Here is a 461,373-nt window from a genome sequence, read left to right as displayed (position 1 = left end):
GATCATCCGCAACTGAAAAAGCAGCCTCTGAAGGCAAAAACCAAAAAAGGGGTGAATCCGGAACAATTTGCAGAAGGTGACTGGGTTGTCGCGCATCTGATCCGCCACCCGCTGAAAGGTGATAACGGCTTTTTCGTTGAAATCAGTGAAAAGATTACTGATGCCAACGATAAAATCGCGCCATGGTGGGTCACGCTGGCCGAAAACGATTTACCAAATCATGAACCTGACGGGATTGAAAACTGGGAACAGAAAGACGACGCGGATCTGCAACGGACCGACCTGACTGCAACGCCATTTGTCACTATCGACGGTGAATCCACCAAAGATATGGATGATGCGCTGTTTGCTCAGCGTAAAGACAATGGTGATTTTGAACTGACTATCGCCATTGCTGACCCAACCGCTTACATCACTCCGGACGATTCCATGGATAAAGTTGCCCGCGAACGGGGCTTTACCATCTATCTGCCGGGACGCAACATTCCTATGCTCCCGCGTGAGCTGGCCGATAACCTCTGCTCTCTGATTGAAGGTGAAATCCGTCCGGCGCTGTGCTGTCAGGTCACCATCTCGCAGGATGGTACGATTGGCGATGATATCCGTTTCTTCGCTGCCAATATCAAATCACACGCCCGGCTGGTTTATGAACATGTTTCAGACTGGCTGGAAAATGGCACTTCAGACGCGTGGACCCCGGACGAAACGATCGCACAGGTCGTTCGTGATCTGTATGACATGTCGAAAGCCCGTGCCGGCTGGCGCGAAACTCACGCTGTTGTTTTCCCGGATCGCCCGGATTACCGTTTTGAGCTGAGTGAAGATAACGACGTCATCGCCATTCATGCTGATTCCCGCCGCAGCGCGAACCGCCTGGTTGAAGAAGCGATGGTCACCGCAAACGTCTGTGCCGGGAAAGTCTTAAAAGAAAGCTTCGGTACCGGTGTATTTAATACCCATGCCGGCTTTAAGCCAGAGAAAGTTCAGGATGTCGTCGATCTGGTCGCAGAGCACGGACTGGAAGGACAAACAGCAGAAGTTCTGGCGACACTGGACGGTTTCTCCGCTTTACGCCGCTGGCTGGCCGCACAGGACACAATGTATCTTGATAACCGGGTGCGTAAATTCCAGAGTTACAGTGAAATCGGTAATCAGCCGGCACAGCATTTTGCTATGGGTCTGGATGTTTATGCGACATGGACCTCCCCGATCCGTAAGTACGGCGATATGATCAACCACCGCCTGCTGAAGGCTCATATGATGGGGAAAGCCCCGATTCAGACACCTGATGAACAGGTCGGCGAAGAACTGTCACTGCATCGTAAACATCACAAAATTGCCGAGAGAAGTGTGAGCGACTGGCTGTACGCCAGAACTCTGGCAGAAGAGCCGCAAAAACAAACGCAGTTTCAGGCGGAAATCTTTGATATTAACCGGGCCGGACTCCGGGCTCGATTGTTAGAAAATGGCGCGACTATCTTCGTTCCGGGCGCATTGATTCTTGATAATAAAGAAAGAATTACCTGTAACGGCGACAGTGGTCAGATCATCATTGATAATCATGTGGTTTTCAGACTGGGTGATGTACTGCCGGTTATTCTGACCGAAGTGAATCAGGAAAACCGGAATATCGTCGCGAAGCCGGTGGAAACTTTCGGTGAAACCAATCCGGAAAAAACCGCTGAGTAAACGATTGAATCGACATCAGTTTATACATGTCTTTGACCCGGTGTGAATCCGGGTCTTTTTTTGCCGGCTGTTTACTAGAGCACGCTCTAGATGAGACCAAACAGAATGAACATATCATACCATTCTAAGTCATTTTCTGATCTGGATATATCTGGTTCCGCAAACCGCTCAAGCCATCCCTTTTTGTTGATAAGAAAGGCGCTTAAACAAGGGCATCCATGCCCTTGCATGTTTGCTCCACCAGACACATCCAGATCATCAGTTTATTTTCCAGATTGGTATCATCTGATTCCACACGTGGCTCAAAATGTTTCTTTGCGGAAAAACAAAGTCACTGTCGCGACTTCGATACCCAGTTTCCGGATACTGGTCAGATTAAACACATGATGTGCGTCCTGCCGGTAAAGCCAGTCATCAAATGAAACCGTCATTTCACTGCCTTCCCCGTATTTCAGCAGAAAATCATATTGCCAGCGCAGCGCGTTCCCTTTTTCCTGCCCAAGAGCGACACCAATAATGTAATCCGCTTTTCCCCGGTAACGACCATCAGGCAAACGCTCAATGGTCCACACCCGGGTATCCTTTTCACCATCATCGTAAACAAACTGTTCGTCAAGCACCAGGGTATCGCCTTTGACAGTCCCTGTCAGAGAGACATAAAACCGCCGGGTTTGCTTGTTGGTATAATCCTGCACCATCCCCCAGGCGCGGGTTTCACCTTCAAAATACCCAAACAAATCGAAAGCAGGAGACTGTGACTGATACTCATCCAGTTCGGCTGAACACCCGGAAAGTACTGACGCCAGAAAAACCATCCCTGTCCAGCGGATGACCTTGCCCCACTGTTGTGTCAGCCCTTGTTTTGTCGACCATTGTTCTGCCAGCCATTGCAATGTCATCTTGTACAGGTGATGCCATTTACCCCATATCATGTTCATGTAAACCCCCGATTAATTGCTGCCGGAGCTGCGGATATTCAGTCGCCGGTGAAAGCCAAATGGAAAGAAATGCATCACTGAATGATGGCTCATGAATCGCTCCCAGAAGTTGCCAGTCAGCCTGTGACGACTTCCGGTAATAAAACGTGCCCTGCTGATTTTCAATCACAAAGCTCAGCTCGTCTCCTTCGCTGACAGAAGGAAAAATGTCAGACAGAACCTGACTCCAGAGCCCGATATCTGCTTTGTTGTACCCAAGGTGCAGCCATTGTTCCTGCGTCGCTGCTAACAAATCTTTCGCATCAATATCGCGGTGATAAGTGATCTGCAGGGCCAGATTTTGCACCACGGGTTGTTTGTTCTCGTAAAAGCGGCCGTTTTCACTTCGCAGCTCTGAAGTATAGACATGAAATATAAACCAGCGCAGGTTTGCTTTCCCTACCGCCGGCCAGTGCTGCCAGCCTGTCACTGCAGCACTGTCATTGACAGCGACCTGACTCTGACGGATATCACCGGCAAAAGAATTGCCTGCAAAACCAAGGGTAATCCCGGTGAAAACAGGGGTAATTCCGGTGAAAACAAAGGTAATCCGGAGAAAAACAAACCACAATCTAGTCAGCAGACCGGTGGCTCTCTGCATGCAGGCTGTCATCTTGTTCCGCATGGATTTTAAGTACCGCATAAATAATCACTCCCCATTCCAGCCAGAGAATACTTAACGTGACCGGCAGTGAGTAACTCAACCCGACTGCACCAAGCCGCATTCCGGCGTAGTAACTTGCCATACCGGAACTGGCACCAAACAAAATCACAAATGGCAGTGGCCACTTTTGTAAAACAGGCACCAGATAACCACAGTAGCAGGCAAAGGCTACCCAAAGCGCGGCGAGCCAGCCGGGGAAACCGGAAACAGAAAACACCAGAATACCAAAGACAATGTTCAATCCGTCGATCATCAATCCCATGGCCAACACCCGCCGGCCAGTCAGCAACACCGATTTACGATACCGCCACAGCCATAACACCGCGATCATCAAAACTGCCCATAACTCAGTTTGCCATCGCGACTGACCGAGCACCGCAATCAGCCAGATCCCCTGAAAAATCAGTGAGACTAATACCAGTTCAGATGCTTTGACCGGCTTCATTGTTGCTTCTCAAACGTCATTTGCACGGTACTGATCCCCCGCGATAAAAATCCTCCTTCGCAGTAGCACAGGTAATATCGCCACATCCGGATAAACGACTCGTCATAACCCAGTGCCCTGACCTCCTCCAGACGCGATTCAAACCGCTCCCGCCAGTGATTGAGTGTGGTCGCATAATCCAGGCCAATATCTTTAATATCCCGGACCACCATGCGGCTGTGCCGGGTCATTTGTGTCAGTAAGGCAGTCACCGAGGGCAGAAAACCACCGGGAAAGACATACTTTTGAATAAAATCCACATTGCGTGCATAGTAATCCAGCCGCTGGTCCGCAATCGTGATCATCTGTAACGCCATCAGTCCACCCGGTTTAATCAGTGAATGACATTGCTGAATAAACACCGGCAGATAAGCTTTACCGACCGCTTCAATCATTTCAATCGACACCAGCTTATCAAACTGTCCTTCAAGACAGCGGTAATCCTGCTTCAGCAAAGTGACCTGTTCTTCCACTCCCGCGGCTTTCACAGCGGATTTGGCGTAATCATACTGGGCATCAGAAATTGTTGTGGTGGTCACCCGGCAACCATAGTGTTTCGCCATATAGACCGCCATCGCTCCCCATCCGGTGCCTATTTCCAGCACATGGTCAGATGCTTTCAGCTGAAGCTGTTCACATAAACGCCCCATCTTATGTTCCTGTGCTTCTTCAAGAGACGTGTTGTCATGCCGGAAAATCCCGCTCGAATAAAGCATCTTTTCATCCAGAAATAACCGGTACATTTCATTACCCAGATCATAATGCGCATGAATATTTTTTCTCGCCCGGTGAACCGAATTATTCTTCAGCCAGTGGGCCAGCTTATACAGCCGGGTGACCCACCATGACGATTGATCTTCAAACGCATCAAGCGCGTTCAGGTTCTGAGCCATCAGATGCATTACTTTGGTTAAATCATCCGCTTCCCACCAGCCATCAATATAAGCTTCAGCAGCTGCAATGCTGCCACCTTTCAGAATGCGTTTATATAAACCGGGATGATCGACACAGATATGCGCTTGCAGAGGCTGATTGTGCGCATCCCCGAAAACATATTGATGAGTGTGACCCGCTGGCGCGAAGCTTTCTTCAATGATCAGCGCACCGGTCTGAATCTGTTCAAGACAACGAAAAAGAATTGCTTTTGCGCCGGAGTCCATCCCGGACACTGCCTTTGCCTTACCCGGTAATAGCGTCTCTGTCATATCATTCTCTCCATGTTCTGTTGGGGTCTAGGGATGGTCATATACTGGTGCACCTTTTCTCCACAAACGAAATGCATGCCAGTAAATTCCCCACAAAATTTTCAGTGAAACAATGGGTGTTTTTGCCAGCAGTTTCAGAAATTGTTTATCTGAAAACGTAGTGCTTTTCATATTCAGGGTGGCATCAAACTCGGTTTCATCCCGGATACATTCAAGGTGAACCGTGAGTGTCCGGCCCGGACGTTTCAGCCGCCAGCGATATGTCTGATTCACCGGATTAAAAGGAGACACATGAAATGCTTTGGGGTGACAAATGTTCTCCGTACGTTGTGAGTCAGTCGTCAGCACGTAATAATGCCGTTCATTCCAGGGCGTGTTGCTGACTTCAGCCAGCATATACAGCCAGTTCCCCTGACGATCAAAAACATAGTAGAAATTTACCGGGCTGAAATAAATGCCCAGATAACGCAGGTGAATCAGTGCCATCACGCGGGTTTCATCAGGCACCAGGGCTGCACCAGTCTGTTGGTTTACACAATCAATCACAGCGGATTTCAACGGGCCGGTTCCCAGATAATCTTCCCGCCGGAACCGGGCCCAATGCCACCAGCGAAAACCAAATAACCTTAGTTTTTTACTGAGGACAGGCAATTCGTCCAGATCAATCCATGGCATAAATAAAGGATAATCCAGAGAGTGCGCTACGGGTGCATGACGCCGGTGCCGGACCCGGCCAATCATCAGCTGGCTGTTCAATCCTTCCATTATGCTGCCCCCTGTGAATGCATTGCAGCCAGTTCATTCAGGCCTCTGACCACATCCAGCGCACTTTTCACCCCGTCTTCATGAAATCCGTTGTACCAGTACGCACCACAATACCAGCTCCGGTTCACACCGCTGATCTCAGCTTTTCTCTGCTGAGCAGATATCGCCGCCGCATTAAAGACCGGGTGATGATAGGTCATACGCTGCAAAACTTTATCCGGATCAATCAGGGCGTCACTATTAAGGCTGACACAAAATGTCACAGGCGCATCAATATGCTGAAGAATATTCATGTTGTAAGTCAGCACCGGGCGTTCTGCTTCATCCGGTGAGCCTTGTCCGGACAACGGATCCGCACCAAGCAGGTAATTCCATGAGGCCCACGCTTCAGGGGTTCTCGGCAGCAACGATGTGTCGGTATGCAATGTCACCTGATTCGCCTGATAAGCCATGGCCGGTAAAACTTCCTGCTCTGCCGGGCTGGCATCATCCAGCATGCGGCAGGCCTGATCACTGTGACAGGCAAAAACCACCTCATCATATCTTTCACGGGTCTCTGCGGTTATCACTTCCACATGGGTTGCAAAGCGTTTCACCGATATCACCGGGCTGTTGAGCCGGATCTGGTCTCTGAAATGTTTCACCATGGGCTCAATGTACGTCCGCGACCCGCCCCGAATCACATACCACTGCGGGCGGTCGGTCACATCCAGCAAACCGTGATTCAAAAAGAAACGCAAAAAAAAGGCCAGCGGCAACGCGCGCATGTCGGCAATGGTTGAAGACCAGATTGCGGCCCCCATAGGTAATATGTAGTGCTCTCCAAAGTACGCTGAGAAATGATTTTGCCGGAGAAACTCTCCCAGCGTCTGCGATTCGGCTTCCTTCAGCCGGGTCCGGTAAAACCGTTTCGCCAGACGGTTAAAGCGCAGAATCTCATAGATAAAGGCATAAAATCCCGGACGGAACAGATTACGCTTCTGCGCAAACAACGTGCGCAGGGTATGCCCGTTATATTCCAGACCTGACTTCTGGTTACTGACGCTGAAGCTCATCTGGGTCGGCACTCTTTCCACCGCCAGTTCATCCATCAGCTGCATAAAATTGGGATATGTTTTGTCATTACAGACAATGAATCCGGTATCGACGGCATAATTCTGACCATCCACTTCCACATCAACGGTTGCCGTGTGCCCCCCAATATAATCATTGGCTTCATAAACCGTCACCTGATGATCACGGCTGAGGTGATAACCGCAGGTCAGTCCTGAAATACCTGAGCCGATAATTGCAATTTTCATTTTTATTGTCCTTATGTGCGGGTTAAGCGACGCACAATCCATTGCTGAGTGTCATGCGGCAGCAGCCCGATAAACCGCAACATACCGGTAAACAGACGCGGAAAAAAAATCCGCGACTTTCTCTTCGCCAAAGCGACCTGAATCGCTTTTGATGCCGCCTGAACGGAAATACACATCGGCATGGCAAAGGTATTTTTCTGTGTGAGCGGTGTGTCGACAAAACCCGGTGAGATCAAAGAAAGATCAATATGCTTCTCATGCCAGTCGAGCCGTAGTGCAGAGAGAAAGTAGTCAAGTGCTGCTTTTGATGCCCCGTAAGCCTCAGAGCGGGGCAATGGCACCACGCTGGCAACAGAACTGATCACCGCAACATGATTTCCGCTTTTCAGATAATCCTGTGCAGCCTGCAGGCAGTGGACGACACCAAAGAAATTGACAGCCATGACTCTTTGGCATAGTTCACTGTCTATCCGTCCGTTATCAATGTATTCACAGTCACCGGCGCTGAAAATCCACAGATCAGGCACATTTGACAATGTGGCAAAAGCGGCTGCCACGGCTTCATATTGCGTGACATCAAAACACAGCGTACTGATCCCCGGATGAGAAGCTTTCAGTGCTTCAAGGCGGGACGCATTTCTGCCACACGCGACAACCAGCCAGCCTTCTTTTGCATAATCGGTCGCCAGCTGTTGCCCTATCCCTGATGTTGCACCTGTAATTAACACAGTTCTCATTGGCTCAGCCTCTGTTTTAATTGCCTGACGGCCCAGCCAACCAGTGGTACATGCTCATAGAGCATGCTGCCCAAATCGAAATAATCACGATGATACTTAACCAGTCCATCTGAAAACTGAATCTGACTCACCCCATGCACTTCTACTGGTTGCCCCTTATTGAGCTTTGTATGAATAAAGACCATTTTCCAGGTCACAAAACCAATATCCTGCTGCTGAAACTGTTCTTTGATGTAAAAATGGCACCCGGTCACATTCTCGAACAGATGCTGAAAATATTGCTCAAGAGAATCGAGACCCTGCACACGATGCGCCGGGTCCTCGAATACGACTTCCGGATGATAAATCTCTGCCAACAGCGCCAGCGTAGACGCATTCAGTTTCTGATATGTTTCAGCAAAAAATTGCACGTCCATAAGCGCCCCAGGGTTATACAAAATAACTATTTGTATAATTTAGTATACCTTTCATAGTTATACAAATTTGAATTTGTATAAGTTTGCTAAGATGGCAGGAAACAGACGAAGAGATAGTGATGCTTCAAAATCTGTTCCGGCCAACCTGTTCCTGTATACGACATGAGACATTGAAAAGATCAACAAACAGAACGACTTTGTTCACAAAGCCATCTCTTTGTCCATGACAATCTGCAATAACCCCAGCATTAAAAGTATAAAAAATATACAGTTTTTTGATCCATCCCTGACTCCCTGCCCGTTCATTCCGATACCATTTCCTTCAACATCACCTTAAGAAACATATCACCTTAATTAACAGCACTACCTTAAGAAACAGCGACCACCGGAAGAAGCTATATCATCGTAAAAAACCACATCATCGTAAGAAACAGCACGAACACGAGGGAAACATGAATCATATTATATGCAATAAAATCGGTATTCGTTATCCAATCATTCAGGGGCCGATGGCATGGGCCTCTGATAGTCGTCTGGCAGCCAGTGTTTCAAACGCGGGTGGACTGGGGATCATGGGACTGGGCTTTTGTCCGCCAGAAGTGGTTGAAACTGAAATCCAATCAGCTAAGTCACTCACCAGCGCTCCTTTTGGCCTCAATATCATTACCTGTCTGCCGGACGCCAAAAAATTACTTGAGATCACCCTGAAAGAAAATATCCGGGTAGTCGAGCTGGAAACATTCCCAGATTTTTACCATACGCTGAAAGAATATACTCAGGCATTGCATGCCAATGGCGTCACTGTGATTGGTAAAGTTGCTTCTGTTGAAGAAGCCAGCGTTTATGAAGCCGCCGGCGTTGATTTTGTCGCCGTTAAAGGCTGCGATGGTGGTGGCCATATTTTCGGCTTCACCGGTACTTTCACCCTGATTCCGCAAGTCGTTGATGCTGTCTCCATTCCGGTCATTAACTCCAGTGGCGTTGCAGACGGACGCGGCGTCGCGGCGTCGCTGATGCTCGGTGCTGCAGGCGTTGAAGTCGGCAGTCGTTTCCTTCTGGCACAAGAGTGCCCGATTCATGACAATTACAAAAATGCGATCATTGCCGCTCAGGAAGGCGATACCGTTCTGACGGGCGTGATGGCTTGTGATGGTGTCAGGGGAATCAGTAATCCGCTGACAGACGAAATGCTGCGGGTTGAGCGGGAACTTCCGCCCGAAGAAGCCGCAGAAAAGATCCGCGAAATGGGGCGTGGGGTACTGCGTCAGGCGGCGGTTGAAGGAGACGTGACCCATGGCAGCCTGGTCGTCGGGCAGAATCTGGGCCTGTTAAATCAAATTGAACCGGCCAGCGTCATTATGGAAGACCTGATCGGAGGTTATCTGCGGGTTGCTGCTGCCACTCAGCATTAAAGCTAACCGCAGAATACGGCCGGATTATGCGTTGCTCGGTCAATCATTCACTGGTATTTGAATCAATATATAACACCGGTACTTTAATATTCTCCGTGACCGGATTACCTTCAAACTTGTCGTACATTGCGTACACCGCCCGGTAGCCGATATCAAATGGTAACTGGGCGATATAACCCTCAATCTTCCCTTTCTTCAGCGCTTCTGTGATTATGGTGTCCTGATCGAAACCAATATGCACAACATCACGTTTGTAATCAATCGCTTCACGGGCCTGCAGCACAGCAATTGTTGTCGTATCATTCGGAGTGAAAATACCATCGACCGGCCCAAGTTCTGACAAAGTTTTTGCCGCAATGGCGGTTGCATCCCCGACCCGGGTTCCCAGATACCCGGAAGAGATCACTTTCAATCCGGCACTTTGTGCGCCTTTCAAAAAACCGGCTTCACGCGCATCTGTAGAAACAACCCCTTTTTCTAACCGGAACAACACGACTTTCCCCTGTCCTTTCAGGGCTGCCGACATTTTTTTGGCCGCCAGCACACCTGCGGCTTCATTATCCGTTTTCACTGACAGAAGCCGATCGCCACCGGTATCCCGGTCCACATAAATCACCGGTATCTGTTGCGCTTTGAGCCGGGCGACATCAGCATTGCGCGCTTGATCAGAAGGTGCAATCAGCACGCCCCGACAGTGGTGCTTATCAAGCAGGCTGTCCAGAATAAACTTTTGCCCGGATGTATCTTTATCATTGACCGTCCCTCTGGCGTAAACATTCATACCCAGCTCTTTCCCGGCCAGCCGGGCACCATTAATCATCTTTGCCCAGAATTGCCGGCTGTCGCTGCCGGAGATCACCATCGCAATGCAGTTATCTGTTTTCGGTGCGGCGCCCAATACCGTTGCGGGTAAGCATGAACCGAGAAACGTTATCAGCAAAAATACATATTTCATCACTATGATTCCGTTTGTTGATCTCAATGAGAGTATAGACAACCCCATGAACCAGAGCCTGTTGACCTGAATCAGTGCTTCTGATTGTCGTTTACTCAGGCAGATATTCAGGAGAGGAAACATCAGAGGACTCAGGATCTAAAATCCCACAATTAACACCTTCCCCTGTGCCAGATGCCAGAGTTCGCAGGAAAAGTCGATCCGCTTATCGGCTGGACGATCATAGAGTGCTTCTAATTTTGCAAATGCTTCATTGATAAAACTGACTTGTTTCAGACGCAGGCTTTTATGCGACACAGAATCGAGAAAAGTCACAGAGGCATCCGCCAGAATACGCTCGCAGGTATCAAACATTTCTTTCCCGACGACCCGTTCGCGCACAGCCTGTTGCAATGTGGTCACCGGAATATTCTGATTCGCGGCAGCAAAGACACAAACAGCATATAAATCGAGCACCATCGCGGCCCGCGGACGCTGATTTTCCTCATCCTGATAAACCGCCAGCATGCCGGGTAATTTGCTTTCATCAAACGATTGCGTCCGGATTCGGTGTAGTACTAACTCGTTATGAATTTGCCGCTTTAACAGTTTTTCCATCCACTCCAGTTTTGGCAGTGCCAGCTCTTTCTGGACTTCAACCACATCATCCAGCGCTTTCTCACTCTCTTCAGCGCCCTGCACCAAAGGCAATAAATACCGGTGCAGCTCGGAGTCATCAAACGGCTTGGTCAGAACAAAGCTGGCACCGGCATCCAGCGCCTGCTGAATCCGGGCTGGTTCGTCCACGGTCGTAATCATGGCGACCTTTACAGGAAACTGACGGGCTGTGATTTCCTGTATCAGTTCCAGTCCATTTTTTCCCGGCATATGCCAGTCTGTCAGCACAATTTCCGGATGCCAGTTTTCAATCATCTCCAGTGCCTGTTCCGCACTGGCCGTTTTTTCAATCGATAAATGGCGATAACCAAAACAAGCCAGCGAGCGCCGGACAATTTCCAGTGTTGCCAGACTGTCGTCAACAATCAGAATTTTCACGCATAGCCCATATTTATTCATATGTTGAATGGATTATAGGCATATTTTTAACCGACGACTAAACTTAACCGGACGAGCTGACGATCCAATCAGCAGCTTTGAGAAGGTGATCATCCTGACCGGGGACTGTTGATGTTTTGACGACCAATGTTGCTCAACCTGAAAACATGCCGGGCAAGGCATGAAAAGAGAAAAAATAACGAGAGGAATCAATGATGGATATAAATTTCTCCGGATTATCAACCGAGTTTTTGCTCGCTCTGGCGGTCGATCTGGGATTGTTCTTTTTCCTTCTGTTATTTGTCATTCTGGTTTTCATCATCCGTGAATTTCGCCGCTTCTCACAAACGTTTCATCAGGAAAACTCGCGGCAGGAAGAAACCGTGGCGATGTGTCGTCAGTCCATCGAAAGAGCCCTGAACTTTGTTGACCAACACGGTGAAACCCTCCATGAACTGATTCAGACCCAAAAAGTACTGGAAGAGCAAATCACAGCCCTGCACGGTAAAAATATGACGGCCGCTGAACAAGCGTCTGTTGATGATCTGAATGAGCAGCTTTCTCACTCCCGTGAACTGATCGGACAGCTGAAAAATAATCTGGACAGAACGGTCCAGGGGCTGCGTCGCGCCAAAGATAAACTCAGCAAAAACAAAGAAACCATGGACAGCCTGCGGCAGGAAAAAGAAATGCTTGAACAAAACTTTGACCAGCTGGAGAAGGAATACGTCAAACTCAGCAGTAACACAGAAAAAAATACCGCCGGACAGTTTCAGCGCGAAAAAGAAACCCTGCTGACCCATCTGGAAAAGCTCAAAGAACGAGTCACGGAACTGGAGCAGCAGGGAGAAGATCAATCGTCACTGCTGGAGCAAACAAAACAGCAGCTGCACCATACACAAAAAGAGAAAGACTTTATCGAGAAAAAATATCTTGAGCTGGTCAGTGAAAAAAATCAGTCAGAGTGAGGCCATCATTCAAAGCCCGACACTTTGGCAGGCCACCTGATGAAACTCATTGATCACCAGATCGCTTTGCTCCGTTTTTCCCCAATGCCAGACATCCTCACTTTCAACCCCCGCATAACCCATCTGCCAGTCCGGAAAAATCCGGGTTTCCCGGTAACCGGAAAACAGCATTTCAACATCAGAATGCCGTTCATCGGCTGAAATATTCCGGTAAAGCTGATCAATGGCAGCTTCGTCGCCTTCGATATATTGATAAAAACCATTAAAATGAGAAATTAAATATCCCGTAATACCAAATTTTTTATTTTCTCTGCGGGATACTTCAAGAATTTCATGAATATTGACTTCGGTGATTTTCGCTTTGCTGGAATAGAACAGGTATTTATATGTCATTTGTTTTTTTTCCTTTCATACATTTCAGAGTCAGCCTGATGCATTGTTTTCAACAAACTCGACGTCTCATTTACATGCCGGCCAACACTAAAAGATAAATTGTATTTTTGAATGCACGCCTGATTCCGGACCCTCAATATCACATCATCGATATCAATATCATCCCGCAGAATAATGACAATAAATTCATCACCACCGTAGCGGAATAACAGATCAGTCAGCCGGAACGATTGCTTCAGCGCTTTGGCAAAACTGACGATCATGTCATTGCCATATTCATGGCCGAATGTATCATTCGCCTGTTTCATGTTATCGATATCAAAAAAATACAAGGTAAAATCTTTCTTATTCAGCTCATGCTCTAAGGTTTTCAGATAATTAAAATTAAACAAGCCTGTCAGATGATCGGTATAACAGCCATGATGCTCGAGTTGAACTAACACGGATAACAATTCCAGATACCTTTCTATCAGTAACTGAAACTGTTCTTTTTCAGGGATATCCGGGAACATAAGACTATTCAGAACATCGGTCACAATATTGAATTTTGCCAGAAGACTCTCGTTAAAAAGCTCAGGAACATGATCCAGATAAGACGCTTTTCTTCCGGAAACAAAAAACTCTTTTACTTCATAGCAAAATATTTTCTTCTTTATGGCAAGATCATGAGTCATTGGCCGCCAACCCGGCTGAATTGTTACAAGCTTACAACAACAAATGGTTTATCTGTAACCAGAATATAGTCAATACACGCTGACTATGGAAGGAGCCACTGACCTTTTGTGTTCATTTTTACTGCAATTTGTTCGTGATTTATACGACTTGTCATGAACACGGAGCTGAATTGAGACGATCCGTCATGAAAGCAATGCCACGAAAATAATTTCACGAAAGCAATGCCACAGAAACAAAAATACGGGCGGTGAAATCACCGCCCGTTGTGATCACGAACTTCAATGCCTCAGAGTCAACACGAAGCACATTCAGAAACAGTGATTCAGCGTTTAGCACAGAAACCGACCGAAGAAACACTGGCTCCTGCTTTTAAGGTCTTGTTCCAGTCGACCCCACTCAGGGTCAGTGTTGCGCCATCCTGCGTCCATTCAGCGTTATAAACGTTACTGACTGTTCCTTCAATATCGAGCGCCACTTGCCATGCCACACTGCTTTGTCCCTGATTCGTGACATTGACATCCGCGCAATAACCGGTTTTCCAGTCATCTTTAATCGTCAGAGAAGCACTGAGCTCTCCGCCACCGGTTGTGGAACCAGAGCCTGTCGAACCCGTCCCACCGGCGGGATAATCACCGGCTTCAAGCATTTTGGCGGCGTATCGTTTCCCCATTTCAATCACAGAAAAGGTACTCCAGTGTAAATGATCACTCCGATCCCCCAGCACAGTACCGTCAGGCATCGGACCGGATGAAACCCAGTCAGCATTTTCAATAGCGTCCGGTAAACGATGCACCAGAGGATTATGCGCGGTAGCACAACATCCGGTTCTTGGCAGTTCACCGGCAATAAAAGGCACTTCTGCCGGATCAAGGTTCAAATCTTTTCTCAGGTGAGTGACAAACTGCCGGACATACTCAACCCAGGTTTCCTGCCCGGCGTTGGTTTCTCCCTGATGGAAGATAATGCCTTTAATCACCCCGACTTTCTGGGCTTTTTTCGCCAGATCTAAAATCCACGGATACATCGGCGTCGTGCCGTTCACCACCGGCGCGCCGGTAATATCCCCATAAGGCGGTTTACACAGATTGAAATCAGCACAGTTTGGCAGCATTGCCCGGATATCCGCGCCTCCGTATGAAGCACCAACAATGCCAATCGTCACATTCTCCCCTTCAGCCTCAGCCATTGTCACTGCAAAAGTATCGACCGGGCTCAGGCCTATCGGCCCATAGGTTCCATCCGGCTTCTGGCGATTCCCTTCTTTGCAGCGGGTCACCGGCTGAAAATGACCACGCCACGTCCCGTAAGCGTATGCAGAATCACTGCAATTCTGACTTTGCAGCACCCGCACACGCGGATGTGAAATGGGGGTTTCAGGCAAATGGGCAGCCCCCTGCATATTCGACTGGCCCAGCGCCAGATAAATGTGAAAATCAGGGTCGGGAGCAGCCTGAGTGCATACCGGCAACAGTGCCATGCTCAACACACCGGCCAGCAAGGGTAATTTATTCATATCATCGGTCCTGTTTATTGGTTTTAATATTATTCAACTACATATTCACATAGATGCATATGTAGTTGAACTAAAATAGGGATGAACGATATCGAATGCAAATCATAACGGGATAATTTAAGAGCTACTTCTCAAACTCAGACGCAAAATTACCCCATCACGATGACTACGCGGCCATTGCCCGTGATTTTCTGTCACTTCCGTGTGGTCGTTGCATCTATCACAAACCGCGATAATGCCTGCAGCAATATAGAAAAACGTTGCGCTTCAATGTTTCCTTCAGACGGTGTTAACCAGGTCGCATTGACTTCAAGCTGAATTGCCGGGACACCCGCTTTTGCCGCAAATTTGGTGATCGTTTGATGAGAGGAAGCCGCAAACCGGTTGAGTGATAAGCTGTTAATGCCATCAGTCTTCAGTCGATAGATGAGCTGGCGGAGTAATTCAGGATGGCCGGACAGAGAGGCACCGTTCATGGTTCCCAAATCAATATCATAAGACCGGTAAGGATGACTGCCATGAATATCCAGCAGCAATACAGGCTTAACCGACTGAATCAAATCCGATAAGGCGGTTTTAAAGGCATTGTCATCATAATAATTGGGATCAGACGGCCCTTCATAAGTGGTATAAACCACCGAGGCACCCGTTTGCTCCCCCAGCGCTAATGCCAGCGCAGCCGTTCCGCCACCATCGGAAAAACGGCGTTTTCCTTCACGAAGTGGCCGGGTTGCATGAGGGGCGGTAATAATCACCGGCACCGTCCCGTGAACCACCTCAAACCAGTTTTTACCTTGCGGCAACGCCACATTTTCCCGGCTGTTTAATAATTTCTCGGTCTGAATCGCCTGTGTCACCTGTGCCGGAGCGATCAAGGCCCGCTCAGGAAGTCCCTCGGGCCCCCGTCTTGCCAGCACCGAAGGCGCCAGAAAAACGGATGCGGTGAAACAAAGTAGTGTGATGTGACGGTTGTATTTTCTGAAATGCATAAGATCACCTGTTGGATTGAAAGTTTTACCATACGAACTTATATGCACCTGAGCCAATACTCAAATCATTCATGTGAGAACTGAGTGAAAAACATGTTCATAAAAACATGTTCATAAATACAGCCAAATGAAACATAAATTTCATTTTAATCCGGTTTCGTTCCATAAAACGAAATGAAAACCGGTCATTCAGGCCAAACCAGGATTTGAAGAGATATTTTTTAGAATAAAATTTTCGTTTCGATCACAAAATGGAAAAAACAAAACACAACCATTAACATTAATTTAACTTTCGTCACAGTTAGAAAACATTCAAATCGTTAGTTTTATAAACAGGGAACGCCACATGCTCAACACAATAAAACAGTTCCCGGCGCTGAGCCTTCGTCCGGACATCATGATGGTGATGGCAGACAAAAGCCGGCACAACATCCAATAACAACTCTCCGAGGCATCGGTAAAGTCTCTTCAACCAGGGGAATGAGAATATGAAAGGATTTTTGAGAATTTTCACTTACGCGATTGCAGCTTTCGCTTTTCTTACAGGTGCACAAGCGGTTGCAAAAGAGCCCACGATTATCGTCGTCACTCACGGACAGGCATCGGATCCATTCTGGTCCATTGTCAAAAATGGCGCGATGCAGGCCGGTAAAGACATGCATGTCCGGGTCCAATACCGGGCACCGGAAACTTTCGATATGGTGCAAATGGGAAACCTGATCGAAGCCGCCGTGAACCAGAATCCGGCCGGGATTGTGGTTTCCAATCCGGATCCGGAAGCTTTAGGTCCGGCAATTCGTAAAGCAGTCAACGCAGGCATTCCGGTCATTTCCATTAACTCAGGCATGGATGCGGCCAAAAAACTCGGTATCTTACTCCATGTCGGTCAGGATGAATTTGTCGCCGGAAAAGCCGTCGGTGAAGAACTGAAAAAACTCGGCAGAAAGCATGTTATCTGTGTCAACCAGGAAGTCGGTAACGTCTCCCTTGATCAGCGTTGTCGTGGTGTGAGCGCCGGTTTTGGCTCGGAAGTGAAAGTCTTGCCGACAACCACAGATCCGGCTGAAACCCAGTCCAAAATCCGCGCAGCTCTGTCAAGTAATCAAGCCATTGATACCATTGTTAGCCTGAGTGCACCTCTTGTTGGTGAACCAGCAGTTGCAGCGGTCGAAAGTATCGGTCAGCAAGATCGGGTGAAAGTCGTCAGTTTCGACCTCTCTTCCGGCTTCCTGAAAGATGTCGCTGAAGGCAAAGCACTGTTTGCTGTTGACCAGCAACCCTTCCTGCAAGGTTATCTGCCTGTCTCCTTCCTGGCATTAAATGCAAGCTACAAAACCATGCCTGCCGGCAATGTACCATCGGGTCCCGGTTTTGTGACCCAAAAAGATGCAGCCAAGGTGATCGAATTATCCGCAAGAGGTATCCGGTAATCATCACCAGCCACGTCGTGGCCGCGGGATAACTCAGCGGTCACGTCCGGGGGATTTCGTTCGCAATTGAGCCGGTTGACGACCATCAATCACTGGCTATGGAGCAGGAGCACGCATTATGAATTCAGTTTTATCAACATCGACCAAGGCTGACACGCCCGCAGAAACGGTGCCACAGCCCTCACCTTCTTCAGAAACACCATCAGGTGATGAACGGGTGAAAAAAGTATCACTACTGACCGCACTGATTCGCCGTCCCGAACTCGGTGCCATGACCGGATTGATTCTGGTCACCATTTTCTTCCTTATTTTTGCTGATTCGGCCATGTTTACCCTGTCAGGGCTGATGAACTTTATGGTTCCGGCATCTCAGCTGGGTATTCTGGCGATTGGCGCCGCACTGCTGATGATCGGCGGTGAGTTTGATCTCTCTCTGGGTTCCATGGTGGCATTTGCCGGGCTTATTTTCGGGACAGCGCTGGTGGTGCTGAACTTACCGCTCGGGCTGGCGCTGATTGTCACTTTTGCCTGTGCCATTGCTTTTGGCACCCTGAATGCGCAGATTGTTCTCAGAACCGGGCTGCCCTCTTTTATTGTCACCCTGGCTTTTTTGTTTATTTTGCGCGGCCTGACACTGGTTGGCTTAAAAATGGCCAGTGGTGGTTCCACACAGTTGCGGGGCTTTCGCGAAGCGGCCGGTGACAGCTTTTTGGTTCACCTGTTTTCAGGCGATGCATTTACCGGCTTGTTCCGCTGGGCGGCAGATCAGGGCTGGATTGATACCTTCCCGAATGGCACGCCGATGGTGACCGGCGTACCGGTCGAAATTCTCTGGTTTTTTGGTCTGACCATTCTGGCAACCTGGATCCTGCTCAGAACCCGTTTCGGCAACTGGATTTTCGCTGCCGGTGGCGATCCGAAGGCCGCACGTAACTCAGGTGTTCCGGTCAACCGGGTGAAAACCATATTATTCATTTTTGTCGCCGTATGTGCCACGTTAGTTGCCGTATTAACCGTGATGGATGTCGGCTCAACCGATGCCCGGCGTGGTTTCCAGAAAGAATTTGAAGCCATCATTGCTGCGGTTATCGGCGGCTGTCTGCTGACGGGTGGTTATGGCTCGGCAATCGGGGCTTTCTTCGGTTCGATTATTTTCGGCATGGTGATGATCGGGCTCAGTTACACCAGTATCGATCAGGACTGGTATCTGGTTTTCCTTGGCGGCATGTTACTGCTGGCCGTGATCTTCAACAATATTGTCCGTAAACGTGTCACAGGAGAGCGATAAGATGAATGCAGCAATTTTTACTCCCCCGAAAACGCCACTGGTTGAAACACGTGGTCTGGTCAAACACTTCGGCCATATCATCGCACTCAATGGCATTGACATGAAGGTTCATGCAGGTGAAGTGCTCTGTCTGCTCGGAGACAACGGAGCCGGTAAATCAACCCTGATTAAAACCCTTTCCGGTGTCCATGCCCCGACCAAAGGCGAGCTGCGGGTCCGGGGAGAGCCGGTCCGTTTTAACAGTCCGAGAGATGCACTGGATGCAGGCATCGCCACGGTTTATCAGGATCTGGCGATGATTCCGCTGATGTCGATTACCCGTAACTTTTTTATGGGCCGGGAACCCCTCAAACATAAGTTTGGCCTGAAGTACATTGACATGAAACTGGCCAATGAAGTCACGCATGAGGAGATGCAGAAAATCGGCATTGATATCCGTGACCCGGAACAGGCAGTCGGCACCTTATCCGGTGGTGAAAGACAGTGTGTCGCCATTGCGCGGGCAGTTTATTTCGGCGCTCAGGTGCTGATTCTGGATGAACCGACCTCAGCACTGGGTGTTGCACAAACCTCAATGGTCCTGAAATATATCAATCAGGTCCGCGGTAAGGGGCTGGGCGTCATTTTTATCACCCACAACGTACGCCATGCGTATGCAGTCGGCGATAACTTCACCATCCTCAACCGGGGACAGACACTCGGCACTTATAAAAAATCTGAAATTACCACGGATGAGCTGCAAAATCTGATGGCGGGCGGAAAAGAGCTGCAAACGCTGTCCGAAGAGCTGGGCGGTACGATCTAATCAGGCTGTTCTTCCGTGTCAGATATGCTCCCGGAGTCACCCTGCTCCTTCCCCCCGATGTGACAAACTGCTCCGGTTTCTCCGGAGCGCTCCGGGAGCATCCTTTCATGTCACAGCAGAAACACCCGCAAGATCAATCCGCTTCGATCATGTCAAAATACAGCAAGTCAAATCTCAGCTTTCCTGCTTTGCCTGACGCATCTGATTAACACACTGTGCTGGTTTGTAAAACATCACCACATTGCCAAAAAGAATCAGTATCAGCCCCACAACCGCAGATTCCGTCCAGATATAACCTTCATAAACGGTGGAAACCCCCAGTGCAACCAGCGGAAACAACACCGTCGCATAAGCGGCTGCGCCGGTACCAATTCGCCCGACCAGCGCAAAATAACTGCCAAAACCTACCACGCTGCCAAAAACTGCCAGATAAAGTAACGCCCCCACATAACTGACAGAGGCTTCAAAGCGAAACGGAGTTTGAGTCAACAGAATCACGGCCAGCATGGTACAGGTGCCATACAACATGGCCCAGGCATTGGTTGAAAGCACATCCAAACCTTTTTTCTGATGGCGTGCTGTGATGATATTACCGATAGAAAAGCCATACGTTCCCAGCAGACACAAGCCAATGCCATAGAAAGTTTCAGCACTTAAATCCTGTGCCATCAAACTTTCCCAAAACAGGCTGATAATTCCTGAAATGCCAAAGCTGCCGGCAATCAATAACTTCCGGGTCAGACGCTGGCCAAGAAATATCACACCGTTGACCGCATTAAACAGTATCGCCATCGAGAACAAGACCGATTCCAGCCCGCTGTTGATATAGTAATTTGCCGAATAAAAACACAGAAAATTAAAACAGAACACACACATGCCCTGTAGCAGACAGAACAGGTGGTCTTGCCGCTTGATCCGGTGTAAACGTCCCATGATTTTCAACCCGCCAAGCAGCAGGACAGCAGCCAAAGCAAAACGATAAAAAATCGAGACCATCACCGGCACATCCCCCACCTGCAAGGCAATCGCATACCAGGTTGTCCCCCAGATGAGTACCGTGCTGCCATACAAAAGCCCGTTTATTGCCACACCATTCGACATGTATTTATCCTTAAAAAGCTGATTTTCAGCTGCATTGTGACAGAGAGAAGCGTGGGAAGATTGCAGGTATTTGCCGGAGGATTGCATATTCTTGCGGTTTTTTTGCGGGCGATAAAATTCAGGCAGACGTTCACCCCGGTGCGCCGCGCCGGAATCTACACCCAATCACCGGCTAAAGTGTTTATACCCATCTATGGGTATATATTTCCTTATGAGCTGTTCGATGGCGGAAATAATTATTTCTGAATCATTCTATCTCATAATAACTAATTCTATACACTGATGGTTTTTTATCGTATTTTATCAGCGATTAAATATAGACCGTTGTATTTAAAGAATGTTTTTGTAATTTATTTCATGAAAAAATACGGACAGTCTTATGTTTTTTCGAATACACCCATATATGGGTATATAAAAAACCAGATTCAAAACTCTGCAAATAATTATAAATTTAATGAATTTAAAGTTTACTGAACAACGTATTTTATGATAAATGCGCGAGAAATGTATTAAAAGGAATTGATGATGAATAAGGTGTCCATCCGTCACAAATTAATCATTATGTCGGTCGTTCCATTAATAGGATTATTAATGATCGTGACGATCGCAATGATAAAACTGGAAACCGCCAGCGAAGGCGTCAACCGGATTTACAACGACAGAATTATCCCGCTGGAACAGTTGAAAGATATCGCTGACAGCTATGCTGTCTCTGTCATAGATAACATTAATAAAGCAAACAGCGGGCTGATTGATGGTGCCACTGCCCTGAAAGATATTCAGCGTGCCAGAGAGAAAATTGCGACCCGCTGGCGCACTTACACCAGCACGGAATTAACGCCACAGGAAACAGTGCTGGTCAGAGAGTCAGAGCGGTTGTTTAAACAGGCAAATCAGGCCCTGGATCGGGTCGGTCAGGTGCTGAGCCGGCCAGATATGCAGGGAAATGTTAAAAACAGGCTCAACGATTTCGATGGTGCTCTGTATGAAGATATTGATCCGATCAGTGAAGCCATTACCCGGCTGGTCACGCTGCAACTCCGGGTATCCGCTCAGGAAAGGGACAAAATTAATCAGAATTATCAAAGCAGCCGCTTCATTTTTATTGTGCTTTCAGTGGTGACGTTACTACTGATTTCACTGATTGGTATCACGACTTTCCTGAGTATCAAAGGACCGCTCGCGAAACTGGCCCACTCCATTGACCTCATCACCAAAGAGTCCGACCTGTCTCAGGAAATCAGACTGGAAGGTAAAAATGAGCTGGTTGATATTGCCACCGGATTCAATGTGATGGTCAGGCAATTACGTGAACTGGTGTCTAACATTAATCAGTCGGCCCAGTCGCTTGCCTCTTCGTCTGAAGAACTGAATTCCGTCAGTCTTCAGTCCAGAGATACCGTGAAAAAGCAGCATGATGAAATTCAGATGGTGGCAACAGCCGTGACTGAAATGCTTTCAACGGCCAATGAAATTGCCGGCAGTGCAGAAACAGCCAATCATGAAACCAGCCAGACATCACAACAGGTTTCGCAGGGAAATATCACCGTGCAGCAAGGGACACAGGCCGTCGGGGATCTGGTCAATGAAATTCAGGAAATTTCATCACAGATTAAACAAGTGGATACGTTCAGTGAAAATATCACTTCCGTGGTGACGGTGATTCAGGGAATTGCTGAACAGACGAATCTGCTGGCACTGAATGCTGCCATTGAAGCGGCCAGAGCCGGAGAACAAGGCCGCGGGTTTGCTGTTGTTGCCGATGAAGTCAGGCAACTGGCTCAGCAAAGCCAGTCCTCGACAGTTGAAATCAAAGAGGCCATCGAAAGTCTGCAGGTCGCGACTAAAACCGCAGTCACCATGATGGATAAAAATAACCAGCGGGCGCTGACGACAGGAGAAAATGCCGCAGAAGCCGGACAGATTCTGGATGAAATTTCACAGGCCGTGCTGATTATCCGTGATATGAATACCCAGATAGCGACAGCTTCTGAACAACAAAGCTCCGTTTGTCATGAGATCGATCGTTCTGTCACGTCCATTAATGAGGCAGCCGTAGAATCTTCCAGTGGCGCCGATCAGATTGCTGATGCAAGCCGGGAAGTGACTCAGATTGCTCAGGATTTGCTGGGACAGGTCAGGCAATTCAGAATTTAGTCCCGAAAGTCAGACCGGCCAGGCTGCAAGAATTCACGCGATGAGAAAGAGTGAGTCTCATCAACAGCACTCACTTTTCAGGAAAAGGGCCGGTCTCTGCCAGCGCCTGAATAAGCGTCTCAATTTTGTCGATAGCGGTATTTCCGTAGCCAAGCACAACCCCGCGCCAAGACCGGGACGGCGAAGCAGTCATTTCATAATCTCCCAAAGGCCGGATAATGAGGCCGGCCTTTCGGGCCCGGCTGCACCAGCACTTTTCCTCCAGACCCGCGTGCCATTTCAGCGTAATATGAAGCCCTGCCGGCTGGCTGATAATCTCAATCCGGGAGCCAAAATGATGACGGACAGCAAGGCAGATAGTTTTATATTTCTCCTGATAAAGCCGCCTCATCTTGCGGATATGGCGTAGCAGATGTCCCTCCTGAATCATCGCGGCAACTGCCGCCTGAGTGTGACCCGGCGAATCGCCGGTTAAAGCATTCTTCAGCATCAGACACCGCTCAACCCACGCTTCCGGCACAACGAGATACCCCAGCCGCAACCCGTTAAACAGAATTTTACTGAACGACCCGATATAACAGACACAACCCGCCTTATCCATTTGAGCCGCCAGCCCTTGCAGACTGGTATAAGGCCGGTGTGCAAACTGAAATTCACTATCATAATCATCTTCAATAATCAGTCGCTGCCGGGAAGAAGCCCACTCAATCAGGCGGATGCGTTGCTCCGTGTTTAGTGTTGTCCCCATCGGGTACTGATGGCTGGGTGTGAGATAGACCATTTTAGCCGCACTGTTGAGTACATGATCGACATCCACGCCGGTTTTCTCATAAACGGGCAAAGGCTCAATCGTGTGACCAAGCACCTGAATCACTTTACTCATCTGTACATAGCCGGGTTGCTCCATTAAAACCGTCTCCGGATGTGGCAAAGTTGCCATGACAGCAATCGATAATGCCTGCTGTGCGCCAGACGTAATAATGATTTGCGTCTCCCGGCACCGGACGGCGCGGCTGGTTGCCAGATAGTGCACTAAAGCGTGCCGGAGTTCCGCATCTCCCTGTACATCCTGATTGCCCATTAGATGTCTGCGCTCCAGCTGTCTTTGCAGCATCAGCCGCCACTGATGGTACGGAAAGGCACTTAAATCCGGCACACCGGGCGCAAAAGACTGATTTTCATCAAAAGCCGGTTCAGCAAGGACACGGGCAACCGGCAGTGCCGGCGCAACACGCAATTGTTCCGGTAACTGAACAGCGACATAGAAGCCAGAGCGGTGACGACTCTCCAGATAACCTTCTGCAGTCAGCTGTTCATAAGCCGCTGAGACCGTGTTCCGGCTGAGTGTCAGACTCTGTGCCAGCTTGCGGGTAGAAGGCAGTTTCCCGCCTATGGGCCATAGCCCTGAGATAATTTTGTTGCGGATAGCATGAAAAAGCTGCGCCTGACGGGTGTTCCACGTTTGGTCCAATTGCAAATCACCAATATCTATCAGCATCATTCTGGCTCCTTCATTATTATAAAACTGGCGCTTAATACCATACCAGTTTAATTCTAAAGTCACATCAATCATCACGTTCAACATCAATCAGGGAGCCATGATGTTATCAACAACCTCGAGAACTCAAATTCACAAAGGTCCGCATAAAGCCGTTCAGTCACCAGAATCACTGTACCAGATTATTGATGAATCGAAGGTAGCACATATAGGATTGATTCAGGAGCACGGGCCAGTCGTCATCCCGATGCTGGCCTGGCGGGTGGATAACCATGTTTATATTCATGGTGCTAATAACAGCCGTTTAATGCGCCATTTCAAACAGGGAAATCCGGCCTGTCTGACTTTTACCTTATTCGACGGTTGGGTGCTGGCACGTTCAGCATTTCATCACGGCGCACATTATCGTTCTGCTGTGGTTTATGGCCAATTCATCCCTGTTGACTCTGCTGAAGAGAAAGATCGACTGTTGAACCATTTTATTGAGCAGATTGCACCGGGACGCACAAAAGACATTCGCCTGAGTCATGATCGGGAGCTTGCAGCCACCATGCTGCTGGCCATGCCGCTGGATGAAGCGTCAGTAAAAATCAGCAGAAACGGCGTGAATGATGACGAATCGGATCTCGGACATCCGGTCTGGGCTGGCGTCGTGCCTTACCGCACCATCGTCGGGCCATTGCAACCAGCGCCGGATTTATCCCCCGGCATCGAAACGCCGGACTATAGTGCCGCCTATGCAGAACACTGGGAAGACAGTTGCAGGGATGTATGAGATTGACGGAGCGAAGCCAGACGATTTTCCTGTGGTATCAAAGTCACCGATTCGTTTCGCTGGTACAGGCAGCTTTTGGCGCAAGCGCCCCAGACGGTTTTTGAAAGACCAAAAACCGCCGAAAAAGTCTTTTTTATATTTGGCTTGGGTGCGCGCGGGACAGGACCAATTTTTATCGCCCTCCCTGGCGAGAAAAATTTTGAACAGACGTCGTGTCTGTTCATCCTTTGAACTTTCTTTTATTTGAGATCCGCTCGTTCCCATGCTGTGCGTGGGAATGCATACCGGGACTTGAAGAAAGCAGCTCATTTCCCTTATTGCCGACTGATGCAAATTCACTACAATGGAAGAAACCAGCCACCAAAAACGCGGTCAAATCGCATGTTAAAGCTTCCAGCTTCTGTGTCATCTATGGTGCGCTAATTCGTTTCGCTGACCCAAGCGGCTTTTGGCGCAAGCGCCCCAGACGGTTTTTGAAAGACCAAAAACCGCCGAAAAAGTCTTTTTTATATTTGGCTTGAGTGCGCGCGTGACAGGACCAATTTTTATCGCCCTCCCTGGCGAGAAAAATTTTGAACAGACGTCGTGTCTGTTCATCCTTTGGACTTTCTTTTATTTGAGACTGTTTCCGCTCGTTCCCATGCTGCGCGTGGGAATGCATACCGGGACTTGAAGAAAGCAGCTCATTTTTTCCCTTATTTCTGCCTGATGCAAATTCACTGCAATGGAAGAAACCAGCTACCACAAGCGCGGCCAAATCGCATGTTAAAGCTTCCAGCTTCAGTGCCATCTATGGTGCGCCAGTTCGTTTCGCTGACCCAAGCAGCTTTTGGCGCAAGCGCCCCAGACGGTTTTTGAAAGACCAAAAACCGCCGAAAAAGTCTTTTTGCAACTCGTTCCCATGCTCCGCGTGGGAATGCATACCGGGACTTGAAGAAGACAGCTCACTCCCCTTCTTGCCGCCTGATGCAAATTCACGACACTAAGGGTGTTGAAATTCAGGGACGAATTTCAAGGTTTGCTGAGCAGGATGCGAATCGAACCGTACCCCGGCTCACATGTGATGAACTAAAAATGCATCAGGAAAACGGCAATTCGGGGCGATTTTTTCTGCTTCGTCTTTTTCATCGGGGAAAAAGATGAAGTGGTGCGCGTTCACCAGTGCCACTTGGATCAACGCGACAAATAAGCGTACCAAACCAGCCACCACGGCCAAAAGCTTCCACCATCCCTCAGACCCTTTTTTTCAACCCCTCTGTAACTTATTGATTTTAAATCCCCAAATCAGACGCTCAAAAAAAGGGGGTTTTGCGAAGTTTTCAGCCACATCCCTGTTGCTTTCTGGCCTGAGCGGCTATACTGCAACGGTTTACTGCCGTATAGGCAGCTTAGAAAAGTCAGGCCAATGCATCGGCGACTTCAGCCCAGTTTACTGCCGTATAGGCAGCTTAGAAATTGAGTCAGTCAACATTACCGTCAACACTGAAGTTTACTGCCGTATAGGCAGCTTAGAAAAGGCGACCACAGCTACGGCTCAGGCAGAGTTAGTTTACTGCCGTATAGGCAGCTTAGAAATGAGCAATTTGATCGACACTTGAACGCTCTCCGTTTACTGCCGTATAGGCAGCTTCAGAATGGTTCAAACCGGGAAGAGAGCCGTTACCAGCTCTTCTTCGGTGATCTCATAATGCACCGAAAGACGGGCATCAATACAGCGTAACAATAACGTTCTTACTCAAAACTAAGTTAATCCAGAGCTGCTTTCATGCGGCTCTTTTTGCCTGAGAGATCACTGAGATTTATCTTATTTAAATGCTGTGTTTTGTTGCCTTTGGTTCCATATCGATTATTCCAGATAAATAAGAGCTTATTTCCCCGGTTTGAAGCAATAGAATTTCAAAATAAACCATTCAACATAATCATTAACGCTGGCTCAGGTGAACATCATGAAAATAAATTATATCAGTATCACCAATGGGGGCTGTTATGCCTAAAGCTGCCCGTTTAGGTGACTCGTCTTCAGGACATAGTTGCTTTCCTGCTACACCGATTGTTGCAGGCAGCCCGGATGTGTCGATTAATGGCAAACCAGCCGCCAGAAAGGGAGACACCGTAATTCCGCATGGATGCCCCTGCCCATATACACCTCATGGCTTTCATGGCCGGAGCATTTCTGCTGGTTCTTCGAATGTTTCAATTAATGGTAAACCTGCTGCCAGAGTCGGAGACGCGATTGATTGTGGCGGCTCAGTTGCTGCCGGGTCAGGTAATGTATTTATCGGTGACACTCCTTATCAGGCTGAAACTTTTGACTGCGGTAAGGATGCCGTTGCTGAAAAACAAGCTTTCCTTAAAATTACACCAATCTCTGATGCTGTGAGCGCACATTGGACAAGTCCGGTTTTTTATCCGGAACAGATGACTAAGTTAGTAAAGAATGAAGCGCAAGCTATTGATCTTCCAGAGCCAACAATAAAACAAATGTTAGCTCACCCAGAGCTGGATGGTATTAATCCGGTTAACCTTGATCCTGCTTCTATGTTGGCAGAAGACGTCGAATCGTTTATCGAGGCCGGGAAAGACTTTATCAAAGAGCCATCATGGCAAAGTGCTGCTGTTATGGCTGCAATTGCAATTCCCGGCAAATTTGCTGACGAAGCGGTAGAAAAAATAGTAAAAACCAAATTTGTTGGTAAGTATAAAGGGAAAGATATCACGCTTGACGATGTTGAAGTCAAGCCAGTTTTGTATGAAAAGCGGGATCGGGAAACGTACCGGGCATTAAGACGTGAGTTCGATAATTCAGTGCGTAAAGACTTTTTGAAGACATTGGCAACTGATCCCACAGCTTTAAAACAGTTGAAAAAGCATGGTGTTAAAGAGAGTGAAATAGCTAAGCTGGCAAAAGGGAAAGTACCGAAAGGTTATCAGGTGCATCATAAATTACCGCTGGATGATGGGGGGACAAACGATTTTGATAATCTGGTTTTAATCCGTAACTCACCAGAGCATTCAGTGTTTACAACCTACCAAAAACAGACAACAGGCTCATTAGAAGCTGGCTCAGGAACTGAGTTACAATGGCCGGTGCCAAATGGAACAGTATTTCCCAAAAAATGAGATGCGTAACCAATGAACATAAATGACATTTTAAACCGCTTAAAAATTGAAGATCAGAAAGAAGCTGATGAGTTCGAAGAAGGTTTTTTACTGGATGCTGCTCAGGCCGATGATATTGAGCAATTAAAGCGTACTGTAGATGAGAAGTTTGGTATCGAAATTTCTCCGGAATATCTCGAACTACTCAGGCTTTCCAATGGTTTTTCAGTGAATGGGCTGAACCTCTACGCAACTCAACCCTACGATGAGGATTACTTCATTGATGGTATTATTGATATCAATGAAGAATTTCACACGGAAGCCTCCCTAAAAACATATTTTGCTTATGGTGAAGAATCATCAACCCGATTGGTTTATAACCTGAAAACAACCCGATACGAGGCAGTGGATTCGGTCACATGGGAAAAGTTACAGGATTTTGATGCCTTCAGTCAGTTACTGGATTATGTGATTGAGGAAAGCTGTATTTTTGACTAATCATGTATTACCAGAGCTGGATGCGAATCGAACCGTACCCCGGCTCACATGTGATGAACTGAAAATACATCAGGAAAACGGCAATTCGGGGCGATTTTTTCTGCTTCATCTTTTTCATCGGGGAAAAAGATGAAGTGGTGCGCGTTCACCAATGCCACTTGGATCAGCGCAACAAATAAGCGTACCAAACCAGCCACAACAGTCAAAAGCTTCCACCAGTCCGCAGACCCTTTTTTTCGTCTCTCTGTAACCTATTGATTTTAAATCCCCAAATCGGACGCTCAAAAAAAGGGGGTTTTGCGAAGTTTTCAGCCACATCCCTGTTGCTTTCTGGCCTGAGCGGCTATACTGCAACGGTTTACTGCCGTATAGGCAGCTTAGAAAGGGCATAGGAATCAACCAGTTCCTGACGTTGAGTTTACTGCCGTATAGGCAGCTTAGAAAATATAGACAAATAAATTTAAGCACTTGATAAAGTTTACTGCCGTATAGGCAGCTTAGAAATCCAAACCTCTGTATATGCATGCCCCTTGTATGTTCACTGCCGCACAGGCAGCTTCAGAATGCTTCAGGCCGGGCAGAGAACCGTAGCCAGCTCAAAATCACGCCTCTGCAAGCCGCGCCCGGCAAACCTGTTCTGTTAAAATTTTCAGCTTTTCTGCCTCTTCAGCCAGATAAACCAGCTCTTCTTCGGTGATCTCATAATGCATCGAATAACGGGCATCAATATACGCCCGTTGCAGGCGGCGGAAGCTGCGGCGGTGAAATTTGTCGTCCATCGGGAAAAGACCGGCAAAAGCGATTTCCTGATCGGCACAGTATTTTTTCAGCTTCTCAATATTGTGAGTTTTGGGCAGATAATTGGTCAGTGTCAGTAAGGTACAGGCGAAGAATCGTTCTGTCGATTGGTGTAATTCAAACGCCGCTTTACTTAACCACTGACGTTCCAAATCGTCATGATATGATGTGAAGAATTGCTGCGCACTGACAAACCAGTGATCAAAATGCCCCTGCGCAATCGCCCGGCGCTCTTGGGCAGTTAAGTCTCCCGGCTGGGCCAGTTCCCGCTTATTGGCATCAAACAGTAAAATCCCTTCCTGACGGATGTCCTTAAAAAAGTAGTGACCATTTTGCAGCTGTTCATTCACCTCAGACAGTGTATGTACAATTAACCCCAGTGGCGCACTTTTCACCTGACGCTCAATCTGCTCTTCGGCCTTATGCCAGACAATATCTTCCTCTGCCAGTGCCGGTGTGTTCACTATCACCAGAATATCGTAATCAGAAACATATCCATTGGGGATATCACTCACCCAGCCGCCTTTGGCGTGGCTGCCAAACAGAATGATTTTGTGAATCTTGAACGCGCGCTTTCCCTCAGACTTCCCGACCAGATAATCATCCAGCGTGTTACGCAAAATTGAGGAAATTTGTGCCAGCTCATGCTGCTTATATTCAGGCAGGTGATCGAGTGATGTTTTCATAGAAGATTGAAAATAGCGGCGAATCAACAATGCACATAGTTTGGCGGCGGGAAGAGAAAATGTCTATGGTTTTTGTTGGGTTAACCCGGTTTCTGTAGTCAGCGCAGCAACCGGGTCAGCAGACTATGGATTGCGGTTAAGCATATCAGAAACCCTGAAAGGCTGAGAAACCTGCTGCTTCAACTGCCGTAATTCTTTTGTATCCAGCCTTTTGCTGATGTTCTCAATGTAAAAGTCATGTTCCGGAACCAACTGAAAAATCAAATCCTGAACATCTTTGGATTGATGCCTGACCTGTTGATCGAAATGCTGCTTTGCACGCCGGACGCATTGGTTAAAAGCACTGACAGACAAATAAGCCAGGACTTCTTGTTTATCTTGTTGAGGAAGCTGTTTCAACCACTCAGATTGCGGAAATACCTGGCTCCCCGATCCGGCCTGCTGAACACAGAGTGTTCTTTGCAACTGATAAGCCTGATAACTCTCCGTCAAGCCAGCCCGCTCCTGATGGATTCCGGAACATGCAGAAAGTAATAGTACACCACCAAAACTACAAAGATGCCTGAAAAACACAGCGCCAGAATTTTTGTTCTTTTCCACTTGTGAATCACTCCTGTTCCTGAGCAATGGCTCTGACTTGATCTCTTAGAATTAAAGGGATAGATGTCATCATAATCTGAATTTTCGACATCATATGAACTCAATCGCGAAATATCAATCGGGACAGGCGTTTAATTCCCTGATCAAATCGCATGTTGAAGCTTCCGGCTTCAGTGGCATCTGTGGTGCGCCAATTCATTTCGCTGATCCAAGCGGCTTTTGGCGCAAGCGCCCCAGACGGTTTCCGCTCGTTCCCATGCTGTGCGTGGGAATGCATACCGGGACTTGAAGAAAGCAGCTCATTTCCCTTATTGCCGCCTGATGCAAATTCACTGCAATGGAAGAAACCAGCCACCACAAGCGCGGCCAAATCGCATGTTGAAGCTTCCAGCTTCAGTGTCATCTATGGTGCGCCAATTCGTTTCGCTGACCCAAGCAGCTTTTGGCGCAAGCGCCCCAGACGGTTTTTGAAAGACCAAAAACCGCCGAAAAAGTCTTTTTTATATTTGGCTTGGGTGCGCGCGGGACAGGACCAATTTTTATCGCCCTCCCTGGCGAGAAAAATTTTGAACAGACGTCGTGTCTGTTCATCCTTTGAACTTCTTTTATTTGAGCTCCACTAGTTCCCATGCTGCGCGTGGGAATGCATACCGGGACTTGAAGAAAGCAGCCCATTTCCCTTATTGCCGCCTGATGCCAATCCACGACACTGAGGGCGTTGAAATTCAGGGACGAATTTCAAGGTTCGCTGAGCAGGATGCGAATCGAACCGTACCCCGGCTCACATGTGATGAACTAAAAATGCATCAGGAAGACGGCAATTCGGGGCGATTTTTTCTGCTTCGTCTTTTTCATCGGGGAAAAAGATGAAGTGGTGCGCGTTCACCAATGCCACTTGGATCAGCGTAACAAATGAGCGTACCAAACCAGCCACAACAGTCAAAAACTTCCACCAATCCGCAGACCCTTTTTTTCAACCCCTCTGTAAGTTATTGATTTTAAATCCTCAAATCTGGTGTTTAAAAAAAGGGGTTTTGCGAAATTTTCAGCCGCATCCCTGTTGCTTTCTGGCCTGAACGGCTATACTGCAACGGTTCACTGCCGTATAGGCAGCTTAGAAAAACTGTTTTAACCATTCATGATATTCCATAGCGTTCACTGCCGTATAGGCAGCTTAGAAATGTAGTTTGGATTCATCCCCGAACATTTGAGAGTTTACTGCCGTATAGGCAGCTTAGAAAATGACGGACTCATCGACGGCGTAATCAAACACGTTCACTGCCGTATAAACGTCCGACGCTCAACTCAGCGGATGCTGAGTGACATCCATCCGCTCATGCAAGACCCGGATAATATCAATATGGGTTGCTGTGATCTGGTAAAGCACAATGTGATGCCTGAAATGATAGACCCGCAGGCCGGAAAAAATATAATCGGCTGCCCGGCCAAGTTCGGGCATACCCGCCAACACAGACAATTTTTCAGCCAGCTCTCTCAGGTAACGATCTGCCTGACGACGCCCCCACTTATCACAAGTATATTGCCAGATGTCGAGCATATCCTGACGGGCCAATGGCCTGATAAAAGGAGTGACACTCATACGCCGGCGCGTTTTCTGGCTTCACAAAGCAGATCTTCTACGTCAAACGGCGCTGGTTCACCGCTTTCAAGTCCGGCATTGGCTGCGCTGCGAAGCGCAATTAATTTCGCCTGATAGACTTCGTCCTGCTGCATTTTTAACCGTAATGCTTCACGAATCACTTCACTGGCGTTGTTATACATACCGGTATCCAGTTGCTGCCGGATATAGTCTTCAAAGACAGCACTTAAATTGACATTCATCAGTCGTTCCTCCCGGGTTCATCCTATCTTTATGTCTGATATTGTCAATATTAGACATATATTTAACCCAAGGCGATTTTCGGCCTTAGTGGAATGATACTTCAGACCCTTTTGCAGCTCGTTCCCATGCTCCGCGTGGGAATGCATACCGGGCTTGAAGATGGAAGAAACCAGCCACCACAAACGCGGCCAAATCGCATGTTGAAGCTTCCAGCTTCAGTGTCATCTATGGTGCGCTAATTCGTTTCGCTGATCCAAGCGGCTTTTGGCGCAAGCGCCCCAGACGGTTTTTGAAAGACCAAAAACCGCCGAAAAAGTCTTTTTTATATTTAGCTTCAGTGTGCGCGGGACAGGACCAATTTTTATCGCCCTCCCTGGCGAGAAAAATTTTGAACAGACGTCGTGTCTGTTCATCCTTTGAACTTTCTTTTATTTGAGATGGTTTGTCTGACGATTCAGTTCGCTCCCCTTATTGCCGCCTGATGCAAATCCACGACACTGAGGGCGTTGAAATTCAGGGATGAATTTCAAGGTTCGCTGAGCAGGATGCGAATCGAACCGTACCCCGGCTCACATGTGATGAACTAAAAATGCATCAGGAAAACGGCAATTCGGGGCGATTTTTTCTGCTTCGTCTTTTTCATCGGGGAAAAAGATGAAGTGGTGCGCGTTCACCAGTGCCACTTGGATCAACGCGACAAATAAGCGTACCAAACCAGTCACCACAGCCAAAAGCTTCCGCCATCCCGCAGACCCTTTTTTCAGCGCCTTTGTAACTTATTGATTTTAAATCCCCAAATCAGACGCTCAAAAAAAGGGTTTTTGCGAAGTTTTCAGCCGTAGCCCTGTTGCTTTCTGGCCTGAGCGGCTATACTGCAACGGTTCACTGCCGTATAGGCAGCTTAGAAAATATTGTGCAGCGAGACGGGTTAACAGGTTCAGTTCACTGCCGTATAGGCAGCTTAGAAAAGCTAATGCAGCACAGCGAAGGTAAGCGATGTGTTCACTGCCGTATAGGCAGCTTAGAAAACTGGGTCGACGGTTTACAATGCATCTGACGAGTTTACTGCCGCACAGGCAGCTCAACCACGCCAACTTAACAAAACATAATAATTATTCTTGATTGAATAACACCGGGTTGCTTAACATAAGTGCCCGGTTTTACAACAAGGACAGCACCGTGGTACAGGAATTCTCCCCCAGCGAACTCAAAACCATTCTCCATTCCAAACGTGCAAATCTGTACTACCTGCAACACTGCCGGGTTTTATTCAACGCCGGGCGGGTGGAATATCTCACCGATCAGGGAAAAGAAAGCCTGTACTGGAATATTCCGATTGCCAATACCACCGTGATTATGCTTGGCACCGGCACATCTATCACACAACCAGCCATGCGGGAACTGGCTAAAGCCGGCGTCTTGGTCGGGTTTTGTGGCGGTGGCGGAGCGCCTTTATATGCTGCCAATGAAGTTCAGGTCGATGTTTCGTGGCTGACGCCACAGTCCGAGTATCGCCCGACAGAATACCTGCAACAGTGGTGCAGCTTCTGGTTTGATGATAAAAAACGCCTTGAAGCAGCAAAAATGCTCCAGCGGGAACGGTTGAAACAGATCCGTACCCACTGGCCGTCTCTGCAAGATCCTGAAACCTTTGCAATTCACACCAACCGGCTGGAAACCGCCCTGAAGCGGTTTGAAGACAATCTGGACAGCTGCCATACCACGCAAGATCTGCTCTCTCTGGAAGCCACAACAACAAAAGCACTCTATAAACTGGCCTGTGATGGCGTGCAATATGGCGAATTTACCCGCTCAGAACGAGGCAACAGCACCGACATTGCTAACCGCTTTCTCGACCACGGCAACTACCTCGCCTATGGCTTAGCTGCGACGGCCTGCTGGGTGATCGGCCTGCCTCACGGGCTGGCAGTGCTGCACGGAAAAACCCGTCGCGGCGGACTGGTGTTTGATGTCGCCGACATCATCAAAGATGCACTGGTACTGCCACAGGCATTTATCGCCGCTATGGCCGGGGATGATGAACAGGAATTTCGTCAGCGATGCCTGAATCAATTCCGCAAAGGTCAAGCACTGGATGTCATGATTGACACATTACAATCGGCAGCCACACAACTGGCGGAGTGCTGAACATGAATGTGTTCATTGTTTCTGAATGCAGTAAACAAGCGCTCACCCAAACCCGACAAATCCTCGATCAGTTTGCAGAACGTAAAGGCCGCCGCACATGGCAAACGCCAATCACGGCCGAAGGGCTGAAAACCCTGCGGATGCTGCTGCGTAAAAAAGCCCGGCGCAATACCGCCGTTGCCTGTTACTGGATTCGGGGTAAAAATCATACAGAATTGATGTGGATTGTCGGCAACCGGCGCAAGTTTAATGCAGACGGCACCGTGCCAACCAATCTCACCCAGCGGAATATTCTGCGCAGCGGCGATGAAAACCCAATGAACAGCATTCAGGCCGCCGCCCTGATGGCAGGAATTGCCGGGCTGTTTCATGATTTTGGTAAGGCAAATCCGCTGTTTCAGGCCAAATTAGAACGCGGCAGCGGATCAGAACCTTACCGCCATGAATGGCTCTCCTGCCAATGGTTCATTCTGTTTGTCGGCCAGAGAAGTGATCAACAGTGGCTGGAGCACCTGACCCGAATCACCGGCTCAGAAGATATCAGCTTCCCTGCAAGTTTTGATGCCGAAAACCTGACGGGTTTTCATTCCCTGCCAACCATTGCAAAAGCGGTGGCTTGGCTGATTCTGACGCATCACCGGTTGCTTTACGATCACAGCGAACAACAACACGCCTTTGATCAGGTGGACAGCTGGCTTGAAAACACACCAGACGTCAAATGGAATGCCCTCAACCATGAAAAATTTACCGACGCGGAGAAGAAACAGTGCCTGACTTTCCCTGCCGGAACCCCTATCCAAAGCCGGATCTGGCGACGCAAAGCAGCAGCGCTGGCAAAACGGGCACTCAATACGCCAAAACTCTCACACTATGCCACGATTGATCAGCCCTTTCCGCTGCATATTGCCCGGCTGACACTCATGCTGGCCGACCACTGCTATTCGGCCGGACCTGCAACATTGCACTGGCAAGACAGCCGTTATCCCGTCATTGCCAATACAGATCGTAAAACACGGCAAGCCAAACAACAGCTGGATGAACATTGTGTCGGCGTCGCCCATCATGCTTACCTGCTGACGCGCATTCTGCCCCGGTTACGCTCAACGCTGCCTGCCCTGCCACCGATGAAAAAGATGAGACAACCCGGCACTTTGCCTCAGTTTCGCTGGCAGTATCACGCTTACCGGGAAGCTGAAGGACTGGCAGAGTTATCACGGCAGGCAGGATTTTTTGGTGTCAATATGGCCTCCACCGGCAAGGGAAAAACCTTCGCCAATGCCAGAATTATGGCCGCGTTATCAGACCCGCAACAAGGCTGTCGTTTCAGTGTCGCACTGGGGCTGCGCACGCTGACGCTGCAAACCGGTGACGCATTACGTCAAAAGCTGAATCTTGACCAAGAAACCATTGCGGTCCAGATTGGCTCTCAGGCCGTGCGCGATCTCTATGATCACCAAAAGCAACCGGAGATGCAGGCCGGAAATCACGGCAGTGAATCATCCGGCGCCTTTGATGAACTCCCTGAAGTGATTTATGACGGAGAAATCGACAACCATTATCTCAGTGACTGGCTGAAAGCCAGAGGCAACGCGCACAAACTGGTGAGTGCACCGGTTCTGGTCAGCACGGTTGATCATCTGATCACCGCTTCAGAAGGCATTCGCGGCGGGCAGCAAATCGCACCATTACTGCGCCTGCTAACCAGTGACTTAGTTTTGGATGAACCGGATGATTTCTCGCTGGAAGATGATCCGGCGCTGGGGCGTCTGGTCTGGTTTGCCGGGCTGATGGGCTCACGCGTATTACTTTCATCTGCCACGCTAACCCCGGCACTGGTGACGCATCTGTTTGCCTGCTATCAACAAGGGCGGCAGGCATTCAACCGGGTCACCGGGGAGCAGACCACACCCGCGATTCCCTGCGCATGGTTTGATGAATTCAGCACCCGTTCAACGCAATGTGGTGATGAACAAGCATTCAAAACAGCGCATCAGAGTTATGTTGATCACCGGATTGAGCAGCTTCAGCAACACGCACTACCGCTCCATTTACCCCGGTGGCTGCCACTCAAATCAGTCAGTGACAAAGAAGTCTCTCCCGCAGCACACATAGCACATACCATTTATCAGGGCATCTGTGCGCTTTCTGCGGCGCACAAAACACGCCATCCAACACAAACGCAGACGGTTTCCTGCGGCATGGTCAGAATCGCGAATATCGAACCGCTGGTTGCCATTGCCCGACAGCTTTCTGAATTGCCTGCGCCTGATGATTGCCGGATTCATTACTGTGTTTATCACAGCCAGCTGCCACTGGCACAGCGGGCTTATCTGGAACACCGCCTTGATCGCCTGCTTCAGCGCAATGCTGATGCGCCGGAAGCCCTGTTTGAGAATGAAGACGTGAAACAGGCATTGCTTGAGCATCCGGAGCAACATCATATTTTTGTTGTTCTCGCCTCTCCGGTGATAGAAGTCGGACGGGATCTGGATTTCGACTGGGCGATTCTTGAGCCCAGCTCACTTCGATCATGGATTCAGGCCGCAGGACGGGTACAACGCCATCGCCGGATGGTGCCGCAACAGGCCAATATTTATCTGCTCAACCGTAATTATCGTGCATTCACACGGCAAAGTCTGGCGTATACCAAACCGGGATACGAAACAGACCAGCCATTTCAGATCACCGGCAATGGCAATGCTGTGAACTGTCTCAGACTGGCTGAACATGATCTGGCCGCTCAGGTGGATCTGACCACACTCACACCACTGACCGCGATTCCCCGCTTAACGGCAGCGCCACTGAAAGCACTCCTTGATGCGCCCGATTATCATCTGCCGTGGCGGCCAAAAAGCTGGCTGACCCTCGAACATGCCGCTACCATGCTCTCGCTCAACAGTGATTTACGGCCCTGGTGGCAACATCAGCATGCGCATCTGTTTGGTCAATTTCAGCGGCAAACCCGCTTCCGGAAAAGCCGGCCAACCGTCGATTATCTGATGATTCCTGATGAAGAGAGCGGCGATCTAACGCTACAGGAGTTTGACCCACAAGATCAGCAATGGAAAGAGACCGTTCAGCTGAAACTCTGGCAACAAACAGGAACGACACCGGACAATTCTGCCCGGGGCATCAGCTTTTGGGGAGCCGCACCACTGACGGACATCATCGACACGCTTGCTGATCAATTTGAGCTGAGCACGTTGGAGGCGTATCAACGCTTTTCCCGCATCACACTTGATAAGCCCGGTAACAAAACAGCAGGCAAGTCATGGTTTGTCGACCCGGTGTTTGGGGTATTTCGTGGCAGGGAAATGTAAAAACCCGCCGAAGCGGGTTTCCGGAGCTGCCTGTTCGGCAGTGAATCAAATATTTTCAGGAGCAAATATCTTGTCTGTTTAAGAGAATAACATGAATACCAGACCGATTATCCAGCACCAAAAACCCAGTGAATTCAGCCACATAAACACTTTAAATTTTACAGAACCTGTTGTTGCCCGGTCGCGAATGAACGGATAGAGGATACAATATTTGTGATAACGATTGGCTATGGTTGTAAATAACGGATTTCGCATTTGTCCATTCGAATCGTATAGCTTATCCAGATCCTTTGCCAATTGTTTATCCAAAAAAATGATATGCTGATAACTCCCCATCGAAATCACAATACTGATTATTACACCCGGAATTGTCCAAAGAAGTGCATATATTGATATGATACCCATCGTAACGGTACTTACATCATCAAAAATATCAATCAAAACAGTTCCTCAATTTTTTCTTCTCCCCACTGCTTTATATCAACCGCTTTTTCGTAAAAAATATCACCAATAGCCTTACCGACCGAGGAACCAACAATACCCCCAACGATCCCGCCACCCACGAAGGCACTGACTGAAACAATTGCAAAAACTGGCGCGGAAGCCGTACTCAAAACGATGAATACGCCCCCTAAAGCAATATCAGCAAAGATACCTCCAGCTACCCAGCCACCGAGAAAACCAGTGACTTCACGGGTTGCGGTTTGACCACAATTCCCGCTTCCATCCACAGAGCAGGCATCATAAACATTCTTTGCACCACTCGCCACGGCTAATCCCAACCCCAGATAACCAACCCCTTTTGCAGCCCAGAGGCCATGTGAAATATTGGCTATCCGTTTTCCAAGGTTAGGTACAACGCCTTTCGCAATAATTTCATCTGCATGATAGAAAACGGATTTTGTTGAAAGCTTCAATGTTCTTCTGATCTGCCGGAGTATCGGTATTTTAACGGTTCTTGAGGAAAAGCGTGCAAATGGTATATCCAGTTTTTGAAGCAGTTCTGCCCGCTGTGCCACAAATGTGCCGTAATTCATTCCCCCTGTACGGCTGGCCATTGCAACCTGCTCAACATACAGGTCATTAATTTCCATCAGGATATTGTTGATATGTTTTAAATTTGTTTCCACTCCGGAAGCAACGGCGCCAACTCCCACAGAAGCATAGGCATAATCATCACTGGGAAGGCCATTTTCCTGAATATATTTCAAACCATTGGAAGCATAGTAATCCAGTAATTCAAAATGACGGTAAACTGTTGCGGCCTGTGCTTCGTCCAGCTTGCCGAGTCCTTCACTCCCTGCCTGAGCTTCTTCTTTTAAGGCGTCCAGTTGTTGTTGCTCTTGCTCTGTTTCCGGCTCTCTGGTCAACACAATCACTAATTCACCTTGCATGACGGGTTCATTTAAATGAGCATTGTGTTTTTTAATCAGAGCCTTGTGCTTGTCTTCGGTTTCCGGGGCAAAAATACTGTCCCACAGCTCCCCCTGAGACATTGGTAATTCAGTTTGCATCCAGCCAAGGGAGAAGGCTTCTTCCGGCTTTTCTTTTAATTCTGCGTTTTTTTGTTGCGCCTGTTTCTGTTGTACTTTTTGAGCTTGTTTGTCTGCTTTTTCTTTCGCTTCCACGGCTGCAAATGCTTTATCCGATTCAAGCAGGTTCTGTTGACGCTGTTTCGCTAACCGCTCTCTCACTGTGAGTTTCTTCGGCTCCGGGGCCGGTGGCGGGGTTGGCTCTGGTAATGATTTCTGCTCAGGTGCTTGTGAGAGGAACGAACCGCCGCCACCGGAACCACTGCTTTTAGCTGATTGATCTGTTTCGGTATTTTTGAAAATAGCAGGTTTCATCCGTTTGAAGTAAGCTTCAGCAGCATAACGGAGTAATGAGCTTTCCCGTGCGTGGGGCAGATGAGACCAGCGAAACATATCCGCCCCCGAAATACCCGTTTGACCTTTTTCCTGTGTCGTTTGTTCGATGTAACGGTTGATGTGGAGAGAATCCAGCGAGCTGCCGCCCCGGTGTTGCTGCATCATCGCTGCGACAGCACGAATACCAGATCGGGCGATAAAGTCGCCTTGTTGCCGGAGCTTCCAGCCCAGATTTTTAAGCTGACTGAGTGCCTGTGGTTTCTCTATATTGCCATGTTCATAAATACGGACAATCTGTCCGGCTTTGCTGGCAATTTCCCGGGTAAAAGCCCCCCGGGCCATACCCGGCAGAATATATTGATGACTGAGACGAAAGGCGACAGAGGTTAAATCAGAGACAGCCGCGTTAATCTCCGGATCGCGGCCAGAACCGGAATGATAATAAGACATAAGACGTTGTTGCTTACACCAAAAAAGACAAATTTGAGATTTATTATAATCTCATTTAAGTTAAATCATAAGGAATAATCCTCAAATGGATCAAATATTCGCGGACTCTTTGTGAAAAAAATCACCAGATTTTGCCGGTGCAAAGGCAAGCCATGGTTCGTCGACCCGGTGTTTGGGGTATTTCGTGGCAGGGAAATGTAAAAACCCGCCGAAGCGGGTTTTTGGAGCTGCCTGTTCGGCAGTGAATCAAATATTTATTTCAAGAAATAAGTATTTCTAAACTGCTCACAACAGTAATCTGAGCAATATTACTGCTCCGTCAATAATAAATCCAATACTAAACAACATTGCTTTATCCTACTTATTTCTAAAAATATTTTTCAAAATATGCTTTACAGAATTAATCCATACCCTTAATATGCAATCAAATTAAGTTCTCAAGAATTCATATTAAAAATTTCAATATATCCAGTAGTTTATTGACTTTGCCGCAATTCAGACGACTTATTTTAACCTTAATTTAAGGAGAATTAATGCAGCTTTCTGATCAAATCCGCGCCTATATTCAGTCCCGTTTTGAGACCAAGCGGGACACGGAAGACAAGGCATTTGATAAAAAGCGGTCGGCTGCCACCTCGCCCGCCGACCTCGATGCCGTTGAAGCGGCCTACACTGAAAAAATTGCCCAGCTTACCCATGATTACACACCAGTCGTCTGGCTGGACAGCGCTGCCAAACGCGCCAAACAGATCAGCATGGCCACCCATGTGATCAAGCTGGTAAACAGCAGTGCCAAAGGCACCAGCCTGATTACAAGTGAAAGCCGCTATGACCCGCATTATCTGGATACCAGCGCATTAGAAAATCCGGTCAAAGATGTCTCGGGCAATGCGGCAAGCCTTGATGTGGCCGGGCTGCTGCAACTGACAGAAGACTCAGGCAAGTCTCTGCTGAATTACCTGCAAGCCAATGATTTTTCTCCCCTCGCGCCATTTGCCGTTGATGAAACGCAGTTGCAAACCTGGGGGCAAGGTCTGAAACAGGCATTAGAGGATCAGTCACCCGCCAGCCATACACTGGGCAAACAGGTTTATTTCCCTCTCGCTGACGGAACCTATCACCTGCTGGCCGTTCTGCCCTCCTCCACCCTGATACAAACAATTGATGAAACCATTCAGCATTGCCGCTTCAGTCAGGCGATGAAAGAAGCCAGAGATGCGAAAAAAACCAACCAGCTTTATCCGGATCCGGTAGTTGCGTATCCCAATCTGGCTTTAATGACTGCCGGAGGTTCCAAACCTCAGAATATTTCCCAGCTCAACTCACAACGTCGCGGAAGATGTTACCTGCTGCCAGCCACACCGCCCGAATTACGGGAAAAACTGCTGCCGCCACTGCATGTGGAGAGCCTGTTTCATCATGGTTCGGTCTTAACTGCAACCCGTCCAATCATTAAGGAAATGTTGACTCATCTGAAAGAGATGCACCAAAACAACGTTGACAGCACGCTGCCGCACCGGGACAAAATACGCGATTATATCGACCAAATCATTGATGCCATTTCCGGTATCGTCGGCCAGTGGCAGCGCCTGCCAGCAGGCTGGAGTGATGAGGCTGAAACTCTCTGGCCGGAACACAAACGCTGGGCAGACCCAAACCATCCTGAATGGGATATTCATGATAAAAGCTGGCACAAAGCGCTGCCAAAACAATTTGCTCAATGGCTGAATGATGTTTTGAATGGCTATAGCGCCAAATCATTTCTCTTTACCGGAGGCGATCAAAGCTACTGGAAAAAGTTTTTCAAACAGTGGCGGGATCAATTCCGGTTCGATAGTTTCACTGGCCTGAGCATAACTTCAAACGCTGAGCAGGACGAAGCAGAACAGCAACAGAGTCAAACAGCACCCAAACAAACCAGCAACGCTTACGCCAACAGTTCGAACGCCAACAACACGCAGGGAAATACGGGTGAAACCTATCTGGTGCTGAAGCGTATTCAGGTCACGCAGGCCAATGCCGTCGGCGGGCTGACTTACGGCTTCCCGGCCATCACCCATTTTCTCGGTTATGTCCATGCCTTGTCCCGCAAACTGTCTGCCGCACACGGCATCACGCTGTCAGCTACCAGTGTGGTCTGCCATCATCATCAGATTCATGCTTACAGAGCTGCCGGTTACGAGCCTTACATTTTTGCCCAAACCCGCAACCCGTTAACTCATGAGGGAAAAACCGCTCCCATCAATGAAGAAGGCAAAATGAATATGACGGTTTCTCTGGTGATCCGGGCGCAGGGGCTGAACCTGATCAATGATGAGCAACGCCGTGATCAGTGTAAAGCCATCCAACAACTGGCAGAAAGACACCGTTTAGCCGGTGGCAAAATTACGTCTATCGACGGCTGTTACGTCACCACACACCATGAGCCGGTAAAAGTCTTCCGGCCGCTAATGCCGGGCGCGATTCTGGTGGACCGGGCCACATTACTGGCAACAGAAGCCCCCGATCCGACGCAAACCCTCAAGCGATGGCTGAAAGTCTCCTCTCTGACCTATGTTTCAACACAGGTGCCGGTGAAAGAAAACAGCGAAGAAACCCAAATTGACTGGCAACAAATTGATAAAAACAAAGGTTGGCTGGTGCCCTTTATGGTCGGCTATAAGCAAATCAGCCCCCTTTATCCGGCCGGTGAAGTGGCAAACATGCGCGACCTCAATACGCCGGTCAGCTTTGTTGAACCGATTCACAGTATCGCTGAATGGATCAGAAGACCCAGCCGGATAGAAACACTCAGCAGTGTCATGTGGCGCTACCATGATGACGCACCTTTTTATGCCTGCCGCAGCGAGCAAGCGCAAACCCTCTCCTCCGACGACCTGATTGATATTATTTAACAAGGATTTTTCCATGAGCAAATTACAAACGCCTTCTGTCCTCGCATTTGAATCTAAATTAGCCTGCTCCGATGCCAAATTTGAAGCCGGTTTATGGTCAGATAAAGACACCAATACCGAATGGAAGACCGAATGGAAGCCGGTTGCTGTGACCGAAAAATCGGTTCGCGGCACCATTTCAAACCGTTTGAAAGGTGCCAAAGCCAGTAAGCTGGATGCAGAAATCGAAAATGCCAACCTGCAAACGGTCGATACCGCCGCGCTGCCCTTCGATACCGACACCCTGAAAGTGACCTTTACCTTGCGGGTTTTGGGTGATTTATCCACGCCATCCACCTGTAACGGTCCTGAATACCAATCCGCACTGGCCGGTAAAATCCACCAATATGTCACTGAGTACGGTTTTCAGACACTGAGTCTCCGCTATGCCGCGAACCTTGCCAATGGTCGTTTTTTGTGGCGCAACCGGGTAGGTGCCGAGGCGATTGAAGTTCGTATCCATCATCAGGATCAAACATGGACGTTTAACGCCTATGATTTCAATCTGAAATCGTTCGATCAGCCCACAGAAGCGGTTCAAACCATTGCCGGAGTTATTGAACAGGGATTACTGGGAGAGCAGGCAACGCTGCTGACCATCGAAGCGTTTGTTCAGTTTGGTGCCGGGCAGACGGTCTATCCGTCTCAGGAGCTGGTTTTAAATGCCGGAAGTACCAATAAGAAAAGTAAAGAACTCTATTCACTGAGTGAAAGCATTGATCGTCAGGCCGCCATGCATTCACAGAAAATCGGCAATGCCCTGCGCACGATCGACACCTGGTATCCATTAGCGGAAGAATCCGGACCGATTGCCATCGAACCTTATGGCAGTGTCACCAACCGGGGAATTGCTTACCGCAAACCCAAAGAGAAAACGGATTTCTACACCCTGCTGGATCAGTGGATGCTGAAAGATAAAACGCCCACAGAAGCAGAACAACACTACATCATGGCCATGCTGATTCGTGGTGGCGTATTCGGAGCGTAAACATGGACTATTATCTTGATATACGGGTCGAGCCGGATCTGGAAGTGACCGCGCCGGCACTGCTCAATAATCTGTTTGCCAAGTTCCACCGGTTTATGGCGCAGTCTGTTCCCGGTGAAATCGCGGTCAGTTTTCCGGAATATGGTCTCCGTGAGCAAAGCCGGATCAAACCCGGAAAACCGACAGCACCAACCGCAGGCCGGGTATTGCGTTTGCATGGCTCGCAGACCGCGTTGGATCATCTGATGACTTTGCCGTGGCTTAAAGGGTTACGTGATTATACGCAGGTCAGTGACTTACTGCCGGTGCCGGAAAATATTGAAGGCTACCGGACAGTTTACCGGATACAAAAGAAAAGCCCGCATAATCTGCGCAAACGAGCGGTGGCTAAAGGCAGAATGACGGAAGCCGAAGCATGGCAAAAGATCCCGGACGAGAATCAGCAAGTGCTGAAACTACCTTATCTGCAGTTACAAAGTCTCTCCAATCATCAGGTGATGCGGATTTTTATTGCACTGGGGGAATTGCAACGCGAACCGGTTGACGGGACATTTTCCAGCTATGGGTTAAGCCGGGAGGCAACCGTGCCGTGGTTTTAGATTGAAAGTATCCGTGTGAATTCACTGCCGCACAGGCAGTCAAATTTAATCACCACAAATACGTTCAAATCCCATGTTGAAGCTTCCAGCTTCAGTGGCATCTATGGTGCGCCAATTCGTTTCGCTGATCCAAGCAGCTTTTGGCGCAAGCGCCCCAGACGGTTTTTGAAAGACCAAAAACCGCCGAAAAAGTCTTTTTTATATTTGGCTTGGGTGCGCGCGGGACAGGACCAATTTTTATCGCCCTCCCTGGCGAGAAAAATTTTGAACAGACATCGTGTCTGTTCATCCTTTGAACTTTCTTTTATTTGAGATGGTTTGTCTGGAGATTCAAGAGGTGAGCCCAAGCACGGCCAAATCTCATGTTGAAGCTTCCAGCTTCTGTGGCATCTATGGTGCGCTAATTCGTTTCGCTGACCCAAGCGGCTTTTGGCGCAAGCGCCCCAGACGGTTTTTGAAAGACCAAAAACCGCCGAAAAAGTCTTTTTTATATTTGGCTTCAGTGCACTCGGGACAGGACCAATTTTTATCGCCCTCCCTGGCGAGAAAAATTTTGAACAGACGTCGTGTCTGTTCATCCTTTGGACTTCTTTTATTTGAGATGGTTTGTCTGGCGATTCAATTCGCTCCCCTTATTGCCGCCTGATGCAAATCCACGACACTGAGGGTGTTGAAATTCAGGGATGAATTTCAAGGTTCGCTGAGCAGGATGCGAATCGAACCGTACCCCGGCTCACATGTGATGAACTGAAAATGCATCAGGAAAACGGCAATTCGGGGCGATTTTTTCTGCTTCGTCTTTTTCATCGGGGAAAAAGATGAAGTGGTGCGCGTTCACCAGTGCCACTTGGATCAGCGCAACAAATGAGCGTACCAAACCAGCCACCACGGCCAAAAGCTTCCACCATCCCACAGACCCTTTTTTTCAACCCCTCTGTAACTCATTGATTTTAAACCCCCAAATCAGGCGCTCAAAAAAAGGGGTTTTACGAAGTTTTCAGCCATAGCCCTGTTGCTTTCTGGCCTGAGCCGCTATACTGCAACGGTTCACTGCCGTATAGGCAGCTTAGAAAACATTGCCGGAAAGCAGATGGCTGGCCATGTCGTTCACTGCCGTATAGGCAGCTTAGAAATGCATGAAAATATTGGTGGTACCGCTCAACCCGTTCACTGCCGTATAGGCAGCTTAGAAACATTTGATTTCAATATCGTCATCATCGGGCGGGTTCACTGCCATATAGGCAGCTTAGAAAATTGCACAACGGGCCAGAGACGGGGATGAAAAGTTCACTGCCGTGTAGGCAGCTTAGAAAAGGAAGAGTTGAAATAAACTCCGGAGTAAATCGTTCACTGCCGTACAGGCAGCTTAGAAAATGTCGAAGAGTGAAATCCGTCATGCCGTGGCGTTCACTGCCGCACAGGCAGCTTAGAAATGGGACAATTACAGTTATCGGAAGAAGCAAAAGTTCACTGCCGTATAGGCAGCTTAGATCCCTCTGCCGATATCACTGCAACCTCATCCGCATGCGCTAAATGGCTAAGTTGTACTCTGCCGTGTCTCCAGCACCAGAATCCATCGGTGTAAAACCAAGCTTTTTCAGCACAGAAGCACTTCGGGTATTCCAGGTATGAACCCCAGCCCACACATTTCCCCGATAACCTTCACGTTGAATGTGAGAGAGCAAAGATTCACACATTTGGGTGGCTAACCCTTGCCCCCAGAGTTCAGGGTTAACCCAATACGCCAGGGCCAGACGATTTTCCTGTGGAAACAGAGTCACCTGCCCAATAATGACCGAATCAGATGAACGATGGCATGTCCAAACAAAGCACTTGCCTGCATCCCAATCTAAAGCCCGTTCTGAGCACCAGCTTTCGGCTTGCTTCAGCGTTTCAATTTTTGCTAATGGCAGAGACGAAGGAAATTTTTCAGAACGAACCGCATCAAACAAAACCATCGCATCATCGATACAGACCGGGCTGAAGACAAGCTTCGGGCACTTAAATTTTCTTGCGAACTTCAAAGTTTCCTTTCCTCCTTGTGTGCGAACGCCAGGCGTTGTATGCGTCCGCTGCAATTGCTTATTATGAGTGACCACTTATACGAAAGCATCTTTAATACCATAACCTGATATTACTTGATATCAATGAGGTCATAATGGCTAAAAATATAGATTTAACAGCGGATTTAACAGGGACAGACGTACTTTGAACTGTCTTTTATTTGAGATGGTTTGTCTGACGATTCAGTTCGCTCCCCTTATTGCCGCCTGATGCAAATCCACGACACTGAGGGCGTTGAAATTCAGGGACGAATTTCAAGGTTCGCTGAACAGGATGCGAATCGAACCGTACCCCGGCTCACATGTGATGAACTAAAAATGCATCAGGAAAACGGCAATTCGGGGCGATTTTTTCTGCTTCGTCTTTTTCATCGGGGAAAAAGATGAAGTGGTGCGCGTTCACCAGTGCCACTTGGATCAGCGCAACAAATAAGCGTACCAAACCAGTCACCACGGCTAAAAGCCGCCACTACACCGCAGACCCTTTTTTCAGCGCCTTTGTAACTCATTGATTTTAAATCCCCAAATCGGGCGCTCAAAAAAAGGGGTTTTGCGAAGTTTTCAGCCGCATCCCTGTTGCTTGCTGGCCTGAGCGGCTATACTGCAACGGTTCACTGCCGTGTAGGCAGCTTAGAAATTGTTCTATTGCCGATTTTCGGCAACGTCACAGTTCACTGCCGTGTAGGCAGCTTAGAAATCGCGGGCCGTTGTTCAAGAGTGGATCAACTAGTTCACTGCCGTGTAGGCAGCTTAGAAAGTTCTGGACAGGTGAAACATGGAGAAAAGGAAGTTCACTGCCGTGTAGGCAGCTTAGAAAAAAGAATCGATCAGGCGGTTAGGCCGGGAGCTGTTCACTGCCGTGTAGGCAGCTTAGAAAATTCTGAAAGACATCATGAAAGCCACAGATGGGTTCACTGCCGCACAGGCAGCAAAATTTAACCACCACAAATACGTTCAAATCCCATGTTGAAGCTTCCAGCTTCGGTGTCATCGATGGTGCGCCAATTCGTTTCGCTGACCCAAGCAGCCCCAAAATTGCATATTCTTGCGGTTTTTATTGAGCGCTTCATCAATCCGGCTGGTCTCATCTCAGGATTTTGCGTAAACTGAAGCACGTAAAGTCAGGGAGTGAGATCACCACGGAATGTCTGAATCTGTTTACCAAATGCACCAGAATCTGATTGATACCAACGCACACTTGCGTGATTCTGTACGTCTGGATAACGGTACTGAGCTGGCCTCATGGTTTAATCAGCAAGACCGGATTCAGGTACAAAATCCGGACCATCATACGCTGAGTTTGTATGTCGATGGTGGTTATGAGTCTTTTCTGAAAACACCTGAAGGCTGGAAGAACGGTGGTGGGCCGGACCGCATGTGTCTGATGCCGAGAAACCATGCTTCAGAATGGGATATCCGCGGGCCACTGGCCTTTGTCCATTTTTATTTTACCGATCAACATCTGACCGAAGTGGCAGAGAAAGTCTGGGATAAAAGCCCGGCCGGGCTGACTGTCGATGAACATATCTTTGATAATGACCCGCAAATCACCGCTATTTACCGGCAATTCTTCCTGAATTATCAGTGGGGAGAAAATGTTGACCGGATGGCCATCAGTTCAGCCGTATCCCTGCTGTTTACCCATTTAGTCAAACACTATACGCAATTCCGCTGGACACAGGTTCAGGTCAAAGGGGGGCTGGCACCGTTTCAGCTTGCCCGGATAAAAGAATTTGTCGCGGCCAGTCTCAGCAAACCACTTCAGCTGTCTGATTTATCTGAGCTTGTCAGTTTAAGTGAATATCACTTTGCCCGGATGTTCAAACAAAGCACGGGAATTACTCCGCATCAGTATGTGATGCAGCAACGGTTAAATCAGGCCAGGATTTTACTGCAACATTCCGGCGCCTCACTGACAGAAATCGCCCTGCAATGTGGTTTCAGCTCTTCAAGCCATTTTTCGAATCGTTTCAAACTAACCCATGGCGAAACACCGCTTATGTATCGCCGTAAAAATTCATCTGTCACAGGAAACGGCCACGGCACATGATGTGGGACAAAGATATGGCAAACCCGTCATTCTGACCATTCAGGCCGGTTTAATGCACCAGCAGGGTTGCCGGTTTTACCGCTCTGCGAACGGGGTGTGGTTAACGGATCAGGTTTTGCCGGAATTTATTCTGGCCGACGCTTAAAATTCCTGATTCATTTTTTCAAAGCAGCTCAGCAGCACCTGCTCATGTTCCGGCTCAATATTTCTCGTCAGATCCCGGACTAAATCCAGATGCAGCTGATTATGCTGATGAAAAATATCCTGCCCTGCCTCAGTTAAGGTCACAACGATTGCCCGGCGATCATCGGGATGCGGGCAACGGATAATTAAATCAGCCTGAACCAGTTTTTCAATCTGAACCGTCAGCGTCCCCGTGGTAATCCCGAGTTTCTGAGCCAGCTCTTTCATTCTCAAAGCGCCGCAGGTACCCAGCACTTCGATGGTATGGATTTGTGCCAGAGAATAGCCGGTTTCTTTCACAACAGATTGTTCCCAGGAAGACATTTTGTCGTAAAACTCAGTCAGCATCCGGTTCAGTTTTTTCAAATCATTCATCATGTTACATTATGTAATTCAAGCGTGAGGTGGTGAATTCTATCAAATTTGCCCAGCATTTGTTTATATTCAGCCACAGATTTATCATCGCCGGATTCAATGGTGATCGCTGCCGAGTAATGGTGGCCGCTGATTTTCCAGATATGCATATCTTTCACGGTAGCAAACGGTGCCAGTGTTTCCGTAATGGCCTGTCTGTATCCCGCGTCAATACTTTCATCGAGCAGAATCGGGCTGGTTTGTTTCAGCAAACCCAGAGTCCATTTACTAATGACAACCGCACCCACAACACCCATCAGCGCGTCGGACCAGTACCAGCCATAATATTTTCCCAGACATAATGCAGCAATGGCTAAGACTGAAGTGAAGGCATCAGCCAGCACATGCATGTAAGCAGCCCGCAGGTTATGATCATGGTGATGGTGCTCGCCGTGGTCATGGTCATGGTCATGGTCATGATGAGGATGATCATGAGAGTGCGCTTGGTGTGCATGACTATGGTCATGTCCATGATGATGGTGGTGGTGGTCTTGCAGCAGCAACATACTGACAACATTCACAACTAATCCGATCACGGCCACCATAATCGCCTCATTGAACTGAATAGTTTGAGGATGAAACAGCCGGTTCACCGATTCAATCAACATCATCAGGGCAACAATGCCAAGGGCTATCGCACTGGTATAGCCGCCCAGCACACTGACTTTGCCGGTCCCAAAGGAAAACCGGTCACTCTGTGCATGCTTGTTTGCATAACGGTAAGCAAACAGAGTAATCGAAAACGCAGCAGCGTGTGTTCCCATATGCCAGCCATCAGCCAGCAGAGCCATAGAGCCAAATACCGTGCCCGATGTAATTTCTACCACCATGGTGATGAGTGTCAGCAGCAACACATAAAAAGTGCGGGTCTCTCCCTGATGATTATGTGCCGTAAAATCATGGCTGTGTTCCGTTGTATATTGCAAAATATCGCTCACTTAGTTTGATTATCAAATTATTTGAGTTTAATTTAGTTTGATCATCAAACAATGTCAATACAATACATTTATCCATATATGGGTATACCGGATATAAAATCACACAGGCGATGGCTGTCTCAATCTGTCACCCGTGTGAAAAGGAGGTTAGAGCGTGTTTATAGCTGAAAAAATTCAAGGACAACCCGATCGGGAAAGCGCTTTGCCTGACAGGAGAAGACGTGCCGGGTCAGCCAGCGATATCGCTCACTATAGACCTCGAAAGCGGGCGTGGTTCTGAAATAATACAATTCGGGATCGATAAATGCGCCGTTTTTCACCTGATCAACATAGGCATCAGGCACGGTACGAATACCGTTATTTTCAATATACAGCCCTTCGCCGTCATCCAGCCGGATGGCGTACCGGGCCGATAATTCACAGACACCATCCGGGCGAATGACCTGACTGTCAACGCCACCGGGTAAGACCGTGCCGTTGATGTTTTCTCCGGATAACTGACCAGAAAGAATCGGAATCAACTGCCTTCGCCCGGACACTTCATCCTGCCCGACTAAAACCGGTTGACCGACCTGAACACTGATTTCAAATACTTTTTTCATCATACTGACTTCTGAAAGGGAAAAATAAAAGGACAGACATTATATGCAACAAACACAACCAAACAACCTGAAGAAAACAGATTCAGGTTGTTTGCATGCTGATAAAAAGGTATTTATACGATTTTCAGCAGGGATTCCTGCAGTTGCGAAGCTGTCACAGTCACAGCAACCGATTTTGACGTCGGTGTATCACTGCCATCACCTTTACTTTCCAGTGGAATCAATACATTGGCTTCCGGAAAATAAGCGGCAATATTGCCCTGGGGAATCGTGTACGGAATCACTTTAAATCCGGTGATCCTGCGCTCAGTCTGATCCGGCCAGAGCGATTCGATATCCACTTTGTCCCCCACAGACAGCCCCATCGCGGCGATATCCTTCTCATTCATGAACACCACTTCCCGTTCACCGAAAATTCCCCGGTAGCGATCATCGTAGCCGTACACCGTCGTGTTGTACTGGTCATGCGAGCGCATGGTCTGTAACACAAACAGGTTTTGCCCGGCTGATGTACAGGCCTGTGCATCGAACGGAAACAGACTCTGTGGCAAGGCATTGGCTTTGATTTGCGCTTTCCCGGACGGCGTCTGCCAGTTCAGTGCTCTGGCACTGTTTCCCAGATAAAAGCCACCGGACGCTTTGATCCGCTCTCCAAACTGCTCAAACCCCGGAATTGTTTTTTCAATCAACCGGCGGATTTCAGAGTAATCATCTGCCAGTGACTGCCAGTGAACCGGGTTATCTTCTCCCAGTGTCGCTTTGGCAATACCGGTCAGAATCGCCACTTCAGAACGCATCTGCTCACTTCCCGGAGTGATTTGCCCGGAAGAGGCATGTACCATCGAGAAAGAATCTTCCACCGTCACCTGTTGCTCACCGGTTGCTTGTGTGTCAATGTCAGTCCGGCCAAAGCAAGGCAGAATCAACGATGCTTTACCGGGATTCACATGCGTCCGGTTCAGTTTGGTCGCAATGTGTACTGTCAGTTCACACTGTGCCATAGCCGCCGCGACTTCTGGCGTATCCGGAGCTGCAGCAACCAGATTGCCGCCCAGTCCGATAAAGACTTTACTTTCTCCCCGCCGCATCGCCTGAAGTGCCTGATTCACATTGTGCCCGTGAGAAGCTGAGGGCTGAAAGCCGAAAACCCGTTCAATATTATCCAGCAAAGCCTGGGGTGGTTTTTCATTAATACCAACAGTACGGTCACCCTGCACGTTGGAATGCCCACGCACCGGACACAACCCTGCCCCCGGCTTGCCAACCTGACCAAACAGCAGTTGTAAATTCACCAGTTCCTGAATCGTCGCAACGGAGTGTTTGTGCTGCGTCACCCCCATCGCCCAGGTGACGATCCGCCGGTCTGCATGCTGATAAATATCGGCAGCGCGGGTAATTTCATCCTGCGTTAAACCGGATTGGTCGAGAATGTCAGACCATGGCGTCGCTTCCACCAGGCTTAAATACGCTTCCAGTCCCTGTGTGTGTTCAGAAATAAATTCAAGGTCAAAAATGGCGCCCCCGTGATTCATCGCTTCCTGATGGCGTGCCAAAAGTATCTTAACCATACCGCGAACCGCGGCCATATCACCGCCCAGTTTCGGCATAAAGTAATCACTGGTTGTGGGCGTGGAACCATTACTGAGCATTTCAAGCGGACGCTGAGGATTGGTGAAACGCTCCAGCCCCCGCTCTTTCAGGTTATTAAACGCAACCACCCGCGCGCCGCGGCGATAAGCCGAACTGAGTGTTTCCAGCATTCGCGGGTGATTGGTGCCTGGGTTCTGACCGAACAGAAATATCGCATCTGCTTCTTCAAAATCATCAATCGTGACTGTCCCTTTACCGATACCGATCGTATGAGACAAAGCGTGGCTGGTCGCCTCATGACACATGTTAGAACAATCCGGGAAATTATTGGTACCAAAACGCCGGGCCAGCAACTGATAAACAAACGCGGCTTCATTGCTGGCACGTCCGGAGGTATAAAACTCAGCCTGATTCGGATCAGACAGCGCATTCAGGTGTTTAGCAATCAGTGAAAATGCATCATCCCAGTGAATCGGCTCATAATGATCAGTTTGCGGATTGTAACAAACCGGCTCTGCCAGACGTCCCTGATATTCGAGGAAATAATCGCTTTGCTTATTCAGCCAGCTGACGGTGTACTCAGCAAAAAAGTCACGCTCAACCAGGCGGGAAGTCGCTTCCCAGTTCACGGCTTTCGCCCCGTTTTCACAGAAACGAAAACGGCCGGATACATGCTTTTCACCCCATGCGCAACCGGGACAGTCAAAGCCATCATTCTGGTTCGTTCTGAGCAGGTTACTGATATTTTTTGCCACATTCTGGCTTTTAAACAAATGCTGAGTGGTTGCTTTTAAGGCGCCCCAGCCACCGGCGGAACCGGAATACTGTTTATAACTCATCGTTTGTTCTCTCCCATATGATAAGACTGAAAATCAACGGGGGATAAATTGAGTCTGTCCGCAAAGAACCGCAGGAAAACTTACAGACAATGTCAGATGAGTCACCGGACAAATTTTATGAAGCTTTATCGTGATCCGGGTCTGAGCAACCCGTTGGTCCGGTATACACATCTGGTGCCATCCAGTCAAAGTACAGAAAAAACCAGATTCGAACCGGAATAAGACAGTTATCCCTCGTGAATATAAGGTCAAATTACACAAGACATTGATTAACGTCAATGAAACCACTCTATACAAAACAATAAGTAATTGATGTTAATTTTATGAAGTTAGGCGCATTTATAAGTGGATATCGACATTTTTATTACTTTTACCGGCCAGAAATAAGAACAACAGCATTATGAAATCATATTTCTCATATATGGAATAAGGACTAAAATAAGAACAGAAACGCCAAAAGAGGCCGGATACTTCCGGCCCCATGAGCATTTTGAAATCGTATGCTTTGGTCATTTATTGTCAATTTTCCGGAAGATTATCCCGGACTTTCTGTCTTTGGCGGATGATCCGCAGTCTGAACACCCGTTTTCATTGCCTGAAACCACGCGGAAGATTCCCGGTGAAACAATAAAGCAGCCGCCGCAATCTGACCGACCGTCTGCAAAACACCCAGTATGCCGGAAAAAGGGTTTGCCGATAACGAGTGAATCAAAGGCATAATGGCAAGCGGCAACCCAGGAATAAACAGGATCAGGAACACAATTCTTGCCCAGTGTTTCCCCCGGCTAATCATATAAACAATCATGCCGACAATCGCAATTGAAAATGCCTGAATCGTCAGGACTGCGCCGAGAGGCATTTGACCATGCAGCCATTCCGGTTCGAGAATGAGCCTGATAACGCCAAGTAATATCGTAAAATAGAGCAGCCTGACTGCCGTTGAAACCTGAGAAGGTTGCGCACATTGATTCATTGTTGACATCACTGATTTTCCTTTTGAGTTCAGGACGATAATCTATCAGGCTGTGCGTGCACTTTCATCCGGAGGGCAGAAATATGTGATGTCAGGAAGTAAAGATTAACCGGCCACTGATCAGGTCCGGTTTGCAGAAAGGGGCGACAATGCTGTTATTCAGTTTTATCTTTCCTGCTTTTTTTATTATTCCTGCTTATATAGCGTATGAAGGCTTTGCTGTTTTCACAATAAAAACTTAAAAAAATGCAACTCAACACTTATTCATTTTAATATATAAAATATATTATAAATAAATAAAATCAATAAGTTAAATATGATGAATCACTTTACAATGCATAGAATCGATGTAAGATCACCTCCTCTTTTCTCTTTGTGTGGTTGTAATCATATGTTTGCATTTTACGAATCGTACAAAGCGGGACTCCTTCATCCTTCCCACTGGCTAAAAAATATCAGCGCTGGAATCATTGTGGGCGTGGTCGCTTTACCACTTGCCATGGCTTTTGCTATAGCCTCCGGAGTGAAACCTGAACAGGGGCTTTATACCGCGATTACTGCCGGTATCATTGTTTCCCTTTTTGGTGGCTCCCGAATCCAAATCGCCGGTCCGACCGGGGCCTTTATCGTCTTACTCTCAGGTATTGTGCATCAGCACGGCATTCTGGGGTTACAAATCGCTACCATGATGGCAGGCGTGATTCTGTTTTTATTTGGTCTGTTGAAGCTGGGCAGCGTCATCCGGTTTATCCCGGCGCCGGTGATCATCGGATTTACCAGCGGCATTGGCGTCATTATCTGGGTTGGACAATGGCGTGAATTCTTTGGCCTGCCCTCAGTCAGCGGTGAACATTTTCATCAAAAATTAATTGCTCTGTTGCATGTATTCCCGCAACTCAACTGGCAAACCACCGGTCTGGCATTATTCTCTTTAGCGATTGTCATTTTCCTGCCGAAGATTCCCAAAGTCAGCAGAATTCCCGGTCCTTTGATGGCTTTAGTTGCAGCAACATCGCTGCATTACTTTGCCGGACTGAATGAAGTGCGGACTATCGGGACCGCGTTTGGTGGTATTCCGGACGGATTACCGGGTTTTGCACTGCCTCATCTCAGTTTTTCAGCCATGATTGAACTGATTGGGCCAGCGTTCGCAATCGCCATGCTGGGCGCAATTGAATCCTTGCTCTCTGCGGTCGTCGCCGATGGAATGGCAGGCACCCGGCACAACTCGAATCAGGAACTGATGGGTCAGGGACTCGCCAATCTGATCTCTCCCATGTTTGGCGGAATCGCAGCCACCGGTGCAATTGCCCGGACAGCAACCAATATCCGCAATGGGGGGAACAGTCCGTTATCCGGGATTGTTCACGCACTGACGCTCATCGCCATTCTGTTACTGCTCGCACCGCTGGCGACACATATTCCGCTGGCGACCCTGAGCGCCATCTTGTTCGTGGTTGCCTGGAACATGAGCGAGGTCAAACACTTTATCAAACTCATCAAGCGGGCACCGCTGGCTGATGTTTGTATCTTACTGGTGACATTCACCCTGACAGTATTCACAGATCTGGTTGTGGCAGTTAATATCGGGGTGATTATTTCCGTGATTCACTTTGTAAAACGCATGGCATCCAGTGTGGAAGTGAAAGCCAGCACCACTGACGATTTAAGCGATCCGCTCCGGGAATACGGGCAGAATCAGCTACCTAAAGAAATTGCGGTTTACGCACTGGAAGGGCCATTTTTCTTTGCCGCCGCAGATTCCTTTGACAAGGTGATGAGCAGCATTCAGGATTTACCGACGCTGCTGATTATCCGGTTAAAATGGGTTCCCTTTATGGACATTACCGGACTGCAGGCGCTGGAAGATATGATTCAGAGTTTCCGGCAAAAAGGCGTCACAATTATCATTTCCGGAGCCAATGCCCGGGTGGACTATAAACTGCGCCGGGCTGGTATCATCAGCTTAATTGGTCAGGAACACTACTTCCGGGAATTTAATCCGGCACTTCAGTATGCGCTGAATCAGTATTCAAATGCAGATCATGACATAACCACTCAACCATACCCGGCGACCTGAAAACCATACGCAGCGACCTGAAAAAGTGAACCGGGCCGGTAAAGGCCCGGTTTTCGTATGAAAATTCCGGATCTCGCTCCTGCATGATCCCGTTTAGCCTGCTCATCGTACAAAAAACCTGATCGTCGCGCAGTATCAGTTTGGTATCACTTATCAGGCGGTTGATATGGTTGTCACGCGGTATTATTGTCACACGGTATTGTTGTCACGAGGTATTGCTGTCACGCAGACGAACCGGCCACAGAAATCAGCAGACCGGCTCTAAGATAAACTGACATGTCCGGCATTCCGGCATCATCATATCTCTGACGTAGAGTTCATTCACACCGTCGTTCCATATTCCCATATATTCTTCGGTTGGCAGGCTTCTCAATGAATATGACCCACCGCCATGCCGGTTTAATTTCCATACGGCTTCTTCTCTAAAAATCTTAACGGCACCGGTCGCCGGGCGGTAATTCAGAAAGGTCTGTTCACCAGCGACTTTCAGAATCACCAGATCATGAGCGATTTCAATTTTCTCAAACCGAAGCGCATCTGACCGGGATGCATTGGCATAACACCATTGATGATCAGAATCACAGCGGATATAACGATCATTCTCCCGACATCTGATTTTTACGGTTACCATGATAGACCTGCCTTATATGTATCTGTTGATAAGCATTATTTCTTACTGATGCGAACTATTTCTTACTGATAAAAACCATTTCTTACTGATAAGAACTGTTTCTCAGCCGGGCACAACAGCAAATCGATTGCTGTCCGGCCGTTTTATTATGAACAAAAAACGAGCAACTTTCGGGGTCATTCTGGTATCAATGCGCGTTCAATCATAAAAAAACAGGGGAGAATTCATTCTCCCCTGTTCGATGTGTCACTCATATTTACGCTTCTATCGTTTTTTCACCGCACTTTTCACAAATCACATGCCGGGAAAATTCATCCATGGATGCGCAAAAAGCACCCGCGACGCTGCCTTTAAGAAAACCGGAAAGAAACTCTTTCCTGTTGCGGTTTGCATCGCCTTCATATGGGCTTTGATTTCTGACCAGTACAACAATATGCGTTGTTTCTTCACCACATTTTTTGCAGAATTTATTTTCAGTCGTTGTAACAGACATGGGCTTACCTTTTTATTAAACACAATCAGACGATAAAATGTTGTCCTGCTGTACTGACTCAACTCACAGGTATCTATCGCCGCACAAAGCAAAAAGTTGTCACAAAAGGTAATAAATTGCTTTCTGATATTTAACTAATTAGCACAACTCACCACAGATACCAAGGCCTGTGGCCGCAAGATTGTGCATTTGATGGGGTAAAGTTATGTTGCATATTTGGCAGAGGAATACGGACAACTCAGGATTAGTCATCCAGATTTAGCCGCATTTCCAGTACATGCGGGGTAAAGCCAGCTTTTTCGTAGGCCCGGATGGCATGCGCTTTATCCGTATAAACTTCCAGATACAGATGGTGAATGCCTTTGTTTTGGCTCCAGTCTTTCAAAATAGTCATCATATCCTGATTCAGTCCCTGCCCCCGGTATTGCTCTGCGACATACATAAATCCAAGATAGGTATGATAATCATGCGCGTACCACGGCTCGGACTGGCAGATTTTTGCATAACCTGTTGCAATAATTTCATCATTTTCTTCAGCAACCATAACAACTGAGTCGGTATGAGTGATCAGTGCTTCCAGATCGTAATAACGGGCTCCTTCAGATTTAAGCAAAGGGTCAAGCGGACGTTCGGTCTCAATAATATATTGTTCCAAAGCGAGTAATACTGGCAGGTCATTCAGGCAGGCTTCACGATAATGCAAAAAAATATCCTCTTCTTTTTATATTCCCTGAACAACCGATTATATACCCAAACGACCTCAGCTTGCAGGGGATATAAAAAAATGGTTATAAAACCGTCCATTACTAATAAAAATATACATTTAACGTTCTCATTTATGTAATCACTGCTTCAAATTTTGTCACCATAATGACCATACCCTTTTCATGGGAAAGATTGTTTATAAAAATAATTAGCTTTTTATCAAATGGATGACAAAAATGATAATTCACAAAAGAAGTGTTTTGGCACTGGCAATGATTGCAGCACTGGCAGGATGTGATGATGACTCATCAGGTAATAACGTCTCAGATAGTCTTTACACATCCAGTGTAACAAGCGGAAGAACACTCACAAATACGGCAGATGTGGTTCACATCGGCACGGCAACAACCGATAATTCGGTGACCCTGACCATTGGGGCAACGTCTGATTTACACGGTCGGCTGTTTGGCTATGATTATGCGCTGCTCTCTGATGATGCAGACGCAGGCTTAACCCGGATTGGGACGATCGTCAATCAGGTCCGGGCCAATGATGCTGATGCGCTTTTGATTGATATCGGTGATACCGTGCAGGGCAACTCGGCTTCGTTATTCAACGACCTGCCAACTCACCCGATGGTCAGCGCACTCAACTCACTTGATTTTAACGTCTGGGTTCCGGGTAACCACGAATTTAACTTTGATCGCTCATTTGTTGACCGTAATCTGGAGAACTTCGGCGGCGCAGTCATTTCCAGTAATATCAAATGGGAAAACACGGATATTAATTATCTCAAGCCTTATCAGATCTTTAATATCAAAGGTGTCACGGTTGCTGTTGTTGCTGTCACACCATCCTACGTGCCGAACTGGGAAGCCTCTGCACCTGAGCATTTCGCAGAACTGTCTTTTGAAGATGAACTGGCATCCGTCACGGCAGCAGTCGACGACGCCATCGCAAATTACAGCCCGGATGTGGTGATCGGGGCATTCCATTTAGGCCGGAATGATTATGGAACCGGGGTCTATCCGATTGCTTCGGCACTGGCCGATAAGTTTGATGTCATCTTTGCCGGACACGAACATGCTGAGTACATCGAAGAAATACAAAAGGATGCTTATAACAGCAGCTACAGCGGGGAAGATATTGCCACCAGCGGTAGTGATCATGGCACTGAAGATAAGTCAGTCTCAGGCACTTACGATGAAACAGCCCGGTCAACCCATGTAAAAATCATTGAACCAGGCAAATGGGGCTGGGCGCTGGCAACCGCGACAATTCAGTTGCAAAAAAACAGCAGTGGCCAATGGGAAATGGTCGACACAACCCTGGCGAACCTGCATACCTATTCAGAGTCTGACCATGAATCTGTTGCGGATCAGCAAGCTTTATCTGATGAGTACAGCTGGGTACATCAACAATCGCTGGCAGACGCCAGTGCAGAACTGGGGACAGTCACCGGCAACTTCACGCCATCTGCGACAGGTCATGAAGACGAAGCAACCGGCGAGACATATGACTCAGATGCGGGTCGTCTCTACTCGACCATTCATTATGCAAAGGTTCATGACACACCACTGATGGATTTCATTAATCAGGTTCAGCTTGATAAAACCGGGGCTGATGTATCCGCTGCATCTCTGTTCTCTGACCACAGCAACCTGATCAACGGTGAAACGTATACCAAAGCTAAATCATCTGAGCTGTATAAATACGACAACACGCTGATGGGCATCAATATGACAGGTGCAAACCTGAAAAAATTCATGGAATGGTCATACAGCTACTTTAACCCATATACCGAGGGTGATCTCACCGTTTCTTTCCGCAAAGGTGCGAAATCTTATAACTATGATCAGTTCGACGGCACCATTCAGTATACGGTCGATTTAACCGGAGATGCTTACAGCCAGACCAAGAACAGCGATGGGTCTTACACCGTGACTAATCCGGGCTCCCGCATTCAGATTTCTGAAATTGCCGGTAAAGCATTCGATGAAACTGCAACTTACAAAGTGGCAGTCAACAATTATCGCTTTGGTACACAGCTGCAAACTTACGGCTGGGCCACCAGTGATGATGTGTATTATGAATCCACGAATGATGCCGTCTATGCGATACGTGACATGCTGACTGACTATGTGCAAACGAATAAGGGAATCAATGTCGATAGTTTTGATGACAATATGAACTGGTCCTTTGTTCAGGATGCGGCGATTGAAGCAGCCCGCACCGATGGCGGCGCCGGGCAGGCACTGTGGGAAAAACTGCAAAATAAACAAGTCTGTGTTCAGATTGACTGGGATAACGCGAAATACCCAGGCATTGCGGTGTCACTGAATCCTGATAATACGGAGAGTTACTTTGCGAATGCAGATTACGTGTCATCCGGCACGGGCACAGCAGAAGCCTGTAACACGAACCCGAATGATTAAGGTTTTTCAGGTAATTAAGATTTTTCGGATCATGAAGATTTTTCGGATAATCAAGCCCTGCTGGCTTTTTCATCCCTGACCGGAATAATACCATTCTAAGTCATTTTCTGATCTGGATATATCGGGTTCCGCAAACCGCTCAAGCCCTCCATGGGCGCTTCAACAAGGGCATCCATGCCCTTGTGTGTTTGCTCCACCAGACACATCCAGATGATCAGTTTATTTTACAGATTGGTATAACAATAATCTTGCACGGCACATCCTGGTGATGTGCCGTGGTTTATTTTTTATCGCCAGATGACGCGATCAACCCCAGTGGATAAATTCTACATATTTGAAGCAGCCGTTATGATAAAGAAATACAGTTTTCCGATGATGATTGCACTGATTTCCACCGCAATTTTCTGTTTTTCCCCCGGCCTGAGCGAAAGCGCCCGGCCAAAGTCGCCTTTAATCCAGCATTTCGTCGAAGCCAAAGTCACCCGGATGGAATCTCAGGAAGTCGCTCCCGATCCACATGTCCCTTCAATGATGACGGGCCGGCAAATCTTTTTGGCAGAAATACTGGAAGGCGCAGAAAAAGGCAAAGAAGTCCGTATTTCGAACCCGCTCAGCCGACAGCACAATGTCTACGTTCAGGAAGGCGATCACTTTATTATGATGGTCCGGGTAAAGAAAAACGGGCAATCTTATTATTGGGCATTTAACCATAAACGCTCTCCGGCCATTTACACCATGCTGGCCGTCTTTCTGTTATTGCTGCTGAGTTTTGGTAAAAAAGAAGGACTCAATTCTGTCATTTCTCTCTACTTCACCGCGGCACTGGTTGTTGGGGTTTTGATCCCGGCGATTTTCGCCGGATGGAACCCCATGTTGCTGACCATTATCCTGATGGGTATCAAAATTGTCGTTAATTATATTCTTGTCTGCGGCTATAACCATAAAAGCGTTTGTGCCATGATTGGCACCCTGCTCGGCGTGATTGCCGCCGGTGCATTTTCTCAGGTTTTCGGCGAGATGGCACATCTGTCCGGTATTTATCTCGATAAAGGTGAAGACATAGTTTATCTCACCACAGCTCACCCGATTCAGATCCGCTGGTTAATGTTTACAGCCATTATGATTTCGGCACTGGGAGCCGTGATGGATGTCGCGATCTCGATCTCCTCTTCTTACCACGAACTGAGTCAGGCCGATCCAAATCTGACGCCGGCACAACTGCGCAAAGCCAGTATGAATATCGGACGCGACATCATGGGCACGATGACCAATACGCTGATTCTCGCGATTGCCGGAAGTTCACTGACCACAATGATGATGGTATGGGGATTTGACATGCCGGTGATTCAGTTTCTCAATACACCATTAGTCACCATGGCCGTTGTCCATGCACTGGCCGGCAGTATCGGGATTGTTTTGACCATTCCCCTGACCGCATGGGCTTGCTCGGTATTCTTTCCGGTCAAAGTCCGGGCAGAAGAAAGTTGTTGAGAGAAGAGCTAAGCTGTTGAGAGAAGAACTGCGTTGTTGAAAACTGATTTGTTGAAAACTGAGACGCTGAAAGCCGGGTTGTCGAAAACCGAACACGACACCTGAAAAGTGTTTAACCCGGTTTGACGGCATGGACCGTGATATGGTTGAATTTTTCACGCTCATAAAGCCTGGTTTTTATTACCCTGAATCCCGCTTGCTTTAACTCGGCCTGCAGGTTTTCAGCCGAGGCAACATGCCGGTACGGCAAGCCATCCCGGTCTGTTTGATAGTTGTTGTTATCTTTTGAACACAGACTGCTGACAAAAAAGATGCCGCGGGTTTCCAGTGCATGAAACACTTGCATTAAAAAGACTGCACGGTCGGCACCGATGATGCAATGCAGACAATTCCCGTCAATAACGATGTTGTATCTTTCCGGCAGTTTTAAACATGGGTTAGTTAAATCAGCCACCAGAAATTGCCCGTGACATCCCGTCTCTGCCGCTTTTTCATTCGCCCATGCAATCGCCGTCGGTGAAATATCAACCCCGGACACTTCATAACCATGCTGTGCAAACAACCGGCAATGATGTCCTTCACCACATCCCAGTTCAAGCAGCTTCCCTTGTTGCGGAATACCGGATAAACCGAAAAAACGATCCACCAATGCTGCATTCGCCATCCTTTGATGACCGCCCCATCCTTCCCATCCGGCTTCTCTGGCCTGTTTATACAAATCATCATGAACAAAATAATCTGGTTTTATATCCGTCATTTATTACCACCACAGCTGTTGTTCGCAAAACCACAATCAGATAGCAATCCCGTTACTCCGTCGCTTCATGAATCGCTTCCTTCGTTCCCTGCACAGCATCACTGGTAACTTCTTTGGTCTTATTCCAGATATCAGACGAATCACTTTTTACACCTTCCCATGTGCCGGAACATCCGCTGAGAACAAATGCCAGAGTGACCGCCATCAGTATACATTTCATGAAAAAACTCCTTATTTACACCACTTATTTACAACATAGTGAGCATCAGTATATAACCCACAGTTTAGCGTCAAGCCAATACTGCGTAAATTTATTCACATCATCGAGGCTTTGAAGTAAAGACTTTGCCACAAAGACAGACCCAGGCCACCTGAAGATGTGGTTTTCAGATGGTTTCAGTATATAGAAAACGCAGGCGCTTTTATTTTTTCAATTCATATCCTACTTTTATATTTCAGGAAATGAATACAGACATGGAAATATATGATGAGAAAAGGTGTGGCTCTTTTTTTTATCTGCTCGTTCTTCAGTGCAAATATTTATGCAGCGAACCATCGTTATATCGGTAACGGAAAAACAGCCTGGTATAGCTATGATGCCCCCTTTGACGGTATGAGACTCGGCGGCAAAGATCTGAGCGTGGAAGAAGTCAGCGTCGATACCCATGCCTTTGTAAAAGGGGCTTTCAGCAAAGAAGCGCAAAAAACGATGCAGGGACATAAAAGTAATGATTACACCTGCCCAAATGGTTATATCGTCACCTCTTTGTATTATGTTGCGGACGATCGAAAAGGAACAGAGAATAATCAACGCAGCATTGAACAATTTAAATGCCGTGAATTAAGAAAATCATTTGTATTTAAAAAACTGATTAAATTTGAACTGATCGATGCCAATATTAATCACCGGACAAGAACGCCACTGAATAAAGGTGAGTTTGCTGACTGTACTGACGGCCAATATATTGTTGGCTTCAATTATGTCGATGAAGGGGACAAACATATCAAAGAGATCATTTGCCAGCCCTTTGCCTATGATTTTTCTTCGAATCTGCCTTGTTTTTCACGGTAGGCTTTCACGAAAACTTGCCTGATCGCTGCATCATCAGGCAAACAACGTGTTTACTCCAGCACAGAAAGCACGCGATCAACTAATCCACGCAAAACATCCGGCTCGGAAGACAGGTGCGAGTAACTTCTCAAACCGAAAATACTCATCACCAGATATTGACTAAGCATCTTTGCTGTTTGATCTGAAGAAATTTCCCCGCATTGCTGCCCGGAAATGATTTTTTCCGTGATCAGTGCCTGCCAGTCTGACAATAACTGACAAATGTGGCTTTCCATTTCATTATCCTGCCGGTGCATGTCACTGAGTGCTTTTTGCATCAAACAATCTGACTGATGCTCACACGACAACAAAAGCAACTCAAAATAACATCTGAAGCCTTCTCTGATAGTTGGCTGAGCATCAAAGCAATTTTCAAATTTTTGTCTTGATTCCTGAGCGTAATGTTCCAGTGCTGCCAGCAACAGTCCCCGTTTATTCCCGAACGCACAGTAGATAGATCCCGGATGCAGCCCGGTTGCCTGCTTCAGATCCTGCATACTGGTTTTATTATAACCCTTATCAACAAAAGCATTCATCGCTGCACAAAGCACTTTTTCGCGATCAAACTCAGCCACACGCATGATTCTTCCTCTCTTCTTTATCACCGCTACTTTACTGTTTCCTGCGCCATCAGACAAACATTCTTGAACATTCATTCAAAAATATATTGAATGATCATTCAAGAATAGATTAGGATAGACAAACCAACGATGATCACTCTCAGAAAAGGAAACCGGATCATGACAGATGTTTTATTCCAGCCTTATCCACTCAATGACACACTGACGCTCAAAAACCGGATTATTATGGCGCCACTGACACGCTGTATGGCCAGTGATGATCTGGTTCCCACAGACGCTATGGCGGCCTACTATGCCCGCCGGGCAGAAACCGGGCTGATCATTTCCGAAGCAACCATTATCCGGCCGGATGGACAGGGTTATCCGAACACGCCGGGTATTTTCACTGCGGCACAAATTGCCGGATGGAAAAAAGTCACCGATGCCGTTCATGCGAATGACGGTAAAATTTTCCTCCAGCTTTGGCACACCGGGCGGGTGGCGCATCCTCATTTCCACGGCGGCGACGCACTGGCTCCTTCCGCCGTAGCTGCAGAAGGTTCGGTCCCACGGATGCGAGAGCTTGTTTACACAGTCCCTAAATCAGTCACCCCCGAAGACATCAACCAACTGGTGGCGGATTTTGGGCAAGCAGCTGAAAATGCCATTGAAGCCGGGTTTGACGGCGTGGAAATTCACGGTGCGAACGGTTACCTGATTGACCAGTTCCTTCATTTCGATACCAACCACCGGAACGATCAATATGGAAGCAGCCCTGAAAATATGTCCCGCTTTGCACTGGAAGTCGTTGATGAAGTGATTCAACGTATCGGCGCCGACCGGACAGGACTGCGTTTGTCTCCGGGCGCTTATTTCGGCGTCCAGCCAGATGCGCGCGACCGTGCAGTATTCGACTTTCTGCTACCGGCTTTGGAAAAGCGAAATCTGGCTTATCTGCATGCCGGCATTTTCGATGACAGTATGACATTTGAGGTGCTGGGCGGCGCCACAACTTCACAATATCTGCGCGAAAATTATTCGAAGACGCTGATTGGTGTCGGCAGCTACTCTGCTGAAACCGGCACGCAGGCGATTCAGGAAAACAAATTTGACCTGTTGGCTATCGGCCGTCCGCTGATTGCGAACCCGGACTACGTCAGCAAAGTTCGTTCTGCCGCACCTTTAAACGATTACTCAGAAGAGATGCTGGCAGAACTGGTTTAATGATTTCTGTTCATATTCCTGTAAATTTTTGATTGTCTCTCAATCCGGCCTGCACTTTTTTCCACTGCCTTTTCGGTGCAGGTCATTTTTTCTCCCGCTGATTCACTGCGGCTCTTCTTCTGAAAGCTGCGTAAGAAATGTTTGACTGTCCTGCCTGATTGCCCGGTGTTTTTCCTCATTCATCCGGTCATAAGTTTTATACATCATTGCAACACGCGGATTCAACGACAGTTTTTCCCGGTTCCGGATCAGAAAATCCCAGTAAAGATAATTAAAGGGACAGGCATCAGCGCCATTTTTTTGAGTGACTTTATAGCGGCACTTTCGACAATAGTCCGACATTTTATGAATATAGCTTCCTCCGGCTGCATAAGGTTTGCTGGCAAGGTAGCCGCCATCGGCAAATAAAACCATGCCGGTCACATTAGGTAACTCGACCCACTCATACGCATCTGCATAGACACTTAAAAACCACTGATTCAACGCATCAGGATTCACCCCGGTCAATAGCGCAAAATTACCAAGGACCATCAAACGCTGAATATGGTGCGCATAAGCATGTTTCCGGGTTTCAAGAACACATTGACGTAAACAGTTCATCTCTGTCTCACCGCTCCAGTAAAATGCCGGTAACTTCCCCTTGACGCCAAAATAATTCCGGGATGCATAATCCGGCATATTCAGCCAGTAAATTCCCCGGACAAATTCGCGCCATCCGATCAGCTGACGAATAAAGCCTTCCACAGCATTTAACGGGGCTTTTCCTTCGCGCCAGGCTGCTTCCGCCGCCCTGACACATTCCAGCGGCAGCAATAAGCCACAGTTAAGATAAAAACTCAGATGAGAATGAAACATCCAGGGTTCGCCCTCGAGCATCGCATCCTGATAATCGCCAAAATAACGCAGCCGGTTATCAATAAATGATGTCAGAGCCACCAGCGCCTGTTGGCGGGTGACGGCAAAATAAAATGGTTCGATGTCGCCAAAATGATCAGAAAACCGGGCCGAGACCAGCGCAATGACCTGCCGGGTGATCTCATCGGGTGCTGAACTGAAATGAGGCGGTATATCAAGTGACGTTGTCACTGGCTTTCGGTTCTCTGTATCATAGTTCCATTTCCCGCCCACAGGCTTCTCATCATCTTCCAGTAAGATGCGATACCGCCGTCGCATATCACGATAGAAATATTCCATCCGCAGCTGCTGACGACCTTTTGCCCACTGTCTGAAGTCTTCAACCGGGCATAAGAACCGGTTATCTTCCCGGACATCAACCGGCAGATTCAATTGTTCAGGCCAGGAGCGAACCATCTCAGCAACCCGGTATTCACCCGGCTGAGTGAGGATAACCGCGTCGCACGCATGTTGCTGCAAACAACGGACAACTTCCCCGGTAAAACTGCCGCTGTTTTGCGGATCATTCAGCCGGGTATACCAAACCTCATATCCCTGCGCCTTCAGTGATTGGGCAAAATGCCGCATGGCCGAAAAAATAAAAGCGATCTTCTTTTGATGATGTCTGACATAGGTCGCTTCTTCCTGAACTTCACACATAAGAATCACATCCTGCGTCTTATCTGTTCCCTGCAGGCTGGAAATCTGCTCATTGAGCTGATCGCCCAAAATTACTCTTAATTTCCCCACAAGCCATCTTCTCCTGTGTTGTTTTTCTTTGATTCAAAAGTCTTTGTTTCATTTAAAGCTTTTTGTTTCATTAAGAATGATAGGCCAGCCAGTCGTACCGTGATTTGAATTTTCCGGTTAAAAACCGTTTAATAGCCAACATCAGAACAAACAGACGAGACAATCAATGGCTGTCATTCCCCTGGTATATCATCCGGTGTATTCTGCCCTTGAGTTACCCGAAGGCCACCGCTATCCGATGAATAAATACCGGCTGTTGTATGAGGCGATACAGTCTGGTTACAACTCAGAACCATTCATCTGGGTGACACCAGAAAAACTACCACAAGATATCATTGCTCAGGTTCATGCACCGGATTATATTACAGCGCTGTTCAGCGGACAGTTACCGGCAGCGAAAATGCGCCGGATTGGTTTTCCGTGGAGTGAGAGGCTGATCGAGCGTACCTGTTATTCAGCCGGCGGAACCGTCATGACCGCAGCGCTGGCTCAACAGCATGGGCTCGCAATTCATCTCAGCGGCGGCTATCACCACGCGCATCATGATTTTGGCAGCGGGTTTTGTTTAATCAATGATTTGGTATTGGCAGCTCATCAATCGTTAAAGCATCCCGATATCGATACAGTGATGATTATCGACAGCGATGTTCACCATGGTGACGGCACCGCGAGCTTATGCCGGGATAACCGTCATATCATTACCGTCTCTTTCCACTGCGAGAAAAACTTCCCTTCCCGCAAACCACCATCAGATTATGACGTACCATTCGAAAAATTTGCCACAGATGAGATTTTCCTGACAACATTCCGTGAAGTTGTCTCCATGGCTCTGTCTCATCATCAGCCAGACCTGATTATTTACGATGCTGGTGTAGATATTCATCAAGACGATGAACTGGGACATCTGAATATATCATCGGACGCCATTGCAACCCGTGACCGGTGGATGATCACTCGGGCTCACCGGCTGCAAATTCCGATGGCCTGTGTCGTTGGCGGCGGTTACAGGGCAAACCATGGCGACCTGATACCGCATCACATGCATTTAATTGATGCCGCATACCAGCATGCCTGTGCTCAGCAATGACGGTCAGTCATCACCGTTATCGCTCCCAGTATGACTCTTCCAGGCAATCTTCCCGCTCAGGCAATCCTCTGGACAAACGGGGAGAATGCTGCACCAGCACTTCATAGCTGACACGGTTCGCATATTTGCAGACCTGGGAGAAAGAAGAGTAAGTCAGGCAACGGTAGTCATGTTTTACCGAATTTGGCACATTCGCCTGATGGAATTCATTTGCAGCCATATCATGCAAAACCGCAGCAAGCGCTGCATCACCGGCGCCATTGGTATTTTTGATTTTCTCCGGTCCGCCCATATACGGGGAAATATGAGAATAAACTCTGACCGGCCGGGTACAGTCGCTTTTTCTCATCGGCCGGCTGAATTCATACTGGTTAAATTCAGCAATTGCCCCCGGTAACAGAGGCCGTCTGGTCTCTCTTTTCGCGGCATCATCCGTGTAACCTGCCATAAACAAACCCACAGGCCCGGCGGTACACAGCACCATATCAGCCCAGTCCAGTGTCTTATCTGCCGCCAGTAAAGGGTCAGCAATCCCCGTCAGGGCCTGCGCTTCTTCTTCGTTCATCGCGACCACTGTAATATGGTTTTTGATAAATGACTGCCAGAAATCAACATCTTGTTCAATCATATATTTGGTGCCCAACGTTAACACAATCGGCACCTGATATTTTTTCGCATACTCAATGGACTGCATCGCGGCATCAGAGATCGGCTCATGAGCTTTACAACGCAGCAAATACGAGCTCAATACCAGTGCAGATGCGGTCTTGAATATCTCTTGCGGGATACTTTCCGGGCGCAGAAAGTTCATCTTACCGGCATTAATCGCAAATGTTCTTTCACCATTCTCAGAAATCAGGGTAAAGCACCGCCCGATAGGGCCATCCACACCCTGGAGATAATTCAGGTCAACCCTGCTGGATGTATTTGATAAATACTGATAACCGTAGCTGCCAATCCGGATATTCTCACTCATGACACCCAGCAGCGTGGATCTCGCATCCGCCAGCACAGAATAATTATGTAAGGTGTTGCCAATTGTTCCACCGGCAAACTGATCTGTAATCAGCTGGCTCTCTGACAGCTCCTGATATAACGCTTCAGCTTTCGCATCATCAATCACCAGCGACTGACCAATCACCAGCTCATACTTTTCAATCAGTGCATCAGGCACTTTCGCTTCAATATCAACAATCACCTGCGCCATGCCAATCACATGATTCAGCGTGAGTGTATGATTTGCCGTATTTGGCATGATGAGCGTATCGCGCTCAGAGACTGGAAAATAGTGCCTGGATTTGCGTTGACCGGGAAACTTCATACTGCGCCTGTTGGTTGGGGTAACAATTGGTTGAAATAACAAAAGGCGCAATTTTATCTGCTCCGTGACAGCGGTGCAATTCTTCTGACAGAGAAAACCAGCGCAATCTTATTCTGAATACCAGAGAAACCAGATCACAATGGATGCGACAATAAACAGAAGAGATCGCTTTCTCTCTTTACTGTTGGTCGACATCGCAATCAGTCCAAGCTGCGAAATAATCATCACACCCAATACCATCAGCATAAACAGAATACTGTGAATCGTGATCACATCGTCATAAATAACAGATACCGATGGCTTCATCCCGGGTGTCCATTCATATTGGTGACGGGGGAAAAGCACTAATAAACTCAAGCCAATAAAAAAAACCAAATGTGCAATAAACCTGATCAAAGGTCTCATTCTCAGATCTCCAATACGTTTTTTCAGCCACTGGTGAGAACCGGGAAAAAACAGCGGTTCCCCGGAAAAACAGTCAGTGAGAGTATAGAAATAAAAACCACTGAAGAATAAGTTTGTGCCTGTGTGTGAATGAATGTCACAGATTGGACCATCAAGTGCGAAAAAATCACCCAACGCAGCTGAATTTACTCCCGCCAGTGTTGTGGTTCACTCAGTGCTTTCGAACAATGTACCGTTCCTTTGATCTGGCCCAGATAATTATGATTCAGTTCCTGAACCATCCATGCCCCGGCATGTTCTTCCGGGATCGGATAAGGGGCACATAATCCCAAAGAGCCTGCCGGCCTGAATCCACAACGCGGATAGTAATCGGCATGCCCCAGCACAAACACAAAATCCACACCCGATTTTTTCAGTTGTTCTAAACCTTCATTGATCAACCGGAGCCCGACACCGGCTTTCTGACTGTCAGGTAATATAGCCAGCGGTGCCAGTATTTGTGCAGATAAAGGGACCTCCGCACCGTCAACCTCCGCTTTGGTAAACAGCACATGCCCCACAAGACGCTTCCCTTCAACCGCCACCAAAGAAAGCACCGGCACAGCTGTCATATCATGCATTAAATCATCAACAAGTGTTGCAATCACCCCGCCTTTCTCATTCCCGAAAGCATGCTGGTGAATTTCAAGAATGCTGCTGCGATCTGACTCAGTTGATTGTCTGATTTCCATTGTCATTTCCTCCATGTCATTCGACAAAATGAAACTAAATTCATAATAATTATACCAATTATTTTTCAGAACATTGGGAGGAATTTATAACTATGCCTGTATTTTCGGCAGAAAAGCATCCTGACAAAGCAGCAACATAAACAGCAACTCATACACAAAAAGATATTAACCTACTGATTTAATGTAACTAATTCGCTGAAATCATGACGATATATGCGCCCGCCTTTCGATCTTGAGATCACTTGGATATACGGTTCAAAGATATCACTGTATCAGACAAAGGATCAGTCAGACGGTCCTGCTTACACTCAGGTTGTTATCTGACGTATATCTTAAGAGACGGAAAATGAAATGATGAAAAGAAATCAAACCAGAACGACTCGCCGCTGGTATATCTTGCCAGCCATATTGTTACCGCTCACATCCGGCGCTTCGGTTAAAAGGTTACCTGCTATCAATGCTGACATAAATAAAACATCGGTGTCCGGCTTATCATCCGGAGCATTTATGGCCACTCAGTTTTTTATTGCACATTCAACCATCATGAAAGGTGTCGGCATTATTGCCGGTGGTCCTTATTTATGTGCACAATCCTGGCCAGCGCGTACATATATGGAAAATACGATCAATACATGCATGAACCCACGCACAGCAAGCCTTTCACCAAACACGCCCCGACTGGTTAAAAAAACCAGATTACTGGCAAAAAACGGGAAAATTGACTCAGTCGAAAATCTGTACAAGAAACGTGTCTATTTGTTCAGTGGCACCAATGACAGAACCGTTAACACTCGGGTGATGGATCAAACCTTAGTTTTTTATCAGGCTTTGGGCGTCAAGAGCGATGCCATCTTTTACAACAAGACCACCAACGCCGGCCATGGCATTATCACAGACAATGATTCAGACAATCCGTGCAGTACATCCCAGCCACCTTACATCAACAACTGTGATATTCCCCAGGCAAAAAAAATCCTGGGCTGGATTTATCCGGGTCTGGAGACCAGTCAACCGGAACCAAAAGCCAAAGCCATCCCTTTTAATCAGGCTGAATTCATACATAATCCTTACACCAGTTTGGATGACACCGGTTATGTCTATATCCCAAAACAGTGTCATAACCAAATCCGTTGTTCGATTCACATCGTTTTTCACGGCTGTGAACAAGGCGCAGCAATTATTGGCGACAGATATTACAACCATACAGGCTACAACACTTACGCCGATGCCAACAACCTCATCATTCTGTACCCGCAGATTCGCCCATCGACCAGCAACCCGTATAATCCCAAAGGCTGCTGGGACTTCTGGGGATATACGTCACCAAATAATCCGGGGCCTGATTATTTTTCGAAAAACGCGCCTCAAATCAGCACCGTATATCGAATGGTGACCCGCCTGAGCAGCCACCCATAATTATCAAAATAACAAACTATATTGATACGCTTTTCGCAGAATTTTATTCTTACTGTTTTTAAACGTCACTCACGAAAAAGCTACGCAACTGCGTAGCTTTTTGTGTATATCCGGACAATTGACGGCTTCAATCCTGTCCGGATTTTTCATTTTGCATACGAAATACACTGGGTGAACAGTGGAATTTTTTTTGAACGCAGTGGAAAAGTTGTTCGCATCAATATAACCCACACGGTAAGCAACCTGCTGGACATCAAGATGCGTTCGACTCAGGTATTCTGCCGCTTTTTCCATCCTGCGATGGTACAACCACTGAAAAATAGTACAGCCAAACGCCTGCTTAAATGCTTCCGATAGCGAATTACGATTTGAGTTCACCCGTTGTGCCAGCTGGGCAAGCGTCATATGTGAAGCCAGATTTTTCTCAAGATAGTCAGCGGTTTGACTGGCCAGATAATTATATTTTGATCGGTCTGCACCACCATAATACAGTGGTGCTGAAACCCGCTCAGGGGCAATACCTTGCTGACAGGCAGCCACAATCAACAGGGTGTATTCTACCCTCATGATGACTTCCCGTGGATTAAACGGATAATTGACACAATCAATCGCACCATCGTTCAGCACCTCTCCGCGCTGTCCGCTATTCCCTTCAATGATCGACAATACGGGGGGCAAAGCGATATGACGGCCGTTCATCTGCTTTTGCAGTAATAAACACGTTTCCCGGATATGATGGATTTTTCCCAGAGTTGAGTCCACAAAGATCATATCCGGCGCAATCCGGACAATCTGTTCAATCAGATCTTCTGAAGTCGTCAGAGTCAGTTGCACCGATTCTTGATGCAAGCAGGCCGATAGTTGAGAAAAAACACTGTTATTGTTAGAAAACACAATGATTTCATATGGGATTTTTTTTTCATAACCAGATCCTTATAGTTAAAAATAAAATCTGACGCAGGCACAGCAGATACCTGAACATCACCCTGCATTCAGTCGGGATTCATCGAATTAAATGGAAACAGAAATTTTTATCTGGCTCTGACACCAGACACTGACAGTACTTCATCATTGCCGGTTCAGGATTCCTCCTGAGGCACATGAGATGATTCAGATTGTTTTGAAGTTGCACGAGTATGTCTCTGAAAAAGCTGCAAAATATCATCACGGGTATATTGAGTAATGTAATAATTCAGAGGTACGCCGCAAGCTTTTTTTGTATTTCGCGCTGATTCAGTAAAATTATCAAAAATGGTCATTAAGGTATCTAAATTCAGCACATTCTGTTCTGTCATTGCGGTCTGACTGAACGCTTCCACGACACTTTTCATCGAATGAGAAAGCATGTTTTTATAGTTGCTTCTCTCTTCTTCCGCCTGTTTCAGAGTCTCCTCAGTTTCAAACTCATCTTCCCTGTCAGAATTCAGAAAACTCATTGCCTGGACTTGTGATCTGGTATCTCCGGCAATATCACTGACCACTGTTCTGGCCGTTGAAGAACCGGTCTCCGGTATAATTCCCATACTGACAAAACTACATTGAATCTGCAGATTAGACTGAGTCAGATAACCCGATGACCGAGCCTTTTCGCCGGCAGAAGTGAGCGTATCATCCTGAATGAAATGCACCATACCTACAAAACTTGAGCCAAAAGTAGCACCAGACAACACATCTAAAGTCTGCATCTGTGAACGCCCTGATGACGTTGTTTTTTTAACTTTGTCCACTGATTGAGCTGCTATCGCCTGGCCCGGATAACAGGCATTCCAGGCCCTGACTGCTTTTTCCGGGTCAAGCACCAAGGGCGAAAAAACACTTGCAGTTCTGTGCGTACAATTAGCTGAAATGACCAGAGTGCCCTGAATATTGTGCTGCGAAGCATGATGCATCACTTTTTTCTGCACCTGGTCGGCCAGCTGATGGCCGGACTGATGGGCAACATGCCGGGCAATTTGTGCAGCAAACGCTGTCGGGTCTGTCGTATGACTGTCGAGATGGAAGAACTGCATATCCAATTCTATGGAATCACTGGCAAGAGGCTTTGCCATCATCTCACTTTTCATAAAATCAACCGGACTTTCAGATTGTGAACTCACAGAGGCAAGAGAAGTGCTCCCTTCAAGCGAAGCCAGTTGCTTTTCTGTATTGATAACCGCTTTGCTGTAATTCACAGCGGCTTTTAACATTTTCTTGCGGACACGCTGAATCTCATTATCAATCTCTGACAAGTCTGTTTCGTCAACCCCCATACTGACCAGTTCTTCACGAATCATGTCGAGCTTATTTTTCTGCTGAGTCAGTGCGTTATGTTGTTTACGACATTTCTCTGTCTGTCCTTGTATCTGAGAATGTTGCTGAATATAGCTGAGATAACTGCTTTCAAGAATATTCCCGAGTACCAGCCCAGGATGATAGGGCACAGATACGGCCATAATATTTCTCCGGTTTTTTTATCAATAGGTTGCTTATGGTGTTATTTACTCTGGCAAAGTAAAAAAAACGCCGCCTTTGATAAATACAGAGCCGGCTTTGAAAAATACAGATCGCCTTTGGGACATGACTCTGAGAAATAGAATGTCCTGAAATGGTGCAGACAAAGTGTTGAATGGATTGAACAAAGCTGCGGGGATGACCTGACGAATATGTTTACAGAGGTTCCGGTAATTCCGCCGGAAACTCAAATAACATTAGGGGATAAATTATGCCATCAAGCATTCCTTACGATCCGTCACTCGTCCTCGGGAATATCGTGACCAAGAAAAAACTGGAGAACATTGTACAAATCTCCAAGCTCCAGGCTCCGGCAGATGCGGCCGAATATGAAATGAATGCGCTGAATTCACTCAAGCGCAGTATTGATATGACCGTTGAAGAAATGATCGATATGAAAGTCGATCCCGGCGATTTAGTTAAAGAGTCGCAGGATGTGGGAAAACAGCTGCAAGAGGCCGCAGTCAAATACGGCAAAGCAAAGATTCAGGCAGAAAAAGCGATCTTGCCGCTGCGTTCAAAGATCAATATGGTCAATGAACAGATTGAAAGTCCGATTGATTACAACAAAAGCAGCCTGAAAACTTTACCGTTGGCTGTCGATTCCATTCAGATGAATTGCCAGTATTTCTCCTTCGATCAAAACTCTCAGTCATCACACAGCCACGCTTCAACCGTTGCCAGTTTTATTGGAGGGTCAGTCAGTTATCTGGGAGACAAAGCTTCATCAGAAGCAAAATCGACCGCGCAGGCGCAAATGAACAGCCAGCACTCTAAACACAGCATTGCGGGGACGCTGGTTATCAGTATTAACTGTACCCATAAAAAAGCGCAGGTCTACGCTCCTTACCGGTTGGATGTCGACAAAGCGGTCAAAACTTGGAACCAGCTGTTTCCCGACGATTTGCTGAAAACCAATTCACCCGCCTCAATTGGCAGAGCCAGCGCACAAATGGGCACAAAAGATGAAAAAGCATTTTATCTGCTTTCAGGTGCCAGTTATGGTTCCTCTTTTGTCGCCATGGTTCATGTTCTGAACACGACTGAATCCAGCTCCAGTCAGTCGATGTATTCAGTCGCAGAATCATTACAGGCATCGTTTGAAGTCGGTTGCTGGTTTGCCGAAGCTTCAGGTAAGTTCGGCGTCAATGAATCCTTCTCCAACAGCGCTAAAAACCTGCTCAGCACACAAAATATCAGTTCTCACTGTTCTTTGATCGTCATGGGCGTCATCCCATCAATTAAATCTAATGAAGTCAAAATGACCGTGCAGCAGTTTGCTGACTTCAGCCCTGATAAAGCCATGGCAAGCCTGGCTGCGATTCAAAACGCTAATGCGGATGATATGGCAACCATCGGCAGCGCTGCCGGTAATGCGAAAGCCGGCCAGCAAATGGAATCGATGCAGACATCAAAAATTCAGGCTGCCCTGAGCGGTGTTGCTGAAATTGATGATGGTGCCAACAAAATTATTGACATCAACTCTGTGATGAATGCGATGGAAGACTACATTGAAAAATGTATCTCCAGTGATGACAGCACCATTGGTGTGCCCCTGAACTATTACCTCAAACCAATCACCAAAGCTGAAATTGCCCGTAGCTGGATGAATAAATACTATCCAAATCGCTACAATGCCGCCGGCAGTGCTGATGACAGTACGCCGAAAGGCGGTGCAGCAAGCAGCGATAGTTCTGACGCTGATAGTAGTTCTGACGAATAAGTTTTCCGGGCTGAGCGCCTCTTTTTCTCCCGGAGAGGTGCTCTTTTTTCACTGAATCTGTTGAGGGGAAATCATGCGAACATTTAATGAAAACGAACAATATATCATTGATGCACTGAATCAATATCCGGCAAAAGCAGTGGTGAATTTGCCAGAGTTTTTTTCACAGCAATTTTTTACAGAAAAAAACAAACGTGCACTCATTATACAACCGGAAATAAAATATGCTGTTTATTATTTACCAGTCGAACGGTTCAATAATGAATATGATAAAAAAATTGCCATTGACCAGTTTCAGGAATTAAAAAAACTGATGAATTACCTGACTGACAATGGATATTTAATCATCAACAAATCTTCTAAAGATAAGTCCGTGATCAGTTATTTTTGTCAGCTATTCCACTCACCACATATAAAAGAAAGAAAAAGACTGATATTGAATCATGAAGGGTTATATAGTGAACATCCCAGGTATATAAAAGATAAAGATGACAACATTATATTGAAAGGAATCGACTATCAGGACAGACAGTACGAAGAAATATTTGATACATTTGTTGGTGAGGTATTCATTTCCGAATCCTTACAAAAAATTGCCAGTAAAAAGAAAAAAAATCATCAACATATTTATATGTGGATAGCTTTCATTTTTTCTGCTGTTGCATTGTTCGGTATCTTTTGGGCTGCCTATCATTCTCTGATATCTGAATATTCATTGCCATTTATACCCAAATGACCTCAAGATGCGCCCCTGAAGAGCAAGGTTGATTGGGTATACAGGTAGATCGTCCATTTCTGCGCCCCATTTTCAGCCTCACATCCTTCAGCTGATTTTCCGCCCTCCGTAAACTTTGCCCATTCATTTACGGAGGTTTTTTTATTCTGTTACTACATTTATTTCCATTCCATAAAGTGATTACCACGAATTAAAAGACGCTTGTGTATTTATAAAAGAGAACATATTCAAAAAACAGCTAATTTAAAAAAGCACCTGCAAAGATAAATTTAAAATAAGGAAGTCATAATGAAAACAAATATTTTAGACAAACTAAAATCATATCTGCACATAGCGGTTATTTATGCTGGCGATCCCAGTGAACCTAATGTTGTTCAATATAAAACTCATAATCCCCGCTACTGGAAAAGCTATATCGATGTAGCAACAGATATTAAAATATCACTGGAAAATTCAGGTTTCTCTCACGTACACCTCATCAGAGAAGATAAAAATCTGATGCAGAAGTTGCAGTATAAAAAAATCAACTTTGCCTGGCTCAATACAGCCGGGGTCCAGGGGATCGACTCCTCAGCTCATGCTGCCTGTGTACTTGAAAGCCTCGGAATTCCCTATGTTGGACATACACCGGCAAATACGATGCTGATGGATAATAAACATCTGTTTAAACTCTATTTAAAGTCGAGCGGGATAAAAACAGCACCTCATTTTCTCTGGCATCATGTCCGGGAAGAAGATACTTATCAGTCACGGCAACTGGCTTTATTTTGCAAGCAGTTTGAAAAGCCTGAGTATCACGCCCGCTTTCAGGAAAAAACCCGCTTTATTGTGAAGCCGGTCTGCGGACGCGCATCGCAACATGTGTATATAGCAAACACACCCGCAGAGGTAGAACCTTTATGCTGGCGGGTATCCAGACATACCAATCATTATGTCATGGTCGAGCTGTTTTTATCAGGAGCAGAATATTGTGTTGCCGCGATGAAGCCCCCCCCCGGATGCACACTGATTTTTCACCACCTTATGAAGAAGACGTATGTTGCTTTGCACACTTTGAGCGCCGGTTGAATGGTTCTGATCGTATCTTTACTTCAATGGATACAAGCCCTATTACCTCAGACTCTATCCGGCCACTGGATGAACATACAGAGCTGTATTTACATCATTTACTGAGCCATATTGCAACTAAACTCTATACCTCTCTGGATCTGTATGGTCTGATTCGCCTAGACCTGAGAATGGACCATGCCGGACACCTTCATGTTCTGGAAGCCAACCCCAAGCCAGATATTAAATCACCCACAGAAGAAAAAACCAGCCTGGTTGCCATGGGACTCGAACAGCTGCACATCACCTATGACGAGCTGATTCTGAATCAACTGGTCAATACAATCGACCATTTTCAGATGTGGCGCCCGCCGCTGCTGACTCACTTTCCTGTTTAAACGTTATCCACTTCAATTCTCACAGGAGGATCTCCAGTGACAAAAATTCTGAGACTGTGTGTATCTTTTAGTGTCATGCTGGTATCTGTCGGGTTACTCATATTCATCGGCGTAGGGGAATCATACCGGGTGATTCCGTCATTGACGCTCAACCAGATATGTAAGCAGGTACAGATGGTCAGTAAAGACATCGAATATAATCTCAAACTCGGCTTGCCAATGGAATATCCGGGATTTTCCGTCAGGTTATATCAATTTGCACTCAACCATCCACAAATTGAGCAGGCAACTTTGTCTAAAATCAATCCCTTAAACAATGAAAAGCACCAAGGTGCGGATTTGTACTCACATGATCTACGCTGCAGCATGCCGGAAAAGCAGTTACTGGAGCATATTCATTTTAATCTGAGCGGATTACTTAAAGAAATTAATCATATAAATCAATATCATCTGGTGTACCCGGTCGGGAATACACCAGAAGCTCTGATAGACATAACGCTCACTGCCGGGCTTTTTTCCCGGCCTATTCTGCTCCAGTTTCGTCCGGTTACCCGGCTGGTTGCCATTTTCATGCTGATTTGTCCTGTTCTTCTTCTCATGCAGGAAAAGTTGAGCATGGCAAAGCGGGTACGTTTTAAAAAATGGCTTCATCACTGTATGTTCTTACTGGTGACAACCATTGTTACATTCCAGTACATCTCTCTTTATCAGGATCAGTTGAAATCCAGTTCAGTCACACTGGCCGATGCAATAGAATCCCGCTTATCTTCTCCACTGAAAATGGGATTTGATCTCACTTCAAATTTCAGTGGTCTGAACCAGCTTCTTAATGACTATGCAGCAAATAATCCTGATATCAGCTACCTGTACATCAGCAAACAAGGCAAAATCGTTTTCAGCCCGAAACAAGCGAGCCAGCCGGAAGTCATCTTAAGTAGCTGCGCACCTGCACCGCACAAATCCTCTGTCAGAGTATGCCGGAGACTTGCGGACAGTGATTATGTTCTGATCATAGAAACGCCATGGTCCGTCATTTATCAAAAGGTCATCCGTGTCGCCAGAAATATTCTGGTCCTTTTTCTGGCATCACTGTTACTGGCAAACCTGTTTATCGGTGGTATGTTGCCTTCCGAATCAATATCCAGGCGGTATATCCGGTATCTCAGTTCACCTTCCGGAGCGACTCAAATTCAGGTAGAACAATCTGTATATCATTTGCTGCCACTATTCGTTTTGGGTGTCCTGACAGAGTCAATCAGTCTATCTTTTATTTCATCATATCTGGCTCAAACATTAGCGGGGAGTCCCTATACAGCCAGTATGGCTTTTTGTGTCTATTACATCTGTTTTGCTGCAATGTTGATTCCGGCAGGACGTTGGGCAGAAAAGCACAGCCTGCGGCACATGCTGATACTGTCACTATTTATAGCAACACTGACTCAATCCGGACTGGCAACGACAACCAATCCACATATTCTCATACTATGCCGGGCACTTTCGGGCGCAACCCAAAGTGTATTTTTCATTGCGGTACAAAGTTATCTGCTCACCGCCTCTTCCCATCTTCCTCAGCTCAAAAGCGGAGAGAAAATACTCTCGGGTTTCAATATCAGCACAATATCCGGAATGACAATCGGCGCACTGCTCGCCTATACGTTAGGTGAAAAGCACGTCTTCATGTTTGGTGGATTTCTTGGCATGATCGCCTTTGTCAGTTGTGTCATTTGTATCCGTGATATTCAACCCGGACAGCCAGCACATCTGTCAGTTGCAGAAAAAGCCTCAAACCTCGCCTTGCAGGAACACAAATCACCGAAAACTTTCCTGACACTATTGAAAGATATCGACATCTATAAAAGTGTCATGCTGGTTGGCTTTCCAGCCAAAGCCCTCTATGTTGGTATCATCGTTTTTTTGCTGCCTATTCTGTTGGCAAGCCAGCAATTTCAACCTGACTTAATCGGACAGATACTGGTTTGTTACTATCTTGGTTCAATGGCGGCAACAGTGTTACAGCGACGCTATCCGCAATTGACAGAATCACACCACAGGATCATCTGGCTGGGTTGTCTCGGCAGTGGCGTTGCGTTAGTCATCATTGGTCTGGGTTCACTGAATGATCCATTTCTTACCCATTTCAATGGATATCTCAGCCGGGAATCCTGCAACGCACTGAGATTTTCCTGCGGCGTTTTTCTGTTGGGGCTTTCGCAGGGGCTGATTCAAAGCGCTGTCATTCCTCAGGTTCTGAATACAAAATCGGCCCGGCTTTTAGGCAAGAACACACTTTCAGCTGCATACCGTTTTCTCGAACGGCTGGGCCATATCTCAGGTCCATCCCTGGCTGCATTTTTTCTGATTTCTAACGGCGGGATTGAGCCACCACGCATCATGTTACTCGGTGTTTATATCGCCTTTTCCGGTAGCATTTTCTTTATTCTGTCGCATCAGGCTAAAGGAGCACAACCCTCATGAACAATGACCACATCAAGCTCATTTCACTTCTTTTGCTGTGCCTTGTCAGTGGGTTTACGCCTGCAAAAGCCACGGAAGATATTGCAAACATTCTTTCAGACATCAGGTCCGATGCGAAAAGACAACATCAGCAGAAAACACCTCATTTCTGCCGGTATCTAAAACAAGTGATGCGCTCAGACCCGGAGGTATTTGAACCTTACTCATGCTCGGGCTCCTCGTTTCTTCCGGGACAGCACAACAAAGTCGTCCGGGTAAAAACGACGCCCAAATCTGATATTAAGCTATTGGTTTTACAATCAAAATCATCATCAGCTTACGATATTTCTGCACAAACGATTATCGATGAGTATGCCCGGAATGGTATTCGGGCCGAATTTATTATCCTTAATTATCAAGGATCGGAGACCACAGCGCTTGCGGCCATAAAACTCGCCGAAACAAAGCAGTTCAATCAAATCTTTGCGATGGGTTCAGCAGCGACAAGACTCTTAACGAAGAACTACCAATACGGTTCGATACCAGTCATTACGGTGTGTAGTAAAAACCCGGTTGCGATGGGGCTCATTCCCTCTGCCCGGAAAGTTTCCGGCAACCACATTGCCTATACATCACTTAATATTGATATCAGCACTCAAATTGAATACCTGAAGCAGAAATTCCTGCCCAGGCTACGACGGATTGCGGTGATTTATCACGGAAAAAACAGCAGCTCAATTCAAACACAGGTTTTACCCCTGCAGCACTACCTTGCAGTAACAGACACAGGAATCAGCCTCGAGCTTATCGAAGTGAATCTCCATCACTTGGCTTACTCACTGTATCAACCCATGCTTGAATTCTCAGCACAAAGTGCTCACACAGATGACAGTATTTTTCTTCTGACCGGAAGTACCGAATTATTTATGATGATCGACCAGATTAATGCACATGCAGGCGACATACCGGTTTTGAGTGTGACCCCAAGCCATGTCGTTGCCGGACCAGACAGTGTATTTATGTCTATTGGCGTCAGTTTTAAAAATAACGCTTTGCTCGCAAGCCAATACAGTCTTCACTTGATACAGGGTCTTGTTCAACCAGATGAATTACCAGTCGGCATTGTAAAAACGCCAGATATTGCCATTAACTTTATGCGTAAACCTCAGACAGGGCTCAAAGTCCCTTTTCATTTTTTCGAAGATGCCATCAAGATCTACGACTATCAGGGCCACCCGGTATTTAAGGAGGGATCTCATGAGTTCAATAAAAAGTGAAAATTCTGAGAACATGATTTCTCAGCCAGAACAAAATACAAAGCAAAAACCAGATGGCCCAACCTGTCATGACCATATTATCCGTCAGGCACGCCATGATTATAAATCAGAGCTGAGTTATGCCATTGAAGAAGTCGACTTAATTCTGAGCTACTTATGCCGGAAAGGCATGAAAATCGCACCGGATATCATTCAGGATATTTTAAATACAAAACTGGCTTTCAAGACAAATGGTCAGGTATCTGTACTGGAGGAGTCCCGTTTCTGGCAGTGTTATGGCGTTTTATCTGAACAAATCAAACCAGCAACACTGGCCAGTATTAAGGAAACCAGCCCCTCCGGTTTCTGGCAACACCAACATCAGGGGCGATATAAACGAATTAAACGCATCCCGATGTACTACGGCATTGCAATTTGTCTCTTGCTCTCTGTGACTGTGATCTTGCAGTCTTACTATATGATCGGACTTGATGTATTACAGAAAACGGATGAATTGTTTATCAAAAGAAATGACATTCAGGAACAAATACGTTCACTCAATGCCCGGCCACCACAACAATTAAATGCCGGTGAACAGGATAGACTCAGTCAGTTACAACGTCAGGAGAATCTGCTTGATCAACAATTTGATTCTAACCGGATCCTTTTATATCAGTGGAACACTGTCTGGCGGTTCGGAAGAAGTCCTCAGGTAATTTTTTCCGGATATGACAATTTTATCTACCATAAAAAGTTACAAGAAGCTCAGCAACAGATTGAACGCCTGAAAAACATGTCTTCAACCCGCAAGAACAACAAAAAAATCAGCCGTTATCAGCAGACAATTGATCAGCTGAAAGCAACCCGTCAGTTACATACGTCCCGGTATTTATTCTTCAGTGCCCGGATTTCTGCCGGTCATATTATCGACCTGCTGGAAAGCTATATCTTGCCTCTGTTGCTGGGATGTACAGGTGCTTTCACACTGGTACTGCGGTCCATCTATCAATCATTCAGGGAAGAAACATTTACAGTAAAAAGTTGTCTGGATTATAACCTCAGAATTTTGCTGGGCGGTGTAATGGGCATTTCCAGTGGTATGCTATTCAGTGATGGGCAGTCTGTGATTGAAGCGGAATATTCACCCATGTTGATCGCTTTTTTAATCGGCTATAACGTCGAAATATTATTTTCTCTGATGGATAATCTGGCACGGCGGCTTTCTCATACTGAACAGAAAGAAAGGACTTAACTGGTACAGGCAGCAGAACCAAACCGGCGAATCACAATGTTCGCCTGTTTGGTGGTGATGGAAGTTCAGCAACTTAAACCAACCCTGCATCCGTCAGCTGCTGATGCTCTTCGTCACTTAAACGGACAGACATCGCTTTGGCAAAACTTTCAATATGGGCTGTTTTTGTGGCACTGGCAATCGGCGCGGTGACTGCTTTTTCACCAATCAGCCAGGCCAGCGCAATTTCTGCGGGTTGAGCCTGGTGATGCTCACTGATTTCATCAAGCAATTTCAGGATACCAAGACCTTTTTCATCCAGATATTTACCGATACCATCGCCGCGGGCGCTCTTGGACAAATCCTGCGTTGAACGATATTTTCCGGACAGAAAGCCGGAAGCCAGACTGTAATAAGTCACAACCCCGATGTTTTCCCGCAGACACAGGCCCTGCAAATCGGCATTAAATCCGTTCCGGTCATACAGATTATATTCCGGCTGAAGCACCTGATAAGCAGGCAGCGTATGTTGTTTTGCCACAGCCAAAGACTGACTGAGTTGTTCCACATCCAGATTGGAAGCACCAACCGAGCGAACCTTACCTGATTTCAGCAGTTTTTCATAAGCGCCCAGCGTCTCCTCGTAAGGTGTACTGTCATCCGGCCAGTGAGAAAAATACAGGTCAATATAATCGGTCTGCAAACGGCGGAGCGAATCTTCAACAGCCTGAGTAATCCATTTTTCTGACAGCCCTTTATGACCGGGAATTTTCAGATCATCACCGACTTTGGTAAACAATTTAATTTTATCCCGCATTGCAGGCTTCGCTTTCAGCCAGTGGCCGATAATTGTTTCCGACTCCCCGCCCTGATTTCCGGGTGCCCATGTTGAATAAACATCTGCCGTATCTATAGCGTCAAAACCATGATCGACAAAGGCATCTAAAATAGAAAAGCTGATTTTTTCATCAATTGTCCAGCCAAATACGTTCCCGCCAAAAACCAATGGCACAATATCAAAACCAGTCGTTCCCAATGCCGTTTTTTGCATCTTTTCTGTCTCCTTTGTTTTATAACCGTTACTATTTTCATAACGATTGATGTTTTCGTAACGATTGATGTTTTCGTGACGATTCATGTTTTCATAACGATTGCTGCTTTTATACCGGTTCCCGGCAATGAACCGATCAAATCACAGAAAATCACGCCATAACCGGGCAAGTATAATGTTGAGAGTGTCTGTTGGTCTTAAACAGAACAGCGGCCAGAATAACATATACACCCAATAGCATAAACACTTATACCATGCTAAGTCATTTTCTGATCTGGATATTTTCCAGATTGGTACTGCTTGAAAAAAATAAAGCCACCTGCAAATGCAGGTGGCTTCGCTATTCTCCGGTACCCGAAAGTTCCGGTGGATCATTCAATCATCACGCATGCTTATTTTTATAATCCTCGCCATTGACCCACTCATGATCAGCTTCCCAGGTAAACAGCCACTTCCGTGATGGTCCCGCCATGACATTCAGATAATAGTTATCATAACCGGCAATCGTAGCGACCGGGTGATACCCTTTGGGCACTTTCACCACATCTTTGTCATACACCGCCATGGACTCATCAAGAGAGCGATCATCGGTGTAAACCCGCTGCATACAGAATCCCCGTGATGGATTAAGCCGGTGGTAGTATGTTTCTTCCAGATAAGTTTCCTGTGGTTCATTGGCAGTATCATGTTTATGACTCGGATATGAACTGGTGCAACCCTCGTCGGTATAGACTTCCACAACCAGTAAACTATCCGCCTGCGCATAATCCGGCAGAATATTATGAACAAAACGCTGATTATTCCCCTGCCCCCGCGCTTCAGCATCAATATCATCCGGAGCAATCAGGCGGGTTTCAAAAGTTCCGTTCCCCGGTGCTTTGCACACCGCAAGCTCCAGTTTGGTTAACGCTTCAACTTCACAGTGATCATCCGGAGCAAGATAAACCGCATACGGCTTCTTGCGTTCAAACGGGCTCATCCTGTCTCCGATTTCACCGAAGCTGACGGTCTCCGTTTTTACTGTTGCCTTCCCGGCAACAAGCACCAGACAAACTTCCAGTCCGGCATCATGAATCGCCAGTGTCTGTCCCGGCTCTAATTCATACACTTCGAAGCCGACATGCTCCCAGCCGGCATTGGCCGGTGTTATTTTCTGTGTGCATCCATCCTGCGCTGGATCACTATATTTTGAAAGCAGTTTTGACATAAGACGTTCCTCACCTAATCTTTAAGTTTTTCCGCCAGGTACATTGGCCTGATGCATTTCAGTTCAACTTATACTATGAAACATTCATTTCATTTTCAATCTCTATTTATCATGATGATGCGATCATTTTCACAAATGAAATGATCGTATCCAACAATTTTACCGGGATCACAAAAGTATTTTTCATTTCACAAAAACATTGAAATGAAATTTATATTCCATATAGTAACGCTATCACGTAATGAAATGCAGTGTCACACGGCAGGTAAAGAGACCGGTTCTCCGGCTCCTCTGATTACATTAATTTGGAGAAAGTGGTTATGAGCACGATAAGAATGACGACCGCGCAAGCGCTGGTGAAATTTATGAACCAACAATATGTTGAGTTCGATGGCGGTCAGCATCAGTTTATCCATGGTGTATTTACGATTTTTGGTCACGGTAATGTGCTCGGCCTTGGTCAGGCACTGGAAGAAAATGCCGGAGAACTTGTTGTGCACCAGGGCTGTAACGAACAGGGTATGGCCCATGCAGCGATGGGGTTTGCCAAGCAAAACAAGCGTAAAAAAATCTATGCCGTTACCTCTTCCGTCGGACCTGGAGCTGCCAATATGGTCACTGCCGCTGCGACAGCGACAGCCAACCGAATCCCGGTGTTATTCTTACCGGGAGATACATTCGCCACCCGTCAACCCGACCCGGTTTTGCAGCAGGTCGAGCAATATCATGATGCTTCGATCAGCACGAACGACTGCTTTAAACCCGTTTCCCGTTACTGGGACCGGATTAACCGCCCGGAACAGCTGATGTCAGCGATGATCAATGCGATGCGTGTGCTGACAGACCCTGCTGACACAGGTGCGGTAACCATTTGTCTGCCTCAGGATGTCCAGGGAGAAGCCTATGACTTCCCTGAATATTTCTTCCAAAAACGCGTTCACCGTATTGAACGTCGTCCTGCGACAGAGGCGATGATTCAGGATGCCGTCAGTCTGATCAAGCACAAGAAGAAACCCCTGCTGGTTTGCGGCGGCGGTGTACGTTACTCAGAAGCACATGAAGCATTCCGTCAGTTCGCCGAAACATTCAACATCCCGTTTGGGGAAACTCAGGCCGGCAAAAGCGCCATTGTGTCTGATCATGAGCTGAATCTGGGTGGTGTCGGCACCACCGGTTGTCTGGCTGCAAACTTAATCGCTAAAGAAGCGGATCTGGTCATTGGCGTCGGAACCCGTTTCACCGATTTCACCACCGCGTCAAAATCACTGTTTCAGAATCCCGACGTTGATTTTCTGACCATTAATGTATCAGAATTTGATGCCGTCAAACTGGATGCTGTACCGGTCATCGCCGATGCCAAAGCAGCACTGGATGCACTCACACCGGCCTTGCAGGCAGCCGGATATAAAAACAGCTATGCCGGTGAAATTCAGTCAGCCAGACAAGCATGGCAGGCAGAGCTTCAAAGGCTGTTCACCCTGAAAGCGGCCGATGGGTTTGTTCCGGAAATCGACGGCCACTTCGACAACCAGCTTGAAGAATACAAAAACGCGCTGAATACCCGCCTGACGCAAACCCGCGTGCTGGGCATTTTAGATCAACATCTTGAGGACAATGCCATTGTTGTCGGTGCAGCCGGTTCACTTCCGGGCGATCTGCAACGCCTCTGGCAACCGAAACAGCCCGACACGTATCATATGGAATACGGCTATTCCTGTATGGGCTATGAAGTCGGGGCTGCGGTCGGGGCGAAAATCGCCCGGCCGGATCAACCGGTGTATACCATGCTCGGTGACGGCTCCTATATGATGCTGCATTCAGAGCTTCAAACCTCGGTTCAGGAAGGCGTGAAGATTAATGTTGTTCTGTTCGACAATGCATCATTCGGTTGTATTAATAACCTGCAAATGAGCCAGGGGATGGGCAGCTACGGGACCGAGAACCGCTTCCGTGACCCGGAAACCGGACAGATGACCGGCCCGCTGGTCCCGGTAGATTTCGCAAAGAATGCAGAAAGTTATGGCTGTAAAGCCTATCGTGTCCATACCGAAGAAGAACTTGTCGCTGCCATTGCAGATGCGAAACAACAAACCGTATCCACACTGATTGATATCAAAGTTCTGCCCAAAACGATGACGCATGGCTATGAGGCCTGGTGGCATTGCGGCACGGCACAGGTGGCAGAAAAACCTGAAATTGTCGAGGCAGCCAAAGATATCAGGCGTGTTCTGGCTAAAGCACGTCAGTATTGATTTCCTTCGTTTACAAAGGTCTGTTGACCCTAAAAACAACCGTTTAGCTTACTTGCTACACTTCCACCATGGGGCATGTCACTCATGGTGGCTTTTTATATGTATATCTAGAGCGGGTATACGCCACCTCAGCATACCGGTTCTGTATCAGAATCCGTGGTCATTCCCAGATTAAAATTTTCATTCATCACACAGTTGAAATTAAAATTCCAGATAGATCACACAATGAAATAAATGACGCTTCATCTATTGAAAATGAAACATATATTTCGTATAAATTAGTTATTGAAATAATCAATGCAACGCATCTGCTGTAACAACTGCACTTGTCTGAATGGTCAGGTGATAAGTGGCAAGGTTATAAGTAACAAGTTTATAAGTAACAAAGTTATAAGTAACAAAGTGATAAATGGCGAGGGTGATTCACCCGAACCAGTGGTCAGAAAAAGCAGATAAAGAATTCAGGTTGTGGACCGGATCTCGTGAGGAGCAAATTGTGAATAGTGAGAAAAAGTTTGACGTCATTTGTATGGGGCGCATCGCAGTAGATCTTTATGGTCAACAGATAGGTGCCCGTCTGGAAGACATGGGTTCATTCAATAAGTATTTGGGTGGCTCTTCTGGCAACGTCGCATACGGAACCGCAGTTCAGGGGCTCAAATCATCGATGCTGGCCCGTGTTGGTGATGAACATATGGGCCGCTTCCTGCGCGAAGAACTGACACGTGTCGGATGTGATACAAGCCACTTGATTACCGATAAAGAACGGCTGACTGCGCTGGTGATTCTTGGAATCAAAGATGAAGATACTTTTCCGCTGATTTTCTATCGTGATAACTGTGCGGACATGGCGATCTCTAAAGATGACTTCACAGAAGACTATATTGCTTCAGCCCGCTGCCTTGCCATTACCGGCACCCATCTTTCCCATCCTCAAACCCGTGAAGCGGTGCTGACAGCGCTGAAATATGCCCGCCGTCATGGTGTAAAAACCGCACTTGATATTGATTATCGTCCGGTTCTGTGGGGGCTGACTTCTTTAGGTGATGGTGAAACCCGCTTTATCGAATCAGACAAAGTCACTGAACAACTGCAGGAAGTCCTTGGCTTGTTTGATGTGATTGTCGGTACTGAGGAAGAATTCCATATCTGTGGCGGCTCAACCGATACCGTTGAAGCCCTGAAAGCCGTTCGTCAGGTTTCAGACGCGGAACTGGTGTGTAAACGTGGTGCGCTGGGTTGTTCTGTCTTCTCCGGCGACATTCCGGCACAACTGGATGACGGCATCACCGTTTACGGCGTTCGCGTTGATGTCCTGAATGTGCTGGGTGCCGGGGATGCCTTTATGTCCGGGCTGCTGCGTGGCTACCTCAACAATGAAGGCTGGGAAAAAGCCTGTGCGTATGCAAATGCCTGTGGCGCACTGGTGGTTTCACGCCATGGCTGTGCACCGGCGATGCCAACCAAAGTTGAACTCGATAACTATCTGGCGCGGGCTCAGGAAGTGTCCCGTCCGGACCTGGATGACGAACTGAATCACCTGCACCGGGTGACAACCCGTAAATCACCGGCCTGGGATGAACTCTGTGTGATGGCATTTGATCACCGCATCCAGTTTGTTGAAATGGCCCGCGAAGCTGGCGCAGAGACTCACCGGATTAAACCGCTGAAAAAATTGATCATTGAAGCCAGCCGACAGGTTGCCAAAGAAGCCGGTCTGCAAGGCAAAGCCGGACTCCTGTGTGACAGCACTTTTGGTCAGGATGTTCTGAATGACGTCACCGGTGAGGGCTGGTGGATTGGCCGCCCGATCGAATTACCCGGCTCACGTCCGCTGGAAATGGAACATGGCAACATTGGTTCACAGCTGGTCAGCTGGCCTTTAGAGCATATTGTTAAATGTCTGGTGTTCTTTAACCCTGAAGATGATCACCCACTCCGCCTTGAACAGGAACATCAGGTCAAAGAAGTCTATCAGGCGTGTTGCCAGTCCGGCCATGAATTACTGATTGAAGTCATTCTGCCACCGGGCACAGAGAAAGATGATGACCTGTATCTGCGCGCGATCAAACGCTTTTATAATCTGGGTGTCAAACCGGACTGGTGGAAGCTGCCACCGATGGCCGCCAGCAGCTGGGATGCGCTGTCCGGGCTGATTGATGAACGTGACCCCTATTGCCGTGGTGTCGTGATTCTCGGACTGGACGCACCAGCAGAACAATTAAAACAAGGCTTTGCTGAAACAGCAGGCAAAAATATTGTCAAAGGGTTTGCAGTCGGACGTACCCTGTTTGGTGAACCATCTCGTCAATGGCTGGCGAATCAGATTGATGACCAAACCCTGATTGATCAGATTAAATCCAATTACCACAACTTAATCACGCTTTGGCGACAACGCGGTCAATAGCCCCGGAAGTCATTCCCGGTCAGGGAATGACTTCAAAATCCATCACCGCGAAAGCAATGAACGTGAAACAATAGGAGACGACGCAATGAGTGTTCAACTAGGTATTAACCCGCTGACCTGGACCAACGATGACATGCCAACTCTGGGTGCAGAGACACCTCTGGAAACCTGCCTGTCAGAAGGCAGACAGGCTGGGTTCGCAGGATTTGAACTGGGGAATAAGTTTCCGCGCAAAGCCAGCATTCTCGGCCCGATTCTGGCAGAACATGATCTGAAACTGGTGTCGGGCTGGTACTCTCTGGAACTGCTGAGCCGTAGCGTAGAAGAAGAAATTGAAGCCGTGCAGGAACACCTGACCCTGTTACGTGAACTGGGCGCAACCGTCATGGTTGCCTGTGAAGTGACCAATTGTATTCACGGTGCTCAGGATACACCGGTTCACCTGCGTCCCCTGTTCCCTGCTGAACGTTGGGAAGAGTACGGTCAAAAGCTGACTGAATTTGCAAAATATACACAGAGTCAGGGTGTGCAGATCGCCTACCACCATCATATGGGAACCGTGATTGAAACAGCTGAAGACGTTGATAATCTGATGAAATATACCGGCCCTGAAGTGGGTTTGTTGCTGGATACCGGCCATTTGACCTACGCTGGCGCCGATCCTGTCGCAGTCGCAAAGCGTTGGGCAGATCGGATCAACCACGTTCACTGTAAAGACATTCGTGCTGACGTTCTGGCAGATGTGAAGAACCGTAAGTTAAGTTTCCTTGATTCGGTGCTGGAAGGTGTATACACCGTGCCGGGCGATGGCTGTATCGACTATCCTGCTGTTTTCAGTGTTCTGAAAGAAGTCAGCTACAGCGGCTGGCTGGTTGTTGAGGCAGAACAGGATCCGGCGATTGCGCATCCGCTGACTTACGCAACAATGGGCTATAAGAATCTGGAAAATCTGGCAAAACAGGCCGGTCTTCTGTAACGAACCCCCGAAAAATAGAGTTCACCCCCGAAAAACACTTCACACTTGATCGCAGTGAAGCAAAAAAAGACATCTCCTGTCTTGAGCGTCCTCCGGGGCGCTCTCCCCCATCAATCCGTTCCCGCTGCACATGCCTCTGAAGGTCACCCGGATCTGAAGATACAAAGTTTGGTGAGACTTGTTTTTGTTGGGGTTCTTTTCCGGATGACATCACCCGGTCTGGTGATTCAGTTGTCTTTCTGTTCAACATTCAAAGACCATTCATTGAACAATTATATTGAAATATATATTTCATCACTTCACTGATGATTCAAATCAATTCACCCCGCAATTGAAACAAAATATCTCATCTGGCATAAAATAAATAAATTCATTCTATTTCAATTAGTTATAAGGCATATACCTTTTGTGATCAAGCTATCAGTTTTTCATTTACAATCGGCATATTTGGTAAAAGTGTTATCTGATAAACAAAAACGTATATTCCACGATTATTTAAAATGAAATATTCATTTCCACATGCTAGATTATATACATCAGAACGATTTATGAATTGTACATAGATTATATGGCTGGAAACAAACAGGAGTTCACATGTATAACATCGCCCTTTTCGGGGCCGGCAGAATTGGCCAGGTCCACTCAGTCAACATTGCAGCTCATCCGGATACGACATTGTATTCTGTCATTGACCCGTTTGCTGAGAACGCAGATAAATTAGCAACCAAGTATGGCGCAAAAATACAAACAACAGAAGAAGCATTCGCAGATAAAAATGTTCATGCAGTTCTGATCGCATCGGCAACAGATACACACGCAGAATTGATCGAGCTGGCGGCAAAAGCCGGTAAAGCTATCTTTTGTGAAAAACCGGTTCACCTGGATATCGAACGGGTACGTCAATGCCTGAAAACCGTGGAAGAAAACCACGTTCCGCTCTTTGTTGCCTTTAACCGTCGTTATGACCCTCAGTTCCGTCGTGTCCGCGAACTGCTGAGTGCCGGTAACATCGGTAAAGCAGAATCACTCCTGATTACTTCCCGCGATCCATCTCCGCCACCGGCAGAATATGTCAAAGTCTCTGGTGGGATGTTCCGTGATATGACGATTCATGATTTTGATATGGCCAGATTCATCATGGGTGAAGATCCGGTGTCTGTCTTTGCACAGGGCAGCAATCTGGTTGATCCGGCGATTGGTGCTGCTGGCGATATCGATACGGCATTTATCGTGATGAAGTTCCCTTCCGGTGCACTGGCAACGATCTCAAATACCCGTCGTTCCGGTTACGGCTATGATCAGCGGATTGAACTGCATGGTGAAAAAGGCCTTCTGACCGCAAATAACATCAAAGAAAATGCCGTTGAGCAATGGAATGAAACCGGCTGTACCGCGGCGAAACCAGAGCACTTCTTCCTGCAACGTTATGATGCGGCTTACAAAGCGGAATGGGCACATTTCGTCGATGTTCTGGCTGGCAAAGCGACGCCGGAATGCTCAGGTTATGACGGTGAGTTTGCCTTGCTCATGGCTGATAAAGCACTCGAGTCACTTCAGACCGGTAAAGAAGTCAAATTCTGAACTACCCGATAATAATAAATTTAAATTAATCCAATAACTTCCTCAGTACCATCTGCTCCCTCTCTGCGATGGTACCGGGGAAAACGTGTAAGCAAATTTTGGAGGCTACATGTTAAGTCTGTTGTCATTCATTGCCTTTACCCTGTTTGTTGCCGGGTTCGCCTACTATAAAACCCGGGCAGCACACTTAGAGGAATCATCCGAAGGATATTTTCTGGGCGGGCGCTCTCTGACAGGTGTCTATATTGGTGGCTCAATGCTGCTGATGAATATGTCGACAGAACATCTTGTCGGCCTGAATGGTCTGTCTTTTCGTACCGGCTTTATTGTGATGGCCTGGGAAGTCATGGCTGCAATTACCATTGTATTGTTTGCGATGTATTTCCTGCCACGATATCTGAAACTGGGTATTTCGACCATTCCGGAATATCTTGAAAAACGATTTGATAAACAAACACTGACCATCACTTCCATTCTGTTTTTGAGCATGTATGTGATCTCACTGCTGCCCATTGTTCTTTATACAGGCGCGATTGCTTTAGAAAGCCTGTTTGATGTGTCGAACGTGTTCGCTATCGAAAAATCAAGCGCAATGTGGCTGATGGTTTGGGGCGTTGGTGGCCTTGGAACCATTTACGCGGTTTTCGGTGGTATCAAAGCTATCGCCGCTGCTGATACTGTCAATGGGATTGGTCTGATTACCGGTGGTTTAACTGTCACAGGTTTTGCACTGGCTTATGTCGGCGACGGCAACGTGTGGAACGGCCTGGTTGAAGTTTACCAAAGCCATCCGGATAAATTTAACTCGATCGGTGATAATGATTCACTGGTTCCCTTCTCTACCCTGTTCACCGGTCTTATCATCTCGAACATGTTCTTCTGGTGTACCAATCAGTCGATTGTACAAAAAGCGCTGGGCGCCAAAAACCTTGCAGAAGGTCAAAAAGGTGTTCTGCTGTGTGCATTCTTCAAGCTGCTGATCCCAACCATTATCATTCTGCCGGGCATCATTGCATTTCATGTATTTAATGGTCAGATTGATAATCCGGATAATGCCTACCCGAATCTGGTTCAGCTGGTTCTGCCGGAAGTCCTGGTTGGCTTCTTTGCCGCCGTTGTGGTTGGTGCCGTATTCTCGACATTCAGTGGCGGACTCAGTTCTTCGGTCACACTGTTTACCGTGAACATCTATAAAAAGAGTCTTCGTCCGGACGCCACAGAATTACAAACCGTTCGTGTCGGGAAACTTCTGGGGGCAGGGCTGGCCATCACATCGATGTTGGTTGCCCCGCTGGTTGCCAACGCACCGGACGGATTGTTCTATTTGATTCAGCAATTACAGGGTATTTTTAATTCACCCATTCTCAGTGTTGTGCTGGTTGGCCTGTTAACCAAACGGGTTCCGGCGATTGCCGCCAAACTGGGGCTGGTATTTGGGATGTCCGCCTATATCCTGTTTAACTTCGTGATCAAAGTGGATATTCACTTCTTCCACCTTGTGGGACTGCTGTTTGTCGGCAATGTTATCTTTATGCTGATCATTGGCTACTTTTATCCGCAGGAAGCTTATCAGGATGAATATACAGAGCAGGTGGATATTGCGCCATGGGCATTTGGGAAAGCAGCGGCTTCTCTGATTTGTCTGGCTTCTGTATCGATGTATATCTTCCTCGCACATGATGTACCAGGCTGGCTGATGACTGCCTATTACATTAGTGCAAGTGCCGTACTGGCATTTATATTCTGGTCCATTGCCAGAGAGCTGATCAGAGCTTCTCAGCACAAAGCAGCCGCACAGACAGCGGAATATATGGATTAACAGAGTCTCTGACGGGGTATGAAAACCCGCAAGAGCACCGGAAATCCTCCCCGTTCAGGCGGAGGATTTTCTGCATCTCAGGAAATGAAATCTATGGAAGCATCACTACTGCCAAATATCTTCAGTTTTTTATCTCAGATCAGTCCTTTTGATCGCCTATCCGATGAGGAAACCAACCGGCTGGCAGCCCGGATTGACATTTTGTATCTCATCAAAGGCAAGGCGCTGGCTGAGGAAGAACTGGTGGGAAAAGGCCTGTACATCGTCCGTTCAGGCGCAGTCGAACAAAATAACACCGATCAAACTTTAAGAGCCCGGCTCAGTGATGGCGATTTATTTGGTTTCAGCCAGTTGTATCAGAAAAAACACAGCGCCTATAGTGTCCGGGCGATTGAAAATACGCTGCTTTACCGGATACCGGTTGATGTCCTCAGCGAACTGATTGAGTCATCTCCGGCGCTGCAGGGACACTTTTCAGCGCAGGAATCCGTCAGACTGGCAAAATCAACATCAGTGATTACCACCGACGAATCAATTTACCTGCGTTCTGTCGATTCAATTATGAATACTGAAGTCGCAGAAGTCGCCGGGAATACACCGATTTGTGAAGCAGCCAGAACCATGGTAAACAACCACCGTTCCAGCGCGCTGGTCATGGATGGTGAAAACCTGCTCGGGATTGTCACCGATCGGGACATGACCAAACGCGTGGTAGCAGAGCAGATCGATACCAACCGGCCGGTCAGTGACATCATGACCCGCCAGCCACAAACCATTCCGGCTGGTGCTTCAATGCTTGAAGCCATTGAATTAATGATGCAGCATAATGTCAGAAGTTTGCCGGTCATCCACCACAATAAAATCATGGGCGTCGTGACCGCCACCAGTCTGGTAGAGCGCAGTCAAGCACAAGCCGTCTTTTTAATCAGCCGGATTTACCGCAAAGAGTCCCTGTCAGAGCTGTGTTCTTTAACGGCACAGCGCAGCAATGTATTTAAAACGCTGATTGAAACCAGAACACATCCACGCACAGTTCAGCACATGATGACCCTGATAGCAGACGCCTATAATAAACGGCTGTTACAACTGGCAGAAAAAGAGCTCGGCCCGCCACCCATCCGCTACGTCTGGTTTGTCGCCGGTTCCCAGGCCCGGTACGAAATACATAATTTATCGGATCAGGACAATGGCATTATTTTGCAAAGGCCCCCTTCTGCACAGGAACGCGCTTACTTTCAGCAACTTGCTGATTTTGTGTGTCAAGGCCTCGACCAGTGCGGTTACACACTCTGCTCCGGTAACATGATGGCCAGCAACCCGCAATGGCTGACCGATCTTGAAAGCTGGCAACACCAGTTCGGCCAGTGGATTAAATATCCGGAAACAGAAGCGCTGCTCAATGCCTGTGTCTTCTTCGATATCAGGCCCCTGTTTGGTGACCCGACACTGACCACGGCTCTAAAACAAAAAATCAGCAGCTTTTTACATGGCAACAGCCGTTTTCTTTCGATTATGCTGGCGAACTCTTTGCGGACTTCACCCCCTTTAGGCGTGTTCCGGCAATTTGTCTTTGAAAAAAACGGGACAAACCGCAAAGAATTCAATATCAAAAAGCATGCGGTCAATTTGCTGGTTGAACTGGTACGGATCTATGCTCTCGCCGCCAAAAGTAAAGAAACCACACTGGAAAAGCGCATCAAGGCTGCCATTCATGCCCGGCTGCTCAGTGAGGAAGGTGGCAGAGAAATTATGGAGGCTTTTGATTTTATCAATCAGGTCCGGTTTACGCACCAGTACAACGCCTCAGAGCATCTGGAAGCGATGAGTAACAATATTGCCCCGGAATTACTCACACAATTTGAAAAAAACCACTTAAAAGATGCATTCCGGATTATTTCAAGGTATCAGGAATTTGCAGAAAGCCAGTTCAAATCATTTGGGATTTTGTCATGATAAAAAAGCTGCTCCGGACATTAAATCCACTGCATAAGCTGGAAAAACAGCGACGGGCGTTTATAAAACGCGGTGATGTTCCGTTGTCTGTCAGACGTTATTTTGAAACCCCGCTGCCCAACAGCAATACACCGCTGAGCGAGCTGAATTTTGTGGTACTCGACTTTGAGACCACCGGACTGGATCCGGCAGAAGACACCATACTATCCTGCGGGATGATTGAAATAAACAATCATGTCCTGTCACTTTCGACAGCCAGTCATTGCTACCTGCTGACTCATCAGGGGGTAAAACCGGAAACCGCAGTCATTAATCATATTCTTCCGGAAAACTTAACCGGCGGATTAGATCAGGCGCAGTTTACTGAAAAGCTGTTAATCACCCTGCGCAATAAGGTTGTGGTCGTTCATGGTGCCACCATTGAAAAGCGTTTTCTGGAAACATTACTGGGTTTGCCCGAAGGTGTTCACCTGCCGGTAATTTGGATTGATACCCTGGTGCTGGAAAGCTCACTGTATGTAAACAAGCACAATTTTAATGTGGATTATCGTCTGTTCAAAATCCGCGAACGTAAATTACTTCCCCCCTATCTGGCTCACAATGCCCTGGCTGATGTTGTGGCAACAGGAGAACTGTTGCTGGTGCTCATGCAGGAAATTTTTCCACAGGGAGATGCCACCCTGAATCAACTGTATACCCGATCGACGCCAGGAGGATAACACCTGCCACAAAATAAAAATGATGATGGCGCACACCGGTGTTTCTCTGTTGTCTTGAAATAACGGGTCTTGAAATATCGGGAATTGAAATAACTGGTATTGAAATAACCGGTACTAAGATCTTAGATGGCCAGTTCGCCGGAATGAGTCTGCAACAGCAAACACATTCCGATCACACATCAAAATCAGGACAACGCCCCTTCTTCCCAGATCTGACGATAAAGTGCCACCATTTCACCAGCTGTCGGTACTTTCGGGTTATTAGACGGAGAGCCCGAATCCAGCGCCTGCTGTGCCATCACCGGTAACAAACGAAAATAGGTTTCTTTATCCACGCCATAATCTAAGAGCGAAGGCACAGACAAATCACGATTCAGCGCCCGAAGCTCATCGACCAGTTTCTGGCAGGCAACCCGGTGATTATCAGCAAGGCTGGCAACGCCAATCGCCCGCGCGCACTCCGCATAGCGGGCTTTCGCCTCCGGCACTGAAAAAGCAGTGATAGCCGGAAGTAACATCGCATTGGATAACCCGTGCGGCACATGGAAAAAGGCACCCACAGGCCGGCTCATCCCATGAACCAAAGCAACCGAAGCATTCGAAAAAGCAATCCCGGCAAGTGTCGCACCAAGCATCATCGCCTCGCGGGCACTTTCATTATCCGGCTGGCGATATGCCTGACGAATATTCTGTGCAATCATTCTCATCGCACTCAAAGCCTGCGCATCAGAAAAAGCACTGGCTTTGCGGCTGACATAAGCTTCGATAGCATGCGTCAGTGCATCAAGTCCGCAATCTGCAGTCACCCGCTCCGGCAACGATAAGGTGAGTTCATAATCGACCAATGCCGCAACCGGCATAAACCCCAGTCCGGCACATAACATTTTCTCATCTTTCAGGTCATCAGTAATAACGGTAAAGCGGGTGACTTCTGAACCCGTGCCGGCTGTGGTTGGTATAGCAATCACCGGTAATCCGGTTTGTGAAACATCCCGTGGAAATTTGTAATCACTGACTTTTCCACCCAATTTACCCACGACAGAAATCGCTTTGGCGCTATCAATCGGGCTACCGCCGCCAAGCGCGATAATTGAGTCAAATCCGCCCTCCCGGACCATGGTCACACCCGCTTCAATCGAGCTGACCGTAGGCTCCGGAATCGTCTCTGAAAAAACAGAGGCTTCAATACCTGTTTTCATTAATTGTTGCTGGATCTGATTTGAATACCCCAGCTCAACCATCACTTGATCGGTGATAATCAGCGGGCGACAAACACCCAGTGTAACCATCGTATCCGCAATCTGACGGGAAGCACCTTTCCCGACATGCATTATTCTGGGTAACACAATTCGCGCACTCATCCTCTGCTCCTTCATGATACTTAAATTGAAAATAATATTTCAAATACTTATATCACCGAAACAAATATTCACCAATTTATTTCATTGATCAACTTAATGAAATTTTCATTTCAAAAATAGAAAGTTAAGTTTAATAATTGAAAAACAGTTATAATCAATTGAATTTTAAATAGTTAAAGTAATAATTTTATCTATATCCATTCTCAAAAACTAAAAATAATCATTGATGTGAATGTTTTAAACTTTAACCATAAAAAAATAAATGTTTCAATTAATAGATAACATGAAATAAAGGTTTAACCCGGAGACCGGAAAAACCATCACTATCAATCAATTGGAGTGTCCCGTGGATCTTGGAATATTTGGCATATTAATCTCGTTAGTCATGCTGATGTACTTTGCCTACAGAGGTATGTCGGTTATCTGGCTGGCGCCCATTCTGGCTTTAATCGCTGCTTTGTTCTCAGCCGGAACACACATGATGGCCAGCTACACTGAAGTGTTTATGTCCAGTGCCGCTGGTTACGTCAAACTGTATTTTCCGGCTTTTCTGCTCGGGGCTGTATTTGGCAAAATCATGGATGTGTCCGGCGCAGCAAAGGCGATTGCCAGAGTGATTACCGGAAAAGTCGGCAATCAAAATGCGATTCTGGCGGTCGTTCTTGCCGTATCGGTGCTGACTTATGGCGGCGTTTCTATGTTTGTGGTGGTATTCGCGGTTTACCCGATTGCCGCTGAAATTTTCCGTGACAGCAATGTTCCCAAACGTCTGATTCCCGGCACAATTGCGTTGGGGTCCTTTACTTTTACCATGACAGCTCTGCCCGGCTCACCACAGATACAGAACACAATTGCCATGCCATTTTTCGGCACCACGGCCTATGCCGCCCCCATACTTGGCATGATTGGCGCTGCAACCATGTTCGGTCTGGGGCTCTTGTGGCTGAAACGTCGCGAAGCAAGTGCCAGAGCAGCGGGTGAAGGCTATGGCGATCATGCCGATGCATTACCGGAAAGTCATGAGGATGAAAACCCGACACCTTCGGCATTTTTATCTTTCATTCCGATTATCATCGTCCTGCTCCTTAACTTTCTGATTGTCACGTTTTACTATCCAAACGTGAACACCGGCTATTTGTCTGACTACGGGACATCACTCCAGAAAGTCAAAGGTATGTGGAGTCTGATTATCGCGCTGACAGTGGCAATAGTGGTCGCATTGATGATTTTCCGCCGTCATATTCCCAGCCTGAGAGAAGCCGTCAATCAGGGCGGAGAAAGTTCAATCATGCCCATCATGAATACGGCTGCTGCCGTAGGTTTTGGCAATGTCATCAAATCTTTAAGTGCATTTGAGCTGATCAAAGAGATGATTCTTTCCGTTCCCGGTACACCTTTATTGTCTTTTGCCATGTCAACCAGCCTTCTGGCCGGCATTACCGGCTCAGCATCTGGTGGTTTAAGTATTGCACTGGATGCATTAGGTGAGATTTATATTCATCAGGCTGAGACACTGGGTATCAGTCTGGAAACCCTCCACCGAATTGCATCCATCGCCTGTGGCGGACTCGACTCGCTGCCGCATAATGGCGCAGTCATTACCCTGTTGGGAATTTGTGGCATGACCCATAAAGACGCTTATAAAGATATCTTCGTGTGTACGCTGGCAATCCCGATGATTGCAACAGGTGTGACCCTGATTTTTGCTTCTTCAGGCGTGGTCTGAAGTCATACCAATGCCACCTGTTTTCCGGATCAGGTATTGATTGCGATTCGTATCACAGCGTTTTCAGATGCCCCCCAGGCGTGTCGTTTTATCCGGGATCTGATGATCCTGACGATGCGCCTTTCACTTTCATTTCAGATAACTTTTTATTTCAGATGACTTTTTATTTCAGGGGACTTTTTATTTCAGAGGAGTGTTTTACTTCACGGGACTGCTCGCTTCAGAAGAAAAGTCATCTCAAACTCCCGAAAAGCGAAACGAAAATTTATATTTCAAAAAAAATGAAACACACATTTTCATCCATACTATAGCTGGTGGTGCTTCACCAGATCAGGTATTGAAAAAAATATTTCACTATTAAGAATAAATTAAATAGAATAGTGACGTCATCAGATATGGAGCAGATATGGCAACAGCAACTACACTTTCAGAATTACAGGATGAAATTCGATTTCGCTATGGTGAGCTAAGCAAGCGGTTACAGCAAGTCGCTGCTTATATACTGGATAACAAAAACAGTGTTGCGTTTGAAACTGTCTCAGTGATTGCCGAGCAGGCAGAAGTCCCGCCCTCTACACTCATCCGCTTTGCCAGTGCATTTGGATTCAGTGGTTTTAATGAAATGAAGCAACTGTTTCGCAGTAATCTTCTTGAAGAAACATCCAGCTACACAGACCGGGTGAAATTACTCAAAGAGCTGGATGGCGATCCGGAGCCACCAGAGAAACCCATCGATATTCTGCAGGAATTTACCAGAGCTAACGGTCATGCCATGCAACAGCTGGCTTCACAGACTTCACCGGAAAAACTTGAAGAAGCGGTGCAACTCTTATCATCCGCAAACAATATTTATGTGGTTGGCCTTGGCCGTTCTTTTAGTGTCTCTTCGTATCTGACTTATGCATTCCGCCATTTAAATAAACGCGCCTTCCTGATTGACGGGCTGGGCGGTATGTTCAAGGAACAACTGAGCATGGTGGAAACGGATGATGTTGTCATTGCCATCAGCTTTTCCCCATACGCCAGAGAAACGACTGAGATCAGCGATGCACTGGCTAAACTGGGCACAAAACAAATCATCATCACCGACAGCCAAATCAGTCCGCTGGCTTCTTTCAGCGATGTCTGTTTTGTCGTCAAAGAAGCAAAAGTCGATGCTTTCCGCTCTCAGGCCGCTTCGCTGTGTCTGGCGCAGACCCTTGCGGTGTCGCTGGCATATTACAACGAAAACAAAACAAACCGGCAATAAGCACAGCCGGCATGAACCTGCGTTCTGAGCAATTATCCGGCCAGCCGGCCGGAGCGCTGGCGTTTCCGGTCACGGAGTTTATACACCACCAGAGAAGTCAGAATCAGCAGGCAGCCGGTCACTTTATGAAAACTCATCTGCTCACCGTAAACTGTCATACTCAGCATCACCGTCCATAGTGGCTCTAAGATCATAATAATTGCCGCATTAGAAGCCGAAGTATGCTTTTGTCCGGCAATCTGAGCCAGAAAACGCAGGCAGGTCGCAGGAAGAATACTGGCACACACCCAATACCACACCGAAGTATCGACGCTTTGTGGCCAGCTTTCTGCCAGCAAAGAAACCAGAACGGCCAACAACCCGGTTGATAAAAACTGGAGACATGTCAGCGGTAAAACCGGAATCGATTTAACGTACAGGCCATTGAGATTAAACTGCAAAGCCAGCGTCAGGGCCGCAATCAGAAAGGTGATCTGACTGGCAGAGGTATGCCATTCCCCGCCCCCGGATAACATATAAAGTCCCAGAACAGCCACCGGCAGTGCCTGCCAGAAACACTTGCCCGGCTTTTGCTTCATCAGTGGCCAGGCCATCAGCGGCGCAAATAACATGGAAAGGCTCATAATAAATGCGCCTTCACCCAGAGCATCGGTCACAGAGACGGAGTAAATCCACAACAATAAAACCACGCCCTGCAGCAGTCCGGCAAAAGCTGCTTTCATCACATCCCGCATCGCTAATTGTGTCAATGCGGACAGGCACAAAGGCATTAATATCAATGATGCCGTCACAAAACGAATACCGATAAAAGCGAAAGGCGGAATGCCTTCAATACTTTGTTTTGAAAATATCCAGCCACATCCGGCCATCATCGTAGCGAATACCAGCAACAATTCAGCCTTGCTGCCAGACTTCAGGCCACTGTTTTTTATCATATCAATTATCCCGGTGTTAAACGCTCGCGACTCCCCTGAGTAACAAGCCGTGACAACCTGAAAATACAAGCTTCAGGCCGCCAGAGACTATAGAGCAAAAAGCGACAGAATGAAATGAAATTTTCATTTGAAATAAATTATGGAATATCAAAAATCAGGTCTGATGACTGGCTCTGCAACATCACCGGGCTGGCGGCAGAGCCAGGGGCAGTTAACGCGACATATGTGCAATCAAATCGAGTACTTTATTTGAATATCCGGTTTCATTGTCATACCAGGCGACCAGCTTGACGAAATGGTCTGTCAGTGCCATCCCCGCTTTGGCATCAAACACGGATGTCCGGGTTTCACCAATAAAATCCTGAGAGACGACATCATCCCCGGTATAACCAAGAATCCCAGCCATTTCGCCTTCAGCAGCCGCTTTCATCGCCGCACAAATCTCAGGATAAGTCGCTGCATTTTTCAGGTTTACGGTTAAATCGACGACGGACACATCGGCCACCGGTACCCGGAAAGAAGTTCCGGTGAGTTTGCCGTTCAGTTCAGGTAACACCTTTCCCACGGCTTTGGCTGCACCGGTAGAGTAAGGAATCACATTCTGCGCCGCACCACGGCCGATCCGCCAGTCTTTTCCTGCCGGGCCATCAACGGTGTTTTGTGTCGCTGTGATTGCATGAATGGTTGTCATCAGGCCAGATTCAATCCCCCAGTTTTCATGCAAGACTTTCGCGACAGGCGCAAGACAGTTTGTGGTACAGGAAGCATTCGAAACAATCGTCTGCCCGGCATAATCCTGATGATTCACGCCCATGACAAACATCGGTGTATCATCTTTGGATGGCCCGGTCAGCACCACTTTCTTTGCTCCGGCCGCTAAGTGAGGACAGGCACTCTCTCTGGTCAGAAACAGCCCCGTAGCTTCAGCAACCACGTCAACGCCCGCCTCATCCCATTTCAGGTCAGCCGGATTTTTCTCTGCACTGACCCGGATAGCTTTCCCATTAACTATCAATTGTCCGTTTTCTACAGAGACACTACCTTCAAACCGGCCATGCGTTGAATCATATTTCAGCATATATGCCATATATTCAACGTCAATGAGATCATTAATCGCCACGACTTCGATATCATGGCGTGCCAGTGACGCCCTGAAAACAAAACGCCCGATCCGGCCAAACCCGTTAATCCCGACTTTAATCATAATCGACTCCTGTGTACTGGTTACATTCCTCAAAAAGATCTGAGTATTAAAACATTATCTTGCTGAATGTTTTCAATGTAGCCGTACAGGGTTTTGTCGTAAATGACATATATCGATCAATTTAAGACAAAACTTCAAGGCGCCGGATTCAGGCTGTGAAACCGTTCACGATACTCAGTTGGTGTGACTTGTAAGTGGCGTTCAAATACACGGCGCAGATTAATACTGCTGCCCAGCCCGGTTTCTGCTGCAATCTGTTCGATGCTTGTGCGGGTTTGTTCCAATCGCTCTCTCGCCGCATTCAAACGAACCATTTCTACATATTTAGCGGGGGTCGTCCCGGTTTCACGGGTAAAAACACGGGTGAAATTGCGCGGGCTCATCGCGACCTTGCCGGCCAGACTCTCTACCGATAAATCCTGACGGGGGTTTTCCATCACCCACTGCTGAAGATCGCGGATCGGGCCCGGTGTTTTTGCCTGCTCCGGAAGATAATGGCTAAACTGAGCCTGTCCACCCGGCCGGCGCAGATACATCACCAGCTCCTTTGCAACATCACGGGCCAGCGTAAAACCATAGTCAGCTTCAACCATCGCCAGCGTCAGATCAAAGCCGGAACTTACCCCGGCTGACGTCCAGACCGGGCCATCCTGTACATAAACCGGCCCCCGCAGAACCTGAATATCGGGGTACTCTTTTTCCATCCGGTCCAACAGCCGCCAATGCGTTGTTGCCCGCCTGTGGTTCAACAACCCGGCCTGAGCCAGAATCAACGCACCACCACACACCGAAGCCACCCGACGGACATGAGGAGCCGCCAGTCTCAGCCAGTCAGCAATCTCAGCACGTTCAGCGTCCTGATGACCTTTTCCGGTGATGATCACCGTATCATATGGCTGGCCTGGATCCAGTTCATTCAGGCTGGCATCAGCCAACAAGTTCAGCCCCGATTGCCCATGAACAACATGATACGGCTGACTGGTTGCAATCGTGACCTGATAAAGTGGTGTTGACGCTGGGGAGAGAAAATTCGCATGCTGCAAAATATCTGCGATACCGGTCGCTTCAAACAACATACCGCCATCCGGGACAATAATCAGAAATGAATACATCACATTCGCTCACAATAAATACACCTTGGCTTTAAATGTAATTTTCATACAAAAAATGTCAACTCACTTATCAAGTATCAAACCTTCATACCCTATTAACAATTGCTTAATAAACAACCTATATGCTCAACCTGTAAACAATATTGATAACAATAACAGCAATGGAGCAATGACAATGGCGTCATCCAACAAGGATTTAAAAGAAACTGAGTTTAGTGCCATGATTGAGGCAAACCTCTCCCGCCGTGGCTTTCTGAAAGGCAGTGCAGCAACCGGTGTGGGTTCTTTTCTTGCGCTGAACCCGGTCATGTCAGCAATCGCTGCTGAACCTACATCAAAACTGCTCAACTTTAAGCCGATCCCTGCATCAACAGCGGATCAGGTCATCGTTCCTGCCGGTTACCGGGCCACTCCCCTGATTTCCTGGGGAGATCCGATTTTCACCCATGCACCGGCATTCGATCACAGTGGCAAGCAACATGCTGACGCTCAGGAAAAACAGTTCGGTGATAATACGGATGGCATGAGTTTATTCCCGATCAGTGAAAACCGGGCGGTACTGGCAATCAACAATGAATATACCAACTATGAGTATCTGTTTGACCATCAGGGAAAATCGATGACAGCCGCAGACGTGCGTAAAGCGCAGGCGGCTGTCGGTGTGACCGTGGTCGAAATTGTCCGGCAAGGGAAAAACTGGCAGATTGATCGCGCCGGACAGCGCAACCGGCGGATCACTGCAAATACGGCGATGCAGCTGACCGGACCGGCTGCCGGTCATGCGCTGCTGAAAACCCAAAATGACCCGACCGGCACCAGAGTGTCCGGCACGTTTAACAATTGTGCAAACGGACAAACCCCCTGGGGCACTTACCTGACGTGTGAAGAAAACTTTGATGATTTCTTCGGCAGTAAGACATCCCGGAATCTGACAGCTGATGAAAAACGCTATGGTATGGCAGCGAAGAAAAGCCGCTATCAATGGGAACAGTTTGATGATCGCTTTGATATCTCACAACATCCGAATGAACCGAACCGTTTCGGCTGGGTGGTGGAAATTGACCCGAACGATCCGGAATCAACGCCATTAAAACGGACCGCGCTGGGCCGGTTTAAGCATGAAAATGCCGCATTCGTTCTGGATAAAAGCGGTCATGCGATTGTTTATATGGGTGATGATGAACGGGGCGAGTTTTTATACAAATTTGTTTCGAAAAAGCGTTACCAGCCTGGTAACGATGCGGCGAACCGGGAATTGCTGGAAGATGGCACCCTGTATGCTGCAAAATTTAATATGGACACCAAATCACTCAAAGGCGGCGGTCAGTGGCTGGAACTGACCTACGGGAAAAATGGACTGACCGCTGAAAATGGGTTTGCCAGTCAGGCAGAGGTGTTAATTTTTGCCCGCCGCGCCGCCTCGGTTGTCGGTGCCACAACCATGGATCGCCCGGAATGGGTTGCAGTCCATCCCGGTCATCAGTATGTATTCTGTACCCTGACCAATAATAAATATCGTGGTGTCAAAGACGGCCAGCCCGTCGGCGGCCCGAATCCACGGGCAAAAAACCAATATGGGCAGATTCTTCGCTGGTTACCGATTGATGGCGATCATACACATGATCATTTCGCCTGGGATTTGTATCTGGTGGCTGGCAACCCGGAACTCCATTCAGATCTGTATGGTGGCAGCGATAACATCACCAAAGACAATATGTTTAACAGTCCTGACGGGCTTGGTTTTGATCAAGATGGCCGTTTATGGATTCTGACGGACGGGAATTATTCCAATCAGGGTGACTTTGCCGGGCAGGGTAACAATCAGATGTTATGCGGCGACCCGCTGACCGGAGAAATCAAGCGTTTCTTAACCGGCCCGGTTGCCTGCGAAATCACCGGCCTGACATTTTCACCGGATCAGAAAACCATGTTTGTCGGGGTTCAGCATCCGGGGGAAAAAATGGCACCATCGCACTTTCCTGAAGGCGGGAAAAGCAAACCGCGCTCAACAGTAATGATGATTACCCGTGAAGACGGCGGTGTGATTGGCGCTTAACGAAAGAGAATCAGGCAGCCGGGCTTGACTCCGGCTACCTGATATCAATGAACAAAGGCTGGTGATTACTCAGGTAAAACCGGTAATTGTTCTTCAGTCATTGCACTGAAACGGGCAAAGTTTTGTGCATATTTGGCGGTCACATGGCTGAGATCCCACCCACTCAGGTCCTGATCAAAGGCCGAAGCATGCTCGAACATTGAAATAACCCGCTCCAGCGATGAGGTGTCCCAGCCAGTAATATCCTGATTAAAGCTGGTTGCTTCCTGGAACATTGAATTGGCTCTTTTCAGTCCGGAAATATCCCAGCCACTGATGTCTTGATTAAACCGGGTTGCATAAGCAAACATGCCGCTCGCATACTGAAGGTTCTGAGTATCCCACCAGCCGATAAAGCGATTAAAACGGGTCGCGCCCCAGAACATACCCGTTGCGCTGACCAGCGCCGACGTATCCCAGCAACCAATATACTGATTAAATGAAGTCGCTCCCCGGAACATGAAACTGGTATTTGTCAGGTTTCCGGTATACCAGCCAAGCAGTGGCTTATCGAAACGACGGGCATCACGGAACATATTAGCAGCCGCCGTCAGGCTGGATGTATCCCAGAAACCAATCATCCGGTTAAAATGTTTTGCCCCGTTGAACATATCGGACATATCAACCACACGGGAAACATCCCACCAGCCTATTCTGCCATTAAAGCGTTGTGCTCCGGCAAACATACCGCGCATATCCGTAATCCGGGAAGTAAACCAGCCACCCAGATCCTGATCAAAGCGAATGGCATTGCGGAACATATCTTTCACATCCACCAGACTGAAAGTATTCCAGAAACCGATATCCTGATTAAATGCATGAGCATCCATAAACATCCCTGCCATCGTGGTCACCCGTGGCGTATTCCAGCGGCTGATATCACCATTGAAATGCACAGCCCCGGCGAAAGTCATTTTCATCGAGGTCACACCGGACGTGTTCCAGTTTCTCAGGTTCTGATTGAAACGGGTGGCCTGATAAAATGTTTTCTCCAGTGAAGTCACTTTCGAGATGTTCCAGTGGCTGATATTCCGGTTGAACGCAGATGCATCTTCAAACATCGATGACATATCGGTCACATTCGCCGTATTCCAGTGACTGACGTCCCCGTTAAATTGATGTGCTCCCATAAACATACTGTGCATGTCTTTAACCAGCGCCGTGTTCCAGTCACTCAGGTCCTGATTAAATTCAGCCGCCCCTGCAAACATCGATGACATATCCGTCACCTGAGCTGTATCCCAGTCACTGATATCCTGATTAAAATCGTCGCCGGCAAATAATGACGACATATTGGCAACCTGAGATGTACAAAAACGAATCTTACCTTGCTTTAAAGCATCCAAATTCTCAGCATCCCGGATCAAAGCATCATCAACAACCAAATATGACGCTCCGTTTGTCTCAAACACTGAACCGGCTTCCCTGTCTCCGCATGTCACGGGCTGACCGGCAAAAGCAGACATTGTGCAGGTCATCCCCAATAACGCCAGCCCGGCATAAATACCTTCTCGTTGATAGGTTGATTTCATTTTTTTATTCCTCCTGATTTTTGAACAAGAGAATACATCCAGGCAGCCTGAAAAATTCAGTCTCAGGGTTGTCTGATTCTCACATAAAATCTTAATCTTTTTTCAGGTTAACAATTCTCATTAATATTAAGAATGTAAAACAAAAGAATAAGAAATATCTTCACCAAAATAAATTTACGTTTGTTAATTAGTCACACAAAACACAACAAGTAATTACATTGCTATCAAATAAACCGGTTTCATTATTACGGAATGAATATAATAAAGATAATGGCCCATTCAAAATAAATACATTCGAAACTAAGACGCAGAAACTAATACATCAGAAATCAATGTATTTCAAACCAATGATTACCATTTTTTCATATAAAAAATATTAACACATAATAAATATTGTCAATTTGTGAAATGACGTTGTTTAATTGACATACTGCATCCAGCCCTCTTCACTGATAAAGCGAACAAGCGCCGAGACGTTATTAATTAAAGTATTCCCTCACCGGAGAGCCACCTCACCACAGCACCATTAAAAGTAAAGCATCAGCAAAAGTAAAACACCAGTAAAAGTAAAACACCAGTAAAAGTACAGCACTAGTATAAATCATGTTCACTTGTCCGGAAAAACAATTAAACATAATATATAAACAAAGAATAAATATTAATAAATCATGTGGCTTGATTTTATTTCGGGCCATTCTACATCAAAACAATAAAAATAAAAGTGTTTCCTGGCAGATTAAAAATAAAAACCATACTTTCATCTGAAAATAAAAAAACCGAAATATTTTAATAATCATATAGCATCATTAAGAATTGGTATCATATATCAGAAGCAGGATATTGAAAGAATATGTTAAATAAACCGGTTACGAATATAAAAAAAGCGAACCGATTGAGGCTCGCTTTTTTATTCTGTCAACCACTTGTCATATGACTATACCCAAGTGTTTTCAACACACATCATTCAGTTTGTCTGGGTATAATTCCCCAGTAACGCATTATAAAATGCCTGATCATCCAATACGCCGATAAACTGCCCTTCATCCGCTAACAGTACCGGATGCTGGCTGCGCATTTTCAGCTCAATCGCATCACGCATCTCAATATCGGGATGTGCGACCACCACAGAAGAATCATTCACCGCTGCAAAATCTGTCGACTCTGCATTCCAGTAATACAGGCTTAAATCATCATTTGTCAGAGAAATCTGCCCCTGTGCCTGCTCAACCCATAACTGTCTGGTTTCGCAGATCTGCCAGCGGTTCGGCTCTGAAATCAGGCTGTCTGCCGGTTGCATCAATGAACGGCCTCTGAGGACATTCAATGGATTGGTGTGAGCCACAAAGTCTTTTACATAATCATTTTTGGGATTCAGGACGATATCTTCAGGTTTGCCATGCTGGATCAGCTCTCCGGACTCCATAATCGCGATGTTATTGCCAATTTTCAGGGCTTCATCCAGATCATGACTGACAAACAAAATCGTTTTATTTAATTTACTCTGCAACAAAATCAACTCATCCTGCAACTGTGCCCGAATTAAAGGATCAAGCGCAGAAAATGGTTCGTCCATCAACAAAATATCGGTATCCATCGCAAAAGCCCGCGCCAGACCAACCCGTTGCTGCATCCCCCCGGAAAGTTCATGAGGGTACTGGCTTTCCCATTCAGCCAAACCTACCATTTCCAGCTGGTCACGCGCTCTTTTACGACGCTCAGCTTTCGGCACACCCTGCAGCTCAAGACCAAAAGCGACATTGTCTAACACGGTCAGCCATGGCATCAATGCAAACTTCTGAAAGACCATCGAGACCCGGTGCGTGCGCAGATGACGTAATGTCTTCTTGTCGCATTGTGCTAAATCGACGTATTCATCGCCGTCTTTGACTTCCAGTGCTCCCCGGCTGATTTTATTCAGACCATTCACCGCACGCAGCAAGCTGGATTTACCCGAGCCGGACAGCCCCATCAGGACACAGATTTCACCCTCCTGCACAGTCAGGCTGACACGATTCACCCCAACAACAAGGCCGGTTTCATCAATAATTTCCTGTCGGCTTTTCCCGGCATCAAGCAAAGGTAATGCTTTTTGTGGCTTGTCACCAAACACCACATCCAGATTTTTAATCGTAATAGCACTCATGATTACATCTCCTTCTGGCTTGGGGTTTTACAGAGGCGGTCAAGAATAATTGCAACCAATACAATAGCGAGTCCCGCTTCAAAGCCTTGTGAGATGTTCACTGTGTTTAGCGCCCTGACGACCGGTTTCCCGAGCCCATCTGCACCAACCAGTGCCGAAATAACCACCATAGAAAGAGACAGCATAATACACTGTGTCACACCGGTCATAATGCTGGGCATCGCCGCAGGCAGCTCAACTTTAAACAGCAGCTTACGGCGACTTGCACCGAACGCACGCCCGGCTTCAATCAGGTCTTCCGGCACACGTGTAATCCCGAGGTAGGTCAGACGAATTGGCGCTGCGATAGCAAAAATGATCGTCGAAATCAGTCCCGGAACAATACCCAGACCAAACAGAACCAGTGTCGGAATCAGATAGACAAACGTCGGAACGGTCTGCATCAGGTCCAACACCGGTCTCATCAGTGTATAAAGCCATGGACGGTGCCCGGCCATAATTCCCAGGGGTACGCCAATCAATACGGAAATCGTTGTCGCTGCAAAAACCAGAACAAAGGTTTCCAGCATTTCCTGCCAGTAGCCCATATTTAAAATCAGCAAAAATGCTGCCACAATAAAAACCACCAGTGAGACTTTCCGGTGCAAATACCAGGCGAGCCCGGCTGTCATCAAAATCGGCACGGCAGGAGGCATCCATTTGAACAGATCCACCAACGAAAGAATCACTGTTTCCAGGAAAAAAGAAATTGCATCAAAAAAGCCTGAAGCGTTCATTGTCAGCCAATCAACACCACTTTCCATCCACTGACCCAGCGGAATTTTGTACTCTGTAATAAAGTTCACAATAGGACCTTTGTTTTTAAGGTGGCAACATGCCACCTTACTGTTTTTCTGTATTTGGTAACTTATTTCTGTTTCAGGTAAGCATTCACAGCCTGAAGTGCGGGTTTGCCATCAATCGTCTTGACGTTTTCCAGCCACTTATCGACCTGCTGCATGTTGGCTTTCATCCAGTTTTGCGCAGCTTTCTGTGGTTGCATCTTGTCATTCAAAATGTTGCCCATCAGTTCATTCTCCATCGGCAGGGTAAACTGCAGATTTTTCAACAACTGACCAACATTCGGACAGGTCTTCAGGTAATCACGGCGAACATTGGTATAAACATTAGCGCCACCATAATTTGGTCCGAAGAAGTCATCCCCGCCTGACAGATATTTCATTTGAATATTGTTGTTCATCGGATGAGGCGCCCAGCCCAAGAAAGCAATCCACTGCTTACGGCGGACAGCGCGATAGACCTGAGACACCATCCCGGCTTCACTCGATTCGACCAGATTGAAATCTTTCAGCCCAAATGCATTGGAGTCAATCATTGACTGGATGATCCGGTTGCCATCATTCCCCGGCTCGATGCCATAGATGCGATCCCTGAATTTGTCCGCGAATTTTGCCAGATCAGCAAAACTATGCACGCCGGCATCGTAGACATATGCAGGTACCGCAAGGGTATATTTGGCACCTTCCAGATTCGCCCGAACGGTTTCGACGGTTCCGGCATCTCTGTATTTGGCAATATCGCCTTCCATGGTTGGCATCCAGTTGCCGAGGAAAACGTCAATATCCCCGTTCGCCATAGAAGAATAAGTGACCGGCACAGACAACAAATCCGTTTTGGTCTGATAGCCCATGCCTTTGAGCAGTTCACTGGTTACTGCAGTTGTTGATGTGATGTCGGTCCAGCCGACATCAGCAAAACGAACCGTTTCACACTGGCTCGCGTATACGCTCACAGACAGCGTACTTAATCCTAAAGTGAATAGTGTCTTCATTTTAGACATCATCATTTCCTTATTTCAGTTGCTGGCTTTTGGTTAGTTATCCGTTGGTACAGATCGTTTGGAGGCCTGAAGTCGCTGCGTGTTCTCCCAGTCCGGAGCAATCCAGACATCCACACCGGCAGGCGCAAGTAAGTCATGGCCCAGAATCAGATCAGCGGCACGCTCAGCGACCATAATCGTTGGTGCATTGAGATTACCGTTTGTAATGGTCGGGAAGATGGATGAATCCACAACCCGCAGATTATTGATGCCACGGACACAGCACTGTTCATCCAGTACTGCCATCGGGTCATCATCATCCCCCATCTTGCAGCTGCACGACGGGTGATAAGCACTCTCAACATTCTCTTTCACCCAGGCATCGATTGCTTCATCGGAGGTGACCGCTGCACCGGGCTGAATTTCATCGCCACGATAGGCATCCAGCGCAGGCTGAGCGAGAATCTCACGGGTCAGACGAATACAGTCGCGCCAATCCTGACGGTCCTGATCGGTCGAGATATAGTTGAAAACAATCTCTGGCTTGTCGTGTGGATCGGCTGATTTTATTGCCACATAACCACGACTTTCCGGCTTATTCGGCCCAACGTGAACCTGAAAACCGTGACCGTCGAATGCCGCCTGTCCGTCATAACGCATCGCCGCAGGCAGGAAGTGGTATTGAATATTTGGCCACTTCAATCCTTTCCGGGAACGGATAAAAGCACACGATTCAAAATGGTTCGTCGCACCCAGCCCTTTACGGGTCAGAATCCATTCAGTACCAATCAGCCCTTTACTAATTAAGCCAAGCTTGCTGTTCAGTGTGATGGGCTGAGTACAGTGATACTGAAAATAAACTTCAAGGTGATCCTGTAAATTCTCGCCCACGCCCGGTAAGTCATGCACAACAGGGACACCGGCTTTTTCCAGAACCGCCTCAGGGCCAATCCCGGACAATTGCAGCAATTGGGGCGAACCAATTGACCCGGCACAGGAGATCACTTCTTGCTGTGCATGTACCTGTTTGATTTGACCCGACTGTTCATACTCAATCCCGGTCGCGGTTTTGTCATCCAACAGAATCTTTCTGACCACAACCTTTTTCACCAGTGTCAGATTTGGCCGTTTCAAAGCGCGACGCAGATAAGCATTTGAAGTGGAAGCACGCACACCTTTATCAACAGTCATATGCATCGGGCCGAAACCTTCCTGCTGATAACCGTTATAATCCTGCGTCACCGGGTAACCGGCATCCCGGCCGGCATCGATGAATGCCTGATACAGTGGATTCAGCTTCATCTCGTTACCGATACAGGTGCCAAGCGGCCCCTGACCACCACGATACGCATCTTCCCCTTTCACCCAGGTTTCTGCACGGCGGAAATAAGGCAGACAGGCTTTATAATTCCAGCCTTTCGCCCCCTGAGCTTCCCACTCGTCGAAATCACAGGCATGACCACGCACATAGACCATTCCGTTGATCGAGGAACCACCACCCAGCACTTTACCGCGGGGACAATGCAGCTTGCGCCCATCCAGTCCGGGTTCGGACTGAGACTCAAACTGCCAGGCATACTTTTCTGTATTCATCGGATAAGAGAGCGCAGTCGGCATCTGAATAAAAATGCTTTTATCTGTACCGCCAGCTTCCAGTAACAGCACCTGATGCTCACCAGAAGCAGACAACCTGTCTGCCAGCACACAACCGGCAGAGCCGGCACCCACAATGATATAGTCAAAATTCTTTTGCATGATCTGACTCCCGCTTACGCGTATGGCCCTTCAAAATCATTCATTTCAATCAGAACACTTTTGGTTTGCGTGTAATGAAGCAGCGTTTCCGGTCCGTTTTCACGGCCAACGCCAGAATGCTTGTAGCCACCGACCGGCATTTCAGCCGGAGAATCACCCCAGGTATTCACCCAGCAAATCCCGGCTTCAATCTGATGAATGACCCGGTGCGCGCGCGCCAGGTTCTGAGTAAACACTGAAGCTGCCAGCCCGTAATCGGTGTCATTCGCGCGACGAATCACTTCATCTTCATCACTGAATTTCAGCACGGACATCACCGGACCGAAGATTTCCTGCTGCACATGTGGCATGTCATCAGTACAGTCCGTAAAGACCGTCGGAATGACAAAATTCCCTTTGTCCAGACCATTGTCTTTCACCTGATAACCACCGGTCAGCAAAGTAGCACCACTGCTTTTTGCCTGCTCAATCATGTTCATGACTTTGCCCAGATGCTCTGTAGAAATCAGAGCACCAACCTGAGTGTTGATATCCATCGGATCACCAATACTCATTTTCTCAGTCCGGCGCTTCACCTGTTCGACAAACGCATCGTAGATATTTTCGTGGACGAACACCCGCGTACAACAGGTACAAACTTCGCCCTGTGTATAGAAGTTCGCAGTCATCGCCGCAGATACTGCTTGATCCAGTTTGGCATCATCAAAAATGATCATGGGTGACTTCCCGCCAAGTTCCATAGTGACTGATTTCAGTGTTTTCGCACTGTCAGTCATCACGGCTTTCCCCGTGCCGGTTTCACCGGTAAAGGAAACTTTGGCAATATCCGGATGTGCCGTCAGCATCTGACCAACACGATAGTCGCCCTGCAACACATTAAAGACCCCGTCCGGCATTCCGGCTTCGGTAAATATTTCTGCCAGTTTCAGGGCGCCTGTCGGCGTTTCTTCGGAAGGTTTGAAAATCATCGCGTTCCCAGCCGCCAGTGCCGGAGCTGATTTCCACATCGCGATCTGAATCGGATAATTCCATGCACCAATACCGGCACAAATGCCCAGAGGTTCGCGGCGGGTATAGAAAAACTGACTCTGTCCCAGCGGCTGCTGTTCGCCCTGCATCGCAGGTGCCAGTCCGGCAAAATATTCAATCACGTCCGCACCGGTCACGACATCGACATCAATGGCTTCCTGCAGCGCTTTTCCGGTATCCAGTACTTCAACACGGGCCAGTTCATCATTGCGCTCACGAAGAATTGCAACGGCTTTGAGCAGAATCCGGCTTCGCTCTGTCGGCGACATGGCCGACCAGAGTGCAAAACCACGTTTTGCTGATTCGATCGCTTTTTCCATATCCTGTTGAGAAGCCTGTCCCAGCTCAGCAATCACTTCTCCGGTGGCCGGATTGTAGTTTGAGAACGTCTCACCAGACGTTGCCATGACGGCTTTGCCATCAATATATAAAGATTTAATTTCCATTTTATCTGACTTAATTCGTTATGTTTTAGCGTAAATTTGAAGTTGCAGGTTCAGGTAATCATTGATGATATCCCGGGCTTTTGCCACATCGATCCCCTGCGGATTCAGCGCCCCGCGTAACCAGAGCCCGTCAATCAGTGACGCAACACCCTGAGCCACCGGAATCACCCGCTCAGAAGGCAAAAGCGCTTTCAATTCAATTTTCAAATGCGAGATTAACCGCTTTTCATTCACTCTTTGCAGGCGGCTGAGTTGTATGTCATGCATGGCATAAGACCAAAAAGCCAGCCATACCTTCACGACCTTACTTTCCGCCTGATAGCCTTCAAAATTGCCGCTGATAATCGCATTAATCCGGCTTTGATGATCTTCCGGCGGGATATATTTCAGCAGGTTCTGGATTGTACGGCCATGCTGACGCAGGATTTCCCGCATCGTTTCTTCAAGCAACCCATGCTTACCGCCAAAATAGTGATTGATGATCCCGGCAGACAATCCTGCTTCTTTGCTGATTAAAGCAATACTGGCAGCGTGTAACCCGACCCGATCAATCACAGACATCGTGGCATTCACGAGCTGTGGTTTCCTGATATCTGGCATTCCTGTCTTCGGCATAAAGTGAGGTGATTATTTTTTATTGAATGATTAGTTAAATATAAAATGCCAGAAATATAGTTAGAGTTCAAATTAATTTTTACTGATAAAACCATCACAGAATAACATGCGATCAATTTTAATGATTTAAAATCAGATAGTTATATATTTAAATGTTATACAAAGAGGTAGCATATTTATTTGAGGTCTTGCATTTATCCACAAACCGTCTACGGGTAACAGGGCAACTGAGTCTGATGACCGCCTGACCCCAGTCACGACCGGTGGTTCGCTATTCGCAATCCATCAGCAAATCAAGTACATTAATAAAAATGTCATAATAAAGATCAACCGGGCGGGTAAAGCAAAATAACGTGATGAATCAGAAAATGATGGACACAAACAATCTGGCAATGAATCTCCGCTTACTTTGCAGTTACAGTGACAGCATCTCCGGTTGTTGCCGGAAAATGGGCATGAACCGCCAGCAATTTTCCAAATACCTCAATGGCAGCAGTATGCCAACGCTCCAGAGCCTGCGGAAAATCTGTGATTTTTTTGGCGTGGAAAGCGAGGAAATGACACTACCTACCGATCAGTTCAGGGCATTAATTTCTGCGCGGGAACGCAACCGTAAACCACAGAGCATTCTGGATGACAGCCCGGCCGGACAGCGCCACACCCGGCTGTTGGAAAATATGATGCAGCACAGCGCCGGAGAAATAGAACGCTATCTCGGAGATTATTATTACTATTACTTAACACCGTCTTACGAAGGCCATATCAGCAAGAGTTTTGCGCGTTTATCGGTCAAAAACGGCATTTGCTACTCCCACTTTTATGAAAAGGCAGAACCCGGTCAGGCCATGCTGAACGGCTATGAAATCGGAAAATTTGTCGGCGTGGTCTTTTTACTCGGAGAGCGGCTTCAGATTATCGATTACGGGGTCCATTGTCAGCGGGCAATATCCCAGACCATTCTGTATGGCGCCACGAAAGGGAGTTTTAGTCTGCTGTCCGGTATTACCCTGGGCATTCAGGGGCGAAATTCCCGGATTCCTTTTGCTTCAAGAATCGTATTCGAACGGATCAGCCCGGATATCCCGTTGCGCCGGAAACTCAGTGAAATCGGTTTATTTGCAATTGATAATGAAATCATTTCTCCTGCAATCCGCGCCAGACTTGAAACGCCGGGCAATCTGAATTCACCGCATATTTTCAGCGCATCGGAAAATTAATCCGGCCGGACAGAAAAACGGAAATCGGTTTCCTTTTAAAAAACATCATATTTACAATAACTTAATTATATAACCAGCCCAAATCAGCCATCAAAAATGAAAATAACACTTCTGTCATCAATAAGTATCTATTCTCAGCTGAAGGTATCATATCAACGATAATTCTTCGTATTCGCCTTTCTGATATCGCGTTATTTCTATACTATTCACCACAAAAATATTCAGGGCTTTCAAGCGCATAGAATGCAGCCACGGCCTGTCCTGTAAAAACAGTCCTGTAAAAACACAATTCTGATTTACAAAACTGGTTTACAACACAAAAAAGCAACGTCAATTCGCTGGGAAACAATCAAGCAATCGTTTCCTTGATTCAATCTCCTGATAAGGACAAAGAAAATGATGCAACTCAAAGCCAAGAACATTCTTCCCGGGCTCATCGCCTGCCTGACACCTTTCTGTTTTGCACATGCGGCAAATGAAACGGTACTGACCAATGCTGTACCGGCAACCGCTTTAAGTGGCTCAACCAACAGCCAGCAATATTTTACGATTCAGGTCCCTGCCAATGCGACGAATCTGGTCATTAAAACCAGTGGTGGCAGCGGCGACGTGGATCTTTATGTGAAAGCAGGACAGACGCCGACATTGTATAGTTATGATTGCAGGCCTTATCAAACCGGCAACAATGAAAGCTGTGGCAACCTGACACAAACAGACACCACATATTACATTATGCTTCATGGCTATTATGATTATTCAGGCGTTTCACTGCTTGCCAGTTATACGGCAGGCAGCCAGGGAGATAGCGGGAATGATGATGGAAACGGTGACAGCGGACAAACCACTGGTGATTGTGAAATGACAGCCGCTCAAAGTGAATTGCTGGCCGCTCACAATGCCGCACGCAGTGAAGGCAGAACCTGTGGCAGTACATACTATCCGGCAGCACCTGCGCTGACCTGGAACTGTAAACTGGCCAGTGCCGCCGCACGACACAATGCGGATATGGCTGACAATAACATCTTCTCTCACACCGGCTCCGATGGTTCTTCGATACAGGACCGGATCTCTGACACCGGTTATAACGCTTCCTGGTGGGGAGAAAACATTGCCGCCGGATACAGCAGCGTTGATCAGGTGATGGACGGATGGCTCAAGAGCAGCGGCCATTGCAGCAATATCATGAATGAGAATTTCACAGAAATCGGGGCTGACAAAAAGACAGCTTCCGGTTCAGCCTATTCTGTTTACTGGACCGCAGATTTTGGCCGCCAGTAATACCATTCTAAGTCATTTTCTGATCTGGATATATCTGGTTCCGCAAACCGCTCAAGCCATCCATGGGCGCTTAAACAAGGGCATCCATGCCCTTGTATGTTTGCTCCACCAGACACATCAAGATGATCAGTTTATTTTCCAGATTGGTATAATTCTGGATTGACCCAATCGGCATATGCTCAAACAATGAAGCCCGGCAGCAATGACGGGCTTCATTGTTTCTGGTGATCAGCAATTTTTAATGTGATACGTAATAATGTGATACGTAATAATGTGATACGCAATATTTCAGGTGATGCGTCGTATTTCAGGTAACACTCTGGTTTCCGGTAACACTCAGGGAGCCAGCAGATATCCGCTGCGCACCGGAATTTCCCCGGCCACATGTGCGACCAGCATACCGGCGGTTGCCGTTCTGCGCATTGTCCGGGAGAAAAGTAACCCCGGATGCGTTGCCCTGATCTGCGCGACTTCATCCGTCACCGGATCAATCACTTCAGCAATCAGCTGGCCTGCGGTGACCTGCTCACCCACTTCAGCACAAAGTACTACAACACCGCCAAATGGGCTTTTCAGCGGTTCAACTGCCGTTAAATCACTCACATACAAAGTCTGTGGATCATACTCATCCGCAGCACGGTCAATCAGCACTTCAAGATGACGTAAATAATTGAGTAGCGCTTCTGCATCCTGATTGCTTTTGTTGTGTGACACATCGGCCTGTCCGCACAACTCCAGCGTCACCGACTGACATCCTTTGGGAATGATGTCACCAAAGCGGGCATGCAAACGCTGCCAGACCATATCAAAAGCTGAGTCGAAAGGATTGCCGCCGGTTTCATCAGCCAGCATATTCGCCTTCGAATCCAGCCAGCAGGCAAGCGGAATCATACTTTCCCATGAATAATACGTACTGTATACATGTTGTACGGCTTCAAAATCACAGTGCATATCAATGATAACATCGGCATCACAACAAAGTGACTGCAACGTTTTTTGCATCGAATGCATTTCAGTTTCAACCTGCCATGACTGAATCGCCTGACGCAATGCCAGCCGGATAATTTTCTTATTTTCCTGCGGATCATCTGAAAGCTGATTTTCAACCAGATCCGCCACCTGCGCATAAGTGTCGTAATAGCCCCGGTTGAAATTCTGACCGGTTTCCGTTTCATAACGCCCCAGATGTACATCCATCAGGTGCTGGTTCTGCCCCACAGGATTGGCAACCGGAACCACGATGATCTCTCCCTGAATACATCCCTGAGCTTCCAGTTCATGCAGCTGCTGCTTTAGTTTCCATGCAGCCAGCATTCCGGGGAGTTCGTCCGCATGCAGAGAGGCCTGAATATAGATTTTCCTGCCGCAGCCCGGCGTACCGAAATGAAAGCTGTCAATCACACGCCGGGTACCCAAAACCGGAGAAATAAGCGGATGTTGTTGGTGTTTCATGATGTTGTCACTTTTTCAGACTGATAAAGAAGGAAACAGATTTGCCCCGGCCAGTCCGTGACTCACCGGGGTTATCGTGATTATTTATTATATAAATCAAGATCACCAAAAAACTGGCGCTGAATTTTTCCATAGGTGCCGTCGGCATGGATGGCGTGAATACCGCGGTTGATCAAATCCATCGTCCGGGTATCCCCTTTACGGATGGCAATGGCGCTATCAGCCGGCAACAATTCATCCACGACTTTCTGATTAGCGAACTCAGGATGACCCGCTTTTTCGATAAAACCGGTTTGCGCCTGAGTCATATCCTGCATCGATGCATCAATACGCCCGTTCAGCAAATCAGCATAGACCTGCTCCTGCGTTTGGTATGCCTGCACACTGACACCCTGTGGCATCAGTTTTTGTCTGGCAAAATCTTCCTGAATCGACCCTTGCTGCACGCCCAGAATTTTGCCTTTCAAAGATTCTGCCGTCGGCTGAAGCTTCAAACGTTTCAGACTCAGCATTGAGGTAAAGCCCGTCCATGTACGGTCAGAAAAGTCGACAACTTTCTTCCGTTTTTCAGAAATACCTAACGATGAAAATACCGCATCAATTTTCTTCACTTTGAGTGCCGGAATCAGTCCGTCAAAGCTCATCGGTACCCAGATACACTCCGCCTGGACTTTTTCACACATTGCATTTCCCAGATCGATTTCGAATCCAGCCAGTGTGCCATCGGGTTTGGTGTACTCGAATGGCGGATATGTCGCATCAACGCCAATGCGGATCGTCTCTTTAGCAAAGGCACTGGCTTGTGCCATCAGGCCTGTCAGTGCCAGTAATAAACATGCAACTTTTCTTTTCATCGCGATTCCTTCCTGTATTAATTTTACTTCCGGTCTTCTGTCATGATGCATTCCCGGCATCACTGGTGATTCTGTGAATACTTCTTTACTGAGACAAACGTTCTGTATACATCGCAGGGCAAGGTTGCGATAAATCAGATTGAAAGGCCAAAAGACTGGAATAGTTATATTTATGATATCGCCCGGCCCCTCAGAAACGGCGCAGGCTGATGATGTTTCGCTCTTACTCTACATGAAGAGGGAAAATGAAGTCCAGAGCAACACGTAGCGCCCTCCGACGCCAGAGAGCGTCAAGTCGCGTCATACTCATAATCATGAATATATTCGCATTCAATTGCACCCAATGGTCCTACCAAAAATAATTATTAACTCGATCTAACACCAAAAATACGTATAATAAGCCTCAATGGTCGTACCAAAAATATAAAAATAACCATTTGAGGAAGTAAAAAGTTGTCCGAAGAAATGATGTTTCACCAGGCGCAGGCCGGCAGAGCCAGCGAAGATATTGCGCTGCAGATTGAATCAGCGATTCTGAATCAGAAGCTACAGCCGGGAGATTGTTTGCCCAGTGAGCGGGAGTTGCAAACTCAGTTCGGGACCGGGCGGGGCGTCATCAGGGAAGCGATTCGTGCATTGAAGCAAAAAGGGTTGATTGAAATTCGCAAGGGCCAGAAAGGTGGCGCATTTATCAAACAGGTTGATGTCGCGAATATCAGTGAATCTCTGGCGCTGTTTCTGAAGCAGAAGAATATTGGCCCGTATCAAGTGGCTGAATTCCGGGAAACGATTGATCAAACCGTCGCTCAGTTAGCGATGGTCCGGGCAAACGAAGCACAGCACACAGCCATACTGGAAGCCGTCAGTAAACTGGAAAAATTTGCAGATGATCCACAGCAACATGCCCATGAACTGGGAGAAACGGATCGTCAGCTCAATCTGTTACTGGCTTCGATGACCGGAAACCCGATTTTTGAATGGGTGATGCAGGCGCTGCAACAGGGGTTCAGCTCCCATGACAACAATCTGTATCAGGATCCGGAATTCTGCCGTGAGACGGTTAAAAACTGGCGGGAAACCGCGACTCATCTGATCAACCGGGAACCGGTGCGTTTACAAGCCACAATCAGCCAGCATTACCGGCTGCTGCTGCAATGTCTTGATCGCAACGGCCAAGCGACGGAATAAAGTCTTCAATGTGCTCAACAACATCACGATTCAACCGAATCGGAACAGACTTAACTTTTCACTTAATTACGTAAGGGAACACATGAAAGACCAATCATACGATTATATTATTGTCGGCGGCGGTTCTGCCGGTTGTGTACTGGCCAACCGGCTCAGTGCGAACCCGGAGAACAAGGTTCTGGTACTTGAGGCCGGACGCCCCGATCACCGGCTCGACTTCCGGATTCATATGCCGGCAGCATTAACTTACCTGCTGACTGACGGGACTTATAACTGGTTGTATGAATCTGAGCCTGAACCCTGCATGAACAATCGTAAAATTGCCCAGCCCCGCGGAAAAGTTTTAGGCGGCAGTAGTTGTATCAACGGCATGATTTATATCCGCGGAAATGCAATGGATTATGAAAAATGGGGCCAACACGAAGGGCTGGAAAACTGGGATTATCAACATTGTTTACCTTACTTCCGCAAATTCGAAACCCGTCTGAAAGGCGCAGATACCTATCACGGTGACAATGGCCCGCTGGCGATTTCAACAGCAGCCTGTGATAATCCGCTGTTTGATGCATTCTTTAAAGCAGCACAGGAAGCCGGTTACCCACTGACAGACGATGTGAACGGCTATCAGCAGGAAGGTTTTGGTGCATTTGACCAGAATATCTATCGTGGCCGTCGCCTGAGTGCAGCACGCGCTTATCTGCATCCGGTGAAAAACCGCAAGAACCTGACTGTTCTGACCGGTGCAACGGCCAGCCGGGTTGTTTTCGATGGTAAAACGGCCATCGGTGTGGAATTCAAGCGCCGCAAAAAAAATCATACCGTTTACGGGGGTGAAATTATCTCTTGTGGCGGCGCAATCAACTCGCCTAAATTATTGCAACTCTCTGGTGTCGGTAACGAAGAAGAGCTGCGTGCATTAGGGATTAATCCGGTTCATCACCTGCCGGGTGTCGGCGAGAACCTTCAGGATCACCTGGAACTGTATGTTCAGTACACCTGTAAGGAGCCGGTCAGTATGTATCCTGCCCTCAAATGGTACAACCAGCCTAAAATTGGCTTTGACTGGTTATTCCGCCGTAAAGGTAAAGCAGCGACCAACCACTTTGAAGCCGGTGGCTTTATCCGCGGGAACGATGAAGTCGCTTATCCGAACCTGCAATACCACTTCCTGCCGCTGGCCATCCGCTATGATGGCAGTGCGCCGCGTGATGGTCACGGCTTCCAGCTACACGTGGGCCCGATGAATACGGATGTGCGCGGGCATGTAAAAATCAAATCAAATGATCCGGATCAGAAACCTGAAATTCTGTTTAATTACCTGTCAACGGAGCAAGAACGTAAAGAATGGGTTCAGGCAATTCGTTGTACCCGGAATATCATTGAACAACCGGCCTTTGATCACCTGCGTGGTGAAGAGCTGGCACCGGGTCCATCTGTCCAGACTGATGAAGAAATTCTCGACTTCGTTGCCCGTGATGGTGAAAGTGCCTATCACCCAAGCTGTACCTGTAAAATGGGTTACGATGACATGGCCGTGGTCGATGCAGAACTGAAAGTCCATGGCGTGAAAAACCTGCGCGTGGTTGATGCGTCTGTCTTCCCGGCGATTACCAATGGGAACCTGTATGCACCGACAATGATGGTGGCAGAAAAAGCAGCCGATATTATTCTGGGCAACTACATTGAACCCGCCATCGATGCTGAGTTCTATCAGCATGTCCCGGAGAAAAAAACTGCTGTTGCTGAAACACAGCCAACGAAAGAAGTGGAAACGGCTGAAGCATAAGCCTTTCTTCAATACGCTCCGCTCTCAAACAGGCATCACATGGTGCCTGTTTTTTATCACAATGCATTCTGCAAAATGAACCTCAACAGACTGTCTCAAGTCTGGCTATACTTTGATCAGCGTGACAGCATTCGCGGGGGTCACTATGTCAGTGCCGGCTCATCAACACCAAAAAGAACACGCCCAAATTATCAGTAACATCAATAGCTTTGCCACCTTTGCCGATCAGAGTGCCTTTGCTTATCTGGGACGTTTGTTTTCAGAAGAAGTCGTTGTTGACTACACCTCGGTGTTTGGCGGTGAACCCGCCACGGTTCACCGCGGCGCGTTGATACGCCAGTGGGCGGGCTTACAGCCCGGATTTGATAATACATTGCATCATCTGTCCGGCATTGATGTTGAACTGTCCGGGACACATGCCACAGTCACAGCAGACGTGACAGCCAGCCACTTCATTGATGACGATGGATTCTGGCAAATTTCCGGTCAATACCAGTTCGAAATGGAAAAAACCACCTCAGACTGGACCATCCATGCGCTCACCCTGCGTGCTTCTGCTGAACAAGGTAACCGGGAAATACTCTACCGGGCGATGGAAAAAGCACAGCAAAATCTGGCAGCAAAAGAAAGCCGGAAACTGATACTGTGAGTCAATCCGGCGGAATATACCCAAACAACCTGAAGATGGAATTAACTTCACATAAATGAACACGAAGCTGAATATCCTCTTTTTTATCAGTAACTAACTCAATAAAATCCCGCCGCTTCCGGGCCTGTTCATATATCACAGCCCTTTTTTTGCCCGTTATCCGGAGTTCTCATTCATCATGAAACCTTCATCAATTTTCAAACTTGCTTTTATGGCATTCGGATTCATTTTCCTTGCACTGGCAGCTTTCCTGTTTAACCAGCAGCAAAGTTTTCTCAGTCATGCAGTCCGGACTGATGGCATTGTGACCTCATTTGTCAGCGATGGCACTTATTATCCGATTGTTTCATTTCAAACCGCTGAAGGTGAAATGATTGAATTTAAGTCCTCAACCGGCAGCAATCCGCCTTCTTTTTCCCGCGGAGAAACAGTCGAAGTGGTTTATCAGCCTGATCTTCCTGAACATGCAGAGATCTACAGCTTTTTACACCTGTGGCTTGGGCCACTTATTTTCGGGATTTTTGGCAGTCTGTTCTCTTTAATTGGTGTTCTTTTTTTCCTTTATGGTCTGTCCGGAAAGCGGAAAAAGGCTTACCTGAAACAGCATGGAACGACGATCACAGCCAGCGTGCAGCACATTGAATTGAATCGTGCTTTTGAACTGAACGGACGTCATCCTTATGTCGTTACGGCCCAATGGCAGGATCCTCAAACCAATCGGTTACATTCGTTTCAAAGTGAAAATCTATGGGTTCAGCCAGATGATTTGAATACAGATGAAGTCACAGTATTTATTGAGCCCGGCAATCCGGGAAAATATTATATGGATTTACCGAAATAATAAATCCCATCAACCGGGCTTGCCGCGCTTTTTCTGACCCGGCAAAGCCCGGCGATTAATATAAACATCCGGGAACCAGACGTATAAAAATTTAACTCAGCGGATCAGCTTATAACCATAAATCGTCACCAAACAGCAGAAAATAAAATCCGCTCTCTAAAAAATCAGATGAAAGCGGTACCAAAAAACATCATCACGTTAAATTTTATTCTGACGCCATTATTTTATTCTGAATCAATTAAATAAAAATACAGCCATAAATTATAATGTCACACTCGGATGACCACTCAGACTCAATCCCCCGGACTCTGAATTTCAATTATTTCATATAAAAATCATTGTTTTATTTATTAACACTTCCCGGAAAATGGTCCATCGCACCAAAAAACCACACTGGTTGCATATGAAATTGACGAAATTTGATGCTTGGTCATGCGTCATAAAGCAGACAGATTGACATTATTTTTGTCAAAACAAAGACTATATTATTTAAAAAATAACTTACAGCCGATTTTTATAAACGGGCTGCTTTACTTCAATAAAAATAAAGTAGAATTTTTAAAACGCCCTGATATAGTGAATATAAACATAAGATATATTTTACAGGGAGAAAACTCGTTTAACATTATTAATTGCACCAATACCTGAAAATCCTGAATATACCCAAGTAACCTGAAGATGCATGATTCAGGTTGTTTGGATATATAACTCAACGACCGGTACGGTTGCCTGAGTATGTACAGGTATAATAAATAACAAGGAATAAAATTATGTTTCAAAAAACAACGATCAGTCTGGCACTCTCGGTTTTAATTGGCGGCAGCATCTCTGCTGTATCGGCCCATTCATTTTACACTCATGTTGACACACCGGCTGTCAAAGCCAGTCAGCTGGCTGAACAGCAGGTTCCCCGGCAACTGGTCAGCGAAAGTCAATTTGTTTTCAGGCCGGTCAAACGTCCTTTTGATATTCAGAGCTTTTTTGAACAGCATGCACCTCAGTGGGCATTCTTATCTGAATCTCTGACACACTGGGCAGGCATTACCAGTGTCGATCCCCGTATCATTATTACGACACTGGCTGTCACTGAAAACTGGCCGGATACTGAAGCACCAGGTCTGGCAAAAAAAGCGCTCTTTAAAGAAAAAGTCTCCCACCTGACTAATCACCTGTCACAATATTTCTACAGCTACCGGAGCGGTGACTATGAACTTTCATCTTATAGTCCATCGACGCTGGCTCTGATGAACGAATTAGCCAGTTACAGCGACTGGAAAAAATGGCAGAAACAGTATCAGGACTGGTTTGGTACAGTCGATCCATCATCATTGCTGTCCACACAAAGCCTCCGCGCATCTTCGAAGCTGCCGGAATCCGGTTTTCTGCAAATGCCGTGGCGACGCGGCTATAACTGGGTGCCCAATGGTCCTCACTCCTATACAGGTTCCGGTTATCCGCTCTCATCGTTTGATGTCTCCTACGACTGGCCTCAGTGGGGGGCAACAACCTATGATGTCGCAGCTGCGAATGCCGGTACAGTCAGTGTTTTATCGAGCTGTGAAGTCCGGGTAACCAATGAAAACGGCTGGGCGACCAATTATTATCATATGGATGGCATTCAGGTGACCAATGGCCAGTACGTGAAACAAAATACAGTACTGGGATATTATGCGGGTAATAAGTCACAGGCATTATGTTCAGGCGGTAGTTCAACCGGTCCACACCTGCATTTCTCTGTCTTATACAATGGTGTGTATAACTCAATTGACGGGATAAGTTTTGGTCCTTATCAGGTTCATGTCGGTCGGTACAGCTACGATGATAACTGCAGCTACGCATACATGACCGACACCCGAAGCAACAAGAAAGTCTGTTTCTGGAACCGGATCGACAACCCGGTCAACTATTAATTTAGTCTGGTCTGCGAATTCAGTCTGCAACGGCCTGTGCCAGTCAAGGCCGAACGTTTGGGCTGAGGACATTTTTTACTGAGAACACATATCCATGCCGGAAACGGCATGGATATTTTTATGCCTGAATCAGGCATATGCCGCAGCACTTATTGCGTTTAATACATTTTGAGATAGAACCAATCCGTCCCGGTGAATGACCGGAAAAATATCAGATTTCCCCGGCAAAGCAGCAGATAATATAAGCAGATCGGACAATAAACCAGCGATACAGAACGTTATTCCGGGAAAAAGTAGCAATCTGCCAAGTATGATATAAAATGCATACTCTTTTTGTCATCACACCAAGGAGATATTTATGCCTTCCAATCACACCATTCCTCTTTCTCCCCTCAGTATAAAAATTTTCAATGGCGGAGATAGCCATGATGGCTTCAGCGTCAACTCAACCATTGTATATGGCAAAAAAGATGCGATTGTTATCGATACTCAGTTTACACTGGCCAATGCTCACCGGCTGGTTGGCGAGATTCTTGAAACCGGATGCCGGTTACAGACCATCTATATTACGCACTTCCATCCGGATCATTTTCTGGGCACATCAGTGATACATCATGCCTTCCCTGATGCGCAAATCATCTCTTTAAGGGGTTGTGGCGAGTTCGTCAATGATGCTTATGACTTTAAGATCCGCTATTGGGGCAATGAAGTATTGGGAATCAATGGCCCCAAAGAAAAAGTACCAGTCACTCTGATTGATGAGCCAGTCATGATGCTCGAAGATCAGCGGCTGGAAATTCTCGGCCCGCTTCGCGGTGATTCTGACGGACAATCCGCAGTGTGGATTCCCTGTATTAAAACACTTGTCGCAGCAGATACCGTCTTCAATGAAGCGCATGTGTGGATTGCCGATGATAAAACGCCTGAACTGCGGCAGGAATGGCTGGACGTTCTGGATAAACTGGAAGCACTGAATCCGGTTATAGTCGTTCCCGGACACGCCCCAACCGCTGACAGAGTCTCCCCTGATGCGATTGAATTTACCCGCCAATATATTCAGACGTTTGTCTCGGTGGCAAAGACAGCCAAAAATGGCGATGAAGTGTTCAATGCCATGCAGCAGCGGTATCCTAATCTGGCGACGGATATCTGCCTGCATTACAGCGCAAAAATATTAAAAGATAACTACGACTGGCCGGGTGAGTGGCCTCAGGCACTCAGAGAGCTGGAAACCGTTTTTTAACTTTGCTCACCGACAGGCTGAGATAATACCAGTCTGAAATGAAAAACTGCCTGTTTTATCCGGACTTAGAGCGTGCTCCAGGGTAAACTGTCCGGCATAAAACGGGCAAAAACTGAACTGAGTTCATATTATCGCTCCGGTATGACAATTTTTTCGTGCCTTTCTTTAAGCATCCGATTTAGTATCAAGTCAGTCAGTTATCAATTATCAGTGAGAAATCATGCAATCTTCTGCACCTAATAAAATTCTGAGCAACCTTGTTGCGTTACACTTCGGCTTTTTATATGCGGCGACAGCCGTCATTCACAATGGTAACACGGCCGCAATTTATCTGACCATCTCTCTTTGGATTGCCGTCTCTTTTTTCGGAACTTACCGTCTGCATAAAGCGATGGTTGCACGCAAGGCATTAAAAGTGAAATCAAAATTTCCGGCATATATCGGTTATGCGTTTGCATTGCTGCCCATTTCACTGGCTGGATTTCTTTCTATTCTGTCCCTGATGCTCAATCCCTGATCCCAACCGTTCAGATTCCGGCATGGAATCTGTCTGTTCATCGTGCATCAATCCGGAGAACAGCTGAATTGATCCAGTGTCATTTCTTCCAGCATCATTCCGGCGCGCAAACCATTACGAACTCCGGCATTAGGAAATATCAGCCATTCAAATTCATGTTCCACCCGATATTCCACCTCTCCATCCTGTGCAATCAGCATCCCCTGCTGAAAGCGGGAAAAATTTTTCACATCATCGTCAATCTCCGGGAAATAAAACTGCCCGGAATACTTTTTCAATTCCTGACAGACCCGGAAAATTTTGACTGCCGGACGGACAGCAGAAACGTCATTCCGGCCATGGATCAAATTCGCCAGCCCACGGTCAGCCGCCTGAAACTGTGACAAGTCATTGGTTCCGAAAGGCCGGGCTTTACCCAGCTCCAGTGTACAGCTCTGCGCACCATGTACATCTGCGGTGTAATAACTGAATGTTCCGCCAGGGACCGGATTAACAACCAGTGCTTCCAGACCCATCGCCAGTAACTGATCAAAAAAGCCGGACCGGACTGTATTCTCATTCAGGACAGGCAACACACCAAACCTGACATAGTGAGACTCACGAATGGCTGTATGTAAATCCAGATGAAACCGTGCTGAAGCCGGCGTACCGGCAAAAAAGTCGGTTGTATACTGTTCCAGCAGTGCAGCGCGTCGGGTATCTTCTCCCGCCTCATAGCTGCGATGCTGCCCGCTGAATAAGCGGTTCAGATCAACATCAATAAACCGTTGATCGGTCTTCATTGCTGCCAGATTTCCCAAAATCACCAACAGGCGAACCTGTAATGTCATTTCTCCGGCCAGTAGTGCATCGACATGGCGACATAAAATTTCGACCGGCGCGGTTTCATTACCGTGGACACCCGCAGACAAAATGACGTGCTTTACCGGCGGGTGATGCGGTTCGAACAGCAATACTCCGTCGGCCAGAAACGTCCAGCGCAAGTGCTGATTCTCCCCGGTCAAAGCCGCTGGCGGTTGATTGTCTAATATTGCCGATAAATAAGGGCTCATCATCTTATCTCCGGATTATGATTTAACGCTGGAACGGATACACAGATCCTAAATTCATGATTTGTGTCAGTTCATCCAATGCGGTTCTGCACTCTTCCAGCAACTGAGGATCAGCCAAATCAGCTTCAGCCAGCCGATCCCGGTAATGCTTTTCTACCCAGTGTGTCAGCTCGTGATAAAGTGAATCGGTTAAAATTACATTCGGGTTAGTCGCATTCAGCTCAGCCTGACTCAGGACGACACGCAGCCGTAAACAGGCCGGACCACCACCGTTTCGCATACTTTCACGTAAATCAAATACTTTGACTTCATCAATCACCCTGCCCTGATCGATGAGCGAGGACAGATACCCCCAGACTCCGGGATGTTCACGGGCTTCCTGCGGCACCACCAGCAGCATTTTTCCATTGTCTTTCATCAGCAACTGGCTGTTAAACAGATAGGTTTGCACCGCATCTTCCACAGAAACAAGACTGACCGGCACTTCAACCGGCTGGAACCGGCAGCCGGTCTCAGCCAGTTTGGATGCGATCTCATCTAACGCCCCTTGCGGATTCAAAAATGCGTCCTGATGATAAAACAAAACCGGACCATTGCTGACTGCAATAACGTCATTATGGAAAACACCCTGATCGATCACTGAGGGGTTTTGCTGAACAAATACCGTTCTGTCCGGGCTAAGCTGATGCAATCGCATCACTGATTCACTGGCTTCGAATGTCTGACGGGCCGGATAACGTACCGGTCCCGGTTGCCCGGCCCCGGCACCATAAACAAACACTTCCACACCCGGTTGCCCGTATCCGTCACAGAGCCGGTTATGATTCGCGGCACCTTCATCTCCCAGCGACGCATGTTGTGGCAATGGCGCATGATGAACAAAATGCCGGGAATCAGAAAAAATCTGTTGCAGAATCCGCCCGGTTGTTTCAGCTTCAATCGCCCGGTGCAGTTTGTTATTCAGATTAGCCGGTGTGAAATGCACCCGGCCATCCAGCGTGTCGGCTGAGGGTGAAACCGTCGCTGCATTGGCCACCCACATGGCAGACGCAGAGCTGGCCATCGCCAGCAGCCTTGGCGCTTCTTTAGCAGCTTTTGTAATAACTTCGGCATCACTGCCGCTAAAACCAAGCTGTCTGAGTGTTGTCGTGCACGGGCGTTCGTGAGGAGGAAGCACCCCTTGCCGGAATCCCATGTCCGACAGTGTTTTCATCTTGGTCAGACCCTGCAATGCAGCAAGCCTGGGATTCGCGGTTTCATTCTGATGGGATTGTGATGCGACATTACCAAAGGATAGCCCGGCATAATTGTGAGTTAAGCCGACCAGACCATCAAAATTGACTTCAAATGCTGACATTGTTCTCTCCTTGTCTGTGACTCACAGACCGCTTAAAACTGTAAACCGGGAGACATGGTTTCCGGCATGGTCAGCAGCTCCGTCTCCAGCGAAGCCATCGGCCATGAGCAGTAATCTGCGGCATAATAAGCACTCGGACGATGATTTCCGGATGCGCCGATGCCACCAAATGGTGCCTGGCTGGATGCACCGGTCAGTGGTTTATTCCAGTTCACAATCCCGGAGCGGGCACTGGCCAGAAGTTGTTCATAGTCTGCCCGTTCTGTGGATATCAGTCCCGTTGCCAAACCAAAGCGGGTTTGATTTGCCAGCGCTATCGCTTCTTCCAGCGTCTCGTAATGCATCACACTCAACAGAGGACCAAAGTACTCCTCATCCGGCAGCATGTGAACACCAGACACATCCAGAATACCAGGCGTTAAAAATGCAGCCTGCTCCACCGGGCGGGTCATCGGCAGAAGCCCTTTCGCACCAGCCGCCAGTAATGAATTTTGTGCATATAACAGATGATCAGCCGCATCGTTAGAAATGACCGGCCCCATAAATGGTGCGGGTTCTTCATCCCAGCGACCGACACGAATCTCTCCGGCAACGTCAACCAGTCGCTGTAACAACTGTTCACCCGCCATACCGTTTTTCACCAGTAAACGCCGGGCACAGGTACAACGCTGTCCCGCCGAGATAAAGGCAGACTGGATAATCAGATTCACCGCCGCATCCACATCGCTGAACGATTCAACAATCAGTGCATTATTACCGCCCATTTCCAGTGCCAGAATCTTTTCCGGCTGCCCGGCCAGCTGCCGATGAAGCTGATACCCCGTATTGGCACTTCCGGTAAACAGAAGTCCGTCAATGCTGGCATGTGCAGACAGTGCAATCCCGGTTGATTTCCCCCCCTGAACCAGATTAATCACACCTGCGGGTAAGCCGGATTTTTGCCAGATTTCCATGGTCATCTGTGCCGTCCAGGGTGTCAGTTCACTTGGCTTAAATACAATGCAGTTTCCCGCCAGTAATGCCGGAATAATATGACCATTCGGTAAATGGCCGGGGAAATTGTATGGCCCGAAAACCGCCAGCACACCATGTGGGCGGTGGCGTAATACCGCCTGCCCATCGCCGGTTAAAGTGACTTTATGCCCGGTCCGATCGTGATAAGCATCGATCGAAATTTTAACTTTATTGATCATCGCCTGGACTTCGGTCAGTGATTCCCAGCGCGGTTTGCCGGTTTCTGTTGCAATCACTTCCGCCAGCGCTTCTTTGGATTCTGTCAGATTTTCAGCAAAACAATTCACCAGCTCCAGCCGGCTGTCCAGATCCGTGCCCGACCAGCAGCGAAATGCCTGACGTGCCGCCTGAATGGCTTCAGACACATCTTCACTCCCCGCTTCTTCAGCAGCCCAGATCACTTCATCAGTCGACGGATCCCGCTTTTCAAAAATACTGCCACGGCCATTGCGCCATTCACCATTAATATATAAACCGGACTGAATCATGAGACTGTCTCCTGTGCAAAAAGTGTGACCGCCCGAACCGTATCACCAGCACCAACATTTAACCGGTCAGCCTGATCACGGGTTAAGCGGATATGAGTTTCCGAGAACTCTGGCGTACCGGAAATCACCCGGTAATCGCAAAAACTTTCATTTCCTACTAAATAAAAAGTATTGGCTGAACCTGATGAATTCTCAACGATTTCCACCGGCCAGCTTCTGATTTCGCGAACTATACGCAAATCATGAATATAAGCTTCGACTGTCGGACCACCATCAAAGATATCCACATATCCTTCATAGCGCATCCCTTCCGCTTCCAGAATCTTCCGGGCCGGTATGGTATCGGGGTGAACCTGACCAATCACAGCCTGCGCTTCTTCACTGAGAAAGTCGACATAAAGCGGATGTTTAGGCATCAGCTCAGCAATAAATGATTTTTGACCGATACCGGTCAGATAATCGGCCTGAGCGAAATCCATTGAGAAAAAATGACGCCCCAGGCTTTCCCAAAGCGGCGAGCACCCCTGCTCGTCGGACACACCACGCATTTCTGCAATCAGTTTGCTGCCAAAACGGTCCGGAAAAGTTGCAAGGAATAAGAAACGGCTTTTTGAAAGAAGCTGCCCGTTTTTATGATGCCGGTAAGCCGGATCAAGAAATAACGTACACAGTTCACTATGGCCGGTATGATCATTGCTGAGAAATAATGTCGGCATCTGACTATAAATATCCAGAGCTTTTGATGCATGAACCAAGGTGCCGACGCGGTAGTTATACCAGGCTTCATTCAGCCCGATTGCAGCTTCGATCCCACAGATACCGACGGCTTTCTCAGTATCAGTATCTTCCAGAACAAACAGATAACCCTGTTCAGACAAGGGCAGTTTTCCCTGCCATGTCCCAATCATGCGTTCAACACGCGCACGAAGTTGCGCTTCATCATCCTGTAAAGAAGTAAACCCTACACCGGTTTTAGCTGCCAGCTCCCTGAGCGCAGCCAGGTCATCCTGAATGACCGGACGAATTACCATCATGTTCACTAATCCTTGATTAAATCTGGTGACTTACAGATGCAGTCTGTCCAGTGGCAAACACCAGACGGATTGATCGACCTCTAATCCGGGGGTATTTGCGCACGTTGCATCACTGACGAATAACGTATTCCCGTCCTGCCAGGCCTCAATAATCCCTGCCTGAAATTCATGTTCTTTTGTTGTCATCCCCATTAAATACTGACAGGAATGAGCCATTTTTTTGACTGTTTTAATTTGACACTGATGGATATTCTGCCAAAGGTTTAGCGTATTCTTTCTCGCTGTCAGAATGGGCCCCGCATCGAAAATTTCCACATATTTATCTGCTTCAAACCCCTGATCAAACAACAACCGGTACTGCAGCTCGCTGTCCGGATGTATCTGCCCCATGACGGCCTGAGCTTCTTCATTGATTAAGGGGACATATAATGGATGATGCGGCATCAGCTCGGCAATAAAGGTGCGATCCAGAGTGCTGTTATAATGTTCGACTTCGTGGTAAGACATCCGGAAAAATTTTCGGCCGACATGATCCCAGAAAGGTGCTCTGCCCGATGCATCCGCGATACCGGGAAGAACCGCCATCCAGTCTTCAGCAAATCGTTCTTTGTGCACAGCCATATACATCAGCCGTCCGAGCGTGACCAGCGCCGGATAAAGTGAATCTCTCAGAGCCGGTACAACATAAAAGGAACAGAGCTGGGAGTGATCACTCAGATCATGTGTCAGTGTCAGTGCGTGAATCCGGCTGTGTATTTTCAATGCTCTGGAGGAGTGAATCAGAATGTCATTGCGGAACGCATAAAAAGGCTCCAGAAAACCAGCCAGCGCCACAATTCCCCCAGTGCCGAGAATTTGCCCGGTGACGGTTTCTTCCAGTACGAACAAATAATTCTCTTCTCCGGGCGCTAATACTTCCTGCCGGAATGAATCCATCGAATGGCTGACCCGCTCCACCAGATAAGCACGCTGGGCAGGTAAAGTACTCACCTGAGTACCACTGTCATGAGCCAGTTGCTCAATCTGCTGAATATCACCCTGCCGGGCCGGACGTAAAATAATCATGATTGATATCCATTGTCGATGATTGTCTTTTCTTCATACCAGAAGTCCATGACTGATCTTGTCTCTCCTGACAAAACCACAGATGCCTTATTTTGAGGCAGCTCAGACTTACAGGTTATAAAAAATAAGACGACAAAAATTACATAAATCCGACGGATATTTATAACTTTTCACCTTCTGAGCCAAAATCTGATGGCAAAGTATTCAGGGTGAAACGTCAAATTATCCGGTTCAGCATGATTAAACCTGATCAGAATGAAACTTTTTTGAACGTTCTTCCCGTGGGGTGATCTGGTAGAAGGATTTGTAGGCAGTAGAAAAATGCGCCCCGCTGGAGAAGCCACAATGCAAACCGATTTGTACGATAGAGGTATTGGTTGTTAATAATAACTGACGGGCTTTTTTCAGACGCAACTGTAAATAGTAGCGTGCCGGCATCGTGTCGAGATAGCGCCTGAACAGCCGTTCAAGCTGCCTGCGTGAAATATTGACTAAGCTGGCTATTTCTCCGGTTGATAATGGCTCTTCGATATTATTTTCCATCAGCTCAATTGCCATGGTCAGCCGGGGCTGAGTCTCGCCGGCATGTTTCGCCGGCAGGCGCTGACGTTCTTCCGCTGAACGAATCCGATCCATACAAAGCAGATCGGAAACATCATAAGCCAGTTCATGACCCTCCCGGCTCTCAATCAACTGTATGATGCAATCAAGCAGAGCAGCCTGTCCGGCACAGGTTGTGAGCCTGTCTTTCGTGGTATACAAGAAATCGGACAGCGTTAAAGCCGGGTACTGCTGATGAAAATCATCCATGAGAGACCAGTGTACGGCCACGGACTGAGTGTTCAGCAACCCACATTCTGCCAGCCAGAAAGGTCCGGCATGCGAGGCAATCACCTGAACCTGTTGCTGCTGTATCAGATGCTGCAGCCAGATTTTTTCTTCGCCCGGGAGTGGCAGTTCGGGAGCAGAATGAGAGAGAATAATCAGTAAATCACATGTCACATCATCCGGAGTGCTTTGTACAGATTGCGGCCCGTGAAGCGGTTCACACGGTGGCAGTTCTGAACCAGACAGCCAGGTCAACTGGTACTTGTCTTCATTCAGTAACTGGTTAGCCGCTAAAAAAGGCGCTTCAGCAGCGCCGGCAGAAAACAGGGAGGATGAACCCGGCAAATACACGACAACACGGTAGCCAGGTTCAGATGAGGTGGATGCAGAGTGCTGCGCTTTCATGCCCGAACACGCCGGTTATTTCAGTGCACCGGACAAAAATTGCTGTAAGCGCTCGCTTTTAGGATGATTAAAGACTTCCTCCGGATTGCCTTCTTCCTCAATTTTTCCCTGATGAAGAAAGATGACATGGTTTGAGACATGACGGGCGAATTCCATCTCGTGAGTGACCACAATCATCGTCTTGCCTTCTTCTGCCAGCTTCTGCATAATTTTCAGCACTTCACCAACCAGTTCAGGATCAAGCGCTGAAGTCGGTTCATCAAACAGCAGTACTTCCGGCTCCATTGCCAGAGCGCGGGCAATGGAAACCCGCTGTTGCTGACCACCGGATAAATGAGCCGGGAAACGCTGTTGCGCCTGTTCATCAATCCCGACTTTATCCAGATATGTCAGTGCACGCTGTCTGGCTTCTGCTTCACTGATCCCCAGAACTTTCATCGGTGCGATCATGACATTTTCCAGCACCGTCATATGACTCCACAAATTGAAATGCTGGAAAACCATCGTCAGTTTGGTTCTCAGCAATTGCAGCTGTTTGTCATCAGATACTTTAAACTGTCCGTCACTGTTGCGGACCATATGGATTTCCTGACCATTCACATAAATGGCCCCGTCACACGGTTTTTCCAGAAAATTCAGACAGCGTAAAAAAGTACTTTTCCCGGAACCGGATGAGCCGATAATACTAATCACATCACCAGCATTGGCCTGAAGCGATATACCTTTTAACACTTCATGAGATCCGTACTTCTTATGAAGATCTTTGACGGCAAGTTTTGAGTTATGCATAAGATTCCTTACTTCTGAGCTGAAATCGGCCGGAGATGTCTTAACCACCGTTTCTCGGCTCTTCTGAACAACGCTACCAGCAAAAATGAAATGATAAGATATAAAACCGCAGCAATACCAAACGCATGAAATGACTTATATGTTGCAGCATTGACGTCCCGGGCAACTTTCAGAATATCCGGAACCGTTGCCGTAAATGCCAGCGACGTTGAGTGTAGCATCATGATCACTTCATTACTGTAAGCCGGCAATGCCCGGCGTAGTGCAGACGGGATAATAATGTGGCGATACATTTTCCAGCGGGAAAAGCCGTAAGCTTTTGCTGCTTCAACCTCACCCCGGTTGGTTTCTTTAATCGCACCAGCAAAAATCTCTATGGTATAAGCACAAGTGTTTAAGTACAGCGCAATCAGCGTACAGTTATATCCACTGCGGAAAAACCAGTTCAAAAACTCGGTGGAACGCACGAAGCCCAGAGTGTAAACCCCGGTGTAGAACACTAACAGCTGAACATACAGCGGCGTTCCCCTGAACACATAAGAAAACAGCCAGACCGGAAAAGAGACGAAGCGGTTTTCAGAAACCCGTGCGACAGCCAGCGGTACCGAAGTGATAAACCCCAGTAACACCGAGATAACCAGTAACCAGAGTGTGACAGCCACACCAGAGAAATGATAACCATCAGACCAGAGAAAAGCCTTCCCATATTGTTGCAGAATTTCAATCATGACGTCATCTTCCTCTGGTCAAAAGCATAACGGCGATTGAGCCAGTAAAACACTAAATTCGAGATGGTGGTGAACAGCAGATAAACCGCGGCAGCAACAATCGTGAAAAAGAAGAACTGATAAGTGCCTTTACCCGCCATCTGAGTGGCCTTCACGACATCAGCAAGACCAATAATTGAAACTAATGCGGTCGACTTCAGAATAACCAGCCAGTTATTTGATAATCCGGGAAGTGCATGACGCATCATTTGCGGGAACAGAATCAACCGGAAAATCTGCCAGGGGGTAAAACCGTATGCGGTTCCTGATTCCAGCTGACCATCAGGCACAGCCAGAAATGCGCCGCGAAACGTTTCAGCCAGATACGCGCCATAAATAAAACCAATCGTCAAAACACCGGCGGTGAAAGGGTCAATATCGATCTGTTCAAATCCGCTGAACTCGGTAATTTGGTTCAGAATCAGCTGAAGTCCGTAAAAGATCAGCATCATCAGCACCAGATCCGGCACCCCACGAACAATTGTGGTATAAATATTCGCAAGGAAAACAACAGGCCGGTTACCAAATAATTTACCACATGCGCCGAGTAGTCCGAGGACAATTGCAACAAAAACGGATAACACCGCAAGCTCAATTGTCATTACAGCACCATCAAAGATAACACTGCCATAACCTTGTAACATATTAATTTACCTGAAGAAAACAGCCCGTCATATCAACATAACCAAACATTGTTATGTGCACAAGGGGCTGCTTGAAAGATGATTTATTTACCGTAGATATCAAACTGAAAATATTGCTTCGCTATTTTCTGGTAGGTTCCATCAGCTAACATATCGGCAAGAACTTTGTTGATACTGTTTTTTAACTGCTGGTCTTCTTTACGGATACCAATACCGGCACCCACACCGAAATATTTTTCATCGTTCACTTCCGGGCCGCTAAATGCGAATCCTTTTCCGACTGAACGCTTCAAAAATCCGTCATCGGCAGCCACAGCATCCTGAAAAGAGGCATCAAGACGTCCGTTGACTAAATCAGCATACACGAGGTCCTGATTCTGATAAGAAACGACATCAACCCCATGCCCTGCCCATTGGTCTTTTGCATAAGTTTCCGCTGTCGTCCCCTGGAATACACCAACACGTTTGCCGGCAAGAGATTGTGCCGTTGGCTGAAGTGTCATCCCTTTTGGGGCGACCAGACGGGCTGGCGTGCCATAGAGCTTATCAGTAAAATCAATTTCTTCCAGACGTTGCGGTGTAATCGACATTGAAGACAGAATTGCATCAATTTTCTTGGCTTTAAGCGCCGGAATCAGTCCGTCAAAATCACTTTCAACCCATTCACAACGAGCTTTCAGACGTTGACAGATTTCTTTCCCCAAATCGATATCAAATCCGGCAAGAGAACCATCAGGCTTTTTGATCTCAAAGGGCGCATAACCGGGTTCGACGCCCAGACGAATTAAACTGCCTTCCGCGGCCTGAGCAAAAGATGTCATCAAACCAAACAACAATACGGTCAGAAACTTCATTCTTTTCATTATCACCTTCTATCTAAATCACTTCAAAATGTGGAAACTGACGACCTGTCAGTACAAAATGTCTGTCAGCACTCAAACAGCACAAAGTGTGCCACCAGCATTTTTCCGGTATGATCGAAACTAAAAAAACATATTTAAACATTAAATATGAATAATTAGCTAATCAAAAGGCAATCATATCATGAAATATTACATATAAATATAGATCGTTTTTAAAAATACGCGTTTAAAGATTTTTATGTTGACGCACAAAATTGGTGCACGATCGCACTAAAAACAACACAACAACAACATTTAAAAAACCTAAAAGATATACATTTTACAAACTAACCAACAAAATTATTAGCAATTCATTAACAATATTTTTGTTAATTGCGCAACAGGGCGATAATCAACTCACGATTGATACAACAATGAACCATATAATTAACATTTCAGAACCGCATAAAAAACCATCAGGCCGAAAAATAAAAACCGGTCATGAACTTTCTGATTCATGACCGGGGACAGAACTTAAAACGTTTTCAGAGCCGTTTGGCTGTATCAGGCTTCAATTTTAAACTGGCTGACAATATCAGACAGCTGCTGATTCGTTTGAATTAAACGCTGTGCTGTCTCTGTCGTGTTATCTCCATTTTCGTTAATGCGCTGCACCATCTCTCTGATATTTACCATACTGCGGTTAATATCCTCCGTCACACTGCTTTGTTCTTCTGCTGAGGTTGCAATCTGAACAGATAAGTCATTAATTTCGGTGACAGACCGGGTCATTTTATCCAGCGAAGACATAACAACACCGGTTGTCTCTGCGGTATGACGACAGCTGGACTTGGTCGATTCCATACCGGCAACCACAGTTGAAGTCCCGGATTTCAAACGCTCCAGCATACCAACAATGTCTTCGGTACTTTTGTGTGTCCGGGAAGCCAGTGCACGGACTTCATCGGCAACGACGGCAAATCCGCGTCCCTGCTCTCCCGCACGGGCCGCTTCAATCGCAGCATTCAGGGCCAGAAGGTTGGTTTGTTCAGCTATCCCACCGATTTCGCCCAGCAAATGGCCAATTTCATCCGTATGTTCATTCATCTCAGAAACAAAACGGGCCGTTTCTTCCACTTCATCTATCAATGAGCTGACATTATCGACCGCCTGCCGGACCACCTCACGTGACTGAGAGGCTTCCGCATTTGTCATCTCGGTCTGATTCGCTGTGTTGGCAGCATTTTCAGCCACAACGGATGCCGTGGAGCTCATTTCATTAATTGCAGTCACCGTTGAATCAAGCTCCATACTGTGCTGATGAAGCAGATGCCCGTTCGAATCCGTTTGTTCTTCAAGTTTCCTGATTTCCTGACTGATAGACTCCGTAGACTGCTTCACCTGTTTCATCATCGTCTGCAGATTCGAAATAAACTGGTTAATGCCTTGTGCAATCATACCCAGCTCATCACGGGTATCGACCTGTAACCGGTGCGTCAAATCACCGTTACCATTGGCCAGATCTGCAATGAGATTTTTCAATAACAAAATCGGCTTCATCACCCAGTTGATTAATAAAAATGCAATTGGAATAAGAATGATCCCAGCAATAATCAGCGCAATCGTAATACGGTTATTTAAGCTATCGGTATCATTCTGAATATAATCATTGTCAATAAATCCGGTCAGCGTCCAGGTTTTTCCGGCGACATCAAATGTCTGACTGATTGGGGTTATATTTCCATCAATTTTATTCGAAAATACCAGGCTGTTTTTTGCATCCATTAATTCAAGGTAGCTGCCGTCAACAGACATCGATTTCAGCAATAATCCCAGTGGCGTCAGATCAACGACGAATAAATTCCCTTTTTCTTCCCCTTCAGGAACAATGATCGTAATTAATGGCTTCTTGTTCTGAAAATAAACATCCGTCACCATCACTTTTCCGTTAGCCTGTGCAAGTAAATTCAGATATTTCTGAGTCAGGGCCTCGTCCGAAATTTTCCCTTCTTTGCTGATCGCCATACCAAAAGCAACTTTTACTGCATCATGAAAACCTGTTCTTTCAGCAGCTTGTTTCACTTCAGAGAAACTGAATTTTGTTGATTTTGCCAATACAATATTGCTTTCAATTTTATCAGCAATCACATTTCTGACGGTTTCAATCTGAGAACTGATAAATGATGTATCCGCTTTATGAATATAACGACTAATATAAACATTGGCGCTTAAATAAGAAGTCATAATCGTTACAAAAATAATAGATATAACAATTGCAACAAGTTTTGCTTTAAATGATATTGTTTTCATACTATATCGCCTCAGTCCATCTTATTGATATAAAGCCCCAACGCTTACTCTGAATCCCACGCAACGTGTCACCGGCATATGCCAGAAACGATCTATGAATATATCAAGTCCGGGATTAAAGTGCATAAAAAATGTTAATATATGTTTTCATTCTTTAACCTTGAGCAAACTTTGCTGTGTTGTGAATATTAATTGCCACCGGGTTGTGTTTTATTTTTCCGGTCAAATAAAATCCCGGCTTTTTATATTTCCGGGATATTCTCCTTTTTGGTAAACAAAGAACCCGACACTCCGGCATCAGAAAACCGGAGTGCCGGACTGATGAGGCTACTTTCCGCCCTGGCCCGGCGCGTAAGGAAAACTTAACTGTTCATAATACGCCAGTGTATGATGAGGTTTTTCAAGTCCATCAGGTAACGGCTGACCGGAGAATTGCTGAAAGTACAAAACACAGGCATCCCGCCACCATTCGGCTTCCTGTTGCTGAATCACAAAAGCCATTCTGACCTGCTCAAACTGCAATGGATCCAGCTTATCCTGAAGGTGATCCCATTGCGCCGCCATCGCTTTCACATCGGCAGCGCCCTGATAATAACGGTGAACTAATTCATTCCACAATGTACGGCCTGACGAGGGAATTTTGTAATCCCAGGGCAAATGATGAAACCAGAGCAGAAATTTTTCCGGCGTGGTTTGCGGGTCGGATAATTGCTCCCGGAGCGGTGAGAAATACTGCTCAACTGCGTTCACACCCCGCGGAGATCGGTCAAAGCCGATACCGGCTTGATCCGCTTTATGATAATAAACCGGATTCCAGTCATCCCGCGGTAAAGAATCAACCCAGGGACCGGGCCCATAATGGTGGCCAGTGCCCATGATGTGATGTAATCCCAGTGGCGTCATATAATTCACGGTCACTTCACGTGAAGCCATCATCATCTTTTCAATCGCTGCAACCGCCTGTTCGTCATGCGTTAATGTCATCTTGATCCAATCACCGGCAATGCCGGCGGCTGACTGAGTGTGATCCCATGCCAGCCGGCCAAACACATACCAGTTTGCCTGCAGTAATATATGTCCGGTCCAGTTACGATCACTGCCGATATCAGACACACCGGCGATACCACTGAGCCGGTGACCAAACAACGAACCATCAATCACTTTTGCGACGGTCGAACCCTGACCTTTGGCATACGTATCTGTTTCAAGGACTTCTTTGTATAACGGGCCAAGATAAACGGCATGGGTGCTGAATCCCAGATATTCCATCGTAATCTGGAATTCCATCATCAGTGATGTGTTGGGTGTTGCACCAAATAACGGACTGACCGGCTCTCTGGGCTGGAAATCAACCGGACCGTTTTTCACCTGAAGCAACACATTGTCACGAAACTGGCCATCCAGTGGTTTAAACTCGCTGTAAGCCTGCTTTGAGCGTTCTTCATGCTTCTCATTGGCATAGACAAAAGCACGCCACATCACAATCCCCCCATAAGGCGCTAAAGCATCCGCCAGCATATTTGCACCTTCGGCATGCGTCCGGCCAAAATCGCCGGGGCCCGGCTGTCCTTCTGAGTTAGCCTTGACCAAAAATCCACCAAAATCAGGAATCTTTTGATAAATGTCGCGGGCCTTATTTTTCCACCATTGTCTGACGGCCGGATCGAGTGGATCAGAGGTTTTCAGCCCACCGGTTAACTGTGGCGCACTGAATTTGACCGACAGATATACCCGAATACCATATGGACGGAATACATCCGCCAAAGCGGTGACTTTATCGAGATATCGTGGTGTCAGGATTAATGGGTCCGCATTGACATTATTCAGAACGGTGCCATTAATGCCGACAGAAGCATTGGCCCGGGCGTAATCATAATAGCGCTGATAAATATATTCCGGTAATTTGTGCCAGTCCCAGATAGATTGTCCGGCATATCCGCGCTCAACATGCCGGTTCAGGTTATCCCAGTGATCCAGTACCCTGATTTTGAGCTTTGGTTCCGAGGCAATATGCATTGTGTCAACAGACTGCAGTGTTTGCAGCTGCCTGAGTAAACGAAAAGTACCGTACAATGCCCCAATATCTGTTTTTGCCGTAATAACATTGACGGTCTTTCCCCGGTAACGTATTGTTTTTATGAGATAACCTTCTTTTGACGCGGGCACACTTTGCTCCACCTCAATGCGCAGCGGTGCCGGCAGGTTTGCCAGCCTTCCGATAATCAGAGACGCCTCTGAACTCCGGGCAACAGGGAGACTTTTCCCCAGCAGTCCGCGAAAGGCGTAATCCAGTTCCTGCCGGACAACCTGTAGCGTCTGGCTCTCTCCCAATACCTGCCAGTGAGAAAACTGATGTCTGTATTTGTCTGACAGCACCGGTGAGCTGATGGGATCATATTTGAGCCAGAGCCGGTAACCGTCTTCCCCGGTGAGTATCGACCTGGCCAGCAAGGGAAAACTGAGCAATACCAATAACAAATAGCCGGTGAACCGTCGGCCTGTACGATAGTTCTTTTTCATTTTTTCAGCCTCATATGGATATCAGAGCCAGCAAATCACATAAGATATTGATTGCATATATTTATAAACGCCCTGAATATAGCAATCAAACGCATATAAGACATATAAAATGTTTGCATTGTTGTACTATTCTTTTACCCCGGACAGATTTCTGCCCGGCATCTGGATAAAACCCCGATAATAAAAAAGGGCTCACCCGAAATTTCAGCCCTGAATCTGTCGGAGAAAAGTGATTTATGCCTGCTGTTTTGTCAGCGTTGCAGAGGCTGGCTGAACCACTTTATTTTCACGCAGCTGCAATCCCAGATTGCCTGTCAGCAGGACCAACCCACCCACAATCTGATAGAAGGACAAAGTTTGCCCGAGAAACATCCAGTTCACTGTTGCGGCAAAGACAGGAAATGTCAGCTCAACCAGAGTTGCCCGGCGTGCAGGTATGTAACGCAATCCCTGATAATAGAACCACATCCCCGCCAGTCCGCTCAGGCATGCCATCATCACAACAGACTCCCAGTCACCTGTTGCCATAGGCTGGATGCTTGCAGGCTGAAAACAGATTAAAACAGCTAACACAGTGAAACCGGAAAAGAAGCGTCCGAACAAAATTGCGTTTGCCGGACATTGTTGTAGTGACAGGTATTTTCCGCAAACCGTTGCGCCCCCCCCAGGCAACAACAGCCCCCAAGGCATAAAGATATCCCTGAATAATGTCGCTTCCCTGACGGGTCGTATGTAGATCATGGCGTGATAAAGTCAGGATGTCAGGCCACATCATCACCAGACTTCCAAGAATTAAAATACCAGCCCACAATACAAAAGAAGACTGAATCCGCTCTTTCAGTACGAAGCAGGCCAGTAAAATTGCCACCACCGGCTGTAATTTCTGCAATAAAATCACCAGTGTTGGATTCAGGTAGTGAAATGCTTCGGTGAAAGCCAGCGTTCCCAAAGCCGAGCCGACACCGCCAATAAACAGCATGCACAAAACCATTCGCCAGTTCAGTTGCTTAAAAAAATGACGATACCGCCAGCCAAAAGGCGAGATCAGCACTGTCAAAATCAAATGCTCGGTAAAAACGACCTGAAGTGTACTGTATCCGGCCCCCAGAAGCGGGTATCGGATGAGAGTATCAATCGCCCATGTTAAACATGCGACCATGATGAATAATATTCCTGCCACCTTATGAATTCTCCATAATGTAAGATGCACAGGGGTGATGATTGAAATACCGGACGATCACGAATCATCAATATCACGGATTCATGGGTCTGGTCGATCTTCTTTCATCCGGACTATCACCGTCGGCTCCGGTATCTCACCGGATCTGCTGTCCCTGCGGCCATCAATGGTCTCAGGCGCTCGCGGGCTGTTTGCTGAGTTGCCACCGCAATCTGCAACAAAATCACCGCCGGTGGGGAATTTCACCCCGCCCCGAAGTTCGATTAATAAAAAGTTCGATAAATAACAAGAGACCTGAGTGATCTCAGGCATATGAGCAACCTGAATGCATCAAGTTGCCCGCCAGCGTATTGTAATACGAATCAGCCGTTGTGCAAGAACCTATCCGTTCAGTTCTGCAGCCAACGGACAGCGGCATCATAATCTTCAAAATAGCGAACATCGCCGGTTGTAAACCAATCCGTCACTTTCGCCATCAGAGCCTGCCACTCTCTTTCACCATAAAGTGCAACCTTATTAAAGTCCGAACCATGACTTAAACCCAGCTTGAAGTCATCCCAGGCAGCCCGCAGCTCCCAGCCTTCAAATTGTGTTATATCAACTAATACATTCACCTGGGGCGTATTGACTTTCGCAATCGCAGCATCCAGTAATGGCGTAATGATTTCATAATCCTGATGAGTGAGTGTTCCGGTTGCCTTGATATAAACAAAAAATTCATGGTCAACACGTTCCAGCCCGATCGATAAGCTATGTCTGTGATATGTCATTGCACACCTCCACACCATCTATACCCGGTTCAGCCGATTTGAAAACATCCGGACATAGTTATTTAAATCACATGTTTCTGATAAAGGTTCAACACTGAATATGCTTCAACCAGCGGCTCAGATGACAGACTTACAAAACTCATGGTTGTTATGATTCAATGATTGATGATATTTTTCCCGGATACCCATACAACCTGATACTGCATCTAAAGGTAGATTAGGTATATTCTTTTATTATAACAAGAGCTGCATATCATGACTTTTAAAACACGCTGCCCATCCTGTCAGGCGATGAACCGCTTACCTGCCACGCAGGTTTCAGATGTTCCGCTATGTGGAAAGTGTCGTCAGCATTTACTTGACGGCCACCCGGTTGAAGGCACTTCAGAAAACTTTCAGGCGCTGATGCAAAGCGATATTCCGGTTGTCATCGACTTCTGGGCACCATGGTGTAATCCATGCGTGGGCTTTGCGCCGGTTTTTGAAGAAAGTGCAAAAAACCGTCACAGAAAAGTCAGGTTTATTAAAATCAATACCGAAGCGGAACAGGAACTGGCGGCACAATTTCAAATCCGGAGTATTCCGACCATCATGGTTTACAAACAGGGGCAGCGCTTGAATATCATCAATGGTGCACTGCCGCAATCTCAGTTTGATCAATGGCTGGATGAAACCATTCGCCAGTCAGAATAAGGATGTGCAAAGCACTTTCAGCCAGAGGAAAACTGGTCTGATGCGGTTACGGCTAATCCGGGTTAATGGTTAATCCGGGTTAATGGTTAATGGTTAATGGTTAATCCGGATGCTGTTCGCGGATTTCAATGAAGTCATCCCAGTTGTCGAGGAATAAATCGACCAGTTTCGGATCAAAATGTTTACCGCGCTGCGCAAGTAATTCATCCCGAATCTCCGAATCGCCCCATGCTTCTTTATAACAGCGCTTGGCACCCAACGCATCAAATACATCTGCCAGAGCCGCAATACGCCCACTCACCGGAATATCGTCGCCACTACGCTGACATGGATAACCGCTGCCGTCCCATTTCTCATGATGATTTTCAGCAATCTCCCGCGCAACCACCATCAGGCTGCGTTTAGACTGACTTAAAATCTCAACACCATAGTCGACATGTTTTTTCATGATTTTCCACTCTTCGGCATCCAGTTTACCTGGTTTGTGCAAAATGCTGTCCGGGACTGCCACTTTACCCACATCATGCAGTGGGGAAGCATGTTTAATCAGCTGAACATTCTTATCCGGCAGCCCATATAACTGCGCCAGTCTTTCACAATACAGAGCCACACGCTGGACATGTGCCCCCGTTTCTTTGCTCCTTGCTTCCACCGCATTGGACAGGTGATAGACAAGCTCTTGCGATGTCTCCTGCAAATCAACCATCAAATTAATGTTGTCAAATGTCAGGCTGATATTCTGCATATAGATTTTCAGTAATTGTTTATCCAGATCGGATAATTCGCCGACTAAATTCACATACAGCAGGTTATCAATACCGCGATCATCACTCATATGAAACACATAAGCATCAGAAAAATCATAAGAGTGTTTATTTTTCAGAGCGATCTTACAGCGTTCTGCAACAATATCCGGTAACACATTGAAACTGCATTCCTGATAGAAAGAAACGTAATTGCCAGTCGCAGCAATCGTCATTGCACGTCCCATTTCGCCATCCAGATGCGGCTGAACAATACAGTAAAATGCTGACGCTTCAAGACCGATCAAAGACGTGAGTTGCTGAAGCACGGAGGTCGCATAGTTTTTGAGGGTCTTGGTATTCTGTACATTTGCTGAGGCCTGAATGACTTTACTCAAGCCCTCTTTTTGCTGTTCAATCAGACACAGGTCGCGATACGAACGTAACATAGAATAAAGCAGTGTTCTGAGCTTCTGAGTCGTTAATTCCGTTTTTTCTTTGTAATCATCAATCTCATATTCCTGAATCGCTTTATCTTCAGGAGTCTGCCCTGCCTGCCCGGTCCTGAGCACTAACCGGACCAAACGGTCCTGATAGTCATCCCGGATAAACCGGACCAGATCGAGCCCGGCATGTTCTGTTTCCATGACCACATCAATCAATGCCAGAGCAATATTTTTCTCACGCTGAAAGATCTCTTTGGCTTCTTCCCCTGAATAGGCAGAGATCAACTGAAGCGGACGCTTTTGAAAAGAGAAATTACCCAGCGCAAGTTGTGTAATCTGATGCATCTGAGGATCATCATCGACCAGTAACACTTTCCAGGGCTCTTTGATCTTCACCGACTTGGTATGATCAATTTCTGGTTTATGATCCGGCTCCTGACGCATATCCGCAAACAATTCCATACTTATCCCTTCTGCAACACTCTGACGACATAATGCCCTAATATAAGTTTTAGCACATACATCACATATTCTCGCTTTTTCTTTCTTTAGTGAGCTGAATATCAAAAAATATACTTTGCCACCGGGAAGATTTCAGGGAGGTCGCAAAGTCATGCAGATGCTTATGACAGAAGCAGGCTTTATATTTAAACAGGTATATACCCATATATGGGTATATTATGATTTATCTGAGTGATAAAGAGACAAGTCCTGAATCATGCTTACAACAGATGGTGTCGTCAGGTGTGAGACCGCTTTTCCCTGCTGAATTTGCTCCCGGATCGCGGTACTGCGGATCTGGACTTTTTCCGGACAGGCCAATAGCGAAAATTGCCGTAGGATCTCCTCCGCTTTATAGAAACGATCAAATTTCAGCAGATTGTCCGGACCAATCACAAAAGTCAGCTCATCCTCAGCATAACAAGCCTGTAAAGCTTTCAGCACCGCATAGGTCGTGACATGCTGTTCAGGCTGATAAAGCTGCGCTTCGATATCTGACCGGATAATTGCCGGATGACCAATGTCCGCAATAAATGCGTCAACCAGCTGACACCGGACCGGATATGGCAACATCGACTTTCCCCAGGCATGCGCGATACTGGGGACTAATAAAATCCGGTCAAAATGGCTCAGTGATTCAATCACACTTTTGTGTCCAAGCGTCGGCGGATTAAAAGCGCTGCCAAAAACGGCAATTTTCAACATATTCGTCCTTTTTGATTTCATTCTCCGGTTTTCTAATTCACCGAAATCAGTATGATATTGGAAAGATATATATTGCTTGCACGAAAAGGAATGTCAAATGGAACAATTGATCCGTAAAGAAATGCATGTACTGCCAACGATAGACCCTGAATACGAAATTCAGCGACGGATTGATTTTATCAAGCGCAAACTGAGTGAATCTGGTTGTAAAGCGCTTGTGCTGGGTATCAGTGGGGGGATTGATTCCACAACCTGTGGCCGTCTGGCACAGATGGCGGTGAATCAGTTGAATGAAGAAACATCATCAGAGACTTATCGGTTTATTGCTGTCAGATTACCTTATGGTGAACAGAAAGATGAAGATGAAGCGCAAATGTCGCTCTCGTTTATCAAACCAACGCACTCTGTCAGCGTGAATATCAAGGCTGGCGTTGACGGGCTACACGCGGCAACTCATGTCGCTCTGGAACAGACAGACTTGTTACCTGAATCTCCTGAAAAAATTGATTTTGTCAAAGGGAACGTGAAAGCACGGGCCAGAATGACAGCGCAATATGAAATTGCAGGTTATGTCGGTGGGTTAGTGTTAGGGACCGATCATTCAGCAGAGAATATCACCGGCTTTTATACCAAGTTTGGCGATGGCGCATGTGATTTAGCACCGTTGTTTGGGTTGAGTAAACGCCAGGTCCGCCAGTTAGCCGCGACATTAGGTGCGCCAGAGTTACTGGTGAACAAGACACCGACAGCAGACCTTGAAGAGTTATCGCCGCAAAAAGCGGATGAAGACGCACTCAGCCTGACCTATGATCAGATTGATGATTTCCTTGAAGGCAAACCTGTGCCTCAATCAGTCACCGATAAACTCATCAGTATTTATCAAGCCACCGAGCATAAGCGGCAGCCAATTCCAACGATTTACGATTAATCATTTGGATGTGTCTGGTGAAGCAAATAGACAAGGGCATGAATGTCCTTGTTTAAGCCTTTTTTATAAACGAAAAGGGGGACGGCTTGAGCAGTTTGCGGAACCAGATATATCCAGATCAGAAAATGACTTAGAATGGTATGATGAAGTTATATTTTATTAAAAATCAATTTTATCAATAAAATTTACATTTCATTCATATAAAAACTCTTGTTTTGATACATCTGGTTCTCATCCAGATTACCTTTAGATGATGTAACGTGAGTTATCTCTGATAGTCTGATAAATATCGGAAAAGAAGCATTTAATGTGACCAGCCATCTATCATTTTATTATTAGTTTGATGAATATATATCCAGATGAAATAGAAAAGGAGTCCATCCTATGCTGTATCTGGAATTTTTGTTCCTTCTGCTCATGCTGTATATTGGCTCCCGTTACGGTGGTATCGGATTAGGTGTCGTCTCCGGAATCGGGCTGGTCATCGAAGTATTCATCTTCAAGATGCCTCCCACTTCTCCTCCCATAACGGTCATGCTCATCATTCTTGCTGTTGTTACCTGTGCATCCATTCTTGAGGCCGCCGGCGGATTAAAATATATGCTTCAGGTCGCCGAGAGATTGCTGAGGAAAAATCCAAAACGTGTCACACTGATTGCTCCTTTTGTTACTTATTCAATTACATTTCTGCTGGGAACCGGGCATGCGGTTTACTCCATCATGCCAATCATCGGTGACGTCGCGCTGAAAAATGGTATCCGGCCCGAACGTCCGATGGCAGCAGCATCGGTTGCTTCGCAAATCGCGATCACTGCCTCTCCTATCTCTGCAGCGGTTGTCTATTATCTGGCTCAGCTGGCTAACCTTCAAAGCAATATCACGCTGCTATCGATTCTGATGGTGACTGTCCCTGCAACCTTATGTGGTACGTTACTCATGGCACTTTACAGCCTGAAACGGGGGAAAGAACTTGAAGATGATCCTGAGTATCAGCAACGCTTGAAAGATCCGGTTCTGAGTGAAGAAATCCGTAATACCACCGCAACCACACTCAACGAAGTTCTGCCAGCCAAAGCCCGTCATTCTGTGATGCTGTTTATCGCGGCGATCCTGTGCATTGTTTTTATCGCGATGGTCCCGGAAGTCCGCACACTGGCTGACGGCGGAAAGCCGATCAAAATGTCCGTTGTCATTCAGATGATGATGCTCTGCTTTGGCGGGATTATCCTGCTGGCAACCAAAACCAATCCCCGTAATGTCCCGGATGGCGTGGTGTTCAAATCCGGTATGGTTGCAGCCATTGCTATCTTTGGGATTGCCTGGATGTCAGATACCTATTTCAAATATGCCATGCCGCAGTTCAAATCCGGCATTGTTGAAATGGTCGAGCTGTATCCATGGACCTTTGCACTGGCATTATTCATCGTTTCAGTGGTCGTGAACTCGCAGGCAGCGACAGCCCGGATGATGTTGCCGGTCGGTCTGGCGCTGGGGCTGGAACCTGCCCTGTTGATTGGATTGATGCCCGCAGTATACGGCTATTTCTTCATTCCGAATTATCCTTCAGATATCGCCACGGTGAACTTTGATATCACCGGTACCACGAAAATCGGAAAATGGTACTTCAACCATTCCTTTATGGCGGTGGGTTTGATTGGTGTGATTACCGCAACCTGTGCGGGTTATCTGCTGGCTCAGATTGTCATTGGCTGATGTCATTGACTGATGTCACTGGCTGATATTGTCACATCCTGACAGAAAAGCCTCTGAAACTGACCGTTTCAGAGGCTCTGTTTCTTACTGATTTTCAACGTAGAATGACTATGTTTGCCCTCTTTTCTTATAAAGAAGGCGTGCCTTGGTCAAAAGCCAATCAACTCTCGCTGAACATGCATCTTGAGGTCACTTGGGTATAAAGCTTATTACACACCGGCGGACAGGCTGTCCAGCCCTTACAATTCAATCAAAGCGATGGCGTATAAGTATACTGAATGACGACCTGGTTTCCCTCAACCTGAACCGCATCAATCTGGCCGTCAACAGTCACCCGGCTCACCAGACGAATTGTTTGTTTCTCTTCTTCACGCATCCGGATCAGAGTCGGCAGAAACGTATACGGGTCTTCGTTCAGACTGGCACAAAAGGATTCGACAAATGGCATCTCCAACGCAGCCGGGCCGCGAAGCACCGCCGAAAAAGCAGTCTGAGTCAGACCAAGTTGCTTCGCCATTTCCATTTGAGTCAGATGCAGGCGGGCTTTGCGGGTCATCCAGACAGCATACAAAGCCTGACGGTCTTCCTCGGTCAGGGTCATGATTTTCATCTCCGTTATTGAATTTTAACGGTACAAAAACATGACAAAAGCACCTTTCCCTGATGTCAGGACTCCGTCATAATTAAGAAATAAAACAACAGGTTAATCAGAAGTCGTTTGTTGCAACATACTGTCAAACTGTTCATTTCCATGCAGCAGTTCGAAGTCTGGTTCTTCTGCAATATGTTCCCGCAGTGACGGACTCAGCTGTACTGAATGGGTTAAGTCTTCAATCGCCTGCTCTTCGGCGCCCAGCCTCGCCAGGGCACATGCCCGCTGATAAAGTGCAGGCCCATTGGCTTCATCCAAATCCAGCACCCGGTTACACAAACTCATCGCCCAGTGACATTCCTTCATTTCCATCACCGCATCCGCTTTATAAGTCAGTGCTTCCAAATCACCGGGACGAATTTTAAGAATTTCATCATAGACTTCCACCCGTTGTTCCGGAGTCTGCATGCTTTGCGCTCTTAACCATAAATTATGAATTTCATTGATGATTTCAATCTCCCGGTTGTTCTCTGAAATAATCCGGGTTTTGCGTTTTAAATCACGTTCAAGCGCCAGAAATTTCTTCTCGTAATCCTGCGCTATCTTATTTAATCGTTTATTGGCCAGTTCATTGGTTGTATGTTTCACTTCTTTTAAAGAATGCCAGCCAAACAATGCGATTAACGACGCTGCAGCGGCAATAATATAAAAAAAGTAAGTCACTGTGACATTGGCATAATTCATCGACTTATCCGCAACATCCAGCTCTCTGTCGGTGATTTGAATGGTCAGACGGCGTTCCAGATCCTGCTGGTCCTGACGGAGAGATTTCAGTTCATCAAGGATATACCGCTCGACTAAAGGTCTGTCCAGTATATCGGTCTCAGAATATTTCTTCTCAGAATCAGCATGCGCGACGCCGTAAAATAAAGACATAATCAATCCACACCACAATATCACTTTCACCACAGCTATCTTCCCTTCATCAAACGACTGTTTCATTGTACTTCTTTTATTGTCTTATGAATTCCCTGCTGAGACAACGCTCGATTTTCCCATCTGTTTTGTACACAAAACATTTTACAAGGAGGTAAAAATAAAAATAAAAAAAATTAACTAAATAAAATCAACAAGTTAATTTAAATATCACACCCAAACAGGCCATACCCATTTGAATTTAATCAAAATAATGTTTAGAGTACATTACATATTACTTGTTAATTTAATATTAATAACCACACTTAAGGATAGATTCCGTGGAAACTATTTTAGAAGTAAAAGAACTTTATAAGGTGTTTGGTGAAACACCTGACGAGGCTTTTCCATTACTTGAAAAAGGGTTGGATAAAGATCAGATTTTTGAAAAAACCGGACTAACCGTCGGCGTCAAAAATGTCTCTCTGAGCATTAATGAAGGTGAAATTTTCGTCATCATGGGACTATCCGGCTCGGGAAAGTCCACGCTCGTCAGATTACTGAACCGGCTGATTGAACCAACCCGTGGCAGTGTTTTCATGCGGGGAAAAGATATCGCCCGAATTTCAGACAAGGCACTGCGCGAAGTCCGCAGAAAAAATATTTCAATGGTCTTCCAGAATTTTGCTCTCATGCCGCATATGACAGTACTCGAGAATACCGCTTTTGGCCTTGAGCTTGCCGGAATTGATATACCAACCCGGACAGAAACAGCAAAGGCAGCGCTCGCACGGGTCGGTCTTGAGGCCTATTGTGATTCTTATCCGGATGAATTATCTGGTGGTATGAAGCAGCGGGTCGGACTGGCCAGAGCCCTGACAAACGACCCGGATATTCTTTTAATGGACGAGGCATTTTCGGCATTAGATCCGCTGATTCGTACCGAAATGCAGGATGAACTGATTCGTCTGCAAAACGATGACAAACGAACCATTGTATTTATTTCCCATGATTTGGATGAAGCCATGCGTATCGGTGATCGCATCGCGATTATGCAGGATGGTGTTGTGGTTCAGGTAGGGACACCCGATGAAATTCTGCACCAGCCCGCCAATGACTACGTTCGTTCATTTTTCCGGGGCGTAAATGTGGCCAATATTTTTACAGCCAAGGACATCGCGCGTAAAAGGACCGCCACTGTATTTAAAAAGCATGACAACGACGGTCCGGGCGCAGCCTTACAGATTCTGACCGATTCGGATAATGAATACGGTATTGTGGTCGATCGCCGGGGCTGCTACAACGGTCTGGTTTCTATCGACTCGCTCAGACATGCAGCAAAAGATAAAACTTCGCTGAACAATGCCCTGCTTGCAGATACTGCCACCATCCATCCGGATACTTCGATCAGTGATGTAATCGGACAGGTTGCCGATGCACCTTATGCTGTTCCCGTCGTCGATGAGCAGCATCATTACTATGGCGTTATCACTAAATCCCGCTTACTTCAGGCTTTAGACAGAGAATAATATTATGACAATGGAAACTACAACTCAAAATTCCGATCCCTGGGCATCAGCAGCTTCACAAGGTGCAGCTGCGGATCCATGGTCTTCAGCAACACAGGCGACCGCGGGTGGCGACTGGCTGAATGCTGCCGCGACGCCTGAACCATTTAACTGGATGCATCCGTTCAAAGATGCAGTCGTCCCTTTTGATCACTGGGTTGAAACCGCATTGAACTGGCTGGTAGGCCACGGACGACCGTTGTTTCAGGCAATCCGGGTGCCGGTTGATCTGATTCTTTCTTCGATTCAGACCGTTTTAGTCTCAACACCAGCCCCCGTGATGCTGATCATCCTGTTTCTGCTCGCCTGGCAGTTTGCTGGCTTCAGAATGGGGGTGACAACACTGATTTCGCTGATTGTTGTCGGACTGATCGGTGCCTGGGATGATGCCATGATTACCCTTGCGCTGGTCATGACTTCCGTCTTTTTCTGCCTTTTCATCGGGATGCCGCTCGGGATTTGGCTGGCCCGCAGTGAAACCGCAGCCAAAATTATCAGGCCCATTCTGGATGCCATGCAAACCACACCTGCATTCGTGTATCTGGTTCCAATCGTGATGTTGTTCGGTATCGGGAATGTGCCTGGAGTGGTCGTAACGATTATTTTCGCGTTACCGCCGATTGTGCGTTTGACAATCTTAGGTATCCAGCAGGTGCCGGAAGAACTGATTGAGGCCGGACATGCATTTGGTGCCAGTCCGAAACAGATGCTGTACCGGATTCAGCTGCCACTGGCAATGCCTTCTATTATGGCCGGCGTCAACCAAACACTGATGCTTTCGCTGTCGATGGTTGTGATTGCTTCCATGATTGCCGTTGGCGGACTCGGACAAATGGTTTTACGCGGTATTGGTCGTCTTGATATGGGCATGGCCGCTGTCGGAGGCTTGGGCATTGTGATTCTCGCCATCCTTCTTGATCGCATTACCCAAACGGTAGGTGCCGAGTCACGGGACAATAAAACCCGCTGGTATCATAAAGGGCCCGTCTCCTATGTATACCGGTTAAAACCGAAAGCGACACCATCTTCATCCCAACAACAACACTAATTATTCCGGAGATAAATATGAACAACAGATGTAAGACCTTACTGACGATGACAGGATTTATCCTGACTGCATCCTGGACAGCAACAGCATGGGCAGCAAAGCTGCCCGGAGAAGGCATTTCAGTTCAGCCGGTTCAGTCAACGATTGCCGAAGAAACATTTCAGACCCTGCTGGTCAATAAAGCACTTCAGGCTCTGGGTTATGACGTGCAACCAACCAAAGAAGTTGATTATAACGTTGCGTATACATCGATTGCCAAGGGCGATGCAACCTATCTGACTGTCGGTTGGTTCCCACTCCATGAAAATAAATACCAGAAGGCTGGTGGTGACGATAAATTTTCGGTCAGCGGTACCTACATTTCCGGTGCCGCTCAGGGATATCTGATCGATAAGAAAACCGCACAAAAATATGGTATTACCAATATTGGACAGCTGAAAGATCCTCAAATCGCAAAATTGTTTGATGCCGACGGTGACGGTAAAGCAGATCTCAGCGGATGTAATCCGGGCTGGGGCTGTGAAGGTGTCATAGAGCATCAGCTTGATGCATTCGGTCTCCGTAACACCGTCACTCATAATCAGGGAAATTATTCTGCAATTATGGCCGATACCATTGCCCGGTATAAAAAAGGGGAATCGATTCTTTACTATACATGGACGCCGTACTGGATCAGTGGTGTGTTAGTACCGGGTAAAGACGTGGTTTGGCTGCAGGTTCCTTTCTCTTCGCTGCCAAACAGCAATCAGGATACTGCGCTGCCAAATGGTAAAAACTATGGCTTCCCGATGAACAGCATGAAAATCGTCGCGAATAAAAAGTTTACACAGGAAAACCCGGCAGCCGCCAAACTATTCTCGGTGATGAAAGTAAACATCAACGATGTCAGTGCTGAAAACATGATGATGAGCAAAGGACATAACACACCAGCAGATATTGAAGCGCATGCCAATGGCTGGATAAAAGCTCACCAGAAATTGTTTAATTCCTGGATTGCACAAGCCAAAGCAGCCGCGAAATAAACCTGTCCGGAGCGCAATCCGGATATTGCGCTCTGGTATATACCCAAGTGACCTCAAGATGCAGGATTCAGAGCTTCATCAACAGGTTCAGTTCAAGGAAAATAACCGAAGGAATGATGACGCCTTTCGAGGTTGTTTGACGCAGAAATGAACCTGTTGATGAGCTCCCGAAGGGCGAGATTGATTGGCTCCTGTCCTGCGTTACTGATTTTCAACGTAGAATGACTATGTTTACAAATCAGTGCCTTGCTCAGAAACCAATCAATGCTCGCTGAATATGCATCTTGAGGTCACTTGGGTATATACTTTTTATATCTAAATTTATTCCCCGACCGCTCAGGAGACAATAATGCAATATACATGGAAGAAGGCTTTGATTACCGGAACGCTGGTATCTCTGTCATGGAGTTCTCTGGTACAGGCAGAAAAATTACCCGGTACAGGCATTACCGTCCAGCCGCTCCAGTCAACCGTCGCTGAAGAGACATTTCAGACGCTGATTGTAAATAAGGCAATGGAAGCACTTGGCTATAAGGTGCTGCCCACCAAAGAAGTCGATTACAATGTGGGGTATACCTCTATCGCCAACGGTGATGCCACCTATCTGGCGGTCGGCTGGTTTCCGCTGCATGAAGCAAAATACAAACAGGCAGGCGGCGATAATAAATTTTTTGTTGGCGGACAATATATTTCTAACGCAGCGCAAGGCTATTTGATCGACAAAAAAACCGCTCAGCAATATAACATCACCAATATCGGGCAGTTAAAAGATCCCAAACTGGCAAAATTATTTGATGCCAATGGAGACGGAAAAGCCGATTTAACCGGTTGTAATCCCGGATGGGGCTGTGAAGGTGTGATTGAACATCAGCTGGATGCCTTTGGGTTGCGCAATACGGTGACCCACAATCAGGGTAACTATGCAGCCATTATTGCCGACACCATTAGCCGCTATAAGAACGGAGACCCAATCTTATACTACACTTGGACACCTTACTGGGTGAGCGGTGTATTAGTTCCCGGTAAAGATGTGATCTGGCTGCAAGTGCCTTTTTCGGCATTGCCCGGTGCACGTCAAAATGTAGATACAACCCTGCCAAACGGGAAAAATTATGGTTTCCAGATGAATTCGATGAAAATCGTTGCCAACAAAAAGTTCGCTCAGGAGAACCCGGCAGCCACCAAACTCTTTGAGATCATGAAACTCAATATCAATGATGTCAGCAGCGAAAATATGATGATGAGTCAGGGTAAAAACAGCCCGGCTGACATTGAAAATCATGCTAACAGCTGGATTAAAGCCCATCAGATGTTGTTTGATTCCTGGATCAAACAAGCAAAAGAAGCAGCGGAATAACCCTCAAATCCGGAAGTCACTGTCATGCTGGCGGTGACTTCCGGGCAAATCTCATCCGGAGGTACAGATACATTGGAAAAACATGAAGAACTCCTGGTCGCACTCAGGCAGATTATCCGTATCTTTGATCTGTACTCAAGACAACTGACTAAAGAATATGGACTCACCAGTCCTCAGTTAATATTGATGCAATCGATTCGTCTTTCTGAAAATCAAACCATCCGTGAACTGTCTCACCAGACGAATATGAGTCAGGCAACAGCAACCAGTATTCTGGACCGGCTGGAAAACCGCGGGTTTGTTGTCCGGATGCGGGATCAGAACGATAAGAGAAAAGTGCATGCTGTATTGACCGACAGCGGTCTGGCTGTACTGAATAAGGCACCTCAGTTAATGCCTCAGGATTTTATCAATCATTTCCAGTCTCTGGAGTCATGGGAACAAAACCTGATTCTCTCATCGCTCAAACGCGTGGCAGCGATGACACAACAAACTGAATCAGCGGATACACCAGAATCAACCAACAGATCAGAATAAGCAACTTTGCCGAAAAAAAGCCCCCTGCAGAATCCAGACGCTGATGGCAGCAGATGGTATACAATCCGATCAAACCACTTTCTTCAACAATCATGATAAACAGTACCCATGATCCGGGTAAAACACCGCAACATACTGTCGGACAAAGGCCATCAATGCATCATCCCGGCAGACCCTGAAAGGGGGGAGATAAACGTCAGTTGGACATGAAAGCAAACGACTCGCTTGCTCCGGTATATTTTATACCTCATCTTTGCGGTCAATCACCCGGACAAACAGATGAAATTTTAGCGGAATTTAACTGAATTCATCGGCAAGCACACCATAAATTCCGGAGTTCATAAAAACGCCGTCTTTCTTAATATGCTGCCGTAATTCCCCCTCATAACGCATCCCAAGACGCTGTAACACTTTCTCTGAATTGAGATTATGAGTGAGGAAAAACGCATAAATACGGTGTAAAGCGAGCCGGGAAAATCCATAATTGACTGCCAGTCTGGTGGCCTGAGTCGCATAACCGTTTCCACGGAATGGCTTACCAAGCCAGTAAGCTAACTCTGCATTTTCAAAGCGGTAGTTAATGTCCAGCAAAGAAACCACGCCCATCACCTGGTGGTCATGACGACGCTGAATCGTAAACGTGATACCGTGACCTGACTGACGATCCTGATCAAGATGCTCAATCCACTCTTTGGCCCAGCCTGCGGGTAACGGATACTGAATGCTCAGACTGGTCGATGCAATCAAAGGATCGTTCGCTAATTTCTGAATCACCGGCGCATCACTCCGGCGAACCGGAACCAGTGCAAGTACCTCATTCATCAGCAGAGAAGACTCTGTGAGTTCAAAATCAATCATTCAATCACTCCGGTCAGGCATCAGGACAGATAATATATCCGCCAGGACAATATATCCGTCAAGACAATATATACGGATAGCGGATCCGGATATTGCGCGCGATATCATAGAATCCGGAAGCATCCGTTTTTTTATTTTTTATCATTCAGTCTGATATTTTGTCCCAGAGCATCCATATCAATGCCCTTCTCTGCCAGCACCTTTTCAATTGCCGGGAATAAAGCGCCCAGACTTTCATGCAAGGTATCACGCACCGTATCAACGACGACCTGAGTGCCCCGTTCAATTTCAACATTCACCAGATCACCAGCCTGTTTTGCTTCAAACGTCGTCATCCGGCGGGTTTCAGGAATCAGCCAGACCTCAAACCAGCCAGCCTGCTTATCAACAGCAGAGATCGTCAGGCTGGCGCCATTGAGTGCAATATAACCTTTCGGGAAGACATAACGCTTCCATTCATCCGTGATACCAAACCGGATACAGTAATTATCTTCTTCCTGCACGACATCCAATACCGGTGTTTTAAAATCAACATGCCCCGATAATGGATGCCCGCCAATCTCAGCACCATCTTTTGCTGCCCGTTCCACATTCACCCGGCAGCCCGGCGGATAATCACTCAAAGTCGTAATACGCAGGCTTTGCAGCATGACATCAAACTTAACCTGCACCGGTGAGAGGATTTCAGTGACTGTCAGGCAAACGCCATCGACTGCAACACTGGCACCCGTTTCCAGCCCGTCACAAAAACCCGGTTCGAATGTGATAACAAATGTTCTGATACCCCGTGAATCAGTGACTTCAGCTAACGTGGCAACAGACTGAATAATACCGGTAAACATAGATCTTTCCTTACTGCTTTGCTTTGAGATGCTTCATATGTACTACGATTACCGCACTACGTCCAGTGATTGAATGATGACGCCTTTTCACTGCAAAGTATGTTCACTGTAAGGTATGAAACAGACCGGGTGAAACAGGGAAGCGGTCACTTCCCTGTTTGTGGCTCATGACTTTTGTCCACTAATGACAGTTTCAGCTCATGGCTTTTGTCCACTAATGAAAGACATGTCTGCTGAAATGAAGGCACCGGCTGTTCGGTCCCATCAGTTTGATGAAAGAATCTCTGCTCAGTTTAATCAATGTTTCATGGTCACCAGCTTCAAGATAAATAAAATCAAGTTCTGCTAACGCTTTATCATAGACAACCGGAAGATGGTACACGTGACCCACCGGGGGTACTGCGCCATTTTCACAATCTTCAAACATCTCATAAACATCATGCTCTTTGACTAAATGAAAAGAAGCAAACAGTGATTGATTCAGCTGAGGCATATTAACATTTGCATTTGCGGGAAGTACTGCCATCAGATGCCGGCCATCATGATCTTCCAGAATGATTCCTTTCGCGAGGCTCACAGGCTGAATATTGGCCGCGACAGCACTGTGAAGCGAGCTGTAACTATGGTTGTGTTTCACTGTCTCGTAATCAATATGATTATCCGACAAATAACAATCAAGTCGGGTTGCTATGGTCATAATAACCTCCGCATTCTCTGTTCCCTCTTTGAGTATATACCCTGACAGCCAGTTTGAGTCGCTGACCGGATAATTTCCCGGTTTGTCAGAGAGTTTACGTTTGAATGAAAAGTATTTAATATGCACCTGATTTAACAATAATTTATCAGCCACTCAACAGGAAACCTATGACTCATTTACTCGCAGACTATACCCGTCACAAGGATAATAATTTTAATCTCATCCGTTTTATTGCTGCTTCACTGGTGCTGTTCAGCCACGGTTTTGCATTGACAGGACATGCAGAACCTTTAAGCACCTCACTCCATATGACCTGGGGGTCAATCGCGGTCGACATTTTTTTTATTACCAGTGGCTTTTTAATCACCGGCAGCTATCTGAACCGGAATCACCTCCTGCACTTTACAGCCGCAAGATTTTTAAGGATTTATCCTGCGCTGCTGGCCGCGATCGGCTTTTGTATTGTGACCGGTGCGATGCTGACACCACTCAGCCTGCCGGATTACTTAGCAAACGGGCAGACTCATGAATTTATACTCAAAAACATGACGCTGTTTTCCGGTGCCGGATTTCTGTTGCCCGGCGTTTTCACCGATCTTCCGTTCCCTTACGTGGTCAATGCCTCTCTCTGGACACTTCCTTATGAGGTCTGGATGTATGCAATACTGGCATTACTCATGATCATGACCACCATGCTCAACCGATATATCTCCTTTCTCTCAATGAAACGGGTTTTTCTGGTGGTGGCCTCTGTCGCAATCATGACGCATATCGTGCATCACTTTCTTCCGGCAGCCCCGGCAGCCCCTGCTTCATCTTCAGCACCACCGGTGATTGAGAATTTTATCCGGATGTTTTCGATGTTCTTTGCAGGTGCTGCACTTTATATCTGGCGGGATAAAATATATCTGTCTGCCACATGGTTATACGGTGGTTTATGTGTATTGCTACTGTGCGCTTTCTGGCAGCAAGATGTGTTCTTTGTCATCTACTGTCTGATACTGCCATTGTTGTTATTGATGCTGGCTTACCTGCCAAATGGCAGGATTCGCAGCTTCAACCGGTTTGGGGATTACTCCTATGGCATCTATATTTATGCTTTTCCGGTACAGCAATTAATCGCCACATGGCTTCCCGGTGTTTCAGTACCGGTGATGGCTGGCTTGTCTTTTGTGCTCACTCTGATGCTTGCCATGATTTCGTGGCACTTGATTGAGAAAAAAGCACTACGAATGAAAATGAATGCTCAGCCAGCCCGGCCCCTACAAAACACCTGATAAAATTCAGATTGCCGGCCGATTTTTCCGATTGTTTTTCGCCCTTCGGCAGACAGGCCTGGCCGCAGTGGCAGCAAGCGATGAAAACAATCAGGACAGACCGGTCGGTCTGTCCTGAAACAGGTATGTCCTCAAACAATATGCCCTGATGAAAGATGTCCTGATATGATAACAGGCACCTGAGATTCAGAGCTGGAATCGTGCCAGTGCCTGATCGAGATGGCGTGACATATCCGCCAGTTTTTCACTCTCCTTAGCCAGCAAACTGGCCGTACCGGACACTTCAGATGCAGCATCGTTGGCACCGGAAAGGTTCCTGTTCATCTCTTCGGCAACAGCACTCTGTTCTTCAGAGGCCGATGCAATCTGCACTGTTTTATCACTGATATGCTGGATATGTTCAACAATCGTTGTGATATCTGAGCCACAGCGCTCAGAGCATGTGACACTGTCACCTGCTAGTGCCTGACTTTTTTCCATCATTTCCGCGGTTCCTTGCGCGACTTTTTGCAGTCGGTCAACGGTTTTCTGAATGTCTTCGGTCGATGTATTGGTCCGGCTGGCAAGATTACGGACTTCATCAGCAACCACTGCAAATCCCCGGCCCTGCTCTCCGGCACGCGCCGCCTCAATGGCGGCATTGAGCGCCAGCAGATTGGTTTGCTCAGAAATGCCGCTAATGACTGAGGTGACATCACTGATTTCCATCACACCTTCATTGAGCTGCGCCACATGCTGCACCGCATGTTCAAGTGCTTCAGACAAAGACTTAATACTGCCGATGCTTTGGGTCACATCATTTTGTCCCAGTTGCGCTTCGTCGATCGCACTGACGGTATCTTTGGCTGTGGCTTCAGCATGGCTGGCAACCTCTCCGACCGTCGCGCTCATTTCATTCATAGCCGTCGCCAGCTGGTTCAGCTGATCCCGCTGATCGGTCACCAACTGGCTGGTTTCTTCAGCCGAGCCCGAAATACGCATTGCTGCTTCAGACACAATCCGGGCGGATTCGACCGACTCTCTTAATGCCTCACGTATCGAGTTGATCCCATAGTTCGTCCGTTCTGCAAGCCAGCCAAATTCATCTTTCCCCAATACAGGAATATTGGCCTGAATATTTCCGGCCGCAACGTTCTCCATCGTTGCCACCACAGATTTCAGCGGACGGGTGACGGAGCGGGTAATCACAAAACCGAGAAAACTGATCACCAGCACACCTCCCAATGCACTCATGCCCATCGTCCACAGCTGTGTGTTAATTTCCCGGTTCACATCGTCCAGCGGCATGCCAGTTCCCAGCACCCATCCCCAGGGGGAAAAATGGTGCATAAATGACATTTTCTCGGTTTTGGTGCCGTCTTTTTTCTCCCATGGATAACGGTAAACACCGCCCTCCGGCTTGAGCCCTTCTGTAATCAAAGTCTGCCAGTGCGGAGCGACATTTTTTTGTCCGATATACTGTTTCAAACGGGTATTAATGAGCATGGTTGTGTCTTCAGCCATCACAAAAACATAATGATCGCCATTGAAGAAAATTGATTCGATTAACCCTTTTGCCCGGACTTTTGCCTCCTTTTCCGGATAAGTCTGGTTCAGATAATTCAGTTGACTAATCGTCGTTTCTAACACGGCTTTCAGTCGCTGCTTCTTTTCCTCAATTAAGTTCTTCCTCAACTCGTACTGGGAAATATAAAGCAGGATACAAAAACCAATAACGGAAGCCACAACTAAAAATGCCAGCTTCCAGCTGACTTTAATATTGCTGAAGTTAAATATCACGGGATCCACCTTAGCCAAGAAATTATGTATCCCCAAGCCAGCAGATGATGTGGTGTTCAGCGAAATTTGTCCGGGCTTGAAACAAGGTACTGAATCATGCATCGTCAGGTTTTTTGGGGATATTATGGTAATACTCACTAAGTTTAGGCATGGAATGATAATACTGGCTAATTTTCAGACAAAAAAATATCACTCAAACTGATTTCACATTGAAATCCCATCAAAACGGTCTGAGCTGATATCCAGTGTCATCAGACAACGCCCGACAATCAGCGCTCTTTCCACCAGCGTGGTTAAATCACAGTACTCCCGATCCGTATGCGCATGACCACCTACCGGTCCGGTGCCGCACAATGTCGGAATCCCCATCGAAGCCGTCCATCCGGCATCCGAACAGCCACCGGTAAATTCACCATCGACTTCAACACCAATCTGCTGCGCCTGAGTCCGGTAAAGGCGGAGCAACGACTCACTCATCCGGGCTTCAAAAGGCAGAAATCCAGCCACTTTGGTCAATGCGCCAAGCACACCCGGCACGCCATGCTGCACAACGCACTGCTCCAGCTTCTGTGCCAGCGCTTCTCCCAGCTCTGCGGTTTTAAACCGGACATCAACCATTGCTGATGCCTGTTGAGCTACGGTATTCGGCGTTGTCCCCCCGGAAATCAGCCCGACATTAGTGGTGATCCCTGCCTGATAATCAGTCAGCTGATGGACAGACTGAATCATTCTGGCCAACGCTTCAATAGCACTGGCACCATCGGCATGGTTGACACCCGCGTGGGCAGCCCTGCCCGTGACATCAATCCGGTAACTGCCGCCCCCTTTACGGGCACTGACCACATTGCCGGAAACGCGTCCCGGTTCAGCATTAAATACCGCATCCGCCCCCTGCAAATATTCACGGATCAGATGCTGACCATTCGGCGAGCCGATCTCTTCGTCACCGGTTGCCATCATCTTCAGGGTAAACGGCAAAGGATGCTGCTGATGTAAACGGTGAAACACCATCATCAGAAAGGTATTCATCACCAGTCCGGCTTTCATATCAGCCACGCCGGGGCCATACGCCATACCGTCTTCTTCCCGGTAAGGGCGCTCAGCCACGGTGCCTTTTGTGAACACCGTATCCATATGGCCGGTCAGAAAATAACAACGGGCGGAATTTTCACCCACTTCTGCCAGCAGCGCACAAGTGTTCTGCTCATCCAGCCGCCGCACCTGAATGCCTGCCTGCTCCAGCACGCCGGCCAGACAATCGCGGACCTGACTCACACCATCCGGGTCATGGCTGAACGAATCAATATTCACCAGCGTTTCCAGCAGATGTTTCATTGCCGGCTCATGATCACGCAGCCAGCCTGACACCGACTCAATCATTGCTTGTTTATTCATTTCTCAACTCCCTGACTGACACACCACTTTCCCCTAAATCCCAGAATACACCGGTCATTAATTGCAGGCTTTCCAGCATCACAGAGCCTAACACATGTTCATCCGGACCATGTTGTAAACAGGCAGGGTAAGAGTGCGGTACCCACAACGTCGGCAGGCCCAGCGTGTTGGCAAAGCAGTCATTCGGAATTGAACCACCCAGATTTGGCAGCAGCGTGGTTTTTTTCCCTGTGGTTGCCGAGACCGAATACAGAATCCAGTTCACCCACGGATCATCCGGATCAAGACGGGTGGCCGGCATCAGATGCATTTTACCGCTCACGACTTCAACATCTTCAAACCCCTGCTGGTCAAGGTGATGACGAATCGTCTGAAGAAAATTGTCACTGTCACTGCCAACCACAAAGCGGATTTGGGCATGTAAGGTTGCCTGTCCCGGTATCGCATTCAGGGGCGCAGCGGGATTACCGACATTCATGGCTAAAATCTCCAGCGTATTCCAGCCAAAGAGCTGTTCCGCCGGAGAAAGTCCGGGTTCTCCCCAATCGGGAGTGATTTCCGGATCACCCTCGCCCTGCCCGACCGGAATCTCTTTTACTGCTTCTTTGACGGCGTCCGGCAGATGGTCCGGCAGCAGCCCCGGCAGCAAAATTTTACCCTGAGCATCCACCATCGTTGCCCAGGCACTGGTCAGGCGCGTTGCCGGATTGACCAGCACGCCACCCCAGTTGCCGGAATGATGGCTGCCCTGGCGCAAATTCAGTTTCAAGTCAAAATTCATCGCTCCGCGGGATCCCAGAAAAACCGTCGGCAGCTCAGCACCAACCCGCGGGCCATCGGAGGCAATAAACAGGTCGGCCTTTAATCGTTCCTGATATTGTGCACAAAATTCAGCCAGCCCCGGAGAACCGGCCTCCTCTCCCATTTCCAGTAAGATTTTGACATTAAATCCGAGCTGACCGCGCTGTTGTAATACCGTCTGCAAGGCCGCCAGATTGACCGAATGCTGCCCTTTATTATCCGCGGTGCCGCGGCCATACCAGTAATCACCTTCAGTCACCAGCTGCCATGGGGACAAACCATCCCGCCACTGTTCATCGTAACCGAGTACCACATCCCCGTGACCATAGGTCAGCAGTGTCACCAAATCAGGATCTTCAATCCGTTCAGCCAGCAGAAACGGCCAGGCACCGGGTTCATCAGCAACCGGATTCGGCAGAATTTCACACTGGAATCCCATCTCAGTCAGGGCAGGAATCATCGCGGTGGTGAGGTAGTTGTTTAATGCAGCCGTCCCTTCAGGGATCTGACTCTGGCTGGGAATCGCCACTCTTTCCTTCAGCGTTTGCAAAAAAGCGCCGGATTCAAAATACCGGGTCACCTGTTCGATGGCTTGTTCACGACTCATATAAACTCCTTTGGAACCTGTGACTCAGGCTGGCAGCGAATACCACTGCCACTGCCGGATTCATTTCAGGTTGATGTGGGTTCAGCCGGCTGTCTGCCAGCTGAACTGTTCGATATCCGGCAAACCCAAATCCGGGTCCGGCGTCAGAATGGAAGCAAGTAAGGTTTGTGTATAAGGATGTTGTGGCTGATGAAAAATCTGCTGACAGGGGCCATGTTCCACGATTTCCCCCTGATACATCACCATCACCCGGTCGGCCAGATGTTCGACCACCGCCAGATTATGGCTGATAAACAGATAAGTCAGGCCGAGTTCATTTTTCAGTTCAAGTAACAGGTTCAGAATCTGGGCCTGTACGGAGACATCCAGCGCCGAAGTGGGTTCATCACAAATCAGAATCCGGGGATTCAGGATCAGTGCCCTTGCAATCGCCACCCGCTGACGTTGCCCGCCGGAAAGTTGTCCGGGATATTGCTCCAGCAAACGCTCCGGCAAGCCGACTTTGGCCGCGATGTCCTGCACCGCCTGCATCTGTTCTTTCGCCGTGCCAATCCGGTGCAGCTTTAAAGGCAGACGGATAATTTCCGCAATTTTTTTACGCGGGTTGAGTGATGAATACGGGTCCTGAAAAACCGGCTGAATCAGCCTTGCCAGCGCCAGACGGTCACTGAGGTCGATTTCTTTATCTGCAATCAACACATTACCTGAACTGGGTGCCAACAGGCCGAGAATCATTTTCGCCAGGGTACTTTTCCCGCAGCCAGATTCTCCCACCAGCCCGACCACTTCTCCGGGTTGAATCCGCATCGACACCTGATTCACCGCCGTCAGCCGGGTTTTCTCTTTCCACATCCCCTGTTTCAGTTCGAAATGCCGGGTTAAATCACACAACTCAAGCGCATATTCCATCATTCACCTCCCCGGTATGGTTGATTTCCGTGGTGCTGATTTCCACGGAATTGATTTGCCCGGAATGGATGCCCACGGGACAGCGCACCTGATGCCCGTTTCCGCGATCCTGTCCGTTTCCGAGATCCTCTAAGCGGGGCGATGTATTGCGGCAGGCCGGGACAACATCCGGGCAGCGGTTGGCAAACGCACATCCGGTCACTTCACCAATGAGCCCCGGCACAACGCCATGAATCGTATGCAGCATTTCTCCCGGACGGGTTTTTCCAGGCACCGGAATACATTGAATCAGTCCGCGGGTATAAGGATGGGTCGGCGCGGTAAAAATCTGTTTGGTGGTGCCCGTTTCCACAATTTGTCCGGCATACATCACCGCAACCCGGTCAGCAATCCGGGCGACGACACCTAAATCATGGGTAATAAAAATCACCGCGGTACCGAACTCCTGCTGCAATTCGCGGATCAGTTTAAGAATCTGTGCCTGTATCGTGACATCCAGCGCCGTAGTGGGTTCATCGGCAATAATTAAATCCGGTTCACACATCAGCGCCATGGCAATCATCACCCGCTGGCGCAACCCGCCGGACAACTGATGCGGATATTGCTCCAGCCGGGCTTCAGGGAATGGCACTCCAGCTCTTTCCAGCAGATACACTGCTCTTTCCCGTGCCTGTGCTCTGGTGACTTTTTTATGCAACATTAAACCTTCACACAACTGGTCCCCGAGTTTAAAAGCCGGATTAAGGCTGGTCATCGGTTCCTGAAATATCATCGACATTCTCAATCCCCGCAGTCCGTTTCTGGCTTTGCGTTTCATGGTGAGCAGGTCGAGACCATCAAAATCCATCTGTTTTGCCCGGCACTGAGCCTGTTTCGGCAGCAATCCCATCAATGCCATGGAAGTCATCGATTTTCCACAGCCGGACTCGCCGACCAGACACAGCATTTCACCGCGCCGGACATGAAGATCAATCCCCCGCACCGCATTCAGCAACCCATTGGCGGTCGGCAGGCTGACTTCCAGTTCACGTACATTCAGTATATTTTCCATCTCTTCTCCCTGCGGCCTGAGTCAGCATTTCTGACCCTGTTGCGGGCATCAGGCGGATATCGATAAGCAGACCCTCCGCGCCAGGGATGGCGCGGTGGAGCCCCATGGATGGGTTTATGCGTGTCTGCGTTCGATCTCTGCCTGATGACTCTCCATCCCTTAAGGTTTGTGACCTAATTCCGGTGTTGCGGTGCGTTCATATCCCGTAAGCCATCCCCGACCAGATTAATTGCCAGTACCAAAATCATCAGGGCAATGCCCGGTATCGCAATCACCCACGGCTGGAAAAACATATAACCTTTCCCTTCAGCCACCATCAGCCCCCACGACGGCAGTGGCGGCTGCACACCCAAACCTAAAAATGACAGCGTCGCTTCCAGCAAGATCGCATGCGCCATTTCCAGTGTCGCCACCACAATCAGCGGGCTGAGAATATTCGGTAACAACTCACGCAGCAGAATATAGGGCGTCGATGCCCCGAGTACTCTGGCTGAAGCAATAAACTCCGCCTCCCGCAGCTGCTGCGTAGTTGCTCTGGCCACCACAGCAAACCGATCCCATAATAAACAGCCAAGCAGCACAATCACCACTTCCAGCGAACCACCAACCAGTGAGGCCAGCGCCAGCGCGACCAGAATCACCGGCATCGCCAGCCGGGTGGTAATCAGATAGCTAATCACGGCATCAGTTTTGCCACCAAAATAACCCGCCAGAATCCCCAGCGTGGTGCCAATCACACCCGACAAAAATGCCGCAGCGAGACCAATCATCAGAGAAATACGTGCGCCATAAAGCAGGCGGCTGAAATAATCCCGCCCGAGCTTATCGGTGCCAAGCCAGTGTGCCCAGCTGCCTTTGTCATGCCACACCGGCGGAATCATTCGTTGCGTCACATCCTGTGCATACGGATCATGCGGGGCCAGCCAGGGCGCCAGAATCGCAGCAACGGCAATCGCCAGTAAAACAATGGCGCCCAGTGTCAGGCTGTGATGCCCTAATACTTGACTCAGTGCTTTACGCCACGGCGGGATTTCCGGCACGGTGTCCATCAAAGACTGAGAAATACTTGCGGTTGTCATCCTTTTCTCCTTTATCAGGTGATTCTGAGCTTCGGATCCAGCACAGCATTGAGCAGGTCCGCAAAGAAAGTCAGCACGATATAGAACAGCGCAATTAACAATACAATCGCCTGAACCACAGGATAGTCATTCCGGGCAATCGAATCCCAGGCCAGTTGCCCGAGTCCTTTCAGAGAAAAAACCGATTCGATCACAATGGAACCACCCAGCATAAAACCGAGTTCAACAGCCAGTAGCGCGACGACCGGAATCACCGCATTCCTCAACGCGTGTTTCATGACCACACGGGTTTCACTGAGTCCTTTCGCTCTGGCGGTACGAATATAATCTGAGCCCATCACCTCCAGCATCCCGGTCCGGGTCAGGCGCATAATCGAAGGTGTCGCATAATAGCCCAGCGCTATCGCCGGCAGAATATAGCTTTTCCAGCCGGTATTGCCGCCCGCGGGCAGCCAGTGCAGGTTCACCGCAAACACAATAATCAGCACCAGACCGAAGAAAAAGCTTGGCATTGCCTGACCAATAACCGCGATCATTAACGCCGCCCTGTCAATCCAGGTATCCTGCCGGATCGCCGCCACAATCCCCAGTGGAATCGCCACCAGCGTTGCCACACTCAGTGCAATAAGGCCCAGCGTTAACGTCACCGGCAGTCGCTCATGAATCAAAGACATCACTGACTCGGTAAAATAATAAGACTGACCGAAGTCCAGATGCAGCGCCTGCCATAGCCAGCTGAAATACTGCACATAAAGCGGCTGATCCAGCCCGAACTGTACCCGGATTTGCTCCACCTGTTCTGCGGTTGCTTCCGGCCCGGCAATTGCGGTTGCCAAATCGCCGGACAAATGCAGCAACATAAAGCAAACAACGGAGACGGTCAGCGCTACACTCAGCGCCATAAAGAAACGTCGCAAACAGTAACCTGCCATGATTTCTCTCCCTGATGATTCCGTTCATCCGGGACATCCTGACGGTGTCCCGGACATTGATTGCCGTGTCTCTTACTTCCAGCTTGATTCCCAGAAGCGGGGCAGTTCATCCGGATAAGCAGAAAAATTCAAATCTGAGGTGAACGCATAATTACTGGTATAGGAGAACATCGGTGCCCAGTATGCCTGCTCTGAGGTGCGCTGAATCGCTTTGCGGTAATATTTCAGCCGGGTGGCCGGATCAACCGATGTATCGGCTTTCTCCAGCCATGAAATCAGTTCCGGATCCTTATCTTCATCATCCGCGCCTCCCTTGAAGTAAACGCCGGTAATCGCCGAGGCATCATTGATAGAGAAAGAGCCCCACGTCTGGAACGCCATTGGCACTTTACCAGCCCGTTGCAGGCTTCTTAATGCGGCATAATTCATAAAGTGCAGTTTGGCTTTAATGCCAACATTCATCAGATTACCGATAATCGCTTCAGCATAATCCCGGTCACGGTAGGCATAGATATCGGTACTGAAGCCATCCGGATACCCTGCTTCTGCCAGTAGTTTTTTCGCTTTGGCCGGATCATAGGGATAAACCTTCGCGGCTGAAGTATCACAGCCAAACTGAGACGGGAAACACGGCGTATATAAAGGGCGACTGCCACCCCGTACCAGTTCATGCGCCAGTCCGTCCCGGTTAATGGCATAGTTCACCGCTTCCCGCACCCGCAGGTCTTTAAACGGTGAGTTTTCCTGTTCCGTCCCACGGCTGTTCAGCGTCAGGAAGCCAACCCGCATCGTCTCGCTACTCAGGACCGAAATATTTGGCATCATTTTCAGCTGTTCAGCCTGATCAGACGGCACCCGCCAGATCCAGTCAACTTGTCCGGTCATCAGCTGCGCAATCCGGGTTTCCGGGTCCGGGATTAGCACAAATTTCAGTTTACCGATTTTCGCTTGCCCTATCGGACTGTCTTTGAAGTAGTCCGGGTTTTTCACCAGCAGCACTTCCTGACCACTGACCACTTTGGTGATTTTGTAAGGTCCGGTCCCGACCGGTGCTTTGTTAAACCCAGCCAGACCGACTTTTTTAAAATAAGCTTCAGGATAGATAGGTAAAGGCCCGGCCAGATATTCCAGTGCCGCCGGGAATGGCTTTTTCAGTTCAAATTCAACTTTATACGGCCCAAGCTTATTCACGTGCTTAATCCAGCTGATATTTTGCAGGGTGACGACTTTAGACACCGGGTCAAGGCCATAATTGAAGGTAAATGCCACATCACTGGCACTCAGTTCATCGCCATTGTGAAACTTCACGCCCTGACGAATATCCATCACCAGGTGAGTTGAGTCTTTCCATTGCCAGCCAGTTGCCAGCATCGGCAGATACTTCCCGGTTTTCGGATCCCGATAGACCAGTGTGTCCCAGGCCAGATGGCCGAGAATCACCCCTTCCCGCAGATTATTGTGATAAGGGCTGACATTTTCCGGCCAGCTGTTCGATGCATATACCAGCGTATCATCCGCTTTATTGGCAAGCGCCTGCGTTGTTCCCAGCACACAAAGCAAACCAGCCAGAGGTAAAAGAGGTCTCTTGAACCGTAACATAAGCACATCCTTATACTTCGTATTATTCACGCTACACCTTGTCCGGAAAATCCGTGTCACCGATACAGATTCATCAGATCAGTGCAGACCACAAAACAGTCAAAAAGGTTGACTTTTATCCGATACTAGAGGATTTATGATGTTGCCACAATTAGAGAAAAAGCAATTATTCATTGCCATAAAAGCAATGATAGATCACCATAACAGGGCACCAAATTAGCGCAACTCAACCGACAGAGAATCATCAAATTTTCCAGGAGGAACAATGGCAGCACTGCATTCCCTGACTTCACCAGCACTCAGATACTTTCTGGAAGTCGCCCGTTGCGGCTCGATTAGTGAAGCATCACTGCACCTGAATATTGCAAGCAGTGCAATCAGCCGGCAAATATCCGCGCTGGAAGACCAAATCGGCACGCCATTATTTGAACGCCGTTCCAGAGGTATGATTTTAAGTGCTTCCGGAGAATTGCTGGCTGCCTATGCACGCAAAGTTCAGCTGGAAACAGATCGGGTGATTGGTGAGATTGATGCGCTGGAAGGTCTGCAAAAAGGACGGGTAACCATTGCGACCACGGAAGGATTCGCCATGGAGTTCATTCCGTTCATCATTGGGCAGTACCAGAAAATATTTAGTGGTATTCAGTTTAAGCTGGATATTTATTCACCCAGAGAAGTCGCCAATATCATTCGTAAAGGGGATGCTGATATTGGACTGGCGTTCAGCCTGACACCCAGTGAAGATATCCGGGTTCTCTTTTCGCAACCGTCTCCGGTGCTGGCCATCATGCACCCGGAACATCCGCTGGCCGGGCGGAAAAAAGTCAGTCTGTCACAACTGACGGCTTACCCGCTGGCTCTGCCCTATCCGGATACCACAGTCAGGCAGTTATTCGATATTTGTACCAGCCAGCAGCAACTGAATTATCAGATGGCTTTTGTCAGTAACTATCTCGCGGCATTAAATCAATTTGCCGTGAATAATAACGGGCTGTCACTGTCCGGAGAAATATCCGTCCGGCGACTGGTACAAACCGGCCGGGTCCGGGCCATTCCAATCACCGATAAAGGCATGGGAATCCGTAATATTGAAGTTCAGGTGCTGACAGGCCGGACACTCCCTAAAGCTGTTCAGTCTTTTGCGGATTTTCTGATTGGGCACCTGCCGCCGGATGATGTTGTGAAGTGATCCGTTGAATTGTCCGGTCATCTTTCCGATCATGCCGTAGCAGGCATAGTAAAAAGTATTACACTTAAACAGACAAGTTCCTGACCGGGCAAGCCCTGCATACATGTGGGGCTGTATCCAGATTACAGCCATTGAACGAGGAAAAAGAGGTTATCTATGATTGAAATCATCCCGAACTGGCATCCGGTTTTTGTACATTTTACCATCACTCTGATTACGTTTTCAGGACTGATGCAGTGCTTTATCTGGCTGAAACGCCCTGACACAAATCATCCGGTCAGGTTTACCCATAAATTTATCAATATTACGGGTCTGATTGCGATTATCGTTACCATACTCTCTGGCTATCATGCATACAGCACTGTTGGGCATGATGCAGTATCGCACCTGGCAATGACAGCACACAGAAACTGGGCCATGCTGACCTTGCTCATCTTTGCTGCTGGTGCCATCATGAGTCTGATCTGCCGGAAGAAGCTGATGGTGCCAATCAGTGGTATTTTTCTGGTTTTAGCCTGCTTACTGGTAACAGTCACCGCTTACAAAGGCGGAGAGCTGGTTTACAGATACGGATTAGGCGTACTCAGCCTGCCGGATACACAATCATCCGAGCACCATCATGATAATGGGCATACACCGGACAACCCGCATCACACAGGAAACCTTGACGCATCCAATCACCATGACGATGGACACCATCATTAATTGTATCCTTCAGAAATTTTATCCCCTCAAAGTAACCGCATCAGCGTGTGGTGAGGGGATTTTCAATCAACAATATCGGACACTGAGACCCGATAGACGTTGATTTCACTCATCAAACATTCTTCGTCTGAATACACTACCTTTGGATGATCAGATCATATTTTTCCCATGCTTATCAAAGATTGAATTTGACGATAGTTCAGATGTTTATGCGTTTATCTCCGCTTTCGGTGCTCATGTCAGGCTGACATCTCAATACGGTCAGAAACACAACCGCATGCAGCTCATCCAAACAGGTTCAGATCAGCATAGATGCGACAAAAGCCAAAAACCTCCAACGTAAAAATTCAACAATCCCGATTCCGGGATCCCATTTCCGGGACAGACCTCCCACCAACGGGACACCTCATCTACAAAATCAAATAAAACTCTTTAAATTCATTGACATAAAATCTGGCACAGCTTGTGCTCTGTTCTCCGGGTCAGCTTTTTTAAAGATTATATAAAGGAATCATCCGATGGATAAACCCAGGGTCAGGAAACAGCCCATACTACGCCAGCGCAATCTTATCATCGCTATAGTCATCTTAGTGACCGGAGTGCTCGGTACCTCTGCTGTGACCTTCCGGCCATCTGAATACACATTATCCCGCGAGCGGATTCAGATAGCTCAGGTTCGCCGCGGCAACATGACGGTTGAAGTCCGCGGTAACGGGATCTTCGCCCCGAAATCCATTCGCTGGATCTCGGCCTATGCCGACGGGCGGGTGGAAAATGTCGCCGTGAAAGCTGGCACCCGCGTTAAAGCCGGTGATGTGATTGCCAGATTAAGCAATCCGGACCTCGAACAGCACGCTCAGGAAACAAGCTGGGCATTACAGGCAGCAAAGGCAGCACATCAGGCACTGAAGATGAAACAGCAAAGTCAGTTACTGGATGCCAAAGCCCGGATGTTACAAACCCGCCATCAACTGGAAAAAATCAGCCTGAAATATCGTGCTCAAAACCAGCTTCTGCGGCAAAACAACGGCGCGGTATCGCGCATCGATTATGACCAAACCCGCCTTGACCGGGCACAGTTTCAGGAACAGCTCACCATTGAGCAACAACGGGTAGAAAAACTTAAGCTGACACAGCAGGCAGAGCTGAGTGCCGATAAGGCCAGCGTGAATCAGTTACAAAATGCCCTGGAGCGGGCACAAACGCGGTTCAATGCGCTCACCATCACCGCTCAGCAAGATGGCATCATTCAGGCCGTGAACATTGAAGCCGGCCAACAGATACCCCGCGGGTTTAACGTCGCCAGACTGGCACAGCCAAAAGACCTGATTGCCGAGCTTAAAATTCCGGAACGCCAGATCCGTCAGGTGATGACCGGACAAACCGCCACCATCAACACCCATGAACACCAGATTCAGGGCACCGTGATTCGCATCGACCCTTCGGTTTCTCAGGGCACCGTGCAGGTTGATGTCGCGCTCACCGACACCTTACCGCCGGAAGCCCGTCCCGATCTGAGCATCGAGGGCACGATTCTGGTTTCAGCACTGCAAAACATCCGGTATGTAACGCGTCCGGCTTTGGCACAGAGCCATTCTCCGGGTACAGTATTCAGACTGTCGGCTGACGGCAAAACCGCAGTCCGGGTACCAGTGGTGTATGGCAAAGGTTCCGCTGACAACATTGAGATAAAAAAAGGCCTGAAAGTCAATGATCGCATCATTACCTCGAATCAACAGGCCTGGGCACATACGGACACCGTTCGTCTGATTGATGAACACTGAACAGACCGTCCATATTTATACGCTGATTAACCGATTTACGGAGAAAGCATGATGTTATCCGACAACAACGACAACCCGGTTGTTGCATTAAGCAATATTAAAAAAGTCTTTCAAACAGAAGATATAGAAACCCACGCGCTGAACGATGTCAGTTTTCAGATTCACCGGGGTGAATATGTTGCTATCACCGGCCCGTCCGGGTGCGGTAAATCGACGCTGCTGTCGCTGCTGGGGCTGCTCGATCGCCCCAACGATGGCCGCTACCTTCTGGGTGGCACCGATACACAAACGCTGAATCACAGGCAACAGGCCGCTCACCGTAATCAAATGATTGGCTTTGTCTTTCAGTCATTTAACCTGATTAGTGATCTGACCGTTGAAGAAAATGTCATGCTGCCCCTCACTTACCGGACCGGGCTGTCGTCACCAGCAATCAAAGAAGCCACGCGTCATGCACTGGAACAGGTCAGCCTGCAACACCGCCAGCGCCATTTCCCGGCACAACTTTCCGGCGGCCAACAGCAGCGTGTTGCCATTGCACGGGCGATTGTCGGCCAGCCAGCCCTGTTGCTGGCGGATGAACCCACCGGAAATCTCGATTCGAAAAATGCAGAATCGGTGATGACGCTGTTCGATCAGCTCAATGCCAATGGGGGTACCATCTGCATGGTGACACACGATCCCCGTTCGGCCGAACGGGCAACCCGGCGAATCGAAATGTTTGACGGCATGATGATTGATGATCGGTCATCGTTTTCCTCAACGCAGAACGGGAGAGCGTAATGTCTCATCTTCTTGATCTGAAATATACCTTCCGGGTGATGCTCAGGCAGCCGGGGTTTACGCTGTTCACTACCCTGATGATGGCCGCCGGACTGGGGATTTGCATTTATATGTATGCGCTGATTGATACGCTGATATTCAGGCCGCTGCCTTTTCCACAAGGCCAGCGAATGGTGCTGATCGCCCCGGAGCTCAATGGCGTCAGGCAAGGTGATCTCCCCCTTAGCTATGCGGATTTCAAAGCGATTCAGGCTAAAAGCCGGCACCTGACGGAAACCGGCTACTACTATGCCAAACCGGTCAACCTGAATCTCGATGGTAAAGCCGCCCGTTATCAGGCGAACTATAACCAGTCCGATCTGTTTCACTTTACCCGCACGCAACCGGTTAAAGGGCGGTTATTTAATTCACAGGATAACGAACCCGGAGCGCCACCGGTGGTGATTATCGGCGACACGCTATGGCAGAATTATTTTGCCGGACGGCAGGATATTATCGGCCAGCGTATCCTGATCGATGGCATCAGCACCCGGATTATCGGCGTGATGCCCCCAGGTTATGAGTTCCCGCTCAATGTACAGGTCTGGCTGCCATCCCAACTGGATGAGAGCAAATTTACCCCGGAAACCGCACCGAAAATCTACGCATTTGCCAAAACAGCTCCCGGCAGCAGCCGGGCGGCGGCTGACGCAGAACTACAAGCCATCATGGCCGCCAGAGCGGAACAGTATCCGGAAATCAATCAGGGCCATTCCGCCTTTACCATCACTTTTCAGGAAAGCTTTGAAGGGGAAGATTCAAAAGTTTTCTACTATATGATGCTGGCGGGTGTCGGATTTGTGCTGATTCTCGCCTGTTGTAATGTCAGTAACCTGCTGCTCGCCAGAGCCGGTGAACGCACCAAAGAGAGCGCCATCCGGCTGGCTCACGGCGCTTCCCCACTCCGGCTGATGAGCCAGATGATGTATGAAAGTACGCTGATCTGTCTGTGTGGCGGACTGCTGGCGATTTTGCTCGCTGGCTGGGCGCTGACCCTGACCAATGCCCTGCTGCCCGGTTTTGTTCCGGATAAACCACCTTACTGGTGGCAGCTGACCCTCAATGGCGATGTGCTGATGAAATCTTTCGGCCTGATTGTGCTGGTCAGCCTGCTTACCGGCGGGTTTCCCGCATGGAAAATGAGCCGCAGCCATATCAGCGATGTCCTGCGGGACGGCACACGCGGCGCTCAAAGCCGCAGCAGTGGCCGGTTGAGCCGGATTCTGGTCACAGTTGAGATCATGCTGTCTGCCAGTGTAGTCTGCCTTGGGTTATTGTTGACTCTGATTGTCTGGCAAGCCAGACAAATTGATTACGGTATTAAGCCACAAAACGTCTATACCGCCAAAGTGACCCTGCCATCGGCGCAATATCAGACACCGGACAAAAAGACGACCTTTTATACCCGTCTGGTTAATCACCTGCGCGGTGAGCAGGGTGTTCTTCAGGCCGGTTTAATCAGCTTTCTCCCCGGCCAGTTCACCTGGCTGGGACAAATTGAGCTGCAGGGACAAAGTGTTCTGAAGTCAGAACAATCAGGCCTGCCCCAGAGCCATAACGTGGTCGTCTATCCCGGCACGCTCAGTGCGCTGGGCGTGAAACCGGAAGCGGGCCGTCTGCTGACCATGGCAGATCATGCCGGCTCACAACGGGTTGCCGTCGTCACCCGCTCTTTTGTCCGGCGTTTCTGGCCGGGAGAATCTCATGTTATCGGCAAACGCTTCCGCTGGGCCAACAGTAAATATGATCATCACTGGTACACCGTTGTCGGTATTGTGCCGCATATCATCCAAAGCCGTCCGTTTGGTTTCCGTCAGCATTTACCCACGGTGTACCGCTCTGCCCTGCAAGCCCCGGTAGCCAGTTTTTCACTGGTCGCAAAGGGTGTTACCGGATCCGGTTTGACGCAAACTTTACGCCGGGCTGTCAGCGACACCGATGTGTCGGTTTCTGCCTGGCAAATCAAACCCATGGCAGCACTGTTACAGCGCAATACCGCAGGATTGACCTTTATGGCAATTTTGTTCAATGTATTCGGACTGATCGCTTTACTGCTGGCGGGCAGCGGGATTTATGGCGTCATGACCCGAACGATTCATCAGCGCAGGCAGGAACTGGCTATCCGTCAGGCAATGGGCGCCACCCATCACAACGTGATCCGGATGTTGATGAAGCGCAGCCTGATTCAGCTTGGCAGCGGCATTGTGCTGGCATTGCCAGTCGCCTTGACCGCCGGGCCACTGTTAATCAGGCTCATGGGTCATAGTCCGGTTCCGGTCTGGCTGTTGTTTGTTCTGACCAGTGTGGGGCTCAGTGCTGTTGTCATGACGGCAACCTATCTTCCCGCGCGCCGGGCTCTGCGGCTGGCCCCGATGGATGCGTTAAGATCATAATCATGGCATCATCCCGGACAACCTGAAGCCAGGTCGTCCGGCTGACATAAAAAGACACTGAGAGACAGTCAATGAACAATCCCCGGATTCTGATTGCAGATGACGATGAACATATCCTGACAACGCTGAGGCTGATGCTGAAAGTCAACGGCTTTGACATCATCACGGCCAGCACCCCACAGCAGACACTCGCCAGTGCCATCTCTGCCGAGCCCGACGTCGCCCTGATTGATCTGAATTACCAGCTCGATACCACTTCCGGTCAGGAAGGCTTCAGTCTCATCAGCCAGTTACAACAGCAGGTGCCGGATCTGCCTGTCATCGTCATGACCGGCTGGGGAACCATCGATATTGCGGTTCAGGCGATGAAATCCGGCGCGGCAGACTTTATTGAAAAACCGTGGGACAACCAGCAACTGCTGCATGTTCTTCACACCCAGCTCCGGCTCAGACAAAGCCTGACCGGACAGGCCCGGCTCAAGCGTCAGAATCAACTGCTGCAACAACAGCTGACACCGGATACTGACGACGATCTGATTGCGGTGTCACCGGCGATGGTCGCGCTGCTTGATACCCTGAATGCGATTGCCGACAGTGATGCCAGCCTGTTGCTGACCGGTGAAAACGGCACCGGGAAAAGCCAGCTGGCCCATTATATTCACCGCCACTCAACCCGGCAGGAACAGGCTTTTGTTGCCGTCGATATGAGCACCATTCCTGAATCGCTGTTTGAGAGTGAAATGTTTGGCCATGTTAAAGGCGCCTTTACCGATGCAAAACAGCAGCGCCCCGGCCGTTTTGAGCTGGCGGATCAGGGCACACTGTTTCTGGATGAGATTGGCAATACGCCGGTCAGCCAGCAATCGAAACTCCTCCGGGTACTGGAATCCCGTCAGTTTGAAAAAGTCGGCTCCAGTAAAACGCAGCAGGTGGATGTCCGGGTTATCGCGGCAACGAATGCGGATCTGCAACAGATGATCGGCCAGCAAACCTTTCGTCAGGATCTGTTCTATCGCCTGAACACCTTTGAACTCCGCATCCCGGCACTGCGGGAACGCACCGAAGATATCCTTCCCCTTGCCCGTCACTTTATCCGGCGCTTTGCCCGCAAATATCAGCGGGACATCATGCCGGACTCGTTGTCAGCCACGCTGGTGCGCCAGTTACAACAATATCCGTGGCCGGGCAACATCCGCGAACTCAGCCATGTGATTGAACGGATGGTGTTACTGTGCCGGAATGACCAGCCCGACAGCGGGCTGCTACAGCAGGTATTGCCGGTGCACCAGTCATCTGTTCAAAGCGCCTCTTCTTTTCAGCACACGCCTTTGCAGCAGAATGTCACGGCTGCGACCGGCACCTCCCCGAACGATGCACTGTTACAAACCGGGACACTGGAAGATATCGAGCAGCAGATTCTCCGCCAGCGACTGGACGACTATCATGGACAGGCGAATCAGGCGGCTGCCTCTCTCGGACTTAGCCGGAGTGCTTTTTACCGGCGGCTGGCCAGATCAAAATAAAACGGAGACCACTCCATGGCTGAATTTCCCGGACGCCGGACCCACTCATTACAGCAAAAGCAGACCCGTTTACTGCTGATGGCGGCTTTACCGCCAACGCTGATTCTGCTCATCACATTGTGGTTTGTTGGGGCTTCCGGCTATCTGATTGCGTTGACTGCACTGACACTGATGCTGTTCACCGGTTATTGCGCCCTGACGGCAAGGCACCAGCTTGATTATCATCTCACAACCATTCTGAATCTGGTGGAATCGCTGAATCAGCAGGAGTTCAGTTTGCGGGGCAAACTCTCTGGTCAGAACGATACCATGGATACACTGCTGGCTCAGATCAACCAGCTGTCTGAAACCATGCAGCATCAGTCGCTGGCGCTGAATCAGCATCAATATCTGATCAATACCATTTTGCGGAATGTCGATGTGGCCGTTCTGGCAGTGAACGCCAGCCAACAGATTGCGTTTGCCAATGACGGTGCCGCCGCACTGTATCAGATGACCCCCGATCAGTTACAACATCAAAGTGCTGCTGCGCTGAACCTGCTGCCACTCATCAATGGACAAAACCGCCAGGTGACTGAATGGCACTTTCCGGCCGGGCAACATCGTTACCAGATCATTTATGATCATTATTTTGAACTGGGCCAGCAACATACTCTGTTATTTATTACTGATGTCAGTGACATGCTGCGGGGAGAAACCCACAAAGCCTGGAAAAACCTGCTGCGGGTTTTAAGCCATGAAATTAATAATACGCTGACACCAGTGGCTTCACTGAGTCAGACTTTGCGCCAGTTGCTGCCGGAAACAAAAGACGATGCACTGCGGGAAGTGGATCACGGACTAGCCATGATTGAAGAACGGGCCGGAAACCTCAAGCAGTTTATCAACAGCTACCGGCAGCTGACCCAGTTGCCGGAGCCAAAACTGACACAGACCCGCATCGACTCACTCATCCGTTCGGTACTGCCCCTTTTCACCGATCGCCCCATCACACTGCTCACAGAAACACCCATTGAGATTCAGGTTGATCCGGCACAACTGCAACAACTGCTGATCAACACACTGAAAAATGCCGATGAAGCGATGGCAGACAAACAGCAGCCGATTGAGATCAACTGGCAACAACAGCCCGGTTCAACAACGCTGATCATCACTGACAGAGGCACCGGCATCACCAACCCGGACAACTTGTTTGTCCCCTTTTACAGTACCAAATCCGGCGGCAGCGGCATCGGCCTGATGCTGTGCCGGCAGATTGCGCAAAATCACGGCGGGGATTATACCCTTCGCGACCGTCGTGATAGTCCGGGCTGTATGGCAACACTGACACTGCCACAATAATAAATATGAGCCCATCCATCTTCAGGTGAATTGCGGCCACATCGCTCAGGATGCATGTGCAGGGCTTTGATGCGAAAAATTCAATACCGCATAAGTGAGCTACAATCAGGCTCCTTGATTATTTAGGGGCAGCGGCTGAATCATCATCTTCAAAAGCAATGAATTAGCTGCTACTGTGTGTACTTTTCCAATCAACAGACAAACCAACATGAAAATATTCAGTAATTTTGAAAGTGGCAATATCCGGGTTGAAAAAGCACAATCTCCGGAGGATATTCAGCTCTCGATCCCTGCCGACCATCAGTCTGAGTTTTATCAGTGGTTCCATTTCCGTCTGGAAACCACTGCACATCAATCCCATCAGATTAAACTGGTGAATCTGGCAAAATCTGCCTATCCGGAAGGCTGGAAAGATTATGATGTCGTTGCTTCTTATGATCGGGAGGAATGGTTCCGCATTCCGGCAGAGTTTGATGGTGACACCCTGAGTTTCCGGGTCATTCCTGAATATGGTTCCATTTATTTCGCTTACTTTGCGCCTTACAGCTATGACCGCCATCAGGATTTGCTGCATCAGGCTCAAATGCATTCTGCCTGTGAACTGACCACGCTCGGACACACACTCGATGGCAACGATATCAGCCTGCTGACGATCGGCGAGCCGGCTGAACACAAAAAACGAATTTGGATTACAGCGCGCCAGCACCCTGGTGAAACCATGGCAGAATGGTTTGTTGAAGGCTTACTGCAACGTCTGCTGGATGAAACAGATACTGTTGGTAAAGCCCTGCTGGATCAAGCCGTATTTTATGTTGTCCCGAACATGAACCCGGACGGCAGTATTCGTGGTCACCTGCGCACCAATGCGGTTGGTGTCAACCTCAACCGGGAATGGCAGTCACCTTCTGTCGAAAAAAGCCCGGAGGTTTATTATGTCCGGGAGCAGATGTTGAAACACGGCGTTGATATGTTCCTTGATATTCACGGTGATGAAGCCATTCCGTACAACTTCGTTGCAGGTTCTGAAGGTATTCCTTCTTATGATCAGGCGCTCGCCGACAAAGAAAACGCTTTTAAACAGGCACTGCTGACGATTACCCCTGAATTTCAGGACGACATCGGCTATGAGAAAGATAAACCGGGTCAGGCCAATCTGACTGTCGGTTCAAATTGGGTTGCTGAGCAATTCAAATGTCTTTCTTACACGGTTGAAATGCCATTTAAAGATCATAACCAACATCCGGACGAGTTTTATGGCTGGTCTCCGGAGCGCAGCGTCGCGTTTGGTCAGGATGTATTAGCCGCTGTCAACAGCGTGGTCAGCAAACTTTGATGAGCGATTCATCTCTCAAAGACACCCCTCATTTTCATTCATAACACAAGGGCAGCGCGCCCTTGTCTGCCTGTCGTAAAAAACAGATTCCGCTGCACCGTGCCATCATGCGCACAATATCAACTTTTTGCTCATTAAAATAAAAAAATAACAACCAAAAACTCAAAATTGAACATTTGTGAGGAACTTTCATCTCTGTTGACACTCATGTGTAATGATTCATATCAAAATATGATATGAATCAGACAAAAATGAGAACGGTACATATGAGTGCCTTCAAATCACGAGGAAATTATGAAAAAGAATAAACTCATTTATGCAATCGGACTGCTAACGTCAGTTTACGCAGTGGGCTGCAGCTGGGAAGATGGCTCCCATGCCAAACATAAATCACCAGCCGTTGGCGTCCGTCTGGAAAATTCATCCTGCCAGTTTCTGGAAGATTTTTCATATGCCAACACCCAAATTACTTCGATTCAGCTCGCAGCATCAGGCGATCTTAAAGTTGCAGGTCAGCCGATTGGTGCTCACTGCGTTGTCGAAGGGAAAATGTTCGAACGGGTCAGCCCGGTCGATGGGCAAACTTATGCGATTGGTTTTGAGATGCGTCTGCCGCTCGACTGGAACGGTCGTTTCTTCTATCAGGCCAATGGCGGGCTGGACGGCAGAATTGTCACCGCTGAGGGCAGTATCAGTGGTGGTGGTCCCGTCACCAATGCACTCTATCAGGGATTTGCCGTCATCAGCTCTGACGCAGGCCACTCATCTGCTCAGAACGGTACCTTCGGGCTCGATCCTCAAGCCAGGCTTGATTACGGCTATCAGGCAGTGCAAAAACTAACGCCGATGGCAAAAGCACTGGTGGAAGAAACATATGGTAAGCAACCTGATTATTCCTACATCGGCGGTGCATCGAATGGTGGCCGTCATACCATGGTTGCGGCTGCGCGGATTCCGGCTGAATATGATGGTTATCTCGCACATAACCCCGGCTTCCACCTGCCCAATACCGCCATTGCCCAGTTATACAGTGCACAACAACTGGCGTCTGTCGCCACAGATACGGATGACCTGAGCACGGCATTTACCACGGCGGAACGCAGTCTGGTTTCTCAGGCGATTCTATCCAAATGTGATACGCTGGATGGCCTGGCTGACGGTATGGTGTTTGACACCGATGGTTGTCAGCAGGCATTTGATCTGCACCGCGATGTCCCGTCTTGTGAAGGAGAGCGTGACGGCACCTGCCTGACCGACAAACAGAAAGATGCGATTGCGGCGATTTTCTCCGGCGCAAAAAACAGCAATGGTGATGCGCTTTATGCGCCGTTTGTCTACGATCCCGGTATTGCCGGACGGTCATGGGCTGGCTGGAAATTTAATGCATCTGTAGGTAATCGTGATCCTTTGTCTGTGGCTTATGTGTTTATGACCCCGCCACTTACCGATACCACGCTGAATACCACACCAGCATTACAACGTGAGTTTGCCCTGAGTTTCGACATGGACTCTGACGCCCCTAAGATTTACGCGACCACAGATGTTTATACAACAAGTGCGGTTGACTTTATGTATCCGCCTCATGTGACGAACCTGTCGCGGATGCACCATCTGGGCGATAAGATGATCGTGATGCTGGGGACGGCAGATCCGGTTTATTCTACCGTCGATACAGAAAACTGGTACAACGCACTGACGGCTGAAAATCACGGTGACGCGACGGATTTTGTGCGGTATTTCCGGGTGCCGGGGATGAACCACTCCCGTGGCGGTATCGCAGCAGATCAGTATGATGCGATAGGCGCGCTGGTTGACTGGGTTGAGTACGGTGAAGCACCCGACCGGATTATTGCAACAGCACGGGGAACCGGCAATGCGGGCGGTGTCAACCGTGAGCTCCCCTCAGACTGGTCCGCAGACCGGACCCGTCCACTGTGTCCTTATCCGAAGATTGCCGTCTACAAAGGCAGCGGTGACTCTGAAAAGGCAGAGAATTTTGTCTGCCGGATTGTGAGTCATTAATGCATTGGCTCATTTATTCTCACAACAAGCATTGATTGCCACAACAAACGGGGCTTAACAGCCCCGTTTGTTTGCTTTCGGATAGCGCCCGGAGCCAACAGCCGCTGGCTGTATCAGACAGGGCGCTTGAAAACCGCTTTCGCCTGTTCGACTTTTTCCCGGCACACACATCCTTCTTCATGATCGTTGATCATGCCCATCGCCTGTAAGAAAGAATATACCGTTGTCGGGCCGACAAATTTCCACCCCATCTTTTTTAACTGTTTTGAAATGTCCGCAGAGAGAGGTGACTGAGACACCGTTTGCGGCGGTGGTAAAGTGGCCGGGTCAGGTTCATGCCGCCAGAAATAAGCAGCCAGTGAGCCTTCCTGCTCAATCAGCTTTAATGCACAACGGGCATTATTCATCACCGCTTCAATTTTTCCCCGGTGACGAATAATCCCTTCATTTTGCAATAGTCGTTCAACATCTTCTGCCGTAAATTCAGCGACACGCTGAATATCGAACTGATGAAAAGCCTGACGAAAATTTTCCCGTTTTGCCAAAATTGTTCGCCAGCTTAAGCCGGACTGAAAACTTTCCAGGCATAACTTCTCAAACAATCGTTGATCATCTGCAACAGGAAAACCCCATTCCTTATCATGATAATCAAGAAACGCTTCCGTCGCGCCACACCACCGGCAGCGGGATGCGCCATCGGGACCGGTATATAATATTGAATCCATGATCTTTTCTCCTGTATCAGCCGACCTTTGTCATCCGGACACGTCGAAGCCCGGACATTTTTTCGTCTCAGATTAGCACAGGTTATTTATTCCACACAACAAAATGACTGTATAAAAACACAGTATCTATTAATAAAATACGTATTAATGAAAAACATATTGATTCAGGCTGCCTTAAGTATTTCTTAAGAATCAAAACATACCCTGACTGCCGCCACGCTGATGATTTGATGAAGGAAGTTGTATGAAAAAATCACCGGGACCCCTGTTTTCTGTGCTGACAGCCGGTTTCTCCGCCTTAATAATGCTGACATTGTTCCGGACCGGACTGGCTCTTTGGCAGTTTGACCGTGTCAGTGCCCATGATGCCTGGTCGCAGTTGCTGCTCAATGGATTGCGGGTTGATATCGCCACCGTTTGCTGGCTGTTGATTGTACCGGCATTTTTGTCCTGCTGGCTGTCCGGTATCCGCAGGCTTGAACCTTTCTGGTCACTGATTTTACGGCTCTGGATCACTGGTGGCCTGATGTTTTTAATCTTTATGGAAGTGGCCACACCAACTTTTATTGCAGAGTACGACCTCAGACCAAACCGGTTGTTTATTGAATATCTCGCTTATCCGAAAGAAGTCTTCACCATGCTGTGGCATGGCTATAAGTTACCGCTGATTGCCGGAACAATTTTCACAACAGTGGCTGTTATTTTTATCTGGCGCAGCACCAAAAGCTGGACGACCAATGTCCGTTCAATCCGCTGGTACTGGCGTCCGGTACTGGCGATACTTGTGCTGGCTTTCGGTATTGCCGGAGCACGCTCAACACTCGGACACCGTCCCCTGAATCCGGCCATGGTTGCTTTTTCCACCGACCCGCTCCTGAATGACTTAACACTGAATTCCTCCTATTCGGTTTTGTTTGCTATCAGACAAATCTCTGATGAAGCCAGTGCATTTCAGTTTTATCCCAAAATGGCCAAAGCCGATATTATCCGGGAAATCCGCCAGTCAATGAATGTTGCACCCAATGATTTTATCTCAGCCAAACAACCAACACTGGCGAACCACATCAGTCATCATCAGGGACAGAAGAAAAATATTGTCGTCCTGCTGCTGGAGAGCCACGGCGCGCAGTTTATCAAAAGTCTGGGCGGTATCGATGCCTCTCCTCACCTTGATCAACTCATCCACCAGGGCTGGGCTTTTAAGCAAATGTACGCAACAGGCACCCGCTCTGTGCGCGGCATTGAAGCAGTCGTCAGCGGATTTCCGCCGACCCCTTCCCGTTCAGTCGTTAAGCTGGGTAAAAGCCAGCACAATTTCTTCTCGGTCGCTGACCTGCTGAAATCACAAGGCTACACCACACAGTTTATTTATGGCGGTGAAAGCCATTTCGACAACATGAAGAGCTTTTTCCTTGGCAACGGGTTTACCAATATTCAGGATTTCCCGACCTTCAGCCAGCCAGCTTTTGTCGGCTCATGGGGGGCTTCCGATGAAGACCTTTACCGCAAGGCAGACGAGCAGTTTTCCCGTTTCAGTGCTGAGAATAAGCCATTTTTCAGTTTAGTTTTTTCCAGCTCGAACCACAGCCCGTTTGAATATCCGGCGGGCAGAATTAAGCCTTACAATACACCGGCTGATACGGTCCAGAATGCGGTGAAATACGCCGATTACGCCATCGGAAAGTTTTTTGAAAAAGCCCGGCAGTCAAATTACTGGCATAACACTATCTTTGTCATTGTGGCTGATCACGATGCCCGCACCTATGGGGCAACCCCGCTACCTGTGGCTCATTTCCATATTCCGGCCATCATCATCGGAGATGGGGTTGCACCCCGGCAGGATGACCGCCTCGTCAGCCAGCTCGATCTGGCGCCAACCATGCTGTCTCTGGCCGGAATCAGCAGCAAAAATCCAATGATTGGCTTTGATCTGACCCAACCGTTAGCGAAAGAAAAGCAACGGGCATTGATGCAGCGGGATAAAAACTTCGGCTGGATGACGGCCGACCATCAGGTCGTGCTGTTTGAACCGGGTAAACCGGCCAGCACTTACACATTTGACCCAAAGACAGAAAAGCTAACCCCGGCACCCGTGGCAAAAAGTATCATCAAACGTGCCCATGCAAACGCGATGTGGGGCAGCCTGGCTTATCAGGATGATTTATACACCGCTGAAAAAGATTACCGGGTGAACACGGCACAGCCCGGTGAACCCCGGCATCTCACTGGTCCGGTCAGCAACGCTGCCGGGCAGGGACAGCCGGGCAACTGATTGCTTTCTATTGGCGCAATTGGCTATTGACCCACAACTCGCCGCTCGGGGTGTTGTGGGTCATCCGGCCTTAATCACTGACCTCAGAAGTATTGTTTTTAATCAGAGACTGATACCAGTAAAAACTGGCTTTTTTCGATCTTTTCAATGATTTGACATCAAACTCTTCCCGATCCACGTGGATAAATCCATATCGTTTTGAGCATCCCTGATGCGTACTGACCAAATCAATTGCTGACCAGGGACAATATCCGAAAACATCGACACCATCTGTTATCGCTGCCTGAATTTGATCAATATGCTGCTGAAGAAAATCGATCCGGTAACCATCATAAACAGACCCGTCTTCTTCTACCTTGTCGAATGCACCCAAACCATTTTCTGTCACAATCAGGGGAAGCGCATAGCGCTCATAAATTTCACGCATTGTTGTCCTGAAGCCAACCGGATCAATTTCCCAGCCAAATTCATTTTTGACCAGATATGGATTATCACACCCTTTATACACGCCGGCTTCGCCAATCGTAACCTGTTGATCTCCGGTTTTGCCGGCCAGATTGAAATCAACCGGACTCTCAGCGATGACATGCGTGTTGTAATAATTGAATGCGATAAAATCAGGCTTCGCCCGGGCCATGATTGCCATATCTCCCGGCAAAATTTCAGGCAACGCATCCTGCGCTCTTAAGTAGCTGATTGCTGTCGCGTTATAGCGGCCGTATACCGCCATATCCAGATACAGCCAGTTTCTGATCGCTGAAAAAGAATTCGCAGCCAGAACATCTTCTGGTTTGGGTGAAGCCGGATAAATCGCAGAAATATTCGGAGCCGGACCAATCTTCGCATCCGGCAGAATTTCATGACACAAGATCATCGCTTTGGCCTGAGCCAGCAACATATGATGATTTTGCTGATACAAATCTTTCACCGGGTTTAATTCATCCACTTTTTTCGTGCCGATAAGATCACCGTGTAAAATCATCATGTTTTGTTCGTTGATCGTTAACCAGTATTTGACCCGGTCACCATACAACTTAAATAATGTCTCACAATAAAAAGCAAATGCATCTGCCGTCTCACGGTTTGACCAGCCGCCACGTTGCTGCAAGCTGTATGGCAGGTCAAAGTGATAAATCGTCAGAATGGGCTCAATACCATACTGAATCAGCTCATTAATCAGGTTGTTGTAAAACGCCACGCCTTTGTGATTTATTTCTCCGTCACCCTTGGGAAAAATACGGGTCCATGCCACTGAAAAACGGTAAGCTTTCAGGCCAAGTTCTGCCATAAGTGCGACGTCTTCTTTATAGTGATGATAGTGGTCACTGGCGACTTTAAAATCAGTGACACCTTCCGGCACCTGGCTCATATCGATCACTGAAGGGCCTTTTCCATCTTCATTCCATGCCCCCTCAACCTGATAGGCCGAAGTAGAAGCTCCCCAGAGAAATGAACGGGGAAATTGACTTAACGTTGATTGATTCATAATTTACCTTATTGATGTTTTTGTTGAACCGGCAAAGCCAGATGATCAGAGTTTTTTGTGAACTTCTATCAGCTCTCTGATCAGCTCTCTGGCAAGCATGGCTGTCATAATATGGTCCTGGGCATGCACCATGATCAGATTGACAGGAACCTTTCCTTCGCCTTCATCCAGACCAATCAATTCCGTTTGTACCTGATGAGCCCGGTTTGCAGCTTCCGCTGATTGCTCCAGTAATACATCCGCTTCGGCCCACTGTTTATTTTTAGCCTGATGTAATGCCTGCATTGCCAGGCTCTTTGATTCACCTGCGTTGATGATTAATTCCATCACGGTCGATTCGAGTTCCATCCGGATTACCTTTTTTGTCAGGCAGAGCGTATTTTAAAGCCCGCTCTGCGAATATGGATTAAACGGGTATTTTTAAGCGTAATGAGTCTCGTCCACCGGTTCACCGTGGGCACTTTTGGCTTCATTGACTTCTTCTGTCACCAGTTGCTTTTCATAAATTTTAAAGAAGGGATAATAAATAATGAAACTGATACCAAAGAGGACAAACACCAGCAACACATTGTTGAGTTGCCATCCGGCGGCCCATGAAGCACCTATCGGTGCAGGCGCTGTTCCCGGAACCAGAGACACAATTTTTCCGACCCAGTCCATACTTGATGCAAAGTAAGCAATCGTCGCATTAATCAGTGGTGCGCCGACAAAAGGGATGAACATAATGGGATTCATGACAATGGGAGAACCAAAAATAACCGGTTCATTGATGTTAAAAACCGCAGGAACAAGGCTAATTTTCCCTATCATATTCAAATGCGCAGAACGGCTTCTGATATACATTAATACCAGTGCAAATGTTGCCCCCGAGCCTCCCAGCAGGACAAAAAATGATAAAAATGGTTCCATGAAAATATGCGGCAACGCTGTACCAGCCGCCAGCGCTTCCTGATTCAGGCCCAGATTATAAAGCCAGAATGGTGACATAATCCCACCGACAATCGCAGCACCGTGAATTCCGGCAAACCAAAGAACATGCATCACCAGTACTGCAATCAAAAGAGCAGGCAGAGTGTCAGATGCAGAGATCAAAGGCTGAAACAATGCCATAATCGCGCCCGGCAACAACATATTAAAATGATGGTATACATAAAGATTCAGCGGATAAATCGTCAATATGACAATCATGGCAGGGATCAGCAAATTAAACGACTGACGTATTTTTTCCGGCACCTGCTCCGGTAATGTGAATCCAATGTTTCGTTCTTTCAGAAACCGGGTCAGTTCAGTGACAAAAATGGCAACAATAATAGCCGTAAAAATGCCGGTTCCCCCCAGATGACTGGCGGGCAGATGCCCGTCTTTCATCGGAGCTGCGACCAACAAAAATGTCATCAGAGACAGCATAGCTGTCGGCATCACATCCAGCTTATAACTTTGAGCCAGATTATACGCGATACATGCGGAGATATAGCACGACATAATGCCCATACTCATACTGAATGGTGTGATAATTTCATCGGCATAAGCTTTTGATGCATTCAGCCACCACTGCCCCAAAGCAAAAGATGTATCTGCCGAAAAAGGCGGATAAGCAAATACCAGCAAAAATGATCCGACAATCATGAATGGCATTGCACCAATAAATCCATCGCGGATAGCACTGACATGTTTCTGTGTGGCCAGCTTGCCCGCAACAGGTGTCAATGTGTTTTCCAGAAAATCAAATAAAACTTTAAACATGTGAGACTCCGGTTATTGATTCAGCATTGCAAGCGCATCATTCAGAATTTTATCTCCCTTTATCATGCCGTAGTCCATTTGGTTTATCACCGAAATGGGTTTATTCACTGCATCTGCTTTTTCTTTAAAATCATTGAGTTTGTATTTGATTTGCGGACCCAGTAAAAAACAATCATATTCTGAAACATTGGCGTCGAACTGCTCCATTCCGACAGCCTCAATCTGAGCATTAATACCACGTTCAGAGGCAGATTTTTTCATTTTGCTGACGACCATACCTGTCGACATCCCGGCACAACAACACAATAGAATCTTAACCATCATTTTTTCCTTTTCTTGATTTTTATGAGGTTGGCTAATATTCAACCAACTTATCGGGTACATTGAGAATATAATTTGTTTCAGAAACCGATTACAGAAACAAATTATTTTTGTGTGAGTATGATCATAAAACATCCACAGCTGAGTCAAAAAATTTTAAAGTGTTCACAAAACTATTTGTAATCTTATTAAAAAAACAACGACAACTTGATTTTCAATTCACCTAAAAATATTTTTAAATCAACATAAGATACTGAATATAATACATTTATTTATTTTTGGCACGGAAATCATATCAAAATGACACCAAAGAAGAGGCAAGACAAACTCAACAACCGGACAAGAATAATATTGTATGTCCGCAACGATATCGTTAATATTTTCAGGAGATTTTTTCTGAAGAAAAAAGTTTCCGCTACCGGTTACAGAAAACAGACAAATACGATGAAGTAAATGATAAGGTCAAGAAAAAACCGGAGAAAAAGTTTAAAAAGTTCACAGATTCACGAATCACTGATACTGAAAAGCACCTATCTGTGGTCTATTGTAGGATCCTGTATCGCTGTTGATACGCAAACAGCCAGCGTGCAGAGCGCTGCGGGTCAGATCATGGCCATCCGGCTGGTAAAGACCAATATGCATCATCAACAGCACAGTGACTTTGAATAAATAAGGTAAAGAATGAGTACAATTGTAGACGTAAGCAGATTAGCCGGAGTTTCCAAAGCAACGGTATCACGGGTCATTAATGGCACAGGTCAGGTGAAACCATCGACCAGAGAGAGTGTTTTTGCTGCGATGAAACAACTCAGCTATCAGCCTGACAAAGTGGCTCAGGCCCTTGCCGCAAGTAAAAACCATACGATTGCCTTAGTGCTGTCAAACTACGATAGCCTGCTGTGGAGCGCTCTGATGGAGCAGATTATGCTGTATGCTCAGTCAGAGCATAAAAAGCTGATGATCGTTGACAGTCATGATGATCCCGACAATGAATGTAAAATAATTCGTAAAATTGAAGGACAGTGCGATGCAATCGTCCTCTTCAGTCATTCTTTATCTGATACACAGATTCAGGCATTACACGACCAGTTATCCGTACCGCTTATTCTCCTCAACAGAAATTCTGCAAGTGACAGTTGCCACTCGGTCTGTCTTGATCAGGAGCAGTTGGTCTCAACCGCAATGGACCATTTAGTGATCAGTGGTCACCGCAACATCGCCTGTATTACCGGGCCGGTCGACACCAGTGCAGGACAGGAAAGGCTCAGAGGTTACAAGCGGGCACTGAAGAAATATAAGCTGCCACAAAGTTCGTCTCTGATTCAGACGGGTGATTATCACATCAGAAGCGGCTATGAAGCATGTCACAACCTGTTAAAACTGGGAGCGCCATTTTCCGCACTGATTGCTTTCAATGATGATATGGCGCTGGGTGCAATCAGAGCACTGACTGAAGCAGGTATCAAGGTGCCGGAGCAGGTATCGGTCATCGGAATAGGCAATGATCCACATGGGGAATTTTCCACGCCAGAGCTGACAACCGTCGAACTACCAACCGCGCAGATAGCAAAACAAACCGTCGATATGGCCATGACACTGTGTGAAAAAAACCCGGATGACAAACCCCGCGAATGTCGTCCGGTTAAAGTCACCGGCAAACTCATCAGCCGGAATTCAGTCGTCCCCTATCATGCGCAGAAGTGCTGGTTGTAATTCGGCCAGCACCAAACCTCACCCGTCACAACAGCGCCTTCTCAAAAGAAGGCGCTGATTATCATGAAGTTAAAACGGAAAAATACGACAATTAAAGACAGTGCTGATGCTCAGAAATCAGCATCGTCATTTGTTCATCCGCACGGCGTTGCGCGTCACCGAACGATTCATCGTCATGCATCGTCGTTGCCAGCTCATAGTAGCATTTCAGTTTGGGCTCGGTTCCGGATGGACGGACAATGACCCGGCCCTGATCTTCCAAATGCCCTCCTTCCAAATGCCCTCCTTCCAAATGATAGACCAGAACATCACTCACCGGTAAATCAATCGCTTCTGTCCGGCCATCAGCAAACCGACGTACTGCCGTTTTGTAATCTTCCGTCATCAGCACTTTGCGCCCGGCGATCATTGCGGGTGGGTTCGTTCGCAAAACATCTCCGACCGGCGGCATATCCGGTGACAATGCCAGACTCTTTTGCGCAGTCACATACAGTCCGTGCTGACGATAAATCTGCTCCAGCCGGTCCCAAACGGTTTGACCCGATTGTTTCAGTGCTGCTGCCATCTGTGCAAACACAACCAATGCAGAAAGGCCATCTTTATCCCGGACCTGATTACCAATGGTGTAACCTAACGCTTCTTCGTAAGCAAACAAAAAGGGTTTCTGTTCACTTTCTTTCTCCATGGCCACGTTGGTCAGCCATTTAAAACCGGTCAGCGTTTTGAAATATGTCACGCCAGCCTGCCCGGCAATTTTCTCCAGTAATCCGGAAGACACAATCGTGTTGCCGATCAGGGCATCACGCGAAGCGCCCGGCTGCGCCTGATGTTTCTGTAACACATAATCCGCCAGCAGCACCCCGACCTGATCGCCGGACAGCATCTGATACTCTCCCGGCTTTGTCCGGGCCGCAACAGCAAAACGGTCTGCATCCGGATCATTCGCACAAGCCAGATCAGCCTGCTTATCCAGTGCCAGTTTGACCACCAGATCCATCGCACCGGGTTCTTCCGGATTTGGAAAATTCACCGTTGGAAAGTGACCATCCGGTTCCCGCTGTTCTGCAACACTATAGACTTGGGTAAAACCAGCCGATTGAAGCATGGCTTCAGCAAACGGTGCTCCGACGCCATGCATCGCCGTATAAGTCATCACCAGGTTTTCAGCGGCAACATCTGCCTGTAATAAAGGCTGCTGTGCAATCGCATTTTGATAATCACGGTAATAGTCATCACTCAGCCAGACCAGTAATTGCTGTGCCTCTGCCTGTGCCAGAGGTAAAACGGAAAGAGGTTCAACAGCCGCGCGCTCTATTGCAGCCGCAATGCCCTGATCATGTGGCGGAATAATCTGAGCACCATTTTCCCAGTAAACTTTAAAACCGTTATATTCAGGCGGGTTATGACTTGCGGTCACCACAATCCCTGCGGCAGCATTGAACTGATGAATACCGAAAGCAACCACCGGTGTCGGCGTCACTTTATCAGTCAGATAAACTTTCATTCCCAGCGCAGTCAGAACAGATGCGGTATCACACGCGAATGTTTTTGAGTCCAGGCGGCCATCATAGCCAATCACCACACCCCGTTCTTTCGCCCGTTCAACATTCGCGATCAAATAGTGCCCAAGCCCGGTCGCCGTTTCCTGAATCACCAGACGATTCATCCGGTTTGGCCCACACCCGACTTTCCCCCGCAACCCTGCAGTCCCGAATTCCAGTCTGCTTTTGAACCGATCCGCCAGCTCTTCCTGCTGATTTTCGCTAATGAGTTGATTCAACTCTTCTTTCGTTCCCGGATCGGGATCTCTTTCTAACCATTGATTTAATTGTTCAATCATGAGCAGACTACCTTTTCACTGAATTCTTCAAACATTGAATATGTAAATTTTATGATAAATCTCACAACAATTGTGCGTACGCAATCGATAAATGATAGACAAATATAGGGCCAGTTGACCTTTCGGGTATATTTTTTCCGCAACAGACCCCGGTGTTTACATATCAAATGAGATCTTCCCTGCACTTTCCCCGATTCCAGTCTGCAATAGCCAAAGTGGGTGTACAAAAATATTTACAAAATACAACTGGTGTAAAAAAGGACTAAATATTGCAATTTATAAAAAAAAATGATTGCAACATGAATCTGAACCCGATAACTTACAGACATTCCATCGGACACAGCGAGTCATACAAAGGTTTGTCAGAGCCTGTTGTCCAATGCACCGACTAAGATGAAAAAGGATACAGAACGGAATGTTTCAGACTGATGACGTAAAAATTAAACGAATTAAAGAATTACTGCCGCCAGTTGCGATTTTAGAAAAATTTCCGGCAACCGATGTTGCCGCATCAACAACTTTTAATGCCCGTAAAGCGATTCATAATATTCTGAATGACAAGGATGATCGCCTGCTGGTCATCATCGGCCCATGTTCAATTCATGATCCGGAAGCTGCGGTTGAATATGGCAAACGCCTGAAAAAAATGCGTGATGAGCTTGGCGACAAGCTGGAAATCGTGATGCGTGTTTATTTTGAAAAACCAAGAACCACTGTTGGCTGGAAAGGTTTGATCAACGACCCGTACATGAACAACACCTACAAAATTAACGAAGGTCTGAAAATTGGCCGTAAGTTATTGCTGGATCTGACCGATATGGGCATGCCGACTGCCAGTGAATTCCTGGACATGATTTCTCCGCAATACCTTGCTGATTTAATCAGCTGGGGTGCAATCGGCGCACGAACCACAGAATCACAGGTTCACCGCGAACTGGCTTCCGGCCTTTCCAGCCCGGTCGGTTTTAAGAACGGTACTGATGGAAACATAAAGATTGCAGCCGATGCGATTCGTTCTGCCAGCGCTTCTCACCATTTCCTTTCTGTGACCAAATTTGGTCACTCTGCCATTGTGGAAACAGACGGCAACCCTGACTGCCATATCATTTTACGCGGCGGTAAAGAGCCAAACTACAGTGAAGCGCACGTTCAGGAAGTCAAGCAGAAACTGGGGGCAGCCGGATTGCCGCAAAAAGTGATGATCGACTTCAGCCATGCAAACAGCAGCAAAAAGTATGAACGTCAAATGGTCGTTGCTGAAGATGTTTCAGCACAAATTGCCGGCGGTGAAAATACAATTTTTGGTGTGATGATTGAATCTCATCTGGTTGAAGGTCGTCAGGATCTGGTGGATGGCCGTGCGGCCACTTATGGCCAGTCAATCACCGATGCCTGTATCGGCTGGGATGATACGGAAGCGGTACTGCGCCAGCTGGCTGCGGCAGTTGAAAAACGTCGTCAGGCTTAGCTCCGCTTTCTCAGTTCACCTTTCAGTGGTGATTTCAATGACTCAGGGCTGATCAAACGATCAGCCCTGATTGTTTTGTTTCTCTGTCTGATGAATCATCCGGCGATACATCACCCATGCACCCGCTCCGGCGAGACAGTTTCCCACCAGAGCACCCATATAAATTCCTTTCAGCTGCAACAACTGCGCACCTATCCATAAACAGGGCAGAAAGAACACAAATAAGCGCAGCGCTGAAATCGTCAACGCAGTATAAGAACGCCCGAGCGCATTCGCCACCGACACAACCAACATACACACACCCAAAGGTGCCAGACTCACCGGCACATAAGTCAGGTGCCAGCGCAGTAACTGACGCACCGCCGGGTCATCAGACATCCAGTTCACTGCAAAAAATGATAAACCAAAGCTGATGATCGCCAGCCCGGCCTGAAAACTCAAAATAAAGCACACCGCAATACGCATCAGCTGACGGATCTCGGCAACCTTCTTCCCACCAAGAAAACGTGCCACCATTGGCGGCATTGCCATGGTTAAAGCAAGTACCACCACCAGAGAGAAAAATTCAAACCGTGAGCCAATTGCCCAGGCAGCCACCGGCGCAGAACCGTAAGCCGCAATAATTTTTGTGGCCGTCATTGCAGACAGTGGTGGTAACAACTGACTGACCGTTGCCGGTCCCATCACCTGAAGAATCATCCGGATACTGACCGGAATATCCATACCCTGCCAGATAAAAGACAATAAACGCTTCGGCCAGATGCGGATCGTCACAATCAAACCGCCCAGTGCAAATGAAGCAAGTGTCGCCAGTGCTGCCCCCGGCAATCCCAGATCCATACTGAAAATAAACAGCGGATCAAATACCAGATTCAGCAGACTGGTCACCACCATCATTGAGCCGGGAAGGATTGTATTACCGTTCGCACGGCAGATACTGTAGAGAAAATAGAGTGTCGCACCAGACCATGCGCTCACCAGCCAATAAGGCCAGTACAAATCAATGATCGGAAAAATATCCTCAGAAGCACCAAGAAAATGCAGTAACGGATCCCGGATCAGAAAAATCATCACCGCCAGCACAGCAACACTGACACTACCGATCACCAGAATCAGTCCGCCCAACTGTTTTGCATACTGCGCATTCCCCTGCCCTGACACACGGCCAATCACGGCGGTGGTCGCGATTCCCAGCCCCACCTGAAGGCCGATGACTATCATCTGCACCGGCAGGGTAAATCCTTGTGCCGCCAAAGGTAACACGCCCAGCTGAGAGATAAAAATACTGTCAATCAACTGGAAGCTCATCATGGACAAAACACCAAAAACCATGGGCCAGGTCATCGAAAATAGCTGTCTGGCCAGTCCTGAGCCAGTCTGTTCTGTTCGTGTGGTCTGTTTTAACATCGTCTGTTTCTATCCAGCGGGGCATCTCAGTATACGCCCGGAAAATACATATGAGGCCGCCAGTCTACTGAGTCGCGAATCATTAGAAAAGCATTCTTTTTATGAAGCTGAGGACTCCGTCGGCACCATATTGGTGATAATTTGTTCACTCAGAACTGAATTAGCAGTAAGTCACTAAAAATGAACAAAATAGCATTTACACTGTTACATTCAGTCTGTCTGAATATATGCTTATACCCACATCCTGATAATTCAGGTGACAGGTATTCAGGTGACAGGTATATCCGGGCAAATCATACGCCTGACAACAACGGGCATGGATGCAAACGTATCACGTGTGTTTAAAGCGAGGGGATAATGGCAATCGACCGATTAAAAACAGAACAGTTATATCATGTTGCCAGGCTGGACAAACTCACCAGCAAATCAACAAAAAGTTTAAGCCCAATCGATGAAATCATCGGACAGGAACGGGCACAAAAAGCCGTTGAGTTTGCCATGTCAATACAGGAGAAAGGGTACAATATCTATGCGATCGGGCGGAATGGTCTGGGGAAACGGACCATGATACTGCGCTACCTCAACCGCCATCAACATGAAAATGGCGGGTTATACGACTGGTGCTATGTGGCAAATTTTAATGAAATCCGCACACCTAAAGTCATGAAATTGCCGCAGGGTATCGGTGGTAAGTTACGGCATGATATTGAAAAGCTGATCGAAAAACTCCTGGTTGCAATTCCGCTGGCTTTCGATAATGAACTTTATATCAGCCGGGCCGAACAGCTTAAAAACCAGCTGGCAACCAAGCAACAAACCGAACTGGAACAGATCAGCAAAGAGGCTAAAGCACGTCATATCAATCTGACCATTACCCCACAAGGGGACTATCAGTTTGTTGCGCTGAACGGAGAAGAGCTGCATACCGAAGAAACCTTTGAAGCGTTAAGTCAGAAAGAACAGGAACGCTTCAGTCAGGCGATTGATGATCTGGAAGTCAAGCTCCGGACCATGGTCAGACAACTCTCAGAATGGGAAGAAACCTATACTGAGAAGATCAAAAAACTCAATGATGAGGTGACGGGGGAAGTCCTGACGCACTTCATCAAAAAACTGAAAAAAGATTATAGTGAATACGCCCCCGTCAAAGAGTATCTGACTGAATTAAAGAAGGATATCATTGAAAACGTTGAAATTTTTCTTGATGAAAGCAATGAGCAGGGTGACATGGCGACGGCATCACTGGATAAAAAGCTGCCCCGCCGCTACAAAGTCAATGTACTGGTCAGCCATACCGATGAACATTTCCCGATTGTTGTCGAAGAAAACCCCAATTATCACTCTTTATTCGGCTACATTGAAACCGCGACCTACAAAGGCACAGTCTTCACCGATTTCTCACTGATCCGTCCCGGTAGTCTGCACCGCGCCAATGGTGGTGTGCTGCTGATGGACGCGATTAAAGTACTGGAGCGTCCTTATGTCTGGGATGGCCTGAAGCGGGCACTGCGTTCGCGCCAGCTCAGCCTGACGTCACTGGAAAAAGAAGTGACTTTAACCGGCGCAGTTTCTCTTGACCCGGAACCTATTCCACTGAATGTAAAAATCATTCTGTTCGGAGATTACCGGACCTACCAGTTGCTGGCACATTATGATCCTGAGTTCAGCGAACTGTTCCGTGTCACCGCTGATTTCGAAGATGAAATGCCAAGGACATCAGATTCTGAACTTCAGTATGCCCGGTTTATCTCCAGTTTTGTGCACGATAATAATATGCTCCACTGTGACCGCAAAGCCATTGCCAGAATCATAGAACAAAGCTCAAGAGTGGCAGGCGATCAGAATAAACTGTCCCTGCATTCGGCCCATATTGCCAATTTGCTGCGCGAATCTAATTTCGTCGCCAGACAAGCCAACTCCAATATGATCCGGGTTGGTCACGTGAATGAAGCACTGCATAATCAGGAATTGCGGGTCAACCGGATTCAGCACAATATTATGGAAGGTTTTGTAAACGGCACCATGCTGATTCAGACTGAAGGCATGGCAGTCGGGCAGGTCAATGCGTTATCGGTGTTAAGTACCAGCGATCATGCTTTCGGCATGCCCAACCGGATTACGGCAACCACTTGTTACGGCGATGGTGACATCATCGATATTGAGCGAAACGTCGACTTAGGCGGCAGCCTGCACTCCAAAGGCGTGATGATTCTGTCGGCTTATTTGCACTCCGTGCTGGGAAAAAATGCCAAAGTTCCGCTGACGACCACAATTACTTTTGAACAGTCTTACGGCGGAGTTGATGGCGACAGTGCCAGCATGGCAGAGTTTTGCGCGATTGTGTCAGCATTCTCGAAACAGCCTAACTATCAGAATATTGCCATTACCGGCTCGATGAATCAGTTTGGTGAAGCCCAGCCCATTGGCGGACTGAACGAAAAAATCGAAGGCTTTTTTGATGTATGTAAAATTAAAGGCCGCCATCCGGATCAAGGTGTGATTATCCCCAGATCAAACGTTCATAACCTGATGCTGCGGGAAGATATTGTCACCGCGGTCGATAAGGGGGAATTTCATATCTGGGCAATTGACCATGTGACAGAGGCGATTGAGATATTCACGGGTAAACCGGCGGGGATAGCGACCGAAGACAGCAGCTATCCGGTCAATTCGATTTTCGGGATTGCCCAGGCAAAGCTGAATTCAATGAGAAAATAGTCCGGTTGAAGCGTGTCATCACAATCATGTCATGCTTGTCTGTCTTCTTTATCCGGAGCACACAACGTGCTCCGGTTTTTTTGTCTGTTTTAACACTCATCCTTGTGGATGAAATACGTGCCCTTCACTGCTGCCTGAACTCTCAGGCTCCAGCTTGAGAATTTGAGTTGGATAAGCAATATCAGCGTCATGCTGGTGAATAATCGTCATCACCCGTAACAAAATATCTTGTTTGACCTCATGATATTTAATCCAGTTCACCGTTTTCGTGAAGGTATAGATAAAGAAGTCTAATGAGGAAGGTCCAAAGGCGTTGAAGTTCACGATCAGCGTCTGGCTGGCATCAATATCCGGATGCGTTTCCAGCATTGTTTTCACATCCTGAATAATCCGAGAAACTTTTTCTGCATCATCGTAGCGCAGCCCGATTGTTTCATAGATTCTCCGGTTCAGCATCCGCGAAGGGTTCTCAACCACAATATGGCTGAAAACAGCATTCGGCACATACAAAGGACGCTTATCAAAGGTCCGGATAATCGTCATCCGCCAGCCAATCCGCTCAACGGTCCCTTCTATATTCCGATCCGGAGAACGAATCCAGTCTCCGACTTTAAACGGACGGTCAAAATAAATCATCAACCCGCCGAAAAAGTTCGACAGTAAATCTTTGGCCGCAAAACCAACGACCAGCCCGCCAACACCACCAAATGTCAACAGCCCGGACAAACTCAGGCCAAAGGTTTGCATTAAAGATAATAACCCCGTCAGAATAAAAGCAAGACGAGCAATTTTGGCTATGGCCTGAACGGTGGTCTCATCACGTTTTTTTGTCGATAGAACATGCTGTTCGATATTATGTATCAGCCGCAGAAAAACCCAGATAAAGCAGAGAATAAACAACATTTGCTTGAGGGTCAGCAACCAGTTCAGTTCACTCTCAACCATATCGTCCAGTAACAAGCCAACAGAAATACTGGCCGGCCAGCACCAAATCAGTACAGTGACCGGCGTCTGCAAGGCGTGCAGCAACAGGTTATCCCAATCGACCCGGGTCTTCTCGGTCAGTATATACAGACGACTGTATAACAATCGCCAGCTAATCCAGAGTACCAGACTCGCGAATGTAATCAGGACAATACTATTGTCCCAGTTTTTCCACACAGGTAATGCCTGGATTTCAGTGAGCCATTTATCCATAAAAACGCAAAAAAGTTAAAATAAAACGCAAAGTTAACAAAAAAGAATCATGATCACCAGTAAGGTAAGACGTGAGGGCGGCGGGCAAAACCTGATGAGTCAGGTCGAATAAGGAACCGGTAGCGCTGTCCGGCCTTACTCTCCTGACTTATCATCATTGTCGCCGGAGCCAAACGGCGTCCGGCGGGGTACCATTCTGAGCGCACTGGGCTTGTTCAGCGTGTGTTCATATCCCTCCTTAATCAGGGTTTGAATTGGCTGAGCAGGCTCCACCCTTTTTAATTGCGGTGAATTCTCCGTACCACTCAGTTCATAAATAGTTTCTGAACCTCCGGTTTTAAAACGGATGGTTTTTCCATCATACTCAAACTTCGTTGTAATCAGGTGATGATTACGGTAAACCCCCCGTTTATCAAACCTGATGACGTCCCGGCGATCACCCAGTACTTTAATTTCCAGCCAGTTTCCATAAACCTGTTTAGGGTTCGTATATTCTTCATAACCTTTGTAGATTAAGAAACCACTTAAAACCAACAGTAATACACCGAGCAGGGCTAACAAAGACTTCAACGGTATTCTCCCTAGCTATTGAGTAACAACAATCGAATCAACCGATTATTTCAGACATACCAATCAGTAAAATATCATTGGAACAGATAATCAACAGAGACTCAACTCAGAGTCAGGCTGCGATGATATTCGTCCCAAAAAAATCAATACAACTGAACAAACCGGTCCCCCTTCCCTGCCAACTGTTTAATCCGGCTTCCTGCTCACTGAAAATGCAAAAACCTATGCATGGCAGTATCAGGTATATGCGGATATTCAAAAACTCTATGAATTATAGTCATGAAACTGAAGGTAAGGGCTGAATGCAGAGAATTACCCATGCACATGAGAAACATATCACTAGCATTTTGTATTACATTTTCATTTTGCAATTGCAAATCGCAAAAAACATGACAATTCCATGACCAAAACATCACAGAAAATCATAGAAATCAGGCTTTTTTAAAGTTGGCCCGATGCTTGCTTTATAGAGTGTGGTTTAGCCCTTTTTAAGCCGGGGGCTACCTAGCCAACTGACGTTGTTAGTGAATATGAATTGTTCACACAAATTTTTAGCCAATCATCTCTTGATTGGCTTTTTTTTGCCCGAATGATTTGGGTATATCCAGGTGATAGCAATCTGGAAAATAAACTGATCATCTGGATGTGTCTGGTGGAGCAAACCGCTCACGACATTCCTTTTCATTTATCCTTTTTTCATCAACAAAAAGGATAAACAAAAAAAGGGGGCTGTAAATCACAGCCCCAAAATATATTTGTAATTTTTTATTGTATTTCAGCCTGCGTTGTTAGATCACCGCATCTGGGTACAAACCTGTCGAGTGAATCAGACACCACCTCCGGGCCAAATTCGATCCGGAAAATTTGCGACTTTCATCGTAAAGCACATATTTTCATATCCCTGTGACGCCCGAATAACAATCTGTCTATTTAATGTGAAAAAGTGAGCAAAAAACGTGCAGATCATCGCATTTTAAAATAAATTTTCACCAAACCATTTACGGAACGCCCTAAATAACCTGAAGAGAATAGGTTCAAACCAGGTTTAAACATGCGCCCCAACCGGGTCATTTTTTCAGATAACTCATAATCTTAGCGTGTTGCTTCTGAATTGAACCTGCCACAACACCGGGCAAAATCTGATTAACCCGGACAAACAATTTCTCCGGCCAGCCAATCCAGCGAACAGCCCGCTCCTGTTCCAATGAGTCAACAACCATTTTCGCAACCAGCTGCGGGGAATCGCTCTGGTTCTTCAAATCCTGATTCATCGCTTGCACTTCCGGTGAGTTCAGGCTGGTTTCTGTTGCACGCGGGGCAATATACAGCGCCCGGACTCCGGAACCATACAATTCACGATCCAGCGCTTCACTAAAACGGTAAACTCCGGACTTCGCCGCACAGTAAACCGAATACCCCGGATAACCAATCCCGCCGAAGGTCGAACCAATATTCAATATAATGCCGGGACGATTGAGCCAGCCGCAGGCTAACTTGCTCACCAGTACCGGCGCTGTCAGATTCAGGTTCAGCTCGTCACGAACAGACTGCATCGAGCGGTCCGTCAGACAAGCGAACTGATTGGCGCCGGCATTATTAATCACAATATCGAAACCCTGCCCTTCCTTCTGATATTGCAAGCCCGCCTGATTCAGACGTTCCAGATCATCATCCTGAGTCAGATCAACCGCCAGGCAGAAGTGCCGGGAAGCATGAGGCAGCGAGTCTTTTAACGCCATCAGCTTTTGCTCATTTCGTCCGGCCAGACAAATCCTGGCCCCTGCCGCGTCAAGTGCGGCCGCCAGTTCACGACCGATGCCACCGGATGCTCCGGTCAGTAATATTTTTTTATTATTAAGCTTCATTTAAAATTCTCCTTATTAATCAGGCACAACTATCCTACCAGCTTTTCGCCGGAGCGTATGACCATATGGCTTTGACTTATATAAAACTGATATATAAAAAATACGTTTGATATAGACAGGCAACCTGAAGGCACCCAAACAAACTGAAAATTCATGTTTCAGGTGAGCCGGGCCAGAATGACCCGGAGGATTAAGAGATTGCCGGAGCAACATCCGGCTTTTTCGCCAGTGACACGACAAAAGTATTCAGTTCATTCGCTCTGGGCAGCAGCACGACACTCCCCTGATGAAGACGGACAATATCTCTGGTAATCGATAGCCCCAGTCCTGCGCCATCACCTTTTTCCCGGTTCGAACGATAAAAACTGTCAAATAGCTTTTCTCTGGCTTCGGGTGAAACGTCTTGACCGGTATCCGCAATAAATATCCGTACCTGCTCAGGATCATCTTCAATCCTGGCCATAATCTGACTGCCCTGCCCCGAATAACGAATCGCATTATCCACCAGATTACTTAACAAAATGCCGAGCAAGGATTCATCACCACGAATGATGCAGTCATCTCCCCTGAACGACATTTCCTGCTGGTTCTTCAGGGCCAGCGGGGCCAGCTCCCCCATCACACGCTGCATCAGCTTTTTCAGATCAACATCTTTTAACGCAATTTCATGCAGATTTTCGACCCGCGCTAACGTCAGCAGTTGTTGAATCAAACGATCTGACCGCTCGATGCCTTGTAAAATGTTTTTCAGATCTGATTTCAGGTCTTCTTCTTTATCACAAATCAGTGCATTCTCGGCATTGAGCCGTAATATCGCCAGCGGCGTTTTCAGCTCATGTGCAGCCATTCGGGTAAAACGTTTCTCTCGTTTCCAGGCCCGCTCAAGTTCGGATAGCAGCCGGTTCAGTGCATTCACCAACGCAGACAGTTCGTCTGTCGGGCGGCTGACTACGATCTTATCCAGTTTACTGACACTGCGTTTACCAATCGCTTTTTTCAGCTCCGTGACCGGGGCAAAATTCCGCTCAATCAAAAAGAACATCAGAAAAGCAAGACAGGGAATCAATGCCAGCTGCGGAATCAGGGTAGACAACGCCAGCTCGTTCATCATTTCGTCCCGGACAGACTGTCGCTCAGCCACAATGATGTATTCATTTTTCTGATGTTCACTCATCGGCAGTTCAAAATAACGCCACTCCTCACCAGCAATATCAACGTAACCAAAGCCGGAGAAAGAGGGATCATGTTCAATTTCATGAAAGTCAGGATGTGAACTCCAAAGCAACCGGCCATGATGGTAAAACTGAATCACCAGATTTTGCTCATAAGGATGACCATAGGCTGTTTCATCACTTTCGCTGTGACTGGAAATCTGGATATCCCTCATCCACTTTTCCAAACGTTTTTTACTCTCGATATCGCTCATGTGCTGCTCTGGCGCAGGCATTCTGAGTAAAAATAATTTGGCGGTCTGCCCCAAACGGGCATCATACACTTCTAATATTTCATGATGCGAAGTCTGATAACTGAAAAGTAAAGAGATCAGAATGAACAAAGATGACATGACAATCACAGAGAATGTCACCCGTTTTTTAATCGAATAACTTTTCAGTTGCTTATTTTTCAATGATATACCCTACACCACGAATATTTTTAATCACATTGCCCGGTACTTTCTTTCTCAGATTGTGAATGTGCACTTCAATCGCATTATCACTACTGCCCTCTTCCCAGCCATGCAGGGATTGCTGTAACTGATCTTTACTCATCACCCTGCCCGCGCTGTTCATTAAAGAAGCCAGAATCTTAAATTCATTGTTGGTTAATTTAAGCTCCTGTCCCTGACAGGAAACCAGCTGCCGGTCCAGCGATAACACTAAATCACCAACTTCAACCTGACTGTCTGTTGCACCGGACAGGCGACGAATCATCACCCGCAAACGTGCCAGCAGTTCTTCCAGCGCAAACGGCTTCACCAGATAATCATCAGCTCCGCCATCCAGTCCGCGCACCCGGTCCTGAATTTCATCACGGGCCGTTAAAATCATAATCGGCACCGCATATCCGGCACGCCGGATAGATTTCAGGACTTCAAACCCGCCAATATCAGGTAACATCAAGTCCAGAATGACGGCTGTAAACTGCTCGGTCTTCAGCGCGGTCACCACCCCGCTGCCACGTTCCAGCCAGTCAACGGTATAACCCTGACGGCTCAGCGCCGTCACCATTGATTGACCGAGTAGTACATCATCTTCGACTAACAATATTCTCATTACACACCTAAATCTTTCAGACGTTTGGCGATTTCAGCCTGGCGCCCTTTGTCAGCCAGCTCACGACCGGGTCGTGGTGCGGCTTTCGCTGCCCGCTGCAGGTAGTCAATGGCCTGTTTTTTTCGACCATCTTCAGCCAGAAAATCACCATAAAAATAGTTCGGATCAATACCGTCAGGATTCATTTCGAGCGCTTTTTTCAGCATTTTTTCTGCTTTCTTATCGCTGCCAAATCCAATCGGCCAACCCGGTACTTTATAATACAACGACCCCAGACTGGTATAAGCAGAACCATCCAGTGTTTCCGGTGCCTGTTCAATCACTTCTTCAAGTAACACTTTAGCTGATTTCACCAGAGAAAGTGCACTCACGCCACCATCTGCCCCCGCCAGGGAACTTTTACTAATCGCCAGCCAGACTTTCAAATCCGGACGGTCCGGCTGCTGACTCAGTGCTTTCTCACTCATTTTCACCAGATTTTCCAGACAGTAAACCTGATTATCTTCATCTTTTGACTGATACTGGCATTCCGCCCATTTTTTCTGGATGCTGCTCAGCAGATGATCGGATGCTGCCTGTGCAGGCAGCGTGCAGACAAACGATGCCAGCGCCACTGAAATCATTCCTGTATATCGGTTAAATAAACGCATGTTGAAGAACTCCCTGATTCGTTCAGACCGAAGCCGTTAATGAGTGCAGCATTTGACCATAAAGGTGGAAAACCATATTCGCTGCATCGATAATCGCCGCTTGTTCCTGCGGGTTTTCAACTTTATCCATTAATTCAGCAAAGAAACGGATGTGATCCTGGTCCAGCTCGCTGTGAGAAGTCAGATATGTCAATGACTCATCATCCAGGTTTAAGGTATTTTTCACCTGTTTTGCCACCTGAGCACCAATGCCGACACTGGTTCCCTCAAGCACCCAAACCATGCCAAACAGAGCCATCGGATGACCGCGATCAATGTTGTGATACAGATAAGCCAGCATCAGTTCGATCGGCATACCCATCGCACCTTCGCCCTGATTATTGCGAACCGCTTCAGCATCGCCACCACACGCCTGAATATCATTCAGAATCCACTCGTGATGACCAATTTCTTCTTCGATATACTCTGCAATCGCGGCTCTTACCCACTCATGAGATTCGCCTAAACGTGAACCACACGCCATTAACAGTGGAACCGTGTGCTTCACATGGTGATAGGCCTGAGACAAAAAGCGGTGATATTGTGTCAGCGAAATGTCACCCCGTTCACAAGCTGCGACTATCGGCGCGCTCAGCATCGCTTCTCTCGCCGGACGGGTTGCTTCCTGTAAAGTAGTAAAAAAATGACTCATAGTGATACCTCTAAAGTTTCAATAGTTAAATTCAGTGTGATGATGGCGATGGTGTCCCGGTATAATCCCGGATTATTCAGCCATGCCTGTGTCTGTTGTTCGATCACCGCTCTTCTCGGGCGTTGGTTCGCCGTCAGAAAAGAACGATAAGTTTCTGAATCTTTGATAAAAATCAGCTGACAAACCTGCGCGTAATCAGGCAGGGTTTCATTCAGTGCCTGCACGGCTTCAATAGCGCCCTGCACATCGTTGCTGACCAGCACAGCAGACAACCGATCCTGTGATTCCCCAGTCACAAAGAAATGTCTCAATGCTTCCCAGTGCTGCGCCTCGGCTTCAATCCATTCCGGGGAAATGTTCCGGCCAAAGCTGGTAATAATCTGATTCTTTTTCCGGCCACGGACATACAGATATCCCTGCCCATCCAGTGTCCCCAAATCGCCGGTTGCCAGCCAGGTCTGCGCAAATGGCTGACCAAGGTATCCCAGGGCAATGCCATCTTTGACCCAGATTTCACCATCATCGGCGATCCGGACCTGAACATGCGGCAGCACTTTCCCGCTGCTTCCGGGCCGGTCCTGCTGTGGCGTATTCAGCGCGACCACAGAGCTACACTCGGACAAGCCATAGCCTTCATATGCCGGAATACCTGCCCGGCGAGCCTGCTCAAGCACGGCTTTGGGGACATGCGCGCCTCCGACAGCGACAAACTTCAGTGAAGACACCACTTCAGCATGATGCTGACTCAAGGTCACCAACGCATGTAACAATGCGGGTGTAAGTACCATCGTATCCGGCCGGGATTCGAGTAATGTCTGCATCCACTGCAATGCATCAAACTGGCTGGAACCACTTAATCCTACAGAGCGTCCATCCGGGACAACCGAGGTCACACCTAGATACAAAGGCACATACCCACCGGTAATATTTTCAAGCAGCGTCGATAAAGGCAGCATCACCAGGTGTTTCTCTAATCCTTCACATGAGCGGATACCTTCAGCCAGACTCAGGGTCACCTCGTCCAGATTCTTCTGGCTCAGGCACACCCCTTCCGGGTGCCCGGTCGAACCAGACGTAAACGTAATTTTGACTGTCCCCGGCAGAATATTCTCAGATAATATCGCTGACTCTGCCGATGAAGCTGCCGCCAAATCACGGTGTCCGATGGCAAGTTCTCCACATATTTTTTCGCCTTCGGCTTCGCTAAAACCATCCAGAAGCTGATCATGAATCAATAAATCCGCCTGTGTTTGCGATAAAACATGGTCAATTTGTTGTTGACTGAAAAATTTCGGTACAGGAATGCAGGGAATGCCTGCATACATTGCGGCTAAATCCGCCACCAGCCACGCCGGGCTGTTTTCCGCATAGATGGCAACACAGTGCGCAGAATGCTGCTGAAAATATGCCGCATATTTTTGAACCTGTTCCAGCAACTGACGATACGTCAGTACACAGGCAGACCCGTCATGATTTCTGCCAATAAAAGCGGCTTTATCACCCTGATGTTGCGCATGCTCAGATAACGCAGAGATAATTTTGCTGTTCATACACTCATATTCCTGTTTGGTGAACGCTCTGCCCGCAAAGCCATATACTGTTGCAGGTATTGCAGACCCTGCCGGATATTACCGGCAACAATCCGGGGCTGAGACTGATAATAACGTCCCCACAAATGTGCATTTTCAACCCGTGCCGGATCGGCTTGTGCTATCACAACCGGGTTCAGTCCCATTCGCTTCATCAGGGCAAATAACGGATCAGTGACAGTACAAATACACCATTGATAATCCAGAGCTGCCAGATGCTGGGTAATCAGATAAAAATGCAAAGGAGAAAAGCCTTTTGAGAACGCTGCCAGCTGCCCGAATTCAATCAGAGAGTCGCGACTGACCGGCTGTGAGAAATGTTCAGAAATCAGCTGATCCGCCGGTGCATCGAGATACTGCTCCAGAAACAGTGTTTCTTCAGACGCAGCACGGTAGCCGCAGACTGACTGAATCTCGCCCTGTTGTTGTAACGCCAGAAAAACCGGCATAAATTCTTCGATTTGCGCATCAAATGCTGACGCGTACCGATCGACAACATACTGCTCGGCACACTGGCGTAATGCGTGATGCTGTTCAATCACGGTTAAACAGACTGACGCATGATCGATTGCTAATGACATAATGAATTCCTCGCCCTGAACTTTGATTCAAAGATTAAGCGGGAATACTTAAGGGAAGCTTAAGGCAGGATTTTTTTGTGTTTGAGTCCTGATTTACGGGTTCAGAAGCAGCGACGTCACCTGCTGAATTATCTCTGATCCTGATGCTGTAAACGACCAGAAAAACACGATGATATTCACCAGTATCGTCAACCATAAAATGGTTTTAAACGGTTGTTTTCTGGATTTGTGCCGCAACTGCTGCTGAGCCAGCAAAGCACCGGGCCAGCCACCAGCCAGTGATAAGAAATGGAGTGAGTTTTCTGCGGTCCGCCACTGGCCTTTTTCCGCAGCTTCTTTATCCCAGGCATACATCAGCCAGGTGAACAGACTTAAGACCAGATAAAGCGGAATAAAAAACAGGTGGCGATGAAGTACCAGCGGAGACACGCAGGCGAACACTAAAAATGAACCACCAAACAGAACGGTCAGAGGAAAGGACTTCATGCTGATCATCGATGCATTCACCGCCCGCAGCCGTTTGCGCTCATCTTCACAAATGTCAAAGCTCACCCTATCGTTAGGGGCGGGTCGCAGATGCTTGTGTTTCAGTTCAGAAACATGGAGAAATATCCGTCGTTCCTGATTTGCCACGGCAATAAAGCCGTAGCCTTTTTCATCATACCACTCGACAATTTTTCCTTTCACGCGGCGTCCTTCGTTCATCAGTCACGGGGTTTTTCATTCTCAGCCCAATAAATATAGCGCAATAAAACTCTTTGAAACATTTGAAATGGCAGTCAGGTTATTTTCCGGGGATTTTCCTTTTCAAGTAAGCGTACCTTCCTCTCTTCTCCCCAGCGATAGCCACCACGCTGACCATCGCCGCGCAGAACCCGGTGACAGGGGATAAGCACCGCAATATGGTTCGCCCCACAGGCATTTGCCACTGCCCGGTATGATTTGGGCGAACCAATCCCTTCCGCCACTTGCTTGTAGCTCATTGTCTGGCCTTCTTTGATGCTCATCAGAAATTTCCAGACACTCACCTGAAAAGCCGTTCCCCGCAGGTGAAGTGGCAAATCAGGTCTTGGCCCCCGGCTGGCGAGATACAGCTCCAGCGCTTCAATCCACAAATCAAGTTCCGCTGACACCGCGTCCGGCGTGGGATCCAGCAACGCATTCGGAAATTCAGTATGCAGTGCCTGAATCAGTGACGCGATACTTTCTCCAAAATGCACAAAACACACGCCCCGTTCTGTTGCCGCCATAATCAGCAGGCCAAATACCGTTTCCCGCACCGCAAATGCAATGTGCATATCCTGCCCTCCGGAACGATAGTCCGATGGCGTCATCCCGATTTTCTGATTCACCTGTTCGTAAACCCGGCTGCCAGAGCCAAAGCCGACCGCATAAATGGCTCCGGAGACCGTATCTCCCTGTCTGAGTAACTGTTTCATCCTCTGAATACGAATCGCATTTTGATACTCGCGTGGGGAGATACCAAACATCTCCCGGAACTTACGTTGCAGATAATAGGGGCTGACTGCCGCCTGTTTCGCCAACTGTTCCAGACTTAATGTCTCATCAGCATTTGCTTCAATGGTATGTGCTATCTGTAGCAGCCGCGCCTGAATCTCTGCCATATTTCCTGCTCTTGTCAGCTTATCCTGCGGTTATCCTGACATGAAGCAGACAAGCGCACCATCCGGATCTTGCGTTTTTCATTATCTTACTCAATTGCGCAAGATCCGGATCGTCTCCGGCCCATGGTTTGTTTAGATTGGTGCCGGTCAAATCAACTATTGTAGGAGTGCACCATGATAACCATCACCCCTGTTCGCCCGGATTTTTTAGCCAAGGCAAGACAGGCAGGTCTTGATGACCAAAACCAGCCAGTGGAACACCTGATTGCCGAAGGTGGAGAACCGTGCCGGGATACGCTTCGCCGGGCACAACCCGGAGAAAAACTTATTCTGGGCAGCTATTGTCCTTTCTCCCGTCCGGGACCTTATAAAGAGTATGGGCCGATATTTATTCAGGCGGAGCCTGCAGACACGCCACCGGATCTGACCCGGTTACCCACCCGTGCCAGCACAGGCCCCGCTTATTTGAGTCACATGTTTGTGCTGAGGGCTTACAGGGAAAATGAAACCATCGCCACCGCCGGATTGGTCAGCACCGATAACGCACAAGCCGTGCTGGAGCAGTTTTTTACCGATCCGGAAGTACATTTTGTACTGGCACGGTTTGCAGCTTATGGCTGCTACGCGCTCAGATTGGATCGGGAAATAACCGGGAAATAACACTGAGGTTTTCGATGGTGCTCATTTGAACAGATTCAATCGAAATCTGCGTTGTACAGAAATAGCTGCTCTGATTGCTTTCACCTCTTGGCTATCCGTAAGATAAATGACCCGTAAGATAAATGGCGGGTCATATTGATGAAATCTCAAAATTCAGCAAAATAAAAAGTGAATGGAATGACGCCCCAGAGAAAGGGTGGTCACTCATTCACTTTATTTGATGCATTATTCCGTTTTGCTGTCCGTCGCAGAGTCTTCAGTCATGACTTCCGACTCTGTTGTTTCATTTTCGATTGTGGTGTCATTGCTCACTGGTACCTCTGGTGCTGCAGTTTCCGGCGCCACTGTTCCTGATGACACACTCTCTGTCGCTGCACCTTCTGATACATGACTTTCTGATGGCGTACTTTCTGACATACTGCTTTCTGAAACACTACTTTCTTTCGCTGTATCGTCGTTACATGCTGTTAAGCCAAAACTAATGGCAGTGGTCAGCAACATCATCGCAACCGGATTTGATAATTTAGACATACTTCTTCTCCTGATTTTATAAACTACATCGAGGTGCGCTCACCCGTTCAACTGAATTGCACCCATTGTAATGAAAGCCTGTTGAGTCATTTCAAGGCTCAGGTCAGGAGTTAGTACCGATTGTGTTAGAAATGTTTTCCTGTCCCTTGAATTAAAGGTGCCCGTCTTACCATGTTCGATCTAAATCTTTGGCGTACAGAGAAATAGCCCGTTGATAGGCCTGAATCTCCTGACTGTCTGTTGTTGAAACCAAAAGTTCCAATAGCAGAGAGACAGCTTCTTTGTAGCGGCCGGAATTATATAAACACATGGCAAAGAAAGGCTTGACCTCCGGAGAATCAGGATATTCTTCTATTGTTTGCCCAAAGTAGTGGAGTGCTTTTGCATAGTCACCCACACAACGAAGGGTGCATGCCAGACCAAACAAAGCATCAAAACGCTCCGTTGATGACAGGTTTCCAGATAAAGATGACCGATAGTGGGCGATTGCTTCCCGCTCTCTGCCTTCATTATCGTATGACCATGCAATATGCAAATGAGCCTTCCCGGAGTAGCCATTATCATTCAACAGCTGAGTCAGCAAATCTCTTGACGCCTGATGTTTACCATTCTTTCTTAGTTCAATCGCCTGTGTTATTACGGCTTCCATGATTTATCTTCCGGTTGATTGATGAATAAGGGTGAGTCACCACAAAGTTTTTACATTTTGAACATGATAATTCAAGATATAATCACCGCCTGATGTTGAAAAAATTGATAGATTTTTCACATTAAATCAGCAATCAATAATTAGGGCCTGTTCATACAAACGGGATATTATCGGACCGGACTTTGGCGACAGGATTAACAGTTAAACCAGCGCCTTTGACTTGAGGTGCACACTAAATACGGGGAATCATTATATGGAATTAACGTGCCATTGTGGAAACGTTCGCTTAGAGTTGAAGATATTCCCGAAAGAAGTCGGTATATGTAATTGCTCCATTTGTCGCCGCTATGCCGCAGCCTGGGCATATTTTTCTCCTGACCAGGTGCAAATTCACTCGAAAGAGAAAACGGTGTTCTATTGCTGGGGAGACAAAGAAGCCGAATTTCATCGTTGTGATCTGTGCGGTTGTGTAACACATTATGTAACCACAGAAAAATGCTCTGAAGCTATCCTGGCGGTTAATATGAGAATGGCTGAAAATGCGGTGCTTTCAAGCATTCCTGTCCGAAAAATAAATGGCGAGTCATATTAATGGAATAGGCTGATAATCTTGTTTTCGTTCCGAAGCGCGTTGGCATGCATACCGGACTAAACCCAATCGGGACAGACACAACTGATTCTGCACCTTCCGGAAAAACACGACTCAGATCTCACTCTCTCATACTAAAACCATACTTTTCTGCCTTGAATAAAGCAGTCAGCCCAATTAACCTACCTCCGCACTGCATAAAATAGTGTCGGGTTTAGTCCCCCGTTACAATCGCAAGGCACATAAATGCCGGCTTGTCCGTCGGTCATTTATGTGTTATTTCAGTACGCCTGAATTATGGTGAGCTGGATGAGGCAGCTTTATGCTGGCCGTCTCTTGCGAACGGTAGGACTAACCTTGTTCAGCTCATCACCCATTGATTAGTCCCTCTGAGTGGTGATTGATATTTAATCGCAAGACGGAGGCTTCAATGCCCACATCAAACTATTTCCATCAAACCAAACTTACCCCGGAACAGGAAAATCGGCTCTTCAATGTCAAGCGTTCAGAAACTGAAGGCACCGACTTGAATATCCATCTCAAAGCCCGTGAATATCTGATGTTAATGCAGGCGATTCTTTCGGGTCATCCTCAGATCGAATACCGGGATTTATGGCAGATTCAGGTATTTATTCATAACCTGATCACCGAATTAGAGCGGGAATATCTGGACGGGTAGTTCAGCACCCCGGATATTAATCGCTTATATAAACTGGATAAAGGAAGAATCACAGTCGAATGAGAAAACCTCATGATAGATCGGGAGAAATGATGAGCATCAACATCAGACAAGCCTTAACAAATGAGGATATCCAGTATTAACCATTAATCAGGACAGCAACACCATTCCCTGTGTTGCTGTCCCAATGACCGAAGGGAAGGTGTTTAGCACTTTGTTAGCTGCCCAACTGTGTAATATGTAACAGCTCACCTGCCGGCCCCCATAAATAAAATACCTTACCCCAAGACTCTTGTTGTATTGGCGTAATTTTGGTTTTGTGTGCCGACTCAGAACATAACTCATGTGCATCGTAGATGTCTGAAACGCAAATTTGCAACATGAAATTCTTGGCCAAATCTTCATTGTAGAAGCGCTGTAAAAAGAAAAGACAATCTCCGTTTTCAAACAGCGTGAGTTCGTCGCATACATATTCTGATTTGAATCCAATTTCCGAGTAAAAAGACTTTGAGATTTCATAATCCTTACTTGGAACAAATGTTTTTATGTCTATTACATCCATGATTCTTTCCAAAAGCAGCTAACGCCCAATTAAGGTGATTAACGCTACCACTCAACTCAACCATACCACCGTAAACATTGTATTAAAATTTAGCACCCACCCTTCAAGCGTTAGGAATCACGCTTAAATTGTTGGTTATAACAACGAGTTCTTCGATGCTGAAACTTACACTGTCCCCTGCTCGAAAGCTAAAATATTCTCGAATGCTATTTTGAAATACAGTTCATAACTATTTTTCTCTACATAACCCAGATGAGGTGTAGCCGTAACATTGGGCAATGAAAGTAACGTTTCGCTATCGGGTGATGCAGGTTCAACATCAAAGACATCCAGAGCAGCACGCTTAGTTGGAACAGAAACAAGTTCATTGTAGAGAGCTGATGGTTCAACAAGCTCTGAACGGCTAATGTTTACAAACAGAGAGTCTGCTTTCATCAACCTTAAATCTGAGGCTTTTACACACGCTCGGGTCACATCATTTAAGCGCAGGTGAAGTGAAACGATATCAGAACCAGTAAAAAACGCGTCCTTGGAAGTAGCAGCTTCAAAGCCATGTTCAAGCGCTAGTTTCCTTGACGACTCACTCCCCCAAACAACAACCGACATTTCAAATGCTTTAGCATATTGAGCAATTCGTTGCCCTATTTTTCCGTAACCCCAAATACCAAGATTTAAGCCTTTTAGAGTTCGACCTAAACCCAGCCCACCTGAGTCTTGCCATTTATCATTTTTAAGGTTCGCAGAATAACCAGGAATGTAACGACTAGCAGCCATAATTAAAGCCCAACCTAACTCAGAAGGTGCTATCGGAGACCCGCGCCCTTCCAGTACCCGAACCCCGTACTTTTCACATAAATTCACGTCAATATGGTTGCTGACTTTGCCAGTTTGACTAATGACTTTGAGATTAGGCAATTGTGATAGCAAGGATTCTGTTATTACTGTCCGCTCTCGAATCAGAACAAGAACATCTGATGCCTGAAGTTGAGCGACCAACTCCGATTCAGGGAGTGTCTCATTCAAAACTGACACATCATGGTGTGATAGTAAATCGAAACAGTCTAAGGTTTTGACCACATCTTGATAGTCATCTAACACTGTTATTTTCACTGAACTCTCCTTGTTGTTATGACATTTTATTCGTGCGCATGCGCGTTTACCTCGTTGGACCAGTAAAAACACGCACGGTTAACTATCAGTATCCAAAGAACTTATCAGTATTCTGTTAAATATACTATCAGAGAAAACGCGTATGCGAGGTTGCAGTATAGGCACGAAAAAGGGTTCTGCTCCGATAACACAACGGGACAAAACTAATTCAAAACATTCATGACCATCCAACAAACCACCGATAGATGGGGCTAAATTAGGGCTTTTTTTGGGGCTAAATACCGCCCTATCTTCCATTTTACTGATCATGCATACATAACCAGCAAAACAAAAAAGCGCCCCATCCGAAGCGCTCAGAAAATCAGTCCCAGTTCAGTATCACTTTCCCGGAAGCCCCGCTACGCATGACGTCGAAGCCTTTTTGAAAATCATCAATAGGGAAATGATGAGTGATGATTGGGGTTAAATCTAAGCCCGATTGGATCAGGCTCGCCATCTTATACCAGGTTTCGAACATCTCCCGGCCATAAATGCCCTTGATTACCAGCCCTTTAAAAATGACTTCATTCCAGTTGATCGCCATTTGTGAAGGTGGAATTCCCAGCAGTGCCATTCGGCCGCCGTGAGTCATCGCTTTCAGCATCGAATTGAATGCGACCGGAACACCGGACATTTCCAGCCCGACATCAAAGCCTTCCGTCATTTTCAGCTCAGACATCACATCTTCCAGCTTCTGTTCTGCAACGTTCACAGCGCGGGTCACCCCCATTTGCTCTGCAAGCTGCAGCCGGTAAGGGTTCACATCCGTGATCACTACATGACGGGCACCGACATGGCGGGCAACCGCTGCAGCCATGATGCCAATTGGCCCGGCCCCGGTGATCAGCACATCTTCCCCCACCAGATCAAACGACAACGCGGTGTGCACCGCATTGCCAAACGGGTCGAATATCGACGCCAGATCATCGGAAATTTCGTCCGGAATCTTAAAGGCGTTAAAAGCAGGAATCACCAGATACTCCGCAAATGCGCCGGTCCGGTTCACGCCAACCCCGATGGTATTCCGGCAAAGGTGCGTTCTGCCTCCCCTACAGTTCCGGCAATGCCCGCAGGTGATGTGCCCTTCCCCGGAAACCCGGTCACCAATCGTAAAACCACGAACCTCCTGACCCATCCCGACGACTTCGCCCACATATTCATGACCGACAACCATCGGCACCGGGATCGTATTCTGTGACCACTCATCCCAGTTATAAATGTGTACATCGGTTCCGCAGATCGCCGTCTTGCGGATTTTAATCAGCAAATCGTTGTGGCCGGGCTCCGGCATCTCAACGGATGTCATCCAGATACCCGGCTCTGGTTTCATTTTCGATAGTGCTTTGATTTTCATAAAGAATACCTCATCTCACACTGGCTCACCGCTCAGGTGATAATGCCCATGTCACGTCCGGTCTGAATAAACACATCAATTGCCCGATCCAACTGCTCTATCGTATGCGCGGCTGACATTTGTGTCCGGATCCGCGCCTGTCCTTGCGGCACCACCGGATAAGAGAAGCCCACCACATAAATGCCCTGTGTCAGCGCTCTTTCTGCAAACTCTGCCGCCACTTTCGCATCTCCCAACATAATCGGGATAATGGCGTGATCAGCGCCTGCCAGCTTAAATCCGGCTTCCGTCATTCTTGTGCGGAAGTGCGCAGCGTTCTGCCATAACTGACTTCGAAGGTCGCTGCTTTCAGCCAGTAAATCGAGCACCCGAATCGATGCAGCCACAATGGCCGGAGCCACCGAGTTTGAGAACAGATAAGGCCGGGAACGCTGTCGTAACCAGTCGATCACTTCTTTCTTCCCTGAAGTATAGCCGCCAGATGCACCACCCATGGCTTTACCCAACGTCCCGGTAATGATATCAACCCGGTCCATGACCTGATGGTATTCATGTGTACCGCGGCCGTTTTCTCCCATAAAGCCGACGGCATGAGAGTCATCAACCACCACAAGTGCATCATATTTTTCGGCCAAATCACAAATGCCCGGTAAATTCGCAACCACGCCATCCATAGAGAACACGCCATCGGTCACGATCATTTTATGCCGTGCACCTGCTTCTGTCGCAGCAATCAGCTGTTGTTCCAGTTCAGCCATATTATTGTTGGCGTAGCGGAAACGCTTTGCTTTACATAAGCGCACACCATCAATAATCGAAGCGTGATTTAAGGCGTCAGAAATAATGGCATCGTTTTGATCCAACAGCGTTTCAAACAAACCAGCATTGGCATCAAAACAAGATGTATAGAGGATGGTGTCTTCCTGACCAAGAAATGCAGATAACTTCTGTTCCAGTTGTTTATGAATATCCTGAGTACCGCAGATAAACCGGACCGAAGCCATGCCGAAACCGTGGGTTTCCATACCGGCTTTCGCAGCTTCAATCAACGCCGGGTGATTCGCCAGCCCCAGATAATTATTGGCACAAAAGTTCAGTACTTCATTCGCGCCAGCCACTTCAACCGCTGCTTTCTGCGGAGAAGTAATCACCCGCTCAGATTTGTACAGACCTTCTTCTTTCACAATCTCCAGCTGTTGCTGAATATGTTGGTAAAACCCAGATGACATACTCTGTTTCCTTTTATTATCAGTATCATACGTCATAAACAGCATTCGGATACGAAACCTGTTTACACTGTAAAAATCAGGATATTTTTCTGACCTTGTCATAAGTGTAATCCATCACTGCCAAAGTCATTATCCCTCTTGGAGGAAAATCATTATTGAATTGAATTCATCAATCTGTAAAATTAAGTCTTCATGTGCAAAGGTAAATCACAATGCAACAGACACAACTCATCAGCCTGCTCCCCGATCTGGCAACATTTATTCTGATTGTCAATGAAGGGAGTTTTACTGCTGCTGCCGCGAAAATTGATGTCACACCATCGGCACTCAGTAAGCTGATTACCCGGCTTGAGCAAGCCTTATCGGTGAAGTTACTGGAAAGAACCACCCGGAAACTGGTGATTACCCAAACAGGGCAACAGATTTATGATCAATGCCTGCTGATGCTGAATGCGGCACAGCGTGCCGTGGAGCTTTCAGCAACCGATCATCAGCGCCCTTCAGGAGCATTGACGGTGGCAGCGCCCGAAGCGTTTTTGAACTCAGTGTTACAACCCTTCGTAGTACCGTTTTTGAAACAATACCCGGATATTCAGTTAAAACTCCGCTCGGTGGATGGTCCGGTCGATCTGTTCCGGAATCACATTGATATTGCCTTTCGTCTGACAGATCAACCGGATGAAACTCTGGTCATGAAAGAATTAGGACAAACCAATCTGGTCCTGTGTGCCAGCCCCGCATACCTCAAAACTTATGGCAGGCCACAACATCCGACAGAACTGATTCATCATGATTGCCTGTATCTGGCAGAACACAATAAAGATCACATCTGGACCTTTGTGCATGAGGGAGAATCTCACACTGTCGAGGTTACAGGGAGATATGCTGTCAATCATTCTCAGCTGCGGCTCAACGGTGTCAGACATGGATTAGGCATTGGGATTTTTCATGACTTTGTGGTTCAGGAAGCTTTGGCTGCAGGAGAAGTCGAGCAATTGATGACCCGCTGGACGATCAAAAGCAGTTACCACGGTGCTGTTGTGATGCAATATGCCCAGACGCAGTATATGCCGGCCCGGTTGCGGGTCTTTATTGATTATATGTCCGAGCACTTACCCTGCCTGCTCACCCTGAACTCAGATTAAAAATCACCGTCGCATCATGCCGGGCGGCCCGGTCTGACAAGACGGTGATAACTGTGGTTTCATCCCCGGAGAGTGAACAATGCCGCTCTGCGGAAAGACAAATACTTATTTCAGCAAATCAATGGCATCGACACTGATTGCCGGTGAAAGATACCCGGACGATGTTGTACCACTCACAACATTGATCACCAGACTGTTCCAGTCTGAATCACTGTTTTTCCATGCACTGGCCGGAATACTGTATTCAAACGTAGTGTTATTCCCCCGATAGCTGCCGGTTGTCAGACTTCTTGTTTTAGGTTGAGAAGAAGCGGATGGTATTTTGGAAGTCCAGTCATTGACCTTGATCTGTGGCCGGCCGCCAGCCATCGCATCAGTGATACCAAACCGCAATGTATGCGCTTTTGCCCGTTGTGAGGCATTTAAGCGGAAATAAATCACGTGGTTGTTATTCACATCCTTCCAGATATAAGCCGGGAAGCTATTTGTGCTGCTGCTCCCCACAATGAAATTTGAGCCATCCCATTTGCTCATCCGGACATCCGAAGGGTGCATCGTTGTCAGCTTGCTGCCATTCATGAACTCCTGCGGTGAGCCGTCCCATTTCCCAATCCGCCAGATCACACCATCATTCCCCGGATCATCCTGAATACTAATCGTGTGGAGAACGGTTGTATTACCAGCAGTGACGGTGACCTGTTGTTTCTGTACCGCCAACTCATTTTTATAGATTGTCATGTCATAGGTACCAGGCAACATATACGGCGTACTGAAGTAGCCACTGGCAATGTTAGCATCAGCCCAGTACTGTGCTTTGCTGTTGGCAAAACCAACCGTATAGTCATAATCTGTATTGCGGTTGTTAATACCGACACCAGAAACCCGGCCTCTTTTGCTGTCAGCAACATAGCCGGTTAATCCCATTTTACTGAACCAGCTGGTGTCAATATCGGTTGAAGGTGCCTGTCCCTTATTTACCACCAGCGTATAATGGTTCAGAATGCCGGGTCTGAAACTTTCAGTCTGCGCCTGACCATAGTTAATAATGTAGGTAATTTCCTGATCACCGGCAGTGCCCTGATTGAGTAAGCTTCGGTAGAAAGGCCCGCCTGAACTGCCTTCCATGCCATCTCTGACAACCCAAACTCCCACATTATTACCCGTCGCACCAATATACTTCCAGTCTTTCAGGCGCTGATTTGAATAATGCTTGGAGCGGGTTTCACCATTACTTAAAGCAAAAATATCACTTGCTTCAACGGTTGAGGTCGTTTTTGAAATATCAGAAGGTTCCGGCCCATAAGGAAGCTGGCTACGTTTCATTCTCAGAATATAACGAACGTGGTTGTGAACATCCGGCTCACCGGTAAAATAGGTGGCCATATAAATATTCGGATAGCCCTTACGCGCCATATAATAGTGGGTCAGCTTTCCTGCTTTGACCGTGACTTTGATATAATCAGAGCCAATTTTTGTGGCACTTACTTTTACATCAGAGGTATTTTTATACAGCCAGTCAAACCCGGCATTAATCTGAGAGCCACGAGACTGATTCTGAAACTCTTTGCCATTAATTTTTAATGAGGCAATATCACCAGCAGATTGTGTACTGACATTGTTATCTGTCCGGCGAACACTAAACACGACACCAGCATTGGTATCAACCGTATAGAAATTACTGTCTGATTTTAGAGAAAAGCTCGCATTTGCACCGGTTGCAAACGCAAGTCCCAAGCCACAAATCAGACCCTGAGTTGTCAATAAATACTTCATATCTGTCCTTCACTTTGTTTTTATCAGGGGGGCTGGCAAAATAACAGATAAATATGACAATCTAGTCACACCAATAAGTTTCACTGCCAGACAAAGATGAAGATAACAGAACCGACCGTTCAAAAAAGACCAACATGATCATTATGTGAACAGAGTCTGATCAATGTTTAATCCAAATGATAAGTACAATGATATGAATATTTTTCTGCGATTGACTCAACAAATACCCGTAAATTGACCCGAAAAATAATAAGCCACCTGAAAAAAAGCAAAAAAAAACCAATCACAAAACTTGTGATTGGCTATTAATATGAACAAATAGGTTCACTAACAACGTCAGTTGGCTAGGTGACCCTCGGCTTAAAAGGGTCAGCGTATATAAAGCACTTTACGTGCCAACTTTTACAAAAACAATTAAGTTATTGATTTTTAATCAATTTTTTTGGTTTCTCGTTTCTCATCAAGCCATATTATTGCAGATAAACTCATATATTATTTGCAAAACGCAAATTCATTCGCATTTTGCATTATTCAAATCACCATTTCACGATAAAAACCTCATCCGCGCAGAATTTGACCTCAAAATAGTGACAAAGCTATCATTAATCGAATTCAGCCGGTATGATCGGCACCGTTTTATTCCCCATAAAGAAAAGGATTACACGCCGATATGCAATCTGTTCTGCATTTTATACTGACGTTATTTGTCATCACATTACTTGCGCTGCTTGTCAGCTATGACCGCCGAAACATCCGGATCAGATACATTCTGCAACTCCTGGTGATCGAAGTCTCGGTCGCATGGTTTATGCTTCACTCTGAAGCCGGACTATACGCTGTAACATCAGTGTCAGGTTTTTTTGATCAACTGATGAAATTTGCCGCTCAGGGCAGCAACTTTGTATTTGGCAATATGAGTCAGCAAGGCATGGCCTTTGTCTTTTTAAACGTTTTATGCCCGATTATTTTTATTTCTGCCCTGATTGGTATTCTCCAGCACTTTAAAGTATTACCACTGATTATTCGTCTGATTGGCACACTGCTGTCAAAAGTGAATGGTATGGGAAAACTGGAATCTTTTAATGCTGTCAGTTCGCTGCTGCTCGGCCAGTCAGAGAACTTTATCGCATACAAAGGTATTCTCAGTGAACAGTCATCCCGGCGGATGTACACCATGGCAGCAACAGCCATGTCGACAGTATCCATGTCGATTGTCGGTGCGTATATGTCCATGCTTGAACCCCGGTACGTTGTCGTTGCAATTATCCTGAATATGTTCAGTACCTTTGTGGTTTTATCACTGATCAATCCTTACCATCCGGATGATGAACCCGAGCCTCAGTTAAGCCACCTGCACGCAAATCAAAGCTTTTTTGAAATGCTGGGCGACTATATTCTTGCCGGATTCAGGGTTGCGATGATTGTTGCAGCGATGCTGATTGGCTTCATCGCCCTGATCACGGCAATGAATGCAATGTTCTCAGCTATTTTCGGCCTCAGTTTTCAGGAACTGATGGGCTATGTTTTCTATCCTTTGGCATGGATCATTGGTATTCCGGAACAGGATGCACTCCATGCCGGTAGTATTATGGCAACCAAATTAGTGTCTAATGAGTTCGTTGCCATGCTGGAACTTCAGAAAACTGCCGCGCAGTTCACTGAACGTGGCATGGGTATTTTATCGGTCTTTTTAGTCTCATTTGCTAATTTTGCCTCGATCGGGATTGTAGCCGGGGCAATTAAGGGGGTTGACGAATCTCAGGGAAATGTTGTTTCCCGCTTTGGCTTCCGTCTGGTCTATGGGGCAACACTGGTGAGTCTGCTTTCTGCGGCGGTTGCCGGCCTTGTGCTATAAAGGCTTGCGCTTTAAAAGATCGATTCTCTGCCCTCACAAGGTGATGAATCACCCGCCCTATACAAGACGCCACTTTTGGGGATGAGACAGATATCGATAAACAGACATGCCGCGTCAGAAATGGCGCAGCATGTCTTTTCTGTCTGGTATCCCTCTGAGTGACCTTTAATCACCTATCCTTTAATCTGAAGCCAATCTTTCGCTTCAGAATCCTGCATCTTGAGATCACTTAGGTATATTTTTAAAATTGAACAGCATATTTTTATTTTACAGAACACATCGACAATATACAGATCTCTTAAATATCAATAATAAGTTTCAATCATATTACTAAAATCAGATAAAAATACCGAACTACTTAGTATTTTAGCGATATAAATATGATCTCCCCCCTTAATCTCTAAAAAATTAATCTCACTTTTCAGGAATTCGTGGTAAATTAAAATCAAATAGAAATGGCGTTTCAAATTTAATAATACTTCATTTTGTTTTATTGAATTAATGAATGATATTTATATTCGCCAAAAAATATTTTGATGTTAAATCATCATAAATTCAAGAAGGAGCTTACATAATAAATAATTGCTAACACATATTGGCTACAGAAAACATTAATTAACCTAATGAATAACCGTTTCAATAAATAAAATTAAAAAATATTCAATAATTTGTATCTAAGGAATAAATGTAATGAACAATAAACGTATTTTATCTGTTGTTGTTGCTGCAGCACTTGGTTTGGCTTCCGGTTCAGTACTCGCAGCTGATGGGTATGCAACGCTGAATGGCGGAACAACAGGTGGTCAGGGCGGTAAAGTTGTTCACGCAACAACAGGAACAGAAATCAACACTGCATTGTGTGAGCGTGCTTCTGCTGATACACCAATCATCATCGAAGTAGAAGGTACAATTAATCACGGCAACACTGAACAGGTGAAAAGTTCAAACAAAAGCTGTAATACACGTGCTGATGCAATTGACCTGAAAAAAGTCAGCAACGTCACCATTCTGGGTGTCGGCAAAGGTGCGCTGTTTGACCAGCTTGGTATTCACTTGCGTGAAGCTTCAAACGTTATCATCCGTAACGTTCATATTAAGAACGTGAAAAAATCAGGTTCTCCAATCTCTAACGGTGGTGATGCCATCGGTATGGAAAAAAATGTCAGCAACGTTTGGGTTGACCACGTAACACTTGAAGCAAGCGGTGGTGAAAAAGACGGCTATGATGCAATGTTTGATGTGAAAAACAACTCAAAATACATCACTTTATCATATAGTATTCTGATGAATTCAGATCGTGGCGGCCTGGTTGGTCACAGTAACAGCGATACAGATAATGGCCCTGTCACTTTCCACCACAACTACTACAAAAACCTGAAATCCCGTACACCATTACTACGTGGCGCAACAGCTCACTCATATAACAACTTCTTTGAAGGTCAGCGCGCTTCAGGAATGAACCCACGCATCGGTGGTAAAATCAAAGCTGAAAATAACTACTTTAAAGATTCTAAAAACCCAATTGGTACATTCTATACCAATGACATGGGTTACTGGGATGTCAGCGGTAATATCTACGATAATGTGACCTGGTCAGAAGATGCAAGCAAAATGCACCCTGCTGGTCCAAACCCAACTTCTACAACATCTGTCAGCATTCCTTACAGCTACAGCCTGGATGACGCAAAATGTATTCCTTCTATCGTGAAGAAAGCAGCAGGTGCAAACACAGGTATGCTTGTTTCAGATGGTAACTGCGGCGTAAAATAAACATGTGAATGACCTAATCACTTATTTTGGTCCGTTATTATATTCAAAGCCCTTTATTCAAGGGCTTTTTTATTTTCATGATATATTAATCACACTCAATATAAACAGCCGGATATATTTTTTATTCGCTCATTATGTGGCTCAATTTTATTTTCCACTACCTATCTCTGTTACATTTTTTTGTGACATTGAACCAGCTTCTTTGATTTCCTTTTCTCAGACACCACATTATTAAATAAAAGCAACAGATTAAGTTTCCTCATTCTTTGTCAACCTCCCGACCTTCGACAATACTTATCTTGACGCAGTTAGCAGGATAGGTTTATGAAAGTACGTGGTTATTCTCTGAGTTTACATATTGGCAGTTTATTTCTCATCATCACTTCACTGGTTGGTATTGTGCTGATTTATATCAGTTATCAGCATGCTCAGGAATTACTCGATGAGACAGCAAAACAGCTGAGTTATGAAAACAGCCGCAAAATTGAGACCAGGTATCAACAAAATATTGGTCCGGTTTTAACCACGCTCGATTTTCTGGCCTATACGACCATCACTGATGAACCTGACTTTCTGATAAAAGACAAGCGTCTGCTTGCATCAACCTTTTCGGTCTTTGAGAGAAATCCACATCTGGTTGCACTCTATTTTGCCGATCAGGCAGGCAACTTTTCTATCATTCGTCCGCTCATCGAAGAGAAAGACAAAAAGCGATTCCATGCACCGGATAACGCAATTCTTTATATGAATAAAACCCGGACAGACGGGAAAAATGAATTCTACTATCTGGACGAAAACTTCCGGCAGACAGATTACCGGGAAGACAACAGCAATCAGTTCGACCCACGTCAAAGGCCGTGGTACATTCTGGCCGGTGACGACGGAAAAATTCGTTTAACAGAGCCTTATTTCTTTTATTTCCTGAAAACCCACGGGATCACCCTTTCCAGAAAAACACCGGATGGCCGACATGTCATCGGCGCTGATTTTACGCTTGCTTCATTGTCTGAACAGATTAAACATATCGGGTTCTCCAACCAAACCCAGCTCATTCTGTTCGATCAGCAATATAATGTACTGGGCCAGCATAACTCACCGGTTTCAACTCAGGCGCCAGCTCCCCGGAACCAGGCAAAACTGCAGCAATCTGTCTTTGCGCCGGTGATGAACAGAATGAGTACACAGGTCATTTATGAAACAGTTTCAGACAATCAGGCAACCTGGTCTGTGACGCTGACCCCGGTGGTACTGACACCACATGTTACTCTTTTACTGGCAGAAGCCACACCCAAAAACGATCTGCTGGCACCGTTACTGTCACTTCGTGACAAGCAGCTGACGGTGACGATCATCTTACTCGCCAGTGGCTTTATTCTCGCATTTTTAATCGCCAGACATCTGACGAAACCACTGACGGCTTTGGTGTCTCTAACCGGTAATATCACTCAGTTCAAGTTCAGGAAATCAATCTATCCCCGCTCAGCGATTAAAGAAATCTCTGACCTGTCGAGATCATTGCAGCTGATGGAAAATACACTCAGTGACATTCTGAAACTCCTGAAAGAAACAGCCGGCAACCATGATGCTGAAACGCTGGCAAAAACCATCACGCATCAAAGCTATCTTGTCACACGGGCTGAGACAGTCATTTTCTACGCATTGACGGCTGAGAGTCAGACATTTTCAAAACTGGCAAGTCATACCATCATTCCGTTCAAAATTGATATCAATGTGTTATTGAAAGATATCCCCTGGATCAAATCTCAGCTTCAGCGTGGCGAAACCGTTCATATCAGACGCGCTGATAATATCGTCAAAAAATATGCCGAAAACCTGTATAATTCTGATATCTACCTGTTTCCGCTGATGGATCATCACCATCAGCTGACCGGAATTCTGAACCTGGGATACGAACGTGAACTCACCAGAGAACAGACGGACAAACATGCTTTCTTAGGCGAACTGTTAAGTTTTGCTCAGGTTGCCAAAGAAAATATTGATCATATCCAGCAACAAAAGAGCATGTTCCACTCACTGGTTGAATCTGTGGCGACCGCTATTGATACAAAATCACCTTACAGCAATGGCAACTGCCAAAGAATTCCGTCTCTGGTCAAATGGCTGACAGAAGCGGTCGATCAGGATGAACGTTATTATCCTTACTTCAAGATGGATGAGTTACAGTGGGAAGCGCTGCATCTGGCCGCCTGGCTGCATGACTGCATGACTGCGGAAAAATCACCACACCGGAATATTTAATCAATAAAGCGACAAAACTCGAAACAGTTTATGACAGGATTCATGAAATCCGAATGCGTTTTGAACTGCTGAAAGCTCAGGCTGTATCTGATTTCTGGCAAAAGATTGCAGAAGGGAAAGACCGGCAGGCATGTGAAACAGAACTGAAGCACATCCATCAAACGCTGGATGAGGAATTTACTTTTGTTGCACGATGTAATATTGGTTCACATTCGCTTGGAGAAGCCGACCAACAAAAACTCAGGCAAATCTCACAACGCACCTGGACACGCACACTGGACGATCAGGCTGGCATTTCATGGCTGGATAAAAAACGTGCCACTGAAGCGCCGGAACTGCCTGTTACAGAAAAGTTGTTAGATGATAAACCTTCACATCTGATCACCTGGAATGAGGATATTCAGTCATCTGAGACCGGTCACACCGAAACGCTGCTTTATAACCGGGGGGAGCTGCATAACTTATCGATTGCATCCGGCACACTGACCGATGAAGAGCGGGCGATCATCAATAACTATATTCATAAAACCCGGAATATGCTCAAAGAGCTTTCTTACCCTGAACATATGAAGCACGTTCCGGATATTGCAGGCAATCACCGGGAAAGAATTGACGGGCAAGGTTTTCCCAGAGCGCTCAAGGCCGAAGAATTATCGATTCAGGACCGGGTGATGGCCATTGCCGACATTTTTGAAGCCCTGACTTCCGGAGACAAACCATACAAAAAAGCGAAAAACCTTGCAGAGTCAATCCAGATTATGACCAACATGGCCGTCACCGGACATCTTGATCCCCGGCTTTACCTGCTTTTTCTGGAAAAAGATATATTCCAGCTTTATGCCGATGTATTTCTGGATATTCGTCAGTGCACCCCGATTGATAAAGAAACACATATCAAACAGGTGAAACAATATTTAAAAACATTAATTTAGCCGGGGGCTGTTTATCGCGGGTCACTGTTTTATACCCATATATGGGTATATACTGAAACAGCCGTTCCTGAATATGCGCCCCTATTGCACCGGCCCGAATCATCACCCGGATAAATAAACGAATTCTGCATAATAACTATCATCTTTGAATCGGTATTCTCTGACAAAATGTGGAAAAATAACTTTCCACAAAACAGATCAACGAAGTCAAAATAAAAACAGCGCCGCCATTGATGCAAATCAAAATATCATAGACAATAGCAGACAACCAAACGACTTGTTGCTACAGATTTCAGGTCGTTTGGCTGAGACTAATTTTGCTCTGACTATATGAATCGATATTGATTTTATCTATCAGTTTTATAGGAAGAGCCTGTTTTTTATTTGCGTAAGCTACTGCTACCTTACGGTTCTCATTCAGTACTTCGTTTCAAAGGGAAATATGATGGTCATACCTGAAAATAGTTGCATCGTGATTTTTGGTGCGTCTGGTGATCTCACCTATCGTAAACTCATCCCTGCTCTTTATCATTTATATGAAAATGAACAACTTCCGGAATCATTTGCCATCTTGGGTGCAAGCCGGACTTCATACAGCGATGAATCATACCGGGATAAACTCAAACTGTCGCTTCAGGAACTGGAGAAAACCACACCGGAAACACTGGATGCTTTCTGCCGGCACATTCATTATCAGTCTGTAGATACAGCAGATGTCGATGACTACCACAAGCTGAAAAATAAATTAGACGAGCTTGCCGGACAATATCAGTTTGAACAGCGAAATACCCTCTTCTATCTGGCCACACCGCCAAGCCTGTATGGTGTCATACCCCAATGCCTCGCAGCACATGGTCTCCATGATGAAACAGACGGATGGAAGCGGCTGGTGATAGAAAAACCATTCGGTTATGACTTCGCCTCAGCACAACAGCTGGATATCGACATTCATCAACACTTTAAAGAACATCAAATCTACCGGATCGACCACTATCTGGGTAAAGAAACGGTGCAAAACCTGCTTGTATTCAGATTCGCCAACGGCATGTTTGAGCCCCTCTGGAACCGTAACTTCATCGACTACGTTGAAATCACCGGCGCTGAGTTTCTGGGGGTTGAAGAACGTGGCGGATATTACGATGGCTCCGGCGCCGTCAGGGATATGTTCCAGAATCACCTGCTTCAGGTTTTGGCGATGGTCAGCATGGAGCCACCAAGTGCCATCAATGCTGATTCAATCCGTAACGAAGTGAATAAAGTCCTGCAAAGTCTGCAACCACTCACGGAAGACGACCTGAAAAATAATCTGGTGCTCGGACAATATACCGGCTCAGAGGTTCGCGGACAGTTTCTTCCCGGCTATCGCGAAGAACCCGGCGTTGCCGGAGATTCCAGAACAGAAACCTACGTCGGGTTAAAAATGTTTATCAACAACTGGCGCTGGAACAATGTGCCTTTCTATGTCCGTACAGGAAAACGCCTGCCGACACGGGTGACAGAAGTTGTGATTCATTTCAAACAAACACCGCACCCGGTCTTTGGCCAGAATGCACCAGAAAACAAACTGGTCATTCGTATTCAGCCTGATGAAGGCATCCTGATGAGTTTTGGACTGAAACAACCCGGTGCAGGATTTAAAGCCAAAGAAGCTTCGATGGAGTTCCACTATGCCTCTCTGGAAGAAACTCAGATGCTGACCGCATATGAAAGACTTCTGCTCGATGCGCTAAACGGGGACGCGACACTCTTTGCAAGAACAGATGCGGTAGAAGCCTGCTGGAAATTCGTTCAGCCTATTCTTGACTATAAACAAGATCCAACGTCCCTGTACGGATATGCCTGTGGTACCTGGGGACCAAAAGAATCGGATGATCTGTTAACAAACGATGGCCGCACCTGGCGCTTCCCATGTAAAAACCTGACCAACACGGATTACTGCGAATTATGATCAACCATAAAATTTTTCAGACTGCTGATGAAGTTGTCCATTCACTGGCAGAGGATTTAAAAGTATTCAGCGAGCAGGGCCGCCCTGTTCATATCTCTTTATCCGGTGGCAGCACCCCAAAAATGTTGTTTCAGCAACTGGCTCAGGCACCTTATGCCACTTCAGTACAATGGCAGAATTTACATTTTTGGTGGGGCGATGAACGTTGCGTAGCGCCGGACGATGCTGAAAGTAACTTTGGTGAAGCAAATGCACTGCTTTTCAGTCACATCGACATTCCGGCAGAAAATATTCATCGCATTATCGGAGAAAATGACCCGGAAGAAGAAGCACAGCGATTTGCTGATGAGATGGCAAACACAATTTCTCAGACAAACGGTATTCCTGTCTTTGACTGGATTCTTTTAGGTGTAGGGGCTGACGGTCATACCGCCTCACTGTTCCCCGGAGCAACCGATTATTCAGAAGAGCGCCTGGCGGTGGTCGCATCTCATCCGGAATCCGGACAAAAGCGGGTTTCCAAGTCAGCACGGGTTCTGCAAGCCGCCAAGCGAATCAGCTATCTTGTACTGGGTGCAGGTAAAGCCGATATCGTTCACGAAATCAGCACAATTCCAGCAGATAAATTACTCTACCCGGCCGCAAAAATTCAGTCATATCAGGGTAAGACCGAGTGGTATTTAGATTCAGACGCAGCAACAAAAATTGCGTAAAGGAGAAATTCAAATGAAAGGCGATATTGGTGTAATTGGTCTTGCTGTTATGGGGCAAAACCTGATTCTTAACATGAACGACCACGGTTTTAAGGTCGTTGCACATAACCGGACAACCGCAAAAGTAGATGAATTTCTCGCAGGGCCGGCCAAAGGAACAAATATTATCGGCGCTTACTCGCTTGAAGATCTGGTCAGCAAACTGGAAACACCAAGAAAAGTCATGCTGATGGTTCGTGCCGGTGCTGTGGTCGATGCTTTCATCGAACAGCTGGTCCCATTACTCGATCAGGGAGATATTATCATCGATGGCGGGAATACAAATTATCCGGATACCAACCGCCGGGTCGCAGCCCTGAAAGAAAAAGGCATTCACTTTATTGGCACCGGCGTTTCCGGCGGTGAAGAAGGTGCACGCTTCGGACCATCAATTATGCCGGGTGGCTCTCCGGAAGCATGGCAGGCGGTGAAACCCATTTTTCAGGCGATTTCCGCAAAAACAGAAACCAATGAACCTTGCTGTGACTGGGTCGGTAAAGATGGTGCCGGTCACTTTGTAAAAATGGTACATAATGGTATCGAATATGGAGACATGCAGCTGATCTCTGAAGCCTACCAGTTTATGAAAGACGGACTGGGCATGACAGCGGATGAAATGCAACAAGTCTTCTCTGACTGGAATAAAACAGAGCTGGACAGCTACCTTGTTGAAATCACAGCCGATATTCTTGGTTACAAAGACGAAGATGGCGCACCACTCGTTGATAAAATACTCGATACTGCCGGACAAAAAGGTACCGGCAAATGGACGGGTATTAATGCACTGGATCTCGGTATCCCGCTGACACTCATCTCTGAATCTGTCTTCTCCCGTTGTCTGTCTGCATTGAAAGATCAACGGGTTGAAGCAGAAAAAAGTTTTGCTAAAACCATCGCACCAGTTGCAGGCGATAAACAAGAGTGGATTGAATCATTGCGTCAGGCCTTACTGGCATCCAAAATTATCTCTTATGCGCAAGGGTTTATGCTGATGCGTGAAGCCTCAGAAGAGAATCACTGGGATCTGAATTACGGCAATGTGGCACTGATGTGGCGTGGCGGTTGTATCATCCGTTCAGCATTCCTGAGTAATATCCGTGATGCTTTTGAGAACAATCCTCAGCTGGCTTTTCTTGGCTCAGATGATTACTTCAAAAACATTCTGGATAATTGTCTGGCTGCATGGCGAAAAGTTGCCGCTAAATCTCTGGAAACAGGAATTCCGATGCCATGTACCACATCAGCACTGACTTTCCTTGACGGTTATACGACAGCACGCCTGCCAGCGAACCTGCTTCAGGCCCAGCGCGATTACTTTGGTGCTCATACTTATGAGCGAATTGATCGTCCCCGTGGTGAATTCTTCCATACCAACTGGACAGGGACCGGCGGTGATACTGCATCGACGACCTACGATGTTTAGACCGGTATAACAGATCGTCACTTAGCCTGTATAATAAGTGGTCGACTTTTATACAATCTATGGGTATAATTCTCCCCAACACGAATGCCGCTGACTCAGCGGCATTTATTTTGTTGGTATTAATATTGCAGAATTTGTCGGTATTAATATGACTAATACCATTCTAAGTCATTTTCTGATCTGGACATATCTGGTTCCGCAAACCGCTCAAGCCATCCATGGGCGCTTACACAAGGGCATCCATGCCCTTGTAAGTTTGCTCCACCAGACACATCCAGATGATCAGTTTATTTTCCAGATTGGTATAAACAGTACTGATAAAACCTGAAAATGGAGGCACTTTGATGTTCAATCAATTTTATAACTTAGTTCCTTCGGCGTTTGAAAATAGCTTCAATCCTCAGGACAAGGACAATGAGGCAGAAAGACAACGTCTGGTGCAGGAAGCGCAGAAAGCCGCAATGGATGAGACTCAGACAGAAAACGTTGAAATGAGAAAATGCGCATAAGCCCTGCCACACTGCCTTCACACGTGATGGACTTCGTGTAAGGCATCGGCAGCATGCGCTTCAGCAACATCACCGGTCAACGTATATTGCCACAGGCTCACCGTAATCAGGCGGTTAAACTTAAATCCGATCTCTTTCATTTCCCCGATTTTGCGAAAACCCAGCGTTTCATGTAATCCGACACTCCGCTCGTTAGGCAAGGCCACCACACCCATAATATGACGGACCGGCGTTTTTTCCAGCCGTTCTATTAATGCAAGGTATAAATGCTTGCCGGTTCCTTTGCCTCTCACATCGCGTGAAACATAAACAGAGGATTCAACCGTAAAACGGTATGCACTCCGGTCATGCCAGGGAGAAACATAAGCATAGCCAATAACCACACCATCAGACTCAGCAACCAGCCATGGCAATCCAGCCTTCGCTACTTTTGCGATCCGCTGCCGCATGGTGTCTGCTGAAATGCATGCTTCTTCAAAACTAATTGTGGTATTTTCTACATAATAATTGTAAATACTGACAAATTCCCCGGCATCCTCCGGGCGGGCTTCTCTAATCTTCATCATTATCCTTAACACTTAACAATTCATGAGCTCCGGATGAGTAATATACCCTCAGGCTCAGTTCAGCTCAATTCCCCCCCTGATTCGATCGCTGTCGGATATTCACATCAGCACACAGAATAATGCTGAATGTGATTCATCAATCATAAAACCAGTGTTATCCGCTTCAGGATTCGAAACAAGTCACATCTTCACCGATTTGCATTTGATTCAGCTACATTGCTGAGTATTTTATTAGCTGAATCGATTCAGTTTATAAAATTAAAATAACAGATGAAGGATTAAACGAATGAAATTGAAAACGCTTGTCTCTGCCCTGCTGATTGCCGCTCCGTATTTTGTCAATGCGGCACAATTTACCCTGACTGATGCAGCAACCAATACAGATGTCGGAAACTGGAAAATTACCAATTCAAACTTAGGAATTAATGCGCCATTTTCTGTTGAGAAAATTCAGCTACATGGTGGTAAACAAACTGGTGTCGATACACTGGTGATTAATAATGGTGAACTGGAAATCACCCTGATCCCAACCCGTGGCATGGGTATTTTCAATGTCAAAAGACATGGAAAAAGAATTTTAGGCTGGGATTCCCCGGTCAAAGAAATCGTCAATCCGGCGTTTATTGATCTTGAAAGCCGTAACGGACTTGGCTGGCTGGATGGCTTTAATGAAATGATGGTCCGCTGTGGTTACGAGTGGACTGGTCATCCGGGTGTGGATGAGAATGGTCAGTTACTCAGCCTGCATGGCCGGGCGCAAAATACACCCGCTTCAACCGTTGTCGTCACCATCGATGAGCAACCCCCTTATACGATCACAGTTGAAGGAGAAATTTCAGAGAGAACCTTCAAAAAAGCTGAGCTGGTGACGCATACCTCTTTTTCCGTGACACCGGGCAGTAATCAGTTTGCAATCCATGACACGCTGACAAACAAAGCCGATTACGATGACGAATATCAAATTATTTATCACTCCAATTTTGGTCATCCGATTCTGGAAAAAGGTGCAAAAGTCACTGCGGCAGCAAAAGAGATTTCACCGTTTAATAACTATGCGAAAAAAGGCCTGAAGACATGGCAAACTTACCTTGGTCCAACCAAAGGTTATGATGAGATGGTCTTCAACCTGAAACCAATCGGCGATAAAGATGGCAATACGCTGGCGGTATTACATAACAAAGCATCAGATACCGGCGTTGCGGTCGGCTATAACATCAAACAATTGCCCGTGTTAACCCTGTGGAAAAATACAGACACCCGTCAGCAGGGGTATGTCACCGGAATTGAACCGGGAACAAGCTATGCTTATAACACAAAATATCAGCGTCCCCTCGGACTGGTTCCAACCATCAAAGCAGGTGAATCCAAGCACTTTGATGTGACTTATACGGTGCTGAGAACATCGAAAGAAGTCAAAAAAGCACTTCATCAGGTGGCCGAAATTCAGGGTCATAAAAAAGTGAAGCAAGTCAGCAAGCCACTGGTTGATCTGACGAAAGTTCACTAATCACCAGCGCACTCAGATTCAGGGAGGTGATGCCTCCCTGATTTTATTATTCTGACGGGACACAGCATGTCCCGCAACCCAGCAGAACAAGAATCCGACAGTTGTTCACTTTACCGGTTGCATCCACCCAAGAATTGAATTACCTTCTCATTTAGACGTCTAAACCGCCAGACACTGACTGAACAATCTGTATTCACACCGATGATATACAGACCCTGGTAACAAATCCGGACGTTAAATTCAGACTTAACTCCTGCTCACTGTAAATATATGAGGTCTTTACACATGTCAGCACATCCCATTACGATACTTGACGGCGGAATGAGCCGGGAATTAGAACGGTTAGGCGCGCCTTTCCGCCAGCCTGAATGGTCGGCACTCGCCCTGATCGAAACACCGGAAATTGTACAACAGGCACATGAACAGTTTATTCTGAGTGGTTCCCGGGTGATTACAACCAACAGCTACGCTGTTGTCCCTTTCCATATTGGTGAAGAACGTTTTCAGCAACAGGGATTGGGTCTTGCCAGATGTGCAGGAAAAATGGCACGTCAGGCAGTGACTCAATCCGGCACGAATACACAGGTTGCGGGTTCAATTCCTCCGCTGTTCGGCTCTTACAGACCCGACTTGTACCAACCTGAACAGGTTGATGAGATTGCTGAACCATTAATCCGCGGCATGGCACCTTACGTTGATTTCTGGTTACTGGAAACCCAAAGCCTCATCGCAGAGTCTGTTGCCGTGATTTCTGCTATTCAGCGATTCAGTCCGCAGCCAAAACCTGTTTGGGTCGCCTTCACTCTGGAAGACTCAGAACCGACTGAATACCCGGTATTGCGCTCAGGAGAAAGTGTCACTGCGGCAACAGAAGCCATGATTGAACAGAATGTCAGCGCCATTTTATTCAATTGCTGTCAGCCTGAAGTGATTGAAGAAGCTCTGGCGGTCACCCATCAGACATTAGCCAAACACGATGCGACACATATTCAGACCGGTGCTTACGCCAATGCTTTCGCCCCACAGACGAAAGATGCCACAGCGAACGATGGACTGGACGAAGTCAGAGCCGATTTAACCCCAGTCACCTATCTGGAATGGGCAGAAAAGTGGTGTCAGCAGGGAGCCACCCTGATTGGGGGGTGTTGTGGTATCGGCACACAGCATATTGCGGAACTCCATAAAAAATTAAAATAGTTAAAAAATAAGAACACCACTTCATGAATAACAATCATAAAATCGGACTAACGGCGCTCACGGCGTTAGTCTTCAGTTCTATGGTAGGCGCGGGTATTTTCAGCCTGCCACAGAACATGGCTGAAGTTGCAGGTGTCGATGCAATTATCCTTGGCTGGGTAATTACCGGAACAGGCATTTTACTGCTGGCCGGATGTTTTTTGCATTTGTCCCGGTTGGTGCCTGAACTGGATGGCGGCATTTATACCTATGCCAGAGCAGGCTTTGGTGACACACCCGGATTTCTGTCAGCCTGGGGATACTGGCTGTGTGCCACAATTGGCGTCGTCAGTTATCTTGTCGTGGCCTTTGCTGCGATCGGGTCTCTGACAGATACGCAGAACTTTGTCCTGTTTGGCGACGGGAACACTTTGCCGGCATTTGCCGGAGAATCCATGATCTTATGGATCGTTCATTTTCTGATTTTACGTGGCGTAAAACAGGCTGCATTGATTAATTTACTGGCAACACTGGCAAAGAGTCTGCCATTAATCATATTTATTGGCTGTGCCTGGTGGTATTTCGATCCGGCAAAATTTACATTCGATCAGACCGGACAAGCCCTGAATACGCCATTTATTGATCAGGTGAAAAATACCATGCTGATTACACTCTGGGTATTTACCGGCGTTGAAGGGGCAATCATTCTGTCTGAAAGGGCAAAAAACCGGCATGACATCGGTAAAGCCACATGCCTGGGTGTGATATTTGCCTTAATTTTGTATATTGCCATCAGTCTGCTGTCTTTAGGGGTGATGAACCGGGCTGAAGTGGCTTCACTACCCAATCCCTCCATGTCAGGCATCATGGCGTTCATGACCGGCGTGGGCGGAAAAATTCTTATCAGTATCGGACTGATTATCTCGGTACTGGCTTCTTACCTGAGCTGGATTATCTACTCGGCTGAAGTTCCCTGTACCGCAGCCGAATACGGTGCATTCCCCAAACGCTTCAGTAAAAAAAATGAAAATGGTACATCACCGGCAGCATTAATGATGACAAGCTTAACCGTTCAGATTTGCTTATTCATGGTCATGTTCACCGGCAAGGGATATAACACTCTGGTTCTGATTTCAACATCAATGATACTGGTCCCTTATTTTTTGGTTGCTGCTTTTCTAGTCAAGCTATCATTCCGGATAAAAACCAGCCTTTCGGTGAAGAGCATCGGTACCGGGGCCTGCCTGTATGGCTTATGGTTGATCTATGCTGCCGGTCTGGATACGTTACTCCTGTCCGCTATCTTGTATGTTCCTGGCCTGATTTTGTTTTTTTACACCCAAAAGAGCCAGCATCCTGAAACGGTAAAGACCTGAATACAACGCCAAAGCCAACGACATGCTTTCCCTGTGCTATTCTGATGATGTATACGTCCGGAACGCTGCAAGCTGGCGACAAAATTCACCTGCGGGTATTGAGTATCAGTTATGAATTTCATCAACCCTATTTTATTACTCATATCGATTCTGTCCGCCAGCATGACTGTGTTTGCCAGAGATCCTCCCCAAATCACCCTCGATATTGCCTGCAGCATGTATTATCCGTATGTATATCAGCAGGATGAACAGATAAAAGGCAAGTTTTACGAGATTGCTGAATTAGTTGCAAATCAGGCCAATATCCCTTTCAGATACAGGCTATTACCCTGGGCAAGAGTATTTAATTATGGGCTGACTAAAGAGAACTTCTTAGTCGGCTGTCTGGGAAGAACACTAAAACGGGAACAACTTTTCTATTGGATTGGCCCGCTGACATCCAGAGTCGACGTCCATTTTTATCAACATGCCTCAAGTGACGCCAAAATCCGGATTCTGAGTGATTTAAAGGCTTATAAAATTGCGGTGCAGAGACAATCATTTTATGAAGACTTTCTGATCGCTATGAACTTTCCGCCGGAAAGCATCCAGGCCGTCACCAGTCAGGAACAGCTCTTTCTTTTGTTGGTTGAAAAACGGGTCGATTTCTTTTTGATCGATGATATTACCTTTGCCAACATGCCTGCCCGACTTCATATTTCACCTGATTTATTTAAGAAGTCTCTGTTTGCCTTTTCTATGCAAGAGTATCTGGCATTAAGTAAGAAAACATCAAAAACGATCTATGAACGACTGTCGGCAGCCTACAAAGAGCTTGAAAGTAATGGACAGCTCAGACACCTGATCAGCCATCCTGAATAGCAATACATTGATAAAATAACACTGCATTGAATATCTCTGACCATGAAAAATGAAATCCAAAACAATCTGAACTGAGACCTGTGCGGCAAAAGCAGGTCTCTGACAGGATGATTCAGAGATGCAAAACCGAAAATCCTTGAATTGTTTTGACATGGTTACTTATCCGACTACTATACTCAAAAGGATTGGAGTTGCAGCAAGCTCCATGCAATGAAACGTATTCATGTCATAGCATACGGCCATCATATGGACCGCAATGCCGGAAACGATACCAGAGTATTTGCAAAGTCACGCAATCGCACGACAAATAAACTGCGATGCTTAATCACTCCAAGGAGTAGAAATATGTCAGGAAGTCAGGAGCTGCAGGCGACGTTCCAGTCTCATATGGAAAATCCGCTGATTTGGCCCATTCTTGAAATCTTGAAGCATGAGCCATCAGGATGGAAAGTCCATGTCCTTTCAGCCCGGCTCAATGAGCTTGGGTATATTTCGGAATTAGACCCTTCGCCGGAAAAAGATGTGTTCAAAAGAAATTTTCTGATCATGAACGCGCTCTATCAGTTACAGGAAATGCTCTACCCTGAAAAATGGCTGCAGGTTGAAGCAATGAATATAGAATTAAGCCATGTTCAGAGCCATGTTGCCCACTTCATCGATCAATCCGATCCCCTTCGCAGTTACTATACTCAGTGGTCGAACTATGAAGCGAGTGAAGGAGAAGTGAAACGACTGTTAAATGACTTCTGGACACATTACAAGAAGCATATGGGCTTCGACAACGTCGCAAATATGGACAGAGCCAGAGCACTGAAATTATTCAAATTGCCTATCGATGCATCGGACTCTGATATCAGAAAAACCTGGCGCAGGCTCGCATTGCGCTGGCACCCTGACAGGCAGGGTGGAGATGCCGATAAATTCCGGATTCTCTGTGAAGCCTGGCATACTTTACGTTAATTTCCATAGCATACGTTAATTTGCATAGCGTACATTAATTTGCATAGCGTACATTAATTTGCATAGCGTACTTTAATTGTCATATGACACGCTAACTGGCATACATCACGTTCATTCAATCATGCCCTTCAATTCGTACTCCCCAGCCTGAGAGAATCCGGCCGGGGTTTTCATTTCTTTCTCTTTATCATCACATCAACCGGGCCACCGGCTAATTCGGACTATGACAGCCGGACAGCACCTGTTTTTGTTTTATCAGCTTCTTCTCAAATTCATGAGATGGCATCGGCCGTCCATAAAGGAAGCCCTGACAAAAAGAACAGCCTTCACTGATTGCAAACTGTTCCTGCGCTGGCGTTTCAATCCCTTCTGCAATCACCTGCAAATCCAGTTTCCCTGCAATCTGAATAATCGATCTGACGATTTCCCGGTCTTTGTCGTTATGCTCAATGGAATGAATAAAACTTTTATCTATTTTAATACAGTCAAACGGATACTTTTTCAGATAGCTGAAGGAAGCATAGCCGGTTCCAAAATCATCCAGAGAAAGGGTAATCCCTAAAGCGTGTAAACGCTCTAAAACCTCACGGGCCATCACTTCATCAGTAATGAGGGCACTTTCGGTCACTTCAATTTCGAGGAACCTTGCCGGAAGGTGGAACTCTTTTAAGTATTTTTTTACCTGCTCAACTAACCGGATATCACAAAGCTGCTTTGCAGAAATGTTCACCGCGATCTTAAACACGGGTGCATCATGCCGCCACTGACTCGCCTTCCGGATTGCTGCATGTAATACGAAGCTGCCGATTTCAAAAATTAATCCATTTTTTTCTGCCAGATGAATCAGTGTTTCATTGGAAATATCACCCAGCACAGGATGCTGCCAGCGCAATAACGCCTCTGCACCTTGCCATTGATAAGTATCCGGACAAACTTTGGGCTGAAAATACAGCAACATGTTTTCGTTTTTAACCGCGTTATAAAGAAAGTTTTCCAGCTGATGGATGCGCAATGGTGACTTCGCCAGTAGCTCTGATGAATAAGTCCAGTGGTCACCCGACTCTTTACAGGACAGCATCGCCGAAAAAGCGTCTTCAACTAATGCCACAGACGTTTGCCCTTCCGAAGCGGTTGAAACGCCGGCAAAGCTCCTCAGTGGAAAAGAATGTTTCTGCACCTGTATCTCCGTCTGGCTTTGTTCAGCAAGTGCATGACATATTGTTTCTAAATCAGATATCAGCTGGTCAGATTCAACAATCAATACCAGATCGGTTGAATTTGGCCGGCCCGTGGTGATCCGGAACTGGCTGTCGATCAACGCAATTTGCTTTCTGTACTGCTTGAGCACCTCATCCCATGCCTGATATCCGAACTGGCTTTGTAATAAATATGCATTTTTGAATCCGATATAAATCACGCCGAATTCTTGTTGATTCACCGATAAAAGGTTCCTCAGTTTCATATCCAGTGAGAAGCGGTTTAAAAAACCGGTTCCGGAATCATAATGTTTATGATAGCGAAGCTGCTGCTCGACAACTTTACGGCGATCGATTTCTTTACATAAAAAGTCTGTCAGGTTCTTAAAGTCCAGATTCTGGTACTGTTCTACGTGCTGATTCAAATGATGGATTTCGGCCTGTTGGTAGATACTGGCCAGATGAGATTCTATCGTATGGTGGTAATTGTTCAGTAGTAAGGACTCATTTTCTGTCAGTGTTTTATGCTGATCGTCCACAACCACGAGTACGCCAAATAACTGTCTTGTCGGCCAGAACAAAGGAAACGCCCCGGCCATGCTCACGGTTGAAACCGGTTCACTGACTAAATGCGTTGTGCCTTCATTATCATTGCCTTCATCCGACTTCTGGCCGCCAGAATCCGGAAACCACAGTGACTGATGCGATTTCATGACAATGTGTACAAAAGGAATCACAGATTCAGAAGTCATCTGAGCGCATCTGTCCTGACTGACATACCGGCACAGTTCTTCTGCTTGATCATTATTTCTGCAAACATAAATGGCAGCAGAACTTAATTGAAGGAAATCTGTTGTTAAATGCACAATGTTGCGCCAGCTATCCAGAAAAGTTTCCGGCACAACCAGTCCATCAACGTTAATACTCAGCATCTTGTGAATATCCAAACTATGCCGTTTTTAATTTTTACGAATACCATTGAAGACAACCGGAATCAATATTCATCACCATCATCACACTAATTTAACAAAAATAAGGCTAAATACATATATGAGACAATAGAAATATTAATATCATTCACTCCGTAAATCCTGCATAAGATACTCAACTTGTACAGTAATGCTAACGTCTGTTTTTTGACTGAATCATCATAAAATTAAATGAATAAAAAGACTGTTTTCACAGCCTTTTTATGACTCACTGTCCCATGACGATTAACGACTTTCCAATTAACCACTCCAGCTCTTTTTCCGCATCTTCTCCCAGGTTGTCTTTAATTTGGGAATAAACGCAATCCAAACCTTTCCTGGAAAATTCAGCCGAGCCTTCGGTAGAAATAATATGATGAAAAATAAGCCGTAATACTGCAATAAACTGAGGTTGTTTTAAGGCTTTGATCCAGCTTTCACGAAACGACTGAATACCACTGTCCAAATCAAGATAAGAGATTAAAAGCTGATATATTTTACTATCTAATGCAGCCACAAAGTCAATCTTGCGGGGAAAATGGTGACTAATTCCTGTGCGTGAAATACCTGTCTGTTCACTTAACGTTGTATATGACATTTTGTCGTATCCCAAATTTAAAATCTGGTCGACAACTACATCCAAAATAGTCTGGATAGTAATTTCTGTCTCTTCTTTGCTACGCTTTGGCATAGTTCTGCTCTCTCGAAAAAAATATAAGGCTATCTCCATCAAACCCTGAGAAGATATTTCTGCCGTGTAAAAATAATATTGCCCCAGAGAACCCGGTATCAAAAACACACTATTCCGGAAATTCCCTGAATTTCAGTTCATCGGTATACTTTCGGTGACCACCGCAATTCATTACAGATAAACGAAATACTTGTCTTTATTTTTACCTCATGTTCTCAAATCCCGGAGGGTGTACAATTAACTCGTACCAAATCTGCTACATTCCTATCAATGCAACTGATGATTTCGTGAACAAAATCACATTCAGTTATTTTATATATAACCCGAAAGAGTCATCTGTTTTTTATATATGCTCAATTAGCCTCAAGAAATTTCGCAGCAAATTTAACAACAAGCAGACAGTTCTGAGACACATTTGATATTTTTCCGGGTTGCGGGGAATAAAATAAATCCAAATCATTCTCTTCAGTTTCAAGTATAATGAGCCTGAAATAGTCGTTATTTTAGAGGATATCTTATGAGCACAAATGACCCGGTTGAAAATGATGTTTGCGAAGCATGCGGAACCTTCGGAGAAATCGGTTATATCATCAAGGAAGGGGACAATGTTGCCGATGTAAAAATCATGGGTGGCACCAATGAAGCGTTACAGTCTGAACTGGATAAATATATCGAACTTGCGAAACAGGTTTGTGCCAATGTTAAGTATGAAGCTGATCCCATCAATGAAGAGACGCAGGAACTTACGGCCCGGTTTGAATTTGAAGTCAGCGCTGAAAAAATAATTTTTGAACTGAAGTCCCGCTCCCTGATAAAAGAGTAATGACTTTTCCGTGGCCTGACGATACGTCAATGCACGTACTGACGGGCCACGGAGTGATCTGTGCAACACGTTGCCTCTTTATCTTTCCTTCCATTGATATTGAAAGCCAGAATCGCTTCCGCCATACTAAAACTCACACATTTTCAGTATAAGAATACAAGCGTGCGTAAAATTATCACCTTTCTTTTCGGATGTCTCTTGTTGATACATTTACCGCTATCAGCAGCTTTGCTTGACCATTATCACCTGCTGAATTATCTGGATAACTACGGCAACCTCGATTTAACCGATAAACCATATACCCAGTTACCGGAAGGCCTGACGGTAAAACGGGATCTCAATATCTCGCGGACAGACATTAAATCATTGCCGCGGGGACTCGACGTACAAGGAAGCCTTGTCGCCACAAATTGTGCTCTGGAAAATGTTCCCAGAGGGACAAAAATTAAGGGTTCGGCTAATTTTCTGGGCGCCCGGATAAAAAACTGGCCAGCTGGTATCCGGGTTGGCGGCTATCTTAATTTCACCGATACATCTCTGAATAAATTACCGGCAAGACTTCGGGTAAAAGGTGATTTAAGTGTGGTCAGAACACCGTTAAAAGAGCTTCCGGACGGGCTGATTGTTGATGGGGATTTGCACATTGGTGGTTCTGGTATCAGAGCTTTTCCAGATAAGCTCACCGTCAAAGGCAACATTTTTCTTGGCGGGAATGTCATCAAAAAATGGCCGGAAAAACTCACTCTGGGCGGTGTTGTTGTCAGGTAGTCAAGCTTACCCGACAACTGATGGCGATCATGTGATGATCATCTTGTCCAAGCAACAAGTGATGCGCGTAGCTCTGTTATTCAGGCACGTTCTTTACCGGATTGGCATAGCTTGACAATAAATACTCATGTGCACCTTCCGGTAACATGGACAGCTTCTGTCTGAGCGTCTGGCGGGTATCATCAGTGATTTCGGCACTTTCTTCCTTTCCCGCCGCCAGAAGATTCACAGGAAACAGCTTATAGTTACGGTGAATTTGCCGGTCAATTTCATTTGCAAGGGCTTCAGGCGATTCAAACTCCTGCTCAATCACATCGCCAAAGGCAACATGTATATGCCCTTTATCACCGACAATCCCCTGAATAATGCTTTCAATGTCTTCAAACTCGCCCTTTTCATATGCGCCCTGAGTCGCTTTTTCATACAACTCTTTTGCTTTAGCAATATCACATGGGTCATTTTCATATGAAATTGACACAGGGACCAATCTGAGTGACTGAATATAAGTCGCAAAATCCGTTTTTTGCCGCCGTCCTTCGACATGAAACATTTTTAAAAGTGCTGGATCGGTTAAGTCATTCCCGTCTTTCGCCCGACCTTCCCGCTGAGCAATCCAGACTGAATTTCCGGTATCCAGAGAATCTTTGATATAGGCAGATAATGTACCCAGTGCCTTCATCATTTCTCTGGGGCCTTTTGCAGACCTTTTTACAATAAAGCTTTTGTTTAACTTCATCAGCTCAGTAGCACATGGCTTACGTAACAAATTATCGCCAATTGCAATGCGCACCGTCTGGTGACCGTGCGTATACAGGCCATAATTGACCAGCGCCGGATCCATCGCAATATCACGATGATTGGAGACAAACAAATAGGACTGATTTTTATCAAGTTTATCCAGTCCGGAATAGGTCACGCCCCGGGAAGTGCTTTTCAGGGTTTGCTCGAGATATTTCTTCACCTCAAGCTGGATCGCTTCGACAGAATTCAGTTTTGCCCATTTCACTCTCAGATAAATTTTAACCAGAGGAGAAAATAAAGCTTTTACCCATCCACTATGCCGGTCGAACCGATGCTCTACAATAGCGTGGATAAATTCATCATCCTGAATTAATCGATCAATCGCTGCCGGTATTTCGGCATCAGTATACGGGCGAATTTCCGCATACGGGTCTGTTTCAGATGTCATAACTTCATTTCTTTGAAAAAAAACTGGCCCATTCTACGCGGAGTTCAGTTTATCCGCAGCTTTTCTTCAGTATGTCATAATCTGGTCAGACCAGATGCATAACATAGCCAGAGGCTGTTTGGCTTTTTCACTGAAAGACGTTAACCTTACGCGCTTCTGCAACAGAGAGATTCAATATGCATTACGCTATACAAAGTGAGTGTTTTCAGGAAGATTTCCTCATCTTCACCGCCAGAAAAAAATCGTTGAAACACCAGTTTTTTCTCATCGAAGAAGGAATGATGTTACTCAGGCTCGGGAAGTCTGAGTATATCGTCGCAGCCGGTCAGGCAATCTGGATTCCCTTTCGTTGTCTGAATGCGTTGACATTCCTGCCGGGAACCCGTGGTGTTCATGTTGAATTTTCAGCCCGTCTGGCAGACATATTCCCGTCACAGGCAGGCTATGTTTCACCTTCTGGTTTGTGTTTATCTTTGCTTCAGCGCCTGAAAAACGCTACACGGAAGGAAGCAGTCTTTGTACATTTGACTGCCGTTCTGAAAGATGAAATGCAACAATTCAGCCCGTCCCTGCCAGCTGCTCAGACAAAGCAGGTGCTGCACTGGCAAGCGCAGAAGAGCGCGGGAGAAAATAGGCTGTCAGCAGAAGTGCACACAGCCCTGCTCGTCAGAGAAGCACAGAAGATGAAGCTATCCGGCAGCAATTCTGTCCAAATTGCAGACACACTGTTTCAGGGACAACTGACACAATATCAACAGATGCGTCAGTTGATTCTTGGGGAAAACAGCCAGTCCGGACACGAATAGCCGCGAGACAAAGATAGCTGTCAGAAACTGATATCCACATCTGTTTCCGGAGTACAGCAGCAGGCCAGGACGATACCCTGCGCCACCGCATCTTCATCAAGCGCCGGAGAGCTTTCCTGTCTGACTTTGCCTTGGGTCACTTTCACCCGGCAGGCACCACACAAACCGGCACGGCAGCTGTATGGTATCGAAATATCCTGATTTTCAGCCTGTTCCAGAAGCGTTTGCTGGTTGTTACCCGTGATTTGATGATCATTCATACGAATGATTAAATCCTGATATGGCGCGTCAACTGTCACAGAAGCGGCTGTAAATAATTCCTGATGACAGGCATCTTCAGGAACGCCCGCTTCGGCGAGAAGTCCTCTGGCCTGATCAATAAATCCTTCAGGACCACAAATATAAACTTCTCTGGCATCCAGTGCCGGAACCTGCTTCATATGTGCCGAAGACAGCCGTCCTTTCAACCCAAACCAGTCCACCGGCGGTTGCGTCAGCGAGAAAATTACACGTAATCCGGAATGCGCCTGCCGCAATGACTGCAATTCATCGCGACAGGGAATATCTTCCACACTGCGGCACTGGTGATAGAACACCACATCATCAAGTTGATTGTGATCAGCCAGCCAGCGAACCATAGATAACATCGGTGTCACACCACTTCCGGCTGACAACAAGAGCAAAGGCTTGTCAGATAATTCAGGGAGATGAAAAACACCGTCCGGCTGTTTTGCCAGTAAAACATGTTCGGGATGAAAATGATCAATCAGCCAGTTTGATACCGTACCGCCCTGTACCCGCTTTACTGAAAGTGCAACCGAATCAGGTCTGGATGGCGAAGAAGAGAGGGTATAACAACGCGATACCGGCCCGCCATCGATTTGAAGTTCAACGGACATGTACTGTCCGGGCAAATAACCGGCAACAGCGCCCTGTTTTGCCGACAGCCAGAAAGTCACAAAATCACGGGCAATCTCTTCCCGCGCAACACACTCGAGCACCACCTGTTCCTGCAGTTCGGGATAAACGGCCTTCTCCTGATATTCCAGAACTTCGATCGGATCGTCAGTCCGAATCATCCCTTCATTTTTGGCCACCAGATTCTGACCAAAACAAACTTCGCCTGATTCATTAGCCCTGAATTGTGATAACGTCCGCAGTGGCTCTTTGGTTGGCCTCGGTTTACCGGTCACGGGATCAACCGTCGTCATAATACAACGTTCACAAGGCTTCATGACTTCAAATTCAACGTCACCTATCCGGATGCGTTTCCAGCCATCTTCCGCAAATGGTTCTGTCCCGGATACCACCAGATTCGTCCGGAACTGAGACATCTGATGATGCTCCGTGCTTCGCTCATTCAACGCATCCAGCGATGCTTCACTAATCAACAACACCGGGTAACCATCGGCAAAACTGACTTCATGCCCAAGCTTCTCCCGGTAACGATGAGAAATATCACCGGTAAATAACACTTCGATGTGTTTACCGATAATACGACTGAACCAGTCATTCGCTTCATCGGTGGTTGTGTAGGCAGTAAACGTATCTTTCCAGACAGTACTATCAACTGCCTGCATTTTGAAATCCTGATATCTGAGGTGTAAAGCGGGCATTCCTTCTGCACTGAAACGCAATCCATCAGCCACAATGACACTGGATATCTGCAATATCTGTGGAAACGATCTCGCTGTGATCATTTGCCCGTCAGGCAATGCCAGCATCAACCTTCGGTCAAAAGCAAGCCCCTGTTTTTCGACCCAGCTCTGAGATATTGAGATACCTCCGGTTGACTTCACCGGATAAACATTGATTTGACTGACTTTCGCTGACGACATTTTCTTTCCTTTTTTGGGTTGTTACTTTCTCATCATTACATTCCGGTGATCCGGATAAAATTATACCTGAACAGCCAAAGGAGGCATGATTCCGGCTATTGGCCGGTACGGGTAACCATACCGGCAATTAATGGGTGAAATCCATTACTTTTTCTTCTATTATCCTGTCGCCCGGCCTGTGGAACTTTCAACAAAAGTACGCAGTTTATTTCTTACAACTTATACATGGTGGAATCTTCTATGACAGCTTTAACAATTACCCGGCCTGACGACTGGCACGTGCATCTCCGCGATGGCGGGGTTTTAAAAGATACAGTCCGGGATATCAGCCGTTATAACGGACGCGCGCTGATCATGCCGAATACGATTCCGCCCATTACCACGACCCAACTGGCAGCCGAATACCATCAGCGCATCATGAGTGCCGGACCAGCAGCATCATTTAAACCTCTGATGTCTCTCTATCTGACGGATAATACAACACCGGATGAAATCAGAGCGGCCAAAGCATCTGGCCTGATTGTCGCGGCAAAACTCTATCCAGCCGGGGCCACAACAAACTCTGACTCCGGTGTCACTTCTGTCAAAAACATCTATCCGGTCTTAGAAACCATGCAGGAAACTGGCATGCTACTGCTTGTCCATGGGGAAGTCACAACAAATGAGATTGATATCTTTGACCGGGAAAAGACGTTTTTAAAAGAGGTTCTGGCGCCTGTCGTGCAGGATTTTCCGGGCCTGAAAATTGTTCTGGAGCATATTACGACCACCGAGGCAGCGGCATTTGTCCATCAGGCAGGTAGCCATGTTGCCGCCACCATTACAGCGCATCACCTGTTATATAACCGGAACCACATGCTGGTTGGCGGGATTAAGCCGCACTTTTATTGTCTGCCGATCCTCAAGCGTAATTCACACCAGCAAGCTCTGATTCAGGCTGCAACCTCCGGCAGTCCGAAGTTCTTCCTCGGAACAGACTCAGCGCCACATGCAAAGCATAAGAAAGAAACGGCCTGTGGCTGTGCTGGCTCTTATACAGCACATGCGGCGGTTGAATTATATGCAGAAGTCTTTGAACAGGCCGGACACCTTGATCGTCTGGAAGGATTTGCAAGCCACTTCGGGCCGGATTTCTACGGACTTCCGAGAAATACAGAGACCATTACATTAGTGAAAGAAAGCTGGATAGTTCCGGAAGCCATGCCGTTTGGTGATGAAACTGTGGTACCTATCCGCGGTGGCGAGCCTGTTCTCTGGAAAGTGAAGTCATACCATTCTGAGTAATTTTCTGATCTGGATATATCTGGCTCCGCAAACCGCTCAAGCCCTCCATGGGCGCTTAAACAGGTGCCAGACCACAACCAGTACCATGCCGAGTACCAGCCCGGTAATACTGTGAACAATCAGTCCGGCTATTGTCTGGAGGCTTCCGCTTTCAGGCAGCCAGCCCGTCATATGATCAAGGAGATGATGTGCAAAAGACCACTGATGAATCACTAAATTCCCTCCCACTAAAAACATCGCGGCCGTCCCGACAACAGTCAGTAGTTTCATCAATTTTGGCGCGGTGTGGACTAATACTTTTCCGGTATTTTTGAGTAACCGGCTGCGCCCTGCATGACGTTCCAGATAAAAACCCAGATCATCAAGCTTTACAATTGCAGCCACAATACCGTAAACACCGGCTGTCATCAGAATTGCAACAAAACTCATCACCAGTATCTGATTGAGCGCACTCTGCTCCTGAACCGTCCCCAGTGCTATCACAATGATTTCAGCAGAAAGAATAAAATCTGTCCTGATCGCACCGGCAACCTTTCGCTGTTCATACTCTTCAACAGAAAGTCCAGCGACCTCACGACTCGCTTCATCCTCATCCGGATCTGATGCATGCAACCACTTCTCAGCCAGCTTCTCTGCGCCTTCAAAGCACAAATATAAGCCGCCGATCAAAAGTAAAGGCATCATCATCCACGGCGCAAAAAGACTCAACAACCAGGCCAGTGGTACCAGAATCATTTTATTTCTCAGCGAACCTTTTGCCACAGCCCAAACGACCGGGATTTCACGTTCTGCTGCAACACCAGATACCTGCTGTGCATTTACAGCCAGATCGTCACCCAAAACGCCGGCTGTTTTTCTGGCAGCCACTTTAGACATCACGGCAATATCATCTAAAGTTGTGGCTATATCATCCAGTAATGTCAGTAAACTCAGACCCGCCATCTTTCACCCTTTGCTGTATCCGGACCCTGAATTTACCACGATTATTCTCCCGTGAGAACATGACATAAGACTGGTTTACATACAGTTTTTCGCAAAAATGATCCGAAGAGATATTCTGGACACGGATATACAGACTGATAAATCATTCAATAACAAGTCATTATAAATCAACAGGATATGATTACAATTTGCGAACAGGCTATTCAGCTATTACGCTTATATGTAGGTGTGATGAATGATATTAATCGCCTGTTTAGCAAACCGGCATGGTCCATCTCCATGGCGCCTGTTATTTGCTGCAAAAATGTACTCAAAAGGTCAACAGACCCTATAAATTCTGATAATAAAACAAGTGGTGATTGTATCCACCAGATGACGGGTTCTTCCGGATGGTCTGAGTGGACGAACACACGTATTTTCCAATCTGATAACGTCAAAAACGTTCAAAGGACTAACATGATTTCACCTTATCACTTAATGCAGGTGCCCGGTCACAGGCCAGAGAAAACCACAGAAGGGACAAGACATGATGAAACCGGGGAAACGAACTACCAAACTGATGTCGTTAAACGTATCATGCATCTGGAAAATAATTTCATCATCTCCAGATATGGTGTTCTGTCCTGCGATCCGGAACGCTATCCGTTGTACTATCTGAAAAATAAGAACTGGCATGATAAACATCCGGTGATTTTACTCACTGGTGGTGTTCACGGACAGGATTGCAGCAGCATTTCAGGGCTCCTCCGGTTTCTGGAAACTGAAGCCTCATCATATACAAAATACTTCAACTTATTATGTGTGCCCTGTGTCAGCCCCAGAAGCTATGAAAGCTCAAATATTCAGGATCCACACACATACGACCCAGACTGTCATTTTTATTCAGCCAGCCCTTGTGAAGAGTCATCTCATCTGATTCGGCTGATTGCCGCCTATTCATCGAAAGTCATTGCTCACTTCGACCTTCAGGAAACCACACCTGAGCCAGATGATTCTGCACAGCAGACACATCATATCCGGTCAACCCGCAGAGCATTCAGCCTGGTGACCGATACAGAAAACCCTCAATATCCATTTCAGAAGGCGATCATGTCGGCCGCTGAGCAGGTTTTAAAAACTGAGTTTGGGGAAGATGGTGATATGAAAGGCGGCGTCAGTCATATCGCAATGAAAGCACTCAGACGATGTAACGGATTAACAAACTGCTACTTCCGGACGACGACCAGAGTCTGTCCGGATGAACTGACCCGTGAGCAATGCGATGATGTGCAGGTGGCCGCCATTACCGGAGGTTTAACTTTCATCCTGAATCACAGGCAGTAATCTGTATTTATACTGTTCAGGCGTGATCCCTGCATATTTTTTAAACATGCTGATAAAAGGGCTCGCCTGACGGTATCCCAGCGTCAGCGCAACCTGTTTAACCGAACGACCATTTCTGAGTAATTCCATAGAGTAAAGATACCGAACGCGCAAACGCCACTCCGTAAAGCTCATTCCCAACTCAGTCTGACAATATCGGGCCAGTGTTCTTTCCGTTGTATGTACCCGCTGAGCCCACTCTTTCAGGCTGGTATTATCCGCCGGATATACCTCGACATACGCAAGTACCGGCGCCAGATATTTATGCTGGGAAACGGGGATAAAATGCTGCTCTACTTCCTGTGCGGATAGTTGATCCAGCAGCACCTGTATCAGGCGCTGATCTTTTTCTGTCTCAGGAATACCAATCTGACGCAGCCGGAAGTCTTCAATAATAGCCGTAATGATTGGCGTCACACTGATCAGGCTGGTCTTTGCCGGAAAAGCCTCTGTTAAAGACATATCAATGTTCAGGGAACAGTATTCTATCGGCCTGCGATTGTAACTACGGTGTGTCGTCCCTGCTGGCACCCAGATAGCCAGGTGAGGCGGCGCCAGAAAACGGGTGCCTTCTGCCTCCATTTCCAGAATTCCGCCAGAGATAAGCTGTACCTGTCCCCACGGATGGCTGTGAACTCTTGTTTCTGTGTTTGAAACAAACGCTTCAAAATTCATAAAGACATCAGAAGGCGCTTGCTGAATATCCAGCCGGGGATGTAAATGCCATGTGGTCTTTTTCGGACGTTGATGACGGTTATTCGTCGACATCGATAATTTGCCAGGTATGCGTCATTTCAACCCAGTGACCCAGCATCAAACAGACTGAGCAATACTTTTGTAACGAGTCAGAAGTCACCTGAGCAACGACGGTAGGATCAAGAGCAATCCCTTTGACTTCAAAATGAATATTAATTTGTGTAAAAACCCGTGGCGCAGTTTCACGACGTTCAGTTGTCAGTTTTGCACGACACCCCAAAACCTGCTGATCAGCACTTTTTAAGCCATCGACAACATCAACCGAGCTACAACCACCCGCAGCCATCAATACGACCTCCATCGGACTCGGTGCAGACTCTCCCTGATTACCATCCATAACCACACTATGGCCGGAACCGGATTGGCCCAGAAACTTCAACCCTTCAATCCATGTGACTTCAGCTTGCATACATTCGAACTCTTCATTATCCGGAAAAATGAGCTCATCCTACAGGGTAGCGGTCCATTTAACAATATTAACGCCCATAAAGAAAACCCCACCAAACTTACGTCTGGCGGGGTTCCTGACCTTGTGCGCAGCAATCCGGCTACTAACAATGCTCCCTGCATCTATTCCATGACAATCCGCTAAATCCTTTAGCACATTCCATTTCATCGCCTTCCTGGCGGTGTCCGTTATCCTGTCTTCCTGACAGAAAAAACTATCCATGTTTCTCAAAAGCCTTCCTGGCTGACTACTCGTCCTGAATAGTCTTGTCTTCTTCCTGAAGCGCATCAATCCCTGAGTGCTTGTTCAACATCCTGCTGACAACTTAAGATTAAGATAATATGTCCGCCCGGAAAACCCGGAAGATCATTTAACAACTTCACCGTGATATTGCCTAATTATTTATTTTTATTTAATTTCAATAATTTAATCAAAAACAATAGCGAAAAGTCATATCGAAAAGCAGCCATGTCCTACAATGGCTGTGAGATATCTCTTACAGGAAACGTCGACATTTTACGATACGCTCATCCCCTGCAACCACGACAGACAGAAATATACCCCCGTAAATAAATATGGTCAGAAGGGTTCATCTGAACGTCAAACTACAATAGTATTTATTTATGTATAAGTAATTGACTCAAGTGACTTCAAGAAGCAGGATTCACAGAAACAAGATATGGCTGAAATGACGGACAAGAAAAGGAAAACCTGAATGATATCAAAATGGGCACATCGATTTTATCAAATGGCAGAATTAGTCGCTTCCTGGAGTAAAGACCCGTCGACACAAGTGGGTGCTGTCATTACTAAACAGAACCGTATCGTCTCCGTTGGCTTCAACGGTTACCCACATGGTATCTCCGACAGTGTCGATATTGATGATCGTGAAATGAAATATCTGAAAACATTGCATGCCGAAGAAAATGCAATTTTATTTGCAAAACGGGATCTCGACGGATGTGATATCTATGTCACTCACTTTCCCTGCCCGAACTGTGCCGCAAAAATTATTCAGACAGGCATCTCTGCTGTCTTCTGCCCGGAGCAGACAGAAGATTTCCTATCTCGTTGGGGAGATAAAATTCAGGTCAGCCAGGATATGTTTCTGCAGGCAGGTATCAAAGTTCACTGGCTCCCACTGCTGGAATTACAACATCAAAAACTTCGGGATGATTAACACGGATTATATTTCCCCACCCGATGAGTAAACCTGTAATTCATTAAATACCTTGAGTAGTTGCTCAGACTTATAAGGTTTGGGCAGATAAGCATCCATGCCGGCTTCGTAGCATTTCTCAATATCTTCGTCTAAAACACTTGCCGTCAATGCAATGATGGGAATACGTGCCAGCTGATTATCAATTTCCCAGCTGCGAATTTTTTTCGTCGCTGTTAATCCATCCATGACCGGCATCATGCAATCCATCAAAATAGCGCTGTACTGACCTCCCTGAGTAATGACATCCAACGCTTCCTGACCATTATTCACAACCGTATATTCGTACTCTGCTTTATCCAGGAAAAAGCTGGCAATCTTCTGATTCATTAAATTATCTTCAACAACCAGAATCCGGATTCCGGCCCGCGATGACTGACCATGTAACGCATGATTATCATTCAAATCAGACATCACCACTAATGCATCCCGGATCGCCGCTTCAAAACGCATACCAAGGAACGGCAGCGTAATATTCATATCCGCCAGATTAATCAGTTCCCGGCTCATAAACAGATGATGCTGACAGGTCATAATTCTGGATTCAGGGAAAATCAGTCTCAGCTCGGTAATCTCACGATTTGCGCTCCGGGTTAAGCAGGGGCAGTACAAAACAAAATCTGGTTTTCGAAGTACCTGTTTATCAACATCCTGTATCGATTCCACAGTGACTAAACGAATCCCCATTCTGGAACTATCCTGCTGAATATTCTGGGTATAAATTGATTTATTCGAAATCAGCAAAGCATCAATATCAAAATTGATCTCGTTAGCAGACGACTGACGCGGTAATTCAACCGGTAAAGAAAAAGCAAAACAGCTTCCTTTCCCCTTGATCGATTCGACATCCAGAGAGCCATTCATCAAGTCAAGTAATTGTTTACAGATAGGCAGCCCAAGTCCCGTGCCTCCGTATCGCCGGGTAATGCTGTCATCTTCCTGCCGGAACAGTTCAAAAATCGTTGGCAATTTTTGTGCATCGATACCAATCCCGGTATCCTCCACCCGGAAGACCAGCCGGGAACACGCCTCATCAAATGATACATAGGTGGTAATGTAACCTTCCTGTGTAAACTTAGTCGCATTGGACAGCAGATTGGTCAGAATCTGTTTGAGTCTGAATTCATCCGTCATGACATAATCCGGCAGGTGACTGTCGAGTTTAATTTGCAATTCATTAAACTGTGCCACTGCATTAGATTTCATCAGGTTGACCGTATCATATACCAGCTCTTTTAAATTAAATGTATGGCTGGAAATGGTTAAACGCCCGGACTCGATTTTTGATAAATCAAGAATATCATTAATCAAAATTAACAGCGTCTGAGAAGATGTTTCAATGTCTGCGATAATATCCCGCTGACCCGGCTTAAGGCCGTTCATCGTCAGGATTTCAGTCAGTCCGACAATTCCATTCAACGGCGTGCGGATTTCATGCGACATATTCGCCAGAAAAACACTTTTAGCACGATTGGCTGCAATTGCTTCTTCTTTTGCCTGAATCAAACAAGCTTCATGCTCAGAAAGTTGCTGGATGATTTCATTTAAATTTAGGATAAAGCGGGAAAACTCATCGTTTCCGTCAACAGCAATCGGCTCAATATTTTTGCTCTTCTTATCATTTAAACGATTCATCGTTTGCAGAATCAGATTCAGTTTGGAAGAAATCCGGTAGGAGGTGCTGACACTAATCCAAATGAGGCCACACAAAATAAAAAATATTGAGATAAACGTCATCAGGATAGAACGTTTATCTTCTTTCACATATTGATTAATCGATTTAGATAATGTGGCAGAAAAACCGGCAAACAGCTGATAAATTGCGTTCTGCTGACTTTCAAGATCATTGATATACTGCTCAAGAAATTCAGGTTCAATCTGACCCCGCATGATTTTATCCCGCAACATACCCGAACGTTGAAATTCTTTTTTCGACAACAGTTTCGTAATTTGTTCCAGCTGCATCCCCGTTGCACCAAAATTCACAAAGTTATCCAGATAACTTTGCTGCCGGGCAATCGCTTCAAAATATTCCTGTCGCAGTGAGACATCAATTTTCCGGTGCTGACGAATGTCCTGCATCAACCATGCTTCACGCTCAACCCAGTATAAAAACCAGCTCAGGTAATCAAATACAGCTGAAAGCTGGTAAGTTTTCGGGGAAACCTGAGAATCCAGCTGTTTTTGTAACGCAGCCAGAATTTCATACATTAAATCAAATCCCCACATGGATTGCGCACTCAGATCCTCACCATGCACCTGATTCAGTTGCTGGATCAGATGAGCCAGTTCATTGAGGTTGGCAATAACGACATGTTTATCGACCGAAGAAAATAAATCTCCCTGATAAGGTTGCAATTCATGAATCAGATTTCGGGTTAAAACCGTGAAATTATCCTGTTGCTCCTCAGTAATTAATTCCGACTGATTCCGCAAAGTAAACAGCCGGTAAAATTCAGTTGAAAGCGCAGAAACCTGTTCCAACGCAGACACTTTTAAAGTAATGTCAGCGTAACCATTTAAACGGGCCCGGGTTTGCTCTGCCCAGTAATATGCACCCCAGCAAATAATAACGGTTGGTATAATGCACAGAATAATAAGTCGAAATTTTATAGACAAATTTTTGAACATCGACATTATCAATAACTTTCCTACTTGATACTTTTTCATGATATCCTACTGTTAAAACTATAGTCGATATTGCATATGATCACTGATTAATACATTATTATGTTCGTATGGAGGTTTACGTGTGCGATTGATGAGCTTTTGGTTCGGAGTCATTTTCTCAGTCCTGAGTTTCTCCAGTGTTGCGGATCAATTCGCGATTATTACATATACTTCTGCGTTCCCTTCTCTGACCTCTAGTCAGGTTAAGATGTTATACAGGGGACGTCTGAATCATATTGAAGGACAAAATGTGTTACTTGTCGATCTTCCAATGAACTCTAATGTCAGAAAACACTTTTATCTCATGTTATTAGGGAAAACGCCAACACAAATGCAAGCAATTCGTGCCAGACAAAGTTTTTCCGGTAAACAAGTCCCTCCTTATGAGCTAAGTCAGGAAAATATCGAATCAGTTGAGTACTGGTTAACCGAGCATCCTAATGGTATTGCTTATGTTCCTCTGCAATGGGTCTCAGACAAAGTACATATCCTGTACCAATTCGGAGATGAGGAAGCATTATGAAAAAGTCAATGATTTTTCTTCTGTTTTTTGTGTGCTTCAATGCATTTGCCCAATATAATTTAAGTGAATCCGTCCGGTTAAGCGGATTTGGTACATTGAGTATCAGCCGCTCCGATACTGCTGTGCCTGTATTAACCTATCGTGATATAAAAAATGAAACTTGCTACGACTGTGATACAACATTAGGCCTGCAGGGTGACTGGCTCATCAGTGATACACTCCGTAGTTCGGTACAAGTCGTCAAAAGGCCTCAGGATCATTTCTCAGATCCTGAGCTGGAATGGGCATATCTTGCCTATACGAAAGGTGATTTAACCACAAAAGTTGGCCGTCAGAGATTACCTTTCTTCCTTTCCTCAGAATATTATTATGTCTCAGCCGCTTATCCATGGGCTCGCGCCCCACATAATGTATATGACAATGTCCAGGGGATGACCCACTACGATGGCGTCGCTCTCGAACAGCAGTTCTGGCTATCCGACCAGACTCAGGTCAAAATTTCCCCCTATCTGGCAACAGAAGATAAAAATGATTTTGAACTCTATGGTCAGGAATTCGGATTTGAAACCACAACAGGTAAAGGTTTAACGATTGACCTTTACAAAGACGAAAACCAGCTTCACTTCAGTTATTTCTCTGCAACGGCCGATAATACGAGAAACGGACACTTACTGGTCCGCCGCAAACTAAATTTGGTCTCTCTTGGGTTTAAAACCATCTATGATAACTTTAGTTTGTCAGTAGAAGGCCTTTATCAGAAAAACTTACTGTCGAACTGGTATATCGGACTGGCACAGGAACAAGAAGAGTTTTCACCTTATATCCAATATGGTGAAGGCCATGAAAATTATAAGAACAGATCGTACCTTGCTGGTGTCCGGTACAATGTTTCGCCTAAAGTAAAACTGAACCTGGAATGGGAGTATATCCGCGCACCGAAGACACCCGCGAACGGCTTTTTCTCGGATGTTCAGCTCGGTGGAGCAATTGACGGCGACAGTAATATTGTTTCTCTGTCACTCTCTTTCCTGTTTTAACCTTTTCTGTTTTAACCTTTTCTGTTTTAACGAAGATACAGAATAAAACAGATTGTCACATCCGGCCTTTATCCGGATGAGCGGTCCGCTCAATCTGACTGAGTTTGATACGGCAATGGCTACTTTTGTTCCACCTGAGTATGATTAAAAAACTCATTAATCACAGTATGAGTCACGAGTTGTCTCAAGTGCGGATACTGGTGAATCATATCTATAATTTCTTTTAATCTGCGCATACCGGGTACCTGAACATAAAGCATTAAATCAGTTTCTCCGCTAATACCATGGCACCACCGGATACCATCAATCTGACTCAAAGACTTCGCATATGTCGTACAATCGTGTGTATTTGACGACGAAGTATCAAATTTCAACGCCAGATATGCACATATTTCCGCTGATGTATCTCTGGATGATATCTGAGCATGATAGCCGGTAATAATCCGCTCCTCTTCCAGCCTTTTAATTCTGGCCGTTACAGCCGAACGGGATAAACTCACCTGCTTGGCTATCTCACTGACAGAACAACGCGCATCAGCGCTGAGAATCTGAATAATATGTTGATCAAACTTATCCATATATGTGTACCTAAACGACCTCAACATGCAGAATTCAGCATAAAGACGGTGATTATGCAGATAAACCAGCAAAATAACACGTTTTTACGTCACTTTGACTGTGAAATATATCACTTTGACTCGTGCATAGCAGCAGGACTCACGCTATGCTGAGCGCCTGATTTCAACTGAAGAATCACCATGTCCCAACAACTAAAAAAAGAAATTACGCTGCTTTCAGGCATCGGTCAATTATCCACAACACTGATGGGAACAGGCCTGTTTATGATCCCGGCCATCAGTGCGGGGATTGCCGGAGAAATGACATCCTGGGCATGGCTGTTTTTATTTATCGCTGTATGTCCTGTCGCACTGACTTTCGCAGCGTTAGGTAAACACTATCCGAATGCTGGCGGAACGGCCCATTTTGTCAGAATCGCATTGAACAAACCCCATCTGGGTAATGCGGTCACATGGCTGTTTCTCAGTGTCATTCCGGTCGGCGTACCCGCAGCCATTTTACTGGCTGGCGGCTTTCTGCAACAACTCTTACCCGGCCCGTTCAACACCAGTTTGAGCGCACAGATACTGACACTTTGTCTGCTGGTATTTGTCAATCTTTCCGGCGCGAAAGCAAGCGGACATCTGCAAACACTGATTGCTGCCAGCATTTTTGCGTTGGTCGTTGCTCTGCTCTGGTGCAGTCATATCACGACAAACGACCTTGCCATGCCACCATTAGATATCACATCAGTCAAACCTGTCGCAGCAGCATTAAGTGTGATGTTTTGGTGCTTTGTCGGCATTGAAGCCTTTGCACATATGGGAGAAGAGTTCAAAAATCCTGAACGGGATTTCCCACTGTCCATCTTAGCCGGCTGCCTGATTGCCGGACTGACCTACTGGGCATGCTCAATTGTGGTCATCAAATGGGGGGGCTTATGGTTCACCTGAACTGGAAAACACCGCGATACCCTGGCTGAGTCAAAAACTGTTCGGTGACCAGACAACTTCTGTTATCAATCTGGTCGGTTTTTTTGCCTGTTTTGCCAGCATCAATCTCTACTTACAGAGCTTGTCCCGAATGCTCTGGGCACACGCGAGACATAGTCATCCACAGCATCACCTGGCAAAGTTGTCTTCACGAGGTATTCCGGTCAATGCTACTCTGCTTATTGCGGGTATTATTTGCATCTCTATTCTGCTGGAAGAGTTCACCCATCTCGACCTTGCTTCATTTGTCAAACTGGCGAACGGGGTTTTTATTCTGATTTATCTGCTGGCGATGCTCTCCGCGTGGAAACTACTATCCGGCATTTATAAAATACTGGCAGGCCTCTCACTGATGCTTTGCGCACTGGTGTTTGTCTGCCTTGGCTGGTCAGCCAGCTATGCGCTGATCATTTTTCTTGCTGCTGCCATTCCCGGAAAGAAAAAGAATCCGGCTTCACAGCCACCAGTCGCTTAGAGCGTGTTTATCTTCATGCCCCGTTTATCCGGAGAAAACGGGGCAGCGGGAAGACAAAAATCAAAGTGTCTGACGAATTGACGACAGCGCTTCATTTGTTTTGGTCGGAATAAACTCAATCACATCATAGTCAGCCAACTGATGTTGTTTAAAAGGATCTTCCGCTAAAACAGCTTCCAATGCTTCTTTCGATGGCATATCTGCCAGAATGACACCGCCGGTACGCGGTACTTTTCTTCCGGACGCTAAAAAATGTCCCAAAGTATATTGCTGTTCAAGATACTCAATATGTGCCGCTAAATGAGCTTCAATCTCAGAAAGTTCACACCGGTAGGTTAAAGAAACAATAAACATATTAATCCCTTCACTTATTAAAAAGTACAACAAAAAACGTCCGGCATCATCCGTCCGGTCAGCTCAATATATGCACATTTCATAAAATGTAAAACAGCTTTATATTTTTATAACATCACATCAGCGTGCTGCTCAACCGGGCCTCAAGACATTTTTCCCGATCCACTTCAACACCGGCCAAACGTTCGCCATTTAAGTCAAAATAGGTGTGACTTAATACCGCTCCCTGTTCCATCAACACCAGAATGTTTTTATTCAGACAATCTTCCCGGATAATCCGTGGAATCATGACAGAAGAAAATTTATCAACATCCATATGTTTTTTTTCATACTCAATCAACGAATAACGATATTCCAGCGTTAAATTATTGGCTTGTACCGAGTCAAAACGAATCTCATCATCCAGCATCCCGGGCGCCACCCGGTTAATTTCTACGGCAATATCTGACAGGGTATGTTTTAAAGCGGTGACTTGTGCAGCTTCTTCATTGTTGATTCCGTAAAAATAACCACTAAAGCCTGAAGATAAGACGATAAATATACTACTGATCCAAAAAACCATATGACTTCTGCCACATGGCTGTGTAAATGTCTGTTTTACCCTTTTTGATCGGGTTAAATACAATCCCCAGATCACACACGATCCCACGGAGCCATACAGCCAGTTCAACCCGGCATCAATCCTTAAGAAGCGTTCAATAAACAGAACTTCCCCAAGGTTTAACACAACCATACTGATCAAAATGACAATATACAAAGACGGGAAAACTGCTTTTTTGTGTAAAAACAGATAAATCGCGTAAAACCCGGCCGCAATTCTGAAACAGCTGAGTCCCAGCAACATCACAATTGACAGCGCAAAACCTTCGGTATAATACTCAGAATCTGCATGCGTCAGCAGCGTCCAATAGCCTTCGGTAAAAAAATCAGAGAAAAAGGAAAGTATATAAACAACGAACCAGCAAGGTGCCAGAATCACATCCAGGGCGACAAAGATCAGCCAGCCGGAAATTCCCTTTAAATTTTTTCTGTGCTGTTCCTGCATTCATCAAACCATCCAGTTGAACCAGCTGTACCCACATCTGAATTTCATCATAATCAGCCACCGGTTCAGGGTGAAGTTAATTTTAAGAAATCTATGCAAGCAGTCTCAAAATTACCCCTATCTCAGATATTTGTGAGTTAGAGCGTGTTTATCTTTCATCTTAATTCTGCCATTCAACGCTCTGGGTTTGTAACAACTTGGGGTTCTGTATCAACTTGGGTTCTGTAACAAATCGTCACAAAAACTCCTTTTGTCCGGAACAGAAACATGACTAGGATCAAAGAAAGTCAATCATCATCACAAAGGTAAATTATCATGGAAGCTGTATCTTCCTCTTCTTCCTGGTTAAATGTGTTAAAACAAACCGAGCGAAGTGCCTGGTTTCAGGGCTTTATTGTGACCATTATCATCGTTGCTGCGCTGACTGTCGGGGCGAAAACTTATAATCTGCCAGCACCGGTTGAACTGACGATTAATTATCTCGACAAACTGATCACAATCTTCTTTTTAGTGGAACTTACGCTCCGTTTTATTTCCTGCGACAACAAACGTCGTTTTTTCCATGATGCATGGAATATCTTTGATACTGTCATTGTCGTTGGCAGTCTGTTGCCGATTTCCGAAAGTGACATGATCCTGCTCGCCCGTCTGCTCAGGGTATTCAGGGTATTGCGGCTTGTCTCACTGATCCCGGACCTACGGGTTCTGATTAACGCACTGCTGAAAGCCATTCCTAAAATGGGCTACATTGCGCTGTTGATGTTTATCATTTTCTATCTGTTCGCGGCCGTCGGATCTATCTTTTTTGAATCCGTCAATGAAGTCCTGTGGGGAGATATAGCCATTTCAATGCTGACACTGTTCCGGGTCGCAACATTTGAAGACTGGACTGATGTGATGTATGAGACGATGGCTGTCTACCCTCTCAGCTGGATCTATTACGTGGTGTTTATTTTCTTAACGGCATTTGTATTCCTGAACATGATGGTCGGTGTTGTTCTGGATGTCATGACTCAGGAAACATCCAGTCAGGACGAGCAATCAAAACAAGACCAGCATCAGGACCTGATGGATGAAATCAAAACACTTCAGCAACAAATGCAAATCCTGAGCGAACAGATTGCACAACAGAACCGTCAGAAGGAATAAAGTCAGGTGTGGGCTGGCCGGTGATACCCTCTTTTCCGGCCTCACCCATTTTGCGGGGCAGTTCGCAATTTGCACGAAAGAGATTTCCCCAAAAAACCTCAGCCTTTCTGCTGCATAAATGTTTCATACTCCAGATCATTGAACTGCTTATTGAGCCATAGCAAACCAGCGACCGTCGTCACCAGACAGGCAAGCACAAATCCGTAGCCATAAAAATAAGGGCCCAGATAAATTGTCAACAAAGTAAACAGTGTATTGGCGACCAGAAACAAACCATTCAAAACCAGTACACTTTGACGCTTATCCAGATAATACATGATGTTAAACAGAGACAGCATCACAACCTGTAAAGCGACACCGACCAAATCGATATTCAACAGCGACCGGTAATTCACATCGATACCGAAATAACGAAGTAATTCTCCACCCCACAGCAACAGGAAGACCAAAGTGATTCCCTGAACTTTGAAAATTTCATAAATACCCGCCTGAGCGGTCCTTACCATGTTATCTTTCAGCTGATAAATCTCATCCAGCGGCGAATCAGTCCTCACCGCGTGATAAAAATGATCATAATGTTCAACAAAGTCGGTTTCCATCCGCACCAGAAAGACCGCCATACCGGGGATCACAGATAAATAAGCCAGAAAGATCGGCAAATCATAAATCGGACTGGCACGCATCGGACCAAGAATTTCTACTGATGTGAACGGCATAAACCAGAAAATAATTTTATCTGCCCAAACACCCGCGTTGTAAAAAAGCCCACAAAAAAACAGCCCGTAAAACACCTGATCCGGGCGAAGGAAGTCAAACCGGATCAGCCGGTCTCCCGGATAACGGCGGACAATCATCAGCAGAAAACTGAACATCAGCATCGCTTCACCCACGAAAAAGGAACAATATAAACCGTTAAGTCCCCAGAACCGCAAAACCGAAGCGAGCAAAATCATCGTGGCGTATCCGCCGATCATCACCAGTACAATCGCCCGGTATTCTTTCATTCCGGACAGAAAAATCACCCCAAGCCACTGATTACACAGGCAGACAAATCCGGAAATAAGCAATAATTTGCTTAAAGAAGGCAGAGGAATGAAAGGCCAGACCAGCAAAGAAATCACCAGTGCTGCAATGGTTGTCAACAACAGGGAACCCAGCAGGTTCGGTAACACCTGCTGATCCTGACGGCGAAAAAACAAGTCGGCCGCAAAACGGGTCAGCATCAGCTGTAATCCACCTGTCAAAATCAGCGAGGCCGCCATCATGTAAGTGACACTAACCAGAAACTGGATAATCAGGCTTTGCGGCAGGACGATTCCCACACTTAAAATCCCGATCACCATCAGTGCCAGAATCGATAGCAGCCAGGGTCCGGAGCCGATAATCCCGGCATAACCGTAAGCCTGAAATATCGACAGCAGCGAATTTTTCTTCAGAATCTTACGGATTTCAAAGCCTATTCCTGCCACAACATCGTCTCCTCGTAAATCCCCTGATAACGGGCAAACATCAACTGCTCATCATAGAAAGTCCTGACGCGCTGCAACCCGACTGCCTGATGTTGCTGCCAGTGTTCTTTATCCGTCAGCAGACTGACCATGGCGCGGGCGGATTCCCCCGGTGAAGCGATCGGTACCAGATATCCGGCCTCTCCTGCCAGACGATCCGCTTCACTGTGACCCTGGATAATTTCCCGGCAGGATCCGACATCCGTTGCCAGCACGGGTACACCGGCTGCCATAGCTTCCAGCAACACCAGCGGCTGGGCTTCAGAAATAGAAGTCAGTGCCACCACTTTGAGCTGTGGCAGTATTTCTGCAACATTCTGCATGCCAAGAAAATGAATCTGTTGCTTCAAATCCAGACTCTCAACCAACAGCTCACACTCGAGCACATAATCCGGGTCTTCTTCCATCGGGCCAACAATCCAGCCCTGAATATCCGGTACCTGATAGTGTGCTTCTTTAATGGCACGGATAAAGGTTTTGATATCTTTAATCGGCACAACGCGGCCAATCAATCCAACGATGGGTTTCACATCATCCTGACGGGCAGACAGTGCCGGACCGAACCGGGACAGATTGATCCCGTTAGGAATGATCCGCGTTTTCTCTGCCGGGGCACCATCGCGTAATTGCCGGACACGGTTCCCTTCATAAAGCGAAGTGATGATCTTCGCCTGCTGGTAACTGGTCCGGCCAATCTGTTCGAAAAAACGAATCCACAAGCGGCGGATAAACCCCATATCCGCATGCAGATCAATGCCAATATCCTGTTTTTCTTCACTGATCCAATCCGCCTGAATTAAATCAATTTTCCGCTCTTTGGTGTAAATACCATGTTCAGAAATAATGTACGGCACATTTTGCATTGCACTGATACCGGCCCCAAGCAAGCCCGCGTATCCGGTCGAAACAGAGTGAACCAGACGTGCTTTGCCAACTTTTCTGGCAACCTGAGCTATCACAAATAAGGGCTTGAATAGGTTACGGTATGTCCAGAAAAAGTCCGGAAATGACACATCATCACAATGCTGCTGATAGAAGTCCGTCAAAATCCGCCAGGATGCTTTGGTATAACGAAAGTCATCAAGGGAGAATCCATCATCTCTGCCCACATGTTCAAACAAGAATGTGACCAGTGCTTCGGGTAGTGACTCCGTGGTGCCACTGAAATAGCTCAGTAACTGACGCCATTGTTCAAACAGAGGGGCTTTTTGGCTGTCAGTCTCGTAACGGGAAATATCGAAATCCTCATTCTCATCTTCCGGCTCCATCAGATAATGTACCTGTAATCCGGTGACATTCTTGGGTAACTCATACTGAACCGGCCCGTACTGGCTGGATGCGCCCCCCCAGAAACACCAGTTCAAATGTGACGGATGGTAAGCCATGAATTAACTGGTGTACCCAGCTTGACACGCCGCCCCGCACATAAGGATAAGTGCCTTCCAGAACCAGTATTACATCCGCTTTACAAGGCGTCGTCATGCCAGTAATTCCTTATTTTGTCGAGATTAAGCGAAAGCTTCTGCCCGTCAAGATGAGCCAGATAAGCCTGACATTTCTGGTATTGCCCGGTTTTAAAGGCGATTTCAGCCAGATACGGATACGTCTGCTGGAGCGGTACACCAGAACGGGCAATTTTTTCAAACAGAGTCTGCGACTGTTCATAACGTGACATCATCAGCCAGATTTTTGCCAGCAAAATTTCAGTTGTAACCGCATGTTCATACATCAGGCTTTGTTCGGCATGAAAGGCCGCTTTTTCCAGTACATATTGTCTCAGCGCCCCCTGTGACAAGCCCAGATAACTCAGTTCCCAGTATTTCCGGGCAATCTGATGATGGCAGGTTGCCGTTCCGGTTAACGACGTAATAAACTGCCCGGCCAGCTGTTTTTTCAACGCGTGAATATCATCATTAATTGCGGTTTCTTTTTTATCCAGCGATGAATATGCCAGTAAACGAATGTCATCATCTGTATCTTTCAGAGCCTGACGCAGAATCGGAATCGCTTCCCTGTCATCCATGTTGCGGGTCGTCACCACAGCAAACAGACGTTTATCCACATCTTTGGCATATTTTAAAATTGCAGCGACTCCGCCCCGTGAATAGCGGGGTGTCAACGAGATCTGGTCAGGCTCAAACGGCAATGCAGGCACCAGATGTTCTTCCAGTACATCCTGTTTTTTCACCAGCGGATAGTGAACACCGGCAACAATGGCGACCAGACACCCAATCATCCCCAGTACCGGCAGGCTCACGGCAAATAAAAATAAGAACAGAAATGCGAATGCCGGAAACCGGCGATAACGTACAGGAAGCAGGGCAAGGCAGCTGACACCAAAAACCATTGCGGCAAGAACGTAAAGAAACAGCCAGGCAACAGCCACACCACTGAGAATAAACTCAGCCGCAGCCAGCAACTGGAGTACCAGTGCGGTCAGGGTTCCGGATAAAGCAAATCGATTACTCAGCATGAATGACTTTTTCCAGTTGTTTGGCAAATTGTTTGGCTGAAACCGGCAGCGCAAGATGGTTCAGCTCATGAATACCTAACTCTGACAGGTTTTTTCCCTGAGCGTTTTTCGCCCACGCATCGACACGTTCTTTAAATCCGGAATAATCCCGTTTATCGGCCAGCGGCATCAATATTTGCAACAGATTGTTCTGTTCATCATGAAAATACACATCCAGACCACGACGGGTTGCATGCAGGTAATCCAGAACCGGCTGATGCAGCGCTGCATCCATACGCCAGCTCACCAGCTGAGCCGGGATTTTGTAGCGCTTCGCATCATAATTTGCCCGCTCGGCCTGCAAGGAAAAACTCTCACGTTCATCACCATTCATGATCGGGTTGGCAATCGCATTACGGAGTAAATCTGCGATATAACCAGCGGTAACCGCCAGTAACGTCAGTGTCTCTTTATTCAGGGCAAAAAACTGAATCTGCTCGACCAGTACGACGGCATAAATCCGCTCCCGGACATCCATCAAAGGAATCACAACCTGATAAAGGCTTTGTTCCATGGCTTCTCCGGACAAATGTTTCAGCGACACCAGTTGCCCGGTTTCAAACATTTTCTGCACCATCATATCGTCAGAGTCAACTTGCCTGACCGGCCCGACGCTGGCGAGTACAGACGCCAGATGACGTCCCTCTTCCACTTTGCATAACGTGGCACATTGCAGTGAACCATACTCGACAAACAGTGACATGATTGGCTGGGCTACCCGTTCTATATCCCGGTCAGGCAACTGACCTATCTGCATTTTGACCGCCTGCAAAGATTCACGCAGACTTAAACTGTGACCTGCCAGCATTTGTTCTAACTTATCGTGAGACAGCCGTAACAGATGGTAATGGCGGGTAAAGGTTTCTAGCCGGTCATTCACATATGCCAGTTCGCGTTTCTGCTTCTCACTGGATTTTTCACGCCAGTCACAGAACTCACCACACAACATCACCAGCAAGGCATAGCCGGCGATAGTCTGAAAGGGCAGGTGAATATCCGGCGGCACCATCCCCGTGCGGATCAGGACCGACTGAAGAAACAGCAGGACAAGGACAGAAGCCAGCCCTTTGGTAAAACCATAGCGCAACGCAACCAGCACCGGCCCCAGCATTGGCCAGACAAACTCAGCACCGTAGGAAAAGGGATCCTTTGGGTTGAGCGCCAGAGGGATCACCAGTGCCAGCAGGGTGAAAAAACCGCTCTCTGCCCAGATTCGGTATGATATCCAGGCGGAACGCTGTTTAAGCTTTTTGATCACTCTTCAACCTCAATGTTATCGAGTAAATCGTCCAGAACATCCAGCCCGGTACCGGATAGATTATCTCTGCCCCAGCCTGTTTTTGACACAGTACCACTCCAGACAGGTGCCTGATTGCCGGTTTGATACAAAGTCAGTGTCACAGACACAACCGGATCGCCATCGAGACCTGACTTATAACGCCATTCGGAAATACTGCCCTGCAAGGTGTAATCCGCTGTCTGTTCATCAGCCCAGGCTTGTGCAGCGGCCATGCTTTTATCATCCCCGGAGAAAGACAGGTCACCCTGTGCCTGATCCGGGTACATTAACAAAGCTGGCAATCCTTTCTGATACCAGAGGCTTGCCAGCATATTGGCTGCACTGGCACCCGCCAGTGGCGTTTGCGAACGATTGACGACCGGCAGCAACGCCACTTTGGCGCCGGGCTGCAAATAGACCGTATCGCTGACCTGACTCGTTGAACATCCGCCAAGTAACAGCACCATACCTATCAATAAACTTCTGAACATAACTTCCTCTCAGATCAAAAATGGATGTAATAACCAACTTGTAAACGGGTATTTTCTTGTCCCTGAATATCGCGGGTTTGATAACCCATCCCCACATTCAGGCTGTCGTCTCCGATAATTTCCCAACCCACCTGCATAGAAATAGTGAAATCGGCATGTTTTGAATCCGGCTGATAGCCCGTACTCATATCGACCAGCCAATGTGATGAACTACCGGTATAAGGAGGCGTAAAACCATTCCCGGACGCGAGCACGGTGCCCAGAGCAATCCGGCGAAAATTATCAACATCAACAGCCGGAGTCGCGGCAGAGACAACCGGACCAGCGCCATTTCCGGGATCGGGAACCTGATTGTTGCCCGTATTCGTTGCGGCATCCCTTGCTCCCAGGTTTTGCCACATTGCGCTGCCGTAGAATTGCCAGTCCGGATAACTTTGATTGAGCCGGTATTGATAACGGGCATCATAAACTTCACCATCAGCTATCTTCTGACCATTCCTTTCTGTCAAATCAATATGTCTGACCGACAAATTAATATTCTGGCGCGGATCAAGCTGATATAAGGCATTCACGCCATAGCCTGACTGCTGCCCCTGTGCAAACAGAAACTCGTTCTGCGAACTTTGCTGGTCATGTTTGAAATCGAGTCCCAGCTGAAGGCGATCTGTCAGCTGATAACTGATATCCAGGCCAAACCCTGTCCGGCTCTCATTTTCTCCCTGATGGTGATTCAGCCCCAGTCCAATGCGCCAGCGCTGCCAGGTGATATCATCCCGGACCGTCAGCAGCGTGCCGTTATTGGTGTCATTTTCCTGCTGGCCCAGCCCCACCTGCCATTCACCTTTTGCAAACGGGAAATAGATGTGCATCCAGCGTTCACGTGAGTCAAATGCCGCTTTTGGCATCACATCCAGCGATAGTGCACGAAAATAGTAAGGACGCAGATTGCGGGCCAGCTCATACCGGGGCTGTTCAGACAACAAGTGTTCCTGCTGGTGCCAATGCTCCATTGCCTGATAAGGCTGGCGGATGTAAGTCAGGCTGTTGATCTCATCCAGAGGTGACAACTGATGGTTTTTGATCAGATCTTCGATGACACCAAACTCTCCCCCAGCCATCGCCAGCTGCAGTTTTTCCCACGACTGAAGATGGGTTGCAGCATGTCGTTTCAGCCACCACACCGACTGGGGCAGCTCCGGGAATTGTGACGCCATGGCTTTCGCCGGGCGTGTCTCTTTCAACAGGCTGAAAGTCCGGGCTGAACCGGCCCAGCGGCTGATCAGATTCAGGTAATCGTTCTGATCTTGTGGCAGGCGACGTAATAACTGCCGGCGCAGATGCTGTGCTTCATCGACCCGGCCAACATGTTCGAGAACCGTTGCATAATTCACCTGAAGCGACAGGGCATCAGGATTCTGTCCGATCAGCCAGTGCAAATGGTGATAAGCGATCCGCCAGTTTTCTGTATAGACAGCAAGACTCGCCATCAACCGGGACCAGAAAGGTCCGGGCGGGTAACGGGCAGCGTGGCGGAGAAAGTCCTGCACCACAGGTAAGTCCTGGCTGGCCAGTGCCAGCCAGCCCTGCTCTTTTTCAATCACAGGAGAATCAGGTGCATTCACCTGAGCATGCGCCAGCGCCTGTTTTGCTTGTGCAAAATCACCCTGTTGCTGATAGATATAAGACAAATAAACCCATGCAGAAGCGAGTGGCCATGAAGGCGGACGCCCGGCCAGCGCTTTCACTACCCGTTGCCGGGCGGCCTGATCTCCCAGTTTCCAGCTGAAATAAGCAAGCCGTTCCAGCGCAGAATCAGAAGCAATGTGCTGCCACAAAAATGCCATCTCTTTTTGATTCGGTTTAGCCGCATCAGAGAATTTCAGTTCAAGATAACGGGCCAGCTGAATTCCCTGCAGCAAATCAGTTTGATTCAGTTGTTCGTAAGCATAAGCTTCATCCTGCTTGTCACCGGCAAGGTTGGCGAGATTCACCCGGGTGGTCCAGTATTGCGCGTCCGCATCGGCTGGTACGTACTGATAAACGGCTAAAGCCTGGCTGAACTCATGGCTGAGCCAAAAGCTCCGTGCAAACCACCACAGCACTTCCTGCGTCTTTTCCCCCCGGAATACCGGCCAGAATTGCTTCAGTTGGTCTAAATCACCAGACTGATACAACGTCCGGGCTTTCCAGTACTGGCTGTGTTTATCCGGCCCGTATTGCTTTTCATAAAAGGCAATATCATCCAGTTCCGCCTGGCCATGTCCGCTATATTCGTAAGCCTGCATCCAGTCAGACAACTGCTTTGGGGTGATCATCTTTTTGCGGGTCAGATAGCGATATATCTGCAGTTCCTGATCATAAAGAAACAGCTGCTTTGCATGTTCAGCCCCTGTTTTTATCATCGCTGGTGTAGCCAGATCGCGCTGCATCAGCCAGATCAACTCGCTGACCGCCTGCTCCGGACGGTTCAGCCACGTTGCCAGTTGCCATCCTTGTTGATGGAGTGAAGGGTCGCCGGGATATTTTCTCTCCAGTTTTGACAAAAGCTGCGCCGCCGATGCCAGTTGTCCGTATGCAATGCGGGTTTTGAGTACCTGGCGCTGATATTCACTATTATCCGGATACTGCTGCAGCAATTGCTCTGTAGCACGCCGCACGGCCTCTCTGTCTCCTGCCAAACGGGCCAGCTTCAGCGTTTTATGCACATTACCGTCGCCGAACTGCTGCCACCACTTTAACGCGGTTTCAGCATGATTACTGTTCAGTGCCGCCGTGATTGCCGGTTGCAGGTTCTTTGCGGAAACATGTCCCTGATACGCCTTCATTGCGTTCTGCGGCTGACCCGCCATCATCCAGGCCTCAGCCGCCAGATCGGGTTGATTTTTACCTGCATAATACTGTGCCAGCTGCGCATGCATGCCCAGCGCCTGTGCATGGCGATAATCAGCAGACGTCCAGTCTGAAGGTGAGTTCAGCATTCTTCTGAGCGCCACGAAATCATCATCATGTTTTGCGCCATTGGCCGTCCAGCGGGCAAACAACATTTTTTGTTTCACCGCCCGCCGGTGAGCCGGTGACTTAATCCGGCCGATATAGCGGACCGCATCCTGCATTTCACCGAGCTGCACATCGACTTCTGCCAGCTTCTCAATCACCGCCTGATTATCCGGGTCTGCAGCCAGTGTCGCTTCCAGATAAGAACGGGCCAGCTGCGGATCATCCAGTGCATGTTCCGTCTCAAAGAAAAACAGTTTCGGGAACAAAATATACAAAGCCATCATGGCTGCAACAATCACAGCCATGATCACTTTGACAGAAATAAATACCGGACGAGACTGATTCATATCAACGACTGATTCTCACCAACTACTAATTCATCATCACTGATGATGACAGACTAAACGACCCGAAAAGTTGCCACGGGGCATGGAAAAACGGCGGTAATTTCCCTGTTTGACGCCCTGATGTCTGTGTCCGTCAGACGATATAAAATGACATTGGTCAGCATTTGCCAGTACCAGCTGAGCCTTCAGCCAGCTATGAAAAGCCACCCGTTTTTCTGACCACTCAGTCAGCACCACATTGCCGGAAACCAGATAAGGTTTATGGCTCTTCACGCCTGATTTCACCGACGTTTTAAAAACAGCCTGGCCTTCCGGCAGGTGAATATATCTCCCGTTTTCTGTCATGCCGGCAATCAAGCGGCTGTGCTGCAGGTCAACCTGTCCCAGTGCACCGGGAATACGCAGCGTCGGAATCCAACGGCTGCTGAACACCCATTCCCCTTTGTCATTCCGGGCGAGGCCGGAGAAGTAAAAATCCAGCGCACCACGGGCATAACGGGCGAGCTGAACCGGCGTATTGGGACGGGATAAGGCATAATCGAGCACAATTTTCAGTGCCCGGATCCCTGCAGGGTTTGTCCCGGAATAGAAATGGTAGTAAATGGTAAAAGGTTTCAACCGGTAAGGTTTGTCGGTATGTCTGAACGTTTCCGTCAGACGTTTGAATCCGTCGTACGGGCCATGCCAGACATTGGTGTACAACTCTTCATTCATCAATGGCGCATAAATCTGATACAGCAGTTCCCCTTCCGGGCGTCCCAGCGGCGAGATTTCACTGAGCGTCGGATTATCATCCGTCACAAAGGAGTCTCCGCCATTGACATTCACAACACCGGCTTCAAGCGTATGCCGGATCGGATCCGGCCCCGGCAGCGCATCACCGCTCCACAGCACAGCGGTCACTTTCTTTCCTTTCGGTGCCAGCCGCTGATTGATGTAATCAATCGAACCTTCAATTTCCCGCCGGATATCAATCTTATCGTAATTGGGTACAGCCAGATGGCTGCCATAAGGCCGGTAAGCATTTTTCAGCACCTTCTGCCGGCCGGCCAGTTCATTCCAGAAAAATGGATGGCTGAAAGTATGGGTCGCCATATCTACGTATGGCAGAGCAAAAATCTGTCTGGCAATTTTCTCGTAATACGGGCTTTTTTCCGGATACATCCCTTTGGGCCCGACTTCCCCTTCCACGATAGAAACCGTGACCGGTATTTTGTATGGTTTGAGGATTTCATCTTTGATCACTTTGGCCGCAATGGGTTGCCCCGGTAAACGGGCAAGGCTGGAGAAAGCATCTCCGTCGATATAGCTGATTAAACGCCGGCGGCCTGATTCAGTGGTAACATCCGGTGCCGGAATCGGGGGTAACTGAAATGCACGGGATAACAGCTGATAAGGTTCAACCATCCAGCGGCTGTCGTCCACGGAAAGATTTTCAATCAGCCAGGGGGCAGCAATTAATACATCCCGGCCAGAACGGATCCCCTGAATCAGACGCCTGCCATCCGCTGAAGTAATCGTAATCAACGGCTCGCTATCCTGCTGTTTCACCTGCTGAAGCGGAAAAACACCAGCATTTGGCCGGAGCGCGTCATATTCTCCTTTCAGCCAGGGTTTTATCATCTGGATCTTGTACGGTCCGGGCGGTGTTGCAGACAGCATTTTCACCCCGAATGCATTGAGCAGTTTATCCGACAGAGGCAGCTGTCCCAGCAACATCAGCGGCAGAGTGCCTTTGGCTCTGAGCAACCAGCTGACATAATCAGGAGAATACATTCTGGTTTCCAGCGTCCATGAAATCACACCGGCATACAGTGCCGGATCAATCGTCGGTAAAGGCTGCCGGCTCATATCCAGATAAGCCGGAATATAACCGAGATATTCAATAAAAGCTGCCAGCCGGTTATGCACATCGGAATGCGTCAGATACTGTAACTTACTGTTGTACGGAATCAGGATCTTACGGGGAACAGGCTGAAGTTCAGAGGTTCCCCAGGTGCGTAAATGTCCGTCCGTCACCCAAGGCAGAAAACCAGCACGGATAATTTTCTGTGCCAGCGAAAAACGTGCTTCAGGTTTGGCATAATCAATCACCTGAACCTGAAAGCCCTGCTTCTGTGCCTGCTGTAACTGATTGATTAACCACTGCTGGTCAGATTTAGATGTGACACCGTAACTATCATTCTTCACCTGATAATGAGAATACAAGCCTTCAGCAACCAGAAACTTTGCCTGTCCATGTAACTGAGGTAATACTTCAAATCCCCGGTTTAAGATCAACTGGTGGGAAAAAAGTGCTGAAAGCTGTTTAATTAATGTCACCAGAGCCCTGCGCTGCGGCCCCTGCTGCTGCTTTTGAAGCATCTGATAGCTATCCAGCGTATCAAGGAACAAACCATCGTAACCCTGCGCTTTGAGCTGCTTTGCCTGTTCAATCAAAGAAGACTGCCACTGCTCTGATGTCAGATCCATCACCTGACTGTTCCAGCTTTGATTCAGCATCAGCCCTTTCTGGTCGGGTTGTTTTGATTCTCCGACACTCAAATAGCCATATATTTGAATATTTCTTTGCTTCAGCCAGTGAATTTCACCGGCATTGACCCGATCCGGCTGAACCACAACCCGTGAATAAAGTGTCATTTCAGCCAAAGGCAAATGAGAATTGTAATAAAAAGCAATACTATGACTGGAAACCTGTGCTGTCGCACTGAAACTAAGCGTAATCAATAATAAGCAGAGAAGACGACCGAATTGAGCCATAAATACCAAACCTTTTACAACACAAATGAACTCGCGCTTGCAAACGCAACCTGTTTATTTTTATCGGGGGTCTGTTAACCCTAGTGTTAATTTTATCATCAATACAGGTTCAGGGGCGGCAATTATTGACAAAGTTCTCGGTGATATCAACTAATATTCGCACTATTTCAGCACAATTAGTCGCCATGTATCATTTTTGAGATTTACTGGTTTCATAATCCACTTTTTACGCCAGCCTGACACAAAGCCATACCAACGCAATGAAAACGCAACGCAATCGTTTGCTTTTGAATGGTATTTTTGTCATAATCAAACATATGTTTGCCAACCAAACAAAAGTTTATGACTGAACGAGAACGCCAAATACTGGATCTGATCAGGCAGGATCCAATGATTGCCCAAAGTACGCTGGCTGAAAAACTGGGCCTGAGCCGTAGTGCCGTCGCAGGTCATATCATGAATCTGACCCGCAAAGGTTATATTCAGGGAAAAGGCTATGTCATCGCACCTGAACAATATGCTGCGGTCATTGGCGGAGCCAACATGGACTTATGCGGCCGCTCTGCTGCTGCACTGGTCATGGGAGATTCCAATCCCGGTGAACTGATATCCGGTCCGGGTGGCGTCGCCAGAAATATTGCTGACAATCTGGGACGACTGGGCAGTTCTGTCCAGTTTATCGGAGCGGTTGGCAATGACTTATGGGGGGAGCAGTTACTGTCTGCCTGCCGGCAGGCGGGCGTTGGCGTCGATCACTGTCTGGTTATTCCCGGCAGAACCAGCAGCACTTATCTGTCAATTCACGATCCGGATGGAGAACTGCATCTGGCTCTCAATGACATGGCGCTGCTTGAAACACTCGATGCCACCGAACTGGCCCGGCGCAACGGCGTGTTTGAAAGAGCAAACGCGATTGTACTCGATGCAAACCTGAGTGAATCAGCACTTGGCTACCTGTTTCACACCCATAGCGATAAAGCGATTTTTGTCGATCCGGTCTCTGCCGTCAAAGCCGGGAAAATCGCCCCTTATCTGGCACAGATTCATACCCTGAAACCCAACCGGACAGAAGCGGAACTGTTGTCCGGCTGCCGGATTGAGCGTCCGGAACAGTTACCTGAAGTCGCCGCAATATTGCATGACCAAGGCGTCAAACGTCTGCTGATCAGCCTTGGTGCCCAGGGCGCTTATGCCAGTGATGAAGGCACAGGCCAGTTCATCAGCGCAGAAAAAACCCAGGTGAATAACGTCACCGGTGCCGGCGATGCCCTGATGGCCGGTCTGGTGCATGGTTATCTGCATCACCACAGCTGGACCGATACATTAGAGTTTGCGCTTGCCGCTGCAAGGCTGGCTCTGCAATCTGAGACCACCATTCATTCAAAGATGTCAGAAAAGGCGGTCCGCCGCCTGATTGAGGAATCAACATGTTAGAAAAATATCTCGATATTCAGCCGGAAGTTGCCAAAGCACTGGCAGACAACCAACCTGTCGTCGCACTGGAGTCGACTATTATCTCGCACGGTATGCCTTATCCACGTAATGTCGAAACTGCCCTGCAGGTGGAAAAAGCCATTCGTGAATCGGGTGCAATCCCGGCCACCATTGCCATCATCAAAGGCCGCCTTAAAGTGGGGTTGAGTGAAGCTGATATTGAATATCTGGGCAAAGCAGGGACAGATGTCACGAAAGTCAGCCGCCGTGATATTCCGTTTATGGTTGCCGGCCAGCATGATGGTGCAACCACAGTGGCTGCCACCATGATTCTGGCAGAACTGGCTGGTATCCGCGTCTTTGCAACCGGCGGAATTGGTGGTGTTCACCGTGGTGCACAGGAAACATTCGATATTTCTGCGGACCTGCAAGAGCTGGCCTCTACCAGCGTGGCTGTCGTGTGCGCCGGTGCAAAATCGATTCTGGATCTGGGGCTGACCCGTGAGTATCTGGAAACTCATGGCGTGCCTGTCATTGGCTATCAAACCGATCAACTCCCGGCGTTTTATACCCGGGAAAGTGATCAAACCATTGATTATCGCCTTGATAGTGCCGAAGCGATTGCAACCGCATTAAAAGCGAAATGGGAACTGGGTCTGAAAGGTGGTGCCGTGATTGCAAATCCGATTCCGCAACAATATGCCATGCCGGTTGAAACGATCAATACGGCGATTGAACAGGCGCTGACAGAAGCTGATGAGCAGGGAATATCCGGTAAAGAATCGACCCCGTTTCTGCTGGCACGGGTCTGTGAGTTAACCGGCGGTAACAGCCTTGATTCAAATATTCAGCTGGTATTGAATAATGCCCGTCTTGGCGCTGCGATTGCCATAGCGCTTTCTGATTTATAAACATTCTCATTGAGAAACACAGCCGGGAAGAGGCCCGCTACGGGCTTCTCCGGTATTTCACCCTGATGAAGCAGAACCAGACGCAAAATAGATATCCCCGTAAAAGATATCGATCAGTTCATGTTCTAATCATAAGCAGTTTTAAAAATAAGCGGTTTCAAAAAATAAGCGTATACAAGTGGTCGGCATATAACTTTCCGCCAATCATATAAGCATCCGGCTCAACTTCTGTCAGTTCAAAACCACACTTTTCTAAGACCCGTTCTGACGCAATATTTCCTTCCGTCACGACTGCCTGAAAAGCGGTAATCTCACAGGTTTCCACCGTCCACTGAATCAACGCTTTCAGCGATTCAGTCCCAAACTGGCGGCCATGATGCGCGGCACTGAGCAAAAAGCCGACTTCTGCAATACCATCCTGCAAAAAAAAGCCAGTGATCCCAACCGGCTCACCGGAGTTTTTCTGACTAATCAGTAAACATAACCAATGCTCTGAGTCAGAGTTCCACGGGTAAAGACGTGACTGAAACTTTTGTTCAATTTCATCCGGCTCAGGCTGATCAAAACAAAACTGAGTCACCCGGGGATCGGTATAAAGTGACTCAAAAAATTCCCGGTCTGACAGGCTCAGCGGTCTCATTTTTAACCGCTCAGAAATAATTTCCATCATTGCTTTCCTTCTGAATATGAGGCGACTCCGCTCTGGCGACTTTCTGAAGCTGCCAGTGCTTCGCTTTTTTTTATATGAATGATTTTTTATCAATAATTTTTTATATCAATAAGTTTTTTATATAAGTAACTATTTATATAAATGGCGACTTATAGGAATGACCCTATTTATGAATGACTATACTGACAAATCAGTGCCTTTCTGAACAATCAATCTGTTCCCGCTTTATACGCAGCCTGAGATCATCCGGGCATCATAAAGCGTTCGATTGTTTGTGCGACCGCAACCGGGTTATCCCACATCATCGAGTGGCCCGCCTGTGGAATGATTGAAACATCAACCCCCGACTGTGGCAATCTTTCCGTATCCGGGTCCGGCAACGAATATTCACCAAAGAGGACCAACCGGGGTTTTGACAACTGAAACAGTAATGTGCGCCATGTGGGGACTGAGCCGGCAACCAGTGAACACGCCAACCGGTGTACCGCTATTGGGTGAGCAACCTGCATGGTTCCTGCCCAGATGTCGTTTCCGCTGGCGGCCGAGTCCTGAATTTTCTGCTGATGTCCCTGCCTCAGATATTCAGACAATGATTGCTCTGCAATTGAACAGCTGAAAAAACCACCGCCCGGATCCAGATTCGGCTCAGCCAGAATCAGCTTTTCCACCTTATCGACACACAAGGAGGCAAAGACCGTTGCCACAGCACCACCGGCACTGTGACCAAAAATCACAAACCCGGACAAGTGAATTGCATCAACCAACTCAGCCAAAACCTGTGCATGGGCTTCCACGCTATAGCTGAAACCGGCCGGGTGATCGCTGAACCCGGCACCCAATAAGTCGACCAGAATACAGCGGTGTCCCTGAGAGACCAGTTGTGCGGCGACAGCAGGATAATCACTGGATGAGGCACAGCCAATCCCATGAATGAAGACGATAGGCACTTTATCGCCGGGAATATCGTGATAACGCAGAAAGGATTGACAGGATTCGATAAAAAGACTTTTCATAGCCACATTGTGATTGCTTAAACCAGACGATCAATATACCAATATGAATCATGATGTGAACCGGAAAGAAAGAAAAAACAGGGAGACAGCAAGCTGCCCCCCTGAACAGAAGTCGTGAAATCTGCCAGCACCTTAACAAAGATGCCTGTTGCTGGTTCAGGCCTTATCTGTCAGCCGTTCAAATTCCGGTATATATCTCGCGCCTGTCACCGTCATCTGATTCAGGCATACCAAATCATCCTGACTCAGCATGACGGATCCAGCCCCCATATTATCTTCCAGATGCCGGATACTTTTACTGCCCGGAATGGGAACAATATCCTCTCCCTGTGCCAGTAACCATGCCAGTGCGACTCTGGCTGGTGTGGTTTCATAGCGTGTGGCAATCTCCTTCACAACCTGAGCCATCTGCATATTGGCCTGATAGTTGTCGCCCTGCAAACGCGGATCGCCCCATGAGCGAAAATCATCCTTCGGATAGGATTCCGCGGGCTTTGCACTCCCGGTCAGAAAACCACGTCCGAGCGGACTAAAAGGCACTAAACCGATATTTAGTTCACGCAGCGCCGGGATCACGTCTTCTTCCAGCTGGCGTTCCCACAAAGAGTATTCACTTTGCAACACAGACACGGGCTGGACCTGATTTGCCCGGCGAATGGTCTTGACACTGGCTTCAGACAAACCAAAATACTTCACTTTACCCGCCTGAATCAGCTCACCCACCGTTCCGGCCACCTCTTCAATCGGCACCTCCGGGTCGACCCGGTGCTGATATAAAACATCAATATAATCCGTTTGCAGCCGTTTCAGGGATGCATCCACAACCTGTCGAATGTGCTCCGGACGGCTGTCCAGCCCGGAAGCACGGGTTTGGCTGATATCAAAGCCAAATTTAGTCGCAATAACAATCTTTTCCCGCTGCCCCTGCAAACCAGCGATCCACCGGCCCAGCAATTCTTCATTTTTATAAGGCCCGTAAAATTCAGCGGTATCAAAAAACTGAACGCCCAGTGCCAGTGCCCGATCAAGGGTTGCCAGAGATTCCTTCTCATCGGCGGGTCCGTAGGCATGGCTCATTCCCATACATCCCAGGCCAAATTCCGACACGGTTAACCCCTGCTGCCCTAAAAGCCGTGATTTCAACATAACTTGCTCCTTCATCTGCATACAACCCGATGTTGTTTCAGTGTTATTGATTGCGTGGAGTCATTATGCAGTGATTGATCTGATTATTTAATCTAACATAATATAAATAGATTATTTATATTAAGAGACACAGTATTTAAGAGACATAGTAATTAAGAGACATAGCAATTAAGAGGCATAGAAATGCAAAATGGTGAATATACAGAACTCAAAGCATTTTGCGCCGTCGCCGAAGCCGGTCGTTTCTCCACCGCTGCAAAACGGCTCCAGATTTCAGCATCAGCCCTCAGCCAGATTATCCGGCGTCTGGAAGACCGGCTGGATGTCCGGCTGTTTAACCGGACCACCCGCAGCGTTGCATTAACCGAAGACGGTGAAAGATTTTTTCAGCAGATTCGTCCGGCTCTTGGCTCATTAGAAGCCGCTTTTCATGAGTTGAAAGCACAGTCCGGAACATTGAGCGGTATAGTCCGGATTCATGCCACTCATATGGCCGCAGACACGATACTCACACCGTTTATTGGCCAGTTTCATCAACACTATCCGGACATTGTGCTGGATGTTGTCGCAGAAGATTCGATTATTGATATCACAGCTGCCGGATTTGATTGCGGTATTGCGCTGGGAGAGTTTGTTCAGCAGGATATGATTGCCTATCCGTTAGGCCCGGAGCTGAGAATGACCGCAGCAGCCAGCCCTGATTATCTTGCCAAGCACGGCACGCCACAAACGCCTGCGGATTTACAACACCACCAGTGTTTGAACTGGCGTCATATGGCAGAAAAAAGTATTTACCGCTGGGAGTTTTTTCAGGATGATCACTGGATTTCGGTTGCTGTCAATGGCCCGCTGATCACAACCCGCAGAGAGCTGGCATTAACCGCAGCCCTGCAACACATCGGCATCGTATTCTGGACCGAAGACAAATTACAGCCCTGGCTGGACAGCGGAGAACTGGTCCCTCTGTTGCAGGATTTTTGTCCGCCATTTTTAGGCTGGCATCTTTACTATCCGAGACATCGTCATTCTTCCAGCGCATTGCGGGCACTGATTGAGGCCCTCCGGCAGTTTTACCCGCGACCATCATCTTTATCCGAATCCAGATGACTAGAGCGTGTTTCATACAACTGCCCGTTTCCGTCACCTAAATACCTGTTCCTAAATATGCTCCACTTTTGGTAACGAGGCAGATATCGATAAGCAGACCTTCCGCGCCAGGGAAGGCGCGGCAGAGCCCCAAGGATGGGTTTATGCGTGTCTGTGTTCGATATCTGCCTGAGTGACCTACAATTAGGAACTGGTATTTAGGTGTATACCCATATATGGGTATACAATAACGCGGATATACTCACGTAATTAATGCTCAACAATCAGGCGGATACGCCTGAATAATAAGGAACGCGAATGATGAGTGATTCTCAAAATCAACGTATTGTACTTGCCTCCCGCCCTCATGGCGCACCCACTCATGAGAACTTTCGTCTTGAAACTTCAGCAATCCCCACCCCCGGAAAAGGTGAAATCTTGCTGAAAACAATTTATTTATCCCTTGATCCTTACATGCGCGGGCGCATGAGTGATGCAAAGTCATATGCCGAACCGGTAGCGGTGAATGATGTGATGGTCGGTGGCACAGTGTGTCAAATTGTGGCATCCAAACATCCTGATTATCAAACCGGAGAATGGGTACTGGCTTATACCGGGTGGCAGCAGTACGCTCTGTCTGCCGGAGAAGGATTACTGAAACTGGGTAACAATCCACAAAATCCGTCTTATGCACTGGGAATTCTGGGGATGCCGGGATTCACTGCTTATATGGGCCTGCTGGATATTGGCCAGCCACAATCCGGGGAAACCGTTGTGGTTGCCGCAGCAACCGGACCGGTTGGTGCAACGGTCGGACAGATTGCCAAACTCAAAGGCTGCCGGGTGGTTGGCATCGCTGGCGGCGCAGAAAAGTGCCGGTATGCCACTGAGACACTGGGCTTTGATGCCTGTATTGACCACCATTCTGAGCAGATGGCTCCATTACTGGCAGATGCCTGCCCCGGAGGCATCGATGTTTATTTTGAAAATGTTGGCGGAAAAGTATTTGATGCCGTCATGCCGCTTTTGAATACCAAAGCCCGGATTCCGCTATGTGGTCTGGTATCGCAGTATAATGCGACTGAACTACCTCAGGGCCCCGATCGGCTGTCTCAGTTGATGGGCATGCTGCTGGTCAAACGGATCAAAGTTCAGGGATTCATTATTTTTGATGACTATGGTCACCGCTACCCTGAGTTTGCTCAGACGATGAGCGAGTGGGTGTCTCAGGGGAAAATACATTACCGGGAACAGGTTGTTGCAGGGCTGGATCATGCGCCAGAAGCCTTTATCGGGCTACTTGAAGGCAAAAACTTTGGTAAATTAGTGGTTCAGGTCGCTCAGCCTGAGTAACCCGCAGCGATGACTCAAGGATGACAACACCGTAATCGTGTTGTCATTCTCAGCTTTCGGGTGCAAATTTTGCTCAATCTAACAGCATTTTGAGCAAGGCATGAAGAGAAACAAAGTGATTAACTTTGCCAGTCGGCGATCTGTAATCCATAAATCGCATGATCAAGCAGACGGTCGCCAATCTGCTCTTCCTGAGTCAGAATACCTTCCAGTTTGAATCCCAGGCGTTCACAGACATTCCGGCTCGGCTGATTACCAATCGCCGCAGAAATCTGCACTTTGGTCATACCCATCTCAGTAAATGCTATGTCCGTTAATTTAGCCACAGCACGGCTGACAATCCCTTTGCCCTGATGTTTCTGACTGAGCCAATAACCGATTTCAACTTTTTTCAGATCATGGTTGATTGAATTGAAGCTGATATTTCCGACCACTTGCCCTTCAAACAAAATGGCACAGGTCAGTGACTTGCCGTTTGCATAATCAATCAATGACTTTTGAATGAACTCAAGGAAAAAGGCACGGTCCTGAGCAAACTGAGGCCACGCCAGCCACTGACTTAAGTAATCCCGCTGTGAAGTGGCAATATCCAGATAGTCCTTTGCAAAAGCTGGCTCTATCAACGCTAATTCAAGCTCATCCGTAACTTTCAGTGTAAACATTTGATTCCCCAATTGTCTAAAGTCAACCCGACCAGAATATATTGAGGCATATTATCATAACAGACTGAAATAACGAGCTTTAATCGGGTTCAGGGCAACACCAGCCACATCAGCAACAAACCTGCGGATAACCCCAGGATAAATAATCCCCAGAGCGTACCGACATGAGTCTCATCTCCGAATTTATCGGAAATTTTCAGGGAGCGCACAAACAGTGCACATCCGGAAAAAGCGCCGAGTAAAAGCAGTCCAGCCCCGACAACCAGCACAATCATTTGAAATGTTGACATGAAACCCACCTACTCAAAATCAACTTCACGAACTTTTTTATCCGTCCGGCATCTTTCCACATGGGTGCGGATTGTTTCCCGCAGGTTTTCCCCGTCAGGAATCGCCTTTAAAGTGAGATGAGGATGCGATTTATCTGATGTTTCCAGAATAATATTGCCCAAAGAAAAAAGCCTCAGGAAAAACGGCTGCTCATATTTGTAATCACGCACCCGGTAAAGCTCTATTTCGTCGGTTTTCCGGTTCAGAACCCCATATCTCGTCCGGAGACGCTCGGTCGTTAATTCATATTTGATGTTTTTTACCTCCAGCCATTTCCACAAGATAATAAACAGAGGAATGACAAGCCAAAACAGAATGCCCATGAATACAAATGTTCCTGCATTCACAATCTGAGAGGGTGTTCCAAACCAGACTTCTTTTTCTTCCGACATGATATTCTCCGGTATCAGGGTATTCACTGAAAAACAGCGATGCGTTTGACAGACGAGACGATTTGTATACCCAAACAACCTGAAGATGCATGATTCAGGTCGCCAGGGCATGTTGACCCTAGAGCGTGTTTATTTGTGACCCATCATTACCATAGTCAATGATTTGTTATAAAACCACACCAGTTCAGACGACAGGAAAATTTCATTTTAAAAAACTGAAAGGACTCAGGTGCCGGATAAATAATGAGCGCCAGCAGGAACGGCGATGAAAGATAAACCCGCACTGGCGCCCTGCGGATAATTCTGTCCGGGCTTGCGCCGGCATGACTGATTTTCAACACAGAACGATCATGGTCTCAAATCAGTGTCCTTTTTCAAGCCCGGACAAGTTTCACTGAATACCGAATCTTCAGCTTGACTGAGTTGATACCCGGATTATTCAGCCTGGCTTTAATTGCCTCCGGAGTCAATCACGACAGTCAGTATACCCAGTGACCTCAAGATGCATGTTCAGCGGGTATATCACGTTCATGATAGTGTGGTACTCAAACATGGCATGCCTCTTTATTTTCTGCTTCATTTAAAGGAGAACAAATAATTTTATCCAGACTTTCTATTGTTTTAAATGTGCATGAACATAATATATTTTGACATTGATAATAAGATTCCTTTGTTGTTTTTGTCAGATACCGACTGGTTCTTGTATGTGCTGATTTATTACAGATCGGACAACGCATCATGATTTTCACCTAATTTAAATTACCTAATAATAATAAGTTACAGAGGTAGAATGTTCCTGATTAATTGTTATTTTTATATATAAACGATGCTAAACAACTTCTGAATATCATTTATTATTCAAATAATTTCCGCTTATTTTTAATCTATCATTTCTGATACAACAATGATGTATTTAATTTGTTGTGTGATATATGTGAAAACCATATTTATTATTGAACCATACATAAATATGGTTTTATTAAATCTCCTTAAACAAAAGAGGTTTAATTATGTTATTACAAGATAAAGTTATCACAACTGCATGGTCTCGCGCTGACGCACTGAAAGTTAAATTCGATGATCCAACAACAACACAGCCAATCGTTGATCTTAAATTCCCGGTGATGGATGAGACCTTGTTTATCTGGGATACAATGCCGCTGAAAAAATTAGATGGCACCATCGTTTCAGTGAATGGATGGTCAGTCATTTTTACATTAACAGCAACCAGAGAGCCTGATGTCTATAAAAACAAAGACGGCAGTTACGATATTACTTCAGACTGGAACGCACGTCACGGACGGGCAAGAATATGTTATTGGTATGCAAAAGATGGTCAGAGCTGGATTTACGGTGGACGGGTCATGGCTGAGGGCGTTTCACCAACAGCAAGGGAATGGGCAGGAACACCGGTTCTGATTAATGAAGAAGGTGATATCGAGCTCTATTATACCTGCGTTTCACCGGGCGCGGCTATCGCTAAAGTCAGGGGCTGTATTACTGAAACCAGTGATGGCATCAAATTATCTGACTTTCACTCGGTGACAAAACTCTTTTCAGCTGATGGTTTTTACTATCAGACAGAAGAACAGAATATTTACTGGAATTTCAGAGATCCAAGTCCGTTTATCAACCCCGGTGACGGTAAACTCTATATGGTTTTTGAAGGCAATGTTGCAGGTGAACGAGGAACCCATCGAATTACCTCTGAAGATTTAGGAAACCTGCCACCGGGATATGAAGAAGTCGGTGGTGCCCGCTATCAGGCTGGATGTATTGGCCTTGCGGTCGCCAAAGATGAGCAGGGAGACAGCTGGCAGCTATTGCCACCGCTGATTACAGCCGTCGGTGTAAATGATCAGACAGAGCGCCCGCACTTCGTCTTTAAAGATGGTAAATATTATCTGTTCACAATCAGCCACCAGTATACATATGCCGATGGTCTGACCGGGCCGGATGGTGTCTATGGGTTTGTCAGTGATTCTCTCTTCGGTCCTTATGAACCCTTAAATGGTTCCGGTCTGGTACTGGGCAATCCATCTTCCCAACCCTTCCAGACCTACTCACACTGTGTGATGCCGAATGGGCTGGTCACATCCTTTATTGATAGTGTCCCTGCACCTGAAGAGAGTGAATATGACGGAGACTATCGTATCGGAGGAACTGAAGCCCCAACAGTACAGATTAAAATTGAAGGGAACAGAACTTTTGTCGTTAAAACATATGACTACGGTTTTATTCCTCCAATGGAAAACATTTTCATTCAATAAAGAATCTGGTGGTGCATTCGTGCACCACCTTATTTGAGAGGAATCTATGGATATGAATAGTTCTCTGGATATAAGCCGTATCCTGGATATATTAAACACTCTTGATATAAAAGGACACATCGGGTTGATAAAAGCCTTTTTTAAAAGTGATTCAGTCTTTTTAAGTCTGTCTGCTTCATTTTTTCTGGCAAGCTTAAGAATTATTTATTCTGGCGGAAACTTATCAGATATTATATTAGAAGGTACAATGTGTAGTTGTTTGACATTAATATCTTTATCTGTGATAGAACTGACAGGAATATCAAATCAGTTTACTGTATCAATTGGTGGATTCATTGGATTTATGGGAGTAAAAAAAATCAGTTCATGGATCAATCGTTTTATATCAAAAAAAATTTCTTAATGAATCACATCTCTATATACGCAAACGCCCTCAGGATGCAAGGTTCAGCTATCAGATGAAGACATGAACCTGAAGCGGCGCTCCTGAAGGGCGTCATTGTCTGGTCCTGATATATACCCAGATGGAAGCACAGCTTGTCAGGTGCTTCGCCATGAAGAAAACGTGATGCTCAACACGTTGGGATAAATTCAGCTGACTAATCCGGCAACCACAAAATTCAAGTCCTGTTTTCACCCGGCGTTTAATCTGCCCGGCAAGACTGACGCTTTTATACCTATGCCCAAGAGACCCAGGATGCATGTTCAGCGAGAACTGACTGGTTTCTGAGCATGGCACTGATTTCCGGGAAGCGACATTCTGCGTTGAAAATCAGTACAGACTTTAAGGTGATAGTTCACAGGGAAATTACCTCATTACCAGGCTTGACCATATCGATGACTCTATGAAAAATTTGCATTCTCACATCCCATACGCCAGACCAACACGCCGTCTCTGGTATCCTGCTCCCGGAATCAGGCTGCATCCTCTGCAACATCACGACGCCACCCGTTTGCTGGCCCTGTTTTCTGACAAAGTCTGTGATAACCTGGCGATTGAACGCATTCACACCTTAAAGCAGGCTCAGAACTTTGTTCATGGTGATGGCTATGCCCATAAAGTTCGTCTGGGTATCTGGCACAAAAAACACGGACTGGTTGGCAGTGCAGCCTGGGGGGAAGATACCAGTGACAGTGCATTTATCAGTTATTGGGTAGCCCCTGCTTTTCAGCGCCATGGGTATGGTCGTCTGGCTGTCACACAACTTGTCCGGCAGTTAAAACAGCAGGGATTTCATCAAATTCTGGCAGATGTCTATTTTGATAATCTGCCATCAAAAAGCTTATTGATAAATCTTGGTTTCCGGATAGAAGGAACACTGGAAGAGTATGAAGAGAAACCCATTTTGCGGCTGATGCTGGAAGGTGACAACCAGCCCCATGGCCTGACACAGGTATCTTTTCATCCACTTTCCTCATAATGTCATTTCCTCATAACGAACTATCGTTATTGCAGTCGCGCTTTGCAGTCGTATGCCCACATAACCAATCCCCCGAACCAGCAATGCCCGGACAAGCTCCGGGCACAAGTCAGCATACTTATCACCAAACATGTTCCAATCAGCAATAAACTGCTTCAGCGAGCCTGATCGACAATCAATGACCAGAGAAGGGCTCCGCCAAACCGGTTTACAATTAACCTGACGTCGTCCCGGCTGAATCCATTTGTCTGACTTCCAGAATCACCCGCTGTCGAGCTTGTGATTCAATCAGCTGATTGACCTGATTCCGGTTGCTGGCATCAAGAAATGCATCCCATTCATCCAGTGCCAGTGGCTGATCGGTTTCTGTCAGCAGCCAGTCCAGACATTGCCGGCTGTATTGTCCGTCAGACAATCCGGGATCAACCTGCCATGGCCAGTCAACCCGACGGGCCGGATTGAAATAAAGGATATCCTGCTCTTTTTCAAGCCGGCGTAAAAATGTGGTTTTCCCGCTGCCATTTTTTCCGCGAATCCGGTAACGCCCCTGGAAAAGCATCGACAAATCAAACGCTTCTGCCGGTTGATGATTCACTTCAATCTGTACCAAACGTACAGGTGGTGATGGTTCATCTGCCTGTCCGAACTCCTGCAACGTATTCAACAATCCCCTGACAGATGGTAAAGATAAAAAAATCTCAATGACATCATTTATCGAACCAATCAGATGAAAAATCCGCGTCAGATTAATGACCACAGCCAGCAGCGCCGCCTCACTGGTGTCCGCAGACAGCATCAGATAAACGATCAACCCCGATGTGGGTAACAAGCTAAACAGGGAGGACAGCAGGAAAACACATGACTGAAAACCAGCGTGCGCATTTCTGGCACTGCAAAAACGGAAAATTTGGTCAAGTGCCCGATTTTGCCAGCACCGGCGGTTGAGCACATTACCACTGATAGCATTGGGGTGAATTTCTTTCAGATGATGCGTTAAAGATGATGTTTCCCGTGACTCAGTCTCCGATAATGTCTGCATTCGTCCACTCGTTAACCGGCTGACAACAAAAACCAGTAACAGAGTCATTAAAATAGCCAGCAAGAACCGGCCATCAATAAAGACACCAATCATCGCCAGACTTAATGAAAAATTAAGCAAAGAACTCAGTCCATAATAAGCAAACTGAGTAAAACGCCCATATACATCCCGCACCTGCGCGGTATAAAAACCAAGCTTATGTTCAGAAGGAGACCGCTGATATATTTCAGCCTTGTCTGCCCAGAACGTGGCCAGCACGAACGATTCCCAGCGGGTTTTACAATAGCCTGAAAAATATCCCGGCAGATACGGCAAAACCATCAGCATAATATAAATGAAGACTAAAAAACTGACATCCTGACTGCCAAGCCCGTGTTCAATCACAGCGGACGAAAGTCTGACAGAGATATAAACTGATAATCCGATAAAGGATTGATGCGCTAAAATACACACACACATGATGCAGAACCAACGGTTTCTGCACATTGCTGCCATTTGATGCAACATAATAAATCACCTGTAAAATAACCTTACTTACAACTGGTTCACCACAATCAACTTCCCACCAGAGACGCAGAAAAATAACTGTCCGGCGAAAAACAATTGAGTGTTCAGAATAAATTCACGAAAGGTATTTCAGGTTACATATCACGTCACTTTTGAAGAGAATAAGGCGTAAGATACCAGAGCGTGTTTATCTTTCATAGCCTAACCTGTAGTTGCCTGAAATTTGCTCAGTCAAGGCGCGAAAAGTGTCGTTTAGTGATTCTAAATGAGCTTTGAGCAACACAGAGTGAGCAATTTTCAGGCACTACCCGAAGGGCTGGGACCATTTTTTACTCTGACCGCGTTGGCAAATGTTAAATATAGATTGCTATTATCTAAATTTGCCGCCTTGCCAGAGTAAAAAATAGCCTCCAGCAGGAACGGCGATGAAAGATACACACGCTCTACCAAAGGTTGAAAAAATTGTATATATCCGTGCGTTCGGTACATCCGGATATCGCCATAAAAATACAGCCGGGAGGCAAAGCCTCCGGCTGTATCATCGCTGACAATATCTGGTTATTTCCGTACGAAGTTCAGCCCAATCGCTCCAAGATTATCGGGATGGTCGCTGTCTGTTCCCATCGCAAAGGCACCGTAGTAGCGCTCACCTGCTTCTGAATCAGGCAACTGATAATGCACATCAGCATTAAATCGCTGTCCCGCCGGTACAAATGATGGCACTTCAACCGTTAAATTTTCTGATGATTCCGATAACATCGCCACATTCAGCTGATAACTGAATGTTGGCGGGTTGCCATCCCGGTAACCACGGACAGCAATCCAGATCGTCTTCGCATCAGGGACAGGGACATTCAGATACTGATCAGAGCGGTTGTAGTTATTTGAAGCATAACTGTAATTATCAAAGTCAACTTCTGTGCCTTCACCCACATAAATTTCCAGATTTTTCGCTTCTGTCTGGCTGATATCCGCCACCAGCCTTTTCGCTCCCTCCGGAACCTGAATGGTATAGTCGTAGTAATACCAGCCATAATCATTATCTTCAAAGGAGATCGTATCTGAGAACTGTGTCGGTTTTTGCGGACCATAACTCGTGACCTGCGCATCGGTCACCATACGGGCTTTGAGGCCGCTGACCGTTGTATGACCTTCATCAGTCTCCGCCACAATATCGACACCGGACAGCTGGCTGAAATTACTGCTGGCACTGAAGGCCGCCATCGGGAAGTGTGCATCCGGCACACCATAAGTTAATGACTTGATGGTAATCTGATCAAACCGCCATGCATCAGCCGGTGTATGCATCATATCGACCGTAAAGGTGATCGTCTGACTCTCTCCCGGTGCAAGACTGAAATAAACCGGAGTGACACTGATAAACGGGGTGTACTGATACAGCCAGTGCGTCGTTATATCTTGTCCGCTGGTGACGGTTCGCTGCCATGTACAGGTTGTAATACAGGATTGCTGTCCGAGAGATGCCAGATTCAGCCGGGATGGATCACCGCCTTCATAAGGATCGGCTTTAAGGAAATTATCCCGGGTTTCATCCAGCAGCAAACCCGCCCGTGCAGCTCTTTCCAGATCAAGCCGGCCAGCTCCCATATCAAATGGGGTTGCCTGCCGGATTCCATCCGGTTTTCTGACCCATGGCGTCGAAGTCGTCATCATCGCAGACTGAATTTGCATCGGCGTCCAGTCAGGATGAATCGATTGAATCAGTGCCGCACCACCCGCAATATGCGGCGATGCCATCGAGGTGCCATATTCAATCGCATAACCTTCTTTAAATGCAGCGAAAATACCTTTACCCGGTCCGGTAATATCAGGCTTGATCACGCTGGTCGCCACTTTATTCGGCCCTCTGGATGTATCATATGCCAGAATATCTGCCAGTCCGGGATCAATCACCGGACGGGTACCCGATAATTTAGCGGTATGTCCGGCACCAGAATCCAGCCATGCCAACAAGCGCTGACCATCGCGATAAGTAATGACAACCTTGCGTTTTTCCTGTTCAATCGCAAGCAGGAAACCGGGACCCATTGGGACTTTATCCGAATTTTCCTTGCGGGCAACAATGACCACCGCACCGGCGCCATTACCGAACGTCGCCGCTTCACGATCTTCTGAGCTGACCTCAGGTTTGTAGCGGCAGACGACTATCGCACCATCAAATTTCGTCGTGAATTTGTCTTTCTCACAATAGGTATTCCCCAGTAAACCCGCGTCGAGAATTTTGGCCGGACCGTAACTGTCTGTAATCCACTCGCCTGCAATGCCTTCTGGCGGCGGCGTATCGCCCCCTTTCATCTCAACCAGTGAATTTTTGTAAATCACGTGCTGAGAGCCATCTGCAACCGCAGTTACCCATGGAGAGTTTGCGGGTGTCCAGATTGTCCCTGCGTCAGGGCCGGAGTTCCCCGCACAAACAGCCACAAAAATACCGGCATCCATAGCAGATAAAAAGGCTTTCCCGTCAATCGCAACCCATGGGTCACTCCCGTGTACCGCACCGACAGAGAAATTAATCACATCAACGCCGTCCTGAATTGCCTGATCGATCATTGCCAGCATGGCAGAGTCAGGACAGCGGGCATTTTCGTTACAGGCACGGTAAGAAATAATATTGGCATGAGGTGCAACGCCGGCAATATCACGGGTAATCGTTGAGCCCAGCTTCGTTGTCAGCGATGCCCCGAAAACCACATTCCCGGCAGCAGTCCCCGCTGTATGGGAACCGTGACCATTTTTATCGACCGGACTACCGTTTTCGATGCCAGAGTAGCCCCAGGCACCAATCAGCTTATCATTACAGGGAAACGTCGCATCATAGATCGCTGATTTCGGATCGCAGACACCGTAATAAGTCTGACGGGAATTAGTCACTGTGTATCCATCGCCACCGGTCACTGCAAATGAAGGACTGTACGGATTAATCCCGCTGTCGATAACCCCGACAACCATGCCTTCACCCATGGTCCCTTTTGCGTGAGCGACCCCCTGCCACAAATCATTCGCTTTGATCCATGTAAATCCGCCCTGAAGCTCAGAGATGTCTTTCGCATCCGCGATCAGGGGCCGGGAATGCTTCCTCTTTGACCCTGAACGGGAAACAAGTGAAGCATCTGTGACAGTTTGGCTTCCCTTCAGCTCTGCTGTCCGGTCTTTGGAAATCGACTCAATCCCGGTAAGTTTACCAACTTTCGTGGCTTCTGTAGCCGTCAGCTCAACCACAACAGCATTGATTGCAACCTGCATCTGCCCTGTCACCGTCACGCCTCTGCCCAGAGTCGCCTCAATCTGAGTGATCAGTTCTGCCTGAGTATTTTTCAGATAATTCTGGTAAGCAATCGCAGCAGCACTGCGCATATCCAGCTTTCCGGTTGTGGGTGATTTTGTACTGGCATATCCCTCAATACTTCCCCGGTAGCTGGCAACGGATGGTGCCTGACCAACCACAATATATCTAGCAACAGATGATGAATTCTCCTGAGTTTTCACATCTGCTGATAACGATTTCTCATGAACGCTGATATTGACAGACGATGGCGCATGCCCCTGACCTTTAGCTATTACCTGTAATTCCGCAGCATGCACGGATGACATTGCAGTCATACAGGTCAGCAGCCACGGAAATATTTTTATTAACACATGTTTTGAATTCACTCGCATCATTCTCCTGAGTATTTTAATTATGGAAATCCTTTCCGGATAAAAGGTATAAGTGATACCTCTCGCTAACTGGTGCGAAATAAAATTTAAAATAATAGAATTAGTTTATTATGATATTAAATATTCTTATCATAAATAAGTTTTAAAATAAAACCCGACCAGTGAACAATAAAAACGCCATATACGTTGATATGCTAATCAGAAGACAATTTGCAGCACTTTATTACTCTATATTTTTAATTACCAAGAATAATATAAAGAAAACTGGAGTATTTAACTGATAAATAAATTAAAAGATTTAAACGTATCAAGGAGAGAATAAACAAAAAAGCCAGAGACGAATCTCTGGCATGCACAACCTCATCTGTATATTTTTTTACTGGCAACCACTGTCAGTTGACGCTGACGCAGAAGCCGAACCGCTGCCAAAAGCAGAAGTACAGGACATCTGAACGGATGCTGAAGCTTTATCTGTTGGTTCTAACTGAATGTTTTTCTTTGTATTTTCAGTCACAGTTAATGTTGTTGTATCTGCAACACCATTGACTGTTATCGTTTGAGTCACACTACATGATTCTCCGGAAAATACGCCAAGATCGACGGTAAACTGCCCGTTACTGCATTGCGTTGAAACGGTTCCGGCAGAAGCCAGAAACGATGCCATCAGAGCAGAAGCGGCAATCAGTGTTTTTTTGCATGTCATAATTTATTCCTCTTCGTTGAATATCCATCATTCTGAAGTCACTCAGTCATTCAGGATAAGGTCATTACAATGAATGTATCAGGGATAGCCGGTAACGGCTCAGGTCATGCACAAACCACGATTCAATAAAAGAAATAAAACCACAAGACGAGATTCAGCGAACTGGATAATGTGTTCCAAAGTTAATATTAAATAGTGAGAAAACACATAAGATGCAAAATAAAATAAGTTCATTTAACTAACATATCAACATTTTATTCTTAACATATGTACCAAAGACATGATGAATTCTTAATTATTTACTATCCGAAAATAATGGCATGACGGAAGATCATTTGAATTAAAATCTTACGGCTCTGATAACAAATGGCTGGAGAATAAGCATGAGGCAGATATCAGTTTATCTGCCTCAATCATTGACAAGAAAGGCGATGATTTAGCTGACTTTATCGTATTCAACAAGATTATGCGGTTGCCATGGTGAGTTGATCGATTGTGGCTGAAGCTGTATCCGCCACATTTCACGATATCCGTTAAATGCCGTTCTGCCGTGAACTGTCGTATGATTGTTCAGTAAAACCAGATCTCCATTTTCAAACTGGTGCTTAATACTCACATTTGGATTCATACATACTTCAATGAGGCGATCTTCTAACGCATCCATGTCTGTATAATGTGTGGACTGCGCAATTTCGGAATAATTGGGTTGCAAGGCTCCGGCGTGATATCGGTCATCCCACGCTTCCCACCAGCGAATCGTATTTTGCCCGGTCCATGGACAGGTAATCAGTAACGGATAAACTTTGCTATCTCCACCAAAGTAACTTTCTTTGGTTGAGTAACGGATCTTGGTTTGGCGTAACTGTTCACGTTCACGCCCATGAATCGTCAATGCTGCAAGTGCTGTATCAGATGTGATGTTGATACCATCTGTTTCTGCATTAACCGGCTCATTCCGGTGGCAATACAGTACAAATTCATCTGGTGTAAAGTCTTCGTACTGATATAAATCCTGACTGACATGCATATAAGGAGGCGGACACAAGAGATCCCAGTGCATCGGTAACGCCTCTTGTGAGTCAGCCGAAGAGCTTGGTTTACCCTGATGCCCGTCAACCGGGGAGATAATATGCGTATTGCCGAATTTCCAGGGAACCAGTGCACCCCGTTCGGCATACCACGACTCCAGTTCCTGAGGTGCAGCAAACGGGTCAAAACCACGTAACACAACCGTGCCAAATTCTTTAATCAGGTATTTCAGCTCTTTATGCTCAAATAAAGAGACCGGACAATTATCCTGTGAGTTCACCAGCATCAAACCAAATTTTTCACGGTAAAGCACCGCTTTCACCTGACGTAGTTTTTGTTCAGCTTCCGGTGTTTTTGCGGTTAACCGGATGTAACACCAGGTTCTGTTATCATATTCAACCGGTATAACCACACCATCCCGATCAAGGTGGTTTTGCTTCATATCAACGTTATATTTTCCCTGAGCAGCATCAAACAGCACCGCCGTATGCCATGGGGTTTTAAATGCACGTTCCTCAAACAGGTACAGAGAATATTTTTTGCCGACCATCGAATGCTGGTGAATACTTAAACGAATACAATCTGAGAATTTATCATTCAGGAAATTATCCAGTGCTTTCCCCTGCACCATCATCCCTTTTGCGATTTCAGATAAACGTATCCGGCGTTGTTTATAAGAAAGTTGTGCCAGAACATGCTTCTGATCATGGCTCATAAACTTCTTCAGCCCCAGATAAGTCGTATTCATTTTATTATCTTTGAGCTTCAGCGCTTCAAAGTTTTCTTCATATCCGGGTTGACCGTATTTTTCTTTTAATCCTTTAAAATACTCATAGTCTTCTAAGTCATCAAATTCAGAATAATGCTCAAAATTCACAATCTTCAAATATTCACTACAATTCATTCTTTCAACCATTAAACGCAGTTGATCTGAGAAATCATAATGATGTTTCAAATCAACTGAAATATAGTCGGAGAATGTATGATAATCAGAAAAAATATAGAAAATAACACCGGGCTCATAGATTGCCTGAATATCACGAATGGCTTGAACAAACTTTCTCAAAACTAAATATTCCCCCATATCTGGTAAATGACTAATCACTTTATCCAGATTATTAGTCTTACAGGGGAATGCAGGCAGAAGAAGCTGAACGGGCTGTTCATCTGAGACAAAATGACGGACTTTATCTTTTAATTTTACTAATCCATGAATATCTGCATCGTACTGAGCAATCAGTTGGTTCAATAATATAAATGATATTTCTTCCACTAGATTTTCTTTATTATTTTTCTCTAACATGTTCTTTCCTTAAATAAATAGAAGCATCTGACAATTGGTAGTTAATCATATAGATCACTTGTTCGTTTCAGAGAAAATACATTTATAAAATGATGTAATGAATAAAATAACAGACCAGGATAAATACATACCCCAATGAGTATAATAAATAAATTTAATAATCTGGCCTTGAATCAATACAAGTTATTTTTATTGATCAGACGATAAATCAAGTTAATGACAACCTGAATTTTGAAATCACTGACCTGCCAGTCTTTTATAAGAAATGACAAACATCAATTTACGTTCTCTCTGTGAACCAATATTATTACCACATATTCATATCAAATCTACACATATAAACGGAACCCACTGTTATCGATAAAGGAACAATAATGTTAGAAAATCTGAAACGAATTGCCATTTTTAACAAAGTTGTTGAATGTGGTTCGTTTACAAGAGCCGGACTGGAATTAGGTATGGCGAAATCAAAAGTCAGTGAACAGGTGACAGCGCTTGAAGCGAATTTGAAAGTACGACTGCTCAACCGGTCCACACGAAGCATCAGTCTGACAACAGAAGGCGCAACTTTCTATGAATCCAGTCAGGGTTTGATGAATCAGGCTGAAGACGCAGTTAACTCTCTCGCTCCCATGGTGAATGAAATATCCGGATTAATCAGGATTGGCACTTCTGTTGATGTTGGCATGTATTTACTCATCCCGCAGCTTAAACGGTTTAATAAAAAATATCCGAAGGTCATCTTCGATGTACAACTTGAAGATGAATTGAAAGATCCCATTCAGCATAATCTTGATCTGGTTATCAGGATTGGTGAGCTCAAATCCAGTTCTCTGGTCGGAAGAGTTCTGGCACCATTTAAACTGGGAATCTATGCCAGTAAAACCTATCTGAAGAATCACAAAGCAATCAAAACGCTCGATGATCTGAAATATCATGACTGGATCGCTGTGACCCGAATGAGCCTGCCAAATAACAGAGTGTCTCTGATAGAATCTTCTGGATTCAGCCGCTGTGTCAGAGTCAGGCCCAGACACCAAACCAATTCCCCTATGGCAGCGATGTCGATGATCCAGCAAAATATGGGCATCGGCCCGGTCGCTAATTTTCTGGTTAAACAAACAAATGATGACTCTTTGGTTCAGCTGTTTCCTCAGTTTTCTCATCAGGGACCAAGTATGAATATTCTTTATCCCTCCAGAAAAAATATACCACCCAGAACACATTTACTGATTCAGTTCCTGATTCAGGAAATGCATCACGGGGCGGAATAACAACCAAATGAAGCATGCGTCTTCAAAACAGGCGCTATTGCTGATAAGGACAGATGAGTACAAAGAGACAGGGCTCATCTGCTCATCACATGAGATGCTATATTGCTATACCGCCTCTCCTGCTTCATCACACTCAACAATTTCTGTCTCTTTCAGGCCTTCATCCAGCCATGCCTTTAAAGCATCACAGGCCATCACATGATCAACATATTTTTGTGCCCCGTCACTGACAGCCATCTGATATGTGATCAGCCGCAGCACCACCGGAATATACATTGCATCTGTAATTGAAAACTCCCCGAACAACCAGCCTCCACGATCTGCATATTCATCCATCTGCTGTGAAAAAATCTGATCTATGCGCTGAAGGTCTTGTTGTCCATTTTCTGATAACACGACCCGGCGAACAGCCCGGATATTCATCGGCATTTCATTTCTCAGTGCCATAAATCCGGAATGCATTTCTGCTGCCAACGCCCTTGCTTTCGCTTTCGATGCTTTATCTGCCGGCCATGCCCTTCCGGATAAATAAATATCATTGATGTATTCACAGATCGCCAGTGAATCCCAAACGGTCACCTCACCATCAACCAGACAGGGTACTTTCTGCGTCGGAGTGACCGGTTCAAGGGCTGCATAGAATTGTGGTGTATCTAACGGCAGCTTAACCTCTTCAAAGGAGATGCCTGATTTTTTCATCAATATCCATGCTCTTAGCGACCATGTTGAGTAGTTTTTATTTCCGATATATAGTTTCATCTGGTCGATCCTTTTCATCTGTTGCGGTTTGATTCGGGACAAGATTACAGAAATGATTTTTCCCCGACTATCGTATATTATTCATATTATCTATAAGAATAGTTGATAGGTGGATGATGGATATAGAAGCACTGCGAAGTTTTATTGCCTTTGTAGAAACAGGAAGTTTTACCCGGACGGCAAAACAGGTGCATCGCACGCAGTCAGCCATCAGCATGCAGATGAAAAAAACTTGAAGAGCAAGTTGGCAAGCCTCTTTTTGTGAAGAATGGGCGTCATCTGATTCTTTCTTATGATGGACAACGCCTTGCGCCCTATGCAAAGAATCTGATTGAAATGCATGATAAAACGCTGGCACAACTTAAATCTGAAGCACCAACGACCCAAATTCGCCTGGGCTGTCCCGATGATTATGCCGAGTCAGTCTTACCAGAACTTGTCCGGTTATTTCATCAGCAATGGCCTCAGCTTGACTTACAAATCACAGCAGCCCCCAGCCACCGGATAAGAATGATGCTTGACAGCAACCATCTTGACGCCGGTATCGTCACCCGCTCACCAACATCCGAAGAAGGATACCCGCTGCAACAGGAGCAAGGTGTCTGGGTTCGGGCATTCAAAGACCGGCAGCTGCTGGCAATGGAGCCACTGCCTGTTGTGCTGTTCCAGCCTGAATGTAAGTTCCATCAGGCTGCGATCGACGGACTTATCAAGCAAAACAAAAATTTTAAAGTCATGGCGTGCACCAGTAGTGCTTCCACGCTTCGTGGATTAATTAATCACGGTCTCGGGATTGGGGCAATGGCCCGCTCCAGTATGGGGAACGGACTTGAAGAAATTTCCGGAAATATACTGCCCAAACTGCCGATGATAGAAGTGGTACTTATATTGTCAGGCAGGAAGGAAAATCCGTTAACTGAAGCTTTAGCCCAGCAATTATCACACTGGTATCAAGCCGGGACTCACATATCCGTCGCATAACATCAGAAAATCACTGACAGCAGGAAGTTGCTTCACATCCCGGCGTTAGGGCGTGTTTACCTTGCATAGCCAGCAGGAAAAGCGATGAAAGATAAACACGCTCTAACGTCTCTCACACTGAATATTCTGGGTTAAGCGATGATTATTCAACACCAGATGCTGTTGGGTCAGTGAACGGATATCAAAAGACCCGCTCGCCTGCTTTGGAATATACTGCCTGAGATTCAGAAATGCTTCCCATTCGGGATTACTGATATTATCAAATTTTAACTGACGCGATTTGAGTTTCAGAGTTTTCTGACTGACCTGCCACTGACCATCACCGGTAATGGCGTATTTCACTTCAACCGGCTGGCCATTCAGAGAAGCGGTGAGAACGCCCTGGGTATGATAGTCCCCCAAAGCCGTATACTGATCATGACTTTTCAGTGTCAACCTGAACAAAGGTTTCTGTAATGAAGCTGTACAGTCCCAGTCCCCGACAAGAGACGGGGATGCAGCCGCCACAGAAAATCCGGATAAGAGCAGCATGAGACAAAATAAATAACTGACTATTTTCATTGTATTTTCTACCACAACATCACCAATAAACACAGAACAAGATAACCTGAAAATGCATAGTTCAGGTTGTCTGGGTATGATGCCCAGTATAACGATAAACTTATCCCGCGGGTAAACCTGCTGTTAAAAATAAATGACCAGAACACAAACACGCCAAACGTATTCAATCAGTCAAATAGAAACAACCGGTATTGACAGAGCAGAAGTACTGAACAAGGGGAGAATCAGTATAGCTGACGGACATCAGCTATACTGAGAAACGGATTATTTACCGTAATAGCTGCGTGTATAGAGTGCTTTTACATCTTCAACAGTTGGTTTACCTGGGTTAGTTAATGTACATGGATCACCAAATGCTCTTTCACTCATACGGTCAAGGACCTGTTTGAATTTATCTTCACTGAAATCAACCTCATCACAATCTTTAAAGCAAGCCGGGATATTCATCCCTTTATTAAGCTTTCTGACCGCTTCAGCAAGATCATCAATTCCCAGCAGTTTTTCTACGACAGCATACTTATCTGTTGACTGACGATTAAATTCAATCACATAAGGTAATAAAATGGCATTCGCCAGCCCATGGGTGACTCCAAACTCACCGCCAATTTTGTGTGCCAGGGAGTGAACCAAACCCAGTGATGCATTGGTAAATGCCATGCCAGCCAAAGCAGAGGCATTGTGCATATTGTATCTTGCCTGCATATTTTCCGGTTCTTTAAAGGCTGTTTCTATATTTTCAATCACCAGGCGAATCGCCTCAATTGCATACGGGTCTGTAAATGATGTTGCAGCAATTGAAACAACGGCTTCTGTGGCATGGGTTAATACATCCATCCCTGTGTTCGCCGTGATATGTGCCGGCATTTTTTCCGGTAATTTAGGATCAAGAATAGCTATGTCCGGCACCATATCTGCAGCAACAATCGGATATTTGATATGATTTTCCGTATCGGTAATCACAGAAAATGCAGTAATCTCAGACGCAGTCCCACTGGTTGAAGGAATTGCAATAAATCTGGCTTTGTTTCTGAGTGGTGGCATTGAACCAACTTCAATAATGTCCTCAAATTTAAGCTGAGGATGCTCATAAAAACACCACATCACTTTAGCCGCATCCAGCGCGGAACCACCACCGATCGCAACGATCCAGTCAGGCTCAAACTGAATCATCGCTTCAGCGCCCCGCCAGACAGTTGCGACAGAAGGATTTGGCTCAACGCCATCAATAATGATGCTTTCTATTCCTGCATCGGCCAGATATTTTTGACATTGGTCGAGAAAGCCCAAGCGCTTCATCGAACTTCCACCTGTCACAATTGCCGCTTTTTTTCCCTTTAAGTTTGTTAATTCGGCCAGTGAATCTTCACCATAGATGATGTCACGGGGAATCGAAAACCTCATTATGCTCATAATTTTTCTCCAATACATTTCATAAAATATGATACATAGCGCAGGTTATTCTTCCCTAAGCCTGTAAGAACATGATACAAATCAGAAAATAGCCAACAATAAGACTCAACTCACATATATGTATGTATTTTGTTAAACAGATCACGGTGTTAATGCTATCAATATCACATTTATGTGGCTATAAAAGCGGCACTTCGGGATAAAAAAACCGATCTTCATGATCGGTTATCATCAGATCGGCTACTCAAGTTTATAAGAGGGTTTATTTTTCATGCACAGGGCAAAGTTCCAACGCACCATCCGTAACCAGAATACAATCCATTCCTGCGGAATGAGCCGCCTGTTTACCTAACAACGTGTCCTCAAAAACCAAACACCGGGATGGCTTCAACGCCATCAATTCACAAGCTTTCAGAAATGTATCAGGTGCAGGTTTGTGGTTCTCGACATCAGAAGCCGTCACAATGGCGTCAAACTTATCGAGCAATCCAGCTTTTTCCATTAATAATATGGCATTTTCTTTTGGGCTGCCGGTACCCAAAGCAATTTTTTTCTTTCCCTGATTCTGTTCAAGAATCTGACAGGTTGACGGAATTCTGTTGCCGGGACAACCAAGCGCCCGAAAGACCTGTTGTTTGTATTTTGATACGTTGACGGGATCCAAAGACAGGCCAAAACGTTTGTTGATTTCACCAACCACCTTAATGCTTGGCATCCCCCCCATGCTATGCAGCCAATCTGGCATAAAGGGAAAATTAAAATAGGCTGAAGTCTCTTCCCATGATGCAACATGAGACGGCATTGTATCGATTAGCGTACCATCCATATCAAAAATCAATCCATCATACTGCGCTATCTGAATCATGACATCCCCTTGTCCATTGATAAGAAAAATACGCATACATGCGCATCTAAGCCCTTGTATGCGAGCGCCATCAGACTGATACCCAAACTACCTGAAGGTGCATGATTCAGGTAGCCTGAGTATATTCAGATGGCCGTGTTAATTTTCCGGCCATAAAAAAGGGCCGTAAGGCCCGATACTTCTTTATTCAACTGCAGATAAAATAGCCTGTGGTGTCTCCCATGTATATATCCATTCGGGAATATCACATCCACAAGGTGTATGCCAGATACGATTCATCTCATGCAGACCACCTAAATGATCATAAAACTGAATTGCTTTAATGTTCTCTTCCGTGACCTCTAAGTAAACACCGGTATCAGGAAAATAATGCTGTATCCATTCTGTTGCTTCTCTGATGAGCAGCTTCGCTAATCCGTTTCCCTGATACTCAGGTTCAACATGCAGAGACTCAATAATCGATCCCTTATCAAAATCATGATTACCAAAAGCACAGATAAATCCACACAGCTGGTTCCCTTCCTCTGCAAGAACCACGTGCTGGTTAATCGGTGGATTAATCAAACGAGTCTGCCAAATCAATTTACGCTCTTCATCAACTTCATCACGCAAATAGTCTGCATCCATAATGCCCTTGTAATTCATTCGCCAGCTTTTTGCGTGTAACTTTGCTATTCTTTCATAATCGCTATATTCAGCTACTCTAATATCCATTTCACAGACCTTTTAACTTCCTGTTCATCGCTCTATTCCTTTGCAAACCAGAAAAAAATACAGAAAAAATAACCTTCTGGTTTAAAAAATTACCCAGTCATTAACCTACGACGGCATTTTTCAATTTGCAAGCAGTGAACCGTTCAGATAAACAGATTTAGATATTTGTGCCATAAAATGACCTAATCACCTGCGCATATTCGGAATATTCTTCTACCGTTTCTATAAAAATAAAGAACTCATAGAAATAAATCGTATAAACAAAGAAATACTTAATACTGTTATTGATTCATCATATATATAAAAAAACCGGGTAGATGATTACCCGGCTCCCGAATGATTCGGATAAACAAAAGAAATAAATCAAAAAAACGAGTTTAAACCTTGCTATCAAATCAATTAAACATTTTGATAGCTTCCTCTGGCGCTACGTAGCTCAGGTTGAAGTTTTCAGCCACTTCTTTGCATGTTACCTGACCATGAATCACGTTTAAGCCCTTCAGGAATCCTGGATCACTTAATAAGGCTTCCTGATATCCTTTATCCGCAAGATTCAGAATAAATGGTAGTGTTGCGTTATTCAGTGCAAATGTAGAAGTTCTTGCCACTGCACCTGGCATATTTGCAACACAGTAGTGAACAACATCATCGACAATATAAGTGGGCGCATCGTGAGTTGTTGCATGAGAAGTTGCGAAACAACCGCCCTGATCAATAGCAACATCAACGACAGCTGAACCGGGTTTCATTTTTGCGATCAACTCTTGAGTCACCAGTTTAGGAGCGGCAGCTCCCGGAATCAAAACTGCACCGATAACTAAATCAGCTTGTGTTACATGCCTTTCAATTGCTTCATTCGTCGAATAAACAACTTTTATCCGCCCCTGAAATTCTTCGTCCAGGCGGCGTAATGTATTGACATTTCGATCCAGTACAGTCACATCAGCTCTTAACCCAACAGCCATACGGGCAGCACTTGCTCCAACAACACCACCACCGATAATCACAACTTTTGCCGGCTCAACACCAGGCACACCACCTATCAATAAGCCACAACCACCTTTTGACTTCTCAAGAGCCTGTGCACCAGCCTGAATTGACATTCTTCCGGCAACCTCTGACATTGGTGCAAGCAGAGGTAACTGATTTCTTTCATCAGTCACTGTCTCATAGGCAATACAAACAGCTTTACTCTGAATTAAATCTTCTGTTTGAGGGAAATCAGGTGCCAGATGTAAATATGTAAACAGAATTTGTCCTTCACGCAACATCGCCCGCTCAACGGCCTGTGGCTCTTTTACTTTCACAATCATCTCTGATTTTGCAAACACTTCTTCCGCAGTAGGAAGAATTTCAGCGCCTGCAGAAATGTAATCTTGATCTGAAAAACCAATACCCTGTCCGGCATTTTTTTCTACGTAAACCTGATGTCCATGAATGATCAACTCCCGGACACACGCCGGAATCATACCAACACGATACTCATGATTTTTAATTTCCTTAGGAACACCGACAATCATTCTAAATTTCCTCAAATAAGTAGTTAATAACACTGGCTATGATTTAAATTAGTCAAATTAACAACCAATTGAGTTTATATTTGCAGGTTTTATCACTACATATCAATAGTTTCTAATGTAAACATGGCAGGCAAAGATACAAATCGGGATTTAAATCAGACTTTGATGATAAAAAAAGGAAAGTTAACATTCAGTTATGAGATTTAGATAGCAATTAGTGTGTAAAAACCACGGCTCAAAGCTGAAAATGCCGAAAAGGTCGCTGGAGGAATAAAAATCTGACGGCTTCTGCCCCTGTACAAGAATATAAAAAGAGCAAACCGGTCATACAAATACCTGATCATCTGACCGGGTTTAGTGAAGCCAATAGACATGAACATCCTTGTTTAAGCGTCTTTTTATAAATGAAGAGAGGATGTCGTAAGCAGTTTGTGGAACCAGACTCATTCTGATCAGTGAATGAGTGAAATTAGTATAAAAATGTAGAGACATATTTTGCATATAAAAAAAGGAGAGCTTAATGCTCTCCTTCAAAAATTAACCTGCAGACTTTATCGATTAAAGCGCTGCTTTTGCTTTTTCAACAAGCACAGTAAATGCGGCTTTATCAAATACAGCGATATCAGCAAGAATCTTACGATCGATCTCGATAGAAGCTTTCTTCAAACCGTTGATGAAACGGCTGTAAGACAGACCATTCTGACGAGATGCCGCATTAATACGCGCAATCCATAATTGACGGAATTGACGCTTTTTATTACGACGGTCACGATATGCATATTGACCAGCTTTAGTTACTGCCTGGAAAGCAACACGATAAACCCGAGAACGAGCTCCGTAGTAACCTTTAGCTTGTTTTAAAACTTTCTTATGACGTGCACGAGCTTGTACACCACGTTTTACGCGAGGCATTCTGCTTCTCCTAAACTAAACGAATAAAAACCAAAAAATTAAGCGTATGGCAACATACGAACAACTGCAGCAACTTCACATTTAGGAAGCACTGAGTTAGGACGTAGCTGACGCTTGTTCTTAGTTGTACGCTTAGTCAGGATATGACGTTTAGTCGCACGCTTATACTTAATACCACCAGCTGTTTTTTTGAAACGCTTAGCAGCACCTTTATTGCTTTTCATCTTAGGCATGATGAATAACTCCGCATTGTATCTAGTTTAAACTATGTAATCAGGGCGAACAAAACCCTGCCAACGAATAGCAGGGTTTTATTACTTGCAAGCCACTAATTACTTCTTCTTAGGGGCTAACACCATGATCATTTGACGCCCTTCAATCCGACTAGGGAAAGACTCAACAACCGCCAAGTCAGCAGTGTCCTCTTTCAAACGGTTAAGAACATCAACACCAATGTCCTGGTGTGCCATTTCACGGCCACGGAAGCGAATCGTTACTTTCACTTTGTTGCCTTCTTCAAGGAAACGAGTCAGGTTGCGTAGTTTTACCTGATAGTCTCCAATATCAGTTCCAGGACGGAATTTGACTTCCTTAATCTGAATCTGTTTTTGCTTTTTCTTCTGCTCTTTTGCAGCTTTGCTCTTCTCAAAGAGGAACTTACCATAATCCATCACCCGACAGACTGGCGGTTCAGCATTCGGGCTGATCTCTACAAGATCCATTCCCGATTCTGCTGCTGTTTCAAGCGCTTCATTGATAGAAACGATGCGAGACTCTTCACCTTCTGCCCCTGATAAACGGACTTCACGTACACCACGAATCTCTCCGTTAATACGATGTTGGTTTTGTTTGGCCTGAACCTGACCACGTCTTCCACCTTTAATAGTTTATTCCTCCAGATTGAGCTTACGGCTGGAGACTTCCTGCTGAACAAACTGAATAAAGTCTTCCAGTTTGAACTTACCTAAGTCTTCGCCTTTTCGTGTCCGCACAGCGACTTCACCGGATTCTATTTCCTGGTCACCACACACGAGCATATACGGTACACGCTTCAAAGTATGTTCGCGGATTTTAAAGCCTATTTTCTCATTTCTCAAGTCTGCTTTTGCACGAATACCACATTTTTGTAGTTTTAAAGCAACTTCCTGAACATAATCAGACTGTTTATCCGTAATATTTAAGACAACTGCTTGTTCCGGTGCCAGCCAGGTTGGGAAAGATCCAGCGTATTCTTCGATCAAAATTCCGATGAAACGCTCCAAAGACCCCAAGATGGCACGGTGAATCATAACAGGAATTAAACGCTCGTTATTTTCACCAACATAGGTTGCACCCAAGCGATTTGGCAAATTGAAATCCAGCTGAACTGTACCACATTGCCATGCACGATCCAGGCAGTCGTGTAAAGTAAATTCAATTTTAGGTCCGTAGAATGCACCTTCGCCTTCCTGAATCTCATACGGAATGTCCATTGATTCAAGAGAAACTTTCAGTGCATCTTCTGAACGATCCCAAATTTCGTCGCTACCCACTCTTTTTTCAGGACGGGTTGATAGCTTGACAGCGATATTATCAAATCCGAAAGTCTGATAAGTATCGAATACCATTTTAATACATGATGTCACTTCCTGCTGAATTTGATCTTCAGTACAGAAGATATGTGCATCATCCTGAGTAAATCCACGAACACGCATAATGCCATGGAGGGAGCCTGAAGGTTCATTTCTGTGACATGAACCAAACTCAGCCATGCGAAGTGGTAAGTCCCGATAAGACTTTAACCCCTGATTAAAGATCTGCACATGACCCGGACAATTCATTGGTTTAATTGCATAATCACGATTTTCTGAACTGGTTGTGAACATTGCTTCGGCGTATTTATCCCAGTGGCCGGAGCGCTCCCACAGCACACGATCCATCATTAACGGACCTTTCACTTCCTGATAACCATACTCAGTCAGTTTTTCACGGATAAACACTTCCAGATCACGGAAAACAGACCAGCCATTATGATGCCAGAACACCATTCCCGGCGCTTCCTGCTGCATATGGAACAAATCCAGCTGCTTACCAATTTTACGATGATCGCGCTTTGCCGCTTCTTCTAATCGGGTTAAATGCGCTTTTAGTGCTTTCTTATCATGAAATGCAGTGCCATATATGCGTTGCAACATTTTATTATCACTGTTACCACGCCAGTACGCGCCTGCAACACTTAATAATTTAAAGTGCTGACAAAAGCTCATATTGGGTACATGAGGACCACGGCACATATCAATATATTCTTCGTGATGGTATAAACCGGGACGATCATCACGGGCAACATTTTCGTCCAGAATTTCCATCTTGTAAGGTTCACCACGAGACTCAAATGTATCCCGGGCTTCCTGCCAGCTTACTTTTTTCCGGACAACCTGATATTTGGTTTTTGCCAGCGCTTTCATTCGCGCTTCAATTTTTTCCAGATCGTCCTGAGTCAGAGATTGTTCCAGATCGATATCGTAGTAAAAACCATTATCAATCGTAGGACCGATAGCCATTTTAGCTTCAGGATATAGCTGCTTCAGTGCATGACCTAATAAATGAGCACAAGAGTGACGAACAATCTCCAGGCCATCTACTTCATCTTTCGCAGTAATAATTTCAAGGCTTGCATCTGATTCGATTTGATCACAGGCATCAACACGCTGGCCGTTTATACGCCCGGCTATCGTAGCTTTAGCCAAACCAGGGCCTATGGACTGGGCAACATCTAAAACAGAAACCGGATGATCAAATTGACGCTGACTACCGTCAGGAAGAGTAATAACAGGCATGATAAATCCTTACAGTGGTGTTGCATACCAGGCAACACTTGCATTAATAAAACTTCTTTAAATTTACTGATAAATTACAAAGAAATGGAATACTGAAAATTCATTAAGCATGTACTTAGTGAATGCAATTACGGATGCACTCAGAGAAATACCAGCCAGTATTCTAACGGATGAATCTGAAATAACAACAGATTTTATTCATGTGGAAAGAAACACCTGCACCACACAATCAAACGTGCTGCAGGTGTACGGACAAAATTAATGAAGGTTAAAGTAACTGATACTTTCGTGGAGCTCTTTTGCCAGATCATCGAGTTCAGACACCGTATGATGGCATTGCCCGATAGATTCTGCTGTCTCTTTCACCATATTTGAAATCATTTCCACATGGCTGGTCAGTTCAGCAGAGGCTTTGTTCTGCTCACTGGTTGCAACCGAGACTTCTCTCACCATATCCAGCGTCTCAGAAGAACTGGTTCGAATGTCTCCAAGCATCTGATTGACCTGATGCGAACTGTCTACACTTTCTTCAACCTTAGGCAAAACAGACTGTAAGGCCTTCGCTACAATATCTGTATCTTTCTGAATGATATGTATGGTTTCAGTAATTTCAGATGTTGCGGCTTCTGTTCTTGATGCAAGCGTCCTGACTTCATCAGCAACGACAGCAAATCCGCGGCCTTGTTCCCCGGCACGGGCAGCTTCAATTGCAGCATTCAATGCGAGCAGATTAGTCTGTTCAGCAATATCACGGATGACATTCACGACATTTCCGATCTCGTTGGAACGCTCACTCAGCTTATTAAAGTCTTCCATTGACTTTTTAATCTGAGAGGAAATTTCATTGATAATTTCACCAGAATGTTTGACCAGTTCTTCACCACTGGCACAATACTCAAACGCCTTTTCTGAATTGAGTTCGGTCTTCTCGGCACTACCGGAAATCTCCCCGATACAAATTGACATTTCCTGAATAGAAGCTGCAGTAGACAAAGATGCATCTGAAGACCCGTTCGACGCACGTGTGATGTTTGATACCTGTTGCTTCAGATCACTGGTTGCATTTGATAAATGATGGGATCCATCGAGAATACTTTTTACCATTTTTTTCAGTGAATTCTGCATGATAACTATCGAACCAAGCAGGCTCTCATCATCAAATTTTCCTTCAATGTGTTCAGAAAGATCACCTTTGGCAATACGGTTGGTCACTTCAACGGCATAAACAGGCTCTCCGCCAAGACGTTTCAAAATCGATCTGGCGATTAACAGAACGATTGAGATAACGACCAGGACAATACCAACGGAAATCGCAATAAACTTATATGCGAACGACCAGTAAGTCGCATCCAGGTCATCCATATAAACGCCATAACCAATGACCCAATCCCAGCCCGGAATTTTTGTAACGCCATTAATTTTAACTGTTTTCTTATTTGTTCCCGGCTTTACATTCTCTCCGACATCGATAATAAAGTCTTTGTTACGTAATTCGGCTATATGTCCCTGATAAGATTTCTGAAATTGCCCTAACTTTTCAGACCGCACATGAACACGGGCAATCGCATGGTTATCATTTGACCAAATGTAAGAGGCACCAAAACGCAATCCTGAAAGGACTTCTACAGCCTTCTTTTCAGCCTCTTCCCTTGTGATGAGACCCTGTTTTTCTTGTTTGACATATACACTTACCTGATTTTTCGCAAAACTCAAAACAGACTGAATTTCATGTTTACGACTTTCGATCAGGTTCGAGCGCAACGACTCCAATCCAAACAAACCCAACAAAACAAACCCTAAAGCTATAGAAACAATTAGATAAGCTAGCTGCCTTGAAAGTTTCAAAATACAGGACTCCTTGTAAAATTCCGAAACAACAATATGATATGACACTGACATGAATACTTATTCAGTAATATGAATAAGTGTGTTAATTATAGAATTTGCTTTGTCTTTTTGTTATACCAATTAATGTCGATATATAATAAATAAAAAACAAATGAGTTGTATCGAATACAATCACCGTTCTTATAAAATCTGAAGTAAATCACATAGTGTTAAACAAAAAGATGAAATGGGTTCATCGCTTCAAGCAAAATATTGACACCATTCACACTGTAATGACTTTTATCTGGAAACTATCTGAATAAGATAAAAAAACATCGCAACTGAAGTAAAATCCTAAACATGTCATATACATTATACGATACAAAATACATTTGTATGCATATATAAATCACAAGTTATGAATGACGAAAAACTATCATCATATAAATCTAAAGCTCGATGAACATCACATTGAACCACGATAAAGAGACAAACAGCCGATTTGATAACCAATCTGGAAAATCTACTGATCATCTGAATATATCTGGTGGAACGAACAGACAAGGGCATAAATCCCTTGTCCAGACGCACATGGATGTCTTGAGCGGTGGAACCCGGTGTATTTTGAACAGAAACTTATTCAGAATGGTACGAATATCAAAAGAAGGGAAAGTCAAAGGTTTTCCGGATAACACCAGAAAACCTTCGGTCAAAAATGTAATTGAATGACTGAAATAACGACACAGCCGGGACGTCTGACACCTTCTATTTCAACCCGGATTTCACGCTCAATCTCCAACCCTTTCCTGACGGGTTTTACCTTAGTTAAAATACTTTTTGCCCGAACACGATCACCCGATTTTACCGGGTAGGGAAAGCGAACCTGATTAAGACCAATATTTACGACCATTTTCGCCGTAGGAAACAACGGATTATCAGGATCAACACTATCCGTCAGTTTCGGCAAAAGAGCCAAAGTCAAAAAGCCATGCGCAATCGTTGTTTTAAATGGTGACTCAGCAGCAGCTTTTTCCGGGTCAGTATGAATCCACTGGGTATCATCAGTAACGATACCAAACTGGTTAATTCTGTCTTGATCAACGCGCAACCATTCTCCGGTGTGAATCACTTCACCAAGCTGAGCCTCAAGCGCTTCATAGAGTGCTTTAGCCTCCGGTTTCATCACAATAGGATCGTTCGGTACAACATCCTCATTGACTGCGGGCTGATTAAAATCTTTTGCCCAGGAGAATAAGTGGAAATTATTGGTCTTAGTCAAAAATTCATTCCAGTATTCCCGCATAGCAGGCGGCATTTTCTGAACCAAATCAGCATGCTGTTTGCTTAGTATTTCACTACGTTGTTTGAATAATTCGACGACCTTCATTTCAACCCCTTTTCGAAAATAAGAAGTTACTAACAACCTGATTTTGAACCAGTTCACATGTACGTGCAAATACTTTCGGGCGTACACGCGTTAACTAAACACTGTTTTTTTATTATTTTACATGAGCTTATGAATAAAACGTTATTTTATTAACTAATTCATAAATAAAGACAACTGCAATGAAAGTAAACGTTCCTGAATTGATGATTTATTCATCATCAGTACAACCTATCAGAGAAATAGACCCAACAAATGACCTTCTTTGCTAATCTCATAGCATAAATTCGAACAAACAAAATTGAAATGATAATCATTATCATATAGATTAATTGCTGAAATAGAGCCTTTGACAACCGGTGGTTATGAATTATGAAGTATTTAGTATCAATCATTATCCTGAGTCTGACTGCATTACCCGTCTCCGCATCGGCTAAATTTAAAGTCGTGACAACTTTTACCATTATTCAGGATATGGCCCAAAATGTCGCTGGAGATTATGCGGATGTACTTTCTATTACCAAGCCCGGCGCAGAAATTCATAATTACCAGCCAACCCCGAGAGATATAATCAAAGCACAATCAGCTGATTTGGTTTTATGGAACGGGCTTCATCTTGAGCGCTGGTTCCAGCGATTCTTTGCCAATGTCAAATCGGTCCCTTCTGTCGTCGTTACACAAGGTATCAAGCCCATCTCTATCTATGGTGGCCCATATACAGGCAAGCCCAATCCTCACGCATGGATGTCGCCTGAAAACGCACTGATTTATATTGAAAATATCCGAAAAGCTTTTGTCAGGTACGACCCGGAACATCAAGAGGCTTACAACCATAATGCAGCGGTCTACAAACAACAAATTCAGCAACTCAATCAGCCCATTCGGTTAAAAATGGAGCAGATTCCTGAAGCCCACCGCTGGCTGGTGACCAGTGAAGGAGCATTCAGCTATCTGGCCAGAGACTACCATCTGAAAGAAGCTTATCTGTGGCCTATTAATGCAGACCAACAGGGGACACCTCATCAGGTCAGGGCACTGATCGATAAAATACGCCAGAATCACATTCCGGTTCTGTTCAGTGAAAGTACGATTTCTGACAAACCGGCCAAACAGGTTGCCCGTGAGACAGGCGCACATTACGGTGGTGTATTATATGTCGACTCTCTATCAACCAAAGATGGCCCTGTTCCGACTTATCTCGATCTGTTACGTGTGACAACTGACACCATTGTTAAAGGATTCCGGTTATGAATAGAGCTCATCATACAGTCAGCCTTGAAGCGCGTGACGTCAGCGTCATCTATAACAATGGATTCCGGGCAATCAATGATGTCAATTTCACCCTGAAAGGCGGGACGATATGTGCTCTGGTCGGGGTCAACGGCGGTGGCAAGTCAACATTATTCAAGAGCATCATGGGTCTGGTAAAAATATCTGGCGGAGAGATTCAGCTTTCAGGTCTGCCAATTCGCCATGCACTGAAGCAAAACCTTGTTGCCTATGTTCCTCAAAGTGAAGATATCGATTGGGATTTCCCCATTTTAGTCAGAGACGTCGTGATGCAGGGCCGGTTTGGATTTATGAATTTCCTCCGCCGCCCCAAAGTTTCTGACAAAGAAAAAGTCCTGCAGGCGATGCGGCGGATGGGAATCGAAGATCTGGCAGAACGTCAAATCGGTGAATTATCCGGCGGGCAAAAGAAGCGTGTTTTCCTTGCCAGAGCATTAGCTCAGGAAAGTAAAACTATCCTGCTTGATGAACCTTTTACCGGCGTCGATTTTACGACTGAAGAAGCCATTATGGATTTACTGCGGGAGTTAAGAGATGAAGGCCATCTGATTCTGGTTTCAACACATAATCTGGGAAATATCCCTGATTACTGTAACGAGGTTGTGTTTATCAACCGCACCATCATTGCTGCCGGAGAACTCAGTGAAGCCTTTACGCAAAATAATCTTGAAGCGACATTTGGTGGTGTTCTGAAACACGTCGGCATTCTTGGGGAAACACTGCATGAAGATGACGATGACCGAACAGTCACAATCATTTCAGATCATGAAGAACCAGCGGTGTTCTACGGTAAAAGCAGCGAAAACGCCAAACTCATCCGGCGAAAATCCCGTTCAGGGAGGCCATCATGATTGAATTAATGAGTGAACCCTTTGCATATCAATACATGCAACATGCAATACTGGCCAGTGCTGTTGTTGGTGGTGTATGTGCTTTTTTATCAGCTTTTTTGATGCTGAAAGGCTGGTCTTTAATTGGTGATGCATTGTCCCACTCTGTCGTTCCGGGTGTCGCTGGCGCCTATGCATTAGGGCTTCCGTATTCTGCAGGTGCATTTATTGCGGGATTTCTGGCATCGATCGGTATCGCTTTATTGCGAACACTTTCCCATTTAAAAGAAGATGCCATTATTGGTTTTATCTTCACCACTTTTTTTGCATCCGGGTTACTACTGGTGTCGCTGAATCCGACTTCGGTGAATATTGAAGGTATTATTTTCGGCAATATTTTAACTATCAGTCCCTCAGATTTAATGCAGATGGTCATCATTGCCGTGGTTTCCTTTATCGTATTAGCGTTGATCTGGAAAGATCTGATGCTGGTCTTTTTTGATGAAACTCAGGCCTCTTCCGTCGGTTTATCCCCCACATTTCTGAAAGTTATTTTCTTCACCATTTTAAGTGCCTGCACTGTGGCTTCTCTGCAAACTGTCGGAGCGATTCTGGTGATTGCAATGGTGATTACACCGGGTGCTACTGCCTATTTATTGACAGATCGTTTTGGCTGTTTGCTGATTATTTCGATTTCCATCGGCATTATCAGTTGTGCGCTGGGGGCTTACCTGAGTTATTTTCTTGACGGGGCAACGGGTGGTGTGATTGTCGTCATCCAGACGTTGTTCTTTCTGGCTGCGTTCTTCTTTGCGCCGAAATACGGCATGCTGGCGACCCGGACCAATATCCGTGAAAAAAACAGAAGCCAGACAGTCACCAGACATCAACCGAACATCAATCAGAAAATGAGGCACTTATAATGGATATCATTCACTGGTTGCTCGATCCGTTTCAGTTTGAGTTTATGCAGCGGGCTCTCTGGGCAGGGCTTTCCGTCGGTTCAGTCTGTGCGGTACTCTCCTGCTATCTGATTCTGAAAGGCTGGTCACTGATGGGAGACGCTATCTCTCATGCGGTTCTGCCCGGTATTGTTATCGCTTACGTCGCAGGAATTGCATTGCCTGTTGGCGCATTTGTTTCCGGACTGGCCTGTGCCTTGCTGACCGGATACATCAAAGAAAACAGCCGGGTCAAAGAAGATACCGTGATGGGGATTGTTTATTCCGGTATGTTTGCTTTAGGTCTTGTTCTTTTCACCAAAGTGGAGACGGAACAACACCTGCTTCACATTCTGTTTGGCAATATGCTGGGTATTAACGATTTTGAGTTTCTGCAAACCGTTATTATTTCCCTGATTGTGTTTGCCATCATCGTTTTGTTCAGAAAAGACTTCTTGTTGTACTGCTTTGACAAAAGCCATGCGCGGGTAGTTGGCTTACCGGTTGTCCTCATCCACTATAGTCTGCTGATTCTGTTATCGCTGACTATCGTCGCAACCATACAGGCCGTCGGGGTCATCATGGTTGTAGCCATGCTGGTATCTCCGGGAATCACGGCATTTGTATTGACCAGGCAGTTCAGTCACATGATGTGGATTGCACTCGCGGTATCGCTCACTTCAATTATAACCGGCATATTAGTGAGTTTTTATATTGATGGGGCGACCAGTGCCTGTATTGTACTGGTGCAGGCTGCATTTTTCATCACAGCGCTGACCGTGTCCCGGCTGAAAAACAGAGCCCGGATCAAACCGCGGAATCATCCTCTGACAACAGGCTGAAGATTCATCTTCTCCGGAGTAATAAAGACTTACCGGATTGCAGGCTGTGACATGCGATTCACCGCCTGCACCGGCACTCCGGCTATCCGCCCCCGGTCGTCCACAACAACACAGCGATAATTTGTGGCGTCAGAATTCTCAAACACATGACCAATGGATAAACCGTCGCATAAGCCAGTGCCGAAGCGCCACAGGTGGCGTGAATTGAATTAGCAAACGCCAGTGCCGGTGGATCGGTCATTGACCCGGCCATCAGGCCACAAATCGTCAGATAATTCAGCTTTCCGGATAACCGGGCAAGCAACCCCACCGTTAATAATGGCACCAATGTAATCACCACGCCCAGTCCCATCCAGGTCAGTCCTTCTCCATCCAGTATGGTGGTAAAAAAATTACCGCCGCAGCTAATCCCGACAACCGCCAGAAACAGCACAATCCCGATCTCCCTTAAAGCCAGATTCGCACTGGGTGGCATAAACCAGTACAAACGACCAATACTGCCGATTCTGGCTAAAATAATCGCCACAATAAGCGGCCCGCCCGCTAAACCCAACTTTAACGGCGCAGGCAAATGAGGGAGCTGAAAAGGTACCGAACCAAGCAGAACGCCCAGTCCGATACCAATGAATATGGGCAACATCTGCACATTCTGAAGCTGGCTGGTTTTATTGCCAATCATACGCCCAACGTCGTCAATGTCAGACTGTTGACCGATGATATACAGGATATCCCCGAACTGCAGCACCGAATCCCGGTTCGCGACCAGTTCTACACCAGCCCGGTTCAGTCGGGAGATCACCACATTGTGCTGGTATTTGATATCCAGCTCTCCCAAATGTTTTCCCAGGACTTTTTCATTCGTCACCACAATCCGGTCACTCTTAAGCATCGTCCCTTTTGTCGATAAAGATTCAGCGACCTCACTTCCGATAATGACCATCGCCCGGTGCAACTTCTCCGGATCGGCCCCGACAAAATGGAGATAATCACCAACATTTAAAATCGTATCCTCACCGGGCACCTTCAGATTTCCCTGCGTTTTCACGCGGGAGCAAACAATATCGTCTCCAACCAGTGACGCCAGCTCCGGAAACTTCATCCCATTCATATTCGGGTTTTCTATCAGGATATTCACTGACAGCAGATTCCTGACTTTACCGGCACTTTTACTGTCATATATTTCGGCTTCCTTATCGACACTGATTTCAAAAACAATCCGGATCAACCACATTGATAACAGAATTCCCAAAATGCCAAATGGATAAGCCATCGCATAACCCAGCCCCAGCATATCCGTCTGATGTGTCGCTTCACCTAATTCCTGCAATACCTGCTGCCCTGCAGCCAGTGACGGAGTATTTGTGACCGCGCCGGAAAAGATACCCAGAATCACATGCAAGGGTAAATCAAATACGAAATACAGCATGACGGCAGTCAGCCCACCCAGTAAAACAATACCAAATGCCAGCCCGTTCAACTTAAGTCCACTGCTTTTGAGTGATGCAAAAAAACCCGGTCCAACCTGAATCCCAATCGTGTACACAAACAGAATTAAGCCAAACTCCTTGATAAAGTGCATGGCATGATTATCAATATGCCAGCCAAACTGACTGATAATATGACCAACAAGAATACCACCGAACAACACCCCGCCAATGCCCAGACCAACACCTTTAATTTTCAGTCCACCCAGCCACAGACCGACAACCGCGACAACTGACAGAACCAGTAAAGAAAGTGCGATTTCACCCATAATTTATTGTCCGCTATCAGAGAGATATCCCTGACCAACCTCAGGGTTCAGGGATAAGTGAAAGAACGATCAGCGATTGAAATCCCGGCATGTCAGTCGCTGACAGACCCGATACGAATGAACATGAACGGAACATTTGGATATACACATTCATTCAGTGCATTATAAAGACAAAGTCTATCGCTTTGAGAAATGGTCATATTTGATGAAGGCGACACAATAAAAGATTAGAAGCGGGTGAGACGGAGGAATGTTATAAAGTGTGAACTCAACAGAATGAATGCGCATCAGCATGCATTAAATTCCCTTGCCATGCAGCCAGAGAGTTCAGTATCCAGGGCCAAAGAATTACGCCCGGTCCTGATATGCACGTACACTGTCCCGCACCACCAGCTCAGGTTCAAGATGAACAACCTGCGGCTCACCGGGCTGATTTTTCAGCCGGTTCAGCAACGCTTCCACCGCTGCTGTTCCCAGCCGGTATTTCGGCTGATGGATTGTCGTCAGAGAGGGCGTCATATATTTTGCGATATAGATATCATCATAACCAATGACAGAGAGTTGCTCCGGAATATCAACGCCCTGATTGGTTGCCGCATTGATCAATCCCATCGCCATCATGTCATTGCAGACAAACACCGCACTGGGTAATGTTTCCTGTGCATGTAACTGCTGGTATGCAGCATAACCGCCATCGGATTCAAAGTTCGATTCAATCACCCATTCCGGCTTGATCTCAAGCCCGGCATCCTGCATGGCTTTTTGATACCCCTGATAACGCATCAGTGCCTGATTACGGTTTAGCGGGCCGGTCACACAGCCGATTTGCCTGTGTCCTGACTGAATTAAATGCTGTGTTGCCAGATAGCCACCTGAGAGTGAGTTATCCTGAATTTTGTCACAGGTAAAATGCATCGCCCCCCAGTCCATGACCACAACCGGGACATCCGGAAAACGATCAAATGCATCAATATGTTCTCCGGCCAAAGTCGGACACATCAGAATCAGCCCATCGACCCGGCGTTCAAGCAAAGTATTGATTGAGGACTGCATACGCTGATCATCTCCCTCAGTATTACAAAGGATCAGATTGTAGCCTTGCTGAAAACAACTGCGTTCAACCCCTTTCACCACCTCACCGAAAAACGGATTGGTTGAGGTCGTCACCAGCATACCAAAGGTCCGGGTCCGGTTCATTTTCAGACTGCGGGCCAGCGCCGAAGGGGTATAATTTAATGACTTCGCCGCCTGATTAACACGATCGGCAATCTCATCGCTGACAAAACGGGTTTTGTTGATCACATGGCTGACCGTCGATGTTGAAACTCCGGCAAGTTTTGCAATATCTTTCATCGTTGCCATGCAGATAACTCCCTGATTAATGCTGAGCGATAAATTGATTCACTTCATCCCGCTGCGGAATCGACGTCTGGGCACCAAAACGGGTGACTGAAATCGCCGCCGCTGCATGCGCGAACATAATCGCCGCATCCAGTGTCTGTCCTTCGAGTAAGGCGGTTACCAAAGCGCCATTAAATGTATCTCCTGCTGCGGTTGTGTCTGTCGCTTCAACCCTGAATCCGGGAACTAAACGTCCTGCACCGGCTTCACTGACCCAGACCCCTTTCGCGCCCAGAGTAATCAAAACCGTTGCAATATCTTTTGCATGCAGCACTTCAGCCGCCTGCTGCGCAGAAGCTTCGTCCACCACAGCAACACCGGTCAGCACTTCCGCTTCGGTTTCATTGGGGGTAATCATGTCAACCCGTGCCAACAGCTCATCCGATAACTGACGGGCTGGCGCCGGATTCAGAACGACTCTGGTCCCATGCTGCGATGCATATTCCAGTGCCTGAAAAACCCCCTCAACCGGTGTTTCAAGCTGAACCAGCAAATAATCAGCCTGTTCAATCAGATCTTTATGATCATCGATTAATTCAGATGTGACTTTACCATTGGCTTCGGCTGAAATGCAGATTGAGTTTTCTCCGGTATCACTGACCTGAATCATCGCAATGCCCGTCGGGCAGTCTGGTATCACGCTCACCGCAGCAACGTCAATACCGTCCTGCTGAAAACGTTCCCGGATCTGAACACCAAAACTATCATCACCCACGCAGGCGATAAATCCGGTATCCGCTCCCAAACGGGCAGCCGCAACAGCCTGATTCGCACCTTTTCCTCCCGGAATGACCCGATAGTCACGACCATGCAATGTTTCTCCCGGACGGGGAAAAGCAGGAACACGCAACACATGATCGGCATTCACACTGCCCAGTACGACTAATTTACCCATAATCAATTATCCTCAAAATCATTTCAGTCTGAGTCAGTTATATCCTTTCAAACCTGAAGTCACACTATTGCGGAAAAAACGTCACAAACCGGAAAATACAAAGCTCCGGGGAAAATAACTTCGGAAAAACAGATAGCTGACCCGGCTGTGAAAAATATGCCCCCACAACGAGGGGCATACTGATTTATCATTGTGGAGCAATGACAAACGAAACAGTCAGAAAGCACCGGGCTTACTGGCTGATCACTTTCAGAGGCACAGGAATGTTTGCAGGTACTTTCTCGCCTTTGAGCATTTTGTCCGCAGTTTCAACCCCCAGCGCACCAATCAACTCCGGCTGCTGTGCAATCGTTGCAGCAAGCTGTCCGCGTTTTACCGCCTTAATCCCATCATCCGTTCCATCAAAGCCAACAATCATGACTTTCTTGCCTGAAGCCTGAGCTGCACGGATTGCCCCCAGTGCCATTTCATCATTTTGAGCAAATGCAGCCTGCAAATCCGGATTGGCAGCGAGCATGTTTTCCATCACATTCAGACCTTTTGTCCGGTCAAAATCAGCAGGCTGGCTGGACAATAATTTGAAATGACGACTCTTCACAGTTTTCATGAAGCCTTCGCCCCGTTCACGGGCCGCTGATGTACCGGCAATCCCTTCAAGCTGAATAACTTTTGCGCCATCACCGAGTTTATCTGCAATAAAGTTACCCGCCATTTCGCCACCGGCAACGTTATCTGATGCGATATGACTGACGACTTTCCCCCGGCTTGCACCACGGTCAAGTGTAATCACCGGCACTTTCGACCGGTTTGCCATCCGGATCGCATTTGATACCGCATCCGAATCAGTCGGGTTGATCAAAATGGCTTTGACACCACGAACCATCAAATCTTCCACATTAGAGAGTTCTTTGCTGGGATCATTTTGTGAATCCAGCACAATCAGGTGATAACCAAGATCTTTCGCTTTTGCTTCTGCGCCATCTTTCATCGTGACAAAAAACGGATTATTCAGTGTGGATAAGACAATGGCTATCGTTTCCTGTGCCTGAGCACTGATTGATACCACCGATGACAGCAATGCCGTAGCAATGAAAGTCGAAATTTTTTTCATATTTGTTGTCCTTTATTCATGTCCGCAGGGGCAGGGTTTGCAAACCGGCAACGCCTGCTCGTTTCACGATGACTTGTGTTAATTATTCATGTAATGGTGTAATTGTTATCAATTACTTGTTTTTATTATCCACCAGCACTGCCAGCAAAATAACCACTGCTTTTGCAATCATCTGGTAGTAAGAAGAAACATCCAGCAGGTTCAGCGCATTATTCAGAAAACCGATAATGAGCGCACCAACCAGTGTTCCCATGATGCGACCTTTACCGCCCATCAGACTGGTTCCACCCAGTACAACAGCCGCAATCGCATCAAGTTCGTATCCCATCCCGGCGGTTGGCTGGGCTGAGGAAAGTCTTGACGTCACAATAATACCGGCCAGTGCAGACAAAAGCCCACAGATGGCATATACACCAACTTTGACTTTATCGACATTTATACCGGAAAGACGTGTAGCCGACTCATTTCCGCCCAGCGCATAGACATAACGCCCGAAACGGGTATGGTTAAGCAGATACCAGGCCAGTCCGAAAACGAAGGCCATCAACCAGACCGGCACCGGAATACCAAACATATAACCGGTCCCGAACCAGGCAAAAGTATCTGCAACATCCGTAAATCCGGTTGAAATAGGCCGGCCTTCGGTGTAAACCATCGTGACACCGCGCAACAAAGTCATGGTCACCAGCGTCGCGATAAACGCCTGAACTTTACCTTTGGCAATAATGGCACCACTCAAACCGCCAAGCACCAGCCCGGCAATCAATGTCGCAGGCACAGCGACCATCACCGGCAGTTCCAGTGCAATCATACTGGCCGCCAGAGCACCACACAGTGCCAGCACAGAACCAACACTCAAATCGATCCCGGCAGTCAGAATAACCAGTGTCATCCCGACGGCAATAATCGCATTCACAGATGTTTGCCGTAAAATATTCAGCAGGTTATCAACCGTGAAAAAGTGTGGATTTAAAAAAGACACGACGACAATTAAAAAAAGCAGCGCAATCAAAGATTTTTGCTCAATCAACCACGCTTTACTGAACCATTTTTTCTCAGACATTACCGGTTTTTCCATAGAGTTCGAATTCATGCTGCCTCCCCGTGATACTGCTTGCCGACTGCACAAGCCAGCAGGTTTTCCTGATTTGCATCTTTTGCATCAAATACACCGCTGATACGTCCCTCATGCATCACAAGAATGCGATCACTCATCCCGAGGACCTCAGGCATCTCCGAAGACACCAAAATAATACTCATGCCTTCAGACTTAAATTGATTAATTAACTGATAGATTTCTTTTTTGGCACCGACATCCACCCCACGGGTTGGCTCGTCCAGAATCAACACTTTTGGCCGGGTCATCAACCCTTTGGCAATCGCGACTTTTTGCTGATTTCCGCCCGACAAATTGCCGATAATCTGATCTTTTGACGGTGTTTTAATATTGAACAGCCGGATGAAGTCTTCAACGGCAGTTTTCTCATCCTGATGGCGGATTTGCCATCCCTGAGTGAGATGATTCAGCGCACACAAAGACATATTCTCTTTGACCGAAAGTCCGAGCACTAACCCATCACCCTTGCGATCTTCTGAAATATAAGCAATGCCGTTGGCCAGGCCGTCCTGCGGACTGACTGGATTAATCGTTTTGCCTTCGAGATTGATCACGCCTTTTTCACTGGGCAATGCGCCATAGATGACCTTCATCAGCTCAGTCCGGCCTGCGCCCATCAGCCCGGAAACTCCCAGAATTTCACCTTTATGCAGCTGAAAACTAACATCACGGACACCAGACCCGGTTAATCCGATAACTTCCAGACTGACGTCCCCGGCAGCCGCATCGATCCTTGGATACTGTTCGTCCAGTTTCCGGCCAACCATCATCTCAATCAGTTGATCTTCATCCAACGCTGACACCGCTTTCTGCCCGATAAACTTTCCGTCACGCAACACGGTCACATCATCACAAATTTCAAAAATCTCTTTCAGGCGATGAGAAATATATACAATCCCGCAGCCTTGTGATCGCAACTCGCGAATCACACTAAATAAAGACTCGGTTTCCGTATCCGTCAATGCATCCGTGGGTTCATCCATAATGATAACTTTTGAATCAAACGAAAGTGCCTTGGCTATTTCCACCATCTGCTGCTCGCCCAGACTCAGATCACCCAACAATTTCTTTGAACTGTGACGTACATTTAAACGCTTCAGCAATTTGTCTGCTTCGGCATACATCTGTGGCCACAAGATCCGCCCGAACGCATTGGTTTTCTCACGCCCGAGAAAAATATTCTCAGCAATTGTCAGTTCAGGAATCAGATTCAACTCCTGATGAATAATAGAAATACCGGCCTCCTGAGAATCTTTCGGGCCTTTAAAATCAGCAGATTTCCCCTGATAGGTAATCTCACCGGCATCTTTGGTATAAATACCGGTCAGCACTTTCATCAAGGTTGATTTACCTGCGCCATTTTCTCCCATCAGTGCCATCACCCGTCCCGGGTATACACTTAAACCGGCCTGATCAAGCGCTTTCACTCCCGGAAAAGCTTTTTCAATCTGATGCAGCGCTAAAATGGGTTGTGTCATGACTTCACCTCAACCATTGTCTGACTATGCTAAAAAACAACACCAACCTGAAAAACCACATTGGCATAAGGCGTAAATTCCCCTGTCCGCACAATTGCCCGGCTTTGACGGGTGCGGTCTTTAAATGCTTCATGCGGCATATACGTTTTTTCTATCGGCTGGCCGGTTTCTTGTGACGCTTCATCCAGTACGGTTAACAGCGCCTGGTGGAGTTCGGGACTTTTGCCGGCGAATTCCTCTGCCATCACAACACCCTCAATTTTTAATTCAGACAGCATCGCTTTGACGGTCTCGATAAATCCCGGTACACCCGGTGTTAAGGCCATATCGATACGCTGACAGGTTTGTGGGACCGGCAGTCCTGCATCACAAATCGTGATTTCATCAGTGTGACCCAGCGTCGCAACCAGGCGGGATAATTCTGAATTTAACAGACTGCTTTTTTTCATCGTATGCCCTCAGTCTTCTGTTCTTCTCTTACTTTGAAACCAATCAAGGTTGAAACCAACAAATCGACCAAAAAATAACCATCGAAACGTTTCGATGAGAATATACATTGAAAAAATGTAAAGAAAAGTGATTCGAGCCGGGTTTGTGAAGCGGATCGTCCGGAAGAAACAAAACGGAAGGGAAACCTTGAAGGTGATCATTGTTCAAATAACAAATCAATCAATAATCAGGGAGGGCCCGTCAATACATTCATCCGGTGTTGAAAATGTCATCACTGCTCATATTTAAGCCAATAAAACAACGTAAATTTAGGTAAATCTCCCGGCTATTCTTTTTGCAAAGAACGGGTAAGTCACGCTCTGATATGATCTGGCCGAAAGCTGTATGAACCCTTGCCAGCACTGAATTGTTCACATCATGAGTCAGCGATCAGCTCAAACTCGCTCATCCCGGAATAAGCCGGTCTGCCCGTCTGATGTTTCACATCCCTCTGTGATGTGTCTTTTCATCTTTCTTCCCTTATGGCACATTGTTTTCAGGATGAATTTTTCAAAATGATTTGTTGAAGCCAATTTGTTCAGAGCAATTTGTTCAGGCTCGTTTTATTGAAAGCATCTTGTTCACGTTGTTCACGGCAATCTGGTTCCACGGTCATTCATTTAAACGGTAATTTATTTAAACAAAAACAATATCAATGGATTGCAGGCGCTCCTGCGCTCAAAAAAACCGCAACACTAACGGTCCGGGATTCTGTTAATCCGTTCAGCATGGTTGAATATAAAATGTTATCGAAACGTACCCTGTTTTTCCTGCTTCTGCTGCTGTTAGCCGCAGGTGGCGTTTACTATCAATGGTTCCGGCATGAACCACCTCCGGAATATGCGACAGAACCGGTCAAAAGAGGACATATTGAAAATATCGTACTGGCGAATGGTATGCTTCAGGCGTCAAAACTGGTGAGTGTCGGGGCTCAGGTCTCCGGTCAGATCGTTAACCTGCCGGTGACACTGGGAGAATCTATCAAAAAAGGTCAGCTGATCGCCCAGATAGACAGCCTGACCCAGCAAAACAGTCTGAAAAAAGCGCAGGCATCACTGGACAGTCTGAATGCTCAGGCCCGGGCAAAAGAGGCTCAGATTCAGCAGGCAAAGCAGGAATTTACCCGCCAGAAAGCCATGCTGGCTGATCATGCCAGCTCAAAAGCAGATTATGAAACCGCAGAATCCAACCTGAAAGTCTATCAGGCCCAGCTGGATCAGCTCCATGCGGAAATACAGCAGGCCAAAGTCTCCGTTGATTCTGCAAAAGTCGATCTGGGCTACACTCAGATTTCAGCACCAATGGATGGCACCGTGGTTTACACCGCAGTAGAAACGGGTCAGACCGTCAATGCCAACCAAAGCACACCAACGATTATTGAAATGGCGAAGCTGGATGTAATGACGGTGAAAGCTGAAATCTCTGAAGCTGATGTCATTCACGTCAAACCCGGACAGTCTGTTTATTTCACCATTCTGGGTCAGCCTAATCATCGCTATCAGGCAACGTTAAGAGCGATAGAACCCGGCCCGACTTCTATGGATGGCGATGACAGTGATATGACCTCCAATGATTCTGAAGCCATCTATTACAACGGCCTGTTCGATGTGGATAACCCGGATGGTACGCTCAGAATTGGTATGACAGCACAGGTTTCGGTGATTCTCAGTCAGTCAGATAACGCTTTACTCGTCCCTGCTCAGGTCTTGCAAAGCTTACCCGGGAAAAAACAAACCCGCTATCAGGTTCCGGTCCTTGAAAACGGACAGGTTATCTATCGTCCGGTCACCGTCGGCATTAATAACAAAGTCAATGCTGAAATTCTCAGCGGTCTGAAAGAAGGTGATCAAATCATTCTGGGCATGCCTTCGGGAGATACCTTTACCAACCGCCGGTTCCGCCGTCCGCCAATGGGAATGTAACCAATATGGCCAAAACGATTCTTGAACTCAACGGCGTTTCCCGGTCGTTTCCTGCCGGAGATGAACAATTAACTGTACTCAAACAGGTTAACCTGCGAATTGAGCAGGGGGAGATGGTCGCGATTGTCGGCGCTTCCGGGTCAGGAAAATCAACACTGATGAATATCCTCGGCTGTCTGGATAAACCGTCTGAAGGACAATACACCATTCATGGTCAGGATACTTCGACCATGGATGACGATGAACTGGCACGGCTGCGGCGGGAACACTTTGGTTTTATTTTTCAGCGTTACCACCTGCTGGGCGATTTAACCGCCATCGGCAATGTCGAAGTGCCATCTGTCTATGCCGGCAAAGATCGCAAAACCAGACAACAGCGCGCCAGTGGATTGCTTACCCGCCTGGGACTGGCTGATCGTTTGGATCATAAACCTAACCAGCTCAGCGGTGGTCAGCAGCAACGGGTCAGTGTCGCACGGGCATTGATGAATGGCGGAGAAGTGATTCTGGCTGATGAACCCACCGGTGCACTGGACAGTCACAGCGGCGAAGCCATGATGGCCTTATTGCAGGAGCTGCATCATGACGGGCACACCATTGTCATTGTCACACACGACATGCACGTCGCTGAGTTTGCCGATCGGATTATCGAAATCAAAGACGGTGAGATCATTGCCGATAAACGGAACAAAAATACACCGGAAATAAATCACCTGCCCTCACCGGCCCCGGCACCGAAACGCCGTATTAACTGGGATCGCTACACAGAAGCGTTCAAAATGGCTTTGCTGGCCATGTCCAGCCACCGGTTGAGAACGTTTCTGACGATGCTCGGTATTATTATCGGTATCGCTTCAGTTGTTTCTGTGGTCGCACTGGGCACAGGCTCTCAGCAAGCTATCCTCAAGAATATTGCATCCATGGGAACCAACACCATTGACGTGATGCCGGGGAAAGGCTTCGGTGACCGGCGCTCCGGCCGGGTCAGAACACTGAAAGCCACCGATGGCGAAGCCCTGAAACATCTTCCCTTTGTCGATAGTGTCACCCCCTCGATCAGCACCAGTGTAACCATTCGCTATGTCAATCAGGCCGTCAGCGCCAGCGTTGAAGGTGTAGGACCTGAATATTTCCGGGTCAGGGGTTATCAGCTGGCTGCCGGCCAGTTCTGGGATCAGCAAAGTGTGACCTCCCTGGCTCAGGAAGCCGTCATCGACAGTAATACAAAAAAAGAGATGTTCGCTGATGAAAATCCGCTCGGCAAAGTGATTTTCCTCGACAACTTACCCGTCAGAATTATTGGTGTGACTCAGCCATCAGAACGGGCATTCGGTAACAGCGATGCTCTGAAAATCTGGATTCCGTACACCACAGTTGCTGGCCGGATGGTCGGGCAAACCTATCTGAACCGTCTGACGGTACGGCTGAATGATAATGCCCCCAGCAGCGCCGCAGAACAGGCGATTATTTCGTTGCTGAAAATGCGCCACGGCACACAGGATTTCTTTACCATAAACACAGACACCATCCGGCAAAACATTGAAAAAACTACCGCGACGATGACGATGCTTATTTCAGCGATTGCAGTGATTTCTCTGGTGGTCGGCGGTATCGGCGTGATGAACATCATGCTGGTTTCAGTGACTGAGCGTACCAAAGAGATCGACGTCAGAATGGCTGTCGGAGCCCGGCAAAATGATATTTTGCGTCAGTTTATGATTGAGGCCATTCTGGTCTGTTTATGCGGCGGTATTTGCGGAATCTTGCTGGCCTATCTCATCGGCATTTTGTTCTCATATTTCGGCAGTAACTTTCAGATGGTTTATTCAGTCACGTCGATCGTCGCTGCGTTTTTATGTTCAACACTGATTGGGGTGTTGTTCGGATTTCTGCCGGCAAGAAATGCCGCCCGGCTTGATCCGGTTGAAGCACTGGCAAGAGAATAAGGAAACCGAATGTTGACATGTAATTTAAAATCTCCGGTTCTGGGCATTGCCATCAGTGCCATTCTGTTGTCCGGCTGTAGTTCACTGACAAAAACCGACTTCGTCCCGCCAACAGTAGATATCCCGGCAAGCTGGCAAACCACAGTGGTGAACTCTCAGGTGAGTCTGGATCCCTGGTGGAAACGATTTAATGATCAGCAACTGAACCGCTTGATGACTCAGGTACTCCGGACCAACAACGATTTAGCGCTGGCAACCCTGACGCTGAAAAAATCCCGGCTGCAAGCCGGTTTATCAGCCACCGATCGCTATCCTTCGGTCAGTTCAACGTCTTCAGCGAAGAAATCAACCCTGCTGGATTCCGGCTCAACCAGCTCGGATTATTCAACCACCCTGTCACTCAGTTATGAGCTCGATTTATGGGGACACGTCTCATCCACAATTGATGCTGCACAATGGCGTGCCGTCGCCAGTGAAGCAGACCGGGAAAGTACCGCACAAACCCTGGTTTCAACCACCGCTTCCCTGTACTGGAAAATCGGCTATCTGAAAGATCGCATTGCGCTGAGTGACAAAAGTATTGCTTACGCCCGGCAAACGCTGGCACTGACTCAGCGCCAGTTTAAAAGTGGCTCGGTGTCTGAGTTAGATGTATTTGAATCCAAACGCAGTCTGGCCGGACAGCAGGCGACACGCAGCCAGCTGGTACAGCAGTTAAGAGAGTCAGAAAATGCGATGGCGGTGCTGCTTAACCACGCCCCTTCAACCCCGGAAAACCTGATCACAACCCTGCCAGACACTGCGCTGCCAGAGATTGCGGCGGGTGCACCAGCGGAGCTGCTGGTGCGCAGGCCGGATGTGAAAGCATCACTTTATGAACTCAAAGCGGCCCTTGCAACCAGTGACGCAACATTCGCTTCTTATCTGCCCACGTTAACGCTGACTGGCTCTGTCGGAGATTCTTCATCCCAGTTAAGAGATTTACTGCGCGACCCTATTGGTACACTGGGAGCAAATCTGGTTCTGCCTTTTCTGCAATGGAACACGATGAAAATCAATCAGAAAATCGCAGAAGTGGATTACCAGACGGCGGTAGTCAACTACCGCAAAACCTTATATGCTGCTTTTGAAGATGTCGATAACGCGCTGTCAGCCCGGCAGCAATATCAATATCAGGGAGATAAGCTGAAAGTACAATACGATGCCGCGACTGCCGCTGAGCGCATTTACGCCAGTCAATACCGTCATGGCGCCGTCAGTATCCAAAACTGGCTGGATTCACAGGAAACCCAGCGCAGCGCACAGGAATCGCTGCTGGAAAATCACTATAACCAGCTCAATGTGCAGGCGACCATTTATCAGGCGCTGGGTGGCAGTGATATCGCACCCCCGGTGACCGGAGATAAATAAAAGGTTTATCTCATCTCTGGCCGGTCATTATCCTGACCGGCTTTTCAATCACCCCGCTTCCACCCGCGACGCCTGCGCCAGCCAGCTGATAAACTGATAAACCGCTTTGGGCGGTGTTGGCAGGGTCAGCGCAGCATAATGAAGACCATTGGGCTCAAAGCCAAACGGTGCAATCAGGCGGCCGGAGGCCAGATCATCTTTCACCAGAATTTGCGGGGCGATGGCAACGCCAAGTCCTGAGGTTGCGGCCTCCAGCATAAAGTAGAAATGCTCGAAAATCTGGCCGGTATTTTCAACCTTTCTTCCCCGGCTGCTAAGCCAGTCATTCCAGGCTGACATCCGGGTACTGGTATGCAAACGCGGCAATGACAACAGCGTTTCAAGAGAGAGTCCATCCTCCGGTGGCAACAGCGCCGGACTAAGAACCGGGCCGGCAAAATCAGCGAACAGGGGCGTGACATTCAGGGATTCATCAAACTGATGATGAATCCGGATGGCAACATCAATGTTATCGTGTCGTAAATCAATCTGCCCATCTCCGGCACTTAAACGGATTTCTGTATCCGGATACTGGTCACGAAAATCATAGAGCCGGGGAATGAGCCAGCGCATCGATAATGTGCCGGGGCATGACACATTCAGCGCCTGTGATTCAGCTTCGATACAACTGGTCACAGCTTCTTCTAAGATATCAAACGCCAGAGTCAGCCGGGGCAGAAGCTGGCTGGCTTTTTCGGTTAACATCTGTTGATTGCGTGGCCCGGTCAACAGCTGAATACCAAGCTGAGATTCCAGTCCGCGAATCTGGCGGCTGATCGCACTATGGGTGACACACAGTTCGTCTGCTGCCTGGCTCATCTTGCCCAAACGCGCTGTCGCCTCAAAAGCCCGGAGTGCATTCAAAGGTAATGCATGTCTCTTCATTGGCACCCTCTTTGTGAGTTTTTAGAACATTGACCTGATATTTCATCAGTAACAGTTTTCTGCCTTTTTATGAAATAATCACATCAGGTCAACACAGTCAACCAAGATGATAAGGAACCCATTTGGAAACACATGTATTTATCGCAATTTTATCCGGAGCCCTCCTTCACGCAGGATGGAATAGTGTTGTAAAAGTCGGGCTCGATCGCTTCTCCACCATCCTTCTGCTCTCTTATGTTCAGGCGTTGATTGCAATAACCGGTCTGATTTTTTTTGTTCCCCTGCCATCGGTTTCTTCACTTGGATGGCTGGTTCTTGGTGCATTTTTGCACACTGGCTACAAAATTTTTCTGATTAAAGCTTACGAACGTGCCGATTTAAGTCAGGTTTATCCGGTTGCACGCGGCACCGCCCCATTACTGGTGTTACTTTTCTCCATATTTTTTCTGCACGAGTCATTTTCCCGGACCGAAGTGATCGCAGTACTGACGATCTCTGGCGGTATACTGGTGATGGCCCTGAAAGGTCATGCGAAACAGACAGGGTATACCGGGCTGTTTTTCTCTTTGATAGCAGCTTTGTTTACCGCCAGCTATACATTAGCTGATGGTATGGGAGCCAGAGTCGCCGGAACAGCATCAGGGTTTATTCTGAGCCTGATTTTGCTGGATACGCTGAATATCTGGGTTTATGCCCGGACAACACGCCGCGTCAAATTGTTTCCCACTTCACTCCGTGTCTGGAAACCCGGATTCTATGCCGGCGCTATGTCTTTGGCAGCTTACTGGATTACCGTCTGGGCTTTTACTCAGGCACCAATTGCACTGGTTGCTTCACTCCGGGAAATCAGCATCCTGTTTGCCACAATGATTGCTGTCGTGATCCTGAAAGAACCGGTCAGTTTGTGGCGCTGGGTTTCGGCTTGTTGTATTGCACTGGGGGTCATCATGATGCGGCATTAAACGACCGCAATGAAGGCTGGGTGGGAACCAGCCATAATATCGGTTCCATTAAACCGTTTGTGGTGTTGAGGTCTCACCACGATTCTGATGCAATCGCTGAAATATTGCAGAAGAAATTTCATAATTACGCTGCCGGGCTATTTTCTGAGATAAAAACAGCTGAGGCAGCTCAAAGCAACAAAGAAAGATAACAATTCCCGCCCCGGTACGATCATGGTCGAAGACAAAAAACATCAACATCGCAATAATCGTCAGTGAGATGTCCATCGCAAACAATTTATATCGCCCAAGATACAAGTGATGAAACCCGCCAATGAACATATAGTTCAGCACTGCATAAGTGTCCGGGTCTTTAATCTGATCCGCCTGCTCACGGAAGAAGGCTTTTCTGATCTCTTCAGCCGATGCGTTCACCTGCTGGCGGAGCTGCTCTTCCTTTGCTTCCAGCTCGTGCAAAGGTTCAAATAAATTCATTACGGCACCTCATCGTGTATTTTCTCTGTCAAATCAGGCTGATTACAGCGCCGAATCCGGGCCAGGCCCAACCGCCAGCCTTTGCATGCACCATATTTTTCGATGCATTGCCGGGTATACTCAGAACAACTGGGTTCGAAATTGCATTCCGTATTCAACAGCTTTTTCGAACCACCCTGACGCTGGTAAAAGCCAATCAGCTTCAGTGACAGCACTTTGAACATTACCGGCCCAGCGTGATAATCAGAGCTTCCCGGCGCCAGAATAAGAGAAAACGTTTCTGCTCAATCACCTGAAATACTACCTGCCAGCCATCCTGTGCATGACGGTTCAGTTCTGCTTCTAATCTTTGTAGCGGAATACCACTGGAGCCCAGCAGGATTGTGCCGCAACCACCTTCAACAATGTGAACAATTTTATATTCTTTAAATTGAGCCATAAAATCACCAGATTCAGATTTTTAATAGGAAAAACAAAAAATTAGCGTTGGGATACTACCCGACAATAACATATGCATCAATACTGACTGACATTTTTATTCTGATTCAGAGACATCGCCTGACAAATGTCTCGACAATATTCAGAATATGCGATTGCCAGAAAGCCTCTCCACCGTGATCTGCACCTTTCAATTGATAGCAAGACACTTCTTTGTCATTTTGTTTCAATGCTTCATAGAGTAGTACACTCTGACCAAACGGAACAATCCGGTCCTGACTGCCATGAAAGATTAAAACCGGCGGGATGTCGTGTGATTTTACGATGTAATTCATCGGCACTGTTGGCCGGACAAGCGCCGGATGATCAGCCGGGCGCACGCCGCCAATCAGCAGCCCTTCCGGAGAATCAGCCGCTGTGTGATCAAGTACAGAGGGCTCATTCGACATTTTGGAAATGTCCGTTGGACCGTAGTAATCAATCACACCCCGCACCTGAGCAGGAAGTTGTGCCGGATGACATTCATCCAACGCTTCATCTTGCTGCGAAAAAGCTGCCATCAATGCGGTATGTGCACCGGAAGAATCTCCCCACAAAAATAACTGCTGCGGGTCAGCATGATAGTCGCAGGCATGTTGCACCATAAAACGGACTGCCGCTTTGGTATCAATCACCTGAGCCGGAAAAGGAGCCACGGTTGACGGGCGATATTCCACTACCGCAATCACAAACCCACGCCGGGCAAACCAGGCCAGCTGTGCCACCTGCGAACCTGTATCCTGCTCCAGCCATGCCGAACCCTGCACATAAAGCACCAAAGGATAGGTTTCAGGCTCATCTGTATATTGTTTTGGCTCAATAATATGCAAATGTAACGGGCCGCTGTCGCGGGTGATATAGGGGACACTGAAATGGATGCGACAACACATTTCTGCATCGCTGGCCGGCAACACCTCAATGCCTTCAGCAAAAACGTGACTTTCCGGAAACCCTTCAGTACCACAAACAGGTTCAATTATATCTGACAATGAATGATGTCCGGGCTGTTTATTTATCATTTTATTCTCCTTTTCGGTCAGCTCACAATATCATCCGGTTATCCCCGTCAACAGCGAATAACCTGTATATCCAAATGACCTGAAGATGCATGATGCAGATCATTGGGGAGTATACAACTGATTTATCATGTCACTATTTGCCGGAGATAACCAGAAAAGGCAGTCAGGAAGAAGACATAAAAATTATCCGGCAGAAGAAAATCTGCCGGACAGAGGATAACTGAAATGGATCAGAAAGAAACACACTTGGTTGTTTCAATTCTCATCACAGATTCCTGTGCAAACGTTTTTTTATAAATCGAGCGCAGCTCTTCGATACTCTTGTTGCTGGTTTCATCGTGAAGCGGGTGGATGAGCATCAGTGCACGGCTGCCTTCTTTGGCCACTTTACCGTCATTACCCAGCCATTGTCCTTGTGCTTTAAATACAGTCAAACCATTACGGAAACGTGGTGTGACTTCCTGATCGACAAATTTCTGCCATTCACCCAGTGTAATATCCGGCCCGTGTGGACGGCTCAGACCAAAGTACAATGTTGTTTCAGCCATCGGATTACCGGCATCACAAGCGATTGCTTTTTCGTTCTGCGGGGATTCAGCATTGACCGCACACCCGGAGAGCAGAGCCGCACAAGCCAGCGCAACGATACGTAATGAGTGTAACCGACGGACATTCATCAGATTCATGAGTTAACTCCATTTATCTATTTAATATAAAGCGGCCATAATACAAGAAATACAGCAAAAGAGGAGTCTAATATGGTAATTATCAATAAAATCTCATTACCCTACCCGGTACGCTTCCGGCAGGCACTGCGATAAAAATAAACACGCCCTTACAACTTTATGAAACCGGATCATTCTTGTTGAGCCTCAGCGATGACCATAGCGTTTGAGCCATTCTTCCTCGAGTGCCGGCATCCAGCTTGAATGTGGTTCAGCCAGTGTCGGGACTGAATTCATCATATTCTGAGCCGGGAGCTCCCCGAACAACTGTCGATCGGCTGCTGGCAGCCGCTCCGGATCTAATACCGTGCCGTCGCCCCATATTTTGGTGTCTGCTTTTCGCGCCTGCGCCTGAGGTGAGAGCAAAAAGTTGGCAAAAACCTGAGCGCCTTCTTTGGACCGGGCATTCACGGGAATCGCAACAAAGTGAACATTCCCTATCATTCCCCGGCTAAAACCGTAGCTAAAGGCAGTCTTGGGTAACGTTTCGCGCGCAATCAGATTGCTTACTTCATTTGGATTGAATGAAACTGACAATTTCAGTGTTCCATTTGCCAGCATACGATGCATGTCCGCTGCATTGGCCGGAAATGTTTTCCCCTGACGCCACAAGTAAGGATGCAGTTGATCCAGATAATCCCACAGTGGCTGTGTCAACCGGGCAAAAAACTGTGGATCGACTGGTTTTTGAAACCATTTCTGACCTGAAATCTCAAGTAATAACTGTTTAATCAGTGTGGAACCATGAAAATCCGGAGGAGCGGGATAGGTAACCTGACCGGGATTCTGTCTGGCAAAAACCAGTAATTCCTGTGCCGATAATGGCGGATTGGGTGTTACCGTCCGATCAGCAATCAAATTCATTTGCGCTGCACCCCAGGGACTTTCCAGCCCCGATGTCGGAACAGTAAAGTCAACCTGCACCGGTTTGGTTTGATCGACATACCGCCAGTTGGGCAAATAGCCGACCCAGGGTCCAAACAACAGATCTTCACGTTTCATCCGGCTGAAATTCTCACCATTCACCCAAATTAAATCAACCCTTCCCTGCCGCTTCACTCCGGCTTTCACTTCAGCCTCAATCTGGCTGACAACTGAGGAGGTATCGGTGATTTTGACGTGTTTTATCTTCACACCATATTGTTTTTCAGCCTGCTGGGCTGCCCATTGAATATACTCATTAATTGCAGCGTTACCTCCCCATGCATAAAAATGGACAGTTTGTCCATCGGCTTTCGTCATGACATCATCATGCCAGTGGTCATGAGCGACAACAGCGGACGATATGATTAATACCAGTAATCCTGATAACAGCTTTTTCATCATTATGCATTCCCCGGACTGATCCACTAAAGTTTAGACGATGCAACAAACGGATTCCCTGAATCATCTCTTCTGTTGTCTCACAGATGTGTCTGAGGACATATTTTGAGACCAATCACATTCATTCACAAAGCATGCAGGTGAGTCTGATGTAGCAAAAAGAAATGACTGTAATAAACTCAACCCGACAGCGACTAACAGGTATACCCGAACACGGATGAGTCCAATGCTGAAAAAAATATTACTGATTCTGATCCTGATAACACCTCCCGCAGTTTATGCCGATTCTCTGCACCACTCCTGGGACCTGTTACTCAAAGCGCTGGTAAAAGTGCAGGATAACGGCGGTATTTCCAGTGTGGATTATCAGGGGTTCAATACCCGGCGGGCTGAATTGCAATCTTATCTCGAGCAACTGGCTGCGGTATCGCCGGATACCTTTGATACATGGTCAACACAGACCCGCCTGGCATTTTTAATTAACGCGTATAACGCCTGGACGATTGAACTGATCCTTCGCCATTACCCGGTAGATTCAATCAAAGATATTGGCTCATGGTTTCAATCACCCTGGGAAATTCGTTTTATCCCGCTGCTGGGAAAACAGCGGACGCTGGATGAAATCGAGCATCAGCTCATCCGATCGGATATATTCCGGGAGCCACGCATCCATTTTGCCGTCAACTGCGCCAGCATTGGCTGTCCGGCTCTGCTCAATGAAGCGTACAGCGGAGAGAAACTCGGGCAGCAGCTGCATGGAGTAACCATCCGTTTTCTTGCAGATCACCAGCGAAACTATCTCCGGAACCGGCAACTGTATCTGTCAAAAATTTTTCGCTGGTACAAAGAAGACTTTGAACGCGGCTGGCAGGGCTATGAGAGCCTGCAACAATTTCTGGATGATCACCTGCCTCAGGCCGGATTCAATATAAAGGCACTCCGGCAATGGCAGAATTCCGGAAGAAAAATCCGTTACAGCGACTATGACTGGGCTTTGAATGATATCAGCTCATCTGGCAAAAATGCCCGCTGATCACATTAGCTTAACAGCGTTGTCATGATCTCCCCCTTAAAATATGACTTCTGTCAAATATTCTTCTGAGCTTGACTCAGAGTTCATTCGCTGCGGGATCATCGATAATGCTCAACTTTAAGGCTGTTTTATATTCAGGATTTGGATTACTCACCGGATTGATCGTTCTTGTGGGGCTTTCTGCCTATCATTCATTAAACAATGCCTCGCGGGAGTTCGGTATTTATCACCACCTGACAGAGACGACAGAAACCACTTCCCGGATTCAAACAAACCTTTCTCTGATGCGCCTGGAAGTCAAAGATTACATCCTGCACTCCGATGTGAGGCATCAACAACAGTTTGAAGTTTATCTCGATAAAACCCGTAAGCTTCTCACCCGGTCACATCAGGATTTACAATCGACTGAACGCAGGGAAGCGATATCACAACTGGAAAAACTGCTTGGCCGCTACAAAGAAGGATTCGATAAGATTGTGCAGCTCAAACAGTTGCGCCATACAAAAATGAACGCGCTGACCCGGAAAGAATCTGAAGTCGAACATAATCTCTCCAAAATACTATCTTCTGCCAGAGAAGAAGGCGACGAAATGGATGTGGCCTATACCGCGTCTCTGGCTTTAAAAAGCTTATTGCTCATTCGGCTGAATATATTTAAATTTCTGAATAATAATCAGGAAGATACAGCGCGTACGGTTAATCAGGAATTCAAAGTACTGGAAAAACATCTGGCAAAGCTTGAGACCGAGTTGACCAATCAGTCTTATAAAATTCTACTGCACTCAACCATGAAAGATGCCTCATTCGATGTCAAAATTTTTAATGAGGTCGTTTCTGCTATCTTCCAAAGAAATGATGTGATTCATCACACTATTGATCTTGTCGGCTCACAGGCGACAAAAAATATTGCCCGTATCCGGCAGTCAGTGAAAACGGAACAGGATAATCTGGGACAAAACCTGCAAAACAAAAACCAAACCGCGATTTCAGTGATTAGCATTATCATTCTGATTGCCATGGTTTGTGGTGGACTGGTCAGTCTTTACATCGTTCGTTCAACACTGAATAAACTCGGGGGGGACCCGGCCCGTGTGACCCGGATTACACAAAATGTATCCGCAGGAAATCTGAACCTTGATCTGCCGGACAACGGTGAACCTGAAGACAGTCTATATACTTCTATCCGGCATATGGTCAGTACACTGCAGCAAAGAACACGGCTGGCAGGACAGATCGCTTCCGGCGATTTATCACAGCAAATAGAGTTGGCATCAGAGCATGACGCTTTGGGGATCGCCCTGAAAGAGATGACCATAAACCTCATCAATGTCTTATCCGGAGTACAGATTTCCGGTGAGCAGATCAGTGCAGACAGTCAACGAATCTTCCAGACCAGTCATTCTCTTGCTGAGGGGGTCGCAGAACAACAGGGAAATCTGGAGCGGATCTCCCTGTCTCTTGCGGATCTGTCTTCACGCACAATGACGAATGCAGAAAATGCCAGGACTGCCAGTGATTTCGCCAGAAAAGCACAAGGCGCTGTGACCGGAGGACAAGAGAAAATGCAGGATATGATTCAGGCAATGGACGATATCCAGCAATCGAACCGGCGCATTACCGCCTTTATTGAAACGATTGATGAAATTGCAGAACAAACGAATTTGCTGGCACTCAATGCAGCCATTGAAGCCGCAAGAGCCGGAGAACAAGGGAGAGGTTTTGCCGTTGTTGCTGAAGAAGTCCGGAATCTTGCTTTCCGGAGTACGTCGGCCGCTGAAGAAACAGGGAAACTCATTCAGGAATCAGGGATAAAAGCCCGACATGGTGTACAAATGGCTGAGGCGACAGCTCAGGCGCTGGGCAATGTCGCTGAAAGTATTCACTCAGCCTCAGAGCAGGTTTCCCGGATTGCACTTGCCTGTGAAAAACAGGTTGCCGAAGTGGACAATGCACATCAGGCTGTTGCATCGATAGAAGCGGTCACCCAGCAAAATGCTGCCGCTTCTGAAGCCAGCGCCAAATCAGCTGAGCAGCTCACGGAACAAACCCGGTCTATGAAAGAAATTTTACAACAGTTTACTTTCCGGGAGCATCCGGGCAAAAGCTGAACAATCGTCCGGGAAATAAACTGAATAAACCTTTGGACAGACATAACATACCCGGCTATGATCTAGCCTGTTTGATACAAAAAATTTATTTCCACTTCGTATAATCCCAATGATATGGTTTGGGAGTTTCTACCAAGAGCCCTAAACTCTTGATTATGAAGTCTGTCTCTTTGTTTTTCTCACCCGGCGTACCGGGGTTGCAGCAAAGCAGAGTACGTTGTGACTTCGTAAACAAAGGGTTTAATTAAGGCAGAAACTCATGAATTATTCAGCGCTTCCGAAAATAGATTTACATTGCCATCTGGACGGCAGTGTTCGTCCTTCCACTCTGATTGAACTGGCACACCAGCAAAATATCATTCTGCCATCAAATGATGTGCAGACCATTCAGCAGATGATGACAGCCCCACCCACCTGCAAGGATCTGGATGAATATCTTCAATGTTTTAGTCTGCCACTCTCTGTCATGCAAACAGAAACGGCAATCGAGCGGATCTCATTTGAATTATTCGAAGATGCCGCCCTTGAAAACGTCAAATATCTTGAAGTCCGCTTTGGTCCCCTGCTCCATCAGACTCAGGGGTTATCTCTTGATCAGGTGATTGGCAGTGCAGTCAGAGGGATGCAGCGGGCTGAACAACAGTATGATATCCGGGGCAATTACATTTTATCTGTTATCAGAAACATGCCGGAAGATAATATCAAGGCAGTTCTGGATGCGGGTGAAACCTATCTGAATCATGGCGTGGTCGCATTTGATCTGGCCGGAAGCGAAATCGCTGGTTTTTGCCACCAGTTTATTCCGTATGCAGAATATGCACTGATCAAAGGCTACCATGTCACGATCCATGCCGGCGAGCAAGGTGTTGGCCAGAATGTGTATGATGCAGTCACGTTACTGGGAGCCAGCCGGATTGGGCACGGGATTCATATCAAAAATCATCCTCAGGCCTATCAGCTGGTAAAAAAACAGAATATTGCCCTTGAAACCTGTCCAACCAGCAATGTGCAAACCAAGGCTGTCGATCAGCTTCAACACCATCCGGTGCAAGCCTTTCTTAAAGACGGCATAGAAATCACGATTAATACGGATAACCGAACCGTGTCAGATACCACCATGACCGATGAAATCCGTAAAGTGACAGAAGCATTTCAGCTGACAGAAGCAGATTATTATACAATTTACCGGATGAGCCTTGAGAATGCATTCACCTCAGACACAGTGAAAGAACATTTAAGGTCTTTTATTCCGCTGAAGTATTCATAATCGTACCAGAGCGTTTTTATCTTTCACTGCCTCCGGCAGGAACGGCGATAAATGATAAACACGCTCTGGATATTTCAGCCCGCAACTACTGTGCACGAACTGCCCGAATATAATCAGCGACTTCAATCATCGGTGCAATCCAAACCTCATGGCGTTGTTGTGCCAGATATTGGATTAATCCATCATGTGCCGCCTGACTGACATTAATACTGTCATGTCCACCGCCGACGCCATGAAACAGAAAAACCAGCAGATGGTGTTGTGCGATCGCCTGATCAACCTGTGCAATCAGCTCATCAGCGGTATTATCCATCACACTGATCGTCTTCAGTTCAGACAGATTCGCTTCTGCCAGAGATTCGGTTCCCCAGTTAACACCTCTGGCTGCCGGAAACATCTCTGTGATTTCATCCAGAAAGCTGTCTTCCCCCGCTTTTGTATCACCGCAGGTATAAGCGAAGGTTCTTCGCCGTTTGCCATCCACGGCTTCTAATGTGACATTCGTGATCTCAACATTGCCTAAAAAACGAGCCTTAGACCACAAAGAAAGATCTTTCTCTGCCGTCACCCAATCCCGCCCCGGCTGACTGCCGTCACAAGGATGAAACAGCGTGTGATTGCCTAGTTCATGCCCTTCAAATGCAGCAAGTCTCCAGTCCTGAATTCGCTGTTTAAAACCTTCACTGCTGATTGTCAGATAAAAAGTGCCCCGCATACCATAAGCATCAAGCACCGGTAACACGTTATCCAGATGTACAGAAAGTGCATCATCATAAGTCAGAACAACGGCGGCTTTCTTTCCATGCCAGTTATGCTCCGCCGCCTGCGAGCAGAATGCCGTTAGCAGTGACAGGGTGAATACCAGTATTACTTTCATCATGTCGGGTCTCCGTTTTTAAAGCCAGGTGAAGCAGACATCACATCAAGACAACATTTGATTTTCTGCATGACCAAAAGCCATTCAACTCTGTGACTCAGAGTTTATTATTTGATAAATAAGCAACATGTTTTATATTAAACGAATATAATTATGCTGAATGTGATCGGGGGATAAGTTTTGCCAAGATATGTATATCTGGATACTGGATTCAGAAAAAGTCCCCTCAATTCCAGCATGAATTGAAGGGACATCAATGAATTTATCACTGCATATATGGTAACCGGAGAAGTCAGCTCAATCAGGACTCGCAGAGCATGATCTGCGAGAATACCGCCTGTGCTAAAGCCCTGTGATTTTCTGCATCCAGATGAACCCCATCCGAGAGGCTGGTCGCACAATACTTTCCTGCATCAATAAAAGAACATTCATACTGTTCTGACAAATACCGATAGCTGGCACTCAATGCTTCACATTTATCCGGTGCCCCCGCAAAAGCTTCATTTTTCTCTGCATCTTGTGAATGCTGTACCGGAGGCGGAGAAAGCAGAATAACTTCGCAAGACTGAGGATAATAGCTCTGAATCAGCTGAATGAGCTGACCCGCACTTCGTGCAATATCTTCTACCGTTCGGTTAAAACGGGCTTTCAAATCATTTGTGCCTAACATCAGCACCACATAGTCCGCTGCATAATGGCTTTCCAGGACAACCGGCAAATACGATTGACCATTTCTGCCTTCAAATAAAGGATCATCAATACCGGTATTCCGGCCATTCAGCCCTTCTTCGATGACCCGATAATCCTCTCCCAATAATCCGTCAAGATATCCGGTCCAACGGGTTTTCCACCCGTAACGTCCCCCGCCCGGAATATACCCCCAAACATTTGAATCACCATAACAAAGAATTGTTTTCATTTTTTCTCTCTGATCTATGAGTTCTGGCTGTAATATAAATCGGTTTATCACTCAGGCACATACCCACCACATAAAACACACAATGTTTTTACATCTGATCTTTCATTTGAGCCATGACAGCCAGATGACACAAAGCAAAAAACACCTGAAATTCAAGTTATTGATAATAATAGCATTATCAGATTATCAATACATCACCGCCCTTTTCTTTAGTCAGAATAAAAAACACTCAATATGATATTTGTCACACAGATTGTGAGGTTGATACCATTAATTTATCTATTTTTGAAACACTGGTTTAAAAAATAACATCTTTTCATATCAAATCACTTAAAAAATTGTTAATAAATATTAAGTCTGATGCGTATCAGACTGAATATAAACCCGTGCCTGTTTCAGACCTCAATCTCTGAATGACCAGACGCTTAAAAAAACGAAAGTCTGTCTGTATGGCCGGGAAATAAAAGAAAACGAAGGAAAATCAATAAGATGAAAAACTATCAATTACTCGGCTTAGTCAGTGTTGCTGTCTCCTCGGCACTCTTTGCCCAACAAGCTTCAGCATCAGCTTGTTCTGACTTAATTAATAACCCTGACGTCAACTGGCGGGAATCATCACTGCAAACTGATCAGGAAATCGTGCAGTGTCTGGCATCTTCACTCGGTAAACCAGTCGGTTTTGGTGAAAATACAACCGGTGGTTACGATCCAAACGGCAGCAGCCATTTGGTTGTGATCAAGAAGAATGCGGATAAGTCAGTCGAACAACAAATTCTGGATGCAATCAGTTCAGAAGAGTACAACTGGATTGTCTTTGATAAAAAAGACTTTGCAAAAGATACTGAAGTCGCTATGTACCGCCTTGACTGTGGTGAAGCTGATGTGCTGGCAAACCTGGATAACGCAACTGAAGCTCAGTGTATGGACCATACCAAATGGTGTGATGCACATGGCGTTTCTTCTGACAGTTGTGATGCAACATTCTTTAACGAAAAACTGAATGACAAGTCCTTGCCTATCCGCAATCAGGTTATCCACTCAAATACAACCATCGATGGACGTGGTGCGAATGCTTACTTCTACTTTAACGGCTTCCAGATCGGTAGTGACAGTAAAGGTAAGAGCACATATCAGGCACAAAACGTCATTGTAACAAATAACCGTTTTGTCGGTGCAGGGCATACAGAAGACCATGAACTAGACCCGGATATGATTCGCTCAACCGGTGAATCTCATGACATCTGGATTCACCAGAATACATTTGAGCATACAGGTGACTCAGCATTTGACGTTAAAGTTGGCGCATATGATATTACCGTATCATTCAACAAGCTGATTGATGTAAAACGTGCGGCTTTACATGGCTCAAGTGACAGTCGTCCTATCAATGCACAAATCAAAACAACGATTCATGACAACTTATTTGTCACACGTGATGAATATTATAATGCAAAAGAATTTGATACCGGACGTCGTGTTCCTCTGATGCGTTTTGGTCAGTCTCACATGTTCAACAACGTTTTTTACGGATATCGTAAAGACATCCTGAGTGTCCGTGACGGTGGCCGGATTGAATTCCAGAACAACGCCTTTATGAACAGCTATGCCGCTGCTGCAACGAAAAAAGGTGATGACATTGAGTACTGGACTGAAACATTATTACGGGACTTCCGTGAAGGCGGTCTTGAAATCACCGGAACTTATGTCTGGAACTCAGATTCGAACTGTAAACTGGATACGGCAGCAGGTAAAGGTGACCTGACCGCTTCACATGGTACAACACCTGACATGCTCAGTGCTTACGGTTCAGCTTCAAAAAGTTCTATCAACAGCAATATGATGGAAGCCGGACAGGACTTAGTTGATTATGTTGCTGCAACTGCCGGTAAAGGCGGGCTGACACCTTACGTATCTTCTTATTCTAAAGGTAAATCTGCGATTCTTGCAGAAGTTCCTGCAACCTGTACAAGCTCAGATGCAAGCGCAACAGGCAGCACCAGCAGCGATAACGGCAGTTCCGATACCGGCAGCAATGATGATTCATCAGATACCGGCAGCACAGATTCTGGTAACTCAGATTCCGGTTCAGGCACAACAACACCATCCGGTGACAATCTGGCCTTAAGTGCCAATGCGGACGGAAGCTCAAAAGCAAGCAGTAAAACGGGTTACAGTAATGCAATCGACGGCGACACCAGCACTTACTGGTCACCATCAGGCACAACCGGCCGTATCAGCGTGAAAAATCTCAACACAACCGTGAACACGGTTAAAGTTGTAGAATTAGCGGGTTCAGAAGGTACCGTGACTTCATGGGTCTTGAAAAATCACGACACAGGTGATGTTCTTGCCAGTGGTTCTTCATTATCTGATGCAATCAGCTTTGATGCTGTCACAGTGAAAAAGCTGAGTCTTTATATTGAAGCCGCCAGCAGCACGCCTAAAATTGCTGAATTTGAAGTCTACAATCAGTAAACACCATTGATAAGTCACTATCACAGTGGCAATTCAGAAAGACCTCCCAAACGGAGGTCTTTTTTTGAAAAGTCGTATCCATCCGGCTCTATTCTTCTTTCACCTCTGAGCGAAAGCCCCGGCGGATATTTAATAAAGTCATACTTGCAAAACACGCGATAACCAAGCCTAAATGCCATGCCTGATTTATACCGGATTTAAGCAGCGCAAAACTGACCAGCGCAGCAACGATCATCTGCCCGCCCCCGGCCAGCGCTGCAACCATCCCCGCCTGATGCCGGTAAGGCAGCATTAACTGAGCCTGAGCACAGGGTAAAGCAATCCCGTTTCCGAAAACCATCAGAAACTGCCCCACCATCAACATCAAAGGATTTAACGGTATAAGAATAAACCAGAGTGCAGAAATCAATTGCACGACCGGTGACAGATAAAAAACAGCTCTTAATCCAAAGCGGCCCCTCAGACGAGTCACAGAAAAACTACCAAGCAGCATCCCTATCGCCGGAATCAAAGCCCACATGGCGTATTCATCGGAAGACATGCCAATCTGAACCTGCATTAAAAAAGGCATCAGGGAAATACACGTAGTGACTAAAGAAAAATTCAGCCAGCCAATACTTCCAAAACTGAGAAAATAGACCGATGAAAGCAGCTTTTTATACTGTTTCAATGATTCCCGGACTCTGGGTAATGGTTTCTTAAAGCGCATCGTTTCTTTAAACAGAACAAACAACACACACCAGACAAACATAAGATAACCAAGCAAGGTGTAAAAAATGGCCCGCCATCCAAGATGATGGTTAATAAAGCCACCTAATACCGGCGCGAATATTGGCGTCACTGAAGCAACCATCGTGACATAAGACAGTGCAACAGGTAATTGATCTCCGGAATAGGAATCCCGGGTAGATGCTCTGGACAGGACGGCACAGCATCCGTTACCAGCCCCCTGAATAAAACGCCCGAGGATCAAGCCGGTAAAAGAATGACTGAAACAGACAATGATCACGAGACCAATGAAGGAGAGAATCAACGCGGTCAGCAGCACGGTACGTCTGCCGATAGAATCAGACACCGGACCGTAAATAAACTGCAATGGCCCGAACCCAATCAGATAGGCCGAAATCAGAAGTTGGGTCTGATCTGCTGAAACAGAAAAATCATCAGCAATCCAGGGTAATGAAGGAAACACAAGGCCAATACTCAGCTGGCCAACACTAATAGCAAGACTGGCTAATAATACCGGACGCCAGTTAAATCCGTTTTTAGTTTGCACATCATTCATATCCGGTTCAGTGTACACTGAATTCGGTAATATACAATCCTGAGAATATCAGATTGATGATCAACAGAAGCGGAAAACTAAAATGTTCAAAAACCACGGCGTTTCTGTCACCGTGGTTCAACAGAATTTACTGTTTCGCAGCCCAACGCAGGAATTCACCACGCTCTTGTGCAGAAGCTTTATCAAACCAGAATTTCAACTGTTCAACCGTTGTGGCTGATTGCTTTGATTTTTTCACCTGATCTTTTTCTACATAACCTAAAGGCTGATCGGCAAATACCGTCTTATTTGTCTGGTTAAAATCAGCAACCAACGGGCCTAAATTCATATAAGGAAAAACCTTGGATTTCGCTGGCAGAACAACCTGCTGCACAATTTTAACCGGAAATCCGGCAGAAACGTTAAACACAGGTTTGTGTGCCCGGTTCAGGTTGTCAATTTTATGATACCGGTTAGAAACAAGCGATACATGCAATTGACCATGATTGGCTTCTGCGCCAGAGGTTAGTGTTAATACATATGGCGTCGTGGAAAGAAATTCAGGTTTTCCGCCATTTTTTTTCAGACGTCCCTCATATCTGACCACCAGCTGGAGCTTATTTTCAGAAAAATGAACAGCAGTGCCTTCCTGTGCCGGTTTACCATTTACAAACAACACTTCAATGCCGTTTTCAGCATCGAGGGTCAGCGCATAAACCGAACCTGACACAGCCCACGTCCAGCAGATCATCACTAAAACAAATAATCGGTTCACAATCACTCTCCGGGAGTAAAAACAAAAAGCCAACGATAAACGTTGGCTTTCTTTAAATCAACTGGTTATCCAATAGATTAGAATGAGTAGTATGCACCTACTAATGTAACATCAGCATCCAGATCACTACCTACGCTGAAGTCATCAGAAGTTTCACCCGTCTGGTATTCAGCAAATACTGTCAGGTTACTTGCCACTGCGTAGTCAACACCCAGTGTCCAGTTACTTGTATCACCATCAGCATCAAACTCAAAGCCGTTAACACTTATGTCATCAAGAGTGATATAGCCATATACAGCATACAAACGCACCTTATCCGCAGTATAAGAAGCTGCAACTTCGAAAGCGTCACCGGAAGTATAAAGTGTTGTGCTATTAATTGTTGCGCTATTGAAGAAACCGAATGAGTCAACACCTTCAAAGTTTGAATATGTAGCAGCAAGGAAGAAGCCATTAACATCAACAGATGCTGAAATACCCGCTTGTGAAAAATCAGTAACAGCGTCAACTTCACCTGTGATATATGATGCGCCTACAGAAAAAATATCTTGGCTGTAATCTACAGAAATACCATAGATATTATCTGTTTCAGTATCAGATTGAGTATTTACATCTGCAACAACAGTGAAAGCATCAGATGGAGAAAGTTTCAGAGCTAAACCGTGACCTTTGCTTTCAGTTGGGTGACCACTGGTACCAAGAACATTACCTTCATTCGTAATATCTGTTTTTTCAATTGCATTATCAGAATCAGCAAAGTCACCAGTTTCACCGATAGCCAGACCCCATTTGTCTGCTTTCAGTGCGATGTACATATCATCAAATTTAGCACCGTTATCAGTACCATCGTACCAAGAGCCTGATTCAATCTCAAAAGAACCAACAACTTTGTAGTCATCGTTCAGTGCAGTTTCTGCATCAACCTGAATTTTTCCCCAGACATTGATATCAGCATCAGTTTCTTTACCTGACATAGAGCCTGTCACATTATTAGCGTCATCGATTTCAAATGCATAACCAGACTCAATGTCATAGTTTGCCAAATAAGCATCAACTTCACCTTTCAGCTTCACTGTCGTTGCGTCTGAAGAATAGATTTCTGCTGCGTTTACTGTACCTGCTGCTGCCAATACAGCCAGCGCTAATAGGGTCTTTTTCATATTAATCCCATATGCCTTATTTTTGGTGGGAAGTCCTTATCCGATTCCCTCGTTACTATTATCTTGGTTATATAAAAAATATGAACTATATAACCAATCCACTGTCATGTCGGACTCAAGTTTGCAGAAATTTAAATTACATGTCAATTTTTCTAAATATTTTTTATAAAAAACAACAAACTACAAACATATCAATTAAATTGAATAACGAAAAAAAACTAAATAATAAATACTTCTAAAAAAAACCTCACAAACAACAGATGAAATCAAACAACAACCTACAAATCATTATTATATATTATAGAGAAAACAATATTTAGCATAAAAAATCGCAATGGATATCAATGATATACCTGTACAACTTCATCATAATTTTACACACAACCAATTGATCTAGTTTACTTTTTACTTTTTTTTATCAAGAATTACACCTATACAAGCACAGCTGGCAGCTTCAGAAGAAACCGAATAAAATAAGATTGATAATGATTTTTATTTACAAAATAAATACCTGACTTGTTGTATATTTATATTTTCCAGATGGAAAATATAAATATACATAAAATGAAATCAGATGTATGTTCAACACGAGGATTTATCTTGTACGCTGATATAAATATCACTCAAGGTTAGATTATTTTCTAACCAGAAATGCCCGGGGCAGGGAAAATCCTCCCAGACGGGACAGGTTTATTTTACAGAGAATCTCCTGATACTTTTCTCAACAGCATAAAGAGTAATACCGAAATACCACCTAATATCAGGCACAAAAATGACGCACGGTCAAAATCAGCATCCATCACTGCGTTATATATTTCCAGAGATACCGTATTGGTCCGTCCCACCAGATTCCCGCCAATAATCAAAGTAATCCCGACTTCCCCCAGCGAACGGGCAGACGCAAGAACTAAACCAGCAGCCAGACTTTTTCTGACTGACGGGAGTATGACCAGAATCAATGTTTGATACTGATTTTTACCAAGCGTTCTGGCGGCTTCAGCCAACTTAAAAACATCCCGTTCCAGAGCAGACTGAACCGGTTTAACAACCAAAGGTAATCCGGCAATTAGCGCTGCCAGATACACACTGCTACGGGTAAAAATAATATCTGTCTGAAATCCAAGCCTGCCCAGCCAGCCATTTCTTCCCAGCAGTAATAACAGAATAAATCCGGTGCCAACCGGCGGAAAAACAAGCGGTAATGTGATGATAAACTCAAGTATCGCAGTGAACATATTCTTTCGTTTTGCCAAAATATAAGCAACCAGAACACCACAAATCCCAAGAGTAATGAGTGCGACAATACAGGTTTTAGCCGTCAGAATAATGGAAAATAATAATGTATCATCAGTGAAGAAATAACAGAGCCAATCAATCATAAGCCATGCTGACGAACGATGTTTTTGATCTTTGAGGAGTGGAGACACTGCCGGAATAAAGAAAGACCTTTCAATTCAGTCTGTCCTTTCAGTATACCGGATACAATATGAATCGGTTGATATCCTGAATGAATCTGTATATAACCGCCAATACGATCTTTTACTTTTTGCACATCCGTCAGGTTCACAAAACCGGCATCAACCTCACCGGCGACAAGATAAGCTGTCACCTGGGGTACCGTTGAAACAATATAGAGTTTCTTTTTAACTGCATCATCAAGATGCTCACTTTGCAAAAAATGCCAGCCAGCCCGGCCGTACAGCGCTTTTTTTGTATGAGGTATCGCTAAACGCTGAACTTCTGATTTCAAAATATCGTGGGGCTGAGAAAGATCTAAACCTTTTCGCCACGCCAGAACCAGAGTTCCTGTACCAATCGGATACATTTCAGAAACCTGAACATGATGATCGGTAAAAAAATCATCAGAGGAAATGACGGCCTGAATCCTGCCGGTTTTTTGTATCTGCGCCAACATCTGTCCGAAATTACCATAAGATACCTGAATATTCAGATCATAATCCCGACCGCAAGCATCTGCGATATCAGCCACCAATGCTTTATAGCCGGCACCTGAAGCAATCATCAACTGCTCTGAGGCACGACTGTCTGAGCAGGGAAAAAAAAGAATAATCACCAGATAAAACCAAAAAAATTTTTTCACGATATAACCTATTCTTATCAACAGATGTCAGCTGACCTGATAGTTCCAATACGGGTCTGCCCGTTTTCAATGAAAAAGAGATGATCGGCAAGTTGCTTAATTTCATCAGCGGCATGGGTAACCAGAATCACAGGGACAGAAAATCGTTGCGGAATTTGCTTTAAATATGCCATCAAAGCCTGGCGGCATTGGTGATCAAGAAAAGACATCGGTTCATCCAACAGCAGTAAATCTGGCAGGGACAGTAACGCGCGACCAATCGCAACACGCTGCGCTTCTCCGCCCGATAATGAAGCAGGTTTACGGGACAAGAGGGAATCAATGTCCAGCAAAGTCACAATTTCTTCGAACAGCGCCGATTTCTCATCCGTCCGTCCTGAAAAAAGCAGGTTCTTCTTTACGGAAAGAAAATGAAACAAACGTTTATCCTGGAAAATATATCCGATTCGTCGTTGTTCCGGAGGCAGATTTATCTTCAGTTCAGACTCAAAAAACACCCGGTCATTGACAATAATTTTCCCCCGGTCCGGTGCTAATAACCCCGCAATCATATTAATAATGCTGGTTTTACCTGCTCCGGAATGCCCGTAAAGTGCGGTGATACCAGTGCTGCGAATCGTCATTGCAGCCTCTATATTGTGCGTACCCAGTTTTTTCTGCACATCGATCATGATCATCTGTCAGCTCAAAAGCCAAGCTATTTGAAGTGCGCTTTGTATCATATAAACATTCGGATTGAAAGCAGTATTTCCGGAATCAGGGGGAAGGCAATCAGATAAAGGAGAAATAGTTTATAACGAATAAAATATGCCTAAAATTATTGCCATACAAAAAGCTTATAAATGCATAACAAAAGAGACATTCCGATTAATCCGGCCCAACCTAACACTCTGGTTATATTTTCCGGGGTAAACCGGTTAAGTTCAGGGAAAAGAATCATGCCAAAAGATACAAGTGAAAGCACACCAAATAGATTTCCAATATACATTGCATTCATTGCAGAATGAGGCGGAACAAAGACTAATAACGCAAGATAAGATGCCATTAAACCGATAGCAAGATAAGACTGAACCTCAACAGCTTCATTTCTGTTGATATAAAAGAAGATGAGAACCACTACCGCGGCAATAACAAAAGTCAGCATAAAGAGATATCACTCATCTACCCAAAGTCTGAAAGACAGGCCGGATAACATTCTCTGACCCTCAGACTCATCTGTGTCTGTCCTGATGAGGCAAACATGATTTACAACTACAACATCGTCAAAACTCAAGAAAATCTGTACTCCGTGATTCAGTGTTTCAGACCATGCCGAAAATCAAAAAAATAGTACCCATTTGTATCATTAACTCATTTAATTAGAAATACCGTTATATAAAAAAGGCCACATAAATATGCAGCCTTCTCTTAAAAGTATCAGAAATAAGTTTTATTTACGTTCAAAAGCGCCTAAATCTGGTGCACTTCCCTGATAACTGATACCACTTTCTTTTGATCCCGCATTAATCAATTGTGAATTCGGAGACAAACGGAACAAAGAAGTTGCTGGTAGCGAACCATCTTTATTTCTTGATACCGTTGCTTTAGATGTATCCAGACTCACAAAATCTGATGCAGATACAGAAGGCCCCGTATCCCATGAATTATTTTTTGCATCGGCGTTTTTCACAGAAACAGAACCAGACAGAGAAATATTGTTACGGAAATAATGTTCCTCTCCTGAATTCAGACTATTGCCAAATCCATAGTTGGAACCGTTTTTATAGGATGTGTTATTAATAACTGTAACACCACCAGCATTATTATTCTGGTCAAAACCTTTATTCACATTACCAAATGAGACAGAACGGGTGATGCGGTGATGACCAACGGCTTTTTTCCCACCTAGTTTGAATCCGTTTCCGTTGCCTTTGAAGCCACTGTCATCCCAATAATCTATCCCGTTACGGAATGCCCAGCTGTCTTCAATGATAACTTTCTGTGGGCTATCATATAAATCAAACCCATCATCTGAGTTTTCCCATGCACGACAACCGATAAAGCGATTTCCGGGACCTTGTTTCTGTTTGGGTCCGAAGCCATCCGCCATACTGCCGTGTTTCTTCGGATCATAATTCCGGTAGGCATCGGAATTAATGACTGTGGTATAAGAGCCACCTTTATTGATTTCAAATCCGGTATTCCGGTTGTGGTGGAAACGCATATTTTCAAAGGTATTATGAGCACCGGTGATATAAGCGCCATGATATCCGGCATGAATCACATCTATCCCTTTAAAATACCAATAATCACCTGTCACATAAAACCCAAATGAGTTCTGCACCCATTTACCTTCAGGGAAAGAAAAGTCAAAAGTAGCACGTCCACAATTGGCTGCCGCAACATAAATCGGTTTGCCATCACTCCCTGATTTCTCAAAGTTAATCGTATTTTTTTTACCCGATTTATACGCAACTTTATATGTTCCGGGTTTAAGCAGTATCATTTGACCCGCTTTAGCAACTGACATCGCTTTTGTAAAATTCATTGCAGAACTAAAGCTGGAACCTGAATTGTCTGCAGAACCATCCGGAGTCACGTAATAGATTTTACTTGCAGACAAACCACTTGTTGTTCCGCTACAACTGGTACCGATCGCTTTTGCAGCAAGACTGTCTGTCGAAATACTATCGACAACGGTTGTTGTATCACTGCAACTTGCCGCTTTTACAGCACTTCCTGCCACATTCAAATAATCAACATTTGCTAACCCGGCAGATGTTCCGGCCTCCATGCGAATCGCACTCACACCTTCTGGCAGATAAACAGTCACACTTTCTGTTTTCCAGCTGCTCCAGCTCCCCGTTGAAGGCTGCTTCAACGTATATTTTGTGCCATCAATATAAATCATCGCAGGGCGGGCATCTTCTGAACCATTCGCATAACGGACAGAGAGCGTATAAGTACCACTTTGCCCGGCCTCTATCTTCCAGTGAATCGCTGTACCGGATTCATTGACAACATTGACATAACCGACACCGGAAAAACCCGCATGACTGGCTTCACTCACATCGCCATCTGCGCTACAAAAACCTGCCTGGTTTTCCTGAATTGTAATATCCGAAGAAAAATCTCCGGCCATCGCTAAGCTACTACCTGTCAATAACACAGTTGCCAACGCTGAATATATATATTTAGAATTATTTTTCATCCTGAACCTCATAACGTTGTTATATATCAGACTCGCTGATACAGATATACATCACAGAATCATCTGATGCATCACAAGGCATATCATGCATTTTTAATCATCAATTTGAAAAGTCGTTTTATAAATTACGAGACAACTATCACAACAAAAAAGAACCGTTATTTTACTTTTAACAAAATAAAAATACATAAATAACAGTATGATATACTATTTGATAAAATACATTCATGGACCGGTGTTTTTAAATTGTATTAATATAAGTTGCTTATATTAATACTCAGAATATGAATAAATATTTACATTCGGGTCATTTGAAGGTACGGGATTCTACACCAGCCGAAAACTCTAAAGACCTGTTCCTGATTTTCAGGCCACTCAGGCCGATATCGACCGATGCCCTGCTGGTGAGTTTATCCGGCCTTCATCAGAAATCAGTCACCTTTCTTGCGCCGGACATGTCTTTTGAAGTCACGTGGGTCAATAGAGTCACGTACTCATAAGCCGGATAAAAAACACACAATACTTTTTGATATTTTTAATGATAGTTCAACCATTTAATCCCTTAAACTCCTTGGAAAACTGTCACAATTCTTATAAAACGCTGTATCTCACCATACACCAATCACATACATTATCCGCTTCATATTGTATATAGACACTCATCTCTCTATGCAAATTGATCAATAATATAATCAATACTTGTAGCAATAGTCATGGCTAATTCATATATGGAGAACAATTCATGCCATTTACTCACTCAAAAAAAACGGCGACTCATCGTCATGTTCGTCACACATTTCGCAGCAAATTGCTTCTTTCTTGTGCCTGCCTGGGGTTAGGGCTTGCTGGTTCAGCACTGGCAGATGTTGAAGCTTTATCCGTTCAAGGCAACCAAATCTATGCTGGTGGACAGGTAAAAAGTTTCTCAGGGAACAGCCTTTTCTGGAGTAACAACAAATGGGGCGGCGAAAAATTTTATACCGCTGATGTTGTTAAGATGCTGAAAGATGACTGGGACTCCAGTATTGTCCGCGCTTCAATGGGCATTCAGGAAGAAGGTGGTTATCTGGATGATCCTGAAGGTAACAAAGCCAAGGTAGAGCGTGTTGTTCAGGCCGCAATTGATAACGATATGTACGTCATCATTGACTGGCACTCACATCATGCTGAAGATAACCCGGCAGAAGCGATCGCATTCTTTAAAGAAATGGCAACTAAATATGGTGATAAACCCAACGTAATTTATGAACTGTATAACGAGCCACTACAAATCTCGTGGAGCAATGTTATTAAGCCCTACGCTGAATCCGTCATTTCAGAGATTCGCAAAATTGACCCTGACAACCTGATTGTTGTTGGTACGCCAACATGGTCACAGGATGTTGATGTCGCGTCTCAGGATCCGATTGAAGGAAAAAATATTGCTTATACACTTCACTTCTACGCCGGCACACATGGCCAATATTTAAGAGACAAAGCAACAACAGCTCTAAATAACGGTATCGCTTTATTTGTGACAGAATGGGGTGCAGTGAATGCTGATGGTGACGGTGATGTTGCAGAACAGGCAACGAACACCTGGGTTAATTTCATGCGTCAACATAATCTCAGCAATGCAAACTGGGCTTTAAATGATAAAAAAGAAGGTGCTTCAACATTCCTGCCTGACACAATGGAGCTCACAGCTTCAGGCAAGAAAGTAAAACAGATTATTGCTGACTGGCCTTATAAAGTTGCCACGACAGACGGCTCATCGACAGAAAACCCGCCAACAGATGAACCAACACCGGATGAACCCACAACAGATGAGCCAGCGAATACCTGTAGTGGTGTCAATGTTTATCCAAACTGGACGGCAAAAGACTGGGCTGGCGGTCAGCCAACACACAGCAATGCCGGAGATCAGCTGGTTCATGAAAATAAACTATACACAGCTAACTGGTACACAACTTCTGAACCAGGTACAGATAGTTCATGGACATTTGTCAGTAACTGTAACTAAAACGGGACTTTCCCTTTCATTACAGTGATGTGATTCGAAACATGGGTCAACAGACCCTGAAATACCTTCAGCCAAACCCGGCTGAAGGTATTATCAAAGACAAAAAATCCCGGCCGGGGCATCACCGAACACTAACTTCCCGCAAATAGCCATGCATTTCCCTGAACTTTGTTCTATTTTTTATTAAAAATATGAGTCAGAGTTTATGATGAGATTAAATTTAAACCTATGTATTCTTGCATCTTTTTTGTGCTTTCTCTGCGGGAATCAATACGCTGACGCAACAGAGAGACTCACCGAAGTTATCTATCCGCCAGCTCAGTCCAATCTTGACAAAAGAGATCAGGATTTTATTGAAATTCTGCACATGGCACTCAAAAAAACCGAAGCAACAGATGGCGCTTTCATCATCCGTCCCACAAAACTTGCGATGAATCCGCTCAGGTTTCACCGGGAATTAGAGAAAGGAAATGAACCAAACATTATCTGGGCTTCTGTGACGAAACAGAGAGAAGAGCGGTTTCTTCCAATCAGAATCCCTTTAAGAAAAGGCATACTTGGTTACCGGGTTTTTTTGATCAAAGCAGCAGATCAAAAAAAGTTTTCGGCGATTACTTCGGTCAACCAACTCAAGCAAATGAAAGCAGGGCAAGGTGCAACCTGGCTGGATAGTGATATTCTGGCCTCCAACGGATTCAATGTAGAAGTCGGGTTCAGTTACGAAGGCTTATTTAAAATGCTTGGTATAGGGCGGTTTGATTACTTTCCCAGGGGAATTAATGAAGTCTATATAGAGTTACAGCAAAGAAAAAATCAGCATCCGGACATTGATGTTGAAAAAACACTCCTTATTTATTATCCCTTGCCCAAATACTTTTTTGTAAATAAAGAAAATAAGTATTTAGCTAATCGTATCGAACGTGGATTAAAAATCATGATAAAAGATGGTTCATTTGAGAAGATTTTTATGAAATACAATAAATTTTATATTGATGCAATTAGAATGGATAAGAGAAGAATTTTTAAAATTGATAATCCTTTTCTGCCAGATACTGTCCCATTAGAACAAAAAGAATTATGGCTCAACCTGCTTCAAACCGCAGATAAATAAACAGTATACCCAAGTGACCTCAAGATGCAGGATTCAGAGCGCCATCAACAGGTCCGCTCAGCACAGATTAGTTTGCATAAATATACATTACCCCCCAAATACATAGCGCGACTTCACCTATCCATGCACCGAGAGTCACCATAAAAAGGATAAAACGGGAAAAACCACCTGCACCTGTATTTTTATCAAAACAAAAACGTGCATGACTAAGAGTGACAACAGAAGAGAAAACAAACCCAAATACCAGAATTAAAGAGAGATCCGTCAAAAATTCCCGGGCAGGATAAGCGAAATACCCAGCATTAAATAATCCAATAATTCCTGCAATTGTTAAAACCGGCATAGAAACAGATAAACAACATTTACTTCCGACAGCCATTCTTTTATTTTACCACTTCCCTTACATCTGGTTCGTGAAGTATAAAGCAATTGCGTGTCAGAAAAAACATGACTTCCCGCAATATGGATATGACTGATAAAGAATTGAACAAACCCTCACCTTACTTATTCAGGATCAACACCAGATGTAACCACGTAATAAGCTGATTACATCTCAGTGACCTGAAAATGGCCACGTAAGATGCAGGTCCCTTTAATATATAGCTTATCGCCAGCTCATCACACCGGTATAGTCGATACAATCACTCAGAGCTGAGCTTCCTCCGGTGATAAAAACCTGCTGTTTTGCTGAAACCGGATAGGTCAGATATTCTGAACAAACAGCGCTTTGCCCTGTTCCGACGACGACTTTTGTACCCGCTTTTAAATGGCACTGACTCATTTTATCCAGAGGTGACCACTGATAACATATTTCATAGTCATGCCGGTAAACGGCAATGTCACCGGCGGGTTTATAAAAAGCCCACCACTGACCTGTTTTGCTGTTTGGATTGGTACTGTTCCAGGCCCGGAAAAGAGGAACAGATGTACCCGGTTTGCTCTGATACACCTTTCCCTGGCATAATTTACCTTTCCCCGGTTCACCCAGCGCTTGCGCCAAAAGTTCAGGGTCCTTTATCTCATCAAAGAAACGGCTCATTTCAGCAGGAAGAACGGTTGTCCCCAGGCAAGACAGACCTTCACCGGACGATACAGTATGTCCATCATCATCCGGGGCCAGTTGATAAGTCGACGAACATCCAGTCAGAATGAACAGAGACAGTAGTGATAGTTTTTTCATCAGTTATTCTCTCCTTTCAACAGGTTATTAAGACTGTAACCAGCTCAATAAGCCCGCGCAGATAATCATGAGTTCCCCACAAGTAAATAGTTATCTCAGTCACGATTTCTTCACAGTAATCAGTCATCCCGATACAAAATACCTCAAACTTATGATCAATATGTCGATACATAAAGAGACCACGCCATTCACTTCGTTAATACATAAATATAAAACCAGTATAATATAAACCCAAACTCAACAAGAGGGAAAAACGACGAAATGCCAGGCAACAGTGAAAGTGGGCCTGTGATATGACGGCCACACTCTATCTCTTACCGTGAAAATAAAAAACTGTTCTGACGGAACTGAGCTTCTTGTTCCTCAGAGCAGTGACAATAAGATGCAAGACCTGCAGAGAGTATTTCAATGAATAAATTTACCAGATCATTGTTACTGATATTTACACTCATTCTCAGTCCTGTCAGTCACAGTGCCGGGAATATAAAAACTATGAAAATAGAAGGCCCCAAAGAAGAGCTCATTTACCATATCCTTGAGCTGGTCCTGAAAAAAACAGACCCGGACATCCGGTTCAGTCAGAGCCCTGAAACCTACAGCGGAGCCAGAATGATTGCCGAAATCGAATCAGGCAACATAGATGTTGGCTGGGGCGGTATCAACCCGGACATGGAAAAGCGGCTTCGCTCGGTCAAGATACCGGTATTGAAAGGCCTTCTGGGACACCGGATATTTATTATCCGTGCTGCGGATCAAAATCGCTTTGCGCAAATACAAACACTGGATGATTTAAAACGGTTTCATGCCGGACAAGGGACTTTTTGGGGAGATACCGTTGTATTAAAGAATGCTCAAATCCCGGTCGTGACTACAATTAAATATGCCAACCTGTTCCCAATGCTTGAGGGAGGTCGCTTTGATTATTTCCCGCGGGCTGTACACGAACCATGGGTTGAAGTTCAAAAGAGACCAGAACTGAATTTAGTGGTAGATAAAAACATTTTGCTTATTTATCCGTTTGCGATGTACTTCTACGTCAATCAATCCAACACCGTATTACACGATAAGATCTATAACGGCTTCGAAACCGCAATCCGGGACGGCAGTTTTGACCAGCTTTTCTTCAATCATCCGATGATTAAAGACGTACTGCACAAAGCAAATCTGACGCACAGAAAAATATTCAGAATCGATAATCCGATCATGGGAAAAGACACAGAACCGGATCGGGCCGAATTCTGGTTAAACATTGATGAACTGGAAAATCTGTAAAACTGAGAAACGTCATTTTTATAGCGATGAGCGATTAAAAAATGGATGTACTTTTAAACACCGGATTGACTCCCAAAACAGCATTTTATGAAATGAACAGTAACGCAGACCAGAATATTGATAAATAAGGTATCAGAGATGAATTCAATTAAGCATAAATCCATGGCATATCTTGCCACTATCTCACTCGTGGTGATGGTCATCGCTTTTACTGGTGGCTATTATCTGGCAAAGAATTATTTCAGTAACCAGTTAAATCAACAGATCAGTGATTCCAACACAACATTATCGATTGTTCTGAAGGAAGCGATATTTTCTTATGATCAGGGCTTAGCCAATGACATTATGAATTCATTTGTCACTTATGCATTCATACACGAAATCAAAGCCTATGATCATCGTGGTAAAACAATCAGCACTTCGACTGAAAGTGCAGCGCAACCGTCATCACAGGATGTCAGAACAGAAAAGGTTGATGTACTTTGGGAAGGCAAGAAAATTGGGTATCTGGAAATTTCTTACCGGATGGATGCCAATGATGAGCTCCTTGCGACAACACGTTTCATGTTCATTCTGATTTCGCTAATCATTCTGCTTTCACTGCAAATAGTCAACTGGGTTGTGTTAAGTAAATCCGTCGTTAATCCGATCAAAATCGTGGCTGATGCGATGAGCGAAATTGCCCAGGGCGGTGGCGACTTAACCCGGCGGCTGGAGATTTCCGGTAACGACGAAATTGGTGTACTTGCCAAAGGATTTAACGACTTTATCACAAACATGCACTCGCTCATCGGGCGAATTGTAAATTCTGCCAATGAACTCTCCAGTTGTTCAGAACAAATCAGCGATAAGGCCGGTACAAACGCTAAAGCAACCCGGGAACAACTCAGCGAAGTTGAGCAGGTTGCAACAGCCTTAAGTCAGATGTCTTCGGCAACCCGGGAAATCTCTGACAATGCGAATACAACGTCGGATAAAACAGATAGCTGTAATGAACTGGCTTTACAAGGGAATCAAATCGTTAAAAAAACCGTTGAAGATATTCATGATCTGGGCGATCAGGTCGGTGTGACCTCGAAAAAAATCATGGAGTTGAAAGAAAAAAGTGATCATATCAACACGGTATTAGAAGTTATCAAAGGTATTGCTGAACAGACAAACCTGCTGGCTCTGAATGCGGCCATTGAAGCGGCACGGGCCGGAGAACAAGGAAGAGGGTTTGCTGTCGTTGCTGATGAAGTGCGGGCGCTGGCCCAGCGGACACAAAAATCTACCGAAGAAATTGAAGAGATTATTCAGGATCTGCAATCTTCATCTGAAAGCACAAACCGCCTGATGAATTCAACCCAGGAAACACTTGAAAAGACCCAGTCAGAATCGACTCAGGCAATTCAGGCCATCGAAGATATTATCTCTGATATTCGCATGATCAATGATATGAATACACAAATTGCGACGGCAACCGAAGAGCAGAACGTCGTGACGGCTGATGTGAGTGGAAAAGTAGAAACCATCAATTCAATTACTGCAAATATCACCCAAAATGCCAAAAATGTGGGAGAACTCAGTACCCGAATCGATCAGTTAAGTCATGACATCATTCAGGATTTGTCTAAATTTAAACTGTAAATCAACCGGAGCAATCGCTCTGACAGCAAGCAGACCGGAAGATAGCAAGAAGACTGGAAGATAGCAAGAAGACTGGAAGATAGCAAGAAGACTGGAAGATGCAAGAAGGCCGGAATTTCCGGCCTTCACTGAGCACTCATCAGTGCAAGCACAAGACCTTTGAACATCACAGTTTCTCCTCAATGTCACATGTTTGGGGACAACCTGACGTTCTGTTTGTGTTTGATTTTTGCTCTTCGTACTCAAATTTTTAGTGTATATCCGACATAAAAAAAGTGCCTTCATCCAGAGGCACTTTTAAATAAAATATATTGATTAGTCAAAGAGTTACAGAAGAGCAACTGATTCCTGTGCAATCACAAACTCTTCATTCGTCGGGATAACCATTGCAACTGCATTCAACATTTCAGAACGGGCAATCACACCACTATTACCAAAACGTGCAGCTTCATTTGCAGCAGCATCTTCCACAAAACCGAATACTTTCAGATAATTCAGCACTTCATGACGAACGGCCAGTGCATTTTCTCCGATACCACCGGTGAAGACGATCCCATCCAGTCCTTCACCAATAGCAACCATGTATGAACCGATGTATTTAGCAACCCGGTAGGTGAAAATATCAAATGCCAGTTTCGCTTTTTCATCACCCGCATCAACAGCTTCAAGAATACCCCGGACATCACTTGTTTTACCGGAAACACCCAGAAAACCAGATTGCTTATTCAGCGTGGTAAAGATTTTGTCTTGATCCCAGCCTTTGCGCATTAAAAACTCAATCACACTCGGATCAAGGTCACCACAACGGGTTCCCATCATCAAACCAGCCAAAGGCGTCAAACCCATACTGGTATCAATACTTTTACCGTTTTTAACAGCAGTCACAGAAGCGCCATTACCCAGGTGAACCGTAATAAAACTGCTCTCACTCACAGGCTTGTCCAGCATTTTAGCCGCTTCACTACTGACAAAATAGTGACTTGTGCCATGAGCACCATAACGTCTTACTTTATATTCGTCATAGATTTCATGAGGCAGAGCATACATAAATGCCTTGGCTGGCATTGACTGATGGAAAGCAGTATCAAAAATAGCAAATTGAGGTAAGTGAGGGAAAACGGCCATTGCTGCACGCATACCATCTGCGTTTGCTTTATTGTGCAGTGGTGCTAACTCAGCCAGACGGTCAATTTCATCAATGACTTTTTCGTCAACTTTGACTGTCCCTTTAAATGATTCACCACCGGCAACAACACGGTGACCAATCGCAACAAACTTAGAACTCAGGTCCAGAGAATCCAGTAACTTCACAATACGCTCAAAAGCATACTGATGATGGTCACCTCCGGCCGGAATAGCTTCTTCAGATTTTTCTCCCTGATACTTCCAGCTAATCGCAGCTTCCGGTAAACCAAAACATTCCCCCAGTCCACTGATAATTGCATCACCATTTTGTGAGTCAATCACCGCAAATTTAAGTGAGGAGCTCCCGGAATTTACAACTAATACATACGAGTCCGACATAAAACTTTATCCTGTATCTAAGTGAATCGCGAAGAAGCACTGCGCTTCCTGAAACGGTGTTTCTCTATTATTCAATATTTGTTGAATCTTTCAACTTTATTTTAGTTACAGAGCGATTATAAAGCTGATTTTCATGATCAAGAGCAAATGTTTATTTATTTCTATGCACAAAATATTCACTCAACCTAAATAAAGAGCAAAAAACATACACACAGGAAATGTATTTTCTGCATAATTATTCATAAAATTAATCAAAAACACCCGAGACATAGATTGGTCATGTCATAGTAATAAGTTGTATAGATCATCACTGCATAAATCATTATCGCATAGTTCAACCTTGCATAAAGCAAGTTCATTCAGGACAGACAAAATCCGGTGATTTTAATACACCGCAAACAGAGGATATTTATAACAAATGTCTGATGTCAGCATGAAAAGAACTTAATCAGATTCAATCACGCAGCGAATCTTTTCAGATGCTGAAAAACCGGCCTTTTTTATTAACACACGCGCAAAATGATCAACATCTGAATAATGTTGATTGGGTAAGATCACGATATCCGAGATGAGCAGTTCAGAATCATTCCGGGTGATAATTCCGGCAGCAACGGGGGTGCCATCGTCAAAGCCAAGATATAACTGGCAGGGCGGCGACAACATAATCTGTGTAAAAAATTCAACAATCACATCTTTATCGGCCTGTGTTTTATACTTCTCAGCCTGTAAAACGGCAAACATCACTGTCAAACGATGAAAATCAACCAGATAACAATTTTCCAGCGCTTGATCAGAATGTGTATCATCAGGTACCCAATCAATTTCCCGATACTGACTCTGCCCGGTGGATGCCAGATACAATGCCTTTCCTTTCAAACTGGGGGCCGTTGGAAACTCGACATCAACCTGCGCTGATAACCATTTATTTTTTTCATTAACGAGCCGGGGTATTTCTATCAAAATAAAAGCTCCTTTTTCTGTCTGGGTTCTCTTTCTTATACATGCCTGACAATACAACTTGTATGACAGCTTTACTCGGGTCGTGCTCCCCTCTTGCAAGCCGGCATATCAGCACGCATTCTACATAACACAGCACTTTACTGATATGAACATTTGATAATGCCCTTCAGTAACAAGGGGTTATTTTATGTTATTTAACAGAATAACCCTATGATTTTACACGACACTGAAACAAAAAAATTCAGGGGTTGTATGATAATAAACATGTGCTTCACAACAACAATCGCCTCCTTCTGTTTATTTCTCCTCTAATCTTGATATGATGAAACGTAATTGTTTACTCTGGAATACCTTAATATGAAAAAATACCTCGTGACATGTTTGATGTCATTAAGCCTGACAGCCTGTGATAATAGCGAAGTTGGTGATGTCAGTCTGGGCGTATTTACCACGAAAGATATCAAAATAAACCAACTTGTTGATCCAATTGTCACCGGTGTGACATGTCATATCGCCAGTATAGAAGCTGACCTCAGTCTTTCTGATCCCTCTGATTCATCAATTGCCTGTCGTCAGACCGGGGAGATAACACCTGATATGATTGCCAAAATTGATAAATCGGATTCCGGGGATGTCATCTTTAAAAAATCGAAAAGTATATTTTTCAAGTCGATGAAGATGAGACGTATTTATGATCCGAAAACCCAGACGCTCATTTATGTTTCCTACTCAACCAAAGAGACGTCCGGCAGCTTTAAGCACAGTATTTCAACTGTTCCGTTATGGGGTACAAAAGCATATAACGCCAGTACAACACTCAACAAAGACTAACTATCTGAAGTAACACTTCTGATTCATCAAAAAGAGTAGCAGACGACCAGGAACTGTAATTTTTATGGCAAATCACAATAATCATAACGCCATCCCAAAGCCACCAAAAAAACAACAAATGAATGAATTCCTGCGGGTTCAGGCTGACTAACTAATTATTCAAGAAGAGACAAATACGTCAAGAAAAGACAATGACGCGGACAGCACCGCAATTTCACCTAATAACGGGCACAGATGGCAAAGGTTTTTTTTATGCAGGATAACTCTGAAGAGACGCAGACGCTTGAGCCAATTCAGCAACTGGATAACACTTACATCAATCGCCTGATTCATATATTCGATGTCTGCAACGAAGGGATATTTTATATGAATCATGATGGTTTGATGACATTCTACAATCCGGATTTTTATAAGCAATTTGATATTGAGTCTCCCACGATTAACATATCCCAGTGGTATCATCTTGTTCACCCGGAAGATCGTTCACTGTTAACTGCCCGTGTCGATTGTCACCTGAATATGCCTGAACAGCGTATGATCACCCACTACCGCATTTTGAATAAAGAGGGCCGCTACGTTTGGGTTGAAGGCAGTGCCGTATGCAGAAGAGAACAGTGTAAATCATATATTGTGGGTAGTCACAGAGATATATCGGACAAGAAAATGCTCGAAACTTATTTGAAAGAAGCTGCATTTTACGATGATTATTCCGGACTTTTCAATTTGAGGAAATTACTGCTCGATATCGACTTGATCATCAGAGAACCCAGAATCCTGTTTTCAGTGTTAACGATTCAGGTCGGTAATTTTCAGGCCCATGCTGACGAATACGGTTCCTCAGACTTAATGGAAAATGTACTGACGAACATTAAAGCCGCGGCTGCCGTCTTTCATCAACAGTCAGATGCAGTGCTCTACCGGATAAACCTGAATACATTTGCAGTATTGATTAAACACACAGTTTCATTATCAGAGCTGGGGCGGCTCAGTGCTCATTTTATTAAACACTATCGTACCTGCATGAAAAAGCAGAGTAATTTACTGGCTGATACGGTCAATATAGGTGTTTACCCGAATTGTGACCCCCACTTTGACAGCCATGAAATTTTGAGCATCGCTTCCAGAACCTGTGCTTTTGCCTGTGATAAAAGCCAGTCACAAATTGAATTCTATGAAGGGGAAACCCAGAAAAAAGTCGACCGGTACTTTTTTATTGAGAGTGGGCTGAAGGAAGCACTGAAAAACAAAGCACTTTCAGTGAAGTTTCAACCGATTATTGCAACAGAAACCGGCAAGGTATCCAGTTTTGAGACCCTGGTACGCTGGCACTCTCATCTGTATGGCGATATCTATCCGGATGAATTTATTCCGATTGCTGAAGATAAAGGTTTGATTAGTGAATTAGGCTATCAGGTTTTTGAAAAAGCCTGTCAGTTTCTGAATCATTATAATCTGAAAAATCAGTCAGATATATGCATTAATGTTAATGTATCCGTGTTACAGCTTCTGAGCCGGAACTTTCCCGGAAAACTCCTTAAAATTGCCTCTGAAGCACAGGTAAAACCATCATCGATTATCCTTGAGTTTACTGAAACCGTGATTCTGGATAACAATATCAATGCCGCAACGCAAATCAAGCGACTCGGAGAACTTGGATTTATCCTGTCACTCGATGATTTTGGCTCGGGTTTCAGTTCCATCAACAGTTTCTTTGACCTGCCTTTTCATCAAATCAAAATTGACCGTTTTTTTGCCCGGAAATCAACTCAGAACCAGACTTCGTTCCGGTTTCTCGAATTTCTGATTCAGCTTTGTCACGAAACAGAAATTAGTATTGTGATAGAAGGGATAGAAACCCCGGAGATGCTGCATCAGTTTCATGAAATGGGCGCTTCTCACCTGCAAGGATACTGGTTTTCAAAACCATTATCGATTGCTAATGCGATGTATTATAACCCGACGAATATGCTGCAAAACCGGATAACTGAGCCATGAGCACTTTGTCCTTATCTGGGATTTCAACCAGTCACAGAAAAGGAGACCTCATACGAGCTCTCCCTTGAACACAGACAAGAAGCTAACCGGGTAGAATTACCGGCGTCTTGATAGCCATAAACAGGCGAGACCAATAACAAATACAGTCCCGGATGATCCACCACCAGAACTCTTGGACGTTGTGCTGACAGCGGTTGCCCCGGCACTGCTGCTATTGCTGTCGGCAGATGAAGTGTCATCATCAGAGGCGCTGTCATCCTGGGCACATTCATCTGAAGTCCCTTCACTTTCGTAATAGCATTGACGCTTTGCATCTGTGACCGTGTAGACAGGGGTTTCATCCCCTTCAATCACACGATTGATCCAGTCACTATAATCGGCAACTTCCGTAAATACACCGGTAATATTGGCGCTGCCAAAACCGACACCACAATCTGTAGGTCCAAAGCTGGTGATACCTACCTGAACATAATCACCGCTGCTTCTTTCCCAGTAAACCGGACCACCTGAGTCACCGGAGCAGATACCATTTCTTAACGTACTGCCATCATTATCACTGACTGAACTTCCGGCCACTCCCGAAAAACAGAGCTGAGCATCCTGAATCTTGTCACCAACACCTGAATAGCCATAAGCGCCAAAGTACTCATTAAAGCTACTTATACAGGTCGTGTTATCGACATAATCCAGAGTGGTTTCATAAAGTTTGTCGGTCATCAGCCCTTGTTTTGTATTGCCATGGCCAATAGTAATAAATTTGCTTTCTGAATTCCGGTAAGTCGTGTCATCGCTGACCCGGGTTGCCGTCCCTGAAATATTCAGAGCAGATTCCAGCTTAATAATCGCCAGATCATTCGGCCAGAGTTCAAGCACAGAGTTGGTAAAATCTTTTGCATAATATGCGGATGCACGAACAGTTTCGATAGATGACAAGGTGTCTTCATCGTCTGAATCAGACTGGCCTACAGAAAAGTACAGCATATAGTCTTTGTTCAGCTCTGAACCTGAATAGATACAGTGAGCCGCAGTTAACACATACTGTGGTGCAATCAGTGTCCCGCCACAAATACTGTGAGGACCAGAATTCTCACCATAACCTCTTCGATCATAAAACAAACTGACAAAATCTGAGAACGTTTGTACGGATGTTTCCGTACCATTCACAATTCTCGGGGAAACTGAACGATCGGTACCTGCCTGACTGAACGGAATGCAAACAGCATTCAATAATAATAAAGGAGCAATAATTTTTTTCATATTCAATTCTTTATAATCAGAAATAAATTACATCAGCTATATTTTATCCGGGTAAAAATAAAATCTTTGTCTGATGCGCATCATTTCAGGTCACCTGATTCATTCAAAACCAAATGACCTGATTATAAAACTCTAACTGAAATCGGGTTTCAGAAAAAATATTGCATTTCTTTTTTTTGAAGGCTGCTATGTTTTATTTATGAATAAGGCTCACTCACCACGATAATAATTTTGAGGCACAAATGGGAGTTTTGTCACCAACATCGGCAGTTTTTTACCCCGAACGTCGGCATACACTTCTGTTTCAGGAGCAGCAAACGCTGTGTGAACATAAGCCATTGATACAGGCTTACCGGCAGTTGGTCCGGATGTTCCGCTGGTCACGACACCAATTGAATGCCCTTCAGCATCAAAAAGTTCAGTCCCTTCACGAACAGGCGCTTTGCTCAAACCAACTAAACCAACCCGCTTTCTGCTGACTGACTTTGTTTCAATCTGGCTGAGAATGATATCCGCCCCCGGGAACCCGCCAGCTCTTTCGCCATCACGACGACGAACTTTACTGATCGCCCACAACAAGCTTGCTTCAACCGGCGTTGTTGTCTCATCCAGATCATGACCATACAAACACAAGCCGCACTCCAGACGTAACGAGTCTCTTGCACCTAAACCAATCCACTCAACCTCACCGAAAGCAGTCAGCTTTTCTGCAAGCGCCACGGCCTGCTCCGCAGGCACAGAAATTTCGAAACCATCTTCACCTGTATAACCACTCCGGCTGACAATACATTCAATCCCGTCGATTGCTAAACGCTGGATATCCATAAAACACATTGTGGCAACTTCCGGCGCCAGCTGCGCAAGTACAACTGCCGCTTTTGGTCCCTGCAGCGCAAGTAAAGCCCGTTCATCAAGCACTTCCAGCTGAACTGAATCCGGTAAGTGGTGTTGCAAATGAGCAATATCCTGCTGTTTACATGCAGCATTCACGACAACAAACAGCTGGTCGCCAAGGTTGGCCACCATTAAATCATCCATAATTCCGCCCTGCTCATTCGTAAACAGTGCATAACGCTGTTTACCGGCAGGCAGATCGATGATATCAACAGGAACCAGCGATTCCAGCGCCGCAGCAGCGTCAGCCCCCGACAGTATGAGCTGCCCCATATGAGACACATCAAATAATCCGGCAGCTTCACGGGTATGTAAGTGCTCTTTTTTGACCCCCATCGGATATTGAACAGGCATCTCATAACCGGCAAACGGGACCATCTTGCCGCCGGATGCCAGATGCAAATCATACAATGGCGTTTTCAAAAGTGGCTGATTTGTTGGTGTGGATGTCATTCGTATTCTCCCTTACATCAATTCACATCATTTTCATGGTCATCATTCTAAAATACAGGAAATTATGTTTCCTATAATAAACATAATGAGAGAACTTAACACGATGAGAGAAATAAAGTCACGCTTATTTCGCCGTGACCCATAAAATCTGGGCATCTTCTTCACTGACAGAAACCAGCATGTGCCCCATGTTCGCATCATAGTACACACTGTCTCCTGCCTTGAGCAAAATCGGCTCATAAAACTCGGTATACAGCATGACTTCACCTTCCAGAGTGAGCAGAAACTCTTCTCCGTCATGGCGAACCCAGTCACTGAAATCATTAAAATCACGGGCTCTGACCCGGGTCTTGAATGGCATCATTTTTTTGCTGGATAATTGTGTTGCCAGCAATTCATGTTCATAAGTAGATGTTGGATGTGGCTTTCCCTGCCCTGAACGGGTTACATCCCGACGCCCGGTCGCCCTGATTTTTTTTGGCGGTTCAAACAATTGAGGCATATCAACATCCAAACCATGTGCAAGCTTTTGCATCGCCTGAAATGTCGGTGAGATTTGCTCATTCTCAATTTTACTTAATGTAGAACGGGCCAGGCCTGTTTTCTGGCTCGCTTCCTCAAGCGTTAGTCCCAGCTTCAAACGCAAATCTTTAATGCGTTGTCCAAGCTCCAGAGGTTCTATATTTTTATCCTGACTCTCCTGTGCAAGCAGCAGCGAAGGATAGTCATCTATTGTATTGTCCCGCATTGTTTCCCCAAATTCGTCCTTTGAGTCATAATTATATCATTATTGTGTCACGAACCCACCACAGAGAAAAGTCAACCCGGTGAGATCGTAAAACCAACTTACATCATGAAAATATGTTTCTTATTGGAAATTTTTATTGATTACAGTAAAAGTAGCAGGTATGTTATCGGTATGTTAGGCCAGATATGTTCTTCATAGCTGCGTACTAAAAACAGGCTTGAATACTATTTTTCCCGGAGAGAAGTTGATGGACAAAAATTTGAAATTTACCGATACACACGAATGGATTCTTGATCACGGTGATGGCACCGCCACAATCGGCATTTCGGAACATGCTCAGGAAATGCTTGGGGATGTGGTTTATGTAGAATTACCAGAAATTGACGCAGAAATTGAAGCCGGAGAGAATTTTTCTTTGGTTGAATCAGTAAAAGCGGCTTCTGACCTTTATGCCCCAGTAACCGGAGTCATCATTGCTGTCAATGAAGAGCTGGAAGACAGCCCGGAATTAGTCAATGAAGAACCATATGAAGGCGGCTGGATTGTCAAAATCAAACTATCAGACCCGGCAGAACTGGAAAAGCTGAAAACAGCAGAAGCTTACGAGAATGCATTGGAAGACGAATAAGTCTCTGACTGCACAGCCCGTCATGCCACGGCAGGCTGTGCATTTTAGTTTATCTGCGACCACCAATTTCTGAGAGAAAATGCAATCATGACGCAACCACGGCACCATTCACAAAACCTGATGCAAAACCTGAACAACCAGCACGAATTTGTTACCCGGCATAACGGACCAGCCCGCGGTGATCAACAAAAGATGCTGGCAACAATCGGTATTGAAAGCACCGACCAGCTCATTCAGGAAACGATACCAGAATTGATCCGTCTCACTCATGCTCTACCTCTCCCCCCTGCGCTGAGTGAGGCGGACATGCTTCAACAACTGAAAGCAATGGCTGAAAAAAATCAGCTGATGCACAGTCTGATTGGTCAGGGATATTACAATACACACACACCCAGTGTTATCTTGCGTAATGTGTTTGAAAATCCCGGCTGGTATACAGCTTATACGCCTTATCAGCCCGAGATTTCTCAGGGACGCCTTGAAGCATTACTGAATTATCAGCAGATGATTACTGATCTGACCAGTATGGAAATTGCCAATGCCTCACTGCTTGATGAAGCTACGGCTGCTGCTGAAGCAATGACATTATGTCAGCGGGCCGGAAAGCATAAGGGTAAAACATTTTTTGTGGCGGATGATGTTCATCCTCAAACCACAGAAGTTGTCAAAACCCGTGCAGAGTTTCTTGGTTTTGAAATTGTGGTTGCACCACTGGCATCACTACCTGAACAAGATGTGTTTGGCGCATTGATTCAGTATCCCGGAACAACAGGGGAAGTTCAGGATCTGACAGGCCTCATTGAAGCCGCACACAAAAATAAAACGATGGTCACGGTTGCAACAGATCTGCTTGCAAGTGTTCTGCTGAAGCCGGTGGGTGAAATGGGTGCAGATGTCGTGATTGGTTCTGCACAACGTTTTGGTGTTCCGATGGGTTATGGCGGTCCGCATGCTGCGTTTATGGCAACCAAAGAAAAATTCAAACGGACGATGCCCGGACGTGTCATTGGTGTTTCTGTTGATGCAAAAGGCAACCCGGCACTCCGGATGGCAATGCAAACAAGAGAGCAACACATCCGCCGTGAAAAAGCCACTTCGAATATCTGTACAGCGCAGGCTTTACTGGCAAATATGGCCGGATTTTATGCGGTTTATCATGGTCCGGAAGGGCTGAGGCAGATTGCACGCAGAACACACCACATGACGGCGGTTCTGGCAAAAGGGTTGCAGCAAAGCGGTTACAAGCTTCAGCATACACAGTTCTTTGACACCATCACTATCGTGACCGGTGACAAGACTGATGCACTGTATCAAAAAGCACAGGATGCCGGATTTAACCTGCGGTATTTTGCTGATCGCTTAGGCATGAGTTGTGATGAAACCACAACCCCCGCTCAGTTGCAGGCATTGTTTCAAGTGTTTGAGATCAAAACAACACCTGATGCACTGTCTGAAGAAATTGCAGCGGATGAATTTGCTGCGATTCCGGCAAGCTGCCGCAGAAACAGTGATTATCTGACTCACCCCGTATTCAACAGCTATCACAGTGAAACGCAAATGATGCGTTATCTGAAAAAGCTGGAAAATAAAGATTTCTCACTGACTCACGGCATGATTCCGCTGGGTAGCTGTACAATGAAGCTCAATGCGGCTTCTGAAATGATTCCGGTCAGCTGGGCAGAGTTCGGTGCTGTTCACCCATTCGCTCCGAAATCACAAACAGCAGGTTATGCAGCACTGGCTGAAGATCTGAAACAAATGCTGTGCGCAGTTACCGGTTACGATGCATTCTCGCTTCAGCCAAACTCTGGGGCATCGGGTGAATATGCCGGCCTGCTGGCAATTCAGCGCTACCATCAAAGCCGTGATGAAGGTCATCGTAATGTCTGCCTGATTCCAGGTTCAGCACATGGCACGAACCCGGCCTCAGCATCAATGGCTTCAATGAAAGTGGTAGTTGTCGCTTGTGATGATCAGGGAAATATCGATCTGGACGATCTCAACGCGAAGGTAGAGAAACACCACAACGAATTATCCTGCATCATGATCACTTACCCATCCACACATGGTGTATTTGAGTCTCATGTTCGTCAGGTATGTGACATCGTGCATGCCGCGGGTGGACAGGTTTATCTGGATGGCGCCAACATGAATGCACAGGTCGGTCTGACCAGTCCGGGCTTTATCGGCTCTGATGTTTCTCACCTGAACCTGCATAAAACATTCTGTATTCCACACGGTGGCGGCGGTCCGGGTATGGGACCAATTGGTGTTAAATCTCATCTCGCACCATTCCTGCCGGGACACATTGAAGGCGGAGCCGATGGCGAAGACTATGCCGTTTCAGCCGCAGATATGGGAAGTGCATCGATTCTGCCAATTTCATGGGCTTATATCGCGATGATGGGTGCAGAAGGCCTGACAGAGGCAACCCGGATTGCAATTTTGAATGCCAACTACGTGATGGAACGATTACGTCCGCATTACCCTGTGTTGTACCGGGGTGAAAATGGCCACGTCGCCCACGAATGTATTATCGACATTCGCCCGATCAAAGAAGAAACCGGCGTCAGCGAAGAAGATATTGCAAAACGCCTGATGGATTACGGCTTCCATGCGCCAACGATGTCATTCCCTGTTGCTGGTACATTAATGGTTGAACCAACAGAATCAGAAGATCTGGCTGAACTGGATCGTTTCTGTGATGCCATGATTGCAATCCGTGAAGAAATTAATCATGTGCATTCCGGCGTTTGGCCACAAGATGACAACCCACTGGTCAATGCACCACATACACAGGCCGATTTAATGGCTGCTGAATGGGCACATCCATATTCACGTGAGATTGCCTGTTACCCAAGCCGCCAGAGCAAACAGGCAAAATACTGGCCGACAGTCAACCGGGTCGATAATGTCTACGGTGACCGTCATCTGGTCTGTAGCTGTCCTCCGGTGGACGTGTATGACGCAGAATAATTGTTGATCACTGATTCAAAATCACTATCATATATAAAAGGCGGACCGGATGGTTCGCCTTTTTGTGCTGAATACCAATTCCACTAATTTTCTGATCAGAATGCGTATATTGCTGGTTTATTTATTCTGAGAAGAAGGCATTTTCGGATCGTCTGACTGATCAGTCTTTCGCTTATTTTCTTCCTGCTTCTGGCGTTCATGCATCGCTTCAATCAACTGACGGTCTAACTCTGCAAAATACAGATCTTCTTCAGCCTGTCCCCGTAAGCGGAGTTTGTCTGTAAAGTCCATCTGAAGTCACCTCTCTCGCTTCAGGTATTGATAGAAGTATAGTTAATCATGAAAAAAATGACCTGTTTCTTGTGATTTACTTATCAGAAAATACATGTTCAGCGTGCCGCCAAAACAATAAAAGATTAACTCAACAGAAAACTTTTTCATCCAAAAGATAAACTGATGCGTATAAGAGAAAAAATAACCGGAGTTTATCGTGCTTGTTCCAGCATCTCAGTCACTACATTTGCCTTTTCTGATGACAACGGATCATCTGATGCCTGCGGGCAAACGCAGGATTTGGGGCAGTGGACTCCTTTTTTCCCAGACTTTGCTGGAAGCCACAAAACAAAATGGGCTCTGGCTGGTCATGCAAGACAGTGATGGTCAGGCGGCAATGTCACCGGGTGATATTGTGATACAGGCCAGAGTACTCTCTGTTGACTGGCTCTCTGCCGAATACATAGATGCAGAAATCTGTACCCGCAGCTGGGGGAATATTATTGATGTCAAACAAGCTGCCGGATATGGCTGGCTAACGGCTCAAACCCGATCACTATGGCCAACAGAACAGCGACTGTCCCCGGATGAGCTCCTGGTCATCAGATTTCAGCAATGGCTGAAAGACCATCACAACATCCCGCTCTGGCTGAATGATGTTCCAGCCAATATGACCGACCCAAATCAGTTGTGCTGGTACTGGCTGGAACTGCTGCCACTCCCGGTATCAACCAAACAACGTCTTCTCAGGCAACCCACTTCACAAGCTTGTCTGCGTTATCTGAAAAAAATTTTCTGGTATAGTGATCGATTCCGTCATGACTTGCGTTAGATGAGTATCGATCCCATGCTTGAAGTCAATCACGATGAAAATGAGTCGGTTCTCAAATCAGGAGAACACAAAGGAACCCATGGTCGAACAATCTTTGTCACGTCATCACGTGGCATCCTTACTGTCCAACATCGCAGAGTCACGCTGTAAACAAAGTTTTGAGCAGTTATTCACTATGATTGCACCTATGTTACTGAATTACATGCGCCAGCAACTTCAGGACGACGCACTTGCCTGCGAAATTGTTCAGGAAACCATGCTTAAAATCTGGATGAAAGCGCACCTTTATGATGAATCAAAAGGAGCAGCGACCACCTGGATTTATTCTGTTGCCCGGAATGTTAAATTCGATACGCTGCGAAAACTCAAACATCACAATGACTGGATTCAGGGAGATGATTTATGGCCTGTTCTCAGTGAGGAGTCAGAACCCGGTCAGTTACCGGCAGAATTCCATGCCATTGTTCGTCAGGAGCTCAATCAGATTATTGACACACTTCCGCGCTCCCAGTCCGTCGTGGTCAGAATGATTTGTTTGCAGGGAGAATCTCATCAGTCCGTTGCACAAGCACTCGATGTTCCGTTAGGGACAGTTAAAAGCAGGCTCAGACTGGCACTCAACAAAATGAAGGAGGCTCTGGATGACTAAGATTCAATACCATCCGACAGATGACACCCTGTCTCGTTATGCCGCAGGTGAACTGGACCCGGCATCCTGTATTATGTTAAGCGCACATCTGGAATTTTGTAGCCAGTGCCGCCAAAAAGTGACAGATTATGAAAATATTCAGGCCCGTCAAATGATGCAGAATGCCCCGGAGCCATTGAGTGATGAACTCACTCACATGTTGTCCGGGATTCTGAAGCAAACCCCGGTAAAACCTGTTGACCCGGAGTGCCAGACAGTAACAGCAGAAACGCACACACAGTTCCTGAAGGTAAACCATAAATCTTTCCGCCTTCCCCGGGCATTAAAACGCCATGAAAGTCATATTGGTCCGTGGAGTCGTTTGCCAGGCAACATCAAACGGGCAAATGTCACCACCGGAGGTCAGAGTAAAATGAACTTTATATACATGGACTGTAACAGCAGCCTGCCTCAGCATACCCATCAGGGAAGTGAAATTACGTTGGTTCTGGCGGGTGAGTTCCATGATGAGCATGCAACTTATTATCCGGGAGATTTTGTTCTGCAGAATGATCATCACATCCATACGCCCAAAACATCCGCTGAACAGGATTGTCTGTGTCTGACGCTACTCGATGCGCCACTCCGTTTCACATCAGGTCTTGCGACGCTGCTCAATCCGTTTAGTCCAATTTTTTTCCGCTGACCGTCTTTCGGATCAGCTTATCTGACGAATGGCTCTGCCGGGTTACCGGCAGAGAACCTGTTTCAAGACACAGCCAACAGATATGAAAATGACTGAGCCTCACCATAAGAAATTGTCTCTTTTTTAACAAAGCCCCGACGCTCATAAAATTGTTGTGCAGCAATACTGAAATCCGGAGTTTCCAGCACGATCTGATGGACATCAGTCAACGTCGTCAAAAACTGAATCACACATTGTCCAACCCCCGTTCCCTGATGTTCAGGATCCACAAACAGCCGCAATAAATGAAGACAGCTTCCCTGAATATGGTAGTAAAATCCTCCGACAATCTCTCCGGAATCTTTCACGACATAATATTCATACTGATATATCATTTTTCTCTGATGTTCCGGATCGTTATATCCCGGAGGACCGGAGCCACAAGCATTCCGGTCAGGTTCAAAAGCCGCCAACTGGATTTGTGCTAACCTGTCCGCATCAGAACTTCCGGCTTTTTCTATCTGAAATATCATCAATATCTTTGACCATCACCCATTCAGTTGTCTGCCCCGTAAACAGTCTGTTCCATCAGGGACGTGAAGCAAGAACAAACGGTCTCTGTTAAAGCACGCCTTTCGGAACTATCCGGCGCATTTTCACTCCCAGACGCTTGGCCGGGCTCACCTTCTGGTCAGGATTAAAACTTTGCGTAATCGCCCAGGCATTCTCCGGAGCCATTTCTCTGAGCATTGAGGCTTTGACTTCCTGAGTAATTTCCGGAGAGTGAATCACCGTAATACTTTCCGTATTCAGGTTTGCGCTGCGCGGGTCAAAATTATAAGTCCCGACGACCGTAATCTCATCATCTACCGTCATCGTCTTGGCATGTAATCCGAACACCGGCACAACATCGAATTTCTCTGACGAATGATCCGTTATCACACTTTTCCTGATCTTCGCATCGGGCCGGAATTCAAAAATTTCCACCCCGGTATTCAATAATGCCTTGCGGTTACGCTGATAGCCACTGAACGCCTCAAGATTATCGTTAGAAGCAAGGCTATTGGTCAGGATTTTAATATCAACCCCTTTATCAATCAGCTTTTTCAGGAACGCGCGATCCGAACGCGTCGTGACCAGATACGGTGTCTGAATGACCAGGGAATGCCGGGCGTTTCCCGCCAGCTCCGCCAGTTTATCCCGCGTCCGGCCACCACCACCGAGAAACGTTTTACGATCATTTTTATTTGGTTTATCAGCAATGTATTCAACATTATCCAGCCAGCGAAACTTCCCTTGCTCTTTCAGCTTCTTAAACGTTGCAGGCACTTTCTCAATCTCATCTCTGATCTGAGGCGAAAAATTATCAGGGTTGCAGGCAAAAGCATGCAAACGGGGAAAGTCCGGATTCTGCGGATAAGATTTATGTCTGACCAGTTTTTCCACCGGCACACTCAAATCATATTGCCAGTATTCTTCAAATGAGGCTTTTAAATCCTTGACGACTTTTCCGGCCAGAAAAACATCCCTGTCCCTGAAATCATATGCAGGATCAAGCCCGAAGTATTCATCAGCGATGTTGCGGCCTCCCGTAATCGCCACCTGATCATCGGCAATGAAGACTTTGTTATGCATCCGCCGGTTCAAATCCTGAAAATCAAAAACCAGTGTGGCCAGCTTTTCAGCCATGTTTTTACCGATATTCAGCTTCGGGTTAAAAATTTTGATATCGATATTATCATGAGCAGACAACATCAATAGCTCATCCCCTCTGGCCTGCAGGGTGATATCATCAATCAATACCCGGACTTTGACCCCCCGATCGGCAGCCCGGACTAAATAATCGGTCGCTATCAACCCCACTTTATCGACTGAGAAAATAAAATATTGTACATCAATGGACTTCTCAGCATGCTCCGTCAGCCATGCTCTGGATCGCATCGCTTCATCCCCGTGTTCCAAAACATAAACACCGGTTTTATCTTGCATTTCAGACTGAAATGGCTGCGTATAATCTGACAATGCTTTCTCTTTGTGAACAGGCAAAGTCTGACAATAATCGGCATCAGAGAGAGGCACACTATCCGGATGAAAAGTACAGCCACCAAGAAATAAAGTGAATAGAAAAAAGGTCACATAACCAGTCATTGTTTTAGTCATAAACGGAATAGCTCAGAAAACGTGCAAAATATCAGTATCCGGCAAACCATATCCAATTTACAATTCTCTGTCACTGTTTTTTCACTCATGACTCATGCTTGTCTGACATCTCAGTCAGGCAATGGCATATATCCGGGATTCAGTGAGTCATACTGTCCGGTGCCGGATTATTTCGCTTTAAACAAAATGAAATCACACATCCGGCACTGGCTGCAACACCACCAGCGAGAAAAACAAGACTATAGCCGTAACCGTCAGCGAAATAGCCGGCTACAGGCCCGGTCAGTCCGTAAGCAATGTCCTGAAATGCAGAGAAACCTCCCAGAGCAATGCCCCGGAACTGGGGTAAAACACGCTGCACCACTTCCCTGCCCATCGCAGGAAAAATCAGTGAACAGCCAACACCGGTCAAAAACGCGCCTGCAATCGCCTCAAGGGGAGAAGTGGCGTACCCGATCAAATACTGTCCGGCGCTTTCAATCAAAAGTGAATAGCCGGATAAGACTAATCCTCCGAATTTATCCGGCAGATGCCCACACACAACCCGGATGAAGACAAAGCCACCGCCAAAAGCTGTAAACCCGAGCCCGGCCATTGCCCAGTTCTGATCAATGAAGTAAGGCACGAAAAACGCGCCAATTGTTGCAAATCCGATCCCCTGCAAACAGACGACCAATCCATAGGGCCATATTTCTCCCAAAATCACCCTTAAAGACGGTTGCTTTGCTCCGGGATGAGGTGCAACCCCCGTCAGAGGTAACATCGCCAATAATCCCAGACAGGGCAGCAATGCGCTGATCATCATCGCCCCTGTATAACCGGCTGTATTGCAGACCCACAGACCTGCAGGCGCGCCAAACGCCAGCGCGCCATAAATCGCAACGCCAAGCAGTGCCAGTATTTTCCCGCTTCTTGATGGTCCGGCAATTCCCACACTCCACGCAATAATCCCAACCCCGCCTAAACTACCACCGACGCCTAGTAACAATCGTCCACACAGTAAAATGCTGTAGGATAAATAAACATTTGAAACACACAGACCTGCGATCAGTGAGACCAACGCCCCCAGCGCATAATATGCCAGTCCCCGTCCAAGTGCCTGCTTAGGCCCCAAGCGGTCCGACAATCGCCCGGCATAACCGCGGGTGATAATCGAAGAGAAAAAAGTAATTCCCACCGCCAGACCTGCCATCGTATTATTCAGTCCAAGCGGCCCGGTCACAAAGACTGAGACAATTGGCAATGAAATTGCAACACATAAATATGCACCAAACAAAATCAGAGTCAGTAACATTAACCGCCGGTTTTCTGTTTTGGATAATCCTTTTTCCGTTTTGGATAAAGCTATAGTTGCCATGAGTCATGATTCCTGTCGTAATTTAAAATGCGAACTTTTCGTCGCATTACAGAGTACGATGGATAGCAGTATTTGAATAATCGCATTCCCGGCAAAGAATTTTTTACATTAAGATATTGATAAATATAAAAAATAATCATCAATAATGAAAGATGCATCATTCAGTGTTCACATTATTGATCGGTTCAGGAGACACCATGAGTACAGCAAAACAGCCGCAACTGAAATCAAGAAAAAGACCACAACAATCCCGCTCTTCAGATTTAGTGGCCTCTATTCTTGAAGCCGCCGTACAAGTGCTCGAAAATGAAGGCATTACCCGCTTTACAACAGCCCGTGTTGCCGAAAGAGCTGGTGTGAGTGTGGGGTCACTGTATCAATACTTTCCCAATAAAGCTGCGATTCTGTTCCGGCTTCAGTCTGATGAATGGGAGGAAACCGCCACGATGCTGAAGCAGATCTTAGAAGAAACTTCCCTTTGTTATACGGTAAGAGTTCAGCGGCTGGTTTATGCATTCATCAAATCTGAATGTGACGAGGCGAAGATCAGAATGGCCCTCAGTGATGCCGCCCCCTTATTCCGCGATTCACCGGAAGCCGGCATCATTGGCGCCGAAATGCAAACTGTCTGTTCAGCTTTCATTTCCGGTATCCTGCCCGCTTCAGACAGCACAACACAAACGATGGCAACAAACGTATTACGCATGACTGTCAGTGCTGTGGGTAAGCGTTTTTCAGAAGCACCACGAACCACAGAAGAAATCAGTGCGTTTGCACAGCATGTTTCAACAATGCTGATCGCTTATCTGGAGACTTTGACAGAGCAGGAAAAATTGAAATTGCAGGGACAGGCGCCATAGCCCCCTTTCCTGATTCATCCACTGACTGAATGCTTGCTGATACCAATCTGTCAAATAAACTGATCATCTGGATAAGTGCCCATGGATGGCTTGAGCGGTTTGCGGAACCAGATATATCCAGATCAGAAAGTGACTTAGAATGGGATGATACGTCACCGCTTCCTCGTGCTGGTGGTGCGCCTCATCACCGGTCAGCAGCTCCCGGATGATTCACACAACAAATCAGGACAAAATGAATCATTGTTAATGCACATTGCTGACACAATTGTTAAATTGAATCTTTCCGTCAATTTAACATGGAGTCACAATGATCACCTGGCAACTTCTCTCCTTTGCTCAGCTCACCCCCATTCAGTTGTATCAATTACTCAAACTCCGGGTCGATGTTTTCGTCGTGGAGCAAAACTGCCCCTATCCTGAACTGGATGATAAAGATCATCATCCCGGCGTTTATCATCTGCTTGGCTATCAGAACGACCAGTTGATCGCCTGTGCCCGCCTGTTACCAAAAGGACTCAGTTATCCTTCGGTCAGTATTGGCCGGGTCGCTATTCTGAAAAGTGAACGCGGTGGCACGGGGCACCGGCTAATGACACAGGCATTGACAGACTGTGAGTCATTGTGGCCGGGTGAAACGATCGAAATCGGAGCTCAGGCGCATCTGGCTGGTTTCTATGGAAAACATGGATTTGTACCCACATCCCCCATGTACCTTGAGGATGATATCCCACATATTGATATGACCCTGGAAAAATAAAGACGGGCATCGAAATGGTGCCTGTCCTCACATCTGTTGATATGACCCTGGAAAAATAAAGACGGGCATCGAAATGGTGCCTGTCCTCACATCTGACATCCTCACATAAGGTATTCTCAAAACTGATCATTGAAACATCTGCCGGGCCCTCCCGGCACGTCTGGTCCTTATTACCACCGTCTTGTCACCGTCTTTCCCTGTCACCCATTTTCTGGTTCAGGCTTTATTTATTGATTTTTTTGTGAATAATAAATGAAAATGATAATAATTTTCATTATTATGAGTATTAACAATAAACAAACAGCAAATAAAAAAGGTCAGCCAGGTATGCCAAAACCCAAACTTTTACTTCCCATCACGCTTTCTGCCTTCATTCCCGTGTATGCGGTTGCAGCAGAGAATACATCCGGTGAAGAGAAACAAATGGAGACCATGATTGTGGAATCCAGCCGAATCAACACCACCAGACAAAACCTTCCACAAAAAATTACGATCATCAGCCAACAGGAAATCGAAGCGCAGTTAGCCATTTCAACCGATAGCTCTCAGATCTTATCAAACCTGTTACCTGCTTATTCACCGAACACTCAAAAGCTCAATAACAGCAGCCAGACATTCAGAGGACGTTCGGTCTTATATATGATCGATGGCGTGCCACAGTCGAATCCTTTAAGAGAAGGCAGCCGTTCCGCACACACCATTGATCTGTCAATGGTTGAACGCATTGAAGTGATTCATGGCGCAACAGCTATTCACGGCATGGGCGCTACCGGCGCAATCATCAACTTCATCACCAAGTCCAATGATTCGGATCAAGCCTTAAAGCAGCACATCAACGTTCAGCTGACCACCCCCACCAACGACGCCGGTTCAGATTCGCTCTCATACCGCGCCAGCTATAATGCCAAAGGCTCTCAAGGTAACTGGGATTATCTGGCCGGGCTCGCCGGAGATGTGCAGGGTGTCTACCAGGATTCGGACGGCGACTATATCGGTGCAGCCACTGTCCGGGGTGATCTGATGGATTCAAATACCTTTGATGGGTTCGGGAAATTAGGCTACTGGTTCAGCGACAGCAAAAACCTTCAGTTTGAAATCAATCATTATCAGCTGGTCGGACGCATGAATTTCAAAGGGGTTTCCGGAGACAGAGATCAGGGCATCGCGACTTCTTCCGTCAAAGAACGGCCAGAAGGAGATAAACCATTCAACAAAGTCCAAACCTATAGTCTGGTCTACACCGATACCGATTTATCCGGCATGTCTCTGAAAGCACAAACTTTTTATCAAAAATTCAGGGCCCGCTACGGTGCAACGACTTCTTCAAGCTTTCAGGACCCAAACACACCGGACACCATCTATGATCAGTCCCAGAACGAATCGGATAAACTTGGGGCCAAGCTGAGCTTGTCAAAAGATGATCTGTTTGACCAAACCCTGAAGGTGACTGCCGGGCTGGATTTACTCAAAGATACCACCCGCCAGCAGCTGATTCTGACCGGACGGACATATGTCCCCAAAACCACTTACTATAATTATGCACCTTTCATTCAGCTGGAATTTAAGCCTTTTGAACAGCTGATCCTGCAAACCGGTGCCCGTTATGAAAATGCGCGTCTCAAGATCCCGACCTATCAAACCGTCGCCGCACGCAATGGTGTCACAGTCGATGGCGGCAAACCAACCTTTGATAAAACGGTCTACAATGTTGGCGCCTTATACAAAATCACGCCAGATGTCAGTGTGTTTGCCAACTATTCACAGGGATTCGGGATGCCCGATGTCGGACGGGTTCTCAGAGGCGTCAATACAACCGGACAAGACGTGGATCATCTCATCGACCTGTCTCCGATTATCACCGATAACTATGAAGGTGGCTTTCGCATCAACAAGGATCGCCTCGATCTGGAAATCAGTTATTACCAGTCTGACTCGAAACTTGGCAGCCGGATTGTGGAAAATAACGGCCTTTACACTGTAAAGCGGGAGAAAAAAGAGATCCATGGGGCAGAAGCTTCTGTCGGCTACACTCTCACTCCGGCACATAAGCTGGAAGCCGGTTACTCTTACATTCAGGGGAAATCAGATACCGACGGCGACGGACATGTCGACACCAAACTGACCGGAGCTGACATTCCACCCAACCGTTTACGTCTGGCATGGACAGCCCACTGGAATGAACAATTATCGACCATGCTGCAAGCCAGCCACAACTTTGATCGCACCTTCGATGACGAAGAACTTGATTTTAATGGCTACACCCTGGTTGATGCCTCACTGGGATATGAGCTGCCAGTCGGTAAACTGAAAGTCTCTGTCGCAAATCTGCTGAATGAAGACTACTTGACTTACTACTCACAAAGCGCCTACAAAAATGATGATTTCTATTTCAAAGGACGCGGACGAACCATCACACTGGGTTACGGTTTAACCTTCTGAGTTTGATCACTTCGTCTGATTGACCTGAAAGCCAGTCAACAAGAATACCCTTGATTGACTGGCTGAAATCGTGCTTATCAACATCTGGAAAATCTTATCAACATCTGGCGCTGTAAAAATGAACTGCTTTCACAGCGCTTTTTTCATGGCCTTTTTACATGACAAAGGGCAGTTATTACAATATTGTGCGGGCTTGGTCGCCCGGTAATAATAACAACACGTCCGCCGGACCCGGACTGGCTCAGGCAAACCCGGAACGATGGTTTTGTCAGAGAAATAACGGGCAACCGGATTACGGGCAGTCCCGAACAGATCTGTGGTTTCCGGATTGAGTAAAAATGACAAATCCCCGAGGGCCTGGGTCGTCGCTGCTGGTTGCTTTATATCCGGTAAAATCCTCCGCTCATAAATACTGAAAATCCGCACTGCGATGTTTTCCCATAACACAGATTGCTGAACCCGCGTGAGCCGGTGTAACTGCAAAACCAGCATGGATAAATTTCCCTCAAAAGCCCGGGTCAGCAATGCTGTACGCCAACGGGCGCGGTCCTGAGCCGGGGCGCTGACCCGCAAGTTTTTCAGCGGCATTTGTGAGCGCCAAATCCGGTTCTCTAAAGGGTACTCAAACATGCAATTCTGAATCGACATATCCAGCCCCTGATGATACACAGACATCGAATATAGCAGCGGTGCCAGTGTCAGAAATGCCACCCGTTTGATGACCAGCGATGCAGTCACTTTTAAATCCGGCGCACCGATCTCCGGCTGAATCTGCCTGAGAATATCAAGGCAAACGTCATCATCTGTCAGTGCCTGCATCTCAACCGCAGGAGAAGCCACATCGCGGGCATCTTTCAGCCCCAGTTGAGCCAGCCGGTGCCATTGTCTGACGGATAGCAAGGGCTCCCTAGACCGGATTGCTGTTGTGTTCATGTCTGATCTGACGCCCCTTTCCATAAGGAATGCACATCGGTGTCCCGAACAGAGGATCTGTGGTGATATGGCATTTCATCCCAAAGACTGCCTCAACCATGTCAAAGTCCAGAATCTGTTCCGGTGGCCCCTGACGAAAAACCTCTCCATCCTTCACCGCAATCATTTGATGCGCATAGCGACAGGCAAGATTCAGATCATGCAACACCATCAAAATCGTGGTCTGCTGCTTTTGGTTCAGCTCAAACAACAAATCCAGAATTTCAATCTGATGGGTGAGATCTAAGTAAGTCGTTGGCTCATCGAGCAATAACACGTCGGTATCCTGAGCCAGAGCCATTGCGATCCACGCTCTCTGGCGCTGACCACCCGATAAAGACTCCACCGGGCGGTCAGCCAGCTCAAGCATGTGGGTATCCGCCAGTGCTTTTCTGACCAGCCGCTCATCTTCTTCACTCCAGCTTTGCAACCAGTTCTGGTGCGGATACCGGCCCTGTTTCACCAATTGTCCGACCAACAATCCTTCCGGTGCCACAGGGCCCTGAGGCAGAATCGCCAACCGGCGCGCCACCGATTTACCCGGCAGCCGGTTCAGATCCTGGTCGTAAAGAAAAATCTGGCCGGACCGGGGTTTAAGCAAACGCGCCAGTGATTTCAGCAGGGTCGATTTACCACATCCGTTCCCCCCGACCAGTGCCGTAATCTGATGGGGCTGGATCGCTAGATCCAATGCATGAATGATCGTCTTCCCGCTGTAGCCAAGTTGCAGACGATTCGTGTTTAATGGTATGCCCGGGTTGATCGGCGTGAACGCTTGCAAAGTCATCTCCTGTTCCGATGGTCAGAACCGTTGCCGGTAGAGTAAAAAGATAAAGAAAGGTGCGCCGATGGCCGACACAAACACGCCGGCCGGGACGTCCAGCGGCTGAAATAACAAACGCCCGCATAAATCAGCCAGCACCACCAGGCAAGCCCCGGTTAATGCAGTCACCGGCAGCAACAACGCAAAACTTCTGGCCATCAAACGGCGGGCAATATGCGGGGCAATCAAGCCGACAAAGCTCACCGCACCCGCATATGCAATCGCCGGGGCCGCCATCATCACGCTAAGCAACAACATCCATATACGTGTTCCTTGCAGCGACACCCCTAAACCCACTGCGGTTTGGTCGCCCAGTTCCTGCGCATTCATCCGGCGGGAGAAATAAAGGGAAAGGCTGAAACTGACCAAAATCCACGGGAATAACCGTTCAACGTCATGCCAGTTGGTGCCATAGACACTCCCGGTCAGCCAGATATACGCCATCATACTGGTTGATTCCGGACTGACTGCAATCAGCAAAGTCACTATCGCACTCATCGCCGCCGAGACGCCGATCCCAACCAGCACCAAACGCATCGGTGAAACCCCACGACGCCAGGCCAGAACATAGATCAACAAACTGGCGCTCAATGCGCCACCGATAGCAAACACTGGCAGCCACCCAATCCCCAGCACCGGCTTAAAAAAGAACAGAAACACCACAGCCGCAGCAGATGCGCCACTGGTTATGCCGATAATATCCGGTGAGGCCAGCGGATTACGGATCACAGACTGAAGTATCAGACCGGCACCGCCTAATGCCGCACCAACCATGGCCGCCATCAGGATTCGCGGCAGGCGCAGCGTTTCTGCGACAAACTGTGCCAGACTCCCGGATCTGCTCAGACCGGTCCCGCCTGTATCCGATGTTCCGGCAGATAAGGCAACCCACATCACCAGCAACGTCAGGAACAGCGCAAATAATAACGCCAGCAGGGACGAATACGTCACCGAAAACGAAAACCAGCGGTGGCGAAAGGTCAACTGTTTATCCATGCTGAAGTCCTTTGCGGGCCAGATAAATGAAAAAAGGCGCACCAAACGCGGCGGTCATCACCCCTATCGGGATCTCTTGCGGTGCGAGTACTAACCGGCTGGCGATATCTGCCAGCAATAATAAAATCGCCCCCCAAAACGCACTCAGAATCAGCAACCATTTGTGATGATTTCCCACCACAGCCCGCACCATATGCGGCACAATCAAACCGATGAAACCAATATTTCCGGCAATTGCCACACACGCCCCGGCAAGACTGATAATGAAGAGACTCATGACCACTTTTATCAGGCCGGTATTCTGGCCCAGCCCGGTCGCGATATCATCGCCGGACAGCAAAATATTGAGGTGTGGCGCAAGCAGCACCGAGCCGGTGATTGCCCCCCAGATATAAGGTAATACGGGCATCACCGTGGTTAATTCATGCCCTGAAACCGAACCTGCCGCCCAGAACAGCACGCTGTCAACGCCTTCCTGCCCTGTCACCAGCACCCCTTGTGTAAACGCCATAAACAGGGCCGAAATCGCAGCCCCCGCCAGCACCACCCGAACTGGCGACAAGCCGTCATAACCTAAACTGCCGAGTCCATAGACCAGTATCCCGGCGATGGCAGCTCCGGAAAAAGCAATCCAGAGATAATCATCGGGTGAGCCAACCGCGAAGAAATTTGCAAATAACACGATAAAAAATACCGCACCGCTATTGACCCCGAATATCGCAGGTGAGGCTAAAGGGTTACGGGTCAGCGATTGCATCAGCACACCAGCCACCGCCAGCCCTGCGCCAACCGAGCAGGCAACAACACTGCGGGATAAGCGGGTCGTTGTGAGAATGACATAATCAATTGAGCCGGGATCCGGCGTCAGAAAAGCATCCCATAACCTCGCTAAAGGAATCGGATACTGGCCGCAAGCCAGGCTCACCACAAACGCGGCCATGAGTATAGACAACGAGATAAAAATAAGTCCCCAACGATACCCCGTTTGATGGTGTGCAATTAACATAAAACCACGCTACAGGGCTGATGAATTCAGATGATACATCTCAGATAACTGGCCCAGCATCAGATTTGCACCCAAAATACCGCCCGACAAGAGCCAGCTCGTCCGGTCCGCCAGATAAACCTGATGATGTTTTGGCGCTTTAAGGATTTTCCACAACGGGTGAAGCCGCCATGACTGATAGTTTTGTCTCACGGCTGGCGCATCAGAATGAAGAATCACAAAAAAAACGTCCGCATTGAGCGTTGGCAAAGCCTCTTTAGATTTCAGCTTCACTCCCCAGCCCGAAGCACCCGCCGGATGCGGCAGCTGAAACCCAATCGACGTTAATACCGTCCCGGCGAAGCTTTGTTGCAGATATAAACGCAAATGATCTGAACGAACATCAATCACCGAAGCGGTGGCCGGCCAGTCCGGAATGTGTTTCTTTAACTGGCTGCGAAATGCCGTAACACGCGCTTGCCACTGATGCCACAGCTGCGCTTTCTCCTGCTCCCGGCCCGTTGCTTCAGCCACCAGATCCAACGTGTGCTCAAAATCATACACATTGTCGGCAAATACCGTGGGAGCAATAGCCGACAACTGTGAATAAATCTTTTCATGCCGGGAACGGGCACCAATAATTAAATCCGGCTGCAATGCCGCAATAACTTCCAGATTAGGCTGGGTCTCCAGCCCGACATGAGCCACGCCTTGTAATGACGATCGCAAATACCGGTAGGTTGGTTTTTCAGCCCAGGAATCAACCACACCGACCGGACGAATTCCGAGAGCCACCACAGAGTCCGTCGCCCCCTGGAACAAGGTCACAACACGAACCGTTTTCTGCACGCGTGTCGTGCCCATCGCATGCGTGACCTGCTGCTCAGCCCATGCTTCAGAACAGGCAAAAAAACCGAAAAACAGAGACCAGAAAATCACGAGACAGGGCACCGGAATCACCTTGCCAAAAAGCTCCATACGGCGGTTACGCATTGATATCCTTACTTCAGTCAGGCTAATGTTGTTAATAAAATCAATAATAATGATAATTAATTTCATACGCAAATGTTTATCACTACGATAAATGAACCTGTTGATGAGCTCCCGAAGGGCGAGATTGATTGGCTCCTGTCCTGCGTTACTGATTTTCAACGTAGAATGACTCTATTTGCCCTCTTTTCTTATAAAGGAGGTGTGCCTTGCTCAGAAACCAATCAATGCTCGCTGAATAGGCATCTTGAGGTCACTTCGGTATATACATTTAAAATTCACTAATCATTGAAAAAATGAATATGCGCTCTTTAAATTAATGGCACAGATTATTAATGAACTAATTTAAATATTTATTGCATTAAAAATAAAAGCAACATAGATCACAAAAAATATAAATAAACTTATTAATAATCAGTAAAATATCTCTTCGTATAAATTGATGACGAAGATATTTCAATTACTGAAGCAAATTGGTCAGGAACGAGTTATAAAAATGAAGAGACGAAACCTCTTTTGAATTTTCTTATGAGTGATGGGCAGAATAGATATGGATAAAAACATTAAAATAACGACGATTGCGGCAATTGGTATGTTTCTCTCTATGTTTGATACCGGAATTGTCGCAATCGCCGTCAGCCACATTACTCAGTCTTTACACGGAATCAATTCCTCTGGTCCGTTAATATTAACGAGTTATTCATTGATGTTATGTGGAACGATTCTGTTTTTTGGTGATTTATCTTCAAAATATGGATCTATCATCGTATTTAAATCAGGAATGCTACTGCTTTTAGTGTCATCAGTGTTGTGTGCTTTTTCACCGTCGATGTGGATACTCATTTTATTTCGGGGAATTCAGGGTATATCTGCGGCCATGATACAATCGACAGCAATCACACTCACCAGCCAATATGTAACAGAAAAAAATAAAACAAAATCAATAGCAACTGTAATCACTTTTGCAAGTATTGGTCCGATACTCGCTCCAACAGTTGGGGGATTCATTCTTAATTATTTTTCATGGGAATGGTTATTTTACATCAATATTCCCTTCTGTTTGGTATCTTTATTTTTATCGTTAAAAATAGAAAAGGTTAACAACAATATTGTAAGACATCATCAATTTCAATTATTAATTTATTCTTCTTTCGTTATCAGTCTTATTAGCGGAATTATTTTTTCAATGGGATGGCTTCTTACTGCATCTCTTGGATTAGCGATATTAATCATATATTCAGAAATTAAAAGCAAGCATCAGGGCGTGCTATTTAATAAGCATATTTTAAATTTTAAGTTTTATTTATCAATATTAGGATCACTATTTCTTGGTTCTTCAACTTCATGTATGTTTATCATTCCGCCTATAAAATTATTAGCATCTGATAATATTTTGTTTGTTTCTTTTATTGTGATGACATTACCGGTTTTCACTGTATTCATATCGAAAATATCTCCGGGATTTATTGCCAAATATGGTTATCAGAAGATCTGCATCATAGGCTTTGTGTTCATGTTTGCCGGAACGCTCGGGTTACTGAAGGAACAATTCAGCACCGCTTACACGTTCATTTGTCTGGCCTCTTTTGGTATTGGATGCGGATTATTCCAGCCATCCAATACCCTTATGTTGTTTCAATCTTCAGACAAAAGCTACCATGCCATGTCAAATTCATTATCAAGACTGTTTGTCAATTTGGGAATTGCTCTGGGCTCGTCACTGGTTGCTGTTTTTTATCTTTGATCCACATTGTCTGCTCACGACAAACCGTTGCAGAATATTTGCTTGTGACCGCATTCGATCACAAAATAGCGACAAGTATTCTGCCTGTGAGGCATCAGGGTAAATCAAATGAGTGTGGAAATAAGCCTTCTGTCTGTCAGTGATGTGACTGAATTACTGGCATTTGAGCTGGAAAACCGGGGCTGGTTTGAACAGTTTGTCGAACCCAGAGGGGATGATTTTTATACGCCAGACAGCGTCAAAGCACAGATTTTGGAATTTTTACTGCTGCACCGGTGCGGTGAAATGTATCCCATGTTAATTCGCGATCAGCATGGCAACATTTGCGGACGAATTAACATTCACCGGATAAACAGGGAAAAGAAATCAGGAGAGCTTGGCTATCGGGTCGGTCAATCCTTTGTATCCAAAGGTATCGCGTCACAAGCCGTGGAAAAATTCATGGCCTTCCTGGCATCTGAGTCTGCACTTGATTCGGTCACGGCGTATGTACTAACCGGCAATACCGGCTCTGAAAAGGTGCTGCAAAAGAATGGTTTCAACAAAGTTGACAACATCATCAATTACTCATCGCTTCATGGTGAACTCCGGGATGCAGTCAAGTATGTGCGGGGATTAATCTGATTATCCTGGAGCAACAGAGCAAAGGGACACCGCCCCTTTGCTCTGGCATCAGTCCGTCAATTCTGCCAGATCCGATCGCCGTCTGTAGTTGATTTACCGGATTTCATAAATCGTCGTCGAGCCGCTGACCTCATTGGCGGTAACCAGCAAAGCGGTTTGTGTCGGACTATGTGCTGCCGGAATAATTAACAGACCTTCCGGCCCTAAATCGCCACCTTTCCCGGCCGGAACCAGCTTTTTCGGTTCTGCTGAAAAATCCCGGTCATTGATATAATCAACAAAAACCGGCTGCGTCGGGTCGGAGATATTGTAAATCATGATGCCACCGATCCTTTCCAGACCAACGAATGCATAAGTCGCCTGATGGTGTTGATAACACACCACATTTTCCGGCTCCGGGCCTTTGTTATCACTGCGGTTGTCGATTTTATTTTTGGTGTTGCTGGCATTGAAATGTTTTGGATAACGCTGAGCTGTGATCTGTTCAAAATCGTCCCCGCTGTCTGAAACCAGACGTCCATCCGCATCAAAGATTGAAAACGAACGGGCACCAAAACTATACAGCTGGTCATAGTCACCATCACCATCTGTATCACCCATATCCCGCGCAATTTTCAACCGGCCAATCCCGTGTTTTACATGCTGTATTTTTTGGGCATTTGGGAACTTGTCCGGATCCAGTTTTACATCTGCAATCCTGACTTCATCATTGGCTGCCGGATTATAGTGTGGGTCTTTCTTATCTTCACTGTATTCCCGGCCATCCCCTTCATTCGCTGTCAGCACATAATTCCGGCCATTGATCCGGCAGCCGGAAATCCCGTCAGGCTGATACATCCCCATAACCGGCCACTGGCGGATATCGGCCCGCTTATCTTTATCATTCCCATCCAGCCCCTGACCGGGCAAAGCGTGGTTTTTATAACCCAGCCCGGTGATTGTTTTCAGCCGGTTGTGCTTCAGGTCAATCACCGCCAACGCATTATTTTCCTGCAATGCGACCCACGCTGTCTGGTTATCGTCACTGATAGTAATGTATTCGGGTTCCAGATCTTCAGCCGGAGTTGAGCCGGGGCGGATTCTCACCTGTCTGGCTCTGAGTGCGTCTGCGCTGAAATCATCAAAACCCAGTGTCATTGTGCGGGCATGATTCACACCCCGGCTTAAATCAATCACACTGACCGAACCTTTGGGATCACACAGATAATCCAGACAAGGCTCACCTTCATTAGCGACCAATAGCTTTTGGCCGTCTTTGGTAAATTTCACCATATCCGGCAGGCTGCCGACCGTGACCTGTCCAAGGGGCTGGTTCGTCACAACATCAAAAAAGGCAACCAACCCATTGTTTTGCCGGTTAAAGTGTTGCGAATCTTTATTCTCAACCGCAACGGCAACCAGCCCATGCGCCACATCAACGCTCTGAATACCGGACCCCAACGCCCCGGCCTGTAATTCTGCGCGTTTCACCGGAGAGGCCGGATCTGAAATATCAATCACGTCGATACTGTTTTCCCCGCCGTCAACCACATAAAGCGACTGTGTTTTGGGTGAGTACGCCGCAATTTCTGCAGCACTTTCATCAAATATCCGGGTTTGATACCGGCCAAGCTTGTGTAGTGACACCTTCTGGCCTGATAATGCTGAACTGCCTGATGTACCGGAATGTGAAACACAACCGGCAAGCACCACCGTCAGTCCGAGTACGATAGTCGTTGAAAAAGTGCTCAGAAAAAAAGTAGTCCGTGAAAAAGCCCTGTTCATAGATCCTCCGTGAAAGGCTGTTTTTTAACCAGCGTAGCGGCAATATATTGCAAAGAAATGGCGGTCAGCCGGTTCGGTTCGATTCAATCTATTGTCTTCCGCACTGTTTGCCAGGGTCTCAGGAATAGCGCAGCTATTCAGCTTCCCCGGCGATAAGGTTATAATTTATCTCATATCCTCCAATTTCAGAGGCAACTCCAATGATTGTTTCATCGGCAAGTATCAATCAAACTCCCCGTGACTGGACAGGGAATATCTCCCGTATTCAGGCCGTGATTGATCAGGCGGCCAAAGCCGGGGCGACCCTGATCGTGACACCGGAGCTCGGCATATCCGGTTACGGATGTGAAGATTATTTCTATCAGGAAAAACTCACCGACACCGCATTGCAGGCGCTTTCCCGGCTCCGGATTCCGGACGGTGTGCTGGTCACCGTCGGCTTACCGGTGCTGTTTTGCAACCGCTTATATAACGCCGTGGCCCTGCTCCAAAACTCGCCGGATAGCCAAATCATTCAGGGCATGGCGTTTAAAAAACAGCTGGCAATGAATGGCATTCACTATGAAGCCCGCTGGTTCTCCCGGTGGGAGTCCGGCAGCGTGGTTTATACCGATCAGATCACGGGATACCCGATTCCCGTCGGTGACCCAACCTTCGACTATCAGGGTTACCGGATCGGATTTGAAACCTGTGAAGAATCCTGGGTGCCAAACCGCTCTGCCCGCGCCTTATTTGACCGGGGCGTCGACATTATCATCAATGCCTCAGCCAGCCACTTTGCCATTGGTAAATTTGCAACCCGCAAACAGATGGTGATTGACGGCAGCCGGACGTTCGGTGCCGCTTATATTTATTCAAACCTCAATGGCTGTGAATCCGGACGGGCGGTCTACGATGGCGGCTGCCTGATCGCTTCCGGCGGTGACATTATCGCGCAGGGAGAAAGGCTGCACTTCACGGACAGCGCGATCATTTGTGCAGCTATTGATGCGCACGATAACCGGCTTGTCCAGCAGATGAACTCACAGACCGCAGAACTGAACAACATCATGACGGATACCATCTGTCTGGACACTCACCCCGGTGATGTTGCAGCCAGTCCGGAAGCCTCCGCGGTCACATCCGTGCCACCGGTGAGTGTACCGCCACTTCAGCCATGGGAAACCTCTGCCGGCCTGCACCATGAAGAAGCCATCCGCGCGGTCGCACTCGGCCTGCGGGACTGGTCCAAAAAGACCGCCACCAATGGCTTTGCCCTGAGTCTCAGCGGCGGTGCAGACAGCGCACTGGTCGCCGTGGCGACACATCTTTCGGTTTACCTTGAACTGTCAGAATACAAAAGAAAAGGCCGGCAACTGTCAACGCACTTAGCGCGGTTTCTGCCGGAAACTTCAGCAGACGGCCGTCTGCTGAGTGACATCCCGTCACTGACCAAACGCATCATGCATCACTACATGCTGACCTTATATCAGGGCACCGGGAACAGCAGCGAAACAACGCTCAATGCAGCCAAATCAGTCGCAACCGGCACCGGCGCATGTTTTGACAGCTGGGATATCGACCCGCTCATCAAAAGCTATCAGGCATTATCTGAAAAAACCATTGCCCGGCCGTTAACCTGGGAACAGGATGATATTCCATTACAAAACATTCAGGCCCGGGTCCGCGCGCCGGGCATCTGGATGTTGGCTAATATCGACAACAAACTATTACTGACAACCTCAAATATGTCGGAAGGCGCGGTTGGCTATGTCACCATGGACGGCGATTCCTCCGGCGTACTGGCACCGATATCCGGCATCACCAAAGGACGGATTCTGAACATACTCAGCTGGCTCAATACCACCGGTATTCTGGTCGATGAAACACCCTACCCGCTCCCCTGTTTACAGCCGGTGGTTGATCAACGGCCTACTGCGGAATTACGGCCAGAACAGCAAAATGACGAAGATGATCTGATGCCATTTGCCATTCTGGACCGGATTGTTGAGTTGTTTATGGTAAAACGAAAATGCCAGCAAACCATTTTTGAAACATTAACCGGAGAGTTTCCTCACTACAGCCATCACCAGCTCAATCATTATGTTGAGCTGTTTTTCCGGCTGTTTAAGCGCAATCAGTGGAAACGGGAGCGTCAGGCGCCCGGATTTCATATTGAAGTCAATTCGCTGGACCCGAAAACATACGGGCGTTTCTCTTTGTTTACCGGCTAAGTTTTCGGTGAAACGGTTTACGGGCGAGGTTTACGGGGACAGACACTTTAATCTCGTCAATCCGGACACTTAAATTTGCATATCCAACCCACAGGTAAGGAGAAAGTACTGTGTACCAAATCAGACAAGCCGTTGCTGAAGATATCAAACGGATCGCACAAATCGAGTTGCGATGTTTTCCTGAAGCAGAAGCAGCAACGCTCGCTTCTTTTCAACAAAGGTTTGCCGTCTTTCCTGAATGCTTCTATGTGCTGGAAGTTGAAGGCGTTATCGTCGGGCATACCAATGGTTGTATCTATCACAAGCCAGAATTACCGGACATCCTGTATACGGACCCTAGCCTACATTGTCCCGAAGGTGGCTATCAAACCGTATTTGGCTTAGCGGTCGATCCGGATTATCAGGGAAAAGGATACGCTTCATTACTGACCCGTCATTTTATTGCCGAAAGCCGAAACAAAAATCTTCAGGGAATGGTGCTGACCTGTAAAGACAGACTGATCGGATTTTACGAGAAACTTGGTTTTGCATGTCAGGGACGTTCGGCATCCAGTCATGGCGGAGCAAACTGGAATGATATGATCATTGAGTTTCAGGTGCCATAATTCAGCGTTCAGTCACCTCCCGGAGATTCCTGATTCTGCGGGTGGTGACTGAACTCATTGATATCTTCCGCAAGACAAATGACTTACCTGAATATCATGGGTAATGTCGTTAATAACAGAAGGCCCATTGTCATATTGAACATCCGGTTGTACTCAGGCTGCTGAAGTTTACCCGACACAAGCTTCCCGATGGTGACCCACATGAATGTTCCGGGAATCGTCGCGGTATTAAACATGACAACCCCCAGTAAAGCTGATGGCCAGAACAAATCACCGTTTAACGTAAATACCGAACTGGCCGTGATCAGACTTGCCCATGATTTGGGATTGATGACCTGAAATGCCGCCGCCTGAATCACCCCCATGGGTTTCGCCTTATTATTCACGCTGTGAACTTTTGCAAAGGCTATTTTTACCGCCATATAGATAATGTAAGCCGAAGCAATATAAGCACATATCGTATGAGCAACGGGCCAACGCTGAAAGACCTGACCGAGTCCTGATAAAATTGTCAGATGAAGCAATGTCATCCCGGTTCGTATACCCAGTATATGGGGAAGCGTTTTCGCAATTCCAAATTGAGCGCCAGAGTGCGCAAGCAATATATTATTGGGCCCTGGTGTCACGGTACTGATAAAACAAAAAAGCATGAGAGAAGGTGCAATTGCAAGTAGTGAACTGTCCATAGTGATTTATTCTTCCTCTGAAATTTAAATATTGTATTGATACAATTAAGCAATTAAACTTACATTTAATTTCACATACGATACAATTTTGATCAATAAATTTATTGTTATGAATACAATTAACGCTATGAATACAATGAAAGAAATCAGTGCAGAAAAATTTGAACAGGCATGTTCGCAGTATCCTAAATATCAGGCACTGGCATGGGTGATTGAACAGGCCATTCATGAAGGGAAATTCGTCCATGACCAAAAGCTGCCAGCCCAGCGCATTTTGGCTGACGCTTTGAATATTACGCACGGAACAGTCACCCGTGCCTACGCCCTGCTTGAGAAAAAAGGCATTGTGGATGCCAGACTGGGGGACGGAACTTACGTCCGCCAGCTGCACCAGACAAGCAATAATACAGAAAAAGACCTGCAAAACCGCGAGTATGACTTTGCCTCAAGTATGCAACCCATGCTGGGACAACAATTATATCTGGCTCATATGTTGAAAGAGTTGTCCGATGATCCGGGAGCGGTTGAAAGCGTGATGACTCATGCCTATCAGGGGCTGGACAGGCATAAAAAAGCTTTTCTTTCCTGGCTTGCTTCTAAGGGAATTGAAGCAGGAATGCCCGATATTTGCTTTACCAACGGTGCCCAGCAAGGCATTTTTACCTGCGTCCAGATACTAACCCGCAATAACGATTATATCCTGCATGAAGCGCTGACATACCCCGGTTTACTGCACGCCGCAGAAGCCAGCCATGTCAACACGTTAGGTGTTCCCTTCTCAGACGACGGGCTGGATCTTGAAATTCTTGAGAAGTATTGTCAGCAATATCACCCCAAGTTACTGTATATCACCCCAAATATGCAAAATCCGACCAATATACGGTACACAACTCAGCAACTGGACAGAATCATCGCACTCAGTCGTCAATACGATTTTTACATTGTTGAAGATGATGTGAATTACTGTCTGCCGGAAGATTGGCAGCGCCCTATCCAGCAACGAGCCCAAGACCGGGTTTTTTATCTTTCAAGCCTGTCAAAGTATGTCGCCGGCGGATTACGTATCGCCTACAGCCTCATTCCCGCTCAGTGGCAAGCGGCATTTAATGCGCACATTCATAGTCAATGCTGGATGCTGCCAACACTCAATTTTGAGTTAGCCGCCCGCTTCTTAAACAGTCATGAATTTAACCAGAATCAAGCATATTTAGCAGATGAAATGCGCTATCGTCAGAACCTGTTTAAAGATATGGCTCACCGCCATGGTTTAACCACACGGGGGGGGGCGGCCTGAATATCTGGCTCACGCTGCCGGAGTCAGTCAATCTCAACCAGTTCAGGCACTTATTGGTGACCAACCGCATTAAAGTGAGAGCCGCCGATTTATTTGCACGGGCAAACGCTCCGGCAGGGCTGACCAATGGATTCAGAATCTCGTTAGGTGGTTTTCATTCCCGTTTGGAATTTGATCAAGGGGTGGCTGCTTTCGAACAGGTGTTATTGCAACTGAATCATTATCAGGATGTTGTGATTTGATGGTGGTGTATTAACCATTTGATGATAGTGTATTAACCACTTGATGATAGTGTATTAACCACTTGATGATAGTGTATGAACCGTCTCTTGTTCAAAATGGACTTGTTTACAGAGGTGTAAAATGACAAAAAAGATATTTTGGGAAAACCCATACCAAACGGAATTAACATCTTATGTCACGGCTATCGATGGCAAAACCATTGAATTATCTGACACTATTTTTTATGCCGAATCTGGCGGTCAGGAGAGTGATTCCGGAACAATAGGCGGCATTGAAGTTGTGAAAGCAGAAAAGCAAGGAAAGCAGATTTTTTATACGCTTGCCCACACCCCTGAGTTTGCCATTGGTGATGAGGTTACAACAATAATCAACTGGCCAAGACGATATGCTTTGATGAAACTGCACTTTGCTGCTGAATTAGTCCTTGAATACTTATACCGGGAACTGGCGATTGATAAAATTGGCGCTCATATTTCTGAGGACAAAAGCAGAATTGATATGTTATTTCCGGAGAATATCAGTCAGTTGCTCATCAATATTCAAAAGAAAGTACAGCATATTATCGATGCCGATCTCCCTGTTGAAAGTAACTTTTCAGATATCGAAACAGAACAGCGTTACTGGAAAATAGAAGGCTTTGCCCGCGTGCCATGTGGCGGAACACATTTACATCAAACGTCTGAAGTCGGACAGGTTCACCTGAAGCGGAAAAACCCTGGTCGCGGGAAAGAAAGAGTCGAAATTACGATTGAGCCGGTGTTGGTGAGTTGATGTGAATTAGTGTGATTACCAAGGGAGACTGACGGTATAATTACCAACCGACTTTGTCGTAGTCACACTAGTATAGTTATATTGCTATCTCATTCGATATTGCTAATTGAACAGCCTGAGCTGCATGAATTTCAGTCGTGTCATACAATGGTACTTTTGTATGTTCTTGCTGAATCAGTAGTGCGATTTCAGTACAACCCAGTATCACAGCCTCGGCACCCTGCTCATGTAAACCGCTGACAATATTCAAATACTGTTCTCTTGATTCAGTGCGAATAACACCCCGACACAATTCATCATAAATTATGTCGTGAACAACTGTCTGTTCATTGGTATCAGGAACAACGACATCAATACCAAATTTATCAACTAAACGACTTTTATAGAAATCCTGCTCCATTGTGAAGCGAGTACCAAGTAACCCAACTTTTTTAACGCCATCAGCAACCAATTTATTGGCCGTTGCATCGGCAATATGAAGAATTGGGATAGAAATTTCAGCCTCAATTTCCGGAACAACCTTATGCATTGTATTTGTGCAAATTATCAAAAAATCCGCACCGCCAGCTTCAACTGACTTTGCTGCATTCGATAAAATCAATGCTGTTTCATTCCATTTGCCTTCATGTTGTAACTTTTCAATTTCATCGAAATTCACACTGTATAAACAAATTTTCGCAGAATGCAGGCCACCAAGTTCAGACTTAACGCCTTCATTGATTGCCTTATAATAGCTGGCTGTTGATTCCCAACTCATACCACCTAACATTCCGATTGTTTTCATTTTGTACTCCATTATTTAAACCACAATATAAATATTGAGTCAGCTAACTTTTAACGACAATATTAAATCGCGATATTTCTGCATATCAGGCTCATTTGGCAATTCAGGAAGTGCCAGATAAAACACATATGTTTTACCTCCAGATCTTGCTACCAATTGGAACTCATATCCCCCGATACCACCAGGTTGTGACTGGAGATAACCATTCCAATTCTCACCGTTCACTTCGGTCGCAGCGCTGGGTTCTCCACCAAACTGCTTGTGGTGGGCAGTTGTAACAATGTAATTGACGAAATCAAGTGCTTCATTTTGAAATTTTTGGTCTAGCTGAAGCTCTTCAATCATTGCTTCACCAGATTCTGAGACAATTAAGAAGGGTCTTTTTGATTCAATCGTCCATCCTTCAGCTTTAGAAAAGTTAATTTCCTGATCCTTTGGTGCTGTGCTTCCGGTAGCGGAAGATGCCAAAAAAGAGAGTAAGGAACCTAATTTTTTGATCATAGTTTTTCCCCGATAGCTCTGGCTAACATTCTTAATCACAGGCTGGCTCGTTTTGTCACCTGCCCAACTTACAACCAACCTATCATAACTCTATAAAAAATAGAGAGTATTTTAAAAAAAACAGTATGGATATACTGACTTATTGGGACAGACGCTTTAATCCTGGTATTCATTTCTGAAGATTCCGGCTTCAGTGGCAGGTTTGGTGCGCTTATCAATTTTGTCGATCCAAGCGGCGCATAGTGCACGCGCCCCAGCCCCTTTTCAGGGCGGAAAAGGGGCGAAAACGCCTTTTGGTGATCGCTGGCCGGAGCAGGATTGGAAGCGCATCCCTGCGCCCAATCCTTCAAAAATCTTCCTGATTTTTGTCCTGATTCATTGGGTCACTGTGAATAGGAACGTGTGAATAAGCACCAACAAAAAGAGCCACAACTAACTAAAGTGGCTCTGAGTTAACTTAGTTTCGAACAATGATCTTATTGTTTGAGACGAACCTTTCCGGAAGCCGAGACTTTTCCGGGTGCGTCCTGAATGGTGATTAATTTATTGATGTAAAGTATCACTTCATAAAAATCACTATCTGAGGGGTTATTCTTATGCAGATAATGTTGTCCTGTTCATATTTAATTTATGCGTCATTCAACTTATTATTAGAACTTTATTTAAGAAAAACGGGCATAATAAGCCGCAATTATTGGGCCACCACCAAGAACTAAATAGGCAACCAAGCCCCACCAGTATTTTTTGTTATATGTATATATACAACTGACTACTGTGATCAACAGATTTAAAATGAAAAGACAAAGAATAAATAACAACCCTAAATTACCATCGCTGTCAGCAAACAGGTAAGAGAACACCGGAATATTGGCAATCCATAGCCACGTCAGGCTCAACCATATAGCGGACAAACCAAGAAAAACTGTTTGAATTATTTTTTTCATACATAACCCGTTACTTACATTACAAACTGGATCGTTGTAATAAATGGCTGATAATTATATTCGGTATAATGCTGTAATAAATACCATGATCTGAACCCCTTAAGAAGCTCAAATTTCTTTGGAAGACTATGGCGTAAGTCACTACCTTCATCTATCAAATCCGGATGATTTATATCTTCAGGGTCAAGGCCGAAATGATCCTGAATGTCATATAAAAACTCTCCTCTGATTTGATCCCCTTTGTACTCCAGCTTTGTCGCATAAACCCTCATTGACCAGATACCATGTACTGATAACGATTCCCCATTGAATCTTTGGTATTGCATCCCGAAGAAATAAGCCCCTGTTTTTCTCCGGAGAGCGTCAGATAAGCAACATGCGCCATGAGTTAGCCCTTTTGTCATTATTTTAATATTAATCAGGATGCATTTTGCATAATTGCTTATCAGTTATCAATTACTTAGTATGTGGCTTATTGGGACAGACGCTTTAATCCCGGTATTCATTTCTGAAGATTCCGGCTTCAGTGGCAGGTTTGGTGCGCTTATCAATTTTGTCGATCCAAGCGGCGCATAGTGCACGCGCCCCAGCCCCTTTTCATGATGTTATTTTTCTGATTAAGACTGAAAATTCTTGTTCCCATGCTCTGCGTGGGAATACATACGGGACTCAAAAATAACGTTTAAATTTTATCTGTTACCCCCTCTGTCAGAATAGTTGCCACTGTTAAAAATTAACCAGTCATAGGGGAGGTTAAAGAGGAATGATGACCCGCTATTCACCAGAAAGAAAAGAAGCGATCCTGAAAAAAATGTTACCCCCACATTCACTTTCTGTCGCTCAACTGGCAAAAGAAGAAGGGATTTGTGAAGCAACCCTGTACAATTGGCGAAAAGCATTCAGAGAATCAGGAGTCGTTTTGCCAGACAGTCATACTTCATCTTCACAATGGTCCGCACAAACCAAACTGGCCGTTGTTGCCGACACCCTTTCTATGACTGAAGCAGAGCTCAGTCAGTACTGCCGTGAAAAAGGCCTGTACCCTGAGCAGGTTCATCAGTGGCGCAGTGAATGTATGCAGGGCTTTATGTCGGCTAAAGAAAGGGAAGCGGAAGCGAAAAAACAGGCAAAGGCCGATAAACAGGAAATCAAAGCCCTGAAAAAAGAGCTGCGACATAAAGAAAAAGCACTCGCTGAAACTGCAGCTTTACTGGTGCTGAGAAAAAAGCTCAGAGCCTTTTACGGGGAAGATCCCGGGGACGACTGACCTCAACCGAAGACAGGAAAAGTCTCATAGCACTGATCCATGAAGCCTGCCAGAGTGGTTGCCGGTTAATCAGAGCCTGTGATGAAGCGCAGATTGATTTACGGACTTACCGCCGCTGGTATCAGGGTGGAAAGGTTCAGGCCGATCAAAGACCACAGGCATTGAGACCGGCGCCGGTCAACAAGCTTTCAGAGCAGGAACGAAGGGCGATTATCGACATCTGTAATACTGCAGAATATGCCAGTCTGCCGCCCGCGCAGATTGTTCCGGCCTTGTTGGATAAAGGAGAATATATTGCCAGTGAATCGAGTTTTTACCGGGTCTTAAAAGCAGCAGGACAGCTGACCGGGAGAGGTCGCCAGAAGAGCCGACAAAAAGTTGTAAAACCAACGAGTTATACTGCGACACAGCCAAATCAGGTCCACACCTGGGATATCACCTATCTGCCTTCAACGGTACGTGGTCAGTTTTACTACCTGTATCTGATTGAAGATATTTACAGCCGGAAAATCGTGGGTTATGAGGTGCATGAAACCGAATGTGGTGAGTTGGCGTCAGAATTATTGCAACGGACAGTGTTCCGGGAAAAATGTTTTCAACAGGCGTTGGTCCTGCACTCAGATAACGGCAGCCCGATGAAGTCCCTGACACTGAAAGCAAAAATGGAAGAGCTTGGCGTGCTCTCTTCTTACAGCCGTCCGCGGGTGAGTAATGATAACCCTTATGTGGAATCGCTGTTCCGGACGTTGAAATATATCCCGCAATGGCCATCAAATGGATTTAGAAGTCTGAACGATGCCAGAGAATGGGTAGAGCGATTCGTTCAGTGGTATAACACGGAGCACAAACACAGTGCGCTCAATTACGTGACGCCAGATGAGCGTCATCATGGAAAAGACAAACAGATTTTAGAAAACCGCAAACAGGTCTTGATGTTACACCGAGAGGCGAATCCAGCGCGCTGGTCAGGAAATATCAGGAACTGTGAGCCAGTTGGTAAGGTTGAATTAAACCCGGACAAAACACCAGAAATTGACGAAGAAAAAGCAGCTTAAATATTAAGCAGATGATGACAACTATCTTGAAAAACACCGGTTAGATGGCGTTTCAGGAGATGTAACCCACCCGCAAAAAGAGCCACAAACGTGGCTCTGAGTTAACTTAGTTTCGAACAACAATGTTATTCCGGCACTTCCACTTCCAGCATAGTCACTTCTCTGATTGAAGCATGAATGGTGAGCAGCTTATTCAGGTAAAGCAGCACCTCACGTACTTGTGGGCTTTTCTGATTCATCTCATTGAGATGATCTTCAAGCTGGATCAGATATTCGCGGGCTTTCTGTGAAAGGTTTGGATCGTAGGTGATTGTTGCAGGCATAAGTGCCTCCTATGTCATGATTCAGAGTTGAATCACCACCCGAAGGTTCCCAGGCTGCGGGTGGTGAACTGAACGGGGTTAGGAACTACCGTGACATAGGAAACGGCCCGACCGAAGTCAGCCCCGCCCAGCTCACCATAATTTAATGATATAAAATCAGGATACAGCTAAGCGCATGTGATGCCTGTGTAATGTGGCATCCATGTACTATGTCTTTGCCGGGGTTCCTAAGCCCGTCACTGGATTTTGCCAGTGAGCGGGTAGAATAATCTTGGTGGGGATGGGTGTCAATTGGTGTATATGAGATAGCTTATGGGGACAGACGCTTTAATCTGCGGGCATATAACGCCCAATTAACTGTGCGAGCAACGCTACGCAAAAGCCCCTGCATTGCTCCGTAAACCCTAAACTACCTGCAAACCAAAAATGCCACGCGTTGCGAGTCACGGTTGAATTGATTGTTATATTTCTAGTCCTTACACCATACACTTCGTACACCAACACTGCAGAAACCAACTGATTTGCAATTCTTGCTACTGGTACTGTTTGGCATAACATCAGTTAAAAATACCTGTACACCTAAAGACATTGCATCTGAAATTCGAGCCCGCAGTAAAGCAGTTTGACACCCTTTAGAGCGATAGTCTTCTTGTGTATACGCATTGGCTAATATTGCATATTCATTTTCGATAAAGCTCGTTGCCCAAGCACAGGGTTCACCATTTATTTTTGCGACATAACAGCGAAATGTGTCTGTACAATAAAATGAGCGCTTCTTATCCCAGATTTCATCCGAACACTCTAAACCTGACGTTTTGAGTAAGGCTAGAAACGCATCGACATTATCGTGTGTCCATCGTTCAACTCTGACTTCATCAGGAACTTCTTCGAGCGCTACGTAGTTTACCGCCTTTAGTTCGAGAAACTCATGCTCATAAGCTGGCACAAACTCGCGACTTGATAGCCATACCTTCAACTCATTAGTTATTGCCTGTGGCTCGATAGAAATTTCAGGAGAAATGCCATGTTTATACAAACTCAAATAGCTCTCTAAGTCTCCTGTATCACTAACACCATGGATGATTATCTGGTTGTCATACTTACGCGTTTTGTCGATAAAAACTGAACACCCTTCAAACTCAGATTTAAAAAGTTCACTTTTTAGATCTGTGGAAAGAGTTCGCTCATTATTAAATTGAAAGTAAGAGCTATATACGTCTTTGACTCTTTTATCTTGCATTGTTCCCTCGATATTGAATGAAATATAACGCCTTGCTAAGGTGCAGCTAACCGACCACTGAACCCAAGCAAAGCCACGTAATCACTAAACTTTTTTTAAATTGAAAATGCCACGCGTTAGCAGTCGGCTTGAGCAATTTGTTATGAGTAAATTTCACGAATTGCATCAATTAACCCATATACAATCAAGGAATTATCTACTCTTGCTTCAGGATGACAAAACGCAATTACATATTTCATTGGTGCTCTCTCGAACCACCAAACACCTCGAATGGTTCTCTTCCATTCAGAGTTGTTAAAACCAGCAACATCTTTAAACAGTTCACCAGTTCCCCCACATATTGTGATGTCAGGGTCATAGAGTGCATACTGTTTTTTAATATAGCTACGGTCTTCATAAGCCACTTTATTGAGTGAGGCGTAGTCTGCGGTGTGAGTTCCGGGTGATTTTTTCAAATTCATTGCACATATAGACTTGAGGGAATACTTACGATCTTCTTGGCTGACTACATCAAATTCCTTCCAAGGAATTTCACGTTCTGGGCTTCTGATACCAGTAACCCAGCGAACGACATTGTTCCATGTTTGAGTTCTTGCTCCATCAGCTAGAAACTTTCTCAGATCCCAACCGCCACCATCAGGATCATTGACTTCTTTTAATACAATACAGATTTTGATGTCAGAATTTAAATAATCGTATTCTGAAACTAAGCCATCTGATACGAAGCCTTTTCTGCTTCCTCTCCACTCATCAAAAAGTGCATTTTCTTGACCATGAATCGACATAATATCCTTTACTCATAACATTCTTAATAACAGACAGTTTCGTTTTTCTGTCTGCCTGACTTTTAATCAACTTACCATAACTCATTAAAAACTATAGCATATACATCATATTGTGCATTCTGCCATCACATAAAAACGAGACTGCGCGTTATCATTTTTTAACTACGAGCTTACGAGGACAGACGCTTTAATCCTGGTATTGCCCTTTTTTCATGGTTTTATTTTGCTCGGTGAGGCTAAGAATTCTTGTTCCCATGCTCTGCGTGGGAACACATACGGATGTCAAAAAGGACGTTTAAGTCTTATCTGTTAGATGGCGTTTCAGGAGATGTAATCCACCAACAAAAAGAGCCACAAACGTGGCTCTGAGTTAACTTAGTTTCGAACAACGATATTATTCCGGCACTTCCACTTCCAGCATGGTCACTTCTCTGATTGAAGCATGAATGGTGAGCAGCTTATTCAGGTAAAGCAGCACCTCACGTGCTTGTGGGCTTTTCTGATTCATCTCATTGAGATGATCTTCAAGCTGGATCAGATATTCGCGGGCTTTCTGTGAAAGGTTTGGATCGTAAGCGATTGTTGCAGGCATAAGTGCCTCCGTACGGATAGGTCAAAGAAACTTCACCACTCAGAGGTCCTAAGAATGGGTGGTGAACTGAACAAGGTTAGGACAACCGCCCGTACGGAAACGGCCTGACCGAAGTCAGCCTCATCCAGCCCACCGTTATTTAGAATGATTTCGTTTACAGAATAGTCAAAATCATAAAATTCAGGTGTAAAAAGCTGCATAAAAAAGTCAGCACGAAGCTGACATTTATATGTCGTACGGTTAAATCCGGGGTCCTAAACCCGTCACTGGATTTTGCCAGTGAGCGAGTAGGATAATCTTGGTGGGGGTGGGTGTCAATTGGTGTATATGAGAGGACAGAGGCAAAATATCCGTTATGGGCACTCTGGCAAACTGAGTAAGTTATTTGGTTGTTCTCCATCCTTTTGTGTTTTGAGATATTTTTGACCACTTGCACTTTTTGATATAACAACCCAAACAAACTGACCTTTAACATCTACATAAAACTGCCATTTTCCGCTTTCAATTCCTTTTATCGCTTCATCAAGGCTTAATTTCCACCTTCCACCACTTGGGGTAATTCCTCCGATATGAGATATTCGTTCGAAAGGGCTGGTTCGATTGGTCTTATTTATACATTGAATCTGAATATTATCGGCCATGTCAATCACCTTCTAATTGGTTACTCTAAAACTTCTTATAGGGACAGAAGCTTTAATCCCGGTATTCTTTTCTGAATATTCTGGCTTCAGTAGCAGATCTAGTGCGCTAATTTATTTTTTCGCTCCAAGCAAAGTATTGTGCACTCGCCCCAGTACTAATATTCAGGACTCATAATTCAGCAAATATTTCACACATATGGCTATCACCAGGTTTATAGCCTGGTGGATTTTCTATAAAGGTAGTTTTAGTTATATTTAGTTCTTGCATTTTATCTATAATACACAAATTCCATTGATGCCCAGGTTCAATGTGGTCACCTTGAGTTTGATAACAACGAAGTATAATATTTCCAGATAAAGATTTACCAACAGCAGCAGGTTGAGCAACTCGAGATAATCCACTATACTTAAAGCTAATTTCTTTTCGATCATTAATTGCTGAGATTATTTTTTCAAGCATAGGACACTCCATGACAATCCGTATAACCAATTCAAAAACAATAGCTTAAATACAAATTTTAATTTAAAGTCAGACAATGATTAATTCATAAGGATATTGTTTACCTACATCTAACAACCATACAGATTAATATATAAAATCATCTCAAACCCAACTAATCATAATAAAAACCACAAGAAACCCCCGAGCTATAAAATAACATACCTCATTCTCCAAAAATAATATTTATCAAATCCTTCAATAGATTATCTCTACTTTTAACTGCAAATTTAACCAAAGCCGTTTTAGCCATCTCAATAATAGGCTGTTCCCCTTCTCCAGATGTAATAAATTTCTGTAAAGTCTCAACATCTTTGACTAATTCAGGTGATTTGCTCATAGCAACATTAAGACAATGAATTAACTGCGCTTTATGTTGACTACTTAGATTATCATCTTTGATGTGTGTAATACGGGAAATTTTTGCATTACCAATTTCTGGTGAATCACCTTTTATACCATCGATATCACCAGAAATTGTTAGCCCTTCAATTTGAAGGTTTTTTATTTTTGCATTCCCAATATTGATTAATGTAGGTTTTCTTTTATTTTTATCATCTTCATCCATTATAATTCCAACTTTAAATCAACTATACCCTATATTTATTGAAAGCTGTTCTATTCTCTTATTCCAACATTAATTGAGATTTCAACAAACAAATCCCACAATCAAAGAATGGATTAATACTTAAAATATATCTAACAAAAAACTCAATAATAAATTAATTTTAGATCACTCTCTCACATAATATGCAATATATTGAAATCAAGATTAGTAAAAATGGCTCTTAACCACTCAGATTACAATTGAACTGTTTATCATGCGATAACCCCGTACCTCGGTGGGGATAGGAGTTCTATTACTTTTCTTCCTACATGGAACATAAGAACGCAATCCCCAAATTCAGGAGAAAAATCACGATGATTTTTCAGGTTTTGTGTGCAGGATGCACTTACAAAACCGCTCCGGCCAGCTCCCACCAAAAGGATTTTCTGGATACTCTTTCATCCCGGAAAGAGTATCTGGGGCGCGTGCACCAAGCGCCACTTGGGTCAACAAAACTAATAAGCGCACCAAATCTTCCACAAAAGCCAGAATCTTCCGGGCAAACGTTACACAGCAGGCAACTTCAAGTCCCGTATGCATTCCCACGGCGGACCGTGGGAACGATAGGAAACACCCATAGTAAAAAAGTAGCACAGCAATCAAAAACCACACAAAATCAGGAGAAAAATCAGGAAGATTTTTCAGGTTTTCTGAGCCATGGATGGCGAATAAAACCGCTCCGGCCAGCTCCCACCAAAAGGATTTTCTGGATACGCTTTCATCCCGGAAAGAGTATCTGGGGCGCGTGCACCATGCGCCACTTGGATCAACAAAACTAATAAGCGCACCAAACAACCCACAAAAGCCAGAATCTTCCGGACAAACGTCACGCGGGAGCATGGGCACAAGCTCCCGCGTGGGAACAAAAAATGAAACTTTCATGACAATTGCACATACGTGCAAAACAGTCATCCCACTGTCACACAAAATGCTTAGCTTAATCAACACTCAATCACCAACCAACCTGATGAAGCATGAATACAGCGACCATCTCTTACCCCAAAGCCCAATGGTGGCAACAGGTCAGGCGCAAAATCGCTATTGCGAAACAAGAACCGGCGAACCTGATTGGTATCCTTTTACTGGTCCTGTTTGCCTATTTAATCGTGGCGCCGGTGATCTCCATTCTGACCGACTCAGCCATCGTTCAGGCCGGTGACAGCGCACGGGTGCATAGCGCGGAAGGCGCGTTTACCGGGTATTACATCAAACGGGCCATGACCTCCCGGATGTCTGAGCTGCTGCTCTGGAAACCCCTGCTGCACACCATGCTGCTCTCCGTCACCACCGTGCTGATTTCAGTCGCTCTGGGTGTGTTACTGGCGTGGCTCGTCAACCGGACCAATCTGAAAGGCAAGAAATGGTTTGCCACCGCTTTGATTATCCCCTTTATGCTGCCGACATGGACTTTCGCGCTGGCGTGGAACACTATCTTTAAAAACCGCACCATCGGCGGTCAGCCCGGCTGGTTTGAAGCGCTCGGCATTCAGGTGCCGGACCATATCGCCTACGGCTTTTTCCCGATTGTGGTGATTCTCTCCATCCATTATGTGCCACTGGTGATTTTGATTGTCGGCAACGCCCTCAAACGCCTCGACGGGCAGATGGAAGAGTGTGCAAGAATCCTCAAAGCATCGCGCCGGACCATTGCGTTCAAAATTATTTTGCCTTTGGTCCGTCCCGCGATCCTCTCTTCTGCGCTGCTGATTTTTGCTGACTGTATCGGTGAATTTGCCGTGCCGTACATTCTCGGCCTGCCGGTGCATTACGATACGCTGGCCACCGGGCTTTACCGTTCGATTGACTCCCGTCAGACCGGTGTGGCCGCCGTGCTGGCTGGCGTAATTATGCTGATTGGCGTGATCACCCTGCTGATCGACACCCGGATGATGCGCGAAGCCCGCCGCTTTGTCACTGTGGGCGGCAAAGGACAGACGGCACACCAGCACCGGCTGGGCAAATTGCAGGGCCCGATGGTCACTTTTGTGGTCATTTTTCTGCTCTTCAGTGTTGCGATTCCGCTGCTGACTCTGTTCCTCTCCACCGTGATGATCCTGCCCGGCCGCTTTACCGCCGATAACTTTACGTTCGATTACTGGGTAGGACACAACCTCGATACCATTGCCCTGCACAACGGCATTCTGCTGACACCGGAATTCTGGCATGCCGCATGGAATACCTTATGGATTGTCGGCAGTGCATCCGTCTGCGCCGGTGTGTTGGGGCTGCTGGTCGGCTATGCCGTGATGCGCACGTCGTTCCCGCTGGTCGGCCAGACGCTGCGACAAATCACCTTCCTGCCTTATCTGGTGCCGGGGATTGCATTCGCTGCGGCTTATCTTTCCCTGTTTGCTGCACCAACCGGGCCGATTCCGGCACTTTATGGCACGCCTGCGATTCTGATTCTGGCGCTGATGGCAGAAAAAATGCCCTTTGCCAGCCGCTCTGGTATCGCCGCCATGACCCAGCTCGGTAAAGAACCCGAAGAAGCCGCCCGAATCGCCGGTGCCGGGTGGATGACGCGCATTACCCGCATCATCACCCCGATTCAGGCCGGGCCACTCACCACAAGTATTTTGCTGCCGTTTATCTCCGGCATCAAAGGCGTCAGCCTGTTCATTATTCTTGCAATTCCTGCCACCGATGTGCTGACCACCTACTCGCTGCGGCTCATCGATTATAACTACGATCAGGCTGCAAACGCCGTCGTCCTGATGATCGCGGTCATCGCGCTGGGCGGCACACTGCTGATTCAGAAAATATCAGGAACCGGACTCAGTCAGGGACTGGAGAGCTAATTATGCCATCAATCAAACTGAACCAACTTGTTAAACAGTATGCACCGGGCGCGAAACCCGCGGTGAACCAACTCTCACTGACCATCGAAGACGGTGAATTTATGTGCCTGCTCGGGCCGTCAGGGTGCGGAAAAACCACCATTCTGCGGATGATTGCCGGAATTGAACACGCGTCCGGCGGTGATATCGCCATCGGTGATCATCTGGTCGACTCAATTGCCAGCGGCACATTTGTCCCGCCGGAGCATCGCAATATCGGGCTGGTGTTTCAAAGCTATGCACTCTGGCCGCATATGACCGTCGAAGAGAATGTCGATTTTGGCCTGCGGATTCAGAAAATGGACAAGTCCGAACGGGAAGCCATTTGTCTGGATGTGATGAAAACCCTGCGGATTGATCAGTATGCCGACCGCTATCCGTCGCAACTGTCCGGCGGGCAGCAACAGCGGGTCGCGCTGGCGCGGATGCTGGCAGTTAATCCGAAAGTGCTGCTGCTGGATGAACCGCTGTCGAATCTGGACGCTACCCTGCGGCTTGAAATGCGCAAAGAACTGCGCCGGATTCATCAGAATTACGGCACGACGATTGTGTTTGTCAGCCACGACCAGTGGGAAGCGATGACGCTGGCAACCAGTATCGCCGTGATTAATCAGGGCGAGTTGCAGCAAGTCGGCACACCGGATGAAATCTACGCCCGGCCGCAAAATCGCTTTGTGGCTGAGTTTATCGGCAACCCGAACATGAACCTGATCGAACTGCTTTCGCAATCCGGTACTGAACCTTCGCGGCTGGCGACGATTCTCAGCGGTTATCCGGAAGCCGGAAACGGCACCAGCTGCGGGATTCGCCCGGAGGATATCCGGCTGTACGCCGAAGCAACTGGCCGGACTCTCAGTGCCACGATTGAAACTATTATTCCGACCGGCGGCAGCTGGGTGATTGAAATCAGCTGCTTTGGCGAAACTCTGGTGCATTCCACCCAACTTCGTCCGCACTGGCAGGAAGGGCAAACCGTGTACTGCGAACTGCCCCACGACGCCCTGCACTATTTTGATGGCCAGGGTGAACGGGTCTCCGCGCAGCCTGAACAACCCACAGACAATGTGGCTTTTTTTCACGCAATACCTCACCACCAAACCACCGCAACTTCTCACTATTACAGGGACTGATGATGACTTTGAAGCATTCTATTCTGACACATTGTGTTTTAAAGAAAGACCATTTGAGAACAAACCTCCTGAAACAAACCATGGTCGCAACAACGCTGGGACTGGCAGTTTCAGCCGCCCATGCAGGCAGTGAATTTGATCTGAACAAGCTGATTGAAGCAGCCAGACAGGAAGCACCGATCACCGTGTATGATTCCACCGGAAAAATCGTCAAACAGGCCAAAGCGTTCAGCAAAAAATATGGCGTGCAGGCGGTCGGTATCAAAGCCAAAGCACCACAGATTCTGGAAATTGTCAGCCGGGAAGCTCAGGCCCATAACGTGAAATCGGATGTGGTGATTCTGGCGGACGCCCCCGCCGGGATGGAACAGCTGCTGAAAAAGCATTATGTCACCAGCTGGGTACCGGATGATTTAAAAGCCGATATTCCGGCAGATTTTCAAAACCCACTGACCGTGATTCAGGCCCCGAATGTCTGGGCTTACAACACCGCGATTTATGATGCCTGTCCTGTGAAGAATATCTGGCAACTGACCCTTCCCAAATGGCGCGGAAAAATCGCCATGCAGGATCCACTGGGTAAACCGTCTTACACCGATTGGTTTAACCAGATGGCGACACATTATGATCAGCAGGTCGCTGATGCTTATCAGGCACAATTCGGCCATCCGCTGAAAACTGATGAAGCATCAGCCACGGCAGCATTTGTCAAAGCACTGGCGGAGAACTCACCGCTGCTGACCAATTCAGACAGCAAAGCCGCTGCCGCTGTCGGCGCACCGGATGTCAAAACCAGCTTTATGGGATTGATCAGCACCGCGAAATTCCGCAAAAACAAAGACGGCATGAAGCTCGGCCTGTGCACCGGGATGAAACCTTTTGCGGGCTGGAGCTATCCAAGCCTGGGCTTTATCACTAAAGGGACAGACAGTCCAAACGCGGCCAAATTATTTATTCATTACATGATGACCAGCGAAGGCATTGCGCCGCAGGGTGTGGACGGCAAAATGTCCACCAACCAAACCGTGCACCTGCCTGCAAATGAAGCGTCTGGTATCGGCCATCACTGGCATGAGATCATGACTTACCACACGGCAACTGCCGCCTCTGACTGGGCGAAGCGTCAGGACTGGCAGGACTTGTGGAGCCTGAGTTATCAGAAATAACCGGACTATCATGACCCGGAAAAATAAGCTCTGATTGTACCCGGACGAGTGATACCAATCGTATTGAAATCTCCGGGCATCTGAATGATTTGGGTGGAGCAAATAGACAAGGGCATGGATGCCCTGAGCGGTTTGCGGAACCAAATTCATTCAGATGAGAGAACTGTTTCAACGAAGGCGCAGCCTTCCCCCTAGGGTCTGTTGACCCTAACAACCAGGAAATAAAATTTGAACAACACTGAATTATCTGCCCGCGAACAATATCTGTATGAACTGGTTTATTCAGCCGGACAGCTGGCACTGACGCATTTCCGGCAAAGAACACCGGGCAGCTATACCTTAAAAGGTCATCAGGACTTTTTAACCGAAGCGGACAATCTGGTTGAACAGCACATCCGCCGCGGCATTGCACACCACTTTCCCGGCGACAATATTCTCGGCGAAGAGAGTGGCGGCGATATGCAGCAAGCGCCGCTGTGGGTGATAGACCCGATTGACGGCACGGCCAACTTTGCCCGTGGCATTGAACACTTTTGTATCTCGATCGCATTTTATGCCAATGAACAGGTTGAGCTGGGCGCTATCTATAACCCTGCGACCGAAGAGTGTTATCTGACCCGCCGTAACGGCTATGCCGTAAAAATCGATGGCTCCGGAAGCAAGCGACCACTCACTGTTTCGCAAACGCCGGATATCACACAGGCAACCATTGAACTGGGCTGGTCGACCCGGATACCCCAGTCTCAGTATTTACGCTCAGTGGAACAACTGCTGACCAGCGGTGCGAATGTGAAGCGCTGCGGCTCCGGCGCACTGGCACTGGCCTGGGTGGCCGAAGGCCGCACCGATGGCTATGCCGAGCAGCACATGAATGCGTGGGATTGTCTTGCCGGGCTGCTGCTGGTGCGGGAAGCGGGTGGCATCACCGGACAGTTTCCGGCAAACATGCAGGATATCTTTTCCGGCGGGCCGATCATTGCAACCACACCACAAATTGCCGGCGAATTTTCTCAGTCAGTCGCCATTCCTTTAACACAAACAACAGAAAGTGAGTTCATCTTATGAGCCAGGTCAAACATTATCCCCGCCCGTTAATCAGCCTGATTCAGGCAGACATACCCCACTGGCATGTCGACCTTTACATTGGCGAATCTGCGGGAGTCTCAAACCCCGAACTACTGAACGAATTCGGCATCAAAGTCGTTTTGAACTGCGCCGTCAATCTGGAAGTCAATATGGTCACTCAGCCGGAAGCGAATGTTTCTGAAGGTGTCTTTGACTACGGCAGTGGCCCGGTGCGCTATTACAAAGTCGGCCTGATTGACGGGCCGGGCAATACACCGGAAATGATGCTGGCGGGATATCTGATGCTCAAAGGCGCACTGGAACAAACCCTGCCGGAAAAACCATCTTATAAGGTGCGGGAAAAAGGCAACGTGCTGGTCAACTGCCGCGGTGGCCGCAGCCGCTCTGTCACCGTGGTCGCGATTTTCCTGCATCTGGAGTTTCCTGACCTGTACCCGACCCTGATGTCTGCCATCACCCATATCCGTAAAACCCGCGAACTGCATCCGGATGAATGGTTTGAAACACCGAAGCCGATGTTGATTGAGCTGGCCGAAGCAACCGTCAGTATGGTAAAAATGTTGCGACAAAACGGATGCCTTCCTGCACCGGAATCATCACTCGCCGAAGCAGAAGCGAATTGAAACAGATGTTCGTTGAAACAGATGTTCGTTGAAATAGTCGTTCATAAAATCAAATAGCCAATAAAAACAGCAAGAAATAACAGCGGAACCTAATTCATGAGTCAGAAACCGATTGCCAGTGCAGCAGAAGTCGCCCGGTTAGCCGGTGTTTCCCGGTCTGCCGTCTCCAGAACCTTTACCGCCGGAGCCAGTGTTTCCAAAGAGACCCGCGAGAAAGTGATGTGGGCGGCAGAGCAACTTAACTATCACGTCAACCATCTGGCCCGTGGATTATCCAAAGTGGAAAGCCGCCCGGTGTGTATTCTGGGTGCGGATCTGAATGCACCCTATCAGGCCAAACTGCTTGATACACTGACCAAACAGCTTCAGGCGGCCAACCGGGCCGTCATGCTGATCAATACGGACGGTGACAAAGACAACATTAACCGGGCGCTGCAACAAACCCTGAACTACCGGGCAGCAGCGACGATTGTGCTTTCCGGCACACCGGGCAGTGAATTTGTACAAAGCTGCATACAAAGTGGTCAGCACGTCATCCTGATCAACCGTAATGGTCAGTTTGAGGGCAGTGACCACATCCAGCTGGATTACTCGTCCGCCATCAGCGAAGCGCACCATATGTTAACCCGTGCCGGGTGCAAAAAGCTGGCGGTGGTGTCATCGACCATTCAGTCGCCCAGCCTGCTGACACGGGAGAATCTATTCCGGCAATGTTTAAGCGACGATCAAACCTGCGAACTGGTTCGTCTTGGGCCAACCTGCTATGACTCCGGAGCAAAAGCCGCCAGACAATTGCTCGCTTCAAGTCAGCGGCCGGACGGCGTCTTCTGCGTCACCGACCTGCTGGCCTGTGGCTTTCTGGATGTCGCCGGAAAAGAATTCGGCTTATCCGTGCCGGATGAGCTTTGTGTGGTCGGGTTTGATGATATTGAACAAGCCAGCTGGGAAGGCTATCAGCTGACAACCTTCTCGCAGCCGCTGGAAGATATGGCCGGCGCAATTATCGCCCGGCTGAAAGCAGTCTCCGGCGGCGAAGCACAGGGAAAAACCTTGTCATTCCCGGCCCCGCTGGTATGGCGCAACACAGTGCGGTTTAAGAAGTGAATTGGGGCTTTCGGAATCAGTCAGCCCCGGAAATTTGAAACGGGGCGGCGTTATCTTTTTGCCATCGGGTGTTCCGGATTTAGTTGCAGCAAATCCCAAAGATTGCCATATAAGTCTTCAAACACGGCAACGGTGCCGTAATCCTGCGCTTTTGGATCGCGAACAAATTTGATGCCGATTGATTTCATCCGGTTGTAATCCCGCCAGAAATCATCCGTATTTAAGAAAAGAAATACCCGTCCGCCTGCCTGGTTGCCAATAAAATCATGTTGCTCAGGTTTGGACGCTCTCGCCAGCAGTAAAGTCACCCCATGTGAATTGGGTGGCGCGACCACCACCCAACGCTTGTCCTGCTCAGGTGAATATACCCAAACGACCTGAATATGCATGATTCAGCGCCAGCCGAAAAGTACAGTTCAAGGAAGGTGAATGCAGGCAGGTAAACACCTGTCAAATTCACCTGACGCAGAAATGTGCGTTTCGGCTGACGCCCTGCGGGTGAGTTTGTCCGGGCTTGACCCAGCGTTACTGACTCTCAACGTAGAATGACTATGTTCTCAAATCAGTGCCTTGTTTCAAGCCCGGACAAATCTCACTGAACACCGCATCTTCAGGTGGTTTGGGTATAACAATCTTCAATCAGCTCAAACTGAAGTTTGTTGACGTAGAAATCAATCGCTTCATCGTAATCTTTCACAACCAGCGCAATGTGAACAATATTTTGTTTCATCCGTTATTTTCCTCAAATCACATCGTTGTTATTTTTCACTGAAAGCAATTTTACCGGCTAAACCGACAAGTAAAACCCCGGAAAACCCTTCAATCATCGGTGTTTGTATTCAACACTATATTGATTCGTACACAGAGCTTTACGGGGACAGGCACTTGATTTAAGGAAATCAGTATCCCGGCGTGAAAAATAGGATTTATCAGGACAGGCGTTTAACGCCACTCAGACTTCTGCCTCTGCTCAAAAAGCAGACCGGTATCACGAAGTCTCAGTCTTCTCTTTACTTCATATTTCATCATGATTGTTTCCTGCCCCGCAGGACTCGGATTCACTCCTTTTCAGCAGAAACATCTTGTCGCATGCTCGGGAGATTCATAACTCACCAGGCTTGCAAATGACCACTCCCCGCTCACAGCTGATTTCTCTGGACGTCACGCCTTATTATCACTGCGTGTCCCGTTGTGTGCGCCGGTCATTTTTATGTGGGGAAGATGAGGTGTCCGGTCGATCTTACGAACACCGGCGTGACTGGCTGGAACATCGAATCCTCAAATTAGCCAATATTTATTGTATTGATATCTGCGCGTATGCGGTGATGTCAAACCACTATCATCTGGTCGTTCATATCAACCGCGCGAAGGCAGAATCTCTCAGCAATGATGCTGTGATTGGCCGCTGGCAAACGGAGCATCAACTGCCGACCATCATACAACGGTATATCAAACGTCAGTTAACGGGCAAAGCAGAATATCAATGTTGTGAACAGCTGATTCACCGCTGGCGGAGACGCCTGTATTCCCTGAGCTGGATGATGAAAGAGCTGAACTTTGAGATTGCCCTGCAAGCCAACCGGGAGGACGGTTGCACCGGTCATTTCTGGGAAGGCCGGTTTAAATCTCAGGCCCTGTTAGATGAAAAAGCGGTGCTGGCAGCGATGACTTATGTCGACCTGAATCCGGTCCGCACCAAAATTGCTGAAACGCCGGAAACCTCAGAATACACCTCCCTGAAAAAACGACTGGATTCTCTGGAAGCAAACCAGCCGACGCCGCACGGCCTCTTCCCATTTATTGGTTATGAACTTCTGGAGCAACCAGACGGGATTCCCTTCCGGCTGATGGATTATATCGAATGGGTGGATCTGGCAGGCCGCCAGATCCGTGAAGATAAACGCGGATTTATCGACGCACACCAGCCGGAGATACTTACCCGACTTTCTCTTAACCAAACTGAGTGCCTGAAGCTGATGACCGGACTTGAGCGAAGGCGACGAATTTGGGTCGGCTCTGCCGAAAGCCTGAAATCAACGAAAACTGCGCTGAATAAATCCCGGATTGATGGTTTGAAGATTTAAGTTGCTTTGCCCTGCCTGAGATTTACGATTTTTCTCCTTATCTGTATAAACTTCAACCACACCCCTTAATTTTCATGTTCGATTTGTGATTTTTTGGTGATCGGGTACGGCTGGTCATAGTGAGGTTGATGGTTTTCTTTTAGTGGTGTGTGTCCTTATTGTGCTTTGCAGAATGCCGCTGGGAACGATTGATTGTCAGTAAATACTCACTTTTTTCAATAATCACCCTAGCCGATGAATGGTCGGGGTGATTCAGCTACTGTTTAAAGACCAGTTCAAATATTTCTTTGACCTGTCAGACTGGGTCTGTTGTACTTTGAATTCCAAGTTGAATAAGATTTAACCCGATCCTGAGAGCATTTTTTACTGACCGGAAGACTTTATGATGAACCGAAACTCCAGCCCGGCGCCTTTAGATTGTCTCGTTTTATAACGGGCCGGATATTTATCGAAAAAATCAGAAAGCTTCTTTAAACCATAATTTCTTGAGTCAAAATCTGGCTTAAGCCGTTTTAAATATTTTCCTGCTTCTCCAAGCTTTACCCAGCCAGAGTCATCCCGGTAGTTTTGCCAGGCCTGATGCATCAGTTGCCATAGCTCCCGCTCAGACTCCAGCATACTACTTTGCTGTGCTTCCGGCTCCGGGCCACCATTTAAATTTTCAATCGCTATAAAATCATCGCACGCATTTTTAAAAGAAGTGGGAGTCATTGCTTTCCCCACACCAACAACATGTATTTCAGATTCTCTCAACCGGGTCGCAAGACTGGTAAAATCACTATCACTGGAAATCAAAGCAAAGACATCAAACCGCTGTGAATATAATAGATCCATCGCATCAATGATCATAAGTGAATCGGTAGAGTTTTTTCCTGATGTATAGGCAAATTGCTGCTTCGCCTGGATTGCTAACTCGTTTAAAGGTTGCTTCCAGTTTTTCAAATGTTCGGTTGAAAAGTCACCGTAGGCGCGTTTTACGATAATCTGCCCAAAGCGCGATAATTCTTCAATTATCGAATTCAGCTTAATATAGGGCGTATTTTCAGAATCAATTAAAACCGCAATTTTTTTATTGCCCATCTATCATTTCCCTGGTCGACTCATTGAATCTTTTAATCATAATTCAGGTTCAAAATGACCACATAATAATTGTGTCATTTTCAGGTAAAAAGGACTGCACCGGTGAGTTCAGGCTAGTCGATTGACATCTGCCCTCAATTTTGTCACTAATGGACACTTTGATTCACGGAGGATCAGATGGATCTGCATACGCTCGGAATTTACTTCTTCGTTTCATTTTTCTATGTCATCAGCCCCGGCCCGGCGGTTTTTCTCGCGGTTTATAACGGCGCAGTAAGCGGTACGAAAACCGTAATGGCTTCGGCATTGGGCAATATTACCGGATTGCTTTTTCTGTCGACACTTTCTGTCAGTGGCCTGAGTGCCATTTTACTCTCTTCTGCCTTACTGTTTACTGCGGTAAAAGTCACAGGTGCCGTGTATCTGATTTATCTGGGTGTCAAACAGCTGCTCACCGGCAGAAAGCGTAGTTTGATTGCACCCGCAGGAGAAAAAAGGCAGCACCGCAGTCTGTTCTCTTTTTACCGGGAAGGTTTTTTGGTTGCAGCGACCAACCCAAAACCGATCCTGTTCTTTGTCGCTCTGTTCCCACAATTTATCGATAACCATCATCAGCTGTTCACTCAATTTATGGTGATGACTCTGATATTTATGGCTATTTCTTTTTCAGCTTTGTTTACTTATGGTTATCTGGCAGATAAAGCCGGTGGCGTATTTTCTCAGGCACGTTACGTGCACTGGTTTCACCGTATCAGTGGCGGGTTGTTTATCGGTTTAGGCGGAAGTCTGCTGCTGGTGAAAAGAAGTACCTGACAGAAAAGCTTTACGGGGACAGGCACTTGATTTAAGGAAATCAGTATCCCGGCGTGAACCGGATATAAGTGTCGGTCTCATATTTCCCCGCAGTCGCGGGGAAACAAAGCACTCTCATAAACACTGACCAGAAATCAGAGTCACTCCTCTGAGCTGGTCAGCCGCTGAATCATCCGGTAAACCGCACGGATTTGCGGTGCATCTTTGGTGTAAAAGTCTCCGAAAGGATTTTCCGGCTCAGAGAAGCCCCAATAATCCCAGCAGCCTTTGGGGTTGTCTGGTTCTGTTGCAGTCAGTTTGTCTGAACGGTGCACCTGCGGGTAAAGCAAAATCAGATTATTCGCATCGGCATATTGGTTATATCCGGTGCCGGTATAGAATTTATCACCAATCACCGTCACGCCCTGCCGGCAGCCATGAAACACCACATGCACCGCACAGGTCGTGCCGGTTTTACATTGCGGCGGAATATAAACATAGCCGGTGTCATCCATGCTGGTGAAAGGCTCAGAGATGAATTCAGACTGATCAAAAGCCTGGGGCGTCGCCGCCGGGTTTGTTTCGTCAGACGTAAACTCAGGATAGATCTGCGATAAAACCCGTTCAGCCTGAGAAAACCCGCAATTATTGATATAAGGCGACTGTGTAACCGGGCACGCACTATCTTCAGGGTTGTCGGTAATAAAAGCATGTCCGGCCTCCACATTGTTGTCATGCCAGATGTCTCTTTCATTCACGCCGAGCGCCCGGAAAAACCGGATATTCTCATCCACAACTCCGGGTCTGACTGTCTGATCATTCAGACCACCAAAAATGTAATACCGGGCATTTTTCAGGTGCTTGATATTATCGATTTTGCCAGTTTCAGACAGCAAGATAGTTTTTGCAATTAAGTGCGGTGTATTGGGTTTCCAGAAGTCGTACTCAGGATTTTTACAGGTCGTGACCGAAGCTATTTCATACGGAAGTGGCCAGGATCCCGAACAAAGGTAAGGCCCGGCCCCAACAATACCGACCCCTTGCATGATCGCAGAGTGTGCGACAAAGAGTTGCCCGGCCATATAACCCCCGGAAGACAAACCGGATACGGATGTGTGATGGATATCGGCGCCGAGTGCGGGAAGCCGTTGGCTGGCAGCATTTGCATGAATATTCATGATAAAAATCAGTACCAACGTCCATATATATGCCAAAGTTATTTTAAGTCGTTTCATCATATTCCTTTATTTATAAATATAAAACTTAACGCATATAGAATATTCCCTAAATCAGCCTTGAAAATCGTGATATTGATCCAAAAAATTAAAGTATTTATTGCAGTAATATATAAGCCCAATTGTATTGATCAGTAATCACCGAACACATGATATGTTGATGAAATTGTCATAAATTCTTATTGCACTTACGTGCAAATCTTAACCTGACTGTCACAAACAAACGGTAAATTTTCTGACTGAATACTCCGGTACACTGGATAAAGATGCCGGAAAGAGTGAAAGCACATCCTTGCAAAAAATATCCAGATCAAACCACGAGATACCGATGATTGATGACATACACAGGGAAATAATGATGAAACCAATGCTGACTACCAGTATCGCCACATTGATGATGATTGCCGCAGGCAGTGTATTTGCTGCTGATGATCATCCGGACAGCTTGTCTCAACTGATTGAAAAAGCCCGGCACGAAGCGCCTGTTACGGTTTATGCACCTACCGGAAAAATTGTCCGTCAGGCCAAAGCATTTACGGAAAAATATGGCGTAAAAGCGGTCGGCATCAAAGCAAAGGCACCACAAACGATCGAAATTTTCCGCCGGGAAGCTGAGGCGAATAATGTCAAAGCAGATTTGGCGATGGTGGAGGATGCACCGGCAACACTTGCCCAGCTGATTGAGTCTGGTTATGTTCAGAGCTTCGCACCGGCAGATTTAGCCGCAGACATTCCTGAGAGTGAACAAAGCCCGCTGGTAGTCGTCGGCTCCCCCAACCTGCTGGCTTATAATCCGTCGAAGTATGCTCACTGCCCTGTTTCGAATCTGTGGCAACTGACCGAACCTGCATGGCGCGGTAAAGTGGCCTTGCAGGATCCGGCGATGAAACCGATGTATCTGGACTGGTTTAATCAGCTGGCTGAACATCACGATGCAGAAATGAAACAAGCTTATCAGCAACGCTACGGGAAGACGCTGGTCACGGATGAAACATCCGCAACAGCGGCATTCGCTAAAGCACTGGCTGCAAATAATCCGCTGCTCACCCACTCAGACAAAAAAGTTGCTGGTGCCGTGGGTGCACCCGATGCCAAAGAATCCTTTATCGGCCTGATGAGTACCGCCGAATTCCGCAAGAAAAAACAAGGATATCAACTGAGTATCTGTCACGATGTTTCCCCGTATATCGGGATTAAATATCCGACGCTGGGCTTTATTGCCAAAGGAACTCACAGCCCGAATGCCGCAAAACTGTTTATGCGTTATCTGATGACAAAAGATGGCATAGAGGCGCAGGCGATTGACGGCAAGCTCTCGACAAACCGCAAGGTGCCTGTCCCGGCAAAAGAGCAATCGGGGATTGCCCAATACCGCAGCCAGCTGATGACTTATCAAACCGCCAGTGCCGCGTCAGACTGGGAACACCGGCAGGACTGGCAAGATCTGTGGAATCTGAGTTATAACCAGTAAACGGCAGGTCAGGGTCTGTTGATGTGATTGTTAATACTTGGGTGGTTACTGAAACTTGGATGGCTGTTGAGCCGGCCAAACCGTCACATTCCACCCAAAGCTGGTCAGTGTACTTCTGGGGACAGGCACTTTTATCCGGGCGGGAAAGACCTTTGGGGAAACGCCTTTGGCGGGCACCGGGGCGTGTTTATCTTTCACCGCCGGACCTGTAGTCACCTGAAATGGCACAATATTGATCGTATCAATAAATCCCGTCAGTCGAGATACCAGTTAGTCGCGTAAATAACCAGCAGGACCAGAATAACAAGAAGAACCGGGAGGGTTAGCCTTATTGCCAGCTTTTTGATAAATCTTGGTTTGTCAAATACCACGCCTTCAGCTTCCCTCACCCTCCTCTCTTCATCAAAATGCCATTTAATCGCGAAGTAGGCGCCAATACCTAATACAATCAGCTTAAGCGCTCCGGCAAAGTACGGAAAGAAGTTGGCCCAGCTACTGTTCATATACATCTCCATCACATTCAATATCGGTCGGCGGTAGCATTATCAAAAATTCATATTGAGTACGCCCCCAAAGTCAGGCGATTCAGCCAGCGCAAGTCTACTGATCGCACCGGCTTTCCGCAACGCTCTTTGCATTGCTTATTCTGGCTTTTGATGAGAATGCACTCTCATCCATTGTCATATCCCGTAAAATCAGTCGACCGGTTTCAGGCTTAAACATGGTATCTCCTTTTCAGTATGCTTTGTTTACCTGATTCAACTGAGGCAGTCAGTTGACACCCACCCACACCGGGATTATCCTACCCGCTCGCCGGCAAAATCCGGTGACGGGATTAGCACCCCGGTTGATATAGGGCATGTAAGTGCCAGCGTGATGCTGGCTTTTTTTATATGTTGCTTTTGTACACCTGAATTTTACGATTTTGTCTATTCTTCAGACAGGATTCTTATCAAATCATGGTGGGCTGGGCATGAGGCTGACTCAGGTCAGGCCGTTTCCTATGTCACGGTAGTGCTAACCTCGGCCCAGTTCACCACCCATTCTTAGCACCTCTGAGTGGTGATCGTTTATCGATGACATAGGAGGCACTTATGCCTGCAACAATCACTTACGATCCAAATCTTTCACAGAAAGCCCGCGAATATCTGATCCAGCTTGAAGATCATCTCAATGAGATGAACCAAAAAAGCCCACAAGCCCGTGAAGTGCTGCTTTACCTGAATAAGCTGCTCACCATTCACGCATCAATCAGAGAAGTCACTATGCTGAAAGTGGAAGTGCCGGAATAACATCGTTGTTCGAAACTAAGTTAACTCAGAGCCACGCTTGTGGCTCTTTTTGTGAGAATGATAAGGACAAAGACGGCTTATGGGGACGGATGCTTTCCGTCAATCGCAGAATTCCAACAAATAACCACTTGCTAAAGCATGACTCACAACACGTAGCACTGTTAGTTTGCAGTAAATTAAGTGATGATGGTCAGCTGATACCACTTTATATGAAAAATTTATAGCCTAATGAAAGCATCAGTAAACTGAGCGAGACTGAGATCGTACGTTGAATCAGTTTTGCACCATACTTCATTGCTGAAGTGCTCCCCACATGATTCCCCAGCAAGTTCATCACGACTAAAGGGATTGCCAGCCCGTAAAGCACATGGCCAGCCAGTACAAAAGCAATCAGCGCCCCGATGTTTGAGGAAAAGTTAAACATTTTAGAAGTGGCGGATGAAGACACTAAATCGAACCGCAGTAAATAGTGCAACGCTAAAATCAGAAAGCTGCCTGTTCCCGGGCCAAAAAACCCATCATAAAAACCAATCACAAAAACAGCAGCTGGCACACCGAATAAAATCACACTTCTGTTGATTGGGGTACCATGTGTTTCATTGCGGTTCTTTTTCGGGATGAAGGACAAAAGAATCCCAAACGGCAGCATCATCAGAATAATTTTACCGATCATGTCCGGGTCGAAATAGAGAATGGCTTTAGCACCCACGTAGGCACCAATCAACCCGGCAGGGATTCCGGTTGCAACAGCAGCCCAGACCACTTTTTTATTGCGGACAAAATTGCGTATGGCGGCAATGGTACCCAGAGTACTGACCATTTTTTCCTGTCCGAGCGCCAGTTGAGGTGGTAATCCGGCAAGAATAAAAGAGGGCACCAGAATGAGTCCGCCCCCACCAGCAACAGCATCCATAAAACCAGCTGCAAAGGCCGATACCATTAATGCAATTAATATAATCAGTGTGATGTCGTGACCAAAGATTTCCATGCTTTTATTCCTTCCCTGAGTCGGCTGTAATGAAAACCCATATTGACATATGTCAATAGACAGAAAAATAATATATTGAGAATTGAGATATGTCAATCAGAGAAGTCACCACGCTATGTATCATCATCCCACTCCTCCGGTGCAATTAACCGGGTTTTGTCCGCAAACGTCTGTGCGCGGATATCCTGAGGGTTGTAGATCGCGCATGAGTCCATCGATAAACAGCCACAGCCAATACACCCGCCCAGATCATTTTGCAACGCCTTCAGCTGCTGAATCCGGTGCTCAAGCATGGCATTCCAGTTTGACGCCATTTGCGACCATTGCTGGCGGCTGGGGGCCTGATGTTTTGGCAACTCAGATAATGCCCCTGCGATTTCTTCTAAAGTCAGCCCCACCATTTGTGCCGCTTTGATCACAGCAATTCTGCGCAACACATTGCGATGATAGCGACGCTGATTGCCCTGATTCCGCCAGCTGTAAATCAGCCCTTTTTGCTCATAAAAATGTAAGGTTGAAACCTTCACACCCGCTCTTTTCGCCACTTCGCCAACGGTCATTTCCATCTTACGCCCTCCATCCGTCTGCACTGTTTTCAAATGGAATGAAAAAGTGCTTTACCTCAAGTTAACCTGAGGTATTAACGTAGCACCAATTCAATCTGATTGGGAATAAGAGTATGCCGTTATATAAAAAAAAGAGTCATAAAGAAAAGAGCCATAAAAAAACCGGCGCAAGTGCGTATTTATCAGGACAATTTTTTGATGGTATTTCTTCCGGATTATTCATGATGGCACTGCCGTGGGCGATGCTGTCTTCGCCTGGCATGGGCACTTTTGTCGCGATGGTTGCGCTCGGATGTACAGCACTCTCTTTTATCCTGACCCCGGTTTTTTCAACGCTGATTGACCGCTTTTCAAGAAAACAAATCCTGATCTGGGTTCAGTTTATTCAAACCACCACAGCCGCGACTGTCGCTGTGGCTTATTGGGCCGGGTATCATTCTGACGGATTGCTGGCAACGGCTCAGCTGGTGTTCTGGACCTCTTCCAATCTCGGATGGTCAACCAATAATGCGTTTACTCAGGAGCACTTTGATCAACACGAATATGGTTCAATCTCCGGCAAGCAGGAAGTCATCATGCAGGTGACCACGTTAGGCTCGGGTGCACTCGGTGTGGTGTTACTGGAGCGCTGGGGGATGTTTGAGTTCTCCGGCTTCGCGGCCATAGCTTCAGGCATTGCGACTCTCAGTTATGTACTCACCCCTTACCGGCGTCAGTTGCACCGGTCAGCATCGGCCTCGTTCGTCACACAGATGAAACAAAGCCGGGAGATTTTCACGCAGCAACCCCGGTTTTATGTATTCGTGATGCTGTCGGTATTAAGCTATCCGGTCTTGACCTTCCTTTCCAAATTAGTCCCGATCTGGTTTTCAGAAACAGGCATTTCAGGTGATTGGTTCGCCGGTTATAACATTGCATTTGGCATGGGATCGCTCGTCACAGGTTTACTGGTCAACCGGTTATTAAGCCTCGGCTCATTTCAGTCGGTGATGATTGGCGCCATGGGCGTTGCAGCCATCGCAGTGCTCGGGATGAGTTTGTCTGCATCCCCCCTGCCGCTGCTGGTCTTCACTTTTTTCTTTGGCACATTTAACGCGCTCAACCGCATTGCCCGGATTAACTGGATGCATCACTGTGTCAGTATCAATGAGCGCGGACGGGCCGATGGCGGGCTGCAAATGTTTTCCAGCTTAACGCAAAGTGTCAGCTACGTGGCGATTGCGTTTTTAAGTCACTTTGGTATCACGCAATTGGGGTTCTTTCTGGCTGCCGGGGTGATGGTGGTGGCTGTTTTTATGATGATGCATCTGAATCGCGGGGCCGGGCTGGCGGTGAAGGTGAATGCGGTTTGATCTTGAAGATTTCTCCATTTCAGGAAAGCTTGAGCAAAATTCGTGGCCATAACACTATTCAACAGAAAAGCACTCAGGCAAAATATGGCAAAGTGGTTGTACCGGGCATAGCTCACTCAACCGGTATGAATGCCTGACAAAAACAGAACAGCTCGCTCTGCAGCAAACGGATAAAAAGGAATATTCACATGTTAGTATTGAACTGCACCAAAGCCGCTGCAGATTTTTTTACAGTGACGCGTCAGGGGAAAAAACAGTCCCCCATAGAAAAACCACCAACACCAGCTATTGGTGATACTTTATATCATGACCAGCCGGTGTCTTCATGGCTGATACATGCCATTAAAGTTCAGCGCAAAAATGTGTTGATTGCGATGGATGTACATACGCGTTATGCCATGGTGTTCGCCGGCATTAAAAAAGGCAACTGGTCAGAATTTGCCAATCAGTGGCTGGAACGATTATTTAATAATATGCAATTTCGGGGTGAAGAGTTTGAGCTGTGCGATGAAGCCAGCTTCCATTCAATGCTGAATGAATTTGCCCGTCAGCATCCGCGCCCTCATTTCTGTCAGCGGGGAGATCGCAGCGTTCAGAGCCATATTAATGATGTCGCGTGGCATATTGAGAACTGGGCGCACGAAACAGGCCATCTGCCTGAACATCATGAAGACGCCGCCTCTTTTGATGAATGGCTCAACAGTATGACTCGTTCCACTAAATCATATAAAAACGGTTTCTTTCCGGATGAGGAGATGTTCCTTCACTGGATAACCCGGTATGGAGATTTGGATAGCCAGGAAGAACCGATGATTCGTCAGTATTTTAATCAATCCCGCCGAATGACAATCCGCTCTATTTCAGATCCGGAAAAAATTGATGAAATTCAGGCGATGATGGAAGCGGTCATCAATGAATATAATGAAGGCCTGGCTTCTCTGCCTGATAATGTGATCGATATCCGTCAGGCCAGAGCCAATAAACAAAAGGGCTGACTTCGTTATATCAGTTTCCGGGAACATGAAAACAGGCAAGTGTTTTGCTCCCGGGCATCGATCATTGGGGCTCTGTATTTTGAATAATTCAAAAGGATATGATTTGAAGGATACGATTCTTATTGATTTTGATGGTGTGATTCCCAAATGCCTGAACATTTGGAATCTCAGCAGCAGTGAACAATATGCCCGAGGCTTGAATTTATTCTATGCAGCATGCTTATTTTTGGTGTCGGCAGGCTTGATTGTTCACAATCCGGTTTGGGATTTGAATACCGTCAATAGATGATGATGCAGAAGGCACTGACACAACCGCTCCGGTTGGCAGTGCCACCACCACACCATTCCCCTCAACCCCTCGCCCCTGATGCCATGAAGGAATACCGTGAATGAGATTCCGGCACGCACGAATCCATTCACCATGAGAAACAATCACAATACATTGCTCAGGTTCCTGCGGACAAATGGATGCAAGATCGGCCAGAAACGAGCGGATGCGCTGTTCGAAATCCCGCTCAGATTCCACGCCCGGTACGGCATTCATGGGTGCTTGGTATCGGTGATGATACGCCTGCCAACAGTCTGAAAGAGCTTCATCTTCATCGATGACCCGACCTTCCAGCACGCCAAATTTTCTTTCTCTCAGACGAGAGTCTGTAAGTACTTCCACACCATAAGGTTCGGCCAATATCAGGGCAGACTGATGTGCACGACCTAAATCGCTGCTGTAAATCACCGGCTGTCTGCTTTCAGGCAGTTTTAGTTTCCTCAGTTGCGCAATTGCGTCCTGAGTGAGTGGGCTGTCCTGCCAGCCCTGAATCCGCCGCTGCCGGTTCCACTGCGTCTGACCATGCCGGACAAGGATAAGCTTCATAAGGCTCCCCGGAACATCTTTGCAGTGAGCTGCGGGTTGTAAGGGAAGTACCAGTGAATATAAGAAGCAATCACGTTTTTATATTGCCAGACCGGGTCCATCTTTTTACCCCGCTGAGACTGTGGCACACACAGGACGTTTTCATTCGAGACTGTTTTTGAGTAATGGAATGTGTGTCCCCGCAATGATTCACCTGAAAAATCAGCTTCAACTAACCCTAATGCCGCAAGTTTGCTTTGCATGACTGACTGTGCATCCAGCACCCCACACATTTCCCCCTGATGTTGCTCAAGATCCGTGAGAGTTTGGTTCAGATACAACATCCCGCCGCATTCGGCAATCACCGGTTTGTTGTCTGCCACATGCTGATGAATTTGCGCTTTCAGAGTGTTATTTTCCGCCAGCTCATGCAGGTGAAGCTCCGGATATCCGCCGGGCAAATACAAGGCATCACAGCCGGGCAGTTCGTCCCCTTTCACCGGAGAGAACAGAGCGATGTCTGCGCCCAGCGCCTGTAATAACTCAAGATTAGCCTGATAAATAAAGCTGAATGCCGTGTCATTTGCGATAGCAATGGTTTTCCCGGCTAATAAGGGTTCTTGTTCCAGGCGAGGAACCTGCTCAAATTCAACCGCTGGCGGCATGGCAATATCACCGCTCTGGCTGATCAGATCAGCAGCAAGATTCAAACGCGCCTCCAAGTCTTCCAGTTCCTGCGACTGAACCAACCCAAGGTGTCTTTCCGGCAGCGCAAGGTCTGCATTTTTCGGCATGTAGCCACAGAACGCCAGCGTGTCCGGCAATGATGCTTTGAGCATCTGCGCGTGACCGGCGGACCCCACACCGTTGGCAAATACCCCATACATGTGAATATCATCGCGAAAATTTGCCAGACCATAAGCAATCGCACCGAATGTCTGTGCCATCTTCCCGGCATCGATCACCGCCAGCACCGGAATGCCGAGCGTCGCCGCAATATCCGCACTGGAACACTGGCCGTCAAACATGCCCATCACCCCTTCAATCAGAATCAGGTCGGCGTCTTCGGCAGCTTCAGCAACCAGCTGTTTACAGTGGTCTTCCCCGCACATCCAGAAGTCGAGCTGATAAACCGGCTGCTTTGAGGCAAACGAAAGAAAGCCTGGATCGATAAAGTCAGGCCCGGTTTTAAACACGCTGACCTTCTTTTCCTGACGGGTAAAATATCTGGCGAGCGCGGCAACAATGGTGGTTTTACCGCAGCCGGAAGCCGGTGCAGCCACCACCAGCGCAGGACAAGTAACTGAACTCATGACTGACGAAACGCCTCCAGATCCGGCCAAAGCTTGTGCAGATCAAGATGTGCTTCAATCGCATCTGCCACCCGGTTGATGCCGTCTTCGCGCATTTGCGCAAAATCGACGCCTTGCGCCTCCGGTAATCCAGCCCAGCGCAGAATGGCACGACATGCGTCCGGTGACTCGAAAATACCATGCAGATAACTGCCAAACACCTGCCCTTCCATTCCAATCGCTCCTTCTTTCTCTCCATTCAGGGAAAGCGGCGCATTTTCTGAGCCCCCCCTGGGTGATGCCAGCATGGATTTCGTATCCAAACACATCGACCGTTTTTTGGCCGGGTAAACTCAGCGTTCCGTGGGTTTGTTTCAGCTGTTTGGTCGCTTGTAACGCCGTCTCAAGGGGCAGATAGCCCAGCCCGGCACTCTCTCCGGCCTGTCCTTCCAGACCCAGCGGATCGGCAACCCGCAGCCCCAGCATCTGGTAACCACCGCAAATCCCCATCAGCTTGCCACCAAAGCGCAGGTGACGTTCAATCTGCTTGTCCCAGCCTTGTTCACGTAAAAAAGCCAGATCGCTGCGAACACTTTTGGACCCCGGAAGAATGATCAAGTCAGCCGGTGGCAGAGGCTGGTGCTGACCAACAAACACCAGATCAACATTCGGATGCATGCGCAGCGGGTCAAAATCGGTATGATTACTGATGCGTTGCAGCACCGGCACCACCACTTTGAGTTGGGGTTCATCGTTACTGAGCTGACTGATGTTAATCGCATCCTCGGCTTCCAGCATCAGCCCGTGCAGGTAAGGCAGCGCCCCGATCACTGGCTTGCCGGTTTTCTCTTCCAGCCAGTCCAGACCATTTTCGAGCAGCTTGATATCTCCGCGAAAGCGGTTAATCACAAAACCAATCACCCGGCTTTGCTCCGACTCGCTCAGCAGCGCCAGCGTGCCGTATAAATGGGCAAACACACCGCCCCGATCGATATCCGCCACAATGATGACCGGCACATCCGCTGCTTCAGCAAATCCCATATTGGCAATATCGTGCTCCCGAAGATTGATTTCCGCCGGGCTGCCCGCCCCTTCAATCATGACACTCTGATATTGGCTTTTCAGGCGATCGAAAGATTCGATTACATATTGCATCACTTGTGGTTTAAAGGCGTGGTAAGTCACGGCATCCATATCTTCCAGTGCTTTGCCGTGAATAATAATCTGCGCCCCGATATCGGTGTTTGGCTTGAGCAGCACCGGATTCATGTCCGTTGTGGGTTCAATCCCACAGGCATGTGCCTGTACCGCCTGCGCACGGCCAATCTCGCCGCCATCTACAGTGACGGCACTATTAAGCGCCATATTCTGTGGCTTAAACGGTGCCACCGTCACGCCCTTGCGTGCCAATACGCGGCAAAGGCCTGCAACCAGAACGCTTTTCCCTGCGTCAGAGGTGGTGCCCTGCACCATCAAAGCTTTTGATGTTTTTATCATTGTTCTATCCCATTCAAGCCAGCCAGTGCCCCACAGCACGATCTAAACTGTCGATGATTTCCTGTTCACTCAGTCCATGCTGCTCAGCAAACACAAGACAGGCACCTAAACCGCAACCTTCGATGATATAGCCCTGCTCATACATGCGGATAGCTGGATACTGAGAGTGCAGAAAGCTTGCTTTTGATGTGGTGAAAATGCAGTTGTCCGGCAGTGATGCAGCGGCAATCCGGGCATCGCGGGAATCAAGCACCCATTTCGTCGTTAACAAAGACAACTCTTTGACTGCTGTGTGACCATGCATCGCAATCACCGGCGCAAACATCATCACCCCACCGGCAAGATTCAGCGACGGAAGCGCCGTTTCCAGCAATGTGCAGCAGGCTCTCTGCACCGGGTCAGACAACCCGTGATCCTGCCTGAAACAGTTGACATCTGACGGCAGGCCGGATGACTGATTCCAGAGCGATTCGAGTAGCCGGGATTTGATCGCAAGCTTTTGCGGGTCAGTGGTACTGCCACTAAACCAAAGCGACAGATCCAGCCAGCGACGCAACCATAAAGTAGCAAAGGTAGTACCGCCGATACCGGATTCAGCAATCAGGTGGGCTTCTCCTGCCTCGGCCTGCCGCTTCAGTTCCGGAATCAGTTCATCTTGCATCAGCCGGGCTTCTTCGCCGGTTTGGCAATGATGGACAACCACCTCATCCAGTTTGCAGCCAGTCAGATCCGGCGTGTTATCCAGCCCGAGCTGATAACAATGCAGCCGAATCCTGAACCCTTTTTTCCTCAGTGCCTGAAACAGCCCATGCACCAGAATCGCTGGTGTCACCAAACCGTTTCCCGTCACCGGGGAAGGGCGATATTCACCATTTAACCGCGTATTGGCATGACCACAGGCAATTTGTTCCGTGTCTCTGGTGGGATGCAGTTGCATCAGCCCTGCACCTTCCCCGGCATCACTGATTTGATGCAGCTCAGGCACCGGCGCGACGGCGTTGAGGGTGATATAGTTCAGCCAGCTCATGATGAAGCACCTTTCAGCGTGAGGGGCAGCCCCGCAGTCACCAGCGTCACTTTGGCAACCTGCGCTGCAATCGCCTGATGCAGCCACCCGGCTTCATCCACATAACGACGGCTGATTTCGCCCATCGGCACTACACCACAGCCGACTTCGTTGCTGACCAGCAGCACCTGACCAGGCAATTCAGACAGGGTTTGCAAAAACGCTGCTTTGACTGCTGACCATGCATGGCCGGTTTCTCCTTCAGCGGTGCCAAACAAGGCATTACTCAGCCATAACGTCAGGCAGTCCACCAGAATACAGTTGTCTGGCTTGCTGTGTTCCTTTAATGCCTGAGACAACGCCAGTGGTGCTTCAATGACCTGCCATTGTGCCGGGCGCTGTGCTTTGTGCAACGCCACCCGCTGTGCCATCTCTTCATCACGGACTTCAGCGGTCGCAATGTACACCACGGGTTTACCGGATGCTTTGGCAATGCTTTCTGCATAGCTGCTTTTTCCGGAACGGGCACCGCCCAGCACCAGTTCAATTTGAGTTGTTGCTTCACTCACGATTGCTTCCTTCATTCACAAGTTCACTGCCTCATACCACACGAAATAATTTTCTGATCACCCACACCCCGATGCCTTCGTATTTTTATCAGAACCGATAATCTCTGGCGGCCGCCAGCATCCCGAGTGCAGACGTCAGTTTTTCCCATTGTGCTTCCCCGTCCGGTAACCCGAACCGGATCGCATTTTTCTCGTCGCACAGCCGGGTCAGTATCTGCTGCTGACACAACAAATCATGACACGCCACAGCATTGTCAACATACACCGTGGTAAACAGCGGCGTGCCTGCTCTTGGGCAGTCGAATGTTTGGTCCAGCAATTGATTCAGTCTTTGTGAAGCGGCCTGAATCCTGTCAGCTGTGGCCCGCTGCCATTCACGGTCTTTGAGCGCCTGTTTCATCACCCAGCGGGCCGGGCCATTCACAGTCCAGGGACCGAGCGTTTCTTCCAGCAGTGCTTTGATCACCGGCCCGGCGAACACGAATCCGGCTCTGGCTCCGGCCAGACCAAAGAACTTGCCAACGGAACGCAGCACGATCAGGTGCTCACTGTGCTGCACCCCGTTCAGTATCGAGATCTCCGGGGTACAATCGGCAAATGCTTCATCAAGAATCAGATAGCCGCCTTTGTGCTGCTTCTGACGAAGAATGGCTTGCAGCTCGCTGCGCGGGGTCTGCCTGCCACTGGGATTATTGGGGTTGATCAGCAAGACAACATCACAGGTTTCCAGCTGCTTTGGTGTCGGAAAATCATCATAAAATTCGATCTCCCATTCATTGCCATCCCGCTCAAAACTGCCCCAGGCATGCTGATGCTCTTTATAGCCAACGCGTGGCAGCGCGATAGTGCCACAACGCCCCGTTTCCAGCGTAATGACGCCCGGCAGCGCCATAATCGCCGCCTGAGATCCGGCGACAGCGATCGGCTCATCCGCAGCGCCATAATAATTTTTTGCGGCCGTTTCCAGCCCGTCGCCGGTCTCCGGCAGCCGGTTCCAGACTGATGCCGGGATGTCCCCGACCGGATAAGTCAACGGGCTCACCCCGGTCGACAGATCGACCCAGTCCGCCGGATCGGTGCCATATCGTGCGGCGACTTCTGTCAGATTCCCGCCATGTTTGATTGCCATTCACCACTCCTAAAATTCGAAATACGCTTATCATCAAAGCCGATCCCTCTTCAAAAGACGTCTGTCCTCAGAAGATGCCCCTCAATCAAAAGGTGCCTGTCCTCAGAACAGGCCCGCCAACACGCACGCCAGCCAAAGGTAACTCAACGCAAAACTGCCTCGCTCAACCAACCGGTTTGCCCGTGGAATCGCTTCTGCGGTGGCATATGGACCAACGCCCATCGGCTGTTTCTCATGCAACACCCCGTGATAGTATGCCGGGCCGCCAATCGTCACGTTTAACGCGCCTGCGCCTGTGGTCATCACCACGCCACCATTCGGACTGCTGCACGCTTTCGCCTGTGTTCTCCAGCAATCCATCGCATGGCTGAAACTGCCCTGAAACGCATAAATCAATGCGGTGATCCGGGCGGGTAACCATGCCAAAAAGTCATCAATTTTTGCGCTGAAAAAACCGAAGTGCAAGTACTTCTCATTCTTGTAACCCCACATCGCATCGAGCGTGTTGACCAGCCGGAACAACACCGCTCCCGGCGCCCCTGCAATCAGAAACCAGATCACCGGCGCAAACACGGCATCATTGCCGTTTTCCAGTACCGACTCAATCGCCGCCGAAACCATGTCTTTCTCTTGCATGTTTTCTGTATTGCGGCTGACGATCATCGAGACCTGTTCACGCGCCCGTTCGATCTCCCCGGCTTGCAGCGGCTGATAAATATACTCAGCGTGCTCAATCAGGCTGCGGCCACCGATGGTGACATACAGGATCACGGCATTGAGCCCAAACCAGACCACCGGGCTGAGCCGCCATGCCAGCGCAACCAGAAAAACTGTTATCAGCACCACCGGCACCACCGCCAGTAACCAGCCGAGCACGCCTTGTTGTTTTTCACTCAGACCCGGCATGCCCCGGCAAAACGCTTCGATGCGCTGCACCAGATTGCCGAAGCCAGCCAAAGGATGAAAACGCCGCGGCTCACCCAACCACTTATCCAGCCAAAGCGCACCGATCAATAGCCATGCACCGGCCAGTAAACCCGGCATCGTGCCGGTAAACAGTTCATGCAACATCGGCTTTCTCACCCAATCCGGAACAATCAGCGGCATCGACAAAGTCAGGCATGTGATCCCGTTCCGTCAGATAATCATGGGCCAGTGCCCACGTTCTGACGGCTTCGTTCAGCGGCACCAGCTGAGCCTGCTGCACCGCTTCAGGATGATGCTGCGCAATCGATCGGAACACAGCAAGATTGTCCACCAGCACCCATTCAACCTTTGGTAACGCGTAAGGCTGCGGCTGACTGACCACTCTCCCTGCCAGATAAAAGTGTGCTTTGTCTCTGAACGCTTGTTCTTCACTGAGTGTCAGCGTCATCGCCTTGTCAGATAAATGTTGCGGGCAAAGGCCCATGGCGTTTAACGCCTTACGGACATCCCGGTTTTCACTGCCTAACGGCATGGAAAATTTGCGGATATCCCAGTGATGTTGCTGAACCGCACGCCACCACGTCCTGAATGCGGGTAAATCACTAAAGCCCAACTCCGGCAAAGAAGACAGATGCGCCAGCGCTTCGCGGTCAATCAAAGACTGCACCGGGCTACTTGCGACGACAATCACTTCAGCCCCCGCATCCCGCAGTAATGTCACCGCTTCATACTGACCACAAACCAATATCCGGACACCGGCGAGCGGCAGCTGCTGACGCCAGTCCAGTTCATCAGCCAGTGCCACCACTTCACCAATAATCACCAGTGCAGGCCCCTGATAACCAGCTTGTTTGACCTGATCTGCAATCGTCTCCAGCGTGCCGGTAATACAGCCGTGATCGGCGCTGGTGGCTGAGCTGATAAAAGCAATCGGTGTGTGTTTGCTTTGTCCGTTTTCGACCAGACTCCGGAGGTGTTCAGCCAGCTTTTTTGCCCCCATATACAGCACCAAAGTGCCGCAATCCGGCCCGAGACGACTCAGCGCACTCAGTGCTTTGGTGTTCTTATGACCACTGACAAACGTCACGCCCGAGGCCATTCCGCAACTGGTGAGCGGGAAGCCGGAATAAGCCGCCGCACCTAAAGCCGCGGTAATGCCCGGCACGATTTCGTAAGGGATGCCGTTTTGCTTCAGGTCGCGGCACTCTTCGGTGGTCCGGCCAAAAATACACGGGTCACCGGCTTTCAGGCGGGCAACCCGCATGCCTTTTAAAGCGAATGCCATGACATCCGGATGCATGCCATAGTCAATATGCGTGCCCTGATAACCACGGTAGCCGACCTGATGAAGGGGCACATGGGCCGGAATTGTGGCAAGAATCGCCGCACTCACCAGCTTGTCGTAACACACCACATCACAATCCGCGAGCAACTGTTTGGCCCGGCAGGTCAGCAGCCCCGGATCGCCCGGCCCCGCGCCGATTAAATACACTTTACCTTGATTCATGTGAGTTTCCTTTGGTAGCCGGTTCAGCGACTGTCGGTTCTTCAACAAATTCACTTGCTTCAGCATTTTGATACCAAACTCAGTCATTTCCTGATCTGGATATATCTGGTTCCGCAAACCGCTCAAGGCATCCTGCCCGCTTAGACAAGGGCATCCATGCCCTTGTATGTTTGCTCCACCAGACACATCCAGATGAGAAGTTAATTTTCCAGACTGGTTTTATCTGCTCCGGCATCTTTATTTTCTTCAACAACTCTCCCCTTGCGACAGGCATGAGAGAATGTTGGGTCATACAGTTTCGAATCGACGAAATCATCGATCGCAAACACCTTGCTGACAATAATCATCGCCGTCGAGCGAATCCCGGCGGCATGCATCTTCTCCGCAATATCAGCCAGTGTGCCGCGCAGAATGCGCTGCTGCGGATGCGATGCTTTCTCGACCACGCACACCGGCCAGTGTGGCGGGTAAACTTCGCTGAGTTCACGGACGACTTTGCGGATCAGCGTCGCGCTTAAAAACAGGCACAAGGTGGCTTCATGGCTCGCCAGTGATTTCAGGTTCTCTTTTTCCGGCACCGGCGTGCGGCCTGATGCGCGGGACAAAATGATGGTCTGACACGCTTCCGGCAGCGTCAGCTCCTGACCGAGTGCCGCCGCGGATGCCTGAAATGAAGACACTCCGGGAATCACCTGCCAGTCGATCCCCAGCGCATCGAGCCTGCGGGTCTGTTCTGCCAGTGAGGAATAGATCGACAGGTCGCCGGTCTGCACCCGTGCGACATCTTCACCATTCGCGTGTGCCTCGGTGTAAACCTGCGTGATCTGATCGAGATCCATGCTGGCCGAGTCATAAATCCGCGCGTCTGGTTTGGCGCGTTCAATCACCGCTTTGGGCACCAGACTGCCCGCGTACATCACCACCGGGCAGGTTTCAACCAGCTTGGCCCCTTTGACGGTAATTAAATCCGGGTCGCCCGGCCCGGCACCGATAAAATAAACGGTCATGCAACCTCCTCATTGTTTTGAGGATCAGGTGCCTGTTTCAAAGCACGGCCCGGCGTCTGCCCAGCACGGGTTTCCCCATTGTCTAAGCAGTATTTGTTTTTGTATCCACGCGGCGTCACGATGAGGTCTTTGAAACGGTAACTGCTTTCGTTACCGACAATCACCGCTGCGTTCATGCCAAATTCCAGCGCCGTAAACTGCTCCAGCGTCGAAAGCTGCACAGACTGTTCATCACGATAAGCCGCGTTGACCACCGCAACCGGCGTATCCGCCAGGCGGTGCCGCAGCAGGATTTGCTGCGCTTCAATGATCTGGGTCTGGCGTTTTTTCGAGCGCGGATTGTAGAAGGTAATAGCAAAATCAGCCATCGCAGCGGCTTCGATTCTGCGGGTAATCACGTCCCACGGCGTCAGCAAATCTGACAGTGAAATGGTGCAACTGTCATGACCCAACGGCGCTCCCACCAGTGAAGCACACGCATTCGCCGCAGTAATCCCCGGCACAATGTCGACATTAATCTCAATCGCCTGTGCAGCAAGCAACTCAAACACCAGCGGCGCCATGGCATACATGCCAGCATCCCCCGAGCAGACCAGCGCAACGTTTTTGCCTTCCAGGACCTGTTGAATCGCCGCATCTGCACGCTGCCACTCTTTGGTCATTCCGGTTCTGATCAGCGTCTGCGTCCCAATCAGCGCCTCAATCAGTTTGACATAAGGCGCATAGCCCACCACCACATCAACACTTTGAATCACCGCCTGAGCACGAACCGACATCATATCCAGACTGCCGGGGCCGAGCCCCACCAGATAGAGTTTAGCCACAGTGCAACTCCTCAGCAGGTACTTTCAACCGGGTCAGCCCCTGCTCAATCTGCTTGAAAATAATGTCGGTGACTTCATCGAGCGCCAGCAGATGAAAGGCTTCCCCCTGCTCTCCCTCTGCGATTTGTACGTCGCAAACGTCCGACAACTGCGCCTGAATTTCTGCCATGTCATTGACAAAGTGATTGCCGGAAACCAGCAGCAGCGGCACGATCCGCAGCACCGGTCTGGCAGCGCCCGATGCCCGGTGTTCAATCGCTGATTTCAGCAGTTCAAACGGCATCGCCCCTTCTAAAGAACAGGACAGGTTTTTCGCCGAAAGCTGCGACAGCAGAGTGTCACAATAGCTGATCGCCTGATGCCCCGGATTGTCCAGATAAGGTGAGCCGTGGTGCACAAACAGGTTGATATCGCTGCCCTGTTCAAATCGTCGATTCAGGGCGGCCAGCAGATCGTTGGCCCGGTGGGTGTGATGGATAATCGCGGGCGTGAAGTCAATCGCCGATAAAGAGAAATGCTGAAATCCTTCAACAATCAGCCCGGCCTGTTTGTGCTCGTCGGTCGGGAACAGATAACAGGACACCACCAGAATCCGCTGATAGCCTGCCATATCAAGCGATGCCAGCACCGCGGGCAAATGCTGACAGGCTTCCCCTTTCTCAGCCAGTTTTTTCATCACCATCCGTGAGCTGACCGCGATTCTGACTTCAGTTTGGGGATATCGTTTTTGCACCTGCCTGATCAAATCCTGATAGCGCTGCTGGGCAACAACGGAGCCAAAACAGCTCAACACAATGGCTGTTCCCTGGTTGTAATGTCTTAATCTTTTCATTGTGTCACTCTTTCCACTTCTTCAATCGCTGCAAAATATTGATCATCAATGACGTGTTGCAACGGCTTATTTTCTGATAACGCCACAAAGATGTCCTGCCACTGTTGCAGGGTAAAATTTTCCACGCCACGCAACCACTGACCATGATTGGGGGAAAGGGTTGAGGCCGGATTTTCAGCACGTTCATACACCACCATGGTGGCCCGGTTGCGGCACGCGCCGACACACATGGTGCGGCTGATTTTGATCCGCTTCTCCCCGGTTGCCAGCCCGAGTTCTTTCAGAATTCCCCGCAAATCATGGGCTAAATTCTTACTGCCGCCTTTGGCGCATCGCTGGCCTTCACACAGCAAAATATGGTGTTTGTGAAACAACATGGGCCGGTTCAGATCGACGTGCTTCGGCTTACACTGATACCCTGCAACCACTTCGTTGCCGTAGGCATTCACTTTGATTGGGTTCGATTGTTCCTCAGACGGAGTGAACCAGTTTTTACGCTTGTGTCTGACCAGTGATTCACTGTATTCCCGGCGGCAGCAGGCGACCGTCATATGAAAACCATCCTGCTGAAACACCCATTTGGGCACCAGCAACTGACGGGTGTCACTAAGCTTCAGCGCCGCCGCTTCGGCCACCGAGTTGCTGCCGGTGACTTTTTTCACATAATCTGAAGGGTTTTCAATGCCTTCGATGCCATCCAGCACTTCTGCATCAAAGGTTGTAAACGGCCAGTGCATCTCACAGGAAAGCGCGAGCAACCCCGCTTCATCGGCTTTCAGTGCAATACTGGCGATGGCCTGAACCGACTCTAACGCCAGATGAAACTGCTCACTGAAAGCAGCTAACCCGGCTTTCAATACGGAAACCGGCGTGTTGCGGTCACACCCCAGCCCCAACACCAGCGATTTAGGCCGCCACAGCACCAGTTTATTCTCCCAGCCAGTGATATCCGGGGAATGGTGCGGATACTCTCGGTTACAGAACAGCCGGTCACTGATCAGAATGGCACCTTTGAATTGCTGACTGTCGATGCCGTCAAGCGAAGAATGTGTGAGAAGATGAGCAGGCATCCGTTTTTCATAAGGCCACCAGTGCCGTTCACCGGCTTCCTGCGCCACAATTACCGGCTCATGATTGACAATCGCGGCAGAGACTTGGGTTAAAGCTGGCTCAGAGATTGGGTCAAGCGTCCAGCCAAAAGGTGCACCGAGCATATCGGCAGAAAGTGTTTCCGACGTATCAGACGCGGTGGTAATCACCGGGGTCGCCTTCACAAGATGCGCGACCCGTTCAGTGAGTGCATTGCCGCCGCCACGATGACCAGACAGCATCGAGATCGCAAACCGGGCTTGTTCATCCAGGCAGACCACCGCCGGATCCGTGCGCTTATCAGCCAGTAAAGGGCCAATCATCCGGCTGACAATCCCCGCCGCACAGACAAAAATATGTCCGTCATACTGGTTGAAACGGGCGGCCACAAAATCAGACAAAGGCAATGTTAATCGCGCAGCTTTGGCGCAGTCATCAAAGGCAACCGGTGCGACAAACAGATCGCAAAACGGCAGCGCTCTTTTCAGTCTCTCTCCCTGCTTTGCACCTTGCACGGTAATGACATAAATGGCTAATTTCATCATCTCCCCCCGCCTACGCTGCTGACTGACTGCCGCGCAGCACACCCCGGCGCTGACGGATAGAGAGCTGCACCATCGAGAAGTAACGGTGCTCCTGCGGCACATCCTCAAGGTTGCGGTAGATTTCTTCTTTGTCGGTACTGGCGTGTGATACATACGTCGCGGTATCTTCCAGTCCCAGCGCTTTTAATTTGGCAGAGAGCGGCGCAATCATCCGGCCTGCTTTGATGAGCAAAATAGTGTCAAACTCTTTGACCAGTCGCTCCAGACAGTCGATGCCATACGTCGCCGGTACCACACAAAACCGTTCTTTACCTTCCGCCAGCGGAATTTTTGTCGCCGCCGGCACTGCTGTCACCGAAGTCACGCCCGGCACGATCACCGGCACCACATCCGGCATGATGTCTTCCAGCTCTTGCTGAATATAACTCCAGGTGCTGAAGACCGAAGGATCGCCTTCGGTAATAAACACCACGGACTGCCCCAGCCTGAGCCGGTCATGAATCGCCATGGCCGCAGCCTGCCAGGCCGGGACATTCACCGAAGGGTTGCGGGTCATCGGGAAGTGAAGAAAACAGCGTTCTCCGTCAATCTCTGCTTCCGGGATGGCGCCGGTTACAATCTCCCAGGCAAAGGAGTCACCTTGCCCTTTGTTTTTTTCAGGAATCGCGATCACATCCGCTTCCTGAATCAGGCGGGCGGCTTTGAGCGTCAACAGCTCACTATCTCCTGTCCCCACACCGACCGCATACAACTGACCATATTGATTATTATTCATGAGTTTCCTTCTGAGACGACTGTTTTTTTTACAAATAAATGCGTTTTTACAAATGATTGTTCTTTAGAAAATGAAAAGAGATGAATCGGATTTTCGGCCTGATAACGCTGATAATGCGCCAGCGGCTGCGTATTGGAGATGTTGACGAGTTGAGCATCAAACTGAAGTTCGCAGGCACTTGCCCATTGATAAACTTCTGACACCGTATCCATCGTCACTGCACTCACCACCAGCCTGCCACCTGCCTGCAAAGCCGCCCAGGCCCCGGTCAGAATCGCATCCATCTCGCCCCGGCTGCCACCGACAAACACCGCATTCGGTTTGGGAAGGTCCGCCAGCGCTGCCGGTGCAGACCCGGTGATCAGCTGAACATGATCGGTGCCATGTGCAAAAATGTTCGCCTGAAGACTGTCAAAACAGGCGTCGTTGCACTCCACAGCAAATACCTGACCTCTGGCGGCAAATTTGGCGGATTCGATCGCGATCGAACCGGAGCCGGAACCGACGTCCCAGACCACATCATCCTGTCGGATACACATTGCGGTGAGCGCCAGATGTCTGACAGCCTGTTTGGTGATCAACCCTTTTTGCGGCATACGCTTCAAAAAGCTTTCATCGGCTGCGAACTGCCCGTGACCGCCCCAAAGCGCAGGGCTGCCCCGCTGGGCTACCAGAATATTCAGCGGATCGAATTCAGTCTCACATTGAGCCAGTTCATCAATACCAAATGTTCGGATTTGCTCACGGGGACTGCCCAGCTGTTCACACACCGTGAGTGTCCAGTGCGTTTCGTGATAGGTTTTCAGGTGGCGGGCAATCACTTGTGGCGTGTTGGTCTTATCCGTCAGCAGGGTAAACAGAGCGCCCTGCTGCATTCGCGCCACCAACCCGTTTAAACCCCGGCCATGACAAGACAGATAAGCGGCGTCATGCCACGGCAGTCCCAGCCGTGAAAAGGCTAACTGCGCTGAACTTTGCGCCGGAATAAATGATAAGTCACTGGCCGGAAGCTGCTTCAATAAAGTGCCACCAATGCCGAAAAACAGCGGGTCACCCGAAGCCAGCACCACGACATCGCCTTCTTCACTTTGATCAATCACCTGATTGAGCCAGTTTGAAAAACCCTGTGTCATATCCAGAAAGATGCCCTCAAACTGCGGAAACCAGACCCGGTGGCGGGGATGTCCGGCAACCACTCTCGCCTGAGACACCGCACTGACGGCGCGGCTGGTTAAGCTCAGGCAGCCATCTTCCGGCACCCCAATCACAACAATATTTGCCATTATTTTTCTACCGTCTGATAAAGCAGGGCGTGAATCGTCGAGACCACAATGGGGCTGCCGCCCTTGCGCCCGGTACTGACAATGTACGGGACTTTTGTCTGTTCCAGCAGCGCCTGTTTCGATGCATCGGCTTTGACAAATCCCACCGGAATCCCGACGATCAGCGCCGGTTTGATTTCACCGGCTTCCACCATCCGCAGCACTTCATACAGTGCTGTCGGGGCATTGCCGATCCCAATCACCGCACCATCCAGCAGGCCAAGATCCCGTGCTTTGCGCATCGCCCAGATGGCCCGTGTTTCGCCTTTCTCCTTTGCAGTCGCAATCACGTCTTCATCACCGATAAAGCAGCAGGCCTGATTGTGGTTGATCGACAGGCGCTGCGCACTCAGGCCACTGATGATCATCGAGACATCACTGACAACCGGCGCACCGGCTTTTAAGGCGCGAATCCCGGCCTGAACCGCACCAGCGCTGAATTGAAACAGCCGGGCGAATTCAAAATCTCCCGTGGTATGAATCGCTCTTCTGACCACGGGCCATTGCCTCTCATCAAACTGATGACCGCCATGAAACTGCTGGATTTCATGGTCGATAATGGCAAATGAGTCATTTTCAATCGCCCGTCCCTGACGGGTCATTTGTTGCATTGCATTCATGTTACTTTCGCCTGATCTTTGTTTATCTATGACTGCTATCTGACCAGATACATCCTGATAAGCAGCTTGTTATTTAACCTTTCTTTGCTCCTGCCAACGGGGTGCCATCAAAATCAATCAATATCACTTCAATCTCTGATGCACCGGCAACGTATTGACTCGCGTGTTTTCTGGCTTCTTCACACAGCCGGTTGAGGAAAGATTGCGGCTGATGTTCGCGCACCAGTTCCAGCATATGTCTGCCTGTATTGGCGTGCGCAATTTGCTGGCACACCGCATCGGGGAGCTGTGTTTCTGCGGCAAGCTGGCTGAGATGATTAAAGTCAATGGCATGCCCGGAGACATGGGTCATCATCCGGCCTGAAGTCAGTTTTGCCAGCTTGCCGATCATGGTCACCAATGAGACTTGACTGATACCGTAACGTTTACCTGCTCTCAGGCCCACGCCGATAAAATCCCCGGCCTGTATAAAGGCCATGTCAGAGGCTTGCGGGAAGTGAGTCATGGCTGCTTTTTCAGACCGGCCGCCGGTCGTGAGGATGACATGGTGCAGCCCGTTGGCACGGGCAATCTGGATCGATTGCCGGACCGATGCCGCATAAGCCGAGGTTGAAAAAGGTTTGACTGTGCCGCGGGTACCGATAATCGAGATACCACCCACCAGCCCAAGCCGCTCGCTGATGGTTTGTTTCGCGGCTTCTTCGCCACCGGGCACAGAGATGGTCAGTTCTATGCCATATTGCTGGCTGATGGTGTCGGGCACTTGTGCCAGTTCAAGCTGAACCATTTCGGCAATATGTGCTCTGGGCACCGGGTTGATCGCGGGCTCACCCACCGGCAATTCGAGACCGGGAAGCGTGACTGTCGCCACACCAACGCCCCCTTTCAGGTGAATCCCCGGCTCATCGCACCAGCGGGCAGTACACTGAATTTCCAGCCCATGAGTACAATCCGGATCATCCCCGGCATCCTTGATAATGCCTGCCGTGACTTCGGTATTCTTTTTGAATTGAACGCTTTCAGGCAGCGCGTTTTCGGGCCGGTGCGTTTCAGAAAAAACAATTTCAGAAAAAACAGGTTCAAGGCGGACCAGTGGAAAAGTCACCCAATCGTGGTTCGGCAACCGGATCGCAATATCATCTGATAACTCGCGGGTTATCAGCGTTCTGACCGCGGCCCGTGCAGCCGCAGCAGCACATGCCCCGGTGGTATAACCCTGGCGCAACTCTGAGTGGTGCTTTGAACGTTTTAATTTTCCCACGTACACATTCCCTGATCATTCCCTGAAACAGATCATTAAGAGAGAACAATATGCACCGATGCACATTAATCTCATATTTTAAAGACAACAAGGGCAGGAGAAATCGCAGGATAAGACGACTCTGAGTGCTCCCGCCCAGATTGTTCTGTAACTGATACTTCGTTTAGCAGGATCTGACTTACGGGCTGACATTTCACACCGGAAACACAAGGCCGCTTACAGTTGCGGGTACAGTTCAGGATTCTCACCTGATTCACTTTTCACCTGCCACATCAGAATGATGCTGTATGTGTAGGGACTAAACGCGTGGTTGAGTCTCTCACAGGGTGAGCGCTGGCGGATATGATGTTCATCAATGTTGGTTGAATGAGATTTATTATCTGGGAGGTTTTGTTTTGAATTGGTTTTTCGGAAGATTTTGACTTTTGTAGATGGTGCGGAAGATTCTGGCTTCTGTGGATGGTTTGGTGCGCTATTAAGTTTTGTTGATCCAATCAGCGCTTGGTGCTCGCGCCCCAGATACTCTTTCCCGGATGAAAGAGTATCCAGAAAATCCTTTTGGTGGGCGCTGGCCGGAACGGTTTTGTAAGCGCATCCTGCGCACAAAACCTCAAAAATCCGTCCAGGATTTTTGCCCTGAATTGTGTGGTTTCTTGTTGATGTGCTACTTTTTTGTTATGGAGTTGATGGGAGACGTTTGGTGAGTTTGTACATATCCCAACTCTCTGTGATGACCAAGGATAATCGTATATTTTAATGAGCAATTCGAAGAATAAATAACCATTAGGCATAATTAGTTGAGATGAGCATGAGCGGACACCTAAAGAGAATAGACTCAATAGAAAGTATGGCAGTATATGACAACTTTCAATGGTCATCATCTATGCGAGATAAAGGAAACAACATCGCAGAATGTAAAAAACTAAATATTCTTTATGGGCGCAACTACTCTGGGAAAACAACACTTTCTCGGATCCTCAGAGCTTTAGAGACTGGATATATCTCAGATAAATATAACTCACCAAAGTTTCAATTGACCTTTGATGGCGGTAGTACTGTTACACAAAACTCACTAAAAAATCATGGTCAAATTATCCGGGTTTTTAATGAAGATTTTGTTCGGGACAACCTGCATTTCATTGTTAATGACGGGCAGACCATCAATTCGTTCGCCATCTTGGGTGAAGATAATACAAACCTTGAAAAAGAAATCGAAGAGAATGAAGCCAAACTGGGGAGCGAAGAAGATAAGTCTGGATTGCAAGGAGAGTTTCTTGTTGCAAACGAGAGATTCAAAGAAGCCCAACAAGACTATAAGAACAAGTCGTCAGAATTGGAGAGAAAATTACGTGATAAAGCTAATAAAGCTGACTCTGGAATCAAGCACAATAAATCCTTTGGTGATGCTAACTACAATGTCACAAAAATCAGGGCAGATATCTCGACTGTTACAAAAGATACTTACTCTGTGCTTTCTGATGAGCAAGTAGAGAAGTTTTATGAACTCCTAAGAGAAGAACTCAAACCAGAGATCCCTGAATCATCAAACTTCAACCTTCAATACTCTACGATCATTTTAAAGGCTAAAGAACTAATCGAAAAAAAAATACAGGCTTCTGAACCAATCCAAGAATTGTTAAACGATGTAGCTTTGGAAAATTGGGTCAGGACTGCCAGAGGTCACCATCAAAAGAAAAGAGATAAATGCGCATTTTGTGGGAGTGATCTTCCAGACGATTTGTGGGAGAAGCTGGACAAGCATTTTAATCAGGAGTCCGAAGAACTGCGTCAAGATCTGGAAACCCTTATTGGGTCGATTGAACGTGAGCGATCCCGGGTTCCCAATCTACTGAAAATCAACAACTCAGACTTCTACTCTAACTATACTGCTGACTTAGATTCGCTGGCAGGACAGCTATCGACCATATCAACGTCTTACATTGAGAGTCTGGATTCCATAAAAGAGCAGATCGAAAAAAGAAAAGATAACATTTTTACGCCTCTTGAATTAAATGAACCAGAGTCGGTTGAAGAAAATTTGAATGCGATTAGGGATTCGTATGACCAAATCAGAATTAAATCCAACCAGTTTGCAGATTCATTAAGTTCTGAACAGTCTGAAGCTCGTACGGCTCTTCGCCTCCATGAGATTTTTACATTCATCACCGACATAAAGTTTGAAGAAGAAAATACAGCTATTAGTGCACTGAAAAAGTCTATGGATTTAGCGGAGACAACCAGAAACTCCGCAAAAGAAGGAGTTGTTACAAAACGAAAGGAAATAGATAATCTGAAGGCTCAGCTAAAAGACGAAAGCAAGGGAGCTGACCGCGTAAATGATTATTTGAACAATTTCTTCGGCCATCAGCATCTTTCTCTCAAAGCCATCGAAGAAATCCCCGGAGACGAATCATCCGGATACCGATTTGAGGTAACTCGAGATGATCAAAAGGCATTCCATCTCAGTGAGGGTGAATGTAGTCTGATAGCTTTCTGTTACTTCATGGCCAAGCTTGAAGACGTAGAAACCAGAGGTAATAAACCAATTATCTGGATCGATGATCCTATCTCTAGCTTGGATGCAAATCATATCTTTTTTGTCTACAGCCTCATTAATGCCCAAATTGTAAAGCCGGAGAAATATGAAGATGACGGTGAGACAAAAGAACGTGATCGCTTTAAGCAGCTATTTATTTCAACTCATAACTTAGACTTTTTGAAGTATCTGAAGAGACTTCCCGGCGCTTTGAATAAAAAAAAATCTCAGTACTTTATTATTACCCGAACAAATCAGGTCAGTGATATTAAATTAATGCCAACATACTTGAAAAACTACGTCACGGAGTTTAATTTCTTGTTTCATCAAATCTATAAATGCGCCCACGCAGAGATAGAATGTGATGCAAATCATGATTGTTACTACAATTTTGGGAACAATGCCCGGAAGTTTCTTGAAGCATTCCTGTACTACAAGTATCCCAATTCCATGGAAAAAGGTGACAAGTTGACGCATTTTTTTGGTGATGATGCTTTAGCGGCATCACTAACAGATCGCATTAATAACGAATATTCTCATTTGGAGGGAATATTTGAGAGAAGTATTTTACCAATTGATGTCCCTGAGATGAAAACAACAGCAAGCTTTATCTTGCAGAAAATTCAGGAAAAAGATCCAGACCAGTATTCAGCGTTACTTCAAAGCATTGGGGTAGAAGATATCTAAAGCACCTGTCCCAAGCTATCTAATTTCCCCATATACAACAATTGACACCCTACCCCCACCAAGATTATCCTACCCGCTCACCGGCAAAATCCGGTGGCGGGTTTGGTACCCCGCGAACACAAAGGTGCATAAGCGCCAGCATTTGCTGGTCTTTTTTATGTACGGCCTTTACACATCTTAATTTTATGGATTTGACTATTCTTTAGACGGATTCATTCATAATGATGGTGGGCTGGATGAGGCTGACTTCGGTCAGGCCGTTCCCTTTGTGGCGGTGTACCAACCTTGTCCAGTTCACCACCCATTCTTGGTACCTCTGAGTGGTGAATTTCTTCGATTTAACACAAAGGAGGCACTTATGCCTGCAACAATCACCTACGATCCAAATCTTTCACAGAAAGCCCGTGAATATCTGATCCAGCTTGAGGATCATCTCAACGAGATGAACCAGAAAAGCCCACAAGCGCGTGAGGTGCTGCTTTACCTGAATAAGCTGCTGACCATTCATGCTTCAATCAGAGAAATCACCACGCTGAAAGTGGAAGTGCCGGAATAACATCGTTGTTCAAAACTAAGTTAACTCAGAGCCACGCTTGTGGCTCTTTTTGTGGGTGGGTTACATCTCCTGAAACGCCATCTAACAGATAAAATTTAAACGTCCTTTTTGACACCCGTATGTGTTCCCACGCAGAGCATGGGAACAAGAATTTTTAACCTCACGCAGCAAAATAAAACCATAAAAAAAGGGCAAAAATCAGGAAGATTTTTGAAGGATTGGGCGCAGGGATGCGCTTCCAATCCTGCTCCGGCCAGCGATCACCAAAAGGCGTTTTCGCCCCTTTTCCGCCCCGAAAAGGGGCTGGGGCGCGTGCACCATGCGCCGCTTGGATCAACAAAATTTATAAGCGCACCAAACCTGCCACTGAAGCCGGAATCTTTAGAAAAGAAGGATTAAAGCGTCTGTCCCAATAAGTCCAATAACTCCGGGGACAGGCACCAAAAGGATTTTCTGGATACGCTTTCATCCCGGAAAGAGTATCTGGGGCGCGTGCACCATGCGCCGCTTGGATCAACAACACTCAATGGCGCACCAAACCCACCACGAAAGCCAGAATCTTTCGGACAAACGTCACACCGCAGACTGTATGCTAACCCACGCGCAGAGCGTGGGAACAATAGGTTGAGTAATTTAACAACGAGGGAACAATAGAAAAAAAATGGGAAAATAAAGCGTTCAGTGATTCACTTCCATCTCTGAAATCAAATACGTATTAACATCACTCATCGAACATTCCTCATCCGAGGCATCACTCTGAGTAATCACCTGATAAGTTTTTCCCTGCTTATCATGAAAAACAAACCAATAGACCTGAGTATATAAGCCGCTTTTCTTTGTTTCAGATGCCAGCTGTTTGATCTGAGTTTTTGTCCGGTCAAGCTGTGTAATATCAACAATGCCTTTATTTTTCAGCCAGACTTCTGCCATATTCAGCGGCCATGAATAACAATCAGGACCAGCAGCAACAGAGAAACCTGAAAAAAAGACCAGTGTGATAGCAAGTAACTTTCTCATTCAACCACCTCTAACTGCCTGTCATTACTCAGCCATATTTGCTGACGAACATGAAATCGTAAAATAATACATCCTTCCGAAGCCCGGCCGGGATGAACACGACTATCACCATGAATCATAAAACCATTCCTGCCAAACATCTGATTTCCGGCATCAGGACGAAGACGAAGCGAATAAATGCCGGTATGAGGCCCCAGCCCCTTTTCAGGGCGGAAAAGGGGCAAAAACGCCTTTTGGTGATCGCTGGCCGGAACAGGATTGGAAGCGCATGTGATGCATGAAATCAGGCTTTTATCCCTTCCCGCTTTCATTGAACCAGCTAACAATGCCTTAAATGATATTTCTTTGAGTTAAATGATGTGATGGAAGCATTCGCTGGTGCAGCACTGCAAATACTACGATGTGACTGCTGTGTTTAATATAATAAATGACGTGACTACCATGAGGAAAACTTAATACGCCAGTTCCAACATCAGTTCTGTGCTTTCCCAGAGAAGGTGATTCCGCAAGTAAACTAATGGCTTGACGCAATTCAGAAAGATAACTCTGAGACTGGTTTGTTCCCCATTCTTGTATTGTGTACCGGCGTATCTCTATTAAATCAGCCTGGGCATCCGGAGTGAGATGATAAGCTGGCATCAATCGAATTTACCTGCTTCCAGTTCATCAAAAAAAGTTTCACCATCGATGAGATCACCGGCAGCGATATCTGCTTTTGCTTGTGATGCTCTTGCCTGCAATAGCTGTAGTTTCATGGCTTCAATACTCTGATAATCTTCGGCGGACATCACAACCGCGACCGGTTTACCATTTCTGTTGATTTGAACTGGGGCTCGTTGTGCTTTTAACAACATGTCACCAAAATGGGTTTTGGCTTCGTTTGCTGAGAGTATATTCATTGAATTGACCTCATATATCGTTCGATTTAATCATAATAGTCAAATTGAATGTTACTTGTCAAAGCAGGTGATAAGTTACGTCAGATAAAGCCCAGCCCCCGGAAAGTGATATGAAACAGCATCATACGAAAGACGTAATCTGCAAATTGCGTGTGAGGATTCAAAAACCGGAATTCAATGAGACTTTATGATTTTGCGCTGTTTTCATGGTTTTATTTTGCTCGGTGAGATCGCAGAACATGGCTGAAACAAAACGGGGGTTCATCACAAAAAGAGCCACAACTAAAGGGAGTGGCTCTGAGTTAACTTAGTTTCGAACAATGGTCTTATTGTTTGAGATGGACCTTTCCGGAAGCCGACATGATCGGATGAACATCCATACTCTTATGCAGGAGCCTGATAAATTAAAGCGTCTGTCCCCAATAAGGGAAAAACATCTGTCCTCATTATCTCCACAAATGTGCAAGAACAGGCAGGACAAATCCCTGATGACTACTGAACACCGTTGATGGTTTCTTGTATACTCATCGTCATCTGTGAATCAGGCAAAAACATGGGAATGTCTCTTTCAACTAGTCACTTCAGGGGCATTTGCTTTTACCAAAGATATCGCCCTGAAACTGCATCATATCGCAGGCGAAGAAGAAGCGCTGGAATGGGGCAAATTCCGCTCCGGTTATGTATCCATTACGGGTTCAGATGACCAGCCACCGGGACCCGATGAATTAGAGACTCGGTGGCAAGCGGTTCAAGACCTTGTTGAAAAAGAACCAGACATCTATGACCGGGCCATCACTGCATTTTTACAAATGGCAAGAAATCAGTTTTTCTGGGATGTAAACAAACGAATGGGACGGTTCATGATGAACGGTATTTTGCTTGATCATGGCTACCCTATCATCAATGTGCCCGCGAAAAGACAGCAAGAGTTCAATGCCCTGATGCTGGATTTTTATTCAGACAACAATATGCAGCCAATGAATGAGTTTCTGCGCTCCTGTATGAACGAACTGCTCATTAAGAACTTTCAACTTGATTTACACCGATGATGAACATTGCAGGGACAGTCGGGCTTGAAATATTCTGCTGCCAGCAGTTTTTATACAGACTAAATTGGGTTCTTTATTGACGGTGGTTTATATTTTGCTTAAATTTAGACCACGACTCACAACAACCCATGATTCAATCAGGTAGCAGCTATGAAAACCGAAACAGTCAGTTTCTTAAAGAAACATGCAGCAGACTTGCCAGTCGATGAACCGATGATCATTACCCAAAACGGAACACCAAAATATGTGGTTGAATCTTATGAAGAGAGACAACGGCGTGATGATGCAGTCGCGATGATGAAAATGGTGATGCTTGCCAAACAGGATGTGACTGCTGGCCGGGTCAGTTCACTGGGGAACCTGAAAGACCGTCTTGCTGAAAAAAAACAGAGGCTGAAAGGTGAGTAATCCCATCGTCATCAAAACAACTGTTTCTTTTGATAAAACCGTTGATAATGCGATTGTGTATTTAAGCCAGTGGTCTGATGAAATTGATGTGATTGAACGGGTTGAGAAAACACTGGCACAATTTGAATCCTGTGTGTCAGAACATCCGCTGGCTTATTCCCGGTGTCCGGAATTAATGGAGCTGGGCGTCAACTCGGTCAGAAACGCAGCCATTGGTGACTTCCGGATTCTGTATGAAGCCGAAGCATCAGAACAGCAAACCGTGATTTATCTGCTGCTGTTTTTAAAAACCAATCAAAGCATTGAGAAACAGCTGATTGAGTTTTGTCTTTATCTGTAGGGTTAATTGTCTCAGTTAATTCAGAGCCACGTTTGTGGCTCTTTTTATGGCTGCCTATTTTATACTCACTCCGCTACTCATTCACCGACATCCTTTTTTTTAGCGCTTTACGAAGATTATTCAGCGCATAAGGCTTCATTTTGTTCCACTGTTGGCATTCCTCTCTCGTTCTGCCACACCCCAGACACCATCCTTTGGGGCCAGAGAAATCACACACATCAATACAGGGACTTTTTTGCTTTTTCATCGCTTTGTTCTCAACGTTTTTCACGGATGATTCACAGATTGAGCAGAATTTTTTCGATACCTGACTCCAGCATCCGGAGGCGATTCAACTCTTCGTATATCCGCTGTTCCAGATTTTTGAAGTTGAGCGGTAAAGTACGCTGGCAGATACCATAACTGCTTTCCAGCAGTTTATATCCTTTCCAGCTATTGATGCGTTCTCCTTCCTGAGCAATCAACCGGCGAATAAATTCAGCTTGATCAGGGCAGTCTTCTTCATCATCCCTGAACCAATGATCCTCAGCCATTCAATGAGACCGGTTATTAAGTGAATTGTTATAACATAACAAGTATTAACTCTCCAGTTGATTGAGTGATTGAATGATGAAATATAAGTGATAGAATTCAATGCACTTAATTTACTATATATTCACTTTTATTTTGAGCAAAAAGCTACCTTTAAGCCATTGTGTCATCGATGATGTGGTCGAGCTGGCAGAGCAGATGACAAACCCGGTTCTCTTAAAAGACAACCAGGGAAAATATCTGTACGCAAATCCATCCAGCGTCCGGTTATTCGGCTTCAGTCATCAAAATGAGCTGATTGGTATCAATGCGAGAGAACTCAATTGTAAAATAGAACATCGCTGGCACGCTGAATACAATAAAACCGTATCAGACCTGGATAATTTCGTGGTCAAACAGCGCAAGACCGGGAAAGACCTGATGAGAGTACTCCCCTGTCAGGACGGCACGCTGCGGGTTCAGAATATGATGAAAAATCCGATGGTCAGTCAGTTCTCAGATAAAGTGACCTCTGTTTTTACCTTTAGTGAAAACTTAACGGATAACGTAGACAGAATCACTTTGCTCAATCTTTATGTGAAATTCTACACCGCTCACGAATCTGCTATTCGGTACTTTCTGAAATATCTTTCTGTTGACCCGCTGTTTGTCAAATGCCCTTCCCTGAGAGAAATGGAAACGATTCTTCTGCTGGCAGTCTTTGCCAACCATAAGGCCGTTTCAAACAAAATGGGCATTTCCGTCAGAACCGTCGAAGAAAACATCCGGAAGATCAAGCAAAACAAACTGAAAGACGAATATCTTTGGACTGTCCTTCTGGAATTAATAAGAAATGAAAAGAGAAACATTAAAATTACGTAAAATTATCCAAATCACCACGGTTTCAAATGTCTTCGAATGGTACGAGTATATTGTTTTTGCTTTCCTGTATACCGCCATCGGTCAGCACTTTTTTTCCTCTTCTGATCCGGTCTCCGCGGCGATTGAGACCTTTGGTGTATTTGCGCTGAGTTATCTGGCACGGCCATTCGGCAGTGTGTTCTTTGGCTGGTTGTCCGATCACGCTTCCACGTCAAAAGCCGCGAGAATATCCATGCTGATGATGGCATTCCCACCGATCGCCATTATCGTTATCCCCAGTTATGAGTCGATTGGTATTATAGCGCCGGTCCTGTTGGTACTGGTTCGCCTGATACAGGGATTTGCTGCCGGCGGAGAGCTGCCGGTCACTGCAACTTTTGCCTACAACCACACAGAGCCGAAATTTAAACGTCTCGCCTGTGCTCTGGTCAATTGCAGTTCGTTGATTGGTGTTCTGCTGTCTTCACTGACTATCACGGTCATGAATGCCACACTGACGCAAACTGAAATTACCGCAGGTGCATGGAAGTACCCTTTCTATTTTTCCATTCCCCTGATGATATTTCTGTTTTGGCTGAGAAAAGATTTAGCGCTGATGGATAAAAAACATCCGGTTCAGAAAAGTGATGCTGCCCCCGTTCACTATCTGTCGGCAATCTGTCAGCACAAACGGGCTTTTATGACCGGCTTTGTTGTGATTGCTTCCTTGCAGATCTCGTTTTATCTGATGTTTATCTGGCTGCCAACTTACCTGCAACTGTTTTTAAATGTCCCCAAATTAACCGCATCAGCATTCAACACGCTCAGTATTCTGGTGATGGTCGCAACCGTCATCCTGACCGGGTTGGCCCTGATCAGGTTTGACGGCCGGAAAGTTTTATTTCACTTTTTCTATATTGAAATCGTTGCGGTTATCGCTTTATTTTACTGGCTGATTCAAGATCAGAGCGACTTCACTCTGGCAACGATCAGCATCATTTTTTCTGTACTGATTGGCGTAATCGATGCGATTGCACTCAGCTTTATCGGCAGCTTATTTCAATCGCAGGTCAGAGGCATCGGCATGAACGTAACATTCACATTGCCAGCTGTGTTTTTCGGTGGATTCTCCCCCCTGATTGCAACCTGGCTCATTCATCACACCGGGATCTTAATGATTCCGGCGCTCATGATTGGCGTCGTGCTATTGGTTAGCCTGATCCTGCTCATTCAATTTGAGCGTGAACCAGACACCCGCCAAGCGTACCTGCATCAAAATTAGTCATCAGTCTTGTAAATGAATCATACACTGTGTCATAAGCCCGCTGGCCGTGATTATGGCAGAGTGTTGACTGACTGGCTTCCATCCGGTTCAGAATATTCTGGTAACTGCCGTAAAACATGTCGGTCACATCGTCGACTTGTTTGATGGTCCATGGAGAGAAAATCGCTTCAACACGATCCAGTGCGACAGGATTGAACGGAGAATCATCATCATGAAACAGGTTCTTCGTGAATCTGCTGTTGGATGAGTAATCAAAAACCAGCAAGTCCGTTTTTGGCCGGGCTCTGCCGGACAGTTCGATACAGGCCTGATGTTGATCCGGGAAAGCGTAAAAGGCAGAAAAGATGGTCATCAGATCATACGTTTCCTGAGTCAGTTGACGGATATCTGCCACATCACCATGGATAAACCGGCAATGTGGATACTGACGCCGGGAATAATCAATCGCCTTAATATCCTGATCCAGCCCGGTCGTTCTGGCCTGCTGATTCAGCATATCGACGGTACCACCCAGTCCGGAGCCGACATCCAATATGTTTTGTTTGGCTGAAAAATCGATTTTACTGATAGCAAAATCCACCGCTTTTCTATCTTCAGGATGCGTAAAATCACCCTGTCTTATTTCTGCAAGCAAATGCTTTTTCTGAATAAAATGGCTCATAAGAATGGTTCGTTACCTTTAACAACATGTAAATGAAATGACACTAAAAATTCAACCCGGTGTATTTTCCTTCCCTCATCGCAAGGGGGATTTTCAAGCAGACTCATTGATGCCAGAACCTCAGAAATATGCCATACGGGTTTTTCCCGTATGGTCAAAATAAGAGAATCCTCTATCTTAGAAAGCCTTGTTGCATATTATCATCTCAGTGATGAAATATGAGTCGTCAACCCGTATTTTTCTCCGGATCATCGATACCGGAGAATTGAATCAGGCAGGCTTAGCCGCTTCTTTGCAACTGGCGAATGGAAAAAGATGGACCTCGAAGAGCTTACATTCTGGTTTGAAGTCGTACAACGCACTTCTGTTCCGGATAATGGCAACCAACTGACCTCAGAAGAAAAAGCAGCGTTAGTACAAAGCTGTCAGGTACTGGCGCAAATCGCTCAGCTGTTTGCTGATCAGATTGCCGGACACACCTCAGATCTTCAATTCAGATAGACCGCTGAATCAGGCTTCTCACCCACGCTTCATCGCAGGAGCAATGTTTCATGCGATAAAAATCTCTGTAAACATATACTTGTCATATGAATGCTTGATAATTGCAAATAAATCAATATAGAATACGCAAATGCATTAATACAGGTGTTGAATATGAGAACGCTGAATTTCCGGCTGACCATTGATGGTGTCAGCGACCCGACTTTAGTCGTGCGTCAGTTTCAGGGGTATGAATCCATTTCCGACTCACGGGACACCGGCAACCCAATCTGCGGTTACCGCTACCAGATTGACATCGCCAGCCGCCGCAGCAGCCATACTGCGGATGCAATGGTCGACAGCAAAGCCCTGCTGGAAGTGATTAAAAACGGCCAGGTGGTGCAGAAAGTTCATGGCATTATCCGCAACTTCAGTAAAGGCGACACCGGTCACCACCACACTTTTTATGCCATTACCTTAGTTCCCTCACTTGAACGCTTATCCCTGCGACAGAACAGCCGGATTTTCCAGCAAAAAAATGCTCAGGAAATCCTCACCACCCTGCTCGGGGAAATGGGTATCAGTGACTTCAGCTTCTCCCTCAAACGTCCCCCGGCAACCCGTGAGTTCTGTGTGCAGTACCGGGAAAGTGATTTAGCTTTTTTCCATCGCCTCGCGGCTGAAGAAGGTATGATGTATACCTTCAGCCATGAAGACAGCAAGCACACGTTAATCATCACCGATAATCCGGAAGGCTTTCCGGTGCTGGGTGCGCCGGTGCTCTACAACGCTCTGTCCGGCGGCGCGAATGAACTGGCCTGTGTCACCACGCTCACCGAGCATAAACAGGCCGAAGTCAGCACACTGCAAATGCAGGACTATAGCTTTAAAAAACCATCCTACCCGTTCACACAAACCGTGGATGGTAAAGCGATGGACTACCAGAATCAGACTTACGAATACTTTGACCATCCGGGCCGGTTTAAAGATGACGGCAATGGCAAGGCGTTCAGCCAAATCCGGATGGAATATCTGCGCCGCACGGCACACACCGTCACCGGCAGCAGCGACGAACCCCGCATTCAGGCCGGACAAAAATTCAGCTTGATCGAGCATCTTGACCCGGCGATGAACCGCAAGTGGCTGACCGTCGCCGCAACGCATACCGGCACTCAGCCGCAGGCACTGGAGGAAGATGGCAGCAGCGGTGCCACCACCTACCAAAACCAGTTCACGCTGATCCCCGGCGATTTAGTCTGGCGGGCACAAATCCAGCCCAAACCACAGGTTGATGGTCCCTGTATTGCCACCGTCACCGGCCCCGCCGGAGAAGAAATCTACTGTGATGAACATGGCCGGGTGAAAGTTCAGTTCCCGTGGGACCGCTACGGCAGTTCGGATGAAAAAAGCTCCTGCTGGGTGCGGGTGGCCCATGGCTGGGCTGGCACCCAATACGGTTTTATTGCCATTCCCCGCATCGGTCACGAAGTGATTGTCTCTTTCCTTAATGGCGATCCGGATCAACCAATTATTACCGGTCGTACCTATCACGCCAGCAACCTCTCTCCTTACCCGCTGCCGGACAACAAAACCCGCACCGTGATCCGCACCCAGACCCATCAGGGCGAAGGTTTTAACGAGATCCGCTTTGAAGATCAGGCCGGTGTGGAAGAAATCTTCATGCACGCCCAGAAAGACCAGAATAATGTGGTGAACAATGATGAGACCACTCAGGTCGGGCATGATCGCACTGAAAATGTCGGCAATAACGAAACTATCACCATCGGCAATGACCGTACAGAAAGCGTCGGCAATAACGAAACCATCACCATCGGCAATGACCGCAAAGAAACGGTTGGCGGCAATGAGGTCGTGACCATCAAAGGCAATCAGGCTGAAACCATTGCGATTGCCAAAGCGGAATCCGTGGGCGCTGCGAAAGCGCTGACCATTGGTGCTGCTTATCAGGTGAGTGTCGGGGCAGCGATGAATAAAAGTGTCGGTTTATCGGATACCAGCCAAATTGGTGGTTCCAAATCAACCTCTGTGGCAAAGAAAATTGCCTATGATGCCGGCGATGAAATCACCCTGACTACCGGCAAAGCCAGCCTGACCATGAAATCTGACGGCACCATTATTCTCAAAGGTGTGGATATCACCCTGTCCGGCAGTGGTGAAATCAAAACCAAAGCCAAACAGAATGTGGTGATTAAAGGCAAAAAAGTATTGGAGAATTAACCAGTGGAAAGAAAAACGCAGTCTTCCCCTGATGAGGTGGTGACCAAAGATTTACTGGAAGAAGTCACCAGCCATACGGAAAAGGTCGCTTCCCTGAACCCGGAGTCAACTTATATCGCAACCATTGCCGAGATTGATGAAGAAAACCGGCTCTGGATTGATTTACCTCAGCTGGATTATCTGGCCGAAGCGCTGACAAACACACCTGTCTGTGATGACGATATCGGCAAACGGTGCAGTGTGACATTTATCGAACATGATATCCGTCAGCCACTGGTGACCGGCCTGATTTATCAGCCAAATGCGGTGCCTGAAACCCTCAGTCTCAACGCTGAAAAACAGCTCACCTTAGCATGCGGTAAAAGCCGCATCTCTCTGGATGAGTTTGGCCGGGTCAGTATCAGCGGAGAAAGCATCTCCAGTCGTTCATATGGCGCCAACCGCATCAAAGGCGGTTCCGTCAAACTTAATTAGCTGTCAGCCTATGGAACTTCATAACGCATCAAAGCTACAGGCATCATACGCCAGTGCATTATTTAAGGATGGCCGCAGCGGGATCGTGATGATCGCCAAAGGCAGCTGGCCCATCAAAGCCCCTGAAAATACCAGACCCTGCCTGTTGCCGGAGTCTGAGGCGCTGCCAATTCAGGAAACCGATACATTTACCGGCGAGCCGGGCCTGAGTGCGCCGGTTTACGAAAATGACTTTCCTTCGGTGAAACCCTTCTGTGATGTGATCATGCACGCCTGCGCGCATGCACCTCAGGGAAAATCAGCAGAGCAGGTTCAGGTTGGGTTAGAAGTCAGCAATATTGCCAAATTCTTTGTGGTGACGGGTGCCTGTAAATGGACAAAGTGGGCCAGCCTGACGCCGCCACAACCCTTTACCGCTCAGCCGGTCAGTTATGATCTCGCTTTTGGCGGCACCGATTTGACGCAACAGGATAAAGGACAGGTGAAAGTCTGTATGGCAAACCCGGTCGGCCGCGGCTTTATGCCTTTGCATCCCTTCAAAGCCATCGAAGGAAAACCCGGCCCGCAGACGCATGAAACCGGCAAACCAGTCGTTGATCCATCGCTGAATTATGCCCCGCAATCCTTTGGCCCCATTGCCCGCAACTGGGCACCCAGACATCAGTTTGGCGGCACTTATGATCAACACTGGATTGAGCAGGTTCGTCCGTTTCTGCCGGATGATTTCGACGAACGCTTTTATCAGTGTGCGCCGCCGGATCAACAAACCGCATACCTTCAGGGCGGAGAAACCGTTACCCTGCACGGCGTCTCCCCGGAGGGAACACTCACATTTAAAATTCCGGAAAACGCCGTCTATATGGCGGTGATTGATCACCACGGTACCGAGCATGTGTTATCGCCTCAGGCCGACACACTCATTATCGAACCGGAACTGAACCGCTTCAGTATCGTCTGGCGGGCAAACTGGCCTGTTCACAGAACGCCGGAAGAAGTGGACACCATTCTGGTTGGCACCCCGACACGGGGCTGGCGTCATGCCCGGATGACCGGCAAAACATTTGTGGCAGATAAGGGGAAAAGGATTGGATGAAAACTGAATTATTCACACCAGCTATTACAGCCGATGCCCCTTTATCGGTTCTGGATATTGGCTTAGTCACCTCACTGGCCACCGGCTGGAAAGAAACCAGCGCAGCGATGCGGGCCGGATATGATGCATTTGTGCATCCGGAAAACAGCTTATACCCGCTGGCAGAAGTGCCGTTTAACCCGAATGTCCGGGGGTTCACCCGTATGGCCCGACTGCTTGAACTGGCCCGGCAGGATTTAACCCACCAGTATGACAGCCTGCCGGTGCTGTGTGCACTGCCCGGGCCGGAACGGGCCGGGCTGGTCAGTTTCGCAGAGACCCGTCAACGGGTATTTGATGCGCTGGCACAACTGCCGGTGTTTCAGGGGAAATTTATCCGCAACTGGCTTGAATTTTTTGGTCAGGGACGCTGTGCCCTGGCACATCAGCTGGTCAGGGCTCAGGAAATATTAACCACCACAGACTATGACAAGGTGATGATTATGGCGACAGACAGCTGGCTGTTTCCGCAAACACTGAGCAGTTTACTGGCAGGCCGCTGGGACAGCGACCCCATGACGGACAAGCGGCGCTTGCTGACTTCCGGTAACGGCGAAGATAACACTGATGGATTCGTCCCCTCAGAGGCCGCCGGGATTCTGGTGGTTGGCCGGGCAGAACAACACGCCAGCCCTTATTTGATTGATGGCGTCGCCAGTGCAGACGAGCCTGCACCGTTATTCAGCCCCGACGTTTCCAGAGCCGAAGGTTTAACCGCAGCTATCAGGCAAGCCTGTGATGCGGCGCAAACCCCTTTTTGTGATTACCCGCTGCGCATCGCCAGTGTATCGGGTGAGCAGTATTTTTTCCGCGAAGCCAGTCTGGCACAAACCAGAAACCTGACTCGCCGTATCCCCGAGCAACCGCTCTGGCACCCGGCATCACATATCGGGGAAACCGGCTGTGTTTCCGGCATCGCGATGCTTGCGATGGCGATGGATGGTTTTCAACACCGTTATCTGCCCGGAGAGCGGGTTCTGTGCCATCTGAGTAACGACAACTGTGACAGAGCGGCGCTCTCTGTCAGATACTGTGCCGGTACAACCTCACCACTGAATCAGGGAGTATAAAATGGCAAATACCGTGTTTGCGAATGGTTTGGAAGTCTCCTGCAAAATCTCCGGCGGCAATTCTGTCGCCGCATTTCCGGACCCGTGCTGGAGTCCGCCCTCACCACCGGCCGGCCCCGTGGTGATCCCTTATGCCAATACGGCTTATGCCAAAGATCTGGCCAACGGCACCACGAGCGTATTGATTGGCGGAAAACCAGTCGCCAGAAAAGATCAATCCTATCTCAGCACCAGTACCGGCAATGAAGCGGCCACCCGCTCTTTTGCGCAGGGGGTCACCACCGGCACCATCAAAGGAAAGGCCTATTATACCAGCTGGTCCATGAATGTGATGGTGGAAGGGTTGAACGTGCCCCGGCACACGGATTTGATGACGCACAATCATGGCTCACAGCCCGGAAATACGGGGGGCTGGGCATATGTATCTAAAGCAGATAAAACCGATGACTGTAGGAAGGATATTGAGCGGGTAGAAAAGAAATGCGGTGTCGATGAAAAAGAGAATAAAAAGTTCAGAGATAAACAAAAACGACGTAACAAACTAAGGCTTAAGCGAGGTAAAAACGAAAAAGAAATAAGAAACCTGACGTGGAAAGACAAGCACTGTAAAGCCTTAGCAATTAAACCAGGTATCGAATCACTAAAAAAAGCTGAGAAGGATTTCAAAGCCGAACTAAATGCAGCAAAAAATGATTTTTGGGATGTTAGTGAAAAAGCAACCAAAGAGCTTATGACAAATGCAGCTGAATCATACACAACCAGATCCATAACAAGATATCTTGAAGGCTTATCCTGTACAATCTTAGGGCCTGAAGCAACAGTCGCATGTGAAACAGCAGCGACTCTTCATAATATAGTGGATAGTGCCTGTACAGTTGTTAGTACTGGGTATGATCTTTGGGAAAAAAGAGATATTGCCAAAGAATTAATGGGCAAAGTTGGTGAAATTAAAGGCTATCTGTCAAAAATTAAAGACATGCGTGACGTTTTAACCGGAGACAAAAAGGAACAAGCTTACAAGGATATCGTCGAAAAACTGAAAGATGTGGCTAATGATATGTCGATTGCAGCGACAGCAGACCCATGCACAAGAGCTAAAAGATGCCAGCTTGTCCCCTACAAAAATCTGGGAAAGCAGGGCAGAGCTGGTAATACTACAAAAGCAAAAAATTCATCTCTTTTTGGGATGATGTTTGGCGATCAACGGGGCTGTTGTTCTGGGCAAACAGGACATCATCTGGTTCCCGATGCATGGGCAAAAAATGGATGTGATGCATCGAAATATAATGAAAATGCGGCTCCCGTCGTGTGCGTAGAAGGAGTAAGTCACTCAATTGGAAGTCATGGAACAATACACGATGCTCTAGATGATATAGTTATTGACTTCTATGAGAAGAATAAAGAAGAAGCAACTGTGTCTATCAACAAAGCTATTAATATGGCATCAGATGCACATAGAAATAGTTTTGGTTTAATTTCTGATTGCAACGAACAGTGTATCAAAGCTCAATTACGCTCTTACTACAAGAATTGTGGGTGTGGTCAGCTTAAACCATCGACGAAAAGTGAAGAAAATACCGGAGTACCCGATTACCAGGAATCCGGTGGTGAAAGATAGCATATTGGGCTGGAGAGTGTTTTATGGGATTAAGTAATAAAGAAGTATTTTGGGGTTATTCC

The 461,373-nt window shown here is 46.8% G+C and carries 413 protein-coding genes, 4 pseudogenes, 3 CRISPR repeat arrays and 3 riboswitches (2 of these 423 running past the window's edge); of the genes and pseudogenes, 170 read left to right on the top strand and 247 right to left on the bottom strand.

What is annotated here, in order from left to right:
- Window positions 1–1,689, top strand: partial view of an exoribonuclease II gene (gene rnb, locus OCV29_RS20215; protein WP_073602195.1) — the 3' portion only. Its footprint begins 303 nt before the window's first position; the window shows 1,689 of its 1,992 coding nt (coding positions 304–1,992); its start codon lies beyond the left edge, outside the window; it ends in the stop codon at window positions 1,687–1,689.
- A 302-nt stretch (window positions 1,690–1,991) separates the two neighbouring features.
- On the opposite strand, the gene OCV29_RS20210 is transcribed toward rnb, so the two are convergent.
- The 8 genes from OCV29_RS20210 to OCV29_RS20175 form a co-directional block, all read right to left on the bottom strand.
- Window positions 1,992–2,504: a DUF3833 domain-containing protein gene (locus OCV29_RS20210; protein WP_073602261.1), complete on the bottom strand. Its 513-nt coding sequence runs from the start codon at window positions 2,502–2,504 to the stop codon at window positions 1,992–1,994.
- Window positions 2,505–2,607: 103 nt separating this feature from the next.
- A complete protein-coding gene (locus OCV29_RS20205) occupies window positions 2,608–3,267 on the bottom strand; it encodes a chalcone isomerase family protein (RefSeq protein WP_175561504.1) in 660 nt (219 codons plus the stop codon).
- Window positions 3,239–3,775: a DUF2878 domain-containing protein gene (locus tag OCV29_RS20200; protein ID WP_073602194.1), complete on the bottom strand. Its 537-nt coding sequence runs from the start codon at window positions 3,773–3,775 to the stop codon at window positions 3,239–3,241. Before OCV29_RS20200 ends, OCV29_RS20205 begins: the two co-directional genes overlap by 29 nt.
- Window positions 3,772–5,019, bottom strand: a complete 1,248-nt coding sequence (locus tag OCV29_RS20195; protein WP_073602193.1) for an SAM-dependent methyltransferase — start codon at window positions 5,017–5,019, stop codon at window positions 3,772–3,774. The genes OCV29_RS20200 and OCV29_RS20195 overlap by 4 nt, the downstream gene beginning before the upstream one ends.
- Before the next feature lie 27 nt (window positions 5,020–5,046).
- Entirely contained in the window at window positions 5,047–5,784 is a 738-nt protein-coding gene (locus OCV29_RS20190; protein ID WP_073602192.1) for a DUF1365 domain-containing protein, read from the bottom strand.
- A complete protein-coding gene (locus OCV29_RS20185) occupies window positions 5,784–7,085 on the bottom strand; it encodes an NAD(P)/FAD-dependent oxidoreductase (protein WP_073602191.1) in 1,302 nt (433 codons plus the stop codon). Before OCV29_RS20185 ends, OCV29_RS20190 begins: the two co-directional genes overlap by 1 nt.
- Window positions 7,086–7,096: 11 nt before the next feature.
- Complete coding sequence (locus tag OCV29_RS20180) at window positions 7,097–7,822, bottom strand: SDR family NAD(P)-dependent oxidoreductase (protein WP_073602190.1); 726 nt, start codon at window positions 7,820–7,822, stop codon at window positions 7,097–7,099.
- Window positions 7,819–8,238 carry a nuclear transport factor 2 family protein gene (locus OCV29_RS20175; protein WP_073602189.1) on the bottom strand — a complete coding sequence of 140 codons (420 nt, stop codon included), beginning with the start codon at window positions 8,236–8,238 and terminating at the stop codon, window positions 7,819–7,821. Before OCV29_RS20175 ends, OCV29_RS20180 begins: the two co-directional genes overlap by 4 nt.
- Before the next feature lie 452 nt (window positions 8,239–8,690).
- Here OCV29_RS20175 and OCV29_RS20170 point away from each other — a divergent pair, with 452 nt between their 5' ends.
- The gene (locus OCV29_RS20170) at window positions 8,691–9,650 is read left to right on the top strand and encodes an NAD(P)H-dependent flavin oxidoreductase (RefSeq protein ID WP_073602188.1); all 960 of its coding nucleotides are present in this window, start codon (window positions 8,691–8,693) and stop codon (window positions 9,648–9,650) included.
- A gap of 43 nt (window positions 9,651–9,693) precedes the next feature.
- Here OCV29_RS20170 and OCV29_RS20165 read toward each other — a convergent pair whose 3' ends face one another.
- Window positions 9,694–10,605 (bottom strand): ABC transporter substrate-binding protein, encoded by a 912-nt coding sequence (locus OCV29_RS20165; protein ID WP_175561503.1) that lies wholly within the window; start codon window positions 10,603–10,605, stop codon window positions 9,694–9,696.
- A 138-nt stretch (window positions 10,606–10,743) separates the two neighbouring features.
- Window positions 10,744–11,640, bottom strand: coding sequence for a response regulator (locus OCV29_RS20160; RefSeq protein ID WP_073602187.1), 897 nt, complete (start codon window positions 11,638–11,640; stop codon window positions 10,744–10,746).
- Window positions 11,641–11,852: 212 nt separating this feature from the next.
- Here OCV29_RS20160 and OCV29_RS20155 point away from each other — a divergent pair, with 212 nt between their 5' ends.
- On the top strand, window positions 11,853–12,608 hold the full coding sequence (locus tag OCV29_RS20155) for a coiled-coil domain-containing protein (protein ID WP_139281493.1): 756 nt from the start codon (window positions 11,853–11,855) through the stop codon (window positions 12,606–12,608).
- Window positions 12,609–12,617: 9 nt separating this feature from the next.
- On the opposite strand, the gene OCV29_RS20150 is transcribed toward OCV29_RS20155, so the two are convergent.
- From OCV29_RS20150 to OCV29_RS20135, 4 genes are all read right to left on the bottom strand, one after another.
- On the bottom strand, window positions 12,618–13,001 hold the full coding sequence (locus tag OCV29_RS20150; RefSeq protein ID WP_073602185.1) for a BLUF domain-containing protein: 384 nt from the start codon (window positions 12,999–13,001) through the stop codon (window positions 12,618–12,620).
- A complete protein-coding gene (locus OCV29_RS20145) occupies window positions 12,998–13,675 on the bottom strand; it encodes a GGDEF domain-containing protein (RefSeq protein WP_073602184.1) in 678 nt (225 codons plus the stop codon). Before OCV29_RS20145 ends, OCV29_RS20150 begins: the two co-directional genes overlap by 4 nt.
- Window positions 13,676–13,998: 323 nt before the next feature.
- Window positions 13,999–15,189: a sialate O-acetylesterase gene (locus tag OCV29_RS20140; protein ID WP_073602183.1), complete on the bottom strand. Its 1,191-nt coding sequence runs from the start codon at window positions 15,187–15,189 to the stop codon at window positions 13,999–14,001.
- Between the two features lie 194 nt (window positions 15,190–15,383).
- Window positions 15,384–16,178 carry an N-formylglutamate amidohydrolase gene (locus OCV29_RS20135; RefSeq protein WP_073602182.1) on the bottom strand — a complete coding sequence of 265 codons (795 nt, stop codon included), beginning with the start codon at window positions 16,176–16,178 and terminating at the stop codon, window positions 15,384–15,386.
- Window positions 16,179–16,666: 488 nt separating this feature from the next.
- On the opposite strand from OCV29_RS20135, the gene OCV29_RS20130 reads away from it, so the two are divergent.
- The 3 genes from OCV29_RS20130 (at window position 16,667) to OCV29_RS20120 (ending at window position 19,701) form a co-directional block, all read left to right on the top strand.
- The gene (locus OCV29_RS20130; RefSeq protein WP_073602181.1) at window positions 16,667–17,608 is read left to right on the top strand and encodes a sugar ABC transporter substrate-binding protein; all 942 of its coding nucleotides are present in this window, start codon (window positions 16,667–16,669) and stop codon (window positions 17,606–17,608) included.
- Window positions 17,609–17,726: 118 nt separating this feature from the next.
- The gene (locus OCV29_RS20125; RefSeq protein ID WP_084193177.1) at window positions 17,727–18,896 is read left to right on the top strand and encodes an ABC transporter permease; all 1,170 of its coding nucleotides are present in this window, start codon (window positions 17,727–17,729) and stop codon (window positions 18,894–18,896) included.
- 1 nt (window position 18,897) lies between these two features.
- The gene (locus OCV29_RS20120) at window positions 18,898–19,701 is read left to right on the top strand and encodes an ATP-binding cassette domain-containing protein (RefSeq protein WP_073602180.1); all 804 of its coding nucleotides are present in this window, start codon (window positions 18,898–18,900) and stop codon (window positions 19,699–19,701) included.
- A 174-nt stretch (window positions 19,702–19,875) separates the two neighbouring features.
- Here the strand turns inward: OCV29_RS20120 and OCV29_RS20115 are convergent, their stop codons facing one another.
- A complete protein-coding gene (locus OCV29_RS20115; RefSeq protein ID WP_217653280.1) occupies window positions 19,876–20,802 on the bottom strand; it encodes a DMT family transporter in 927 nt (308 codons plus the stop codon).
- A 522-nt stretch (window positions 20,803–21,324) separates the two neighbouring features.
- Here OCV29_RS20115 and OCV29_RS20110 point away from each other — a divergent pair.
- Window positions 21,325–22,959: a methyl-accepting chemotaxis protein gene (locus tag OCV29_RS20110; protein WP_073602179.1), complete on the top strand. Its 1,635-nt coding sequence runs from the start codon at window positions 21,325–21,327 to the stop codon at window positions 22,957–22,959.
- Between the two features lie 70 nt (window positions 22,960–23,029).
- Here OCV29_RS20110 and pdxR read toward each other — a convergent pair whose 3' ends face one another.
- Window positions 23,030–24,460: a MocR-like pyridoxine biosynthesis transcription factor PdxR gene (gene pdxR / locus OCV29_RS20105; protein ID WP_073602256.1), complete on the bottom strand. Its 1,431-nt coding sequence runs from the start codon at window positions 24,458–24,460 to the stop codon at window positions 23,030–23,032.
- Window positions 24,461–24,560: 100 nt separating this feature from the next.
- Here pdxR and OCV29_RS20100 point away from each other — a divergent pair, with 100 nt between their 5' ends.
- Window positions 24,561–25,232, top strand: coding sequence for a pyridoxamine 5'-phosphate oxidase family protein (locus tag OCV29_RS20100; protein WP_073602178.1), 672 nt, complete (start codon window positions 24,561–24,563; stop codon window positions 25,230–25,232).
- Window positions 25,233–25,641: 409 nt separating this feature from the next.
- Here the strand turns inward: OCV29_RS20100 and OCV29_RS20095 are convergent, their stop codons facing one another.
- Complete coding sequence (locus OCV29_RS20095; RefSeq protein WP_073602176.1) at window positions 25,642–26,022, bottom strand: hypothetical protein; 381 nt, start codon at window positions 26,020–26,022, stop codon at window positions 25,642–25,644.
- A 264-nt stretch (window positions 26,023–26,286) separates the two neighbouring features.
- Window positions 26,287–26,448, bottom strand: coding sequence for a hypothetical protein (locus tag OCV29_RS20090; RefSeq protein ID WP_175561502.1), 162 nt, complete (start codon window positions 26,446–26,448; stop codon window positions 26,287–26,289).
- A 150-nt stretch (window positions 26,449–26,598) separates the two neighbouring features.
- Window positions 26,599–26,867: a CRISPR direct-repeat array (repeat unit 29 nt; unit sequence AGTTTACTGCCGTATAGGCAGCTTAGAAA).
- Between the two features lie 351 nt (window positions 26,868–27,218).
- On the opposite strand from OCV29_RS20090, the gene OCV29_RS23690 reads away from it, so the two are divergent.
- Window positions 27,219–28,352 carry a PAAR domain-containing protein gene (locus OCV29_RS23690; RefSeq protein ID WP_139281492.1) on the top strand — a complete coding sequence of 378 codons (1,134 nt, stop codon included), beginning with the start codon at window positions 27,219–27,221 and terminating at the stop codon, window positions 28,350–28,352.
- A 12-nt stretch (window positions 28,353–28,364) separates the two neighbouring features.
- Window positions 28,365–28,829, top strand: a complete 465-nt coding sequence (locus OCV29_RS20080; protein ID WP_073602175.1) for a YrhA family protein — start codon at window positions 28,365–28,367, stop codon at window positions 28,827–28,829.
- 44 nt (window positions 28,830–28,873) lie between these two features.
- Here OCV29_RS20080 and OCV29_RS20075 read toward each other — a convergent pair whose 3' ends face one another.
- From OCV29_RS20075 to OCV29_RS20045, 8 genes are all read right to left on the bottom strand, one after another.
- Window positions 28,874–29,035: a hypothetical protein gene (locus tag OCV29_RS20075; protein ID WP_175561501.1), complete on the bottom strand. Its 162-nt coding sequence runs from the start codon at window positions 29,033–29,035 to the stop codon at window positions 28,874–28,876.
- A 396-nt stretch (window positions 29,036–29,431) separates the two neighbouring features.
- Window positions 29,432–30,313, bottom strand: coding sequence for a HEPN domain-containing protein (locus tag OCV29_RS20070; protein WP_073602174.1), 882 nt, complete (start codon window positions 30,311–30,313; stop codon window positions 29,432–29,434).
- 123 nt (window positions 30,314–30,436) lie between these two features.
- Window positions 30,437–30,913 (bottom strand): hypothetical protein, encoded by a 477-nt coding sequence (locus OCV29_RS20065; RefSeq protein ID WP_073602173.1) that lies wholly within the window; start codon window positions 30,911–30,913, stop codon window positions 30,437–30,439.
- Window positions 30,914–31,013: 100 nt separating this feature from the next.
- Window positions 31,014–31,316, bottom strand: a complete 303-nt coding sequence (locus tag OCV29_RS20060; protein ID WP_139281491.1) for a hypothetical protein — start codon at window positions 31,314–31,316, stop codon at window positions 31,014–31,016.
- 378 nt (window positions 31,317–31,694) lie between these two features.
- Entirely contained in the window at window positions 31,695–31,856 is a 162-nt protein-coding gene (locus OCV29_RS20055; protein WP_261887435.1) for a hypothetical protein, read from the bottom strand.
- 357 nt (window positions 31,857–32,213) lie between these two features.
- Window positions 32,214–32,513: a type II toxin-antitoxin system RelE/ParE family toxin gene (locus tag OCV29_RS23685; RefSeq protein WP_073602171.1), complete on the bottom strand. Its 300-nt coding sequence runs from the start codon at window positions 32,511–32,513 to the stop codon at window positions 32,214–32,216.
- Entirely contained in the window at window positions 32,510–32,755 is a 246-nt protein-coding gene (locus OCV29_RS20050) for a type II toxin-antitoxin system ParD family antitoxin (protein ID WP_073602170.1), read from the bottom strand. The genes OCV29_RS23685 and OCV29_RS20050 overlap by 4 nt, the downstream gene beginning before the upstream one ends.
- 570 nt (window positions 32,756–33,325) lie before the next feature.
- Window positions 33,326–33,487, bottom strand: coding sequence for a hypothetical protein (locus OCV29_RS20045; RefSeq protein WP_175561500.1), 162 nt, complete (start codon window positions 33,485–33,487; stop codon window positions 33,326–33,328).
- Window positions 33,488–33,935: 448 nt separating this feature from the next.
- Between OCV29_RS20045 and cas1f the strand changes: the two genes are divergently transcribed.
- Window positions 33,936–34,904, top strand: coding sequence for a type I-F CRISPR-associated endonuclease Cas1f (cas1f, locus tag OCV29_RS20040; protein ID WP_073602169.1), 969 nt, complete (start codon window positions 33,936–33,938; stop codon window positions 34,902–34,904).
- A 2-nt stretch (window positions 34,905–34,906) separates the two neighbouring features.
- Window positions 34,907–38,224, top strand: coding sequence for a type I-F CRISPR-associated helicase Cas3f (cas3f, locus tag OCV29_RS20035; RefSeq protein WP_073602168.1), 3,318 nt, complete (start codon window positions 34,907–34,909; stop codon window positions 38,222–38,224).
- Between the two features lie 437 nt (window positions 38,225–38,661).
- On the opposite strand, the gene OCV29_RS20025 is transcribed toward cas3f, so the two are convergent.
- Window positions 38,662–40,542, bottom strand: coding sequence for a hypothetical protein (locus OCV29_RS20025; protein WP_139281490.1), 1,881 nt, complete (start codon window positions 40,540–40,542; stop codon window positions 38,662–38,664).
- A gap of 533 nt (window positions 40,543–41,075) precedes the next feature.
- Between OCV29_RS20025 and csy1 the strand changes: the two genes are divergently transcribed.
- The 3 genes from csy1 to cas6f are packed head-to-tail and all read left to right on the top strand — an operon-like array spanning window position 41,076 to window position 45,062.
- Window positions 41,076–43,436, top strand: coding sequence for a type I-F CRISPR-associated protein Csy1 (gene csy1 / locus OCV29_RS20020; RefSeq protein ID WP_073602167.1), 2,361 nt, complete (start codon window positions 41,076–41,078; stop codon window positions 43,434–43,436).
- A gap of 13 nt (window positions 43,437–43,449) precedes the next feature.
- On the top strand, window positions 43,450–44,463 hold the full coding sequence (gene csy3, locus OCV29_RS20015) for a type I-F CRISPR-associated protein Csy3 (protein ID WP_073602166.1): 1,014 nt from the start codon (window positions 43,450–43,452) through the stop codon (window positions 44,461–44,463).
- Window positions 44,464–44,465: 2 nt separating this feature from the next.
- Entirely contained in the window at window positions 44,466–45,062 is a 597-nt protein-coding gene (gene cas6f / locus OCV29_RS20010) for a type I-F CRISPR-associated endoribonuclease Cas6/Csy4 (protein WP_073602165.1), read from the top strand.
- Window positions 45,063–45,163: 101 nt separating this feature from the next.
- On the opposite strand, the gene OCV29_RS20005 is transcribed toward cas6f, so the two are convergent.
- The 3 genes from OCV29_RS20005 to OCV29_RS19995 all read right to left on the bottom strand — a co-directional run bounded on the left by OCV29_RS20005 (window position 45,164) and on the right by OCV29_RS19995 (window position 47,086).
- Window positions 45,164–45,640: a hypothetical protein gene (locus OCV29_RS20005; RefSeq protein WP_073602164.1), complete on the bottom strand. Its 477-nt coding sequence runs from the start codon at window positions 45,638–45,640 to the stop codon at window positions 45,164–45,166.
- 155 nt (window positions 45,641–45,795) lie between these two features.
- The gene (locus OCV29_RS20000) at window positions 45,796–45,957 is read right to left on the bottom strand and encodes a hypothetical protein (RefSeq protein ID WP_175561499.1); all 162 of its coding nucleotides are present in this window, start codon (window positions 45,955–45,957) and stop codon (window positions 45,796–45,798) included.
- 150 nt (window positions 45,958–46,107) lie between these two features.
- Window positions 46,108–46,555: a CRISPR direct-repeat array (repeat unit 28 nt; unit sequence GTTCACTGCCGTATAGGCAGCTTAGAAA).
- 36 nt (window positions 46,556–46,591) lie between these two features.
- Window positions 46,592–47,086, bottom strand: a complete 495-nt coding sequence (locus OCV29_RS19995) for a GNAT family N-acetyltransferase (protein ID WP_073602162.1) — start codon at window positions 47,084–47,086, stop codon at window positions 46,592–46,594.
- 647 nt (window positions 47,087–47,733) lie between these two features.
- A CRISPR array of direct repeats spans window positions 47,734–48,002; the repeat unit is 29 nt; unit sequence AGTTCACTGCCGTGTAGGCAGCTTAGAAA.
- Window positions 48,003–48,269: 267 nt separating this feature from the next.
- Here OCV29_RS19995 and OCV29_RS19990 point away from each other — a divergent pair.
- The gene (locus tag OCV29_RS19990; protein ID WP_073602161.1) at window positions 48,270–49,175 is read left to right on the top strand and encodes an AraC family transcriptional regulator; all 906 of its coding nucleotides are present in this window, start codon (window positions 48,270–48,272) and stop codon (window positions 49,173–49,175) included.
- 1 nt (window position 49,176) lies between these two features.
- A complete protein-coding gene (locus tag OCV29_RS19985) occupies window positions 49,177–49,320 on the top strand; it encodes an RNA 2'-phosphotransferase (RefSeq protein WP_217653279.1) in 144 nt (47 codons plus the stop codon).
- On the opposite strand, the gene OCV29_RS19980 is transcribed toward OCV29_RS19985, so the two are convergent.
- The 5 genes from OCV29_RS19980 to OCV29_RS19960 all read right to left on the bottom strand — a co-directional run bounded on the left by OCV29_RS19980 (window position 49,317) and on the right by OCV29_RS19960 (window position 54,723).
- Window positions 49,317–49,733: a MarR family winged helix-turn-helix transcriptional regulator gene (locus OCV29_RS19980; RefSeq protein WP_073602159.1), complete on the bottom strand. Its 417-nt coding sequence runs from the start codon at window positions 49,731–49,733 to the stop codon at window positions 49,317–49,319. The genes OCV29_RS19985 and OCV29_RS19980 overlap by 4 nt on opposite strands.
- Window positions 49,733–50,698 carry a CDF family Co(II)/Ni(II) efflux transporter DmeF gene (dmeF, locus tag OCV29_RS19975; protein ID WP_073602253.1) on the bottom strand — a complete coding sequence of 322 codons (966 nt, stop codon included), beginning with the start codon at window positions 50,696–50,698 and terminating at the stop codon, window positions 49,733–49,735. The genes OCV29_RS19980 and dmeF overlap by 1 nt, the downstream gene beginning before the upstream one ends.
- A 170-nt stretch (window positions 50,699–50,868) precedes the next feature.
- Window positions 50,869–51,315 (bottom strand): DUF3237 domain-containing protein, encoded by a 447-nt coding sequence (locus OCV29_RS19970; protein ID WP_073602158.1) that lies wholly within the window; start codon window positions 51,313–51,315, stop codon window positions 50,869–50,871.
- Window positions 51,316–51,425: 110 nt separating this feature from the next.
- A complete protein-coding gene (locus OCV29_RS19965) occupies window positions 51,426–53,741 on the bottom strand; it encodes an FdhF/YdeP family oxidoreductase (protein ID WP_073602157.1) in 2,316 nt (771 codons plus the stop codon).
- Window positions 53,742–54,276: 535 nt separating this feature from the next.
- A complete protein-coding gene (locus OCV29_RS19960; RefSeq protein WP_073602156.1) occupies window positions 54,277–54,723 on the bottom strand; it encodes a hypothetical protein in 447 nt (148 codons plus the stop codon).
- Window positions 54,724–55,105: 382 nt separating this feature from the next.
- On the opposite strand from OCV29_RS19960, the gene OCV29_RS19955 reads away from it, so the two are divergent.
- Window positions 55,106–56,794 (top strand): SulP family inorganic anion transporter, encoded by a 1,689-nt coding sequence (locus OCV29_RS19955; protein ID WP_073602155.1) that lies wholly within the window; start codon window positions 55,106–55,108, stop codon window positions 56,792–56,794.
- 247 nt (window positions 56,795–57,041) lie between these two features.
- On the opposite strand, the gene OCV29_RS19950 is transcribed toward OCV29_RS19955, so the two are convergent.
- The 3 genes from OCV29_RS19950 to OCV29_RS19940 form a co-directional block, all read right to left on the bottom strand.
- Window positions 57,042–57,425 carry a hypothetical protein gene (locus tag OCV29_RS19950; RefSeq protein ID WP_073602154.1) on the bottom strand — a complete coding sequence of 128 codons (384 nt, stop codon included), beginning with the start codon at window positions 57,423–57,425 and terminating at the stop codon, window positions 57,042–57,044.
- A 256-nt stretch (window positions 57,426–57,681) separates the two neighbouring features.
- Window positions 57,682–57,918 carry a hypothetical protein gene (locus tag OCV29_RS19945; protein ID WP_073602153.1) on the bottom strand — a complete coding sequence of 79 codons (237 nt, stop codon included), beginning with the start codon at window positions 57,916–57,918 and terminating at the stop codon, window positions 57,682–57,684.
- Window positions 57,919–58,162: 244 nt separating this feature from the next.
- On the bottom strand, window positions 58,163–58,621 hold the full coding sequence (locus tag OCV29_RS19940) for a GNAT family N-acetyltransferase (protein WP_073602152.1): 459 nt from the start codon (window positions 58,619–58,621) through the stop codon (window positions 58,163–58,165).
- Between the two features lie 238 nt (window positions 58,622–58,859).
- Between OCV29_RS19940 and OCV29_RS19935 the strand changes: the two genes are divergently transcribed.
- A complete protein-coding gene (locus tag OCV29_RS19935) occupies window positions 58,860–61,058 on the top strand; it encodes a bifunctional metallophosphatase/5'-nucleotidase (RefSeq protein WP_073602151.1) in 2,199 nt (732 codons plus the stop codon).
- 348 nt (window positions 61,059–61,406) lie between these two features.
- Complete coding sequence (locus OCV29_RS19930; RefSeq protein ID WP_084193197.1) at window positions 61,407–62,549, top strand: YibE/F family protein; 1,143 nt, start codon at window positions 61,407–61,409, stop codon at window positions 62,547–62,549.
- A 112-nt stretch (window positions 62,550–62,661) separates the two neighbouring features.
- Here OCV29_RS19930 and OCV29_RS19925 read toward each other — a convergent pair whose 3' ends face one another.
- Entirely contained in the window at window positions 62,662–63,306 is a 645-nt protein-coding gene (locus OCV29_RS19925) for a class I SAM-dependent methyltransferase (protein ID WP_073602150.1), read from the bottom strand.
- 52 nt (window positions 63,307–63,358) lie between these two features.
- Window positions 63,359–63,526: an entericidin EcnAB gene (locus OCV29_RS19920; protein WP_139281489.1), complete on the bottom strand. Its 168-nt coding sequence runs from the start codon at window positions 63,524–63,526 to the stop codon at window positions 63,359–63,361.
- Between the two features lie 264 nt (window positions 63,527–63,790).
- On the opposite strand from OCV29_RS19920, the gene OCV29_RS19915 reads away from it, so the two are divergent.
- Window positions 63,791–64,378 (top strand): hypothetical protein, encoded by a 588-nt coding sequence (locus OCV29_RS19915; RefSeq protein WP_139281488.1) that lies wholly within the window; start codon window positions 63,791–63,793, stop codon window positions 64,376–64,378.
- Between the two features lie 50 nt (window positions 64,379–64,428).
- Here the strand turns inward: OCV29_RS19915 and OCV29_RS19910 are convergent, their stop codons facing one another.
- On the bottom strand, window positions 64,429–64,998 hold the full coding sequence (locus tag OCV29_RS19910; protein ID WP_073602148.1) for a TetR/AcrR family transcriptional regulator: 570 nt from the start codon (window positions 64,996–64,998) through the stop codon (window positions 64,429–64,431).
- A 159-nt stretch (window positions 64,999–65,157) separates the two neighbouring features.
- Here OCV29_RS19910 and OCV29_RS19905 point away from each other — a divergent pair, with 159 nt between their 5' ends.
- Window positions 65,158–66,201: an alkene reductase gene (locus tag OCV29_RS19905; protein ID WP_073602147.1), complete on the top strand. Its 1,044-nt coding sequence runs from the start codon at window positions 65,158–65,160 to the stop codon at window positions 66,199–66,201.
- Window positions 66,202–66,303: 102 nt separating this feature from the next.
- Here the strand turns inward: OCV29_RS19905 and OCV29_RS19900 are convergent, their stop codons facing one another.
- Window positions 66,304–67,845, bottom strand: coding sequence for a cryptochrome/photolyase family protein (locus tag OCV29_RS19900; protein ID WP_073602146.1), 1,542 nt, complete (start codon window positions 67,843–67,845; stop codon window positions 66,304–66,306).
- A 166-nt stretch (window positions 67,846–68,011) separates the two neighbouring features.
- On the opposite strand from OCV29_RS19900, the gene OCV29_RS19895 reads away from it, so the two are divergent.
- Window positions 68,012–68,932, top strand: coding sequence for a histone deacetylase family protein (locus tag OCV29_RS19895; RefSeq protein WP_073602145.1), 921 nt, complete (start codon window positions 68,012–68,014; stop codon window positions 68,930–68,932).
- A gap of 16 nt (window positions 68,933–68,948) precedes the next feature.
- On the opposite strand, the gene OCV29_RS19890 is transcribed toward OCV29_RS19895, so the two are convergent.
- The 3 genes from OCV29_RS19890 to OCV29_RS19880 all read right to left on the bottom strand — a co-directional run bounded on the left by OCV29_RS19890 (window position 68,949) and on the right by OCV29_RS19880 (window position 71,389).
- On the bottom strand, window positions 68,949–70,253 hold the full coding sequence (locus OCV29_RS19890; protein WP_073602144.1) for an inosine/guanosine kinase: 1,305 nt from the start codon (window positions 70,251–70,253) through the stop codon (window positions 68,949–68,951).
- 108 nt (window positions 70,254–70,361) lie between these two features.
- Window positions 70,362–70,658 (bottom strand): hypothetical protein, encoded by a 297-nt coding sequence (locus tag OCV29_RS19885; RefSeq protein WP_139281487.1) that lies wholly within the window; start codon window positions 70,656–70,658, stop codon window positions 70,362–70,364.
- Between the two features lie 185 nt (window positions 70,659–70,843).
- Window positions 70,844–71,389, bottom strand: a complete 546-nt coding sequence (locus OCV29_RS19880) for a GNAT family N-acetyltransferase (protein ID WP_073602142.1) — start codon at window positions 71,387–71,389, stop codon at window positions 70,844–70,846.
- A gap of 351 nt (window positions 71,390–71,740) precedes the next feature.
- Between OCV29_RS19880 and OCV29_RS19875 the strand changes: the two genes are divergently transcribed.
- The gene (locus tag OCV29_RS19875) at window positions 71,741–72,805 is read left to right on the top strand and encodes an extracellular catalytic domain type 2 short-chain-length polyhydroxyalkanoate depolymerase (RefSeq protein ID WP_217653278.1); all 1,065 of its coding nucleotides are present in this window, start codon (window positions 71,741–71,743) and stop codon (window positions 72,803–72,805) included.
- Between the two features lie 69 nt (window positions 72,806–72,874).
- Here OCV29_RS19875 and OCV29_RS19870 read toward each other — a convergent pair whose 3' ends face one another.
- Together OCV29_RS19870 and OCV29_RS19865 are read right to left on the bottom strand one after the other, a co-directional pair.
- Window positions 72,875–73,639, bottom strand: coding sequence for a response regulator transcription factor (locus OCV29_RS19870; protein ID WP_073602141.1), 765 nt, complete (start codon window positions 73,637–73,639; stop codon window positions 72,875–72,877).
- 245 nt (window positions 73,640–73,884) lie between these two features.
- The gene (locus tag OCV29_RS19865) at window positions 73,885–75,237 is read right to left on the bottom strand and encodes a hypothetical protein (RefSeq protein ID WP_073602140.1); all 1,353 of its coding nucleotides are present in this window, start codon (window positions 75,235–75,237) and stop codon (window positions 73,885–73,887) included.
- Between the two features lie 269 nt (window positions 75,238–75,506).
- Between OCV29_RS19865 and OCV29_RS19860 the strand changes: the two genes are divergently transcribed.
- The 7 genes from OCV29_RS19860 (at window position 75,507) to OCV29_RS19830 (ending at window position 84,161) form a co-directional block, all read left to right on the top strand.
- Window positions 75,507–77,018, top strand: coding sequence for a hypothetical protein (locus tag OCV29_RS19860; RefSeq protein ID WP_073602139.1), 1,512 nt, complete (start codon window positions 75,507–75,509; stop codon window positions 77,016–77,018).
- 73 nt (window positions 77,019–77,091) lie between these two features.
- The gene (locus tag OCV29_RS19855) at window positions 77,092–77,754 is read left to right on the top strand and encodes a hypothetical protein (RefSeq protein ID WP_073602138.1); all 663 of its coding nucleotides are present in this window, start codon (window positions 77,092–77,094) and stop codon (window positions 77,752–77,754) included.
- A gap of 288 nt (window positions 77,755–78,042) precedes the next feature.
- A complete protein-coding gene (locus OCV29_RS19850; RefSeq protein ID WP_261887434.1) occupies window positions 78,043–78,822 on the top strand; it encodes a D-alanine--D-alanine ligase family protein in 780 nt (259 codons plus the stop codon).
- 26 nt (window positions 78,823–78,848) lie between these two features.
- Window positions 78,849–79,199: a D-alanine--D-alanine ligase family protein gene (locus OCV29_RS19845; RefSeq protein WP_261887433.1), complete on the top strand. Its 351-nt coding sequence runs from the start codon at window positions 78,849–78,851 to the stop codon at window positions 79,197–79,199.
- A 36-nt stretch (window positions 79,200–79,235) separates the two neighbouring features.
- Complete coding sequence (locus OCV29_RS19840) at window positions 79,236–81,674, top strand: MFS transporter (RefSeq protein WP_073602135.1); 2,439 nt, start codon at window positions 79,236–79,238, stop codon at window positions 81,672–81,674.
- Window positions 81,671–82,930 carry an ABC transporter substrate binding protein gene (locus tag OCV29_RS19835; RefSeq protein ID WP_073602134.1) on the top strand — a complete coding sequence of 420 codons (1,260 nt, stop codon included), beginning with the start codon at window positions 81,671–81,673 and terminating at the stop codon, window positions 82,928–82,930. The genes OCV29_RS19840 and OCV29_RS19835 overlap by 4 nt, the downstream gene beginning before the upstream one ends.
- Complete coding sequence (locus tag OCV29_RS19830) at window positions 82,911–84,161, top strand: hypothetical protein (protein WP_073602133.1); 1,251 nt, start codon at window positions 82,911–82,913, stop codon at window positions 84,159–84,161. Before OCV29_RS19835 ends, OCV29_RS19830 begins: the two co-directional genes overlap by 20 nt.
- A 73-nt stretch (window positions 84,162–84,234) precedes the next feature.
- Here the strand turns inward: OCV29_RS19830 and OCV29_RS19825 are convergent, their stop codons facing one another.
- Both OCV29_RS19825 and iolB read right to left on the bottom strand, forming a co-directional pair.
- The gene (locus OCV29_RS19825; protein ID WP_073602251.1) at window positions 84,235–85,191 is read right to left on the bottom strand and encodes an aldo/keto reductase; all 957 of its coding nucleotides are present in this window, start codon (window positions 85,189–85,191) and stop codon (window positions 84,235–84,237) included.
- 382 nt (window positions 85,192–85,573) lie between these two features.
- The gene (iolB, locus tag OCV29_RS19820; protein ID WP_073602132.1) at window positions 85,574–86,398 is read right to left on the bottom strand and encodes a 5-deoxy-glucuronate isomerase; all 825 of its coding nucleotides are present in this window, start codon (window positions 86,396–86,398) and stop codon (window positions 85,574–85,576) included.
- Between the two features lie 320 nt (window positions 86,399–86,718).
- Between iolB and iolD the strand changes: the two genes are divergently transcribed.
- The 7 genes from iolD (at window position 86,719) to OCV29_RS19785 (ending at window position 98,105) form a co-directional block, all read left to right on the top strand.
- Window positions 86,719–88,650, top strand: coding sequence for a 3D-(3,5/4)-trihydroxycyclohexane-1,2-dione acylhydrolase (decyclizing) (iolD, locus tag OCV29_RS19815; RefSeq protein WP_073602131.1), 1,932 nt, complete (start codon window positions 86,719–86,721; stop codon window positions 88,648–88,650).
- Window positions 88,651–89,146: 496 nt separating this feature from the next.
- Window positions 89,147–91,057, top strand: a complete 1,911-nt coding sequence (locus tag OCV29_RS19810; protein WP_073602250.1) for a bifunctional 5-dehydro-2-deoxygluconokinase/5-dehydro-2-deoxyphosphogluconate aldolase — start codon at window positions 89,147–89,149, stop codon at window positions 91,055–91,057.
- 85 nt (window positions 91,058–91,142) lie between these two features.
- On the top strand, window positions 91,143–92,033 hold the full coding sequence (gene iolE, locus OCV29_RS19805) for a myo-inosose-2 dehydratase (protein ID WP_073602129.1): 891 nt from the start codon (window positions 91,143–91,145) through the stop codon (window positions 92,031–92,033).
- Window positions 92,034–92,627: 594 nt separating this feature from the next.
- A complete protein-coding gene (gene iolG, locus OCV29_RS19800) occupies window positions 92,628–93,614 on the top strand; it encodes an inositol 2-dehydrogenase (RefSeq protein ID WP_073602127.1) in 987 nt (328 codons plus the stop codon).
- A 109-nt stretch (window positions 93,615–93,723) separates the two neighbouring features.
- A complete protein-coding gene (locus tag OCV29_RS19795; protein WP_073602126.1) occupies window positions 93,724–95,433 on the top strand; it encodes a solute:sodium symporter family transporter in 1,710 nt (569 codons plus the stop codon).
- Between the two features lie 18 nt (window positions 95,434–95,451).
- Complete coding sequence (locus OCV29_RS19790) at window positions 95,452–97,386, top strand: DUF294 nucleotidyltransferase-like domain-containing protein (RefSeq protein ID WP_245796761.1); 1,935 nt, start codon at window positions 95,452–95,454, stop codon at window positions 97,384–97,386.
- Window positions 97,383–98,105: an exonuclease domain-containing protein gene (locus tag OCV29_RS19785; RefSeq protein WP_073602125.1), complete on the top strand. Its 723-nt coding sequence runs from the start codon at window positions 97,383–97,385 to the stop codon at window positions 98,103–98,105. The genes OCV29_RS19790 and OCV29_RS19785 overlap by 4 nt, the downstream gene beginning before the upstream one ends.
- A 185-nt stretch (window positions 98,106–98,290) precedes the next feature.
- Here the strand turns inward: OCV29_RS19785 and OCV29_RS19780 are convergent, their stop codons facing one another.
- On the bottom strand, window positions 98,291–99,466 hold the full coding sequence (locus OCV29_RS19780; RefSeq protein ID WP_073602124.1) for an iron-containing alcohol dehydrogenase: 1,176 nt from the start codon (window positions 99,464–99,466) through the stop codon (window positions 98,291–98,293).
- 346 nt (window positions 99,467–99,812) lie between these two features.
- Between OCV29_RS19780 and OCV29_RS19775 the strand changes: the two genes are divergently transcribed.
- On the top strand, window positions 99,813–101,192 hold the full coding sequence (locus OCV29_RS19775) for a GntP family permease (RefSeq protein WP_073602123.1): 1,380 nt from the start codon (window positions 99,813–99,815) through the stop codon (window positions 101,190–101,192).
- Between the two features lie 406 nt (window positions 101,193–101,598).
- Window positions 101,599–102,441 carry a MurR/RpiR family transcriptional regulator gene (locus OCV29_RS19770; protein ID WP_073602121.1) on the top strand — a complete coding sequence of 281 codons (843 nt, stop codon included), beginning with the start codon at window positions 101,599–101,601 and terminating at the stop codon, window positions 102,439–102,441.
- 32 nt (window positions 102,442–102,473) lie between these two features.
- On the opposite strand, the gene OCV29_RS19765 is transcribed toward OCV29_RS19770, so the two are convergent.
- The 3 genes from OCV29_RS19765 to OCV29_RS19755 form a co-directional block, all read right to left on the bottom strand.
- The gene (locus OCV29_RS19765; RefSeq protein WP_139281486.1) at window positions 102,474–103,376 is read right to left on the bottom strand and encodes a DMT family transporter; all 903 of its coding nucleotides are present in this window, start codon (window positions 103,374–103,376) and stop codon (window positions 102,474–102,476) included.
- Window positions 103,377–103,587: 211 nt separating this feature from the next.
- Entirely contained in the window at window positions 103,588–104,583 is a 996-nt protein-coding gene (gene gap, locus OCV29_RS19760; protein ID WP_073602247.1) for a type I glyceraldehyde-3-phosphate dehydrogenase, read from the bottom strand.
- A gap of 131 nt (window positions 104,584–104,714) precedes the next feature.
- The gene (locus OCV29_RS19755) at window positions 104,715–105,692 is read right to left on the bottom strand and encodes a GlxA family transcriptional regulator (protein ID WP_073602120.1); all 978 of its coding nucleotides are present in this window, start codon (window positions 105,690–105,692) and stop codon (window positions 104,715–104,717) included.
- Window positions 105,693–105,867: 175 nt separating this feature from the next.
- Here OCV29_RS19755 and OCV29_RS19750 point away from each other — a divergent pair, with 175 nt between their 5' ends.
- A complete protein-coding gene (locus tag OCV29_RS19750) occupies window positions 105,868–107,748 on the top strand; it encodes a PhoX family protein (protein WP_370737156.1) in 1,881 nt (626 codons plus the stop codon).
- Window positions 107,749–107,813: 65 nt separating this feature from the next.
- On the opposite strand, the gene OCV29_RS19745 is transcribed toward OCV29_RS19750, so the two are convergent.
- The 7 genes from OCV29_RS19745 to betI all read right to left on the bottom strand — a co-directional run bounded on the left by OCV29_RS19745 (window position 107,814) and on the right by betI (window position 117,126).
- The gene (locus OCV29_RS19745) at window positions 107,814–109,319 is read right to left on the bottom strand and encodes a BspA family leucine-rich repeat surface protein (RefSeq protein ID WP_073602118.1); all 1,506 of its coding nucleotides are present in this window, start codon (window positions 109,317–109,319) and stop codon (window positions 107,814–107,816) included.
- Between the two features lie 964 nt (window positions 109,320–110,283).
- Window positions 110,284–111,462, bottom strand: coding sequence for a choline ABC transporter ATP-binding protein (gene choV, locus OCV29_RS19740; RefSeq protein WP_073602116.1), 1,179 nt, complete (start codon window positions 111,460–111,462; stop codon window positions 110,284–110,286).
- 2 nt (window positions 111,463–111,464) lie between these two features.
- Window positions 111,465–112,307, bottom strand: a complete 843-nt coding sequence (gene choW / locus OCV29_RS19735; protein WP_073602115.1) for a choline ABC transporter permease subunit — start codon at window positions 112,305–112,307, stop codon at window positions 111,465–111,467.
- Window positions 112,308–112,369: 62 nt separating this feature from the next.
- Window positions 112,370–113,302 carry a choline ABC transporter substrate-binding protein gene (locus tag OCV29_RS19730; RefSeq protein WP_261887432.1) on the bottom strand — a complete coding sequence of 311 codons (933 nt, stop codon included), beginning with the start codon at window positions 113,300–113,302 and terminating at the stop codon, window positions 112,370–112,372.
- 33 nt (window positions 113,303–113,335) lie between these two features.
- A complete protein-coding gene (gene betA, locus OCV29_RS19725; RefSeq protein WP_073602113.1) occupies window positions 113,336–115,036 on the bottom strand; it encodes a choline dehydrogenase in 1,701 nt (566 codons plus the stop codon).
- Between the two features lie 14 nt (window positions 115,037–115,050).
- Window positions 115,051–116,511: a betaine-aldehyde dehydrogenase gene (gene betB, locus OCV29_RS19720; protein ID WP_073602112.1), complete on the bottom strand. Its 1,461-nt coding sequence runs from the start codon at window positions 116,509–116,511 to the stop codon at window positions 115,051–115,053.
- An 18-nt stretch (window positions 116,512–116,529) separates the two neighbouring features.
- The gene (betI, locus tag OCV29_RS19715; RefSeq protein ID WP_073602111.1) at window positions 116,530–117,126 is read right to left on the bottom strand and encodes a transcriptional regulator BetI; all 597 of its coding nucleotides are present in this window, start codon (window positions 117,124–117,126) and stop codon (window positions 116,530–116,532) included.
- A gap of 356 nt (window positions 117,127–117,482) precedes the next feature.
- Between betI and OCV29_RS19710 the strand changes: the two genes are divergently transcribed.
- Both OCV29_RS19710 and OCV29_RS19705 read left to right on the top strand, forming a co-directional pair.
- The gene (locus OCV29_RS19710; RefSeq protein WP_073602110.1) at window positions 117,483–118,343 is read left to right on the top strand and encodes a helix-turn-helix domain-containing protein; all 861 of its coding nucleotides are present in this window, start codon (window positions 117,483–117,485) and stop codon (window positions 118,341–118,343) included.
- A gap of 396 nt (window positions 118,344–118,739) precedes the next feature.
- The gene (locus OCV29_RS19705) at window positions 118,740–119,621 is read left to right on the top strand and encodes a CAP domain-containing protein (RefSeq protein WP_139281484.1); all 882 of its coding nucleotides are present in this window, start codon (window positions 118,740–118,742) and stop codon (window positions 119,619–119,621) included.
- A 336-nt stretch (window positions 119,622–119,957) separates the two neighbouring features.
- On the opposite strand, the gene OCV29_RS19700 is transcribed toward OCV29_RS19705, so the two are convergent.
- Window positions 119,958–121,073 (bottom strand): succinylglutamate desuccinylase/aspartoacylase family protein, encoded by a 1,116-nt coding sequence (locus OCV29_RS19700; RefSeq protein WP_073602109.1) that lies wholly within the window; start codon window positions 121,071–121,073, stop codon window positions 119,958–119,960.
- Window positions 121,074–121,153: 80 nt separating this feature from the next.
- Entirely contained in the window at window positions 121,154–121,927 is a 774-nt protein-coding gene (locus tag OCV29_RS19695) for a transporter substrate-binding domain-containing protein (RefSeq protein ID WP_073602245.1), read from the bottom strand.
- Window positions 121,928–122,380: 453 nt separating this feature from the next.
- Between OCV29_RS19695 and OCV29_RS19690 the strand changes: the two genes are divergently transcribed.
- The 7 genes from OCV29_RS19690 (at window position 122,381) to OCV29_RS19660 (ending at window position 130,061) form a co-directional block, all read left to right on the top strand.
- The gene (locus OCV29_RS19690) at window positions 122,381–123,115 is read left to right on the top strand and encodes a FadR/GntR family transcriptional regulator (RefSeq protein WP_217653275.1); all 735 of its coding nucleotides are present in this window, start codon (window positions 122,381–122,383) and stop codon (window positions 123,113–123,115) included.
- Window positions 123,116–123,197: 82 nt separating this feature from the next.
- Complete coding sequence (gene betA, locus OCV29_RS19685) at window positions 123,198–124,901, top strand: choline dehydrogenase (RefSeq protein ID WP_073602108.1); 1,704 nt, start codon at window positions 123,198–123,200, stop codon at window positions 124,899–124,901.
- Window positions 124,902–125,046: 145 nt separating this feature from the next.
- Window positions 125,047–125,550, top strand: coding sequence for a nuclear transport factor 2 family protein (locus OCV29_RS19680; RefSeq protein WP_073602107.1), 504 nt, complete (start codon window positions 125,047–125,049; stop codon window positions 125,548–125,550).
- Window positions 125,551–125,728: 178 nt separating this feature from the next.
- Window positions 125,729–126,391: a DUF3592 domain-containing protein gene (locus OCV29_RS19675; RefSeq protein WP_073602106.1), complete on the top strand. Its 663-nt coding sequence runs from the start codon at window positions 125,729–125,731 to the stop codon at window positions 126,389–126,391.
- A 770-nt stretch (window positions 126,392–127,161) separates the two neighbouring features.
- Window positions 127,162–128,301, top strand: a complete 1,140-nt coding sequence (locus tag OCV29_RS19670; RefSeq protein ID WP_084193175.1) for a M23 family metallopeptidase — start codon at window positions 127,162–127,164, stop codon at window positions 128,299–128,301.
- A 358-nt stretch (window positions 128,302–128,659) separates the two neighbouring features.
- Window positions 128,660–129,544: an MBL fold metallo-hydrolase gene (locus tag OCV29_RS19665; protein WP_073602105.1), complete on the top strand. Its 885-nt coding sequence runs from the start codon at window positions 128,660–128,662 to the stop codon at window positions 129,542–129,544.
- A 220-nt stretch (window positions 129,545–129,764) separates the two neighbouring features.
- Window positions 129,765–130,061 (top strand): hypothetical protein, encoded by a 297-nt coding sequence (locus OCV29_RS19660; RefSeq protein ID WP_073602104.1) that lies wholly within the window; start codon window positions 129,765–129,767, stop codon window positions 130,059–130,061.
- Window positions 130,062–130,108: 47 nt separating this feature from the next.
- Here OCV29_RS19660 and astE read toward each other — a convergent pair whose 3' ends face one another.
- The 15 genes from astE to OCV29_RS19585 all read right to left on the bottom strand — a co-directional run bounded on the left by astE (window position 130,109) and on the right by OCV29_RS19585 (window position 147,126).
- On the bottom strand, window positions 130,109–131,116 hold the full coding sequence (astE, locus tag OCV29_RS19655) for a succinylglutamate desuccinylase (RefSeq protein WP_084193174.1): 1,008 nt from the start codon (window positions 131,114–131,116) through the stop codon (window positions 130,109–130,111).
- A 19-nt stretch (window positions 131,117–131,135) separates the two neighbouring features.
- Entirely contained in the window at window positions 131,136–132,470 is a 1,335-nt protein-coding gene (astB, locus tag OCV29_RS19650) for an N-succinylarginine dihydrolase (RefSeq protein WP_073602103.1), read from the bottom strand.
- Window positions 132,471–132,502: 32 nt separating this feature from the next.
- Window positions 132,503–133,972, bottom strand: coding sequence for a succinylglutamate-semialdehyde dehydrogenase (gene astD, locus OCV29_RS19645; RefSeq protein WP_073602102.1), 1,470 nt, complete (start codon window positions 133,970–133,972; stop codon window positions 132,503–132,505).
- Window positions 133,969–135,006, bottom strand: a complete 1,038-nt coding sequence (gene astA, locus OCV29_RS19640) for an arginine N-succinyltransferase (RefSeq protein ID WP_073602101.1) — start codon at window positions 135,004–135,006, stop codon at window positions 133,969–133,971. Before astA ends, astD begins: the two co-directional genes overlap by 4 nt.
- Before the next feature lie 30 nt (window positions 135,007–135,036).
- A complete protein-coding gene (locus OCV29_RS19635; protein ID WP_073602100.1) occupies window positions 135,037–136,071 on the bottom strand; it encodes an arginine N-succinyltransferase in 1,035 nt (344 codons plus the stop codon).
- A 240-nt stretch (window positions 136,072–136,311) separates the two neighbouring features.
- A complete protein-coding gene (locus OCV29_RS19630; protein ID WP_073602099.1) occupies window positions 136,312–137,304 on the bottom strand; it encodes a GlxA family transcriptional regulator in 993 nt (330 codons plus the stop codon).
- A 15-nt stretch (window positions 137,305–137,319) separates the two neighbouring features.
- Window positions 137,320–138,093, bottom strand: coding sequence for a histidine ABC transporter ATP-binding protein HisP (gene hisP, locus OCV29_RS19625; protein ID WP_073602098.1), 774 nt, complete (start codon window positions 138,091–138,093; stop codon window positions 137,320–137,322).
- Between the two features lie 8 nt (window positions 138,094–138,101).
- Window positions 138,102–138,821, bottom strand: coding sequence for an ABC transporter permease (locus tag OCV29_RS19620; RefSeq protein ID WP_073602097.1), 720 nt, complete (start codon window positions 138,819–138,821; stop codon window positions 138,102–138,104).
- Window positions 138,818–139,504, bottom strand: a complete 687-nt coding sequence (locus OCV29_RS19615) for an ABC transporter permease (protein WP_073602096.1) — start codon at window positions 139,502–139,504, stop codon at window positions 138,818–138,820. The genes OCV29_RS19620 and OCV29_RS19615 overlap by 4 nt, the downstream gene beginning before the upstream one ends.
- Before the next feature lie 83 nt (window positions 139,505–139,587).
- Window positions 139,588–140,367, bottom strand: a complete 780-nt coding sequence (locus OCV29_RS19610) for an ABC transporter substrate-binding protein (protein WP_261887431.1) — start codon at window positions 140,365–140,367, stop codon at window positions 139,588–139,590.
- A gap of 543 nt (window positions 140,368–140,910) precedes the next feature.
- Window positions 140,911–142,656: a methyl-accepting chemotaxis protein gene (locus OCV29_RS19605; RefSeq protein WP_261887430.1), complete on the bottom strand. Its 1,746-nt coding sequence runs from the start codon at window positions 142,654–142,656 to the stop codon at window positions 140,911–140,913.
- 327 nt (window positions 142,657–142,983) lie between these two features.
- Window positions 142,984–145,176: an alpha-glucuronidase family glycosyl hydrolase gene (locus OCV29_RS19600; protein ID WP_073602093.1), complete on the bottom strand. Its 2,193-nt coding sequence runs from the start codon at window positions 145,174–145,176 to the stop codon at window positions 142,984–142,986.
- 234 nt (window positions 145,177–145,410) lie between these two features.
- Window positions 145,411–145,779: a DMT family transporter gene (locus OCV29_RS19595; RefSeq protein WP_245796760.1), complete on the bottom strand. Its 369-nt coding sequence runs from the start codon at window positions 145,777–145,779 to the stop codon at window positions 145,411–145,413.
- Entirely contained in the window at window positions 145,691–146,356 is a 666-nt protein-coding gene (locus OCV29_RS19590) for a DMT family transporter (protein WP_261887429.1), read from the bottom strand. Before OCV29_RS19590 ends, OCV29_RS19595 begins: the two co-directional genes overlap by 89 nt.
- Before the next feature lie 92 nt (window positions 146,357–146,448).
- A riboswitch (FMN riboswitch) is annotated at window positions 146,449–146,620 on the bottom strand.
- A gap of 125 nt (window positions 146,621–146,745) precedes the next feature.
- Window positions 146,746–147,126 (bottom strand): SpoIIAA family protein, encoded by a 381-nt coding sequence (locus OCV29_RS19585; RefSeq protein ID WP_073602092.1) that lies wholly within the window; start codon window positions 147,124–147,126, stop codon window positions 146,746–146,748.
- A 252-nt stretch (window positions 147,127–147,378) separates the two neighbouring features.
- Here OCV29_RS19585 and trxC point away from each other — a divergent pair, with 252 nt between their 5' ends.
- Window positions 147,379–147,819 carry a thioredoxin TrxC gene (gene trxC, locus OCV29_RS19580; protein ID WP_073602091.1) on the top strand — a complete coding sequence of 147 codons (441 nt, stop codon included), beginning with the start codon at window positions 147,379–147,381 and terminating at the stop codon, window positions 147,817–147,819.
- Between the two features lie 100 nt (window positions 147,820–147,919).
- Here the strand turns inward: trxC and OCV29_RS19575 are convergent, their stop codons facing one another.
- A complete protein-coding gene (locus OCV29_RS19575; protein ID WP_073602090.1) occupies window positions 147,920–149,470 on the bottom strand; it encodes a response regulator in 1,551 nt (516 codons plus the stop codon).
- A 216-nt stretch (window positions 149,471–149,686) separates the two neighbouring features.
- Window positions 149,687–150,214, bottom strand: a complete 528-nt coding sequence (locus OCV29_RS19570) for a nicotinate-nicotinamide nucleotide adenylyltransferase (protein ID WP_073602089.1) — start codon at window positions 150,212–150,214, stop codon at window positions 149,687–149,689.
- A 97-nt stretch (window positions 150,215–150,311) separates the two neighbouring features.
- Here OCV29_RS19570 and nadE (OCV29_RS19565) point away from each other — a divergent pair, with 97 nt between their 5' ends.
- Together nadE (OCV29_RS19565) and OCV29_RS19560 are read left to right on the top strand one after the other, a co-directional pair.
- Complete coding sequence (gene nadE / locus OCV29_RS19565) at window positions 150,312–151,142, top strand: ammonia-dependent NAD(+) synthetase (RefSeq protein WP_073602088.1); 831 nt, start codon at window positions 150,312–150,314, stop codon at window positions 151,140–151,142.
- Window positions 151,143–151,526: 384 nt separating this feature from the next.
- Window positions 151,527–152,855, top strand: coding sequence for an anaerobic C4-dicarboxylate transporter (locus OCV29_RS19560; protein ID WP_073602087.1), 1,329 nt, complete (start codon window positions 151,527–151,529; stop codon window positions 152,853–152,855).
- A gap of 250 nt (window positions 152,856–153,105) precedes the next feature.
- Here the strand turns inward: OCV29_RS19560 and OCV29_RS19555 are convergent, their stop codons facing one another.
- Together OCV29_RS19555 and OCV29_RS19550 are read right to left on the bottom strand one after the other, a co-directional pair.
- Window positions 153,106–153,456, bottom strand: coding sequence for a helix-turn-helix domain-containing protein (locus tag OCV29_RS19555; RefSeq protein WP_073602086.1), 351 nt, complete (start codon window positions 153,454–153,456; stop codon window positions 153,106–153,108).
- Window positions 153,457–153,558: 102 nt separating this feature from the next.
- Window positions 153,559–154,383, bottom strand: coding sequence for a tetratricopeptide repeat protein (locus tag OCV29_RS19550; RefSeq protein ID WP_084193195.1), 825 nt, complete (start codon window positions 154,381–154,383; stop codon window positions 153,559–153,561).
- Window positions 154,384–154,703: 320 nt separating this feature from the next.
- Between OCV29_RS19550 and proV the strand changes: the two genes are divergently transcribed.
- The 5 genes from proV to OCV29_RS19525 all read left to right on the top strand — a co-directional run bounded on the left by proV (window position 154,704) and on the right by OCV29_RS19525 (window position 159,894).
- Window positions 154,704–155,891: a glycine betaine/L-proline ABC transporter ATP-binding protein ProV gene (proV, locus tag OCV29_RS19545; RefSeq protein WP_073602084.1), complete on the top strand. Its 1,188-nt coding sequence runs from the start codon at window positions 154,704–154,706 to the stop codon at window positions 155,889–155,891.
- Between the two features lie 10 nt (window positions 155,892–155,901).
- Window positions 155,902–156,978, top strand: coding sequence for a glycine betaine/L-proline ABC transporter permease ProW (proW, locus tag OCV29_RS19540; RefSeq protein ID WP_139281499.1), 1,077 nt, complete (start codon window positions 155,902–155,904; stop codon window positions 156,976–156,978).
- 17 nt (window positions 156,979–156,995) lie between these two features.
- The gene (proX, locus tag OCV29_RS19535; RefSeq protein WP_073602082.1) at window positions 156,996–158,000 is read left to right on the top strand and encodes a glycine betaine/L-proline ABC transporter substrate-binding protein ProX; all 1,005 of its coding nucleotides are present in this window, start codon (window positions 156,996–156,998) and stop codon (window positions 157,998–158,000) included.
- A 349-nt stretch (window positions 158,001–158,349) separates the two neighbouring features.
- Entirely contained in the window at window positions 158,350–159,357 is a 1,008-nt protein-coding gene (gene proX / locus OCV29_RS19530) for a glycine betaine/L-proline ABC transporter substrate-binding protein ProX (RefSeq protein WP_073602081.1), read from the top strand.
- Between the two features lie 72 nt (window positions 159,358–159,429).
- Entirely contained in the window at window positions 159,430–159,894 is a 465-nt protein-coding gene (locus OCV29_RS19525; protein WP_084193193.1) for a MarR family winged helix-turn-helix transcriptional regulator, read from the top strand.
- Between the two features lie 297 nt (window positions 159,895–160,191).
- Here the strand turns inward: OCV29_RS19525 and OCV29_RS19520 are convergent, their stop codons facing one another.
- The 3 genes from OCV29_RS19520 to OCV29_RS19510 form a co-directional block, all read right to left on the bottom strand.
- Window positions 160,192–160,752 carry a GNAT family N-acetyltransferase gene (locus OCV29_RS19520; protein ID WP_084193172.1) on the bottom strand — a complete coding sequence of 187 codons (561 nt, stop codon included), beginning with the start codon at window positions 160,750–160,752 and terminating at the stop codon, window positions 160,192–160,194.
- Window positions 160,753–160,883: 131 nt separating this feature from the next.
- Window positions 160,884–161,594 (bottom strand): riboflavin synthase subunit alpha, encoded by a 711-nt coding sequence (locus OCV29_RS19515; protein WP_073602079.1) that lies wholly within the window; start codon window positions 161,592–161,594, stop codon window positions 160,884–160,886.
- A 214-nt stretch (window positions 161,595–161,808) separates the two neighbouring features.
- Window positions 161,809–162,291, bottom strand: a complete 483-nt coding sequence (locus tag OCV29_RS19510; protein ID WP_073602240.1) for an aminoacyl-tRNA deacylase — start codon at window positions 162,289–162,291, stop codon at window positions 161,809–161,811.
- Window positions 162,292–162,458: 167 nt separating this feature from the next.
- Between OCV29_RS19510 and OCV29_RS19505 the strand changes: the two genes are divergently transcribed.
- Entirely contained in the window at window positions 162,459–163,568 is a 1,110-nt protein-coding gene (locus OCV29_RS19505) for an acyltransferase family protein (RefSeq protein ID WP_073602078.1), read from the top strand.
- A 186-nt stretch (window positions 163,569–163,754) separates the two neighbouring features.
- On the opposite strand, the gene OCV29_RS19500 is transcribed toward OCV29_RS19505, so the two are convergent.
- From OCV29_RS19500 to OCV29_RS19465, 8 genes are all read right to left on the bottom strand, one after another.
- Window positions 163,755–165,344 (bottom strand): methyl-accepting chemotaxis protein, encoded by a 1,590-nt coding sequence (locus tag OCV29_RS19500; RefSeq protein ID WP_073602239.1) that lies wholly within the window; start codon window positions 165,342–165,344, stop codon window positions 163,755–163,757.
- A gap of 207 nt (window positions 165,345–165,551) precedes the next feature.
- Complete coding sequence (locus OCV29_RS19495) at window positions 165,552–166,742, bottom strand: M20 family metallopeptidase (RefSeq protein ID WP_084193170.1); 1,191 nt, start codon at window positions 166,740–166,742, stop codon at window positions 165,552–165,554.
- Window positions 166,735–168,150 carry a M20 family metallopeptidase gene (locus OCV29_RS19490; protein ID WP_073602077.1) on the bottom strand — a complete coding sequence of 472 codons (1,416 nt, stop codon included), beginning with the start codon at window positions 168,148–168,150 and terminating at the stop codon, window positions 166,735–166,737. The genes OCV29_RS19495 and OCV29_RS19490 overlap by 8 nt, the downstream gene beginning before the upstream one ends.
- An 81-nt stretch (window positions 168,151–168,231) precedes the next feature.
- Window positions 168,232–169,062: an ATP-binding cassette domain-containing protein gene (locus tag OCV29_RS19485; protein ID WP_073602076.1), complete on the bottom strand. Its 831-nt coding sequence runs from the start codon at window positions 169,060–169,062 to the stop codon at window positions 168,232–168,234.
- A complete protein-coding gene (locus OCV29_RS19480) occupies window positions 169,043–170,110 on the bottom strand; it encodes an ABC transporter ATP-binding protein (RefSeq protein ID WP_084193169.1) in 1,068 nt (355 codons plus the stop codon). The genes OCV29_RS19485 and OCV29_RS19480 overlap by 20 nt, the downstream gene beginning before the upstream one ends.
- A gap of 173 nt (window positions 170,111–170,283) precedes the next feature.
- Window positions 170,284–171,189 (bottom strand): ABC transporter permease, encoded by a 906-nt coding sequence (locus OCV29_RS19475; RefSeq protein WP_073602075.1) that lies wholly within the window; start codon window positions 171,187–171,189, stop codon window positions 170,284–170,286.
- A gap of 14 nt (window positions 171,190–171,203) precedes the next feature.
- Window positions 171,204–172,121 (bottom strand): ABC transporter permease, encoded by a 918-nt coding sequence (locus OCV29_RS19470; RefSeq protein ID WP_073602074.1) that lies wholly within the window; start codon window positions 172,119–172,121, stop codon window positions 171,204–171,206.
- 72 nt (window positions 172,122–172,193) lie between these two features.
- Entirely contained in the window at window positions 172,194–173,720 is a 1,527-nt protein-coding gene (locus OCV29_RS19465; protein WP_073602073.1) for an ABC transporter substrate-binding protein, read from the bottom strand.
- 265 nt (window positions 173,721–173,985) lie between these two features.
- Here OCV29_RS19465 and OCV29_RS19460 point away from each other — a divergent pair, with 265 nt between their 5' ends.
- The 9 genes from OCV29_RS19460 (at window position 173,986) to OCV29_RS19420 (ending at window position 186,832) form a co-directional block, all read left to right on the top strand.
- Window positions 173,986–174,909, top strand: coding sequence for a LysR family transcriptional regulator (locus OCV29_RS19460; RefSeq protein ID WP_073602072.1), 924 nt, complete (start codon window positions 173,986–173,988; stop codon window positions 174,907–174,909).
- 156 nt (window positions 174,910–175,065) lie between these two features.
- Window positions 175,066–175,614, top strand: a complete 549-nt coding sequence (locus OCV29_RS19455; RefSeq protein ID WP_073602071.1) for a DUF2231 domain-containing protein — start codon at window positions 175,066–175,068, stop codon at window positions 175,612–175,614.
- 518 nt (window positions 175,615–176,132) lie between these two features.
- Window positions 176,133–177,398, top strand: coding sequence for an efflux RND transporter periplasmic adaptor subunit (locus OCV29_RS19450; RefSeq protein ID WP_073602070.1), 1,266 nt, complete (start codon window positions 176,133–176,135; stop codon window positions 177,396–177,398).
- A 48-nt stretch (window positions 177,399–177,446) separates the two neighbouring features.
- On the top strand, window positions 177,447–178,181 hold the full coding sequence (locus OCV29_RS19445; RefSeq protein ID WP_073602069.1) for an ABC transporter ATP-binding protein: 735 nt from the start codon (window positions 177,447–177,449) through the stop codon (window positions 178,179–178,181).
- Window positions 178,181–180,613 carry an ABC transporter permease gene (locus OCV29_RS19440; protein ID WP_073602068.1) on the top strand — a complete coding sequence of 811 codons (2,433 nt, stop codon included), beginning with the start codon at window positions 178,181–178,183 and terminating at the stop codon, window positions 180,611–180,613. The genes OCV29_RS19445 and OCV29_RS19440 overlap by 1 nt, the downstream gene beginning before the upstream one ends.
- A gap of 71 nt (window positions 180,614–180,684) precedes the next feature.
- Window positions 180,685–182,136, top strand: coding sequence for a sigma-54-dependent transcriptional regulator (locus tag OCV29_RS19435; RefSeq protein ID WP_073602067.1), 1,452 nt, complete (start codon window positions 180,685–180,687; stop codon window positions 182,134–182,136).
- A 15-nt stretch (window positions 182,137–182,151) separates the two neighbouring features.
- Complete coding sequence (locus tag OCV29_RS19430) at window positions 182,152–183,477, top strand: sensor histidine kinase (protein WP_084193168.1); 1,326 nt, start codon at window positions 182,152–182,154, stop codon at window positions 183,475–183,477.
- A gap of 208 nt (window positions 183,478–183,685) precedes the next feature.
- On the top strand, window positions 183,686–184,810 hold the full coding sequence (locus OCV29_RS19425; RefSeq protein ID WP_073602066.1) for a M14 family metallopeptidase: 1,125 nt from the start codon (window positions 183,686–183,688) through the stop codon (window positions 184,808–184,810).
- 294 nt (window positions 184,811–185,104) lie between these two features.
- Window positions 185,105–186,832, top strand: coding sequence for a tannase/feruloyl esterase family alpha/beta hydrolase (locus tag OCV29_RS19420; protein ID WP_073602065.1), 1,728 nt, complete (start codon window positions 185,105–185,107; stop codon window positions 186,830–186,832).
- A gap of 113 nt (window positions 186,833–186,945) precedes the next feature.
- Here OCV29_RS19420 and OCV29_RS19415 read toward each other — a convergent pair whose 3' ends face one another.
- Window positions 186,946–187,557, bottom strand: coding sequence for a DNA-3-methyladenine glycosylase I (locus OCV29_RS19415; protein WP_073602064.1), 612 nt, complete (start codon window positions 187,555–187,557; stop codon window positions 186,946–186,948).
- Between the two features lie 244 nt (window positions 187,558–187,801).
- Between OCV29_RS19415 and OCV29_RS19410 the strand changes: the two genes are divergently transcribed.
- On the top strand, window positions 187,802–189,829 hold the full coding sequence (locus OCV29_RS19410) for an LTA synthase family protein (protein ID WP_261887428.1): 2,028 nt from the start codon (window positions 187,802–187,804) through the stop codon (window positions 189,827–189,829).
- A gap of 70 nt (window positions 189,830–189,899) precedes the next feature.
- On the opposite strand, the gene OCV29_RS19405 is transcribed toward OCV29_RS19410, so the two are convergent.
- The 4 genes from OCV29_RS19405 to OCV29_RS19390 form a co-directional block, all read right to left on the bottom strand.
- Entirely contained in the window at window positions 189,900–191,315 is a 1,416-nt protein-coding gene (locus OCV29_RS19405) for a glycoside hydrolase family 1 protein (RefSeq protein ID WP_073602062.1), read from the bottom strand.
- Between the two features lie 45 nt (window positions 191,316–191,360).
- Window positions 191,361–191,663, bottom strand: a complete 303-nt coding sequence (locus OCV29_RS19400; RefSeq protein WP_073602061.1) for a PTS lactose/cellobiose transporter subunit IIA — start codon at window positions 191,661–191,663, stop codon at window positions 191,361–191,363.
- 72 nt (window positions 191,664–191,735) lie between these two features.
- A complete protein-coding gene (locus tag OCV29_RS19395; RefSeq protein ID WP_073602060.1) occupies window positions 191,736–193,058 on the bottom strand; it encodes a PTS sugar transporter subunit IIC in 1,323 nt (440 codons plus the stop codon).
- A gap of 12 nt (window positions 193,059–193,070) precedes the next feature.
- Window positions 193,071–193,379, bottom strand: a complete 309-nt coding sequence (locus OCV29_RS19390) for a PTS sugar transporter subunit IIB (RefSeq protein WP_073602059.1) — start codon at window positions 193,377–193,379, stop codon at window positions 193,071–193,073.
- Window positions 193,380–194,060: 681 nt separating this feature from the next.
- Here OCV29_RS19390 and OCV29_RS19385 point away from each other — a divergent pair.
- Window positions 194,061–195,092 (top strand): LacI family DNA-binding transcriptional regulator, encoded by a 1,032-nt coding sequence (locus OCV29_RS19385; protein ID WP_073602057.1) that lies wholly within the window; start codon window positions 194,061–194,063, stop codon window positions 195,090–195,092.
- Between the two features lie 91 nt (window positions 195,093–195,183).
- Here the strand turns inward: OCV29_RS19385 and OCV29_RS19380 are convergent, their stop codons facing one another.
- A complete protein-coding gene (locus OCV29_RS19380; RefSeq protein ID WP_073602056.1) occupies window positions 195,184–196,932 on the bottom strand; it encodes a phospho-sugar mutase in 1,749 nt (582 codons plus the stop codon).
- A gap of 415 nt (window positions 196,933–197,347) precedes the next feature.
- Here OCV29_RS19380 and aroG point away from each other — a divergent pair, with 415 nt between their 5' ends.
- Window positions 197,348–198,400 (top strand): 3-deoxy-7-phosphoheptulonate synthase AroG, encoded by a 1,053-nt coding sequence (gene aroG / locus OCV29_RS19375; RefSeq protein WP_073602055.1) that lies wholly within the window; start codon window positions 197,348–197,350, stop codon window positions 198,398–198,400.
- A gap of 60 nt (window positions 198,401–198,460) precedes the next feature.
- Here the strand turns inward: aroG and OCV29_RS19370 are convergent, their stop codons facing one another.
- Window positions 198,461–199,807, bottom strand: coding sequence for an MATE family efflux transporter (locus OCV29_RS19370; RefSeq protein WP_261887427.1), 1,347 nt, complete (start codon window positions 199,805–199,807; stop codon window positions 198,461–198,463).
- Window positions 199,808–200,164: 357 nt separating this feature from the next.
- On the opposite strand from OCV29_RS19370, the gene OCV29_RS19365 reads away from it, so the two are divergent.
- Window positions 200,165–202,525 carry a Lon protease family protein gene (locus tag OCV29_RS19365; RefSeq protein WP_073602054.1) on the top strand — a complete coding sequence of 787 codons (2,361 nt, stop codon included), beginning with the start codon at window positions 200,165–200,167 and terminating at the stop codon, window positions 202,523–202,525.
- A 96-nt stretch (window positions 202,526–202,621) separates the two neighbouring features.
- Here OCV29_RS19365 and OCV29_RS19360 read toward each other — a convergent pair whose 3' ends face one another.
- From OCV29_RS19360 to OCV29_RS19310, 11 genes are all read right to left on the bottom strand, one after another.
- Window positions 202,622–203,722, bottom strand: a complete 1,101-nt coding sequence (locus OCV29_RS19360) for a mechanosensitive ion channel family protein (RefSeq protein ID WP_073602053.1) — start codon at window positions 203,720–203,722, stop codon at window positions 202,622–202,624.
- 135 nt (window positions 203,723–203,857) lie between these two features.
- A complete protein-coding gene (locus tag OCV29_RS19355) occupies window positions 203,858–204,292 on the bottom strand; it encodes a DUF2850 domain-containing protein (RefSeq protein ID WP_073602052.1) in 435 nt (144 codons plus the stop codon).
- A 1,067-nt stretch (window positions 204,293–205,359) separates the two neighbouring features.
- On the bottom strand, window positions 205,360–206,157 hold the full coding sequence (locus OCV29_RS19350; RefSeq protein WP_073602051.1) for an SDR family oxidoreductase: 798 nt from the start codon (window positions 206,155–206,157) through the stop codon (window positions 205,360–205,362).
- A gap of 190 nt (window positions 206,158–206,347) precedes the next feature.
- Complete coding sequence (locus OCV29_RS19345; protein WP_073602050.1) at window positions 206,348–207,784, bottom strand: sensor histidine kinase; 1,437 nt, start codon at window positions 207,782–207,784, stop codon at window positions 206,348–206,350.
- Window positions 207,774–208,430, bottom strand: coding sequence for a response regulator (locus OCV29_RS19340; protein ID WP_139281483.1), 657 nt, complete (start codon window positions 208,428–208,430; stop codon window positions 207,774–207,776). Before OCV29_RS19340 ends, OCV29_RS19345 begins: the two co-directional genes overlap by 11 nt.
- Window positions 208,430–209,080, bottom strand: coding sequence for a tetratricopeptide repeat protein (locus tag OCV29_RS19335; protein WP_073602049.1), 651 nt, complete (start codon window positions 209,078–209,080; stop codon window positions 208,430–208,432). The genes OCV29_RS19340 and OCV29_RS19335 overlap by 1 nt, the downstream gene beginning before the upstream one ends.
- A 22-nt stretch (window positions 209,081–209,102) precedes the next feature.
- Window positions 209,103–209,771: a TenA family transcriptional regulator gene (locus OCV29_RS19330; RefSeq protein ID WP_073602048.1), complete on the bottom strand. Its 669-nt coding sequence runs from the start codon at window positions 209,769–209,771 to the stop codon at window positions 209,103–209,105.
- Window positions 209,768–211,321 (bottom strand): AMP-binding protein, encoded by a 1,554-nt coding sequence (locus OCV29_RS19325; protein ID WP_073602047.1) that lies wholly within the window; start codon window positions 211,319–211,321, stop codon window positions 209,768–209,770. The genes OCV29_RS19330 and OCV29_RS19325 overlap by 4 nt, the downstream gene beginning before the upstream one ends.
- Window positions 211,318–211,941 (bottom strand): thermostable hemolysin, encoded by a 624-nt coding sequence (locus OCV29_RS19320; RefSeq protein WP_073602046.1) that lies wholly within the window; start codon window positions 211,939–211,941, stop codon window positions 211,318–211,320. The genes OCV29_RS19325 and OCV29_RS19320 overlap by 4 nt, the downstream gene beginning before the upstream one ends.
- Before the next feature lie 93 nt (window positions 211,942–212,034).
- The gene (locus tag OCV29_RS19315) at window positions 212,035–212,628 is read right to left on the bottom strand and encodes a cold shock and DUF1294 domain-containing protein (RefSeq protein WP_073602235.1); all 594 of its coding nucleotides are present in this window, start codon (window positions 212,626–212,628) and stop codon (window positions 212,035–212,037) included.
- 92 nt (window positions 212,629–212,720) lie between these two features.
- On the bottom strand, window positions 212,721–213,566 hold the full coding sequence (locus tag OCV29_RS19310; protein WP_139281482.1) for a bifunctional transcriptional activator/DNA repair enzyme AdaA: 846 nt from the start codon (window positions 213,564–213,566) through the stop codon (window positions 212,721–212,723).
- Between the two features lie 174 nt (window positions 213,567–213,740).
- On the opposite strand from OCV29_RS19310, the gene OCV29_RS19305 reads away from it, so the two are divergent.
- Window positions 213,741–214,226 carry a DUF1203 domain-containing protein gene (locus OCV29_RS19305; RefSeq protein ID WP_073602045.1) on the top strand — a complete coding sequence of 162 codons (486 nt, stop codon included), beginning with the start codon at window positions 213,741–213,743 and terminating at the stop codon, window positions 214,224–214,226.
- Between the two features lie 225 nt (window positions 214,227–214,451).
- On the opposite strand, the gene OCV29_RS19300 is transcribed toward OCV29_RS19305, so the two are convergent.
- The gene (locus tag OCV29_RS19300) at window positions 214,452–214,757 is read right to left on the bottom strand and encodes a hypothetical protein (protein ID WP_073602044.1); all 306 of its coding nucleotides are present in this window, start codon (window positions 214,755–214,757) and stop codon (window positions 214,452–214,454) included.
- 166 nt (window positions 214,758–214,923) lie between these two features.
- Window positions 214,924–215,406 carry a tetratricopeptide repeat protein gene (locus OCV29_RS19295; protein WP_073602043.1) on the bottom strand — a complete coding sequence of 161 codons (483 nt, stop codon included), beginning with the start codon at window positions 215,404–215,406 and terminating at the stop codon, window positions 214,924–214,926.
- Window positions 215,407–215,659: 253 nt separating this feature from the next.
- Between OCV29_RS19295 and OCV29_RS19290 the strand changes: the two genes are divergently transcribed.
- Both OCV29_RS19290 and OCV29_RS19285 read left to right on the top strand, forming a co-directional pair.
- Entirely contained in the window at window positions 215,660–215,998 is a 339-nt protein-coding gene (locus OCV29_RS19290) for a GFA family protein (RefSeq protein ID WP_073602042.1), read from the top strand.
- A 427-nt stretch (window positions 215,999–216,425) separates the two neighbouring features.
- A complete protein-coding gene (locus OCV29_RS19285) occupies window positions 216,426–216,674 on the top strand; it encodes a hypothetical protein (RefSeq protein WP_073602041.1) in 249 nt (82 codons plus the stop codon).
- Between the two features lie 217 nt (window positions 216,675–216,891).
- Here OCV29_RS19285 and OCV29_RS19280 read toward each other — a convergent pair whose 3' ends face one another.
- The 4 genes from OCV29_RS19280 to OCV29_RS19265 all read right to left on the bottom strand — a co-directional run bounded on the left by OCV29_RS19280 (window position 216,892) and on the right by OCV29_RS19265 (window position 220,968).
- A complete protein-coding gene (locus tag OCV29_RS19280; RefSeq protein ID WP_073602040.1) occupies window positions 216,892–217,236 on the bottom strand; it encodes a VOC family protein in 345 nt (114 codons plus the stop codon).
- A 165-nt stretch (window positions 217,237–217,401) separates the two neighbouring features.
- Window positions 217,402–218,346 (bottom strand): D-2-hydroxyacid dehydrogenase family protein, encoded by a 945-nt coding sequence (locus tag OCV29_RS19275; RefSeq protein WP_073602039.1) that lies wholly within the window; start codon window positions 218,344–218,346, stop codon window positions 217,402–217,404.
- A gap of 361 nt (window positions 218,347–218,707) precedes the next feature.
- Window positions 218,708–219,739: an L-threonine 3-dehydrogenase gene (gene tdh / locus OCV29_RS19270; protein WP_073602038.1), complete on the bottom strand. Its 1,032-nt coding sequence runs from the start codon at window positions 219,737–219,739 to the stop codon at window positions 218,708–218,710.
- Between the two features lie 32 nt (window positions 219,740–219,771).
- Window positions 219,772–220,968, bottom strand: coding sequence for a glycine C-acetyltransferase (locus OCV29_RS19265; protein ID WP_073602037.1), 1,197 nt, complete (start codon window positions 220,966–220,968; stop codon window positions 219,772–219,774).
- Between the two features lie 212 nt (window positions 220,969–221,180).
- Between OCV29_RS19265 and OCV29_RS19260 the strand changes: the two genes are divergently transcribed.
- A complete protein-coding gene (locus OCV29_RS19260; protein WP_073602036.1) occupies window positions 221,181–222,113 on the top strand; it encodes a LysR family transcriptional regulator in 933 nt (310 codons plus the stop codon).
- A gap of 105 nt (window positions 222,114–222,218) precedes the next feature.
- Here OCV29_RS19260 and OCV29_RS19255 read toward each other — a convergent pair whose 3' ends face one another.
- On the bottom strand, window positions 222,219–223,886 hold the full coding sequence (locus OCV29_RS19255; protein WP_073602035.1) for a rhamnogalacturonan lyase B N-terminal domain-containing protein: 1,668 nt from the start codon (window positions 223,884–223,886) through the stop codon (window positions 222,219–222,221).
- Window positions 223,887–224,556: 670 nt separating this feature from the next.
- Between OCV29_RS19255 and OCV29_RS19250 the strand changes: the two genes are divergently transcribed.
- The 7 genes and pseudogenes from OCV29_RS19250 to OCV29_RS19220 all read left to right on the top strand — a co-directional run bounded on the left by OCV29_RS19250 (window position 224,557) and on the right by OCV29_RS19220 (window position 235,334).
- Window positions 224,557–225,741, top strand: coding sequence for a NupC/NupG family nucleoside CNT transporter (locus OCV29_RS19250; protein ID WP_073602034.1), 1,185 nt, complete (start codon window positions 224,557–224,559; stop codon window positions 225,739–225,741).
- 690 nt (window positions 225,742–226,431) lie between these two features.
- Complete coding sequence (locus OCV29_RS19245; protein WP_084193166.1) at window positions 226,432–227,511, top strand: pectate lyase family protein; 1,080 nt, start codon at window positions 226,432–226,434, stop codon at window positions 227,509–227,511.
- 324 nt (window positions 227,512–227,835) lie between these two features.
- Window positions 227,836–230,702 (top strand): annotated as a pseudogene (locus tag OCV29_RS19240) (HD domain-containing phosphohydrolase).
- A 445-nt stretch (window positions 230,703–231,147) separates the two neighbouring features.
- Complete coding sequence (gene zwf / locus OCV29_RS19235; protein WP_073602033.1) at window positions 231,148–232,650, top strand: glucose-6-phosphate dehydrogenase; 1,503 nt, start codon at window positions 231,148–231,150, stop codon at window positions 232,648–232,650.
- On the top strand, window positions 232,647–233,363 hold the full coding sequence (gene pgl / locus OCV29_RS19230; protein WP_261887426.1) for a 6-phosphogluconolactonase: 717 nt from the start codon (window positions 232,647–232,649) through the stop codon (window positions 233,361–233,363). Before zwf ends, pgl begins: the two co-directional genes overlap by 4 nt.
- Window positions 233,364–233,376: 13 nt before the next feature.
- Window positions 233,377–234,825 carry a decarboxylating NADP(+)-dependent phosphogluconate dehydrogenase gene (gnd, locus tag OCV29_RS19225; RefSeq protein ID WP_073604979.1) on the top strand — a complete coding sequence of 483 codons (1,449 nt, stop codon included), beginning with the start codon at window positions 233,377–233,379 and terminating at the stop codon, window positions 234,823–234,825.
- Between the two features lie 344 nt (window positions 234,826–235,169).
- A complete protein-coding gene (locus OCV29_RS19220; RefSeq protein WP_175561580.1) occupies window positions 235,170–235,334 on the top strand; it encodes a hypothetical protein in 165 nt (54 codons plus the stop codon).
- Between the two features lie 17 nt (window positions 235,335–235,351).
- Here OCV29_RS19220 and OCV29_RS19215 read toward each other — a convergent pair whose 3' ends face one another.
- The gene (locus OCV29_RS19215) at window positions 235,352–235,900 is read right to left on the bottom strand and encodes a GNAT family N-acetyltransferase (RefSeq protein ID WP_073604980.1); all 549 of its coding nucleotides are present in this window, start codon (window positions 235,898–235,900) and stop codon (window positions 235,352–235,354) included.
- A 286-nt stretch (window positions 235,901–236,186) separates the two neighbouring features.
- Here OCV29_RS19215 and OCV29_RS19210 point away from each other — a divergent pair, with 286 nt between their 5' ends.
- The 5 genes from OCV29_RS19210 to OCV29_RS19190 all read left to right on the top strand — a co-directional run bounded on the left by OCV29_RS19210 (window position 236,187) and on the right by OCV29_RS19190 (window position 241,780).
- Window positions 236,187–237,407, top strand: a complete 1,221-nt coding sequence (locus OCV29_RS19210) for an aldose 1-epimerase family protein (protein ID WP_073604981.1) — start codon at window positions 236,187–236,189, stop codon at window positions 237,405–237,407.
- A gap of 285 nt (window positions 237,408–237,692) precedes the next feature.
- The gene (locus OCV29_RS19205) at window positions 237,693–238,604 is read left to right on the top strand and encodes a homocysteine S-methyltransferase family protein (protein WP_139281650.1); all 912 of its coding nucleotides are present in this window, start codon (window positions 237,693–237,695) and stop codon (window positions 238,602–238,604) included.
- Between the two features lie 23 nt (window positions 238,605–238,627).
- A complete protein-coding gene (locus tag OCV29_RS19200; protein WP_073604982.1) occupies window positions 238,628–239,959 on the top strand; it encodes a basic amino acid/polyamine antiporter in 1,332 nt (443 codons plus the stop codon).
- 111 nt (window positions 239,960–240,070) lie between these two features.
- Window positions 240,071–240,820 (top strand): substrate-binding periplasmic protein, encoded by a 750-nt coding sequence (locus OCV29_RS19195; RefSeq protein ID WP_073604983.1) that lies wholly within the window; start codon window positions 240,071–240,073, stop codon window positions 240,818–240,820.
- Window positions 240,821–241,165: 345 nt separating this feature from the next.
- Window positions 241,166–241,780, top strand: a complete 615-nt coding sequence (locus OCV29_RS19190; RefSeq protein ID WP_073604984.1) for a DNA-J related domain-containing protein — start codon at window positions 241,166–241,168, stop codon at window positions 241,778–241,780.
- A 211-nt stretch (window positions 241,781–241,991) separates the two neighbouring features.
- On the opposite strand, the gene OCV29_RS19185 is transcribed toward OCV29_RS19190, so the two are convergent.
- Window positions 241,992–243,908 carry a putative bifunctional diguanylate cyclase/phosphodiesterase gene (locus OCV29_RS19185; protein WP_073604985.1) on the bottom strand — a complete coding sequence of 639 codons (1,917 nt, stop codon included), beginning with the start codon at window positions 243,906–243,908 and terminating at the stop codon, window positions 241,992–241,994.
- 265 nt (window positions 243,909–244,173) lie between these two features.
- Window positions 244,174–244,635 carry a TetR/AcrR family transcriptional regulator gene (locus tag OCV29_RS19180; RefSeq protein WP_073605255.1) on the bottom strand — a complete coding sequence of 154 codons (462 nt, stop codon included), beginning with the start codon at window positions 244,633–244,635 and terminating at the stop codon, window positions 244,174–244,176.
- A 517-nt stretch (window positions 244,636–245,152) separates the two neighbouring features.
- On the opposite strand from OCV29_RS19180, the gene OCV29_RS19175 reads away from it, so the two are divergent.
- Window positions 245,153–245,458, top strand: coding sequence for a DUF406 family protein (locus OCV29_RS19175; protein ID WP_073604986.1), 306 nt, complete (start codon window positions 245,153–245,155; stop codon window positions 245,456–245,458).
- Between the two features lie 198 nt (window positions 245,459–245,656).
- On the top strand, window positions 245,657–246,226 hold the full coding sequence (locus tag OCV29_RS19170) for a hypothetical protein (RefSeq protein ID WP_245796942.1): 570 nt from the start codon (window positions 245,657–245,659) through the stop codon (window positions 246,224–246,226).
- Between the two features lie 76 nt (window positions 246,227–246,302).
- Here the strand turns inward: OCV29_RS19170 and OCV29_RS19165 are convergent, their stop codons facing one another.
- Window positions 246,303–247,415, bottom strand: coding sequence for a 1-acyl-sn-glycerol-3-phosphate acyltransferase (locus OCV29_RS19165; RefSeq protein ID WP_073604987.1), 1,113 nt, complete (start codon window positions 247,413–247,415; stop codon window positions 246,303–246,305).
- A 176-nt stretch (window positions 247,416–247,591) separates the two neighbouring features.
- Between OCV29_RS19165 and OCV29_RS19160 the strand changes: the two genes are divergently transcribed.
- Entirely contained in the window at window positions 247,592–248,221 is a 630-nt protein-coding gene (locus OCV29_RS19160; protein WP_073604988.1) for a cupin domain-containing protein, read from the top strand.
- 20 nt (window positions 248,222–248,241) lie between these two features.
- On the opposite strand, the gene OCV29_RS19155 is transcribed toward OCV29_RS19160, so the two are convergent.
- Window positions 248,242–250,059 carry a hybrid-cluster NAD(P)-dependent oxidoreductase gene (locus tag OCV29_RS19155; RefSeq protein ID WP_073604989.1) on the bottom strand — a complete coding sequence of 606 codons (1,818 nt, stop codon included), beginning with the start codon at window positions 250,057–250,059 and terminating at the stop codon, window positions 248,242–248,244.
- Between the two features lie 240 nt (window positions 250,060–250,299).
- Between OCV29_RS19155 and pyrC the strand changes: the two genes are divergently transcribed.
- A complete protein-coding gene (gene pyrC, locus OCV29_RS19150; protein WP_073604990.1) occupies window positions 250,300–251,343 on the top strand; it encodes a dihydroorotase in 1,044 nt (347 codons plus the stop codon).
- Window positions 251,344–251,379: 36 nt separating this feature from the next.
- Here the strand turns inward: pyrC and OCV29_RS19145 are convergent, their stop codons facing one another.
- Window positions 251,380–252,285 carry a DUF808 domain-containing protein gene (locus OCV29_RS19145; protein ID WP_073604991.1) on the bottom strand — a complete coding sequence of 302 codons (906 nt, stop codon included), beginning with the start codon at window positions 252,283–252,285 and terminating at the stop codon, window positions 251,380–251,382.
- 456 nt (window positions 252,286–252,741) lie between these two features.
- On the opposite strand from OCV29_RS19145, the gene OCV29_RS19140 reads away from it, so the two are divergent.
- On the top strand, window positions 252,742–253,608 hold the full coding sequence (locus OCV29_RS19140) for a M14 family metallopeptidase (protein WP_073604992.1): 867 nt from the start codon (window positions 252,742–252,744) through the stop codon (window positions 253,606–253,608).
- Here OCV29_RS19140 and OCV29_RS19135 read toward each other — a convergent pair.
- Together OCV29_RS19135 and OCV29_RS19130 are read right to left on the bottom strand one after the other, a co-directional pair.
- Window positions 253,579–254,415, bottom strand: coding sequence for an AraC family transcriptional regulator (locus OCV29_RS19135; RefSeq protein ID WP_073604993.1), 837 nt, complete (start codon window positions 254,413–254,415; stop codon window positions 253,579–253,581). The two genes, OCV29_RS19140 and OCV29_RS19135, sit on opposite strands and share 30 nt — an antisense overlap.
- Complete coding sequence (locus OCV29_RS19130) at window positions 254,402–254,812, bottom strand: OsmC family protein (protein WP_073604994.1); 411 nt, start codon at window positions 254,810–254,812, stop codon at window positions 254,402–254,404. Before OCV29_RS19130 ends, OCV29_RS19135 begins: the two co-directional genes overlap by 14 nt.
- A gap of 754 nt (window positions 254,813–255,566) precedes the next feature.
- On the opposite strand from OCV29_RS19130, the gene OCV29_RS19125 reads away from it, so the two are divergent.
- The gene (locus tag OCV29_RS19125) at window positions 255,567–256,031 is read left to right on the top strand and encodes a dCMP deaminase family protein (protein ID WP_073604996.1); all 465 of its coding nucleotides are present in this window, start codon (window positions 255,567–255,569) and stop codon (window positions 256,029–256,031) included.
- 6 nt (window positions 256,032–256,037) lie between these two features.
- Here the strand turns inward: OCV29_RS19125 and OCV29_RS19120 are convergent, their stop codons facing one another.
- Window positions 256,038–258,689 (bottom strand): ATP-binding protein, encoded by a 2,652-nt coding sequence (locus OCV29_RS19120; RefSeq protein WP_175561581.1) that lies wholly within the window; start codon window positions 258,687–258,689, stop codon window positions 256,038–256,040.
- A 142-nt stretch (window positions 258,690–258,831) separates the two neighbouring features.
- Here OCV29_RS19120 and OCV29_RS19115 point away from each other — a divergent pair, with 142 nt between their 5' ends.
- Together OCV29_RS19115 and OCV29_RS19110 are read left to right on the top strand one after the other, a co-directional pair.
- Entirely contained in the window at window positions 258,832–259,263 is a 432-nt protein-coding gene (locus OCV29_RS19115; protein WP_139281651.1) for a hypothetical protein, read from the top strand.
- Window positions 259,260–260,300 (top strand): hypothetical protein, encoded by a 1,041-nt coding sequence (locus OCV29_RS19110; RefSeq protein WP_084193437.1) that lies wholly within the window; start codon window positions 259,260–259,262, stop codon window positions 260,298–260,300. Before OCV29_RS19115 ends, OCV29_RS19110 begins: the two co-directional genes overlap by 4 nt.
- 119 nt (window positions 260,301–260,419) lie before the next feature.
- Here the strand turns inward: OCV29_RS19110 and OCV29_RS19105 are convergent, their stop codons facing one another.
- Window positions 260,420–260,878, bottom strand: coding sequence for an Lrp/AsnC family transcriptional regulator (locus tag OCV29_RS19105; RefSeq protein WP_073604999.1), 459 nt, complete (start codon window positions 260,876–260,878; stop codon window positions 260,420–260,422).
- A gap of 180 nt (window positions 260,879–261,058) precedes the next feature.
- On the opposite strand from OCV29_RS19105, the pseudogene yjeH reads away from it, so the two are divergent.
- A pseudogene (gene yjeH, locus OCV29_RS19100) lies at window positions 261,059–262,325 on the top strand (L-methionine/branched-chain amino acid transporter).
- Between the two features lie 60 nt (window positions 262,326–262,385).
- Here the strand turns inward: yjeH and OCV29_RS19095 are convergent.
- The gene (locus OCV29_RS19095; RefSeq protein WP_073605000.1) at window positions 262,386–262,679 is read right to left on the bottom strand and encodes a YciI family protein; all 294 of its coding nucleotides are present in this window, start codon (window positions 262,677–262,679) and stop codon (window positions 262,386–262,388) included.
- 115 nt (window positions 262,680–262,794) lie between these two features.
- A complete protein-coding gene (locus tag OCV29_RS19090; protein ID WP_073605001.1) occupies window positions 262,795–263,724 on the bottom strand; it encodes a DUF2569 domain-containing protein in 930 nt (309 codons plus the stop codon).
- Between the two features lie 315 nt (window positions 263,725–264,039).
- On the opposite strand from OCV29_RS19090, the gene OCV29_RS19085 reads away from it, so the two are divergent.
- Window positions 264,040–264,873, top strand: coding sequence for an ion transporter (locus OCV29_RS19085; protein ID WP_073605002.1), 834 nt, complete (start codon window positions 264,040–264,042; stop codon window positions 264,871–264,873).
- A gap of 98 nt (window positions 264,874–264,971) precedes the next feature.
- Here the strand turns inward: OCV29_RS19085 and pelG are convergent, their stop codons facing one another.
- From pelG to OCV29_RS19045, 8 genes are read right to left on the bottom strand one after another with little or no spacing between them, the layout of a single operon-like run.
- Window positions 264,972–266,342 carry an exopolysaccharide Pel transporter PelG gene (gene pelG / locus OCV29_RS19080; protein WP_073605003.1) on the bottom strand — a complete coding sequence of 457 codons (1,371 nt, stop codon included), beginning with the start codon at window positions 266,340–266,342 and terminating at the stop codon, window positions 264,972–264,974.
- Entirely contained in the window at window positions 266,330–267,766 is a 1,437-nt protein-coding gene (gene pelF / locus OCV29_RS19075) for a GT4 family glycosyltransferase PelF (protein WP_261887425.1), read from the bottom strand. Before pelF ends, pelG begins: the two co-directional genes overlap by 13 nt.
- A complete protein-coding gene (locus OCV29_RS19070) occupies window positions 267,690–267,863 on the bottom strand; it encodes a DUF3492 domain-containing protein (protein ID WP_261887424.1) in 174 nt (57 codons plus the stop codon). Before OCV29_RS19070 ends, pelF begins: the two co-directional genes overlap by 77 nt.
- Window positions 267,847–268,854 carry a HEAT repeat domain-containing protein gene (locus OCV29_RS19065; protein ID WP_084193438.1) on the bottom strand — a complete coding sequence of 336 codons (1,008 nt, stop codon included), beginning with the start codon at window positions 268,852–268,854 and terminating at the stop codon, window positions 267,847–267,849. Before OCV29_RS19065 ends, OCV29_RS19070 begins: the two co-directional genes overlap by 17 nt.
- The gene (locus OCV29_RS19060; protein WP_073605005.1) at window positions 268,844–270,151 is read right to left on the bottom strand and encodes a PelD GGDEF domain-containing protein; all 1,308 of its coding nucleotides are present in this window, start codon (window positions 270,149–270,151) and stop codon (window positions 268,844–268,846) included. The genes OCV29_RS19065 and OCV29_RS19060 overlap by 11 nt, the downstream gene beginning before the upstream one ends.
- Window positions 270,148–270,663, bottom strand: coding sequence for a hypothetical protein (locus OCV29_RS19055; RefSeq protein ID WP_073605006.1), 516 nt, complete (start codon window positions 270,661–270,663; stop codon window positions 270,148–270,150). Before OCV29_RS19055 ends, OCV29_RS19060 begins: the two co-directional genes overlap by 4 nt.
- Window positions 270,664–270,677: 14 nt before the next feature.
- Window positions 270,678–274,007, bottom strand: a complete 3,330-nt coding sequence (locus OCV29_RS19050; RefSeq protein WP_073605007.1) for a tetratricopeptide repeat protein — start codon at window positions 274,005–274,007, stop codon at window positions 270,678–270,680.
- A gap of 36 nt (window positions 274,008–274,043) precedes the next feature.
- The gene (locus OCV29_RS19045) at window positions 274,044–276,767 is read right to left on the bottom strand and encodes an endo alpha-1,4 polygalactosaminidase (protein WP_073605008.1); all 2,724 of its coding nucleotides are present in this window, start codon (window positions 276,765–276,767) and stop codon (window positions 274,044–274,046) included.
- Between the two features lie 342 nt (window positions 276,768–277,109).
- On the opposite strand from OCV29_RS19045, the gene OCV29_RS19040 reads away from it, so the two are divergent.
- Window positions 277,110–278,201 (top strand): PfkB family carbohydrate kinase, encoded by a 1,092-nt coding sequence (locus tag OCV29_RS19040; protein ID WP_073605009.1) that lies wholly within the window; start codon window positions 277,110–277,112, stop codon window positions 278,199–278,201.
- The gene (locus OCV29_RS19035) at window positions 278,195–279,112 is read left to right on the top strand and encodes a pseudouridine-5'-phosphate glycosidase (RefSeq protein ID WP_073605010.1); all 918 of its coding nucleotides are present in this window, start codon (window positions 278,195–278,197) and stop codon (window positions 279,110–279,112) included. Before OCV29_RS19040 ends, OCV29_RS19035 begins: the two co-directional genes overlap by 7 nt.
- A 157-nt stretch (window positions 279,113–279,269) precedes the next feature.
- Here the strand turns inward: OCV29_RS19035 and OCV29_RS19030 are convergent, their stop codons facing one another.
- The 3 genes from OCV29_RS19030 to OCV29_RS19020 all read right to left on the bottom strand — a co-directional run bounded on the left by OCV29_RS19030 (window position 279,270) and on the right by OCV29_RS19020 (window position 281,941).
- Window positions 279,270–279,779 (bottom strand): GNAT family N-acetyltransferase, encoded by a 510-nt coding sequence (locus OCV29_RS19030; protein WP_073605011.1) that lies wholly within the window; start codon window positions 279,777–279,779, stop codon window positions 279,270–279,272.
- A gap of 245 nt (window positions 279,780–280,024) precedes the next feature.
- Window positions 280,025–280,795, bottom strand: a complete 771-nt coding sequence (locus tag OCV29_RS19025; protein WP_073605012.1) for an alpha/beta fold hydrolase — start codon at window positions 280,793–280,795, stop codon at window positions 280,025–280,027.
- 156 nt (window positions 280,796–280,951) lie between these two features.
- Complete coding sequence (locus tag OCV29_RS19020; protein ID WP_073605013.1) at window positions 280,952–281,941, bottom strand: aldo/keto reductase; 990 nt, start codon at window positions 281,939–281,941, stop codon at window positions 280,952–280,954.
- A gap of 183 nt (window positions 281,942–282,124) precedes the next feature.
- Here OCV29_RS19020 and OCV29_RS19015 point away from each other — a divergent pair, with 183 nt between their 5' ends.
- Complete coding sequence (locus OCV29_RS19015; protein ID WP_073605014.1) at window positions 282,125–283,048, top strand: LysR family transcriptional regulator; 924 nt, start codon at window positions 282,125–282,127, stop codon at window positions 283,046–283,048.
- A 300-nt stretch (window positions 283,049–283,348) separates the two neighbouring features.
- The gene (locus tag OCV29_RS19010) at window positions 283,349–284,380 is read left to right on the top strand and encodes an NADP-dependent oxidoreductase (protein WP_073605259.1); all 1,032 of its coding nucleotides are present in this window, start codon (window positions 283,349–283,351) and stop codon (window positions 284,378–284,380) included.
- 119 nt (window positions 284,381–284,499) lie between these two features.
- Here OCV29_RS19010 and OCV29_RS19005 read toward each other — a convergent pair whose 3' ends face one another.
- From OCV29_RS19005 to OCV29_RS23680, 4 genes are all read right to left on the bottom strand, one after another.
- Window positions 284,500–285,042, bottom strand: a complete 543-nt coding sequence (locus OCV29_RS19005) for a GNAT family N-acetyltransferase (RefSeq protein WP_073605015.1) — start codon at window positions 285,040–285,042, stop codon at window positions 284,500–284,502.
- Window positions 285,043–285,131: 89 nt separating this feature from the next.
- The gene (locus OCV29_RS19000) at window positions 285,132–285,332 is read right to left on the bottom strand and encodes a hypothetical protein (protein WP_073605260.1); all 201 of its coding nucleotides are present in this window, start codon (window positions 285,330–285,332) and stop codon (window positions 285,132–285,134) included.
- Between the two features lie 9 nt (window positions 285,333–285,341).
- Window positions 285,342–285,764, bottom strand: coding sequence for a PH domain-containing protein (locus tag OCV29_RS18995; RefSeq protein ID WP_073605016.1), 423 nt, complete (start codon window positions 285,762–285,764; stop codon window positions 285,342–285,344).
- A gap of 545 nt (window positions 285,765–286,309) precedes the next feature.
- Window positions 286,310–286,501, bottom strand: coding sequence for an ogr/Delta-like zinc finger family protein (locus OCV29_RS23680; protein WP_390903472.1), 192 nt, complete (start codon window positions 286,499–286,501; stop codon window positions 286,310–286,312).
- Between the two features lie 273 nt (window positions 286,502–286,774).
- Here OCV29_RS23680 and OCV29_RS18990 point away from each other — a divergent pair, with 273 nt between their 5' ends.
- From OCV29_RS18990 to OCV29_RS18980, 3 genes are all read left to right on the top strand, one after another.
- A complete protein-coding gene (locus OCV29_RS18990; protein WP_073605019.1) occupies window positions 286,775–288,034 on the top strand; it encodes a glycoside hydrolase family 68 protein in 1,260 nt (419 codons plus the stop codon).
- A 52-nt stretch (window positions 288,035–288,086) separates the two neighbouring features.
- Window positions 288,087–288,437, top strand: a complete 351-nt coding sequence (locus OCV29_RS18985; RefSeq protein ID WP_175561582.1) for a phage holin, lambda family — start codon at window positions 288,087–288,089, stop codon at window positions 288,435–288,437.
- Between the two features lie 442 nt (window positions 288,438–288,879).
- Complete coding sequence (locus OCV29_RS18980; RefSeq protein WP_073605022.1) at window positions 288,880–289,455, top strand: GNAT family N-acetyltransferase; 576 nt, start codon at window positions 288,880–288,882, stop codon at window positions 289,453–289,455.
- On the opposite strand, the gene OCV29_RS18975 is transcribed toward OCV29_RS18980, so the two are convergent.
- The 5 genes from OCV29_RS18975 to OCV29_RS18955 form a co-directional block, all read right to left on the bottom strand.
- Window positions 289,450–289,587, bottom strand: a complete 138-nt coding sequence (locus OCV29_RS18975; protein WP_175561583.1) for a hypothetical protein — start codon at window positions 289,585–289,587, stop codon at window positions 289,450–289,452. The genes OCV29_RS18980 and OCV29_RS18975 overlap by 6 nt on opposite strands.
- A gap of 82 nt (window positions 289,588–289,669) precedes the next feature.
- On the bottom strand, window positions 289,670–291,001 hold the full coding sequence (locus OCV29_RS18970; protein ID WP_073605023.1) for an ATP-binding cassette domain-containing protein: 1,332 nt from the start codon (window positions 290,999–291,001) through the stop codon (window positions 289,670–289,672).
- A gap of 558 nt (window positions 291,002–291,559) precedes the next feature.
- A complete protein-coding gene (locus tag OCV29_RS18965; RefSeq protein WP_175561584.1) occupies window positions 291,560–294,673 on the bottom strand; it encodes a S8 family serine peptidase in 3,114 nt (1,037 codons plus the stop codon).
- Window positions 294,674–295,055: 382 nt separating this feature from the next.
- Complete coding sequence (locus tag OCV29_RS18960; RefSeq protein ID WP_073605025.1) at window positions 295,056–295,382, bottom strand: hypothetical protein; 327 nt, start codon at window positions 295,380–295,382, stop codon at window positions 295,056–295,058.
- 436 nt (window positions 295,383–295,818) lie between these two features.
- Window positions 295,819–297,714, bottom strand: coding sequence for an L-tyrosine/L-tryptophan isonitrile synthase family protein (locus tag OCV29_RS18955; protein WP_073605026.1), 1,896 nt, complete (start codon window positions 297,712–297,714; stop codon window positions 295,819–295,821).
- A 374-nt stretch (window positions 297,715–298,088) separates the two neighbouring features.
- Here OCV29_RS18955 and OCV29_RS18950 point away from each other — a divergent pair, with 374 nt between their 5' ends.
- Complete coding sequence (locus OCV29_RS18950; protein WP_073605027.1) at window positions 298,089–298,988, top strand: LysR family transcriptional regulator; 900 nt, start codon at window positions 298,089–298,091, stop codon at window positions 298,986–298,988.
- A gap of 105 nt (window positions 298,989–299,093) precedes the next feature.
- Here the strand turns inward: OCV29_RS18950 and OCV29_RS18945 are convergent, their stop codons facing one another.
- Entirely contained in the window at window positions 299,094–299,747 is a 654-nt protein-coding gene (locus OCV29_RS18945; RefSeq protein WP_073605028.1) for a glutathione S-transferase family protein, read from the bottom strand.
- A gap of 113 nt (window positions 299,748–299,860) precedes the next feature.
- On the opposite strand from OCV29_RS18945, the gene OCV29_RS18940 reads away from it, so the two are divergent.
- Window positions 299,861–299,983, top strand: a complete 123-nt coding sequence (locus tag OCV29_RS18940) for a LysR family transcriptional regulator (protein ID WP_217653321.1) — start codon at window positions 299,861–299,863, stop codon at window positions 299,981–299,983.
- Between the two features lie 25 nt (window positions 299,984–300,008).
- Complete coding sequence (locus OCV29_RS18935; protein ID WP_217653322.1) at window positions 300,009–300,728, top strand: LysR substrate-binding domain-containing protein; 720 nt, start codon at window positions 300,009–300,011, stop codon at window positions 300,726–300,728.
- Window positions 300,729–300,830: 102 nt separating this feature from the next.
- On the opposite strand, the gene OCV29_RS18930 is transcribed toward OCV29_RS18935, so the two are convergent.
- From OCV29_RS18930 to OCV29_RS18880, 11 genes are all read right to left on the bottom strand, one after another.
- Entirely contained in the window at window positions 300,831–301,289 is a 459-nt protein-coding gene (locus OCV29_RS18930; RefSeq protein ID WP_139281652.1) for a DUF2147 domain-containing protein, read from the bottom strand.
- A 264-nt stretch (window positions 301,290–301,553) separates the two neighbouring features.
- Entirely contained in the window at window positions 301,554–302,699 is a 1,146-nt protein-coding gene (locus tag OCV29_RS18925) for an iron-containing alcohol dehydrogenase (protein ID WP_073605030.1), read from the bottom strand.
- A gap of 262 nt (window positions 302,700–302,961) precedes the next feature.
- A complete protein-coding gene (locus OCV29_RS18920; RefSeq protein WP_245796943.1) occupies window positions 302,962–303,600 on the bottom strand; it encodes a beta-phosphoglucomutase family hydrolase in 639 nt (212 codons plus the stop codon).
- A gap of 147 nt (window positions 303,601–303,747) precedes the next feature.
- Complete coding sequence (locus tag OCV29_RS18915) at window positions 303,748–304,278, bottom strand: GNAT family N-acetyltransferase (protein ID WP_073605032.1); 531 nt, start codon at window positions 304,276–304,278, stop codon at window positions 303,748–303,750.
- A gap of 395 nt (window positions 304,279–304,673) precedes the next feature.
- The gene (gene ald, locus OCV29_RS18910; protein WP_073605033.1) at window positions 304,674–305,798 is read right to left on the bottom strand and encodes an alanine dehydrogenase; all 1,125 of its coding nucleotides are present in this window, start codon (window positions 305,796–305,798) and stop codon (window positions 304,674–304,676) included.
- Between the two features lie 558 nt (window positions 305,799–306,356).
- Window positions 306,357–306,710 (bottom strand): 50S ribosomal protein L20, encoded by a 354-nt coding sequence (gene rplT / locus OCV29_RS18905; RefSeq protein ID WP_073605034.1) that lies wholly within the window; start codon window positions 306,708–306,710, stop codon window positions 306,357–306,359.
- Between the two features lie 38 nt (window positions 306,711–306,748).
- Window positions 306,749–306,943: a 50S ribosomal protein L35 gene (rpmI, locus tag OCV29_RS18900; RefSeq protein WP_073605035.1), complete on the bottom strand. Its 195-nt coding sequence runs from the start codon at window positions 306,941–306,943 to the stop codon at window positions 306,749–306,751.
- 99 nt (window positions 306,944–307,042) lie between these two features.
- The gene (infC, locus tag OCV29_RS18895; protein WP_073605036.1) at window positions 307,043–307,594 is read right to left on the bottom strand and encodes a translation initiation factor IF-3; all 552 of its coding nucleotides are present in this window, start codon (window positions 307,592–307,594) and stop codon (window positions 307,043–307,045) included.
- A 3-nt stretch (window positions 307,595–307,597) separates the two neighbouring features.
- A complete protein-coding gene (gene thrS, locus OCV29_RS18890; RefSeq protein ID WP_073605037.1) occupies window positions 307,598–309,526 on the bottom strand; it encodes a threonine--tRNA ligase in 1,929 nt (642 codons plus the stop codon).
- 258 nt (window positions 309,527–309,784) lie between these two features.
- Window positions 309,785–311,371 carry a methyl-accepting chemotaxis protein gene (locus OCV29_RS18885; protein WP_073605261.1) on the bottom strand — a complete coding sequence of 529 codons (1,587 nt, stop codon included), beginning with the start codon at window positions 311,369–311,371 and terminating at the stop codon, window positions 309,785–309,787.
- Window positions 311,372–312,062: 691 nt separating this feature from the next.
- Window positions 312,063–312,740: a MaoC family dehydratase gene (locus OCV29_RS18880; protein ID WP_073605039.1), complete on the bottom strand. Its 678-nt coding sequence runs from the start codon at window positions 312,738–312,740 to the stop codon at window positions 312,063–312,065.
- A gap of 369 nt (window positions 312,741–313,109) precedes the next feature.
- Here OCV29_RS18880 and OCV29_RS18875 point away from each other — a divergent pair, with 369 nt between their 5' ends.
- The 4 genes from OCV29_RS18875 to OCV29_RS18860 are packed head-to-tail and all read left to right on the top strand — an operon-like array spanning window position 313,110 to window position 316,640.
- Entirely contained in the window at window positions 313,110–313,988 is an 879-nt protein-coding gene (locus tag OCV29_RS18875; protein WP_073605040.1) for a metal ABC transporter substrate-binding protein, read from the top strand.
- Window positions 313,985–314,878: a metal ABC transporter ATP-binding protein gene (locus OCV29_RS18870; RefSeq protein WP_073605041.1), complete on the top strand. Its 894-nt coding sequence runs from the start codon at window positions 313,985–313,987 to the stop codon at window positions 314,876–314,878. The genes OCV29_RS18875 and OCV29_RS18870 overlap by 4 nt, the downstream gene beginning before the upstream one ends.
- Window positions 314,875–315,780, top strand: coding sequence for a metal ABC transporter permease (locus OCV29_RS18865; protein WP_073605042.1), 906 nt, complete (start codon window positions 314,875–314,877; stop codon window positions 315,778–315,780). Before OCV29_RS18870 ends, OCV29_RS18865 begins: the two co-directional genes overlap by 4 nt.
- Window positions 315,780–316,640, top strand: coding sequence for a metal ABC transporter permease (locus tag OCV29_RS18860; RefSeq protein WP_073605043.1), 861 nt, complete (start codon window positions 315,780–315,782; stop codon window positions 316,638–316,640). The genes OCV29_RS18865 and OCV29_RS18860 overlap by 1 nt, the downstream gene beginning before the upstream one ends.
- An 82-nt stretch (window positions 316,641–316,722) precedes the next feature.
- Here OCV29_RS18860 and OCV29_RS18855 read toward each other — a convergent pair whose 3' ends face one another.
- The 7 genes from OCV29_RS18855 to rbsD all read right to left on the bottom strand — a co-directional run bounded on the left by OCV29_RS18855 (window position 316,723) and on the right by rbsD (window position 324,844).
- Window positions 316,723–318,393 (bottom strand): putative transporter, encoded by a 1,671-nt coding sequence (locus OCV29_RS18855; protein ID WP_073605044.1) that lies wholly within the window; start codon window positions 318,391–318,393, stop codon window positions 316,723–316,725.
- Between the two features lie 348 nt (window positions 318,394–318,741).
- Window positions 318,742–319,755 carry a substrate-binding domain-containing protein gene (locus tag OCV29_RS18850; RefSeq protein WP_073605045.1) on the bottom strand — a complete coding sequence of 338 codons (1,014 nt, stop codon included), beginning with the start codon at window positions 319,753–319,755 and terminating at the stop codon, window positions 318,742–318,744.
- 16 nt (window positions 319,756–319,771) lie between these two features.
- Window positions 319,772–320,689, bottom strand: a complete 918-nt coding sequence (gene rbsK, locus OCV29_RS18845; protein WP_073605046.1) for a ribokinase — start codon at window positions 320,687–320,689, stop codon at window positions 319,772–319,774.
- Between the two features lie 232 nt (window positions 320,690–320,921).
- Complete coding sequence (gene rbsB, locus OCV29_RS18840) at window positions 320,922–321,800, bottom strand: ribose ABC transporter substrate-binding protein RbsB (RefSeq protein ID WP_073605047.1); 879 nt, start codon at window positions 321,798–321,800, stop codon at window positions 320,922–320,924.
- 112 nt (window positions 321,801–321,912) lie between these two features.
- Complete coding sequence (gene rbsC / locus OCV29_RS18835; protein ID WP_073605048.1) at window positions 321,913–322,893, bottom strand: ribose ABC transporter permease; 981 nt, start codon at window positions 322,891–322,893, stop codon at window positions 321,913–321,915.
- Complete coding sequence (gene rbsA / locus OCV29_RS18830; protein WP_073605049.1) at window positions 322,890–324,395, bottom strand: ribose ABC transporter ATP-binding protein RbsA; 1,506 nt, start codon at window positions 324,393–324,395, stop codon at window positions 322,890–322,892. Before rbsA ends, rbsC begins: the two co-directional genes overlap by 4 nt.
- A 29-nt stretch (window positions 324,396–324,424) precedes the next feature.
- Window positions 324,425–324,844 carry a D-ribose pyranase gene (gene rbsD / locus OCV29_RS18825; protein WP_073605050.1) on the bottom strand — a complete coding sequence of 140 codons (420 nt, stop codon included), beginning with the start codon at window positions 324,842–324,844 and terminating at the stop codon, window positions 324,425–324,427.
- 783 nt (window positions 324,845–325,627) lie between these two features.
- On the opposite strand from rbsD, the gene OCV29_RS18820 reads away from it, so the two are divergent.
- From OCV29_RS18820 to OCV29_RS18810, 3 genes are read left to right on the top strand one after another with little or no spacing between them, the layout of a single operon-like run.
- Window positions 325,628–326,806, top strand: a complete 1,179-nt coding sequence (locus OCV29_RS18820) for an efflux RND transporter periplasmic adaptor subunit (protein WP_073605262.1) — start codon at window positions 325,628–325,630, stop codon at window positions 326,804–326,806.
- Window positions 326,807–326,811: 5 nt separating this feature from the next.
- Window positions 326,812–328,752, top strand: coding sequence for a MacB family efflux pump subunit (locus tag OCV29_RS18815; protein ID WP_073605051.1), 1,941 nt, complete (start codon window positions 326,812–326,814; stop codon window positions 328,750–328,752).
- A gap of 9 nt (window positions 328,753–328,761) precedes the next feature.
- Window positions 328,762–330,162, top strand: a complete 1,401-nt coding sequence (locus tag OCV29_RS18810) for an efflux transporter outer membrane subunit (protein WP_073605052.1) — start codon at window positions 328,762–328,764, stop codon at window positions 330,160–330,162.
- Window positions 330,163–330,210: 48 nt separating this feature from the next.
- Here the strand turns inward: OCV29_RS18810 and OCV29_RS18805 are convergent, their stop codons facing one another.
- Window positions 330,211–331,086, bottom strand: coding sequence for a LysR substrate-binding domain-containing protein (locus OCV29_RS18805; protein WP_073605053.1), 876 nt, complete (start codon window positions 331,084–331,086; stop codon window positions 330,211–330,213).
- Window positions 331,087–331,208: 122 nt separating this feature from the next.
- Between OCV29_RS18805 and OCV29_RS18800 the strand changes: the two genes are divergently transcribed.
- Window positions 331,209–332,048, top strand: a complete 840-nt coding sequence (locus OCV29_RS18800) for a DMT family transporter (RefSeq protein ID WP_073605054.1) — start codon at window positions 331,209–331,211, stop codon at window positions 332,046–332,048.
- Window positions 332,049–332,096: 48 nt separating this feature from the next.
- Here the strand turns inward: OCV29_RS18800 and OCV29_RS18795 are convergent, their stop codons facing one another.
- The 6 genes from OCV29_RS18795 to OCV29_RS18770 form a co-directional block, all read right to left on the bottom strand.
- On the bottom strand, window positions 332,097–332,522 hold the full coding sequence (locus tag OCV29_RS18795; RefSeq protein ID WP_073605055.1) for a hypothetical protein: 426 nt from the start codon (window positions 332,520–332,522) through the stop codon (window positions 332,097–332,099).
- Window positions 332,522–332,746: a membrane protein insertion efficiency factor YidD gene (yidD, locus tag OCV29_RS18790; protein WP_073605056.1), complete on the bottom strand. Its 225-nt coding sequence runs from the start codon at window positions 332,744–332,746 to the stop codon at window positions 332,522–332,524. The genes OCV29_RS18795 and yidD overlap by 1 nt, the downstream gene beginning before the upstream one ends.
- Complete coding sequence (locus OCV29_RS18785; protein ID WP_073605057.1) at window positions 332,746–332,961, bottom strand: DUF4177 domain-containing protein; 216 nt, start codon at window positions 332,959–332,961, stop codon at window positions 332,746–332,748. Before OCV29_RS18785 ends, yidD begins: the two co-directional genes overlap by 1 nt.
- 106 nt (window positions 332,962–333,067) lie before the next feature.
- Complete coding sequence (locus tag OCV29_RS18780; RefSeq protein ID WP_084193441.1) at window positions 333,068–334,018, bottom strand: alpha/beta hydrolase; 951 nt, start codon at window positions 334,016–334,018, stop codon at window positions 333,068–333,070.
- A gap of 230 nt (window positions 334,019–334,248) precedes the next feature.
- The gene (locus OCV29_RS18775) at window positions 334,249–334,704 is read right to left on the bottom strand and encodes a DUF3574 domain-containing protein (RefSeq protein WP_245796944.1); all 456 of its coding nucleotides are present in this window, start codon (window positions 334,702–334,704) and stop codon (window positions 334,249–334,251) included.
- Window positions 334,705–334,890: 186 nt separating this feature from the next.
- Window positions 334,891–336,069 carry an ABC transporter substrate-binding protein gene (locus tag OCV29_RS18770; RefSeq protein WP_245796945.1) on the bottom strand — a complete coding sequence of 393 codons (1,179 nt, stop codon included), beginning with the start codon at window positions 336,067–336,069 and terminating at the stop codon, window positions 334,891–334,893.
- A gap of 223 nt (window positions 336,070–336,292) precedes the next feature.
- On the opposite strand from OCV29_RS18770, the gene OCV29_RS18765 reads away from it, so the two are divergent.
- The 3 genes from OCV29_RS18765 to add all read left to right on the top strand — a co-directional run bounded on the left by OCV29_RS18765 (window position 336,293) and on the right by add (window position 340,474).
- Complete coding sequence (locus tag OCV29_RS18765) at window positions 336,293–337,099, top strand: DUF547 domain-containing protein (protein ID WP_073605058.1); 807 nt, start codon at window positions 336,293–336,295, stop codon at window positions 337,097–337,099.
- A 107-nt stretch (window positions 337,100–337,206) separates the two neighbouring features.
- Complete coding sequence (locus OCV29_RS18760; protein ID WP_073605059.1) at window positions 337,207–339,207, top strand: methyl-accepting chemotaxis protein; 2,001 nt, start codon at window positions 337,207–337,209, stop codon at window positions 339,205–339,207.
- Between the two features lie 76 nt (window positions 339,208–339,283).
- Window positions 339,284–339,383: riboswitch (purine riboswitch) on the top strand.
- Between the two features lie 83 nt (window positions 339,384–339,466).
- A complete protein-coding gene (gene add, locus OCV29_RS18755) occupies window positions 339,467–340,474 on the top strand; it encodes an adenosine deaminase (protein ID WP_073605060.1) in 1,008 nt (335 codons plus the stop codon).
- 85 nt (window positions 340,475–340,559) lie between these two features.
- On the opposite strand, the gene OCV29_RS18750 is transcribed toward add, so the two are convergent.
- Both OCV29_RS18750 and OCV29_RS18745 read right to left on the bottom strand, forming a co-directional pair.
- Window positions 340,560–341,354: a polysaccharide deacetylase family protein gene (locus OCV29_RS18750; RefSeq protein WP_073605061.1), complete on the bottom strand. Its 795-nt coding sequence runs from the start codon at window positions 341,352–341,354 to the stop codon at window positions 340,560–340,562.
- Between the two features lie 298 nt (window positions 341,355–341,652).
- The gene (locus tag OCV29_RS18745) at window positions 341,653–342,270 is read right to left on the bottom strand and encodes an SGNH/GDSL hydrolase family protein (protein WP_073605062.1); all 618 of its coding nucleotides are present in this window, start codon (window positions 342,268–342,270) and stop codon (window positions 341,653–341,655) included.
- Window positions 342,271–342,759: 489 nt separating this feature from the next.
- Here OCV29_RS18745 and OCV29_RS18740 point away from each other — a divergent pair, with 489 nt between their 5' ends.
- On the top strand, window positions 342,760–344,745 hold the full coding sequence (locus tag OCV29_RS18740; protein WP_073605063.1) for a pectate lyase family protein: 1,986 nt from the start codon (window positions 342,760–342,762) through the stop codon (window positions 344,743–344,745).
- Between the two features lie 88 nt (window positions 344,746–344,833).
- Here the strand turns inward: OCV29_RS18740 and OCV29_RS18735 are convergent, their stop codons facing one another.
- The 8 genes from OCV29_RS18735 to OCV29_RS18700 all read right to left on the bottom strand — a co-directional run bounded on the left by OCV29_RS18735 (window position 344,834) and on the right by OCV29_RS18700 (window position 353,235).
- Window positions 344,834–346,021, bottom strand: a complete 1,188-nt coding sequence (locus OCV29_RS18735; protein ID WP_245796946.1) for a multidrug effflux MFS transporter — start codon at window positions 346,019–346,021, stop codon at window positions 344,834–344,836.
- 136 nt (window positions 346,022–346,157) lie between these two features.
- A complete protein-coding gene (locus OCV29_RS18730) occupies window positions 346,158–346,784 on the bottom strand; it encodes a DUF2057 family protein (protein WP_073605064.1) in 627 nt (208 codons plus the stop codon).
- 77 nt (window positions 346,785–346,861) lie between these two features.
- On the bottom strand, window positions 346,862–347,944 hold the full coding sequence (locus OCV29_RS18725) for a porin (protein ID WP_073605065.1): 1,083 nt from the start codon (window positions 347,942–347,944) through the stop codon (window positions 346,862–346,864).
- Window positions 347,945–348,639: 695 nt separating this feature from the next.
- A complete protein-coding gene (locus OCV29_RS18720; RefSeq protein WP_073605066.1) occupies window positions 348,640–349,323 on the bottom strand; it encodes a molybdate ABC transporter permease subunit in 684 nt (227 codons plus the stop codon).
- Complete coding sequence (modA, locus tag OCV29_RS18715; RefSeq protein ID WP_084193442.1) at window positions 349,320–350,045, bottom strand: molybdate ABC transporter substrate-binding protein; 726 nt, start codon at window positions 350,043–350,045, stop codon at window positions 349,320–349,322. The genes OCV29_RS18720 and modA overlap by 4 nt, the downstream gene beginning before the upstream one ends.
- A gap of 17 nt (window positions 350,046–350,062) precedes the next feature.
- Window positions 350,063–350,722, bottom strand: coding sequence for an ATP-binding cassette domain-containing protein (locus tag OCV29_RS18710; RefSeq protein WP_073605067.1), 660 nt, complete (start codon window positions 350,720–350,722; stop codon window positions 350,063–350,065).
- 140 nt (window positions 350,723–350,862) lie between these two features.
- Window positions 350,863–351,189, bottom strand: a complete 327-nt coding sequence (locus OCV29_RS18705) for a hypothetical protein (RefSeq protein ID WP_073605068.1) — start codon at window positions 351,187–351,189, stop codon at window positions 350,863–350,865.
- Between the two features lie 285 nt (window positions 351,190–351,474).
- On the bottom strand, window positions 351,475–353,235 hold the full coding sequence (locus tag OCV29_RS18700; RefSeq protein WP_217653323.1) for a right-handed parallel beta-helix repeat-containing protein: 1,761 nt from the start codon (window positions 353,233–353,235) through the stop codon (window positions 351,475–351,477).
- A 742-nt stretch (window positions 353,236–353,977) separates the two neighbouring features.
- On the opposite strand from OCV29_RS18700, the gene OCV29_RS18695 reads away from it, so the two are divergent.
- Both OCV29_RS18695 and OCV29_RS18690 read left to right on the top strand, forming a co-directional pair.
- Entirely contained in the window at window positions 353,978–355,237 is a 1,260-nt protein-coding gene (locus OCV29_RS18695; RefSeq protein ID WP_073605069.1) for a cellulase family glycosylhydrolase, read from the top strand.
- A gap of 367 nt (window positions 355,238–355,604) precedes the next feature.
- Entirely contained in the window at window positions 355,605–356,348 is a 744-nt protein-coding gene (locus OCV29_RS18690) for a type 2 periplasmic-binding domain-containing protein (RefSeq protein WP_175561585.1), read from the top strand.
- Between the two features lie 67 nt (window positions 356,349–356,415).
- Here OCV29_RS18690 and OCV29_RS18685 read toward each other — a convergent pair whose 3' ends face one another.
- Window positions 356,416–356,727, bottom strand: coding sequence for a hypothetical protein (locus OCV29_RS18685; protein WP_073605071.1), 312 nt, complete (start codon window positions 356,725–356,727; stop codon window positions 356,416–356,418).
- Window positions 356,728–356,952: 225 nt separating this feature from the next.
- Window positions 356,953–357,528, bottom strand: a complete 576-nt coding sequence (locus OCV29_RS18680) for a hypothetical protein (protein ID WP_073605072.1) — start codon at window positions 357,526–357,528, stop codon at window positions 356,953–356,955.
- Between the two features lie 492 nt (window positions 357,529–358,020).
- Between OCV29_RS18680 and OCV29_RS18675 the strand changes: the two genes are divergently transcribed.
- Entirely contained in the window at window positions 358,021–358,800 is a 780-nt protein-coding gene (locus OCV29_RS18675; RefSeq protein WP_217653324.1) for a substrate-binding periplasmic protein, read from the top strand.
- Between the two features lie 138 nt (window positions 358,801–358,938).
- A complete protein-coding gene (locus tag OCV29_RS18670) occupies window positions 358,939–360,429 on the top strand; it encodes a methyl-accepting chemotaxis protein (RefSeq protein ID WP_073605074.1) in 1,491 nt (496 codons plus the stop codon).
- A gap of 327 nt (window positions 360,430–360,756) precedes the next feature.
- Here OCV29_RS18670 and OCV29_RS18665 read toward each other — a convergent pair whose 3' ends face one another.
- Window positions 360,757–361,953 carry an acetate/propionate family kinase gene (locus tag OCV29_RS18665; protein ID WP_073605075.1) on the bottom strand — a complete coding sequence of 399 codons (1,197 nt, stop codon included), beginning with the start codon at window positions 361,951–361,953 and terminating at the stop codon, window positions 360,757–360,759.
- Window positions 361,954–362,397: 444 nt separating this feature from the next.
- The gene (locus tag OCV29_RS18660; protein WP_073605076.1) at window positions 362,398–362,913 is read right to left on the bottom strand and encodes a hypothetical protein; all 516 of its coding nucleotides are present in this window, start codon (window positions 362,911–362,913) and stop codon (window positions 362,398–362,400) included.
- A 357-nt stretch (window positions 362,914–363,270) separates the two neighbouring features.
- Here OCV29_RS18660 and OCV29_RS18655 point away from each other — a divergent pair, with 357 nt between their 5' ends.
- Both OCV29_RS18655 and OCV29_RS18650 read left to right on the top strand, forming a co-directional pair.
- Window positions 363,271–363,744 carry a CreA family protein gene (locus tag OCV29_RS18655; RefSeq protein ID WP_073605077.1) on the top strand — a complete coding sequence of 158 codons (474 nt, stop codon included), beginning with the start codon at window positions 363,271–363,273 and terminating at the stop codon, window positions 363,742–363,744.
- Window positions 363,745–363,996: 252 nt separating this feature from the next.
- Window positions 363,997–365,739, top strand: a complete 1,743-nt coding sequence (locus OCV29_RS18650) for an EAL domain-containing protein (RefSeq protein ID WP_073605078.1) — start codon at window positions 363,997–363,999, stop codon at window positions 365,737–365,739.
- 96 nt (window positions 365,740–365,835) lie between these two features.
- Here OCV29_RS18650 and OCV29_RS18645 read toward each other — a convergent pair whose 3' ends face one another.
- From OCV29_RS18645 to OCV29_RS18635, 3 genes are all read right to left on the bottom strand, one after another.
- Complete coding sequence (locus OCV29_RS18645) at window positions 365,836–366,996, bottom strand: S1 family peptidase (protein ID WP_073605079.1); 1,161 nt, start codon at window positions 366,994–366,996, stop codon at window positions 365,836–365,838.
- A 210-nt stretch (window positions 366,997–367,206) separates the two neighbouring features.
- On the bottom strand, window positions 367,207–368,343 hold the full coding sequence (gene gcvT, locus OCV29_RS18640) for a glycine cleavage system aminomethyltransferase GcvT (RefSeq protein ID WP_073605080.1): 1,137 nt from the start codon (window positions 368,341–368,343) through the stop codon (window positions 367,207–367,209).
- A 124-nt stretch (window positions 368,344–368,467) separates the two neighbouring features.
- The gene (locus tag OCV29_RS18635) at window positions 368,468–369,091 is read right to left on the bottom strand and encodes a helix-turn-helix domain-containing protein (protein ID WP_073605081.1); all 624 of its coding nucleotides are present in this window, start codon (window positions 369,089–369,091) and stop codon (window positions 368,468–368,470) included.
- A 247-nt stretch (window positions 369,092–369,338) separates the two neighbouring features.
- On the opposite strand from OCV29_RS18635, the gene gcvH reads away from it, so the two are divergent.
- Both gcvH and gcvP read left to right on the top strand, forming a co-directional pair.
- On the top strand, window positions 369,339–369,719 hold the full coding sequence (gcvH, locus tag OCV29_RS18630; RefSeq protein WP_073605082.1) for a glycine cleavage system protein GcvH: 381 nt from the start codon (window positions 369,339–369,341) through the stop codon (window positions 369,717–369,719).
- Between the two features lie 87 nt (window positions 369,720–369,806).
- A complete protein-coding gene (gcvP, locus tag OCV29_RS18625; RefSeq protein ID WP_073605083.1) occupies window positions 369,807–372,695 on the top strand; it encodes an aminomethyl-transferring glycine dehydrogenase in 2,889 nt (962 codons plus the stop codon).
- 117 nt (window positions 372,696–372,812) lie between these two features.
- On the opposite strand, the gene OCV29_RS18620 is transcribed toward gcvP, so the two are convergent.
- On the bottom strand, window positions 372,813–372,986 hold the full coding sequence (locus OCV29_RS18620) for a hypothetical protein (RefSeq protein WP_175561586.1): 174 nt from the start codon (window positions 372,984–372,986) through the stop codon (window positions 372,813–372,815).
- Between the two features lie 199 nt (window positions 372,987–373,185).
- Between OCV29_RS18620 and OCV29_RS18615 the strand changes: the two genes are divergently transcribed.
- From OCV29_RS18615 to OCV29_RS18605, 3 genes are all read left to right on the top strand, one after another.
- On the top strand, window positions 373,186–373,800 hold the full coding sequence (locus tag OCV29_RS18615; RefSeq protein ID WP_073605084.1) for a hypothetical protein: 615 nt from the start codon (window positions 373,186–373,188) through the stop codon (window positions 373,798–373,800).
- A 79-nt stretch (window positions 373,801–373,879) separates the two neighbouring features.
- Window positions 373,880–374,449, top strand: a complete 570-nt coding sequence (locus tag OCV29_RS18610) for a sigma-70 family RNA polymerase sigma factor (RefSeq protein WP_084193444.1) — start codon at window positions 373,880–373,882, stop codon at window positions 374,447–374,449.
- A complete protein-coding gene (locus OCV29_RS18605) occupies window positions 374,442–375,134 on the top strand; it encodes a ChrR family anti-sigma-E factor (RefSeq protein WP_073605085.1) in 693 nt (230 codons plus the stop codon). The genes OCV29_RS18610 and OCV29_RS18605 overlap by 8 nt, the downstream gene beginning before the upstream one ends.
- A gap of 62 nt (window positions 375,135–375,196) precedes the next feature.
- On the opposite strand, the gene OCV29_RS18600 is transcribed toward OCV29_RS18605, so the two are convergent.
- The 3 genes from OCV29_RS18600 to OCV29_RS18590 all read right to left on the bottom strand — a co-directional run bounded on the left by OCV29_RS18600 (window position 375,197) and on the right by OCV29_RS18590 (window position 378,630).
- Window positions 375,197–375,646, bottom strand: coding sequence for a GNAT family N-acetyltransferase (locus OCV29_RS18600; RefSeq protein ID WP_084193445.1), 450 nt, complete (start codon window positions 375,644–375,646; stop codon window positions 375,197–375,199).
- An 88-nt stretch (window positions 375,647–375,734) separates the two neighbouring features.
- Window positions 375,735–377,273: a phospholipase D family protein gene (locus OCV29_RS18595; RefSeq protein WP_245796947.1), complete on the bottom strand. Its 1,539-nt coding sequence runs from the start codon at window positions 377,271–377,273 to the stop codon at window positions 375,735–375,737.
- A 139-nt stretch (window positions 377,274–377,412) separates the two neighbouring features.
- Window positions 377,413–378,630: an arabinose transporter gene (locus OCV29_RS18590; RefSeq protein WP_073605086.1), complete on the bottom strand. Its 1,218-nt coding sequence runs from the start codon at window positions 378,628–378,630 to the stop codon at window positions 377,413–377,415.
- Between the two features lie 197 nt (window positions 378,631–378,827).
- Here OCV29_RS18590 and OCV29_RS18585 point away from each other — a divergent pair, with 197 nt between their 5' ends.
- The 3 genes from OCV29_RS18585 to OCV29_RS18575 all read left to right on the top strand — a co-directional run bounded on the left by OCV29_RS18585 (window position 378,828) and on the right by OCV29_RS18575 (window position 382,686).
- Window positions 378,828–379,490: a TetR family transcriptional regulator gene (locus tag OCV29_RS18585; protein WP_073605087.1), complete on the top strand. Its 663-nt coding sequence runs from the start codon at window positions 378,828–378,830 to the stop codon at window positions 379,488–379,490.
- Window positions 379,491–379,797: 307 nt separating this feature from the next.
- Entirely contained in the window at window positions 379,798–380,247 is a 450-nt protein-coding gene (locus OCV29_RS18580) for a GNAT family N-acetyltransferase (protein WP_073605089.1), read from the top strand.
- Window positions 380,248–380,574: 327 nt separating this feature from the next.
- Window positions 380,575–382,686: a TonB-dependent receptor gene (locus OCV29_RS18575; protein ID WP_073605272.1), complete on the top strand. Its 2,112-nt coding sequence runs from the start codon at window positions 380,575–380,577 to the stop codon at window positions 382,684–382,686.
- A 129-nt stretch (window positions 382,687–382,815) separates the two neighbouring features.
- On the opposite strand, the gene OCV29_RS18570 is transcribed toward OCV29_RS18575, so the two are convergent.
- From OCV29_RS18570 to OCV29_RS18550, 5 genes are read right to left on the bottom strand one after another with little or no spacing between them, the layout of a single operon-like run.
- Window positions 382,816–383,586, bottom strand: a complete 771-nt coding sequence (locus tag OCV29_RS18570) for an IucA/IucC family C-terminal-domain containing protein (RefSeq protein ID WP_261887423.1) — start codon at window positions 383,584–383,586, stop codon at window positions 382,816–382,818.
- A 7-nt stretch (window positions 383,587–383,593) separates the two neighbouring features.
- Window positions 383,594–384,439, bottom strand: coding sequence for an ABC transporter ATP-binding protein (locus tag OCV29_RS18565; RefSeq protein ID WP_370737220.1), 846 nt, complete (start codon window positions 384,437–384,439; stop codon window positions 383,594–383,596).
- A 21-nt stretch (window positions 384,440–384,460) separates the two neighbouring features.
- Entirely contained in the window at window positions 384,461–385,477 is a 1,017-nt protein-coding gene (locus tag OCV29_RS18560) for a FecCD family ABC transporter permease (protein ID WP_073605092.1), read from the bottom strand.
- Window positions 385,470–386,483: a FecCD family ABC transporter permease gene (locus OCV29_RS18555; protein WP_073605093.1), complete on the bottom strand. Its 1,014-nt coding sequence runs from the start codon at window positions 386,481–386,483 to the stop codon at window positions 385,470–385,472. Before OCV29_RS18555 ends, OCV29_RS18560 begins: the two co-directional genes overlap by 8 nt.
- A 9-nt stretch (window positions 386,484–386,492) precedes the next feature.
- Entirely contained in the window at window positions 386,493–387,455 is a 963-nt protein-coding gene (locus OCV29_RS18550; RefSeq protein ID WP_217653325.1) for an ABC transporter substrate-binding protein, read from the bottom strand.
- Between the two features lie 547 nt (window positions 387,456–388,002).
- On the opposite strand from OCV29_RS18550, the gene OCV29_RS18545 reads away from it, so the two are divergent.
- Window positions 388,003–389,196 (top strand): MFS transporter, encoded by a 1,194-nt coding sequence (locus tag OCV29_RS18545; protein WP_175561587.1) that lies wholly within the window; start codon window positions 388,003–388,005, stop codon window positions 389,194–389,196.
- Window positions 389,197–389,304: 108 nt separating this feature from the next.
- Window positions 389,305–389,820 carry a GNAT family N-acetyltransferase gene (locus tag OCV29_RS18540; RefSeq protein WP_073605095.1) on the top strand — a complete coding sequence of 172 codons (516 nt, stop codon included), beginning with the start codon at window positions 389,305–389,307 and terminating at the stop codon, window positions 389,818–389,820.
- A gap of 93 nt (window positions 389,821–389,913) precedes the next feature.
- Here the strand turns inward: OCV29_RS18540 and OCV29_RS18535 are convergent, their stop codons facing one another.
- Window positions 389,914–391,584: a choice-of-anchor I family protein gene (locus OCV29_RS18535; protein WP_073605096.1), complete on the bottom strand. Its 1,671-nt coding sequence runs from the start codon at window positions 391,582–391,584 to the stop codon at window positions 389,914–389,916.
- Between the two features lie 200 nt (window positions 391,585–391,784).
- On the opposite strand from OCV29_RS18535, the gene nadE (OCV29_RS18530) reads away from it, so the two are divergent.
- On the top strand, window positions 391,785–393,797 hold the full coding sequence (gene nadE, locus OCV29_RS18530; RefSeq protein WP_073605097.1) for an NAD(+) synthase: 2,013 nt from the start codon (window positions 391,785–391,787) through the stop codon (window positions 393,795–393,797).
- A 110-nt stretch (window positions 393,798–393,907) separates the two neighbouring features.
- Window positions 393,908–394,402: a GNAT family N-acetyltransferase gene (locus OCV29_RS18525; protein WP_073605098.1), complete on the top strand. Its 495-nt coding sequence runs from the start codon at window positions 393,908–393,910 to the stop codon at window positions 394,400–394,402.
- An 83-nt stretch (window positions 394,403–394,485) separates the two neighbouring features.
- Here the strand turns inward: OCV29_RS18525 and OCV29_RS18520 are convergent, their stop codons facing one another.
- Window positions 394,486–395,088 carry a LysE family translocator gene (locus OCV29_RS18520; protein WP_073605099.1) on the bottom strand — a complete coding sequence of 201 codons (603 nt, stop codon included), beginning with the start codon at window positions 395,086–395,088 and terminating at the stop codon, window positions 394,486–394,488.
- Between the two features lie 109 nt (window positions 395,089–395,197).
- Between OCV29_RS18520 and OCV29_RS18515 the strand changes: the two genes are divergently transcribed.
- The 3 genes from OCV29_RS18515 (at window position 395,198) to OCV29_RS18505 (ending at window position 397,396) form a co-directional block, all read left to right on the top strand.
- Window positions 395,198–396,382 carry an aminotransferase-like domain-containing protein gene (locus OCV29_RS18515; protein ID WP_261887422.1) on the top strand — a complete coding sequence of 395 codons (1,185 nt, stop codon included), beginning with the start codon at window positions 395,198–395,200 and terminating at the stop codon, window positions 396,380–396,382.
- A gap of 56 nt (window positions 396,383–396,438) precedes the next feature.
- Window positions 396,439–396,624 carry a hypothetical protein gene (locus OCV29_RS18510; protein ID WP_073605101.1) on the top strand — a complete coding sequence of 62 codons (186 nt, stop codon included), beginning with the start codon at window positions 396,439–396,441 and terminating at the stop codon, window positions 396,622–396,624.
- A 121-nt stretch (window positions 396,625–396,745) separates the two neighbouring features.
- Complete coding sequence (locus tag OCV29_RS18505; protein WP_073605102.1) at window positions 396,746–397,396, top strand: alanine--tRNA ligase-related protein; 651 nt, start codon at window positions 396,746–396,748, stop codon at window positions 397,394–397,396.
- A 76-nt stretch (window positions 397,397–397,472) separates the two neighbouring features.
- On the opposite strand, the gene OCV29_RS18500 is transcribed toward OCV29_RS18505, so the two are convergent.
- The 5 genes from OCV29_RS18500 to OCV29_RS18480 all read right to left on the bottom strand — a co-directional run bounded on the left by OCV29_RS18500 (window position 397,473) and on the right by OCV29_RS18480 (window position 399,897).
- A complete protein-coding gene (locus tag OCV29_RS18500; RefSeq protein WP_073605103.1) occupies window positions 397,473–398,180 on the bottom strand; it encodes an aspartate/glutamate racemase family protein in 708 nt (235 codons plus the stop codon).
- A gap of 39 nt (window positions 398,181–398,219) precedes the next feature.
- Window positions 398,220–398,681 (bottom strand): hypothetical protein, encoded by a 462-nt coding sequence (locus OCV29_RS18495; RefSeq protein ID WP_073605104.1) that lies wholly within the window; start codon window positions 398,679–398,681, stop codon window positions 398,220–398,222.
- 68 nt (window positions 398,682–398,749) lie between these two features.
- On the bottom strand, window positions 398,750–399,031 hold the full coding sequence (locus OCV29_RS18490) for a hypothetical protein (RefSeq protein WP_073605105.1): 282 nt from the start codon (window positions 399,029–399,031) through the stop codon (window positions 398,750–398,752).
- Between the two features lie 312 nt (window positions 399,032–399,343).
- A complete protein-coding gene (locus tag OCV29_RS18485; RefSeq protein ID WP_073605106.1) occupies window positions 399,344–399,625 on the bottom strand; it encodes a hypothetical protein in 282 nt (93 codons plus the stop codon).
- A gap of 14 nt (window positions 399,626–399,639) precedes the next feature.
- Window positions 399,640–399,897 carry a DUF3289 family protein gene (locus tag OCV29_RS18480; RefSeq protein WP_245796948.1) on the bottom strand — a complete coding sequence of 86 codons (258 nt, stop codon included), beginning with the start codon at window positions 399,895–399,897 and terminating at the stop codon, window positions 399,640–399,642.
- 494 nt (window positions 399,898–400,391) lie between these two features.
- Between OCV29_RS18480 and OCV29_RS18475 the strand changes: the two genes are divergently transcribed.
- Window positions 400,392–401,947, top strand: a protein-coding gene (locus tag OCV29_RS18475) for an IS3 family transposase (protein ID WP_442478224.1) whose coding sequence is annotated in 2 segments (ribosomal slippage) — window positions 400,392–400,854 and window positions 400,854–401,947 — 1,557 coding nt in all. Because the reading frame shifts where the segments join, the coding sequence is not laid out codon by codon here.
- Window positions 401,948–402,072: 125 nt separating this feature from the next.
- Here the strand turns inward: OCV29_RS18475 and OCV29_RS18470 are convergent.
- The 8 genes from OCV29_RS18470 to OCV29_RS18435 all read right to left on the bottom strand — a co-directional run bounded on the left by OCV29_RS18470 (window position 402,073) and on the right by OCV29_RS18435 (window position 407,516).
- Complete coding sequence (locus OCV29_RS18470; protein WP_073605108.1) at window positions 402,073–402,270, bottom strand: hypothetical protein; 198 nt, start codon at window positions 402,268–402,270, stop codon at window positions 402,073–402,075.
- A 469-nt stretch (window positions 402,271–402,739) separates the two neighbouring features.
- Window positions 402,740–403,510, bottom strand: coding sequence for a GNAT family N-acetyltransferase (locus OCV29_RS18465; protein ID WP_073605109.1), 771 nt, complete (start codon window positions 403,508–403,510; stop codon window positions 402,740–402,742).
- A gap of 140 nt (window positions 403,511–403,650) precedes the next feature.
- Window positions 403,651–404,295: a hypothetical protein gene (locus OCV29_RS18460; protein ID WP_073605110.1), complete on the bottom strand. Its 645-nt coding sequence runs from the start codon at window positions 404,293–404,295 to the stop codon at window positions 403,651–403,653.
- 394 nt (window positions 404,296–404,689) lie between these two features.
- Window positions 404,690–404,887, bottom strand: a complete 198-nt coding sequence (locus tag OCV29_RS18455) for a hypothetical protein (RefSeq protein WP_073605111.1) — start codon at window positions 404,885–404,887, stop codon at window positions 404,690–404,692.
- A 353-nt stretch (window positions 404,888–405,240) separates the two neighbouring features.
- Window positions 405,241–405,528 carry a DUF3892 domain-containing protein gene (locus OCV29_RS18450; RefSeq protein WP_073605112.1) on the bottom strand — a complete coding sequence of 96 codons (288 nt, stop codon included), beginning with the start codon at window positions 405,526–405,528 and terminating at the stop codon, window positions 405,241–405,243.
- 169 nt (window positions 405,529–405,697) lie between these two features.
- The gene (locus OCV29_RS18445) at window positions 405,698–405,988 is read right to left on the bottom strand and encodes a hypothetical protein (RefSeq protein WP_073605113.1); all 291 of its coding nucleotides are present in this window, start codon (window positions 405,986–405,988) and stop codon (window positions 405,698–405,700) included.
- A gap of 205 nt (window positions 405,989–406,193) precedes the next feature.
- Window positions 406,194–406,595, bottom strand: a complete 402-nt coding sequence (locus tag OCV29_RS18440) for a hypothetical protein (RefSeq protein WP_073605114.1) — start codon at window positions 406,593–406,595, stop codon at window positions 406,194–406,196.
- A 348-nt stretch (window positions 406,596–406,943) separates the two neighbouring features.
- Window positions 406,944–407,516, bottom strand: a complete 573-nt coding sequence (locus OCV29_RS18435; protein ID WP_139281655.1) for a hypothetical protein — start codon at window positions 407,514–407,516, stop codon at window positions 406,944–406,946.
- 92 nt (window positions 407,517–407,608) lie between these two features.
- Between OCV29_RS18435 and OCV29_RS18430 the strand changes: the two genes are divergently transcribed.
- The 6 genes from OCV29_RS18430 (at window position 407,609) to OCV29_RS18405 (ending at window position 414,580) form a co-directional block, all read left to right on the top strand.
- Complete coding sequence (locus OCV29_RS18430) at window positions 407,609–409,432, top strand: ABC transporter permease (RefSeq protein ID WP_073605116.1); 1,824 nt, start codon at window positions 407,609–407,611, stop codon at window positions 409,430–409,432.
- A 2-nt stretch (window positions 409,433–409,434) separates the two neighbouring features.
- Entirely contained in the window at window positions 409,435–410,601 is a 1,167-nt protein-coding gene (locus OCV29_RS18425) for an ABC transporter ATP-binding protein (protein WP_073605117.1), read from the top strand.
- Between the two features lie 53 nt (window positions 410,602–410,654).
- The gene (locus OCV29_RS18420; protein ID WP_217653326.1) at window positions 410,655–411,767 is read left to right on the top strand and encodes an ABC transporter substrate-binding protein; all 1,113 of its coding nucleotides are present in this window, start codon (window positions 410,655–410,657) and stop codon (window positions 411,765–411,767) included.
- A gap of 228 nt (window positions 411,768–411,995) precedes the next feature.
- On the top strand, window positions 411,996–412,832 hold the full coding sequence (locus OCV29_RS18415; RefSeq protein ID WP_073605118.1) for an inositol monophosphatase family protein: 837 nt from the start codon (window positions 411,996–411,998) through the stop codon (window positions 412,830–412,832).
- Window positions 412,829–413,476 carry a protein-tyrosine phosphatase family protein gene (locus OCV29_RS18410; RefSeq protein ID WP_073605119.1) on the top strand — a complete coding sequence of 216 codons (648 nt, stop codon included), beginning with the start codon at window positions 412,829–412,831 and terminating at the stop codon, window positions 413,474–413,476. Before OCV29_RS18415 ends, OCV29_RS18410 begins: the two co-directional genes overlap by 4 nt.
- A gap of 96 nt (window positions 413,477–413,572) precedes the next feature.
- Complete coding sequence (locus tag OCV29_RS18405) at window positions 413,573–414,580, top strand: LacI family DNA-binding transcriptional regulator (RefSeq protein WP_073605120.1); 1,008 nt, start codon at window positions 413,573–413,575, stop codon at window positions 414,578–414,580.
- A 50-nt stretch (window positions 414,581–414,630) separates the two neighbouring features.
- Here OCV29_RS18405 and OCV29_RS18400 read toward each other — a convergent pair whose 3' ends face one another.
- Together OCV29_RS18400 and OCV29_RS18395 are read right to left on the bottom strand one after the other, a co-directional pair.
- Window positions 414,631–414,969, bottom strand: a complete 339-nt coding sequence (locus OCV29_RS18400; protein ID WP_261887421.1) for a VOC family protein — start codon at window positions 414,967–414,969, stop codon at window positions 414,631–414,633.
- Window positions 414,970–415,190: 221 nt separating this feature from the next.
- On the bottom strand, window positions 415,191–415,310 hold the full coding sequence (locus tag OCV29_RS18395; protein ID WP_370737223.1) for a VOC family protein: 120 nt from the start codon (window positions 415,308–415,310) through the stop codon (window positions 415,191–415,193).
- A 394-nt stretch (window positions 415,311–415,704) separates the two neighbouring features.
- Here OCV29_RS18395 and OCV29_RS18390 point away from each other — a divergent pair, with 394 nt between their 5' ends.
- Complete coding sequence (locus OCV29_RS18390) at window positions 415,705–416,664, top strand: transposase (protein WP_073605121.1); 960 nt, start codon at window positions 415,705–415,707, stop codon at window positions 416,662–416,664.
- Window positions 416,665–417,027: 363 nt separating this feature from the next.
- Here OCV29_RS18390 and OCV29_RS18385 read toward each other — a convergent pair whose 3' ends face one another.
- Window positions 417,028–417,744 carry an NYN domain-containing protein gene (locus tag OCV29_RS18385; RefSeq protein ID WP_073605122.1) on the bottom strand — a complete coding sequence of 239 codons (717 nt, stop codon included), beginning with the start codon at window positions 417,742–417,744 and terminating at the stop codon, window positions 417,028–417,030.
- 177 nt (window positions 417,745–417,921) lie between these two features.
- Here OCV29_RS18385 and OCV29_RS18380 point away from each other — a divergent pair, with 177 nt between their 5' ends.
- Entirely contained in the window at window positions 417,922–418,557 is a 636-nt protein-coding gene (locus tag OCV29_RS18380) for a LysE family translocator (RefSeq protein WP_073605123.1), read from the top strand.
- A gap of 140 nt (window positions 418,558–418,697) precedes the next feature.
- Here the strand turns inward: OCV29_RS18380 and OCV29_RS18375 are convergent, their stop codons facing one another.
- Window positions 418,698–419,714 carry an extracellular catalytic domain type 2 short-chain-length polyhydroxyalkanoate depolymerase gene (locus OCV29_RS18375; protein WP_073605275.1) on the bottom strand — a complete coding sequence of 339 codons (1,017 nt, stop codon included), beginning with the start codon at window positions 419,712–419,714 and terminating at the stop codon, window positions 418,698–418,700.
- Between the two features lie 412 nt (window positions 419,715–420,126).
- Between OCV29_RS18375 and OCV29_RS18370 the strand changes: the two genes are divergently transcribed.
- Both OCV29_RS18370 and OCV29_RS18365 read left to right on the top strand, forming a co-directional pair.
- Complete coding sequence (locus OCV29_RS18370; protein ID WP_217653327.1) at window positions 420,127–421,242, top strand: ABC transporter substrate-binding protein; 1,116 nt, start codon at window positions 420,127–420,129, stop codon at window positions 421,240–421,242.
- A gap of 27 nt (window positions 421,243–421,269) precedes the next feature.
- Window positions 421,270–421,524: a hypothetical protein gene (locus OCV29_RS18365; RefSeq protein WP_175561589.1), complete on the top strand. Its 255-nt coding sequence runs from the start codon at window positions 421,270–421,272 to the stop codon at window positions 421,522–421,524.
- Here the strand turns inward: OCV29_RS18365 and OCV29_RS18360 are convergent.
- The gene (locus OCV29_RS18360) at window positions 421,497–421,745 is read right to left on the bottom strand and encodes a hypothetical protein (protein WP_073605125.1); all 249 of its coding nucleotides are present in this window, start codon (window positions 421,743–421,745) and stop codon (window positions 421,497–421,499) included. The two genes, OCV29_RS18365 and OCV29_RS18360, sit on opposite strands and share 28 nt — an antisense overlap.
- 97 nt (window positions 421,746–421,842) lie before the next feature.
- Entirely contained in the window at window positions 421,843–421,965 is a 123-nt protein-coding gene (locus OCV29_RS18355) for a hypothetical protein (RefSeq protein ID WP_261887420.1), read from the bottom strand.
- A 371-nt stretch (window positions 421,966–422,336) separates the two neighbouring features.
- Between OCV29_RS18355 and OCV29_RS18350 the strand changes: the two genes are divergently transcribed.
- Window positions 422,337–422,534: a hypothetical protein gene (locus OCV29_RS18350; RefSeq protein WP_073605126.1), complete on the top strand. Its 198-nt coding sequence runs from the start codon at window positions 422,337–422,339 to the stop codon at window positions 422,532–422,534.
- A 205-nt stretch (window positions 422,535–422,739) separates the two neighbouring features.
- On the opposite strand, the gene OCV29_RS18345 is transcribed toward OCV29_RS18350, so the two are convergent.
- On the bottom strand, window positions 422,740–423,522 hold the full coding sequence (locus OCV29_RS18345) for a TSUP family transporter (protein ID WP_073605127.1): 783 nt from the start codon (window positions 423,520–423,522) through the stop codon (window positions 422,740–422,742).
- Window positions 423,523–423,635: 113 nt separating this feature from the next.
- Complete coding sequence (soxR, locus tag OCV29_RS18340) at window positions 423,636–424,088, bottom strand: redox-sensitive transcriptional activator SoxR (RefSeq protein WP_073605128.1); 453 nt, start codon at window positions 424,086–424,088, stop codon at window positions 423,636–423,638.
- 113 nt (window positions 424,089–424,201) lie between these two features.
- Between soxR and OCV29_RS18335 the strand changes: the two genes are divergently transcribed.
- Both OCV29_RS18335 and OCV29_RS18330 read left to right on the top strand, forming a co-directional pair.
- On the top strand, window positions 424,202–425,440 hold the full coding sequence (locus OCV29_RS18335) for an MFS transporter (protein ID WP_073605129.1): 1,239 nt from the start codon (window positions 424,202–424,204) through the stop codon (window positions 425,438–425,440).
- A gap of 188 nt (window positions 425,441–425,628) precedes the next feature.
- Window positions 425,629–426,435, top strand: a complete 807-nt coding sequence (locus tag OCV29_RS18330; RefSeq protein WP_073605130.1) for a DUF6933 domain-containing protein — start codon at window positions 425,629–425,631, stop codon at window positions 426,433–426,435.
- Window positions 426,436–426,655: 220 nt separating this feature from the next.
- Here the strand turns inward: OCV29_RS18330 and OCV29_RS18325 are convergent, their stop codons facing one another.
- The 16 genes and pseudogenes from OCV29_RS18325 to OCV29_RS18250 form a co-directional block, all read right to left on the bottom strand.
- Complete coding sequence (locus OCV29_RS18325; RefSeq protein WP_073605132.1) at window positions 426,656–427,309, bottom strand: histidine phosphatase family protein; 654 nt, start codon at window positions 427,307–427,309, stop codon at window positions 426,656–426,658.
- Window positions 427,306–428,601: a cobyrinate a,c-diamide synthase gene (locus OCV29_RS18320; RefSeq protein ID WP_073605133.1), complete on the bottom strand. Its 1,296-nt coding sequence runs from the start codon at window positions 428,599–428,601 to the stop codon at window positions 427,306–427,308. Before OCV29_RS18320 ends, OCV29_RS18325 begins: the two co-directional genes overlap by 4 nt.
- Window positions 428,598–430,077: pseudogene (locus tag OCV29_RS18315) on the bottom strand (cobyric acid synthase). Before OCV29_RS18315 ends, OCV29_RS18320 begins: the two are co-directional and overlap by 4 nt.
- Window positions 430,078–430,090: 13 nt before the next feature.
- A complete protein-coding gene (locus OCV29_RS18310) occupies window positions 430,091–431,104 on the bottom strand; it encodes a nicotinate-nucleotide--dimethylbenzimidazole phosphoribosyltransferase family protein (RefSeq protein ID WP_073605134.1) in 1,014 nt (337 codons plus the stop codon).
- On the bottom strand, window positions 431,101–431,652 hold the full coding sequence (cobU, locus tag OCV29_RS18305; protein ID WP_245796949.1) for a bifunctional adenosylcobinamide kinase/adenosylcobinamide-phosphate guanylyltransferase: 552 nt from the start codon (window positions 431,650–431,652) through the stop codon (window positions 431,101–431,103). Before cobU ends, OCV29_RS18310 begins: the two co-directional genes overlap by 4 nt.
- A gap of 88 nt (window positions 431,653–431,740) precedes the next feature.
- On the bottom strand, window positions 431,741–432,781 hold the full coding sequence (gene cobD, locus OCV29_RS18300; protein ID WP_073605136.1) for a threonine-phosphate decarboxylase CobD: 1,041 nt from the start codon (window positions 432,779–432,781) through the stop codon (window positions 431,741–431,743).
- A gap of 102 nt (window positions 432,782–432,883) precedes the next feature.
- Complete coding sequence (gene cbiB / locus OCV29_RS18295; protein WP_217653328.1) at window positions 432,884–433,852, bottom strand: adenosylcobinamide-phosphate synthase CbiB; 969 nt, start codon at window positions 433,850–433,852, stop codon at window positions 432,884–432,886.
- Complete coding sequence (cobA, locus tag OCV29_RS18290) at window positions 433,842–435,215, bottom strand: uroporphyrinogen-III C-methyltransferase (RefSeq protein WP_084193460.1); 1,374 nt, start codon at window positions 435,213–435,215, stop codon at window positions 433,842–433,844. The genes cbiB and cobA overlap by 11 nt, the downstream gene beginning before the upstream one ends.
- 200 nt (window positions 435,216–435,415) lie before the next feature.
- Window positions 435,416–436,222, bottom strand: coding sequence for a precorrin-4 C(11)-methyltransferase (cobM, locus tag OCV29_RS18285; protein WP_073605138.1), 807 nt, complete (start codon window positions 436,220–436,222; stop codon window positions 435,416–435,418).
- Entirely contained in the window at window positions 436,219–437,046 is an 828-nt protein-coding gene (gene cobJ / locus OCV29_RS18280; RefSeq protein WP_073605139.1) for a precorrin-3B C(17)-methyltransferase, read from the bottom strand. The genes cobM and cobJ overlap by 4 nt, the downstream gene beginning before the upstream one ends.
- Window positions 437,039–437,878 (bottom strand): sirohydrochlorin cobaltochelatase, encoded by an 840-nt coding sequence (locus OCV29_RS18275; RefSeq protein WP_073605140.1) that lies wholly within the window; start codon window positions 437,876–437,878, stop codon window positions 437,039–437,041. Before OCV29_RS18275 ends, cobJ begins: the two co-directional genes overlap by 8 nt.
- Entirely contained in the window at window positions 437,875–439,512 is a 1,638-nt protein-coding gene (locus OCV29_RS18270) for a cobalamin biosynthesis protein (protein WP_245796950.1), read from the bottom strand. Before OCV29_RS18270 ends, OCV29_RS18275 begins: the two co-directional genes overlap by 4 nt.
- A 10-nt stretch (window positions 439,513–439,522) precedes the next feature.
- Window positions 439,523–440,287, bottom strand: a complete 765-nt coding sequence (cobI, locus tag OCV29_RS18265) for a precorrin-2 C(20)-methyltransferase (RefSeq protein ID WP_073605142.1) — start codon at window positions 440,285–440,287, stop codon at window positions 439,523–439,525.
- On the bottom strand, window positions 440,284–441,570 hold the full coding sequence (locus OCV29_RS18260) for a bifunctional cobalt-precorrin-7 (C(5))-methyltransferase/cobalt-precorrin-6B (C(15))-methyltransferase (protein ID WP_073605143.1): 1,287 nt from the start codon (window positions 441,568–441,570) through the stop codon (window positions 440,284–440,286). The genes cobI and OCV29_RS18260 overlap by 4 nt, the downstream gene beginning before the upstream one ends.
- Window positions 441,570–442,229: a precorrin-8X methylmutase gene (locus OCV29_RS18255; protein WP_073605144.1), complete on the bottom strand. Its 660-nt coding sequence runs from the start codon at window positions 442,227–442,229 to the stop codon at window positions 441,570–441,572. The genes OCV29_RS18260 and OCV29_RS18255 overlap by 1 nt, the downstream gene beginning before the upstream one ends.
- Before the next feature lie 73 nt (window positions 442,230–442,302).
- Window positions 442,303–443,490 (bottom strand): cobalt-precorrin-5B (C(1))-methyltransferase, encoded by a 1,188-nt coding sequence (locus OCV29_RS18250; RefSeq protein ID WP_245796951.1) that lies wholly within the window; start codon window positions 443,488–443,490, stop codon window positions 442,303–442,305.
- Window positions 443,491–443,638: 148 nt separating this feature from the next.
- Window positions 443,639–443,808: riboswitch (cobalamin riboswitch) on the bottom strand.
- Between the two features lie 490 nt (window positions 443,809–444,298).
- Between OCV29_RS18250 and OCV29_RS18245 the strand changes: the two genes are divergently transcribed.
- The 3 genes from OCV29_RS18245 to OCV29_RS18235 all read left to right on the top strand — a co-directional run bounded on the left by OCV29_RS18245 (window position 444,299) and on the right by OCV29_RS18235 (window position 447,668).
- Window positions 444,299–446,713 carry an AAA family ATPase gene (locus OCV29_RS18245; RefSeq protein WP_073605146.1) on the top strand — a complete coding sequence of 805 codons (2,415 nt, stop codon included), beginning with the start codon at window positions 444,299–444,301 and terminating at the stop codon, window positions 446,711–446,713.
- A gap of 358 nt (window positions 446,714–447,071) precedes the next feature.
- Window positions 447,072–447,269, top strand: coding sequence for a hypothetical protein (locus OCV29_RS18240; protein ID WP_073605147.1), 198 nt, complete (start codon window positions 447,072–447,074; stop codon window positions 447,267–447,269).
- A 138-nt stretch (window positions 447,270–447,407) separates the two neighbouring features.
- Entirely contained in the window at window positions 447,408–447,668 is a 261-nt protein-coding gene (locus OCV29_RS18235; protein ID WP_139281657.1) for a hypothetical protein, read from the top strand.
- A 279-nt stretch (window positions 447,669–447,947) separates the two neighbouring features.
- Here the strand turns inward: OCV29_RS18235 and OCV29_RS18230 are convergent, their stop codons facing one another.
- From OCV29_RS18230 to OCV29_RS18215, 4 genes are read right to left on the bottom strand one after another with little or no spacing between them, the layout of a single operon-like run.
- Window positions 447,948–448,286, bottom strand: coding sequence for a hypothetical protein (locus OCV29_RS18230; RefSeq protein ID WP_073605149.1), 339 nt, complete (start codon window positions 448,284–448,286; stop codon window positions 447,948–447,950).
- Entirely contained in the window at window positions 448,283–448,597 is a 315-nt protein-coding gene (locus OCV29_RS18225; protein WP_073605150.1) for a DUF2778 domain-containing protein, read from the bottom strand. Before OCV29_RS18225 ends, OCV29_RS18230 begins: the two co-directional genes overlap by 4 nt.
- Before the next feature lie 19 nt (window positions 448,598–448,616).
- Entirely contained in the window at window positions 448,617–448,925 is a 309-nt protein-coding gene (locus OCV29_RS18220; protein WP_073605151.1) for a type II toxin-antitoxin system RelE/ParE family toxin, read from the bottom strand.
- Complete coding sequence (locus OCV29_RS18215; protein ID WP_073605152.1) at window positions 448,925–449,185, bottom strand: type II toxin-antitoxin system Phd/YefM family antitoxin; 261 nt, start codon at window positions 449,183–449,185, stop codon at window positions 448,925–448,927. The genes OCV29_RS18220 and OCV29_RS18215 overlap by 1 nt, the downstream gene beginning before the upstream one ends.
- 536 nt (window positions 449,186–449,721) lie before the next feature.
- Here OCV29_RS18215 and OCV29_RS18210 point away from each other — a divergent pair.
- The 3 genes from OCV29_RS18210 (at window position 449,722) to OCV29_RS18200 (ending at window position 450,982) form a co-directional block, all read left to right on the top strand.
- Complete coding sequence (locus tag OCV29_RS18210; RefSeq protein ID WP_084193447.1) at window positions 449,722–450,234, top strand: Fic family protein; 513 nt, start codon at window positions 449,722–449,724, stop codon at window positions 450,232–450,234.
- A 150-nt stretch (window positions 450,235–450,384) separates the two neighbouring features.
- Entirely contained in the window at window positions 450,385–450,642 is a 258-nt protein-coding gene (locus tag OCV29_RS18205) for a type II toxin-antitoxin system Phd/YefM family antitoxin (protein ID WP_073605153.1), read from the top strand.
- A complete protein-coding gene (locus OCV29_RS18200) occupies window positions 450,635–450,982 on the top strand; it encodes a type II toxin-antitoxin system RelE/ParE family toxin (protein ID WP_073605154.1) in 348 nt (115 codons plus the stop codon). Before OCV29_RS18205 ends, OCV29_RS18200 begins: the two co-directional genes overlap by 8 nt.
- A gap of 73 nt (window positions 450,983–451,055) precedes the next feature.
- Here the strand turns inward: OCV29_RS18200 and OCV29_RS18195 are convergent, their stop codons facing one another.
- Together OCV29_RS18195 and OCV29_RS18190 are read right to left on the bottom strand one after the other, a co-directional pair.
- Entirely contained in the window at window positions 451,056–451,229 is a 174-nt protein-coding gene (locus tag OCV29_RS18195) for a DUF1289 domain-containing protein (protein WP_073605277.1), read from the bottom strand.
- A 31-nt stretch (window positions 451,230–451,260) separates the two neighbouring features.
- A pseudogene (locus OCV29_RS18190) lies at window positions 451,261–451,485 on the bottom strand (hypothetical protein); the annotation flags it as partial.
- 130 nt (window positions 451,486–451,615) lie between these two features.
- On the opposite strand from OCV29_RS18190, the gene OCV29_RS18185 reads away from it, so the two are divergent.
- Both OCV29_RS18185 and OCV29_RS18180 read left to right on the top strand, forming a co-directional pair.
- The gene (locus OCV29_RS18185; RefSeq protein ID WP_073605155.1) at window positions 451,616–452,374 is read left to right on the top strand and encodes a PAS domain-containing protein; all 759 of its coding nucleotides are present in this window, start codon (window positions 451,616–451,618) and stop codon (window positions 452,372–452,374) included.
- Entirely contained in the window at window positions 452,346–453,635 is a 1,290-nt protein-coding gene (locus OCV29_RS18180; protein ID WP_073605156.1) for an MFS transporter, read from the top strand. Before OCV29_RS18185 ends, OCV29_RS18180 begins: the two co-directional genes overlap by 29 nt.
- On the opposite strand, the gene OCV29_RS18175 is transcribed toward OCV29_RS18180, so the two are convergent.
- Window positions 453,580–454,299 carry a class I SAM-dependent methyltransferase gene (locus OCV29_RS18175; protein WP_073605157.1) on the bottom strand — a complete coding sequence of 240 codons (720 nt, stop codon included), beginning with the start codon at window positions 454,297–454,299 and terminating at the stop codon, window positions 453,580–453,582. The genes OCV29_RS18180 and OCV29_RS18175 overlap by 56 nt on opposite strands.
- A gap of 315 nt (window positions 454,300–454,614) precedes the next feature.
- On the opposite strand from OCV29_RS18175, the gene OCV29_RS18170 reads away from it, so the two are divergent.
- From OCV29_RS18170 to OCV29_RS18140, 7 genes are all read left to right on the top strand, one after another.
- The gene (locus OCV29_RS18170; protein WP_073605158.1) at window positions 454,615–454,800 is read left to right on the top strand and encodes a hypothetical protein; all 186 of its coding nucleotides are present in this window, start codon (window positions 454,615–454,617) and stop codon (window positions 454,798–454,800) included.
- 153 nt (window positions 454,801–454,953) lie between these two features.
- Window positions 454,954–457,017, top strand: coding sequence for a type VI secretion system Vgr family protein (locus tag OCV29_RS18165; RefSeq protein ID WP_073605159.1), 2,064 nt, complete (start codon window positions 454,954–454,956; stop codon window positions 457,015–457,017).
- Between the two features lie 3 nt (window positions 457,018–457,020).
- Window positions 457,021–457,491 carry a DUF6484 domain-containing protein gene (locus tag OCV29_RS18160; RefSeq protein ID WP_073605160.1) on the top strand — a complete coding sequence of 157 codons (471 nt, stop codon included), beginning with the start codon at window positions 457,021–457,023 and terminating at the stop codon, window positions 457,489–457,491.
- Window positions 457,492–457,501: 10 nt separating this feature from the next.
- Window positions 457,502–458,584, top strand: coding sequence for a DUF2169 family type VI secretion system accessory protein (locus OCV29_RS18155; RefSeq protein WP_073605161.1), 1,083 nt, complete (start codon window positions 457,502–457,504; stop codon window positions 458,582–458,584).
- On the top strand, window positions 458,581–459,693 hold the full coding sequence (locus OCV29_RS18150; RefSeq protein WP_073605162.1) for a hypothetical protein: 1,113 nt from the start codon (window positions 458,581–458,583) through the stop codon (window positions 459,691–459,693). Before OCV29_RS18155 ends, OCV29_RS18150 begins: the two co-directional genes overlap by 4 nt.
- Window position 459,694: 1 nt before the next feature.
- The gene (locus OCV29_RS18145) at window positions 459,695–461,311 is read left to right on the top strand and encodes a PAAR-like domain-containing protein (RefSeq protein ID WP_073605163.1); all 1,617 of its coding nucleotides are present in this window, start codon (window positions 459,695–459,697) and stop codon (window positions 461,309–461,311) included.
- Between the two features lie 23 nt (window positions 461,312–461,334).
- Window positions 461,335–461,373, top strand: partial view of a hypothetical protein gene (locus tag OCV29_RS18140; RefSeq protein WP_073605164.1) — the beginning only. Its footprint extends 1,026 nt past the window's final position; 39 of the gene's 1,065 nt are visible here — the first part of the coding sequence; its start codon is at window positions 461,335–461,337; its stop codon lies off the right edge, out of view.

It is taken from the genome of Vibrio aerogenes, assembly GCF_024346755.1.
Taxonomy (GTDB): Bacteria; Pseudomonadota; Gammaproteobacteria; order Enterobacterales; family Vibrionaceae; genus Vibrio; species Vibrio aerogenes.
Note: the sequence above shows the minus strand (reverse complement) of the source record. Positions and strands in the feature narration are given on the sequence as shown.

Coding starts and splice junctions, on each gene's coding strand:
- OCV29_RS19605 (WP_261887430.1), bottom strand. CDS start 142,656: ATGAAAACAATATCATTTAAAGCAAAACTTGTTGCAATTGTTATATCT.
- OCV29_RS19280 (WP_073602040.1), bottom strand. CDS start 217,236: ATGGATGTAATAGACATAAAAACATTTGTTCCAAGTAAGGATTATGAA.
- OCV29_RS19440 (WP_073602068.1), top strand. CDS start 178,181: ATGTCTCATCTTCTTGATCTGAAATATACCTTCCGGGTGATGCTCAGG.
- OCV29_RS19460 (WP_073602072.1), top strand. CDS start 173,986: ATGGCAGCACTGCATTCCCTGACTTCACCAGCACTCAGATACTTTCTG.
- OCV29_RS19575 (WP_073602090.1), bottom strand. CDS start 149,470: ATGGAATTGTTTGCGGATATGCGTCAGGAGCCGGATCATAAACCAGAA.
- iolG (WP_073602127.1), top strand. CDS start 92,628: ATGTATAACATCGCCCTTTTCGGGGCCGGCAGAATTGGCCAGGTCCAC.
- OCV29_RS19420 (WP_073602065.1), top strand. CDS start 185,105: ATGAAAAAGAATAAACTCATTTATGCAATCGGACTGCTAACGTCAGTT.
- gcvP (WP_073605083.1), top strand. CDS start 369,807: ATGACGCAACCACGGCACCATTCACAAAACCTGATGCAAAACCTGAAC.
- OCV29_RS19360 (WP_073602053.1), bottom strand. CDS start 203,722: ATGGATAAATGGCTCACTGAAATCCAGGCATTACCTGTGTGGAAAAAC.
- OCV29_RS18815 (WP_073605051.1), top strand. CDS start 326,812: ATGGCCAAAACGATTCTTGAACTCAACGGCGTTTCCCGGTCGTTTCCT.
- OCV29_RS19115 (WP_139281651.1), top strand. CDS start 258,832: ATGAGCTTTTGGTTCGGAGTCATTTTCTCAGTCCTGAGTTTCTCCAGT.
- cas3f (WP_073602168.1), top strand. CDS start 34,907: ATGAATGTGTTCATTGTTTCTGAATGCAGTAAACAAGCGCTCACCCAA.
- OCV29_RS20175 (WP_073602189.1), bottom strand. CDS start 8,238: ATGGACGTGCAATTTTTTGCTGAAACATATCAGAAACTGAATGCGTCT.
- rbsA (WP_073605049.1), bottom strand. CDS start 324,395: ATGACACAACCCATTTTAGCGCTGCATCAGATTGAAAAAGCTTTTCCG.
- OCV29_RS19710 (WP_073602110.1), top strand. CDS start 117,483: ATGAATCAGAAAATGATGGACACAAACAATCTGGCAATGAATCTCCGC.
- OCV29_RS18360 (WP_073605125.1), bottom strand. CDS start 421,745: ATGAACAGTAGCTGGGCCAACTTCTTTCCGTACTTTGCCGGAGCGCTT.
- OCV29_RS19670 (WP_084193175.1), top strand. CDS start 127,162: ATGTTTCAAAAAACAACGATCAGTCTGGCACTCTCGGTTTTAATTGGC.
- OCV29_RS18410 (WP_073605119.1), top strand. CDS start 412,829: ATGAGCCAGGTCAAACATTATCCCCGCCCGTTAATCAGCCTGATTCAG.
- cobM (WP_073605138.1), bottom strand. CDS start 436,222: ATGACCGTTTATTTTATCGGTGCCGGGCCGGGCGACCCGGATTTAATT.
- OCV29_RS18745 (WP_073605062.1), bottom strand. CDS start 342,270: ATGAAAACAATTCTTTGTTATGGTGATTCAAATGTTTGGGGGTATATT.
- OCV29_RS19350 (WP_073602051.1), bottom strand. CDS start 206,157: ATGAAGCTTAATAATAAAAAAATATTACTGACCGGAGCATCCGGTGGC.
- OCV29_RS18710 (WP_073605067.1), bottom strand. CDS start 350,722: ATGATCATGATCGATGTGCAGAAAAAACTGGGTACGCACAATATAGAG.
- OCV29_RS18270 (WP_245796950.1), bottom strand. CDS start 439,512: ATGATGAAATTAGCCATTTATGTCATTACCGTGCAAGGTGCAAAGCAG.
- OCV29_RS19140 (WP_073604992.1), top strand. CDS start 252,742: ATGATTTCACCTTATCACTTAATGCAGGTGCCCGGTCACAGGCCAGAG.
- OCV29_RS18605 (WP_073605085.1), top strand. CDS start 374,442: ATGACTAAGATTCAATACCATCCGACAGATGACACCCTGTCTCGTTAT.
- OCV29_RS19180 (WP_073605255.1), bottom strand. CDS start 244,635: ATGCCAAAGCGTAGCAAAGAAGAGACAGAAATTACTATCCAGACTATT.
- OCV29_RS20150 (WP_073602185.1), bottom strand. CDS start 13,001: ATGACATATAAATACCTGTTCTATTCCAGCAAAGCGAAAATCACCGAA.
- OCV29_RS19705 (WP_139281484.1), top strand. CDS start 118,740: ATGATGCAACTCAAAGCCAAGAACATTCTTCCCGGGCTCATCGCCTGC.
- OCV29_RS18760 (WP_073605059.1), top strand. CDS start 337,207: ATGCTCAACTTTAAGGCTGTTTTATATTCAGGATTTGGATTACTCACC.
- OCV29_RS18870 (WP_073605041.1), top strand. CDS start 313,985: ATGAATAGAGCTCATCATACAGTCAGCCTTGAAGCGCGTGACGTCAGC.
- OCV29_RS18445 (WP_073605113.1), bottom strand. CDS start 405,988: ATGCTTGAAAAAATAATCTCAGCAATTAATGATCGAAAAGAAATTAGC.
- OCV29_RS19015 (WP_073605014.1), top strand. CDS start 282,125: ATGCAAAATGGTGAATATACAGAACTCAAAGCATTTTGCGCCGTCGCC.
- OCV29_RS19410 (WP_261887428.1), top strand. CDS start 187,802: ATGAAAAAATCACCGGGACCCCTGTTTTCTGTGCTGACAGCCGGTTTC.
- OCV29_RS18440 (WP_073605114.1), bottom strand. CDS start 406,595: ATGGATGAAGATGATAAAAATAAAAGAAAACCTACATTAATCAATATT.
- OCV29_RS18600 (WP_084193445.1), bottom strand. CDS start 375,646: ATGATATTTCAGATAGAAAAAGCCGGAAGTTCTGATGCGGACAGGTTA.
- OCV29_RS20140 (WP_073602183.1), bottom strand. CDS start 15,189: ATGAATAAATTACCCTTGCTGGCCGGTGTGTTGAGCATGGCACTGTTG.
- astE (WP_084193174.1), bottom strand. CDS start 131,116: ATGATGAGCCCTTATTTATCGGCAATATTAGACAATCAACCGCCAGCG.
- OCV29_RS18970 (WP_073605023.1), bottom strand. CDS start 291,001: ATGTTGCATCAAATGGCAGCAATGTGCAGAAACCGTTGGTTCTGCATC.
- OCV29_RS19845 (WP_261887433.1), top strand. CDS start 78,849: ATGGATACAAGCCCTATTACCTCAGACTCTATCCGGCCACTGGATGAA.
- OCV29_RS19070 (WP_261887424.1), bottom strand. CDS start 267,863: ATGACGACGCCTTGTAAAGCGGATGTAATACTGGTTCTGGAAGGCACT.
- choV (WP_073602116.1), bottom strand. CDS start 111,462: ATGAGTGCTATTACGATTAAAAATCTGGATGTGGTGTTTGGTGACAAG.
- OCV29_RS19470 (WP_073602074.1), bottom strand. CDS start 172,121: ATGGCAGGTTACTGTTTGCGACGTTTCTTTATGGCGCTGAGTGTAGCG.
- OCV29_RS19510 (WP_073602240.1), bottom strand. CDS start 162,291: ATGACCATAGCAACCCGACTTGATTGTTATTTGTCGGATAATCATATT.
- OCV29_RS19745 (WP_073602118.1), bottom strand. CDS start 109,319: ATGAAATCAACCTATCAACGAGAAGGTATTTATGCCGGGCTGGCGTTA.
- OCV29_RS18500 (WP_073605103.1), bottom strand. CDS start 398,180: ATGAAAACAATCGGAATGTTAGGTGGTATGAGTTGGGAATCAACAGCC.
- OCV29_RS20095 (WP_073602176.1), bottom strand. CDS start 26,022: ATGGCACTGAAGCTGGAAGCTTTAACATGCGATTTGGCCGCGCTTGTG.
- OCV29_RS19320 (WP_073602046.1), bottom strand. CDS start 211,941: ATGTCATTAGCAATCGATCATGCGTCAGTCTGTTTAACCGTGATTGAA.
- OCV29_RS18645 (WP_073605079.1), bottom strand. CDS start 366,996: ATGAAAAAAATTATTGCTCCTTTATTATTATTGAATGCTGTTTGCATT.
- OCV29_RS18610 (WP_084193444.1), top strand. CDS start 373,880: ATGGTCGAACAATCTTTGTCACGTCATCACGTGGCATCCTTACTGTCC.
- OCV29_RS19155 (WP_073604989.1), bottom strand. CDS start 250,059: ATGTCGTCAGCGAAAGTCAGTCAAATCAATGTTTATCCGGTGAAGTCA.
- OCV29_RS19130 (WP_073604994.1), bottom strand. CDS start 254,812: ATGCAAGCTGAAGTCACATGGATTGAAGGGTTGAAGTTTCTGGGCCAA.
- OCV29_RS18350 (WP_073605126.1), top strand. CDS start 422,337: ATGCCTGCAACAATCACTTACGATCCAAATCTTTCACAGAAAGCCCGC.
- OCV29_RS19770 (WP_073602121.1), top strand. CDS start 101,599: ATGGCAACAGCAACTACACTTTCAGAATTACAGGATGAAATTCGATTT.
- OCV29_RS19430 (WP_084193168.1), top strand. CDS start 182,152: ATGGCTGAATTTCCCGGACGCCGGACCCACTCATTACAGCAAAAGCAG.
- OCV29_RS18945 (WP_073605028.1), bottom strand. CDS start 299,747: ATGAAACTATATATCGGAAATAAAAACTACTCAACATGGTCGCTAAGA.
- OCV29_RS19505 (WP_073602078.1), top strand. CDS start 162,459: ATGACTCATTTACTCGCAGACTATACCCGTCACAAGGATAATAATTTT.
- OCV29_RS18955 (WP_073605026.1), bottom strand. CDS start 297,714: ATGTTAGAGAAAAATAATAAAGAAAATCTAGTGGAAGAAATATCATTT.
- OCV29_RS19895 (WP_073602145.1), top strand. CDS start 68,012: ATGGCTGTCATTCCCCTGGTATATCATCCGGTGTATTCTGCCCTTGAG.
- OCV29_RS18180 (WP_073605156.1), top strand. CDS start 452,346: ATGAAAAGAGAAACATTAAAATTACGTAAAATTATCCAAATCACCACG.
- iolD (WP_073602131.1), top strand. CDS start 86,719: ATGAGCACGATAAGAATGACGACCGCGCAAGCGCTGGTGAAATTTATG.
- ald (WP_073605033.1), bottom strand. CDS start 305,798: ATGATTGTCGGTGTTCCTAAGGAAATTAAAAATCATGAGTATCGTGTT.
- OCV29_RS18170 (WP_073605158.1), top strand. CDS start 454,615: ATGGACCTCGAAGAGCTTACATTCTGGTTTGAAGTCGTACAACGCACT.
- OCV29_RS19750 (WP_370737156.1), top strand. CDS start 105,868: ATGGCGTCATCCAACAAGGATTTAAAAGAAACTGAGTTTAGTGCCATG.
- OCV29_RS19330 (WP_073602048.1), bottom strand. CDS start 209,771: ATGAGTCATTTTTTTACTACTTTACAGGAAGCAACCCGTCCGGCGAGA.
- OCV29_RS19050 (WP_073605007.1), bottom strand. CDS start 274,007: ATGAATCAGTCTCGTCCGGTATTTATTTCTGTCAAAGTGATCATGGCT.
- OCV29_RS19005 (WP_073605015.1), bottom strand. CDS start 285,042: ATGTTTACACTGAAAGTTACGGATGAGCTTGAATTAGCGTTGATAGAG.
- OCV29_RS20025 (WP_139281490.1), bottom strand. CDS start 40,542: ATGTCTTATTATCATTCCGGTTCTGGCCGCGATCCGGAGATTAACGCG.
- OCV29_RS19195 (WP_073604983.1), top strand. CDS start 240,071: ATGAATTTCATCAACCCTATTTTATTACTCATATCGATTCTGTCCGCC.
- OCV29_RS19825 (WP_073602251.1), bottom strand. CDS start 85,191: ATGCAAAAAACGGCATTGGGAACGACTGGTTTTGATATTGTGCCATTG.
- OCV29_RS18230 (WP_073605149.1), bottom strand. CDS start 448,286: ATGAGAAAGTTACTTGCTATCACACTGGTCTTTTTTTCAGGTTTCTCT.
- OCV29_RS18860 (WP_073605043.1), top strand. CDS start 315,780: ATGGATATCATTCACTGGTTGCTCGATCCGTTTCAGTTTGAGTTTATG.
- OCV29_RS20050 (WP_073602170.1), bottom strand. CDS start 32,755: ATGAATGTCAATTTAAGTGCTGTCTTTGAAGACTATATCCGGCAGCAA.
- OCV29_RS20195 (WP_073602193.1), bottom strand. CDS start 5,019: ATGACAGAGACGCTATTACCGGGTAAGGCAAAGGCAGTGTCCGGGATG.
- OCV29_RS19945 (WP_073602153.1), bottom strand. CDS start 57,918: ATGTCTGTTACAACGACTGAAAATAAATTCTGCAAAAAATGTGGTGAA.
- OCV29_RS19220 (WP_175561580.1), top strand. CDS start 235,170: ATGTTCAATCAATTTTATAACTTAGTTCCTTCGGCGTTTGAAAATAGC.
- OCV29_RS19090 (WP_073605001.1), bottom strand. CDS start 263,724: ATGCAGGAACAGCACAGAAAAAATTTAAAGGGAATTTCCGGCTGGCTG.
- OCV29_RS19790 (WP_245796761.1), top strand. CDS start 95,452: ATGAAAACCCGCAAGAGCACCGGAAATCCTCCCCGTTCAGGCGGAGGA.
- OCV29_RS20130 (WP_073602181.1), top strand. CDS start 16,667: ATGAAAGGATTTTTGAGAATTTTCACTTACGCGATTGCAGCTTTCGCT.
- gnd (WP_073604979.1), top strand. CDS start 233,377: ATGAAAGGCGATATTGGTGTAATTGGTCTTGCTGTTATGGGGCAAAAC.
- OCV29_RS19045 (WP_073605008.1), bottom strand. CDS start 276,767: ATGGCTCAATTCGGTCGTCTTCTCTGCTTATTATTGATTACGCTTAGT.
- OCV29_RS18310 (WP_073605134.1), bottom strand. CDS start 431,104: ATGAGCTGGCTGAACTATATCACCCTCAACGCCGTCGCGCCGGTGCCT.
- OCV29_RS19795 (WP_073602126.1), top strand. CDS start 93,724: ATGTTAAGTCTGTTGTCATTCATTGCCTTTACCCTGTTTGTTGCCGGG.
- OCV29_RS19245 (WP_084193166.1), top strand. CDS start 226,432: ATGAACAATAAACGTATTTTATCTGTTGTTGTTGCTGCAGCACTTGGT.
- OCV29_RS19920 (WP_139281489.1), bottom strand. CDS start 63,526: ATGAAATGTATACTGATGGCGGTCACTCTGGCATTTGTTCTCAGCGGA.
- OCV29_RS18430 (WP_073605116.1), top strand. CDS start 407,609: ATGAATACAGCGACCATCTCTTACCCCAAAGCCCAATGGTGGCAACAG.
- csy3 (WP_073602166.1), top strand. CDS start 43,450: ATGAGCAAATTACAAACGCCTTCTGTCCTCGCATTTGAATCTAAATTA.
- OCV29_RS18145 (WP_073605163.1), top strand. CDS start 459,695: ATGGCAAATACCGTGTTTGCGAATGGTTTGGAAGTCTCCTGCAAAATC.
- OCV29_RS19255 (WP_073602035.1), bottom strand. CDS start 223,886: ATGAAGTATTTATTGACAACTCAGGGTCTGATTTGTGGCTTGGGACTT.
- OCV29_RS19560 (WP_073602087.1), top strand. CDS start 151,527: ATGCTGTATCTGGAATTTTTGTTCCTTCTGCTCATGCTGTATATTGGC.
- soxR (WP_073605128.1), bottom strand. CDS start 424,088: ATGGAAATGACCGTTGGCGAAGTGGCGAAAAGAGCGGGTGTGAAGGTT.
- OCV29_RS18880 (WP_073605039.1), bottom strand. CDS start 312,740: ATGAAGGTCGTCGAATTATTCAAACAACGTAGTGAAATACTAAGCAAA.
- OCV29_RS19000 (WP_073605260.1), bottom strand. CDS start 285,332: ATGTCAACATTTCAAATGATTGTGCTGGTTGTCGGGGCTGGACTGCTT.
- OCV29_RS19480 (WP_084193169.1), bottom strand. CDS start 170,110: ATGGAAAATATACTGAATGTACGTGAACTGGAAGTCAGCCTGCCGACC.
- OCV29_RS18150 (WP_073605162.1), top strand. CDS start 458,581: ATGAAAACTGAATTATTCACACCAGCTATTACAGCCGATGCCCCTTTA.
- OCV29_RS18795 (WP_073605055.1), bottom strand. CDS start 332,522: ATGAATTTATTTGAACCTTTGCACGAGCTGGAAGCAAAGGAAGAGCAG.
- OCV29_RS20180 (WP_073602190.1), bottom strand. CDS start 7,822: ATGAGAACTGTGTTAATTACAGGTGCAACATCAGGGATAGGGCAACAG.
- OCV29_RS18665 (WP_073605075.1), bottom strand. CDS start 361,953: ATGTCGGACTCGTATGTATTAGTTGTAAATTCCGGGAGCTCCTCACTT.
- OCV29_RS18950 (WP_073605027.1), top strand. CDS start 298,089: ATGTTAGAAAATCTGAAACGAATTGCCATTTTTAACAAAGTTGTTGAA.
- OCV29_RS19455 (WP_073602071.1), top strand. CDS start 175,066: ATGATTGAAATCATCCCGAACTGGCATCCGGTTTTTGTACATTTTACC.
- OCV29_RS18705 (WP_073605068.1), bottom strand. CDS start 351,189: ATGCTGACTTTTGTTATTGCCGCGGTAGTGGTTCTCATCTTCTTTTAT.
- OCV29_RS19165 (WP_073604987.1), bottom strand. CDS start 247,415: ATGACATCTGAAACAGACCCGTATGCGGAAATTCGCCCGTATACTGAT.
- OCV29_RS19400 (WP_073602061.1), bottom strand. CDS start 191,663: ATGGAACTCGAATCGACCGTGATGGAATTAATCATCAACGCAGGTGAA.
- OCV29_RS20155 (WP_139281493.1), top strand. CDS start 11,853: ATGATGGATATAAATTTCTCCGGATTATCAACCGAGTTTTTGCTCGCT.
- OCV29_RS19035 (WP_073605010.1), top strand. CDS start 278,195: ATGTTAGAAAAATATCTCGATATTCAGCCGGAAGTTGCCAAAGCACTG.
- OCV29_RS19450 (WP_073602070.1), top strand. CDS start 176,133: ATGGATAAACCCAGGGTCAGGAAACAGCCCATACTACGCCAGCGCAAT.
- OCV29_RS18330 (WP_073605130.1), top strand. CDS start 425,629: ATGTTAGTATTGAACTGCACCAAAGCCGCTGCAGATTTTTTTACAGTG.
- OCV29_RS18680 (WP_073605072.1), bottom strand. CDS start 357,528: ATGAAAAAACTATCACTACTGTCTCTGTTCATTCTGACTGGATGTTCG.
- OCV29_RS19665 (WP_073602105.1), top strand. CDS start 128,660: ATGCCTTCCAATCACACCATTCCTCTTTCTCCCCTCAGTATAAAAATT.
- OCV29_RS18765 (WP_073605058.1), top strand. CDS start 336,293: ATGCTGAAAAAAATATTACTGATTCTGATCCTGATAACACCTCCCGCA.
- OCV29_RS19600 (WP_073602093.1), bottom strand. CDS start 145,176: ATGAAAAAGAACTATCGTACAGGCCGACGGTTCACCGGCTATTTGTTA.
- OCV29_RS19960 (WP_073602156.1), bottom strand. CDS start 54,723: ATGTCAACAATGAATCAATGTGCGCAACCTTCTCAGGTTTCAACGGCA.
- OCV29_RS23685 (WP_073602171.1), bottom strand. CDS start 32,513: ATGAGTGTCACTCCTTTTATCAGGCCATTGGCCCGTCAGGATATGCTC.
- OCV29_RS19110 (WP_084193437.1), top strand. CDS start 259,260: ATGAAAAAGTCAATGATTTTTCTTCTGTTTTTTGTGTGCTTCAATGCA.
- OCV29_RS18400 (WP_261887421.1), bottom strand. CDS start 414,969: ATGCATATTCAGGTCGTTTGGGTATATTCACCTGAGCAGGACAAGCGT.
- OCV29_RS19380 (WP_073602056.1), bottom strand. CDS start 196,932: ATGATTGAACAATTAAATCAATGGTTAGAAAGAGATCCCGATCCGGGA.
- OCV29_RS18335 (WP_073605129.1), top strand. CDS start 424,202: ATGCCGTTATATAAAAAAAAGAGTCATAAAGAAAAGAGCCATAAAAAA.
- pelF (WP_261887425.1), bottom strand. CDS start 267,766: ATGGCTTACCATCCGTCACATTTGAACTGGTGTTTCTGGGGGGGCGCA.
- OCV29_RS19135 (WP_073604993.1), bottom strand. CDS start 254,415: ATGTCGACGAATAACCGTCATCAACGTCCGAAAAAGACCACATGGCAT.
- OCV29_RS19425 (WP_073602066.1), top strand. CDS start 183,686: ATGAAAATATTCAGTAATTTTGAAAGTGGCAATATCCGGGTTGAAAAA.
- pdxR (WP_073602256.1), bottom strand. CDS start 24,460: ATGATGCTGATAGATATTGGTGATTTGCAATTGGACCAAACGTGGAAC.
- OCV29_RS19300 (WP_073602044.1), bottom strand. CDS start 214,757: ATGTCTAAATTATCAAATCCGGTTGCGATGATGTTGCTGACCACTGCC.
- OCV29_RS19610 (WP_261887431.1), bottom strand. CDS start 140,367: ATGAAAAGAATGAAGTTTCTGACCGTATTGTTGTTTGGTTTGATGACA.
- tdh (WP_073602038.1), bottom strand. CDS start 219,739: ATGAAAATCAAAGCACTATCGAAAATGAAACCAGAGCCGGGTATCTGG.
- betB (WP_073602112.1), bottom strand. CDS start 116,511: ATGGAAATTAAATCTTTATATATTGATGGCAAAGCCGTCATGGCAACG.
- OCV29_RS18670 (WP_073605074.1), top strand. CDS start 358,939: ATGAATTCAATTAAGCATAAATCCATGGCATATCTTGCCACTATCTCA.
- OCV29_RS18175 (WP_073605157.1), bottom strand. CDS start 454,299: ATGAGCCATTTTATTCAGAAAAAGCATTTGCTTGCAGAAATAAGACAG.
- OCV29_RS19700 (WP_073602109.1), bottom strand. CDS start 121,073: ATGAAACACCAACAACATCCGCTTATTTCTCCGGTTTTGGGTACCCGG.
- OCV29_RS18515 (WP_261887422.1), top strand. CDS start 395,198: ATGAATACAATTAACGCTATGAATACAATGAAAGAAATCAGTGCAGAA.
- OCV29_RS18690 (WP_175561585.1), top strand. CDS start 355,605: ATGGCACTCAAAAAAACCGAAGCAACAGATGGCGCTTTCATCATCCGT.
- OCV29_RS18855 (WP_073605044.1), bottom strand. CDS start 318,393: ATGGGTGAAATCGCACTTTCTTTACTGGTTCTGTCAGTTGTCGCGGTT.
- OCV29_RS18320 (WP_073605133.1), bottom strand. CDS start 428,601: ATGAGTTCAGTTACTTGTCCTGCGCTGGTGGTGGCTGCACCGGCTTCC.
- OCV29_RS19830 (WP_073602133.1), top strand. CDS start 82,911: ATGAGTTCAATAAAAAGTGAAAATTCTGAGAACATGATTTCTCAGCCA.
- OCV29_RS19285 (WP_073602041.1), top strand. CDS start 216,426: ATGCCCACATCAAACTATTTCCATCAAACCAAACTTACCCCGGAACAG.
- OCV29_RS18780 (WP_084193441.1), bottom strand. CDS start 334,018: ATGATAAATAAACAGCCCGGACATCATTCATTGTCAGATATAATTGAA.
- OCV29_RS18620 (WP_175561586.1), bottom strand. CDS start 372,986: ATGGACTTTACAGACAAACTCCGCTTACGGGGACAGGCTGAAGAAGAT.
- OCV29_RS18925 (WP_073605030.1), bottom strand. CDS start 302,699: ATGAGCATAATGAGGTTTTCGATTCCCCGTGACATCATCTATGGTGAA.
- OCV29_RS20125 (WP_084193177.1), top strand. CDS start 17,727: ATGAATTCAGTTTTATCAACATCGACCAAGGCTGACACGCCCGCAGAA.
- OCV29_RS19990 (WP_073602161.1), top strand. CDS start 48,270: ATGTCTGAATCTGTTTACCAAATGCACCAGAATCTGATTGATACCAAC.
- OCV29_RS18505 (WP_073605102.1), top strand. CDS start 396,746: ATGACAAAAAAGATATTTTGGGAAAACCCATACCAAACGGAATTAACA.
- cbiB (WP_217653328.1), bottom strand. CDS start 433,852: ATGTTGCATGAACTGTTTACCGGCACGATGCCGGGTTTACTGGCCGGT.
- OCV29_RS19085 (WP_073605002.1), top strand. CDS start 264,040: ATGGAAGCTGTATCTTCCTCTTCTTCCTGGTTAAATGTGTTAAAACAA.
- add (WP_073605060.1), top strand. CDS start 339,467: ATGAATTATTCAGCGCTTCCGAAAATAGATTTACATTGCCATCTGGAC.
- OCV29_RS19485 (WP_073602076.1), bottom strand. CDS start 169,062: ATGATGGAATATGCGCTTGAGTTGTGTGATTTAACCCGGCATTTCGAA.
- OCV29_RS18275 (WP_073605140.1), bottom strand. CDS start 437,878: ATGAAAAGATTAAGACATTACAACCAGGGAACAGCCATTGTGTTGAGC.
- OCV29_RS18535 (WP_073605096.1), bottom strand. CDS start 391,584: ATGAACAGGGCTTTTTCACGGACTACTTTTTTTCTGAGCACTTTTTCA.
- OCV29_RS19185 (WP_073604985.1), bottom strand. CDS start 243,908: ATGCTGAGTATTAACGTTGATGGACTGGTTGTGCCGGAAACTTTTCTG.
- OCV29_RS20115 (WP_217653280.1), bottom strand. CDS start 20,802: ATGTCGAATGGTGTGGCAATAAACGGGCTTTTGTATGGCAGCACGGTA.
- OCV29_RS19495 (WP_084193170.1), bottom strand. CDS start 166,742: ATGAATAAACAAGCAATGATTGAGTCGGTGTCAGGCTGGCTGCGTGAT.
- OCV29_RS20165 (WP_175561503.1), bottom strand. CDS start 10,605: ATGAAATATGTATTTTTGCTGATAACGTTTCTCGGTTCATGCTTACCC.
- OCV29_RS19205 (WP_139281650.1), top strand. CDS start 237,693: ATGTCAGCACATCCCATTACGATACTTGACGGCGGAATGAGCCGGGAA.
- OCV29_RS19020 (WP_073605013.1), bottom strand. CDS start 281,941: ATGTTGAAATCACGGCTTTTAGGGCAGCAGGGGTTAACCGTGTCGGAA.
- OCV29_RS19295 (WP_073602043.1), bottom strand. CDS start 215,406: ATGGAAGCCGTAATAACACAGGCGATTGAACTAAGAAAGAATGGTAAA.
- nadE (WP_073605097.1), top strand. CDS start 391,785: ATGATTGTTTCATCGGCAAGTATCAATCAAACTCCCCGTGACTGGACA.
- OCV29_RS18770 (WP_245796945.1), bottom strand. CDS start 336,069: ATGATGAAAAAGCTGTTATCAGGATTACTGGTATTAATCATATCGTCC.
- OCV29_RS20070 (WP_073602174.1), bottom strand. CDS start 30,313: ATGAAAACATCACTCGATCACCTGCCTGAATATAAGCAGCATGAGCTG.
- OCV29_RS20185 (WP_073602191.1), bottom strand. CDS start 7,085: ATGAAAATTGCAATTATCGGCTCAGGTATTTCAGGACTGACCTGCGGT.
- OCV29_RS19340 (WP_139281483.1), bottom strand. CDS start 208,430: ATGAGAATATTGTTAGTCGAAGATGATGTACTACTCGGTCAATCAATG.
- OCV29_RS18725 (WP_073605065.1), bottom strand. CDS start 347,944: ATGAAAAAGACCCTATTAGCGCTGGCTGTATTGGCAGCAGCAGGTACA.
- OCV29_RS18930 (WP_139281652.1), bottom strand. CDS start 301,289: ATGAAAATAGTCAGTTATTTATTTTGTCTCATGCTGCTCTTATCCGGA.
- OCV29_RS19780 (WP_073602124.1), bottom strand. CDS start 99,466: ATGAGTGCGCGAATTGTGTTACCCAGAATAATGCATGTCGGGAAAGGT.
- OCV29_RS18520 (WP_073605099.1), bottom strand. CDS start 395,088: ATGGACAGTTCACTACTTGCAATTGCACCTTCTCTCATGCTTTTTTGT.
- OCV29_RS19630 (WP_073602099.1), bottom strand. CDS start 137,304: ATGAAAGCGCAGCACTCTGCATCCACCTCATCTGAACCTGGCTACCGT.
- OCV29_RS19915 (WP_139281488.1), top strand. CDS start 63,791: ATGATGAGAAAAGGTGTGGCTCTTTTTTTTATCTGCTCGTTCTTCAGT.
- OCV29_RS20145 (WP_073602184.1), bottom strand. CDS start 13,675: ATGACTCATGATCTTGCCATAAAGAAGAAAATATTTTGCTATGAAGTA.
- OCV29_RS18560 (WP_073605092.1), bottom strand. CDS start 385,477: ATGGATAAACAGTTGACCTTTCGCCACCGCTGGTTTTCGTTTTCGGTG.
- rplT (WP_073605034.1), bottom strand. CDS start 306,710: ATGCCTCGCGTAAAACGTGGTGTACAAGCTCGTGCACGTCATAAGAAA.
- OCV29_RS19370 (WP_261887427.1), bottom strand. CDS start 199,807: ATGTTAAAACAGACCACACGAACAGAACAGACTGGCTCAGGACTGGCC.
- OCV29_RS18425 (WP_073605117.1), top strand. CDS start 409,435: ATGCCATCAATCAAACTGAACCAACTTGTTAAACAGTATGCACCGGGC.
- pgl (WP_261887426.1), top strand. CDS start 232,647: ATGATCAACCATAAAATTTTTCAGACTGCTGATGAAGTTGTCCATTCA.
- OCV29_RS19475 (WP_073602075.1), bottom strand. CDS start 171,189: ATGACAACCGCAAGTATTTCTCAGTCTTTGATGGACACCGTGCCGGAA.
- OCV29_RS19925 (WP_073602150.1), bottom strand. CDS start 63,306: ATGACGGATATAAAACCAGATTATTTTGTTCATGATGATTTGTATAAA.
- OCV29_RS18655 (WP_073605077.1), top strand. CDS start 363,271: ATGAAAAAATACCTCGTGACATGTTTGATGTCATTAAGCCTGACAGCC.
- OCV29_RS19030 (WP_073605011.1), bottom strand. CDS start 279,779: ATGGAAATTATTTCTGAGCGGTTAAAAATGAGACCGCTGAGCCTGTCA.
- OCV29_RS20135 (WP_073602182.1), bottom strand. CDS start 16,178: ATGCATTTCAGAAAATACAACCGTCACATCACACTACTTTGTTTCACC.
- OCV29_RS19265 (WP_073602037.1), bottom strand. CDS start 220,968: ATGTCATCTGGGTTTTACCAACATATTCAGCAACAGCTGGAGATTGTG.
- OCV29_RS19980 (WP_073602159.1), bottom strand. CDS start 49,733: ATGAATGATTTGAAAAAACTGAACCGGATGCTGACTGAGTTTTACGAC.
- OCV29_RS18460 (WP_073605110.1), bottom strand. CDS start 404,295: ATGTCGATTCATGGTCAAGAAAATGCACTTTTTGATGAGTGGAGAGGA.
- OCV29_RS19260 (WP_073602036.1), top strand. CDS start 221,181: ATGCAACAGACACAACTCATCAGCCTGCTCCCCGATCTGGCAACATTT.
- OCV29_RS18990 (WP_073605019.1), top strand. CDS start 286,775: ATGTTATTACAAGATAAAGTTATCACAACTGCATGGTCTCGCGCTGAC.
- OCV29_RS20210 (WP_073602261.1), bottom strand. CDS start 2,504: ATGGTTTTTCTGGCGTCAGTACTTTCCGGGTGTTCAGCCGAACTGGAT.
- OCV29_RS19415 (WP_073602064.1), bottom strand. CDS start 187,557: ATGGATTCAATATTATATACCGGTCCCGATGGCGCATCCCGCTGCCGG.
- OCV29_RS19145 (WP_073604991.1), bottom strand. CDS start 252,285: ATGGCGGGTCTGAGTTTACTGACATTACTGGATGATATAGCCACAACT.
- OCV29_RS19675 (WP_073602106.1), top strand. CDS start 125,729: ATGAAACCTTCATCAATTTTCAAACTTGCTTTTATGGCATTCGGATTC.
- OCV29_RS18985 (WP_175561582.1), top strand. CDS start 288,087: ATGAATAGTTCTCTGGATATAAGCCGTATCCTGGATATATTAAACACT.
- OCV29_RS19405 (WP_073602062.1), bottom strand. CDS start 191,315: ATGAATCAATCAACGTTAAGTCAATTTCCCCGTTCATTTCTCTGGGGA.
- OCV29_RS18585 (WP_073605087.1), top strand. CDS start 378,828: ATGAGTACAGCAAAACAGCCGCAACTGAAATCAAGAAAAAGACCACAA.
- OCV29_RS18540 (WP_073605095.1), top strand. CDS start 389,305: ATGAGTGTGGAAATAAGCCTTCTGTCTGTCAGTGATGTGACTGAATTA.
- OCV29_RS18575 (WP_073605272.1), top strand. CDS start 380,575: ATGCCAAAACCCAAACTTTTACTTCCCATCACGCTTTCTGCCTTCATT.
- rbsK (WP_073605046.1), bottom strand. CDS start 320,689: ATGGGTAAATTAGTCGTACTGGGCAGTGTGAATGCCGATCATGTGTTG.
- OCV29_RS18450 (WP_073605112.1), bottom strand. CDS start 405,528: ATGGCCGATAATATTCAGATTCAATGTATAAATAAGACCAATCGAACC.
- OCV29_RS19105 (WP_073604999.1), bottom strand. CDS start 260,878: ATGGATAAGTTTGATCAACATATTATTCAGATTCTCAGCGCTGATGCG.
- OCV29_RS19555 (WP_073602086.1), bottom strand. CDS start 153,456: ATGACCCTGACCGAGGAAGACCGTCAGGCTTTGTATGCTGTCTGGATG.
- OCV29_RS18750 (WP_073605061.1), bottom strand. CDS start 341,354: ATGATGAAAGTAATACTGGTATTCACCCTGTCACTGCTAACGGCATTC.
- OCV29_RS18980 (WP_073605022.1), top strand. CDS start 288,880: ATGAAAAATTTGCATTCTCACATCCCATACGCCAGACCAACACGCCGT.
- OCV29_RS18650 (WP_073605078.1), top strand. CDS start 363,997: ATGCAGGATAACTCTGAAGAGACGCAGACGCTTGAGCCAATTCAGCAA.
- OCV29_RS19910 (WP_073602148.1), bottom strand. CDS start 64,998: ATGCGTGTGGCTGAGTTTGATCGCGAAAAAGTGCTTTGTGCAGCGATG.
- betA (WP_073602113.1), bottom strand. CDS start 115,036: ATGCAAAAGAATTTTGACTATATCATTGTGGGTGCCGGCTCTGCCGGT.
- OCV29_RS18595 (WP_245796947.1), bottom strand. CDS start 377,273: ATGACTAAAACAATGACTGGTTATGTGACCTTTTTTCTATTCACTTTA.
- pyrC (WP_073604990.1), top strand. CDS start 250,300: ATGACAGCTTTAACAATTACCCGGCCTGACGACTGGCACGTGCATCTC.
- OCV29_RS20170 (WP_073602188.1), top strand. CDS start 8,691: ATGAATCATATTATATGCAATAAAATCGGTATTCGTTATCCAATCATT.
- rbsD (WP_073605050.1), bottom strand. CDS start 324,844: ATGAAAAAAAGCAGTCTGTTAAATTCAGAATTATCCCGCCTGGTTGCG.
- OCV29_RS18865 (WP_073605042.1), top strand. CDS start 314,875: ATGATTGAATTAATGAGTGAACCCTTTGCATATCAATACATGCAACAT.
- OCV29_RS19635 (WP_073602100.1), bottom strand. CDS start 136,071: ATGATTATTTTACGTCCGGCCCGGCAGGGTGATATTCAGCAGATTGAG.
- OCV29_RS18940 (WP_217653321.1), top strand. CDS start 299,861: ATGATGGATATAGAAGCACTGCGAAGTTTTATTGCCTTTGTAGAAACA.
- OCV29_RS20005 (WP_073602164.1), bottom strand. CDS start 45,640: ATGAACAGACACGACGTCTGTTCAAAATTTTTCTCGCCAGGGAGGGCG.
- OCV29_RS19335 (WP_073602049.1), bottom strand. CDS start 209,080: ATGCGTTTATTTAACCGATATACAGGAATGATTTCAGTGGCGCTGGCA.
- OCV29_RS19190 (WP_073604984.1), top strand. CDS start 241,166: ATGTCAGGAAGTCAGGAGCTGCAGGCGACGTTCCAGTCTCATATGGAA.
- OCV29_RS19550 (WP_084193195.1), bottom strand. CDS start 154,383: ATGTCTTTATTTTACGGCGTCGCGCATGCTGATTCTGAGAAGAAATAT.
- OCV29_RS19905 (WP_073602147.1), top strand. CDS start 65,158: ATGACAGATGTTTTATTCCAGCCTTATCCACTCAATGACACACTGACG.
- OCV29_RS18345 (WP_073605127.1), bottom strand. CDS start 423,522: ATGGAAATCTTTGGTCACGACATCACACTGATTATATTAATTGCATTA.
- OCV29_RS19310 (WP_139281482.1), bottom strand. CDS start 213,566: ATGGCAGAGATTCAGGCGCGGCTGCTACAGATAGCACATACCATTGAA.
- rbsC (WP_073605048.1), bottom strand. CDS start 322,893: ATGAATTCGAACTCTATGGAAAAACCGGTAATGTCTGAGAAAAAATGG.
- csy1 (WP_073602167.1), top strand. CDS start 41,076: ATGCAGCTTTCTGATCAAATCCGCGCCTATATTCAGTCCCGTTTTGAG.
- gcvH (WP_073605082.1), top strand. CDS start 369,339: ATGGACAAAAATTTGAAATTTACCGATACACACGAATGGATTCTTGAT.
- OCV29_RS20190 (WP_073602192.1), bottom strand. CDS start 5,784: ATGGAAGGATTGAACAGCCAGCTGATGATTGGCCGGGTCCGGCACCGG.
- OCV29_RS19215 (WP_073604980.1), bottom strand. CDS start 235,900: ATGATGAAGATTAGAGAAGCCCGCCCGGAGGATGCCGGGGAATTTGTC.
- OCV29_RS18390 (WP_073605121.1), top strand. CDS start 415,705: ATGACCACTCCCCGCTCACAGCTGATTTCTCTGGACGTCACGCCTTAT.
- iolB (WP_073602132.1), bottom strand. CDS start 86,398: ATGTCAAAACTGCTTTCAAAATATAGTGATCCAGCGCAGGATGGATGC.
- OCV29_RS18775 (WP_245796944.1), bottom strand. CDS start 334,704: ATGAATCTGATGAATGTCCGTCGGTTACACTCATTACGTATCGTTGCG.
- OCV29_RS19860 (WP_073602139.1), top strand. CDS start 75,507: ATGCCATCAAGCATTCCTTACGATCCGTCACTCGTCCTCGGGAATATC.
- proW (WP_139281499.1), top strand. CDS start 155,902: ATGGAAACTACAACTCAAAATTCCGATCCCTGGGCATCAGCAGCTTCA.
- OCV29_RS19210 (WP_073604981.1), top strand. CDS start 236,187: ATGAAATTGAAAACGCTTGTCTCTGCCCTGCTGATTGCCGCTCCGTAT.
- OCV29_RS19855 (WP_073602138.1), top strand. CDS start 77,092: ATGCGAACATTTAATGAAAACGAACAATATATCATTGATGCACTGAAT.
- OCV29_RS18480 (WP_245796948.1), bottom strand. CDS start 399,897: ATGAGGGTTTATGCGACAAAGCTGGAGTACAAAGGGGATCAAATCAGA.
- OCV29_RS19680 (WP_073602107.1), top strand. CDS start 125,047: ATGTCAGTGCCGGCTCATCAACACCAAAAAGAACACGCCCAAATTATC.
- OCV29_RS19385 (WP_073602057.1), top strand. CDS start 194,061: ATGAGTACAATTGTAGACGTAAGCAGATTAGCCGGAGTTTCCAAAGCA.
- OCV29_RS20200 (WP_073602194.1), bottom strand. CDS start 3,775: ATGAAGCCGGTCAAAGCATCTGAACTGGTATTAGTCTCACTGATTTTT.
- OCV29_RS19570 (WP_073602089.1), bottom strand. CDS start 150,214: ATGTTGAAAATTGCCGTTTTTGGCAGCGCTTTTAATCCGCCGACGCTT.
- OCV29_RS18590 (WP_073605086.1), bottom strand. CDS start 378,630: ATGGCAACTATAGCTTTATCCAAAACGGAAAAAGGATTATCCAAAACA.
- OCV29_RS19395 (WP_073602060.1), bottom strand. CDS start 193,058: ATGTTTAAAGTTTTATTTGATTTTCTGGAAAACACATTGACACCTGTT.
- OCV29_RS18395 (WP_370737223.1), bottom strand. CDS start 415,310: ATGAAACAAAATATTGTTCACATTGCGCTGGTTGTGAAAGATTACGAT.
- OCV29_RS19615 (WP_073602096.1), bottom strand. CDS start 139,504: ATGTTACAAGGTTATGGCAGTGTTATCTTTGATGGTGCTGTAATGACA.
- astB (WP_073602103.1), bottom strand. CDS start 132,470: ATGTCAGCATTTGAAGTCAATTTTGATGGTCTGGTCGGCTTAACTCAC.
- OCV29_RS18215 (WP_073605152.1), bottom strand. CDS start 449,185: ATGAATATACTCTCAGCAAACGAAGCCAAAACCCATTTTGGTGACATG.
- cobA (WP_084193460.1), bottom strand. CDS start 435,215: ATGAATCAAGGTAAAGTGTATTTAATCGGCGCGGGGCCGGGCGATCCG.
- OCV29_RS18695 (WP_073605069.1), top strand. CDS start 353,978: ATGCCATTTACTCACTCAAAAAAAACGGCGACTCATCGTCATGTTCGT.
- OCV29_RS19965 (WP_073602157.1), bottom strand. CDS start 53,741: ATGAGTTATAAACAGTATTCCGGTTCCGCCGGTGGCTGGGGCGCCTTA.
- OCV29_RS18370 (WP_217653327.1), top strand. CDS start 420,127: ATGATGAAACCAATGCTGACTACCAGTATCGCCACATTGATGATGATT.
- OCV29_RS19040 (WP_073605009.1), top strand. CDS start 277,110: ATGACTGAACGAGAACGCCAAATACTGGATCTGATCAGGCAGGATCCA.
- OCV29_RS18195 (WP_073605277.1), bottom strand. CDS start 451,229: ATGAAAAAGCAAAAAAGTCCCTGTATTGATGTGTGTGATTTCTCTGGC.
- OCV29_RS18355 (WP_261887420.1), bottom strand. CDS start 421,965: ATGTTTAAGCCTGAAACCGGTCGACTGATTTTACGGGATATGACAATG.
- betA (WP_073602108.1), top strand. CDS start 123,198: ATGAAAGACCAATCATACGATTATATTATTGTCGGCGGCGGTTCTGCC.
- OCV29_RS19325 (WP_073602047.1), bottom strand. CDS start 211,321: ATGAACAGCAAAATTATCTCTGCGTTATCTGAGCATGCGCAACATCAG.
- OCV29_RS18470 (WP_073605108.1), bottom strand. CDS start 402,270: ATGCCTGCAACAATCACCTACGATCCAAACCTTTCACAGAAAGCCCGC.
- OCV29_RS19490 (WP_073602077.1), bottom strand. CDS start 168,150: ATGAGTCGTGAACAAGCCATCGAACAGGTGACCCGGTATTTTGAATCC.
- OCV29_RS20205 (WP_175561504.1), bottom strand. CDS start 3,267: ATGCAGAGAGCCACCGGTCTGCTGACTAGATTGTGGTTTGTTTTTCTC.
- OCV29_RS19465 (WP_073602073.1), bottom strand. CDS start 173,720: ATGTTACGGTTCAAGAGACCTCTTTTACCTCTGGCTGGTTTGCTTTGT.
- OCV29_RS19950 (WP_073602154.1), bottom strand. CDS start 57,425: ATGGTAACCGTAAAAATCAGATGTCGGGAGAATGATCGTTATATCCGC.
- OCV29_RS19515 (WP_073602079.1), bottom strand. CDS start 161,594: ATGTTTACCGGTATTATTCAGTCTGTTGCCACGTTAGCTGAAGTCACT.
- OCV29_RS18805 (WP_073605053.1), bottom strand. CDS start 331,086: ATGAAGAGACATGCATTACCTTTGAATGCACTCCGGGCTTTTGAGGCG.
- OCV29_RS19095 (WP_073605000.1), bottom strand. CDS start 262,679: ATGTTTATTGTTTCTTTAACCTACCGGTGTGAACTTTCTGAGATTGAA.
- OCV29_RS18185 (WP_073605155.1), top strand. CDS start 451,616: ATGCACTTAATTTACTATATATTCACTTTTATTTTGAGCAAAAAGCTA.
- OCV29_RS19290 (WP_073602042.1), top strand. CDS start 215,660: ATGGAATTAACGTGCCATTGTGGAAACGTTCGCTTAGAGTTGAAGATA.
- astA (WP_073602101.1), bottom strand. CDS start 135,006: ATGATGGTAATTCGTCCGGTCATTCAGGATGACCTGGCTGCGCTCAGG.
- OCV29_RS18380 (WP_073605123.1), top strand. CDS start 417,922: ATGGATCTGCATACGCTCGGAATTTACTTCTTCGTTTCATTTTTCTAT.
- OCV29_RS19445 (WP_073602069.1), top strand. CDS start 177,447: ATGATGTTATCCGACAACAACGACAACCCGGTTGTTGCATTAAGCAAT.
- OCV29_RS20080 (WP_073602175.1), top strand. CDS start 28,365: ATGAACATAAATGACATTTTAAACCGCTTAAAAATTGAAGATCAGAAA.
- OCV29_RS18240 (WP_073605147.1), top strand. CDS start 447,072: ATGCCTGCAACAATCACCTACGATCCAAATCTTTCACAGAAAGCCCGT.
- OCV29_RS19175 (WP_073604986.1), top strand. CDS start 245,153: ATGAGCACAAATGACCCGGTTGAAAATGATGTTTGCGAAGCATGCGGA.
- thrS (WP_073605037.1), bottom strand. CDS start 309,526: ATGCCTGTTATTACTCTTCCTGACGGTAGTCAGCGTCAATTTGATCAT.
- OCV29_RS19620 (WP_073602097.1), bottom strand. CDS start 138,821: ATGATTGAAATTCTGCAACAATATGGGAAGGCTTTTCTCTGGTCTGAT.
- OCV29_RS18235 (WP_139281657.1), top strand. CDS start 447,408: ATGGGAACAAGAATTTTTAACCTCACGCAGCAAAATAAAACCATAAAA.
- OCV29_RS18785 (WP_073605057.1), bottom strand. CDS start 332,961: ATGGCTCAATTTAAAGAATATAAAATTGTTCACATTGTTGAAGGTGGT.
- OCV29_RS18635 (WP_073605081.1), bottom strand. CDS start 369,091: ATGCGGGACAATACAATAGATGACTATCCTTCGCTGCTGCTTGCACAG.
- rpmI (WP_073605035.1), bottom strand. CDS start 306,943: ATGCCTAAGATGAAAAGCAATAAAGGTGCTGCTAAGCGTTTCAAAAAA.
- rbsB (WP_073605047.1), bottom strand. CDS start 321,800: ATGAAAAAAATTTCGACTTTCATTGCTACGGCATTGCTGTCATCGGTG.
- OCV29_RS19850 (WP_261887434.1), top strand. CDS start 78,043: ATGAAAACAAATATTTTAGACAAACTAAAATCATATCTGCACATAGCG.
- OCV29_RS18225 (WP_073605150.1), bottom strand. CDS start 448,597: ATGAAAGCGGGAAGGGATAAAAGCCTGATTTCATGCATCACATGCGCT.
- OCV29_RS18485 (WP_073605106.1), bottom strand. CDS start 399,625: ATGAAAAAAATAATTCAAACAGTTTTTCTTGGTTTGTCCGCTATATGG.
- OCV29_RS19730 (WP_261887432.1), bottom strand. CDS start 113,302: ATGTCTAAAATGAAGACACTATTCACTTTAGGATTAAGTACGCTGTCT.
- OCV29_RS18850 (WP_073605045.1), bottom strand. CDS start 319,755: ATGGCAACGATGAAAGATATTGCAAAACTTGCCGGAGTTTCAACATCG.
- zwf (WP_073602033.1), top strand. CDS start 231,148: ATGGTCATACCTGAAAATAGTTGCATCGTGATTTTTGGTGCGTCTGGT.
- OCV29_RS19010 (WP_073605259.1), top strand. CDS start 283,349: ATGAGTGATTCTCAAAATCAACGTATTGTACTTGCCTCCCGCCCTCAT.
- OCV29_RS18165 (WP_073605159.1), top strand. CDS start 454,954: ATGAGAACGCTGAATTTCCGGCTGACCATTGATGGTGTCAGCGACCCG.
- OCV29_RS18155 (WP_073605161.1), top strand. CDS start 457,502: ATGGAACTTCATAACGCATCAAAGCTACAGGCATCATACGCCAGTGCA.
- OCV29_RS18405 (WP_073605120.1), top strand. CDS start 413,573: ATGAGTCAGAAACCGATTGCCAGTGCAGCAGAAGTCGCCCGGTTAGCC.
- OCV29_RS18740 (WP_073605063.1), top strand. CDS start 342,760: ATGAAAAACTATCAATTACTCGGCTTAGTCAGTGTTGCTGTCTCCTCG.
- OCV29_RS19055 (WP_073605006.1), bottom strand. CDS start 270,663: ATGTTCAGAAGTTTATTGATAGGTATGGTGCTGTTACTTGGCGGATGT.
- OCV29_RS19890 (WP_073602144.1), bottom strand. CDS start 70,253: ATGAAGTTTCCCGGTCAACGCAAATCCAGGCACTATTTTCCAGTCTCT.
- OCV29_RS18495 (WP_073605104.1), bottom strand. CDS start 398,681: ATGATCAAAAAATTAGGTTCCTTACTCTCTTTTTTGGCATCTTCCGCT.
- OCV29_RS18375 (WP_073605275.1), bottom strand. CDS start 419,714: ATGAATATTCATGCAAATGCTGCCAGCCAACGGCTTCCCGCACTCGGC.
- OCV29_RS18245 (WP_073605146.1), top strand. CDS start 444,299: ATGAGCGGACACCTAAAGAGAATAGACTCAATAGAAAGTATGGCAGTA.
- OCV29_RS23690 (WP_139281492.1), top strand. CDS start 27,219: ATGCCTAAAGCTGCCCGTTTAGGTGACTCGTCTTCAGGACATAGTTGC.
- yidD (WP_073605056.1), bottom strand. CDS start 332,746: ATGTTCAAAGTGCTGTCACTGAAGCTGATTGGCTTTTACCAGCGTCAG.
- OCV29_RS19935 (WP_073602151.1), top strand. CDS start 58,860: ATGATAATTCACAAAAGAAGTGTTTTGGCACTGGCAATGATTGCAGCA.
- OCV29_RS18685 (WP_073605071.1), bottom strand. CDS start 356,727: ATGGCTGTCGGAAGTAAATGTTGTTTATCTGTTTCTATGCCGGTTTTA.
- cas6f (WP_073602165.1), top strand. CDS start 44,466: ATGGACTATTATCTTGATATACGGGTCGAGCCGGATCTGGAAGTGACC.
- cobD (WP_073605136.1), bottom strand. CDS start 432,781: ATGGCAATCAAACATGGCGGGAATCTGACAGAAGTCGCCGCACGATAT.
- OCV29_RS18975 (WP_175561583.1), bottom strand. CDS start 289,587: ATGTTTGGTGATAAGTATGCTGACTTGTGCCCGGAGCTTGTCCGGGCA.
- OCV29_RS18220 (WP_073605151.1), bottom strand. CDS start 448,925: ATGCCAGCTTATCATCTCACTCCGGATGCCCAGGCTGATTTAATAGAG.
- OCV29_RS19695 (WP_073602245.1), bottom strand. CDS start 121,927: ATGAAAAGAAAAGTTGCATGTTTATTACTGGCACTGACAGGCCTGATG.
- OCV29_RS20120 (WP_073602180.1), top strand. CDS start 18,898: ATGAATGCAGCAATTTTTACTCCCCCGAAAACGCCACTGGTTGAAACA.
- OCV29_RS18700 (WP_217653323.1), bottom strand. CDS start 353,235: ATGAAAAATAATTCTAAATATATATATTCAGCGTTGGCAACTGTGTTA.
- proX (WP_073602081.1), top strand. CDS start 158,350: ATGCAATATACATGGAAGAAGGCTTTGATTACCGGAACGCTGGTATCT.
- OCV29_RS18960 (WP_073605025.1), bottom strand. CDS start 295,382: ATGACATGCAAAAAAACACTGATTGCCGCTTCTGCTCTGATGGCATCG.
- OCV29_RS19765 (WP_139281486.1), bottom strand. CDS start 103,376: ATGATAAAAAACAGTGGCCTGAAGTCTGGCAGCAAGGCTGAATTGTTG.
- OCV29_RS19305 (WP_073602045.1), top strand. CDS start 213,741: ATGATAACCATCACCCCTGTTCGCCCGGATTTTTTAGCCAAGGCAAGA.
- OCV29_RS18385 (WP_073605122.1), bottom strand. CDS start 417,744: ATGGGCAATAAAAAAATTGCGGTTTTAATTGATTCTGAAAATACGCCC.
- OCV29_RS19955 (WP_073602155.1), top strand. CDS start 55,106: ATGTTTGCATTTTACGAATCGTACAAAGCGGGACTCCTTCATCCTTCC.
- OCV29_RS18820 (WP_073605262.1), top strand. CDS start 325,628: ATGTTATCGAAACGTACCCTGTTTTTCCTGCTTCTGCTGCTGTTAGCC.
- OCV29_RS23680 (WP_390903472.1), bottom strand. CDS start 286,501: ATGCGTTGTCCGATCTGTAATAAATCAGCACATACAAGAACCAGTCGG.
- OCV29_RS19660 (WP_073602104.1), top strand. CDS start 129,765: ATGCAATCTTCTGCACCTAATAAAATTCTGAGCAACCTTGTTGCGTTA.
- OCV29_RS19520 (WP_084193172.1), bottom strand. CDS start 160,752: ATGATTGATTTTGAACTCACAGAGTCTTCTCTGCTGATGAATGAGGTA.
- OCV29_RS18995 (WP_073605016.1), bottom strand. CDS start 285,764: ATGTCGGAAGAAAAAGAAGTCTGGTTTGGAACACCCTCTCAGATTGTG.
- OCV29_RS18205 (WP_073605153.1), top strand. CDS start 450,385: ATGAAAACCGAAACAGTCAGTTTCTTAAAGAAACATGCAGCAGACTTG.
- OCV29_RS19390 (WP_073602059.1), bottom strand. CDS start 193,379: ATGGTTAAGATTCTATTGTGTTGTTGTGCCGGGATGTCGACAGGTATG.
- OCV29_RS18545 (WP_175561587.1), top strand. CDS start 388,003: ATGGATAAAAACATTAAAATAACGACGATTGCGGCAATTGGTATGTTT.
- aroG (WP_073602055.1), top strand. CDS start 197,348: ATGTTTCAGACTGATGACGTAAAAATTAAACGAATTAAAGAATTACTG.
- OCV29_RS19065 (WP_084193438.1), bottom strand. CDS start 268,854: ATGCTGAGTAATCGATTTGCTTTATCCGGAACCCTGACCGCACTGGTA.
- betI (WP_073602111.1), bottom strand. CDS start 117,126: ATGCCGAAGACAGGAATGCCAGATATCAGGAAACCACAGCTCGTGAAT.
- OCV29_RS19200 (WP_073604982.1), top strand. CDS start 238,628: ATGAATAACAATCATAAAATCGGACTAACGGCGCTCACGGCGTTAGTC.
- proX (WP_073602082.1), top strand. CDS start 156,996: ATGAACAACAGATGTAAGACCTTACTGACGATGACAGGATTTATCCTG.
- OCV29_RS19365 (WP_073602054.1), top strand. CDS start 200,165: ATGGCAATCGACCGATTAAAAACAGAACAGTTATATCATGTTGCCAGG.
- OCV29_RS18720 (WP_073605066.1), bottom strand. CDS start 349,323: ATGATTGATTGGCTCTGTTATTTCTTCACTGATGATACATTATTATTT.
- OCV29_RS18550 (WP_217653325.1), bottom strand. CDS start 387,455: ATGCGTAACCGCCGTATGGAGCTTTTTGGCAAGGTGATTCCGGTGCCC.
- astD (WP_073602102.1), bottom strand. CDS start 133,972: ATGATTCAGTCCGGTTTATATATTAATGGTGAATGGCGCAATGGCCGT.
- OCV29_RS19250 (WP_073602034.1), top strand. CDS start 224,557: ATGCAATCTGTTCTGCATTTTATACTGACGTTATTTGTCATCACATTA.
- OCV29_RS19435 (WP_073602067.1), top strand. CDS start 180,685: ATGAACAATCCCCGGATTCTGATTGCAGATGACGATGAACATATCCTG.
- hisP (WP_073602098.1), bottom strand. CDS start 138,093: ATGCATAACTCAAAACTTGCCGTCAAAGATCTTCATAAGAAGTACGGA.
- OCV29_RS18810 (WP_073605052.1), top strand. CDS start 328,762: ATGTTGACATGTAATTTAAAATCTCCGGTTCTGGGCATTGCCATCAGT.
- OCV29_RS18875 (WP_073605040.1), top strand. CDS start 313,110: ATGAAGTATTTAGTATCAATCATTATCCTGAGTCTGACTGCATTACCC.
- OCV29_RS19880 (WP_073602142.1), bottom strand. CDS start 71,389: ATGGAAATCAGACAATCAACTGAGTCAGATCGCAGCAGCATTCTTGAA.
- OCV29_RS18580 (WP_073605089.1), top strand. CDS start 379,798: ATGATCACCTGGCAACTTCTCTCCTTTGCTCAGCTCACCCCCATTCAG.
- OCV29_RS19875 (WP_217653278.1), top strand. CDS start 71,741: ATGATGAAAAGAAATCAAACCAGAACGACTCGCCGCTGGTATATCTTG.
- OCV29_RS20060 (WP_139281491.1), bottom strand. CDS start 31,316: ATGACACTGAAGCTGGAAGCTTCAACATGCGATTTGGCCGCGCTTGTG.
- OCV29_RS19125 (WP_073604996.1), top strand. CDS start 255,567: ATGATATCAAAATGGGCACATCGATTTTATCAAATGGCAGAATTAGTC.
- OCV29_RS20100 (WP_073602178.1), top strand. CDS start 24,561: ATGTTATCAACAACCTCGAGAACTCAAATTCACAAAGGTCCGCATAAA.
- OCV29_RS18555 (WP_073605093.1), bottom strand. CDS start 386,483: ATGTTAATTGCACACCATCAAACGGGGTATCGTTGGGGACTTATTTTT.
- OCV29_RS19885 (WP_139281487.1), bottom strand. CDS start 70,658: ATGAGACCTTTGATCAGGTTTATTGCACATTTGGTTTTTTTTATTGGC.
- OCV29_RS19025 (WP_073605012.1), bottom strand. CDS start 280,795: ATGAAAAGTCTTTTTATCGAATCCTGTCAATCCTTTCTGCGTTATCAC.
- OCV29_RS18325 (WP_073605132.1), bottom strand. CDS start 427,309: ATGAAGCTTATCCTTGTCCGGCATGGTCAGACGCAGTGGAACCGGCAG.
- OCV29_RS19865 (WP_073602140.1), bottom strand. CDS start 75,237: ATGGCCGTATCTGTGCCCTATCATCCTGGGCTGGTACTCGGGAATATT.
- OCV29_RS18915 (WP_073605032.1), bottom strand. CDS start 304,278: ATGGATATTAGAGTAGCTGAATATAGCGATTATGAAAGAATAGCAAAG.
- OCV29_RS18920 (WP_245796943.1), bottom strand. CDS start 303,600: ATGCGTATTTTTCTTATCAATGGACAAGGGGATGTCATGATTCAGATA.
- OCV29_RS19930 (WP_084193197.1), top strand. CDS start 61,407: ATGATAAAGAAATACAGTTTTCCGATGATGATTGCACTGATTTCCACC.
- gcvT (WP_073605080.1), bottom strand. CDS start 368,343: ATGACATCCACACCAACAAATCAGCCACTTTTGAAAACGCCATTGTAT.
- OCV29_RS18455 (WP_073605111.1), bottom strand. CDS start 404,887: ATGCCTGCAACAATCGCTTACGATCCAAACCTTTCACAGAAAGCCCGC.
- OCV29_RS19755 (WP_073602120.1), bottom strand. CDS start 105,692: ATGTATTCATTTCTGATTATTGTCCCGGATGGCGGTATGTTGTTTGAA.
- OCV29_RS20110 (WP_073602179.1), top strand. CDS start 21,325: ATGATGAATAAGGTGTCCATCCGTCACAAATTAATCATTATGTCGGTC.
- OCV29_RS18260 (WP_073605143.1), bottom strand. CDS start 441,570: ATGGCAAATATTGTTGTGATTGGGGTGCCGGAAGATGGCTGCCTGAGC.
- iolE (WP_073602129.1), top strand. CDS start 91,143: ATGAGTGTTCAACTAGGTATTAACCCGCTGACCTGGACCAACGATGAC.
- OCV29_RS19160 (WP_073604988.1), top strand. CDS start 247,592: ATGCATTACGCTATACAAAGTGAGTGTTTTCAGGAAGATTTCCTCATC.
- cobI (WP_073605142.1), bottom strand. CDS start 440,287: ATGAATAATAATCAATATGGTCAGTTGTATGCGGTCGGTGTGGGGACA.
- OCV29_RS19785 (WP_073602125.1), top strand. CDS start 97,383: ATGATAAAAAAGCTGCTCCGGACATTAAATCCACTGCATAAGCTGGAA.
- nadE (WP_073602088.1), top strand. CDS start 150,312: ATGGAACAATTGATCCGTAAAGAAATGCATGTACTGCCAACGATAGAC.
- OCV29_RS18465 (WP_073605109.1), bottom strand. CDS start 403,510: ATGCAAGATAAAAGAGTCAAAGACGTATATAGCTCTTACTTTCAATTT.
- OCV29_RS19585 (WP_073602092.1), bottom strand. CDS start 147,126: ATGACATATCACAGACATAGCTTATCGATCGGGCTGGAACGTGTTGAC.
- OCV29_RS18255 (WP_073605144.1), bottom strand. CDS start 442,229: ATGAATGCAATGCAACAAATGACCCGTCAGGGACGGGCGATTGAAAAT.
- OCV29_RS18675 (WP_217653324.1), top strand. CDS start 358,021: ATGAAAATAGAAGGCCCCAAAGAAGAGCTCATTTACCATATCCTTGAG.
- OCV29_RS18435 (WP_139281655.1), bottom strand. CDS start 407,516: ATGAAAGTTTCATTTTTTGTTCCCACGCGGGAGCTTGTGCCCATGCTC.
- OCV29_RS19970 (WP_073602158.1), bottom strand. CDS start 51,315: ATGATGAAAAAAGTATTTGAAATCAGTGTTCAGGTCGGTCAACCGGTT.
- OCV29_RS19835 (WP_073602134.1), top strand. CDS start 81,671: ATGAACAATGACCACATCAAGCTCATTTCACTTCTTTTGCTGTGCCTT.